The organism is Enterobacter sp. MGH 37, from assembly GCF_000534515.1.
GTDB lineage: Bacteria > Pseudomonadota > Gammaproteobacteria > Enterobacterales > Enterobacteriaceae > Enterobacter > Enterobacter kobei.
In genome coordinates, this window is sequence record NZ_KI973205.1 from 1362272 (window position 1) to 1823644 (window position 461373).

Genomic DNA, 461373 nt, shown 5'->3' on the forward strand with positions numbered 1-461373 from the left:
AACGCGGTGGAGAAAGGCCAGGACCTGAGCGTCAGCGGCACCAGCGCCAACCTGGCAGAAGGCACCGTGGTCACCGTGACCCTGAACGGCAAGCAGTACACCGCCACCACGGCGGCGGACGGCAGCTGGAGCCTGACGGTTCCGGCGGCAGATCTGGCGGGTCTCGGTCAGGCCAATTACACCCTGAGCGCGACGGCGACCAACGGCGTGGGCAACAGCGTCAGCAACACCGCGAACCTGCTGGTGGATACCGCGCAGCCGACCGTCACCATCAACACCGTGGCGGGCGATAACGTCATTAACGCGGCGGAAGTGGCTTCAGGCCAGACCATCAGCGGCAGCGTGACGAACGCGGAGGCGGGTAATATCGTCACCGTGACCCTTGGCGGTAACAGCTACACCGCGACGGTGCAGAACGATCTGACCTGGTCCGTGAGCGTGCCGGAGTCTGTTCTGACGGCGCTGGGCAACGGCGATTTGACGGTGTCAGCGACCGTGACCAACGGCCACGGCAATACCGGGGCGGGCGAGCGCGAAATCGCTATAGACGCCAGTCTGCCGGGCCTGCGCGTTGATACCGTCGCGGGTGACGACGTGATCAACAGCATCGAACACGGTCAGAACCTGATCGTCACCGGTTCCAGCGACGGGCTGGCGGTGGGAACCACGCTTACCGTGACCGTCAACGGCAAAACGTATGCCGCCTCCGTGCTGGCAGACGGTACCTGGAGCGCGGCAATCCCGGCGGCAGACGTGGGTGCGCTGGCAGCAGGCACGGTCACCGTTACCGTGGCAGGCCAAAGCACCGCGGGTAACCCGGTCTCCATCAGCCACGATGTGAACGTGGATCTGGCCGCGGTCGCCATCAGCATTGATGCGATTGCTACCGACGACGTGATTAACGCGGCGGAGAAAGGCGCGGATCTGGTGCTTTCAGGCAGCACGTCGAACGTTGAGGAAAACCAGACCGTTACCATCACCTTCGCCGGGAAGACGTACACCGCGAAAGTGGATGCCGACGGCAACTGGACGGCTACCGTGCCTTCCGCAGATCTGGCGGGCCTCAAAGACGGCGATGCCAGCGTGCAGGTGAGCGTGACTAACGTGAACGGCAACAGCGCCTCTGCGGGCCGCGAGTACAGTGTGGATGCCACCGCGCCAGCCGTCACCATTGATACGGTCGCGGGCGATAACGTGATCAACGCCAGCGAAGCGTCCGCAGGCGTGGCTATCTCCGGTACCACCACCGCGGAAGCCGGGCAGACGGTTACCGTGACGTTGGGCGGTAAGAGCTACACCGCGCAGGTGCAGCAGGGCGGTATCTGGAGCGTCAACGTGCCGGGCACCGATCTCTCCGCACTGGCGGATAACGGCTATACCGTGCAGGTCAGCGTGAGCGACGCGGCGGGTAACCCGGGCAGCGCGGGTAAAGCGATTACGCTTGATACCACGCCACCGACCGTCAGCGTTAACGTTGTGGCGGGCGATGACGTGATCAACAGCGTGGAACACGGACAGGCGCAGATCGTCAGCGGCACGGCAACCGGCGCGAACGTCGGGGATAAAGTGGTCATTACGCTGGGTTCGAACCAGTACACCACCACCGTTGACGCCAGCGGCAACTGGAGCGTGGGCGTGCCGGCCAGCGTGATTTCCGCGCTGAGCGACGGCACAGTGACGCTGAGCGCAACCATTACCGACAGCGCGGGCAACAGCAGCACCCAGACGCACGACGTGGTGGTCAACACCGCCTCCGTGGCGTTGACGGTAAATACCCTCAGCGGCGATGACGTTATCAACGCGGCAGAAGCGGGTAACGCGCTGGTGATTAATGGCTCCAGCGCCCAGTTTGCCAGCGGTACGCAGGTGACCGTGACCCTGAACGGCAAGACCTACACCGCCACGATTCAGAGCGACGGCACCTGGACGACTACCGTCCCGGCCGCCGACGTAGGCGCACTGGCCGATGGCGCGCGCTATCAGGTGTCTGTTTCGGCGCAGGACAGCGCGGGTAACAGCGCCTCGGCAACGCACGACATCAGCGTAGATACCACCGCGCCGGTGGTAAGCATTGCGACGTTGTCGGGTGACGATGTGCTGAACGCGGCAGAAGCGCAGCAGCCGCTGACGGTTCACGGTGCCTCCAGCGCCGAGGCCGGCCAGACCGTTACCGTGACGCTGGGCGGCAAAACCTATACCGCTACCGTGGCCAACGACGGCACCTGGACGCTGGACGTACCCGCGGCGGATCTGGCCGCGCTGAGCCAGGGGGCGCTGACGGTGACCGCCTCGGTCAACGACAAAGCCGGGAACAGCGGTCAGACGACGCACACCTTAACGGTGGATACCGTCGCGCCGACCGTGACCATCAGCACCGTGGCCGATGACGACATCGTTAACAATGCCGAGCAGCTGGCGGGCCAGACCATCAGCGGTACCACCACGGCGGAACAGGGCCAGACGGTGACCGTCTCCTTCAACGGGCACAGCTATCAGGCCACCGTCGGGGCAGACGGATCGTGGTCGGTCTTCGTGCCGGGCCGTGACTTCCTCGGCCTGAGTGACGGGCAGTACGCGATTACCGCCACGGTGAGTGATAAAGCAGGTAACCCTGGCAGCGCAACGCACGACGTAACGCTGAACGGTGATGTCCCAACTATCACCATCAACACCTTTGCGGAAGATGACATTGTCAGCGCCGCCGAACACGGCACGCCGCTGGTCATCAGCGGCACCACCGACGCGCCTGCGGGCCAGACGGTGACCATCACGCTGAACGGTAAAACCTACACGGCGACCGTTCAGAATGACGGTACCTGGCGCTATACGGTCGGAAGCGCAGACGTGACCGCGCTGGCGGACGGCGGTTCGTACGTCATTAACGCGCAGGTCAGCAACACCATCGGCAACAGCGGCAGCGATAACCACAGCGTCACCGTGGATCTCACCGCGCCGTCGATGGGCATCAGCATTGATTCTCTGCAAAACGACACTGGCCTGAGCGCGAGTGATTTCATCACCAACGACGCTCAGGTCGTGGTCAACGGCTCGCTGACCGCGCAGCTCGGCAATAACGAGAAGGCGCAGATCAGCCTCGACGGTGGGGCAACCTGGATTGACCTGACCGTGACCGGCACCACATGGCGTTATACGGACGGCCGCACCCTGACCGACGGGACCTATCAGTATCAGGTGCGGGTGATTGATAACGCGGGCAACGTGGGGTCAACGGACAGCCAGGACGTGGTCATTGATCTGACGAAACCGGCGGCAACGACCATTACCGTGGATTCCGTTTCCCAGGATACCGGCCTGTCCGACAGTGACTTCATCACCAGCGACAACCAGATCAGCCTGAAAGGGACGCTCGGCGCGGCGCTGGGCAGCGGTGACCACGCGCAGATCAGCCTCGACGGCGGTCTGACCTGGACCGACGTCAGCGTCAGCGGGCTGAGCTGGACGTATGTCGATGGCCGTACGCTGGCCGACGGAGATTACAACTACCAGCTGCGCGTGATTGACGACGCTGGGAATATCAGCGCCACCACCAGCCAGGTGGTGACCATTGATACCGTCGCGCCGGACGCCAGCAAAACCATCGCCATCGACCGCATCAGCGACGATACCGGCCTGAGCAGCAGCGACTTTATCACCAACGATACGTCCCTGACGCTGCACGGCTCGCTCGGCGCGACGCTGGCTGACGGCGAGTACGCCCAGATCAGCATCGACGGCGGCGTCACCTGGCAGAACGTGATTGTGACCGGCAACAGCTGGTACTACGTCGACAGCCGCACGCTCGGGAACCAGACCTATGACTACTACGTTCGCGTGGTGGATGCGGCGGGCAACGTGGGGGCCAGCGCTCATCAGCAGGTGACCGTTGATACGGTCGCCCCGGATGCGGCGATTACGGTGACCGTGGATAACATTACCGTCGACACCGGGTTTGACAACAATGACTTCCTGACCAGTTCGACCTCGTACACGCTGCACGGCACGCTTGGCGCAGAGCTGGGGGCGGGTGAGTTCGTTCAGGTGAGCATGGATGGCGGCACCACCTGGGTGTATGCCACCGTGAGCGGGACCCAGTGGAGCTACAGCGATACGCGTACCCTGACCGACGGTAGCCATAACTACCAGGTGCGGGTGATTGACCAGGCGGGTAACGTCGGGGCAACCACCTCGCAGGCGGTGACGGTGGATACTCAGGCGCCGCAGTATGGCATCACCATCGACAGCATCAGTGAAGATACCGGTCAGTCCGGGAGTGATTTCATCACGATGGACACCACGCTGACCATTAACGGCTCGCTGGGCAACGCGCTGGCAAACGACGAGCGCGTGCAGATAAGCCTTGACGGCGGGAATACCTGGTCTGACGCCACGGTCACCAACCAGCGCTGGAGCTACACCGATACCCGCGATCTGGCGGACGGCGATTACACCTACCAGGTGCGGATCATCGACCAGGCGGGCAACGTGGGCTCTACCGCGTCGCAGGTGGTGACGGTGGATACCACGCCGCCAGACACGGTGGGAACGGTCGTGAGCTATACCGACGTTGAAGGGGAACGTACGGGCACCTTTGGCAGCTCGGTCGCCACTGACGATAACTCACCGGTGATCAACGGGACGCTCAACCGCGCCCCGGACGACGGCGAGATCGTCCAGCTTTACCGCGATGGCGTCTTGCTCGGCCAGGTGACCATGAACGGCAGCGCAAGCTGGTCCTTCCAGGATAACGGCCTGAGCGATGGCAATCACACCTACATTGTGCGTGTCACCGACAAGGCCGGTAACTATACGGAATCGGACGGCTTTGTGCTGAGCGTGGATACCAGCATACCGACCACCACGGCGGCGATTACCGCGCAGACCACGTCGGATACCACGCCGATCGTCAGCGGGACCGTCTCTGCCGATCTGGTGAACGGTGAGTATCTGGTGGTGACGGTGAACGGGAAAACCTACACCTCCCAGACGGGCGGTGCGGTGGTGGTCGATCCGGATCACAACACCTGGTATCTGCAGATCCCGGACAGCGATGCGCTGAACGTCGCGAGCTACAGCGTGACGGCGCAGGTGAAGAGCAGCGCGGGTAACGGCAATACCACCGGGACGACCACCGGCAGCCTGGTGATTGACACCACCACGGTGAATACCGACTGGGCAACCACGGCGGGGAACAGCAACAACTCCACCATGACCCTTGGCATGAACAGCAGCGGTCTGTGGAATATCATTGCGAACGGCCAGTCTTACTCCAGCAGCGATAGCTCGACCTATGCCGGAAATACGCTGACCAACACCCGTAATTACTACGTGGTGAGCCAGACCGCCGCTGACTTTGACCGTAACGGCACGCAGGACATTTTCGCCACGGAGAACACCTACGCGGGATCCACGCAGGTGATGTGGACCTACGATGGTAGCACCTATAACGCCAGCCAGCTGGGAATGGGCACTACCATCTGGTACGGCGGCGTGATTGCGTACGACAAAACCGGTGATGGTTATCTGGATTTGGCCTACGGCGATGCGGGTGCAGACTCCATTACGTACCTGATCAACAACAACGGGGTACTGTCGCCGGACGGCACCAACGGCGGCGCAGGTTTCTGGGGACAATTCACCACCATGCGTGAAATCTCCGGTGTTGACCTGAACAACGACGGTACGGTGGATATTGTTCAGCACACCAACCGCAGCGGCGCGTACTCGTTAACCGTAATCAACAACAACGGCAACGGCACGCTCTCTATCGGCCAGAACCTGACCAACGTGTTTGTGGTCAACGCCGCGAACACCACCACGGCGGCGTCCATGACGTGGGCAGACTTCAACGGCGATGGCTACATGGATCTGTACCTGGGCAGCAGCTACAACAACAACGGCGGGGTGATCTACTACAACGACGGCACCGGGAAGCTCTCTACCACCAAGAGCGCGGTGGAAGCCTCTAACGCGTCGGCGGGGTATCTGTCGGTGGCGGTGGACTGGAACGGCGACGGGCAGATGGACATCATCAAGCTCAGCACCTACGGCGCGTCACAAACGGCAACCCTGTTCACCAACAACGGGTACGGTTCCACCTGGACCTCCAGCCAGCTGGCATCCGGTATCGCCTACGCTACCGGCGTGGCCGCGGTGGACTACAACTGGGACGGCGCGAAGGATCTGCTGGTTTCTCAGCAGAACGGCAAGGTGGTGCTGGTTCAGAACAGCAAAACCATTGCGGACGGCACCGCGATGCATCTGCACATTGTCGATAGCGAGGGTATCAACGCTTACTACGGCAACACGGTCAACCTGTATAACGCCGCAGGCGTGCTGGTGGCCTCGCAGATCATCAACGCCCAGTCCGGTATCGGGTCGAACGATACCTCTGCGCTGGTGAGCTTCTACGGTCTGGATCCGAATGAAACCTACTCGGCAGAGATTGTGAAGATCACCAACGGTGTGTCGGATAACGTCACCTGGAGCGGTCTGGATGCGGGCAACGGCAAAGAGGGCTACGTCCTGACGGCCGAAGCGGCGACCGGCGGCCACAGCGGGACAATCACCGGGACCGGGTATAACGACACCTTCATTGCAGAAGATGGCACCTATACCTACAACGGCTCCGGCGGCTGGAATACCCATTCCGACTACGACACCTGGAGCAACACCGGTGGGATGGACGTGGTGGATTACCGCAATGCGACCTCCGGCGTGACCGTTGACCTGCGCCTTTCAACCGCACAGGACACTGGCTTTGGTACCACACGGCTGTTGAATATTGAAGGCATTAACGGTTCGGACTTCGACGATGTTATCACCGGCAACAGCGCTGATAACCGGTTCGAAGGCCGCGGCGGGAATGACACCTTCAACATCGGCAGCGGCGGTCACGATACGTTGCTCTACAAGCTGATCAACGCGTCGGATGCCACGGGCGGTAACGGTCACGATGTGGTGAACGGCTTTACCGTCGGCACCTGGGAAGGGACGGCGGACACGGACCGTATTGACCTGCGCGATCTGCTCTCAGACAGCGGCTATACCGGCACGGGCTCAGCGAGCTATGTGAACGGCGTGGCGACGCTGGACAGTAGCGCGGGCAATATCACCGATTACATCCGCGTGGTGCAAAACGGCAGCAATACCGAGATCCAGGTTGACCTGGACGGTACCGGCGGCCAGTTCTCGCCAACCACTCTGGTGACGCTGAACGGCGTGCAGACGGATCTGGCGACGCTGCTGGCAAATCATCAACTGTTAATTGCGTAAAACCCTGCCGCGGGGAGCGATCCCCGCGGCCTTTTGGCATTTCTATACACGAATAGCGTTAACCCGGAGATTATGAAGACACATCCACAGTACGAACCCTGGCTGCAGGGCATGCTGATCATCGCGAAGCACTATCGGCTGGACTTTTCCGCGGAACATGTTCGGGTCACGATTAACCATGAAAGTCAGTCTCCGCGCCAGCTGGTGCTGGAGGAGATGGCGCGCCAGCTAGGGCTGGGGATGCGTGTAGTGGCGGCGGAAGCGGTCTCTCTCGATCCGTGGCGTTTACCGCTGCTGGCGGAATTCACCGGCGGACAAATCGCAGTGATTACCCGCATGGACAACGAAGGCAACGTCAGCCTGCAGTTTAGCGGAGACGGTGGCCTGGAGACGACGCTGACGCTGGAAGCGCTCGGGACACGGTTAAAAACCCTGCTGGTGCTGCGCCCGCTGGAGTCCACACCGGATGCCCGCGTGGACGATTACATTAAACCGTATGAGAAAAACTGGTTCTGGCAGCTGGCGCTGAAAGACTGGCGACGCTACAGCGACATTATGCTGGTGGCGCTGGTGGCTAACGTACTGGCTCTCTCTGGCATGGTCTTTTCCATGCAGGTGTACGACAGGGTCGTACCGTCGCAATCAGAAGCCACGCTGTGGGTGCTGTTTGGCGGCGTCATGATTGCCATTGTCTTCGAATTCGTCATGCGCATGCTGCGCGTGCATATATCTGACGTGGTGGGGAAACGCGCCGACCTGCGCATTTCAGAGCGTGTGTTTGCCCACGCGCTGCGGATTAAAAATGGCGCACGCTCCAAATCAACCGGTTCGTTTATTGCGCAGATCCGCGAGCTGGAGTCGGTGCGTGAACTCATCACCTCCACTACCATTGCGGCGATCTCCGATCTGCCGTTCTTCCTGCTGTTCGTCTTTATTCTGTGGATGATTGGCGGCCCGCTGGTGCTGGTGGTGCTTCTCGCCGTGCCGCTGTTGCTGATTCCGGGCCTGCTGGTGCAGCGTCCGCTGGGCAAACTCTCCAGCGAGGGGATGCGCGAATCTGCTATCCGTAACGCCACGCTGGTGGAGGCGGTGCAGGGCATTGAGGACATCAAGCTGATGCGCGCCGAGCAGCGTTTTCAGAACCAGTGGAATAACACCAACGATGTCGCCGCCAGCGTCGGCATGAAGCAGCGCTGGCTGACGGGCCTGCTGCTGACCTGGACCCAGGAAGTGCAGTCTATCGTCTATGCGGTAGTCCTGCTGGTGGGCTGTTATCTGGTGATCAGCGGGGATATGACCACCGGTGCGCTGGTAGGAACCTCGATTCTGGCGTCGCGCACCATCGCGCCGCTGTCGCAGATCTCAGGCGTGCTCTCCCGCTGGCAGTCGGCAAAAGTGGCCCGTAAGGGGCTGGACGACCTGATGCAGCGACCGATTGACGATCCGCAGCACGGGAAGAAGGTGCATAAAGCCCATCTGCGCGGCGACTACGTGCTGGAGGACGTCGGGTTTTACTACGATGAAGAAGAGAAACTCAGCGTGCTTAACATCAGCAAGCTGCAGATCCGTGCCGGGGAGCGCGTGGCGGTGCTTGGCCGAAATGGCTCCGGCAAAAGCACGCTGCTGCAACTTCTGGCGGGCATGCAGGAGCCGCAGCAGGGCAGCATCCTGCTGGACGATATCGCGCTTAACCATCTGGACCCGGCCGATCTGCGTCGCGACATGCAGTTGCTCAGCCAGCAGGCGCGGCTGTTCTTTGGCTCCGTGCGGGACAATATCCTGATGGGTAACCCACTGGCGACTGACGAAGAAATTCATCAGGCGCTGGTGAACAGCGGCGCGCTGGAGTTTGTGCGCAAGCAGAAAATGGGGCTGAACACCCTTATCAATGAAGGCGGCACGGGGCTGTCCGGCGGGCAGCGTCAGGCGCTGCTGCTGGCGCGCGCGCTGATCACTTCTCCGACGATTCTGCTGCTGGATGAGCCTACCGCCTGGCTGGATGAAGTGAGCGAGAAGCAGTTTATTCAGCATCTTCACCAGTGGCTGGGCAAGCGGCGGACGCTGGTGGTGGCCACCCACCGCCTGCCAATTCTGGACCTGGTTGACCGCATCATTGTGCTGGAAAACGGCAAGGTGGTGATGGACGGCCCGCGCGACGCGATCCTGCATCAGCACGGTATGGCGACGCCAAAAGCCGCGCAGCGCACCGTGACCATGAAAGCGGCGGCGGTTGCTGAGGAGGGTGTGGCATGAATGATTTAACCCGTTTTAATAGCCGTCTGAAAGAGCCACGCCTGCCGAGGTCGTCGCTGGTGGCATGGGCGCTGTTCGCCCTGCTGGCGGTATTTATCGCCTGGGCGAGCCTGTTCGAGCTTGATGAAGTCACAACCGGCAGCGGCAAGGTGATTCCGTCTTCGCATGAGCAGGTGATTCAGTCCCTGGAAGGGGGCATTATTCACAGCCTGATGGTGCGCGAAGGCGACATTGTCGAACGCGGTCAGCAGCTTGCGCAGTTAGACCGGACAAAAACCGAGTCCAGCGTGCTGGAGAGTGAGTCCCGTCTGAATGCCGCGCTGGCAACGGCGGCGCGCCTGAAGGCCGAGGTCAACGACACGGCGCTGATTTTTCCCGAAGAACTGGATGACGACGTTGAGCTGGTCAAACAAGAGACGGCGCTCTATCAGTCCCGTCGCGAAAGCCTGGAAAAAGGGCTGGCCGGCCTGCGTCAGGGGGCTGAACTGGTGCAACGAGAACTGTCGTTAACCCGTCCGCTGGTGACCCAGGGGGCGGCCAGCAAGGTGGAGGTGTTACGTCTTGAGCGTCAAAAAAATGAGCTTGAGAATAAAATCACCGAGATGAAAAACCAGTATTACGTTCGCGCCCGTGAAGAACTGGCAAAAGCCAACGCGGAAATTGAAGCTCAGCGTTCGGTGATGAAAGGACGTGAGGATTCCCTGACCCGGCTGACCTTCAATGCGCCGGTGCGTGGCATCGTGAAGGATATTGACGTGACGACCGTGGGCGGCGTTATTCCGCCGAATGGCAAACTGATGAGCCTGGTGCCGCTGGACGATCAGATGGTGGTTGAGGCAAAAATCTCCCCGCGCGACGTGGCATTTATCCATCCCGGCCAGAAAGCGCTGGTAAAAGTGACGGCCTATGACTACTCCATTTACGGTGGGCTGGAAGGGGAAGTGACCATGATTTCACCGGATACTTTGCAGGATGAGGTGAAAAGGGATGTTTACTACTACCGCGTTTATATCCGCACCGACAGTAACCATCTGACCAATAAGCAAGGTAAGGAATTTCCGGTCTTTCCGGGGATGATTGCGACGGTGGATATCAAAACCGGCAGTAAAACCATTCTTGATTATCTGTTGAAGCCGCTCAACAAAGCGAAAGAAGCGCTGCGGGAGAGATAAGGGCAGGGCGTTCGGGGAACCGAACGCCATTTTTATTATACCGTTAATGTGACGTTGTTGGGGTGGCGTCGTTCTTTCGGTACCACGTTAATGTAATGGGTGACATACGCGAAATAGAGTCCGGCATAGTTTTCGACCAGTTCGAGAAAAGCCGGATACACCGACAGGCGGCCGTCACCGCGATCTTTCAGATATCCTGCCTCTTGCGCTGTTTTGATAATCCGGTTGACGTGGATCCGCGAAACAAAGAATTCTTTCGCGAGCGTGCTGGCAGAATAATCAATAACTGCACCATGAGCAGATTTGTTTTTTATGGCCTGCAGATAAAGATAAAGCATAATCATGCGTCCGCCATCTTTATCGATAAATAATCCTACCTCGGGTAACACTTTCCTGAAGGTTAATCCCCGGAAGAGATATTCCGCTGCGCGGCGGAAAAAATTATTTCTCAATGTGTCATTATCCAGCAGGTTTACATCAATATTAAACGTCGGATAAAGAATGCTGACGGGCAAAAATGCACCGGACATATAGCGTTTAAGTTCACTCAATCCTTTTTCGGTCGGGGCTATTCGTGTTTTTCGACGGTCATCCGTACAGCGCCAGGTCCTGATGCGCCCCGTGGTTCTGAGAAGAGTAATGATCGCAATCACACTATTAGGGCTGGCTATTTTATAGCGGGAGCATAGCTCTTTAATCTCAGATACTGACTCGGCCTGATTGCCAAATATAAAACAACACATGGCGAGAATAATGTTGAACCGCGCTTCCTGAAGCATTGTCTTGTAGAACAAAGGTTGTTTTTTATAGATGGTGTCATTAATTGTGTAGTGCTCTAATATTGCCTCACCAAATCGTGGGTTGCTCTTTATAACATCCCGTCGATGTAGCAAGGCCCTGGATGAGATGTGATTATCCATAGCATTTTTCTCGTGTTTGATGAACCGATAGATGAAGTATCCAGTCTTCTTTTTCGGAATTTTCATTATACCTGAGAAACAGTGTTTTGCCGTCGTTATTTGAAAAGAAAGATATATTTACATTTGTCGACAGAAGAGAGAGTGATTAACGCAAAGATGTTCCGGTGCGGAACGTTGATAACAGTATCTTAACCTGATGGCGTACTGTAAAATTATTCTATACACCAGCTGTATTACATATTCCGTATTCATAATAAGAATGGCGATTTTGTGCCCAGGAGCAGGTTATGACCCACAAAATTTCTCACAGAAATGTTGCTCGCGACGATCGGCGGTTTGTCATCTCAACCTGCGGTTTTACCTTCCAGGGGTATGCTTTGCTCCTGAAAAAGTACGGCATAGACGCTTCGCATATCCACTTTGAGGGAGATGATGTCTGCCAACGGGATAGGGAAAATATCCTTAATAATCAACATGCTAATATTGTTGTGTTTCCGGGTAAAGGGATTGTCACTCTGCTGGAAAGTCTGACGCGGCTGGCATCCGTACTGAATGCATTGCCTGTTATCCGATGCGTGACCCTTTATAGTGATATACCTGACAGCTGGTTATATCGCACCCTGGGTAGCCTTTTACATAACAGCCATCAATTATCACTGATTCGGATCGCCAGCGTTTCTGATGTCATCAACTGCTTCCATACCCATAATAAGGGGTTTAAAGACCACTCGCGATTATTACGCGATCACTGTCTGGGGTATTCTCCGCAGGAAAATCTGAAATGGCTAACAAGAAGAGAAATTGACGTTTTATTGAATTTCTACCGCGGAATGTCCGTAAAAGATCTGTGCGAAAAGCTGGGGCTTTCAAATAAAACGGTTTATACCCATCGTAAGGAAGGTGTGCAGAAGTTACATTATATTAAACGATGGTTAAACGATCCGCATAACTTCAAAGCGGAAAGAAGTCACAAAAACAATCGTCTTAAAGCAGAATTGACGGATAAAGAAGCAGATATTTTTAATGCTCTGGTGAAAAGGGAGATCTTCCCGGCCTACCAGATCATTACCGATCGCGACAAAAAAGGGGTGGGCTTTGAGATACTGATCCGCTGGAATAAAAACGGCAAAATAGTCAAGCCAGCCTTTTTTCTTAATGACATTTCAAATCACGAGATATGGTTAAAAATAACGGCCCTGGTGATCCACGCTGCCGTGTCCGGGATTAATAAATATAATGGGAAATTCTATTTTTCAGTCAATATTACGCCTCGTCTCGCTTCCGGGAAAGCGTTGCCGGAGATGGCCCGGAAAGCCATCGGCATGTTGCTCAAACCCCAGTGGGCGGAAAAGCTTGTCTTTGAATTTGCAGAAGATATCGATGTGACCAAAGACAAGAAGATCCCTGAAACCATGCGGCATCTGCGTAATACCGGGTGCAGACTGTTTCTGGATGACTGCTTCTCTAACCATCACACCATGTTTCCTGTCAGGCAGGTGCATTTTGACGGGTTGAAACTGGACCGTGACATCGTCGAGCATTTTGTGGCGAACGACAACGATTATAATCTGATTAAAGCGATTCAGATATACAGCGACATGACCGGAACGGACTGCATTGCTGAAGGGGTGGACAGTGAAGAGAAATTTGAAAAATTAGTCGAACTGGGCGTGAAAAACTTTCAGGGATATTATCTCTCACGGGCTGTGAAGGAGGAGGAATTAGATCGCATGGTAAGACAGTTTAGCTAAAAATAAAGCCCCGAAGGGCCTTGATTATTTACGACCCAGTAGCAGGCCGAGAACAATACCGACGGCACCGGCGGCGATAAGGCCGGTTAGCGGGTTATTTCTGACCGCTTCTGTTACATCAGAAACCGCATCGCTGGCCTGCGCGGCATATTTTTTAGCCGCGCCTTTTACCTGGTGCTTTGGTGAATCGACGAATTCACCAAACTGCTGCTGTGCAGAACCTGCAATTTCATCGAGCTTATTTTTTGCTTTATCTTCAGCAAACTGGGTGTTTTTATCAGTACCGAAATCAGACATCTTTGCCTCCTTGTGTTGATAATTAAAGGATAGCCGCTCTTTGCAGATATGAGAGACGAAAGGTTAATTTCGGCACCTGGCAGGGCTGTTTTCGGATATATCTCTGTGCGAAAGGACTCGCACAGAGAGACGCTGTTATTCGGCAAAACTCAGCAGCGCGTCGCCATCAAGGCGATAGCGCACCCATTCAGACTGCGGCAGCGCGCCAATGCTCAGGTAAAAATCAATGGCGGGCTGGTTCCAGTCCAGAACGCTCCATTCCAGGCGACCACACTGCCGCTTTACCGCGAGTTGCGCGATATGTTTCAGTAACGCTCTTCCCGCGCCTTTACCGCGATACTCTGGGGAAACGTACAGGTCTTCCATATAGATCCCGTTGCGTCCGAGCCAGGTTGAATAGCTGGTGAAGAACACGGCATAGCCGATGATGTTGCCTTCATACTCAGCGATCAACGCTTCGGTGTTACTTCCCGCGCCAAAGAGCGTTTCACGGATCTCCTCTGGCGTGGTAACCACTTCTTCCGGCGCTTTTTCATAGACTGCCAGCTCGTAGATCATGGCGTAAATGGCCGCGGCATCTTCGGGACGGGCCTGACGAAGGATAATGCTCATTGTTATTCCTGCTTTTTGTCTGTTTCGCGATTGATGGCGTTAAGCATACGGAGTATTGTCCGAAGAATTAAGTGCAATGAAATCAACAAATGATGAATATTATGCATCCGACTTTACGACGTCTTGATTTAAACCTGTTGCCCGTTTTCGACGCGATTTACCGCCATCGTTCTGTTCGTCTGGCAGCCGATGAGCTGGCGATGAGCACATCGGCACTGAGCCATGCGCTTTCGCGTCTGCGCGCGACGCTGAACGATCCGCTCTTTTTCCGGGAAGGGCATCGTATGTCCCCCAGCGTGTATGCTTCTCAGCTCGCACCTTCCATCGCTTCCGCACTGTCATTCCTGAATCATGAGCTGACCCCGCAGCCGGAGTTTGACGCCCCCAGCAGTACCGAGAGCTTACACATTGCGATTACGGATTTTACCGCGCTTTGCGTTTTTCCGACCCTGATGCACTCCTTGCAGCATGCTGCCCCTGGTTTGCGTTTTGAATTGCGTTATTTGCCCCACAGCCCGGCGCTGACGGAGCTATTAGCCGGGGAAGTGGATCTGGCGCTCGGGTTCAGTACCTCGGAGGATATTCGTCATCCGGAACTGGAGGAGATAGGCTGGTTCGAAGATGAGTATGTGGTCATCAGTAACGCCAGCCGGACACGGCTGACGCTGGAGGATTATCTCGCGGCCCGACATCTGGTGGTCACGCCCTGGAATGAGAAACAAGGGGTTCTGGATCTGCGGCTTGAACAGTTGGGCTATACCCGGCACATAGCGATCAAAACGCCGTCGATGCTCAGCGCCCCGTTTATCGTTGCACAAAGCGATCTGCTGATGGCGATCCCGCGGTTTGCGGCTGAGAAGCTGGTCGCGGCTGCGGATCTCAGGATATTTGCTTTACCGTTTTCAATCCGCGCGTTTGAAGTGAAAATTTACTCGCATAAACGCAGCGGCCAGCGGGGGGCGACCCGCTGGCTTAAGGAGGAACTGCATAAACTGGCGCAGGCGGTAAGACGTTCAGCTGATGGCGGGGGAAGTCATCCGTCTTAATTTAACGGCAGATAGATATCCGTTTGCAGCGCATGTTCCGGCACCTCGTGGACAAAATTGAGGTAGTGGAAAAATACCGGTGCATCGCGCAGCGTTTCGCCGCTGTCTGGTAGCCAGTCGCGGAACATCGCCCATACCGTGTTGGAGATCGTATCCAGCGAGCCGGTGTGACGCCCGACAGCGTATCGTCCGCCTTTGATTTCACCATTGGCAACCCCGAACGCATTTTCTGGTACTGCCTCCGTAACGCTGCCACAGATATCGAAGCGAAAGGCATCGGCAGGTGTGGTTGCCGGGTCGTCCCAGGCGATGCCAAACGTGCTGCTTTCGCGTACTGGCGATAGCCCCGTGGCCTTACGCCAGGCGATAAATGTCGCCGCGCTGTCATTAACCCGATCCGGGCTGTCACGGTGTTGCAGCATGGCCACGTGAGTTTGGGGGAAATCAACAATTTTAACGTCCATCGATTTTTGCTCCTGAAAGGTCATTTTCGGTACGCGCTGGTGCCAGCTTAGCCAGTCCGGCTGCTGCCGGAACTGACGCGGGCTCTTTCCAAACGCGGTTTTGAAGGCGCGGCTGAACGATTCGGGGTTCTGGAAACCGGCATCGAGCGCAATATCAATCACCTTATCCTGCGGATTAAAGGCCAGTCGCCAGGAGGCTCGGCGCAGGCGTAGCCACTGGATATAGCGATACAGCGGCTGACCACTGAACGCCAGAAACTGACGATGAAAATGATAAGGTGAAGAGCTGGCTATCGCGCTGAGCTTTTCCAGCGTGAGCGGTTCATCCAGGTGGTGGGCAATATAGTCGCACACCCTGTATAAGCGCTCACGGTATGCCGATTTGGCTGCATCGTTCATGACATCCTCCTGATGATCTACTTTGCCCGAGCGTTAGGGCAGGATCCTGACCGATCTTGCGCAATGTTCCTCTCTCCGTGCAAGGTCACAGCGTGCCCGGCATCTGCGCCGCCTGTGAGCTCAGGATTTAAGCATATAAACACACGATTTTATTGTCTGCCCGCTAGAAGTCGTCACGTCTACCGGTACACGCTCATATTCAGCGCCTTCAAATTCATCGAGTACATCCCAGTGATTAGGCAAATTCACTGAAGTAAAAATAAAACCTTGAACACGATTACCTGAATCATCCAGCACGATCCCCGGATACCCCATCTCAGCACCCCAGCCTTTATTTATCAGAGAACCGCCAACGTGCCCTTTCTGCCAGGTACCACCGATACTCTCAAGAATATGAGCATTAGGCCGACCAGGGCCAAGCGTCCCTTATACGAACAAACTTTCCACTATCCCTCCGATTATCATTATGAAAATGAAATGGTTGTTTTTGCCGATTTTGATTTTGGGACGATGGCCTGACAAATCATTTGTTCTCACACTACGTGTGAATTATTATCACACGTATGATGTTAGATCGTCTCCCACCACTGCAAACTCTCCGGGCTTTTGAAGCCACTGCCAGGCTCTCCAGCATGACGCTGGCGGCAGCGGAGATGCACGTTACGCATGGCGCGATAAGCCGGCAAATCCGGAAGCTCGAAGAGCATCTGGGGATGAAGCTATTTCGAAGACTTACACGACAGATAATCCTGACGGAGGAGGGGGCTGAATTCCACCTTGCGGTTACCCGCCTTCTTAGTGATTTATTGAGGGAGTCCGAGCGTTTGCGCGGAAGAAATCCGGCAAAAAGTTTGCGTATCAGTACAACGGTATCCTTTGCCAGTAAGTGGCTGGCCCCGCGTCTTAGTCGTTTCAGGCAGCAATATCCTGAATTTGATATTGAGCTCGACGTCACTGACATTAATGTGGATCTCAACGACGGTCAGGTAGATGCTGCAATTCGTTACGGCCTGGGCAATTATCGCGACGTGACTTCTGAGCGTATCTTGAATGAAACCGTCACCCCTGTCTGTAGCCCGGGTTTTTTAAGGGAACATAACGGTCTGAAAGACATTAAGGAACTTTCAAACTGCGTTCTCCTTCATGAATACAGAATGCTGGCGAACTGGGAGGCATGGTTTGAAATGGCCGGAGAGAAAAATTTCAAATGCCCTCAGGGACCCGTATGGACCCTCGGCAGCATGGCGACTGAAGCCGCTATACGGGGTGAAGGTGTGGCTCTTGGTCGCAGTATTCTGATTGCCGATGATGTCGCTGCGGGAAGGCTTGTTGTGCCGTTTCCGCAATACATACTTCAGGCGGAGCGGGGATACGATCTCGTTTTCCGTTCAGATAATAAGGATTCATATAAAATACGAATTCTTAGACAGTGGCTGCTTGAAGAAATACGCGTGCTAAAAGAGTGAAAAGTGAACACAGCATAGTCCGCTATATACGCATTTTATAGCCCTGATTAAAGTCAGGGCCTTTTTATATTAATTCCTGGCCTGAATATTATTGCCTTACGTAATGTCCACCGATGGAATGTACGGTGATGTTGCAGCCGATTTTTGTATAAACAACGCGATGTTCCTGGGTCAGCCTGAACGAATAGGTATCCCCGTGCAGCTTCTCTGGATTTGCATCACAGACAGAATTAGCCGCCGTCTTCGGATCATGTCCAAAATCCCGGACCTTTCTCCGCCACTCGTAGTATTTGCGCATTGCAGCGTGTGGAACGGGAACGTGCTTATTTTTGCTAAAGCGACTTTGTTGTTCACAATCAGTAAAATTGTAATACGTCATACAACCTCCTTATTTCACGTTGAGAGATATTACCCACTCTCTTAGGGTGGTTATTCATAAAAGATGTGATTTCCCTTTGAAACTTACTGTTTACAGAAAGTTGGTTTCATTGATACCATACCCCCCTATAGTATCAGGAGGGCGTATGCCGCATTCACCCGAAGATAAAAAACGTATTCTTACTCGCGTCCGTCGCATTCGGGGCCAGGTCGATGCCCTTGAACGCGCACTGGAGTCGGGCGATCCCTGTCTGGCTATCCTGCAGCAAATTGCCGCCGTGCGCGGTGCTGCCAATGGCCTGATGGGCGAAATGGTAGAAATTCATCTCAAAGATGAGCTGGTGACGGGAGAGACAACGCCGGATCAGCGAGCCGTGCGCATGGCAGAAGTCGGCCATTTGCTGCGCTCTTATCTAAAATAAACCCACACACCTGACAAAAAGGGAAGACCTATGAAATCTCGCGCTGCTGTTGCATTTGGCCCCGGCCAGCCGCTGAAAATCGTTGAAATCGACGTCGCACCACCGAAAAAAGGCGAAGTGCTGATCAAAATTACCCATACCGGCGTGTGCCATACCGATGCGTTCACGCTGTCCGGCGACGATCCGGAAGGTGTTTTCCCGGCGGTATTGGGACACGAAGGCGGCGGGATCGTGGTGGAGGTGGGCGAGGGCGTGACCAGCCTGAAGCCTGGCGATCACGTTATCCCGCTGTACACGGCGGAATGCGGCGAGTGTAAGTTCTGTAAATCCGGCAAGACCAACCTCTGCCAGGCTGTTCGCGCCACGCAGGGCAAAGGGCTGATGCCTGACGGGACGACCCGTTTCTCTTATAACGGCGAGCCGATTTACCACTACATGGGCACCAGCACCTTCAGCGAGTATACCGTTTGCGCGGAGATCTCTCTGGCGAAGGTGAACCCGCAGGCGCCGCTGGATAAAGTCTGCCTGCTGGGCTGCGGCGTGACGACCGGCATTGGCGCGGTCCATAACACGGCAAAAGTCAAAGAGGGGGATACCGTGGCGGTGTTCGGTCTCGGCGGCATTGGTCTGGCGGTGATTCAGGGCGCGGTGCAGGCGAAGGCCGGGCGTATTATTGCGGTCGACACTAACCCGGAGAAATTCAAACTGGCGGGTGAAATGGGCGCGACCGATTTCGTTAACCCGAAAGATCACGAAAAACCGATTCAGGATGTCATTGTTGAGATGACCGACGGCGGCGTGGACTTCAGCTTTGAGTGTATCGGCAACGTTAACGTCATGCGTTCCGCGCTGGAATGCTGCCACAAAGGCTGGGGCGAGAGCATCATTATTGGTGTGGCCGGCGCGGGTCAGGAGATTAAAACCCGTCCATTCCAGCTGGTCACCGGACGCGTGTGGCGCGGTTCCGCGTTTGGCGGCGTGAAGGGCCGTACCCAGCTTCCGGGGATGGTTGAAGATGCTATGGTCGGTAAGATTCAGCTCGATCCGTTCATTACTCACCGTTTGCCGCTGGAGCAGATCAACGAAGCGTTTGATCTGATGCACGACGGAAAATCCATCCGTACCGTTATTCATTTCGGCGACAAGTAACTCTTCTGCCAGCGGTTTTTAGCCGCTGGCATTTCTTTAATAATCTTCTCTAAAGTGTGACCAGTGCGGCGTTTTTAGCCGTAATCTTAATCCCTGCCGTGCCGATGACTACTTAACAGGCGTGTTTTTACGCATCTTACCTATAAGAGAGTCGACGGTCATGGACAACACTACTTCGATGCAGGCGCAGCGTAAGCTGGGCTTCTTGCATCACATCAGGCTGGTTCCGCTGTTTTCCTCCATTCTCGGTGGCATTATTTTGCTGTTTGCCTTGAGCTCGGGTCTGGCGGGATATTTCCTGCTGCAGGCCGATAACGATCTGCAGGATGTCACATCAGAGATTCAGGTGCGTATGGGGCTGTCGAACAGCTCAAACCATCTGCGCACCGCGCGTATCAATCTGATCCACGCCGGCGCGGCAAGCCGTATCGCAGAGATGGATGCGATGAAGCAGAACATCAGCGAGGCGGAAACGCGTATCAAGCAGTCCCAGGATAGCTTTAACGCGTATATGAATCGCTCCGTGCGTACCGCTGAAGACGAAGCGCTGGATGCTGACCTGAAAGCGCGCTACGACGCCTATATCGCGGGCATGCAGCCGATGGTCAAATTTGCCAAAAACGGCATGTTCGAAGCGATCATCAACCACGAAAATGAAACCGCGCGCCCGCTGGATGACGCTTACAATGCCGTGCTGCTGAAGGCGATTAAGATCCGCACCGACCGTGCCAATGCGCTAACGGCGCAGGCGCACAGCCGCACGCAGCTGGGGCTGATGTTTATGGTGGGCGCGTTTGTGCTGGCGCTGGTATTGACCGCGATGACCTTCGTTGTGCTGCGCCGCACGGTCATTTATCCGCTACAGCGTGCTGCGAAACGTATCGAGAATATTGCAAAAGGTGACCTGACGATGCCGGACGATGTGGCCGGACGCAGCGAAATTGGCCGTCTGACGCGCGATCTGCAAACCATGCAGCACTCCCTCGAAACAACGGTTGGCACCGTGCGTCAGGGCGCGGAGGAGATCTATCGCGGAACCAGCGAGATTTCTGCCGGTAATACTGACCTCTCTTCGCGCACCGAGCAGCAGGCCGCGGCCATTGAGCAGACCGCCGCGAGCATGGAACAGTTAACCGCCACGGTGAAACAGAACGCTGATAACGCGCATCATGCCAGCAAGCTGGCGGAAGATGCCTCCGGAAAAGCCAGCCGTGGCGGCCAGATGGTCTCCGGCGTGGTCAAAACGATGGGCAACATCTCCAGCAGTTCGAAGAAGATCTCTGAGATTACCGCCGTGATTAACAGCATTGCTTTCCAGACCAATATTCTGGCACTGAACGCGGCGGTAGAAGCGGCGCGCGCGGGTGAACAGGGGCGTGGATTTGCGGTGGTAGCCAGTGAAGTGCGTACGCTGGCAAGCCGTAGCGCCAACGCGGCAAAAGAGATCGAAAGCCTGATCAATGAGTCGGTTTCCCTTATCGATCAGGGGTCGGGTGAGGTGGTGGCTGCGGGTAACACCATGAATGAAATCGTCGACGCGGTTAAGCGCGTGACCGACATCATGCTGGAAATTGCCGCCGCATCGGATGAGCAGAGCCGCGGTATTGTGCAGGTCAGCCAGGCGATTTCGGAGATGGATAAAGTGACCCAGCAGAACGCCTCGCTGGTGGAAGAAGCATCCGCAGCCGCGGCATCCCTGGAAGAACAGGGCGCACGTCTGACCGAGGCTGTGGGGGCATTTCGTTTAAGCGGCGCGAAGCCTGGCCGCGCGGTGACGTCTGTGCCAGTGGCGAAGAACGCGCCGTTGCGCCCGGCGGCGACGGTTTCCGGAGATAACTGGGAGACGTTCTGAGTCGCCAGCAGTGTCGGGTGGCGCTTCGCTTACCCGACCTACAAAATCGACCTACAAAAAAAGGGACCCTTCGGTCCCTTTTTCACAGCTTATTTCTTATCAGGTAACGCGTATGCGATAACGTAATCACCGCGATCCGGTGACTGGCGAGCGCCCCCGGCGTTAATGATGATGTACTGTTTACCGGTTTTCGGTGAGACGTAAGTCATCGGGCCGGACTGGCTGCCAACCGGCAGTCGGTCTTTCCAGATCTCTTTTCCGGTGGCGGTATCAAACGCACGCAGGTAGAAATCCTGAGTACCGGCGAAGAACAGCAGGCCGGACTGGGTTGAGAGCGACGCGCCCAGCGTTGGCATCCCGATTGGGATAGGCATGTGCATGCGAATGCCCAGAGGGCCGGTGTCTTCCACCGTACCGACAGGCACCTGCCACACCAGTTTGCCGGATTTCAGATCGACCGCGGACATGGTGCCGAACGGCGGTTTCTGGCACGGAATGCCAAGCGGTGACAGGAAACGTTCACGCATTGCGCCGAACGGCGTGCCGTCCATCGGGACGATGCCCATCTCAATGCCGCTGGCGTCTTTCGCCACGTTAGCGCGCGGCACCATGTAGTTTGCCAGTCCGAGGCGCATATCGTTGACGAACATCAGGCTGTTGTTCGGGTCAACCGAGACGCTGCCCCAGTTCATTCCGCCCAGCGAGCCAGGGAACTGCAGGGAACGGTCAAGACCCGGCGGGGTGAAGACGCCCTGATGACGCATCTCTTTAAACTGAATACGGCACAGCAGCAGGTCGACAGGCGTCGCGCCCCACATGTCGGATTCAGTCAGCGTCTGGTTGCCAATCATCGGCATGCCGACGGAATACGGCTGGGTGGGTGAGTAGCGTTCACCTTCAACGTTACCAGCCGGTACCGGACGCTCTTCTACCTTCGCGACAGGCTTACCGGTTTCGCGGTTGAGCATAAAGATCATGCCCTGCTTGCTGGTCTGCACCAGTACAGGCGTGGTGCCGCCTTTGCCGTCAGGCAGGTCGTACAGCAGCGGCTGGGAAGGCAGGTCGAAGTCCCACAGATCGTGGTGGGTGGTCTGGAAATGCCAGCGCACCTGGCCGGTGGTGGCATCAACGGCGACGATAGAAGAGCTGTATTTATCGTCCAGCGCGGTACGCTCACCCGCCCAGAAATCCGGGGTGGCGTTGCCGGTTGGCAGATAAATCAGGTTCAGTTTGGCGTCGTAAGACATGGCCGACCAGACATTTGGCGTACCGCGGGTGTAGGTCTGTCCTTCCGGCGGCAGGCCGGTCAGGTTCGGGTTACCCGGATCCCACGCCCAGGCCAGCTTACCGGTGTGAACGTCATACGCACGTACCACGCCCGGGGGTTCGCCGGTGGAGAAGTTATCCGCGACGCGACCGCCGACGACGACCACGTTCCCGGCGACCAGCGGCGTGGAGGTCTGCTGATAATATCCCGGCTTGATCTCACCCATACCGATGCTCAGATCCACGGTGCCGTGGTCGCCAAAATCTTCGCAGACCTTGCCGTTATCCGCATTGATGGCAATCAGGCGGGCATCGGTGGTCGGCAGGAACAGACGGCGAGGGCATGCGGCAGGCTGCGCGGTTTCCTGTGACGTTGTCACGTTCTGGTGGTCTTCAAAATAGCCCAGACCGCGGCAGCGCTGCCAGTTAGGCGCGCTGGCTTTAGAATCGTAGCGCCATTTTTCTTTCCCGGAGTCCACGTCCAGCGCCAGCACTTTACTGTACGGGGTACAAACGTACAGCGTATCGCCAATCTGTAAAGGCGTGTTCTGGTCTTCCGCGCCAGAGCCGTTGCTCTGTGGAATATCGCCGGTATGGGCAACCCAGGCGACTTTCAGTTCGCTGACGTTTTGCTTGTTAATTTGATCCAGTGCGGCGAAGCGGTCACCGTGTGTGGTGTTGCCCCAGTGCGCCCAGTTCTTTTGCTGCTCACCGGGTGCGACGGGTTTAACCGGAACGGGTTCATTCGCCGCCACGAGAGTCTGGGGCTTAAACATCCAGCCAAGGCTAACCAGCATCGCCACGGCCAGGACCGCCGCAACGCCAAAAGCAGGCGCCTTGTTGGGGGAATTGTGGTTTGCTCCACGCAGGTAAGGCCAGACGATGGCACAAAGGAAAGCCAGTATGGCGAAGGTAAACAGGCGGGAGAAGAGCGGCCAGAAATCCCAGCCCGCATCGCTTACCGCCCAGACCAGCGAGGCAATAAACGCGATGCTGTAAAGGACAATCCCGCTGGTGCGATTGAGGAAAATCAGGATCGCGGCAATCACCATTACCACGCCCATTATCAGGAAGTAACAACTTCCGCCCACGGTGGCGAGCTTAAACCCCAGCCCGCCGACGGCCAGACCGATGAGCAACATCAGTCCGGCAAGAAGCCACTGCAGGATACGCGGTATCCCACGTGGCGCGCTGCCAAATGCCATTTCTGTCTCCTTAGATCCCGCCGCTATGCCGGGTGTACCAGTTGGGTAATAAAATCGGCGGGAATAATGATTAATACGGGTGAATTCATCTTTATCAAAAGATTTATGAACCATTTGGTGAATTCGTGGCTATGATAAAACTGTTAAATTGTTTTACGCAATTGTTAATGAATCATTCCGCATTATTTGATTAGCGCACAGGACAGATCCCTCGCCCCGTTGGGGAGAGGGTTAGGGTGAAGGGAAGAATTCACACCGGCATGGATTTACGGATGGCGCTCAGCAGCGTCTGCGCACCCGTTGAGAGCGGCGTGTCTACGCGGGTTAAAATGCCGATAGGTTCACCGGCACCCGGGGCGGTCACCGGCAGAGCGGTCAGGGTTCCCTGACGCAAATCATCTTTTACCGCACCGGAGGGAACGAACCAGACGTAGTCATAATCGAGGGTGAGCTGGCGTGACAGCGATGCCGACAGCGTTTCGATACACCCTGAGGGTAGCGTACATCCCTGCATTTGCAGCAAGTTTTCGGCGGCCTGGCGCGGGACGGTGCCTTTCGGGCAGACCACCACGGGCCATTCCATGACGCGGCTTAACGTCACGGTATCCTGCAGTAAAGGATGGTCGGGACGCACCACCAGCTTCAGGGATTCCAGAAACAGCAGTTCGTAATTGAGACCGCCCATCAGTTCAGGGTCAGACATACGACCGATACCCAGATCCAGTTCCCCCGATTTGAGCCCCGCGAGCAGCATGGTGTTATTCATGGTGGCAACCTGAATCGTGGTATGCCGTTGCTGCTTGTGGAATTGACCAATCACGGGCGGCAAAATGCCCAGCGCCGCGGTAGGCAAGGCACCCACACGTACCACGTCACTGGTGTGCTCTTCTTTTCTGTGCAGGGACTGGCCTGCGGTGTTGAGCGCATCCAGCACCTTAACGGCGTGCGTCAGGAATTGTTCACCCACAAGGGTAAGCTGTGCGCCCAACCGACCGCGATCGAAAAGACGGGCGCCGGTGAGCTGTTCCAGCTCGTTAAGGGTTTTTGAGAGCGCAGGCTGGCTCAGATTAAGGGTTTCAGCCGCTCGCCCCAGCGTTCCCTGTTGAGCGACGGCCACAAATGTATGCAAATGGCGCAAGCGTATGCGCTGACTGAACAGACCATTTTTTTCCATAGGCGATGTTAAAAACAGAGCGATGCGGGTGACAAGTTAAGTTGTTTAATTTTGATAACCTGATAGCAAAATATTTTTAACATTTGATCTGTTTGAGTTACAACATGTTTTTCGGGAGGGGCTGCAGGCGAACGTCCTTGTTCATTTATTGCTCATTGCCGAGGGGTTACATCAGTAACCCATTAGATGACGCCATCCCCGCCGTCAGAACACCATACCTGACCGGACGTATAGGAACACGCATCCGAGGCCAGCGTGACGTACAGCGGAGCAATTTCTACCGGCTGACCCGGACGCCCCAGTGGCGTATCGCCGCCAAACTCCTTCACTTTTTCCATTGGCTGACCGCCGCTTGACTGCAGTACCGTCCAGTACGGTCCAGGCGCCACCGCGTTGACGCGAATGCCTTTTGGGCCCAGCTGTTTGGCTAAGGATTTAGTAAATACGGCCAGACAGGCTTTCGTCTGGGCGTAGTCCAGCAGCACGGGGCTGGGCTTCACTGCCTGAACCGAGGAGGTGTTAATGATAACGGACGACGCCTTCAGATGGCGCAGCGCCGCCTTGGTGATCCAGAAGGGGGCATAAACGTTGGTTTTAAACGTCGCGTCAAAGTCTTCGGTGGTGAGCTCTTCCAGAGACTCCCGGTACTGCTGACGGCCCGCGTTATTGATCAGAATATCCAGGCCACCCAGCTTCGAGACGGCTTCCTCGACCAGATTCTGACAGAAGGTTTCATCCCGGATATCCCCCGGCAGCGCGATGGCTTTGCGTCCTTCCGCTTTGATCAGCGCGATCACCTCTGCGGCGTCTTTTTCCTCTTCAGGCAAATAGTTGATGGCAACGTCAGCCCCTTCACGGGCATAGGCGATAGCCACCGCGCGACCTATCCCGGAGTCACCCCCGGTGATCAGCGCTTTTTTGCCGGTAAGGCGGCCATGCCCTTTGTAGCTTTTTTCCCCATGATCGGGTACAGGTTGCATCTCTGATGCCAGTCCCGGCGGCGTTTGCGGCTGTTCCGGGAACGGGGGTTGCGGGTAAGCGTTCGTACGTTGTGTAGTATCACTCATAGCTGACTCCTTAAGCCAAGGGGTGAGATTTGATGGATAGTTGCAGCGTTAACGCTTCGCTGAATTATTTCTGCAAACGATCAACACGGACGACGGCAGGAGATGATTTTTTATCAAGCGAACCGTTGATACTGATCATCTGGTCGGGTTTTACCGTTCTGCCGTCGAAGACTGCCTGGGGAATAATAACGTCGATTTTTCCGGTTTTATCCTGGAATACAAACTTATCGCCGCTACCGTCAATAAGATTACCGCGTAATGAAATTGTCGCACCGTCATGCATTTGTTTTGCCTGATCGATGGTCATAATACGCGCATCATCGGTTCCACGATATCCGCTATCCAGCGCGTGAGGCGGGGGCGGCGCGTCACCTTTTTGTAACCCGCCGTTATTATCTGCCCATGCTGATGGAACCAAAAATATCAAAAAAGCGGAAATAAGTGATAATTTCATCTGATATCCTTCATTTTTAGGTGTCTTGACTTATTAAGTATTGTTGCTATTCCTTTATGTGGCAAATGTGATAAGTCTTAAAAACAATCTCTTTTGAAATCAAAACACTCATAAAATAAGCGAAACGGTGACGACAACAATGAAGCGTGAAAATGAAAAGTTACCCGGGATAGATGAGAGTTATCGCTTGCTCAGGTTTGAATATGCATTTCGCCAGGTGGGTTTTGTGCTGCTTTTAGGTATTATCATCGCAGCGATGGCCGGTCTGTTTTCCAGCGGCATGGTGAGCGACACGTCCAGGACCAATTCTGCTAAATCTCTGACCATTCACTATGAACGCTTTGGCCGTCGGGAGACCGAGTCAAGGATGCAATTTACGTTTCCGGTGAAAACGGCGGGTCACTTCACGCTCAGCATCACCAGCGAGCGCAGCGACGTTTACGAACCCGGCAGCGTCTGGCCACAGCCGGACAGAATGTATAGCCGTGGGAAAACCCTCTATTTCGTCTATGACACGCTCCAGAATTCAGACAGGTTCTCCGTGTTGTACTTCACGACCCCGACCCGGGCCGGTAAGTGGAATACTGTCATCCGTGCAAACAACGAGCCGGAGATCACCGTCTGGCAATTTATTTACCCGTAGGAGGCTGATATGGATATGGTCTTTCGTGCGCTGGCGATTTATCTGTTTCTCGTGGTGGTATTTAAAGTGGCGGGGCGACGCGCGCTGCTACAGATGACCAGCTTTGATCTTATTCTACTGTTAATTATTAGTGAAGCCACGCAGCAGGCGCTTCTGGGGCAGGACTTTTCTGTCACCGGGGCGATGATAACGATTACCACGCTGGTGGTGGTGGATATTCTCTTTGGGTTGATGAAGAAATATTTTTCCCCGGTGGAAAATATTCTGGATGGTAATCCCGTCATTCTTGTCGAGAATGGCGTGCCGTTAGCGGATAAACTTAAAAAAGTCGACGTATCCTGTGATGATATTCTGGTGTCAGCGCGTCAGAATAATGGCATTACAAAAATGAGTGAAATCAAATATGCCATATTCGAACGTAATGGGCATATTTCAATCATTCCTTTTGAGAAAAAAGAGGCGGCAAAATGAGCAATCTGTTTCACGACGATCATTATACCGTAAGTGAATTAACGAAAAAGCTGGCGAGTAAATTAACCGATGCCGGGCTGCGCTTAACCACGGCGGAATCCTGTACGGGGGGAAAGCTCTCGGTCGCGTTGTGCGCAGAAGAGAACACCGCCGATTTTTATGATGTCGGGCTGGTGGTGTTCAGCGATGAAGCAAAAGCGCGGATCCTCGGCGTGCGTTCTGAAACGCTGGCGCGCTATACCGCCGTCAGCGAACCGACGGTGGGCGAGATGGCCGCCAGTATCCGCGATATGGCCCAGGCGGATATCAGCATTGCCATCAGCGGATACGCAGGCCCTGAAGGGGGCGACGATGGGACGGCGGCAGGGACGGTCTGCTTTGGCTGGAATATTTGCGGCGAGACGAAAACCCGGACCGTTCTTTTCTCCGGTGACTGTCAGGACGTGGTGGAAAAAGCGGTGCATTTTGCGCTGGCTGAACTGGTAACAACCTTGTCGGACGACAATATCGGGTAAATTCACGTGGAGGTTGTATGGCTGTCATAGTGATTACTGGCGGGACGGCGGGCGTGGGAAAAGCCACGGCACTGCACTTTGCAAAGGCGGGCTACGATGTGGGACTTATCGCCCGCGATGAAGCCAGCCTGCACTCCACTCAGGAGGAATTAAAGCGCTTTGGGGTCAATGCCCACGCGGTGCAGGCGGACGTCGCCGACAGTCAGGCGGTGGTGGATGCGGCTAACGAGATTGAGTATCGCCTTGGGGCGATTGACGTGTGGGTTAACAATGCCATGGGCGCCGTGCTGGCACCGTTTCGCACCCTTACGCCGGATGAGTTTCGTCGTGTGACTGACGTGACCTACCTCGGCTTTGTCAACGGCACTCGCGCCGCGCTGGAGCTGATGGTGCCCCGCGACAGAGGCGTGATTATCCAGGTGGGATCCGCGCTGGCCTACCGTTCCATTCCTTTGCAGTCCGCTTACTGTGGCGCCAAAGCGGCGATCCGCGGCTTCACCGATGCGGTGCGTACCGAACTGATGCATGAAAACAGCCGGGTTCAGCTTTCGATGGTTCAGATGCCGGGGCTTAACACGCCGCAGTTCGAATGGGCGAGGAATAAGTTCGCCTGGGCGATGCGCCCGGTGCCACCGGTTTTTGAGCCCGAAGTCGCCGCCCGCGCCATCTTTAAGGTTGCACAAAAACCGGTACGGGAACTGTGGGTGGGAAGCAGCACGATTCAGTCGATCGTCGGGCAATTTCTTTTCCCGGGTTTACTTGACCGGCTGATGGTTAAAAAAGCCTGGGAAGGTCAGATGACCGACGATCTGAACGCACCGGATCGCCGGGACTATCTTGACCAGCCGGTTAATGATCTGCACAAAATCCATGGCCGTTTTACAGACGAGGCGAAGAACCGAGCCCCGTCCGTCACCTCCGGTATGCCTGGCAAGGTGGCACTGGGCGCCCTCGCGGTGGCGGGGATTATGCTGACCCGCCTGATAATTCGAGGGAGAAGATAATCAGCGCAGCGCGCTACGGTGGGTCCAGAACCAGCGGTAACCGTAGCCGCCAAGAGTGAGCTCGACGGTTTTGCCGCACACCAGCGCGTCGTCGTAGCGTTTGTCCGCGAGACAGGCGGTCCAGGTGGCATTGCGGATCCCTTTTGCGGCGAACTTCACCGGCTGGTCGCTGAAGTTGACGAAGGTCAGGATGCTGCGTTCATCGGTCTCGTAATACAGCCCCAGTACCGCGTCGTGATCGAGGGTAATGAGACGAAAGGGCGCAACGGCAATTTCGGGGAACTCTGAGCGGGTATTGGCAATATCCATGATTCGATGCAGAAGCGAGTTGCGGTGAAGCAGCGAATCAGCGACGTTGATTTTCTGATAGCGATACGGGCCGCGATCGATGATGGGGGCAATAAATTTTTCCGGGTTGGCCGCGGAAAAACCGCCCCCCGCCGATCCGGCCCACTGCATGGGCGTACGAACGGCGTAACGCTCTTCCAGTTCCAGGTCGTCGCCCATGCCGATCTCATCCCCGTAGCGCATCACCGGGACACCCGGCAGGGAAAAGAGCACGGCGTGACAGAACGCCAGCTGCTTGTGATCGCCATTCAGCATCGGCGCCAGGCGGCGGCGGATCCCGCGCTGATAGACGTTCATCTCTTCGTCAGGGGCGAAGGTATCAAGGACAAACTGCTTATCTTTCTGACTAATGCCCTCCAGATCCAGCTCGTCATGATTGCGCAGCCAGTTGGCAAAACAGCATGAGTCGGGCGGGACGATCATCTTTTTCACCGCATTACGCAGCGGACGGGCGCTTTTCCTCGCCAGGCTGACGTAGAAATACTTATTGAGCCAGAAATTGAGCACCAGATTCAGGCGATCGTTATTGCCGAAGTAGTCTTTATACGTCTTGACGTCGACGTCGACTTCACCCAGCAGGATAGCGTCTGGATTACGTTGCTCAATAAGACGGCGCATATGCTCCAGGATCCACAGCCCCTTTTTTTCGTCACCGTTTCCTGCCTGTCTGGTGAGGTGGGTGGCGGCGTCCAGGCGAAAGCCCGACACCCCCAGCTTAAGCCAGAACAGAATGATGTTCTCAATCTCTTTAAGTACCGCAGGCGAGGTCAGGTTCAGATCCGGCTCATGGCGATAAAACATATGCCGGTAGTACTGTCCCGCCTCGTCGTCCCAGCTCCAGACGCTCTTTTCCACGCCGGGAAACATTGGGGGCGTGTCGTCATCGTCGTTGTCCGACCAGAGGTAGTAATCACGATAGGGGGATGCCGGGTTTCGGCGGGCCTGCTGGAACCACGGATGCGCGTCTGAGGTATGCTGGATCAGCAGCTCAATAATGACCTGCATGCCCAGCTCCCGGGCCTGTTCGATAAAGGCGATGATATCGGCCAGTTTACCGAAGCGCGGATCCACCTGCAGATGGTCGCTAACGTCGTAGCCTTCGTCCAGAAAGGGGGTGAGGTAAAATGGGGTGATCCAGATAACCGTCGCGCCCATGCGGCGGATATAACGCAGCTTGGCCGCAATTCCGGCGATGTCTCCACAACCATCGCCGTTCATATCATAAAACAGTGCGGTATCAATTTGATAAATAATGGCCCGTGTATGCCAGTCTGTCATAGCGTTCCTCAGTGATAGCCTTCAGTATCCGACACTTTGCCCCGGAAGACGTAGTAGCTCCAGGCGGTGTACACCAGAATCACCGGAATGATCAGCAGGGTGCCGACCAGCATAAATAGCTGGCTGGCGGGCGGTGCCGCGGCTTCCCACAGGGTGATATGGGGCGGAATAATGTTTGGCCACAGGCTGATACCCAGGCCGCTAAAACCGAGGAAGATCAGCCCCAGCGTGAGCAGGAACGGACGCGAATGGCTGGCCGGGTTGCGGGTCAGCCGCCAGATCAACACCGTAAACAGCCCTACCAGCAGGGGAACCGGCAGGAACCAGAAGAAGTTGGGCAAGGTAAACCAGCGGTCGGCCACGTACTGCCAGCCAAGCGGCGTCCAGACGCTGACCACCGCAATAACCACCACCAGTGCCAGCAGCACGTGGCGCGTCAGCTCGCGCATGCGGTTTTGCAGTGCGCCTTCACTTTTCATTATGAGCCAGGTGGTCCCCAGCAGCGTATAGGCAACGACCAGCCCGATGCCACAGAAAAGATTGAAGGGCGTCAGCCAGTCAAGCGCAGAGCCGACAAAGCGCCGGCCTTCCACGTCAAAGCCATTGATCACTGCCCCTACGACGATCCCCTGGCTGAAGGTGGCGAGCAAGGACCCGCCTGCGAAGGAGTAGTCCCAGAATTTGCGGTGTGAGGGCGTCGCTTTAAAACGGAACTCAAAGGCGACGCCGCGAAAGATGAGGCCGATGAGCATGGCGGTGAGGGGGATAGTCAACGCATCAATAATCACCGCGTAGGCCAGCGGAAACGCGCCGAACAATCCCGCGCCGCCGAGTACCAGCCAGGTTTCGTTACCGTCCCACACCGGGGCCACGCTATTAACCATCACATCGCGTTCCCTGGCATCGCCCACGAAGTTGAACAGCAGACCGATGCCCAAATCAAAGCCATCCATAATGATGTACATCAGCGTGGCAAAGACGATGATGGCAAACCAGATAACAGCGATATCAACGCCCATCAGATTCTCTCCTGTTCTGAAACGGACTCCGCGGCAGACAGCGGACGGGCGGGAGTCCCCGACGTGTTTGACGTCAGCGTATCGACGGGCTGCGGACCTTTCTTAATCAACCTGATGAGGTAAACATACCCCACACCGAACACCGACGAGTAGACAACGAAGAAGGCCAGCAAGCTGATGCTCATTTGCAGAGTACTGTGCAGGGAGACCGCATCAATCGTGCGCAGATAACCGTAGACCACCCACGGTTGACGGCCCACTTCGGTGGTCACCCAGCCGGCGAGCAGCGCCAGCAGACCCGCTGGCCCCATGCAGAGTGCAAACCAGTGGAACGGGCGCGAGTGGAAAAGCCGGTGACGGTAGCGTAGCCAGAGGCTGAGCAGACCGAGGGTAATCATCAGCAGCCCCATCCCGACCATGATGCGGAACGACCAGAAAACGATGGTCGAGTTTGGGCGATCTTTTTTCGGGAAATCTTTCAGGGCCGGAACCTGTTTATCCAGGCTATGCGTCAGGATCAGGCTGCCGAGCGCGGGGATCTCGAGGCCGTATTTGGTGCGTTCCTCCTCCATATCCGGCAGGCCAAACAGCAGCAGTGGGGTGGCCTCGCCGGGCGGATTTTCCCAGTGTCCCTCAATGGCGGCGATTTTGGCGGGCTGATGCTCAAGCGTGTTCAGGCCGTGCATATCGCCCACAACAGCCTGGATGGGGGCGACCAGTAGCGCCATCCACATGGCCATCGAGAACATGGTCCGGATGGCGGGCGTATCGTTACCGCGCAGCAGGTGCCAGGCACCCGACGCGCCGACAAACAGCGCGCTGCTCAGAAACGCGGCAATAGCCATATGAATCAGGCGATAAGGGAAGGAGGGGTTAAAGACGATTGCCAGCCAGTCTTGCGGAATGACCTGTCCGTTCTCGATGGTGAACCCCTGCGGCGTATGCATCCAGCTGTTGGAGGCGAGGATCCAGAAGGTCGACATTAAGGTGCCGAGCGCGACCATGCAGGTGGAAAAGAAGTGCAGGCCCGGGCCAACCTTATTCCAGCCGAACATCATTACACCCAGGAAACCGGCTTCCAGGAAGAAAGCGGTTAAGACTTCATAGGTGAGGAGTGGACCGGTGATACTGCCCGCGAACTGTGAGAATCCGCTCCAGTTGGTGCCAAACTGGTACGCCATGACCAATCCGGAAACGACCCCCATACCGAAGTTAACGGCAAATATCTTTAGCCAGAAGTGATACAGCGATCGCCAGACGTCGTTTTTGGTGCGCAGCCACATCCCCTCCAGCACGACCAGATAGCTGGCGAGTCCGATGGTGATCGCGGGAAAAAGGATATGGAACGAGACGGTAAAAGCGAACTGAATTCTGGCCAGATGAAATGCATCGAGTTCGAACATGGTCCGTACCTCTGAAACGATGGGGCACGAGAATTGCCGGGCAGTTTATGGCTGCCCGGCAAAACCGATTACGGTTTAGTCTTACCGGCACCCAGCTCGGCACCGGTCAGCGGGTCGGAATGTGGATCGGACTTCGTACGGGCAGACATCGCCTTGACCAGGGTTGCCTGTTCGGTTGTGAGCGTGACGCTTGCGCTGCCATCGCCGCCGTCAACCGCAGGCTGGGGGGACTCAACGTAATCGAAATGTTTATCGCTGTTCCAGCTTCCGCGAACCTCTCCACCTTCAGACATATTGTAGTACTTGTTGGTGAATTCCTCGATTGGCGGCAATTTTCCCGGCGGGAAATTATTACGGATAGACTGCAGCGCCTTCTCAAAGGAGAGCTGATGCGCCGCCTCGCGCGTCATCAGAAACGCCAGGGCATCCTTTACGCCGGGATCGTCGGTCACGTTGATCAGCCGTTCATAGATGATTTTCGCTCTGGCCTCTGCTGCCACGTTTGAGCGCAGGTCCGCCGTTGGCTCGCCGATGGTGTCCACGTAGGCCGCCGTCCAGGGCACGCCCGCAGAGTTAGTGAGCGGGGTGCCACCACCGTAGAGCAGGGAGGTAATATGGCTGTCATTGCCGTTTTCGGTCATGGACCGATACAGCTCGGCCTCGTTTTCCACCCCTTCCGCCAGCGCGCCTTTCGCGCCTTTATTCAGCATGCCCACCAGGGTACCGATGATTTCGAGGTGGCTTAACTCCTCGGTCGCGATATCCATCAGCATATCTTTACGGCCCGGATCGTCATCGCTCAATCCTTGCGTAAAGTACCGGCAGGCGGCAGCCAGTTCGCCCTGCGGCCCACCGAACTGTTCCAGTAAAAGATTGGCGAGGCCTGGGTTCGGTTCAGCAACGCGAACCGTATATTGCAGCTGTTTAACGTGTCGGAACATGGCGATTCTCCCTGATTATTTTTTTGCTTCGACGCCCGATGCGTCTGAACGCAGCAGGAACTGTTCCGTGGTCTGCGGAATATGACGAATCAACCAGTCGGCCATTTCGCGCTCTTCGGCGAGGATCGTTTCAATAGCGGGTATCGAGGCGGTATCGCCCGCTTTTTTCGCCGCCGCGAGCAGGGAGGTATAGCAGGCGATTTCAAACTGTTCGAAAACATAGCCGCTGATCGACCCCTTAACGATCTCATCAGACGGGAACATACCGCCGATGGACTGCCCCAGCGCCGCCATTTTGCTCATCGAGTCTTTTAAAACTGAACGAGAAATATCATTCCGGTCGAGGATTTCTTCCAGCAAGGTAATTTGCCGTTTTGTCTCATTAATATGCTGCTCAATTCTGGCGCGAACATCAGGATAATTATCAATACGGCTGGCCATGGATTCCAGCATAGATTCGGCTTGCTTTTCCATCGCATGGGCATCGCGTAGCCAGTCATGGTAGTGTTCTACGTGATTCATCATTGTATCCTCATTAGGGTTCGCTTATTTGGTCTCACTTTCAGCAGCCTGATCGGCACGCGCGGCACTGTAGCCAGACAAATGGCCGACAATATTAGCGTAGATGCTGATGATAATGACCCATAGTACGCTGCTCTTCCACCATATTACGGAAGGGATAGCGAGAATGAACCATATTATAGCTGCCGTTAAATGGCACCGTTTAATTGTCCTGGGACTGATGCTCATTTTATTTAACCTGTGTTATAGCGTCATTTTTGCGCTTTTTGGTTAATATTTCCTACGGCCAGATCGGTGAGTTTAAGGTCGGTCTCTTTTTCTTCTTCCAGTGTTTCTGCAAGAAGCTTAACGGCTTTTTTATAGCCAAGCTGCTCTGCCAGGGTGGCAAGGGTACCGTAGCTGGCTATTTCGTAATGCTCCACTTTTTGCGCAGCGGCAATTAATGCGGCATCACGGACTTCATTTTTTTCCGTGCTTTCGATGACTTCATTAGCTTCTTCAATTAAGCCTTCCATTGCGACGCATTTCATGCGCTTGAGCTTGATGCCGTCTTCCTGTTCCACGATCTGGTCGATACGTTCGATCTGACCTTGCGTCTCTTCAAGGTGTGCGGTAAAGGCGGCGCTCAGCTTCTCGCTGGAGGCGGCGCGGGCAAGTTTGCTTAACGCTCGGGTAAGCTGCTTTTCTGCGCTGTAGGTATCCGACAGAAGATGAATAAATACATCCTCTACACTTTTCATATTCATAATTATTACGCTCCGGTAAAATAAAGAAAGGGTACTGCGAGCTTTTCAGCCCGCAGCATGCTCTCTGGTTTTATTAAAAGAGTACTAAATAAGATCAGGAGTTATCAGATTTACGGCCTCCGCCGTGACTGTTCTGTCCCCCTTTCTTACCCGCTTCAGATGCGCGTTGCGGATCGTTTTTAAAATTACCACCGCTGTGCTGGCCACCTTTACGACCAGCTTCTGATGCTTTTTCACGGTCTTCAGCGAAATTACCGGAACCACCACGATGCTCTGCCATATTAAACCTCATAGTCATATATTGGTTATGTCAGTACGATACGAATATATTCCGTATCACTCGTCGTTCGAGTAATAACTCTAGTCGCTGTGCGGCATCCGTCAAATGCGTTTGGCTATTTGCGGTTGCGTTATTTTTAAATATTTGTAAATTTACGCTTCGCTTAAAAGGGAAATATGGATAGACAGGAAGGACTTGTAAACAACCATTCAGATTAATCCTAACTTCGAGCTAAAAATTTGAAAGCTGAGGATAAAAATAATGACGCCCTCAAATTGGTTGATTTGCAGTCAGGGAAAAATGAAAAATACTCCTTTATAGCTAGAAAGCGAAACCATAAATAATTATAAGGAAAATCCTGGATAAAAAGCGACAGGCGCGAAAGGGCGGTTTCGTTAAGGCTTGTTCAGAGGCCAGTCGCACACGGTTTGACCACTGTCGTCTTAAGATCACAAATCAGAAATCTTTCCCCCCGGAAGGAACGGGTTTCTCTACACTCCAGGTAATATTCACTGGAGGCATGACATCATGGCGAACACCATCACGGCTGATGACATTCGGGAACACTTTTCGCAGGCTATGTCGGCGATGTACCAGCAGGAAGTTCCGCAGTACGGCACGTTGCTCGAATTGGTCGCGGACGTAAACCTGGCGGTTCTGGAAAATAACCCACTATTACATGAACAACTGGCGAACGCCGATGAGCTTGCGCGTCTGAACGTGGAGCGCCACGGCGCGATCCGCGTCGGCACGGCGCAAGAGCTTTCCACCCTGCGTCGTATGTTTGCCATTATGGGCATGTATCCGGTCAGCTATTACGATCTCTCTCAGGCGGGGGTGCCGGTTCACTCAACGGCGTTTCGTCCGGTAGATGATGCGGCGCTGTGCCGGAATCCGTTTCGTATCTTTACCTCACTGCTGCGCCTTGAGCTGATTGAAAACGTCGCGCTGCGCGAACGTGCGGCGGAAATTCTGTCTCACCGAAACATCTTCACCCCGCGCTGTCTGGCGCTTCTTGATCTGTATGAATCGGAAGGGCAGTTTACCGTCGAGCAGGCGCAGGAGTTTGTGCAGGAAGCGCTGGAAACCTTCCGCTGGCACCGCCATGCGACGGTCGATCAGGAAACTTATCTGGCACTGCATAACGAACATCGCCTGATTGCGGATGTGGTCTGCTTCCCGGGGTGCCATATTAACCACCTCACGCCGCGCACGCTGGATATTGACCGGGTGCAGGAGCTGATGCCGAAGTATGGTATTGAGCCCAAAATTCTGATCGAAGGGCCGCCGCGTCGTGACGTGCCCGTTTTATTGCGTCAAACCAGCTTCAAGGCGCTTGAAGAGCCGGTGCTGTTTGCCGGTGAACATAAGGGCACCCACACCGCCCGCTTCGGTGAAATAGAACAGCGCGGCGTGGCGCTGACGCCGAAAGGCCGTGAACTGTACGATAGCCTGCTGGCTAAGGCCGGTACCGGCAAAGATAACCTGACGCACCAGCTTCATTTGCGTGAGATTTTCAGCGCCTTCCCGGACAGCGAGCTGTTAATGCGCCGCCAGGAACTGGCTTATTTCCGCTACCGTCTGACGCCCGCCGGGGAAGCCCATCGTCATGCGTTCCGTCCCGGCGACGATCCGCAGCCGCTGATTGAGCGCGGGTGGGTCGTTGCCCAGCCGATTACCTACGAAGATTTTCTTCCGGTCAGCGCCGCCGGGATTTTCCAGTCCAATCTCGGGAATGAAACTCAGGCGCGCAGTCACGGTAATGCCAGCCGCGACGCGTTTGAAGCCGCGCTCGGCTGCCCGGTGTATGACGAATTCTCCCTCTATGAGGAGGCTGAAACGCGCAGCAAACAGCGTTGCGGTTTGCTCTGAAACCGTTACTCTGCAGGGGTGTGATGGAAAAAATAAGGTCGTTATGCAAAATCCTTCCGCCCCTGTGGTTGAAACGCGCCAGGGCGCACTGACTGGTTTAACCGATGAAAATGTCCACCGCTGGTGCGGTATTCCCTATGCTGCACCGCCAGTGGGTGACTGGCGCTGGCGCTCACCGCGCCCACCAGAACGCTGGGATGGCGTTCGCGATGCCACTGCCTTTTCGGCCTCAAGCTGGCAAAGCAGTGAATATTGTCAGGAGCTGGGCGGGGGCGATCCCGGCCAGTTCTCTGAAGACTGTCTCTATCTGAATGTCTGGTCCCCCGTCGACCGCCCGGGATCGCTTCCGGTGATGGTCTGGCTGCACGGGGGCGGGTTTACGATTGGTGCCGGTGGCTTGCCTCCGTATCACGGCAAATCGCTGGCCGCGCGCGGTGTGGTTGTGGTCACGATTAACTACCGTCTCGGCCATCTCGGCTTTTTCGCCCATCCCGCGCTGGAGGGGGAAGAAGAGCGGGTAGTGCATAATTTTGCTCTGCTTGATCAGATTGCCGCGCTTGAATGGGTGCGGGAGAATATCACCGCGTTTGGGGGCGATCCGCATAACGTGACCCTGTTTGGTGAGTCCGCTGGCGCCCGCAGCGTACTGTCGTTGCTGGCCTCGCCGCTGGCGGAAGGGCTGTTCCACAAGGCGATAGTCCAGAGTGGATATACCTTGCCCGACACGCCGCGCCAGCAGGCGCTGCAAAAAGGGGAAGCACTGGCCGCCCATTTTGGGCTGGAAAACGCGACGGCAGAGCAGCTGCGCGCGATCCCGCCTGAGTCATTCTGGCCGCTGACCGCGCCACTCAACATCGCCCCGGCGCCGATCGTCGGGGATTGCGTCCTGCCGGAGGCCATGCTGGATGTCTTTTTCGCTGCCCGCCAGCACTCTGTGCCGGTGATGATAGGTTCTAACAGCGATGAAGCCAGCGTCATGGCGGTGTTTGGCATCGATCTCGCCGGGCAAATCCAGAAGCTTCGCCGGGAGCGTCGTTTTGGGCTGGGGCTCATCAAGCTGCTTTATCCGGGTGTGAAAGGCGACGAAGAGCTGGGCAGACAGGTGTGTCGCGATATGGCGTTTACCACCATGGGCTATGTCGTGATGCAGGCGCAGCAGCGTGTCGGCGGGCTTTGCTGGCGTTACTGGTTTGACTATGTCGCTGAAGCGGAGCATGCCACCTATATCAACGGCGCGTGGCATGGCAATGAAGTGCCCTACGTGTTCGATACCCTCGGCCAGGTGGAGCCTTCACGTCAGTATGTCAACGAACGGGATTTACAGTTTGCTGCCAGGGTAGCCGATTACTGGGTAAGCTTTGCGCGCGATGCCGGAACGCATGATAGCCTGTCGGGGCCGACGCACTGGCCCGCGTGCCGTAAAGGGCGGGACGTGCTGCTACGTATCGGTGTGAATAAACATGCAGGTTTCCGGCTTGAAAACCGCTTTATGCGCGCGCGCATGAGCCTCTTTAAACGGGTGATGAAGCACCACGTCAGCCTCGATTAAGTAAACAGGCGCGAAACGCCGCCAGACCATTTTCTTCGTCAGGCGTTTCGCGCAGCACCAGCCGGTAGCTCGCGCCGGTTTTTACGCTTGTCTCATAGGGCCGCATCAGCCTTCCGGCACCCACATCTTCTGCCACCAGCGTTTCGTCGGCAATGGCGACGCCCAGCCCCTGAATGGCGGCGGTAATGGCGAGATCCATCGTATCGAAGTGTTGATTTTTGTGCATAACAAACCCGGGACCTTCCTGCTTCGCCAGCCACAGTGACCAGTCGGTTTTATCCCGCGTCGGGTGAAGGAACGTTAGTGAACCCAGCGCTGTACCTGCCCGCACCGGGCTGATGACCGGCGTGAGCGCCTCTTCGAACAGCAGATCGCCTGCGCTCATATGCGTGCCAAACACAATGGCCGCGTCGTAAGATTCGGTTTTGAAATTGACGTTATGATCGGTGGTGGTCGTCAGCGCGATCTGCAGATCCGGATGCGCGTGCTCCACCTCCAGCAAGCGCGGTACCAGCCAGCGCATGGCGCAGGTGGGGGCCTTAAGCCGGATCACGGTATGCTGGCTACGTGCCTGGTCGGCCACGGTCAGCAGCTGTTCGAAAGTGGATTGCAGCTCCGGAAGCAGGGCGCTGCCCTGCGGTGAGAGGCGCAGCCCGCGGGCGTGGCGCTCAAACAGCGGAAAGCCAAACCACGCCTCAAGGGAGGCGATCTTACGGCTCACGGCCCCCTGGGTCAGACACAGCTCTGCGGCGGCATGGGTAAGATTCAGATGACGCGCGGTGACTAAAAATGCGTCGATGGCGTTAAGGGGGAGCGAACGGCGAGACATTGAAATACCTCAGCTATGCATTTTTCTCATGGCTATTATGACAACAATTCGATTGTCCCGGCAACGCACTTGTTGTTTGAATAGTTATGCAATGTCCATGAGAAGGGAAAGAGGATGACTTTACGAACGCCGGTACAAACGCGCTCCAAACTGCCAGATGTGGGGACCACCATTTTTACCGTTATCGGCCAGCTTTCGGCACAGCATAACGCCATTAACCTTTCTCAGGGCGCACCGAATTTTTCCTGTGACCCGAAACTGATTGCAGGCGTCACCCGAGCGATGGCGTCAGGGCATAACCAGTACGCGGCGATGACCGGCCTGCAGCCGCTGAAAGAACGCATTGCCGATAAAATTGCCACGCTCTACGGCACGCAGTATGACCCTGCCAGCGAGGTGCTGGTGACCGCCAGCGCCAGCGAAGGGCTCTATTCAGCGATAAGCGGTCTCGTGCACCCCGGTGATGAGGTGATCTACTTTGAACCGTCCTTTGACAGCTACGCGCCGATTGTCCGTCTGCAGGGGGCTACCCCGATTGCTATCAAACTCACGGTGCCGGATTTTGCCGTCAACTGGGATGAGGTGCGTGCCGCGATCACCCCGCGCACGCGCATGATCATCATTAACACGCCGCACAACCCGAGCGGTCAGGTCTTCTGTGCCAATGACCTGCAACAGCTGGCGGCGCTGACGCGCCAGACCGACATCATTATTTTGTCTGACGAAGTGTACGAACACGTGGTTTTTGACGGTGAACCGCATCATGGAATGGCCACGCACCCGCAGCTGGCGGAGCGCAGCGTGATTATTTCATCTTTCGGAAAAACCTATCACGTCACCGGCTGGCGCGTAGGGTATTGTGTCGCCCCGGCGGTACTGATGGATGAGATTTGTAAAGTCCATCAATTTTTAATGTTCTCTGCCGATACGCCAATGCAGCACGCCTTTGCGGAGCATATGGTCGATCCGCAAACCTGGCTCTCGCTGTCGGCGTTTTACCAGCGTAAGCGCGATCTGCTGCACGGTCTGCTGGCCGATTCGCCGTTTACCCTGCTACCGAGCGCCGGGTCGTTCTTCATGCTGGCGGATTACAGCGCGTTCAGCGATGAGCGCGACAGCGAGCTGGTGAAACGGCTGATCGTGGAGTACGGCGTTGCCACCATTCCGCTGTCGGCGTTTTATGCGGACGGTACGGATAATAAATTGATTCGTCTCTCTTTTGCGAAAGATGAGGCGACGTTACGGGCAGGTGCCCAGGCCCTGTGTCGGGTTAAATCACGCTGAGGAGTATAAGATGAAATTACGCGCGTTAGTCGTCGGCATGGGATTGCTGTGTACCTTTTCGTCCTTCGCGGCGACCGAGCTGCGTTATGGTCTGGAAGCGGAATATCCGCCGTTTGAAAGCCGTAATGCCTCAGGCGAACTGGAAGGGTTTGACGTTGAGCTGGGGAATGCCATTTGCAAAGCGGCAGCGCTGAAGTGCAGCTGGGTGGAAACCTCGTTTGACGCGCTGATCCCGGGCCTGGTGGCGAAGAAATTCGACGCCATTAATTCGGCGATGAATATCACCGAGCAGCGCCGCAAGAGCATTGATTTTACCCAGCCGATTTACCGCATTCCGTCGCAGCTGGTCGGCAAGGCCGGTACGGCGGTAGAAGCGACCCCAGAAGGGCTGAAGGGGAAAACCATTGGCGTGCTGCAGGGCTCAATTCAGGAAACCTATGCGAAAGAGCACTGGGAAAAGCAGGGTGTCACCGTGGTGTCTTATAAAGATCAGAATATGGCCTGGGGCGACCTGCTTAATGGCCGTATCGACGCCTCGCTGGTGATGTCCGCGGCCGGGCAGGCAGGTTTCCTCAGCAAGCCGCAGGGGAAAGGGTTTGGCTTCATCGGCAAACCGGTGTCTGACGACACTATCCTCGGGAGTGGGATCGGTTTTGGGTTGCGTAAAGGTGACGAGGCCACCAAAAAGCAGCTTGATGCCGCGATTGATAAAGTGCGTGCCGACGGCACGATCGCTAAACTCGCTGATAAGTACTTTCCAGGTATCGATGTCAGCGTAAAATAACCGCCTCATTTGCCCCGGCGATCGATGTCGCGTCGGGGCATTTTTCTACACATTTTCCAGGCTTTCTTTACACCACTTTCGGGCCGTTCTGGTCGACAGAAAATATTTCTCACTTTGTTCATATAATCACCGGCCAACAATTGGATTCTTAACCATTTTTGTTTAGGCTGTGCGTTCTTTCTTGCCGTCATTTCGCCGAGCGCGAAACACATTCACACGACCATAAGGACGTTTTTCCAGGCATGAATCGCAGACGTTTTCTAAAAGGCTCGCTGGCAGTGGCAGCCCTGAGCGGCACCTCTGGCCTTGCTTCCCTGTTTTCCAAAGCGGCATACGCTGCTGACTCTGACATCGCTGACGGTCAGAGCCGTCGTTTTGACTTCTCCGTACTGCAATCCATGGCGCATGACCTGGCGAAAACCCCTTGGGGTGGTGCGCCACGTCCGCTGCCGGACACGCTGGCCACCATGACGCCGCAGGCGTACAACGCCATCCGCTACGATGAGAAGCAGTCTCTGTGGAACAACATTGAAGGGCGTCAGCTGGACGTGCAGTTCTTCCATATGGGAATGGGGTTCCGCCGCCGCGTGCGGATGTTCTCGCTGGACCAGTCGACCTCTATGGCGCGTGAGATCCACTTCCGACCGGAGTTGTTCAGCTACGGTGAAACCGGTGTGGATACCAAACAGCTGGAAGGGCAAAGCGATCTTGGCTTTGCAGGCTTCCGCGCCTTTAAGGCGCCGGAACTGGCGCGTCGCGATATCGTCTCTTTCCTCGGCGCAAGCTATTTCCGTGCGGTTGACGATACCTACCAGTACGGCCTTTCCGCGCGCGGTCTGGCGGTAGACACCTTTACTGACACGCCGGAAGAGTTCCCGGACTTCACCTCCTTCTGGTTTGAAACCGTTAAGCCAGGTGACACCACGTTTACCGTCTATACGCTGCTGGACAGCCCGAGCATTACCGGTGCCTATAAGTTCGTGATCCACTGCGAGAAGAGCCAGGTGATCATGGAGGTGGAAAACCACCTCTATGCGCGTAAAGACATTAAACAGCTCGGCATCGCGCCGATGACCAGTATGTTCAGCTGCGGCAATAACGAACGACGCATGTGCGACACCATCCACCCGCAAATCCATGACTCAGACCGTCTGGCGATGTGGCGCGGCAACGGAGAGTGGATCTGCCGTCCGCTGAACAACCCGCAGAAGCTGCAGTTCAACGCCTATATGGACAAAAACCCAAAAGGGTTTGGTCTGCTGCAGCTGGATCGTGATTTCTCGCACTATCAGGACGTGATGGGCTGGTATAACAAGCGTCCAAGCCTGTGGGTAGAACCGCGCAACGACTGGGGTAAAGGCTCGGTTGGTCTGATGGAGATCCCGACCACCGGTGAAACGCTGGATAACGTGGTCTGCTTCTGGCAGCCGGAGAAAACGGTGAAAGCGGGCGACGAGCTGGACTTTAAATATCGCCTGTACTGGAGCGCAATGCCGCCGGTGCGTTCCCCGCTGGCTAATGTTTTCGCCACCCGCACCGGCATGGGCGGTTTCCCGGAAGGCTGGGCGCCAGGTGAAAATTACCCGAAAGTGTGGGCGCGCCGCTTTGCTATCGACTTTGTCGGTGGCGACCTGAAGGCCGCTGCTCCAAAAGGCATCGAGCCGGTGATTACTCTCTCCAGCGGTGAAGCGAAGCAGGTTGAGATCCTGTACGTAGAACCGTTTGACGGTTATCGCATTCTGTTTGACTGGTACCCAACCTCGGATTCGACCGAGCCGGTAGATATGCGCCTTTTCCTGCGCTGTCAGGGTGATGCCATCAGTGAAACCTGGCTGTATCAGTATTTCCCGCCAGCGCCGGATAAACGTCACTACGTTGATGACCGGATAATGCGTTAATCCTTGTGGGATTGTGCCGGGTAAGCGTTAGCGCCACCCGGCAATTGAGGGGCACCATGTCTGCAGAAATTATCCCCGTTACCCAGAATATCGAGCTTCGCGCCGTCGAAGAGCGCTATACCGCCGATTTCCATCACCTCGTCGTCAAAAACAAAACCTGGCTGCAAACCGCCTTTGACTGGGCGCAGCACGTGGGCGCGGAAGAGGATACCCGCCGCAATGTGCTAAGTAACCAGATGCTGCACCAGCGCGGCTACGCCAAAATGTTTTTGATCTTCCGGGATGATGCGCTGGTCGGCGTGCTGTCGTTTAATTCGATAGAGCCTGCCAACAAAGCGGGTTATATCGGTTACTGGCTGGACGAGGCGCATCAGGGGAAGGGAATCCTCTCTCAGTCATTGCAGGCGTTTATGCGCTATTACGCTGAGCGCGGCGAGATCCGCCGTTTTGTGATTAAGTGCCGGGTGGCGAATCAGAGCAGCAACAACGTTGCCCGGCGCAACGGTTTTACGCTGGAAGGGTGCCTGCGGGAAGCGGAATACCTGAATGGCCGCTTTGACGATGTGAACATCTACGGGAAGATTTTTACCCTATAGCGCCCCCAGCAGCGGTGTGCGGGTGATGCGCTGGTCGCCGTTAATCACCTTTTCGCCACGCAGGTGAATGCTCTCACCCGAAAAGGCTTCAATGACTGCATCGTCGGTGATTTCAACCCGATGCTCGATCAACACATCGCCGCTGATCCGGGCGCGTCCCTGAATCACCACTTTATCGTCAAGCATGATCGGCCCCCCGCGCAGCCATGCCTGACCGCCGATCAGGACGTGGTGCTTAATGACGCAGTTGCCTTCCACGACGGCATTTTCCGCCACCTGCGAACTGTAGCGCACGGTGGGGATGGCGTCGTCGTCGAAACCGGCAATCAGACGGGCGTGACCATATACCTTTGCGCAGTCGCACACCCAGACGTTATTGAGATCGTTCCCTTCGAGGATCGCACTGTCGAATACCTCAGCGCGGTGTTCAATAAACGCATTGTTCACCATCGCTTCGCCGTAGATCTGTGCCTGATGCACAACGCGCGACCGGCTTACCGTCGCTTTGTCATAGATTTGCAGGATCTGGTCGTGGTCCGGCGTCAGTCCTTTGGCGGCGATGATGACGCTGTTATGCAGGATGCGCGCGTCGCCGAAGATGTGGCACTCGCCCCGCACGCAGGAGTGCTGAATGGTGACGTTGTCACTTATCCGCGCGCCGTGACTGACTTCGGCGCTGTCCAGCCAGCAGTGACCGCTGATGCGGGCGTCATGGCTGACGGTACAGGGCAGGGTCAGGCGCGCGTGATCCGACACGGTAGCACCGGCGAACACCACGCTGTTCTCGTCATAGATCCAGCAATCCCCATTCTGTGACAGGGCGCGCGCGTCATCAATCCAGCCACCTTTCGTACCGGCCGTGACATCGTTAAAATCTGCCGTGGCGATGATCTGCCGTAAGGTTGTCGTGTGGGTTGTTTCGCCGCTTTTCCATTGCCAGAGGCGGGTTTCATCGCTGAGCCGATACTTTTTCATCGTGTGATCCCTGATAAGCGTCTTCACTAAACGTAGCAAACTTTTGGTTTTTCGTTGTGCTGGCATCCGTTGCGGAAACCCCTTAAAATGGCATTTAAAATACATTTTAAAAATTAAAATTAATGGATAAACTCAATCCCCCACAGAAAGTGCTTAACTTGCCCGCTGGGTATTTTGGCATGGTGCTTGGCATCATTGGCATGGGTTTCGCCTGGCGATACGCCAGCACGCTCTGGCCGGTGACACGGTGGCCGGGTGATGCGCTGGTGGCCCTTGCCGTTACGTGCTGGTTTTTGCTGACGGTGGCCTTTATCATCCGCGCGATCCGTTTCCCGCGCAGCGTGCTGGCAGAGATGAGGCATCCGGTGATGAGTAGCTTTGTCAGTCTTTTTCCGGCGACGACGATGCTGGTCGCCATCGGTTTTGTGCCCTGGTGCCGCCCGATTTCAGTCGTGCTTTTTGGCGTGGGGGTGGTGACACAGCTGTCTTATTCCGCCTGGCAAAGCGCGGGACTCTGGCGCGGCAACCATCCGCAAGAAGCCACGACGCCGGGTTTATATTTGCCAACCGTGGCGAATAATTTTATTAGCGCCATGGCGTGCGGCGCCCTGGGGTTTAACGACGCCGGTTTCGTGTTCCTGGGGGCGGGTGTCTTCTCCTGGCTCAGCCTGGAGCCGGTTATACTTCAGCGCCTTCGCAGTGCCGGAGAACTTCCGACCGCGCAGCGCACCTCTTTGGGGATTCAGCTTGCGCCCGCGCTGGTGGCCTGTAGCGCCTGGTTTAGCGTTAACGGTGGTGAAGCCGACACCTTTGCCAAAATGTTGTTCGGTTATGGCCTGTTGCAATTGCTGTTTATGCTGCGTCTGTTGCCCTGGTACGTATCCCAGCCGTTTAATGCCTCTTTCTGGAGTTTCTCCTTTGGTATATCCGCACTGGCAACCACCGGGCTGCATCTGGGGCACAGCAGCCCGTCGGGCTTTTTCCACGTGATTGCCGTACCGCTTTTTATCTTCACCAACGTCATCATTGGGATCCTGTTGGTCCGTACTTTTATTCTGCTGCTTCAGGGCAAACTTCTGCTGCGCACTGAAAAAGCACTGCTTATGCAATCTGAGGAAAAATAATGTCCGTCGATGAAAATTACTTCACAGAGAAATATGGTTTAACCCGTACACACTCAGAGGTGGTGTACAGCGCGGGGATCGTGAAACCGGGTAAAACCCTGGATCTGGGCTGTGGCAATGGCCGTAACAGCCTTTATCTGGCGGCCAACGGGTACGAGGTCACTGCCTGGGATAAAAATCCGATGAGCATCGATAATATCGAGCGCATCAAAGCGGCAGAAGGCATTGAGAATCTTCACTCGGCCATCAAGGATCTCAACAACCTGAGCATTGACGGCGAGTATGACTTTATTCTGTCTACCGTGGTGCTGATGTTCCTGGAGGCAAAAACCATTCCGGGTCTTATCGCCAATATGCAGCGTTGCACCAAACCTGGCGGTTATAACCTGATCGTTGCCGCGATGGACACGGCGGATTATCCGTGCACCGTCGGCTTCCCGTTTGCGTTTAAAAGCGGTGAACTGAGCAACTACTATGAAGGCTGGGAGTTGCTCAAATACAACGAAGAGGTTGGCGAACTGCACCGCACCGATGAACACGGCAACCGCATCAAGCTGCGCTTTGCTACGATGCTGGCGCGCAAGCCTGCTTAACGCGCGGCCAGCAGGCAGAGTTGCAGGGCAGTGTGGTAAGACGCCTCGAACGACGACAGCGGCAAGAATTCAAACTTCGAATGGAAGTTATGCGCGCCGGTGAAGAAGTTCGGGGTGAGCAACCCTTTTGCCGAGAGCGCTGCGCCGTCTGTACCGCCGCGCATCGGCGTCGGTTTTGGGGTGATACCCAGTGATTCCATCGCCGCAAACATCAGATCGATGGCACGCCTGTCTTCGCCAATCGCATTGCTGATATTGCTGTAAGTCTCTTCAATGCGATAGTCCACTTTTGCCGTCGGATACCGGGCGGCGATCCGTGCGGTGACATCAGCAATCTGCTGCTTGCGGGAAGCAAAGTTGTCCTTGTCAAAGTCCCGAATATTGGCCTTCAGAACGGCCTCGTTCTGCCCGGCCTGAATGCCGTTAAACCAGATGTAGCCTTCACGGCCCTCCGTGCACTCTGGCGTTTGCTGGCGGTCAAACTGGTTGATAAAGTCGGTCGCCATTAATAACGGGTTTACCAGCACCCCTTTAGCAGACATCGGGTGCGCCGTTACGCCGGTAAAGCGGATCTCAGCGGCTGCCGCATTAAAATTCTCATAGACAATCTCCCCCAGCTCGCAGCAGTCGATGGTCCAGGCAAAGTCGACGTCGAATCGTTTCAGATCTAACGCTTTTGCCCCCTTAAGGCCAGTCTCTTCGTCGGGTACAAACGCGACCACAATGTCGCCATGTTTATGCTCAGAGGTCAGGTTTTCCAGCACGGTCATGACCACGGTCACCGCTGCTTTATTATCTGCGCCTAATACGCTGGTACCGTCGCTGAAAATAATCTCTTCATTCGGGTAAGACAGAATTTCCGGATGCTCACTTACCCGTAGCCAGATCCCTTTCTCTTTATTCAGACAGAGATCTTCACCGGTAAACGTTAATATTTGCGGATGAATATCCGGCGATAATCCCACGTCCACGGTATCAATGTGAGTAATAAATCCAATGCGCGGTGCGCCGGGTACATTACCTTTTTTAACCGCCGTTACCGTGGCGAATTCGTCGATCACAATGTCGTCTAAACCCAGCTGTGCCAGCTCCTGCGCCAGCTCTCGTGCCATCTCGTGCTGCCCCGGTGTTGAGGGTAAGGTTTTGACGCTGGGATCGCTCTGACTGGTAATGGCGAGATAGCGGAAAAAACGATGTGTTAATTGTCTGGAAAGCGGCGTGCCCATAGTGTTTTCTTCCTTATTTATTTTTCGGGTGTTTGCCACATCACTTTAATGTTATTTATGAAATGGCAAAAGAATTAATTAGCCGTCGAATTAAAAAGACAGGAATAAATGATGACAAGCAAACGCACAACATTAATGCTGGCACTTGCTGCGCTTACGGTCAGTTCCTCCGTTGCCGCGAAAACGCTGGTGTATTGCTCCGAAGGGTCACCGGAAAATTTTAATCCTCAGTTATATACCTCAGGCACCAGCGTGGATGCCAGCGCCGTACCGGTCTATAACCGGCTGGTCGATTTCAAACCCGGCACCACAGAACTGGTGCCGAGCCTGGCAGAGCGCTGGGAGGTGAGCGATGACGGTAAGGTTTACACCTTCCATCTGCGCCAGGGCGTGAAATTTCAGAGCAATAAATCCTTCACGCCGACCCGGGATTTTAACGCCGATGACGTGATCTTCTCGTTTATGCGCCAGAAAGACGTCAATCATCCTTATCACAACGTCTCTAACGGCAGCTACTCCAACTTTGAAAGCCTGGAGTTTGGCAGCCTGATAACCGCCATTGATAAAGTCGATGACCACACCGTGCGCTTTACCCTGGCACACCCGGAAGCGCCGTTTGTCGCCGATCTGGCCTGGTATTTTGCCTCGATTCTCTCTGCCGAGTATGCCGATGCGATGCTGAAAGCAGGCACGCCGGAGAAGGTGGATATGGAGCCGATCGGCACCGGGCCGTTTAAGCTGGCGCAGTATCAAAAAGATTCCCGCATCCTGTTCACGGCGTTTGCCGACTACTGGCAGGGCAAATCAAAGCTGGACCGGCTGGTGTTTACCATCACGCCGGATGCCTCCGTACGTTTTGCCAAAATTGAAAAGAACGAGTGTCAGGTAATGCCGTTCCCGAACCCGGCGGACCTGCCGCGCATGAAAGCCAATAAAAATATTAACCTGATGAGCAAAGCCGGGTTGAATACCGGTTTCCTGGCGTTTAATACGCAAAAACCGCCGCTGGATAATGTGAACGTCCGCCGGGCGCTGGCGATGGCCATCAATAAGCCCGCCATTATCGACGCGGTGTTCCACGGCACCGGAACCGTCGCGAAAAATCTGTTACCGCCCGGCGTCTGGAGCGCCAACAGCGAGCTAAAGGATTACGCGTACGATCCTGAAAAAGCAAAAGCGTTGCTGAAAGAGGCGGGTCTTGCTAACGGCGTGAGTATTGACCTGTGGGCGATGCCGGTGCAGCGGCCCTATAACCCGAATGCGAAACGTATGGCCGAGATGATTCAGGCTGACTGGGCGAAAATCGGCGTACAAACCCACATTGTCACTTACGAATGGGGAGAATACCTCAAGCGGGTGAAGGGCGGGGAGCATCAGGCTGCGCTGATGGGCTGGACGACCGCAACGGGCGATCCTGACAACTTCTTTGGTCCGCTGTTTACCTGTACGTCGGCAAATGGCGGCTCCAATTCGGCGAAATGGTGCTATAAACCGTTTGATAACCTCATCGCCGAAGCAAAATCGATAACCGATCACGATAAACGTGTGGCGCTGTATCAAGAGGCCCAGCAGATGATGCATGACCAGATGCCGGCGGTCATGATTGCCCACTCAACGATTTTCGAGCCGGTGCGCAAGGAGGTGAAAGGCTACGAAATCGATCCGTTTGGCAAACATATCTTCTGGCAGGTGGATATCAATCCGTAATTTTTCGCTGCCCGGTATGAAGCTGGGCCTTCTTTTTGCAATTTGTGCTACTTACATCATTTTTTGTCACAACAAACCCGCCTGACTTTTGCTATAACTTCAAATGCATACTTGCAGATAACATGGAAAACTATCATGCGTACTCAAACTTTTTTTAAAGTTGCAGTGCTTACTGGTTTATTGGCCCTGGCAGGCTGTTCTTCAAAAGTCGCCGCCCCCGAACAATATTCAGGCTTTTTAAAAGATTACTCCGGCTTGCAACAGACGACATCTGCGACGGGCAAACCGACGCTGCGCTGGGTCGATCCTAATTATAACGAAGCGAATTACGACAGTATTATCTGGACGCCGATTACCTATTACCCTACGCCTAAACCGACCACTCAGATTGGGCAGAAAACCCTTGATGAGCTGTTGAACTACACCAATACCAAAATGAAAACGGCTATTGGTACTCGTAAGCCTATAGTGGCGACACCAGGTAAACATAGCCTGATTTTCCGGGGTGCCATTACAGGGGTGAGTTCGCAGAAAGAAGGCCTGCAGTTCTACGAAGTGGTGCCTGTCGCGCTGGTGGTGGCGGGGACGCAGATGGCAACCGGCCATCGCACCATGGATACCCATCTCTTCTTTGAAGGTGAGCTGATCGACGCAGCCACCAACAAACCGGTGATGAAGGTGGTTCGTAAGGGCGAAGGTAAAGAGCTGAGCAACGAAAGTACGCCAATGACCTTTGCGACGCTGAAGCAGGTTGTGGATGATATGGCGACAGATGCCACCATGTTTGATGTGCATAAAACAGCAAAATAAATCATGCACGGCCTGCAGATTGCAGGCCGTTTTTTTACGCCGTCCGTAAACGCCTGAACCAGGTTTCGGGTTTAGTGAACATCACCATATTCCCACCCAGAATCAGCAGTAAACCGACGATCCCGTTGAGATGCCAGACGTAGCCTTCATACACCGTTGAGATGGAGAGCGCTACCAGCGGGAAGAGTAGCGTGCTGTACGCCGCTTTCCCGGGGCCAATACGCCCGACCAGCGTGAAGTAAGCGCCGAAAGCAATCACCGAACCAAACAGAGCCAGATAGAGCAGTGCGCCGATGTAGCTCACCGTCCATTCCGGGGTAAAGCTGTCCCCTCTGAAGAGGGCAATGCAGCCCATCACCAGCGTACCGTAAAGCATCGCCCAGGCGTTGGTGGTCATGGTTTCCAGGCCTCTGCGCTGATGGCGCATGCTGATCATGTTGCCCAGCGAGAAACCATAGGTTCCGAGCGCAGAAAGGCCAATGCCCGTCAGAAGCGATACGCTCCAGCCGCTGGCAAGTAGATCGTCCCAGAAAAGGGTAATAATCCCGACCAGACCCAATGCCGCCGCCGTCCAGAAACGCGCGGGCGGGCGCTGCCCAAAGAAAATAAAGCTATTAATGGCGTTATAGAGCACCGCCATGGAGAAGATGACGGATTCCAGCCCGGTATTGATGTGCGCGGCCGCGGTATAAAAGCACCAGAAGTTAAAGCAGAAAACGCAGCATCCCTGAAGCATGCAAAAAAGGTGATCCCGTAGCGCCAGCTTACGCAGTCGACGCAGGGCAAGTAACACCACCATCATCGTGGCGCTGGCCACGGCGAAACGCCAGAAAATCGACACCGGGGCCGCCACGGGACCTTGCTGCAGGAAAATGGCAATCCAGGTGGTTCCCCAGATGACCACGACCAGTCCGTATAATAATGCGTTCATATCATTTCTCTTCTCAAACCACGAAAGCCCGCAGTATGGCGCTGAAAAGCGCCGTGGGCTTTCACCGGCTTGCGGCAGACTTGCAAAATCTTGCGCTTTTTTCTCTCCGGGGGACTGGCAACGGGGAACAACAATTCTTAGACTGACAGTTCGATCACTCACGCGCTAACGGTTATGTCTCACGCTTACGATACCTTTGAAACGCTTAGTCAGCAGAATGCCGTCCTGCGGGAGACGGTCTCGCTGAACTCGGGTATTCAACTGGCGGCGTGGTACAACAAGCACGATACGATAACGGTTAAAAGCAATCATCACACCCTGAGCCTGTACGTGGCCGACGGTTATGAGAGCTATCAAAAAACGCCGGGCGGCTGGAAGAACGGCGGGGGACCGGACCGTTTCTGCCTGATGCCGAAAGAGAGTGAATCGACGTGGGATATCCGTGATGACCTGTCGTTTGTCCATCTCTACTGCACCGATGAACACCTGCGCGACGTGGGCGAAAAAATCTGGGATAAGCGGCCGCTGTCGCTGACGCTGGACGAACGCATTTTTGGCAGTGACCCGAAGATCACCGCGCTGTATCGCCAGTTTTTACTTGGCTGCGACTGGCAGCAGCAGGCCAATCAGCTCACCCTGAGTACAGCATCCACGTTGCTGATGACCCATCTGCTGCAAAACTACTCCAACGTTCAGTGGAAGCTGCCGGTCGTCACCGGCGGCTTATCGCCTTTCGTTCTGCGCAACGTGCTGGCCTTCATAGAAGAGCATCTTGGCCAGCCGTTAACCCTGGCCGAGCTGGCGGCGCAGGCAGCCCTCAGCGAATACCATTTTGCCCGCATGTTCCGCCAGTCGACGGGGCTGGCACCGCATCAGTACGTGATGCAGCGACGCATGGAAAAAGCAAAAAACCTGGTGCAGCATAGCGCAATGCCACTAACGGACATCGCGCTGGCCTGCGGATTTAACTCCGCCAGCCACTTCAGTAACCGTTTCCGCAGCGTGATGGGTATGACGCCGTCCCAGCTGCGCGCGGCGAGCGCGTGAAAACAGGGCATAGCATATCCCGCCCAGCACCAGCCCCCAGAATGCCGAACCGATGCCCAGAAGGGTGACGCCGCTCGCGGTCATCAGAAACGTGACGATGGCTGCGTCACGTTCGGCTTCATGATTCAGGGCCTGAAATAAACTCCCGCTGAGGGTTCCAAGCAACGCCAGCCCCGCCAGGGTCTGGATCCAGCTCAGCGGCAGTGCAGCCATGATCCCGGTAATAGACCCGCCGAAAACCCCAGCCAGCAGATAAAACCCACCGGCTGCAATGGCCGCCAGCCAGCGTTTAGTCGTATCCGGGTGGGCATCAGCGCTTTGACAGATGGCGGCGGTAATGGCCGCGATGCAGATGGAGAAGACGCCAAAGGGGGAAAGCAGCAGCGCCAGGCCACCGGTAACGATGATGAGCGGTGAGACCGCCAGCGAGTAGCCGGAAGCTTTCATCGTGGCGAAGCCCGGCGCATTCTGCGAGGCCATGGTCACCAGGAAGAAGGGCAAACCGATACTCACCAGGCTGGTAAAAGTAAAGTCGGGGGCAATAAACTCAGGCATCACAACGGAGAGGCTGACTTTATCGGTGGCAACGTCACCACTTATCCATGCCACGAGACCACCTGCCAGCAGCGTAACCACGATGGCATAGCGCGGCGCCAGCGCTTTTGCCAGCAGCCACGCGGCAATCATGCTACCGCACAGCAGAAAGTGGCCGTCAAGATGCGCAAACGCGTGCAGGCCAAACTGCAGAAGCACGCCTGCCAGCATGGCGGCCGCGAGCGAATGGGGGATCAGCGTCATCAGACGGGCGAAAAGCCCCGTAATGCCGCAGAGTAAAATAAGCGCGTTAGCGAAGATAAATACACCGATAGTTTCAGACAGCGTCACCCCTTGCAGGCTGGTGGCGAGCAGGGCGGCCCCGGGGGTTGACCAGGCCGTCAGTACCGGCGCTTTAAACCACCAGGAGAGCGCCAGCGTGCTGACCCCCATCCCAATCCCCAGCGCGGTCATCCAGCCCGCGATTTGCTGCGCGCTGGCACCTGCCGCGGCGGCGGCTTGCCAGATAATGGCGGCCGAACTGGCATAACCCACCAGGACGGCGACAAATCCAGCCAGTGTGACTGGAATAAGATGAGAGGAAGGGCGCATGGCAACTCCGTTGTGCGTTATAACGTCCGTATTACGGTAGCACTGTGCGTTATAGCGTACAAGTGGTATGATCATCGGCACCAGGAGGGAACATGGACATCACACAACATCTTGCAGCAACACTGAAAACACTGCGTCAGGCCCGCGGCTGGAGCCTGTCAAAGCTGGCGGACGAGGCCGGCGTGTCGAAAGCGATGCTCGGCCAAATTGAGCGCAATGAATCCAGCCCGACGGTATCGACCCTGTGGAAAATCGCCACCGGGCTGAACGTTCCGTTTTCCGCGTTCATCACGCCAGAGGCAGACAGGCAGGCTGTGTTTGATCCGCAGCAGCAGGCGATGGTCGTCAAACCGCTCTTTCCGTGGGATGAGACCCTGAGGTTCGATCATTTCTCAATTACGCTGGCGGCGGGTGCCCTGAGCGAATCCACGCCCCATGAGGCGGGCGTGATTGAACATGTGGTGGTCATTAGCGGAGAGCTGGAGATGAAAATCGACGGCGAATGGCAGACGGTTTATGCCGACTCGGGCGTCCGTTTTGCCGGTGATAAACCGCATGCCTACCGCAACAGCAGCGACCAGCCGGTGCATTTTCACTCTCTGATCCATTATCCCCGCTGAGGCTACGCAAAACTGTTTCGCTGTCGTAGACTTCTGACTACAATAGCCGCCATTTTGACCATAACGGATAACGACGAAGTATGCGCCTGCAATCCCATCATCTTGAACTTTTAAGCCCGGCCCGTGACGCCGCCATTGCCCGTGAAGCGATCCTTCACGGCGCGGACGCCGTCTATATTGGCGGCCCTGGCTTTGGTGCCCGCCATAACGCCAGCAACAGCCTGCGCGATATTGCCGACCTGGTGCCGTTCGCCCACCGTTTCGGGGCGAAAGTGTTCGTGACCCTGAACACCATTCTTCATGATGATGAGCTGGAGCCTGCGCAACGACTGATCGCCGATCTCTATCAGACCGGCGTCGATGCCCTGATTGTTCAGGACATGGGGGTTCTGGAGCTGGATATTCCGCCGATTGAACTGCACGCCAGTACCCAGTGTGATATCCGCACGGTGGAGAAGGCGAAGTTCCTCTCCGACGTCGGCTTTTCGCAGATCGTTCTGGCCCGTGAGCTGAACCTGAATCAGATCCGTGATATCCACCAGGCGACAGACGCGACGATCGAGTTCTTTATCCACGGCGCGCTGTGCGTGGCCTATTCCGGTCAGTGCAACATTTCCCACGCCCAGACGGGCCGTAGCGCCAACCGTGGCGACTGTTCGCAGGCCTGCCGTCTGCCGTATACCCTGAAAGACGATCAGGGCCGCGTAGTGGCGTTCGAAAAACACCTCCTCTCCATGAAGGATAACGATCAGACCGCCAACCTGGGCGCGCTGATTGATGCGGGCGTCCGTTCCTTCAAGATTGAAGGGCGTTATAAAGATATGAGCTACGTGAAGAATATCACCGCGCACTACCGTCAGATGCTGGACGCCATCATCGAAGACCGCGGCGATCTGGCGCGCGCGTCGGCAGGTCGTACCGAGCATTTCTTTATTCCGTCGACGGACAAAACCTTCCACCGCGGCAGCACGGACTATTTCGTGAACGCCCGTAAAGGCGATATCGGCGCGTTCGACTCACCGAAGTTCATCGGTTTACCGGTCGGTGAAGTGCTGAAGGTGGCGAAAGATCATCTTGATGTTGAAGTGACGGAGCCGCTGGCGAATGGCGATGGCCTGAACGTGATGATTAAGCGTGAAGTGGTGGGCTTCAGGGCTAATACGGTCGAAAAAACCGGTGAAAATCGCTATCGCGTATGGCCGAATGAAATGCCTGCCGATCTCTACAAGGCGCGTCCGAACGCGCCACTTAACCGTAACCTCGATCATAACTGGCAGCAGGCGCTGCTGAAAACCTCCAGCGAGCGTCGTATCGCGGTGGATATCGAGCTTGGCGGCTGGGAAGAACAGCTGATTCTGACCATGACCTGTGAAGACGGTATCAGCGTGACGCATACGCTGGATGGCCTGTTCGAGGTGGCAAACAACGCGGAAAAAGCGCTTAACAGCCTGAAGGATGGCGTGGCGAAGCTGGGGCAGACGATTTACTACGCGCGCGCTATCGAGGTTAACCTGCCGGACGCGCTGTTTGTGCCGAACAGCCTGCTTAACCAGTTCCGCCGTGAAACGGCAGAGCTGCTGGATGAAGCGCGTCTGGCCCAGTATCCACGCGGTAGCCGTAAAGCGGAAGTTGTTCCGGCCCCGGTATACCCGGATACGCATTTATCTTTCCTGGCGAACGTCTACAACCATAAGGCGCGTGAATTCTATCATCGCCACGGTGTGCAGCTGATCGACGCGGCCTATGAAGCGCATGAAGAGAAGGGCGACGTGCCGGTGATGATCACCAAGCACTGTCTCCGCTTCGCCTTCAATCTGTGCCCGAAACAGGCAAAAGGCAATATTAAGAGCTGGAAAGCGACGCCCATGCAGCTGGTCAACGGTGATGAAGTCCTTACCCTGAAGTTTGACTGCCGTCCCTGCGAAATGCATGTTATTGGCAAGATGAAAAACCATATTTTCAAAATGCCGCAGCCGGGCAGCATTGTCGCTTCCGTCAGTCCTGACGATCTGATGAAAACCCTGCCAAAACGTAAGGGGAGCTAACTACCTTACGTGCGTCTCCGGTTTGCGCGATTTCTGCCACAGGTGGTGTTCGCGCAAACCCTCCGCTGACTCTTCCGCTGCGCTGCGTAATTCATCGCTGTCGGCCTCGTGCCGCAGCTGATGCCCCAAATTCTTTACCCATACATATTCATGCCCTTTGTGCCCGGCCATAAGCTGCCCTGAAAACAGCGCACAAATAAGCATGACGAGAGATAACCCTTTTTTAATCATGGTTTCACCGCTGAGTGACGTTGCGGGGATAATCATGGCGATTATTTCTTAGTGTTATTATTCAATAATTCAAAGTACGGCAAAGAAAATGTCAAATAGTGTTGGCTCAGAATTGTTTTTAAGAAATATCCTAAATGTGCGTAAGGCACTGTCAACTACCACTTCTGGACCATAAACAGGCGTTTGAATTAGGGATAATCCTATATAATAGGGATTCTCTGGCTAAGGAATGAGTCTTAATAAATGAAAAAAATAATCGCGTTTGCGCTCCTCGTGGCTGCCGTGGGTGCTACGGCAGGGGTTCGCTATATCGGGAATGACGAACCAGAATATATTCAGTCCGCAGAAACTCGTGTTGGTTCATATTTAACCAGCGATTACGGGCGTGTAGCCTGCAATAGCAAACAAGTAGACGATCAGCGCTGGGAATTAGATTGCCTGCATCAGGCAAGAGGAAAAGTATTCCAGTTTGCGGTGTATCCTTCTGAAAAAGCCCCCTATGGTGTTTCGCGTTCGTTTTATCTCGAAGCGATTAATGATGAAGCAAAACAGAGCGCCGAACAGGGTCTGATGCGTTATTTGCAAATCAACACGAAGGCGAGTTAATAGAGCTGTTTAGCTTTCGTTAAGTTAATCAGTGTTAGTTTGTAAGGGATCCGCAGCCCGACCATGGAGCGTCGGGGACGTAGAGACCAAAATACAAATCTATCCATGCAAGCATTTACCGCCAGATAATGGCGGTTTTTTTTTGCCATTTCGCGTATGTGCCCCTCATCCCAGCCCTCTCCCTCAGGGAGAGGGGCGTCTGTGTCGGTATTATGTTGTGGGGATCCCTCAGCGGGCAGGACCTGGACGCGAAAATTGCTTGCGGTACTGGGCCGGCGAAAGGGCAAATTGCTGACGAAAGTGGTGGCGCAACGTCGCCGCCTGTCCAAAACCGGTCTGTTCAGCGATGCTGTCGATGCTCATCCGACTGCTTTCCAGGTAATCTTTTGCTCTCAACAGACGCTCATTGATCAGCCAGCGCGACGGTGTCGTTCCCGTTGCCGCCTCGAAGCGACGAAGGAAGGTACGCTGGCTCATGCCCACCCGACGCGCCAGCGAGTCGACGCTGTGCGGTTCAACGAGATGGTTGTGCAGGAAATCAAACAGCTGCCCCAGACGCTGGCTCTCCCGTAGCTGTGCCACCGGGCGGCTCAGCTGTTGCGGCTGCGAACCATCCCGGTGGGGAGGAATAACTAGCCGACGCGCCACGCTGTTGGCGGTTTCCATGCCATAATCCCGGCGGACGACGTGCAGACAGAGATCGATGCCCGCCGCGCTACCAGCAGAAGTCAGAATATCCCCCTCGTCCTGATAGAGTACGTCTTCAACCACGTCGATGTCAGGGTAGCGGGCTTTAAGCGCCTCAATGTAGCGCCAGTGGGTTGTGGCTTTGCGCCCGTTCAACAGTCCCGTTGCGGCCAGCACAAACACACCCGAGCAGATGGACAGCAGCTGGCATCCACGAGCGCTGGCCTGGCGCAATGCGTCGCACAGGGCCCAGGGAACCGGCGCGTCCAGTCCCCGCCAGCCGGGAACCACGATCAGATCCGCAGACTCAAGCAGGCTCAAATCACCATCAGTCACCATGCGGATCCCGCCCGTCGCCCGCAATTCTCCGCTATCCACACCTGCCACAGCAAAGCGATACCAGGCGTCGCCCAGCTCAGGACGTGGCAGGCCAAAAATCTCAACCGCCACGCCAAACTCAAAGGTACAGAGGCCGTCATACGCCAGCACCACCACCTGAGGGCGGGAAACCTGTCTTAAGTTTGTCATCTTTTTGCTGTTTTCTGGCATAAGCAAGCGCATTCATGGGCTGAATTTGTGGATAGAGTAGTGTTAACACAAACGCCAAAGATGAGGAAGGATCATGAGCTATGTTACTGAATTTCCGGCTGCCGAGCCGCAGGAAGCCGTTACCCATTTTCTGCGTCGCCTGAGTGTCGAAACCGACTGTGCCGATGTGCATCATGCCATCGCCAGTCATGAGCAGGACTTCGTGCTGCTGCATGTGGTAGGGAGTGCGGAACAATTTGCCCGACGTCATGTCCCCGGCGCACTGCACATGCCGTGGAGCCAGATAACTGCTGAACGCATGGCCCGGTGGCCGGACGGCACGCTGTTTGTCGTTTACTGCGCGGGGCCGCACTGTAACGGCGCGGACAGGGCTGCGCTGAAGCTGGCGCGACTCGGGTTGCCGGTCAAAATCATGCTGGGCGGTATCACCGGCTGGGAAGATGAACGCTACGCGTTTGCCAGTCAGGGATCCGTTTCCGCCCTGTGAAGATGAATTTTTTTCAACACCCGTGAAATTTTCTCGTTTGCCGGAGCCGGTGAGGTATGACATCTTTTTTGGACATTTAGACATCCAGAAGTCTAAAGATTCAAATAATGAATTATCACTGCCGGCAATTATTACCGTCAGACAGAGGAGATTTCCATGCAACGACAGCACGCCCCATACCGCGCCGATGTAGTAGGCAGTTTTTTACGTCCAGATGCCATTAAACAGGCCCGCCTGAAGTTCGCCAGCGGTGAGATAGATGCTGCACAGCTTCGCGCGGTGGAGGACGATGCCATTCGCCACGTCGTCGAGCAGCAGTGTGCGTGCGGTCTGCATGTGGTGACCGACGGTGAATTTCGCCGTGCCTGGTGGCACTTCGATTTCTTCGATGGCCTGCAGGGGGTTGAGCGTTACGATTCGCAGCAGGGTATTCAGTTCAACGGTGTACAGACCAAAGCCCACGGCGTGCGCGTCACCGGCAAGCTGGGCTTTGGCGATCATCCGATGCTGGACGATTTCCGCTATCTGAAAAGCATCAGCGGTAATGCGCAGCCGAAGATGACCATTCCCAGCCCAAGCGTCCTTCATTTCCGCGGCGGCCGCAAAGATATCGACGCGACGGTTTACCCGGACCTGAACGTCTATTTTGACGATCTGGCGACCACCTGGCGCGACGCTATCCGGGCCTTCTATGATGCAGGCTGCCGTTACCTGCAACTTGACGACACCGTCTGGGCCTACCTCTGTTCTGACGATCAGCGTCGTCAGATCCGCGAGCGCGGCGATGATGCCGATGAACTGGCGCAGATCTACGCCCGCGTGCTGAACAAGGCGCTGGAAGGTAAACCGGACGATCTGACCATCGGGCTGCATGTCTGCCGCGGCAACTTCCGTTCAACCTGGATTTCGGAAGGGGGATACGAGCCGGTGGCGGAAGTGCTGTTCGGTACGGTGAACGTAGATGCCTTCTTCCTAGAATATGATAACGACCGCAGCGGTGATTTTGCGCCACTGCGCTTTATTCGCCCGGGCAAGCAGCAGGTGGTGCTGGGTCTGATAACCACCAAAAACGGAGAGCTGGAGAACCCGGAAGGGGTTAAAGCCCGTCTGGAAGAGGCGGCAAAATACGTGGCCAAAGAGCAGATCTGCCTCAGCCCGCAGTGCGGCTTTGCCTCGACCGAAGAGGGCAACAGCCTGAGTGAAACTCAGCAGTGGGACAAAGTCCGTCTGGTGACACAGATCGCCAGTGAAGTCTGGTAAAAACACCGCCCCAGCGCTGCATTATAAAAGTGCAGCGCTGTGCCATTCTGAGTCGTTCTCTTTACATCCCGCGTTCAATCTCCCGCCATAGCGCAATGTTCATTCTGGCATCCTTTTTGCTCCTGCTTCGCTGACACATTTTTTTCCGCGTCCATGCCGTAACGGACGTTTTTGCACAGCGTTCTTTTTCAGGAGTGAAAATATGCAGCGTCGTACCTTATTAAAAGCCTTTGCGTTATCCGCGTCCGTCGTGGCGATGGGAATGAGTTTTGGTTTGCAGGCGGCCGATACCATCAAAGTGGGGATCATGCATTCTTTGTCCGGCACGATGGCCATCTCCGAAACCCCTCTGAAAGATGTCGCGCTGATGACCATTGACGAGATCAACGCCAAAGGGGGCGTACTGGGGAAAAAACTGGAGCCGGTGGTGGTGGATCCCGCTTCAAACTGGCCGCTGTTTGCCGAGAAAGCGCGCCAGCTGCTGAGCCAGGATAAAGTTGCGGTGGTGTTTGGCTGCTGGACCTCCGTTTCGCGTAAATCGGTGCTGCCTGTTTTTGAGGAACTGAACGGCCTGCTGTTCTATCCGGTGCAGTATGAGGGTGAAGAAATGTCACCCAACGTCTTTTATACCGGTGCCGCACCGAACCAGCAGGCCATCCCGGCGGTGGAATACCTGATGAGCGAAGACGGCGGCGCGGCGAAGCGCTTCTTCCTCTTGGGCACCGACTACGTCTACCCGCGCACCACCAACAAGATCCTGCGCGCGTTCCTGCATTCGAAAGGCGTTGAGGATAAGGACATCGAAGAGGTTTACACCCCATTTGGTCATAGCGACTACCAGACGATTGTCGCCAACATCAAGAAATTCTCCGCAGGCGGCAAAACTGCCGTAGTCTCGACCATCAATGGCGATTCCAACGTGCCGTTCTATAAAGAGCTGGCAAACCAGGGGCTGAAAGCAACCGACGTGCCGGTAGTGGCGTTCTCCGTCGGTGAGGAAGAGCTGCGCGGTATCGACACCAAACCGCTGGTGGGTAACCTGGCGGCGTGGAACTATTTTGAGTCCGTGGACAACCCCACTAACCAGGCCTTCGTGGCGGATTACAAAGCCTATGCGAAAGCGCACAAACTGCCGAATGCCGACACTGTCGTCACCAACGACCCAATGGAAGCCACTTACGTAGGGATCCATATGTGGGCGCAGGCGGTGGAAAAAGCGGGCACGACCGACGTAGATAAAGTACGTGCCGCAATGGCCGGCCAATCGTTTAAAGCGCCTTCCGGCTTTACGCTCACCATGGATGCTACCAACCATCATCTGCATAAGCCGGTCATGATCGGTGAAATTGAAGGCAACGGCCAGTTCAACGTGGTGTGGCAGACGGAACAGCCGGTCCGCGCACAACCGTGGAGTCCGTTCATCGCCGGGAATGACAAAAAGCCCGACCAGCCGATGAAAACTGCCAGCAACTAAGCCATCACCTCAGGGAGACAAGCCATGAACGTCATGCGCACGATCGTCGCTCTTATATGGCTTACCGGACTGCTGCCAGGGATGGCGCAGGCATCGGATGCCGATCGTTTCGTTGCTGCCAGCCGCACCCAGCAGGCGGAATTACTGACGCAGTGGGCCGCCGCGCCGGATGCCGCCAGGCTGCCGCTGCTTCAGGCGTTGCAAAAGGAAAACCTGTATACCGACAGCCAAAAGCACGCTTTTGCGCAGCGTAATGGCGGAATGGTTCCCCTCGGTGAAGCAAAGGCGACTGAAGGGCAGACCAAAGCGGTACGGCTGACGAACCGACTGCGCGTACTTGCTGCCACGGCTATCGCTACGCATCAGCTGGTAAGTGACAGTGTCACGGAAAGGCGGGCGGCGGCCCGTCAACTGCAGCGAGATGCGCAACCTGCGATGCTCCCTTTTCTGGAAAATCGGGTAAACCGTGAAACGGATGCGGTAGCGCGTCAGACGCTGCTGCTGGCGGTGGCGAATCTCCAGCTGGCAAGCCCGCAGGCGGAGGTGCGTCGCCACGCTGCTGAACTGTTAGGCCAGTCCGACGATCCGGACGTGGTGTCCCGACTCACCCCGTATACCCAGGCGCAGACTGAGCCGGACGCCGGCGTTCGCGCCGCTGCCGAAGAGAGCCTTAATCAGATAACGCACCGCCTGATGTGGGGCGATCTGCTGGGTCAGGCGTTTATGGGGCTTTCCCTCGGTTCGGTGCTGCTGCTGGCCGCGCTGGGGCTGGCTATCACCTACGGCCTGCTGGGCGTCATCAATATGGCGCACGGTGAAATGCTGATGCTGGGCGCGTATGCCACCTGGATGGTGCAGCAGGCCATGACCAGCCTCGCGCCACAGTGGCTGGCGCTCTATCCGGTTATCGCCTTACCGGTCGCGTTCTGCCTGACGGCGGCAATCGGAATGGTGCTGGAGCGCACCGTGATCCGTCATCTGTACGGTCGTCCGCTGGAAACGCTGCTGGCAACGTGGGGCATCAGCCTGATGCTTATCCAGCTGGTGCGCATGACGTTTGGCGCCCAGAACCTGGAGGTGGCGAACCCGGCATGGCTTTCCGGCGGGGTACAGGTTTTCGCCAACCTGACGCTGCCGTGGAACCGTATTGTGGTGCTGGGTTTTGTGCTGCTGGTACTGTTCTTTACCTGGCTGATTCTGAATAAAACCCGTCTGGGGCTCAACGTGCGCGCGGTGACGCAAAACCGCAGCATGGCTGCCTGCTGTGGGGTGCCGACAGGGCGTGTCGATATGTTCGCATTCGGGCTGGGCTCCGGCATTGCCGGGTTAGGCGGCGTGGCATTATCCCAGCTGGGTAACGTCGGACCGGAGCTGGGCCAGGGATACATCATCGACTCGTTCCTGGTGGTGGTGCTCGGTGGCGTGGGCCAGCTGGCAGGGAGCGTGGCCGCGGCCTTTGGTCTGGGCATTTTCAATAAAATCCTTGAACCACAGATGGGCGCGGTGCTGGGCAAGATCGTGATTCTGGTGGCGATCGTGCTGTTTATTCAGAAGCGTCCTCAGGGGTTATTTGCGCTGAAAGGGAGGGTTATTGACTGATGAGCCAGCCGCTTACCTTAACGCTGGCGCGCAAAGCGCCACGCACAACGCAGATCGCAGGCAGCCTGCTGGTGGCGTGTCTGCTGATATTACCGTTTTTCGCCTTACTGCCTGCAACGCATCCGCTGGCGTTATCGACCTGGATGCTGACGCTGACGGGTAAGATCCTCTGCTATGCCATCGTTGCGGTGGCGCTCGATCTGGTGTGGGGCTATGCCGGTATGCTGTCTCTTGGGCACGGTATCTTTTTCGCACTCGGCGGTTATGCGATGGGCATGTATCTGATGCGCCAGGCGGCGGGTGACGGTCTGCCCGCGTTTATGTCATTTCTCTCCTGGAGTGAGCTGCCGTGGTTCTGGTGGGGCACCCAACACTTCGCCTGGGCGCTGGTGCTGATTGTCATGGTGCCGGGGCTGCTGGCGCTGGTGTTTGGTTGGTTTGCCTTCCGCTCGAAGATCAAAGGGGTCTATTTCTCGATTATGACCCAGGCGCTGACCTATGCCGGGATGTTGCTGTTCTTTCGCAACGAGACCGGTTTTGGCGGCAATAACGGTTTCACCGGCTTTACCACGCTGCTCGGATTTTCGGTGACGGAAACCTCCACGCGTATTGCACTGTTTCTGGCGACCGTACTGTTGCTGCTCCTGGCGTTGGGGACGGGATTTGCGCTGGCAAAAAGCAAATTTGGCCGAATCCTGACCGCCGTTCGTGACGCAGAAAACCGTCTGACGTTCTGTGGTTACGACCCGCGCGGGTTCAAACTGCTGGTCTGGACGCTCTCCGCGGTGCTGTGTGGCCTGGCGGGGGCGCTCTATGTTCCGCAGGTGGGCATTATCAACCCCGGTGAAATGTCACCGACGAACTCGATAGAAGCCGCCATTTGGGTGGCGCTGGGCGGGCGCGGCACGCTGGTGGGGCCGGTGATTGGCGCGGCGCTGGTGAACGGGGCGAAGAGCTTTTTCACCGTCGCCATGCCGGAGTACTGGCAGCTGTTCCTGGGGCTGATTTTTATCGCCGTCACGCTGTTCTTACCACGCGGTGTCTACGGTCTGTTTCGTAAGGGAGAGAAATAATGCAGCCAACGGAAGGATTATTTACCCGCCAGTTGCCCGGCGACCGCTACCGTGACCAGACGGATCCGGTGCTTCAGCTTGAGGCCATTAACGTCAATTTCGACGGTTTCCAGGCGCTGACCGATCTCTCGCTGAATATCGGCGTGGGCGAGTTGCGCTGCGTGATTGGCCCCAACGGAGCCGGTAAAACCACGTTGATGGATGTGATCACCGGCAAAACGCGACCAAAAAGCGGGAGGGCTATTTACGATCAATCGATCGACCTGACCGCGCTGGAGCCTGCGGCCATTGCCCGTCAGGGGATCGGGCGAAAGTTCCAGAAACCCACGGTCTTTGAGGCGCTGACGGTGTGGGAAAACCTTGAGATCGCCATGAAAACCGATAAATCCGTCTGGGCGAGCCTGCGGGCAAAACTCAACGGTGAGCAACGCGATCGCATCGATGAGATGCTGGTTTTACTGCGTCTTGGCAACGAACGCGATCGCCGCGCCGGGCTGCTGTCGCACGGGCAAAAGCAGTTTCTGGAGATAGGTATGCTGCTGGTCCAGGATCCGCATCTGTTGCTGCTGGACGAACCCGCCGCCGGGATGACCGACGCAGAGACGGAATACACCGCCGAGTTGTTCAAAACCCTGGCGGGTAAGCACTCCCTGATGGTGGTGGAGCACGACATGGGCTTTGTCGAAACCATTGCCGACCACGTGACGGTATTGCATCAGGGGCGCGTGCTGGCCGAAGGCTCGCTTCGCGAGGTGCAGGCCAACGAGCAGGTGATTGAGGTCTATCTGGGGCGCTAAGGAGAGAAGATGTTACAGGTTAACGAACTGAATCAGTATTACGGTGGAAGCCATATCCTGCGCGGCGTCAGTTTTGAGGCCGCCACCGGAGAAGTCACCTGCCTGCTGGGGCGCAACGGCGTCGGGAAAACGACGTTGCTGAAGTGTCTGATGGGGCTGATCCCGGCGAAAACCGGGGAGGTCATCTGGCAGGGTAAGACGATCACCCACAGCAAACCGCACCAGCGGGTCCAGTCTGGCGTGGCGTATGTCCCACAGGGACGCGAGATTTTTCCGCGCCTGACCGTGGAAGAAAATCTTCTGCTGGGGCTGTCGCGCTTTTCCGCCCGCGAGGCGAAGCAGGTACCGGAGGAGATCTGGCAGCTTTTCCCGGTGCTCAAAGAGATGAAGCACCGCCGCGGAGGCGATATCTCCGGCGGACAACAGCAGCAACTGGCGATTGGCCGTGCGCTGGCAAGCCGCCCGCAGCTGCTGATTCTGGATGAACCGACGGAAGGCATTCAGCCTTCGGTGATAAAAGAGATTGGCCAGGTGATCCGCACGCTGGCGAACAGAGGCGATATGGCGATCCTGCTGGTCGAGCAGTTTTACGACTTTGCCGCCGAGCTGGCCGACAGCTATCTCCTGATGTCGCGCGGCACCATTATCCAGCGTGGACGGGGGGAAAACATGGCGCAGGAGGGCGTTCGCGGGCTGGTTGCGATTTGATATGTTATAATATAACATTCTCATTCTTATAAAACGGAATGAGGGGGTTATTTTGGCTGCACATTTTGGTAAATGGATCATGACTCTGGGGGCGCTGCTGGTCAGCGGCCAGCTGTTAGCGCACTCGCACGGTCATCAGATGACCGAAGCGGAGCAGAAAGCGGCGAACGGCGTGTTTGAGGATAAAGACGTGAAGGACAGAGCGCTGTCTGACTGGGACGGTACCTGGCAGTCCGTTTATCCTTTCCTGCTGGATGGATCGCTGGATCCGGTCTTCAAACAGAAAGCGCAGAAGGATAAAAGCAAAACCTTCGACGAGGTGAAAGCCTATTATCGTAAAGGCTATGCGACGGACGTGGATGCCATTGGCATTGAAAATAACGTGATGGAGTTCCACAAGGGCAAAGCGGTTAGCCGTTGCCATTATAATTACAGCGGCTACAAAATTCTGACCTATGCGTCAGGCAAAAAAGGCGTTCGCTATCTGTTTGAGTGTCAGGATGCCAGCAGCACGGCGCCGAAGTTTGTGCAGTTCAGCGACCATACCATCGGGCCGAAAGCGTCCTCGCACTTCCATATTTTTATGGGCAACACCTCCCACGAGGCGCTGCTGAAAGAGATGGATAACTGGCCGACCTATTATCCGAATGAGATGTACAAAGAGCAGGTGGTAGAAGAAATGTTGCACCACTGATGCTTTATTGCCGGGTGGCGGCTACGCCTTACCCGGCCTACAAGTTGCTACGCTACCTTGGGTGACTCGCACCACGCCTTCACGCTCATCCCACGCAAAATCATCAGCCACGCAATGACGATGGCGACCATCATAATCACAAACAGCGACCAGTGCGGAAGGTTGGTCAGGATAATCCCGGTGATCATCGGGTTTGCGGCCGCGCCCAGCCAGCCCAGCGCCTGTGCGGAGAAATAGCTTGCCTTCATCCCCGGCGGGGCGATGTTGTCGATCAGCATGTATTCACCCGGCGCATAAATAATCTCACCCAGCGTAAAGATCGCGGCAGCGATACCCCAGTAAATCAGATTCTCCCCGGAGAGCATAAAGCCACCCAGCCCCAGGATAAAAAACAGCGTCGCGGCGGTCATCAGGGGGCGAATATTGCTGGCGGAAATCTTGCGCCCAAGCGCGTATTGCAGCGTCACCACCACGGCGGCGTTAACGGGCAGCACCACGGCGACGACCTTCTGCGCGAAATCGCTGTCGGCGTGGGCGGCCAGAACATACTGCGAAATGCAGCTGGCGAACGATCCGCCCACGTACGACGCGAGCAGGCCGGAGAGGGTGAACCAGAACAGGGCGCGGTCTTTCAGCAACACCGACGGCTGCCAGGGCATTTTTTCCTCGGCGGTATCCAGCGCGACGCTTTTTTGCACAAAGAAATGGATAAACGCGAGCGGCAGCGCGGCGCAAAAAGCGGCCAGCCAGAAGGGCAGCTGTAAGCTGTACATCACCAGCAGGGTGCCGATGGGCGGGCCGACCGTCCAGCCAATGTTCAGGAAGCTATAGTTGAGCGAGAAAACACGCGCTTTTTGGCTTGAGGTGAGCACGTCGGAGAACCAGGCTTTCAGCACCGTCGAAAATACGGAGTAGGCGCAGTTGATCAGGGAAAAGAACAGCACCACCAGCGTGACGTTATCCACCAGCGGGATCGCGACAAATCCGGCAATAAACGCCACGATCGCAATCAGCATGTAGCGTTTTTTATCAAACTTATCCGCCAGAATGCCAAATCCCAGGCTGAACACCACGCCGATGGTCAGCGCAATCGTCAGGGCATAACCAATATTCTCGACGCTCATGTTGTAGACGCGCGTGAGATAAATGGTCATGAACGGCAGCGTCGCTCCCCGACCGATGGTTAACAACAATGACGATGCCAGCAGCGCTGCGGTTGAGCGCCTGAGAGATGGTTTCATATTTCTGCCCGACAGTTGCTTATGCTTTTATTAGAGGTGTGTTAACAGGATTACCATGACATAAGGGGCTTGTATAGCACCTGGTTTATCCGTAAGTGCTTCAGCTGCCTGCCAGAATTAATGATCTTCTCGCAGCGTCCTTTTTTCTGTTACCTTGAAGTGTTAACAAATTATTAATAATTCAGGGGCAGGGTATGACGCGTAAAGACGGACTGCTGGCGTTGCTGGTGGTCGTAGTATGGGGGCTCAATTTTGTCGTCATTAAGCTGGGATTGCACAATATGCCCCCGCTTATGCTGGCCGGTTTGCGTTTCATGTTAGTGGCGTTCCCGGCGATCTTTTTTGTTGCGCGTCCAAAAATCCCGTTCAAATTACTGCTGGGCTATGGCCTGACCATCAGCTTTGGCCAGTTCGCGTTTCTCTTCTGCGCCATCAAGTTTGGTATGCCTGCCGGTCTTGCCTCGCTGGTTTTGCAGGCGCAGGCGTTCTTTACCATCATTCTCGGTGCGTTCGTATTTGGCGAACGTTTGCAGGGCAAACAGCTGGCGGGGATTACGCTGGCGGTGTTTGGCGTACTGGTGCTGATTGAAGCCAGCCTGAATGGTCAGGATGTGGCGCTGCTGGGCTTTATGCTTACGCTGGCGGCGGGGCTGAGCTGGGCGTGCGGGAATATCTTCAACAAGCTGATTATGCAGCACGCGGCGCGGCCGCAGGTGATGTCGCTGGTGGTCTGGAGCGCGTTAATTCCGGTCATCCCGTTTCTGGCGGCGTCGTTTATTCTGGATGGCCCGGATGTGATGCTGAGAAGCCTGGTCGATATCGATTTGACCACGATCCTTTCTCTGATTTATCTGGCCTTTGTCGCCACGATTGTGGGCTATGGGATCTGGGGTTCGCTGCTGGGGCGTTATGAAACCTGGCGCGTGGCGCCCCTGTCTCTGCTGGTGCCGGTGGTTGGGCTCGCCAGTGCGGCGCTATTGCTGGATGAAACGCTGAGCGCGCTGCAGTTGCTGGGGGCAGTGCTGATTATGGCGGGGCTGTATATCAACGTGTTTGGCTTGCGGGTACGGCGGGCGGCGCGCGTCAGAGGCTAGAGCATAAAAAAGCCCCGCAGTGGCGGGGCAAAAACGAATCAGAAGCCGTGCTGATTATAATAAGGCACGCCTAATTCGTCGGATTTGTCGCTACCAGTCCCCATGTGGTTGAAATCATAGGGTGACTGGTCATGTGCTGACGGCAAAATCATCGTGCCACGATTATTTTGCTGCGTTGCACCTGGGGTTTGCTCCGCAAAGGTCTGGCTGGAAAACAGCACCAGCAAGGCGAGGGCGGCGGAGGCGATAACTTTCATGATTTCCTCGATTACGTCTTTTACAGGCGATGATTAACTACAATGTTTTAACGGATACAGGTATCGGGGTTCTCCGGGTACGCTGGTGATTCGGTACTTATGAGGCGGCACGTCAAAATAGTTCTTAAACGTACGCGTCAGGGTTTGCTGTGATTCAAATCCGTAACGCTCTGCCAGATAAAGGATCGGCTCATTGCTTTCTTTCAGTTTCTGGGCAATTTCCGTCAGCTTGCGACTGCGAATATATTGACCTAGTGAATGGCCGGTCTCTTTTTTGAACATCCGTTGCAGGTGCCATTTGGAGTAACCTGAACGCTCTGACACTTTTTCAAGGGAGAGCGGCGATTCCAGGTTATCTTCGATCCAGTCCAAAATGCTATGAATGGTGATAGCGTCAGTATTGCGTCTGGACATCGTCATACCTCTTTTCTGTTTACGGCAGTATTTTCTTCAGCAAAAGCTCAAGGGTTGCCACTTCATCTGCCGTTAAGTTTTTTGTTAGTTCCTGATGCAGTGTTTGTCCTACTAATTGATGACATTGCTCGCACATGGCCGCGCCATCGCAGGTGAGCTTGACCAGCACGCCGCGTTTGTCATTCGGGTTAGGGCTTCGTTCTACCCATCCTTTGCAGACGAGACGATCCAGCATGCGGGTTAACGCACCCAGATCGACAGAGAGCACCTTTTTCAGCTCAACCGGCGTGATACACACTTCGCAGCGAATGGAACACAGCACTTTGAACTGTGTTGCGGTGATATCCAGCGGTGACAGATAGTCATTGAGCAGGCGATCTTTTTTCTGGTTAACCATATGAATAAGACGACCCAGCGGAACAACGTCGTTAAAGATATCACTGGTGCTTTTCACAATGGTTGCCCTGGCAAGTAGTTTAGTCACGGCAGATATTATTGCTCAGGCAAGTATAAGTCAACTGAATGAATCAGCCGATGCCACGAATTGCTAAAACGTTTCATGAACTTTTTTTGAACGCTTTCAAATCATATAGATAACTCAGGGTTATCCTTACTTACGGAAAATAATCGTTACGTTGCGCAGATGGCTTAACGTCACACTTTCCCCCTATACTTGCGGGGATGAATATGGATAAGGACGACGATGCATTATGTTGGATTTAATTAAAGCAGTGAGTCTTGGGCTGGTGGTGCTGCTGCCGTTGGCAAACCCGTTAACGACGGTGGCACTTTTCCTCGGGCTGGCAGGGAATATGAACAGCGTCGAGCGTAACCATCAGTCAATGATGGCTTCCGTCTATGTGTTTGCCATCATGATGGTGGCTTACTATGCGGGACAGGTGGTGATGAACACCTTCGGGATTTCCATCCCTGGCCTGCGCATCGCCGGGGGACTCATTGTCGCCTTTATCGGTTTCCGCATGCTGTTCCCGGCGCAGAAAGCGCATGAGTCGCCGGAGGCCAAAAGCAAATCCGAAGAGCTGGAAAGCGAACCGAGTGCAAATATTGCCTTTGTGCCGCTGGCTATGCCGAGCACGGCGGGGCCGGGTACCATCGCGATGATCATCAGTTCCGCCTCTACGGTCCGTGATAGCGCCACCTTCCCGGACTGGGTCCTGACGGTTGCGCCACCGCTGATTTTTGCGATTATCGGGATCATTGTGTGGGGGTCACTGCGCAGTTCCGGTGCGATTATGCGCTGGGTAGGCAAGGGCGGTATCGAAGCTATTTCACGTCTGATGGGCTTCTTACTGGTCTGTATGGGCGTGCAGTTTATTATTAACGGCGTGCTGGAGATTATTAAAACTTACCACTGAGGTGATTGCCGGGTGGCGGTTTCGCCTTACCCGGCCTGGGTTATTACAGGCTTGTAGGCCGGGTAAGCGCAGCGCCACCCGGCACAAACAAACGTCACCCGTGCTGACTCTGTTCCTCCAGCGCCACCGGCCATTTGCGGAAGATGAGCACTGACCAGATAAGCGCGACCAGGGCTGGAATAGCGCCCAGATACCCAATCGCCGACATCGAGACATGAAGGCTAATCTGATTTCCCACCAGCGCGCCCGCGCCGATGCCCAGATTAAATATCCCCGAGAACAGTGACATGGCAACGTCCGTCGCGTCCGGTGCCAGCGCCAGCACTTTTACCTGCATGCCAAGGCCGATGATCATGATCGCCACGCCCCAGAACAGGCTCAGGATCGCCAGATGGTTTTCGCTGCCCGCGGCGGGCATCAGCAACAGCAGGCCAATGGCGCCGCTCACAAGCAAGGAAGCATGCTGATTACCCAGCTTGCCAAACAGCACGCTGCCGATAATGCCCGCACCACCGAGGATGAGCAGTAACAGGGTGGCAAAATTGGCGCTAAACCCTGCCACCACCTGAACAAACGGTTCAATGTAGCTGTACGCCGTGTAATGCGCGGTCACCACGATTACGGTAAGCAGATAGATACTCAGCAGCGCAGGGCGACGCATCAACAGCGGCAGGCTTTTCAGCGAGCCAGAGTGTTCGCTCGGCAGCGCGGGCAGCAGCTTAATCAGACACACCAGCGTAACCAGTGCCCCCATGCCGATCGCGAAGAAGGTCGTACGCCAGCCGAAGTATTGCCCCACGATACGGCCAATCGGCAGACCCAGCACCATCGCCAGCGCGGTGCCGGTGGCAATCAGGCTCAGCGCCTGGGCGCGTTTACCCGCCGGGGCCAGGCGTATAGCCAGCGACGCGGTGATCGACCAGAACACCGCATGGGCGAATGCAATGCCAATCCTGCTCATGACCAGCACCGTAAAATTCCACGCCATAAACGACAGAACATGGCTGGCGATGAACAACACGAAGAGACCGATCAGCAGTTTGCGCCGCTCCATCTGGCTGGTCAGCAGCATAAACGGCAATGACATAAGCGCCACCACCCAGGCGTAGATGGTCAACATAATGCCCACCTGAGCCGTTTCCATCTGGAAACTGTCGGCAATGTCAGACAACAGCCCAACCGGAACAAACTCTGTGGTGTTGAAAATAAACGCGGCAATGGCCAGCGTGACCACGCGTAGCCACGCAACCCTGCGGGAAACTGTGTTCGTTGTCATAGGGATGTCGGAGATTCGTTGCTGGAAAGAAGAGGAGACGATCTTAAAACGTCAAACGGCGAAAACTCAACCATTATGTGACGCAGATCTCAATATTTACCTTGTGAAAGCGGTAGCCGGGGAGGGTGTTTTCATTGAATATAAAAGAACAACACAACAAAAACAGGCGGTAAGACAATGCAGGAGATTGATTTTTATCTGGTAGATGCGTTCAGCGATACTTCGTTTGGTGGCAATCCGGCGGCGGTTTGTCCGCTGAAAGAATGGTTACCCGATGAAACGCTACTGAAAATGGCGCAACAGCATAATCAATCGGAAACGGCCTTTTTCGTCTGCAGCAAAGGGGGCATTGAGCTACGCTGGTTTACAACGCTCACCGAAGTTAATCTCTGCGGGCATGCCACTTTGGCCGCCGCGTACGTCCTGTTTCATGAACTGGATTACCCCGACTCGCGGATCCACTTCGACACCGCATCTGGCCGCCTGACGGTCAGCCGGGAGGGAGAGTGGATGACGCTGGATTTCCCGGCGTGTCCGACACATAAAGAGACGCCACCGCCAGAGATGATCGCGGCGCTGGGTATCCGCCACTACGTTGACGCCCGTAAAGGGCGCGCGTGGGTGATCGTCCTGGAAAACCGCCAGCAGGTTGAAGCCCTTATGCCGAACCTGTCTGCGATGACACCGGGTGAGCACAAAGTTAGCGTGACGGCACCGGGCGAGGGGGAATATGACTTTGTCAGCCGCTTCTTCTCACCGGGCGTTTCCGTCCCGGAAGATCCGGTCACCGGGTCCGCGCACACGATGCTGATCCCCTACTGGAGTGAAACACTGGGCAAAACGACCCTGTTTGCCCGTCAGGTGTCGGCGCGGGGCGGTGAAGTGCGTTGTGAACTGAGAGGGGAACGGGTGCTGATGAGCGGTCAGGCGTCGTGCTACCTGAAAGGCACGGTGTATCTGCGCTAAAAACTGATAACAAGAGAGGGAGAGACAATGCAGGAAATTGATTTTTATCTGGTGGATGCCTTCAGCGACAGGGCGTTTGGCGGTAATGCGGCGGCGGTTTGCCCGCTGGAGGAGTGGCTGCCCGATGAGACGCTGCTTAAAATGGCGCAGCAGCATAATCAGTCTGAGACCGCCTTTTTTGTGCGAACCGACGACGGGTTTGAACTGCGCTGGTTTACCACGCTGCACGAAATTAACCTGTGCGGACACGCGACCCTCGCGGCGTCACACGTGATTTTTGAATATCTTGATTATCCGCATACCGAAATTCACTTTACCACGCGCTTCGTGGGCGAGCTGACGGTCAAGCGCAGCGGCGACTGGCTGACGCTGAATTTCCCTGCGTGGCCGACGGAGGCCGTCGATAATCCCCCGGCAGCGTTGTTCAGCGCGCTGGGCATCACAAAGGCGAAAGAGGTACGCGCCGGACGAGACTATATCGTGGTGCTGGAGAGCCAGCAGCAGGTGGAGGCGCTCACGCCGGATATCGCGGCAATGGTTCCGCTGGGGAAAATGGTCTGCGTAACGGCGCCTGGAGAAGACTATGACTTCGTCAGCCGCTTTTTCTGCCCGGGCGAAGGGGTGCCGGAAGATCCGGTTACCGGATCCACGCACAGCATGTTGATCCCCTACTGGAGCGAAAAGCTGGGTAAAACGTCACTGAACGCACGTCAGGTGTCGTATCGTGGCGGCGATCTGCGCTGTGAACTGAAGGGCGATCGCGTGTTGATCGCCGGTCAGGCCACGTTGTATCTGAAAGGCCGTATCTTTTTGCGCTAGCCGGGCAGCGCGATAAGTTAATACTATGAAGCACCATGGCAGAGCTGCGCTATTTTAAAATAAAAACAGCAAGGAGCCTGCCATGTATTCCATTACCTCTGAATCCGCTCGTCATCCGGACATCCTCACACTGATTGCAGCCCTTGACCGCTATCAGAGCGAACTCTATCCCGCAGAAAGCAATCATCTGCTCGATCTTTCAGCGCTGCCCGACGCATCGCTTATCCTGATGATCATTCGTGACCAGCAGCTTCAGGCCGTTGGCTGTGGAGCCATCGTGCTTAACGGGGATGGAACCGGTGAGATGAAACGGGTCTATATTGACCCGACCCACCGGGGACAGCATCTGGGAGAGAGGCTGCTGGCTGCCCTGGAAGATGAGGCCCTGAGCCGTCATTGCCACACGGTACGGCTGGAGACAGGGATAAAACAACACGCCGCGGTTCGTCTGTATGAACAGTGCGGGTACGAACTGCGCCCGGCATTTGCCCCCTATGTTGACGACCCGCTTAGCCTGTTTATGGAGAAGGCGCTGGTTGAAGACGTTCGTTTAGCAGCGCTATAAACGCTTCCAGCTGGCGGGTCATCGCCCCCCGTCGCCACACCAGCCAGGTGGTAAGCCAGCGCCAGTTTTCAGCCAGCGGCCAGGCCTCAATCTGATGATGTCCTGGCATACTTTCCAGCATGGAGCGCGGCATCAGCGCGATGCCCGCGCCCGCAATGACGCAGGCGAGCATGCCGTGATAGGACTCCATCTCGTGAATGCGGCCAGGCGTCGCGCCGTCTGCATGAAACCAGCTCTCAAGATGTCGGCGATATGAGCAGTTGGCGCGAAAGGCATAAACGTCGCTGCCGCTCACCTGCGTGGCGCGTGTGACCTCCGTATGCCCGGCAGGCGTGACCAGCATCATCTCTTCCCTGTAGACCGGCATCCCCTCCAGTTCCGGGTGTGACAGCGGCCCGTCAACAAAGGCGGCGCTCAGCGTTCCCTCCAGTACACCCTCTATCATCGTTCCGGAAGGGCCGGTAGAGAGGGCAAACTGGATGCGCGGATAACGCTGGTTAAACTGCGCCAGCGATTCAGGGATGCGCACGGCAGCGGTGCTTTCCAGCGCGCCAAGAGCAAATAACCCCTGTGGTTCATCCCCCGCGACGACCATGCGCGCTTCATCCACCAGCGCCAGAATCTGTCTGCTGTAGCGCAGGAAGTTATGCCCGGCGGGAGATAACCGCAAACGCTGGTTCTCACGAATAAACAGCTCAACGCCGAGATCGGCTTCCAGCTGGCGGATGCGTGTTGTCAGGTTCGAGGGAACGCGATGCACCTTCTGCGCCGCCTGGGTGATGCTCCCCGTCAGCGCGACGGCGTTAAACATTTCAAGCTGGGTTAAATCCATAGTATTCTCGTTTCGTGAATAAGGTGGTTAGTATTATTCATTTCTAAGAAATAGCAGAGTAAGCCACAATTAATCAACCGAAATGCGTGGAGAACATCATGACTTATTCATCTGCTACACATGCCCTGTCTGTTAACCCGGCTACGGGTGAAACGATCGCCGCGTACCCGTGGGCGACACAGGAAGAGGTTGAACAGGCTATCGCCCGGGCTGATGCCGGTTTTCGTCAGTGGCGGAGCGAAAGCGTCGCCCGGCGGGCGCAGAAGCTGCGCGATCTCGGTGCTGCGCTGCGTCATCGTGCGGAAGAGATGGCCCGGATGATGTCCCGGGAGATGGGCAAACCGGTTCTGCAGGCGCGGGCGGAAGTGGCAAAATCTGCGGGTCTGTGTGACTGGTATGCGGAACACGGCCCGGCCATGCTGAATGCAGAGCCAACCCAGGTGGAAAACCACAACGCGGTTATTGAATACCGCCCGCTGGGGCCGATTCTGGCGGTGATGCCGTGGAACTTCCCGCTCTGGCAGGTACTGCGCGGGGCGGTGCCGATCCTGCTGGCAGGTAACAGCTATCTGCTTAAGCACGCGCCAAACGTGCTTGGCTCGGCGGATCTTATCGCACAGATTTTTGCGGATGCCGGTTTCCCGGAAGGCGTTTTTGGCTGGGTTAATGCCACCAATGACGGCGTAAGCCAGGCGATTAACGACCGTCGCATTGCGGCGGTGACCGTTACCGGCAGCGTGCGTGCCGGGGCCGCAATTGGTGCCCAGGCAGGTGCTGCGCTGAAAAAATGCGTGCTTGAGCTGGGCGGCTCTGACCCGTTCATCGTGCTCAACGACGCTGACCTGGATCTCGCCGTGAAAGCGGCGGTGGCGGGTCGCTATCAGAATACCGGGCAGGTGTGCGCGGCCGCCAAACGCTTTATTGTTGAAGAGGGTATTGCGGATATCTTTACCCAACGCTTCGTCGCGGGCGTAGCCGCCCTGAAGATGGGCACACCCGATGAAGAAGAGAACTACATTGGCCCGATGGCGCGTTTTGACCTGCGCGATGAACTGCATCAGCAGGTTCAGGCCACCCTGGCTGAGGGGGCCACGCTGCTGCTGGGCGGAGAGAAAATCAGCGGCGAGGGGAATTATTACGCGCCTACCGTGCTGGCGAACGTCACGCCGTCGATGACGGCCTTCCGCCAGGAACTGTTTGGTCCGGTAGCGGCTATTACCGTCGCGAAAGATGCTGAGCACGCCCTGACGCTGGCAAACGACAGCGACTTTGGCCTCTCTGCTACGGTCTTCACCGCCGACGCCGCGCTTGCGGATAAATTCTCTCGCGAGCTGGAGTGCGGTGGGGTGTTTATCAATGGTTACAGCGCCAGCGATGCGCGCGTGGCCTTTGGCGGTGTGAAGAAGAGTGGTTTTGGCCGCGAGCTCTCCCATTTCGGCCTGCATGAATTCTGTAACGTGCAGACGGTGTGGAAGAACAGAGTGTAATTTGTTTGTAGTGGCCCTCAATTTGAGGGCCACTGTCATTTCTCTGCAATGGTTCTGTCATTTTCGTTTCGTAGACTCGCACGCGTATAACGTCTTGTTACTGAAGAAAATCATGAACCTAACGCAAATTTTTCGTCGTATTGCGCAGCGCTGTATCCCACGTCAATTTGGCCTGCTGACGGGTATCTTTTGTATTATTGGCCTTTTCTCCGCACTGCAACTCTCCTCATCTTTTCTGCTTAACGCCTCCCTGAAGGACGCTCAGCGCAACGAGCAGCAAAATCTGCTGGCGTATCAGCAACAGAGCAAGCTTGATCTGGCGCGTGTCTCCCTGCTGGCGGCAAGCGATCTGCTTAACCGCTCCGGCGTCTGGTTTATGCAGGATAAAGAGACCGGTTCAGAAGGAAGCTGGCACAGTCTGATGGATGAGGCGCAAGCGTCGCTGGCGGTTTCTCAGCAGGCGTGGCAAGCCTGGCGGGCACTCAGCCCGCCGGAAGATGAGGCCCTGGTGAACAGCTATCAGCTTTTCTACGGTGCCATTAAAGAGCAATCGGAAGCGCTTGTCAGAAACCACATCATTGATGCCTTTTTTGCTGTCCCTGCCCAGGCGTTTCAGAGCGACTTCAACGATAACTACGCCCGTTATCAGCAGGCCAGCGAGAAGCAGGCCATGCAGGGGCGTCAGGCTCTTATGACGCAGCTTTCAAGGCTGCAAACGTTGTTCCTGATTGCGCCGGTTTTACTGCTCGCCATCGCCGTTGCCGTCTGGTTCGGCATGTCCAGGTGGGTGATCACGCCGTTACGTCGACTGATTGCGCATATTAACCAGCTGGCAGCCGGAGATCTTTCCGGTACGCCGCCTGCCGTCAGGCGTTTTAATCGTGAGACGGGGCAGCTTAGCGACAGTATCGCCACCATGCAGCACGGTCTGCAGCAGCTGGTGACCCAGGTCAGCCATGCCACGACCGCAATGGTTGAAAATATCGGCTCCCTGGCGCAGGGGAATCAGAAGCTGTATCAGCAATCGGCGCGTCAGGCAAAAGAGCTGGAAGAGGTCACGACCCATATCGCGACGCTGGAAACGCATGTGGAAGGGAATACCGGCTACGCCAGACTCGCCAGCTCGCGCGCGGACGAAGCGCGTCAGGCCGCGGTAGGCGGTGACCAGATGATGTCGACCGTGAATGCGTCCATGCAGGCGATCGTCGAGCGATCTTCTGAAATGCGCGGGATCGTGGCGATGATCGACAGCGTGGCGTTTCAGACCAATATTCTGGCGTTAAACGCCGCCATTGAAGCCGCCCATGCCGGTAACCATGGACGCGGGTTTGCCGTTGTCGCCCGGGAAGTCGGCCTGCTTGCCAGAAAGAGTAGCCACTCAACGCAGACCATCCAGGAACTTATCAATCGCTCTTTGCAGGGCATTGAAGACGGATCCCGCGCGGTGAATTTGATGGAAGACAATTTGCAGCAGGTCACCGGTCTGGTCGGCAACTTAAGCAGTTTGCTGAATGAAATCTCAACCGCTACGCTCAGCCAGGGAGAGAGTATTCACCAGATGACGCGTCAGCTTCAGGCGCTGAATCAGGTTTCACGCCAGACGGATCTGCTGGTTTCTGATGCCTCAGAGGCCTCTGAGCGACTGCAAAAGCAATCCGATCTTTTATTGCAGGCCGTTTCGCGTTTTCGTCTTAGCGCCTGACGCAATACATAAGCCTCTGTTATACTCGCAGCCCGTTTTAGCCTGAGGGCAAGGAGCAAAGAGTGGCTGCGGTCATCCATAATGAGATGCTGGACGAGATTCTGGCGCAGGTTCGTCCGTTATTGGGAAAGGGTAAGGTTGCCGACTATATTCCGGCTCTTGCCTCGGTCAGCGGGAATAAGCTGGGGATTGCGATCTGTACCATCGACGGACAGCGATACCAGGCAGGGGATGCCACTGAACGTTTTTCGATTCAGTCAATTTCGAAAGTGCTGAGCCTGGTTGCGGCGATGCGCCAGTACGAGGAAGACGAGATCTGGCAGCGTGTCGGTAAAGATCCGTCCGGCCAGCCTTTCAACTCACTGCTTCAGCTTGAAATCGAGCAGGGTAAACCGCGTAACCCTTTTATCAATGCCGGGGCGCTGGTGGTCTGCGATATGCTGCAAAGCCGTCTCAGCGCACCGCGTCAGCGAATGCTGGAGATTGTTCGTCAGCTCTCGGGCGTTGACGATCTTGCCTATGATTCGGTAGTGGCCCGCTCGGAGTTTGAGCACTCCGCCCGTAACGCGGCCATCGCCTGGCTGATGAAATCCTTCGGCAACTTTCATAACGACGTGGCGACCGTACTGCAAAACTACTTCCACTACTGTGCGTTGAAAATGAGCTGCGTTGAGCTGGCCCAGACGTTCCTGTTTCTGGCGCACCAGGGGCACGCGCCGCATCTCGATCAGGACGTCGTTTCCCCACTGCAGGCGCGGCAGGTCAACGCCCTGATGGCGACCAGCGGCATGTATCAAAACGCGGGCGAGTTTGCCTGGCGGGTTGGGCTTCCGGCCAAATCCGGCGTTGGCGGCGGAGTCGTGGCGATTGTGCCGCATGAAATGGCGATTGCCGTCTGGAGCCCGGAGCTGGATGAAACGGGAAATTCACTTGCCGGTGTGGCGGTGCTGGAGAAACTGACCCAACGTCTGGGACGTTCCGTATACTGATGTCCGATCTGGATCCGCTTTTTTCCCGCCTGGCGCGATCGACGTTTCGCTCGCGCTTTCGTTTAGGCAATAAAGAACGGCAGTACTGCTGGGACAAAGGACCCGACACCATTGACCAGCATGCTGCGGATTTCGTTAAAAAACGCCTTGCACCGGCGCAACCTGCCAACGACGGTAAACAGACGCCCATGCGCGGTCACCCGGTATTTATCGCCCAGCATGCCACGGCGACCTGCTGCCGGGGCTGTCTGGCAAAATGGCATAATATTCCCCAGGGCGTGCAACTGACTGTGCAGCAACAACATTATATCGTCAGCGTGATCCACCACTGGCTGGTGATACAGATGAACAGCCAAATTTGACGAGTTATGATCCTGTTGTAATTGTGTTATAGATGCAGGTTAAGTTAGTCCCGATCATGCTGACGACCGCAATATTTGCCATAAGCATTCATATGGAATGATATTTAATGCGTTCTGCTCTCACCGCCTTCAGGTTGTTCCAACCCGACACGCCGCTGCGTAATGCCTCGGCGATATTTATTCTCACCACTCTCTTTTATTTTGTGGGCGCGGAATTGCGGCTGGTCGAGGCCTTATCCCTGTTCTGGCCGCTGAATGGCGTTATGGCAGGGATCTTTGCCCGTTATGTGTTTCTGCATCGCCTGCATTACTACGCGGTATGTTATGTCGCGATGCTGATGTACGACGCGGTGACGACTAACTGGGGAATGGCCTCGGTGGTCATAAACCTGTCTAATATGATCTTTATCGTCGTTGTCGCCGTGCTGGTTCAGCGTGACAGACGGTTGATGAAGAAAACCCCCGATCCGCTCAACGCATTACGGCTGTTTAACTACTGCCTGATTGCTGCGCTGCTGTGTGCCTTGCTCGGTGCGTTCGGGTCCGTGGGGATAGACAGTCATACCTTCTGGCCGCTGTTTGCCGACTGGTTTAGCGAACAATTCTCCACTGGCGTACTCGTTGTGCCGTGCATACTTACCCTCGGTTTGCCGGTGCGGGAACTCAGGGTAAATCTGGAGAAACTGTTACCGATCGTCGCGCTGGTTGTTTCGGTGGCTGCCTCGGTGGTGATTGGCGGAGCGGGAAGCCTCGCATTTCCGCTGCCTGCGCTTATCTGGTGTGCGGTACGCTACTCGCTGCCTGCGACCTGCCTGCTGACGTTTATTACAGGGGCGATTGAAATCATTCTGGTCGCCAACTCCATCATAAATATCGCCGTGGCGACGCCGCTCTCGACCCCGATGATGTTTTCTGCGCGGCTGGGTATTGCCACGATGGCGATCTGCCCGGTGATGGTCTCCGTCAGCATGGCGGCGATTAATTCCCTGATCCGTCAGGTATCCCTGCGGGCGGATTATGACTTTCTGACCCACGTCTACTCGCGTTCCGGGCTTTACGAGGCGCTAAAACGCGAAGAAACGCACCGTCATCCACGTTTTCTGACCGTCATGCTGCTCGATATTGATTACTTCAAAAGCATCAATGATAACTACGGTCATGAGTGCGGCGACCGCGTGCTGGCATCCTTTGCCCGCCAGGTTCAGCAGGTCGTTGGTGAAGACGGGATGGTGGCCCGCATGGGGGGAGAGGAGTTTGCTGTGGTCGTTAATTCGGGCGATGAACAACACGGCTATGCACTGGCGGAACGTATCAGGAGTACCGTGGCCAGCCATCCTTTCACCTGGCGTCAGCAGACGCTTTATCTGACGGTCAGTATTGGCCTTGGAAGCGGAAAGGCGGAGTCATGGCAGTTGACTGAGGTCTTCAACAAGCTGATGGCCGAGGCGGACGATCATCTTTATCGTTCAAAAAAGGCGGGTCGAAATCGTACCAGCGCCCGGCTGGCGGATGAGCAACTTGCCGCCAGTGCCGGGAGTGAAACTGAGCTGTGTTAATCGTTATAAGGCATTGACGTGAATTAGATAGCGGCTTAACAGGATATTCGCACACTGACAATGTCTCTGTTTAAGCTACGCTTTGAGTAACGCTTTACGTCAGGAGACATTATGAAAGCACCTGCAACACCTGAAAATGAAACAGACCGACTTCACTCGCTGCGCGAATCGGGTCTGCTTGAGATCGACAGTTCCCCGGCGTTTGACCGCTTAACGCGCCTGGCGAAACGCTTTTTCCAGGTGCCACTGGCGATGGTCAATCTTATTGATGAGCACTCGCTGATCGTGAAATCGGCGGATGGACAGGCACCCGGTTCCGTTCCGCGTAACATATCTTTCTGTGGCCATACGATCCTCACTGAAGCTCCGCTGGTGGTAGGGGATATGCGTCAGGATGACCGGTTCGCGGATAACCCGCTGGTGGCCGGTGAGCCCGGCGTGCGTTTTTACGCGGGCTTCCCGCTGCGCTTACGAGACGGCGCAAGCGTTGGCTCGCTTTGCCTGATTGATTACGCTCCTCGCGAGTTTTCAGCGGCCGATCTCGCCGTACTGGGTGACCTGGGCGCGCTGGCTGAGGATGAGTTTGCCGCCATCAGCGCGGCGACCACGGATGAGTTAACCGGGTTATTCAACCGACGCGGCTTTAATCAGCTTGTGCGGTTCACGCTTTCCATTGCCCGACGCCGTGCTGAGCCGTTGACGCTCGGATGGCTGGATCTGGATCGGTTCAAGGAGATTAACGATCGTTACGGGCATGAGGAGGGGGATAAGGCGCTTAAAGTCATGGCGCAACTGATGCGTACCTCTTTCCGTGAAGCGGATCTGCTGGTTCGTTTCGGTGGCGATGAGTTTGCGGTGCTGTTTGCCGACACGGATGAGCAGGGGGCGTGGATTGCCATGCAGTATCTCGCCGAGCAGGTCGAAAACTACAATGCGCGCAAGTTACACCCATGGTCGCTGAAGTTCTCCTGGGGGCTGAGTGAATTTGATCACAACAGTAACGACCTGCAAAAGTGGCTCAACGATGCCGATGCAAAAATGTATGCCATGAAGCAGCAGCGGCAGCGCGGGCGGTGATATAACAAAAGCGTATGACTGACCCGATTGCGTTAAGAAAATGTTAAATGCAAAGTGTGGGTATTCAACGTAAGGACAAACAATGAATACCTCACTGCATATCCAAAACTTCACCCGTGACGACATTCTCACTCATCTTGATGCGCTGGCCGGGATCCTCGAAAACTGCGTGAGCGGCGGCGCATCCGTCAGCTTCATGTTGCCGTTTAGCCTCGAGAAGGCCCGTTCATTCTGGCTCGGTATTGCTGAAAGCGTAGGGCGCCATGAGCGCGTTGTACTTGCCAGCGTTGATCCCCAGCTGGGGGTTATCGGAACGGTGCAACTGATTACCGACCAGCCAGAGAATCAACCTCATCGTGCCGATGTGGCAAAACTTCTGGTACATGAAAAAGCGCGTCGCAAAGGGGCCGCGATGGCGCTGATGGAAGCGCTTGAGGCTGAAGCCCGCGCCAGAAATATTTCGGTTCTGGTACTCGATACCTCCACCGGCAGCGGCGCTGAGACGTTTTATCAGCGTGCCGGCTGGCAAAAGGTCGGTGAGATCCCGCGCTACGCCCTGATGCCGGACGGTGCCATGACGGCGACGTCCGTGTTCTACAAATTCTTATAATTTTCGTCACAACCACGCCGTGAATTGATCGAAACAGGGTTCCTGGTCGGAAAGTTTTGATAAGTTATCGTACCAATCTTATCAGGCTGTATGACTAATCATAAAAGGAACCCATTGTGAACACGCTTAACCGTCGTGATTTTCCCGGTGCTCAATACCCTGAACGCATCATCCAGTTTGGTGAAGGCAACTTCCTGCGTGCGTTTGTCGACTGGCAAATTGACCTGCTAAATGAACATACCGATCTCAATGCCGGTGTGGTTATCGTTCGCCCCATTCAGAGTGCTTTCCCGCCCTCGCTGAGCACCCAGGATGGCCTCTATACCACCATCATTCGCGGCCTGAATGAGCAGGGCGAAACGGTAAGTGAGAGCCGTCTTATCCGCTCGGTTAACCGGGAGATCGACGTCTACAGCCAGTATGATGCGTTCCTGAAACTGGCCCACAACCCCGATATGCGTTTTGTCTTCTCGAACACCACCGAGGCCGGGATCGGCTATCACGCGGGTGACAAATTCGACGATGCGCCTGCCGTGAGCTATCCGGCGAAACTGACGCGCCTGCTGTTTGAGCGCTTCAGCCACTTCAATGGTGCGACCGATAAGGGCTGGATCATCATTCCGTGTGAGCTGATAGACTACAACGGAGACGCCTTGCGTGAACTGGTCTTGCGTTATGCGCAGGAGTGGGCGCTGCCTGCCGCTTTCATCCAGTGGCTAAATGAAGCAAACCATTTCTGCTCAACGCTGGTTGACCGTATCGTGACCGGTTACCCGCGCGATGAAGCGGCCGCGCTGGAAGCTGAGCTGGGATATCACGATGCGTTCCTGGATACCGCAGAACACTTCTACCTATTTGTTATTCAGGGGCCTGCATTCCTTGCCCGAGAACTGCGTCTGGATAAGTATCCGCTTAATGTGCTGATTGTGGATGACATCAAACCCTATAAAGAACGTAAAGTCGCCATCCTGAATGGTGCGCATACGGCACTGGTGCCGGTAGCGTTCCTGGCGGGGCTGGATACGGTCGGTGAGGCGATGAATGATGCCGATATCTGTGCCTTCGTCGAAAAAGCGATTTATCAGGAAATTATTCCGGTCCTCGATCTGCCACGTGATGAACTGGAATCGTTCGCCAGCGCGGTAACAGGGCGTTTTCGGAACCCTTACATCAGACACCAGTTGCTCTCGATTGCGCTCAACGGCATGACTAAATACCGCACCCGCATTCTGCCGCAATTGCTGGCCGGGCAGAAGGTCAGGGGGCAGTTACCATCCCGTCTGACGTTTGCGTTAGCGGCCCTGATTGCGTTTTATCGCGCGGAGCGTAACGGGGAGGGCTATCCGGTACAGGATGATGCGTACTGGCTGGAATGCTATCAGCAGTTATGGGCGCGGCACCGCGATAATCAGATAAGTACCCGTGAACTGGTGCAGGCTGTGTTGAGCGAGAGAGAGCACTGGGAGCTGGACCTGACGCAGGTGAACGGCCTGGTGGACCAGGTGACGCTGGATCTTGATGCCATTCTGCTGAAGGGAATGCGCGCAGCGGTGAAACCACTTTGCTAATCACGTCACCCGGCTGCGGCCGGGTTTAAATAGAATCTATTTTAGTTACAACATACTATTGACTCCGTTTTTAAAAAAGAGAATCAGCACCGTGCATGTTTCGCTTTGTAGATGGGAAAATGCAATGTCCCGTTAACATGCTTGCAACCGTGAGGGGGATCACGTTTAATAGCCACGCTCTTTTCTTGCCTGAAACTCACTATGATTGTTCGTCCTAAACAGCACTGGCTACAACTGATTTTTGTCTGGCACGGTTCGGTACTTCCCAAAATCTATACCCGACTGCTGCTCAACTTCCTGCTTTCTATCGCCGTGATCCTGATGCTGCCGTGGTACACCTCGCTGGGCATCAAATTTACCGTCGCGCCCTTCAGCATTCTCGGCGTGGCGATTGCTATCTTTCTGGGTTTCAGAAACAACGCCTGTTATTCACGTTACGTCGAGGCTCGACTGCTCTGGGGGCAGTTGATGATAGCGGCACGCTCGCTGTTTCGCGAGGTAAAAAACACCTTGCCTGACGATAAACATTTGGGTGAGTTTGTCCGCCTGCAGATTGCCTTTGCCAACTGCCTGCGTATGACCTTGCGCCGGGAACTGAACGCTAAAGAACTCGCTCGTTATCTGGCTGCGGATGATTTACGGCACGTGATGGCTGCCAACTCGTCGGCCAACCGTATTCTACTGATCATGGGGGAGTGGCTTGCCGTGCGGCGGCGTAACGGACAGCTTTCGGACATCCTTTTCCACAGTCTGAACAACCGCTTGAACGACATGTCCATCGTCCTTTCCGGCTGCGAGCGTATCGCGACGACGCCAGTGCCGTTTGCCTATACGCTGATTTTGCACCGCACGGTATATCTGTTCTGCATCATGCTGCCGTTCGCGCTGGTTGTGGACCTGCATTACATGACACCGTTTGTCTCCGCGCTGATCTCTTACACCTTTATCTCGCTGGATACCCTGGCAGAAGAGCTGGAAGATCCGTTTGGTACGGAAGATAACGACCTGCCGCTGGACGCCATCTGCAACAATATGGAACGCGATCTGCTGCAGATGAACGATGAAGAGAATATTCCTGAAAGGTTGATGCCAGATAAGCATTATCAGCTGACCTGACGGGCGTTCCACTCGTCGCGGGTGATCTCCCACAGTTCGGAGTCAAGCATACCGCTGACGTAGGCTTTCTTTTCCGTTCTGACAAGCCGCATGCCGCTGCTGTCTGAAATACGACGTGAGCGGCTGTTGGCGGCGGCCTTCGGCGCACGCAACACCGCTTTGTTCAGCGTATTGAACCAGTAATCCGTCGCCGCAATGCTCGCCTCCCGCATATAGCCTTTACCCTGAAACTCCAGTGCCAGCCAGAATCCGCGGTTGTTATCTTCAATATCGTACAGGCAGATAATACCCATGAGTTCATCCGGTACTTCGCGACGTCGGATGCTCCAGAACCAGGCAATCCCTTTTGCCATATCGGGCAGCGCCACGTTGTTAACATAATTTTCCGCACCGTTATCCGGGTAAGGCCAGGGCACCGAAGAGACCATATAACGCACGATCTCCCACCGCGGATATAGCTTCTGTATCTGGACAGCATCTTCGGCAACCAGCGGTTTTAACAGTAAGCGTTCAGTCGTGAGCGTAGGTATTGTCATCCGCGGATCTCCGTATTTAAGCGTTATGTTTTTGTTTGGGTTCTGGTATTTTTATCTCTATCACATTCCAGTGCGCTGCGCTGTGGTTATTGACCACCAAAATCGTTTCCTTTTATTTGATGGTGATATTTTTGATGAGATTGCTGCCACTTTTAAACGGACGCGTTTTCTGTGATCTCCTGCATCATGGCTGGGAGATTGAGAAGACTATCGCCCGAGGCGAGGCTCATCTATTGAACCATTTCACTCCCGAGCTTGAACGTTATTTTTCCCGGCCGCTCAATGAGCTTCCACGTCAAAACCCTTATCCGGTCGCGGTGCTGCTTCCTCTGTTTTTAGTGGCTTTTGCATTTAATCTTCTGCCTTTTCTCCATGCGTTTCCGGGCTTATCACCCTTACACCATGCACTGAGCTTTTTCTTACCGTCATTGGTCATGATTGGCGCGCTCATCATCACAAGCGTACTTCTGGCTCGGGGATTAACGTCAGGGTTAGCGGGATTTCTGGCGCTGTTCTTTATTTTGCTGATAATAACCGTCGTTCAGGCGGTATATCTCTTGCTTGCACATCACGGAAGTAGTTGGCCATTGGTCATTGCCTTCTTCGCGTTGGTACTTTGCAGATTGGTGATGAATGGAAAAGGGTTCGTGCTCTTTACGCTCTACTGCCGTACGCAGCGTCTTGCCCGTCTGGCCCGCAAAATGCGATTAAAAAGGTGATACGACCCTACGCTGTTTCACTATGGCAATTAACAGGTATTTCGAGGAACACATGGCAGTTACGGTAAGACCGCTACGCGAAGATGATTATTCTCAATGGCGACCGCTGTGGGATGGCTATACCCATTTCTATGAGTGCTATCTAGAGGAATCCGTTACCGCATCAACCTGGGAGAGGGCGCTCTCAGCGCAATCGTCGATGTTCTGCCGCGTGGTAGAGAAGGACGAAAAAGTGATCGGTTTCGCAATGTGTATTCTGCACGAAGGAACCTGGTCAACAGCGCCCATTTGCTACCTGGAAGATCTGTTTGTTGATGCTGCTGAACGCGGCGCGGGGGCGGGCAAAGCGCTTATAGATGCCCTGATTGCAGAAGGTAAGCGTGAAGGGTGGTCAAAACTGTACTGGGTCACCCGGGAGAATAACCCGGCGCGTAAACTCTACGATCAATACGGTGAGGCCGACGATTACGTTCGCTATCGCCTTTCCCTTTAAGGCTAAAACGCCTGTGTTTGTATCACACTGTATCTGTTTTCCTGATACATACACAGGCTTGCAATAAACCCGCTTTCGCACATATCCGCTATACATTGAGGTGTTGTTATATCCCCGTGAATTGAACTCAATCGGAGACACCAAATATGTTCAGCAAACTCGCTTACTCGACCCTTGCTCTGACCGTTTCTCTTGGCACCGTGATGTCCTGTCAGGCCGAAGTCACCGGCACCAGCTTCACGGCAGCCTTTGACCACCCGCAGCAAATTAACGCCGGCGACCTTAACGTCGGGTATGTCGACATCGGCCCGAAAGACGGTCAACCGGTCATTTTATTACACGGCTGGCCCTACGATATTCACAGCTATGCTGAAGTCGCTCCCGCACTCGCGGCAAAAGGTTACCGTGTCATTGTGCCTTCTCTGCGCGGCTACGGCACCACTCGCTTCCTGTCAGCTAAAACCCCGCGCAACGGCCAGCCGTCTGCGATGGCGAAAGATATTGTTAATCTGATGGACGCCCTGAATATTAAACAGGCCGTATTTGCAGGCTACGACTGGGGTGCCCGCACCGCGGACATCGTTGCGGCGCTGTGGCCAGAACGCGTTAAGTCACTCGTTTCGGTGAGTGGGTATCTCATCAGCAGCCAACAGATTGGCAAACAACCGTTGCCGCCAAAAGCAGAGCAGCAGTGGTGGTATCAGTTTTACTTCGCCACCGAGCGCGGTGCGGAAGGCTACGCTAAAAACACGCATGACTTCGCCCGTTTGATCTGGTCGCAGGCCTCACCGGACTGGAAATTTAGCGATGCAACCTTCAACGCCAGCGCCAAATCGCTCGATAATCCGGATCACGTCGCGGTGACGCTCAGCAATTACCGCTGGCGCTTAGGGCTGGAAAAAGGTGAGCGCAAATACGACAGCTACGAACAAAAACTGGCCGCGCTGCCGAATATCACCGTACCAACGATCACCATCGAAGGCGGAAATAACGGGGCACCGCATCCGGCACCACAGGCCTACGCGGGTAAATTTACCGGTAAGTATGAACACCGCACCTTTGGGGCGACAGTGGGTCACAATCCACCTCAGGAAGATCCGCAGGATTTCGTTAACGCTGTGGTCGACGCAGATAAACTCTGAAATGTGCTATTTTCAATACGTTACCCTTCAGTCTGGAGATTTCGGTGGAGCATATTGACCATATCCTTGTCGTCGATGACGACAGGGATATTCGTGAACTGATTGTCGACTATCTCGTTAAGTCCGGTTATCGCGCCTCCGGCGCGGCCAACGGCAAGGAGATGCGCGCCGTGCTGGATAAACAGCATATCGACCTGGTGGTGCTGGACGTCATGATGCCCGGCGATGACGGTCTTACGCTGTGTCGGCAACTGCGTGTCGGCAAACATAAAGATCTGCCTATCCTGATGCTGACGGCGCGTAATGAGGAGACGGACAGGATCCTGGGGCTGGAGATGGGCGCGGATGATTACGTTGTGAAGCCTTTTGTTGCGCGCGAATTGCTGGCGCGAATCAAAGCGATTTTACGCCGTTTTCGTACAATGCCGCCCAATTTACAGGTAACAGAAGCAGGGCGACTGGTGACGTTTGGTGAATGGGAGCTCGATACCGTTGCCCGCCACCTGATAGACCCGGAAGGGGTGATTGTGGCGCTCAGCGGGGCGGAGTATCGCCTGCTGCGCGTTTTCCTCGATCATCCTCAGCGCGTGTTGACTCGCGATCAACTGCTCAACCTGACGCAGGGGCGCGACGCCGAACTGTTTGAACGTTCTATCGATCTGCTGGTCAGCCGGGTACGTCAACGCCTGAATGAAGATGCGCGTACACCCGCCTATATTAAAACCGTGCGCAGCGAGGGCTATGTGTTTACCATGCCGGTCACGATCAAAGAGGCGAACGAATGAGGTTCTGGCCACGCTCACTGTTGGCCCGTTTGCTGATCATTGTGCTTCCCGGCCTGTTGCTGGCCAACGCCCTGAGCCTGACGCTGGTCATGATAGAACGAATGCACAGCGCCCGCACGGTGATGCTCGGTAACCTGGAATACGATGTCGCGACCAGCGTGGCCATTTTAGACCGCTTGCCGGCCACTGAACGGGCGGCCTGGCTGCCGCGCCTTGAGCGGGGTAACTATCGTTATATCCTCGGTCCGGGTGAGCCGGGCAACGCACCGACGGATATGCGTTCCCGGGATGCCATCCGTACCCTAAAAGCGACACTGGCAGCACAATACCCGCTCAGCTTTACGGCTGTTCCTGGCGCCATTTCACATATCCAGGCGCATCTTACGTTACACGACGGCGCGCCGTTGACCATTGATCTGATCCCGCGCATGCCACCGGTCGCCAGCTGGCTGCCCGTTGTTCTCATCCTGCAACTGTTGCTGCTCGCGGCCTGCTCCTGGTTTGCCGTGCGGCAGGTAGTGCGGCCTTTTTCACAGTTTACCCGCGCGGTTGACGCCCTGGATCCGGCGGCCAATACGCCAATGACCGAGAAAGGGCCGCTTGAGGTACAACGGGCTGCCCATGCCTTCAACGCCATGCAGGCACGTATTCAGTCTTATCTCCGGGAACGTGCGCAGATTCTGGCCTCCATTTCGCACGATCTCCAGACGCCGATTACCCGCATGAAGCTGCGGGTCGAAATGGCGGAACACCCTGAACTGCGCGACAAGCTCATGGATGACCTTGATAATATGTCGCGTCTGGTGCGCGAGGGAATTGCCTATGCCCGGTCATCAGAATCACTGGAAGAGACATCGCTGAAGCTGGAACTTAATGCCTGGATAAACAGCATCGCCTGTGATTATCAGGACATCGGTAAAAACGTGCAATTTCAGGCGGGCGAATCCCGTTTGCCGATTGTCACGCGTCCGCAGGCGCTTCGCCGGGTGATGACCAACCTGCTGGATAACGCCCTGAAATTTGGCGAGCGCGCCAACATTGTCATTGATGATTCATCCGCCAGTGAGGTGGTGATCCACATTATTGATGGCGGCCCGGGAATACCCGATGCCGAACTGGAGGCCGTATTGCAGCCGTTTTATCGGGTTGAAACATCGCGCAACCGTGATACCGGTGGAACCGGACTGGGTCTGGCAATTGCTGCGCAACTGACCGCACAGCTGGACGGCAAGCTGAAGCTGGTGAACCGCGCCGAGGGCGGGCTGGATGTCTCCGTTACGCTCCCACGACGTTAATTGTATGGCTTTGTATCTGCCTTCCGGGAAGATACAGAGCCAGACAAAACCCGCGCTTTTACACATATCCTGAACACATCCGCACGATGAAATAGCCTCACTGCAGCGTCGCAGGACTTGTATCGTGAGGTCTCTATGTTTTTGATAATTGCTTTTCTGGGCGGGATGATAAGCCTGCTCAGTCCATGTACGCTCCCGGTTATTCCCCTCCTGTTTGCCGGTTTTCAGGGGCAAAGACGACATATTATGGCACTGCTCGCGGGGATGATCGTGATGTTCACCCTGGTTGCGATGGTTGTCACCGTCGCCAGCGAGTGGATAGCTGAAGCCACCGTCGTTGGACGCTGGATCGCGCTTATCATTCTGGCTACGGCCGCGCTGGCGTTAATTTTTCCCTCCTTTGCCCAGCGAATTGCCGGGCCAGCAGTCAGCGCGGGAAACGTCCTGAACACCCGAAGCGGACAAACACGCGGCATGGCATCTGCTTTTCTGGCCGGGCTGGCGGTCGGGTTGCTCTGGTCCCCCTGCGCAGGTCCCATTCTGGGGGCGATATTCAGCCTTAATATTGCGGGACATTCAGCCATCGCGACAGGGGCGTTACTTGCCGCCTACGGCAGTGGATGCGCGTTAATGCTGGGTTTACTCGTTCTCGGAGGCCGCACGCTGATGGCACCACTGAGAGCAAAATCGGCGCTGATGGCGAAGCTTCGCCAGGGGGCTGGCGTGGTGATGTTAGCGGCTGTCGTCTTTAACGCGACCGGAATGACGTCTGTTCTGAAAGGCGCAAATGGGGTGGCGGACCGTCTTGAAACCACGCTGCTGAATCTGGCAAAACCCGCTACACAAGCGGTGAAGCTCCAGCCGGTGGTGATGACCGAGCCGAGTAGCCAGCTGCCGTCGTTGAGCGGTGGAACAGGGTGGATAAACGGTGACCCTGTCACGTCTGAATCGCTGCGCGGGAAGGTGGTCCTGATTGATTTCTGGACCTGGGACTGCATTAATTGCCAGCATACGCTTCCGCATGTGCGCGACTGGGCCACAAAGTATCAGTCGGAAGGTCTGGTCGTGATTGGGGTTCATACCCCGGAATATCCGTGGGAGAAACCGATTTCGTCGGTAAAAAATGCGGTGAATAAATGGCAGCTGCCGTATCGGGTTGTGACGGATAATAATTACCAAATCTGGAATGCTTTCGGCAACCAGTACTGGCCAGCGCATTATTACTTTGATGCTAAAGGGCAGCTGCGCTACACCTCCTTTGGGGAGGGAAATTACGATAAACAGGAACAGGTGATTCAACAGCTGCTGAAAGAAGCCCGTTCCTGATTACCGCCTCAGGGTTGACGCTGAGCAACCATAAACAACCGAGGAAAAGCCAGCAGTATCTGCCCGTTTTCCTGGAGCGGATACTGCTCTTCCAGTAGTTCATGGTAGCGTTTCAGGAAACGTTTCTGTTCGTGCTCGTTCAGTTCCTGGAGCCATGGGCGTAACCCGGTGGCGCTGACCCAGTCAATGATGGCCTGATGCGAGCGCATTTTATGGAAATAGGTCGTCCGCCAGATATCCACCTCACACCCGGCTTCGGACAAAATGTCATAGTAGGCATGGACCCCAGGCAGCGGTTCTCTACCGCGGTCAGGATAGTCTTGCTCCAGGGCCACTTCGCGCATGGCTACGTGAGTAGGCTCAAGCCAGTTGTCCGGCATCTGGATCGCCAGGACGCCATTAAGCGCGAGGAGAGAAACAAGGTGAGGCAGAAGATCGTAATGGTCTGGAACCCATTGCAATGAGGCATTGGCATAAATCAAATTCAGCGCCTGGTCCGGCTTATACTGGCGGATATCGGACTCAACAAAGCGGCAGCCCGGCAGCGCACTGCGCGCCTCTTCCAGCATGGCAGGCGAGTTATCGACCCCGGTAATCTGTGCGTTCGGCCAGCGATGGCGCAACAGCGCCGTGCTGTTTCCCGGACCACAGCCCAAATCGGCGAGGGTGGCGACGTCATCCAGTGGGATTCTGGCGAGTAGCTCAGCGGCAGGACGCGTGCGTTCAGCACCGTATTGCAGATAAAGAGAAGGGTTCCAGTCGGCCATCTTTAGATCTCCTTTTTGCGTGTACCAGCAAGGATAGCACAGGCCGGCACCTGCACCGGGACAGGTGCCGCAACAAGGTCAGATTACAGAATGCCTTTCAGTGCAACATGATAGAGCAGCATGATGGTTTTCCCGTCAACAATCATGCCCGTTTCAATGCCCCGCAAAGCGTCCTCAAAGGGGAGCTCCAGCACGTCGATATCCTCACCCTCCGCTTTGATACCGCCGCCTGCGCTGGTTTTATCCTTTGGCTGATATTCGGCAAGGTAGAAGTAGAGTTTCTCCGTAACGGAACCCGGGCTCATATAGGCTTCAAAGATTTTCTGCACGCTCGACACCTTAAACCCGGTCTCTTCTTCCGCTTCTGCCTTTATTCGGCTCTCTGGATCCATATTGTCGAGCAGGCCCGCAGCAGCCTCGATCAGATCACCCTGATGACCATTGATAAAGACCGGGAAACGGAACTGGCGAGTCAGAATCACCGTTTTTTTATCACGGTTGTAGAGCAGAATAGTCGCGCCATTCCCCCGGTCATAGACTTCACGTGTTTGTCGCTGCCATTCGCCATCGCGTCGTTGATGGTCAAAGGTATATTTTTTGAGTAAGTACCAGTTATCTGACAATATTTCATCGTTAATGATGCGCACATCTGCACGTTTCGATTGCACGTTTTGTCCTCCTTACGTAGAGTAACGATCAATAACAGCATTAACGTGCAGTTTCAAGATTTATCATGCAATATCAGGAATCCAGAATGCTCACCAGTCAGCGAAAACAATTGATACTAGAGAAGCTCGGCGCCGAAGGCCAGGTCCAGTCTAAAGCGCTCAGCATTCTCTTTGATGTCTCTGAGGACACCATCCGGCGTGATTTACGCGAGCTGGCGGCAGAAGGGCGTTTACAGCGTGTTCACGGCGGTGCGCTGCCGTCGTCTTCCGCTATTGTACCTTTTGCAGAGCGTCAGTCCGTTAAAATGGATGCCAAAAGAAAGGTAGCGCAGAAGGGCGCGCAGCTGATTTCTTCGGGCCAGGTAGTGATCATTGACGGTGGAACGACCACCTCTGAACTGATTACTTTCTTACCGCCTGATTTGCGTATTACCGTGGTGACGCACAGTCCGAGCATTGCTCTGGGGCTGGTTAATCATCCCGCTATTGAAGTGATTCTGATTGGCGGCCGTTTGTATAAACACTCGATTGTTGCAGTCGGCGCGGCGGCCATCGAAGGTATCGAAAACATTCATGCCGATCTGTTCTTTATGGGCGTGACCGGGATCCATCCGGAAGCAGGGTTGACCACGGGCGATTTCGAAGAGGCGTGCATCAAACGTGCATTTTCCGGCAGAGCGGCCGAGACGGTTGTTCTGGCTTCACCGGAAAAAATCAATACGGCGTCATCGTTTGTGATTGGGGACGTATCCTTAGCGAATACCCTTGTCGTCGAAGACGATACCGATCGTGGCTGGGTGCATACGCTATCCGAAAAAGGGGTATCGGTCGTACTGGCTTCCTCATGAGCCAGTCAGATGACTGACTGGCACGGTCATCGTTAAGCCTGAGGAATGCTCTCCAGCGTAGTATAAATCGTGAGGCCAAGTTCCCTGGCCACTTCAATGTCCATATCCGCCCCCTTAGACGCACCGGCAATCCGATAAATCGCATCGCATTTTGCGATGAGCCGGTGAGCTACGGGGTAAAGCATTGATTCTGCGATGTCATCTCCCAACGATGTCGAGCCCGCGGCCTTCGCCAGCGGCAGAGCCAGCCATTCGCCAATGACCGGAACGTGACCACGCTGGTATACGGCTAATGCGGCGTTTTCGAGACGCGCAAGATTCTCATCAATGCGCGCCTGAAGGCCATCGGTGCCGCTTCGATAGGGGCCGGCAATTAAAATGAGCTGTTGTGTCATAGATACCTCTGTCAGTGTGATTGCATGAAGTTGCACGTTTGCAGACAATATCTTACGAGATTACCGCCGCGTTATGAAATGTTTTCGTGCATTATCGTGCAAAATCATGCATGACAAAGCATGTAATCACTTAGGCAGAAGGGCTATTGCAACGAAGCCGAACGCCTCCGTCCAACGAACATCCAACGCAGGTAATCGTATAGCCAGTTAAACAGCATTGTGTATGGCAGGAAAAACAGCACCAGTCCAATCTCAACGAAAAATGCCTCAGTGAGGGGTAAATCCAGCATAACCATCGCAACGGGGATTAAGGTGATGATCAGTCCTGTTTCAAAACCCACCGCATGCATAGCACGAACAAGGAAGGTTCGTTGAAAGCGGTATTTTTTCTGCAGCGAGTCAAAGAGTTTATTAAAAACAAAATTCCATGCCGTCGCGGTCAGTGCAGATATCACGGACAGCGAGCCAGACTGAAGTATCGAAACGTTCATCAACCAGGCAAGCGACAGCGCGATGATAACGTTAGCTATGACTTCAAAAATGACAGCATGGAAGATTCGTTCTTTAACGCTTTTATTTAATTCAATTTCCATTTGCTCAGGGCTGCGTTTTCCAAAAGCCGAAGTATATCAGGCATCGTTCAACTTTTTCTAAACACGCAGGATTGAAACTCTGAGCAAAAGCGGAAGGCACTGTGAGATGGTCAACGGAGACGCTTTCAGAGACTATCAGCATTCAGGACAATGACAGCCACGAAACGCCAGATTTCGCCTTACCTAATGCAAGTGCGCATAATGTATATTATGTTAAATGCAATATTGAGACACTCCAGGTCTCCATACCTTCTGTGATATCTTCCTTAGTCCATAAAAATGCATCTCTCCTTATGCGCATCATCCCAGGCGCGCTATCCTCGCCCCCGCGTCGTCAATATGTGCGCGTAACGCCACCATGCATGGCGTAAAACTGGCAGAGAAACGGTCGCAATTGCTGGCCAAAGCATAAAAACGCTCAGCCAGTTCCAGCGCCTCGTGCCAGGTATCTCCCTCTATCACCTCAGGAAGCGATGCCGGACGAAGCGTATTCACCATTCCGCCACCTGACTTAGGTGCAAATCCCATGGGCAGCATGTCATAGGCTGGCGCAAGATGGTAAGGTCGGCCATGCGCGCTGATGAACGACAGATTACCGTGGTGCATGTCGGTATTGCCAATCAGCATGCCAAACGCCCAAAGCCGTGCCGTAGCGGCCACCGCATCAAGGTGAACGCAGCCCTGCTTTACCAGCTCATTAACCAGCACGGGCCATGTCTCTCTCGCCCGGCCGACAAATTCCGCTTCCAGCGCTCGTAAAGAAAAGAGACCATTGCGACCAAGCGCGCCTGTGCGATCGAAGCGCGGGATTTCGAGGAAGCGCTGTCCGCCAAAATCAAACACCTCTGTTTCGACGCCGAGCACCTTTAATGCAACGTGTTCCGCCAGCAACAGATCCCGCCAGCGTTCGCTAATAGGGTTATCGTCCGGCGCCGTGAATTTCACGATGACGTGACCTCGTTCTGTATAGGTGCAAAATTTGGGTTGTTCACCACCAGCGGAGGAACCCGGCACCTCTCCGGAGCTAACGGCCAGCGCCAGCGCCGGGTATGCCGTGGGCCGATCCACGGCTACAGGCGACGGCATCTCCACAAAATGGTTCCGCGCCTGTTCACCTATTAACAGATTCCCCACCGCATCGTGTCCGTGTGCCAGCAATGCCCTGATAACATCCGAATCACTCCAGCTCTCTGGATTTGCCGGCAGGCCCAGTTCGAATGAAAATCGGGAGGCATACGCGCGGCCAAGATATCCCTGGAGCCGCATGTCAAACAGCCACCACGGCAACCCGTCGCTATGGAGGCAAATACCGTCCGTTTGCTCCATTACAAATCCGTCTGGATAAACCGGAACGAGTCTGCCCAGCGGTTTAACCTGGCCCTCTTCCGTTATGCGGTAAATGGGGGCCGAACTGAACCCCCGACGCGTATCGCGTAGCACATAGTGAATAGATGGACCGGAGCCGATCCGAACAACCTCATCGCCAAGTGCTTTAATCGCCCTGGAGATGGTTGGCTGGCTAATACCCATAATATCAATTAGTTGTCTTACCGATATTGGGCCTTGCCTCAGCAGTTGTCGTAACGTTTCGGATCGGTTTATCATCGTAGTGAATCGCTTTATGAATAGCATATTGAATAGCTAACTTATCAGGTATTGGGCCCCCTGTCATCTTCGCGAACGATTGTCGCTGAGTTATGCCTGCGCAACCAAATCAACTTGTAAGCCGCAGGAATGATAAACAGCGATAACAGCGGCGCTGTGATCATCCCGCCGATCATGGGCGCCGCTATCCGGCTCATAACTTCCGAACCGGCACCAGTCCCCCAAAGTATTGGCAGCAGGCCCGCAATGATCACCGCGACGGTCATGGCCTTTGGCCGCACACGGAGCACGGCACCATGATATAGTGCTTCATCAAGCCCTTGTTCTGTGAACGTTTCCCGACGGGACAGTTCCGGTTGCGCTTCAATGGCATGACGTAAATACATCAGCATAACGACCCCAAATTCCGCTGCGACCCCGGCCAGGGCGATAAATCCGGTTCCGGTTGCGACTGACATATGGAAACCCTGCCAGTAGAGAAACCATATTCCACCGACCAGGGCGAACGGCAGACTCATCAGGATCAGCATTGCTTCATCCACGCGACGAAACGCCAGGTAAAGTAAAATGAAGATGATCATCACCGTCATCGGTACCATCAGTTTCAGCTTCTTATTGGCATGTTCGAGAAGCTCAAATTGTCCGGAGAAAGACACGCTGGTACCTGGCATCAGCTTCACGTTCTGACTGATGGCCGTCTTAATGTCGTTCACCACCGATACCATATCCCTGCCCCGTGCATCGATGTAAATCCAGCTGGCTGGCCGGGCATTCTCCGTTTTCAACATCGTGGGGCCGGAAACAACCTTAATATCAGCCACATCGCCCAGCGTGATCTGCTGTTTCATCGGCGTCAGGATAGGCATCTGTTTTAACGCATTCGGGCTGTTCCGGTAGTCCTTAGGATAACGAATATTGATCGGGTAGCGGGCGACGCCTTCCACCGTTTCACCTACCGTTGCGCCGCCAATGGCCGAAGAGACAAACAGCTGCACATCGCCCACCGTCATTCCGTAGCGGGCGGCTTTTTCCCGGTTAATATCCACATCAATGTAACGCCCGCCCTCCAGGCGTTCCGCCAGAGCAGACACCACGCCGGGCACCGTTTTGGCGACCGCCTCGATGCGCTGCGCCGTGGCGTCGATATCAGACAGAACGGTACCGGACACTTTGATACCTATCGGGCTTTTGATCCCGGTGGAGAGCATATCAATGCGGTTACGAATAGGCGGAACCCACAGGTTAGCCAGGCCTGGCAAACGAACGGTGTTATCCAGTTCGTCAATAATCTTGTCAATCGTCATGCCGGGCCGCCACTGATCCTCTGGTTTGAGCTGAATCGTGGTTTCCACCATTTCAAGCGGTGCGGCATCCGTTGCCGTTTCTGCCTTACCTGTCTTGCCGAAAACAGACGCCACTTCAGGCACCGTTTTGATGAGTTTGTCCGTGGTTTGCAGGAGCGCCGCCGCTTCTGCCGGAGACACACCGGGCAAGGTCGAGGGCATATACAGCAGGTCGCCTTCGTTGATCTTCGGTAAAAACTCACCGCCAACCTGGCTCAGCGGCCAGATAACCGTGAAGATAGATAAGGCTGCAACCAACAGGGTGGCTTTTGGCCAGTGGAGAACCCTGATCAGCAGCGGATGATAGGCGTTAATCAGCAGCCGGTTCAGCGGGTTACTGTTCTCTGCGGGGATTTTTCCGCGGATCCAGAAGCCCATCAGGATGGGGATAACGATGATGGCGAGCATGGCCGCCCCCGCCATGGAGTACGTTTTCGTGAAGGCCAGTGGACCAAACAGTCGCCCTTCCTGTCCCTCAAGGGTAAAGATGGGAATAAACGATAAGGTGATGATCAGCAGGCTGATAAACAGTGCGGGCCCCACTTCCACAGAGGCATTGGTGATCACCTTCCAGCGGGTGGCGTTGTCGATCTGCTCTTCCGGATGCAGATGATCCCACTCTTCCAGCCGTTTGTGCGCGTTTTCAATCATCACAATGGCCGCATCCACCATCGCACCGACGGCAATGGCAATGCCCCCCAGCGACATGATGTTGGCGTTCAGTCCCTGAAAATGCATCACAATAAAGGCAATACACAGGCCGAGCGGCAGAGAGACAATCGCCACCAGTGCAGAGCGGACATGCCAGAGGAACAGCGCACAGACGATGGCCACCACGATAAATTCTTCAATCAGCTTGCCGCTCAGGTTAGGTTATCGATAGCTCTGTCGATTAACTGGCTGCGATCGTAGGTCGTCACAATCTCGACGCCTTCCGGCAGGCTGGCCTTCAACGTTTCCAGCTTATCCTTCACCGCCGTAATGACTTCACGCGCATTTTTGCCCGAGCGCAGGATCACCACGCCACCCGCCACTTCCCCCTGCCCGTTCAGCTCAGCAATACCGCGGCGCATTTCCGGCCCCGTTTGTACGCGAGCAACATCGCGCAGGTAAATCGGGACACCGTTCTCACTGGTTTTCAGCACGATATTATTGAAATCGTCTATCGTCTGTAGGTAGCCGCTGGCCCGGACCATATACTCTGCTTCCGCCATTTCAACCGACGATCCCCCTGCTTCCTGGTTCGACGACGCAAGGGCCTGCTTAACCTCCGACAGGCTTATGCCGTACTGGGCCAGTTTTAACGGATTGACCTGGATCTGATACTGCTTAACCACACCGCCAACCGATGCCACTTCAGCCACGTTGGGGATGGTTTTTAACTCAAATTTCAGGAACCAGTCCTGCAATGAGCGCAATTCTGCGAGATCGTGCTTACCGGAACGATCGACCAGCGCATATTCAAATATCCAGCCCACCCCCGTGGCATCCGGGCCAATTTCTGAACTCACGCCAGCAGGCAGTTTGCCCTGAACCTGGTTCAGGTACTCCAGTACGCGCGACCGGGCCCAATACAAATCAGTACCGTCTTCAAAAATGACATACACATACGAATCACCAAACTGAGAAAAACCGCGCACGGTTTTGGCACCGGGTACCGACAGCATGGTGGTAGTGAGCGGATAGGTCACCTGATTTTCAACTATCTGCGGGGCCTGGCCAGGATAGCTGGTTTTGATAATCACCTGAACGTCAGACAGGTCGGGCAAGGCATCGACCGGTGTGTTGATGATGGTCCATGCGCCCCAGATGCTAAGAAACAGCGCCCCCATCATCACCAGGAAACGGTTGGCGACGGACCGCCGGATAATCCATTCAATCATCATCGTCCCCTTAATGACCTGAATGCGTGTTGTCTGCTGTTTCAGCGTGACGCATGCGCTCCAGCGCGCCGGTAATATTGGCCTCGGAGTCAATCAGGAACAGACCGCTAACTACCACCGTCTCCCCTTCGTTGAGGCCTGAACCAATACCGGACTGCTGCTGAGATTCATGCAGAACGTGGATCGGTTTCGGCACAAAATGCCCCTCTGCATCGACGGTAATCACGCGCTGTTCCTTTCCGGTATCAATAACGGCCTGGGACCGGATCAACAGCATCTCCGGACTTTGCGTATTCAGTTTGAGATACGCATTCATGCCCGGTTTCAGACGCTCGTCTTTGTTGGAGACCTGCAGGCGCACCTGCAGCGTACGGGTGCTGGGATCCACGCTCGGCAGAAGGTTCCATTTTTCAACCGGGAAGGATTTATCAGGGTAAGCGGGTACTGAAATCTCAAACTGCGACGTGTCTTTCAGCAGATAAGCAATAGACTCAGGAACCGCCGCGCCGATCCAGACCGGATCCATCCCCTGAATTTGAGCGACCACCTTATCTTTTGAAGTATTCATGCCGGTGCGCAGGTCAAACGCCGTGATCACCCCGTCAATGGGAGCCTTGATGGTAAATCGGGTCTGGATAGTTCGGGTCGCCCGTAGCTTCTGAATATCTTCATCCGGCATCCCGGCCAGCCGAAGACGTTCAAGTACGCCTTTGATTTGCACAGGCGTTCCACCGGTACCGGATAACAGCAAAAACTCACTCTGCGCCTCTACCCAGTCCGGAATGGTGATATCAATCAGCGGCGTGCCTTTCCTGACATGGTCGCCGATCGTCAACGGGTATACTTTCTCAACGAAACCTTCCGCGCGCGCCTGCACAATAACAAACTGATAGTCGTTATAACTGACATTGGCTGGGATCGTCTGGCTATAATTCAGCGTTCCGCGGGTGACTTTTTGCGTTTTTAACCCCAGGTTCTGGACCTGCGTGGGGTCAATGCGTATTCCGGCACCGCTTTTATCATCATTTTCATCCGCATATTTTGGCACCAGATCCATATCCATAAACGGCGATTTTCCAGGTTTATCGAATTTAACGTCTGGCTTCATCGGGTCATACCAGAAAAGTACCTTTCTTTCAGAAACCTGATTTTCTGGTTTTGCAGAGGCGTGAATATGCTGCCATGCCGTGACGGATATCATCCCTCCTGCAATAAGGCTGCTGACTATCATGGCAGCGTATTTTATTTTTAAAGATGCCATGCTACTTCTCGCTATTTAATGCTCTTCAGTAAAGAGATATTGCCCTGCTGGACAAACGAAAAATCAACGTGGCTACCGACTTTCAGGGCCGAAATACTCTCGTCAGCCTGAAGAAAGGTGAAACGCATCGTCATCGCGGGCCAGCCCACCGCCGGGATAGCATCATGGGCAATAGTGACTTTTTTACTCGTGAGATCAATATCCTTGATAATGCCGGTCCCCTTAATAATCTGCTCTGAGGTTCCTTCACTGGCAACATTCATTCCTGCGTGCTGATGAACCTCGGCCTGAAGGCTGGCAGAAAACATTACGGCGATCGCACCGAGGACAACGGTTTTAAGTGAATTACGCATTTTTACTTTCCTGTTTAATTAAATGAATTTATTCGACCCAACCGCCACCCAGTGCGGTGAAGAGCGTAATTTCATTCACCTGACGGGCATAAATAAGGTCGAGAAGAGTTTGCTGCGTGGAGAGCAGAGAACGTTCTGCATCAAGCACTTCGATATAGCTCACCGCACCGCTGGAATATAACCCTCTGGCACGTTGCAGGGTGATATTTAGCGAATCAAGATACCGCTGCTGGGCATTAATTTGCTGGTTAATGCTTTCCCGCAGCGCGAGCGCGTCAGCAACCTGTTTAAAGGCGGACTGAATTTTTTGTTCGTAATTCACAACCGACTGCTGCTGGCGAATTTCAGCCAGCTTCAGGTTGGCTTTATTTCTGCCTGCATTAAACAGGGGGATATCAATTTTAGGGATAAAATTCCACATCCCACTGCCCGTTGTGAAAAGGCTGGAGAGTTCCGTGCTGCCCGTTGAAAGTCCGCTGGTCAGTGAAATGGACGGGAAAAAGGCAGCACGTGCCGCACCGATATTCGCATCGGCCGCTTTAAGCTGATACTCCGCCTCCATAATATCCGGGCGCTGCAGCAGTATCGCTGATGAAAGATGAGGCGGCAGCCTGACCGGCGCAATATCGCTGGCGTTCATGCCGCTGTTGCCCGGCAGTGCGCGATACGTTCCGAGGACCAGCTGCAGGGCATTATTGGCCTGCGCCAGCTCACCCTCTCTTTTGGCTATCTCTGCCTGAGTGCTTTCAATCTGCCCCCGGGCCTGCTCCAGCGCCAGGACGTTTGTGCTGCCGGTTACCAGCTGTTGCTCAACGAACGCGTAAGACTGCTGGTAATTCTTCAGCGTCTCCTGCGCAATACGGCGTTGTTTATAGGCCAGCTGCTGGCTGAAATAGCTCTGCGACACGTTAGAGATGAGCAGAATATGCACCGCTCGACGAGCTTCTTCGCTGGCAAAAAAGTTTTGTCTGTCAGCCTCGCTCATGTTCCTGAGCTTGCCGAAGAAATCGAGTTCATAGCCTACTGCAAGACCTGCGTCGTACTGCTGCGAGGCAGGTTTGTCACTTTTCAGACCGCCGCTATAGGTGATAGCCGAGGAGGCATTCAGCTGAGGATAACGATCCGCATCCGTCACCGTGAACTGCGCCCGGGCTTCCTCAACCTTCAGGGTGGCCATTTTTAAATCGCGGTTATTTTCCAGGGCGTCGCTGATCAACCCAACGACCTGGGGGTCGACAAAAAAGTGACGCCAGCCGGTATCCTGATACCCCGCCACCGCAGGTGTCAGGCCATTTCGGGATAACGAAAACTGCTGGGGCACCGGTGACGCGGGTCGCTGGTACTCAGGCGCCAGCGAGACGCAGCCTGTCAGGAAAAATACCGTACTGATGCTAAGTCGTTTTAACAGGAACATAATGGTTCAAATGAAGTCCAGAGTATTTTTAGGGTCACTCTACTGAACGCATCCTGTTTGACGGGTGACAGGATAATGACAATGTTGTCATTTTTAACGTAAGTCATTGTTAACGGCCGCGAGCACAATAGAATGTCGTCAGCAGCCAGTCAGGGGAGCAAGATGAAAATACTGATCGTCGAAGACGAAATGAAAACCGGTGAATACCTCAGCAAGGGGCTGACTGAAGCGGGGTTTATCGTCGACCACGCTGACAATGGCCTCAACGGTTACCATCTCGCCATGACTGCGGAATACGATCTGCTGATTCTGGATATTATGCTTCCCGACGTGAACGGCTGGGATATTGTCCGCATGCTGCGTTCGGCCGGGAAAGGAATGCCCATACTGCTCCTCACGGCGCTCGGCACCATTGAACACCGGGTCAAAGGGCTTGAGCTGGGTGCGGATGATTATCTGATTAAGCCTTTTGCCTTTGCTGAACTTCTCGCCCGGGTAAGAACGCTGCTGAGGCGCGGAAATACGGTGATTGCGGAAAGCCAGCTTCAGGTGGCTGACCTGACGGTTGACCTCGTGTCGAGAAAAGTGAGCCGGGCGGGGAATCGCATCCTGTTAACCAGTAAGGAGTTCAGCCTGCTGGAGTTTTTCCTTCGTCATCAGGGAGAAGTGCTGCCCCGCTCCCTGATTGCCTCTCAGGTGTGGGACATGAACTTTGACAGCGATACGAACGCCATTGATGTGGCGGTAAAACGGCTTCGGGCAAAAATCGATAACGATTATGAACACAAGCTGATCCAGACGGTGCGCGGTGTGGGCTATATGCTGGAGGCGCCGGATGCGCATTAAGCCTTTCAGGCGCCCTTTTTCGCTGGCTCTTCGGCTGACCTTTTTTATCAGTCTCTCCACGATCCTGGCGTTTTTCGCCTTCACGTGGTTTATGGTGCATTCCGTTGAAAAGCATTTTGCTGAGCAGGACATCAGCGATCTGCAGCAAATCAGCACCGCGATGCACCGTATCCTCCAATCTCCTGCCGAACCCGAGCGGAAGAAAATCAGTAAACTCAACGAGTCGATCGCCAGTTACCGCAACGTTGCCGTTCTGCTTGTGGATCCGCAGGGAAATACCCTGTTCAGCTCGGCACACGGGGCAGCATTACGCCCTGCGATGAATACACCGGATTTTAACGTGCACCGTCGCACCCAGGATGTCTTTCTGTGGACGGTGGAGGACTCTTCTGCTTCCATGCACGCGGAGCCCGACATGAAAATGGACACGTACCGGATTATCGCCTCGTCAGGCACGGCGACATTGCAGGGCAAATCGCAGGACTACGTGATGCTGATTGGCCTCTCCATTAATTTTCATCTGCACTACCTGGATGCCCTGAAGAAGAATCTCTTCGCGATTGCCGCGGCAATCAGTCTGCTGATTATTGTTGTCATTCGTATTGCGGTACGCCAGGGCCATCTGCCTCTGCGTAACGTCAGCACCGCCATTAAAAATATCACCTCAGAGAATCTCGACGCGCGACTTGAACCGTCCCGCGTGCCCGTTGAGCTGGAACAGCTGGTGATCTCTTTCAACCATATGATTGAAAAAATAGAAGATGTCTTTACCCGCCAGGCCAATTTTTCCGCCGATATCGCGCATGAGATCAGAACGCCTGTTACCAATCTGGTGACGCAAACGGAAATTGCGCTGAGCCAGAACCGTTCTCAGAAGGAGTTGGAAGATGTGCTGTATTCCAGCCTTGAAGAGTACAACCGAATGACCCGGATGGTCAGCGACATGCTGTTCCTGGCGCAGGCGGATAATAATCAGCTCATCCCGGACCGGGCGATCTTTGATTTGCGCGCTGAAGTCATGAAAGTGTTCGATTTCTTCGAAGCCTGGGCGGAAGAACGTAACGTCACGCTGAAATTTAACGGAATGCCCTGCCTGACAGAAGGCGATCCGCAGATGTTCAGAAGGGCGATTAACAATCTGTTATCCAATGCCCTGCGCTATACGCCGGAAGGAAAAGCGGTGACCGTCTCACTCCGAGAGCAGGAAAACAATATTGAACTGGTGGTTGCCAACCCCGGCGCGCCGATCCCGGAAGAACATCTGCCAAGGCTGTTTGACCGCTTTTACCGGGTGGATCCATCAAGACAGCGTAAAGGCGAAGGCAGCGGCATCGGCCTTGCCATCGTGAAATCCATCGTCAGCGCCCATCACGGAAAAATCCGTGTGGAATCCGATGCGGTATCGACGCGCTTTATACTTTCCGTGCCGAAGAAAACCGTTTAAGCGGTCAGCGAACCGGCCGACACACTTCCAGCACCTTCTCCCTGAGCCACCGGTGCGCGGGATCCTTTTCCATGCGCGGATGCCACATCTGTGAGACGGTAATGCTCCGGGTTTTAAACGGCAGTTCAAAGACGTGTACGCGTTCTGACATGGGCTGATTGAGCAAATACAGCGCCGGGACCATGGCAATCAGATCGGAGGCCAACGCCACGGATAACGCCGTCGGGAAACCGGGCACAACGCTGGCGACGTTACGTTTCATCCCGCGTTCCGCCAGCGCGTCATCGACAAACCCGTGTAACGATCCGTCGGGCGAGGCCACCACATGCCCCCAGGAGATATAATCCTGCAGGCTAACTGACGGGCGCGAAGCCAGTGGATGCCCCTGGCGCACTGCGCCAACAAACCTGTCCTGAAACAGCCGTTGCAGACGTATTTCAGGCCCCATATTGCTCTGCACGCCGATTTCCAGATCGACAAGCCCCTCTCGCAGATAGCGCGATGTTTTTTCAGGTTTCGGGGAGAAACGGATACAAACGTCGGGGGCAACACTCGCGACTGCGGCAATAAGCAGTGGCCCAAACGCCACCACAAAACCGTCGTTGGCTCTGATGGTGAACAGGCGCGCCAGATTCTCGACCTTCAGCGTATCGCTGGAGGGCTGGAGCACCGCCCTCGCCTCGTGTACGGCGTTGCGGGCGCGATCCCGTGTGGCTTCCGCCCAGGGGGTCAGCACCATCTGACGACCCGCCCGAACCAGAATAGGATCGCCGGTGACCTCCCGCAGCCTGCTCAGGGTTCGGCTCATGGCGGAGGTGCTCAGGTTTAAGCGTCGCGCCGCGCCCGCCACGCTGGCTTCGGCCAGCAGGACATCGAGCGCGACAAGCAGATTAAAGTCAGGATCGGTCACGAGGAATCCTCAGATAAGGCGTTATATGCAACGATTAAGTGCAAATGCTGCGTCTTCCGCCCTGTATACCTGATGATTATAGTTTCGTCATTACTATTCTTTTTCTGGAGTAACGACGATGACGCTATTTTCAAACCTGCCCGGCGATGAAGGTTTATCCGGGCATGAGCGCGCCCGGGTCCTGGCCGCCGTGATGACCACCACGCTGATGGGGGTCTTTGACGGAACGATGATCAACATCGCGCTCCCCTCCATGGCAAGCGCAATGCAGGTTCCTGCCAATGTTGCTGTCTGGTTCGCCAACGGTTATTTGCTGTCAGCGGCCATGACCCTCGCCATCTTTGCCGCGCTGGCGGCGCGCGTGGGCTATCGCCCGGTGTTTCTGGCCGGGCTTGCTACCTTTACGCTTACCTCTCTCGGCTGCGCGCTGGCGAAGACCCCGGATGTGCTGATCGGAATGCGTATTCTGCAGGGCATCGGCGGCGCGGCCACCCTGAGCATCGCCCCGGCAATCCTGCGATCCGTTTTTCCCGGCAGACTGCTTGGCCGCGTTCTGGGGCTGCACGCCCTGCTTATCGCCTCCAGCACGGCGATAGCCCCGGTGCTGGGCGGAACGATACTGAACGCGCTGAGCTGGCAATGGCTGTTCGCCATTAACCTTATTCCAGGCTGCATCGCCCTGCTGCTGGCATGGCGCGCTTTACCGAAGGAATCAGCGGGTGATAAATCCTCCTTTGATGCGCCAGGCGCGGTGCTCTCCGCAACATTTCTGGGAGCCACGGTCATGACGGCTAACAGTCTTCAGCGCGTCACGCAGCACATTAATCACGAAGCCATCGGCTGGGGACTTCTCGCGCTGATGAGCGCCCTCGCCTTTATCTGGCGGATTCGGCGGGCAAGTCACCCTTTATTGCCGCCCGTCATATTCAAAAACGGACGCTTTACCCTCGCTGCGCTAACCTCGCTGGCCTCGTTTGTGAGCCAGGGCATCACCTTTGTCGCGCTGCCGTTCCTGTTTCAGAGCGTGTATGGCTACAGTCCCGTGGTTTCTGCGCTGCTCTTTACCCCGTGGCCGATAGGTATTGTGCTGATTGCGCCGCACGCGGGGCGTTGGGCAGATACGATTTCCGCGCCGCTGATTTCGACCCTCGGGCTTATGATATTTATCGGTGGGTTGGTTCTGCTGGCGACCCTGCCTGAAAGCCCATCCGTATGGAACATCTGCCTGCGCAGCCTGGTTTGCGGGATAGGGTTTGGCTGCTTCCAGAGCCCCAATAACCGGGAAATGCTCGCTAACGTGACGCGGGACTATGCCAGCTATGCCTCCGGCGTGTTGTCTATCGTCAGGACATTCGGCCAGTGTCTCGGCGCCGCTACGGTGGGCGTGCTGCTGGCGGCAACACCCGGCCAAACCCTTGATGACCGGATCGTGCATGTTGCGCTGTGGATCGCCGTCATAGCCTCGACGGGCGCCGTGTTGTTTAGCGCGAGCAGGCTGCGCCCGGCGGCGCTACGCTTGCACGGGCCTACAAGATAATATGCAATATATTGATTTTAATGAACAATGTAGGCCGGGTAAGCGCAGCGCCACCCGGCAAGAAAGGCGTATCGTTTATTTACTCCAGCGCCAGCAGCGCAAAGCTCGCCAGCCAGTGCCCGCCGCTGTAGTGGCTGCCGACAACATGCTCTACGCTTGCCATCAGGTGTTTCGCCACCGAATCACGCAGCGCCTGCTGCGCCGGATGGTTTGCGGGAAGCGCTTTTGCGATATGCTTCATACACCAGGCGCGGCTTAGGTTTAACCCGTCCAGATGGGCAATTTTCGGGTCGGTACGGTCACTCACTTGCGCCGGGCTCATCAGGGCTGCAACGGCGCCCACCTCCGGCAGAAACGCGTCGAACCAGGCCGGGAAGTCCTCTGCCACCTTGCTCATCAGCAACGCTTCTGTCAGCGCACCGGAAATATACTCATCACCGCCGGGCTCGTAGTGCGCCGGGTAGCGCGTGTCGGCGAGATAAAACCGTTCCGCTGATGCCAGAATAGCCTGCTCAAGCCCGCTGTCACTCACTGTACGCGCATAGTCGAGCGCCAGCGCCAGAGCAAACGCCGTGTTGTAATGCGTCCCGACGCGGATCGGATAGGTGAGCTTGCCGAGGTAATCCACCAGACGATTGCGAATATCCTGCGTTAACGGTTCAAGCGTCTGATACCAGCCTGCGGCCTGCGGCAGCGACGACTGTTTCAGTTCCTGGGCCAGCGCCAGCAGCCAGCCGTAGCCATACGGGCGCTCAAACGAGGCGCGGAACGGCGCAGTAAAATAGGCCAGTTCCTTAGCCACGTTCTCTTCGGTTAGGTGCTCGTCGAATAGCGCGACGATTTCTTCCCGGCACGGCAATTCTGGATAGAGACGCACGCAGCGCAGCAGCAGCCAGTAGCCGTGCACGGCCGAGTGCCAGTCAAAACAGCCGTAGAAAATCGGGTGCAGTTCGCGAGGCGGCAGAACATCCCCATCATCATTCAGCAGGTGCATGATGTGGTTCGGGTATTCCTGGCGCAAATAGGTTAAAGGCATTCGGGCAAACGCGTCAGCCTGTTGTTGCGTTAATTCCATAACCGCTCCTTAGCGAAAAACGAGGAAATACATTAAGAACACGTTCACCACCAGCAAGGTTAACGCGGTCGGGATCTGGATCTTGATTACCTGATATTTGTCCTTCAGCTCCAGCAGCGCGGCGGGCACGATATTGAAGTTCGCGGCCATCGGCGTCATCAGCGTGCCGCAATACCCTGCGTACATGCCAATCGCCAGCAGCGGTGCCGGGTTACCGTGATGCACGTTAATCAGGAACGGCAAGGCGATACCGGCACTCAATACCGGGAAAGCGGCAAAGGCGTTACCCATGATCATGGTAAACAGCGCCATCCCCACGCAGTAAATCACCACCAGCATAAAGCGGTTATCCGGGTTCACAAACAGGCTCACCACCTTTTGCACGGAGTCACCGGTATTGGCCGCCACGAATACCCCACCCAGCATGGCCAGCATCTGCGGCAGGATCACCGCCCAGCCGATGGTATCGACAAGACGGCGAGACTGGCGAATCGCGTGCAGCGGCGTGCCCTTCGTCAGCCACCAGCCGGTGAGGATCGCCGCGACGCAGGCCACGCACAGCGCCGCAAGGGTGAGCTGTTTCTGGTCGAGAAGATAAACGCCGCCAATCGACACGCCCTTCAGGAACAGCGTCCCGATCACCGTCACCACGGGGATCATCAGCGCAGGCAGGAACAGCCAGTTTTTGAGGCGGTTTGACGAGGCAACCCGTTCCTCATCGGAGGCCATTTTGTAGTGCCCCTTTCCGACAAGACCAAAGCCCGCCAGCAGCGCGATAACGATAACGCTGCCGCCGATGATCCGGTACGCCAGCGATTTGCCGAGCTCCTGAACCATCAGATCACCGAACAGGAAAATCCCGCCGAATAAAAACCAGAAAAGCGCCGTGGTGAAACGCTTCGGATTCGCACGATCGCGCAGGGTCATGACCACCAGCAACATCACGACGAAGCCAATCAGGTAGTACACGCGGTTAATGGTGATAAGCGTCATCATTGCGCGGCCCCCTGCGTTGCCTGCTCTGCACGCCAGGCCATCACGTCACGACGGATACTGGCATCCAGGCGCAGCAGGCGTGTCATATGAATAATCAATGCCGCAATGGCCGTCGGAATGGCCCACAGGCCGATATGGAGCGGTTCAATCCCCTGAATGCCGTTCTCTTTCAGGAACGCGTCAATCAGCAGCACTGCACCAAAGGCGATAAAAATGTCTTCCCCAAAGAAGACCGCGATATTGTCACACGCGGCGGCATGGGCTTTGATTTTGTCGCGGATATGCTGCGGCAGTTCACCATACTCGTTCAGAGCGGCCCCTTCAGCCATCGGCGCCAGCAGCGGGCGTACCGTCTGGGCATGCCCGCCCAGCGACATCAACCCCAGCGCGGCCGTGCCTTCACGGGCGACAAAGTAGAGCATCAAAATACGCGCCGAGGTGGCGCTGGCGATCTTCGCGACCCAGGCCTGGGCGCGCTCTTTTAGCCCGTAATATTCCAGCAGACCAATGACCGGCAGGATCAGAATGAAGGTCGCGAGCGATCGGCTATTGACGAACTTCTCGCCAAAGGTCTCAAGCAGCATGCCGAAATCCATACCGACCAGCAGACCCGTCGCCAGCCCCGCGACCACGACCACCAGTAGCGGGTTGAAGCGCAAAGCAAAACCAATAACCACGATCGGTATCCCGATCAGCGGCAACAGCGTAGAACCGTCCATAACGTTTACCCTATCGAAAGTGAGCGTTGCGCGCCGACGGCTATTTTTTTAATTTGCGGCGAGCGATGTTGTGTTTTCGTCAGGCTTTGCAAAACCTGCGCTAAAAAGCTATATCTGAACCTCAAAAACATGTAAACAATTTATCAATAAAATGTTCTTATTTTATCGATGAGTTTACATTTCTGACTAAGGAACGTTATGACCTCAGAAAAGCGTGCTTCACCCCATCACGACGACATCAACGATGGCCGGATCGTCTCGTCCCGCCATCTGGTGTCCGAGCGCTGCGCGGAACTGTCAGAGCTGGAATACGCGCTGATCATGACCAGCAACGCGTTCAACAAATGGATGGTGCGCTGCATGACGGCTGCCGGCGAGCCCGATATGGGCGCCTTTGATGTCTCACTTCTGCACCATGTGAACCACCGCGACCGCAAGAAAAAGCTGGCTGATATCTGTTTTGTTCTCAACGTGGAAGATACGCATGTGGTGACTTATGCCCTGAAAAAGCTGGTTAAAGCAGGCTACGTGACAAGTGAGAAAGCGGGTAAAGAGCTCTTTTTCTCCACCACGGAGGAAGGTAAAGCGTTATGTATGAAATACCGCGACGTGCGGGAGGCGTGTCTGATCGCGATACATGCGGAGAGCGGCATTGCCGGAAAATCCATTGGCGAAACCGCGCAGCTGTTACGCACGATTTCCTCCCTGTACGACACCGCCGCCAGGGCGGCGGCATCACTGTAAACTCAGGGCCGTCGGAAAAGAGTAATGCTGCGTCCGGCCAGCTCGAATTCTACCGCTTCGGTGATCGCCTTCCCGGTCACGGCGTCATCGGCTGTAGACAGCTCCAGCACCCATCCCCCTTCACCAAACTGTGGGATCTGGAATGCCACGCTGCCTTCAAACGGGTTGAACAGCATGAGCACATCGTGCCAGATCCCCTCTTCCTGTTTGAGATCGGGCCTGCTGATGGACACCCCGAGCGTCGAGCCCTCATCCCACTGCTCTGCCTGCTGCGGACCGCCGCCGGCGTTAAACCAGCGGATCTCCAGCCCGTCGCGCCAGCTTTCACGACGCAATAACGGTTGCGCGGCACGAAGCGCAATCAAACGTCGGGTAAACTCGCGCAGCGCAGCGTCGTTCTCGGAGAGTCCTTTCCAGTCGATCCACGAGATCTCACTGTCCTGGCAGTAGCCGTTGTTGTTGCCCTTCTGCGTGCGGCCAAACTCATCGCCGGCCAGCAGCATTGGCGTACCATGGGAAAACAGCAGCGTGGTCAGGAAATTACGCTTCTGCCTTTCGCGGGTAGCAATAATATCCGGGTTCTCCGTCGGCCCTTCTTCGCCATAGTTGTATGAACGGTTATCGTTATGGCCATCATTATTGTCTTCCCCGTTGTCGGCGTTATGCTTCTCGTTGTACGACACCAGGTCATTCAGCGTAAAGCCGTCATGGGCGGTGATGAAATTAACGCTGGCCCAGGGGCGACGCCCGCGCAGATCGTACAAGTCACCGGATCCCAGCAGACGGGCGGCAAAGTCGTTAGAGACGTTATCCCCCTTCCAGTACTCGCGTACGGTGTCGCGGTATTTGTCGTTCCATTCACCCCAGCCTGGCGGAAAACCGCCCACCTGATAGCCGCCGGGGCCGATATCCCAGGGTTCACCAATTAGCTTCAGTCGGGATAAAACCGGATCCTGGGTCATGGCGTCGAAAAAGCCGCCGCGCGGATCAAACCCTTCCGGCTCGCGGCCCAGTATCGTTCCCAGGTCGAAACGGAAACCGTCAATATGCATCGACTCCGCCCAGTAGCGCAGCGAATCCATCACCATCTGCAGCACACGCGGGTGAGAGGTATTGACCGTGTTCCCCGTTCCGGTGTCGTTGATGTAATACCGGTGCTGGTCAGGCAGTGTGCGATAATAGCTGTAGTTATCAATGCCTTTAAACGAGAGCGTGGGGCCAAGCTCATTGCCTTCCGCCGTGTGGTTATACACCACGTCGAGAATCACTTCGATGCCAGCATCATGATAAGCGCGCACCATATCGCGAAAGCCCTGGATCCCCGCCGGGCCGAAGTAGCGCGACGCCGGCGCAAAAAAGCCCAGCGTGTTATAGCCCCAGAAGTTTTTCAGACCGCGGTCGAGAAGATGTTGATCGTCCGGGAACCAGTGAACAGGGAGCAGCTCCACCGAGGTGATGCCGAGGCTTTTGATGTAGTCCACGGAGGCTTTATGCCCCATCCCCTCAAAGGTGCCCCGCAGTTCGGGAGGAATTGCCGGGTTCATCTGGGTAAACCCTTTTACGTGGCTTTCATACACCACGGTGTTCGGCCAGGGGATAGTGGGTCGGTTAGTGTCCTGCCAGTCACAGGCGTTCGGGTCGATAACCTTACATTTTGGCGTGAACGGCGCGCTGTCACGGGTATCAAAACTCAAGTCTAATTCGTCATGCCCCAGCGCATAGCCGAAATGGGCCTCGTTCCAGTCGATATCACCCACCAGTTCGCGGGCATAGGGGTCGATAAGCAGTTTATGCGGGTTGAAGCGATGACCGTTTTCCGGGTCATAGGGGCCGTAGACGCGATAGCCGTAAAGCGTACCGGGCTTCAGATCCGGCACATAGCCGTGCCAGACTTCGTGGGTATATTCAGGAAGCTCGAGCCGGGCGATTTCCGTTTTCCCGGAGGGGTCAAACAGACAGAGCTCCACCCGCTCAGCGTGAGCGGAGAACAGCGCGAAGTTGACCCCCTTCCCGTCATAATTTGCACCCAACTGCTGGCCATGACCGGCCCGAATTTCAAACGTTGTATCCTTTGCCATTTTCGTTCTCCACGATTATTCGCAGGTAAGCAGAACCAGTACACATCCCTTTTCCGACGTTAAATCCAGCGTCTCTTGCAGCATGCGGCTTTCACCGCTGAACAGATCCCGATAGCGTTTTCCTGCCAGCGCCTCGGGTATCGCCACCGTGGTATTGCCCCACAGCGTGCGGTTATCGGTGACGCCAAAAACCAGTCGCGGCACGGCAACAATCAGCACCTCGCCGTCTTTCACCCGCGCATAGACAATCAGATGCTCCTCCCGATCGCCGGACACTTTAAGCGGCAGCCAGTCGCCATAGCGAAACAGCCCGGGATAGTGTGGACGCAGACGCAGGAGCGTAGCGGTGACAAACTGCTTCACCCTTCCGTCCTGCCAGCACGCCGGGTTTTCAAACATACCGGCATTCGCCACGCTGAGGTTTTGCACCAGCGTCGGAAAGTCCGGCTCGCGGCGGTTATCCGGATCGACAAGGCTAACGTTAAGCGCCTCGCTGCCCTGATAGATATCCGGCACGCCGGGCGCCGTCAGCTTAATCACCGTCTGGCTGAGGCTGTTCATCAGTCCGGCGCGGATAAAGGGCCGCATGGACTCGCTGAAATCATGCAGAAACAGCGTGTTGTCAGGTGAAAGCAGGTGCCGGGCATAGCGCAGCACCACGCTCTCATAGCTCTCGTTGCTGTCGATCCAGTCTGTGCGCTGTTTCGCCTCGCGCAGCGCTTTTTCGAGGAAAGCGATAAAACGCGCCTCCAGCGAGGCAAGCCCGTCGGCGTCGTCCGGCGACAGCGTGGCCGGCCAGACGCCTGCCAGCGCCTGATAGATCATCCACGTGTCGGCGGCGTTTGGCGCGGTACCGTCATTGAGAAACCGCACCTGGGTCTGGTTCATCTGGCGCCAGCGGGCCAGATTTTCGCCCCACTGTTCCGGGGCCTCCGTCAGGGTGTAAAGCCGGGCCCGGGCATCTTCCCCGCGCTTGGTATCGTGCGTGGAGGTGCCCAGCAGCGCATCGGGCTGACGGGCCAGACGAATGCGCATCTCCTGATGAAAGCGGGATAGCGAGAACGCGCGCGGCGTCGGGTCGGCGCCCACTTCATTAAGCGCCAGCTCCAGGTTATGACGAAAGAACAGCGTGTCTTCAACGGACTTCGCCATCAGCGGCCCGGTCAACTGCTGAAAGCGGGTTCTGAAAAGCGCGGCGGACTCGCGGCACTCTTCCGGCAAGTCGCCGGTAAGAATGCGGACTACCAGGCTCAGGGCGGCTTCGGATGTCTCTACGCTGCCGACCACGCGGTTAAGCAGCGCGACATCTGGCGGGGTTAACCCCTCCCGGGTGCCGTAGGTGCGGTACACCGGAAAGGCGATAAGCAGCTCGCGTAACGCGTGGTGAATATCATCGCGTTGCAGCGCAACGTCATTGCGGCGGGCCAGATCGTCTGCAAGATTAAGCAGCGTGGTGAACTCGCCCTCAAAATTACGATCGGTCATCAGGCCTTTCGCATCGCGCAGTTCCGCGTGGCGATCGACCGTTACCCCCAGCGTCTCGTCGTGAATTTTTTCCAGACGCGACAGGTTATCGTCGTCGACCAGCACTTCCGCCAGCGAAGCGATAAATTCGTACCCGGTAGTACCGGAGACGGGCCACTCGGCGGGAAGCTGTTCTCCTTTAGCGAGAATTTTCTCGACCGTGATATAACAGTCCGGTCCGGTTGCCTGCCGCAGGCGCTGCAGATAGCCCAGCGGATCGGCCAGACCGTCGATATGGTCGATCCGCAGACCGTCCACCACACCCGCGTGAACCAGTTCAAGGATGAGGCGATGCGTATCGTCGAATACCGCGTCATCTTCAACCCGCACGCCCACCAGACCGGTAATCTCAAAGAAACGTCGCCACGAAAGCTGTTTCGGCGCTTCCCGCCAGGACATCAATCGCCAGCTTTGTGCTTCATGCAGTTCCGCAAGGCTCTTATCCTCGCTGAACGTGCCCGGGTTGAGCGGATATGCGGTGTCATAATAGATCAGAGCGGCTTTTTTTGTGACAGGGTCACGTTTTAAAGTAATGGCCCCCTTCTCCAGCTCCGCCTCAAAGGTGTCCCCGAGAAACGGCAGCGTCAGCGGGCGAGACCCGTCGATATCGAAATAGCGGAAATAGCGGCTCTGCTGTCCGTACTCAATCACGTCCCGCCACCAGGTGTTTTCCAGAGAGGTCGACATATGGTTAGGGACAATATCCAGTATCAGCCCCATGCCGGCCTGCTTAAGCGCCGCGGACAAGCGGTCGAAACCTTCGCGTCCGCCGATCGCAGGGTCTATTTCATTCGGGTTGGTGACGTCATAGCCGTGCGTGGAATCCGTTGTGGCAGTAAACACCGGGGAGGCATAAAGGTGGCTGATGCCGAGGTCTTTCAGATAGGGTACCAGCCCGACAACGCGATCGAAGGTCATGCCATTACGGAACTGTATACGGTACGTGGCGGAAGGGATCATAACGATGCTTCTCCATCAGCAAAGCGAACGACAATACTGTTCGGCGGCAAAATGTCGGTTACCTCCGGCCAGGCGAAGCGCGTCTCCCCCGGGAGAGCGGGCGGTTTGACAGATTTATTGCCGATATTAAGCGCCAGCGAAAGCGTTCCGGACGGGAAGCGCCAGCTTACGGCCACCATCCCGGGCGCCGTCCCGATCACCTTGCCCTCGACGCGACTTCCCTCATGCAGAAGCGGAACGATATAACGATGACGCAGCGTAAGCAGATGGCGCGTGAAGCGGAGCCACGTTTTGCCGTCGTCGGTGGCAATTTTATTCCAGTCAAGCTTTGAGCGGACAAAGGTGTTCACGTCATTCGGGTCCGGGACAGCGTCATCGTGCCCGGCATGGCCAGTAAACTCTTTTGCGCGCCCTTCCCGCACCGCGTCGGCCAGATCGCCGTGAAAATCGGTGAAGAACAGGAACGGATGTGATTCACCAAACTCCTCGCCCATAAACAGCAGCGGGATATGGGGGGAAAGCAGTAGTGCAGCAAGCAGCACACGGGTTTTATTGGCACCTGCGAGGGTGATAAGCCGCTCACCATGGGCGCGATTCCCGGTCTGATCGTGGTTCTGAATAAAATCAACGAAGAACTGCGGTGGCTGCGTGTGACACTCCACCCCGCGGGACTGGCCGGTTTGCAGCGAAACCTCGCCCTGGTAGACAAACCCTTCTGCCAGCGCCCGGGCGAATTTTTTCTCTGGTTCAAACGCAAAATCCTGGTAGTACGCGTGCGTCTCACCGGTGGCAAACACGTGAGCCGCGTTGTGGAAATCATCATTCCACTCAGCGGTAAACAGCGGCGTATTGCCGTGCTCATCACGCGGATGCAGGAAAATGACGTTGCGGCTGTCTTCCGTGGTCAGGTGAACATGACGGTTCGGGATCGCCTCACGGATCTTCTCTGCAATTTCCTGGAGAATATGCGTCTTCGAGCTGTCTTTAATCTGGTCGATGGCATCAAAACGCAGGCCGTCCAGGCGGTACTCGGTCAGCCAGTAGAGCGGCGCATCGGTAATGTAATGTCTTACCGGCTCGCGCTCGTAGGCGATTCCGTTGCCCCAGGGCGTCATCCGCTCTGCATCGAAAAAGGCAGGCGACAGCAACGGGAGATAGTTGCCTTCCGGGCCGAAGTGGTTGAGTACGATATCCAGCACCACGGAAAGCCCAAGACCGTGCGCGGCATCGATTAACGCGTGGAAATCCTCTGGCGTACCGTATGCGGCGTGCGGAGCATAAAGCAACACACCGTCGTATCCCCAGCCGCGGGATCCGCCAAACTGAGACACGGGCATAACTTCAAGCTGGGTAATACCCAGTTCTGCCAGGTAAGGGAGTTTTTCAATCGCGGCCCGGAAGGTCCCCTCCGGGGTAAACGTGCCAATGTGCAGTTCATAGATAACCGTCTCTTCCCACGGCCGCCCTGACCAGTCCCGGTTAACCGGCTGATAACGTCGGGGATCGATAACGATGGAGGGGCCGTTAACGTCTCTCGCCTGTGCGCGAGACGCGGGATCGGGCACCGTCATGCCGTCCTGCAGGACAAACTGATACTCTGTGCCGTGCGTAACGCCCGGAACGTCTGCCTGAAACCAACCGTTACCCACTGCCGTCATCGGCACGTCGGTGACGGCCAGACGTAGCGTCAGCGCTTTCTGTCCTTCTGCCCAGACGCGAAAACGTACAACGTCATCGGAAATAAACTCAGCACCCCACTGCTTTTGAAATGTCCTGAATTCCATTCATTGTCCTCGAATGACCCACATTTTACGCGGAACGAAGTACAAGCTTAGTTCAGGATTAAAAGTATGTTGGCTCAGCGGATTTAACCGCTTCGTCTATTCTTTATGAACTCACTCACTACCGGGAATACTATGCAGATTCGAAAAGGATTAAATACCGACCTCGTACGCCTCGAATGTTGTGACTTCTCTTTCACCGTTAACCACATTGCACGAGAGCCTTTTCTCCATTGTGATTTGCATATTGAAGCTATCGCCGAGCCCTGGATAAAAACCTACGAGCTCGATATCCAGACACTTGAAAATCATTGTGTTAACCCGGACGCCATATTTCTTGTTGCAGAAACGGACGAGGGTGAAATAGCCGGCTTTATTACTGCATCAATTGGCTGGAATAAGTTTATCTCGGTGGATTACATAGCCGTAGATCGTACAAAACGCAGAACCGGCGCAGCACAAAAACTGATGGCCGCCGCGCACGTGTGGGCGCGAAGCGTAAACGCGCCCGGACTGCGGCTGGAAACCCAAAATGTGAACGTCTCGGCCTGTCTGTTTTACCGAAACTACGGTTTCACCCTGGGCGGATACGACCGTTATCTGTACAACGCTTTACCGGAAAAAGACGAAGTTGCCCTGTTCTGGTATTACATGCTGGTGTAGAGGAAACTCGCTGCTCTACGGCCGCTATGAGTAAGATGAGCACTTTCAAAGGAGACGCGTATGCTTACCATGAAAAAACTTGCTCTTTCCACGCTGATGTCCAGTTCACTGCTTTTCTACCCTGTGCTGCAGGCTTCGGCAGAAACGCCCCAGCACGTCGTTAAACAACCGGCGGGCGGTTACCGCGTGCAGGTCGGCGATGTCATTGTCACGTCTTTTACCGACGGAACCGTCGCGCAGGATCTGCATAAGCTGCTGCGCCGGACAACGCCGCAAAAGATTGATGCGCTGCTCGCGAAAAATTTCCAGACCAACCCGGCCGAGGTCTCCATTAACGCGTTCCTGATTGCGATCCCCGGACATAAAATTCTGGTGGATACCGGCTCGGGCCAGCTCTTTGGTCCTGATGCGGGTGGACGCCTGGTTGAAAGCCTCGCCACGCAAGGGGTTAAACCCGAGGACATTACTGAAGTCCTGCTGACCCACGCCCACTCCGATCACGCGGGCGGTCTGGTCAAAGACGGCAAGGTGGTATTCAGCAACGCACGCGTTTTCGTTGGCAAACCCGACGTCGACTTTTTCTTTAACGACGATAATCAAAAGAAAACCGGCTACGGCAAGAACTACTTTGACGTCGCGCAGAAGACCTTAAAGCCCTATCTTGACGCCGGTAAAGTGGTGCCTTTTAGCGGCACGGCTGAGATTCTTCCGGGGCTGACCGGCACGGTTCATCCCGGCCATACGCCGGGTTCAGCCTTCTACACGCTGACAAGCAAAGGCGAGAAGATCACCTTTGTCGGCGACATCATTCATGCCGGGGCGGTCCAGTTCCCGCAGCCTGGTGTGACCATCACCTACGATGAAGATCAGAACAAAGCGGCAAGCGTGCGCGAACAGGCGTTTGCGGACTTTGTGAAAAACAGAGACCTGATTGCCGCGCCCCATCTGCCGTTCCCGGGTATCGGCTATGTCACCAAAGGTGAAAACGGTGGCTATGCCTGGGTTCCCGTTACCTATACCAACCGGGACGCCAGCAGCGTGAAATAAGCGGATGACGCCGTCAGGTGTGCTCGAGGGTCACCAGAAATTTTTTAAGCACTTCTGAGCGAATAATTCGGTGGCACACCAGCGTCAGTTCGCTTTCCCTGAGACGGTCGAGAATGTCCACGTAAACGACATTCTCGACACTCACTGCCTTTGCTGACGCAGGCAGCAACGCCAGACCAAATCCCGCGGAGACCAGGCTTATCACCGTGGGAACATCCGTCGCATTCTGCACTACGTCCGGCTGGAAACCCGCCCCGCTACAGACGTCATAAAAGTACTGCTCCAGCCCCATGCCCTCCGGATCGCGAAGCGAGATCCATTTTTCATCCTTCACTGACGCGAGCGTCAGAGCGGAAGAGTCGGCCAGAGGATGCTGGCGATACAGCGCCAGCACCGTTTTTTCTGAGGTGAACGGCCGGCTTTGCAGATCGTCAGGCAGCGATGGCAGCGGTGCCCGAATAATCGCCACATCCAGCTGGTTACTTTGCACGGCGGCATAGAGCGTCTGCACATTGCCCGTCATCAAAGACATGGTTATCGCCGGCCAGCGGCTGTGCATCTGGCGCAGTGCAGCGGGCAGCTTACCGTCGAACATCGCACTCGACACGCATCCCAGGTTTAACACCCCCTGCTCGCCTCTCGCCGTTTGCCTGGCGTCCAGTACCGCCTGCTCAGTCAGGGAGATGGCGAGCCTGGCCTTCACCAGAAACGCGTCGCCCGCGGGCGTCAGGGTTAAGCGACGGTTCGCCCGGCTAAAGAGCGTGACGCCTAAACGTTCTTCCAGCGCCTTTATCTGCTGGCTCAGCGCCGGTTGCGCCATGTTTAAACGCTCGGCGGCCCGGTGCATGTGGAGTTCTTCGGCAACGACAATGAAATGGCGCATCTGACGAAACTGCACGGGAGACTTCCTTTTTTGATAATAAATTTATTATCAATTTAGCAGTAATGATGCAATTGATGCTATGGGTCATTGTCGTAAAAATGGAGGTATTCAACCGAGGGAGGAAAATATGGAAAACTCAGTCAACGATCTCAGAAGTGCCATCGCCTTACTGCAGCGCCACGAAGGCCAGTATATTGAAACCGATCATCCCGTCGATCCTAATGCAGAGCTGGCAGGTGTGTATCGTCATATTGGCGCGGGCGGTACGGTAAAAAGCCCGACCCGCACGGGGCCGGCCATGATGTTCAACAGCGTGAAGGGCTATCCGGGCTCGCGCATTCTGGTGGGCATGCACGCCAGCCGTGAACGCGCGGCACTTTTGTTAGGCTGTGCGCCTTCTGAACTGGCAAAACATGTCGGTCAGGCGGTGAAAAAACCGGTCGCACCCGTTGTCGTCCCGGCCTCGCAGGCCCCTTGTCAGGAGCAGGTCTTCTACGCTGACGATCCGGACTTCGATCTGCGCAAACTGCTGCCAGCACCAACCAATACGCCGATTGATGCAGGCCCGTTCTTCTGCCTGGGACTGGTGCTGGCAAGCGATCCGGAGGACAGCTCGCTGACGGATGTCACCATCCACCGCCTTTGCGTGCAGGAGCGCGATGAGCTATCCATGTTCCTGGCCGCCGGTCGCCATATTGAAGTCTTTCGCAAAAAAGCGGAAGCGGCCGGAAAACCGCTGCCGGTGACGATCAACATGGGGCTCGATCCCGCTATCTATATCGGCGCGTGTTTTGAGGCCCCCACCACACCGTTTGGTTACAATGAGCTGGGCGTCGCCGGGGCGTTGCGCCAGCAGCCGGTCGAGCTGGTACAGGGCGTGGCGGTAAAAGAGAAAGCCATCGCGCGGGCGGAAATTATCATTGAAGGCGAACTGCTTCCCGGCGTGCGCGTAAGAGAAGATCAGCATACCAACACCGGCCACGCGATGCCGGAATTCCCGGGCTACTGCGGTGAGGCGAACCCGTCTCTGCCCGTGATCAAAGTAAAAGCGGTGACCATGCGCCATCAGGCTATCCTGCAAACGCTGGTGGGCCCCGGAGAAGAACATACCACCCTGGCCGGTTTGCCGACGGAGGCCAGCATCCGCAATGCGGTTGAGGAGGCGATTCCGGGCTTCCTGCAAAACGTCTATGCGCATACCGCGGGTGGCGGTAAATTCCTGGGTATTTTGCAGGTGAAAAAACGCCAGCCGTCAGATGAAGGACGCCAGGGCCAGGCAGCACTTATCGCGTTAGCCACCTATTCGGAGCTGAAAAACATTATCCTTGTCGATGAAGACGTGGATATTTTCGACAGCGACGACATCCTGTGGGCGATGACCACCCGTATGCAGGGCGATGTCAGCATCACGAATATTCCGGGGATCCGCGGTCACCAGCTGGATCCGTCTCAGTCGCCGGATTACAGCAACTCAATTCGCGGAAACGGCATCTCCTGCAAGACCATCTTTGATTGCACGGTGCCGTGGGCGCTGAAGGATCGCTTCGAGCGCGCGCCGTTTATGGAGGTTGATCCGACACCGTGGGCACCTGAACTGTTTAAAGACAAAAAGTAAACGAACGTTCCTCTTTCTTCACCCCTCGGGGGTGAAGAATTTCACGCTTAAATTGCCGCTTCCCCTGCTTTCTTGTACCCTTTCACCGGTAACTCCACCCCCACAAAAATTGAGACATCCGGACACCTATGACTGCACACATTTCTAACGATCCTTTGCATGGCGTCACGCTGGAGATGATGGTCAACGCCCTGGTGGCGAAATATGGCTGGAGCGAGTTGGGTGACCGCATCAAAATTAACTGTTTCAGAAAAGACCCCAGCGTTAAATCGAGCCTGAAATTTCTGCGCCGTACCCCGTGGGCACGCGCGGAGGTCGAAGCCCTGTATCTGGATTCCCTCCACGACGAGGGACATAAAGAACAGGAGGCACCCGCCTTTAATCCCTGGGCTAACAGTCGGATTATCAAGAGCTAATACGCAAATGACGCGACACGTAAAACGGATCGGTGCGCTGGCTGGCTGCGCACTTTTACTTGTAAGCTGCTCCTCAAAACCACCAAAATCATTAGTTACCCCGCTCCCCACCGTCAGCAAACCGACCCAACAGGCAAACGAGCCGATGCGCGGGATCTGGCTTGCGACCGTCTCTCGCCTCGACTGGCCACCGGTGGCCTCGGTGAATGGCACCAGCGCTGACCAGCGCATCGCAATGCAAAAGCAGGCGCTTATCGCCAAGCTCGATAACCTTAAACACCTTGGGATTAACACGGTGTTTTTCCAGGTAAAGCCGGACAGCACGGCACTCTGGTCATCAAAAATATTACCGTGGTCAGATATGCTGACGGGCAACATCGGCGAATATCCGGGATACGATCCGCTTCAGTTTATGCTGGATGAAGCGCACAAGCGCGGTATGAAAGTCCATGCCTGGTTCAACCCGTACCGCGTGTCGACCAACACGAAGCCGTCAACCATCGCTGCCCTGAACCGGACGGCGTATCAGACCCCGTCCAGCGTCTATGTCCAGCACCCGGAGTGGGTACGCGTCTCGGGCGATCGCTTCGTGCTCGATCCCGGCATTCCGGAAGTGCGCGACTGGATAACCCGTGTCGTCACGGAAGTCGTGGCGAACTACCCGATAGACGGCGTGCAGTTTGATGATTACTTTTATGCCGAATCACCGGGATCCGCGCTGAATGATTCTCAGACTTACCGGCAGTACGGACAGGGATTTGCCTCTAAGGCCGACTGGCGAAGACACAACACGCATCAGCTGATCGTTCAGGTTTCCCGCGCGATAAAACAAACCAAACCCGACGTTGAGTTTGGCGTCAGCCCGGCTGGCGTGTGGCGTAACCGCTCCTTTGACCCGGCAGGCTCCGACACCCGGGGTGCCGCCGCCTACGATGAATCCTACGCCGATACGCGTCAGTGGGTGCAGCAGGGCCTGCTGGACTACATCGCCCCGCAGATTTACTGGCCCTTCTCCCGGGATGCCGCGCGCTATGACGTACTGACCAAATGGTGGGCCGACGTCGTGAAGCCGACCCACACGCGTCTGTACATCGGCATCGCGTTCTACAAAGTGGGCGAACCGTCGAAAAATGAGCCGGACTGGACGGTTCAGGGCGGCGTGCCGGAACTGAAAAAACAGCTCGATCTCAATGATTCGCTGCCCAACGTCAACGGCACCATCCTGTTCCGGGAAGACTACCTGAACAAGCCGCAGACGCAGCAGGCGGTCAACTATCTCAAAGGACGCTGGGGTAGCTAACCGGAAGACCGGGCAGAAACGTCCTGTTTCTGCCTGCGTTCTTTACGGCTTCGGCCCGAACATCGCTTCAAGCTGCTGCGCGTCCGGCATCCCGACAACCTGCTGCAGCTCATTTTCCGCGTTCATATAGTATATGGCCGGGGTGGCGTTGGCCCCCAGACTGTCCATCAGCGCCTGGTGTTTCTGCAGGATCGCTACCGTTTCGCGAGACCCTTCCCCCTCAGGTTTCGGTAACTTTTTGCCACCGGAGAGCTCGTATTCGCGCCAGGCCGAGACCGGATCTTTCGCATTCAGGATCGCGGCAGCGTTACGTCCGCTGTTAGGGTTAAGAAACGCCACCAGCAGCGTATTCAGCTGGACCTTGCCCGCCTTGACCCACGGCTGCGCCTCTGACCAGAACTGCTTGCAGTACGGACAGAACGGATCGGCGAAGACGAAGACTTTGCGCGGCGCGTTATCCGCCCCTTCCTTCAGGGGATGCGCCGCGTTGAGCGTCTTCCACATTTCGCGTCCCATCGGGGCATAGATCTCTTTCTGGAAATACCCCTCGCTGAGGTTTTTCCCTTTGTCATCGTACAGATAGCCCGAAATCACGTGCTTGCCGTCCGGGGTTAAAAAGAGCGTCACCCCCATGTCCTGATATTGCCCCAGCCAGGCCGGCGCGCCGCCGGGAGCATCCAGCTTCTTGATGATTGTAATGTTCTGCTGCTCGCTGAAGTGCTTAACCACATCCGGTATAGCGTCAGCCGCCTGAACCAGCCCTGAGGTCGCCAGTGCCGAAAGTAACAGTAATTTTTTCATATCCCTCTCCGGTTTATCGGGGGCATCACGCCCCCTTCAGGTTAGCGGTTTTTCAGCGCGTCGCTGACGATTTCATCGAACTGTTCAAAAGGCACCCAGCCGGGCAGCAATCCCTCACCAATCAGCGTGGCGGGCGTACCCTGAATGCCCATTTTTTCCGCGACAAGCAGGCTGCGCTTGATCGTCATCAGACTCTCCTCATCAGGCGTGGTAACGCTGACCCCTGCCCGTTTCTGCGCTTCCTGAATGCTGGCGTCATCGTGGTACCCCTTTTTAGCCATCAGGGTATTGTTCAGTTTCATAAACGCCCCGGGATCCTGACGCCAGAGCGTGAGCGCATCGCGCGCCGCGGTCAGCGAACTTTCCGAGCGGTAAGGTAAAAACTTAAACACCACGGCGACATCGGGATGTTTTTCTACGATCTTCTCCAGATAGGGGTCGAATTTCTTGCAGTACGGGCAGTTGTAGTCGGTAAACACCACCAGGGTGAGCTTCGGATTTTTCGCGCCGATACGCGGGGAATTCGGATCGTTAAACAGAAAATCTGCGATCATCTTCTGCGCACGTTGCTCCTGATCTGGCGTCAGCGGCTGAGCGGCCATCGCCTGAGCCGAGGCCAGCAGGAGCATCAGCGTGATAAGGAATTTTTTCATAATACGTTTAGCCTTTTGCGTTGTTCAGGGTGGTGACCAGGGTGCGTTTATCCAGCAGCGGCGAGAGGATTTCGCCCTCCGGCAGACCAGGGCCATATACCGCATTAAACGGAATAGCGTAGCGGTTTCGCTTCGCCAGAAAATCCGCGATAAAGACGGACGGCTGGCTCCAGTCACTGCGCAGCGCCACTACGTCCGGCTGACTCAGCGCGGCAATGATGTCTGGCTGATTCAGGACCCGATGCTCGTTAACTTTGCAGGTCACACACCAGTCCGCCGAAATATCCACAAACACCCGTTTCCCCTGAGAAAGCGCCTGCTGGATGGCGTCTTCACTCAGTGGCTGCCACGGGATGGTCTCAGCGATATGTTGCGCCGGAGCGTCCGGCGGCGAGGTAAACACTCCGCGCAGCTGATACCCGCCAAACGCCGACAGCGCGATGACCACGATCCAGAACAACGGCGAGGAGGTTTGCCCCTTCAACGCGAACAGCACCAGCGCGACAACAATCAGCACCAGCACCACGATCTGACTCACCATTGCCCCCAGATGCAGGCTCAGCAGCGTCGCCAGCCAGAGGCTGGAGGCCAGCATCATCAGGCCCAGGATCGCTTTAAGCGTGTTCATCCAGCGGCCAGGCTTCGGCAGCAGCATGGCCGTTTTGGGCACCAGGGCGACAAACAGCCACGGCAGGCTCATGCCCACGCCGAGCATCAGGAAGATGAGCCACAGGGCGTGCAGCGGCGCGCCAAGGGCAAAGGCAACTGCGGTACCGAGGAACGGTGCGGAGCACGGCGTGGCTAGCAGCGTAGCAAACATCCCTTCGCAGAAACTGCCGCCAAGCCCCGCCCCGCCTGCCGTAGCCAGTCGCCCGGTAGCGGCAGAAGGCAGCAGCATCTCAAACGTTCCAAACAGGTTCAGCGCAAAGAGGAAGGTCACGGTAACCATCAGCCCGATAAACCACGGGTTCTGGAACTGAATGCCCCAGCCCAGGGACGCCCCGGCCAGCTTCAGCCCGGTCACCATGGCGGCCAGCAGCATAAAGGAGGTGAGGATCCCGGCGCTGGTTGCCAGGAAGCGCAGCCTGATGACGCGTCTGTCCGAACCCGCCTGCAGAATACTGTTAAGCTTCATTCCCATCACCGGCAGCACGCACGGCATCAGGTTGAGGATCAGCCCGCCCAGCAGGGCAAAGAGCACCATTTTGCCCGTCCCGCCTGGGGCGGAAGGCTCGGCGGGCGTAGCGCCAACGGTCATCGTGGTTTGCTGTGCGTCACTGCCATTGGTCAGCACAAATGACAGCCTCTTGCCTTCCAGCGACGTGGGCTTATCGCCCCATTCGTCGGTGACGGGCACCGTGACCCGAAGCGTATTGCCATCGTGCTTAATGGCCGGCTCGCCGGGCAGAATATCCCCCTCCAGCGGGTCAAAGTAGATCCCCGGATTATCCCATTTCCCGTCGGTCGTTCCCGTCACCACCAGGTTGCCGTCAGAGAGCCAGGCGGACAGATCGGCGGAAACGCCAGACGTGCCCGGCACGGCCTGCATCGCGCGGTCAAAGGCGTGATGGAAACCGTCATCCACCGGCTGCGTAAAATCGAGGTGCAGCGGGTAGTCCGTCAGCAGACAAACGTTACTGCACGTGGAGAGCGTGAGCGTGCCGTCGAGCGTATCGCCCTTCACGCCGTCGAGCACGATGGGGATCGTGACCTTATCGTGATAGCCCTGCGTGGTCATACCGGAGATATCGAATCGCGACGGTACCGGCCAGGACCAGCTATCCGTAACGCCCTGCGGCCAGGTGATTTTTGGCGCGACGCCACCCTCGCCCGGCGACCGCCAGTAGGTTTTCCAGCCGGGCTTTAGCTCAACGGTGAGCAGGCCTGTAATGTGCGTTTGTTCCCTTTCCGCCTGAAAGCGGATGCGGGCGTGATCGTTTTGTGGGGAGACCAGCCAGCCGGTGTCCGCCGCATGGACAATTCCGATGCAGGACAGCCACAGGAAGACGAATCCCCTGAAGAGGTTAACCATGTTTTACTCCGTGAACAGTGAAAAATTATCGTGTGATGACGATGATTTTCATTCACGGAAAACGCAGTTTTTAAGGTGTATTCGGGGAGGCGGTGCCTGAACGGGCTGTTCCACGGGCGCAAATGCCCGCCCTTGCGTAAACAGCTGCAGCAGCGCGAAGAAGATAATAATGGCCGGTAGCGCGCCGTCGAAGAACAGCGGCTGCGCGCAAAGCAGGGAGTGCGCGCCTAGCTGACAGGGTGAAGGCCCAGACTCCCCGGCGTTGCTTTGCGACGGGGCGTCTGCACTCAGGGCGATCTGCGGCTCCAGTCCCTGTAAAAAATGGTTGAGCATGACCGCACGCTGCACGAGGCAAAGCGCCATCGCGAGACAGGTAACGATCAAAAGCCATTTTCCGAGGAGCTGACGGTTGCGCATAACATTCCAGAGTAACAAGACGCCCCGATCATAAACGATAGTGATGAATCTACAAGTACCGGAAGTGTAAGGTTTTGTCTGAGGCCGCTATTCGCCCGTCAGGGCATCATAGATATCCCGCAACCGCGTGCGCAGAAACAGCACCGCCTTGTGCTTGCGGGATAACAGCGCCTGTTCGCTGGCCCCCGTCTCCTCTGCCAGCATTTTAATGCTGTAGCCGTGAAGCTCGGTCTTTTCAAACACCTCGCGCTGCGGCGGCGGCAGTTCAGACAGGGCCTGCCCCAGCTCTTCCCACAGCAGCGTTTTGAGATACTCCTCTTCCGGCGTCTGCGGGACACCGAACAGGGTTTCGGCCAGCTCGTCCTCCGGGAAGCCCTCCTCCTCTTCATCCGTAAAATAGCCGGAGAGCGACACCTCGCGTTTCTTACGCGCCCGGTCGGTCATCTCGTTACGCGCCGCGCGGAACAGCCAGGCGGCGACGTTTTCGACCGGCTGCTCCACCTTCATCAGCTGATAGGTCACTTCCTGCAAAATGTCGTCTGCGTCGTCGCGCACGGACGTTCGTCCGCGAATAAAGGCCTTCAGCCGGGCGCGGCAGGCGTTGAGCGCCGACATCAACAGGGATCCGCCCACCTCTCCGGCTTTCATCTCGCTCACTCTGCGTCCGGCGCTTTTGGCGTAGCGTCATCGCGCTTATCGTCACGATGACCGTGCCAGCCGCAGTGGCCACGCCCGTGGCGACCAAAGCCTTCGCGGCGCTGCTGAATAAACGCCTCGCGCTGTTCGGGCGTCATGTTCATCCAGCGCTCGTGCATCCGGCGGTGTGCGCCAAACATGCCTGGACGGAAACCTAACCCGCCAAACAGAATGCGGCTCAGCACCAGAATGCCCAGCGCCTGCCAGAAACCAATGGCTTTCACGCCAAGGATTGCCGGGAGCAAGGCGTTCCACAGGGACATCACCAGCAGGCCGAGCACGATGAAAACCACCGCGCCGATGACTAAGCCCTTGCCCATACGGTGACGACCGAATCCGCGCCCGTGACCTCTGCCGTGCAGTTCAAAATCTCTCATGGTGTTTACCTCGTTTATCGTAACTGATTATGGCTTGTGATGAGGTAGACGGATGAGGGAGGGAAATATTGCTGAGGGGAATGAAATAATTTTTACGGATGCGCAATCGCAACGAGTGCCCGGCGGCGCTAACGCTTGCACGGGCCTACAGATTTCGTAGGCCGGGTAAGCGTCAGCGCCACCCGGCAGATTCAAAGAATTACGCCTGCACCGGCAACCTAAAACTCGAAATACTCCGTGAAAGCTGCTGCGCCTGCTCTTCCAGCGAGGCAGCCGCCGCAGCGGACTGCTGCACCAGCGCGGCGTTCTGCTGGGTCACGCCGTCCATTTCGGTCACCGCCTGCCCGACCTGGCTGATCCCACGGCTCTGCTCTTCCGAAGCCACGGAGATCTGCTCCATCAGCGTATTCACTTTGTTCACCGATGAAATAATCGAGTCAATCACCTCGCCCGAGCGGTTGACCAGCTCCGCACCGTTTTTCACGCTGGAAACCGACTGCGCAATCAGACTTTCAATGTCTTTGGCTGCCACCGCGCTTTTCTGCGCGAGGGTGCGTACTTCACTGGCCACTACCGCAAAACCGCGGCCCTGCGTACCGGCGCGCGCCGCTTCCACCGCTGCGTTCAGCGCCAGAATGTTGGTCTGGAAGGCAATGCTGTTAATCACGCTGGTAATGTCTTCGATGCGCTTCGAATTCGCCGCGATGGTATTCATCGTGTCGATCACCTCGCGGGTCACCGCTTCGCCGGTATGGGCATTGTGCACCGCATCCTGCACCAGTTTTCCGGCCTGATACACGTTATCGGTATTGTTCGCCACCGTCGCGCTCAGCTCTTCCATGCTTGCCGCCGTCTGGGTCAACGCGGAAGCCTGCTGCTCGGTACGTGATGCGAGGTCGATATTGCCGGAGGCAATCTCCTGCGCCGCGTGCGTCACGGTGTGGCTCGCATCGCGCACCTGAGCAATAGTGGCCAGCAGTGCCTGACGCATCTGCTCCATCGAGCCCATCAGGTGGTCGATTTCATTATGCGAACTCCCCTTCACCGGCACCGGAATGTCGAGCTTGCCCGCGGCGATCTGGCTGCAGTGCTCGCGCGCCAGGTTGACCGGCGCAAAGACGAAGCGCTTCATGAAGAGGCTGACGGCAACAATTACCAGCACAAACAGGCAGGCGATAACGGCAATCATCACCAGGCCGGAGACGAAATTACTGTTCGCGTCTTCGTTCAGGCTTTTGGCGTATTTCTGGTGGACGGAAAGGACCTGGTCGAGAACGATTTCGTACTGGCGGTCGAGGCGGGAAACTTCCGGGATTAGCGCGTTAAATTTAGCAACATCGTGTGCCTCAGCGGCATCGATCAGCGGCGCCAGCCCCTGGTTACGGTAGTTTTGCCAGGCATCCTGATAGGCACTCACCAGCGGCGCTTCATCCGTGAGTCGCGGCGAAGCCATAAAGGCCGCAAAGGCGTGGTCCGCTTTGGTCAGCGCCTCTTTCACGGCGGCAAGCTTCGCCGCCCCGTCTGCCGAGTTGCCCGCTTCCACCATCTTCACATACTCCATCACGCGAACGCGCAGCGTACGGCTATGGTTGATGGGGTCAATAATCGACAGCACAACCTGGATCTCTTTGTTGACGTTATCCAGGGAATTATTACTTTTAATGATGAGGCCAACGCTGGTGACGGTGCTGACCACAAAGAACAAAAGCAGTGAGAACAGGACAATCAGGGATGACTTTTTCAACGACATAAACCAATACCTCAAGGAGAATTATTCCTTATGGTTATCGGCGCATCCAAAACTTAAATTAATTAAAGTTATTGATGTATCGAACGAGGCTATACCGCTGACTTATAGCGCCGCTGCAGGGTGGCATTGAGCTTGCGCTGCAACGGCTGCGGCGTCTCCCCTTCGATCAATTTGCCAATCAGATCAAAGCAATGCCACGCCAGCTGGCGATTGTCCTGGCGAATGGTATCCACCGGGATCGTCAGCGAATCGTAGAGATAGTGATCGTCAAAGCTGGCTAATCTGATATCACTTTGCATCAGGTTATGTTGACCCATATAGCGCAGTACCCCTTCCAGCAGCCCGCAGGCGGCGGTGAACAGGGCTTTCGGTGGGCGTCCCAGACGGGCGCAGAGTTCGGCGAACATTTCGTAGCCGGAGCTCGGGTGGTAGTTGCCGTGAATGATCCACTCGGGGCGCAATTCCACACCGGCCGCTCGCAGACCTTGCTTAAACCCTTCCAGACGGTCGCGAGTCGGAGAAAGGCGCGGCTGTCCGCCCAGAAAATAGAATTCATCCGGATGCTGGCGGGCAATATCCGCCACCAGTTCCGTCGTTGGGGTGATGGAATCGGTGATCACCAGCGGCAACGTGCTGTCGTTCATATGGCGATCAAAAAGCACCACGGGCAGTTGCTCGCTGAGTTTCAGGTAGTCCGCATCATTAAGCATGCTGGAGGCGACAATCAGTCCGTCGACCTGACGCGCCACCATGTTATTGACGACCACCGTCTCCTGCCCCGGATTTTCATCGCTACAGGAGATCAGCAGTTGGACACCCGCCTCGCGGCACAGCGTTTCCAGCTCGTGAGAAAAGACGGCAAAGCCGTAGTTGGTGATCTCCGGCACCACCAGACCAATGGTGTGGCTACGGTTATCGCGTAGTGACCGGGCGTGAATGCTGGGCTGATAGTGGTGCTCTTTCGCAATCGCCAGCACGCGTTCACGCGTCTCTTCCGCCACGCGAAGCTCTTTGCTGCGCCCGTTCAGGACCAGGCTGGCGGTGGCTTTTGACACACCCGCCAGCTCCGCGATGTCTTTAATGGTGACGCGTTTTGTTTTTCTCACAACGACTTAGATCCGGCTGCCAAAACCCTCATTCTATCATGCAGGCGCGCAGCGACCAGTAGCGTAATGTGATATCGGACGCACCTTCGAAGCGCACCCAGGCCGGATGGTCAGGAAAATAGCGGCTGCTCATCACCCCTTCGCCATGATTGATGAAAATTTCAACGCTGGAGCGGTCGCACAGGACGCGTAAATGGTGGACGTCCCCCTGCCAATAGCGGGTCAACGTCTCACCAGTTTTCAGGCTCGCGCGTTCCAGCCGCACGCCCTGCTCATCAACCGTGAGGCGCAGCGCGCCCGCAAAATCGACGTTCACCTGCGAGGCGCTTAACTCAAACTCCAGTCGCGCGGCATCCAGAACGGGCGCATCGCTGGCACGTCCCTGCCAGTGCTGCTCCTCTTCACGCAGCGCCGCCAGCTCACGCACCGGAGTCTGCCAGAGCTTGCCGTCGCGATACTGCAATTCGCGCGGGCAGGTCATCTGGTGCATCCAGCCGTGCGACCGCGTCGGCTGAAGCATCTCTTCCCCGTCCGGTACGCCCATCCAGCCAATCAGAATGCGTCGTCCATCTTCCGCCAGCGTCGTTTGCGGGGCGTAAAACTCAAAGCCCGCGTCAAGCTCGTGCAGCTCGCCGTGCGCAAACGTGCCGCGTTCATAGCTAAACGCCCCACTCATCCAGGCGGCCGGATAGGTGTTGAGATAGCGATACGGCTCGCGCGCCAGCCCCTGCGGACAGCAAATCAACACGTGCGTACCGTCGAGCGCGAACAGGTCCGGGCACTCCCACATATAACCTGCGTCCTTCAGGCCGTTGACCCCGTGACCAGCGATTTCACCGCAGGAAGCCCAGGCATGTAAATCAGCGGATTTAAACAGCAGCACTTTGCCGCGCTTTTGCAGATCCTGCGCGCCCAGCACCATGTACCACAGCCCGTCGTGTTGCCACACTTTCGGGTCACGCACGTGACCGGTGTAGCCCCCCGGCAGCGCCAGCACCGGCCCCTGCTTTTTAAAGGTGCCGTCCGGCTGTTCCTCGGCCAGGCACTGCCAGGCGGTACGGCTGCCGTCATCGAACTTCACGTTGCCGGTATAGCACAGCGTCAGCACGCCCTGGTTATCCACGGCGCTACCGGAGTAGCAGCCGTTGCGGTCATACTCTTCGTCGGGCATCAGCGCCAGCGGCTCATGCTGCCAGTGGACCAGGTCCGCAGAACTCCAGTGCCCCCAGCATTTAAAACGATGCTCACAGTCCAGCGGATTCCACTGATAGAACAGATGGTAGCGACCGGCAAACCAGATAAACCCGTTGGGATCGTTCATCAGCCCCGTCACCGGCGCGGCGTGCCATTGCGGATAATGGCTGTCAGCCTGCGCGCGCGGCTGCCCTTTCATAACGGCCTGCAGAATCGCAGGCCAGCGGGAAGGTAACGTCATTATTCAGAGTCCGTTTTATATTTCAGCAGCAGCGAGACGGTAAACGCCACGCCGAAGGCAATCACCATGCCGATAATATAGTTGAGCAGCGAGCTGGCCTGCACGATGGCCATACCCGGAATGGCGGTCAACCCGACGGCAGTCATGTAGACATGCACAGAGACCACCCAGGCGCCCCCCACCGCGCCACCAATCAACGCGGCAATAAACGGCTTAACGAAACGCAGGTTGATACCAAAAATGGCCGCCTCGGTGATGCCCAGCATCGCAGAGAACGCCGACGGTAACGTAATGGCTTTGATTTTGGCATCGTTGGTTTTGAACCACACCGCCAGACAGGCTCCGCCCTGCGCCACGTTCGCCATGGCCCAGATCGGCAGCAGGAAGTTCACGCCAATCGACGGGTTGCCCAGCAGCCCCGCTTCAATCGCATGGAAGCTGTGGTGAATACCGGTGATCACAATCACCGAATACAGTCCGCCAAACAGCAGCCCGGCCAGCCAGCCCGCGTGGGCGATAAGCGTGCTCAGGATAAAGGAGATACCATCCCCTAAGGCGCGTCCCGCCGGACCAATAATCAGCAAGGCGATAAAGCCAGAGATCACAACGGTGAGGAACGGCGTCAGGATCAGGTCCAGCGCATCCGGAATCACGCGGCGCAGGTTTTTCTCCACGATGCTCATAAACCAGACGGCCAGCAGCACCGGAAATACCGTGCCCTGGTAGCCAATCATCGCGATCTCCAGGCCGAAGAAGTTCATGGTGTGGAAACCGGACGCCACGCCCCAGGCGTTAGTCAGCGCCGGATGGGTCAGGATGCCGCCCAGCGTCGCGCCCAGGTACGGGTTACCTCCAAACTCCCTCGCGGCGGTAAAGCCGATCAGGATCGGCAGAATGATAAACGCCGCCGAACTGCACATGTCCAGCATGATATAGATAGCGTTGTCCGCATTGACCCAGCCGTAGGTTTTCACCATGCCGAGCAGGCCCATCAGCAGGCCGGACGCCACAATCGCGGGAATGATCGGCACAAAGATATTGGAGAGCAGACGCGCAATGCGCTGGAACGGGTTCAGCTTGCGCGCCGCCAGGTCCGCCGCCTCAGACTTGCTGGACTCGCTAATCCCCGCCGCCTGAATAAACGCGGCGTAGACTTTATTCACCACGCCCGTACCAAAAATCACCTGCATCTGCCCGGCGTTACGGAAACAGCCTTTAACGCCGTCGACCTTGCCGATCGCCTGCTGATCGGCCAGCGCGTCATCAACCAGCACCAGACGAAGACGCGTTGCGCAGTGCGCCGCGCTGGCGATATTTTCCTTGCCACCCAGCAGCGGAATAAGCTCGCGGGCGATTTGATTAAAATCCATAGATACCTCTGCCTGACTTCTTTTTTATGATGTGCGAAACGCCCCCGCCAGGCGGGAGCGTGATGGGTTAAAACCAGGTTTCCATCTGGACCCCAAAGTTCCATTCCCCGCCGGCGTTGAAACCGCTGCTGCCAAAGGCATCATCGGTGGCGTAATTATCCAGTTTGCTGCTCCAGTCCATCCAGGTGGCGAACAGGCGAAGCTCCGGGCGGCTGAAGAAATCGCCGATTTTGCTCGCTTTTAACGTCGGAGCAAAGGTCAGCTTGTAGAAACTGCCGTTGACGGCGTTTCGGTCTTTATAACCTTCCGGGTTTAAGTCCATGTACTGATAGCTTCCCTCAAACGCCAGCGCGAAATTCTGGGTCACCTCTTTAATCAGGCGGGTGTTGAGCGTGACCCACTCATAGCTGTCGCCTTTGACGTAGCGATCTTTACTGCTCTGCGCCAGGATGGCAGGCGCAATGCTCCAGCCACCGCCAATTGGCGTGACACCGTAACTTGCAAAGCGCCAGGTATCCGCCTCGGACAGCAGTGCGCCATCCGAGCCGATGCTTTTCACTTCCGCCCCCAGCCCGTGACCATACAGCAGCGCGGTTTTGGCCGTCCCCTCCCGCAGGCCGTAGAAGCTCTCGTTGTGCAAGCCCACCAGGGCATGAACGCCCGTGTTAGCGGCATCCGTTTTGATGAGATCGCCGTTCGCGTCTTTACGATCGTCATTATCTTTAGCCCGCAGGCCGCTCACCATCAGCTGGAGCGGCCCGGCGAAGTGGTTCATGCTGAGGATATAGTTCTGAACGTTATTGTCGGTTTGCTCCACGCTGCCGAAGTTGCGTCCATAGAGGGAGAAGTTACTGCGCAGCGAATCGTTCCATTTCACGTCGTAGACGCCACCACCGGTACCGGCCAGGAACACCACGTCGGAATCCAGCCAGTGAATATCAAAGTTATCGCGGTCGAAGCGTTTACCTGCCCAGAATGTACTGCCCTTCAGCGCGCCGGTGAAATCAGGGAGATTGCCCAGCTCCGCAAAGGCCTGACGAATATTGAGATCGCTGGTATCAGCTGACCAGTCGTTATAGGTTCTCTGGCCGTCGGCCAGCATCGCTTTAAAGCGCGTCGTCGCCCCGTTATCCAGGGTCTGTTTGTGCTCCAGGTTCAGCTCAACGTAGGTGTCGGCTTCATTACCCAGACGCCCTACTGCACCACCGGTTTCGCCGGCTGGGGTCAGATACGGACCGCTTTTGCTGCTGGAGGCCGCGTCATTCATCAGCAGGCCGGAACGAGCGTAGCCGTGGAACTCAAACCCGCTGCTTTGATCCGCTTTCTTCTCCAGCGCAGTGGTGCGCTGCGCCACCGCCTGGGTTGTCGACTGCGTCTGCTGCTGCGCGGCAACGAGCTGCTGCGTTTTTTGTTCTGCTTCCGTGGCGCGTTTCTCCGCCCTCTGCGCGCGCGTCTCTGCGTCCTGAAGGCGTTGTTCCATTGCGGCAAGCCGCGCTTCGATACTTGTCATATCCGTTTGGGCAAAAACAGAGGTACTTCCGGCCAGCATGCCTATCATCACGGCAAGTCTGCGTTTTTTATACATTTTGTCGCATCCCTCAAAGAAGTCATTAAACGTGCTAAATTGCTAAACCGGTTTAGGTTGCTGATACTAAACTGGTGAATTTTGGATCGGCAATCTTTTTTGCTAAACCGTTTTAGTAAGTGTGATCGGGGCGACAATTCAGGCCGTCGACCAACGGCCTGTAAAGGGAGCAATTACAGCTCGTGCTGCCAGGGCAAGGCGGTCATCGCCCCTTTCGCGGTGGTGGCTAGCGCGCCGCAGCGCTGGGCTAAGGTGATGGCGGGAACCAGTTCAAGACCGGCGGCCAGCCCGTAGAGCAGACCGGCGACGAAGGCATCCCCCGCGCCGGTGGTATCTACACACTTAACCGGGGTTGCCGGATAGTGGTTCACGGTGCCTTCATGCCAGGCAATAACGCCCTCTTTACCCTGCGTGACGAGCACCCGCCGCGCCGGACAGCGGCGCATGAGTGCAGCCAGACCGGCGTGCACCTGCTCCTCACCGGTTAAAAATGCCAGTTCCTCGACGGAGAGTTTCACCACATCAGCACGTTGCAGCGCCTCTTCAAGGCTGCGTCGAAGTGCGGTTTCATCCGGCCAGAGATCCGGGCGTATATTGGGGTCAAAACTGACGTAACCGCCCGCCTTCCTGATGGCATCCATCGCCTGAAAGGCCGCACTGCGGCTGGGTTCAGCGCTTAGCGCGATGGAGCAGACGTGCAGCCATTCACCCTGGCTGAAGGTAGGCAGATCGGCAGGTTCCAGAAACAGATCGGCGCTCGGGCGCACCATAAAGGTAAACGAACGTTCGCCCTGTTCGTCGAGATCGACCACCACCGTTGAGGTGCGGTGTGCCGGGTCAAGGCGCATCCACTGCACATCGACCCGCTCGTCAGCCAGTGTGTGAGCCATAAAGCGCCCGAAAGGATCGTCTCCAACTCTGCCGATAAACGCGCTACGCCCCCCCAGGCGGGCAATACCGACCGCAACGTTTGCCGGGGCGCCACCCGGACATTGCAGTAATCTCCCTTCTCCATCAGGCAGCAGATCCACCACCGCATCACCCAGTACCCAGATTTTTTCCATGTGAACCTCGAAGCTAAACTATGTTAAACCGTTTTAGCTATTTAAGCACAGGCAGGACGACGGGGAAATAACGCGAGTGGAAAATTGCCTTAACGCACCAGGTGCGGCCAGTGAATATCTCCGACGCCGTTAAGCAGCGGGCGGGCAAACAGGAAGCCCTGGAAGCGGCGGATCCCGGCAGATTCGAGCCAGCACCACTCCTCTATTTTCTCGATACCTTCCGCCACCAGGGTGATTTCGAGATCGGAGCAGCAGCTAATAATCGAGCGTACAATCGCCTGTTTCGGACCGCTCAGGTGAATATCGCTGATAATCTCCCGGTCAATCTTAATTTTATCCGGCTGGAAGCGCGTCAGCAGAGAGAGACCGGCATAGCCGGAACCAAAATCATCAATCGCCATGCCAACCCCCTCACCGCGAAGTTGTTTAATGGCGCTGTTGAACTGATTCAGTCCGGATATCATCTCGTTTTCAGTGATTTCCAGCACCACCTGCTCTGGCTGAAGCCCGTGTTTTTTAATCTCACCGACCAGAAATTCCACTGCGCCAGGGACATTCACCAGCGACATCGGCAACAGGTTGACCGCAATTTTGTGGCTGCCAATCCCCAGCTTTTCCGCCAGCGCAAAGGCATAGGCTTTCGTCTGGAGATCGACCTGATAGAGGGTGTCCGGGTCAAGGGCGCGGAAGAACTGGTCCGGACTGCCGCCGTCATTGCTGCGGATAAGAGCTTCAAGGGAGCTGATCTTGCCTTCCGAAGGCTCAACAATCGGTTGAAGCGCAAATTGACAGGTTTGCGCGGCAATCAGGCCCAGAGACTCGCCAAAGGGTAAGGTTTCGGGTTCGAGCGCCCACTTTGCCGGATCGTAACGTCCACCCGACGGGTTCGGACGCTTATCTGTAATAAACGTCTGAATAAATTTGAATACGCGGTCATCGGAGGCCAGGTAACTGTCGAGTTTGCTGTAACGCAGCACCGATTGCAGCACCTCTTTCGGCGACTGCGTCTGAAGATCGAACAGCAGCATCCCGACGTTTTCAAATCGTCTGCGCGGGCCATAATCCCGCATCAGTTCAACCACTCCGCTGTGCCGCTTGTCATCACGGATTTTATTGAACAGCCTGACCACGCCCTCTTCGGAACCTTCAAGAATTTGCAGTACGTCATCCCCTTTAGAGAGGAGCACACCGGTTATATTCAGCTTCGCGTTACGGCGTCTGGCGCGCTCCACCACCTCCCGGAGTTCGGTTGACGGGTGGGATAAATTCAACTGGCTTCGGTAAATGAGAGTCGTCAGCACAAAACGGGTTCCGATGAGAGAGGTGCCTTGAAGGTATTATTTAACATACTTAATCATTGCGACCTAACATATTCACACAACAGAAGAACGTTACTTTTTCTCATCCCCGATTCGGCTGTTGATCCTCTCCTCCATGTAGCCGTAGAACGGGTTTGAGGTGACCCGCATAAGCGCCTCTTTCCCGACGCTCAATACAGACGTTTCCCCCCAGAGCGCTATCGTCCCCAGGCTAATGCCGTAGCGGTTTTTCACGTCAGGCTCCCGGCCATAGAGATCGTCATCCTGCGGGAACGGCACCGCAACGTGCGACAGGGAATAGACATCCTGCGGCCAGGACTGCCCAAGCGGCACGACCGTCTCGTGAGTGCTTCCTGCCGGCGTGATTTTCGCTACCGTTGAGAAACTGTGTTCATTCGCATTGGTAATAACCGTGACAGTGTAACGTCGTTCAACAGTAGGCAGCAGCGCTGAGGTGGCCGTCCAGGACGAGGGCTTGAACAGCGGACGGAAGCTCGCCGCCTGGTTGATATCAAATACCACCAGCTCGCTGCCATTTGCCGGAAGCTGATCAAACAAGCCGCTCACCACCGCGCGGGTGCTGACGGTGGAATCCATCACCGACTGGAATGCCAGAACCGGCGGCAGCGTTGCCAACCTGTTTTCCCGCGCCTCCCGGCCAATCTGCTCCTGCAGCGCCTTCGTCAACAGCCACGACTGGCGGGCGGCGTTCACCGGGAACGAGTTGTATTTATACGGGTTATATTCCGGGGAAATATTCAGCCACGCCGCTTTGGCAAACGCCGGGAGCAGCGCCGGTAACCCGGCGAAACCGGCGAATCGCGCGAATGCCGTCACGCCGATCATCGGCGACAGCAGCACCAGCTGCTGCGGCTTACGCAGCGATGGCGCGTCAAGTGCATCGAGGGCATATTTCATCGCCAGCGCCCCGCCGTTGGAATAGCCCACCAGATGCAGGGGCACATTTTCTCCCGCCAGACGCGTCGCTTCCCGAACGGCAAGGCGCGTCGCCGCCAGCCACATCTCCCAGTCAACGTCCGTCAGCGCGCCAGGCGCGGTGCCGTGTCCGGGCAGGCGCGGAACCACGGCCACAAAGCCGTGGGCCTGATAATTCTGAGCAAGATGTCTGACGCTATAGGGTGAATCCGTCAGTCCATGAAGCAACACCACCGCGCCGCGCGGCTTTCCGGCTGGCATGAGTACAAAAGAGCGGTTGGCATCCGGTGAAAACTGACCCGGCCAGACCAGGCTCTGGCGGTAATAGCGGTTTAGCGGCGTTTGTTCCTCATGCTCTGTTTTTGCCGTCACCGCGGTATTAAGATCGGCGAAAATGGCATTTTCGCGGGCAACATACCCGGCAAAGTCGGCGCCATCGAGCTCGCGTACGGACATCTCATCTGCCCGCCAGGTATGCCAGAGATGCAGTTCAGGCCCCTGCTGCGAGAGATAGACCCGCACTGCCAGCAGGACGACCAGTACGATCCCCACCACCATCGCTATTTTCTTAACAAGCACCATCAGATGCTCGCTGACTCGCCAGGGCCAATTCGCCATGCCGGGATCCCTTTCATGTCTACTGTGTTTCTATCTTATCAAAAATGTGAACGGGCTGACGTATTCACCAAATTCATACGTGCAGATTCTGTCACTGCACCAAAAGTGAACTACGCTGCACAAATGTTGATCATCCGTTAACTAAATATTGCATGAAGTTTACAGCAGAGCAGGCATTCCCTCGCCTGTGTTCCTGGCACGCGTCATGCATTGTTAACGAGGTAACACAAGATCGGCTTTTGACAGCGTGTTAACAGCGAGGCGGTATGACGACAAAACCTGAGATGTTGAGCCGTATCGAAACGATGTTTAGCCAGTTCACGCCCAGCGAAAAACGGGTCGGAAGCTGGTTGCTTGCCCACGCCGCGCAGATACCGTTTGAAACGGCTGAAAGCGTCGGTCAGGCGAGCGGGACGAGCGGGATCACCGTGGGACGCTTCCTGCGCAAGCTGGGCTACCGCAACCTGGAGGATGTCAAAAAGAGCCTGCGCGATCCGTATCAGCCCTGGGGTATGAACGAACGTCTGGACTCCTGGCAACAGCAGCGCCCCCTGCCCAACCGCCTTCAGCACGCCCTGTCGCTGGAAGTGGATGCCATCACGCAGGTGTATCAGCTCGCGCAAACGGACGTCTTCCGCCAGGTCGTACACAACCTGGCCCATGCGGATGCGGTGTTTGTGCTGGGGATCCAGTCCACCCGCGGGATCGCCAACGCCTTCTTCAGCCACCTTGAGTACCTGCGCCCGCGCGTGAGCTATTCGGAGGGGGCATCCGGAAGCTGGGTGGAATCCCTCAACTCGGGGTTTTCGCACCCTTATGTCGTGCTGACCGATACGCGCGCCTACTCCGCGATGGCCCGCCAGTACTGCCGCGTCGCGAGCGAAAAAGGCATTCCGCTGGCCTTAATCACCGACATCTGGTGCCCGTGGGCGCGGGATTATCCGATGGACTTACTGCAGGTGAAAACCGATACCGGTCATTTCTGGGATTCACTTGCCCCCGTGAGCTGTTTGTTCAACCTGCTGCTGTCGGGCGTGGTGGAAGCGTTGGGTGATGCGCTCCCGGCACGTCTGGCGGTAAACCGGCAATTACAACAAGAGTTTGGTCAATTCGAACGCTAAAGGAGCGGAGCTATGCCCGAAGAGAGTGAACTGATTGATGTGGCGAAGACATTTCCCACGCTGCATATCGATCTGAAGTACGCCACTGCCGACAACATCACCGGTCGCCCGATCTACCAAGAGGCGCTGTGCCTGCTGCATACCGACGCCGCCACCGCGCTGGCAAAAGCCATCAGCATTGCCACGCTGGCCGGGCTGAAGCTGGTGGTGTACGACGCCTACCGACCGCAGCAGGCGCAGGCCCAGCTGTGGGATGCCTGCCCGAACCCGGAATATGTGGTCGACGTGGCGATTGGCTCCAATCATAGTCGCGGCACGGCCATCGACGTCACGCTGATGGACGAACACAATACCGTGCTGGATATGGGCGCCGGTTTTGACGAAATGCACGACCGCTCGCATCCGTATCACCCTTCCGTACCGCCGCACGCCCAGCGCAACCGTCTGCTGCTGAATGCCATCATGTTCGGTGGCGGTTTTGTCGGTATCAGCAGCGAATGGTGGCACTTTGAACTGCCGAACGCCGCCAGCTACCCGCTGCTTGATGACCGTTTTGCCTGTTTTCCCCTGACGCACACCCCTCTTTAAACCTGGAGCACTGCCATGAAAACATCGCTTCTCACGACCCTGATCGCCGCCACGCTGGTAATGAACGCTCCGCTGGCGCTGGCTGCCGTACCGAAAGACATGCTGGTGATTGGTAAAGCCGCCGACCCGCAAACGCTCGACCCTGCCATCACCATTGATAACAACGACTGGACCGTCACCTATCCGTCCTATCAGCGTCTGGTCAAGTACAAGCCAGGCTCTACCGAGGTGGAAGGCGATCTCTCGACAGGCTGGAAAGCATCCGACGACCAGAAAGAGTGGACCTTTACCCTGGCGGATAACGCGAAATTCTCCGACGGCACGCCGGTCACCGCCGAAGCGGTAAAACGCTCTTTTGAACGCCTGCTGAAGCTCGGCCAGGGGCCGTCTGAAGCCTTCCCGAAAGATCTGAAAATTGATGCGGTAGATGACCATACGGTGAAATTCACCCTCAGCCAGCCTTTTGCCCCCTTCCTTTACACGCTTGCAAATGACGGGGCATCCATCATTAACCCGGCAGTGCTGAAGGCAAATGCCGCGGACGATGCGCGCGGTTTCCTGGCGCAAAACACCTCCGGTTCCGGGCCGTTTATGCTCAAAAGCTGGCAGAAAGGCCAGCAGCTGGTGCTGGTGCCTAACCCACACTGGCAGGGTGAAAAACCGCACTTTAAGCGCGTATCGGTAAAAATTATCGGAGAGAGCGCCTCCCGCCGCCTGCAGCTTTCCCGCGGCGATCTGGACATTGCCGACTCCCTGCCGGTCGATCAGCTCTCGGCCCTGAAGCAGGAAGGAAAAGTCGCCGTCGCGGAATACCCGTCCCTGCGCGTGACCTATCTCTACCTCAACAACAGCAAAGCGCCGCTCAATCAGGTGGATTTACGTCGAGCCATTTCATGGGCGACGGACTACCAGGGCATGGTGAAGGGCATTCTGAGCGGCAACGGCAAGCAGATGCGCGGCCCGATCCCGGAAGGCATGTGGGGCTTTGACGCCACGGCAATGCAGTACAGCTATGATGAGGCCAAAGCGAAAGCGGCGCTGGAGAAGGTCAAAGACAAGCCCGCCAGCCTGACCTTCCTTTACTCGGATAACGATCCGAACTGGGAACCTATCGCCCTCTCAACCCAGGCCAGCCTCGGCAAGATCGGCATTAACGTCAAGCTGGAGAAACTGGCGAACGCCACCATGCGCGACCGCGTCGGTAAAGGCGATTACGACATTGCAATCGGTAACTGGAGCCCGGACTTTGCCGACCCCTATATGTTCATGAACTACTGGTTCGAATCAGACAAAAAAGGGCTGCCGGGCAACCGTTCATTCTATGAAAACAAAGAGGTCGACTCGCTGCTGCAGGCCGCGCTGAAAACCACCGATCAGGCAGAACGCACCAAAGATTACCAGCAGGCGCAAAAAGTGGTGATTGACGAGGCGGCCTACGTTTATCTGTTCCAGAAGAACTATCAGCTGGCGATGAACAAAGAGGTTAAAGGCTTCACCTTTAATCCGATGCTTGAGCAGGTGTTCAACATCGCCACCATGAGTAAATAACGAATTCGCCGGGGGAAAGTGTATGACGTTCTGGAGCATTGTGCGCCAGCGCTGCTGGGGATTACTCCTGGTGGTGGCCGGTGTCTGTATCATTACCTTTATTATTTCACACATGATCCCCGGCGATCCGGCCCGTCTGCTGGCCGGAGACCGTGCCAGCGACGACATCGTGCAAAACATCCGCCAGCAACTGGGGCTGGATCAGCCGCTGTATATCCAGTTTGGTCGCTACGTCGATGCTCTCGCCCATGGCGATCTCGGCACGTCCATTCGTACCGGACGTCCGGTTGCACAAGACCTGAAGGCCTTTTTCCCTGCCACGCTGGAGCTGGCCTTTTGCTCCCTGCTACTGGCGCTGGTCATCGGCGTGCCGTTGGGGATTTTGTCGGCGGTCTATCGCAACCGCTGGCTGGATCATCTGGTGCGATTAATGGCGATGACCGGCATTTCCACACCAGCCTTCTGGCTCGGTCTGGGCGTTATTGTGCTTTTCTACGGGCACCTGCAGATCCTGCCGGGCGGCGGCAGACTGGACGACTGGCTCGATCCGCCGACGCACGTCACCGGGTTTTACCTGCTGGATGCCCTGCTGGAGGGCAACGTCGAGGTCTTTCTCAATGCGCTTCAGCATCTGATTTTACCCTCGCTGACGCTGGCGTTTGTTCACCTGGGCATCGTGGCGCGTCAGGTGCGTTCTGCGATGCTGGAGCAGCTTAGCGAGGACTACATTCGCACGGCGCGCGCCAGCGGCCTGCCTGGCTGGTATATCGTCCTGCGTTACGCTCTGCCCAATGCGATGATCCCGTCGATTACCGTGCTCGGGCTGGCGCTGGGCGATTTGCTGTACGGTGCAGTACTGACCGAAACCGTCTTTGCCTGGCCGGGGATGGGTGCCTGGGTGGTGACGTCCATTCAGGCGCTCGATTTCCCTGCCGTGATGGGCTTCGCTGTCGTCGTCTCTCTGGCCTACGTATTGGTGAATCTGGTGGTCGATCTGCTTTATCTGTGGATTGACCCGCGAATTGGGCGCGGAGGTGCCGAATGATGTTAACGCAAGAAACGCCCGTCCCGGTTAAAACTGCAAGACAACGTATCAACTGGGCAAAACTGTTCTGGATGCTGCGTCAAAGCCCACTCACGATGGTGGGCGGCGTGATTATGATTGCGATGCTCCTGGTGATGGTGACCTCACCGTGGATTGTGCCGCACGACCCGAACGCGCTGGATCTGACCGCCCGTCTGCAGGCACCGTCCGCACAACACTGGTTTGGTACCGATGAAGTGGGACGCGATCTGTTCAGTCGCGTCCTGGCAGGCAGCCAGCAGTCGATCGCCGCCGGGCTGGCGGTGGTGGTGATTGCAGGCGGCATTGGCTCGCTGCTGGGCTGTTTGTCCGGCGTACTGGGTGGGCGCGGTGACGCCATCATCATGCGGGTGATGGACATCATGCTCTCTATACCCTCTCTGGTGCTGACCATGGCGCTGGCTGCCGCGCTCGGCCCGAGCCTGTTTAACGCCATGCTGGCGATCGCCATTGTCCGCATTCCGTTTTACGTCCGTCTGGCGCGCGGCCAGACGCTGGTGGTCCGCCAGTTTACCTACGTGCAGGCCGCCCGCACGTTTGGCGCATCGCGCTGGCATTTGATCCGCTGGCATATTCTGCGCAATGCCCTGCCGCCGCTGATTGTGCAGGCTTCGCTGGACATTGGTAGCGCTATTCTGATGGCCGCGACGCTGGGGTTTATTGGCCTGGGTGCACAGCAGCCGACCGCCGAATGGGGGGCGATGGTGGCCGTTGGCCGTAACTACGTTCTCGACCAGTGGTGGTATTGCGCCTTTCCCGGTGCGGCCATTTTGATTACCGCCGTGGGTTTTAACCTGTTCGGTGACGGTATCCGCGACCTGCTGGATCCAAAGTCAGGAGGGAAACAGTCATGACCGAATCGGTATTACGCATTGAAGACCTGCACCTGAGCTTCCCGATTTTTCGCGGTGAGGTCCACGCGCTGAATAACGTCTCGCTGGAGATCAAAAGGGGTGAGATCGTCGGCGTGGTGGGCGAATCGGGATCGGGGAAATCCGTGACCGCAATGCTCGCCATGCGGCTGCTGCCGGAAGGCAGCTACCGGATCCATCAGGGCCAGGTGATGCTACTGGGTGAAAATGTCCTCGCGGCATCTGAGAAACAGCTCCGCCAGTGGCGCGGCGCCAGAGTGGCGATGATTTTTCAGGAGCCGATGACCGCCCTCAATCCGACGCGACAGATTGGCAAACAGATGGTGGAGGTGATCCGCCAGCATCGACCACTTTCCCGGCGGGAGGCGCAACAAAAGGCGATTACCCTGCTGGAAGAGATGCAAATCCCGGACGCGCACCAGGTGATGGCGCGTTATCCGTTCGAACTCTCCGGCGGCATGCGCCAGCGGGTGATGATCGCCCTTGCCTTCTCCTGCGAGCCGGAGCTGATCATTGCCGACGAACCGACCACCGCACTGGACGTTACCGTCCAGCTGCAGGTGCTGCGCTTGCTGAAGCATAAGGCGCGGGCCAGCGGCACCTCTGTACTGTTTATCAGCCATGATATGGCCGTGGTATCCCAGCTCTGCGACAGAATGTATGTGATGTATGCCGGTAGCGTGATAGAGAGCGGCGCCACGCAAACGCTGATCCATGCCCCTGTTCATCCCTACTCCATTGGCCTGCTGAAGTGTGCGCCGGAGAACGGTCAGCCGCGCGATCTGCTTCCGGCCATCCCCGGCACCGTCCCCAACCTCAGCCAGCTTCCGCAGGGATGCGCATTCCGCGATCGCTGCTTTGCCGCCGGGGCGAAATGCAGCGAAACCCCGCGCTTACACCCCCATGGCGCAGTAGGCCAACAGGCCGCCTGCTGGTATCCGCAACAGGAGAAACCCCATGTCTGATGTGCTGCTGGAACTGGATAGCGTGCACGTAAACTTTGCGGCACGTAAAAACTGGCTGGGCCGCGTCACCGAGCAGGTGCATGCGCTCAACGGACTCGATCTGCAGATCCGCCGGGGAGAAACGCTGGGCATTGTCGGGGAATCCGGCTGCGGTAAAAGCACGCTGGCCCAGCTACTGATGGGCATGCTTAAGCCCAGCACCGGGGCATACCAGCGGGTAAACCACGCGGGCGGCATGCAGATGGTGTTTCAGGACCCGCTCTCGTCGCTCGATCCGCGCTTGCCGGTCTGGCGCATCATCACCGAGCCGGTGTGGGTGCAAAAACGCAGCCCCGAACGGGAACGCCGACAGATGGCGGAAAACCTGGCGTTGCAGGTTGGCATTCGTCCGGAATATCTCGACCGGCTACCGCACGCCTTTTCCGGCGGCCAGCGCCAGCGCATCGCCATCGCCCGGGCTCTCTCGTCCGATCCGGACATCATCGTGCTCGACGAACCGACCAGCGCGCTGGATATCTCCGTGCAGGCGCAAATCCTCAATCTGCTGGTGACCCTGCAACAGCAGCGTAATCTGACTTATGTGTTAATTTCGCATAACGTCTCGGTGGTCCGACACATGAGTGACCGCGTGGCGGTAATGTACCTCGGGCAGATTGTGGAGCTGGGCAGCGCCGCCCAGGTGCTGGGGGAACCGCACCATCCTTATACCCGTCTGTTGCTCGATTCGGTTCCCCGCACCGGTGAACCGCTGGACGAAACGCTGGCGTTACGCAAAACGGAGCTTCCCGGAAACCGTCACCTGCCCAAAGGCTGCTTTTTCCGCGACCGTTGCCCGCTGGCCACGCAGGGGTGTGAAGATCCCCAGGCTTTACAGCCCTCTCACGAGGGCCGTCACGTTCGCTGCTGGCGCAATCTGGGTTAGATTTGCGCCATCCCGCCGTCCACAAACAGCTCGGTGGCGTTAATAAAGCTGGCCGCATCGGAGGCCAGGAACGCCACCGCTTTCCCTACTTCACCCGGCGCGCCTAAACGTCCGAGCGGGACCTGCGCGGCCAGCGCATCGTACAGCCCCTGACGGTGTTCTTCCGGCACCAAATCACCGAGCCCCGGGGTTTTGATTGGGCCCGGACTCACCACGTTGACGCGGATCCCGCGGCCCTGCAAATCCAGCGCCCAGGAGCGGGCAAAGTTGCGAACGGCGGCCTTACTGGCGCTGTAGACGCTAAAGTTTGCCGTCCCCTTAATGGAGACCGTCGAGCCGGTCAGAATAATCGACGATCCGGCGGATAACAGCGGCAGCGCCTTCTGCACCGTAAAGAGCACGCCGCGGACATTAGTACCGAAAATACGGTCAAACTGCTCTTCGGTGATCGCGCCCAGCGGCAGCATATCGCCGCCCCCCGCATTGGCGAACAGGATATCCAGACGGCCTTCCTCTTTTGCAATCCGGGCATAAACCTCATCCAGATCGCCGAGTTTAGAGACATCCGCACGAATGCCCACTGCCGTTGAAGCAATTTCAGCCACCGCCGCGTCCAGCTCGGCCTGACGACGTCCGGTGATGTACACCTTCGCACCCTGAGCCGCCATCTCCTGCGCCGTGGCAAGACCAATACCGGTGCTGCCGCCGGTTACCAGTGCAATTTTTCCTGAAAGAGTCGTGTTCATGTCATTTACCTTTTGTTGGGTTTGATTTGCGCGCTTTCGCTCGCGTTGAACAAACTTTAGCCCTTGCAGCATTAATGAAAAATGGGCAAAAATGAAAATGACTATTCACATACAGAAATAATCAGAGGGCCTGATGGACCAGTTAATGGCAATGCGTGCCTTTACGCGGGTGGTGGAATCCGGCAGTTTTACGCGCGCGGCGGATTCGCTGAATATGCCGATAGCCACCCTGAGCAAACTGGTGAAATCTCTCGAAACGCATCTTGAGATCCGCCTCCTGCACCGCACCACCCGCAGGGTCGTCACCACGCCTGAGGGGGCGGAATACTATGAAAAAGCACTCAGGGTGCTGATTGATATCGAAGATATTGACACCTCTTTTCGCGTTTCTCGCGCGACGCCAAAGGGGCATCTGCGCGTCGACATCGGCGGCTCCACCGCCCGCGACGTGCTCATCCCCCTGCTACCAGATTTCATGCAGCGCTACCCGGATATCCGGATCGATCTTGGGGTGGCCGACCGGCCCGTAGACTTAATCAGCGGTAACGTAGACTGTGTTATTCGCGGCGGCCCGCTGAACGACTCAACACTTATTGCCCGACATCTCGGCAATGCTGAAATGGTTACCTGCGCGACGCCGGGTTATCTGAAGAATCATGGCGTCCCGGCCTATCCGCAGGAGCTGCGCAACGGCCACAAATTGATAAGCTATCTCTCTCCGGTCACCGGGCGGGCCTTTCCGTTTCGCTTCAGACAGGATGGCGAGGCGCTGGAAATCAGCATTCCACACTATCTCGGCGTCAATGAAAGCAATGCCCATCTCGCTGCTGCCGCGGCGGGACTTGGGATTGTTCAGACTTTTGAGTATTCGGCAAAGCACTATTTGCAGACGGGAACATTGACGGCAATCCTGAGCGACTGGCGCCCTGCTGCCTATCCGTTTCATGTGGTTTACCCCCAAAACCGGCATTTAACGCACCGCCTGAAGGTATTTATTGCCTGGCTGGCGGAGGTATTCCCCGCCGCGCTGAAGGGATAGCCGGGCGCGAACCCGGCTGGGGCTTAGTTGAGTTTGTAATCGAGCGTGATGTCGGCTTTCAGCAGCTGCGACACCGGGCAGCCTGCTTTCGCTTTCTGAATGATGCCGTCAAACTGCTGAGGCGCGATGCCGGGAACAGTCACCTTGCTTTTCAGCGCAACCTTTGTGATGGCAAAACCGCCGTCGGTTTTATCCAGCGAGACGTCTGCAGTGGTATCAATGGAATCGGCGGTATAGCCCGCCTCACCCAGCATCAGCGAAAGCGCCATCGAGAAACAGGCGGCGTGTGCCGCGCCAATCAGCTCCTCAGGGTTGGTCCCCTTTTCACCCTCAAAGCGGGTGTTAAAGCCATAAGGCTGCTGATTGAGAACGCCGCTCTCGGTAGAAACCGTTCCTTTCCCGCGTTTAATGTCGCCAGACCAGTGTGCTGAACCGTGCTTATGAATAGTCATTCTTGCTCTCCTTTTGGCTTACAAAGGGTTAAGTATAGAAGGCTACTCAGATTCTGCGGCGAAGACAGAAGAGTCTTAGCCACTGAACACATGTTGCGCCAGTGCATCAAGGAATGCGCGCAGTGCGGCAGGTTGATATTCCCGGGACTGGTAAATGCCATGGATGGCAAGCGGTTTCGGCTCCAGCACGCTCAGAACCGGCACCAGTAATCCCTGCGCCAGCGCGTCAGATGCTTCACGCTCCGGCAACATGGCGATACCGCAGTGGTTAATCGCGGCGTCCATCAACAGCGATGAGATGCTGGCGCTCAGGTTGCCGCTGACGGCCACGCTCAGGCTTTCACCTTCCGGTGTAAGAAAATGCCAGGACTGCCCGGCGAAAAAGCTGTAGTGCAGGCAATTATGCTGCGCTAAATCTTCTGGACTGACGGGCGTTCCGTGCTGAGCAAGATAGTCCGGCGAGGCGCAAAGGACTGAACGACACTCCCCGAGTCGGCGGGCGATCATGCCCGGTTCGGGGGTGTCGGTAATGCGTACGGCGACATCAATACGCTCCCCTACCAGGCTCACCGGGTGGTTGTTCACATCCAGCTCGATGCGCAGCTGCGGGTAGCGCGCGAGCAGCCCGGGGAGCACCGGCGCAATCAGGTGCATGGCGGTAAAGTGTGCACAGGCGACCCGCAGCGTGCCTGACGGCAAATCTTTCTCCGACTGGCCCTCAATCTCCTGCGAGAGCTGCGAAAGCGTCCGCGTTTTCTGCAACACTTTTTCGCCGGCTGCGGTCAGCGTCAGCTTGCGCGTGGAGCGGTTAACCAGCCGTGTTCCCGCCCACTTTTCCATTTGTTCCAGGTAGCGGCTCACCATCGGTCGCGAGATCCCCAATGCGCGGGCCGCCGCGCTCAAACTTCCCAGCTCGCATATCCGGTTGTAGACCTGAGCGGCAATAACGCGATCCATATACGCTCCATTTGCTCGATTTATGAAACTAAGCATGTCTTGTTTCAGGAATTCTGACAAATACAAATATCCGTACAATAGAGACTTTCCTGAACCACAGAGACATGATGATGAAGCTTACTCGCCTTGCACTGCTTTGCGCCCTTTTCACACCGGCTGTTTTTGCCGCGCCGTTGACGATTGACACTTATAACCCGCAGGAAAAAGGCATTTTCGCGGTCTCTTCCACGCTGGTCTCTGGCCCGAAAGAAGCCGTTCTGTTTGACGCTCAGTTCAGCGTGAAAGATGGCGAAGCGCTGGTGGAGAAAATTCGCCGCAGCGGTAAAACGCTGAACAAGATTGTGATCACTTCCGGCGATCCGGATTTCTATTTTGGTCTGCAACCGCTGGTAAAAGCCTTCCCGAATGCCAAAGTGGTGGCCACGCAGCAGGTGGTTGACCATATTAAGGCCACCAAAGACGCCAAACTCGCCTTCTGGGGCCCGCAGATGAAAGACGGCGCGCCAACGACGCTGGTCGTTCCGCAGGTGCTCGCCTCAACCACGTTTATGGTTGACGGGGAAAAGATCGACATTGAACAACCAGACAGTTACGCGGCTTACGTGTGGATCCCGTCTGCGAAAACGATCCTCGGTGGCACCGGTGTCTCCTGGGGTATTCACGTCTGGACGGCAGATACCCAGACGCCTGCTCGCCGCCAGCAGTGGCAGCAAACCCTGGACAATATGGCTGCGCACAAACCTGAACGCGTGATCCCGGGTCACTATCTTGGGACTCCGCCTGCCGGAACGGGCGCGATTGATTTTACGCGTGGCTACCTGCAGCATTTTGAACAGGCTTTATCCGCACACAAAGACTCCGCGGGCGTTATCGGCGCGATGAAAAAACAGTACCCGGATCTTGCCGAAGAGAGCTCCCTGGAATTAAGCGCCAAAGTAAATACCGGCGAAATGAAGTGGTAAGTTAAAAACGGCTCCTGCTATATTTCCCCCATAGCAGGAGCACCGCCCAAATATCCTCGTTGCCCAACGTCCATTTATCCCCACGTTTTAAAAGTGCATAAAAGCATGCACTTATGATATTTTCGTTTCTAAGATGAATCTTAGCCACAACGGGTAAAATATTTGCCATTCTGTTTATGAATTACATTTTTTGCGAGCCGTACCATTAAACAGACAACGACACGGAGGCAGCATGTTTACTTATTACCCGGCTAATACTACAGCAGCACAACCTGAGCTCGTTAACGCGATTGCGCAGGGTCTTCACGCCGAACACGGTGCTGTGACTGAAGATGACATTTTGATGGAACTGACCAGGTGGGTGGAATCCACGGATAATGACATCCTCAGTGACATCTACCAGCAGACCATTAACTACGTCGTCAGCGGGCGAAACGCACCTTTGTAAAAACCTGCTAAGCTGGATCTGCAACCTAAGGGGTTACATTTCGTTTGCGTAAGCAAACTGGTCCTTAAAACTATCAACAGGATTGAGGAGTTAACATGAAATCGAACCGTCAGGCACGCCACATTCTGGGACTGAACTACAAGCTTTCTAATCAGCGTAAAGTGGTGATTGAAGGCGACCACGAAACGCAAGTCACTCACGCCACCGGCAGAAAACGCCACGCGGGCAAGTAAGTTCCAGACTGAGACAGAGAACACCATCGGCAAAACCGATGGTGTTTTTGTTTATGTGTTGCGGTAATTAATATTCAGCTCCTTTATAATACCGCCCGACCGCACCCCATCGCACAGGCCAGAAAGATGACAAACAGCAGTGTCAGGGACGGATCTTCAAAAAAAGAGTGAGTGACATGGACAACAAACTGAAAAAACATCGTTCCTTATATATCCCTTATGCCGGACCGGTTTTACTCGAATTCCCCCTGCTCAACAAAGGTAGCGCCTTCAGCATGGAAGAGCGCAGCAGCTTCAACCTGCTGGGTTTACTGCCCGAAGTGGTTGAAACCATCGAAGAACAGGCAGAGCGCGCGTGGATCCAGTATCAGGGCTTCAAAACCGAAATCGACAAGCACATCTACCTGCGCAACATTCAGGACACCAATGAAACCCTCTTCTACCGCCTGGTGCAGAACCATCTGGAAGAGATGATGCCGGTGATCTATACCCCGACCGTGGGTGCTGCCTGCGAGCGTTTCTCTGAGATCTACCGTCGCTCCCGCGGGGTATTCATTTCTTACCAGAACCGTCACAACATGGACGATATTCTGCAGAACGTGCCTAACCACAACATCAAAGTCATTGTGGTGACTGACGGCGAGCGCATTTTGGGTCTGGGTGACCAGGGCATCGGCGGGATGGGTATTCCGATTGGTAAGCTGTCACTCTACACCGCCTGTGGCGGCATCAGCCCGGCGTATACCCTGCCGGTGGTGCTGGATGTGGGCACCAATAACCAGCAGCTGTTGAACGATCCCCTGTATATGGGCTGGCGTCATCCGCGTATTACCGACGAAGAGTACTACCAGTTTGTCGACGATTTCATCCAGGCCGTGAAACACCGCTGGCCGGACGTGCTGCTGCAGTTCGAAGACTTTGCGCAGAAGAACGCGATGCCGCTGCTGAACCGCTATCGCGATGAGATCTGCTCCTTTAACGACGATATCCAGGGCACCGCAGCCGTGACCGTGGGTACGCTTATCGCCGCCAGCCGCGCAGCCGGCAGCCAGCTGAGCTATCAGAAAATCGTCTTCCTCGGGGCAGGCTCCGCAGGATGCGGTATCGCCGAACAGATTATTGCCCAGACGCAGCGTGAAGGCCTGAGTGAAGAGCTGGCCCGCTCCCGCGTGTTTATGGTTGACCGTTTCGGCCTGCTGACCGACGGTATGCCGAACCTGCTGCCGTTCCAGACCAAACTGGTGCAGAAACGCGAGAACCTGAAAAACTGGGATACTGACAACGAAGTCCTCTCCCTGCTGGACGTGGTGCGCAACGTGAAGCCGGATATTCTGATCGGCGTTTCCGGACAAACCGGCCTCTTCACGGAAGAGATTATTCGTGAGATGCACAAGCACTGCGAGCGCCCTATCGTGATGCCGCTTTCCAACCCGACCTCCCGCGTGGAAGCGACGCCGCAGGACATCATCGCCTGGACCGAAGGTAACGCGCTGGTTGCGACCGGCAGCCCGTTCGATCCGGTGGTATGGAAGGATAAAACCTATCCGATTGCCCAGTGCAACAACTCCTATATCTTCCCGGGTATTGGTCTGGGCGTGATCGCCTCCGGCGCGTCTCGCATTACCGATGAGATGCTGATGTCCGCGAGCGAAACCCTCGCGGGCCACTCGCCGCTGGTCAATGATGGTGAAGGGCTGGTACTGCCTGAGCTGAAGGACATCCACAAGGTGTCGCGCGCTATCGCGTTTGCGGTAGGTAAAATGGCGCAGCAGCAGGGCGTGGCAGTGAAAACCTCTGCCGACGCGCTGCAGCAGGCTATTGACGATAACTTCTGGATGCCTGAATACCGCAGCTATCGCCGTACCTCGATTTAATTCGCTCCGACCGTTCCCTCTCCCCGTGGGAGAGGGTTAGGGTGAGGGCATCAGACCGCACCATCGAATCCCACTAGCCAAACCCCCTTTCCCCCGCTACACTCCTTTCATCCATTAACCTACTGAATATATAAGGAGGCCAATTATGCTGTACTGTGAAATTTTCAATGTTTCACATACATTTGGTGATCGCACCCGCTCAAGCGTTATCGGTATCGTGCTGCGATAACTTCTGCTTGAGCGAAGACACCAACCCCTGAAATCCCTTCTCTCGGGCTTACTGAGTTATCGTCAGCGATGTTTGACGAGGCATAAACATGCCTGTAACTCTTGGGTAAGCAACAATGAGCACTTTACTCACTGCACAATCTTTACGTGTTGATACGGCGTTTGGCACGCTCTTCGACTCCCTTTCTTTTACGCTGAAAAAAGGCGACCGCATTGGCCTGCTGGGCGATAACGGCTGCGGAAAAAGTACGCTTTTAAAGGTGCTGGACGGCACAGACTCCCCCGCCGCCGGTACGGTAGCGCTGGCCGGGCACTGCCTGATGGCGCGCGTTGAGCAACATCTTCCGGACGCTATTTTCCCGCTGACCATGCTGGATGCCGTACTCGCACAGCTGCCTTTAGCTGAGCGCGATAGCCTGCGCTGGAAAGCCGAAACGCTGCTGGCCGGCATGGGCTTTACCCCGCAGGATATGACGCTGCGCTCCGCCACGCTGAGCGGCGGGCAACACACCCGGCTGCTGCTGGCGCGGGCGTTGATTCACGAGCCGGATCTGCTCCTGCTGGATGAACCCAGTAACCACCTCGATTTGCCGACCATGCTCTGGCTGGAACATTTTTTACAGAACTGGTCAGGCAGCTTCGTGCTGGTCTCGCACGACCGACAGTTGCTGGATGCCGTCACAAACGGCAGCTGGATCCTGCGCGATAAAACGCTGCACTACTTTGCCCTTCCCTGCACGGCCGCACGCAAGGCGCTTGAAGCAAAAGATGAAAGCGACGCGCAGCGCCACAAGGCGGAGCAAAAGGAGATCGACCGCGTGACCGCCAGCGCGAAGCGGCTGGCGACCTGGGGCAAGGTTTACGATAACGAAGACCTGGCCCGGAAAGCCAAACAGATGGAAAAACAGGTCGAACGGCTGAAGGAGAGCCAGACGGCGCTTACGGCTGGCAGCCAGTGGACGTTAACCCTGCGCGGCGATGCGCTTCGCGCCGACCGACTGCTGGAGATAGAAAACCTCGGCGTGCCGCCTGCGCCGGGGCTTTCTGAGCTGTTTAACATCGACATCGCGCGTCTGAAAAGCGGCGATCGCGTGGCGATTGTGGGTCGTAACGGCTGCGGAAAATCGTCTCTGATGAAGCTTATCTGGCGCTGTTTTAGTGATGAGCAGAGCGATACGGGGCTGAAACTTCATCCACGCGTGTCAGCTGGCTATTACGATCAGACGCTGAACCAGCTGCCGGATGACGCCACGCTGTTTGACGCGCTGGAGCCGTTCGCGCCCGACCCGCAACACAGAAAAATGGCGCTCATCAGCGCCGGATTTCCGTGGGCGCGTCACGGACAAAACGTCAGTACGCTCAGCGGTGGCGAACGCTCTCGACTGCTGTTTGTCGGCCTGACGCTTGCCCGCTATAGCCTGCTGATGCTCGATGAGCCGACCAACCATCTCGACATGGATGGCAAAGAGGCGCTGGCGCAAACCCTGCAGCAGTTTGAGGGCGGCGTCCTGCTGGTCAGCCACGATCGTCAATTAATTAGCCAAAGCTGCAACCGTTTCTGGTTAATTGAAGAGGGAAAGCTGAGCGAATGGCATGATGCAGAATCGGTATTCGAGCGGCTGCGTGAAAGCGCGGGACTGGTAACATCCCCAGCTCCCGTCGACGCCACGACCATGCCTGTATCCCCCTCTGACGATCTGCTTGAACGGCTTGTCGCGCTGGAAACATTGCTGGAAGACGATCTCGCGCGGAAGCCAAAGCATCAAAAACCGCAGCTACAGGCACAATGGCGTAAAGAAATTAAGGAGATAGAAGCACAGCTGTAACGCTGCGCCCGGCGAGCCTCTCGTCGGGCCAGTATTTTCCCCCTTAATTATTAGAGGAACATCCTTTTCTTAATCTGAAATCACCTTAAATGATGACATTATGTTGCGGGCACCTTGCATTACAGCGCTTAAGCATTAATCCTTGAGGAGTATTACACCTGCTATGCAGATACTCATCATGAACAAGGAGATACACATGAAGGCTGCTGTTGTTACTCAGGATCATCAGGTTAACGTTACCGAAAAAACCTTGCGCCCGCTCAAGCACGGGGAAGCCCTGCTGAAGATGGAATGCTGTGGCGTATGCCATACCGATCTTCACGTAAAGAACGGTGACTTTGGCGATAAAACCGGGGTGATCCTGGGCCATGAAGGGATTGGCATCGTCAAAGAAATCGGCCCTGGCGTGACGTCGCTGAAGGTCGGCGATCGCGCAAGCGTAGCCTGGTTCTTTGAGGGCTGTGGTCACTGTGAATACTGTAATACCGGCAACGAAACCCTGTGCCGCGATGTAAAAAATGCCGGTTACTCCGTTGATGGCGGCATGGCGGAAGAGTGCATCGTCACCGCCGACTACGCGGTAAAAGTACCGGACGGCCTGGATTCTGCTGCCGCCAGCAGCATCACCTGCGCAGGTGTCACCACTTACAAAGCGGTGAAGATCTCAGGTATTAAACCGGGCCAGTGGATTGCCATTTATGGTCTGGGTGGGCTGGGCAACCTCGCGCTGCAGTATGCTAAAAACGTCTTTAACGCCAAAGTCATCGCGCTGGATGTTAATGACGAACAGCTGAAGCTTGCCGCCAGCATGGGTGCGGATTTGACCATCAACTCCCGCAGTGAAGATGCCGCTAAAATTGTGCAGGAAAAAACCGGCGGCGCACATGCTGCTGTCGTCACTGCCGTCGCAAAAGCGGCCTTCAACTCCGCGGTGGATGCCGTGCGCGCCGGTGGTCGTGTGGTCGCGGTTGGTCTGCCACCGGAAGCGATGAGCCTGGATATTCCGCGCCTGGTGCTGGACGGCATTCAGGTGGTGGGTTCACTGGTTGGTACCCGTCAGGATCTGCAGGAAGCGTTCCAGTTTGCGGCGGAAGGTAAAGTGGTACCGAAGGTGACAATGCGTCCAATCGAAGACATCAACGCTATCTTCAAAGAGATGGAACAGGGTCAGATCCGTGGCCGTATGGTGATTGATTTACGCTCATAAGCGCTCATCATTTATCACCGCTCCTGAAAGGGAGCGGTTTTCATACAGCCGTACGAGCCTTAACGTGTGACTGTCTTGTCCGCAGATATCCGTACAACAGCAATGCGCTCATGGCCGAGAACGAGAGTATTGCCGCTGGTAGCGTGACGTAACGCCAGCTAAAGCCAAGGGTAATCATCATCCCGCCAAAGTACGCGCCAATCGCACTGCCGAGATTAAATGCCATCTGCCCCCCTGCCGCCCCCAGCATCTCACCGCCCTTCGCATTTTGCAGAAGCAGGATTTGCAGCGGCGCAGAGAGCGCAAACAGCCCGGCACAGCAGATAAAGCCCATGACCAGCGAGGCCGTTTTCTGTTCGCCAGTGGCAAAAAGCAGCAGCAGTGAGGCGACAATCACCATATCGGTGGTGGCGGCAATGCGCAGCGGGCTAAAGCGACCAGAGAGTTTACCGCTTAACAGATTGCCCAACACCATCCCAAGACCCATCAGCATCATGATGGCGGTCATCACCCCTTCCGAAAAACCAGAGACGTTAACCATAAAGGGCTTAACGAAGCTGAACCACGCAAACACACCGGCGTTACCAAACATAGTGGCGGCAAAAATCAGCCACGGTTCTGGTCTTTTCAGAAACTGGAACTGCTCGGTCAATTTGATTTCTGATTTGTCATGGAGGTGTGGCACCCAAAGGATAACCGACAGGATCACCAGCGCATCGAACACGGCAATCAGGAAAAAGGTATAGCGCCAGCTAAATGCGTGCCCCAGCCAGGTACCCAGCGGGACACCGACCAGGTTAGCCACGGTCATACCGGCGATCATCCCGGCCACGGCAACCGTTACCTTCCCCGGTGGTGCTATTTTAGAGAGGATAATCGCCCCGACGCCAAAAATGGCCCCGTGCGGAAAACCAGAAATTAAACGCCCCAGCGCCAGCCAGAAATAGGACGTGGAGAAAGTAAACAGCGCATTGCCGACAGCGCACATTGCCACCAGGAACAACAGCGTGGTTTTTAACGAGAACTTGCCCGAAAAGAGCGCCACAATCGGGGCACCAATCACCACGCCGAAAGCATAAAACGAAATCATATTCCCGGCCGAGGGAATAGAAATGCCGGTGTCGTGCGCCAGTTCGGTGAGCACACCCATAATGCCAAATTCAGCCATCCCCAGGCCAAACGTGCCAAGCGCCAACGAAAAAATTGTCTTTTTCATACCACGACCACAGGTTAAAAACTCGCGACGGGCATTATTGAACAAACTTGTATGGTGAGCCAGTTCAAATCAGCTGGCTGACACGTTAATCCATTAATTCAGGTACTTTATCCAACTGCTACGCGGCGGGAATGAAAACAGATAGCCCCGGCAGGAGTCAGGGCTTGAAAGGGTTTAGGGTGTCGTCTTTACAGTGCGCTTTCTGCCGATGATTTAGCGCGAGTAATCGCGCCAGCATTGAAAATTGGGTGCTCGTGATGGTTTGTTATGTCACGAACGCGATAGATTTTCCATGCGTCGTCTTCACGACGAAGAAATACTTCAAGGTGTATGCTTCTTCCGCCAGCCGCTCCCTCCAAAACCTGAACTACTTCCCCATTTAAAAATGGCCTTGCGTTTTCTACTCGTAACGCAGGTATCCATTCGCGAGAATAATCCTGAGTATACGTAAAGTAGTCAGACTCTATTAATTCTTGTTCAGAGATGTCCTGAATGGCATCAATGCGAGCAATAGTATCAGCAGAAACATATTTACGCAGTTCGTCGGCAGGGTAAGGCCTGACGTCATCGCTACCGAATGCGGAAAGATAGGATTTATAAAATGCTTCGGTAGCGTCTTGCGCACTTTGATCTTGCTTGGCAGCCGAAGTACATCCCACCAGCAACATTGCGAATGATAAAAATATCCGGTTCATCAATGCATCCTGTAAATTTTAAAGGGAGGTTGCATTTTGCGGTACCCAGGCCCCGGATACATGCCTTTTTGAACAAAGTCAGAAATCCACTGCGTGCCGTCATACATCGTCATGTGACCTATGCCATTTCCGCCGGGGTATGGTTGTATCACTGCGACATCGCCAGAAATTAACGTTGAACCGGGCGGCAGCTCACTGAATCCAGCACGCAATAATTCCGCCCCATAATCTTTTGCATAAGCAGTGTTAGATACCTTAACACCTCCAGCCAGAATGGCCAGGCGGGTAAACTTAGCACATTCACTATGAGAGTGTCCCAGAGCATGTGAACGGAGATACGAAACTGCAGCTTCTTTATTCCAACTCATTCTTAGTCCCTTTAAGTAAATAAGAGTGAAATTATCTTACTAACCGCACTTAGAGCGAGGGATTAAAAGTGCTGTAAAATTAATTCCATAAAAAAATTACGTATAATATCAGGTGGATTACACTTCATAGTGCGGCCTCGCTTTTTCCCGCGCCGGACAACCTGAGGATGACAATCATGGGAAGCAAGAAGAAAACCAGTGTCGCTGTTGATGTCGAAAAAAATGCACCGCTGAAAACCAAAGAGTACGAAAAAGAGCTTCGCCGCCTCCACGTTGAACTGGTGAAGCTCCAGCAGTGGGTCGTCGCCAAAGGGTTAAAAGTGTGTATTGTTTTTGAAGGGCGCGATGGCGCCGGTAAAGGCGGCACCATAAAAGCGATCACCGAGCGCGTTAGCCCGCGCGTTTTCCGCGTTGTTGCCCTTCCCGCACCCACCGAGAAAGAGAAAACCCAGCTCTATTTTCAGCGTTATGTTCCCCATCTGCCCGCTGCCGGGGAGATCGTGATATTCGACCGAAGCTGGTACAACCGCGCGGGCGTCGAGCGGGTCATGGGGTTCTGCACGCCGGAACAGGTGGAGAAGTTTCTCGACGGTACGCCGGTGATGGAAAAAGCGATGGTTGATGCCGGGATTATTCTGCTGAAGTACTGGCTTGAGGTGACACCGAAAGAGCAGGAGCGCCGTTTACGTGACCGTATTAACGACGGTCGTAAAATATGGAAGCTCTCACCGATGGATATTAAATCGTTTAACCTGTGGGATGAATATACCGTAGCGCGCGATGCCATGTTTGCGGCAACCGATACCGCCTGGGCACCGTGGTATGTGGCCCGTTCGGAAGATAAAAAGCGCGTGCGGCTGAATATTATTTCGCATCTCCTGACGCAGATCCCGTATAAAGAAATTCACGTTGAAAAGGTGGAATTACCGAAACGTAAAATTGGCAAAGTGAAACCGACGAAATACCCGTTCCGTTATTTGGAAGAGCGGTTCTAAGATTACTGGAAGACGGCTCGCAGAATGTAGATTACCAGGGGAAAAGGTATTGTTTTTTGTTGGCTGCGGTTGATAATGGCCGCACCAACAAAGGAGATACGAATGAAACACACAGTTGACCACACCCTCTCGCGAAGCATTAAACCAACAGTACCGTCGAGCCATACCTCACCAGATTCCGTTGCGCCGTGTCAGTCATCAGATGCGGATCGTTCATTCATTCACTCAATGAATGAGTTTGTGGAAAAACATGGAACCATTACTGATGATGAGTTTTTCAGGGTGCTTTAATGCTGAGACAATTTAATGTTTACCGGAATACCTCTACAGCAACCAGGGATAAGCTGCCTTACTATATGCTCATTCAGGATGATTATTATGATGATCTTGCCACGCGCGTAATTGTGCCACTTGTGAGAGTGAATAAATTACCGTTATGGCAGAGTCAGCTGGCACCAGCCGTAAATATCGATTTTGAAACGTTTCTAATTTATTCACCCATGATAACCAACCTTAACAACAATAAAATTAATCCCAAAGACTTTGTTTGTAATTTACGTAACACACGTCATGATGTTATAGCCGCAATTGATCGTTTATTAACTAATACATGACGCCAGTCGGCCAGGCATTTGTCCTGCCCGCGCAAGCGCAGCGCCGCCGGGCAAAGCCGACGGCGCTGGTCTTACTTCATCCCTTCCGTACTTTCCTGTTTCGCTTCCAGTCGTTCCACATCGCGATACCAGCGCGGGTGATGTTTCTGCGCCCAGCGACGACTCACCTTCCCTTCAATCATCCCTTTAATCGACCCCTTCACCCAGAACGCCATATACATATGGATCAAAATGGCATGGATCAGAATAATGGCTGAGGTGGCGTGGATCAGCAGCGCGTAGCGCACCACCTGAATCGGGAAATACGAGGCAAAATACGGACGCCAGATAATGACGCCCGTCACCAGCAGCACAAAAATCATGCTCATGATGGTCCAGAACATCATCTTTTGTCCGGCATTATATTTGCCTACTTTCGCCACTTTATGCTCGTTGCCCTTCAGCACTTCGACAATCCCTTTTAGCCACGGAATGTCCTGCTTATCCGGGATATTGTGATGGACGAAGCGCACGAACATAAACATCAGCACCACGAAAATCAGCACGCCAAAGAACGGGTGCAGAATGCGTCCCATCTGCGGGGTGCCGAAAGTTTCCGTCAGCCACTGGAGCGTAGGGAAGAAAAACGAGATGCCGGATACCGCCACCAGGAAGAAGCAAATGACCACCGTCCAGTGACAGGCGCGGTCGACAAACTTCGTGCGCACGATCATTTTCGACTTACTCATGATGCTCCTCCTCGTCGTCATCCACCTCTTTATTTGGCCCGATACCAATGTAGTGATAAATCAGCCCGGCAAAGGTGGCGATAAAGCCCGCTGCAGAGAGCGGTTTGAGCGCCCCTTTCCACAGGTTGATTGAGGTGTCGATCGCCGGATCTTTCGGCAGATTGTGATACAGCTCCGGCTGGTCGTTATGGTGCAGCACGTACATAACGTGCGTACCGCCCACGCCCTGCGGGTTATAAATACCCGCCTTGTCGTAGCCGCGCGCTTTGAGTTTGTCCACCCGCGCCTGCGCCACATCAAGCATCTCTTTCTTGGTGCCGAAGTGAATCGCCCCGGTCGGACAGGTTTTCACACAGGCAGGCTCCTGCCCGACGCTCACGCGGTCCACGCACAGTGTGCATTTATAGACCCGGTTATCCTCTTTATTGAGGCGCGGAATATTAAACGGACAGCCCGCGATGCAGTACCCACAGCCGATGCAGTTGTCCTGCTGGAAGTCGACGATCCCATTGGCATACTGAATAATCGCCCCCGCGGACGGGCACGCCTTCAGACAGCCCGGATCCTCACAGTGCATGCATCCGTCTTTACGGATTAACCACTCCAGCTTGCCGTTCTGCTCGGTCTCGCTAAAGCGCATCACCGTCCAGGATTTGGCGCTCAGATCCGCCGGATTATCGTAGACCCCGACGCAGTGCCCCACCTCGTCGCGGATATCATTCCACTCCGAACAGGCCACCTGGCAGGCTTTACAGCCCACGCAGGAAGAGACATCGATAAGCTTAGCGACTTCTGCCTTATAGTCCCGCGCACGAGGCGCGGGGGTAATCGGGTTGGTCGCGGAGCGTTTAATAATGTCTTGTGTTTCCATCGCCATTTAATCGCTCCTTACGCTTTCTCGATGTTGACCAGAAACGCTTTGTACTCCGGCGTTTGCGAGTTGGAATCGCCAACGTTTGGCGTCAGGGTATTGGCGATGTAGCCTTTCTGCGCCACCCCTTCAAAGCCCCAGTGCAGCGGAATACCGACCGTCTCCACCTGCTGACCATGAACGTTCAGGCTCTGCAGACGACGGGTCACCACCGCCACCGCACGGATAAAGCCACGCTTGCTGCTCACCTTCACGCGGTCACCGTTGGCAATCTCCTTCGCTTTCGCCAGCGTTTCGCTTATCTCCACAAACTGTTCCGGCTGGGCGATGGCGTTAAGCCGCGCGTGCTTGGTCCAGGTGTGGAAATGCTCGGTCAGGCGATAGGTTGTACCCACATACGGGAATTTGTCCTTTTTGCCTAAGCGCAATACGTCGTCTTCATAGATCCGCACCACCGGGCTGGAGACCACGTTCGGGTGCAGCGGGTTAGTGCCGAGCGGCGTTTCCATCGGCTCGTAGTGTTCCGGGAATGGCCCTTCTGCCAGCTTGTTGAGCGCAAACAGGCGACCCAGCCCTTCCGGCTGCATGATAAACGGCCCGGTATTGCTGCCCGGCGCGGCGGTGTTGTAGTCCGGGATATCATTCCCTGCCCACTTTGAGCCGTTCCACTGGATCAGCATGCGTTTTGGATCCCACGGCTTGCCGTTCACGTCGGCGGAGGCGCGGTTATACAGCACGCGGCGGTTCAGCGGCCACGCCCAGGCCCAGCCCAGCGTATTGCCCAGCCCGGACGGGTCGGCGTTATCGCGGTTCGCCATCTGGTTACCCTGCTCCGTCCAGCTGCCGGTGTAGATCCAGCAGGAAGATGCCGTGGTACCGTCATCACGCAACAGCGCGAAGCTGTTCAGCAGCTGGCCTTTTTTCGCCACCAGGCTGCCGTTGGCATCATAAATATCCGCCAGCGCAACGCCGTTGTTCTCTTTTGCCACTTCTTCTGACTCTGGACGATCCGGCTGCTTATAGTTCCAGCGCATTTTCAGCAGCGGCTCAGCGCCTTTACCGCCCTCGGTGCGATACATTTCGCGCAGACGATGGTAAATCCCGGCCAGGATCTCACCGTCATTCCGCGCTTCACCCGGCGCCTCCTGGCCTTTCCAGTGCCACTGCAGCCAGCGACCGGAGTTCGCAATGGAGCCATCTTCTTCCGCAAAGCAGGTGGACGGCAGGCGGAACACCTCGGTCTGAATCGACGCCGGATCGACATCGTTCGCTTCACCGTGGTTCTGCCAGAAGGTCGAGGTTTCGGTCACCAGCGGGTCGATGACGACCATGTACTTCAGCTTGCTCAGGCTGCGAACGACTTTGTTCTTGTCCGGGAAGGACGCTACCGGGTTAAAGCCCTGGCAGATATACCCCGTGACGTTACCCTTATCCATCATGTTGAAATACTTAATGACGTCGTACGCCTGGTCCCACTTCGGCAGCCACTCGAAGCCCCAGTCGTTCTCTTTCTGCGCCGCGTCGCCGTAGAAGGATTTCATCAGGCTGACGTAGAACTTCGGATAGTTGCTCCAGTAGTTCACCTGATCCGGCAGCGTCGCTTTTGGCGTGTTGGCCTCAAGATACGTTTGCAGATTTGCCTGCTTTTCCGACGGCAGCGTCAGGTAACCCGGCAGGCTGGTGGAGAGCAGGCCGAGGTCGGTGAGTCCCTGAATATTGGAGTGACCGCGCAGCGCATTTACGCCGCCCCCTGCCATCCCCATGTTGCCGAGCAGCAGCTGGATCATCGCCATGGTGCGGATGTTCTGCGCACCCACGGTGTGCTGCGTCCAGCCCAGCGCATACAGGAAGGTCGTTGTTCTGTCTGCCGCGCTGGTGGAGGCCAGCACTTCGCACACTTTCAGGAAGTCCGCTTTCGGCGTACCGCAGATGTTCTCCACCACGTCCGGCGTATAGCGGGAAACATGCTGCTTCAGCAGGTTCCACACGCAGCGCGGGTGCGTCAGTGTTTCATCGCGCATCGCATAGCCGTTTTCGTCGAACTGATAGTTCCACGAGGACTTGTCGTACTGGCGTTTTTCCGCGTCATAGCCGCTGAACAGCCCGTCGTCGAAGGCAAAGTCATCCCGCACCAGCAGGTTTGCGTTGGTGTAGTGCTTAACGTATTCCGCGTTAATTTTGTTGTTTTCGATCAGGTACAGCAGTACGCCGGACAGGAACGTAATGTCTGTGCCGGAGCGGATCGGCGCATAGATATCGGCCACCGAAGCCGTGCGCGTAAAGCGCGGATCGACGACGATCAGCGTCGCATCGTTGTTGTTTTTCGCTTCCATCGCCCAGCGGAATCCCACTGGATGGGCTTCAGCGGCGTTACCGCCCATTACCACCACGACGTTAGCGTTTTTGATATCAACCCAGTGGTTGGTCATCGCACCGCGACCAAATGTTGGAGCAAGACTTGCTACCGTTGGTCCGTGTCAGACGCGCGCCTGGTTATCAACCGCCAGCATGCCGAGAGAGCGCACAAATTTTTGCGTCAGCATGCCGGTTTCATTACTGGCCGCAGAGGCACATAACATACCGGTGGAAAGCCAGCGGTTGACCGTCACCCCCTCTGCATTCTTTTCAACAAAGTTGGCGTCGCGGTCGGCTTTCATCAATTTTGCAATACGGGAGAAGGCCTCATCCCAGGAAATACGCTGCCATTTGTCCGAACCTGGCGCACGGTATTCCGGATAACGCAGGCGGTTTTCGCTGTGAACGTAGTCCAGCAGACCCGCGCCTTTCGGGCATAACGCCCCACGGCTCACCGGATGATCCGGGTCCCCTTCAATATGATAAATCGCTTCTCTGGCGTTCTTCGCGCCATCACCCAGGCTGTACATCAAAAGCCCACAACCCACGGAGCAGTATGTGCAGGTGTTACGGATCTCTTTCGCGCGCAGCAGTTTATAGTTGCGTGCCTGAGCCAGCGCCATTTTAGGAGTGAATCCCAGCATAGCGGCTGTTGTTCCGGCCATACCGCCCGCGCAGATTTTAAAAAATTGTCTGCGGCTGACGTCCATTGTTGTCCTCGTGTTCAAATAAGACTTCGCGCCGCAAACTAACAGCAAAACCCCTTTTTTTTTTGCGTCAAATCAAGGTCGCGTGACTTCGCCCTCTTAATGGTCACCGCTCGCGCCTTCAAATAATCCTTTAGGGTTAAACACATGCGAGAATAATTCGCAACAGCGTCAGGATTAATGCTATATCTTTTTCCTTTGATTTTTTTAGCGATGAAGACGTAATGGACAGAAAGAGAGCAACGCTTATCGGGCTGGCAGCGATTCTGTTGTGGAGCACAATGGTGGGCCTGATTCGTAGCGTGAGTGAGGGGCTGGGGCCCGTCGGCGGTGCGGCGATGATATACACCCTCAGCGGATTATTGTGTCTGGTAACGGTGGGATTTCCTGATATTAAACGCTTTTCACCCAGGTATCTTATTGCCGGCAGCGTACTTTTTGTCAGTTACGAAATTTGCCTTGCCCTGTCGTTAGGCTATGCCGCCACGCGAGCGCAGGCCATTGAAGTGGGGATGGTCAATTATCTCTGGCCGAGCCTGACGATCGTCTTTGCTATTTTGTTCAACGGACAAAAATCAACGCTGTGGGTTATCCCCGGCTTAATCCTTGCACTGCTCGGTGTATGTTGGGTATTAGGGGGTGAGCAAGGATTACACTCTGATGAAATAATGCGCAATATTGTATCGAATCCTCTCAGCTATACGCTGGCTTTTGCCGGGGCATTTATCTGGGCGGCCTACTGCACGGTAACCCGTAAATTTGCTAACGGGCAAAACGGCATTACGCTGTTTGTTTTGCTGACGGCACTGAGCCTGTGGGTGAAATATGCGCTGAGCGATCAGCCGGAAATGGTCTTCACTGTTCCGGTTGTCGTGAAACTCGTTATGTGTGGTGTGTCGCTAGGGTTAGGTTATGCCGCCTGGAATGTTGGCATTTTGCACGGTAACGTCACGGTGCTGGCCGCCGTATCCTATTTTACTCCCGTACTCTCTGCCGCGCTTGCCGCCGTGCTGCTGAGTTCCCCCCTCTCTTTCTCGTTCTGGCAAGGCGCGCTGATGGTCTGCGTCGGGTCATTGCTTTGCTGGTACGCCACTAAAAAATAATTCCGAATCAACTGTCGGGTAATATTCATCCCGACAGCAAAAAATTAACATAAATTTAATATTTGGACGCGCGTTACGCTATTCTCCAGTTCGGTAGAGCACGCGTTTAACTTCTGTTTATATTACCCACTTGTCGTAAATTTGCGTCTCTTGATATTGACATAAACTGACACCGCCATGTGATTAATTGCCGCCAAATACTCACAATATTAATAGCACAAAGTGCAATAGTATGTTTCTGTGTGTTTCTGTCTAATCAACGGAATTTTCGTGCAATTAAGGGCGCAAGGCCGCCTTTTTCGGTTAAATACACTCTACCACCTCAACCAAAAGAACGGCATTACCGATAATTAACATATTTTATAACAACCCAATGAAACTATATTGACGAAAATAAACCCCACCCAAAATTGATTAAATACTCATCATTTCAGGCTATTTTTAGGCCATTTATCCGATCTTGATCACACTAAATGAAATTATTATTAATATTTTGAAACTTATTATTGAAAGAGGACTACAAGATTTTTAAAAATAACGTGCCATTGACGAGCAGCCTCGTTTAAAACTCGTTCAAAGTGGCTCAGGAAATACCTAAGAAAATTATAAGGAATATTTAAGATGAAACTTAAATTAGTTGCAGTGGCAGTGACTTCCATGTTGGCAGCAGGCGTTGTAAACGCGGCTGAAGTTTATAACAAAGACGGTAACAAGCTGGATCTGTACGGTAAAGTAACAGGTCTGCACTATTTCTCTGATGACGCTGGCAACGACGGCGACAAAACTTACGTTCGTCTGGGCTTCAAAGGTGAAACTCAGATCAACGATCAGCTGACCGGTTACGGCCAGTGGGAATATGAGTTCAAAGGCAACCGTTCTGAATCCCAGGGCACTGACGGCAGCAAAACGCGTCTGGCCTTCGCAGGTCTGAAATTCAACGAATTCGGTTCTTTCGACTACGGTCGTAACTACGGTGTTGCTTACGACATCGGCGCATGGACTGACGTTCTGCCAGAGTTCGGTGGTGATACCTGGACGCAGACTGATGGCTTTATGACTGGCCGTACGACTGGCGTTGCAACCTACCGTAACACCGACTTCTTCGGTCTGGTTGACGGTCTGAACTTCGCTGCTCAGTACCAGGGTAAAAACGATGACCGTAACATCACCGAAGCGAACGGTGACGGCTGGGGTCTGTCTTCTACCTATGAAATGGACGGCTTCGCTGTCGGTGCCACCTACGCGAAATCTGACCGTACTGACCGTCAGGTTGCTGCAGGTCGCGTAGCCAATACCGTTAACGCTGGCGGTGAAAACGCAGAAGTTTGGGCTGCTGGTCTGAAATACGATGCGAACAACATCTACCTGGCAACCACCTACTCTGAAACCCGCAACATGACCAACTTCGGTGACGGTTATATCGCGAACAGAGCTCAGAACTTCGAAGTTGTTGCTCAGTATCAGTTCGACTTCGGTCTGCGTCCATCCATCGCTTACCTGAAATCCAAAGGTAAAGATCTGGGTTCATACGGCGACCAGGATCTGGTTGAATACGTTGACGTTGGCGCGAGCTACTACTTCAACAAAAACATGTCTACCTATGTTGATTACAAAATCAACCTGGTTGACGACAACAGCTTCACCAAAGCAACTGGCGTTGCTACCGACAACATCGTTGCTGTCGGCCTGACCTACCAGTTCTAAGATTTGTCACGCTAAAAAGCCAGCCCATGTGGCTGGCTTTTTTTATACGGATTTCTGGCGTCAAAAAGGAGAACGCCATGCACCTGTTTAAAGGACGCTGCTTATGCGGAATGAGTCAGTTCAGCGTGAGCCTCAACCATTTTGATGTATATGCCTGTCACTGTACGCAATGCCAGAAGTGGTCAGGCGGCATTGCCATGTATCTTGAGACGCAGGGCGAGCCGCTTGTGGAGCAAGATTCCATTGCTCCGTCTCATTTCGCCTCATCCGCACGCGGAGAACGCTGGTTTTGTCCAGGCTGCGGCTGCCCGCTGTGGTTCAAACTGACCGCAACGGCGCGCTATTTTATTCCCTGGACGCTGCTTGAGATGAGCGAAGATGAACGACGCCGGCTGGTACTTGCAGCAGAAATCTATACTGAAACCCAACCCGCGTTTTTTGGCCTGACCGGGCAATACGCACGCTATAGCGGTTCAGAAATAGAAGCACGAGATGAACACTGCCTGCTAACGCCGTAAACTGCTGCCCGGCCAGCCTGCGCACCAGGCTTGTTTACTGCTTTGGCACCTTCGCCAGGCTAAACCACATTCCTGCCGCCAGCAGCAACAGCATGCCCCCCGCACTCCCCAGCGCCACGCTGTGGGAGGTAATAAACGCACTTTTCGCCGCCTCCGTCACCGAAGCCGCCAGTGCTGGCGTGAGATCCTGCGCCACCTTCATCGCCTCGCCGATGGATGACGAGGCTTTGTCGACGAGAGACGCATTCAGCCCATGCGGCAAATCAATCGACGCAGAGAAACTGCGGGTCAGCAGCAGACCAAAAATAGCGATCCCAAGCCCGGCCCCCAGTTCATAAGACATGGTTTCGATCGCCCCGGCAGCGGCGGCCTTTTCTTTCGGCGCGGCGGCCATGATTGCAGAGGTCGAGGCCAGCAGCGCGCTGGCGGCACTGAAGCCCAACAGCACCATCAGGCTCCACGCCTGCCACTGCTGCGTGCTGAAATCGAGCATCGAGAGGCCGATGAAACTGACCGCGCTGAGCCCCATGCCACCCGCAGCGACAATGCGTAGCCCCAGACGCCCCACCAGTACTCCGGCGATCGGCCCGCTAAACCCGCTCGCCACCATGACCGGAAGCATAAACATGCCGGCTTCGAATGGCGTAAAGCCGTGAACGAATTGTAATTCCTGCGCCATCAGCAGCTCAAAGCCCACCAGCGCGATCATCGCCGTCATCGCCATCACCACACCGCTGAGAATGATGCGGTGACAAAACAGGCGCATGTCGATCATTGGCACGCGGGCGCGCAGTTGAATACGCACGAAAATCAACAGCATCACCGCCCCGGTAAGCAACGTACAGGCTACCAGCCACGGCGACAGCACGCCTTTCAACGCGGTTTTGGCGCTGTAGACCAGCAGCAGGATCGCCACAATCAACATGATGGCATGGCTGATATTCAGCGGCTGCTCAGGACGCCCCTGTTGACGGGGTACAAAACGCGCGGCCAGCGACACCACCACCAGCACGATCGGGACGTTGATTAAAAACACCGATCCCCAGTAGAAATGCTCAAGCAGGATACCGCCAATCAGCGGACCAAATGCCGCCCCACCTGAACCCACGGCCGCCCAGACGCCAAGCGCGATATTACGATCCCGCGCGTCGGTAAACAGCGTGCGGATCCCGGCCAGCGTGGCCGGAATGATCATTGCCGCACCGATTGCCAGCGAGGCGCGCGCCGCAATCAGCCACCCGGCTGACGGCGCAAAGGCTGCCGCCAGGGACGACACCCCAAACAGCATGCTGCCGATCATTAACAATCGTTTAAACCCCATGCGGTCACCGAGTGCGCCCATCGGCAGCACCATACCCGCCATCACCAGCGAGTAGATGTCGATAATCCACAGTAATTCGTTACCGCTGGCGCCCAGCGTCATGCTCAATGTCGGCGCCGCCACGTGCAGCACCGTCGCGTCGATCGCGACCGGGATATAAACCAGCACGATAATCACTAACGCTAACCACTGACGAAACATAAATTTCCTTTTCATTTTAAACATGGACACATGTCCAGAATGCGATCCTACGTAAAGTTGAACGAGTGTCCAGCTTTTTGTTACACTCGTTTCATTCCCATTGAGAGTGAGTAAACATGCGATATCTGAGCAAGGATGAACGGCGGGAAGCAATCTTACAGGCCGCCATGCGCGTGGCGCTCGCCGAGGGGCTGGCGGCGATGACGGTGCGGCGCATTGCGACTGAAGCGGGCGTCGCTACCGGGCAGGTGCATCACCACTTTGCCTCCGGCGGTGAGTTGAAATCGCTGGCATTCGTTCGCCTGATCCGCGAACTATTAGATGCCGACGTAGCGGATGAACGTGCCACCTGGCGGGAACGGTTGCACAGCATGCTCGGCAGCGACGACGGTAAGTTTGAGCCTTATATCCGCCTGTGGCGGGAAGCGCAAATTCTCGCCAGCCGGGATCCCGAGATCAAAGCGGCTTATGTCCTGACCATGGAGATGTGGCATCACGAGACGGTGGTTATTATCCGTGCCGGGGCGGAAGCAAGGGCATTCACACTCACCGATAGGGCGGAAAATATTGCCTGGCGTTTGATAGGGCTGGTTTGCGGCCTGGATGGGATCACCGTATTAAATATGCCGGAAACGGACGATGCGGCGCTAAATAAACATCTCGACAAACTTATCACGCTGGAATTGTTTTAATACTCCTTCCGGAGTATTAATTCCCGCAACACTTACAATTGGTAACATATTAAGCGCTCCGCAATTTCCATTCTCACCTCAGGGGCGCCCTTTTTTATCTATCCTTTCAGATGTATCCCAAAACATCCAATAAATCCAACAGCAAATTCTCACTCATCTTTTTGTTTTTACTTCTTTTTTCTTTCCATTAAGGTAAGCAAGAGGGCGCTATGTCGCAACAAAGTGAAAAGAATAATCCCCATCTGTTGAGTAACTGGAAACCTGAAAACGCGCAATTCTGGGAGAATAAAGGAAAACATATCGCACGAAGAAATCTATGGATTTCTGTGGCTTGCCTGCTATTAGCGTTTTGCGTCTGGATGTTATTTAGCGCCATCGCCGTCAACCTGAATAAAGTCGGATTTAATTTCACCACCGATCAGCTTTTTATGCTAACAGCATTACCTTCTCTCTCCGGTGCGATATTGCGCGTCCCCTACTCATTTATGGTACCGATATTCGGTGGGCGTTACTGGACGGTATTGAGTACCGTCATCCTGATTATCCCCTGCGTGTGGCTGGGAATTGCCATTCAAAACCCCGCGACGCCGTACTGGATCTTTATCATCATCGCCCTGCTCTGCGGTTTTGCTGGCGCTAACTTCGCATCGAGCATGGGCAACATCAGCTTTTTCTTCCCGAAATCCAGACAGGGCAGCGCGCTGGGCATCAACGGCGGGCTGGGCAACCTGGGCGTCAGCGTGATGCAGCTGGTTGCGCCGCTGGTCATTTTCCTCCCGATGTTCACCTTCCTCGGGGTGCACGGCGTGCCACAGGAGGATGGCTCGACGATGTGGCTGGCAAACGCGGCCTGGATCTGGGCCCCCCTCCTGCTGCTGGCAACCATTGCGGCGTTTTTTGGCATGAACGATATTGCCAGCTCAAAGGCCTCCATCGCCAGCCAGCTTCCGGTCCTGAAACGCTTTCACCTCTGGCTGCTAAGCCTGCTCTATCTGGCGACCTTCGGCTCGTTTATCGGTTTCTCGGCGGGCTTTGCCATGCTGTCGAAAACCCAGTTTCCGGACGTGAACATCCTGCACCTTGCCTTCTTTGGTCCCCTGATTGGCGCGCTGGCCCGCTCGGCGGGCGGGATGATCTCCGACAAACTGGGCGGCGTGCGGGTGACGCTGATCAACTTCGTCTTTATGGCGATTTTTAGCGCCCTGATTTTCCTGACGCTTCCGGGTTCCGGTTCAGGCAGTTTCTTCGCCTTCTATCTGGTGTTTATGGGGCTGTTCCTCACTGCCGGGCTGGGCAGCGGCTCCACCTTCCAGATGATTGCGATTATTTTCCGCCAAATTACCCTCGACCGCGTCAAAAAGCAGGGCGGCACGGACGAGCAGGCGCAGCATGAAGCGGTGACCGAAACAGCGGCCGCGCTGGGCTTTATCTCTGCCATCGGCGCCGTGGGCGGCTTCTTCATTCCCAAAGCGTTTGGCACCTCGCTGGCGATGACCGGATCGCCGGTCGGGGCCATGAAAGTGTTCCTCGTGTTTTACATCGTCTGTGTCCTTGTCACCTGGCTGGTGTACGGCCGCAAATCGTCACAAAAATAATAACGACCTCTTTGCCGGAGCGGGATGCAACCCCCTCCGGCCATGCTATCGAAGCAGGAGAAATGTCATGAGCAAACTGTTGGACCGCTTTCGTTACTTCAAAACTAAAGGCGACAGTTTCGCCGATGGGCACGGACAGGTGTATCACACCAACCGCGACTGGGAGGACAGCTATCGTCAGCGCTGGCAGTTCGACAAGATTGTGCGCTCCACCCACGGCGTGAACTGTACCGGCTCCTGTAGCTGGAAGATTTATGTCAAAAATGGCCTGGTGACCTGGGAAACCCAGCAAACCGACTATCCACGCACCCGCCCTGACCTGCCCAACCACGAACCGCGCGGCTGCCCGCGTGGCGCAAGCTATTCCTGGTATCTCTACAGCGCCAACCGACTCAAATATCCGCTGGTGCGCCGCAGGTTAATTGAACTCTGGCGAGAAGGGCTGGCGCAGCATACCGATCCGGTGCTGGCCTGGGATGCCATTCAGAACGATCCGCAGAAAGCGCAGAGCTACAGGAAAGCGCGCGGAAAAGGCGGTTTTATCCGCTCAAACTGGAAAGAGCTGAACCAGCTGATTGCCGCCGCCAACGTCTGGACCATCAAAAATTATGGCCCCGATCGCGTCGCCGGTTTTTCCCCTATCCCGGCGATGTCGATGGTCTCTTACGCCGCCGGGACCCGCTATCTCTCGCTGCTGGGCGGCACCTGCCTTAGCTTTTACGACTGGTACTGCGATCTGCCTCCGGCCTCCCCAATGACCTGGGGGGAGCAGACCGATGTGCCGGAGTCCGCAGACTGGTATAACTCCAGCTACATCATTGCCTGGGGCTCGAACGTGCCGCAGACGCGTACCCCGGACGCCCACTTTTTCACCGAGGTGCGCTACAAAGGCACCAAAACCGTCGCCATTACGCCGGACTTCTCGGAAGTCGCGAAGCTGAGCGACCAGTGGCTGGCGCCTAAACAGGGCACCGACAGCGCCCTCGCCATGGCAATGGGCCATGTGATCCTTAAAGAGTTCCACCTCGATAACCCGAGCGACTACTTCCTCAACTACTGCCGCCGCTACACCGACATGCCGATGCTGGTCCTGCTGGACGAACAGGCCGATGGTCGCGTCGTACCGGGGCGGATGCTGCGGGCCTCAGACCTTGTCGACGGGCTGGGTGAAGCCAATAATCCTGAATGGAAAACGGTCGCCTTTGATATTGCCGGGAATCTGGTGGTGCCAAACGGTTCCATCGGCTTCCGCTGGGGAGAAAAAGGCAAATGGAACCTGGAGCCCCGGGCGGCAGGCCATGAAAGCGAGCTGACCCTCTCCCTGCTGATTACGCACGATAGCGTCGCAGATGTCGCCTTCCCCTACTTTGGCGGTAATGAGAACCCGCATTTTCGCAGCGTGAAGCAGGAGCCGGTGCTGACGCGCCGCGTGCCGAGCAAAACCCTGACGCTCGCCGACGGTCGCGAGAAACGGGTAGTCAGCGTTTACGATCTGGTGCTGGCGAACTACGGCCTCGATCGTGGTCTGCAGGACAGTAACGCCGCAGACAGCTATGACCAGATCAAAGCCTACACTCCCGCATGGGGAGAGCAGATCACCGGCGTACCCGCGTATCTGATTGAAAAAATCGCCCGCGAGTTTGCCGACACGGCGCACAAAACGCACGGGCGGTCGATGATTATCCTCGGTGCCGGGGTGAATCACTGGTACCACATGGACATGAACTACCGCGGGATGATCAACATGCTGGTCTTCTGCGGCTGCGTCGGGCAGAGCGGTGGCGGCTGGTCGCACTATGTGGGCCAGGAGAAACTGCGTCCGCAAACCGGCTGGCTGCCGCTGGCCTTTGCGCTGGACTGGAACCGCCCGCCACGTCAGATGAACAGCACGTCATTCTTTTACAACCACGCCAGCCAGTGGCGCTATGAGAAGCTGACTGCGCAGGAGCTCCTCTCCCCGCTGGCGGATGCCACCCAATTCACCGGGCACCTGATCGACTTCAACGTTCGCGCCGAGCGCATGGGCTGGTTGCCCTCGGCGCCGCAGCTCAACCTGAACCCGTTGCACATTAAGGCACGTGCCGATGCGGCGGGCATGACGCCGCAGGACTACACCGTTCAGGGGCTAAAATCGGGTGACGTTCGCTTCGCCTGCGAGCAACCCGATAACGGCAAGAACCACCCGCGTAACCTGTTTGTCTGGCGCTCTAACCTGCTTGGCTCGTCCGGGAAAGGTCACGAGTACATGCTGAAATACCTGCTCGGCACCGAGAGCGGCATTCAGGGTGAAGATTTGGGTTCCACAGACGACGTGAAGCCTGAAGAGGTCGAATGGCAAACTGCTGCCATCGAGGGCAAGCTCGATCTGCTGGTGACGCTCGACTTCCGCATGTCCAGCACCTGTCTGTTCTCCGATATCGTCCTGCCGACTGCCACCTGGTACGAAAAAGACGATATGAATACCTCGGACATGCACCCGTTTATTCACCCGCTCTCCGCCGCCGTCGATCCGGCGTGGGAATCGCGCAGCGACTGGGAGATCTACAAAGGCATCGCCAGGGTCTTCTCCGAGGTGTGCGTCGGTCACCTGGGCAACGAAACCGACGTGGTTCTGCAACCGTTGCAGCACGACTCTCCGGCGGAACTCTCTCAGCCGTTTGATATCCAGGACTGGCGCAAAGGTGAATGCGATTTGATCCCCGGCAAAACCGCGCCAAACATTGCGGTCGTTGAGCGAAACTACCCGGAAACTTACGAGCGCTTTACGTCTCTTGGCCCTCTGATGGACAAGCTCGGTAACGGCGGAAAAGGCATATCGTGGAATACTCAGAACGAGGTCGATTTCCTCGGCAAGCTCAATTACGTCAAGCCCGACGGCCCGGCAAAAGGTCGTCCGCGGATTGAAACCGCCATTGACGCTTCAGAGGTGATCCTCGCCCTCGCGCCGGAAACCAACGGTCAGGTGGCGGTTAAGGCCTGGCAAGCGCTTGGGGAGTTGACCGGACGTGACCACACGCATCTGGCGCTGAACAAAGAAGACGAGAAAATTCGCTTCCGCGACATCCAGGCGCAGCCGCGCAAAATCATCTCCAGCCCTACCTGGTCCGGTCTTGAGAGCGAGCACGTCTCCTATAACGCGGGTTATACCAACGTTCATGAGCTCATCCCCTGGCGCACCCTTTCCGGTCGTCAGCAGCTGTATCAGGATCACCCGTGGATGCGTGCTTTCGGGGAGAGTCTGGTGGCCTACCGTCCGCCGATTGATACCCGTAGCGTGAGCCATATGCGCGAGATCCCGCCGAACGGCTTCCCGGAAAAAGCGCTTAACTTCCTGACGCCGCATCAGAAATGGGGCATTCACTCCACCTACAGCGAAAACCTCCTGATGCAGACCCTGTCGCGCGGCGGGCCGATTGTCTGGATAAGCGAGACCGACGCGCGTGAGCTGGGCATTGAGGACAACGACTGGATCGAAGCCTTTAACGCTAACGGCGCCCTCACCGCCCGCGCGGTAGTCAGCCAGCGCGTGCCGCCGGGCATGACCATGATGTACCACGCTCAGGAGCGCATTCTGAACATTCCGGGCTCTGAAGTGACCGGCCGTCGCGGGGGGATCCACAACTCCGTTACCCGCGTCTGCCCGAAACCGACGCACATGATCGGCGGCTATGCGCAGCTGGCGTACAGCTTTAACTATTACGGCACCGTCGGCTCGAACCGCGACGAATTCATCATGATCCGCAAAATGAAAAACATTAACTGGCTGGATGGCGAAGGTCGGGATCAGGTACAGGAGACGAAAAAATGAAAATACGCTCACAGGTTGGCATGGTTCTGAATCTCGATAAATGCATCGGCTGCCACACCTGCTCGGTCACCTGTAAGAACGTCTGGACCGGGCGTGAAGGCATGGAATATGCGTGGTTCAACAACGTCGAAACCAAGCCGGGCATTGGCTATCCAAAAAACTGGGAAGACCAGGATGAGTGGCAAGGCGGCTGGATCCGAGGGATCCACGGCAAACTGACCCCGCGTCTCGGCGGCAAAATGGGCGTTCTGTCGAAAATTTTCGCTAACCCTGTTCTGCCGCAAATTGACGATTACTATGAACCCTTCACCTTTGATTATCTGGACCTGCATCGCGCCCCGGAGGGGGATCATCTCCCTACCGCCCGCCCTCGCTCGCTGATTGACGGCAAGCGGATGGATAAAATCGTTTGGGGGCCTAACTGGGAGGAGCTGCTGGGCGGTGAGTTCGAAAAGCGCGCCCGCGACCGCAACTTTCAGAAGATCCAGAAGGAGATGTACGGCCAGTTTGAAAATACCTTCATGATGTACCTGCCGCGCCTGTGCGAGCACTGTCTGAACCCGAGCTGCGTCGCCACCTGCCCGAGCGGTGCCATCTACAAGCGCGAAGAGGACGGCATTGTGCTGATTGACCAGGACAAGTGCCGCGGCTGGCGTCTGTGTATCAGCGGTTGCCCGTACAAGAAAATCTACTTCAACTGGAAGAGCGGTAAATCCGAGAAATGCATCTTCTGCTACCCGCGCATTGAGTCCGGCCAGCCGACCGTTTGCTCAGAAACCTGCGTCGGGCGCATTCGCTATCTCGGCGTGCTGCTGTACGACGCGGACCGCATTGAAAAAGCGGCCAGCACCGAGCACGAAACCGATCTGTACGAACGTCAGTGCGACGTGTTCCTGAATCCGCACGATCCGGCGGTCATCGAAGAAGCGCTGAAACAGGGTATTCCGGCGAACGTCATTGAGGCAGCGCAAAAATCGCCTGTTTATAAAATGGCGATGGACTGGAAGCTGGCTCTGCCGCTGCACCCGGAATACCGCACCCTGCCGATGGTCTGGTACGTGCCACCGCTGTCACCGATTCAGTCCTACGCGGATGCCGGCGGCCTGCCGCAGAGTGATGGCGTACTGCCTGCTGTCGAAAGCCTGCGCATCCCGGTGCAGTATCTGGCAAATATGCTTAGCGCAGGTGACCCAGGCCCGGTGCTGCGAGCTCTGAAACGCATGATGGCGATGCGCCACTACAAACGCTCCCAGACCGTGGAAGGCGTGACCGATACTCGCGCCATCGAAGAAGTCGGCCTGACCGAAGCGCAGGTTGAGGAGATGTACCGCTATCTGGCTATTGCGAATTACGAAGATCGCTTCGTGATCCCCACCAGCCACCGTGAAATGGCGCGCGACGCGTTCCCGGAGAAAAACGGCTGCGGCTTCACCTTTGGTGACGGTTGCCACGGCTCCGACACCAAATTCAACCTCTTCAACAGCAGCCGCATCGATGCCATCAACATTACCGAGGTGCGCGAACATGGGGAGGGAGAATAATGCAGATCCTCAAGATCGTCGCGCTGTTGATTGAGTATCCCGATGACACGCTGTGGGAGAACCGTGATGAAGCGCTCTCGTTGATTGCGCAGGACGCGCCCATGCTGCTGCCGTTTGCCCGACAGCACCTGAGCGCCCCGCTGCTGGATAAACAGGCCGAGTGGTGTGAAGTGTTCGAACGCGGGCGCGCGACTTCGCTGCTGCTGTTCGAGCACGTTCACGCCGAATCCCGCGATCGCGGCCAGGCGATGGTTGACCTGATGAGTCAGTATGAAAAAGCGGGCCTGGTGCTGGACTGCCGTGAACTACCGGATTACCTGCCGCTCTATCTGGAATATCTCAGCATCGTAACCGACGACGAAGCGCGTGAGGGATTGCAGAACGTCGCGCCAATCCTCGCCCTGGTTGGCGGTCGTCTGAAACAGCGCGGCGTGGCGCATTATCAGCTGTTTGACGCCCTGCTCGCCCTCGCCGGAAGCCGCCTTTCAAGTGACAGTGTCACTCAACAGGTGTCAGGCGAGAAACGCGACGACACCCGCCAGGCGCTGGATGCCGTGTGGGAAGAGGAACAGGTGAAGTTTATCGAAGACAACGCCACATCGTGCGACAGCTCGCCGATGCAGCACTATCAACGACGCTTTAGCCAGGACGTCGCGCCGCAGTACGTGGACGTCAGTGCCGGAGGCCCAAAATGACACATTACCTGAACGTGTTTTTCTATGACATTTACCCCTACATCTGCGCCACCGTTTTTTTCCTCGGCAGCTGGCTGCGTTACGACTACGGGCAGTACACCTGGCGCGCCTCGTCGAGCCAGATGCTCAGCAAACGCGGTATGAACTGGGCCTCTAACCTGTTTCACATCGGGATCCTGGGGATTTTCTTCGGCCACCTGTTCGGCATGTTAACCCCGCACTGGATGTATGCCTGGTTTTTGCCCGTCGCGGTTAAACAGCAGTTGGCTATGATTGCGGGCGGGATTTGCGGCGTGCTGACACTCATCGGTGGGTCAATGCTGCTGATCCGCCGCCTGTTCAACCAGCGCGTGCGTGCAACGTCCACCACGCCGGATATCATCATCATGAGTCTCCTGCTGATCCAGTGCATTCTTGGGCTGTCGACCATTCCGTTCTCCGCTCAGTATCCGGACGGAAGCGAGATGATGAAGCTGGTCGGCTGGGCACAGGGGATCGTGACGTTTAAGGGCGGCTCGTCGGAAATGTTAAGCGGCGTGGCTCCGATCTTCCGCGTACATCTGGTGCTGGGGATGACGATCTTCCTTATCTTCCCGTTCACCCGCCTGGTCCACGTCTGGAGTGCGCCGTTTGAGTATTTTACCCGGCGGTATCAGGTGGTGAGATCGCGCCGCTGAGTGTGTCGGGTGGCGAGGTAAACGTAAAACGGCAATCTTCATTGCCGTTTTTGAGGGCACCGCGAAGTGGCGATTGAGCCACCCTTGCACGTTCACCGGGCATGTCGTTACAGAGTAGCAAGGAACATAAAGTGAACGGAATGACCACCAGAGCCGTATGTTCCCCCTCACCCCAACCCTCTCCCTCAAGGGAGAGGGGGTGGTCTGTGCGGGTATTATTTTGTGGGGATCCCTCAGCCTTTGGTAGAGGGCCCCGCGTGCACGGTACGCTATCCCCTATTTTCCTGCCTGCGGATGCGTATCAAACCCCGCCATCACCGCCGTCAATTCTGCTAGTGTAAAGCCGTGCTTCGGATCGTCAACCCCAAGACCAAACCGCGACTGCATCAGCTGATACAGCGCCTCTGCATCCGGCAAATGGATCTGCTCCTCCACATGGCCATTCTGCCAGTGGGTGAAGTTGAAGTTGGTCAGCGTCAGCTTACCGCCGTCCGGCAGATGGCGGCACATCAACAGATGATGGCGGAAATGCGATTGCGGCCAGTGCGCCGACCAGAAGTTCCCCATCACATAATCACTGAAATATTGCGTCGTCAGGTCAAAGTGATACATCGACTGCCAGTGTTCATGATGGCGGAACTGCAGCACCCAGTCGTTCCCCTCGCTCAGCAGACGATACTGCCCGTGCGGCGTTTCCTGTTCTTCGTTAGCCAGCAGACGAATCGGCGCCGTCAGCGTCTGGCCGCCAAACCCAACGTCAGCAATCCAGCGTTCACCGTTAAGCTCGACCAGCAGCAGACGGTGCGTACGCGGCGGCATCTGCGACGGATTCGCCAGGACCACGCGCCCGAGCACGCTGCGCACCGTAAATCCGACGTCACGCAAGACTCGCTCAAACAGGCCGTTTTGCTCAAAGCAATATCCCCCACGGCGCGCGGTCACCAGTTTGTCCTCCAGGCATTGATCTTCAAGATGAATTTCGCGCGGCAGGACGACATCAATATTTTCGAATGGAATGGCGCAGTTGTGGTGTAAATGCAGCTCGCGCAGGGTATCGATATCTACCCGTGTGGGTTGCGTCCAGCCGATACGCGCGAAATAGCCAGTCAGAAATGGGGACATGCATCAGTTTCCTTTGAGGGTGATGTTCTGTTTATAAACTAATTTTGCGCATTCATTTTGATTTACGTGCTTTTTCGCCATACTCATCGTGTAGATGAGGAGATCCTATGAGCCACTTTCGCCCTGTTGAATTACGTCATGCCAGCCGCCTGCTGAACCACGGTCCTACCGTACTGATTACCAGTCGGGACGAATCTCTCGACAGACGCAACGTGATGGCCGCCGCATGGTCAATGCCCGTGGAGTTTGAACCGCCGCGCATCGCTATCGTGGTGGACAAAAGTACCTGGTCGCGCGAGCTGATTGAGCGCAGCGGAAAGTTTGGGATTGTCATTCCCGGCGTAGCGGCGGCCAACTGGACTTACGCGGTCGGCAGCGTCAGCGGGCGCGACGAGGACAAATTCAACTGCTACGGCATTCCGGTCGTAAACGGCCCTGAACTCGGCCTGCCGGTTATCGAAGAAAAATGTCTGGCGTGGATGGAGTGCCGGTTATTACCCGTTACCTCCGCAGCGGAAAAATATGACACATTGTTTGGCGAAGTGGTTTCGGCGGCAGCAGATGAGCGCGCGTTCGTCGCCGGACGCTGGCAGTTTGACGGGGATAAACTGAATACGCTGCATCATCTTGGGGCCGGGACGTTTGTGACGAGCGGGAAGATGGTGAAGGCTCTGGATTGAATTCATCAATGTCATTGCATTAAATTATAATAATTTTCTATGACATTTTATGTTTATCATAATCCTGTAAATCGGAGGATATTTCTGGAGTTGCTGCGGATGCAAACTCTTATTGAGGAAATATCAATGTCATGGAATAAAGAAGGCGCAATCTCCTATGCGAAATCACACGCACAACCGAAGAGCACGGGTTATTGCGCTCACTACGTCACCGAAGCAATCAGAATGGGTGGGAGATTAAAGATTCCCAATACGCGTCTGGCAAAAGATATGGGACGGACATTGGTCAATGCGGGTTTCCGCTTAGTGTATGATCAACCCCACGCCGGAGACGTAGCCGTTATTCAGAATATTGTTGGTCACGATAGCGGGCACGTTTGCATATACGATGGTCAGCAGTGGATTAGCGATTTCATACAACGCACCCTGTATCCAGGGCAAGCATACCGTACTATGCAACCCCATTATGAACTGTTCAGGCACGACTAATGAAAATACTCTTCTTTGTTCTTTTCGCCCTGTCTCCTTTCGCGGTCGCAGAGAGCATCTCTGCACCGGAACAGGCTGCGCTTAAATTCAATCAGTGGTATATCGCGCAGTTAAATCAGAATAAACCGCCAGTACTGAATCCCGACATCATGAATGATTACGTTACCTCAGGAACAATTGCAGCAATTAAAAAAATGTACTCAGGCGACAGCAACGAAAAAGATATGCCCGATGCGGATATGTTCATCAAGTCTCAGGATTGGGACGAAGACTGGAATCAGATCACCGTCTTGCATTCTGAGTTTGATGCGGTTTGCACAAACGTTTATATCGCGTTTGGTAAAAAACAAGATCACGTTGTGGCAGATTGTCTCGTTCAGGAGAAAGGTAAATGGAAAATCCGATCGGCAACGCTGATTAAGTAAAAGATGATACAAGGAAAAGACACATGGTAGCCCAGGGACTACCATGTGCACTTCATTAACTCTTCGCGCGCTTCGAAATAATCTCATCCGCAACATTCCGCGGTGCTTCCGCAAAATGATGGAACTCCATCGTATACGTCGCGCGTCCCTGGGACATCGAGCGTAATGTCGTGGCGTAGCCAAACATCTCGGCCAGCGGCACGTCAGCGCGGATAATCTGGCTGCCGTACTGCTCTTCCATGCCCTGCACCATGCCGCGTCGGGAGGAGAGATCGCCCATGATGTTACCGGCGTACTCTTCCGGTGTTTCCACCTCCACGTGCATGATCGGCTCAAGAATCACCGGATCCGCCCTGCGAGCGCCCTCTTTGAAACCAAGGATTGCCGCCATGCGGAACGCCATCTCAGACGAGTCGACATCGTGGTACGAGCCAAACGTCAGCGTCGCTTTAACATCGACAACCGGATAGCCCGCCAGCACACCGCTGTTCATGGCCTCCCGCAGCCCTTTCTCAACGGACGGGATATACTCGCGTGGCACCACGCCGCCCTTGGTCGCATCCTCAAACGTAAAGCCACTGCCAGGTTCTGTCGGCTCCAGGCTCAGAACAACATGGCCATACTGCCCTTTACCACCGGACTGACGGACAAACTTACCTTCGATATCCTTCACCGCCTTACGCAGGGTTTCACGGTAGGTCACCTGTGGACGACCAATGTTCGCCTCGACGCCAAACTCACGCTTCATACGGTCGACGATAATCTCCAGGTGTAACTCACCCATTCCGGAAATAATGGTCTGACCGGACTCTTCGTCAGTATGCAGACGGAACGATGGATCTTCCGCTGCCAGACGCTGCAGCGCAATCCCCATTTTCTCCTGATCGCCTTTGGTTTTCGGCTCGATTGCCAGCGAGATAACCGGATCCGGGAACTCCATGCGTTCAAGCGTGATAACGGCGTTCGGGTCGGTGAGCGTATCACCCGTGGTCACGTCTTTCAGCCCAACGCAGGCCGCGATGTCCCCGGCGCGCAGTTCATCCACCTCGTGACGGTCGTTGGCGTGCATCAGCACGATACGCCCGATGCGCTCTTTTTTTCCTTTCACCGGGTTATAGACCGCATCACCTTTACGCAGCACGCCAGAGTAAACGCGGATAAAGGTCAGTTGCCCGACATACGGGTCGCTCATCAGCTTGAATGCCAGGGCGGAGAACGGCTCATCATCGCTAGGATGACGCTCCGCGTGCTGCCCTTTTTCATCCACGCCATCAATGGCCGGCACGTCCAGCGGGGACGGCATCAGCTCAATCACCGCATCAAGCATGCGCTGCACGCCTTTGTTTTTGAACGCGCTGCCGCACAGCATCGGTTGGATTTCGCCAGAAATGGTGCGGATACGCAGGCCTTTAATCATGTCCGCTTCCGTCAGATCTCCCGTTTCAAGGTACTTATCCATCAGCTCATCGCTGGCTTCCGCCGCGGCTGAGACCATTTTTTCCCGCCATTCCTGGGCGGTACTGACGAGATCGTCCGGCACGGGTGCATAGGTAAACACCATGCCCTGAGTGGCATCGTCCCACAAAATGGTGCGCATCTTGATGAGATCCACCACGCCAGTGAAGTGCTCTTCCGCGCCAACCGGAATCACAATCGGCACCGGGTTGGCCTTCAGGCGTTCCTGCATCATCCGCACCACGCGGAAGAAATCGGCCCCCGGACGGTCCATTTTGTTAACAAACGCAATGCGAGGAACTTTGTATTTGTTCGCCTGACGCCAGACGGTTTCCGACTGTGGCTGCACGCCACCCACGGAGTCATACACCATGACCGCGCCGTCGAGCACGCGCATGGAACGTTCGACCTCAATGGTGAAATCCACGTGCCCCGGGGTGTCGATGATGTTGATCCGGTGCGGTTCAAACCCTCTGTCCATGCCTGGCCAGAAGCAGCTGACCGCCGCGGAGGTAATCGTGATCCCGCGCTCTTGCTCCTGCGCCATCCAGTCAGTGGTTGCCGCTCCATCGTGTACTTCACCCAGCTTATGGCTCATCCCGGTATAAAACAGGATGCGCTCAGTGGTGGTTGTTTTACCGGCATCGATATGCGCGGAGATACCGATGTTGCGATAACGTTCGAGAGGGATGGGTCGGGGCATACTATTTCCTTAAGTCTTTCTGACTTGTCTGTGACGACCGGGATGGTCGTGTATTCGTTCGTTTGCTATAATAGTCCTATTGTACGAGTATTATCGAACTATTTTTTACGGGTTGACCTATTGTTGATATAGCTCAATCTGACGCCATACGCAGGAAAACGATGATCCCAAACCACCCTGAAACAGAACAAATACTGCTGGAAAATGTGCTGTTTGCCCTCGGCAACCCGCTCCGGCTGTCAATTATCCGCCGACTTGCCGACGGCGGCGAGCTCAGCTGTAACGCGCTGCGCCCGGAAGATGTGGTGAAATCCACCATGACCCACCACTGGCGCGTATTGCGGGACAGCGGCGTCATCTGGCAGCGTCCGCAGGGACGAGAAAACATGATTTCTTTGCGAAGAGACGACCTGGATACCCGTTTTCCAGGGTTGATGGAGATACTTTTGCAGGCTAAATGATAAGAGTACGTCTGGTTTAATGCCCCTTAAAGTTTTTAAGGGGCACACGGACAGCGAAGGGATTTATCTTACGTGCATACGATATTCAATCATCCCGCTTTTTTTCGCAATCCAGTCGTACAATCGTTGCGCGCGATAATTGGCTTCATGCGTATGCCAGTAAAGATGGCTGGCGTGATGTTTTCTTGCTTCTCTCTGCACATATTCTATTAACTGTTTGCCCGTGTGTTTGCCCCTTGCTGCATCGCTGACATATAAATCTTCGAGGTAGCAATAATCGCTCTCAGCCCAGGTCGAACGGTGAAAAAGATAATGCGCAAACCCCACCACCTCTCCATTGCATCGTGCCACTACGCAGAATACTGGCTCAACGGGGCTGAAAAATCGTTGCCAGGTTCGTTCTGTCACTGCCCCGGATAGATCGACGTTGTAAAATTCCTGATATTTTCTCCATAGTGGCATCCAGCTTTCAAAATCACGTTCTTTAACTGCCTCAATGGTCACGCTCGTATTATTCATATTGCCTCTGTGCTTATCCCGTATTTGTTTCAGGAAGAGTGTATTCGCTGAATGGCCCGTTTTACCCCGCCAATTCTCATCATAAAGGCAGACCAATTTTTCATCCTGCTACATGCACTATTGCTTTAGAATCAAGGGATACAGAGGGAAAAGTGGACAACATAATGTTTAAGCACGCGCAGCTTGAAACGGTTAAGGCATGGATTTCCGACCCTGCAAACGGTTCACTACCGCTTCATGAAAGGATCCAGAGAGCGATACGCACATTGATACTTGAAGGGACCTTGTCGCACGGTAAGGCGCTTCCTGCTTCACGTGCGCTGGCTACCTCATTGAATGTTTCGCGGGATACGGTTGAAGCAGCCTATTCCAGCCTGCATGCAGAAGGTTTTATTGAGCGGCAAACAGGCAGAGGGAGCTTCGTCTCTTCCAGCGCCCGGTTTTTAAAACCACGTATCCGACAGCATCCGCCAACCGCGGAAACACGAAAAGCAAAACTTAGCGCCCGTGGAAAGGTCATCTATGAAAGTGGCGGGATCCGCGAGTTTTCTTCGCCACGTCCGCTGGCGCCCGGTATCCCCGAAACCCGCCTGTTCCCCATTCCAACCTGGGAGCGTCTTCAGCGGCAGGTCCTGAAGGAATATCAGCACAAAATACTGGAGCAAAGTCCACCGCAGGGCATGGAGCGCTTACGGCGGGCCATCGCGGAATATGTCAATCTTGAGCGCGGGACACGTGCGAGTGCAGAACAGGTGATCGTTCTGACAAGTTCTCAACAGGCGCTAGCGCTCTGTTCACACGTGCTGCTGGACAACGGGGAGAGTATTGTCATTGAAGATCCCACCTATCAAGGGGCACACAAAGCGTTTAAGGCTGCCGGACTGCACCCTGTCCCGGTTCCTCTTGATGAAAAAGGCATATCCGTTGACGCACTTAATTCGCTAACCGAACCTGCCAGAGCTATCTACCTTACGCCTTCTCATCAGTATCCAACCGGGGTGACGCTCTCTCTTGACCGACGACTGGCCGTCATTGACTGGGCAAACCGTCACGCCGCCTGGATCATTGAGGATGACTATGACAGTGAGTTTCACTATGAAGGAAAGCCTATGGCCTGCCTTCAGGGGCTGGATGCTTACAACCGGACAATTTATATCGGCACGTTCACCAAGTCGCTGTTCCCCGGGCTACGTATTGCGTACATGATCGTCCCCTCAGAACTGACCGAGCCCTTTACCATGGCCAGGACATTAATGGACGGCCATACCGCATCAATAACTCAACTGACGCTGGCTAAATTTTTGGAGGGTGGCCATTTTGGTGCCTATATTCGCAAGATGAGGAACGTTTATGTTGCTCGTCGCGACAAACTGGCCAGCCTGATGGACGAGTATCTTTCTGATTATGTTGTGTACGCAACGCCAGCGGGTGGCATGCAGATGCCTTGCCACCTGAGGCACGGGCTATCCGAGAAGGACATTGCCGCCGCGGCCCGTCGCGCTGATATTGATATATTAGGACTTACCGGCTTATATGCAGGCAGCCCGGTATCCACCGGTTTTTTAATGGGATTTGCCGCTTACACCGAAAGGGAAATAGAAGACGCGGTAAAAAAGCTGGCCGCTATTTTCCTGTCATGTTGTTATCTCTCGCCACTGTAGATACTCGACAGCAGCCCTGGTGGCAGGCGGACTATGCGCCGTACCGCAGGCCCTCACCGCATGGTGAGGGCAGGATGCTCCCTTAGTGCTGGACGCCCGAGCGGTCAGTAAGCTCGTCGGCGGAGAGAATATCCGCTCGCGATGCCACGCTCTTGCGGCGGGCGTACCTGTCCGGCTGGCCTTCCGGGCGCGTTTTGAAGCGTCGGTGGAGCCACATATACTGCTCCGGTGCCATCAGCACGGCTCGCTCGATAGCCCTGTTCATCTGCGTTGCAACCGTCTCTTTGTCAGCACCCTGCAACGACGCGCTGATATCCTCAAGAATAATCAGTTCGTAACCGGTTCCGTCCGCCCTGCGACGCGGCACGAAAGGAATCACGGCGGGCTGAGCGCTTTTTACCAGCATATAGCTTCCTGCCGTAGTTGCGGCATCCGGGACAGCAAAGAAGGGGGCAAACACGCTGTTAGTCTTGCCATAGTCGTGATCCGGGGCGTACCACAGAATCTCATTCTGCTTCAGGGCGCGGATCATGCCTTTTAAATCATGACGGTCCAGCATGGTTTTATTAGAACGCAGACGCCCGCGCGTCTGAAGCCAGTCCAGCAACGCATTATTATTCGGACGATAAACCCCAATCCCCGGGTTGAGCATGCCAAAAATCCGCGCGCCCAGTTCAAGGGTGAGAAAATGCATGCCAACCAGCACCACGCCCTTTCCTTGCGCCCTGGCCTGCTCCATATGCTCATACCCGCGCACGGTAAAGCATTTACGCACCCGCCATTCGGGCCAGAACCACGCCATGCCGGTTTCAATTACCCCCATCCCCACGGATTCAAAGTTACGCTGCAGCAAGGCTTCACGCTCCTCTGCTTTCATCTGCGGGAAGCATAGCTCAAGGTTGCGGCGGGCAATCGCCACGCGGCGAGGGAGAAGGCGCATAGCCAGCCGCCCGAGGCGATGTCCAATTCTGAATAACAGCGGATAAGGCAGTAGCATAATGAGCCATAGCGCGGCGATGCCTGTCCAGCTTAGCCAGTATCGAGGATGGAAAAAGGCAGGTGAAAACCGGGGTAATTTTGTCATGAGAAAATTATCCTTTAACGTTGCTGTCCTTAATTGATTCTGTTGTCGATCTTTCCTAAGGATTTATAAAATGTCAGTCAGGAACGTAAAGTGTACCGGATAAGATTAAACTTATTTTTATCGTTTTTTGCGGAAAGAAGGCTGGAGAGGCAGACAAAGCCGGGTAAGACGAAGCGGCCACCCGGCATAAAACTTACATTGAATATCCCGGTTTCTTAATCAGGTCATCCATCTTCGGGGCGATCTCGGTATCCCAGACCTGGGCTTTCCAGTCTGCTTCCTGAACTTCATTCAGCGCTACCGAAATGGAACGGTCTTTACTGTTAAGATGGCGCGTAATTACTTCGGCAATATCGGCCGCCAGCGCGGTTTTTTGTTCGTCGTTGAGATCGCGGGGAAAGTATTTGATATCTACGTGTGGCATATGCAGGTTTCCTGTTGTGGTTGAGCGCTTCACGTTATCAGATAATAGTATTTGCCTTTAACACCTTGTGCAGTTCTGGCAGCTGACAGACGGTATCGGCGATCGCCGTAAATTTCGGGGTATTGGCAGCAAACCAGTCGTGACGAGGCCCCCAGGTGCGCGCCACGGCAATATACACATCCAGCAGCGTCAGTCGTTCCCCCAATGCAAACGGCGCGGCTTTAAGCTGACTTTCGAACCATAAATAGAGGGATTTCCGGTACGCAATGCAGTTTTTCTGCAACTGTTCCGGTGCGTCGGGCGCCCAGCGTTCGGGATAATCTGCAAACGTAAAAGTGGGATAGACGTTAGCCACAAACCAGATAAGCAAACGCTGAAACTGCTGGCGTTCGGCCTGCCCCACGGGCGGCGCAAGATCGGGACAGCGGTCGAGTACCATCAGGGCAATCGCCGCCGTTTCGGTCATGATGGCGCCATTTTCCAGCGCCAGCGTGGGCACCTGACACAGCGGATTGAGCTTTTGCAGCAACTCACGCTGCGGACCAGGCTGGTCAAACCCGTCCACGTTCACAAACTGATAAGGGATATCGGCCAGGGTCAGCATCACTTCACTGATTGTCGAGCCCCAGCCGGGTACGCCATAAAGTTTCATCATGTTGCCCCCTCAGGGATGAAAACCCTAAGTGTAGAGCACCATTAGTAGGTTATCCCAGGCGGGTTGACCTCCGACTGCGTGACCGCTTCGCCCTGTTCACCCCAGCGCGCCAGCACCTTCTGGTACTCACCCCGCGCAATCGCCCCGTCCAGCGCGGCCTGCAGGGCGTACACCAGCCCATTCCCCTTTTTCGTGGTCGTGGCGACAAAGGCTTTCTTTGGGCCTAACCCCACGACGCGCGTTTTTCCGGTGAGTGCCGCTTTCCAGGACGAAACCGACTGCGGACCAAAGAACACATCCGCCCGGCCAGACTGAATATAGAGATTGCCCGAGGCATCGTCGTGGAGATAGACCGGCAGCGCAGGTTCGCGTCCCGCCTTTTTGTTCTCCTCGTTCCAGCCCAGCAGGATGCGCTCCTGATTGGTCCCCGAGCCGACAATCACCTTTTTCCCGGCCAGATCTTCCGGGCTTTTGATCGACTGAATCTCGCTGGTGGATTTCACCGAGAACGCCAGCGAATCGACGCGGTAGGTCGCAAAATCAAACTTCTCTTTACGCTGTTCGGTCACCGCAATGTTCACCAGCGCCACGTCGTAGCGTCCGGAGGCGATCCCCAGCGGCCAGTCTTCCCACGCCGTCGGTATCAGCTTCAGTTTGAGCCCCAGGCTACCCGCCAGCAGGCGGGCGATATCCGGATCGCTGCCGATGCGCGTGCGATTGTCGCTGGCCAGCAGCGCCAGCGGTGGAGAGTTCAGCATGGAAACGGCAACCGTAAGCGTTCCCGGCTCAACAAACCTGTAGTTTGCGGGGATCTTCGCCACCGCCTGCCGATCCACCGTCACCGGCAGCGGCTGCTCGTTGGCCTGCACATCAATCCCGGCGTGGCTCACCGTCGTGAAGAACAACCCAACCAGACATCCATATTTCATCTGCGCTCCTTACAGCACTTTAGAGAGGAACTGGCGCGTTCGCGGGTGCGACGGACGGTTTAAAACGTCGTCGCTGTTGCCCTGCTCCACAATTTTCCCGTCGACCATAAATACCACCTGATCCGCCACTTCCCGGGCAAATCCGATCTCATGCGTGACCACCACCAGCGTGGTGCCAGAGCGGGCCAGCTTTTTGATGACGTCCAGGACTTCCCCCACCAGCTCCGGATCCAGCGCCGAGGTAGGCTCGTCAAACAGCATTACGCGCGGACGCAGCGCCAGCGCACGGGCAATGGCAATGCGCTGCTGCTGGCCGCCGGAGAGATGGCGGGACCAGGCGTCCGCTTTATCCCTCAGCCCCACCACATCCAGCAGGCTATATGCCCTTTCCACCGCCTCTTTCCTGCTGAGCTTTTTATGCGCGATGGGCGCCTCAATCAGATTTTCCAGCACCGTGAGATGCGGAAAGAGATTGAAGTTCTGAAACACATAGCCCACGTTGACGCGCTGCCTGAGGATCTCGTTCTCTTTCAGTTCGTAAAGCCTGTCACCCTGACGACGGTAGCCAATGTAGTCCCCGTCGATCTGGATGAAGCCTTCGTCGACGCGCTCCAGGTGGTTAATGGTGCGTAGCAGCGTCGATTTACCCGAGCCGGACGGCCCGAGGATCACCGTTACGGAGCCCGGCGGGATCTCAAGCGTGACGTTGTCGAGCGCTTTATGGCGGCCAAAATATTTGCTGACGCCGGTAATTGAAATATGTCCTTCAGGAGAGGCTTGCATGGACGGGCTCCTGTGCAGGCGTGGTGGTGACAGCGCGGCTACGACGGGTGGCGCTATTCTGGTTCACGGCGGAGCGGCGTTCGCTGCGGGCGAGCCCGCGCTCAACACCATACTGGATAGCGGACAGAACGGTGGTGATCGCCAGGTACCACGCGGCACCGACCATCAGCAGCGGGATCACCTCCTGCGTGCGGTTGTAGATCATCTGGATGGTATAGAACAGCTCCGGCATCGCCAGGACATACACCATCGCGGTACCCTTGGCGAGACTGATAATTTCATTGAACCCCGCGGGCAATATGGTACGCAGCGCCTGGGGCAGAATGATCCGCACCGTGCGACGCCATGCGGGCAGGCCGAGCGCGGCGGCAGCCTCATACTGGCCGTGATCGACCCCGAGGAATCCGCCACGAATGATCTCGGCAGTATAGGCACTCTGAACGAGGGTTAACCCCACCACCGCGGTAGAAAATTGCCCGAGCACGTTGATGGTTTCAAAACTGCCCCAGGTGATGCGGGTGAACGGTACGCCGAGCGAGAGCGTGTCGTAGAGATAGGAGAAGTTGTAGAGGATGATCAGCACGACTATGAGCGGCAGCGAGCGGAACAACCAGATGTATCCCCACGCCAGGCTGCTTAACAGCCAGGAGGAAGAGAGTCTCGCCAGGGCCAGCAGGCCGCCAATCACCACGCTCAGCGCAGTGCCGATCAGGGTCAGCAGCAGGGTCTGCCCGACACCTGCGAGGATCACCGGGTCAAAGAACCAGCGGGCAAACACCGCCCACTCCCAGCGCGGGTTAAAGGCCACGGACTGGATCACAACGGCCAGGATAAACAGGGCCACCACGGCGCCGACAGTCCGCAGCGGATAACGCGCCGGGACCACCTTAATGGTTTCAACGTTGCTCATCGTCGTTCCTCATGCGGTTTTACTGAACGCTTCACGTACCAGCGTTTTGGTGAAACGCAGCCGACCGTCAAACGGCGGCTGGCTGTACTCTTCCGGGTCACGGGTGAGATCGAACTGCGGCTGGTATCCCTGGCTGAGATAGAGCCGCACCGCTTCCGGTTGACGAAAACCGGTCGTCAGGTAGATCTGGCTGTAACCCGCCAGCACCGCCCTGCGCTCCAGTTCCTGCACCACGCGGGCAGCAAGCCCCTGCTGACGCAGGGATTTGTCCGTCCAGATGCGTTTAATTTCGGCGGTCCGTTCATCAAAGGGTTTGTACGCACCGGTGGCGATAATCTTCTCGTCACGTTCCAGCACGATAAACAGCCCCTGTGGCGCTAAATACCACGCCGTGAGCTCAACTTCCGCGTCCTTAGAGAAGTAGTCGCCGTAGCGGGCGGCATATTCACCGAACAGTCCCTCGATAATCGGCTGCAGTTCGGCATCTTCCGGCGAAACATCACGAAATTGTTCACGCATAGCGCCTCCTTAATCTCCCAGACCTGCCGGGTTCACCTCGGAATGAGCAATGCGCTCAACCCCTTCTCCCCAGCGGTTTAGAACTTTGTCGTAATCGCCGTTTTTGATTACGCCATTAAGCGCGGTTTGCACCGGCTCGACCAGGCCGCTGCCTTTTCTCAGCGTGACCGCGATGTGCGCCGCTTTCGGCCAGCCGCCGTCCACGCTGCCGACGAGTTTGGTTTTGCCGTTGAGCGCCGCTTTCCACGCGCCTATCACGTTCGGGCCAAAGTAGGCATCCGCGCGCCCGGACTGCAGCGCCAGCGTTTGCGCCGCATCGTCTTTGGTGTAGATTGGAGTAAAGGGTTTCAGCCCTTTCCTGAGGTTCTCGGCATTCCATGCCAGCAGAATGGCTTCCTGGTTGGTACCGGAGCCCACAATAATCCTGAGCCCGGCGATGTCCTCTGCTTTTTTAAGCGAGGTAATCGGGCTGGTCGATTTCACGTAGAAACCGAGGGAGTCCTTACGGTAGGAGGCGAAATCAAACTTCTCTTTGCGCGCTTTGGTGACGGTAATATTACTGATGGCGGCATCGTATTTTCCGGACGCCACGCCCAGCGGCCAGTCTTCCCACGAGGTCGGCACCACGTTCAGCTCCAGCCCGAGGCTGTCAGCCACCAGGCGAGCGACGTCGACCTCGCTTCCCAACAGCGTTTTGTTGTCATCGGAGAAAACCGTGAGCGGCGGTTGATTCAGCCCCGCCACCGCCACGGTAAATTTCCCGGGTACGGCAAAGCGATAATCCTTCGGTAGCTGCGCGACCGCCTCGCCGTTTTTGACGGTGTTGATCGGCGTTTTATTGGCCTCAATACTCACGCCAGTGCCGTTAATCGTGACATTCTCTGCCCGGACGACAGGGGTAAAGGCCAGCGCGAGCGCCAGAATAAGCGATGTTTTCTGCATAGCGGTGTTCTCTTTTATTGTTGTGTGAACGTGTTTTTCGGTTGATCCAGACCTAAGCTGTCGCGCAACGTGGTGCCGGGATAGTCGGTACGGAACAGGCCGCGGGCCTGCAAAACGGGCACTACCTGGTCAACAAAGCGCGGGAAGGTATCCGGCGTGCCGCCCTGAATGATGAAGCCGTCTGCGGCATAGCCTTCAAACCAGGCCTGAAGGCCGTCTGCAACCTCTTCCGGCGTGCCGGAAAAACGCGGGCGCGGCGACGCGGCTTCCAGCGCCACCTGGCGCAGGGTTAAGTTGCGTTCGCGGGCGTGACGCTTAATTTCATCGGTGGTGCTGCGGAAGCTGTTTTTGCCTAGATCGCCGATATCCGGGAACGGCTCGTCGAGCGGATACTGACTAAAGTCGTGATGCTCAAAATAACGTCCGAGGTAATTAAGGGCATCGTGAATCGACACCAGCGCCGCCGTAGTCTGGTACTGGTTTTCCACGTCTTCTGCATCGTTGCCAACGATGACGCTGACGCCCTGGAAAATCTGTAAGTCAGACGCGCGCCGACCGTTCGTTTCCAGTTGCTGTTTCACGTCACGATAAAACGCTTTTGCTTCTTCGAAGGTGTCATGGTGGGTAAAAATGGCGTCGGCATGTTTTGCCGCCAGTTTTTTCCCGTCATCCGACGCACCGGCCTGAAAGACAACCGGACGTCCTTGCGGCGTGCGACCAATATTGAGCGGCCCGGCGACCTGGAAGAAATCCCCGTGATGATTCAGGGAGTGCAGTTTAGCCGGGTCAAAAAACTGACCGCTCTCTTTATTACGGATAAAGGCATCCTCTTCCCAGGAGTCCCATAGTCCTTTCACCACGTCCAGATACTCATCGGCAATGCGATAGCGCAGCGCATGTTCCGGGTGTTTTTCGCGGGAAAAGTTCTTCGCTGAACCTTCCAGCGGCGAAGTCACCACGTTCCAGCCAGCGCGTCCGTTGCTCAGGTGGTCGAGGCTGGCGAACTGCCGCGCCGTGGTAAAGGGCTCGCTGTAGGAGGTGGATAAGGTTCCCACCAGCCCCAGTCGCGAGGTAATACTTGCCAGCGCAGATAACACCGTTAAGGGCTCAAAACGGTTTAAAAAATGCGGGATCGATTTTTCGTTAATATAAAGACCGTCGGCAACGAATAAGAAATCGAGTTTGCCCTCTTCCGCTTTTAATGCCGTCTCTTTAACGAAATCAAAATTGATACTGGCATCCGCGACGGCCGCCGGATGACGCCAGGCGGACATATTTCCGGATGCGCCATGCAAAATGGTCCCGAGCCGCAGTTGACGATGTGCAGACATATTTACCTCATGATTAATCAGACGTGTTGCAGGGCGTGTTCCGCAAGCTGGGCAAAATAGCGGGCAGCGGGTTCAATTAAGGCTTCATCCGGATTAAATGCCGGGTGGTGTAAACCAAACGGACTGTTGCTGCCGATGCTGACAAACGCGCCGGGAACAGACTGGAGATAGACTGCGAAATCTTCTCCGCCCATATGTAGCTCGGCGTGATGGGTTTCATACCCCGCTTCACGGGCGACCGAGGTGGCGAAATCGGCCCAGCGTTGGTCATTGACCAGCGCAGTGGGCCCGGCAAACCAGGTGATATCAATCTGCGCGCTAAAGGCACTGGCAAAACCGGCCGCAATTTCCCCCACGCGGGCTTTCACGTTTTGCTGCACTTCCGTGCGGTGAGTGCGTAGCGTACCTTCCAGCTCAACGTTTTCCGGCAGCACGTTCCAGGTGTTGCCCCCGGCGATGCGCGTCACGCTCAACACTACCGAATCCAGCGTATTCACATTGCGGCTGGCGACGCTTTGCAGCACGGTCACCAGCTGGCTGGCCAGGAGAATAGCGTCGTTGCCTTCATGCGGGCGCGCGGCGTGCGCGCCTTTTCCGGTAATGCGGATCGCGAAGCGGTCGACGTTGGCATAGAACGGCCCGCCACGGGTCGCGAACTTCCCCACCGGCAGGCCGGGCTCGTTGTGCATCCCAAAAATCGCGCTGACATCCCGCAGGGCACCGGCCCGCACCATGCTCTTCGCCCCCCCAAAGTTCTCTTCGGCTGGCTGAAACAGGATCCGCACCCGCCCCTTAAGCGAGGCTTCCCGCGCTTTCAGTTTTAACGCTGCACCGAGGATCACGCTGGTATGGATATCGTGTCCGCAGGCATGCATCACGCCGGGCTGTTGCGAGCTAAACGGCACGCCGCTGCGCTCCTCAATGGGCAGGGCATCAATGTCTGCCCGCAGCGCGATCAGTTTGTTACCGGTCCCGATCTCCGCCACCACACCGGTCGGCAGGTCGTAAGGCAGCGGCGTGATGCCCGCGGCTGACAGCCACCGGCGCAGGCGCGCCGTCGTTTCCACTTCCTGGCCGGACAGCTCCGGGTTCTGATGCAGCTCGCGACGCCAGGCAATCAGTTGTTCACCAAAGCTCATACGGTAACCTCCCTGTTCAGACGCGCCTCGGCCAGCAAACGCAGGGACTGCACGCGCGTTGCCCCCTCCGCAACCGGCGTGTCGATGATAAATTCGTCGATCCCCCACTGCGCGTGTAGCGCGTTCAGCTGTTCCAGCACCGACTCCGCCGTCCCCGCCAGCAGCGACTGGGCGCGACGGGCGATGCGCACCGGCTCACTCCCGGCCTGACGCGCAAAGGCATAGGCCTGATCCTCGCTGGCGACGGTCACGCGCTGGCCGTTTGCCAGCTCAACACCCCACACTTCGACCTTCTGCGCCAGGGCTTCGGCCTCAACCTGGGTCGGTGCGATAATCGCCTGCACCGCCACTATCACCTCCCGCGCGCTGTTCTTACGCCAGGTCGAAACCACCTCGCGTAACAGTTCCGGGTCTCCGTTCAGATGCGCGGCAAAGACAAAGTGCCAGTCGAGTGATGCGGCGAGCAGCGCGCTTTCCGTGCTGGCGCCCAGCAGAAAACCCTGTGCAGGTACCGGTGGCTGCGGCGTGGCGCGAACGGCTTCCTCCGCTGAGTGGTTTTCAGGGCGGATCCAGCGATCGAGCTGGGCCAGCTGTTCGGCAAAGCTGCCCTTTTCCTGCTGATCCAGCCCCTGCTGCAGCGCGCGGGTCGAGAGCGGTAATCCGCCAGGCGCTTTTCCGACGCCAAGATCCACGCGGCCGGGCGCCAGCGCGGCCAGCACGTTGAAATTCTCGGCGACTTTATACGGACTGTAGTGCTGGAGCATGACGCCCCCGGAACCGACCCGGATGCGCGTTGTTTGCCCGAGGATCCAGGCAATCAGCAGCTCCGGCGAGGGACTTGCAAGCTGAGGGGTATTGTGGTGTTCGGCAATCCAGAAGCGGTGATAGCCCAGATTTTCTGCCTGCTGCGCCAGCGCTAACGTACGCGCCAGTGCATCGGCAGCCGTTTCGTTTTCAGCGATGGGGCTTTTGTCCAGAATGCTGATTCGCCATGACATGTTGCGTTCTCGTTTGACTTAACATGTCGACATTATTAAAGGCGTATTTCACCACTGAGAAACAATTAATTTACATTTAGTTTTCTGGAAATCAGATATACAGCGCCCTGCTAGGGATGAGTTTTCAGCGAAGCAATCAGCGCATCCGCCTCCTGGCGATGGGTGATGCGAACAAACTGAATGTGGGCGTATTGCGGGTTTTTCATATCAGCGTCGTAACGCTCGCGGTTAATGCGCCAGGTTTTAAGGGTCCAGATGATGATGGATTCCCGGCTGAAAAATGAGCGGCGGAAGCTTTCGCAGTTTCCTGTGCCAGGCCACAGTTCCTGTTGGTGCCATGCGCGTTTAAACGCGCGCGTCACCGCCTGCCAGAGCGTACGGACAAAACCGCAGTCCACCCACACGACCAGATCAACCTCACGCCATTTCACCGGGCGCGTGCGGTTGTAGTTGCCATCAAGCACCCAGCCGGGTGTGGCAGCGAGCGTATTTTCCAGCGTCTCCAGTAGCTCCTCACCGGGCGTTCCCTTCCACTCAGAACGCCAGTAGAGCCTGTCCATCTCAATATAAGGGAGCGACAGTTCCGTCGCGATGCGCCGGGCAAGCGTACTCTTTCCGCTCCCGCTGGTACCGATAATATTGATTTTCACCGTTCCGCCTGGCCATGCTGAAGAAAACATTTCGGATCATATCGTTTTATTTTTGTTAATGAAATGCCCGTGACGCGCTGCCTCATTGCGCGCTACCTCAACGTAATTATTAAGGATTTCTGATGATTAAAGCAGCACTTCACTATTAGTTCTGTCTAAAAACTCGCCACGATTCAGCGTGTTGTAATCCTCATCTGCTCTGACCACACGATTTCCTTCGACCTGCATCACTTTCGACACGGTTATATTTTGCGTCGCTTATGAATTGCAGGTAGGATGCCTCGCCATGTTTCGCCTTATCCATACGCAGAATGACTGGGAAGGCGACATGTGTTTGCGCAGAAGCAATCGTTTGTATCGCTCTCTGCCAGGCAGGACTATCACGATAATGGTTCAGACAGGCAAACAGGTAACTCAATGAAAACAAGCAATAAAAGCGCAGCCGATCATCACGCTGCTAAACGTCGCTGGTTGAACTCCCACGAAGAGGGCTACCACAAAGCGATGGGCAACCGTCAGGTGCAAATGATCGCCATCGGCGGCGCTATCGGAACAGGTCTGTTTTTAGGTGCTGGTGCGCGTCTGCAAATGGCTGGCCCGGCTCTCGCCCTGGTGTATCTGGTGTGCGGGATCTTCTCTTTCTTCATTCTTCGCGCACTGGGTGAACTGGTGCTGCATCGTCCGTCCAGTGGGAGTTTTGTTTCCTACGCCCGTGAATTCCTCGGTGAAAAAGCGGCCTACGTGGCAGGCTGGATGTACTTCGTCAACTGGGCGATGACCGGTATCGTCGATATCACCGCCGTTGCGCTCTACATGCACTACTGGGGCGCGTTTGGCGATGTGCCGCAGTGGGTCTTTGCCCTTGGTGCGCTGGCGATTGTCGGCACCATGAACATGATCGGCGTGAAGTGGTTCGCCGAAATGGAGTTCTGGTTTGCGCTGGTAAAAGTGCTGGCGATTGTGATTTTCCTGGTCGTCGGGACCGTGTTCCTCGGCAGCGGTAAGCCGCTGGATGGCAATGCCACCGGCTTCCACCTGATAACCGATAACGGCGGTTTCTTCCCGCACGGTCTGCTGCCTGCGCTGGTTCTGGTTCAGGGCGTCGTGTTTGCCTTTGCCTCTATCGAACTGGTCGGTACCGCAGCGGGTGAATGTAAAGATCCGCAGACCATGGTGCCGAAAGCCATTAACAGCGTGATCTGGCGTATCGGTCTGTTCTACGTTGGCTCCGTGGTGCTGCTGGTTCTGCTGCTGCCGTGGAATGCCTATCAGGCTGGTCAGAGCCCGTTTGTCACCTTCTTCTCTAAGCTCGGCGTGCCTTACGTTGGCAGCATCATGAACATCGTGGTACTGACGGCGGCACTCTCCAGCCTCAACTCCGGCCTTTACTCTACCGGTCGTATCCTGCGCTCTATGTCGATGGGCGGTTCTGCGCCGAAGTTCATGTCGAAGATGAGCAAGCAGCACGTACCGTATGCCGGTATTCTGGCGACCCTGGTGGTGTATGTCTTCGGTGTATTCCTGAACTATCTGGTGCCGTCTCAGGTTTTCGAGATCGTTCTGAACGTGGCCGCACTTGGGATTATCGCCTCCTGGGCCTTTATCGTGGTTTGCCAGATGCGCCTGCGTAAAGCCATTAAAGAAGGCAAAGCCGCAGACGTCAGCTTTAAGCTGCCGGGCGCACCGGTGACCTCATGGCTCACCCTGCTCTTCCTGTTTAGCGTGCTGGTACTGATGGCGTTCGACTACCCGAACGGTACCTATACCATCGCCACCATTCCGCTGCTGGCCGTATTGCTGATCGCAGGCTGGTTCGGCGTACGTAAACGCGTTCACGAAATTCACAGCACCGCGCCGGTTCATCCTGATGATGAAAAACACGACGCACCGCTGGTGGAAGAGACCTCGCGTTAATAAAAAAGCCGGGTGGCGGCTTCGCCTTACCCGGCCTACATCTTATCGTTTTTGCAGGCCCGGTAAGCGCAGCGCCACCGGGCAATTCCCACATTAGAGTGCAATACGAATCACATCGTCAGGCTGAGTGGCTTCCTGCTGGCGAGTGGATTTTTGTTTCACCGTCACGTACAGGATTTTGCCATCGGCAGACAGCGCCAGGCTATTCGGGTAGACAGGCGTGTCGAAGGTTTTTGTCACCTTATAAGACTTCGCGTCAATCACGCTCACTTTACCGGCTTCACGGTGCGTCACGTAGGCTTCATTGCGAGCCGGGTTAAACAGAACCGCCAGTGATTCAGGCGCCGCAATTTTCTCCATCACGCTGCCGTCTTTCAGGCTCACCACCAGCACTTCCGGTTGTTTTGAGTCGGTCAGGAAGGCACGCTGACCGGCGGTGTCCAGGCTCAAATTCAGGTAGAAGTGTTCTTTGCCGTCGTCCTGCACTTTTTTGCGGCTGAGGATGGTGTTGGTGGCGGTATCAATGGTGACCAGCTCGCCGTCCGCATTCGTTGTATAAAGGCGTTTCGCCCCGGCATCAAGTGCCAGCCCGGTGCTGTAGGTACCCGTATTTGCGATGGTTCCTTTCAGCTTCAGCGTGGCGCCATCCACCACCCAAATCACGCTCTCTTTGCCCACACCGGTGATGTAAATCGTGTTGCTCGCGTCATCCGCCACCAGCTGTCGCGGCTGCAGCGGTTTCACCGTTTCGCTGCGCTGGCGACTATCCAGCACCAGACGCCCTTTCACGTCGCCCGTTTTCGCATCAATGGCCGTCACCGCGCCGTTGATCGTGTTACCCAACCACAGGGTTTGCGTCGCGCCGTCGAGGGTTGCACCAAAAGGTTTGAGATCGCTATGAATGGCCTGCGTGACCTCCAGCGTGGCAGGATCAAGGCGATAGATAATCCCACCCTTGTCAGTTTTACGGCTTTGCGACGTCGCAACCCACAGCGCATTCTCCTGCTGGCTGACCGCCATTTCATAGGCACCTTTACCCACTGCTTTACGCAGCATCTCTTCGGCGGCATGCACCTGGAAGGTTCCGGCAAACAGTAAAGCGGCAGACAGCAGAGAGGTGCTCAGTCGCGGTGAGCACAGATGGCGTAAAGACATAACAATTCCTTTTTTGAAAAATGGGAGTACGGCTGACATCGCTTCCGGCTGGCAACGTCATGGCGTCGCCGTTATGATAATGAGAATAGTAATCATTAATGAGTTAAAAGTGGAGTTTTTCTTTCCCTTCTCGTCTTTCATTAACGCAATGTGCGGTTATAGTTTTCAAAACATTTACAAAACCTTTAACATGTATGGACATGTTCCATTTGGTTCGTTTACACACCACAACCGGTTTTACTCATGAAAATCATTTCTGCCCGTAAGGCATCTCTCCCGCTGCTGCTGGTCCCCGTTGTTTTTGTGCCGCTTAGTGCGATCGGCGCAGAGGAACAAACCATGATCGTCAGCGCCACGCCGCAAACCGTATCAGAGCTTGATACCCCGGCGGCGGTCAGCGTCGTGAATGGCGATGATATGCGTCATGCCACGCCACGCATTAACCTCTCTGAATCGCTTGGCAGCGTTCCAGGGCTGCAAATCCAGAACCGGCAGAACTATGCCCAGGATCTCCAGCTTTCAGTGCGTGGGTTTGGTGCCCGATCAACGTTTGGCGTGCGCGGCATTCGCATGTATGTCGACGGTATCCCTGCCACCATGCCGGACGGACAGGGCCAGACGTCTAACATCGATCTCTCCAGCATTGACAGCGTTGAAGTGCTGCGTGGCCCCTTCTCTGCCCTGTACGGTAACGCCTCTGGCGGCGTGATTAACATGACTACCCAGACCGGGCAGCAGCCACCGACCCTTGAGGCGAGCAGCTATTACGGCAGTTACGGTACATGGCGCTATGGAATGAAAGCCACCGGCGCCATGGGTGACGGAACGCATGCGGGAGACGTGGATTACACGGTTTCGACTACCCGCTTCACCACCAAAGGCTTCCGCGACCACAGCGGCGCGCGGAAGAATCTGGCTAACGCCAAACTGGGTGTACGCATTGACGACGCCAGCAAGCTGACGCTGATTTTCAACAGCGTGGACATGAAAGCCAACGATCCGGGCGGGCTGAGCTATCAGGAGTGGCAAAACAACCCGCGTCAGTCTCCGCGCGGCGATCAGTACAACACGCGCAAGACCATCAAGCAGACCCAGGCCGGTCTGCGCTATGACCGCCAGCTTAGCGCTCAGGACGATCTGAGCGTGATGATGTATGCCGGTGAGCGTGAAATGACGCAGTATCAGTCGATTCCTTATCAGCCGCAGCTGCGACCTTCTCACTCCGGCGGCGTGATTGATATGCAGCGCCACTATCAGGGCGTTGATACCCGCTGGACGCACCGTGGTGAGCTGCTGGTGCCGGTCACCTTCACCACCGGTCTGAACTATGAAAACATGAGTGAAGATCGTCGCGGGTACGAAAACTTCGTGATGAACAACGGCGTGCCGGATTACGGCGTTAAAGGCGATAAGCGTCGTGATGAACGCAATCTGATGTGGAACGTCGATCCTTATCTGCAAACCAGCTGGCAGTTAACGCAGAAACTTTCCGTCGACGCGGGCGTGCGCTACAGCTCGGTCTGGTTCGATTCCAACGACCACTATGTTACGCCGGGGAACGGCGATGACAGCGGTGACGCGAGCTATCACAAATGGCTCCCGGCAGGCTCGGTGAAATATGCGGTGACGGACGCGTGGAACCTCTATGCGGCCGCAGGACGTGGCTTCGAAACGCCGACCATCAACGAACTTTCTTATCGCGCCGATAATCAGGGCGGCCTGAACATCGGCCTGAAACCTTCCACGAACAACACCTATGAAGTGGGCAGCAAAACCCGCATCGGTAATGGTCTGCTGACGGCAGCGCTGTTCCGCACAGACACAGATGATGAGATCGTGGTCGATGCCAGCGCTGGCGGTCGTACAAGCTATAAAAATGCCGGGAAAACCCGCCGTCAGGGGGTAGAAGTCTCTCTCGATCAGCAGTTTGCTGAGAACTGGAAGCTGAAAATGGCGTGGACATACCTGGACGCCACCTACCGCACCAACGTCTGCGGCGATGCTGACTGTAATGGCAACCGTATGCCGGGCATAGCCCGCAATATGGGCTTCGCGTCGTTTGGCTGGCAGCCAGAAGAAGGCTGGTACGCGGGTTCTGACGTGCGCTATATGAGCGACATCATGGCTGATGACGAAAACACGGCGAAAGCGCCGTCGTACACGGTGGTTGGGCTCAATACCGGGTATAAATTTAACTATGGCAACTGGGGGATGGACGTCTTTGGCCGCGTAGATAACCTGTTCGACAAAGAGTATGTCGGCTCCGTTATTGTTAACGAATCGAACGGGCGTTATTACGAGCCCGCACCTGGCCGTAACTACGGTGTTGGTCTGTCGGTCTCTTATCGCTTCGAGTGAGAAAAAAAGTAAAGTTTATTTTATAAATGAAATAATGCTCCTGATGGCAATAAGCCATCAGGAGTTATTCACCAGATAAATAATTAGGTGCGGGATATAGTCGCTCTGCTAAATAATCTCTTAGTTAAAATATTGTCGCTGTAAAAGCGTATTCGCTTCATCAATCAACTTATCAATGGCCTTCTGGCTGGCATCAACATCTCTTCTCTCAAGGGCTGAAAGCAGCTCGTCATAGTGATAAGTCGACACTTTGATGTCATCAAGCTCACGGTGAAGATAGTTAATACACGGGCCGATGCGCACCCATAGCTGTTCAATCAACGCATTCAGCGTCGGCATTTCGGCATACTGATAAAGCGTAAACCGGAAGACACGATTCGCATGGAGCGCCTGCTGGACGTTCCCGTTGCGCATGGCCTCATGAAATACGTCCGACAATTTGCGCAACGTCTCCAGCTTTTGCTCAGACATATTCTGACAGGCCGCGGCGACTGCCATGGGCTCAAGCTGTTTGCGAATGGCGTTAATTTCGTTATAACGATCCAGCGTGACCTCTGGCACCAGAAAGGCCTGCGCGGGCGTAGCGTGTAACGCCCCTGCCGACACCAGACGCAGCAGCGCTTCGCGGACCGGCGTAATACTGGTTCCCAATTTATCGGCAATCTCTTTCGTAATCAGCCGTGCGCCAGGTTTGAGGGAGCCTGTAATTAATGCTCCTTTCAAACTGAGTTCAACTTGCATGGTAAGACTGATCCTTTGGGCTTTTTCTAAGTGATCCAAATCAAGCATGTTCAATTCCTGTAGCTAAAACTTAATGCTATTTTTAAGCGTCGGTTTAATAAAACGACGCTGCTTCGATATATCCTGTATCGTCATGCCTGGTGGTGGGAAGTACGTAAAAACAGCAAAAAAAGCAAACTGTGATTTTTTATCGGCTTCGGGCGCATCCGGGATGATGGCGCGAAAAACCATGTCCGTTAATTAAAGACAATATATCGTATCTTCACAAATAAATATGGCGGGAAACCCCGCCATCATGCTTTTTATTTATTGTCACCCGCGACGCGAATCACGACTTTGCCGAAATTTCGACCTTCCAGCAGGCCAATCAGCGCCTCGGGCGCGTTCTCCAGCCCATCCGTGACCTGTTCACGATAGTGAATTTTACCTTCCTGCACCCAGCGCCCCATCTCGTCCTGGAACGCCTTAATGTGGTGGCCATAGTCCTGAGCGATAATGAACCCCTGCATCCGAATACGTTTCTTCAGAATTGTGCCCATCAGCAGCGGCAAGCGATCCGGTCCTTCAGGCAAGCCCGTCGCATTGTAGCCACTCACCAGGCCGCAAACCGGCACGCGCGCAGAGGTATTCAGTAGCGGCAGTACGGCGTCAAAGACTTTCCCCCCGACGTTTTCATAATAGACATCAATCCCTTTCGGGCAGGCGTGCTTCAGCTGGTCGGCAAAATCCGCCGCGTGGTGATCGAGACACTGATCAAACCCAAGAACATCAACGGCATGACGGCACTTTTCTGCCCCACCGGCAACGCCCACTACCCGGCAACCTTTGATTTTGCCAATCTGCCCAACGGTGGCGCCAACCGGACCTGTCGCCGCAGCGACCACCAGCGTTTCACCCGCTTTCGGTTGTCCGATATCCAGTAACCCCATATAGGCGGTAAAACCAGGCATACCCAGAATACCCAGCGACCAGGAAGGATGAGACGGATTGTCGCCCAGCTTGACCAGGCCGCTGCCGTCCGAAAGTTCATATTCCTGCCAGCCGCTGTAGCCCAGCACCCATTCACCGGGTTTGAAATCGGGATGGTTTGACTGCTCAACGCGGCTGACCGTTCCCCCGACCATCACGGCACCCACCTCTACCGGAGGGGAATAGGATGGCGCATCGCTCATGCGACCCCGCATATACGGATCCAGCGACAGCCAGACGGTACGAAGCAACAGCTGCCCCTCAACGGGCGTGGGAACAGGTTGTGTTTCCAGACGAAAATTTTCCGCGACCGGCGCGCCCTGTGGACGAGAAGCCAGCACCCAGCGGCGATTTTGCGAAACAGCGTGATTCATCAGGATCTCCTTCTGCTACAAATGTCATTACAGCCTGGCTCATGAACGGCGTTATCGCTTCCTTTACGAGCCCGACTGGTTAAGCCGTACAACCAGATAGACACAGCTTTCATTCGTTTCGTTGATGAAACGGCAGTCATTTGGCGGCCCAAGTTCAAGACAGTCACCGGCCTGCATCTCGTGGCGTGTGTCGCCTTCCTGAAACACCAGCTCGCCGGACTGCAGCCAGATGAGCTGACGAGCCAGCGCGTAAGACGATGCGGGCATCGGCACATCGCTCCCGGCAGGCAGTTCTACCTGAACAAGGTCGATGGGCAGATCGGTACGGGGAGAAACATGACGGCGGAGATAGTGCGTTTGCGGGTCGCGCCAGACAGGCTGATTGGCAAGGCGCAGGAGTTTACCTTCCTGCATCTCCGCGCGTGCAATCAGCGTGGACATGCTGATGCCAAACGCGCCGGACAGGCGGGCAAGAAGAGTCGCTGTCGGGCTGCTGTCTCCGCGCTCAATTTTGTGGATCATCGCGCGCGAGACCCCTGCCCGGTCAGCCAGCTCGCTCAGGGACCATCCGCGGGACTCGCGTTCAAGACGAATTCTTGCACTAATTCGTTGATTCATTGTGTCTGTTATTGTGTTCATGACGTCATACTATAGTGTATGAATGGCATTTCAATGGGGTTCTGATAACAAAAAATAAGGCTTATGGCGTAGCGCCCGGACGATGCAGTTGTGTAATATCGTATCTACAACGTAATACTATAGTGAACAACACACAGAGGGAACATCATGATCGTTCGTCATGCCTGCAAAGAAGACTGCGCTGCGATAGGAGAGATCTATAACCACGCGGTGCTGCACACTGCCGCGATCTGGAACGATAAAACCGTCGATACCAATAACCGTATCGCGTGGTTTGAGGCTCGTACACTTGCAGGCTATCCGGTTCTGGTGAGCGAGGAAAACGGTGTTGTTACCGGATACGCCTCTTTCGGTGACTGGCGAGCCTTTGATGGTTTCCGCCATACGGTAGAACATTCGGTCTATGTCCATCCGGATCATCAGGGCAAGGGGATTGGCCGCACGTTGATGAAAGCGCTGATTAACGAGGCCCGCACCCTCGGTAAACATGTGATGGTGGCCGGTATTGAAGCGCAAAATCAGGCCTCCATTCACCTTCATGAAACCCTCGGTTTCGTGACTACCGGACAAATGCCGCAGGTGGGAACCAAGTTTGGCCGGTGGCTGGACTTAATATTTATGCAGCTGCAGCTTGACGAGCGCAGCGACCCGGACGCTATTCCATGAATCAATCACTGACGCTGGCATTTCTGGTGGCGGCGGGAATCGGTCTGGTGGTACAGAATACCTTGATGGTGCGCATCACCCAATCCTCCTCCACCATTCTGATCGCGATGCTGCTCAACTCGCTGGTCGGCATCGTGCTGTTTGTCAGCATTCTGCTGCTGAAACAGGGCGTCGCCGGGTTTAGCGAGCTGGCCGCAACGGTGCGCTGGTGGACGCTTATTCCGGGGCTGCTGGGTTCGTTTTTCGTCTTTGCCAGTATCAGCGGATATCAGAACGTTGGCGCAGCGACCACCATCGCCGTACTGGTGGCCAGCCAGCTGATCGGTGGGCTGGTGATGGACGTTCTGAGAAGCCATGGCGTTCCACTCCGCGCCCTGGCAGGCCCGGTGTGCGGTGCGGTGATGCTGGTTGTCGGGGCCTGGCTGGTCGCACGACGCCAGTTTTGAGGCTACAGAATCGTGCCGCCTTTGGTCAGCTGTTCCTGCCGCGCGTCCATTTCTTCTTTATGCTGCTTACCGTGATGCGAAATCGCGGTACGCAGACGCTGCTGCTGGGTATAGCGTTCTTCCCGGCTGAGCTCGGCATCATCGCTCAGTTCAATCAGCAGTTCGTTCATATGGGCAATCACGCTCTCGTCGATGGCGGCATCCACGCGGGCGATCACGTCGTTTAAATGTGACATTGTCACTCCTCCTCACGTGCCCGGTGGCGCTACGCTTACCGGGCCTACGGGTGCAAAATGTAGGCCCGATAAGGCGTAGCCGCCACCCGGCAATAAAATGCTTAGTTCAGCTTCGCTTTTGAAAAATCACTGCCCATCAGGCTCACGCTGTACCCGGTCACGTTGCTGCGGGTCGCATAGAACGTTTTGCCGTTTGCCAGTGCGATCCACGGAGCCTGCTGGTAGAAAATCTCCTGCGCCTGGCCATAGAGCTTCGCACGCTCAGCCGGATTGCTGGTCAGCTTCGCTTTTTGTACCAGGGAATCATAATCTTTATCGCACCAACGTGCGGCATTTGACCCGGTTTTAATGCTGTTGCAGCCCAGCAGCACATCGGCAAAATTGTCCGGGTCACCGTTATCGGACATCCAGCCAAACAGTGCGGAATCATGTTCGCCTTTACGCATTCCGGAGAGATATTCGCCCCACTCGTAAGAGACGATTTTTGCCTTTACGCCCACCTTCGCCCAGTCGCTCTGGATCATCTCCGCAATGCGACGCGAGTTTGGGTTATACGGACGCTGAACCGGCATTGACCATAGCGTAACGTCTGCGCCCTTCTCCAGCCCGGCCTGCTTCAGCAGCGCTTTCGCTTTTTCCGGATCGTAGCTGTAATCCTTCAGATCGTTATTAAAGCCCATCATATTGGGTGGGATCGGCGATTTTGCCACCGTCCCCGACCCCATAAAGACCGCGTTAACGATAGCCTTTTTGTCGGTCGCGTAGTTTAGCGCCTGGCGCACCAGCACGTTATCAAACGGTTTTTTCTCGGTGTTAAACGCCAGATAGCCGACGTTCAGCGCATCAACCGAGTGCAGCGTCAGGTCTTTGTTCTTCTTAATCACCTCAAACTGCACCGGAGACGGCGCGGGTATAATCTGGCATTCGTTGGTCTGCAGTTTCGCCAGACGCGTCTCCACATTTGGCGTGATGGAGAAGATCAGATGTTTGGTCGGCACCTCGCCATCCCAGTAGTTCGGATTAGCGACGTAGCGGATCAGTGAATCCACTTTGTACTGCTGCAGCACATAAGGACCGGTACCGATCGGCCAGGTGTCCACGTTTTCAGGCGTACCTTTTTTCAGCATCGCATCGGCGTATTCTGCGGAGAGAATCGAGGCAAAATCCATCCCCCAGTCGGCCAGGAACGCGGCGTTGGGTTCACTCAATGTGAACTGAACGTGGTAATCGTCGACTTTTTTGACGTCCTGAATCAGCTTATCAAGACCCACGTCGTTAAAGTATTCATAGTTACCCTGGGACACGTTGTGGTACGGATGCTTAGGGTCTTTCTGACGCATAACCGAGAAAATAACGTCATCGGCGTTAAAGTCGCGGGTCGGCTTGAAGTATTTGTTGCTGTTGAACTTCACCCCTTTGCGCAGGGTAAAGGTATAGGTCTTACCGTCCGGTGAAATCGTCCAGGATTCCGCCAGCGACGGAACCGGCGTGTTTTTCACCGGGTCGAAATTGATCAGGCGGTTGTACAGTACCTGAGAACTGGCGACAAAAGAGGGGCCGGAACTGGCGATTTGCGGGTTGAACGACTCGGGTGATGCTTCAGAACAGTAAATTAAGGTGTCGTTGTTTGCCGCCCACGCGGCACCGGCTGGTAAAAGCGCGCTCAGCGCAAGGGCGAGCAGTGTTTTCCCTGTAGACATGGTTATAACCCTGACAGTTTTATTATATAGGACAGTAATAACAGCACAGCCGTTATGACCTGGCAAATAACGAAACACTATCAGGTTATTCTAAAGCCGCGTTTTTTGCTGGTTTTACGGTCAGCATCCGAAAAGATGATTTGCCTTAAGTGCCATTATCCGTCAAGCACAACCGTCACTTTCTATGCCGCAAGAAATCGGCCCTTTTAGCGTCTCTTCCTCCGTTTGTTTTCTTCCTCGTTTCGTTAAAGTAACGGCGTGAAGAAGTATATGGGATCAAATCGTGGCTAAAACTCTTTTACGCAGCGGTAACCTGGATGATTTTCAGGCCGTGGGCGGCGGCGGACAAGCCGTTTTCGAATCAGCGTTACAAATCCGGGAAGCGCTCCGGTTGCGCAAACAACAGGCTATCGTTGACTGTCTGGCGATTCCGCAGGTCAACGACAGCGGCGACCGCGTGGACTGGTATTCCCCGGTGGAGGGAAACGTCACAAGCTGGAAAGCGGCTGATGAGGACGACCGCTATCGCGCCCTGCGCTATCTGGAAAACACCCTTGCAAGCGTAGAGTCGTTAAGCAAGAAATGTCTTCAGTCGCCGAAAACAGCGCAACAGCTCTTCGGCTCGCTGCTGTCGAAAGCATTTCAGTTCCCTGGGGAAAATTTCGTTTTTCTCGTCGACGGAAAACCGATCCTGTGCTTCTGGGGTTTTGTGAACCTGAATGAAAATGCGCGTGACGATGTCCTCGACTGCCTGCGTGAATCGCTGATCCCTGAGCCCGCCCCTATTGTGATTGAAGATCCTGAACCTGAGCCCGAGCTAGTGCCCGAACCGGCCATCACCTTTGAAAAAGCTGACGAGCCGCTGATTGCCCCGGTCGCCGCGATACGGATTACGCCGGAAGACCTGTATGCGCCCGAGCCCGCACCGGTTGTTGCGCAACCTGCGCCTGAACCCGCACCTGTCGTCATCACGAAGAAGCGTCGCGTTCCCCTTTGGACGCTGCCGGTCGCGGCGGTGATCGTTGCCGCTATTGCCGCCCCGCTGATGTGGCCAAAACCGGCCCCTTCTGCAGAGCCCGCGCCTGCGCCGGTCCCTGAGCCCGTGGCTATCGCCCCAAAACCGATCAAAGCCGTTGAGCCACTGGCGATGAATTTACCCCTGCATCAGGCTGAGGTGGTGGCGAGCAAAGAAAAAGAGCCTGAACCCGCTCCCGTGGTGATTGTCGCGATCCCGAAAGATGCCATGGTAATGGAGGCCGGTCAGGTGAAAGCCGGATCGACACGCTTCCTGAACGGTACCTGGCGCGCGATTCTCGACGTGAAAGACCCGGTCACCGGCAAGCCACCGTCAATGCGCTATCAAATCCAGAACAATAAAGGTTTCGTCCGCATAGTCCATGGCGACAATATTGTCTGCCGCGCGGAGATCTTCTCCGGGCTACACAGCAATGGTGAGCTGATGATCAAGAGTCGCGGCACGGCCCGCTGCACCGACGGTTCCCGCTACCCGATGCCGGAAGTCGCCTGTAAAGCCGGCACCAGCGATATCGCAGAATGTCGCGCCCGTTATGATGCCAACACCGTCGTCCCCCTGACGTTCAAGAAAGCAGGTGCCTGATCCTATGCTGGTAAATCTTTGCGACTATAAACAAAGCGTTACGCTTATTGCCAACAGCGGCGTGCAATTCCTCGATTTCGGGCTGACGCCGCAGGACACCGCCAGCCACGGGCGCTTCGTACGTAAGACCGCCAACGGCCCTCTTTTACGCCTCGATTTCGATCTGGTTAACGGGCGCTATACCGTGCCGGGAACGCACGGCGGCCAGCCTGAAGTGGTTAAACCGGAAACGACTATCCCGCTGCAGCAGTCCCTTGCGGTGCTGGACGGCGTCTGGCTTCCCGTCCCGTTTCTGCGTTTCAACCCGCCGCGCACCTTTGTGGAGGGGCCGGATAACTGGGCCCGCGTGCAGGTCCGCAAGCTCGACACCCCCGACACCGCAGGCAATACGCACCGCGTGACCCTCGCCCTCGACAGCCAGATTGCGGAACATGCCACCTCCGCGCTATCGCCGGTTGAAAACGATATCCTGAACGGCACCCGTTTCGCACTGGCCTGGCGCGATAGCGAGGTTGAAAGCTTCCTCGACCAGACCTGGATTGACGGCTGGCTGCGTGAAGCATTTACCCAGTATGCTGACGGCGTTGAAAATCGTTCTGAACGTGACCTGCATCAGGCGATGCGCAGCTTTGAATATCAGGCCCACTGGCTTAACCTGCTGACCATGCTCGGTGAACAGCTCACCGTGCCGGAAGTGAAATTTGTTACCCATACCCTCAGTACGCCAGCGATTCCGGTCGACCTGATCCTCGACGTCGGTAACACTCACACCTGCGGCGTCATTATTGAAGACCACGGCGATGCGAACGATGGACTGCGGCAGACCGCCGAGTTGCAGGTTCGTTCATTGAGCGAGCCGCAATTCCTCAATGAGCCTCTGTTTACCAGCCGTCTCGAGTTTTCCGAAGCACGCTTTGGCAAACAGCACTTCTCGGTTGAAAGTGGCCGCGAAGATGCGTTTGTCTGGCCGTCGATCGTTCGCGTGGGTGATGAAGCCCGCAAGCTGGCGATGCAGCGTCTGGGAACCGAAGGGAACAGCGGCATCTCCAGCCCGCGTCGCTATTTGTGGGATGAAACACCGGTGGTGCAGGACTGGCGCTTTAGTCAGATGAACGGCAAAACCCAGCGTGAGCCGCTTGCCACGGCGTTCCCGCTGATGAACCTGATGAACGATGACGGTGAACCGCTGTTTACATTACCGCAGGACGAGCGACTGCCGGTCTTCTCGCCGCAGTACAGCCGCAGCACCCTGATGACGCATATGCTGTGCGAGCTGCTGGCGCAGGCGCTGGGTCAGATCAACAGCGTCGCCACCCGCCTGCGTCTGGGCTTCCCTGCCTCGCCACGCCAGCTGCGCACCCTGATCCTGACCCTGCCCTCGGCAATGCCAAAGCAGGAGCGCGAGATTTTCCGTCGCCGCATGTTCGAAGCCATCGCCATCGTCTGGAAAGCGATGGGCTGGCACCCGCAGGATGAGGATTTTGCCACCCGCAAACAGCAGGAAAAAAGCGTGGTGCCGGTCCCTGAAATCCAGATGGAGTGGGATGAGGCCAGCTGTGGTCAACTGGTCTGGCTGTATAACGAAGCGATCTCCCATTTTGGCGGCCAGACGGAAGCCTTCTTTGCCTCCCTCGCTCGCACGGATCGTGAGCCTGAGCCGGGTGTGCAGCCCGGCCGCGCATTGCGCGTCGCGTCTATCGACATCGGTGGCGGCACTACGGATATGGCGATCACCCATTATCAACTGGATGACGGCTCCGGTAATAACGTCAAAATCACGCCGCAGCTGCTGTTCCGCGAAGGGTTTAAAGTGGCGGGCGATGATACCCTTCTGGACGTGATTCAGCGCTACGTGCTGCCCGCCCTGCAAACGCAGCTGCAGAAATCCGGGATTGCGGACGCCTCGCTGCTCATGGCGTCGCTGTTCGGCGACTCCGGGCGTATTGATACCCAGGCCGTGCTGCGCCAGCAAACGGCGCTACAGCTCTTTATGCCGATTGGCCACGCCATTCTTGCCGCGTGGGAATCCAGTGACGTTGACGATCCGCTGGCTGGCCTGCATGCCACCTTTGGCGATCTTCTGCCGCAGAAACCAACCCGCAACGTCATGAATTATCTGCAGCAGGCGATTGATCATGCCCTGCCTGCGGGCTCAGAAGCGTTCGACCTGTTCGCCGTACCGCTGCACGTCAATTTCCGCGAGATGCAGGATGCGATGCTGGCCGGTCAGTTTACGCTGACCTCTCCGCTTCACGCAGTTTGTGAAGCGATTTCCCACTACAGCTGCGATATTCTGCTGATTACCGGTCGCCCTGGCTGCCTGCCAGGCGTTCAGGCGCTGATCCGTCACCTGCAGCCGGTGCCGGTCAATCGCATCGTCTGGCTGGATAAATACCAGGTACATGAGTGGTATCCGTTCAGTCAGCAGGGGCGCATTGGTAACCCTAAATCAACCGCCGCCGTGGGTGCCATGCTGTGCAGCCTGGCGCTCGACCTGCGTCTGCCGCGCTTCAACTTTAAAGCCGCGGACATTGGCGCGTATTCTACCGTGCGTTATCTCGGCGTGCTGGATAACACCGTTAATACCCTGCGTGAGGAAAACGTCTGGTATCAGGATATCGACCTCGATAAGCCGGGCGCAAAACTCGACGCACGCCTGCACTTCCCGCTACGCGGCAACGTCACCCTCGGCTTCCGCCAGCTGGCGAACGCACGCTGGCCTGCCACGCCGCTTTATACGCTCAGCATCAATTCGGCTGAACTGGCGAAAGCGATTGCCGGTGACGGCGTGCTGAACGTGCGGCTTAAGCTCTGCGGCGGCAGCAAGCAGGAAGGTCCTGAGTCCTTTGAACTGAGCGATGCCTGGCTACAGGACGGCACACCGGTAGCGCCTGACGCCTTAACCTTCAAACTGAATACTCTGGCCGATCGCCGACACAGCGGTAGCCACTACTGGATCGACAGCGGGAGCGTATACCTGAAATGACAGCGACGACCACCACCACTCAGGCGTTAATCGGGTGGATTAATGAGACGCGCATGAATGCCCCTGTGCTGGACAACGATGCTGACGCCCTGCTTGCCCGCATCAACGCGGCGCAGGCGCGAGAGCAGGCTATTGAACGTGCCCTGACCCGCCAGAGCAGCATTGGACTTTACGGTCATTCGCAGAGCGCAAAAGCACACCTGCTGCTGTCGCTGTGCGGCAGCGGTAATGGACGGCTAAACGTTACGCCAGGCCAGCGCACCTTTGACTATTTTTCGCATATCAATCCGGGTCATGCCCTGACCAACATGGCCGTCCGCTTTACCCGGGAAAACCGGGAGGTGGTTGATGAGGCGTTTCCGCTACGTCTGAGTCTGATCACCGAGGCCGAGCTGGTACAGCTGTTTATTGCCCGCACGACGCTGCATCCGCAGATGCGCGCAGTGGATAAGGCGGTCATTGAGACACGTCTTGAGAAATGGCGTGGCCTGCGTCAGCCGCAGGGCGTACCGGGTATCACGGCGCAGGAAGTGGGTGCCATCGCCCGCTTCTGGCAGTGCACAATACCCACTGCGAAACAGCAAATTGATGATGCCCTGTGGTATGAGCTTGCCCAACTGGTGCCTTCACTTGATCTCAGCACCCGGGCAAGCGTCTGGTCGCTGCTGTGGGGTGAGCAACAGGAATTCACCCAACAGTGGCTGAAGCTCGCCCATGTTCTGCATCAGACCAGCCATGCCAGCGAGCTTGCTGCTCCGCTGAGTCTGCTGGTAGATAGCTTTGGCTTGCCGGGTGAAGGGTTCCTGACGCATGGCACCTTAACCCAGCAGGACGCACAGGAGACGCTACTGCATCCGCTGAATAACGGCGACATGCTCAACGCCATCAGCCTCCCGGTTGACGTGCTGGCCTTCCTGACCCGCGAGCTGGTCCTGCCGGTTGAGAGCGGTGCGCTGGATAACGTTGATATCATTGATATTCCGGTCTTTGAAGACAGCAGTGCCGATCCGTTAGCGCAGGCAAAATGTCAGTGGCTGCTCGACCATTACCGCCAGCAGCTACAGCCTGACGTGCTGGTTATCTGCAATGCGACAGCGCAGCACGAGCAGACGGCCAAAAAAGCAAAAGTGTTAATGAACTGGGTCAAAGAGACGCAGCCTGCTGAAGAGTCTGCCCTGCCGGGGCTGGTGTGGGCGATTACCCCGCATGACGCCCGCTTTACCACCCGCCAGAATCTTGATGAAGCCGTACAGCATCTGCTCGGTAAACCGGGTTTACGCTGGGGCACGCTGCAGGCGCTGGATAGCCACAGCATGCAGCGCGTCATTGAGTGGTTGTCTCAGGCCACGCTCCCTGCGCAGCGGCAGAAGCGCCTTGGAACGCTGAAAAGCTTGCTTCGCCAGGAGCTTTCGGCGCTAATGCGCAGCTATCTCGCCCCGCTGGTTGAGGAACCGGCTACCCGACGCGCACAGGCCGAAAACATGGTGCGCACCCTGCAAAGCAGTGCCGCCCGTCACGGCGAGCTTCTTGAAGGATTGATGCCGCCGATGAAAGCGTTTGAAACGCTGCTCGCCGTCCAGCAACCGCGCGAGGAGCAGGTCAATGGGCTGTTTACGGATACCATTGATCTGTTTACCGATAACGCCCAGGAAAGTGCTGGTCAGTTCCAGACGAAGGACAAGGCGCGTCTGGCGCACAGAGTATGGATAAATCATCTGCGTCAGTGGAGCCGTAATGAGGCCACGGCCGCCCGTCTCGGTCTGGAACCCGCAGTATTACAGCAAATCGCGGATGTTCTGGTGGTCACCAGCTACCGGCTTAAACTGGCGCAACAGCTTCAGCGTATTGTCGAAGCGGATAAGAGCAGCGCCGCGCAACTGCACGCCGTGATGGGCAATTTCGTTGGCTGGCTGGGGTATGACCAAACGCCTTCAGCAGAGCGTCCGGCAAGCCGCATCCGCAAGGGACAGGCTATCTTCGTTACGCCCGTCGTCAGCAGCGCCGCGCCACGTCTGACGCGTCTGGCGGAACAGCCAGTCCATGCGGCCACCGCGTACGTTTACGACTGGCTGGTTGCCCTCTATAGCCGGGCGATAGAGAACATTGATTACCAGCATCCGCATGATATTCAACCTGACGCACGTCAGGCATTACGGGCTTTAATCATGTAGTTGCCATTCTTGCCGGGTGGCGCTGCGCTTACCCGGCCTACATTCCGCCATAATATCAATACCTTGCAAAATTCATCGTAGGCCCGTGCAAGCGTCGCGCCGCCGGGCGAAACTTTTGCGCACATCACTCCGTCATACACCCGGCTAACGTCTGAGCCAGTGCTGACGGATTTTCCCACGACATAGAATGCCCCGCCGCAGGGATAATTTTTACCTCAACGCCTTTCTGCTTCAGATTATCAACATCGTCGTCAGGCAGAGAATGTTCGCCGAAGATCAGCGTCACCGGGCACGAGAGCGACAGGAATTGCGTTTCCCATACCGGCATTACACCCTCAACCAGGCTCTTTGCTCCGCGCCAGACTGCATACGGCGCATTGCTTTGCAGACACCCCGCCCACGCTGAGGTTTCTGCGCTGAGCATGGCGTCATAACCCTGTTCCAGAAACTGCTGTTCGGTTTGCGCCGCAATCGAGCGGCTGAACATCCCACCACCCGCGTGAAAATTAGGTTCCGACACCATCAGTCCTTTAACACGCGTTCCCAGCATTGCCGCCGTTTCAATCGCGATACTGCCGCCCATGCTGTGGCCGTATAACCAGAAGGTATCCAATTCAAGGTGGTCAATCAGCTCTGCCACCACGCGGGCCTGGTCAGTGGTGTGATAGCTGTAATGCTCGGGTTTATCGCTGTAACCGCTGCCGGGCAAATCAATGAGAATGGCCCGGCGTGCGCCAAACTGAAGGTCACGGACAACGCGGGGATATTCATAGGAAGAGGCACACCCCAGCCCGTGGATGAAGACCACGGGCTCGCCTGAGCCGGGCAAATCATGCCAGCGCACGGTGCAACCCGCCTGCTGCGAGTAAAAACTGTTCATAAGCACTCCTTTTACGATGTACTGTGTATTTATACAGTTATCGAATCAGGAATGCCATGTTCATCTGGAAAAAGTGGAAGCGTGCTTCAGAAAAGCGAGATCAGGAGCGCAACGGGGAAGCTCATCGGCCAGGTCGACCCCACCAGAAACGCGCTGAGCAGGCGGATGCGTTTGCGATCTTTTGAAAGGAACCAGGTAATTAATGCACAGATGGAAGCCATCACTGCGTAAAAAACCAACATCTTTTGATACAACGTCATTCTGTATACCAGAGCCGAAAAAATAACCGCACGCAATATGCGTCATATGTTGATACAGATCAAGTTTTTTCGTTACAGAATAACCACTTAAATATTATGGCTAATAACAATGAAGTAGCTTGCTTAACACCCAGGGCGAAGAAGGAGAATGCCCGGCCGCGCAAGCGGCCAGGCAGGATGGCTTAGTGTTTGATCATCACATGCCGGACGACCGTATAATCCTCAAGCCCGTACACCGACATATCTTTGCCGTAGCCGGATAACTTCATGCCGCCGTGCGGCATTTCGCTCACCAGCATAAAGTGGGTATTCACCCAGGTACAGCCGTACTGCAACCGCGCACTCAGACGATGAGCACGGCCCACGTCTTTGGTCCAGACCGATGACGCCAGGCCATACTGTGAATCATTCGCCCAGGCCAGCACCTGCGCTTCATCGTCAAATTCAGTGACGCTCACCACCGGCCCAAACACTTCGCGCTGAACAATGGCATCGTCCTGTTTTGCCCCCGCCAGCAGGGTCGGCTGGAAGTAGTAGCCAGCCCCCTCCTTTTTGCTTCCGCCCGTCACAACGCTGATATGACCGAGCGCTTTCGCCTGATCGACAGCCTGACAGACGCGTGAAAGGTGAGCGGCCGAGCTGAGCGGCCCCAGTTCAGTAGCGGCATCTTCCGGCGCCCCCATTTTGAGGCTGGCGACCGCAGCACCCAGCTTTTCAACCAGCGCAGGATATATGCCTTTTTGGGCATAAATGCGGCAGGCCGCCGTACAGTCCTGCCCGGCATTGTAGAAACCAAACGTTCGCACCCCTTCGACAACCGCGTCCAGGTCAGCATCATCAAAAACGATCACCGGAGCCTTACCGCCCAGCTCCATGTGGGTGCGCTTAATGGAGGACGCCGTATGGCCGATGATATGCTCGCCGGTGGCAATTGAACCGGTCAGCGACACCATGCGGACTTTGTCATGCCCGGTGAGCGGATCGCCAACCGTCTTACCGCGACCAAATAACACGTTCACAACGCCTGCCGGGAAGATATCTTTCGCCAGTTCTCCCAGTTTTAACGCCGTCAGCGGCGTGATTTCAGAGGGTTTTATCACCACGCAGTTACCGGCAGCCAGCGCGGGTGCCAGCTTCCATGCTGCCATCATCAGCGGGTAGTTCCACGGCGCAATCGATGCAACTACCCCCACCGGATCACGGCGGATCATCGAGGTGTGCCCCTCAAGGTATTCACCTGCGGCCAGACCGTTCAGGCAGCGGGCCGCCCCGGCGAAGAAACGAAACACGTCGACCACCGCCGGAATTTCATCCCCCAGAGCACAGTGGAGCGGCTTCCCGCAGTTGAGCGATTCAAGCCTGGCAAATTCTTCACCCTGCGCCTCAATGGCGTCAGCCAGTTTCAGCAGACATTCCGCACGCGCTTTGGGCGTGGTCTGCCCCCAGTCGATAAAAGCCCGATCGGCGGCCTGAACAGCCGCGTCAACTTGCGCGACAGAGGCTTCAGCAATCTCCAGCAGTACTTCTCCGGTGGCCGGGTTGTATACCGGCTGTTTTTCGCCTTGTCCGGCGACCAGTTCACCCTTTATCAGCAGATGTGTTTGCATAGCATTGTCCTGTTCAAATCAATGTTATTTCCCGCTGCCGGCGATGTTCTCGCCATCGCGGGTTAGCCACCAGGCACCCAGAATGGGGAAAGTTGTCACCAGCATGACCAACAGTGCAACAACGTTGGTGACCGGCACGTCGCGAGGACGGCCGAGCTGATTGAGCAACCACAGCGGTAACGTGCGCTCGTGTCCCGCCGTAAAGGTTGTGACGATGATTTCGTCAAACGACAGGGCAAAGGCCAGCATTCCGCCCGCCAGAAGTGCTGAACCCAGATTGGGCAACACCACATAGCGGAAGGTTTGCCACCCGTCAGCCCCGAGATCCATTGACGCCTCCACCAGACTCCAGGAGGTGCGTCTGAACCGGGCAATGACGTTGTTGAACACCACCACCACGCAGAATGTGGCGTGCCCGACAACGATGGTGAAAAAACCCGGTTCAAGGTTGAGCGTTTTAAATGCGGTCAGCAGCGCCAGACCGGTAATGATTCCCGGTAAGGCAATGGGCAACAGCAGCAATAGTGAAATGGCGTTTTTGCCAAAAAAGTCGCTTCGCCACAGTGCCGCTGCAGCAAGCGTGCCAAGCACCAGGGCAATGGCGGTGGAGAGTGCGGCAATTTGAAGTGACAACGTCACGGATTCAATGATATCGCCACGCCCCGCCGCCACGCTAAACCACTTGAGCGTCAGCCCCTGCGGCGGGAAGCTGAAGGCAGCATCTTCAGTGTTAAAGGCGTAGATCGCGATAATCAGCAACGGGAAGTGCAGGAAGATGACGCCTCCCCATGCGGCCACTTTCAGGAACAACGGTGCGCGTTCAGAGTGCATCGAATGCTCCCAGACGTTTCACGAACGCCAGATAAAGCGAAATCAGCACAATGGGAACCAGCGTAAACGCAGCCGCCATGGGCATATTGCCGATAGCGCCCTGCTGAGCGTAGACCATGTTACCGATGAAATAGCCCGGCGGCCCCACCAGCTGCGGGACGATGAAATCCCCCAGCGTCAGGGAAAAGGTAAATATTGAACCCGCGGCAATTCCCGGGATCGCCAGCGGCAATACAACATAGCGAAAGGTCTGGCGGGGGCGCGCGCCGAGGTCGGCTGAAGCCTGCAGTAACGACGCTGGCAGACGTTCCAGCGCGGCCTGCACAGGCAGGATCATAAACGGCAGCCAGATATAGACAAAGACCAGAAAGCGCCCCAGCCCGGAGGTGGATAACGTGTTACCGCCTATCGCCGGGAGCGTAAGAAGTGAGGTGAGGATCGGTTCCAGCCCCATATGACTGAGAAACCATTGCGCCACACCATCCTTCGCCAGCAGCAACGTCCAGGCGTAGGCTTTGACAATGTAGCTCGCCCACATCGGCAGCATCACGGCGATATAGAAGAACGCTTTCCACTTGCCGCGGGTGTAACGCGCCATATACCAGGCCATCGGGAATGCCAGAATGGCGCTGGCCAAAGTGACCGCGATCGCCATCGTTAAGGTGCGCAGGATGATGTCGTAATTTGCCGGATTGAAGAGCGCCTGAATATTCGCCAGCGTCAGGTCCGGCGTGACCGCCATGGTGAAGTCGTCAAAGGTGTAAAACCCCTGCCACAGCAGGGTCAGCAGCGATCCGAGATAGACGATGCCAAACCACATCAGCGGGGCAAGCAGCAGCAGGAACAGGCCGAGCGACGGCTTACGCCAGAACAGTGCCGTCATGCGGCTCAAGCGGCCGTGCGGTGCGGGAGGATGAGCGACACTCATATCCATTTCACCTTTCCTCATGCAGGCGAATCATCGCCTCGCGTGACCACGAGGCCATCACCGCCTGCCCCGGCGCAATGCCGCTCAGCAGCGAGACATCGCTGAGGTTGGCCTGGCTGACCAGCAGTTTGGCCCCCTCGGCAAGCTTCAGCTCCAGGCGCGTGGCGGCTCCCTGATACTGAACGGCCTGCACGATACCCTGAACCTGAACCTCACCGCCCTCGTTCAGGCGAATATGTTCCGGGCGCAGGGAATAGATGCCTTCCATGCCGCAAATTTTCTGCGCAAGCGCTGCATCAAAGACGTTGGACGTGCCCACAAAACCGGCGACAAACGGCGTGCGCGGACGCATATAGAGATCGCGCGGGGTATCCACCTGCTCGATGCGGCCGTTATTGAATACCGCCACCCGGTCCGACATGGAGAGCGCTTCGCCCTGATCGTGGGTGACGAAAATAAAGGTAATGCCGAGTTCCTGCTGAAGTTTCTTCAGCTCGAATTGCATCTGTTCGCGCAGTTTGAGATCGAGCGCGCCCAGCGGTTCGTCCAGCAGCAGGACGCGCGGTTCATTGACCAGCGCCCGGGCGATGGCTACACGCTGGCGCTGGCCGCCGGAAAGTTGCGAAGGTTTGCGGGCGATGGCAAAGCTCAGCCCCACTTTTTCCAGGGCATCACGCGCCTGGGCATGGCGTTTCTTCTTGTCGACGCCTTTCACCATCAGTCCGTAGGCGACGTTATCGAGGATCGACATATGCGGGAACAGCGCATAATCCTGAAAGACGGTATTTACATCCCGCTCCCATGGCGGTAGCGCACTCGCCTCTTTGCCGAAAATAGAAATCGTGCCGCCTGACAGCTGTTCAAAACCCGCTATCAGGCGCAGGCAGGTGGTTTTGCCGGAGCCCGAAGGCCCCAGCATGGAGAAAAACTCCCCGTCGCGAATGGCAATGGTCACCCCGTCCACCGCCCGCACATCGCCATACAGCCGGGAAACATTGTTAAATTCTACTGCGTACGTCATGTTCTGCTCCCGGGCGATTATCGTCCACCCATGATGGCGATGTAATCCTGCGTCCAGCGGCTGTACGGCACGAACTTGCCACCTTGAGCAGTCGGGGTTTTCCAGAACAGGATTTTGTCGAACTCGTTATAACCGTTTGTTTCACAACCTTTATCACCCAGCAGCGTACTGGCTTTACACCCTTCAGGCACGACGGGCAGTGAGCCAAACCATGCCGCCAGATCGCCCTGCACTTTTGGCGTCAGCGACCAGTTCATCCATTTGTAGGCGCACATCGGATGTTTTGCCTGGGCGTGGAGCATGGTGGTATCCGCCCAGCCGGTTACCCCTTCTTTCGGGAAGACGGTGGCGATGGGCTGGTTCTCAGCCTTCAGCGCATTTGCCTGATATGGCCAGGCGCTGGAAGCCACAACGCCTTCATTTTTGAAGTCGCTCATCTGGACGGTAGTGTCATGCCAGTAGCGGTGGATCAGGGCATGCTGGTCGCGAAGCACTTTCAGCACCGCGGCATATTGTTCTTCGGTGAGCTGGTAGGGATCGCTGATGCCCAGCTGTGGCTGGGTGGCTTTGACGAACAGCGCCGCATCGGCGATATAAATTGGCCCGTCATATGCCTGCACGCGACCCTGATTGGTTTTACCGTCCGGCAGATCCTGTTTGGTAAAGACCACACTCCAGCTGTCCGGTGGCGTCGGGAAGGTTTTGGTGTTGTACATCAGCAGGTTTGGCCCCCACTGATAGGGTGTACCGTAGACCTTGCCGCCCACGTTAAACCATTCCCCTTTCACAATGCGCGTGTCGAGGGTTTTCCAGTTCGGGATGAGTTCGGGATTTATCGGCTGAACGCGTTTGCCCATGATCAGACGAAGCGATGCATCGCCTGACGCGGTGACCAGATCGTATCCCCCTTTCGCCATCAGGCTGACCATTTCATCTGACGTGGCCGCCGTTTTCACGTTAACGGCACAACCGGTCTCTTTTTCAAACTGGGTGACCCAGTCATAGTTTTTATCGGTCTGCCCACGCTCGATATAGCCCGGCCAGGCAATAATATCCAGACGACCTTCCCCGTCACCCATCGCCTTAGGTGGTTCTGCGGCGTGCGCTGTCATGATAGTCATGCCGAGCGCGCACAGGCTGCTGCGGGCAAATTTTTTGCTCATAAGAATTACTCCTGTCGCAATGAAATTTAGCGGCAGCCGTGCCGTAAAAATATCTCCCTTATTAAACGTAGACCGCGCAATTGCGCCGCACCGTTTGGCTTCAGGAAATTTCATCAAGGTGTGACCGAGGGCGCATTCCCCGTTAACTGGATTATAGACAAGGGGTTAGCGGCGCGAGGCAGTATGCAGATTTCCTATGACCGGGCACTGCGAAATATTCGTAGCGCCGTCATCAGGATAAGAAATGTTTATTTAAATAAGGGGAAAAAGATTATTTCAACATCGTGCTAATTAATTTTCCTAACTGAATCACCGCCTGCTCTTCTCGCTCTCCCCACGCCCAGGAGGTATTAAAACGGAAGAACGGTGTCCATGCGTCAGAGGTGGAAAACATTTTTCCTGGCGCAATGCTGATATGGTGCGTTAAGGCCTTTTCACTCAGCAGCCCGGCATCCAGCTGTGCCGGAAGCTCCAGCCATAAAAAGTAGCCGCTGTCGTTATGGTGAATTTTGACCCCGACGGGCATATGGCGCAGCAGTGACTGCCAGGCTTGCTGTTTTCGCTCAGCGAGCGTTCGTCGCAGGCGGCGAAGATGGGCGTCGTAGCGTTTAGTCGCCAGGTAGTCCACCAGTGCCAGCTGCATAGGGGAGCTGGTCGATAACGTGCTCATCAGTTGCAACTGCTGAATGCGTCGCGCATGTTTTCCGGCCGCCACCCAGCCGATACGGAATCCTGCCACCAGACATTTTGAAAAAGAGGAGCAGTGAAGCGTCATGTCGTCCCGATCCCAGGCTTTTGCCGGAAGCGGTTTTTCGCGGCCGAAATAGAGCTCGCTGTATACATCGTCCTCAATCAGGGTGACGTTATGCTTTGTCAGGAGGGCGACCAGACGGGCTTTTTTCTCTGCACTTAGCGTAAAACCAAGTGGATTCTGGCCGTTGGTCATCAGCCAGCAGGCTTTTACGGGATAGTCATTCAGCGCCTGTTCAAGGGCGTTCAGGTCTATCCCCTCCCGGACGTCCGTGGCGACCGACAACGCTTTGAGCTTCAGGCGTTCCAGCGCCTGCAGCGCGCCATAAAAGCAGGGGTTTTCGACAATCACCCAGTCGCCAGGCTCCGTCACCGCCTGCAAACTCAGGTTCAGCGCTTCGAGCGCGCCTGCGGTAATGACAATTTCGTCCGGCGAGATGTTCATCCCCTGCTGCGCATAGCGGCGCGCAATGGCGTGGCGGAGTTCAGCGTTACCCGGCGGCAGGTTTTCAATCACGCTCATCGCAGTCGCCGTTTTGCTGACGTTAGCCAGCGAGCGGTTGAGCTGCTGAAGCGGGAAAAGCCGGGGATCGGGAAAGGCGGATGCGAAAGGAACGACAGACGGATCGCGGCTGGCCTGAAGGACATCGAAGATATAGGTGTTGATATCCACCGCTTCGTCACGCATCACCTGGGCAGGTGGCACAGGCTGGTGCGTGGTCGGGCGCGAGGCAACGTAATAGCCCGATTGTGGCCTGGCGACAATGCGTCCCTGACTTTCCAGCATCTGATACGCGTGGCCAACAGTCATGAAACTCATGCCGCTGCTCGCCACCTGCTCTCGCAGGGAAGGCAGCTTATCGCCCGGCAGCCATACGCCAAGCTCAATTTGCGAAATAATTTGTTGCGCCAGACGCTGGTATTTTTTCATCAGATTCTCCTTATTGCCGACAGTGTATATCAGCAGGAGAAAAAGAGAAGATTTTGCTAACTGTTATGAAAAACCGGGCAGATTACTTACGGTACTCTGTGGTGTGATTCATCGCGGAACGCGCAGCAGCGAGGTGGTCGAGCGTGATCATCGACGATTTGCAAAAAATGCATTTTGCGCCGAATGGGTTTTTCTCAGACACATCAAAGACTGAAGTGCGGTACTGCGAGCCATGACAGCATGGGCAGCGGAAATGGATATAAGAAGTCATAGGATTCTCCTGTTAACGTAAAAACGTAAATTACTAATGGGCCGATTGGGCAATATTGGTTTTAAACAAAACGAATCGGAATGTAGATAAAGACCCAAGAGAGGCTGCGGAGAGGCACAACGTGATGAGAACTGCTTTATAAAACTACGTCAGATATTTTTTTGGACTCAAAACCAGAAATCCATTAACGCATGTTGCTGACGGCAAAGCAAGCGGATTGATGCGTAAAATTCATAAAAATAATTTTTTTATTCCGTAACGGTAATCTATATCAGTTTGTAAAAGCGGGAGTCTGAATCAAACTGTTATGGTTAAAATTCGCTGTTCTGCGTCTGATAGTCCGATCTCTGCGCCTATACCATAACAACACACCGTTTGACATTGAGGCTGTGCATGTTTGGTTTGGATGCTTTTCACCTTGCGCGGATACAGTTTGCCTTTACCGTATCCTTTCACATTATTTTCCCGGCAATCACCATCGGCCTGGCAAGCTATCTTGCCGTGCTCGAAGGATTATGGCTGAAAACAAAAAATCCGGTCTGGCGCTCGCTTTACCATTTCTGGTCGAAGATTTTTGCCGTTAACTTTGGCATGGGCGTAGTCTCCGGCCTGGTCATGGCCTACCAGTTTGGCACCAACTGGAGCGGCTTTTCACAGTTTGCGGGCAGTATTACCGGCCCACTCCTGACCTACGAAGTGCTTACCGCCTTCTTCCTTGAGGCCGGTTTCCTCGGCGTGATGCTGTTCGGCTGGAAGAAAGTCGGACCGGGACTGCACTTCTTCTCCACCTGCATGGTGGCGCTGGGGACTATTATCTCCACCTTCTGGATCCTCTCTTCGAATAGCTGGATGCAGACCCCGCAGGGCTATGAGATTGTCAACGGCCAGGTGGTGCCGGTGGACTGGTTCGCTGTGGTGTTCAACCCCTCCTTCCCTTACCGCCTGCTGCATATGTCGATCGCCGCGTTCCTCAGTAGCGCCCTGTTTGTTGGTGCATCCGCAGCATGGCATTTGCTGCGCGGGAATAATAATCCTGCCATACGGGCAATGTTTTCAATGGCACTGTGGATGACGCTGATTGTCGCTCCCCTCCAGGCTATGGTTGGTGATATGCATGGGTTGAATACTTTAAAGCATCAACCCGCCAAAATTGCCGCCATTGAGGGCCACTGGGAAAACCCACCGGGTGAGCCGACCCCGTTGCTGCTGTTTGGCTGGCCTGACATGGAGCAAGAGCGCACCCGCTTTGGTCTGGAGATCCCGGCGCTGGGAAGTCTTATCCTGACGCACAGCCTGGATAAACAGGTCCCAGCCCTTAAGGAGTTCCCGAAAGAAGATCGCCCTAACTCGACCATCGTCTTCTGGTCATTCCGCATCATGGCGGGCTTAGGCATGCTGATGTTGCTGCTTGGGGTGATGGCGCTCTGGTTGCGCTACAAAAAACGCGTTTATTCATCCCGCCCGTTCCTGTGGTTTGCCCTGTTAATGGGCCCATCCGGGCTGATTGCGATTCTGGCAGGCTGGGTCACCACCGAAGTGGGCCGCCAGCCGTGGGTGGTCTATGGACTCCAGCGAACGAAGGATGCGGTATCAGCCCACGGCGATCTGCATATGAGCGTGAGTTTGCTGGCCTTCTTCGTCGTCTACACCTCGGTGTTTGGCGTCGGCTACAGCTATATGGTTCGCCTCATCAAAAAAGGCCCGCAGCCACACGAATCTTTCGCCACCGCGTCCGATGGACGTCCTGCACGCCCGCTTTCAGCAGTCACTACTGAACATAAGGAGCAGCCGTAATGGGTATCGATCTTTCCATTATCTGGTTTGTGATCATCGTCTTTGCCACGCTGATGTATATCGTCATGGACGGCTTTGATCTGGGGATCGGGATGTTGTTCCCCGCAACGCCAAACGCTGACGATCGTGATGTGATGGTCAACAGCGTCGCGCCGGTATGGGACGGCAATGAGACCTGGCTGGTGCTTGGCGGCGCCGCCCTGTTCGGCGCATTCCCGCTGGCGTATGCGGTGATCGTTGATGCCCTCACCATTCCGCTGACATTAATGCTGATCGGACTTATTTTCCGCGGGGTGGCATTCGAGTTTCGTTTTAAAGCCACGCCCGCCCACCGCCCCTTCTGGGATAAAGCGTTTATTGGCGGTTCCATTCTGGCAACGTTTACCCAGGGCGTGACGGTGGGCGCCGTCATTAACGGTTTTACCGTGACAGGCCGAACGTATACGGGTGGTCCGTTTGACTGGTTTACCGCATTTAACCTGTTCTGCGGTGCGGGTCTGATGGTGGCCTACGCGTTGCTGGGATCGACATGGCTGGTAATGAAAAGCGAAAATGCGCTGCAGCAAAGGATGCGGGCGTTATCCAAAACGTTACTGATTATCCTGCTGGCATTTATTGCGGCGATCAGCCTCTGGACGCCGCTTGCCCACCCGGCCATTGCCGCACGCTGGTTTACGCTGCCGAATCTGTTTTATCTGCTGCCGGTTCCTGCGCTGGTCGTGATTTTTAGCCTGTATCAGTGGCGCTGCCTGAATAATCCTGACAGCCATAACCGTCCGTTTATCCTGACGTTAGGGCTAATATTCCTTGGTTTTAGCGGGCTTGGGATCAGCATCTGGCCGCATATTATTCCGCCATCCATCACCTTGTGGCAGGCCGCTGCACCAACGCAAAGCCAGGGCTTTATGCTGGTGGGTGCACTGTTGATCATCCCCGTCATTCTGGTCTACACCTTCTGGAGTTACTACGTATTTCGCGGCAAAGTTCAGCATGGGGAGGGTTATCACTGATGCAACAACCGGTCTGGAAAAGAGTGTTGTGGCTGGCCATTATCTGGGGCGGCAGCGTACTGGCGCTGGCTGCGGTCAGTATGCTCTTTCGCATATTGATGACCGCAGCCGGGTTTAAATCTCATTAATCGTCATTCCGGGCAACCGCTGCGTTGCCCGGCTCTCCCCGCACTTTCAGATAAACCCCATTAACGCACGTCAGCGTATCGTTACACTGGTAAAAGATTCACAGTATTTATTATTTGAGAACAAAAATGAAAAAGCTCATTGCGTTAAGTGTTATCAGTCTTGTCCTGACCGGCTGCGTTAATCCGGGCAAAGCGTCCGTTCAGCCAGAGCAGCTGAAGAACCATCGTTTTGTACTGGAAAATGTGGATGGCAAAGCCGTGAAGGGCATGACAACACCACCTGAGATCAGTTTTAACGCGCTGCCCGCTTTGAACCTGGTAGATAACATCAGCGTGTCTGGCACGATGTGTAACCGCTTCAACGGACAGGGGAAATTGTCCGAAGGTGAGCTGACAGTGAAAACGCTGGCAATGACGCGCAAACTCTGTACTGAACCGCAGCTTAACGAACTGGATCACACCCTCGGCGACATGCTGCGCAAAGGGGCGCAGGTCGACCTGACGGAAGACCAGTTAACGCTGGCGACCGCCGACAAAACGCTGATGTTTAAACGTGTTGACTGATCAGTAATTACCGCAGCTGCCAACGGCAAGCGACTGTTCACTGCAGCGTTTGCCGTTTGGCAACGCGCACATCCCAATAGCTGAACCATCAAGCTGGCGGGCAACCGACAGCGAGCCGCCAATCATGGCACAGTTGGCTTGTCCTGAGCTGGACATTGACGCTCTCATTCCCGGCGCTACGTGAGCCGCCGTCGCCTGCTGAACAGGCTCACTGCTACATGCCGACAATAATAATGCGGCACACCCAATCAAAAATGCTGAACGCATGCTCTCTCCCCCGTAAATAATGCGAAACCTATGCATAATAGGCATCACCTCCCGTGTCGTCGAGAGCGGATGTGCGTATTTATGCGCTACTGAAACAATTTCTCGCAATTTTTTTACCCTTTAGTTGATCTACTCATTGATGACGAGAATATCGAGGACACAAAAGCGAAAATCGTAAAACCCCCTGTTTGCTAGACTAAAGAGATAATATTCAAGGCTTGTCGTCTTATGACAGGCCCTCTTTTTTGCGCAATGTAAGGGTGTCGTCCTATGCAAACTATTGACGGTAATGGTGCAGTTGCCTCAGTCGCGTTTCGCACCAGCGAAGTTATCGCCATCTACCCGATTACGCCAAGCTCGACCATGGCGGAACAGGCGGATGCCTGGGCGGGAAACGGGGTAAAAAACGTCTGGGGTGATGTCCCGAGAGTGGTTGAAATGCAGTCTGAAGCGGGAGCGATCGCTACGGTTCATGGTGCGCTGCAGACAGGCGCGCTCTCCACGTCGTTTACCTCCTCACAGGGATTGTTGTTGATGATCCCGACGCTGTACAAACTCGCCGGCCAGCTGACCCCCTTCGTCCTGCACGTCGCCGCACGTACCGTTGCGACCCATGCGCTCTCCATCTTTGGCGATCACTCCGACGTGATGGCCGTGCGTCAGACAGGCTGCGCCATGCTCTGCGCCAGCAGCGTTCAGGAAGCACAAGATTTTGCGTTGATTTCGCATATCGCCACGCTTAAAAGCCGCGTGCCGTTTATCCACTTCTTTGATGGTTTCCGCACGTCTCACGAAATCAACAAAATCGTCCCGCTGGCGGACGATACTATCCTGAATCTTTTGCCGCAGGCGGAAATCGACGCGCATCGCGCCCGTGCCCTTAACCCGGAACACCCGGTAATTCGCGGGACATCAGCCAATCCGGACACCTATTTCCAGTCCCGTGAAGCCACGAATCCGTGGTACAACGCGGTTTATGACCACGTCGAGCAGGCAATGAATGATTTTGCCGCCGCGACCGGGCGCACGTACAAGCCGTTCGAATACTACGGCCATCCGCAGGCTGAACGCGTGATTGTGCTAATGGGTTCCGCCATCGGCACCTGTGAAGAGGTGGTTGACGAGCTGCTGACCCGTGGAGAAAAGGTCGGCGTACTTAAAGTGCGTCTGTATCGCCCGTTCTCGGCCAAACATCTGCTCTCTGCTCTGCCGGAAAGCGCGCGTACGGTGGCGGTGCTCGACCGAACCAAAGAGCCTGGGGCACACGCTGAACCGCTTTACCTGGACGTCATGACCGCTCTGGCAGAAGCCTTTAACCAGGGCGAGCGTGAAACCCTTCCGCGGGTGATCGGCGGTCGCTATGGCTTATCCTCCAAAGAGTTCGGGCCGGAGTGCGTGCTGGCGGTATTTAATGAACTGCGGGAAGCAAAACCCAAACCGCGCTTCACGGTGGGTATCTATGATGATGTCACGAACCTGTCCCTGCCGTTGCCGGAAAATACGCTGCCTTCAACCGCCAAACTTGAGGCACTGTTTTACGGCCTGGGCAGCGATGGCAGCGTCTCGGCGACCAAAAATAACATCAAGATCATCGGTAACTCGACCCCGTGGTACGCACAAGGCTACTTCGTTTACGACTCCAAAAAAGCGGGTGGCCTGACCGTTTCCCACCTGCGCGTCAGCGAGCACCCTATCCGCTCGGCCTACCTGATTTCTCAGGCCGACTTTGTTGGCTGCCACCAGCTGCAGTTTATCGACAAATACCAGATGGCGGAGCGCCTGAAGCCAGGCGGTATTTTCCTCCTCAATACGCCGTATAGCGCGGATGAGGTCTGGGCGCGTCTGCCGCAGGAAGTGCAGACGGTCCTGAACCAGAAAAAAGCCCGATTCTATGTGGTCAACGCGGCAAAAATTGCCCGCGAATGTGGCCTGGCTGCACGTATCAATACCGTGATGCAGATGGCCTTCTTCCATCTGACCCAAATCCTGCCGGGCGACAGCGCACTGGTAGAGTTGCAGGGCGCGATCGCCAAAAGCTACAGCAGCAAGGGACAGGAGCTGGTAGAGCGTAACTGGCAGGCGCTGGCGCTGGCGCGCGAGTCGCTGTCCGAGGTGCCGCTGCAGCCGGTGAATGACGCCAGTCCGAACCGTCCTCCGGTGGTCTCTGATGCGGCGCCTGATTTCGTTAAGACCGTAACGGCAGCCATGCTGGCCGGGCTGGGTGACGCCCTGCCCGTCTCCGCGCTGCCGCCTGATGGAACCTGGCCGATGGGTACCACGCGCTGGGAAAAGCGCAATATCGCCGAAGAAATCCCGATCTGGAAAGAAGAGCTATGCACGCAATGCAACCACTGCGTCGCGGCCTGCCCGCACTCAGCCATTCGTGCCAAGGTCGTGTCACCGGAAGCGATGGAAGACGCACCGGCCAGCCTGCACTCGCTGGATGTAAAATCCCGCGATATGCGCGGACAGAAATACGTTCTGCAGGTCGCGCCGGAGGATTGCACCGGCTGTAACCTCTGCGTTGAGGTCTGCCCGGCGAAAGACAGGCAGAACCCGGACATTAAAGCAATCAACATGATGTCGCGCCTGGAGCACGTTGAAGAAGAGAAAGAGAACTATGACTTCTTCCTGAATCTGCCGGAAATCGATCGCAGCAAACTGGAACGGATTGATATTCGGACTTCGCAGCTCATCACGCCGCTGTTCGAATACTCTGGTGCCTGTTCCGGCTGCGGTGAAACGCCGTATATCAAGCTGCTTACTCAGTTGTATGGCGACCGGATGTTGATTGCTAACGCCACCGGCTGCTCGTCCATCTACGGCGGTAATTTGCCCTCTACGCCTTATACCACCGATGAAAAGGGTCGCGGTCCGGCCTGGGCAAACTCACTATTTGAGGATAACGCCGAGTTTGGCCTGGGCTTCCGCCTCACCGTTGATCAACACCGCGCGCGAGTGATGCGCTTGCTGGAGCAGTTCGCCGGGCAAATTCCTGCCGAACTGAATGCCGCGCTTCACGCCGAAGCGACACCCAACGTGCGTCGCGAGCAGGTGGCAGCGTTGCGTCACGCCCTTCAGGGGGTCGCGGGTGCAGAGCAGTTGCTGACCGACGCTGACGCGCTGGTCGAAAAATCCATCTGGTTGATTGGCGGCGACGGCTGGGCTTACGACATCGGCTTTGGCGGGCTGGATCACGTCCTGAGCCTCACCGAAAACGTCAACATCCTGGTTCTGGATACGCAGTGTTATTCCAATACGGGTGGGCAGGCGTCGAAAGCCACACCGCTGGGCGCCGTCACGAAATTTGGTGAACACGGTAAGCGCAAAGCACGCAAGGATCTCGGCGTGAGTATGATGATGTACGGCCACGTTTACGTCGCGCAAATCTCGCTCGGCGCGCAGCTTAACCAGACGGTGAAAGCGATTCAGGAAGCAGAAGCCTATCCCGGCCCATCGCTGATCATTGCCTACAGCCCGTGCGAAGAGCATGGCTACGATCTGGCGCTCAGCCACGATCAGATGCGTCAACTGACGGCGACCGGCTTCTGGCCGCTGTACCGGTTCGATCCACGCCGTGCGGACGAGGGTAAATTACCGCTGGCGCTGGATTCGCGTCCGCCGTCAGATGCGCTGGCAGAGACGCTGATGCAGGAGCAGCGCTTCCGTCGCCTCAATGCGCAACAGCCTGAGGTGGCGGAACAACTCTGGAAAGACGCCGCCGCCGATCTGCAAAAACGGTATGACTTCCTGGCACAGCTGGCCGGGAAGGCCGAAAAATCAGCCAGCGACTAACGCCACTGCCCGGCTCGTCCGGGCTTTTTTTTGTCATAAAAAAAGCCCGATGCTTTCACATCGGGCTAATCCAGATAATCAATGAATATCTTTTAGCTACCTAAATAACATTCATGTGAATTATGGATAAATAATCTTAAAGGCATATAACGACGCAAAGACTACCTGAACTGGCGACTCATTAAAAATTTTTATTTGTTATGGTATAACCTTAATTATTCACCAAACAAATGATCATTACCGTGGTTTAATTCAGTTTAGATTTAACTCAATTCGTAACAATTATATTTTATTACTCTTCTGCGGAGTGTTTTAGCATGAGACCACTTTCTTATTTGGAAAGTTCAACAGGTAATTAAATAAAAACAACCGCAAAGGAATACCAAAATGCAAAGAAAAGTACTGGCTCTGATGATTCCGGCTCTGTTAATGGCTGGCGCAGCACATGCGGCAGAAATTTATAATAAAGATGGCAACAAATTAGACCTGTACGGAAAAGTAGACGGCCTGCACTACTTCTCTGATGACGCCTCTAAAGATGGCGACCAAACCTACATGCGTCTGGGTTTCAAGGGTGAGACGCAGATCAACGACATGATGACCGGCTACGCCCAGTGGGAGTACAACATTCAGGCTAATAACACTGAAGGGTCTGATAACCAGTCCTGGACGCGTCTGGCCTTCGCCGGTGTAAAAGTGGGTGACTACGGCTCGTTCGATTATGGCCGTAACTATGGCGTGCTGTACGACGTGGAAGGCTGGACAGATATGCTCCCTGAATTCGGCGGCGACTCTTACACCAATGCGGATAATTTTATGACTGGCCGTGCGAACGGCGTCGCAACCTATCGTAACACCGACTTCTACGGTCTGGTGCCGGGTCTGAACTTTGCGCTGCAGTATCAGGGCAAAAATGAAGATGCCAGCAACAACCAGGAAGGCACCAATAATGGCCGCGACACGCGTCATGAGAACGGTGACGGCTTCGGTATTTCGACCACCTACGACCTTGGCATGGGCATCAGCGCCGGTGCTGCGTACACCTCTTCTGACCGTACCAACGACCAGGTGACGAATACCACTGCGGGCGGTGATAAAGCAGATGCCTGGACGGCAGGCCTGAAATATGACGCCAATAATATCTATCTGGCGGCGATGTATTCTGAAACCCGCAACATGACCCCGTATGGTGATAATACCGACGCCGTGGCGAACAAAACCCAGAACTTTGAAGTGACCGCGCAGTACCAGTTCGATTTCGGTCTGCGTCCGGCCATTTCTTATTTGCAGTCTAAAGGTAAAGACCTGGCCAACGGTCAGGGCGATCAGGACCTGGTTAAATATGCGGATGTAGGCGCTACCTACTATTTCAACAAGAACATGTCCACCTACGTTGATTACAAAATCAACCTGCTGGATGAAGATGATAACTTCTACAAAGACAACGGCATCAGCACCGATGATGTCGTCGCGTTAGGTCTGGTTTACCAGTTCTGATGATCAGAGCCCGCGAAATGCGGGCTTTTTTTTGAATGCCATCACAAATGGTAGCTTCAGAAAGGTTTTGGTTGAAGCTAAGTTGAGAGAAAGCAGGTTAGACTGCGCAGATAGCCCTTTCTTCATTAAGGACAACTGCGTTGTTTGCTCGTCTATCCTTAACCGTACTGACTCTTTTAGCCTGTTTGTGGATGGCGTTGATTTTTGATTTCCGCGATATTGTCGGACATCTCGGTGCGTTGTTGACCCGACTGGAAGGCGGTTAATCCTGCCCATGCAGTAATTAGCTTTTATGGGTCTCTCTTTTGCGAAACGAGAGATAGCCAAACACCCCACTTTCGCCGTCCTTCGGATGGTTGACGCCGTCCATTACCGTCACTTCGGGGAAATCAAACGGCGAGACATTTTCAATACAGGACACATTCACGCCGTATTCATTAGGGTTAGAGCGACGCTGATGGAACGTATATATTCCGCAGACTGAGCAAAAGAAATGCCGCGCCGTCCCGGTGTGAAAACGGTACTCCGTCAGCTTGTCCTCGCCTTTAGTTACGGTAATTCCCGATAACGGAGCAGAAACCGCGACTGCGCCCCGCATACGACAAAAAGAGCAGCTGCAGCGCCGCGCGGTGTTAAAGCCATCAGAGAGTTCGACCGTAAAGGCTACCGCGCCACAATGGCACTGCGCATGACGTACTTCAGCCATCGTTATACCCCTTTTCTCACCAGCTGAGCGGCTTTAACGAAAACCTCATCTTCGACACCATCGCCTTTCTGCCTGCCCAGCCTGACCAGCTCATCCACTATGCTGTCGCGATCGATCGGTCTCTGTGCGGAAACCAGTCCAATAACAGCGGCGCCGATCGCCAGCCCCACTAATCCTGTTTGTTCGTCTTTGTTCTTCATCTTCATGCTCCTGATACAACAAACAAGCGTAGCAGGATTTTAAAAACGCGGCGTCAGACCGTATTTGGGCGTTTTGATATTTGCCGCCCAAATCTTGATATCATTTTGCAGGAGTAGCGTGAAATCGGATTTTAGATAGGTCACCAGGCTATTGACGCTGTTCGCATCCACCACGGAGAAATGGTCTATTCTGTTCTGTCCAACCTGAACACAGCGATATTTTGCGGCCAGCACTTTGCCATTCACATTAAGCTGCTGGTTATTATCATCGCAACGGCCTTCAGTGATGTACGACACCACCAGATTTGCGGATTTACGCTCAGGCTGGAATATGCTCACCAAGACAGGAAAACCGTCCGAGGTCTGCGTCATGTCATAGAGAACGGCATTTTTTATATACCAGGTATTATATTCCCGCTCCTGAAACGCTGACCAGCCAGGCGCAGAGAAAAACACCAGTGCTGCCAGTGCAATAGATTTTCTATTCATGGGATGCTGTCGTCCGTGTTGTTGCACGTATTATTCAGATTGTGCAAAAAACAGCAACCCACCAGGAATTGGCCTACTACTTTTGGCAGTAGGCCCGTTTCACGTTATTCAGATGCATTCTCACCCGTCGCCGTCAGCCCGACACGCTGACCATATGAGAGCTCTAAGGTATTTCCGTCAGGATCGGCAAAGAATACGTAATACCCGACGGGGTCACCCAGATCTTCCGGTGCTTTCCGTAATATCCCTTCCTCAGTGGCCATCGCCGTTTTTCTGTCAATTTCTTCACGCGTGGCGCAGGCAATCCCAAGGTGGCCAAAATTCCCCAGCGGCGTATCGGTCACGTTGTCTGCCTGCACCAGAACCAGCGCAAAAGGACGGGTGTGGTCAGTCAACCATGCCACTTTTCGGGCATCAGGAAGACCGGGTTCACGCGAATGAATAACGTCCATCCCGGCGTATCGGCGATAGAACGTGATGCTTTTTTCCAGGTCCCTGACCATAAACGCAACATGCGTGAAGCCTACATCGATGTCTTTCATTTTAAGTTGTTACTCCTGTATCAACATGTCGAAGACATCTTAAAAGCTCAAGTTAACTTGAGGTCAACGGGAATGTGTGCGGTCCTGACAACGTTCAATAAGGGGTAAAAGGAGAGAAATAATACAGCGCCATCATGGCTGAGAGACTCACCACAACACTGATCCAAAACCAGGTTTTGAACGGCTGCTTTTGCGTTTTATGGCGAAAGAGTTGTTGACCCAAAATCGCGCCAGGCCACCCTCCCACAACACCGTACAGGAGTAACGTGGTTTCCGGCACCCTGCGCATCCCTTTCCGTGCTGCCGTTTTATCGGTGCCATAAATGACCACCGTCAGCACATTGATCAGCAGGAACCACACGGCAAAGGAAGACGAGGAGAAAAAGCTGCCGATCGCAGCGACAAGCAGGAGCAAAAAACAAAAACGATTGAGCGTCATAGGAACGGCCACTGAACTGTCAGGCGGATTGAGAAAGGCATTATACGCCAGCGACAGACAACCGTGAAAAAACATCCCTGCGAGAAAAAGGACTCGCAGGGAAAGCGGTTACGGCGTGACGATATTAAACCAGAAATCAAATTTATCCATATACCCGAGCATCGCGTCGAGTTTCGCACCATCACCTGAAATCTTCACATCGCCGTTCTCCTCAGCCTGCTTGAGGGTGACCTCTTGCAGAATGATTTTGTTCAGCGTATCTCGATTAAGGGTCACAGTGGCATCGGCGTCTTTCGCCTCGGCGTTAGCCGTGTGGTTGAGTACCCCATTTTCAAGCTCAAGCTTATATTTACCGCCGTCGCTACCCAGATCGATATTAAACACCGATTTGGCATCACCGGCTTTCTGGCCGTTGATATGTACAGCCAGGTAATCGAAGAACATCTCTGGCGTCATAGCACGCACGGTATCCGGGCTGGCGGTATTTGGCGTTGGTCCCTTCACTACGCCGTTACGCAGCTCCTGCGCGCCTGTCAGGTAGAAGTTACGCCATGGCCCCGATTCAGCCTGGTAACCGAGCTGCTCCAGCGCATCCGCTTCAAGGTTACGCGCGGCCTGGTTATTCGGGTCAGCAAAAACGACTTTACTCACGACCTGTGCAACCCAACGGTAGTTCCCCTGGTCAAAGTCGGTTTTCGCTTTACTTAAAATGGCATCCGCACCGCCCATATACTCGACGAATTTCTTCGCGCCTTCTTCAGGCGGCAGTTCATCCAGGGTCGCCGGATTGCCATCGAACCAGCCAAGATAAAGTACATAGGTGGCTTTCACATCATGACTGACCGAGCCGTAGTAACCGCGGTTAGCCCACGTGTGTGCCAGTGAATCCGGCAGCTTGAAGTTTGCGGCTATTTCATCCCGCGTCAGCCCCTCGTTGGCCATCCGAAGTGTCTGGTCGTTGATGTAACGATAGAGGTCACGCTGGCTTTTCAGCAGTTTGACCACGTTTTCGTTGCCCCAGGTCGGCCAGTGGTGTTGCGCCATAATAATTTCAGCTTTATCACCCCAGCGCACAATTGCCTGGTTGATGTATTTCGACCACGGCAACGGTTCACGTATTTTCGCGCCGCGGAGCGAATAGGTATTGTGCAGGGTATGAGTGACATCCTCAGCTGACTCGATAAGTTTCTTCTCTTCGATATACCAGAGCATTTCCGAGGGTGCTTCAGAACCGGGCGCGAGCATAAAGTCATAGGTCAGCCCATCGATGACCTCTTTCTGACCATCTTTCTCAACGATATTCGTCGGCGCAATCAGCGTAACCGTGCCTGCAGAAGTCGTGGTTCCAAGCCCTGCCCCTACCTGTCCTTTGGCGTCTGGCTTCAGCAGGTTGCCGTACATGTAGCTGGCACGGCGGCTCATGACATTACCCGCCATGATGTTTTCCGCAACGGCGGCTTCCATAAACCCTGAAGGCGCATAAACTTTGACCTTGCCGGCTTTCACATCCGCTTCATCAACCACCCCTCGCACGCCGCCGTAGTGGTCAACATGGCTGTGGGTATAAATGACGGCAACGACCGGTTTCTTGCCGCGATTTTTGAAGTAAAGATCCATACCGACTTTTGCTGTTTCTGCCGAAACCAGCGGATCGACCACGGTAATACCTTCTTTACCTTCAATAATGGTCATATTTGACAGGTCAAGATTTCGAATCTGATAAACGCCTTCAGTGACTTCAAATAGACCACTAATATTGATCAGCTGAGATTGACGCCATAAACTCGGGTTAACCGTATCAGGAGCTTTATCACCTTCTTTAATAAAAGAATATTGTTGCGGATTCCAGATGGTATTTCCTTGCTCCCCCTTGATAATCTCCTGAGGAAGTGGAGCGATGAATCCTTTATGAGCATTGGTGAAATCGGTGTTGTCAGAGAAAGGAAGTTGATTATACAAGGCATTGTTAGCTTGTTGCGTCGGTGCCGTAGCATCTTTCGGTGCCTCAACAGCTCTGAGGGGAAGGCTGATTGAGCCGAGAATGCCCGCTAAAGCAAGGCTTCTTACTATCATGTTGAATTTCATCAAAACCTCTCGATGTTCTGCTAAATCACAGGTAGGGGTAGGGATGTATTAATAAGAGCTTAATGAAAGGAAACATGAATAAATATAATGGGTGTTTGATAATCAGCAAGCGGAGTGCTGGAAATTAACGCACTGTATTTACTCTGAAATGAACCAGATAAAACTGTCAATACCGTAAATAACTCGCAAAGGACTGTTAATAATTTATAACAACTCGAAAAAAATGAGCGGAAGCCTGAATATCCACATTTCATATATGGCTTTAATCATCAGGCTCCACCCTCACCTCAAATTCACTCTTTTGGCTTCCACATAATCACTGAATCTTGCTTCAAGTCGTTTTGTGGGTCCCTGTCGAGAACGCCTACGCCAGCATCCCTTTTCTTCTTGTCGGGTTAATTCTGACAACGCATTTCCTAAGCATATTGAATTCGTCGCAGTAATCCGTACCATACGCGGCATGCCTGTGCCTGCTGGCTATGATCTGCCAGCGCTAACCCGTCTTTCATTGTCAGTCAGAGGGGCTTGAAAACGCGCAAAGGGTTTACGAAATTTACGGAGCAGGATAGTGGAAATGAGCCAGAATCAGATCGTCATGCCGAATACACGACTGCCGATTTGGAAAGAGGTTTGCCCCTATGGTGCCCCTGACGCCTCCCGAGACAAATAAAAATGCAAGAAATTCAATCGAATACTAAGAAAGAGCAATACAACCTGAACAAACTGCAAAAGCGTCTGCGCCGTAACGTGGGCGAAGCCATTGCAGACTTCAACATGATTGAAGAAGGCGACCGCATCATGGTTTGCCTGTCAGGCGGTAAAGACAGCTACACCATGCTGGAGATCCTGCGCAATCTTCAGCAAAGCGCGCCGGTTAATTTTTCGCTGGTAGCGGTCAACCTTGACCAGAAACAGCCGGGTTTTCCGGAACACATCCTGCCGGAATACCTGGAAAATCTGGGCGTTGAGTACAAGATCGTCGAAGAAAATACCTACGGCATTGTGAAAGAGAAGATCCCGGAAGGGAAAACGACCTGCTCGCTTTGCTCCCGTCTGCGCCGTGGCATTCTCTATCGTACCGCGACGGAACTGGGTGCGACCAAAATTGCGCTGGGCCATCACCGCGATGATATCCTGCAGACGCTGTTCCTGAATATGTTCTACGGTGGCAAGATGAAAGGCATGCCGCCTAAGCTGATGAGCGATGACGGCAAGCACATTGTGATCCGCCCTCTTGCCTACTGCCGCGAAAAAGACATTGAGCGTTTTTCACAGGCGAAAGGGTTCCCGATCATTCCATGTAACCTGTGCGGCTCTCAGCCAAACCTGCAGCGTCAGGTGATTGGCGACATGCTGCGCGACTGGGACAAACGTTACCCGGGTCGCATCGAAACCATGTTCAGCGCGATGCAAAACGTGGTCCCTTCACACCTCGCTGACGTTGAGCTCTTCGACTTCAAAGGCATCAACCATGATTCAGAAGTGGTGAATGGCGGTGACCTGGCATTTGACCGGGAAGAGATCCCCATGCAGCCTGCGGGCTGGCAGCCGGAAGACGATGATAACCAACTGGACGAACTGCGTCTGAACGTGCTGGAAGTGAAGTAATCGGTTAGCGTCTCAGAAAGAACTTCTGAGACGCTTTATGCCTTATTTCAGTAGACGAACGCGGCAGGTTTTACCTTTAATTTTGCCATTTTGCAGCTGCTTCCATGCCTTATGGGCAACTGCCTGACGCACGGCCACATAAACATGCGCCGGATGAACCGCAATCTTACCGATATCCGCCCCTTCCAGACCGATATCGCCAGTTAATGCCCCTAACACATCACCCGGACGCATCTTGGCTTTTTTGCCGCCATCAATACACAGCGTCGCCATTTCGGCCTCCAGCGGCACGAGTTTAACGCTGCCCGGTGCATTCACCCAGTTCAGCGTGATCTGCAGCATTTCAGCGAGAATATTGGCGCGCTGCGCCTCTTCCGGCGCACAGAAGCTGATGGCAAGACCGCTGTTTCCTGCACGTGCGGTACGGCCAATACGGTGGACGTGGACTTCGGGATCCCATGCCAGCTCAAAGTTCACTACCAGCTCAAGGGATTTGATATCCAGACCGCGCGCCGCCACGTCGGTCGCCACCAGTACACGGGCGCTACCGTTGGCGAAACGCACCAGGGTCTGATCGCGATCGCGCTGTTCCAGATCGCCATGCAAAGATAAGGCGCTCTGCCCCGCCGCATTCAGCGCATCACACACCGCCTGACAGTCTTTTTTAGTATTACAAAACACCACGCACGACGCAGGCTGATGCTGGCTCAGCAATTTCTGCAGGAGCGGGATTTTTCCCTGCTGTGAGGTTTCAAAGAACTGCTGTTCGATGGCCGGGAGCGCGTCGACGCTGTCTATCTCGATAGTGAGCGGATTTTTCTGCACGCGACCGCTGATTGCGGCGATGGCTTCAGGCCAGGTCGCAGAGAATAGCAACGTCTGGCGATCGTCCGGCGCGAAGCGGATCACTTCATCAATGGCATCACTGAAGCCCATATCCAGCATTCTGTCCGCCTCATCCATCACCAGCGTGCTTAATGCATCCAGCGAAACGGTGCCTTTTTGCAGGTGATCAAGCAGGCGGCCAGGCGTCGCGACAATAATGTGTGGCGCATGCTGGAGCGAATCACGCTGTGCGCCGAACGGCTGTCCACCACAGAGCGTCAGGATCTTGGTATTGGGCATAAAGCGCGCCAGGCGACGCAGTTCACCCGCGACCTGGTCTGCCAGCTCGCGGGTCGGGCACAATATCAGCGACTGAGTCTGGAACAGCGACGCGTCAATATGCTGCAGCAGACCAAGACCGAATGCGGCCGTTTTCCCACTGCCGGTTTTCGCCTGCACGCGTACGTCGCGGCCCTCAAGGATAGCGGGCAGCGCGGCCGCCTGAACAGGCGTCATCGTGAGATATCCCAACTCGTTGAGGTTGTCGAGTTGGGCGGCAGGCAGAACATTCAGGGTAGAAAAAGCGGTCACAGTAGTCTCTCGTGGTGATCTTTACGGTCAGATGGCGCGTATCCTCGCAGATCTCAGGGTTCGATGCGACAATTTAATCGGTTCTTCATCCGGCGGCGGATCGGGCATCGGCTGCGGACGCGGTATGGGATCGGGCATCGGCACGGGATCGGTGGGAACAGGGTCGGACTGACGCGATTGTTGCACGAGCAGAGCGAGTAAAATGCTCATCTTTCCCTCCAGGCTTGGTTGTCGTCCCTTTTAGGGTAGACGCTGAGAAACAGGAGGCAAAAAAAAGCCGACTATTAAAGTCGGCGTCGTACGAATCAATTGTGCTATGCAGTAATTCAAAAAAAGGAAGTAAGACAATATGGAGCGCAACGCCCATCGCTTGACGTTGCATTCACCTGCGGGAGTAATATTGCACCTTGCCGGGCTGATGTTTATTGACTTCGCTCAATTAAAAGAGCGTTTTAATCTCTGCAAAAGGGCAAAAAAACGTAAATTTACAGCCATTTACTACGATGCAACCACCATGCAACACCACCAATCAAAACAACTAACATGACGCAAAACGCGGTGAAGCCGTAATGGTAAGCACCACCGGGGATCCCCCCAAGATTGACGCCAAACAGCCCTGTCAGGAAGGTACTGGGTAAGAAGACCATCGCCATCAGAGACATCGTATAGGTTCTTCTCGCCAGTGACTCCTGCATCACCTGAGCAATTTCATCCGCCATCACCGCCGTTCGCGCGATACAGGAGTCGATCTCATCGAGTCCCCTGCCGAGTCTGTCAGCTATGTCCTGCATTCTGCGGCGCTGATCGTCATTCATCCAGTTGAGTCTTTCGCTGGCCAGACGGGCATACACATCCCGCTGCGGTGTCATATAGCGACGCATCACGATCAATTGCTTACGCAATAACGCCAGAAAGCCGCGCGGTGGGATCTGTTGATCGAGCAGGTTATCTTCCAGGTCGATGATTTTATCGTGCAGCTCTTCAATAAACTCGCTCGCATGATCGGTCAGGGCGTCACAGACGTCCACCAGCCAGCTTCCGCAGTCGACCGGTCCGGTTCCCTCTTTGAGATCGTTCACAATGTCGTCCAGCGCCAGGACCTTCCGCTGGCGGGTGGACACAATCAGCCCGTCGTCCATATAGACGCGCATCGCCACCAGTTGATCGGGACGTTCATCCGTACTGCCGTTTATGCAGCGCAGGGTGATAAGCGTTCCGTCACCCATTCTGCTCACACGTGGGCGCAGGCTTTCTCCTGCCAGGGCGTCGCGCACGTTGTTGGGCAACAACGGGGTCGTGGCCAGCCAGTCAGCACTTTCCGGATGGGTATAGTTGAGATGTAGCCAGCAGGGATGCTCTTTATCAATGACATCATTATCTTCCAGCGGCCGGGCACCGCCGCGACCGTCCAGCACCCACGCAAAAACTGCGTCAGGAACGTTAAGTTCTGATCCTTTAATGCTCTCCACTGCGCCTCCCCCCTGTTTAGCTCTTTCGATGTCAGTCTAGCTTCCGTCGGGGGTTAAGCAACAACTATGTCTCGCATGGCGCTGAAATCGCTCAGGAATTGTACATACTGTGTTTCAGGAGAAGAAAAGCCTGGCATGCCAGGCTTTGAAGTGCTGTCAGAGCGAGTGCTCGGGCCGCTGGAGGAAAGGTGCAGGGCCGGTCAACGATGACGGCGAGTATCCCTGCTCAAGCCTGAAATTGCGTGTCCGCGTTTGCAGTTCAATCACCTGATTACGCAGGACATCAGAGGAACCATTGAGTTCCTCCGCCATCGCGACGTTACTTTGCGTGACCCGCTCCAGTTCAGACAGCGCCAGGGTGATCTGGTAAATGCCTTTCTCCTGCTCAGCGGTCGAGGTAGAAATCTCATCCATCAACCGGCTGACATTGCCGGAACCGGTCACGATTTCATGCATATTCTTTTCCGCTTCCGACACGACGCTGGCACCCTGGGTAACATTACTGCTGGTGACGTCAATCAGCGTCTTGATGTTTTTCGCGGCCTCCGCACTGCGGTGTGCCAGGTTTCTCACCTCTTCCGCGACGACGGAGAACCCTTTGCCGTGATCGCCCGCCCGCGCCGCCTCAACCGCCGCGTTAAGCGCCAGGATATTTGTCTGGAATGCAATCCCGTCGATTAGGGAGATAATTTCCGTCATCTGCTGCGCGCACTCGGTTATGGATTGCATATTGCTGGCAACCTGCTCCATCAGCTCTCCTCCCTTACGCGCCTGCAATGTCGCGACGTTTGCCTGCTCGCTCGCCAGACGGGTGTTATCGGCATTGTTTCGGGTGCTTGCCGCCATCTGCTCCATACTGGCAGCGGTTTGCACCAGAGAGGTAGACTGCTGCTCGGTTTTCACCGAGAGCTGAGCGCTACGGGCAGAGAGTTGATCCGACAAGGTCATGGCGTTTTGAGATGACGCCCTGATCTCACGCACCAGCGTCGCAATGTTGCTGGAAAGACTATTAATTCCGGGGATTAATCGTCCCGCGCAGTTATTGCCAAACTCAGGGATTGAGACACCAAGATTACCTGCGGTCACTTCTTCAATACTTTTTTTCACAGTATTGATCGGCGTCACAAGAAACTTCGTCATATAACTCCAGAGCAAAAACAGCGCAACGAAATTAACCAGATTAATCGAAATGAAGAGAGAGAAATTGCTGGAAAATAGAGCAACGATACCTGCATTTACCAAAAAAAGGCATAACAGGAACCAGGCAATGAAGGTCCTGACACTAATATTTCTTAGCATGATTTTACCCACAACTTATATTTTGGTCGGCATTAAGACTTATAGCATTCACTTTTGCGTTTGTCCTCACCTAACGCGCTGGTTTCTCGTTTCGCCGTTACGCACCCGATATTTAGCTTAAGTCAGGTAAAAAAAGCGTATTAGTAAAAATGTGCTGCGCCGAATGCTGTGATACTGGTTCACAACCACGTTAAGCGATACCATCACCTGCGACGAGACGATTCGTTCGTCCTCGTATTTAAGGCGCTTTGCTAGTGATAGTGGTCTATGTTTAGCAATGCTTAATAAGTTAAAAACGAGAATATATTTTATATTCCCGGTGAGTATAGAGTTGTTATATGACTGGTCATTTTTCACGATAAATAACTAATATGGTTTGAATGCGCATTTTCGTTGCCCGATAAAAATGTGCCGGCAGGCGAAATCGGTAACCCTCTCAGGCGTGGGATTGCATAATGCTCAATATATCGTGGGACCCTGTGTTGATTGCTGTCTCTTATCTGGTGGCGTTTATCGCCTCCTTTGTAGCTCTGGACAGCGCCGGGAAAATTCCCCTTTCCAGCCGAAAAGCGGCTTTGTTCTGGCGGATTGCCGGAGGCGTAACGCTGGGCATTGGGATCTGGTCAATGCATTTCATCGGCATGCTGTCGATGCAAATGCCCATGATGATGAGCTACGACCTCTGGATAACCCTGGCCTCACTTGGTGCGGCGGTTATAGCCTCCACAACGGCCATTAATATTGCCGTTACGGGCAAACACCTCTCCCTGTTTAGACTGACAGTCGCCACGATCATTCTCAGCGCTGGCGTGGTCTCGATGCACTATATCGGTATGGCCGCATTGATGCTGGAGGGAAGCATCCTCTGGGATCAGCGGATTGTCGGTTTGTCCGTGGTAATTGCGGTTGTCGCCTCCGGTGTGGCGTTGTGGCTGGCTTTTCGTCTCCGGGATAAGCACAAAGGGGTCTTTGTAAATCGCATTCTCGCGGCCTTAGTGATGGGTGCCGCCATCTGCGCAATGCATTATACGGGCATGAGTGCCGCGCATTTCCATGAGATGGCACGCACGCTTCCCGGCGGGATCGGCGAGCTGGGATTATCCATATGGGTTTCCGTCACCACACTCTCACTTCTTGGCGTGATGTTAATTATTTCGCTAATCGATTCGCACTGGCGCACCACCCGGCTGACGGACAATTTGCGACAACTCAATCGCCAGCTGGAGCTTCAGGCTCGCTTCGATGCCCTCACCGGGCTCGCAAACCATCATCAGATGGATATCCGAATGCAGGACTGTCTTCGCAGCGCCTTGCTGAGCAAGAGACAGTTTGCCGTGATCTTCCTGAATGTCGATCACTTCAAACGCGTGAATGATACCTGGGGCCACAGCGTGGGTGATGAGTTACTAATCACTATTGCCCAGCGCATTACGTCCCGGCTTACCCGTGAGATGACACTGGCCAGACTGGGCGGGGATGCTTTTATCCTGCTGGTTCCCGAATGTGATGATGAAAAGCTTAATACCCTGCTCACCACCCTCCTCGCGGATATGCGCCGCCCGCTTTCACTCTGCGGTCACACGCTAAACACCACCATCAGCGCGGGGGTCAGCCTCTATCCGAAAGATGGCGAAACGCTACATGAACTGAAGTTTAAGGCTGATGCAGCCTTACAACATATTAAAGAGGATGGACGTAACGGCTGGGCAATTTACCGTCCGGAGATGTCAACAACAATGCCGGCGCAACCGGGTTTTCTTCAGGCGCTTTCTCAGGCCCTGGAACGCGATCAGTTTGAGCTCTGGTATCAGCCAACCTGGCACGCGGAAGATAAGACGATCCACGGTTTTGAAGCACTTCTCCGCTGGCGTCATCCGGAGCAAGGCGTTTTGCTGCCGGGACTGTTTTTACCCACGCTGGAACAAACGGGTTTGATTATTCCGGTTGGCAACTGGGCGATTGAGGCCGCGTGTCGGCAGCTTCATTTCTGGACGGAACAGGGTTTCAGTCAGTGGACATTGTCGCTCAATTTATCCCCCGTTCAGTTCGAACAGCCGGATATCTTTCACATCGTCTCGTCGATGCTGGAAAAATATAATCTTTCTCCCTCCCGGCTGATTCTGGAGGTAACAGAGAGTACTGCGCTTAAAAACCTCGACCGCAGTATCGAGCTCCTGAACGCCTTTAACCATGCGGGTGTCACCGTCTCTATTGATGATTTTGGTACTGGCTATTCTAACCTGCTGATGTTAAGCGTTCTCCCGGCAAAAGAGCTAAAAATTGATAAGAGTTTTGTCACCTCTATGCTGGAAAACGAGAAAAGCCGTAAGCTGGTGGAAACCATTATTAATATCGCCCGGACCATGGAGATGAATGTCGTTGCTGAGGGCATTGAAACGGACGAACAGCAGGCGATACTGACCAGCCTTGGCTGTGACTATCTGCAGGGGTTCCTTTTCTCCCGCCCATTGCCTGCGGAACAGGTTCCGTGGCTGCTGCTACAGAAAAATTCAGATAAACAAATTATACCCATGAGTAAAATTCATACGGATCCCGCATTTATTTCACAAAAAAATCATGCCTGACAGGATTGAATAGCGTATGTTTGAGAGGAGTGGACGCGAGTTAATCTGACGTGATTGTCAGGCATAACATGCCGATGAACAGGAAATGCCTATGTCGCAAAATGGTTTTGATGCGCTGAATGCAATTAAAACGCCCGTGTGGCTCATATCTCCTGTTTCAGAACAGATCATTTTTGCCAATGTGGCCGCAACACAGCTGATGGGTAATAAAACACTCGATGGCTTGCGTAAAGGCACCTGTTCCGCAAGCGCGCAAAGCGTGTTGTCGATGTATGTTCCTGAACTGAAAAACGATCACGATATTGTCGAGATCTGGACGATTAGCCGTGCCGGGCAAGATACACCGTTAAGCTGCCGCCTCTCTCTCTCCCACTTCACGCCTTATGGCGATGTTATCGTTTTTGAAGGGATTTCTTCTCAGGCCCCATCAGGCCTGAAAGCCAGCCGTTCCACAACCTATCAGCGTAAAAAACAGGGTTTCTACGCCCGTTTTTTCCTGACCAACAGTGCGCCAATGCTGTTAATCGACCCTGCCCGCGACGGGCAAATTGTCGATGCAAACCTGGCCGCGCTCAGCTTTTATGGCTATTCGCATGATGAAATGTGCAATAAACACACCTGGGAGATAAATACCCTGGGGAGAGGTGTCATGCCCATTATGACGGAGATTGCCGCACTGCCCGGCGGACATAAGCCGTTTAATTTTGTTCACCGTCTTGCCGATGGCACCACCCGCCATGTCCAGACCTACGCGGGGCCCATTGAGATTTACGGTGACAAACTGATGCTGTGCATCATCCATGATATCACCGAACAAAAAAGGCTCGAGCTGGAGCTGGAAAATGCGGCGTTACGTGACTCAATGACAGGCTTACTTAACCGACGCCAGTTCTACAATATTATCGATCAAACCAACCTGAGCCACCTTTCCGCGCAACAGCAATTTAGCCTGCTGCTGGTGGATACCGATCATTTTAAAAACATCAACGACCTCTTCGGCCATCTGAAAGGTGATGAGGTGCTTATCGCCCTTTCCCGCACGCTGGAAGCCTGCAGCAGGCAAGATGACCTCGTGTTTCGCTGGGGAGGGGAAGAGTTTGTCATCCTGCTGCCGCGCACCTCTCTCGACACTGCCATGAAGATTGCCGAATCCGTCCGCGCGGCGGTAACCCGTATCACCATACCCGGATTACCCCGTTTTACCGTCAGCATTGGTGTGGCAAGGCATGAACCGGAAGAGAGTATTGATGAGCTGTTTAAACGCGTAGACGACGCGCTCTATCGCGCCAAAAACGATGGACGTAATAAAGTCCTTGCGGCATGAGACTGGAGTATACGGGAAAGCGTCGTTACAATGCCCCACTTATGTAAATCACTGACAGGTGGGTAGTCGCTACAATGGGAAAGACTGAAATAATACTCACCTTAATCATTTTCATCCTTATTATATTTGGCTTGTGGTTTATTTTTAGCGGTGAGATCTGGTATTTCGTTGAATATCTGGAAAATACCCTGTACCCGACCTTCGATGCGCTGTAGTGCAATAATTCATTTGCTTATTTCGCCTGTGCTCTGACGGGCTTTTTTATTTCCGGCAATTGAGCCATACCAGGCTATATCTTAATCATCTCTAAAAATAAAGGTGAGGAAAGATGAGCAAGAAAATCCTGATGTTGGTTGGCGATTACGCCGAAGATTATGAAACCATGGTCCCGTTTCAGGCATTACAGATGATTGGTCATCAGGTGGATGCCGTTTGCCCCGACAAACCGAAGGGGGACTACATCATGACGGCAATCCATGACTTCGACGGTGCCCAGACCTACAGCGAAAAGCCCGGCCACCGTTTTGTCCTCAATGCTGACTTTTCCGCCGCACGGGAGCAGGATTATGACGCACTGCTTATCCCGGGCGGCAGAGCGCCAGAATATTTGCGGTTAAATGACGATGTGCTCAAGCTGGTGCAGGCATTTGACGCGGCACGTAAGCCAATCGCCGCCGTGTGCCATGGTCCGCAACTGCTTGCTGCTGCCGGCATACTAAAAGGCCGAACCTGCAGCGCCTACCCGGCGTGTGCGCCTGAAGTGCGTCTTAGCGGTGGTCACTACGCCAGTATCGGCATCGACCAGGCACATGTAGACGGTAATCTGGTCACCGCCCCCGCCTGGCCCGCTCATCCACAGTGGCTGGCGAAGTTTAGCGCTTTGCTGGAGTAACAGTGGTGCTGCCCATCAGCGGCACGCGCGGGCATAAGTAAAAACTGGCGCCAGAATGCGCCAGTTTTCAGTGCGACAAGGTCATTCTCTCCCGTCAGTGCTTCTCAATGTACATCGTCCGGCTATACGCCACGTCTTCCGGGTTATTAATAGGATAGCCTTTCACCCAGGGCTTAATCAGGCGGCCATTGGTGTACTGATAAATCGGCGCGACAGGCGCTTTCTCCGTGAGGATTTTTTCCGCCATGTTGTAGTCCGTATTGCGCGCTTTCGCCGTGGTTTCCAGCGTCGCCTGGTGGATAATTTTATCGTAGGCCGGGTCGTTGAAACGCGAGATGTTACCGCTGTGGGTTGAGGTTAGCAGTGAAAGGAAGGTCGATGGCTCGTTGTAATCGCCCACCCAGGAGGCGCGGATCACGTCAAAGTTACCGGTATTACGGCTGTCAATATACGTTTTCCACTCCTGGTTTTGCAGTTTGACATCCACACCGAGATTTTTCTTCCACATGGACGCCACCGCGATGGCAATCTTCTGATGATTTTCTGAAGTATTGTACAGCAGGGTCAGCTTCAGCGGACGCTGAGGGCCATACCCTGCAGCCTGCAGCAAGGTTTTCGCCTGGGCGTTCAGCTCCTGCTGCGACATCTGTTCAAATGGCGAGGCCTCCGGGGTGAACCCGGCCGTCACGTCAGGCGTGAAGTGCCATGCGGGCTTCTCTCCCGTGCCTAACACTTTTTCCGCCATAATGCGGCGATCGATGGTCATACTCAGCGCCAGGCGAACGCGGGAGTCGGCCGTTGGGCCCTTTTGCGTATTGAACGCATAGTAATACGTGCCCAGCTGAGGCGGTGTGTAAACCTGTCCCGGAATATCCTTCAGGAGCTTCTGATACATGTTTTTTGGGAACGATTCGGTAATATCAATATCACCTGCCAGATAACGTTTGGTGGCCGATGATTCCTGGTTAATCGGTACGAAGGTGACCTTTTGCAGGACGGTTTTTGCATTGTCCCAGTAGTGGGTATTGGGGACGACAACCAGTTTTTCATTCACCACGCGGTCATTCAGGACATAGGCACCATTGCCGACCAGAGATCCCGGACGGGTCCACTCTTTACCACTTTCTACGTTGGCTTTTTGCACCGGGTAGAAGGCAAAGTTAGCCGTCAGATTACTGAACCACGGCAGCGGTTTGTCCAACTGGACGCGTAATGTTCTGGCATCGACCGCCGTTACGCCAAGCGTATCGGGTGCAGCTTTACCATCAATAATGGCCTGCGCGTTGTTGATACCCGCCAGGGCAGCAAACCAGGCAAACGGAGAGGTCGTTTTCGGATCAACCAGACGCTGCCAGCTGTAGACAAAATCCTGGGCGGTGACAGGCGAACCGTCGGACCACTTCGCGTTATCGCGTAGGGTAAATGTCCAGATGCGGTTATCGTTGCTCTGCCAGCGCGTTGCCACTCCCGGCGTCAACTCCCCTTTCTCATTCTGATTCACCAGACCTTCGAAGAGATCGCGAATCACCTGAATCTCTGGCAGCCCCACCGCTTTTGCCGGATCGAGTGAAGCCGGTTCGTCTTTAATGTGTCTGACCAGCTCCTGTTTTTGCGCCAGTGCCGTACCCTGTGGCACATCCGCAGCGAAAGAGAGTGAAGAGAGTCCGCACAGGCACAGTGCGGCAAAAAGACGCGAAACAGGATGCTTCATAAGATCCCCTTTAATGAATTCAGGTAACAAGCAGATGCGTAATTATTTGTTTCGACAAAAAGAAATGCAAATAACTTACTCCCGAATAGTGATTTAAGGCAATTCTCAACCATTTCGGAAACTATTTGATTAACCGCGTGTTTTGCACAACACTGCGAGTAGTGATCTTTTTATCAGGATTTCGTATGACAACCACCCGACCGAGAGCGGAACGCGGCGCCTTTCCGCCGGGCGCTGAGCAATATGGCCGCTCATTTTTAGGCGCATCGTTGATCTGGTTCCCCGCCCCCGATGCCGACCGCGACAGCGGCTTGATTCTTGCCGGCACGCACGGTGACGAAAACTCCTCCATCGTGACGCTTTCATGCGCGCTGCGGACACTAACGCCCTCATTACGGCGTCATCACGTGATTCTGGCGGTTAACCCGGACGGCTGTCAGCTCGGTCTACGCGCCAATGCGAGAGGCGTGGACTTAAATCGTAATTTCCCGGCAGCAAACTGGCGCGCCGGAGAAACCGTTTATCGCTGGAACAGCTCCGCCGAGGAGCGTGATGTGGTTCTGCTGACGGGAGATAAACCGGGCTCGGAGCCTGAAACCCAGGCGCTGTGCCAGCTCATCCATAAGATCCACCCTGCATGGATTGTCTCTTTCCACGATCCGCTGGCGTGTATTGAAGATCCGCGTCACTCCGAGCTGGGCGCCTGGCTGGCGGAAGCATTTGCCCTGCCACTCGTTACCAGCGTCGGCTATGAAACGCCAGGATCATTCGGTAGCTGGTGCGCTGATTTGAGCCTGCCCTGCATTACCGCTGAATTCCCGGCGATCTCGTCCGACGAAGCCAGCGAAAAGTACTTAAAAGCCATGATGGAGCTTTTACGCTGGCAGCCTCAGAGATGAAGCACGCCGCTGGTAAAATCAAGCGCGGGTGACACATCAACCGCCAGCCACGTCGGGCCATCCAGATCCGCGAAACGGACCTGATTAACCAGCGGTAGCGCCGCACCGATCGCCCGGGACGTGCAGAGCATGCAGCCCAGCATCAGCGCAAATCCCTGCGCCCGGGCCTCTTCCGCCAGGGCCAGCGCCTCTGTCAGGCCGCCGGTCTTGTCGAGCTTAATATTGACCATCTCATAGCGCCCCTGAAGGTCGCTCAAACGTTCCCGGGTATGGCAGCTTTCATCCGCGCAGACGGGCAATGGATGGATAAAATTATTCAGCGCCACATCATCTTCTGCTGGCAGAGGCTGCTCCAGCATGGCGACACCCAGGTCGGCCAGCAGCTGACATCGTGCGGCCAGCCCTTCCGGGTGCCAGGATTCGTTGGCGTCAACAATGAGCGTGGCGGCGGGAACCGCTGAGCGAATAGCGACCATTCGCTCGCTGATCAGGCGATCGTCGAGCTTCACTTTCAATAGCGTTGCCCCGGCGTCATAGAGCGCTTTTGCGCTGGCGGCCATCTGTTCCGGCTCACCGATTACCACCGTTTGCGCGGTAACCACCGATTCCGGCAGCACCACGCCCAGCAATGACGTCAGCGATGTTTGCTGTTTCGCCGCTTCCAGGTTCCAGAGCGCACAATCAATGGCGTTGCGCGCGGCCCCGGCGGGTAAACGGTGCTGGAGCGCCTCGCGAGAGAGTCCGGTTTGCAGGTCCGGAACCAGCGTCATGATATGCGCCATGACCGACGCGAGGCTTTCCCCATAGCGTGGATAAGGCGTGCATTCACCCACGCCTTTAAAACCGTCCTCTTCGATTTCAACGACCACCACGCAGGCTTCGCTTCGGCTGCCGCGAGAGATCACAAACGGGGTATGCAATGGCCAGGCTTCTTCATAGACCTTAACGCTTCTCATCACTGACTCCTTGCGGCCCGGAAAGGCGAAAAAATTGGTTTGCCGTGTTATCTGCTGATGGCATACACTAGCCCCGACGTTAACTATATGTAAACAGGAAGATATCTATGTCACAACTCGTTCATTTCCAGGGCAACCCGGTTGCTGTTGCAGGTTCCATTCCGCAGGCTGGCAGCAAAGCGCAGGCTTTTACTCTGGTGGCTAAAGATCTGTCTGACGTCACACTGGCTCAGTTTGCGGGTAAACGCAAAGTGCTGAACATTTTCCCAAGCATTGATACCGGCGTTTGCGCTGCCTCCGTGCGTAAATTCAACCAGCTGGCCACCGAAATGGACAACACCGTGGTGCTGTGCATTTCCGCTGACCTGCCGTTCGCCCAGTCCCGCTTCTGCGGCGCTGAAGGCCTGAGCAACGTTATCACCCTCTCCACCCTGCGTAGCCCGGATTTCCTCGAAAAATACGGTGTTAGCATCGCGGAAGGTCCACTGAAAGGTCTGGCTGCACGCGCTGTACTGGTTATTGATGAAAACGACACTGTCCTTTTCAGCGAACTGGTTAACGAAATTACGACCGAGCCGGATTACACCGCCGCACTGGATAAGCTTAAAGCATAACAGTGACTTAGCAATTTATACTGCGTTTTCAAAACCTCGCGATGGCGGGGTTTTTTATTACCCACACGCTGAATCGTTAAAGCATAAATATGATAACTTCACAGTATTTATGCAATTCAATATCAGAAACTCAACAATAACGCGATCTTACCCACATAATATTGGTTAATATTTATCATCTTCGCCCTCAGTGAAGCCCATCACATTTCCCTTTACGGCAAAACATTAGATTTGCTTACGAAATCAAATAATCGTTTCAGCAAAAAGGGATCAAAATGAAAATAAAACTGGCTTTAACGTTCCTTGCGGTACTGGTTTCGGGTCACGCCGCAGCAAAAACGTGGGTGCTGACCAGCGCTGAAAGCAGCGTAGAAAAAGGAAACTGGAAGATTTCCAGCGATGAGCTGAAAATTAACGACCAAACGTTCAGCATTGAGCAGAAAGTGTTGCACGGCGGAAAGCAGGAAGGCAGTAAAGTTATCATTATCAGCAGTAAAAACGGTCTGACAATTACCCTGAGCCCGACGCGCGGAATGAATCTTCTGCATGTGGAAGGTTTTGGTACCCGACTGGGGTGGAATTCTCCCGTTAAAGAGGTCGTTAACCCGGCGTATATAAATCTGGAAAGCCGAAACGGCCTCGGCTGGCTGGAAGGATTCAATGAGATGATGGTCCGCTGTGGTTATGAATGGACGGGACATCCGGTCACGGCTGACGGCCAGATTTATACGCTTCACGGCAAGGCCGGTAATACCCCGGCTTCTCAGGTCGAAGTTGACGTTGCGGATACCGCCCCGTATGAAATTCGTATTCGCGGGTTAATCAAAGAGAGCACGTTTAAAAAAGCGGATCTGCAAACCATGACCGAACTGCGTTACGTTCCAGGCACTAACCAGTTCAGCCTGCATGATGTCCTGACAAACCATGCCGATTACCCTCATGACTATCAAATCATCTATCACAGTAACTTCGGGACGCCGATCCTCGAAGAAGGCGCACGCTTCCTTGCTCCGGCGGTAAGCGTGAGCCCCTTCAACGATTACGCTAAAGCGGGCGTAGACAACTGGCAAACCTATGCCGGGCCGACAAAAGGCTTTGATGAGATGGTCTTTAACATCAAACCGCTTGCGGACAACAACCACGAAACCCTCGCGGCGGTGGTCAACAAAGCCGGCGATAAAGGCGCGTCAATTCAGTTTGATACACGCCAGCTACCCGTGCTGACCTTATGGAAAAATACCGATACGCCAAAACAGGGGTACGTTACGGGGATTGAGCCGGGTACGAGCTACGCCTACCCCGTGACCATAGAACGTGAGCAGAAACGGGTTAAGCAATTACAGCCTGGAGCCAGCGCGCAGTTTGATCTCACCTATACCCTGCTTCATAGCCCACAACAGGTGAAAGAGGTTGAAAACAGGATTGCGGCCATTCAGGGAGAGACAAAAACAGAAATCGTGACCACACCGCTGGCGAAGGAATAAACATTAAAAAAGCCTCTTTACAGAGGCTTTTTGCTATTCGTCACCTTTCTTATGATTCAAACCATACTCACGCAGCTTATTCGCAATCGCGGTATGCGATACGCCAAGCCGTTTTGCCAGTTTGCGAGTACTTGGATAGCTGCGATAAAGCTGCGTCAGGACGGAGCGTTCAAAGCGACTGGTAATATCATCCAGCGACCCTTCCATCGCCTCTTCACCTACCGATACCGTTCCGGCGTCGTAATCAGGCAGCAGAATATCCTGCGGACGCAGTTCATACCCTTCAAGCTGGGTAAGTGCACGATAAACGGCATTTTTAAGCTGACGGATGTTGCCCGGCCAACCGTAGCGCATTAACACCGTGCCGAGATCGGCAGAAAGCTTCGGACGCGGGACGCCCTGCTCGTCGGCAAAGCGGGCGACAAACAGTTCCGTTAACGGCATGATGTCCTGCGGACAATCGCGCAGCGGTGGAATGTTCAGCGTAAGGACGTTAAGGCGGTAATAGAGATCCTCGCGGAATATCCCCTTTTGCACCAGTTCCACCAGGTTTTTCTGGGTGGCACAGATGACGCGCACGTCCACATGCACCTCATGATCTTCACCAACGCGGCGGAAGGTTCCGTCGTTCAGGAAACGCAGCAGCTTGGCCTGCATGCGCGGCGACATTTCGCCGATCTCATCCAGCAGCACGGAGCCGCCGTTAGCCTGCTCGAAGAACCCTTTCTTGCCTTCCGGCGCGTGTCCAAACAGTTCGCTTTCGACAGCATCTTCCGGGATAGAGGCGCAATTAAGTGCCAGATACGGTTTTGCCGCACGCGGGCTTGCCAGATGCACAGCGTGAGCCAGCAGATCTTTCCCGGTACCGGTATCACCAGTAATCAGCAGCGGCGCGGTCAGGCTGGCGAGCTTGCGCGCCTGGTCAACCACATGACGCATTTTCGGGCTGACGGCAATAATCTGGCTGAATGCACCGACATCCTGGCTGGAGAGGTTTTGCAGCTGGCGGCCCATACGTAACGTCGAGCGCAGCATGATCACGGCACCGGTCAGTACGCGAGTGTCGCTTTCCCCTTTCAGATAAACCGGTGTGATCTCCATCAGGAAATTCTGTCCGTTTATCACTACATGCTCGCTGTGGGTATTCTGCGGGTTGCTGTCCAGCCAGCGCTGGAAGTTAAAACCCGGGACCAGCTGTGCGGCATGTTGATTGCTGAGCTTCTCCTGGCTCTGTGCGAATAGCTGACAGCTTGCGTGGTTAACGCGTTCGACTTTACTTTTCAGATCCAAGGAGAGGAACGGTTCAGGCATGGCTTCCAGCAGCGCGCTCAGTGCCAGGTGCTCTCGCTCGGAGGGCATCCAGGGGATAGTGCGCACATCCGTAACGCCAGCGATACGGCGGATTTCCGCCATCAGACTGCTAAAGGTATTGAATTCAATTTCGGCAAAATTGAGGTAAATTCGCCCGACAGGATCGATCTCAATGCCACGTAAATCAATGCTACGTAAAACAAGAAGATCGAGTAACTCGCGGGTCAGACCGAGACGGTCTTCACAGAAGACTTCAAGACGCATGGGAAATTCACCGTTTTAAGCCAGTAACGTTAAAATGATATGTCAGAACACGGTGAACCGGAAGATGGCTGTCAACAAATATTGACAGCCAGCACGATAAGTGAACAAAACCTCACGGAGCAGGTTTTTTATTGAGCGTCTCTTTAAGCTGGCCGATCAGTTCGCGCCGGAAATCCCCCAGCCGTGGCTTATCGCCATCGATCCATGGCAGTGGTCGGCACACTTCCATCGCCTTGATACCCAGACGCGCCGTCAGTAAGCCCGTGCCAATACCCTGCGCAGCGCGGGCCGAAAGACGCGCAGCCAGATCCTGCGACATCCAGTCCATGCCCACTTCACGCACCAGTTCGCTTGCACCAGCAAAGGCGATATTGAGTAACACCAGCTTGAACAGTCTGAGTCGACTGTAGTAACCCAGCTCGATACCGTAGAGATGAGCGATACGGTTAATCAAACGCAGGTTACGCCAGGCGATAAACGCCATATCCACCAGCGCCAGCGGGCTGACGGCAATCATCAGCGTGGACTCTGCCGCAGAACGGCTAATCTCGCGTCGCGCCTGGGCATCCAGTACCGGCTGAACCATATGGGAATAGAGCGTTACCACTTCCCGGTCATTCTGCGTTTCATGAATGGCGGCATACCAGCGCTGAAGCGCCGGATGCGACTGATCGATACCGGCCTGGCTGGCCAGTTTCTCACAAAACGCGCGGCCTTTGCCGGTTCCGTGGCTGTGGAGGAGATCCCGGGCTTCATCACGCTCATGCGCGCGCTGTCGCAGACGCCAGAGACGTCGCCACTCCGTCGCAACAGACCCCACGCCCGCGCCAACAATCAGCGCACCTGCGGCACATCCGCCCAGTGCGACCCAGTCCTGCGTTTGCCAGGCGTTCATCGCCCACTGGACGCCCTGCCCGACCACGCTGACGCCGAACAGTGCCAGACCGGCGGTGACCATTCTGCGCCACACACTGCGTTTTGGACGCAAAGCGGCCTCCACGACCGCCTCCGCTGGCCCCTCCTCAACCGCGGGATCGTCCGGCAGTGCCGGGGCAAAGTTCTCTGCCTGCGTACCGCTGAACGTCTGCGCCGTTTTAAACGCTTCGCGATCCGCATGCTCAAGCGTTCCGGTAAAATCTATGCGTGGTTTTAACGGTTCCGTCATCGCAATTTATCTCCAATCAAAAACTCCAGCGCCGCATCCAGACGGATGTGTGGTAACGGCCGATCGACGCTCATGGCCTGAGGGCGGAAGGCTTCAAACTGGAAACCCTGGCTCTGCCAGAAGGCCTGGCCCGGCAGCCTGGCAGGCACTTCGCCCGGGTAGACCGTAAGCGGCTCACCGTCGCTGAGGCGGTTCCCGCACAATGCCGGTATTTTCTCGCCGTTGAGATCAATCAGCCCGCTCTGCGTCGCCTGCACGGAGGCCAGCCCAAGACAATCCATGCTAATCCCTTCAAACGCGGCATTTTGCCACGCATCCTGCACCAGCTGCTGCAGCAGAGAAACCATGTTGGCATGCTGATCGACCGTCACGTGATCGGCTTTCGTGGCCGCGAACAGCAGCTTGTCGATCACCGGCGAGAAAAGACGACGGAACAGCGTCCGCTGCCCGTAGTGAAAACTCTGCATCAGCTGGGTCAGCGCGAGGCGCATATCGTTAAATGCCTGCGGCCCGCTGTTAAGCGGCTGCAGGCAATCTACCAGCACAATCTGGCGGTCGAAACGCAAGAAGTGGTTTTTATAAAATCCTTTGACCACTTTTTCGCAGTAGTAATTGTACCGCTCGCGCAGCATCCCGGCGTTCGTGTGTTTACCGGCCTGGGCCAGCTTCGATTCTCCGGCGCCGTCCACATCTGGCCAGGGGAAGAACTGCAGCGCGGGCGCTCCGGCTAAGTCCCCCGGCAAGACAAAACGCCCCGGCTGGATGAAGTGCAGCCCTTCCTGTTTGCACTGATGAAGATAGTCCGTCCAGGCCCCGGCAATCGCCGCCAGACGGTTTTCATCCGCTGGTGCCAGCGGATCCAGACCTTCACACAGCGCTCGCCATTTCGTTGACCACGCAGCGCGTTGTCCCTGCAGCAACCCTGTCATCTGACGGGACCAGCTAAGGTAGTCCTGCGCCAGCATCGGCAAATCGAGCAGCCATTCGCCCGGGTAATCGACGATTTCCAGATACAGGGTGGAGGTATCCTTGAAGTGGCGCATCAGGGATTCATTTGAGCGGAAACGCAGCGCAAGGCGAATTTCACTCACCCCTCGCGTCGGCGTCGGCCACGCGGGCGGCTCCCCGTAAAGTTGTGCCAGCCCTTCGTCATAGGTAAAACGAGGAATACCAAAATCGCGCTGAGGGACGCGCTTAACGCCCAGCAGACGCTCTTCTCTCACGGCGCTGAGCAACGGCAGGCGCGCTCCGGCGTGCAGGTTCAGGAGCTGGTTTACCATCGCCGTTATGAATGCCGTCTTGCCGCTGCGGCTTAGCCCGGTGACGGCCAGGCGCAGATGTCGGTCAACGCCACGGTTCACCAGTGAATTGAGTTCGTTCTTAAGTCGCTTCATCGCCATCCTTCATTGCCCGGAAGCCTGGAATGCATGGCTTCAGAATACAATAAATGGGGGCAGATCGTTGATTATCAATTCTTATTTATTGCTATTGCCGTTTTCTCTCCAGTAAGATGAGCGGCATTGCTGTCAGTCCGGAGTGAGTAAGGTGTATGTCACCCACCATCTATGATATCGCACGGGTTGCGGGCGTATCGAAATCAACCGTATCCCGCGTTCTGAATAAACAAACGAATATATCCCCCGAAGCACGTGACAAAGTGCTGAAGGCGATAGACGAATTAAATTATCAGCCCAACAAACTGGCCCGCGCACTGACCTCTTCTGGCTTCGATGCCATTATGGTTATATCGACCCGCTCGACCAAAACCACAGCCGGTAACCCTTTTTTCTCTGATGTTCTTCATGCGATTACAACAAAAGCGGAAGAAGAAGGTTTTGACGTTATTTTGCAAACATCCAAAAGCAGCGAAGACGATCTGCTGAAATGTGTGAGCAAAATAAAGCAGAAAATGATCAAAGGCGTCATCATGCTGAGTTCACCGGCAAATGAATCTTTTTTCAGCACGCTGGATGCGTATGGCGTACCCGTCGTCGTCATTGGCAAAGTGGAAGGTGATTATCAGAATATCTATTCCGTCGATACGGATAATTTTAATGACAGCGCCACGCTGACGGATAACTTCATTAAAAATGGGCGACGGAAAATTGCCTGTCTGCATGCACCGCTTGATTACCACGTTTCAATTGATCGTCTCGCGGGCTATAAAGCCAGTCTGGCAAAACATAATATTGCTATTCATTCCGACTGGATCATGGATGGTGGTTATACCCACGAGAGTGCACTCGCTGCGGCGATTACATTATTATCCTCGCCAGTTCCTCCTGATGCGGTATTCGCCACCGACAGCATGAAGTTGCTAAGCCTCTATCGTGCTGCGGATGAGTTAAATCTGATGATCCCTGAGCAGGTCGTGATAGCCGGATACAGCGATCCGATGCTCTCTCTCATTCTTACGCCAGCGCCAGGTGGGTTTGACATCCCCACTCGCAAGCTGGGTGAAGAGAGTTGCGATCTGCTCTTCAGGCGCATTGGTGGTCAACCTGCCCCGCAAAAAGTGCTTGTCGACACCCACTTTGTGTTAGCGGCTTCTCTGCGCTAACACCAGGGGCGAATAGCCCCTGGTGAGTGATGTATCAGAACGCGTAATTCACACCCACGCCCGCATAGTGGAAGCGGTCGTTCTCGCCCTCGTCGTGGTTTTCCCATTCATACGCATATTCCAGCGTCATGGATAAACCGTTGTTGAAGTCGTAGGCATACAGCATGCCCAGGCGGTTGAAATCATGCCCTTCACGCTCAGGATCGTCCTGCCAGTCCCAGTTTGACCAGCGATCGAGCCCCAGGCGGGTGTAAGGCGTTAAGGTTGTCTGGCCCAACGAAACAGGCAGATAGGCGCGAATTTCCTGCGTGGAAAACTCGCCGTTATTACGTGAGCTGTCCATATTGAAACCGCGCTCTAAATAGTAATTTACTTTTGCGGAGACGGTTTCATTGATAGTCCAGGTAAAGCCCGTTTCGGTCTCAACACGGCTGTCAGCATAACCGGTTTTTTCCAGATCGTTAGCAAACTGATACATGGCAAGCCAGCCACTAAAGCGCCAGTCATCGGTTAATTTAATATCCCAGTCTGGCTGGACTTTGTAGCGCTGCATATTTGCGCTGCCGTCTTTGGCACCGTGCTCATCTTTAAAGTGATAACCATAATTACGGAAGCCGCCGGTCAGACCAAAAGTAAAATCATCGGTTCCAATAAAGCGATAGCGTAATTCAAATTCCGGACGGTCAAAATAGGTTCCGCGCGTCATGCTGCTGTAATCAACGGGCCCTTCCTGATACATCGCCAGAGAAATTGTCCAGGCATCCCAGGTCGCATTAAACCACACGGAAGGTTCATATAATCCATCTTTATCGTCGCCCTGACCTTCGACGTTTTCAATTTCATACATGGCCCCGATATTAAATTCCCACTGTTTCGCAGTTTCTGCCGCTTGCGCACAGCTAACCCCTGCGCACAGAACGAGCGCAGCACTTTTTAGTAGAGTACTCATGAGATATTCCCTTTCTAATTAACCAACAAAAAAACCGGAAATTTGCATTTCCGGCAAACATCTTTCTTATCTAATAGCCGCTTCTGTATCAGCGTCGAAGAAATGGCACTTATTCATATCGAACTGGATGCCAATATTATCTCCGGCGACGTAGTCATTCGCTGCACCTGCACGGACAACCAGTTCATGCCCCCCTACGGTGGCATAAAGCATAAATTCAGCGCCGGTCAGTTCAGCCACGCTGACTTTCGCCGTGATGTCTTCTCCGCTGCTCTGCAGGGTAAGAATGTCTTCCGGACGGATACCGAAGACGACCGCTTTACGCTGGTAACCTTGCGCATTCAGTTCGGCCAGCTTGTCTTCAGGGATCTCCAGACGCAACGTTTCCGTTACGAAATAACGATCGTCGATAGCACCCCGAATGAAGTTCATCGCCGGTGAGCCAATGAACCCTGCGACAAACATATTGGCCGGCTCGTTGTACACCTGCTTCGGCGCCCCGACCTGCTGAATAATGCCGTCTTTTAAGATCACGATGCGGGTGGCCATCGTCATGGCTTCCGTCTGGTCGTGGGTAACATAAATCATGGTGGTATTAAGCTTCTGGTGCAGCTTGCTGATTTCAGCACGCATCTGCACGCGAAGCTTGGCATCAAGGTTGGACAGCGGTTCATCCATCAGGAAGACACCGGCTTCACGCACGATCGCACGGCCTAACGCCACGCGCTGGCGCTGGCCACCGGACAGTGCGCCTGGCTTACGCTTGAGATAATCACGTAACCCCAAAATCTGCGCCGCCCAGTTAACACGCTCCTCAATCACCGCAGGCGCTATTTTTTGCATTTTCAGGCCAAACGCCATGTTGTCGTAGACCGTCATATGCGGGTAAAGCGCGTAGTTCTGGAAGACCATCGCAATATCGCGAGATTTAGCGGGGACATCATTCATGCAGACCCCGTCAATGATCAGCTCACCGGCGCTGATCTCCTCCAGCCCGGCAATCATGCGCAGGGTCGTGGATTTACCACATCCCGATGGACCAACGAACACAATGAATTCTTTGTCTTCTATTTCGAGGTTGAAATCTTTAACCACATGGACCTGGTTATCGTAGATTTTCTGAATATGTTTTAGAGACAGTTGAGCCATAATTTATTCCTTATCAATACGCCGGGTTGCCCAGAATTCTGTCAGGCATGTCCAGGTCAGTTCCTGCGTTGAATGAAGTTGTAATCCTGCATGGTTAAGGCCAGGCCCAATCCCTACCGACAACATCCCTGCGGCGTTGATTGCCTGAACGCCCGCAGCGGCATCTTCAATGCCGATACCCTCTTCAGGACGTACATCCAGACCGGCACAGGCGGCGAGAAAAATCTCCGGGTCTGGCTTTGAGCGGTGAATGCGGGAAGCATCCGCGCAAAAATCGAATGCCTGATGAATGCCCAGCGCGTGCAAAATCCCCGGGGCATTGAGCGATACGGACGCCAGCCCAATTTTGACTTTCGCTGCACGGATCTCCGCCAGCACGTCTCGAATCCCCGGAAGCAGCGAATCCTGCGTCAGCGATGCCAGCGACTGGACATAACGCGCGTTTTTTTTCGTCGCAAGCGCAAGGCACTGCTCTTCGCTAAACATCCCCTCTTTTCCGCCGTGCTTCAGAATGCGCAGAAGAGAATCCATACGGCTTATTCCCTTCAGCTGTTCGTTAAAGACTTCGTCGAAGGTGATGCCTATTTCCTCCGCCACGGCTCGCCAGGCCAGAAAGTGGAGGTGTGCGGTATCGGTGATCACACCGTCCAGATCGAATACAACAGCCTTAAGCACCATGGTGCCCCTCCGTGGTAGCGGTCCCATCTTTAGATGCAAGAAAGTCCTTACAGGTGATAACTTGTCGCGCCGACACATGTAGCGTTTTGCCCCACAGCGTTAGCGTGGCAGGTGCCGTCGTTTCGATGGTTAACACCTCGTTTTCATAGGTGAAATACAGGGTTGCGTTGCGCCACCGCAGCGGGAATGCCAGTTTCTGCCAGTGAGCAGGCAGTTTCGGCGCAAGATGCAGTTCCCCTTCGATAATTTGCAGGCCAGCAAACCCCTGAACCGCGCCAGACCAGATCGCTCCGGTGGCGGCAGCGTGTATCCCTTCATCACTGCTGTGCGGATCGTCACCCAAATCAATGCCGATGCCATCACGCCAGAAGGCATAGGCCCCCTGCGTGTCACCGCAGCGCGCGAGAACAATCCCGTGAATGGCTTTGCTCAATGACGAATCATGGATCGTGCGTGGCTCATAAAACGCCAGATTGGCGGCACACTGCTGCGGCGTAAACCGTTCCGGCAGCAGGTAGTTAAGCATCACCACATCGGCCTGCTTCAGGATCTGCATCTCGTTCACTTCCGCACGGGAATAATCGAGCAGAATCGTCTGCTTACCCGCTTTGGCTTTATAGCGGGTCAGATCAATGGCAGGTTTTGACATGAAGGAGTCATCCTGCGGGATCACACCCTCTGCATCGGCCTCTGGCAGCCATAAGCGCGCCAGGAACTGCGTGGCATTCTCCGTAAAACGCGCATCTTCACGCCCAAACATCGCCATAAACTGACGGGCACAGGCAACGTTGTGCCAGGCCAGATAGTTGGTGTAGGCATTGTTATTCACATGCTCGGTGTATTCATCCGGCCCTATTACGTCATGGATTTCGAGACGACCATTGATTTCCGTTGCGCGTCCCATCCAGAACGAGGCGGTTTCCATCAGCAGCGTCAGACCCTCATTACGCATAAAGGCATCATCATGTGTCGCCTGCCAGTAAGCGACGACGGCCCAGGCGATATCTGCCACGATGTGATGCTCAGCAAGCGCGGAGGCCACCTTCTGGCGTATCCCGGTACGGATGTTGATCGCCGCGAACTCTGGCGTTTCTTCCTCCCCACTCGCCGCGCTTTCCCATGGGAACAACGCGCCGGGCCAGCCGTTACGACGGGCTTTCTCCCGGGCGCCAGCGAGATTAAGCCAGCGATAACGCAGCAGGCTGCGGGCAATCTGCGGGCGGGTAAACAGATGGAAAGGCAGCAGGAATATTTCGGTATCCCAGAATACGTGGCCTTTGTACCCCTCTCCCGTCAGCCCTTTCGCGGCGATACTGCTTCGCTCGTCATGGGCAGGCGTCATCGTGGTCAGGTGCCAGACTGCATAATCCAGCGCCATCTGATCCTGAGGTTCCGCAGACGTCACTTCCACACGAGCGTCACGCCAGACGGCTTTCCAGGCATACGCTGAACTTTCCAGCAAGGCGTCGTAGCCTCTTGCTGCGCAGACTTTGAGATCGGCCAGCGCGTTGCGAGCGAAAGACTCCTGCGAAAGCGCTTTATCACTGCGGTGGGTTACCCAGACAATTTTTTCAAGCGTGACAGTGTCACCCTGCGCAATCGTCAGGGAATGGTGCACGTTGAGACGCCGATTTTTGGCGGTAAAACAGCTGTCGCTCTTCGTTGAGAGCTGACAAAACGCCGAAACGACGACGTCTGACGCCCGGTCCTGCGTTTCATACACGCCCTGCATGTAGTGCTGGTCAAAGACTCTGACCGAGATTTCATCCAGATGCTGTCTGCCGCTGTTCGTTTGCGTTGCATCAATACCGGTTTTCAGCACGGCCTGCGAAGCAGCATCAAGAGGCGTGATCGAAAGCTGCATGGCCACCAGAGGCAACTGGTCCAGCGACACAAAACGACGGCTTTCCAGCCGATAACGATTTCCGTCGGGCGAACGCCAGACAACGCGACGATGCAGCTCGCCGTTGGCAAAGGCCAGCTCGCGCTGCCACGCCAGAATCTCCCCTGCAAGGAGGGTGAAATTGACGCCATCCAGCTCAACATCAATGCCGGTGATATCGGGCAGATTGACGAGCTCGGTGGTTTCGTTGCGTCCCGCACGATGATACAGACCCGCAAGGTACATGCCTCTGGTTTGCAGGGTGTAATTTTCTTCATGCGCAGCGCGAATGCCCATGTAGCCATTGCCGCAGGCCATAACAGAGGCGTATTTATTCAGGCTGTGAGGACAAAAGCCCGGATCGGTTAAGACAGACACGTTCAGCATAATGTCACGCATTCCCCTGTTTCTGCTGATTCATAAAGCGCGGCGACAAGCTGCTGAATAACCAGGCCCTGTTCTGCATCCGCGATCATGACGGGTTCTCCCTGCACATGGCGTACGAAGGCATCCATACTGCGTAAATGTCGCTGGTCATCAGCCTCTTCACGCTGCGCGAGGGTGACTAACGCCCCGGCTTCGTCGTTATAGATGTGCGCCGGGAACAGCGTTGCTCCCGCTTTTTCGCCGCAGAAAGCGACATTCATGATGGACTGCTCGCGGATGTTAAGCGCAAAGGAGGTGTCCAGACGCAGAATGCCGCCGTTACAGAATTCAATCGTGCCAAACAGGGCATCCTCAACGGTGTATTGCGTAGGATCCCACTCGCCAAACTGGCCGGTGCTTTTGCGGTTTCCCAGCCTCTGAAAGCTGTGCGCGGTCACACGCTTTACCGCAGGGAAACCCAGGACATACATGGCGGCATCAAGCATATGAATGCCGATATCAATCAGCGGTCCGCCACCCTGTAATGATTTGTTGGTAAACACGCCCCACCCCGGCACACCGCACCGCCTCACAGCTTGCGCCGATGTGAAGTAAACTTCACCGAGCGTGCCATTCATTACCGCCTCTCGCAGTTGCTGGGTATCCAGGGCAAAGCGGTGGTGAAAATCATAGGCCAGCACTTTGCCTGCTTTACGCGCCGCGATGCGCATCTGGTCGGCCTGTTGCGGCGTCATCGCCGGGGGTTTTTCACACATCACATGACACCCCGCTTCGAGGGCAGCCATGACATGTTCAAAATGGAACCGGTTAGGCGAGCAGACGCTCACCACGTCCGGCTTCACCGTTTGCAACATCTCGTGAGCGTCCTGCCATGCCGATGGAATAGCATAACGTTCCGCGAACGCCTGTGCCTGCTCAAGGCGGCTGTCCATGACAGCCACCATGTGAACATCACTGCGCGTGGCGTAATACGAGGCATGCACTTTGTCCGCGACCTGCCCGGCGCCAATAATGGCGACGCGCAGAGGCGAAGGTGTAGAAGCACTCATCACGCTCGTCATCCTTAGCATTCACGCAAATAAGTGAGTGAGTCCTGATAAGCCTGAGCCGGATTGTCGGCGCGAACACGGCACTCATACACCACATAACCCTGGTAGTTATCGGCACGCAGCTGATCGAACAGGCTGGCGAAATCGAGGCTGCCGCTGCCCGGTTGATAGCGGTGGTTATCAGCAATATGCACATGCCCCAGCAGATCGCGGTTCTGATGCAGCGCATCCGTCAGCGAGTCTTCTTCAATGTTCATATGATAGAAATCACCGATGATCTGCACGTGCTTGAGATCGTTCTCTTCGATATAACGACGCGCGTCTGCCAGCGTATTGATCATATGATCCTGGTAGCGGTTCAGCGGTTCCAGGTAGACGGTTGTACCGGTGCGTGCAGCAACCTCATCCAGCCAGCGCAGCGACGCGCTTACCGCTTTGCGGTCGCCGTCCAGGCTGCGTGGGGAGGTCATTGGCGGCAAACGGAAGGTAAACATTCCCCAGGCCGCAGGCACGATAATGCCCTTCCCCCCCACTTCCGCCAGGGCTTGCAGAATGCGTTCAATCTGCTGTAGCCCGTTGAGACGACGTTCTTCGATAAAATCACCGATCCAGCCATCGTATCCGCCACATGCCGTCGTCACCGGCAGACCCGTGGCTTTGATAGCCGCTTTCACTTCGTCGAGGTTTTCGACCAGCAGTTTGCCGTCAATTTCGTAGCCATCAAAGCCCATCGCTTTGATGTACTCGAATTTTTCCATGATCTTGGCTGGGAAAAAGGCCTGGTTTTGCGTTGCGATTTTCATGATTTGCTGTCCTTAGCTTAAAAAGTGACGCCCATTTTGATACTGAGTTCCGGATGCCGATCGACATACTTCATGTAGCTTTCCGGGCTGGAGGTGAAGGTCACGACCGGGTCAATCAGATCGTCACAGTTGAGATAACCGTTCATCAGCAATTCCCAGCAGGTCTCCTCGATACGCTTGCGGCTCCAGCGCGGGTAGTCCGGGTTGGGTTCGCTGCAGGCGCGGGAGAAAACAATCTTCGCGTTATTGAAGTGTGCTTCGCGACCGAGGTTGAAACCCGCGGCAAATGGTTTAGCGAACGCAACGTAGGAGATGGTGCCGCCGTAGGCAAGTCCACGCAGCGCAGACTGCAGTGCATCCGCAAAACCGCTGGTCTCGATGATCACGTCCGCGCCCTGCTTGCCGGTCAGCTTTTTAATTTCCAGACCCACATCGGTACCGATTGGGTTCAGACAGTGATCTGCGCCATGACGACGAGCGATCTCACAGCGGTGCTCGATAGGATCGACACCGATGACCACTGACGCACCGGCTTTTTTTGCCAGCTGAATGGCAATCTGTCCGATGGCGCCCAGACCGACCACCACCACAAAGTCACCTACACGGACATTGGCATCACGCACGCCGCTCATGGCGAACTGCGCCGGATCGTAGCAAACAGCGTTTTTCCAGGATGCGCCCTGCGGCATTTTGCGCAGCTTGTAGTTGTTAACCGCATTGACAATGACCGTCTCCTGCAGTGGACCATAGCAACAGACGCTGTCGCCTGGCTGGTATTCCGTTACTTCAGCACCACATTCAATAATGTCGCCGACGATCATGTTCCCCAGCTGGAATTTACCGAATTCGATACCGCGCGCAGCGCCCTCTTCACGCGGCGTAAACATCTGCCACTCCGCGTTGAACTCTTCATCAATAAACGGGCTTGCTGCACGGAAATCCACAACTTCGGTACCGTGTTTTGGTGCACCAAAACGGGCACGAATTTTCACTTCATGTGCTTCCACAGCACGATCTTCATATTCCACGAGCGCCGCCACGCGAGGCGCTGTCGCAACTAACTTTTTCATAACTTGCTCCTGATAAAAAATTGGCCGCCTCAGCCCTTAACGCCACCGGCGGTCAAACCACTTTTAATAAAACGTTCAGAAAGTGCGTACATGATGACCACCGGAAGCGCCGTCACCAGCGATGCCGCCATCATGCGACCCCAGATATAATCTGGTGTGCTAAAGAGCGTGTTCAGCCCGACCGGCAGCGTAAAGTTGCTGGCGCTGGACAGGAAAATGGAGGCAAACAGGTAGTCGTTCCATGCCACCATGAAGCAGTAAACAAACACCGACACGAGACCGGAAATCGCCAGCGGCACGGTAATGCGGAAGATGATTTGCAGGCGGTTCAGGCCATCCATCATTGCGGCCTCTTCTATTTCGTCCGGGATGGTGTCGAAATAGCTGCGCAGCATGAATACCGCCGTAGGTAATGTCTGGGTCACCATGGTGATGATCAGCGCCAGTTCCGTGTCATAAATACCGAGCGCGGTGATGATCTTGAACAGCGGCACCACCAGCAAAATCCCGGAGAACATATAGACGGTGTAGAAGCTCGCATTGATCGTCGTGCGTCCTTTAAAGCGCAGTTTGGACAAGGCGTAAGCCCCCAGCGTGCCAAGGAACACCGCAATCACCGACGAGGTCAGCGATACCACCATGCTGTTGCGGAAGTAATCCACAAACGGGAAGATCAGCGGGTTAAAGATGTCGACATAATGCTGAAGCGTCCACGCCTGCGGCAAAATGGTCGGGTGCAGCGATATAGCCTCTTTCGCGCTCTTAAACGACGTCATCAGCATCACGAAGAACGGGAACAGCGTGATGATCAGAAATACCGCCAGCCCCAGATAAAAACCAATACGGCTAAGTACGCGTTTATTTGTTGCCATTGAGGTTTACCCTTTTTCTGGTCAGCAGAATCACAGCGAAGATGATCACAAACAGCACCACAGAAATCGCTGCTGCTTTACCCAAGTCGTTGAATGCGAATGCAGTTTTATAGAGATAGACGCCTAAAATATCGACCTTCGTGGTCAGCAGGTAGACATCCGCAAACATGTAAAACATCCAGATGGTTCGCAGCGTCACCACCGTAGCCAGCACTGGCATGATGGCGGGCAACGTCACGATACGAAAACGCTGCCAGGCGTTAGCCCCGTCCATCTCTGCGGCTTCGTACAACGATTTGTCGATGGTCTGCAAAATCGCCAGGAATGAAATGAAGGCGTACGGGAAGTAGCGCCAGATGGCGAACAGCACGACCAACACAAAGCTACTGCCGGGGTTGTCGAACCACAGCGGTGCCTGGTCATAAAGATGCAGCAGATCAACGCCCAGATAGTTCACAATGCCGTAGCCGTTGTTGAACATATATTTCCAGGCAAACACCAGGGAAATAGACGGCGTCACGTAGGATAAAATCACCAGTGAACGTGCCGTTTTGCGCATCCGAAATTCGCGATTAAAGAAGATCGCCACGGCCAGCCCCAGCCCGGTGCTGCCCATCACCACCAGCGCCGTGTACCAGAACGTCATCCACAGCGAGTGCCAGAATGCCGCATCACTGAGGATGCGAATATAATTGTCCAGCCCAACAAACACAGCGCTAATGCGCGGGTTAAGCGGCAGTCGTAAGAAACTGATTTCAATATTGGAAATCATTGGCCAGGCCACCAGGCCCCCCAGCAAAATCAGGCTGGGGGCCAACAGCAGCATGGCGAAAGGCATATCTGATCGACCAGAAAACAACGTCTTCATAATTTCCTTCCGCAAAGCGCTCCTATCGTTGTGAAATCAGGTCAGCCAGTCGCTTCTGGCTATTGCTGAGCGTGGCGCTGAGATCTTGTTTACCCACCGTGACGTTATGCACCATGGAACTGATAATGCCGGACCCGGTGACATCGCCCATGCGAGTGAAGTTTTTGTCGCCCACAGCGCCAAACACCTGCACATTCGGGAACTGAGCAATCAGCTCGTAAGGCAGTTTCCCAAACGCTTTAATCACATCGTTGTTTTTCCAGGTATCCGTACCCACCACCAGCTTGTTCACCGGCAACGCCGCACCAGGCGACATCATGACCCAGTCGGTTGCGTTTTGAGCCTGCTCCATCCACGTCACAAACTTTTCAGCCGCCTGCGTTTCACCTTCAGATTGCCCCGTGGTGATCGTCAGCGATGTGATCATGCCGTAGACTGCAGAGGTCTTTTCGGTAGGGACCACGAAGCCAAGATTGGCAGGGTTTCCATCATGGAATACCGCAGGCAGGATGTAGGTGGAATAAACCGCCATCGGTGCGGAACCGTTCATGAAGGCATCTTTGATCTCCATGACGTCGTTCGAGCCCGGCATGGTGGTCGCGGCCAGCGCTTTATAAAAAGAGAGCGCTTTCGCCATCTCAGGGGTATCGATTTCGACGTTCCCGTTGGCATCAAAAACGTTCGCGCCGCCGGAAAGTGCAAACTGGGAGAATGCCTGCTCGGTCATGACGCTTTCCGCGGTAGGCAGCGCAATGCCGTAATGTTTTTTGGCCGGGTCGTTAAGTTTCTCACTGGCCTTCAGCAGTTGTTCCCAGTTGTGGGGCTCTTCAATACCCGCTGCAGCCAGCACATCTTTGTGGTACCAGACGCCGGACAGCCAGGCACTCATTGGCACGCCCGTCCAGGCGCTACCGTCTTCGGTACGGACTACGCGCAGGATCCCGTCATAGAAGGTGTTTTCGCCTACCGCTTTAATGGCTTCGCCAATCGCCTTGCGATCCAGCAGCTGTTCCTTATCCATGACTTTCGCGTAATCATGGCTGACTTCAATCACCTCCGGCAGCGCCCCGGTTCTCGCGAGCGTAATCACCTTGGTGTTGTAGGCGTCTTCTTCCACCGGCACCTGTTTCACCGTGATGCCAGGGTTCTCTTTTTCAAATTTCTCGATCAGTTTCGTAATAACCGCCTGACGCTCCTGCTCTACTGAAGAGTGCATAAACTCAATGGTCACAGCAGATGCTTTATCATCCTTACAGCCTGATAACAGGGCGCACGAAACCAGTGCTGATAACAGCACAATTTTGGGCATTTTCATTTAAGGGTCCTTTTTTAGTTTTCTTTAATCCACATAACCTGCCATGGATTGAGGGTCAGTTCCGTACCGTCAATAGCCTGTCCTGATAGCAATTCCACACCGGAAAGCACTTTCTCGTAAACGGTATGAACATTATGACTAAAATTAAATAGCGCGGTAATTTTTTCACCATTATCAGCCACGCGAACAATTTTAAGAATCTGTTCATCAAGTGATTCAAACATTGCCTGAGCATCAGGATGAAATGCGCGTTCCCCACGACGAATAGCAATAAACTCGCTTAAACGGGAATAGATTTTATGGCGAATGCTTTGTTTATTATTGAGCTCAAGGTCAACCTGACCGGCGGTGTATTTCTTGCGGTTTATCGCGCGGTTATAGCCGAGGCGTTCAACGCCTTCATAATCGTTACGCGAGCCAAGAATGCTTTGAATATATACGGCAGGTACGCCCGGGAAACTCAGCAGTACAGCATGCGCCAGAATAAACCGCGCAATACGTTCATCATCCGGGCTGTCTTGCGAGCTTAATGCGTCCAGATAGGTCACATTGATTTCGTAAGGACTGCGCGTTCCGTCAGGATTATTTTTCCAGTTAACCAGCGCCCCTTCCTGCTGAAGTTTTTCAACCAGTGACAGTATTTCTGACTCCGGGAGAATGCCGCGTAACGGGTTCAGGCCGATACCGTCATGAGACGCCAGGAAGTTGAACCAGGTCGTTTTTGTTGAAGGCAGCGCCAGCGACCCCGCCCACTGGCAAAGCGCTTTTACATCCTGACGATGAACAGCATGCAGCACCAGCGGTGGCAAGGAGAACTGATAGACCATCTGGGCTTCATTTTCACCATCACCGAAGTACGAGATATTGTCTTTATGCGGGACGTTTGTCTCGGTAATGATCACCGTGCCGGGTGCCACAGCGTCGGTAATCGCACGGAAAAGCTGGATAAGGCAGTGTGTCTGCTCAAGATGGATGCAGCTGGTTCCTGGAATCTTCCACATAAACCCAACGGCGTCGAGGCGAATGTAACGCGCCCCTTCCGCCAGGTAATGGAGCAGTACGTCAACCATCGCAATCAGTACCTGAGGCGAGGCGAAGTTGAGATCGATCTGGTCATCACTGAACGTGGTCCAAAGATGACGCACGCTTCCATCATGCAGCTTAAATGGCGTCAGCAGCGGTAATGCACGAGGCCGCGTCACGGCAGATAAATCAGTTTCAGGATCGACAGAAATAAAGAAATCGTCAAAGCCCGGCTTCTGCGCAAGATAATTAGCAAACCATTCACTTTTTGCTGACATATGGTTGCACACGAAGTCAAACATTAAGCTGGCAGACTGTTTTAATTCAGCAACATCCTGCCAGCTTCCGGTTTCAGGCGCGACGCTGTGGTAATCAATAACGGAAAATCCGTCATCAGAGGACCACGGATAAAAAGGTAAAAGATGGACATGGGAAAACGTGCGGGCAAGCCATTCATTATAAAAGCGGGTAAACACCGGCAACGCTTTCTCCCCTTTCGCGGAGAACTGATCGGCGTAAGTAATCAGGACAACATCTTTTTCATCCCAGCCTGATTTGCGCTTTTCTGTAATATCAATAGCGGCTTGCTCAAGCTTTGATAATAACACATCTAAATGTGCGTCAGAAAATGATTCACCGTAGATATGATTGATAAGTTTTTTAATTTTTGCGTTCACTTTATTTTCCATGGTAGCGGTCCCACGAAGGGCAATCTACTCCCATGAAAAATATCTGTCAACGAAGCGGGAGGCTGAAAAACGCAATTCCAAAGCGGCTCTGCTCAGTATTGTGAGCTGCCGCAAAGAAAGCACATTAAAGGGAGGGAAATGTTTGAGACGGCGCCAGCCCTTCTCTGGGAAAGTAGGGGCTGACGCGCGTGTGAATTAGCGGGATAAGTAACGGCGCGATAGCCGTTTTGCCACTTTTTGCAGCATTGGTTCGAGCGCTACGGCCAGCAACATTCTGACCGGCTTACGGGCAACAGATTTGATCGCCCAACCCGCCACACCTGCCGGGCCGTAACGTAATGCCGTCATCAGAACCAGCTTACCTGCGATTTTCAGGCCGGGTTTTACCTTATGACCGGCCTGTTGCCAGTTTTGCTTCATATAAATTCTCTCTTAAAGCTGACGAAAACGACTTCTCAGCGTAAAGGTATCCGACGTGACATAACGTTCCATTTCACGTAACCGCTTCTCCCCTGCGGCCAGTTGCTCGTCAACCGCGTTCAGAAGATCGTTACTGGTTGGCGCACTTTCTGCGGCCAGTTCTCCGTCGGGCATGGGATCAAGGACAAATGACAGAACGATGTATGCCACGAACGTGATAAACGCCAGACCGAAGAAAATAGACAGTACCGTCACCACACGAACCAGTTTTACCGGAACGTCAAGATAATGTGCCAGCCCGGCACAAACGCCGCGCACCATGCCCTGCTGTGGGATTCGCCACAACTTTTTGTTCAGATTCAGTCCGGTCATTAACGATCCCTCCAGTTTGGATGTTCTGCATCCAGGATCGCTTCCAGCGCCTGAATGCGGTCACGCATCTTATTTGCCTGTTCGGTAAGCTGCGCAAGACGTTGCTGTTCACTCTGGGAAAGATCGCCTTGTGAAGAACGGTTGCTGTAGTGCAGCCATAGCCAAATCGGCAAAACAAACAGCACGAAAATCGTCAGGGGAATGGCCAGAAAAAGCGCGCTCATGTGTACTCCTTGTCTTAGGATGCATAGCGGCACGCTCAGGTGCCGCAACAGTATTATTGGTTATCTTGCTTCATTTTGGCTTTCAATGCCGCCAGCTGCTCGCTGATTTCATCGTCCGCTTTCAGGTCGGCAAACTGTTGATCCAGTGACTTTTGCTTCCCGATGCTGTGGCTTTCTGCTTCCGCTTCCATCTGATCGATGCGACGCTCAAAAGACTCAAATCGCGCCATGGCCTCATCCAGCTTGCCGCTGTCCAGCTGACGGCGTACATCGAGGGAAGAGCTGGCCGCCTGATGACGCAGCGACAGCGCCTGCTGACGTGCGCGGGTTTCGCTCAGTTTATTTTCGAGCTCACCAATCTCTTTTTTCATGCGGGTGAGCGTGTCATCCACCAGCGTCACTTCATGCTCAAGCGTCGCGACCATGTCCGTCAGCTTCTGTTTTTCAATCAGCGCCGCACGAGCCAGATCTTCTTTATCTTTACGCAGGGCGAGTTCCGCTTTTTCCTGCCATTCATTGAGCTGGGCGGTGGCCTGCTCAATCCGGCGCGTTAACTGTTTTTTCTCAGCAAGCGCGCGAGCAGAGGTAGAACGCACTTCAACCAGCGTGTCTTCCATCTCCTGAATCATCAGACGCACCAGCTTTTGCGGGTCTTCCGCCTTTTCCAGCAGTGAGTTGATGTTGGCGTTCACGATGTCGGCAAAACGAGAAAAAATACCCATAATAAAAATCCTCTTATTTCTGTGGTCGGGCAATGCCCTGCTGTTGAGATAATACAATTCCCGTGCCATTTTTTTATCCTATTGATTTTGCTTGATGTGTTTGATTTATACGCAATGAAGAACTATGCTGACCTGGTGAATATCGCTAAGGAGTGGTTAATTTCATCATGGCTGGATACAAAGACAATTTACTCGGGGAAGCAAACAGTTTTCTGGAGGTGCTGGAACAGGTGTCTCGTCTTGCACCGCTCAACAAGCCGGTGCTGATTATCGGCGAGCGCGGCACGGGTAAGGAACTGATTGCCAACCGCCTGCACTATTTATCCGGACGCTGGGACGGCCCCTTTATCTCGTTAAACTGCGCGGCGCTGAATGAAAACCTGCTCGATACCGAACTGTTCGGCCACGAAGCAGGCGCCTTTACCGGCGCCCAGAAGCGCCATCCGGGACGGTTTGAACGCGCCGACGGCGGTACGCTGTTTCTTGATGAACTCGCCACCGCTCCCATGCTGGTGCAGGAAAAACTGCTGCGCGTCATTGAGTATGGCGAACTGGAGCGCGTTGGCGGTAGCCAGCCGCTGCAGGTTAACGTGCGTCTGGTGTGCGCCACCAATGCCAATCTGCCGGAGAGGGTCGCGGAGGAGAAATTCAGGGCCGATCTGCTTGACCGCCTGGCCTTTGACGTTGTTCAGCTTCCTCCCCTGCGCGAGCGAAGAAGTGACATTATGCTGCTCGCAGACCAGTTTGCGATTCAGATGTGCCGCGAGCTCGGCCTGCCTCTGTTCCCCGGCTTCAGCGATTATGCAAAGGAGACGCTACTGGCCTATCACTGGCCGGGAAATATTCGCGAACTGAAAAACGTCGTGGAGCGCTCTGTCTACCGCCACGGCAGCAGCGAGGCGGAACTGGATAACATCATTATCGATCCTTTTCAGCGTCATGCGCCGCCGGTCACCGCCCCCTCATCGTCTGACCACGCCCCCGCCCTCCCTCTTGATTTACGTCAGTTCCAGCACGACCAGGAACAACAATTGCTGGAGCAAAGCCTGAAGACGGCGAAATATAACCAGAAACGGGCGGCTGAACTCCTGGGTCTGACCTACCATCAGTTACGGGCATTGCTCAAAAAGCATCAAATGCGCTGACAATATCGGCACTTACCCGCAGACATTTTTACGAAGCAGGCGTAAGTGCGATACACTTTGCAGATCGAACCTAAAAACCTTAAAAATTATGCGTCTGGTTTTATCGTCCTTTTTTGCACTCGGTCTGTTCAGCAGCATGGCTTTTGCCGCGCCGGGGCAGACTTCGCAGCCTGACATCCGTGACAGTGGTTTCGTCTATTGCGTGAGCGGCCAGGTGGATACCTTCAACCCGCAAAAAGCGGGCAGCGGCCTGATTGTCGATACGCTTGCCGCGCAATTGTATGACCGTCTGCTTGATGTCGACCCGTACACCTACCGTCTGGTCCCTGAGCTTGCGGAAAGCTGGGAAGTGCTGGACAACGGTGCAACCTACCGCTTCCACCTGCGCAATGATGTCGCGTTTCAGCGCACGCCGTGGTTTACCCCCACGCGCAAGCTGAATGCGGACGATGTGGTCTTTACCTTCCAGCGGATCTTTAATCGCAATCATCCGTGGCATAACGTCAATGGAGATCATTTCCCTTACTTCGACAGTCTGCAGTTTGCCGACACGGTTAAGAGCGTGCGTAAGCTGGATAACCGAACGGTTGAATTTACGCTAACGCGCCCGGATGCCTCCTTCCTCTGGCATCTGGCGACCCACTATGCGTCCGTCATGTCTGCTGAATATGCGTCGCAGCTTGCGAAAAAAGATCGCCAGGAGTTGCTCGATCGCCAGCCGGTGGGCACCGGTCCGTTCCAGCTGGCGGAATACCGCGCGGGGCAATATATACGCCTGCAGCGTCATGAACATTTCTGGCGCGGCACGCCGCTGATGCCGCAGGTGGTGGTTGACCTCGGCTCTGGCGGAACGGGACGTCTCTCAAAACTGCTCACCGGGGAATGTGACGTGCTCGCCTGGCCTGCCGCCAGCCAGCTCACGATTTTGCGCGACGATCCGCGTCTGCGTCTGACGCTACGCCCGGGAATGAACATCGCTTATCTGGCCTTTAACACGGATAAGCCGCCGTTGAACAACCCTGCCGTCCGTCATGCCCTGGCGCTGGCGATTAACAACCAGCGTCTGATGCAGTCGATCTACTACGGCACGGCGGAAACCGCGGCCTCTATTTTACCGCGCGCCTCGTGGGCCTACGACGGTGAAGCTAAAATTACGGAATACAATCCGGCAAAAGCACGCGAACAACTGAAAGCGCTGGGCGCGGAAAACCTCACCCTCCAGCTTTGGGTGCCGACCAGTTCCCAGGCGTGGAACCCGAGCCCGCTGAAAACGGCCGAACTGTTGCAGGCAGATATGGCACAGGTGGGCGTCAAGGTGATCATCGTGCCGGTTGAAGGCCGTTTCCAGGAGGCGCGCCTGATGGATATGAATCACGATCTCACGCTGACCGGCTGGGCTACCGACAGTAACGACCCGGACAGTTTTTTCCGGCCGCTGCTGAGCTGTGCGGCGATCAACTCGCAGACCAACTACGCTCACTGGTGTAACCGGGAGTTTGACGCCGTGCTGCAAAAAGCGCTCTCTTCCCAACAGTTGGCCTCACGCATCGATGCTTATGATGAAGCGCAGAAAATCCTCGCCGAGGAGTTGCCCGTGCTGCCGCTGGCCTCTTCCCTGCGTCTCCAGGCCTATCGCTATGATATTAAAGGTCTGGTGCTGAGTCCGTTCGGCAATGCCTCGTTCGCGGGCGTCTCGCGCGAAAAAGAACAAGAGGTGAAAAAACCATGATTATTTTTACCTTGCGCCGACTCCTGCTGCTGCTGGTGACGCTCTTTCTGCTGACCTTTGTCGGTTTCAGCCTGAGCTATTTTACGCCGCACGCCCCGCTTCAGGGCTCATCGTTGTGGGATGCCTGGCTGTTCTGGTTTAACGGTCTGCTGCACTGGGATTTCGGGGTGTCCAGCATCAACGGGCAGCTTATCTCCGACCAGTTGAAAGAGGTTTTTCCGGCCACGATGGAGCTGTGCATTCTGGCCTTCGGTTTTGCCCTGATGGTGGGGATCCCCGTGGGTATGCTGGCCGGGATCTATCGCAACAAATGGCAGGATAAGTTCATCAGCGCCCTCGCCCTGTTAGGCTTCTCCATCCCGGTATTCTGGCTGGCGCTGCTGTTAACGCTCTTCTTCTCGCTGACGATGGGCTGGCTACCGGTCTCGGGCCGCTTCGACCTGCTCTATACGGTGAAATCGGTGACGGGTTTTGCCATTATTGACGCCTGGCTGTCCGATTCAGTGTGGCGTCATGAGATGATCGTCAGCGCCGTGCGCCATATGGTGTTGCCGGTGCTGACGCTGGCGGTTGCTCCGACCACCGAAGTGATCCGCCTGATGCGCCTGAGCACCATCGAGGTGTTTGACCAGAACTATGTCAAAGCCGCCGCAACGCGGGGTTTGTCACGCCTGACCATCCTGCGCCGCAACGTTCTCCATAACGCCCTGCCGCCGGTGATTCCGCGTCTGGGGCTGCAGTTCTCCACCATGCTCACTCTGGCGATGATCACCGAGATGGTCTTTAGCTGGCCAGGGCTGGGACGATGGATGATCAACGCGATTCGCCAGCAGGACTACGCCGCGATTTCCGCGGGTGTGATGGTGATTGGTTCGCTGGTGATTATTGTTAACGTGTTGTCCGATATTTTGGGTGCGATGGCTAACCCGTTGAAGCATAAGGAATGGTATGCCTTACGATAACGTATACAGTGAAAAGCGCACACCCGGTGCGCTGCGTACCGTGTGGCGTAAGTTCTATGGTGACACCACGGCGATGATCGGCCTTTATGGCTGCGCCGGGCTGGTATTACTCTGCCTCTTTGGCTCGTGGTTTGCCCCGTATGGCATTGACCAGCAGTTCCTCGGCTATCAGCTTCTGCCGCCTTCCTGGTCACGCTACGGCGAAGTCTCTTTCTTCCTCGGCACTGACGACCTCGGACGTGACGTATTGAGCCGCCTGTTAAGCGGCGCTGCCCCGACGGTGGGTGGCGCATTTGTGGTCACGCTTGCGGCGACAGTCTGTGGACTGGCGCTCGGTATTTTTGCGGGATCCACGCATGGCCTGCGTTCGGCGGTACTGAACCACATTCTGGACACCCTGCTGTCGATTCCGTCTCTGCTGCTGGCGATCATTGTGGTTGCTTTTGCCGGACCGCATCTGTCGCATGCGATGTTTGCCGTCTGGCTGGCAATCCTGCCCCGCATCGTGCGTTCGGTTTACAGCATGGTGCATGACGAGCTGGAAAAAGAGTATGTCGTCGCCGCCCGTCTGGACGGCGCGACCACCTTCAACATCCTGTGGTTTGCCGTTCTGCCGAATATCGCCGCCGGGCTGGTCACTGAAATCACCCGTGCGCTGTCGATGGCGATTCTCGATATTGCTGCGCTCGGCTTCCTCGACCTTGGCGCCCAGTTGCCGTCACCTGAATGGGGCGCAATGCTCGGTGACGCGCTGGAGTTAATCTACGTGGCGCCGTGGACAGTTATGCTGCCGGGGGCGGCGATTATGGTGAGCGTGTTGCTGATCAACCTGCTGGGCGACGGTATTCGCCGTGCAATTAACGCGGGGGTGCAATAATGCCACTTCTTGATATCCGCAACCTCACCATCGAATTCAAAACCGGTGAAGGCTGGGTTAAGGCCGTCGACCGCATCAGTATCACGCTTGCTGAGGGTGAAATTCGCGGGCTGGTGGGTGAATCTGGCTCAGGAAAAAGCCTGATCGCCAAAGCTATCTGCGGCGTGGCGAAAGACAACTGGCGCGTGACCGCCGATCGTATGCGCTTCGACGACATTGACCTGCTGCGCCTCTCCCCGCGCGAGCGGCGTAAGCTGGTTGGTCACAACGTCTCGATGATCTTCCAGGAGCCGCAATCCTGTCTCGATCCGTCCGAGCGCGTGGGTAAACAGCTCATGCAGAACATCCCCGGCTGGACCTATAAAGGCCGCTGGTGGCAGCGTTTCGGCTGGCGTAAACGTCGCGCCATCGAACTGTTGCACCGCGTCGGGATCAAAGATCATAAAGACGCGATGCGCAGCTTCCCGTATGAGCTTACCGACGGTGAATGTCAGAAAGTGATGATTGCTATCGCGCTGGCTAATCAGCCGCGCTTGCTGATTGCGGATGAACCCACCAACGCGATGGAGCCAACCACCCAGGCGCAAATTTTCCGCCTGCTGTCACGTCTGAACCAGAACAACAACACCACCATTTTGCTGATCAGCCATGACCTGCAGATGTTAAGCAAATGGGCGGACAAAATTGATGTGATGTACTGCGGGCAAACGGTCGAAACCGCCCCCAGCGAAGACCTGATCAACGCTCCGCATCATCCGTATACGCAGGCGCTTATCCGGGCTATTCCTGATTTTGGCAGTGCCATGCCGCACAAGAGTCGCCTGAATACCTTGCCAGGGGCGATTCCGCTGCTGGAATCCTTGCCGATAGGCTGCCGTCTTGGGCCTCGTTGCCCGTATGCTCAGCGTAAATGTATTGAGACACCACGCCTGACCGGCGCCAAAAATCATCTTTACGCCTGTCATTTCCCGCTGAACATGGAGAGAGAGTGAAATGGTCGAAACCTTACTGGAAGTCCGCAACCTGAGTAAGACCTTTCGCTATCGTACGGGGCTGTTTCATCGTCAGACTGTCGAGGCGGTAAAGCCGCTAAGTTTTACCCTGCGTGAAAAACAGACGCTGGCGATTATTGGCGAAAACGGTTCCGGGAAATCGACGCTGGCGAAGATGCTTGCTGGCATGGTAGAGCCTACCGCTGGAGAAGTGTTGATTGACGATCATCCTCTGGCGTTTGGGGATTACTCTTTCCGCAGCCAGCGTATCCGCATGATCTTCCAGGATCCGTCAACCTCGCTCAATCCTCGCCAGCGTATTTCGCAGATTCTGGATTTTCCTCTGCGTTTGAACACCGAGCTGGAGCCCGAGGCGCGACGAAAGCGCGTCTTTGAAACCCTGCGCATGGTGGGACTGTTACCGGATCACGAAAGCTACTATCCGCATATGCTGGCCCCCGGCCAAAAACAGCGCCTGGGTCTGGCGCGCGCATTGATTTTGCGCCCGAAGGTAATCATTGCCGACGAAGCGCTTGCCTCGCTGGATATGTCGATGCGTTCGCAACTGATTAACCTGATGCTGGAGTTGCAGGAAAAACAAGGTATCTCCTATATCTACGTTACCCAACATCTCGGAATGATGAAGCACATCAGCGACCAGGTGATGGTGATGCACCAGGGGGAAGTTGTCGAACGTGGCAGCACGGCGGATGTCATGGCCTCTCCGCTTCATGAGCTGACGAAACGACTGATTGCCGGTCATTTCGGTGAAGCGCTGACCGCCGATGCGTGGAGAAAGGACCGCTAAGCACAACGGTAACCCCCCCGCTAAATCAAGGATTAAATAACCTGCGTACGTTATTTAATCCTTTTAATTTTCGTCTCCATCCTTGCTCCATATTTTTCGCAATATCCATCAACAGTTCTTCTCCAGAATATCAGGACATTACGGAGGAGAAAAAATGATCACCGCCACTTATGTTCTAAAATACACAGAGTATCTCATCAGAAAATGTCGTTCATTTTTAATGACGGACCTGCACTTCCATACTGTGAGGCTCAGGAGAACAACCGGGAAAACCCCTGACATTAAATCACCCTCGACGTTGAGTGAAAAAATATGCCATCGTCTGGTCTATGACCATAATAACGTCTATACAATGCTTGCCGATAAACTCGCCGTTCGGGAATACGTTTCTTCCAGAACTACGCGCGTGAAAACGGTGCCATTACTTGGTGTTTATACCAGGGCGTCGCAAATTGATTTTTCAGTACTTCCTGACAAATTCGTCCTTAAGTGCAACCATGACAGTGGTAGCACAATAATATGTACCGACAAAGCGCACTTTAATGACAGGGAAGCCTGTAAAAAACTGAGCCTCGCGTTAAAGAAAAATCTGTACTACACCACACGCGAATGGCAGTACAAAAACATTACGCCGAGTATACTTTGCGAGCCATTTGTCGATCTCTTCGACGATGCTGACAGGAATACAACGCCCGAAATGTTGAGGATCCATTGCTTTCATGGCGTTGCCCACTATGTTGAAGCGGATTTTACGGATGATAACGGGAAAGGGTTTATCAACGTTTATGACAGGCACTGGAACTTACAACCTTTCCAGATGGAATATCCGAATACTTCAGCAGATCCTGGCGAACCGCTTTTATTCCGAGAAGCATTGTTGGCCTCCCAGGAGCTGGCGCAGGGAATTGATTACTGCCGCGTTGATCTTATGCTAAAAAAAGATGAAATCTATTTCAGTGAAATAACCCTAAGCCCGAGACGCGGTAAACTGACGATTACCCCACAGGAATGGGATGCTAAGCTAGGACAAATATGGCATTTATCGCCAGCAAGCACATTTAATCTGCCGCTGAAACTCACGGGTCGGGCCAGGTGAGTTTAAATATTGAGTGGTTTTGCTTTGATAAGGTATAAGTGACATCGCCACCATGGGCCAGCATGATGGCTTTTACCACCGATAAGCCTAAACCACACCCTTCGGGATTCAATGCCCTGGCGCCATTATCCCGCTGAAAAGGCTGAAATAAAAAATCGTGGAAGGCCTCAGGGATGCCCGGTCCGCCATCCTGAATAAGAATATAATTGCCTTTATCAGACACGCCATTTTTGACAATGAGCGTCCGCGAGGTTGAATAGTGTAATGCGTTGTCAAACAGAACGGCCAGACACTGGTTGATACGCAACGGATCGAACACACAACGCTGCTCCCTCAACGCTGTCTTTATCGTAAACTGATTACGTTTAAATTCGGGCATGAACGTATCAAGCGCGTCCTGTATTGTCCCGTTGAGATCCGTTCTGGATTTAGACAACGTATAACCCGCCCCACCGTCAGAGCTGACAACCCGTAGATCTTCAATCAGGCGGGTTAACCCTTCGGTCTGCCTGAGAAGATTATTAAAAAGCACCGGATCCGGTTCAAAAACGCCGTCTACCAGACCCTGAAGTCGTCCGCGTAAAATCGTGACCGGGGTTCTGAGTTCATGGGCAATGGCGGCATTCCAGGATTTACGCTGCATATCCAGCGTCTGCAGTTTTTCCGCCATTTCATTGAAATCCATGACCAGGTGATTGATCTCTCCCAGCCTGGAACTGGCACAATAAGCCCGGGCATCCAGTTGGCCCTGCGAAATTTTTTTCAGGCTGGACGCGACCGCGTTTAGCGGGGTGAGTATCCGCGAGGAAAGTTTGATCGTTAAAAAAACCGCGAATATCAGACTGATTGTTGTTGCTGTCCCGATCCACACCCAGTCCCACAGGGTCATCTGCTCGTCTTCCCCCGCCGCAGCGCCGCCGGGGAGGTGATCCAGAATAAAGGAGTAAAAAAACCAGGAACCCAGTATTGAAATGGCAATGATCGTAAACGTCAGCAACATCATGTACGTTAAGATCTGACGACTCAGGACAGACTCTCTGTTCATTTTTTTTCTCCAAGCCGGTAACCCATGCCCCTGATGCTCTCAGGGACGCCGTAAAGCCCCGCGAGCTCAAGTTTTTTACGCAGCTTGCTCATATGGCTATCTACTGTTCTGTCGAGGGTATCACCTTCCGGAAGACATGCGTTGAGTAACTCTTCGCGGGAGCAGACCTTTCGCGGATATCTGACCAGATACTTAAGAAGCTTAAATTCCGTCGTCGTTAACACCGGGGAGATCACCTCAGGTCCCACGGTAACCTCAACGTAGAAATCATCCGGATAGACCGTAATAAAAGGCGTCCTGAGAGGCGCGGCCCCCGCCTGCTGAATAGCGGGTTTGGTTCTGCGCAGCACCGCTTCAACCCGCGCGACAACTTCAGAAGGGTTAAAAGGCTTGATAACGTAATCATCCGCGCCAAGCCTCAGCCCCATGAGTTTATCTACATCCTGATCGAGGGCAGAAACCATAATGACGGGCACGGAACTTTCCTGACGAAGCGTCGTGAGGACGCTCCAGCCGTCGCATACGGGCAGATGAATGTCCAGCAAGATGAGATCCGGTTTATGAAGGCGATTAAGCGCTATCGCCTGCTCGCCCTGTCTGGCCCTCAGCGTTTTCATCCCTGAACGCTCTAAGTAACTCATCAGTATTTCAGCAATGTCGTCTTCATCTTCAACAACAAGGATTAGAGTATTTTTGTTCATTTTATCTCCGCGGGTGAAATCCCTTTGAGCACGCTATCAGATATCTTTAGCACAATAAGACACAGCCTCCGGGAAAAAGTGCCGTAGCCATGAAAATTTCCAGCACTAATTTAAATGTCCGGCCATGCCTCCACACAGCCTACACATTCAGTCAATAAAGACTCGACAATGCCTGGCCAGAATAGCTATTCGGGCAGAACCCTTCTTTCATAGAACGGTGAGAATTAACCCTGTCTCTTTAAGGCTTTATGAATCTGGCTGAGATAATGAACATGGAATTTTCGAAATATTTCTCTACTAAGAAAATCGGTATATATACGCTGTTCCTGCTGCTGTCGTGGGGATTACTTTATACCTGGCTGGTGTTGATGCATAAAATGGATGAAAAAGTTGCCGCGACGCTGCCCTCCTCTCCCATTATTTATGGTTGCATCGCTTTGTCGGTTGTCTCTCTGATAATACAAAACAAAGCAGGTGCATTCACTGAATTACTTGTCATCGCCTTCTGGCTAATGGTGATTTTTATATATCTCATAATTACGTTCACTGTGCTGCTGAACGCTACGCCAGATTTCGACGATTTGGTGTTTTACTACGAGTGTTATTTAATTCTTTTTTTCTGCGGTTCGCCGTTGTACCTCATTATGAGAATGATTTGAACAACCGCACGGTTGCGCTCCACACTCTCTCCATAAAACTGCCATTTCCGCTAAACAGGCGAGTTGTAGACTTCCTGCCAACCCTTATTGCTCAAAATACACTCACTTAAAGAGTCTGAAACCTGTTACCCAGAATGAATAACCTTAATAACAATCGTCGTTCTCCAGATACAGCTGGCGTTATGTACTCACTTAAAAAACTCGCGGTACGTCACCGGAAAAAACTGGTTGTGACTTTTTTCCTTGTCGTGGCTGAAAACGTGATGTTTTTACTGTATCCCGTTCTGGCAGGCATCGCGATTAATGCCATTCTTGCGGGTAAGACACTTAACGCCGCACTGTACGGACTGATGGTGCTCTGTATGTGGATCATAGGTGCGACAAGACGGAGTGTTGATACACGAACGTTTGCTCGTATTTATGCCGGGCTTGCGGTCTCCGTTGTGCTTTCACAGCGGAAATACCAGCTTAACCATTCGGCTATCGCCGCCAGGGTCACACTCTCGCGCGAGTATGTGGATTTCTTTGAAATGCACTTGCCCCTGCTTATTACCTCGCTGAGTTCTCTCTTTGGTGCGGCAATCATGCTGTTATTTATCGAATTCTGGGCCGGCATCATGTGCTGTGCAATCGTCATCATTCTGATGGGATTTGTCTCGGAATATGCCCGTAAAAATGAATGGTTATTCATGCGCCTGAATAATCGTCTTGAGAAAGAAGTTGATTATGTTCATAAGGCAGGCACCGCCACCCTTCACCGCCATTACGTCACGCTTGCACGTTTACGCATTGCGTTATCGGACCGGGAGGCGTGGGGCTATTTATGGGTGGGTATACTCGTTGCCCTGCTTTTTACACTGACCATTATCTGGATGACGCAATCGGCTGGCATCACCGCCGGACATATTTATTCCGTGATGACATACATGTGGATGTTCGCGACAAGTCTCGATGACGCCCCGCAGCTTCTTGAGAAATTTTCTCAGCTCAGGGATATCGGTAAACGCGTATCAGCCGATGACGAAATTCACGTATCTGGACGTTAATTTAATGCCTCATTTTTTTATTGAACGCCCCGTATTCGCCTGGGTAGTGGCGCTTTTTATTGTCCTGACGGGTGTCCTGTCTATACCCCGGTTGCCGGTTGCGCAGTATCCGGCGGTGGCACCGCCGGGGATCATTATTTCTGTCACTTATCCGGGGGCCAGCCCCGATATCATGAATACGTCCGTGGTGTCGCTCATCGAGCGTGAAATATCGGGCGTGGATAATTTGCTCTATTTCGAATCATCCAGCGACACAACCGGTTCTGCATCTATTACCGTGACCTTTAAGCCCGGCACAGACATTAAGCTGGCACAGATGGATCTTCAGAACCAGATCAAGATTGTAGAGCCACGTTTGCCGCAGGCGGTCAGGCAAAATGGCATCAACGTCGAGGCGGCCAATTCCGGATTTTTAATGATGGTGGGGTTGAAGTCCACAACCGGCAAATTTGAAGAGGCGGATTTAAGCGATTATTTTGCCCGCAACGTCAGCGACGAACTACGCCGTGTGCCGGGAGTCGGAAAAGTCCAGCTGTTTGGTGGCGAAAAAGCGCTGCGCATCTGGCTGGATCCCATGCAGCTGCACAGTTACGGGCTTTCGGTGAGCGATGTTCTTACCGCTGTAGGTCAGCAAAATGCCCTTGTTTCGCCGGGGAAGACGGGAGACGAACCGGCAACTGCAGGACAAGGCGTAACCTATCCCATCACAGTGAAAGGGCAACTCACTTCTGTAGAGGCTTTCAGAAACATTACCCTTAAAGCAGATGCGTCTGGCGCAAGGCTGAAACTGTCCGACGTTGCGCGGATTGAGTCTGGCCTGCAAAGTTACGCTTTCGGTATCCGCGAAAATGGGGTGCCGGCAACGGCTGCGGCAATCCAGTTGTCGCCAGGCGCCAATGCGATGAGCACGGCGTCAGGCGTACGTGCACGTATCGACGAACTTTCTCAGGTGTTGCCGGAAGGAATGGGGTTTACGGTTCCCTTCGATACCGCACCGTTTGTAAAGCTGTCCATCATAAAGGTAGTGCAAACATTTGTGGAAGCGATGGTCCTTGTCTTCCTCGTTATGTTGCTGTTTTTGCAAAAAATACGTTGTACGCTTATCCCCGCGATTGTGGCCCCCGTCGCGCTACTGGGCACCTTCACAGTGATGCTATTGAGTGGATACTCGATCAATATTCTGACCATGTTCGGCATGGTGCTGGCGATAGGGATTATCGTGGATGACGCCATTGTGGTCGTGGAGAACGTTGAACGGCTGATGGAAGAAAAAAACCTTTCTCCGCGCGACGCTACCCGGGAGGCCATGGCCGAAATCACCCCGGCAATTATCGGGATCACGCTGGTACTTACCGCTGTCTTTATACCCATGGGTTTTGCTGAAGGGTCCGTAGGCATTATTTATCGACAATTTTGTATTTCCATGGCGGTATCCATACTGTTGTCGGCATTTCTTGCCCTCACGCTGACTCCCGCGCTTTGTGCGACGTTGCTTAAGCCCCACAGCGCGCAAAAACACGGTGGCGGCAGGTTCGCGGTAGGCTTTAACGCCCGTTTTCATACCCTGACGACATGGTACGAATCCGGCCTGGGCGCGGTTCTGAAACGAACCGGCCGAATGCTGCTTCTGTATGTTGCGCTTTGTGCTGCGCTATTTTTTGGATTGTCTTCGCTGCCCTCATCCTTTCTGCCGGACGAAGATCAGGGCTATTTTATGTCCTCTATTCAGCTTCCCTCTGATGCCACAATGCAGCGCACCCTGAAAGTAGTAAAAACATTTGAACAGGAAATTGCGACCCGACCGGATATTGAAAGCAACATTATGATCCTGGGTTTTGGGTTTTCAGGATCAGGACCGAATTCGGCCATGGCGTTCACCACGCTGAAGGACTGGAAAGAAAGGCACGGCTCTACAGCCGAGGATGAAGCCGACCATATGCAGGCCAGTATGGCAAACGTCTCTGATGCCGTAACGATGAGCCTGCTCCCGCCTGCCATTTCGGATATGGGCACCTCGTCGGGCTTCACCTGGTACGTGCAGGACAGAGCGGGACTGGGCTACGAGGCGTTAAAGCAGGCGGCCGATGCGCTGGTGCTGAAAGCGAATCAACGCCCTGAACTGAGTGGCGTGTATATCGACGGCCTGCCGGAAGGCACTAGCCTGGCGCTTCAGATTGACCGGGAAAAAGCGGAAGCTCTGGGCGTCTCATTTGATGAAATCAACCAGACGCTCTCCGTCACCATAGGTTCAAACTACGTTAATGACTACACGAACAATGGGCGTGTTCAGCAGGTGATTATCCAGGCCGATGCGCCTTACCGAATGCAACCTGAGCAGATCCTGAAATTATCCGTTAAAAACCACCAGGGGCAGAGGGTGCCAGTGTCAACGTTTGCGACGCTCTCCTGGAACGTTGCACCGCAGCAACTAACGCGTTATCAGGGGTATTCTGCTATCCGCATTACCGGCAGTGCGGCCACAGGTGAATCCAGCGGTACCGCAATGAAAGTTATGGAGAATTTGTCCAGGGATTTACCTCAGGGCTTGGCGGGAGAATGGGCCGGGAGCTCATTGCAGGAAATAAAATCCCAGTCGCAGCTCCCGGGTCTGATCGTCCTGTCGATTCTGGTGGTGTTTATGGTGCTCGCTGCCCTGTATGAGAGCTGGTCAATACCTTTTGCCGTCATGCTGGTGGTGCCATTGGGACTGATCGGTGCAGTCATGGCCGTGTCTGTTGCCGGCATGACGAATGATGTTTTCTTCAAGGTCGGCCTTATCACCCTGATAGGCCTGTCTGCCAAGAACGCCATATTGATTGTGGAGTTTGCCAGACAATTGCATCGTGAAGGGAACCCTCTGGTGGCGGCAACGATACAGGCCGCAAGCCAGCGCCTGCGCCCTATTCTGATGACATCGTTAGCCTTTACGTTGGGAGTGGTTCCCTTAATGCTGGCCAGTGGCGCAAGTGACAGCACACAACACGCCATCGGCACCGGTGTCTTTGGCGGCATGATTAGCGGTACGCTTCTCGCGATCTTCTTCGTCCCGGTTTTCTTTATTGTCATCGCGCGTTTCATAGAAAGCGCCAGGAAAGGGTCACTATCGTGAGGGATCGCGCATCCACGCTGGTTGGATGAGGCGAAGCTGCTGCCGGGTGATATACTGGACGAATGCTGAAATTTTGAACCCACGCCTCACCTTCTGGGGCATTCGTCTTTGGCGATCGGCGAGAAATATCGTGACACAAGGGGCTGTGAGTGGGCTATAATTTCGAGCTAATTTCGAATGATTTTGAAATACTGCCTGTAACGCTATGAATTACAAGGCAAAATAAGCAATGAATATAAGGATTAAAGCTATGGGTTTTCTTTCCGGTAAGCGCATTCTGGTGACTGGCGTTGCCAGCAAACTGTCCATCGCATACGGCATCGCACAGGCAATGCATCGCGAAGGCGCTGAGCTGGCGTTCACCTACCAGAACGACAAGCTGAAAGGCCGTGTTGAAGAGTTTGCCGCGCAGCTGGGTTCCAGCATCGTTCTGGAATGTGACGTTGCACAAGATGAAAGCATCGATGGCATGTTTGCTGAGCTGGCAAAAGCATGGCCGAAATTCGACGGTTTCGTTCACTCCATCGGCTTCGCGCCTGGCGACCAGCTGGACGGTGACTATGTGAACGCGGTTACCCGTGATGGCTTTAAAATCGCTCACGACATCAGCTCCTACAGCTTCGTTGCGATGGCTAAATCTTGCCGCGCGATGCTGAACCCGGGCGCAGCGCTGCTGACCCTGTCCTACCTGGGCGCGGAACGTGCTATCCCTAACTACAACGTGATGGGTCTGGCTAAAGCGTCTCTGGAAGCCAACGTACGCTATATGGCGAACGCAATGGGTCCTGAAGGTGTGCGTGTTAACGCCATCTCCGCGGGTCCTATCCGCACCCTGGCGGCGTCCGGCATCAAAGATTTCCGTAAAATGCTGGCGCACTGCGAAGCGGTTACCCCGATTCGTCGTACTGTTACCATTGAAGATGTGGGTAACTCTGCTGCATTCCTGTGCTCTGACCTGTCCGCGGGTATCTCCGGCGAAGTGGTTCACGTTGACGGCGGCTTCAACATCGCTGCAATGAACGAGCTGGAAATTAAATAAGCTCAGACTCTCTTCCCGCACGGGAAGAGAGTTTTCCCCCGCACCATCCCCTCGTTATTCCGTTCTGATATTTGTTATCACCTAACAATATTTTTCCCTTTATCTGCGTTACGCCAGGATATTGATCGCCATTTTGAGATCAAGGAACGCCCATGGAACAACGCCGTTTTTCCGGCAAAGGCCACTGGTATCACGAAACCCAGTCAAACCACGCGCAGTCGGATGCGCTGCCCCTGGTGCCCGAAGCCGCTAACGTCGACGATCGTTTTTTGCTCGATTTAGCCCTGCCCGATGAGATTGTCGCCGCCTGTACCGGCTGGCTTGCCCCTGCCAGAGCCTTATGCCATCAGCTGTTTCCCCTCTCACTTCCCGTCAATCGTCTGCGAACGCTCAGCGCCTATGACCGGTTAAGTACCGCGTTGACGGTTGCGCAGGCCTGTGGCGTTCAGCGGCTATGCAACCATTATGCCGCCCTTCTTGCTCCGCTGCCGGGTCCTGACTCCTCCCGCGAAAGTAACCGGCGGCTGGCGCAAATCACGCAGTATGCCCGTCAGCTCGCCAGCTCACCGGATGTCATTGATGACAAGGCGCGAAACCAGCTTGATGAGGTGGGTCTCTCTACCTATGACATTGTGGTGATTAACCAGATCATCGGCTTTATCGGTTTTCAGGCGCGCGTGGTTGCGGTCTTTCAGGCTCTGCTTGGCCATCCCGTTCGCTGGTTGCCGGGCCATCATATTCAGCCGCACACCCTGCCAGCGTGCGCCGGTAGGTGGATAGCGCTTCTTCCCGTGGTCGAGCTTCGCTATGCGAGTGCGCATCAGCTTGAGTCCCTCTCCCGCTGGCAGGCAGAACCTGCGCTTGAGGCGCTGACACCCGTCCTGTGCCATGAACCGACCTTGCTCGACCTGACGGGAGAGATCCTGATAAACAGCCGGGAAGAGAGTGCGCTTTCCCCGCCGTCGCTTTTGGCAGCAGTCGACTTGCTGACACGCTCGCCGGACCGCTTTAGTGCCGCGCAGTTTACCCCACTCATGGAAGAAGGACTGACTGTCGCCCAGGCGATCAACCGCCTGTCTCAAAGCGCGTTTGAGGGTTGGCTTAATCGACTAAAACTCGCGGCTGGCAAAGCGGAATAACCACACGCATTCCCCAAAGACCGCTTGCTGTAGAAGTGAGAATCGCGTAAAACTGTCAGCCGCTCAATGGCTACGAAAATAGAACATTATGTTTCAGGACAACCCGCTGCTAGCGCAGCTTAAACAGCAACTGCATTCCCAGACGCCGCGTGCAGAAGGGGTCGTGAAAGCCACGGAAAAGGGCTTTGGCTTCCTTGAAGTTGACGCGCAGAAAAGCTACTTCATTCCGCCACCGCAGATGAAGAAAGTGATGCATGGCGATCGCGTCATGGCCGTCATTCATACAGAGAAGGAACGTGAATCCGCTGAGCCGGAAGAACTGATTGAACCGTTCCTGACCCGCTTTGTCGGTAAGGTACAGCGAAAAGACGATCGTCTTTCTATCGTGCCGGATCATCCCCTGTTGAAAGATGCCATTCCCTGCCGGGCCGCCCGCGGCGTTGAGCATGATTTTAAAGAAGGTGACTGGGCCGTAGCAGAAATGCGCCGTCATCCTCTGAAAGGCGACCGTGGTTTCTATGCAGAACTGACGCAGTTCATCACCTTTGGCGATGACCATTTCGTCCCGTGGTGGGTCACGCTGGCACGCCATAATCTTGAAAAAGAAGCGCCGAACGGCGTAGCGACTGAAATGCAGGACGAAGGTTTGACGCGCCGCGATCTCACTGCGCTGGAATTTGTCACCATCGACAGCGCCAGCACAGAAGATATGGACGATGCGCTCTACGCTGAAGAGAGCGCCGATGGCAAACTGCATCTGACCGTCGCCATTGCCGATCCTACCGCCTGGATTGCACAAGGCAGTAAACTGGACGAAACGGCCAAAATCCGTGCGTTTACCAACTACCTGCCAGGCTTTAACATCCCGATGCTGCCGCGCGAACTGTCAGACGATCTCTGCTCGCTGCGCCCAAATGAAGTGCGCCCGGCTCTCGCCTGCCGCATGACCATCGCCGCGGATGGGACGATTGAAGACGACATCGAATTCTTTGCCGCCACCATCGAATCCAAAGCCAAGCTGGCCTATGACAATGTCTCTGACTGGCTGGAAAACACCGGCAGCTGGAAACCTGAATCCGATGCCATTGCGGCGCAGATTCGTCTGCTGCACCGTATTTGCCTGAAGCGTGGCGAATGGCGTACAACCCACGCCCTGGTGTTTAAAGATCGTCCGGACTACCGTTTTGTTCTCGGTGAGAAAGGCGAAGTGCTGGATATCGTGGCCGAGCCGCGACGCATTGCTAACCGCATCGTCGAAGAAGCGATGATTTCCGCCAACATTTGCGCCGCACGCGTGCTGCGCGACAAGCTGGGCTTTGGTATTTACAACGTTCACACCGGATTCGATCCGGCCAATACCGAAGCGCTGGCGGCCCTGCTGAAGAATCACGATGTGCATGTTGATCCGGAAGAAGTCCTGACGCTGCCAGGATTCTGCAAGCTTCGCCGCGAGCTGGACGCACAGCCATCCGGTTTCCTAGATAGCCGCATTCGCCGCTTCCAGTCCTTCGCTGAAATCAGCACCGAACCAGGCCCGCACTTCGGCCTCGGTCTGGAAGCTTACGCCACCTGGACATCCCCAATTCGTAAATATGGCGACATGGTTAACCACCGTCTGCTGAAAGCGATTATCAAAGGCGAAACGATTGCACGCCCTCAGGACGACACGACCATGCAGATGGCAGAGCGTCGCCGTCTGAACCGCATGGCGGAACGTGACGTTGGAGACTGGCTGTACGCGCGTTTCCTGCAGGATAAAGCCGGAACCGACACCCGCTTCGCTGCGGAGATTATTGATATCAGCCGCGGCGGGATGCGTGTCCGTCTGGTGGATAACGGTGCTGTCGCCTTTATCCCTGCCCCATTCCTGCATGCCGTTCGTGACGAACTGGTCTGTAGCCAGGAAAGTGGCACCGTGCAGATTAAAGGTGAAACAGTTTACAAAGTCACTGAGGTGATTGACGTAACTATCGCTGAAGTCCGCATGGAAACCCGCAGTATTATCGCGCGACCAGCTGTCTGATAACCCGCTAAATTGTCGGCCATTTCCGTTCGGGAAGGCCGACAATTTTTCTTTTTAACCCGCCCCACAAATTCATCATTTTTTCTGACTATTTTCCGATTCCCCCCGCCCAAAATGGCCATAATTATCTACAGTAAAAGAGTGCCGTCATATTCGGTCACCTGAATAGCTGGATGCTCAGTATTCTTTTTTGGCAGACTCGTTTTATTATAAGAAAGCAGGGAAAAACAATACGTTCACTTCGGTTTTACCGCTGTTTCACAACGGAAAAGTCGACTGCAAATGAATAATTTGTGCGCTAATGAGTAGCAGCGGGAGAAATCATGATCGACGATCTTGAGCAGAATTTGCTGTTTCGTTACATGGGTACTCACAGTCCGTGGTGGCGATTGTCGGCAGACAGCAACGCTCTGCACCTTGCCGCCAGCGAAAATGCCGATGCGACTCAGGTGGTGACGCTGGACGATGAACAAGCCACGTTGATCCGCCAGTTAACGGTAATTACCTCCAGCATTTCAATGAACCTCTCCCTGTATGGCGAAGAGGTTCCCGTGCATCTTGTCGGCCGCAAAATCACCCGAAACGAGTGGGCCGGCACGGCATCGGCATGGAACGATACCCCCTCCGTAGCACGCGATCTCGCTCAAGGACTCTCCTTCGCGGAACAGGTGGTTTCGGAAGCGAATTCCGTCATTGTAATTCTCGATCAGCACGGCAATATTCAGCGTTTTAATCGCCTGAGCGAAGAGTATACCGGTCTGAAAGAGCAGGAAGTGATCGGTCAGAACGTGTTCAAATTGTTTATGAGTCGCAGCGAGGCGGCAGCCTCGAAGCGAAATATCACCGGTTTCTTCCGTAACGGCAGCTCCTACGAAGTCGAACGCTGGATCAAGACGCGGAAAGGACAACGCTTGTTTCTGTTCAGAAACAAATTCGTTCACAGCGGCAGCGGTAAAAACGAAATATTTCTTATTTGCTCCGGCACCGACATTACCGAGGAACGTCGGGCGCAGGAGCGCCTGCGCGTGCTGGCCAATACCGATACCATCACCGGTTTACCCAACCGCAATGCCATCCACGAACAGATCTCAGACGCCATCAACCATCGGGGCGAAACGCAGGTTGGCGTGGTGTATCTTGACCTGGATAACTTCAAAAAGGTCAACGATGCCTACGGGCATATGTTTGGCGATCAGCTCTTACAGGCGGTTGCACTCGCCATTCTGAGTTGCCTTGACGAGGGGCAGGTTCTGGCCCGGCTCGGCGGCGATGAGTTTATCGTGATGGCCACGAATACGTCTCAGGGCTCGCTGGAAGCGATGGCGTCGCGCATTCTGACCCGCCTGCGCCAGCCGTTCAGAATCGGGCTGATTGAGATATATACCGGCTGTTCTTTGGGGATCGCCCTCGCGCCGCAGCACGGGAACGATCGGGAAAGTGTGATTCGCAATGCCGATACGGCCATGTACACCGCCAAGGAAAATGGCAGGGGTAAGTTCTGCGTCTTCTCCCCTGAAATGAACCAGCGCGTATTTGAGTATCTTTGGCTGGACACCAATCTGCGTAAAGCGCTGGATAACGATCAGCTTCTGATTCACTACCAGCCTAAAATGACCTGGCGCGGTGAGGTCAGAAGTCTTGAGGCGCTGGTCCGCTGGCAGTCGCCGGAGCGCGGCTTGATCCCACCGCTGGAATTTATCTCTTATGCCGAAGAGTCCGGTTTGATTGTGCCGCTGGGGCGCTGGGTGATGCTCGACGTGGTTCGTCAGGTGGCGAAATGGCGTGACAAGGGGATTAACCTGCGCGTGGCCGTGAACGTCTCTGCACGTCAGCTTGCCGACCAGACGATTTTCAGCGATTTAAAGCAGGCGCTTAAGGATCTGCATTTTGAGTACTGCCCTATCGACGTCGAGTTAACAGAGAGCTGTCTCATCGAAAACGAAGAGCTGGCGCTTTCGGTGATCCAGCAATTCAGCCGACTCGGGGCACAAATACATCTGGATGACTTTGGTACGGGCTACTCTTCCCTTTCCCAGCTGGCGCGTTTTCCTATTGACGCCATTAAACTCGATCAATCTTTTGTCAGAGATATTCATAAACAGTCCATCTCCCAGTCTCTGGTACGCGCCATTGTCGCAGTGGCACAGGCCCTGAATCTGCAGGTGATCGCCGAGGGGGTGGAGAATGCAAAAGAAGACGCCTTTCTGACTAAGAATGGCGTCAACGAACGGCAGGGTTTCCTTTTTGCTAAGCCGATGCCCGCTGCCGCATTCGAGCGATGGCTAAAACGCTATCAGGCGCGACAACAGCGCTAGCTGGCCTTGCGTAAGCCCGCCGCATGATGGCGGTTTTGCAGCATCACCAGACGCTCCATGTAGGCGATATCTTTCGGCTCAAGGCAAAATGCGGCATCGACCCAGTCTTCGGTAATGTCCATCAGCTCACTGCGTGGCAACTGCAGAACGCGCGTACGAGCACGCAGCATGGCTCTTACGCCGTTCAGTTTTGGCCGCAATGTGTCGATGAAGGTCCTGACCGAGACGTAGCTTTGCCCGGGTTCATACAGCACATCCACCAGCCCGTGCTGCTCGTACCATTCTGCCGTGTGGGACTCCCCTTTGTAGATGAGCTCCTCCGCCAGCTTCATGCCTGAACGTCGTGCGACCAGCGAATACCCCCCCATCCCCGGGAACAGATTAAAGGCAATTTCCGGGAAACCTAACCGGGCATCACGCTGAGCCAGGACAAAATGGTGCGCCAGCGCTGCCTCAAATCCGCCGCCTAATGCGCTGCCTTCGACCATTGCCAGCGTGATGGCCCCCGTATCAAACCCTCTTGATGCCGCATGGACGCAATCAACACAGGCGCGGGCATAGGCCCGTAACGCTTCACGCCGCCCGTTCTGAATGCACTCGACGAAGAACTGCAAGTCCCCTCCCACGTTGTACATTTCAGGAACAAGCGAGCCGGTAACCCAAAAATCGACCGCAAAACCCGACTGACGGACCAGCCAGGAAAGGTTCATGATCTCCTCAATTAAGGCATGGTTGAAGCAAGGACGCGGCTGAGCCCGCAGCATCATCCAGACGGTGCGTCGCTCCGCCTCGTAATACCCTGAGAGCTGCGTGAAACGTTCAGGTTCGGTAAACAGTGTACAGGTAGGCTGATTGATAACTGTCATAGTCCAATTCCTCATATAAAAAAGCGCCTTGCGCGCAGTTTTAGACTAATCCACCGATTAAGCCTGCTATATGAGGGGGAATAAATTTATCACTTTCATTTATGTAATTTCGTTATCGCATTTTTTCCCTTCTCTTTTGACCCCATTTTCTGCATCATTGAAATTATTCACTTTTCGCTCCCGGGGAGAGATTATGTCTACTATTGATCCACAAGCTGTAGCACAACGTATTGATACCGTGCTGGATATTCTGGTAGCGGGTGATTATCACTCTGCGATCCGTAATCTCGAGATCCTGAAGTCTGAACTTCTTGCTCAGAATGGCGCTGACAACGCCCCCGAAAACAAACAGCCAAAAGCGCCGTGGGAAGTGTAATCCCACCGTTTCCGACCTCGTTTCGCTTTATTAAATGGATGCTATGAATTCCCGACAACAACTCATTTTGCAGATGGTCATCGATCAGGGGCGTGTAAGCGTGGTCGATCTCGCTAAAACCACCGGCGTCTCCGAAGTCACCATTCGTCAGGATCTTAATCTGCTGGAAAAACAGAGTTACCTGCGCCGTGCGCATGGTTATGCCGTGCCGCTGGACAGCGACGACGTTGAGACGCGCATGATGAATAACTACGCGCTTAAACGTGAACTGGCAGAGTTTGCCGCATCACTGGTAAACCCTGGCGAGACGGTCTTTATTGAAAACGGCAGCAGCAACGCCCTTCTGGCACGGACGCTCGCGGAACAAAAAGACGTGACTATCATCACTGTCAGCAGCTATATCGCCCATTTACTCAAAGAGACGCGCTGTGAAGTCATTTTGCTGGGTGGCATTTACCAAAAGAAAAGTGAAAGCATGGTGGGCCCGCTGACCCGGCAATATGTTCAGCAGGTGCATTTCAGTAAGGCCTTTATCGGAATTGATGGCTGGCAGCCGGAAACAGGTTTCACCGGCCGGGATATGATGCGCACTGACGTGGTGAATGCCGTACTGGAAAAAGAGTGTGAAGCCATTGTGCTCACTGACAGTTCCAAATTTGGCGCCGTCCATCCTTACACAATGGGTCCCGTCTCACGCTTCAGTCGCGTCATTACCGACGAACGGTTAAGTGACGAGCATCGTAATAAGCTGGAAGAAGACGGTCTGATTGTCGATATTATTAAAACGTCCGCCTGAGTTCATTCCGCGCCCGTCATTCGGGCGCCTGCATATCCCTTCGTCTGAGACGATTCCTAACCCCCCTTTAAGAGTTTTTACCTGTTTAACCCGCATTAAAGTCGTAAAATTAATGTTAGCGATATAACAGGAAGTGACTATCACTTGCGTGATTACGTAACGCCTGCGCGACCAGCTTTCACGGAAAAAAGAATTAGGTATGCGTTTTGTCTATACTTAACGTGTACCTCTTTCCGTGAATCGATAATTCAGGAGAAAGTATTATGACCTTAACCAGCAAAAAATTAGCCGCCGCTGTTCTGGCAATCACTGTAGCAATGTCCCTGAGCGCATGCTCTAACTGGTCTAAACGTGACCGTAACACCGCCATTGGTGCCGGTGCAGGTGCACTCGGTGGTGCAGTCTTAACAGATGGTAGCACGCTGGGTACATTGGGTGGCGCTGCTGTCGGTGGTATTATCGGTCACCAGGTTGGCAAATAATTATTCTATAAGCCTTCCCGACATCGCGATTTAGCGTCGCATTTCAGGTCTGACTTACGCACGTATATATCACGAGCCACGGCATTTGCCGTGGCTCATTTATTTTAACCGCCTGCCAGTTTGACTTTCATGCCCTTTGCTTCAAGCAGCGATTTAATTAAATCGCGTTTATCACCCTGAATTTCAATAATGCCGTCTTTCACGGCACCACCGCAGCCACATTTCTTTTTCAACTCAGCCGCCAGTTTTGTTAGCTCAGCATCATCCTGGTCAATTCCTGAGATAAGGCAAACCCCTTTCCCTTTTCGTCCACTGGTTTGACGCTGGATACGCACAATACCGTCGCCCTTCGGACGTTCCACTTTGGTTTTCGGCTCATCTATGCGCCCACTCTCCGTTGAGTAGACCAGACGACTGTTGGAATCGGTCATTACGCCCCCTTTTTCAGTGATGCGTTGATTGCCTTGAGCGTCTCTGCCGGGTTAGCAGACTGCGTTACTGGCCGCCCGATAACCATATAATCCACACCAGCAGCCAGCGCCTGCTCAGGCGTCATAATACGGCGCTGATCGCCCACGTCGCTGCCAGCCGGACGAATACCCGGCGTGACCAGTTTAAAATCTTTGCCCAGTTCTGATTTGAAGCGGACCGCTTCCTGTGCGGAGCAGACGACGCCATCCAGCCCGCAGTTCTGCGTCAGACGCGCAAGACGCTCGGCATGTTCGGCAGGTGACAATGTCACGCCAAGATCGCGTAAATCACTTTCGTCCATACTGGTCAATACGGTCACCGCAATCAGCAATGGCGCATCTTTCCCGAACGGCAGGAGGGCTTCACGGGCGGCAGTCATCATTCTCGCCCCGCCCGACGCATGGACGTTGACCATCCATACACCCAGCTCTGCGGCGGCGGCAACGGCGTGCGCCGTGGTATTCGGGATGTCATGGAACTTGAGATCGAGGAAGACATCGAAACCACGCTGCTGCAGATCGCGGACGATTTGCGGTCCAAACAGCGTGAACATCTCTTTACCAACTTTCAGGCGGCAATCGCGAGGATCGATACCGTCGACAAAGGCCAGTGCAGCGTCACGCTTATTGTAATCAAGCGCAACAACAACAGGAGAATCCGTAATAACGCGGGAAGTGGAGGAAGTAACAGACGTCATGACCAGCCCTTTTCGTCTATGGGCGCGCAGCGGCGCGGAACAGATAAACGGCCAGCATTCTACCTGCCGCCGCCGCAAATTGACAGAATCCATTTGCGCCCCTGCCAGGCTGGCACACCGCACGGTGTTAAGGAAGAGGTAAAAACCATCAGTATGTTGTAACTAAAATGGGGTGTTTTAAAAAATTACTGGCCGTCAAGACCACGGATTGGCTTGATGGTGGACCAGGCCCGGCAGGAAGGACAATGCCAGTAAAGCGTATACGCGGTAAAACCACACTTCTGGCAACGGTAGCGTGGTTTACTCCGCACCTGCTCGCCGACCATGTCGCGCAACACCATCAGGCTCTCTTTGGCTCGCCCTTCTTCTGCGTCGTTCAGGTGGTAATCCATCAGCTTATGGAATACCCGCATCGTCGGATGACGCTGTAGCTGACGGGTAATATACACCTGTGCGGTGTCGGTCCCTTCGTACTGCTCAACCACGTCTGAGAGCATCAGCTCTGCGGTTGCGCCGGTATTCTCTTCCACGCAACGGCGCAGGAATGCTACCCACTCTTCCTGCTTACCCAGCTGTTGATAGCAGGTTTGCAGCATCTCCAGCGTTTCACTGACCAGCTCTTTGTCCTGGTCAATCACCCGAAGCAGGCTTTCAACGGCTTTGGCGTAATCGCCACTCGCCATAAAAACGCGTCCCATCATGATAGAGATACGCGCGCTATTGCGATCTGCTGCTGCACCTTTCTTCAGCAACGCCATGGCTTTGTCCATGTCGTCGTTGCCCATCTGCTGAAGGGCAAGTTCACAGTAGAAATGGGCTATCTCAACACGCTGCTTATCTTTACCCAGCTTCACCAGCCGCTCGGCAGTATCAATGGCTTTTTGCCATTCGCTGGTGGCCTGATAAATTTGCAGTAATTGCTGCAACGCACCGATACGGAAATCCGTTTCATCAATCAGCTGCGAGAACATATCTTCAGCGCGGTCGTACAGCCCGGCAGCCATGTAATCGCGCCCCAGCTGCTGGACCGCGAGGAGACGTTGTTCGTAGGTCAGCGAGGCGCTTTCCATAAGGGTCTGGTGGATACGGATGGCACGGTCAACCTCGCCACGCGAGCGGAACAGGTTACCGAGCGTGAGATGGGCTTCGACGGTCCCCGTATCCTCTTTCAGCATATCGAGGAACAGGTCTACCGCTTTGTCCTGCTGATTGCTCAGGAGGAAGTTTACCCCCGCAACGTAGTCGCGAGAGAGACGGTTAGCCTCATCCTGCTTTGTTTGTTGCGCACTTCTGCGGCCCATATACCAGCCATAGGCAGCGGCTACAGGCAAAAGCAGAAACAACAACTCCAGCATCGTCGATTATTCCTTTACGACCGGCACACCAGAGCTTTCCGGAATGTCGGACGCAGGCGCAATGTTATGCTCAAGTCGTTTAATTTTACGTTCAGCGCGTGCAAGAGAAACACGGACTTTCAGCCAGAACAGACCACAAACCAGCCAGCCAATGGCAAAGCCTGCGGCAAACAAGACCGCAAGCAGACTTGATACGCGATACTCGCCCTGCGCCAGCAGATAGTTAAACGTCACCTGTTGATCGTTTTGTGCACCCAATGTGACTGAAATGACAAAAATCGCCAATACCAGTAAGAAAATGAGTAAATATTTCACATTACTTCCCGTTATGTGGTTCAAGCGAATAAAGTGTGTTCAACTTACCGCAATCAGCCTTATAAACTACCATTTTAGCGACGGGCGCGAAACGGAAAAAGTGACGCACACGTCATGGATTTATGGGCGAAATGCGCAATATCAACCGTCAGGCGTCGCTTTGCTCCCTTTCGGCGATTTCTTCTTTCTCTTCAGGCGGTGGCGTAAGCGGGCCACAGAGTCGTTCTGCAAGCCAGGTTGCCAGCGTCACCAGCAGCCATGAGATCAGCGTAGCGACCACCAGGTCCCGTGGCCAATGCATCCCCAGCAGCAAGCGGCTGCCCATCACTCCCGTTGCCCAGATCAGTAATATCCCGATGGTAACCGTTCGACGTCGTGGCCAAAGCAGCCCAACAGCCAACAGCGCCCAGCTGGCCGCAAACATCGTGTGGCCGGAAGGAAACGCGAAGCCCGTCTCTTTTTGCCAATGTTTACGCAAGAACTTCGGAATATCCTGCTGTTCCGTAAGCTGTTCTTTCACCAGCGCACCGCGATCTTTACGCTTTAAATTGTAGAACTCATCTACCGGAATATGGTGTGTTTTTTCCAGCCAGACGACAAACGGTCGTGGCTCCTGAACATGGTCTTTCACCCAGGACTTAACGCCCTGACCAATAACAATCGCGCCACCCAGGATAGCAAAGAGCATCAGCGCCGCGCGCAGACGAAAACGCAGGCACCACAGGAACCAGCCACAGAGAATGATATGGGTGATAATTCCCCACGGTTGCGTGACCGTCTCCGTTACCCAGTACAACGTTTTCAGCCACGTGGCATTCTGCCCGGGCTGCCACATCCAGCCGGAGACCCATACGGTCAAAGGCATAATCAGTAAAATGGCCGCGCCTGCTGCCGTACGTCTGGCGATTGAAAGCATGTCTTCTCCTTTTACGCTAAGCCTCACAATCATAACTGAAATTCATCCGATGGGTGGAGATGTCGGATCGTGCGTTTAACGTTCATATAGCATGGTGCCCATTAGGCGAACCTGCTGAGCTTGTGGCAAAATGAACAGATACAGAAAGTAAAACAGGCGCAAGACACGAAACGTGTCAGCCTACTCTGGAGAATCACATGCAGCTTAAACGTGTGGCAGAAGCCAAACTGCCAACCCCATGGGGCGATTTCCTGATGGTGGGGTTTGAAGAACTGGCAACCGGACAGGATCATGTTGCGCTGGTCTACGGCGATATTTCAGGGCAGACGCCGGTGCTGTCCCGCGTCCATTCGGAGTGTCTGACCGGCGATGCGTTGTTCAGCCTGCGCTGTGATTGCGGTTTCCAGCTGGAAGCTGCCCTTTCTCATATTGCCGAAGAAGGCCGCGGTGTGTTGCTCTATCACCGTCAGGAAGGTCGTAATATTGGCCTGCTGAATAAAATCCGCGCATACGCGCTGCAGGACCAGGGCTACGATACGGTAGAAGCCAACCATCAGCTCGGTTTTGCCGCCGATGAACGTGACTTCACCCTGTGTGCGGACATGTTCAAGCTGCTGGGCGTCGACGAGGTTCGTCTGCTGACGAACAACCCGAAAAAAGTGGAAATCCTCACCGAAGCGGGAATCAACATTGTCGAACGTGTGCCGCTGATTGTTGGCCGCAACCCGAAAAACGCCCATTATCTTGATACTAAAGCCGCCAAGATGGGCCATCTGCTGAAAGAGTGAAAGTAAAAAGCCCGGCATAAGCGCCGGGCTTTTTTATCAATCGAGCATCTTACGAATCACATAGTGTAAAATGCCGTCGTTCTGGTAGTAGGTCAATTCGGTTGCCGTATCAATACGGCACCGGCAGTCCAGTACCTCCGTCTTCCCGTCAGCTCGCGTCAGCTTCACCGGCACCGTTTTACCCGGCTGCAGGTTTTGCAGACCACTAATATCAATCTGCTCTTCTCCGGTCAGCCCCAGCGTTTTACGGGTTACGCCCTGCGGGAACTCAAGCGGCAGAATCCCCATGCCGATGAGGTTCGAGCGGTGAATACGTTCAAACGACTCGGCGATCACCACACGAACGCCTAGCAGGCGCGGTCCTTTCGCCGCCCAGTCACGGCTGGAACCGGAACCGTACTCTTTCCCGGCAATCACCGCCAGCGGCGTACCTTCCTGTTGATATTTCACGGCTGCATCGTAAATCGACACGACGTCCGTCCCCGGCAGATGGCGCGTCATCCCCCCTTCCACCCCCGGAACCATTTCATTACGAATGCGAATGTTGGCAAACGTGCCCCGCATCATGACTTCATGGTTACCGCGGCGCGAACCGTAGGAGTTAAAATCGCGGCGCTCCACTCCCCGGCTTTGCAAATAACGGCCCGCCGGGCTATCGGCTTTGATACTCCCCGCCGGAGAGATATGGTCAGTGGTGACAGAATCCCCCAGCATGGCCAGGATGCGCGCCCCATGAATATCTTTAAGCGGCGCAGGCTCGGCGAGCATCTCATCAAAGAACGGAGACAGACGAATATAGGTCGAGTCATCCTGCCAGTCATAGGTGTCCGACCCCACGACATTGATGGTTTTCCATTCCGGCGTGCCTTCGAAGACCTCCGCATACTCTTTGCGGAACATCTCTGTAGAGACCTTTTCAACGGCCATCGCAATTTCACGCGAGGACGGCCAGATATCTTTCAGGTAGACGGGATCGTTCTTGCGGTCGTGACCAATCGGATCGGTCACCAGGTTAATGTTCATGTTCCCGGCCAGCGCATAGGCCACCACCAGGGGCGGCGAAGCAAGCCAGTTGGTTTTCACCAGTGGATGAATACGCCCTTCAAAGTTACGGTTGCCGGAAAGAACGGCGCCTACCGTCAAATCGCCCTGCTTGATCGCCGTTTCAATGGGCTCAGGCAGCGGACCGGAGTTACCAATGCAGGTCGTACAGCCATACCCCACGAGGTTAAAGCCCAGCTCATCAAGATAAGGCGTCAGCTTAGCCTGCGCCAGGTAATCCGAAACCACTTTGGAGCCCGGCGCCAGCGAGGCTTTGACCCACGGTTGAGGTTTCAGACCCAGTTCAACCGCTTTTTTCGCCAGCAGACCGGCCGCCATTAAAACACTGGGGTTTGAGGTGTTGGTACAGGATGTGATGGCGGCAATCACAACCGCCCCGTCCGGAAGTTGATATTGATGGCCGTTCAACACATAGTCGATGGGACGATGGTCTTTCTTCGCCACGTTGACTTCCAGCTCATTGCTGGCCGCAAAGGCTTTCGGCACGTCTGTCAACGCGACGCGATCCTGCGGACGTTTTGGCCCGGCGAGGCTTGCCTCAACGCTGCCCATATCAAGCTCAAGCGTACTGGTAAATACCGGTTCATCGCCCGGATTGCGCCACATACCCTGCGCTTTGGTATAGGCCTCTACCAGCGCCACCTGCTCTTCGCTGCGTCCGCTCAGACGCATGTACTCCAGCGTGACGTCATCAATTGGGAAAAAGCCACAGGTTGCGCCATATTCTGGTGCCATGTTGGCAATGGTCGCGCGGTCAGCCAGGGGCAGCGAATCCAGCCCGTCCCCGTAGAACTCAACAAATTTGCCCACCACCCCATGCTTGCGCAGCATTTGCGTAACGGTAAGTACCAAATCGGTCGCGGTAATGCCTTCTGACAGTTTTCCTGTCAGCTTAAAGCCCACGACATCCGGAATCAGCATGGAGATCGGCTGACCGAGCATGGCGGCTTCCGCTTCGATTCCGCCGACACCCCAGCCCAGCACGCCGAGGCCGTTAATCATGGTGGTGTGGGAATCTGTACCCACCAGCGTATCCGGATAAGCCACCCACTCTTTGTCCTGTAATTCGCTCCAGACGGCTTTACCGAGATACTCAAGGTTAACCTGGTGGCAAATACCGGTGCCTGGTGGAACCACGCTAAAGCGGCTGAATGCCTGCTGGCCCCACTTCAGGAAAACATAACGTTCGTGGTTACGCTCCATTTCCAGACGGACGTTCTCGCCAAAGGCATCGTCATCACCGAAATGGTCAACGGTCACGGAGTGGTCAATCACGAGGTCAACGGGGGAAAGCGGGTTCACTTTGGCCGTATCGCCGCCGAGGCGTTTAACCGCCTCGCGCATCGCGGCGAGATCCACCACGGCAGGTACACCGGTAAAGTCCTGCATCAGGACCCTTGCCGGGCGGTAGGCGATTTCTCTGTCGGCATGGGCATGCTTCAGCCACCCCGCCAGCGCCTGGATATCATCGAGCGTGACGGAATCACCGTCCTGCCAGCGCAAGAGGTTTTCCATCAGAACTTTCAAGGACTTGGGTAAACGCGAAATGTCCCCAAGCGTTCTGGCAGCCAGCGGCAGGCTATAGTAATGCCAGGTTTTATTTTCTGCCTGTAATGTGTCCTTACTGGCTTCGCGTAGGGTTAACGACATAAGCTCCTCCTTAATTACAGAGATGTCCTGACAATCATCAGGGCCGTAATTAAAGATAACACAAAGATGTCGTAACGTTTTGATAACAACCCGAATTGATAAATTTAGGAATGGTCCAGAGGACGTCAAAACAAAAAACCCCGCCGCAGCGAGGTTTTATCATTTAGCGGATGGCCAGCCAGATGAGCTGACTCCAGAACAGGATCGACAGGGTAAACACGCCAATCCATGACCAGTATTTGTGAGACGTCATGTTATTCATCATAGGGACACCAGGCATTATTTATTAAACATTCCGAGGCAGGTCCTCAGTGCGATATTGCTGATGTGTATTTATTAAAGAGTACAAAGGTGCATAGTCGTTATTCAGACCCAATGCATCATTACGCAAAAAACTAAATTATTGTTTTTTGGGTTCGTCTTCCGCGAACACATCAATAAAGGCTTGCTGCTGCGGCGTCAGTTTCCAGGAAGCAGGCACAACTGTCGCAGGAGCCTTACGTCCTTTGTGGACAGTGTCATGACGCTGACACATCTGTTTTACCGTTTCTGTACGTACCGTCACTGCCATATTCAACCCCAATATTTCCAGGCTAGGAGAGCAACCATCAGCCAGAACAGGGCGGAGACGAGAAAGACCGCCAGCCAGGCTTTACGCTTGAGCGCAGGATCCCTTTGCGGTTCTTCACTTCCTGAAGGCATTGCTAACCTCATACAATCGATATCGCTTATCATTTAGGACCAAACAATTGGTACAATTAATCATCTGTTGAGATAAATCCTAAAGAAACTTTAGCCGAAAAGCCAGTGAATTTACGCATCCGGAGGTATGAAATATTCATTCTTTTGACCACAAATAAATATTTGAAAAGAAAAATTTGCGTAGCCGTTAATTAGTTTCTATTTTTGTCGCCAATTCACGACATTAAAACCATACAAAATAAAAGGATAATGACAATATATGGCAGGGAGAGCGCAGATGATGATAATTCTAATTTAGCTTTAAGGCGGTATTTCGGTATCTTTCCGTTAGGGAAAGATACCGGGTGTGATTATTTTGCGGGGAGTTTGATGTCTTTAAACATCTCTTCAATATCTTCATTTGAGCGTAATGCAACGGCGGTATCCACCACGTCACGCGTTAAATGCGGGGCAAAGCGCTGAATAAAATCATACATATAGCTACGCAGGAAGGTACTGCGACGGAAGCCAATTTTTGTGGTGCTGTGGCTAAAAATATCGTGTGCATCAAGACGTACCAGATCAGGGTCTGACACCGGGTCGACCGCCATGCTGGCAATAACGCCCACGCCCAGACCAAGCCGTACGTAAGTCTTGATGACGTCGGCATCGGTAGCGGTAAAGACAATGCGTGGGGTTAACCCGGCACGGTTAAAGGCGGTATCAAGCTCGGAACGTCCGGTAAAGCCAAACGTATAGGTGACTAACGGATATTGCGCCAGCTCTTCAATCGTTACCGACCCTTTCCCCGCCAGCGGGTGATCGGGAGTCACTACGATCGATCGGTTCCAGTGATAGCACGGAAGCATTACCAGATCGTCATACAGGTGGAGCGCTTCCGTCGCGATGGCAAAATCGGCATTCCCCTTCGACACCGCTTCAGCGATTTGCGTCGGTGACCCCTGATGCATATGCAAAGAGACGCGCGGATAACGCTCGATAAAGCCCTTAATGACGCCAGGTAATGCATAGCGCGCCTGGGTGTGCGTGGTGGCAATATACAGCGAGCCTTTATCTGGCCAGGTATGTTCTCCTGCAACAGATTTAATCGCATCGACTTTGGAGAGGACTTCACGCGCAATGCGAATAATTTCCTGCCCCGCTGGCGTCACCTGCGTAAGGTGCTTACCGCTACGGGCGAAAATCTGAATACCTAATTCATCCTCCAGCATGCGAACCTGCTTGCTGATGCCCGGTTGCGAGGTATATAGCCCCTCGGCAGTAGAAGAGACATTAAGGTTGTGATTCACCACCTCAACGATATAACGAAGCTGCTGTAATTTCATGCCAGACCATCCGATTTAGCGCACGCGGTCAATCGCTTAAGACGATTTGATAATAAGAAATGGGTTAACTATAACCACTATATCATTTATAGCCTGACTGTATAGTACGGAACAAAAAATAATAATAAGGTAATAAAAAAGGGCCGGAAGTCCGGCCCTTTCACAGGTAAGTGACGGTCAGGCAAGCTTATTTCTTGCCTTCAACCCATTTGCCATCGACAAAGAAGGCGGACCAGCCGGTCGCTTTGCCCTCTTTCTCTGCCGCCACGTACTGCTGCTTCGTTTTACGGCTAAAGCGAACCACCGTCTTATTGCCTTCAGGATCCTGCTGTGGCGCATCGGCCAGGTAACGCAGTTTTTCTGGCAGACGGTCACGGAAGCGGTGCAGTTCTTCAACCAGCGGCGCACGTGTTTCACGCGATTTCGGGAAGGTGTTGGCCGCCAGGAAGACACCCGCAGCACCATCACGCAGCACGAAGTACGCGTCGGATTTTTCACACGGCAGCTCTGGCAACGGAACCGGATCTTCCTTCGGCGGAGCCACTTCACCGTTGCGCAGAATTTTGCGCGTGTTTTTACACTCGTCGTTGGTGCACGCCATGTACTTCCCGAAACGCCCCATTTTCAGGTGCATTTCAGAGCCACACTTCTCGCACTCCACAATCGGGCCGTCATAGCCTTTAATGCGGAATTCACCTTCCTCAATCTCATACCCGTCACACGTTGGGTTATTACCGCAGACGTGCAGCTTACGTTTAGGATCGATCAGGTAGCTGTCCATCGCCGTGCCGCATTTTTTGCAGCGGCGTTTAGCACGCAGAGCGTTGGTTTCCGCATCCTCACCTTCCAGCACGTTGAGAACTTCGTTCTCTGGCACCAGGTTGATGGTGGTTTTGCAGCGCTCTTTTGGCGACAGCGCATAGCCGGAACAGCCAAGGAAGACGCCCGTGGTTGCCGTACGAATACCCATCTTGCGGCCGCAGGTTGGGCAGTCGATGCTGGTCAGAACCATCTGGTTAGGCAGCATGCCGCCCTCTTCAGGATCTTTCTCCGCTTTTTCAAGCTGGTTGGTAAAGTCGCTGAAGAAGCTGTCGAGAACCTTCTTCCACTCCGCCTTATGGCTGGCAACCTCGTCGAGGCTGTCTTCCATTTGCGCGGTGAAATCGTAGTTCATCAACTCGCGGAAATTAGCTTCCAGACGGTCGGTGACGATCTCACCCATTTTTTCCGCATAGAAACGACGGTTTTCAACTCGAACGTAGCCGCGATCCTGGATCGTCGAGATGATTGACGCGTAGGTCGATGGACGACCAATACCGCGTTTTTCCAGCTCTTTCACCAGCGACGCTTCACTAAAGCGCGCAGGCGGCTTGGTGAAGTGCTGAGCAGGAACGAGATCAACCAGAGAGAGCTCATCTCCCTTGTTCACCGCTGGCAGCGTACGGTCTTCATCACCTTTACGCAGCGCAGGCATGACTTTTGTCCAGCCGTCGAAACGCAGGATACGACCGCGCGCTTTGAGACGGAAGTCGCCCGCACCGACGGTCAGCGTCGTGGAGTCATACTTCGCAGGCGTCATCTGACAGGCGACAAACTGACGCCAGATCAGCTGATACAGTTTCTGGGCGTCGGCTTCCATATCTTTCAGCGACTCGGCTAACACAGAGACATCAGAAGGACGAATCGCTTCGTGCGCTTCCTGAGAGTTCTCTTTGCTGGCGAATTGATTGGCGCTTTCCGGCAGGTATTTTTTACCGAAGTTATCACTGATATAACCGCGTACCATGTTTACCGCATCCTGGCTCAGATTCGTTGAGTCAGTACGCATGTAGGTGATGTAACCCGCTTCATACAAGCGCTGGGCCATCATCATGGTTTTCTTCACGCCATAGCCAAGGCGCGTACTCGCCGCCTGTTGCAGGGTAGACGTGATAAACGGCGCGCCAGGTTTACTGCTGGTCGGTTTATCTTCACGTTCCAGCACCTGATAGCGTGCTTTTTCCAGCAACGCGACGGCAGCCATGGTCTGGTCACGGTTTTCAGGACGGAAAGGCTTATCGTTCTGATGGCTCACCTGCAGTGGCAGAGCGTCACCGCCCGGCGTGGTCACATTGGCGTCAATTTCCCAGAATTCTTCCGGCACGAAGGCTTTAATTTCGCGTTCACGCTCAACGACAAGACGCACGGCGACGGATTGCACACGTCCTGCGGACAGGCCACGGGCAATCTTTTTCCACAGCAGTGGAGAGACCATATAGCCTACAACGCGGTCCATAAAGCGACGCGCCTGCTGGGCGTTGACACGGTCGATGTTCAGCTCGCCAGGCTTCTCAAACGCCTGACGAATCGCATTTTTTGTAATTTCGTTAAACACTACGCGACTGTAGCGTTTGTCATCACCCCCGATCACTTCCCGCAGGTGCCATGCAATGGCTTCCCCTTCGCGGTCAAGGTCGGTTGCGAGATAAATGTGGTCTGCTTTTTCAGCCAGCTGCTTCAGCTCGTTAACGACTTTCTCTTTTCCGGGCAGCACTTCGTATTGTGCATCCCAGTTGTGCCATGGGTTAACACCCATGCGGTTGACAAGCGCGCTACGTTCATCCTTTTTAGGCTTTTTAGCCCCTTTGGTGGAGGTAGAGTCTGCGCTCTTTTTGCTGGCTGAGCCACTGGTCGGCAAATCGCGGATATGACCCACGCTGGACTTAACCACGTAGTCATTACCCAGATACTTATTGATCGTTTTGGCTTTTGCCGGGGACTCAACGATGACGAGAGCTTTACCCATATTCACCTTTACCTAATTTAATTCTTCCAGGAATACGCCGCACGTTGATTTCCCTTCCGCTGACGACGAGCCAATGATATTGCGGCTGCGTCAGGAGATATCAACCCCTTTGTCCTACCGGGTGTCTGAGGAAAGACGCCCAGGTGATTGAGTTATCGGGTATTTTTCTCACACCTCGTATAATTCGTGACGAGTTCCCGGTCGAATGTCAAGCAATTCTGTTGCCAGAATGACGAAAGCGCACACTCTACCTGATAAAATTCGTTACGCAACTTTATTAGCATGCAAAAGCAAATCCCGCCAACCTGCCCCCTGTATCTTATCCCCTCACAAAACAGGGAAAATTTGCCCCCAAAGCGGCCCCGGCGTAGACTATTGTCACTGTTTAAGGAGTGGATTATGCAGAATACGACCCAACCTATTGACCGAGCCTCTCTGCTTATCGAAGCAAATAAGCTTATCCGTGACCATGAAGATACCCTGGCGGGCATCGAAGCCACCGGTGTAGAGCAGCGTAATGGCGTGCTGGTTTTCAGCGGCGAATACTTCCTTGACGAACAGGGATTACCCACCCCAAAAAGCACCGCTGTGTTTAATATGTTTAAATACCTGGCGCATACGCTTTCTGAAAAATATCACCTGGTCGATTAATGCAAAACGCGAGGCATATGCCTCGCGTTTTTGCTTACAGCAGCGGTTTTTGTCCGCGCTGTAGCCAGCGAAGCAGCAGGCGATCTGCGCTTTCCGCTGCACTGTTGGTAAAGCGGTCCATCAGGCGCTTACGCTGGGTGAACCGCACGCCTATCAGCTCCCTTCCGTCCATCAGGTTGAGTAGCAGATCGTCGCTAGTCCCCACTTCATCTACCAGCCCTTTTTCCTGCGCCTGAATACCGTACCAGTGTTCGCCTGTCGCGACCTGCTCAATATCGAGCGTTGGGCGCATACGGTGTACGAAATCTTTAAACAGGTGGTGCGTTTCGTTGAGATCCTCACGGAATTTTTGGCGCCCTTCTTCCGTATTTTCCCCCAGCAGCGTCAGGGTACGTTTGTACTGACCCGCCGTGTGCAGTTCGATATCAATCTCTTTATTCTTCAGAAAACGGTTAAAGTTTGGGATCTGTGCGACCACGCCGATAGAGCCAATGATGGAGAACGGTGCCGCAACAATTTTGTCCGCCACGCAGGCCATCATATAGCCACCACTTGCCGCGACTTTATCTACCGCCACGGTAAGCGGGATCTGCTTTTCTCGCAGACGCTGTAGCTGAGAAGCGGCCAGTCCGTAGCCGTGCACAACCCCGCCTGGGCTTTCAAGACGCACCACCACTTGATCCTGCGGAGTGGCCACGGCCAGAACGGCAGTCACCTCTTCCCGTAGCGAAGCGACTTCATGCGCATCCATACTGCCTTTAAAATCGAGTACATAGACACGAGGCTTCGCGTCAGACTGTGGCGTTGCAAGCTTAGCTTTCGCCTTTGCGGCTTTGACTTCCTGCTTGTGCTTTTTCTTCTGGGCCTTCAGCCATGCCTTCTGTTGATGGCTATCAAGCAGTGAGAGGGACATGTCTTCCTGCATCTCTTTGTACTGCTCGCTCAGACGGGTAATGCGTAACTCCCCACGCTGACGTTTGCGCTGCGTGAGATTGACAATCAGAACGGCAACGACCGCAATGGCAATCACCACCGTCGCGATTTTAGCCAAAAACAACCCATATTGAGAAAGTAATTCCACGCGTTCCACCTTGATTTAACCACGAATCTTTCACGGCAGTGTACAACAGCCCTGCCTTTGCGTCTCGCCCGTGACATTACCTGTGCGAGCCATCTTCAGGAATCCCCGCCCGGCGGTTTAAATATTTGCAAATTGTTAATTTTACAGTAATACGTCCTGTAGACTGATTGAATTCTCACGCTAATTCGGGCATAAAGCCGAAAAGTCATTATGAAGGCGCCATTGAGTCACCGTGCGCCTGAGGAGTCACCGTGCACTATCAACCGCAAAAAAACCTGCTGCAGAACCGGATCATTCTTGTCACCGGTGCCAGCGCGGGTATTGGTCGCGAAGCGGCCCTGACCTATGCTGAATATGGCGCGAGCGTTATTCTGATCGGTCGCAACGAAGAAAAACTCAAAGGTGTCGCTCAGGAAATTGAAGCGGCAGGTGGCATACCGGCCCCCTGGTATACTCTTGATTTACTGACCTGTACGCCAGCGGTATGTCAGGAATTAGCCCAACGTATCAGCACCCATTATCCACGTCTGGACGGTGTGCTGCATAACGCCGGGTTGTTAGGCGAAGTTCGTCCAATGGATGAGCAGGATTCTGATATCTGGCAGCAGGTCATGCAGGTTAACGTCAACGGCACCTTTTTCCTCACCCAGGCCTTGCTTCCTTTATTACTCAAATCTGAGTCAGGCTCTCTGGTCTTTACCTCTTCCAGCGTAGGCCGTGAGGGGCGCGCAAACTGGGGGGCATATGCTGTCTCTAAATTTGCGACCGAAGGTATGATGCAGGTGCTGGCGGAGGAATATCAGAGCCGCCATCTGCGCGTAAACTGCATTAATCCGGGCGGAACACGCACCAAAATGCGCGCCAGCGCGTTCCCGACAGAAGATCCGCAGAAGCTGAAAACCCCGGCCGATATTATGCCACTCTATCTCTGGCTAATGGGCGACGACAGCCGTCGCAAAACCGGAATGACTTTTGATGCCCAACCGGGCCGTAAACCGGGGATTTCGCAATGAGTGAAGAACGTCACCAGCAGCGCCAGCAGCGTCTGAAAGAACAGGTTGATGCGCGCATTGCGTCAGCCCAGGACGAGCGAGGGATCGTCATCGTATTTACCGGCAACGGCAAAGGCAAAACCACCGCCGCGTTCGGCACCGCCACCCGCGCCGTCGGACACGGGCAAAAAGTGGGCGTAATCCAGTTTATCAAAGGCGAATGGCCCAATGGGGAGCGCAATTTGCTGGAACCTCACGGCGTTGAGTTTCAAGTGATGGCAACCGGTTTTACGTGGGACACGCAGAACCGGGAAACCGACACCGCAGCCTGCCTTGCTGTCTGGGAGCACGCCAAAAGAATGCTGTCCGATCCGACGCTCAATATGGTGCTACTGGACGAGATCACCTATATGGTCGCCTACGACTACCTGCCGCTGAATGCCGTGCTGGATGCACTGAAAAACCGCCCTGCACATCAGACGGTAATCGTCACGGGTCGTGGGTGTCATCGGGATATTCTGGAACTGGCAGATACCGTCAGCGAGCTGCGTCCGGTCAAGCATGCATTTGATGCAGGTATCAAAGCGCAGCCTGGGATTGATTACTAAAGAAAAAAGCCCGGTGCATTCACCGGGCTTTAAGATTAACCGTTGTTATTCCGGCTGCCAGAGCGACGGTTGCTGCTGTTCACCTGGCTATGGCGTTTCACCGCACGACGGATCTGGTTCGCCTTCATACGACGACGATCTTTCTCCACCGCCACTTTTGAGGTGGTTTCCGGCGTTAGCCCCACCAGCTCGCGCAGGTAGTTGGTCTGGGTCAGATCCAGTTCGGTATAGCCGCCACGCGGCAGACCTTTTGGCAGCAGAATGTCACCGTAACGAACGCGAATCAGGCGGCTAACCTGAACCCCTACCGCTTCCCACAGACGACGCACCTCGCGGTTACGCCCCTCTGTCAGGGTGACGTTGTACCACTGGTTAATCCCTTCACCACCGGTAAATTTGATGGTTTTGAATGCTGCAGGACCGTCTTCCAGCTGAACGCCACGCGACAGGTCGCGCAGTTTATTTTCATCAACCTGGCCGAAGACACGCACGGCATATTCACGTTCCACTTCACGGCTTGGGTGCATCAGACGGTTTGCCAGCTCACCGTCGGTGGTAAATAGCAGCAGGCCGCAGGTGTTAACGTCCAGACGACCCACGGCAATCCAGCGCGCACCTCGCAGTTTAGGCAGACGGTCAAACACCGTCGGGCGACCTTCCGGGTCGTTGCGGGTACACAGCTCGCCTTCCGGCTTATAGTAAGCCAGCACGCGGCAAATCTGTTCAGCAGACTCTTTCACGGAGATAAGATGACCGTCGATGCGGATCTTAAGCCCCGGTACGATTTCTACGCGGTCACCCAGCGTGGCGATTTTACCGTCCACACTCACGCGGCCCGCTTCAATAATGGCTTCGATTTCACGGCGCGAACCGTGGCCGGCGCGCGCCAGCACTTTCTGTAACTTCTCGCTCATTGAGCTTCCTCAGGTGTCGCCTTCACAGGCGTCGAATCAGGTCAAAAGAGGGCCTGGCCCTGCTTTGATGGCCGCGTAGTATATCTGCTTACACCTCTACAAGAAAGGCTTAACATCGCCCACGCCTTCACGAATCACTTCTGGCGCATCTTCGGTTAAGTCGACCACGGTGGTCGGTTGCTGACCGAGATAGCCGCCGTGAATAATCAGCTCAACCACCTTCTCCAGACGATCTTTGATCTCTTCCGGGTCGGACTCGGTAAACTCACTTCCCGGCAGCATCAGCGAAGTCGAGAGCATTGGTTCGCCGAGGGTTTCCAGCAGCGCCTGCGCGATCGGGTTCGACGGTACGCGCATCCCGATGGTTTTACGTTTTTCCTGCAACAGGCGGCGCGGAACCTCTTTCGTCCCTTTCAGGATGAAGGTGTAGTTACCCGGCGTGTTGTTTTTAATCAGGCGAAACGCCACGTTATCAACATACGCATAGGTCGACAGCTCAGAGAGATCGCGACACATCAGCGTAAAGTTATGGCCGTCCGGAAGCTGGCGAATACGGCAGATACGCTCCATCGCCCCTTTGTCTTCAATTTTGCAGCCCAGCGCGTAGCCAGAATCGGTCGGGTAAACAATCACGCCGCCTTTGCGGACGATCTCCACGGCCTGATTGATCAGACGTGGCTGCGGGTTATCCGGATGAATATAGAAAAACTGACTCATACTTCCCTCTCTTCAATTTGCTGCGGCTGTTCCCAGAGCTGCCAGACCGGCTCAACGCCTGCCGGTAACCAAAGCTTGCGCCCCAGTTCAATCCATGCGCAGGGCTGATGGAAATCAGAGCCCTGCGACCCTGACAGGCCGAACTGGCGAGCATAAGTCGCAAGCTGCGCACGCTCATTGGGTGCCTGCTGACACTGGGCGACTTCCATCGCCTCGCCACCGCATTCAGCAAAGTGTGCCAGCAGTCTTTTCAGCCATTTAGCAGAAAGATTATACCGCCCCGGATGGGCCAGCACGGCCTTACCGCCAGAATGATGAATCACATCAATAGCTTGTTTTATTGTACACCACTGTGGCGGAACGTATCCGGTTTTCCCGCGCGCCAGATACTTTTTAAAAACATCCGCCATGGTCGTTGCCTTGCCCGCTTCAACCAGAAAACGGGCGAAATGACCGCGCGTGACTGCCCCACCGTTCGCGAGCGCTTGTGCCCCTTCCAGCGCGCCCGGAATATGCGCCTTTTCCAGACGCTCGCCGATCATCTCCGCTCGCTGGTTGCGGCGCGTTTTTTGTTCTTGCAAAAACGTTACAAGTGCCGGATGTTCTATATCGATGTTTAGACCAACGATATGAATTTCATGGTTTTCCCAGACGGTTGAGATCTCGACCCCGGTGACCAGATTCAGCGCCAGCCCGCTGCGGGCAATCTCAGCGCGCGCTGCCGGAATGGCATCAGTGGTATCGTGATCGGTTATCGCCAGCGTGCCGACGCGCATCTCAACCGCGCGATGAACCAGGGCTTCGGGTGTCAGCAGACCATCAGAAGCCTGCGTATGGCTGTGTAAATCATAAATAATGGCGTAGGTGGTATCGCTCAAAGCACTTCCCATAACAGGTTGGAGACATCCGAAACCGCCATGATACCGACTTAACGCGAAATTCTGAAATCAAGGGTTGACAACTCGCCACCGAACCAGTTAACTAGTACGCAAGTTCACACGAGAAAGGTATCTGAAAATGACAGCACATTTCACTCTGCACGGTTGGTGGCGCACTTCCTGATTTTCGGGCAGTGTCACGCGTCTGCGAAATGCAAACAGATACCCAGCCCGCTACCCAGCGGGCTTTTTTTTGAACAGAATAAATGAGAACAACAACATGCAAACAGCCAAACCCCATCTCGACCTGCTGACCTGCGAGGCGGCCTATCGCCACAACCCGACCGCGCTGTTTCATCAGGTGTGCGGCGCACGTCCGGCAACGCTGCTGCTGGAGTCTGCAGATATCGACAGCAAGGACGATCTTAAAAGCCTGTTGCTGGTCGACAGCGCGCTGCGCATTACCGCGTTAGGTGACACTGTCACCATCAAGGCACTCTCTGACAATGGCGCATCGCTGCTGCCGCTGCTTGATGCTGCCCTGCCTGCGGGCATCGAGAATAAACGTCACCCGGACCAGCGAATTCTGCATTTTCCTCCGGTAAGCCAGCTGCTGGACGAAGATGCCCGCCTCTGCTCGCTGTCCGTTTTCGACGCTTTCCGCCTGCTGCAAAATCTGGTCACCGTGCCGGAAGATGAGCGTGAAGCGATGTTCTTCGGCGGGCTGTTTGCATATGACCTGGTCGCCGGGTTTGAAGATTTGCCGGAAACCGAGCAGGGTAACCGCTGCCCGGATTACTGCTTCTATCTGGCCGAGACCCTGCTGGTGATCGACCATCAGAAAAAATACACCCGCATCCAGGCCAGCCTGTTCACGCCGTCCGCGGCTGAGAAAGAGCGCCTCGAAAATCGCATCGCTCAACTCCAGCAGCAAATGACGGAGGCACCCCCTGCGCTGCCGGTACAGCGCGTCGAGCAGATGACGTGTGAGGTTAACCAGACCGACGATCAGTACGGGGCCGTGGTTCGCCAGATGCAAAAAGCGATTCGCGCCGGGGAAATTTTCCAGGTAGTGCCTTCCCGTCGTTTCTCTCTCCCCTGCCCGTCGCCGCTGGCAGCGTACGATGTGCTGAAAAAGAGTAACCCGAGCCCTTACATGTTCTTTATGCAGGACAATGATTTCACTCTGTTTGGTGCGTCACCGGAAAGCTCCCTGAAATACGACGCTACCAGCCGCCAGATTGAGATCTACCCAATTGCGGGCACCCGCCCCCGCGGCCGTCGTGCCGACGGTTCACTGGATCGCGATCTCGACAGCCGCATAGAACTGGAAATGCGTACTGACCACAAAGAGCTCTCCGAGCATCTGATGCTGGTTGACCTGGCGCGTAACGACCTTGCGCGTATTTGCACGCCGGGTAGCCGTTACGTGGCTGATCTGACCAAAGTCGACCGTTATTCCTTCGTCATGCATCTGGTCTCCCGCGTGGTGGGTGAACTGCGCAGCGACCTCGATGTGCTGCACGCCTACCGGGCCTGCATGAACATGGGCACCCTGAGCGGCGCGCCGAAAGTGCGTGCGATGCAGTTGATTGCCGCTGCCGAAGGTCGTCGTCGCGGCAGCTACGGCGGCGCGGTGGGTTACTTCACCGCCCACGGCGATCTCGATACCTGCATCGTGATCCGCTCTGCCTACGTTGAAGACGGAATTGCCACCGTCCAGGCCGGCGCCGGGATTGTTCTCGACTCTGTTCCGCAGTCTGAAGCTGACGAAACCCGCAGTAAGGCTCGCGCGGTATTGCGCGCCATTGCTACCGCACATCATGCACAGGAGATTTTCTGATGGCTGACATTCTGCTGCTCGATAATATCGACTCTTTTACCTATAACCTGGCAGATCAGCTGCGTGCGAATGGCCATAACGTCGTTATTTACCGCAACCACGTACCGGCGCAGACCCTGATTGACCGTCTGGCGACCATGCAAAACCCGGTGCTGATGCTCTCCCCGGGTCCGGGCGCGCCAAGTGAAGCTGGCTGTATGCCGGAGCTGCTGACCCGCATGCGCGGCAAGCTACCGATTATCGGCATCTGCCTCGGTCACCAGGCGATCGTTGAAGCCTACGGCGGCTATGTCGGCCAGGCGGGCGAGATCCTGCACGGTAAAGCCTCCAGCATTGAACATGACGGCCAGGCGATGTTTGCCGGGTTACCGAATCCACTTCCGGTTGCGCGCTATCACTCGCTGGTCGGGAGTAATATTCCCGCCGGGCTGACGATTAATGCCTCGTTTGAAGGGATGGTGATGGCGGTACGTCACGACGCAGATCGCGTCTGCGGCATGCAGTTCCACCCGGAATCGATCCTGACGTCACACGGTGCCCGTCTGCTGGAGCAGACCCTCGACTGGGCGCTACAGAAGCTGGAGCAGACCAATACCCTGCAACCGATTCTGGAGAAACTGTACCAGGCGCAGACCCTTAGCCAGCAGGAGAGCCACCAGCTCTTCTCCGCCGTAGTGCGCGGCGAGCTGAAGCCTGAACAGCTGGCCGCGGCGCTGGTGAGTATGAAAGTGCGCGGCGAAAGCCCGCAGGAGATCGCCGGTGCCGCCACGGCCCTGCTGGAAAATGCCGCCCCGTTCCCGCGCCCGGACTATCCGTTTGCCGATATCGTGGGTACCGGTGGCGACGGCAGCAACAGTATCAATATTTCGACTGCCAGCGCCTTTGTGGCGGCGGCATGCGGGATGAAGGTGGCGAAACACGGTAATCGCAGCGTTTCCAGTCGGTCTGGCTCCTCCGATCTGCTGGCCGCGTTCGGTATTAACCTCGACATGAATGCCGAACGTTCCCGAGAAGCGCTGGATGACCTGGGCGTCTGCTTCCTGTTCGCGCCGAAGTACCACACCGGTTTCCGCCATGCGATGCCGGTGCGCCAGCAGCTTAAAACCCGCACGCTCTTTAACGTGCTCGGTCCGCTGATTAACCCGGCCCATCCGCCGCTGGCATTGATTGGCGTATACAGCCCTGAACTGGTCCTGCCGATTGCCGAGACGCTGCGCGTCCTGGGTTACCAGCGTGCCGCCGTGGTACACAGCGGCGGTATGGATGAAGTTTCTCTCCACGCACCGACGCTTGTGGCCGAGCTGAACAACGGCGAAGTGCTTAGCTATCAGCTGGAGGCGTCTGATTTCGGCTTAACACCCTATCATCAGGACGCGCTGGCGGGCGGCACGCCGGAAGAAAACCGTGACATTCTGACGCGCTTACTACAAGGTAAAGGTGAGGCCGCGCATGAGGCCGCCGTGGCAGCCAACGTCGCCATGCTGATGCGTTTGCACGGTGAGGAAGACCTGAAGGCTAACGCCCAAAAAGTTCTGGATGTACTGCACTCCGGTGCAGCTTACGATCGCGTTACCGCACTTGCGGCAAGAGGGTAAAGAATGCAGACCGTTTTAGCGAAAATCGTTGCCGATAAGGCCATCTGGGTGGAAGCCCGCAAAGCAGAGCAGCCGCTTGCCAGTTTCCAGAATGATGTTGTTCCCAGCAGCCGTCGTTTCTATGACGCCCTGCAGGGCGCACGCACCGCCTTTATTCTGGAGTGCAAAAAGGCCTCTCCGTCAAAAGGCGTTATTCGTGACGATTTCGACCCGGCGCGTATCGCCGGTATTTATAAGCATCATGCGTCCGCCATCTCCGTGCTGACGGATGAGAAATATTTCCAGGGCAGCTTCGATTTTCTGCCCATCGTCAGCGGCATCGCGCCGCAGCCGATCCTGTGCAAAGACTTTATTATCGACCCGTATCAGATCTGGCTTGCGCGTTTTTACCAGGCTGACGCCTGCCTGCTAATGCTCTCGGTACTCGACGACGAGCAGTATCGCCAGCTGTCTGCCGTAGCGCACAGTCTAAACATGGGCGTGCTGACCGAAGTAAGTAATGAAGAAGAACTGGAGCGCGCCATCGCGCTGGAAGCCAAAGTGGTCGGCATTAACAACCGCGATCTTCGTGACCTGTCGATTGACCTGAACCGTACGCGCCAGCTTGCGCCGCGTCTGGGTTCTGGCGTCACGGTAATCAGCGAATCCGGCATTAACAGCTACGCTCAGGTGCGCGAGCTGAGCCACTTCGCCAACGGTTTCCTGATTGGTTCCGCCATGATGGAACATGACGACCTTAACGCCGCGGTGCGTCGCGTCCTGCTCGGTGAAAACAAAGTGTGTGGCTTAACTCGCGAACAGGATGCCCTGGCCGCGTATGACGCGGGGGCCATTTACGGCGGCCTGATCTTTGTTGACGCCTCGCCTCGTGCCGTCAGTGAGGAACAGGCGCGCAATGTGATCGCGGCAGCGCCGCTTAGCTATGTGGGCGTGTTCCGTAATGCGGATATCGCAGACGTCGTGGCAAAAGCCGAAACGTTATCCCTGAGTGCGGTGCAACTGCATGGCGATGAGGATCAAGCCTACATCGATAAGCTGCGTGCAGACCTCGCCCCTCAGGTGCAGATCTGGAAAGCACAAAGCGTGGGTACCACCCTGCCCGCACGTAACCTGAATCATGTTGATAAATATGTGCTCGACAACGGCCAGGGCGGTACGGGTCAGCGTTTTGACTGGTCACTGCTAAATGGCGAAAAGCTGGACAACGTCCTGCTGGCGGGTGGATTAAGCCCGGATAACTGCGTGGAAGCCGCCAAAGCGGGCTGCGCAGGCCTCGATTTCAATTCAGGCGTAGAGTCACAACCGGGTATTAAAGATGCCAGCAAACTGGCCTCGGTTTTTAACACTCTGCGTGCATATTAAGGAAGAGAAGATGACGACATTACTTAACCCGTATTTTGGTGAGTTCGGCGGGATGTACGTCCCGCAAATCCTGATGCCCGCCCTGCGCCAGCTGGAAGAGGCGTTCGTCAGTGCGCAGAAAGATCCGGCATTTCAGGCGGAATTTACCGACCTGCTGAAAAACTATGCGGGCCGTCCGACAGCACTGACGAAATGTCGCAACCTGACCGAAGGCACAAACACGACGTTGTATCTCAAGCGTGAGGATCTGCTGCACGGTGGCGCACATAAAACTAACCAGGTTCTCGGCCAGGCGCTGCTCGCGAAGCGTATGGGGAAAACCGAAATTATTGCTGAAACCGGTGCAGGCCAGCACGGCGTAGCCTCTGCGCTCGCCAGCGCCCTGCTCGGCCTGAAATGTCGCATTTACATGGGTGCGAAAGACGTTGAGCGTCAGTCTCCGAACGTGTTCCGTATGCGCCTGATGGGGGCGGAAGTGATTCCGGTGCACAGCGGTTCCGCGACGCTGAAAGATGCCTGTAACGAAGCGCTGCGCGACTGGTCTGGCAGCTACGAAACCGCGCACTACATGCTCGGTACCGCGGCGGGTCCGCACCCGTTCCCGACCATCGTGCGCGAATTCCAGCGCATGATCGGTGAAGAGACCAAAGCGCAAATCCTTGAAAAAGAAGGTCGTCTGCCGGATGCGGTGATCGCCTGCGTCGGCGGCGGGTCTAACGCCATCGGCATGTTTGCTGATTTCATCGACGACACCCGCGTGGGTTTGATTGGCGTCGAGCCTGCCGGTCACGGTATTGAATCGGGTGAGCATGGCGCACCGTTGAAGCATGGCCGCGTGGGGATCTACTTCGGTATGAAATCGCCAATGATGCAAACCGAGGAAGGCCAGATTGAAGAGTCCTACTCTATCTCTGCGGGCCTGGATTTTCCGTCAGTTGGACCCCAGCATGCGTATCTGAACAGCACGGGTCGCGCGGATTATGTTTCTATTACCGATGACGAAGCGCTGGAAGCCTTCAAAACGCTGTGCCGCAGCGAAGGGATTATCCCGGCGCTGGAGTCTTCCCACGCCCTGGCGCACGCGCTGAAAATGATGAAAGAGAACCCGGAAAAAGAGCAACTGCTGGTCGTTAACCTGTCCGGTCGCGGTGACAAAGACATCTTCACCGTTCACGATATTCTGAAAGCACGAGGGGAAATCTGATGGAACGCTATGATAATGCATTTGCCGAACTGAAATCCCGCCAGGAAGGCGCGTTCGTTCCCTTCGTTACGCTGGGCGACCCTGGCCCGGAGCAGTCGCTGAAGATTATCGATGCCCTGATTGAAGCGGGTGCCGACGCGCTGGAGTTGGGTATTCCGTTCTCTGACCCGCTGGCGGATGGCCCGACCATCCAGAACGCCACCCTGCGCGCGTTTGCCGCAGGCGTGACGCCCACTCAGTGCTTCGAGATGCTGGCGGCGATCCGCCAGAAGCATCCGACGATCCCGATTGGCCTGCTGATGTACGCCAACCTGGTGTTTAACCGTGGTATTGATGAGTTTTACGCCGAGTGCGCGCGCGTGGGTGTCGACTCCGTTCTGGTGGCAGACGTACCGGTAGAAGAGTCTGCGCCGTTCCGTCAGGCGGCGATGCGACATAACGTGGCACCTATTTTCATCTGCCCGCCAAACGCCGATGATGAACTGCTGCGCCAGATTGCCTCCTATGGTCGCGGGTATACCTACCTGCTCTCCCGTGCGGGTGTAACCGGCGCGGAGAACAAAGCGGCGCTGCCTCTGCATCATCTGGTCGAAAAGCTGGCTGAATACCACGCGGCCCCTCCGCTGCAGGGCTTTGGGATTTCATCTCCCGACCAGGTCACCGCGGCGATTGACGCTAACGCAGCCGGTGCAATCTCAGGCTCCGCTATCGTTAAAATCATTGAGAAGAACGTGGACAAGCCAGAGCAAATGCTGGCTGAGCTGAAAACCTTTGTCAGCGCAATGAAAGCGGCAACGCGCAAAGCGTAACCTCTCCACCGTCTGGCTTCGCCGCCAGACGGTGTTTCTTTAGCGCCGCCATTCTGGGCACTGCCACGCACATTCGCCTGCTTTTATCGCCTGGAACGAATTTGAAAATAAAGTTACTGACCGCAACAAAATAGCTCGGTGCGGCTTAGGATTCAGGTCGTGGACTTGCCTGTACCGGATATGCCATTATATGATTTGGTTAAATCTTTGTATTTATCTCCTGAATGAGGTTAATACAAAATGGCATACGATTCAGGCGATAAGCGGTGGTGTACTTGGATTATTTATTAACATTCATAGAAAGCAATCCGGCTCTGGCCATTGGATTTAATCTTATTCTGCTGGTCATCTCTGGTTTCTTTGCGCACCTGATGTGCAAATTCCTGCTCATAAAAATCGTTCGTAAGGTCTTCTTTTCCAGCCACAAACAGGATGTCCCGCTGGAAAAAGATCGTCGTATTGCCGAGAAGCTGTCAAATTTCATTCCGGTTATTATCGTTTATTACGTCCTGCAGTTTATGCCCAATATGCCGGCATCGCTGGTGACGGCAATAAATACCATCTGTGGGATTTTATTCTTTATTTTTCTGTCGGTTTTCTTCAATGAGATGCTGGATATTGTCAACAGCTCTTATTTACGCAAGACGAAGCGTAAAAATCACTCTATCAAAGGCTATATTCAGATAGGGAAAATATTTATCCACATCATCGCTGCGATCATGATCCTTGCCGTCATGTCGAATAAATCCCCCGCGATCATTATTTCCAGCCTCGGGGCCGTAGCAGCCGTACTGATGTTAGTCTTTCAGCACACCCTGCTTTCGCTCGTGGCCAATATCCAGCTTTCGTCAAATGATGTCCTGCAGTTGGGGGACTGGATTGAAATGCCCGATAAGAACCTGAGTGGCGAAGTGACCGACATAGCGCTGCACACTATTACCATCCGTAACTGGGATAACACAATCTCGCGTATCCCGACCAAAAACTTCCTGACCGAAACGTATACCAACTGGCAGGCCATGTTTTCGTCAGGGGCGCGCCGGATTATGCGCAGCACCACTATCGATCAGCACTCCGTTAAATTCCTCACTCAGGAAACGCTGGCCCCGATGCTGGCCCTGCGCGGCACGAATGAACCGCTGGCAAAGCTCATCGACGGGCGTGATCCCATGGGCGTACCGGACAGTTGGTTTATGGATAATGGCCTGACAAATTTAACGCTTTTTCGGCACTACCTGATGGCATGGCTCGCCGATCGGCCTGATATTATCAAAGATATGTATATTGTCGTGCGAACGCTAAAGCCTACGCCGTCGGGTATTCCCCTGGAAATTTATTGTTTTACCTCATCCGTACTGTGGATGGAGTATGAAAATACCCAGTCAGCGATATTTGAATACATCACCGCTGTCGCCGGTCAATTCTCGCTCCGCTTATATCAGCATCCGGCTGGTCATGATTTCTGGCGTTTATCACAGGAATACAGCCTTCGGGACCGCATCCCGCCTCCGGGTGAAGGATAATTGTCTCTGAAAACAGGTCGGCAAAACAGAATAACAATTTTCCTGGAGCCATAAAAAAACCCGCACTCGGCGGGTTTTTTTGTTATCAGTGAAGCTTAACTGCTCAGACTCGCGTCTTCATCGCTATCGTAAGGGTCATTGATAACAGGCGCGACTTACAGCGGAGAAACATTACCCGCTGCCGGGCCTTTAGCGCCATTTTCAATGGTGAAGGACACTTTCTGGCCTTCATCAAGCGATTTGAAGCTGTCGCTCTGAATAGCAGAGAAATGTACGAATACATCTTTGCTGCCGTCGTCAGGCGTGATAAAGCCAAAACCTTTATCAGCGTTAAACCATTTTACTAAACCAGTCATTTTATTAGACATAGATAATTCCTTATTTTTTGAGCCACTAAGCGCGGCGATGATGGCCTGTATTTAGAGAGTAACTTATTTGGCACTTAGGAGGAGGCTCACGAAGAAGAGTATCTATTGATAACACCTGAACTGAGGACTGCTTTACTAAACTGCTTTTATAAGGTCTGTATTCCAAACCGATGACGCTATTTAGGCACAGAAAATTTTTTTAAGCAAAGTTTTTATTTTTTATTATAACCGCTTAAACACCCGGACGGCTGAATGGCTATGAAAACTAAAGCCGCTGGGGCCATGTATTCGCATCCTGTGATAGCCAAAGCATATTGCCTCTTTAGTGACGGAGAGCTCCCTGAAAGGGGGGATCTTATCGGCACAGAGTGAACGCACCCTCGCTAAGTAGCTCAATATGCTTAAAATTCATGCCTATAGCGCACAAAGTGAAATAGATTTTCGTTCGAAGCCACTTATCATAGGTGTTTTGAATGAAAGTGGTGGTGTTAATGTCTGTGCTCAAAAGCTTTTTCTTCTTTCTTTTCGCGTCAGCAGCCTGCTCCTTGCCCGTACTTTGTCTGTGGGCGGATATCTCTTTATTTAATCTGGATATACCGGAGATATCGCTGACCGAAATTGTGCAGGAATCGGTTTTAGTGAGCATCGTATTTATTCACTTCCTCCTGGCGAAGAAATGGGAATTCATGCGCTATTGCAACATCCTGATCGGCGGCTTTTTCCTCTCCATGCTGATTCGCGAACTGGATGCATTTTTTGATCTTCTGGCTCATGGAAGTTGGGTGTGGTTTGCACTACTTTCCGCTATTTGCGCTTTGCTTTATCCCGTTATCCATTTCCGACTTACTCTTACGCAACTGACCCACTATACCCGTACCCCGTGGTACGGCATGATGCTCAGTGGTCTGCTGGCAGTCCTGGTTTTCTCCCGGCTGTTTGGAATGCACGAATTATGGTACGCGATACTCGATCAAAGCTACGTCAGGGTGGTCAAGAATGTCGTGGAGGAAGGCAGCGAATCATTCGGGTATATGCTCTGCCTTATCGCATCTGCAGGGTACTACTGCTCTTTCCGTTCCCTCTCCCGCCAGAAATGATTCGGGCATTCGAACAGGTGATAAACGAAGCTCCGGTGTGTAAAACCGGAAGCCTCGTTTTGGCTACGCAAGCTTTGCCAGCGCCTCGCCGATGCTTTTTGCTCCACCGTAGAGATCGTGGCCGCTGATAATGTGCTCAGTGCTGTCAACCGTAACCAACAGCAGCGGAACCCCCCTGAAACCTTTTTGATTCATAAGACGCTTTACGTCAGCGATCCTGTCGTCCGTCAGGCTGCGAAGCGCGTTATCGGCATCAAGCCGGCCGGCAAAGTCATTAGGGTTGAGGTCAACGTTATTTTCCCGAGCCCAGGCGATGCCGATCTCTTCCACCACATCACTTTGCGCGGTATTACGCCCCAGTACATAGCGGGCATGTTGCAGTGCACGAAGCAGCCCTGCCTCTGCCGCCGGGCTGATTTCATGAAAAGCCGTAAGTGCCCGGTTCATAAACGTCGAATCAAAGCGCGCACCTGAGTTCAGGAGCTGGTGATAGCTCTCACTGAATGGCTGACCGGTCAGCGAAGCGATACGCCGATCGTTTGTCCACGCATATTCTGCCCATTGGGCGGTGATGTGCCGGGCACCCTCATCACAAAAAAGACCGCTGGGCATTAACGTGAGCTTTTCGATGTAATGTTGTGCCAGATAATTCAGGGCGGGCGAGCTGGCATAACACCAGCCGCAAAGTGGGTCAAAAAAATACTGTAGATTGTCAATGCGCATGTGGTATCCCCTGGGAATCATTAGCCCTCATCATAATGAGATTCCTCAATTCGAAAAACAGCCCTCCAGTAAATTCAGTGTTTCATAGAGCGTACGAATGGACAGTATGTCTCTGCCCGAATGACCCCATCAGGCCAGGTCATTGGCGTCCGGTTTCTGCGCACGGTGGATCTTGTCACGGATCTTATCGACTGATGCTTTGATGTCAGCAATGATGTCGGCGTCCATCCCCAGGGTATCCACAATACAGCGCGTGATAGTGCTGGTCTCGCTTTTCAGCGCCTCCCCCTTCTCCGTCAGGTGGATAAGCACTTCGCGCTCATCCTTCGGATTACGTGTCCGGGTGATCAACCCAGCAGTCTCCAGCCGCTTCAGTAAAGGGGTCAACGTGCTTGACTCAAGAAAAAGAATTCCACTCAGTTCCTTCACTGTTCGCCCATCCTGATTCCACAAGGTAACCATCACCAGATACTGGGGATAGGTCAGGCCAAGCTTATCAAGCATGGGACGATAGAGCTGAGTAAAAGCATGTCCCGCAGAGTAAAGAGAGAAACAGAGCATACCGTGCACATCTGGCAGGGAATCCTCGGAATTAGTGTGTTTAGTCATATGTCCTCCAGTTCCCTTAAAATAATTTGCATACGATTTAATTGCAAGCGATTGACAAAGGCAAAAAGGGCTGCCATATTCATTTGCACACAAACAAATCGCACAAAAACAAATAACGCAACACATAACAGGAGTACAAAATGACAACTTTCATCACCAAAGACGGAACAGGCATTTTTTACAAAGACTGGGGTTCAGGTCAGCCTATCCTCTTCGCTCACGGATGGCCGTTATCGTCTGATGCCTGGGATCAGCAAATGCTGTTTTTCAGCCAGAATGGTTTCCGGGTCATCGCGCATGACCGTCGCAGCCATGGGCGTTCAGACCAGACTTTCCACGGCAACAATATGGATCAGTATGCGGACGATCTCGCTGAGCTGATTGAGTCGCTGGATCTGAAGGATCTGATTTTAGTGGGTCACTCCACAGGGGGCGGCGAAGTTGCACATTATATCGGCCGTCATGGTACCTCACGCGTGGCTAAAGTCGTTCTGGTCGGCGCAGTCCCTCCTCTTATGCTCCGGACGGATGCCAATCCAGACGGTACTTCGATTGAGGTGTTTGATGCTATCCGCGAAGGCACGGCCAAAAACCGCTCACAGTTTTACTTTGACCTGACAATTCCGTTCTATGGCTTTAACCGTGACCATGTCCCCACCAATGACGGGTTACGGGAAAACTTCCGCAGAATTGGCCTACAGGGCGGCATTAAAGGGCAATATGACTGCATCCATGAGTTCTCTGAAGTCGATTACACACGCGACCTGCAGCAGATTGATCGCCCTACGCTGATTATTCATGGCGACGATGACCAGATTGTACCCATTAAGGCATCCGCACACCGCGCCGCTGAGATCGTTGCGAATGCGACGCTGACGATATATGCCGGCGGTTCACATGGACTGGCGGAGACAGAGGCCGATCGCTTTAACGCTGACGTACTGGCCTTTATTCGCGGCTAGCCAGGTGGCCTGTTTCAGACAGGCCACAATCCCCCCTACGCATACCCTTTAAACTGTATTGAAAAGAGGAATGATCATGTCCAAATTTGCTGCCTCCCTTGCCGTTGCCGCCGTTCTGCTGTCTGCCAGCGCAATCGCCGAAACCGCTAAGCCGACCGTTGTCCTGGTTCATGGTGCCTTTGCCGACTCTTCTAGCTGGAATGGCGTTACCCGGATCCTGCAAAAGGATGGATACAATGTCGTTGCTGCGGCGAATCCGCTGCGCAGTGTTTCGGGTGATGCGGCTTACGTCTCTTCTGTGGTGAACAACATTAAGGGGCCGGTCGTCCTTGTCGGGCATTCCTATGGTGGCCAGGTTATTACGAACGCGGCCCGTGATACAAACAATGTCAAATCGCTGGTTTATGTCGCCGCATTTGCTCCGGACGCGGGTGAAGCCGCGGCCGACCTGGCAGGGAAATTCCCTGGCGGCACGCTTGGCCAGGCGCTTGCCACACCGGTGAAGCTGGCTGATGGTAGCGTCGATCTCTCCATCGATCGGGCGAAGTTCCACCAGCAATTCGCGCATGACGTTTCAGCTGAAGAGGCGGCGCTGATGGCCGCAGGGCAAAGACCGATTACCGAAGCGGCTTTAACTGAAAAATCGGGTGCACCAGCCTGGAAAAAACTGCCCTCTTACTTCATTTACGGTGACGGCGACAAGGATATCCCCGCCCAGGGTTTGCGATTCATGGCCGAACGCGCGGGATCAAAACACACCGTTGTGATTAAAGGTGCATCCCATGTCGTGATGGTTTCACATCCCCAGGATGTCGCCATACTTATCGAGGAAGCAGCGAAGTAAACATCACTCTCCCGCCCCGAAAGCCACCCTTCGCCTGAGGGGTGGCCATATCCGTAATGCCCAGGTTTTAATCCCGCGCAGCGTACAACGTATATTGGGTTCATCCTTCCCCCGACTCATCAAAACGTAGCGAAATATCCACGCCTTCAGTGACAAGGTCCGGCAGCATAAGGGGCGGCAATGTGCAGGGTTCAACTCAGCGCATCACCATTATCTGCGGTCCGCCGCTGCAACGGCGCTCAAGCCTTCGTAGCTATCACCCATGAACTTTAACGACGACTTTCCCCTTTGCATGCCCGCGAGCCAGATAGGTGAAGGCGTCGCTCGTTTCGGCAAAGGGGTAAACCTTGTCGATTACGGGCTTGATGAGTTCAGCGTCCATGAGTTCACCGATTTGGCTGAGCTGGCTGCCATCAGGGCGAACAAAGAGAAACGAATAGGTCAAACCTCGCTTTTTTGACAGCCGCATGATTTTGCGGCTCATCAGCCCTAATACGAAACGCAGGAAAACATTAAGGTGTCGTTCCCGCGCGAAAGCAGCATCTAACGGCCCGATCAGGGAAATAATTTTCCCCCCCGGCTTAAGGATTTGCGTGGATTTCTCAATCGCGTCACCTCTGACAGTACTGAGGACAATATCGTAGCCGCTCAGCACTTTTTCGAATTCCTGCTTTCTATAGTCAACGACGTCATCTGCACCAAGGCGGCTCACCCAGTCAATGTTGGCTGCGCTGGTGGTCGTCCCAACCGTTGCACCAAAGTGTTTCGCCAGCTGGATAGCAAAACTGCCGATTCCACCGGATCCGGCAGGGATAAATACTTTCTGCCCCGCTCGCAGCATCGCGCGTTCTGTCAGCGCTTGCCAGGAGGTGAGACTGACCATAGGAAGTGACGCGGCCTGTACGAAATCCAGACTGGCGGGTTTTAACGCCGCGAGACTTTCTGGCACCCGGACAAATTCGGCCAGCGACCCCGTTCCCCTGTCAAAAATACTGGCGAAAATCTCGTCGCCTGCCTTGAATCGCGTCACGCGACGTCCTGTGGCAACGACAACGCCGGACACATCACTGCCCAAGGTCGCGGGGAGACTGAAATGCAGAACGCGTTTGAACATGCCGGTCGGGATCATGTTATCGATTGGGTTCAGACCTACTGCATACACTTTGACCAGAATTTCATCATCACCGGGGGACGGAAAATCGACGTCATCGATCCCCATTCCCGGGGATTTACCATAGCGTTTAAACGTAAACGCTTTCATCGTCTTCTTATTCATTTGTCTTTTACTCTGCCGGGTTTGCCTGTGGCATGTTTCTTAACAACGCTGTTGCTGAGTGAAAAAACGATACTCAGTCCTATGCCGAATCCCCCCTGACTACACTTTGTAGCGCTCTGCCACGTTAGCCTGGTTGATGTCCGCCAGCAGAGCCTGACGCGTCCTCTCCAGGTCATCCCAGTGGGCAGCGTGTTGTAAAGGAGGGATGGTGACGAGTTCGCGACGGTCAAAGCCCGCCAGGGCTGCGTCAACTAACTGATCCACTTCCATCATCTCGGGCGCCTTACTGATATCAATACCGGCACGTTCCCAGATTTCGGTGTAAGTGCCGGCCGGAAGTACCGCCTGGACGTAAACGCCTGCGGAGGACAGCTCAAGATGCAATCCCTGCGACAAGAAAAGCACGAAGGCTTTGGTTGCACCGTAAATCGACATGCCAAATTCCGGGGCAAGCCCAACGACTGAACTGATATTGACGATCGCACCTTCTCCGGCGTTGACAAACCTTGGTGCCGCGGCACTGGCAAGTCTCGTCAGCGCGGTGACATTCAGGGCGATAAGACGCTCAATTGCCTCGGACGTCTGGCCGATAAAATGGCCCGACTGTGCGATGCCGGCGTTATTGATCAGCACCCCTATTTTTTCGTCTTCACGAAGACGCGTTTCCACCGTCGCTAACTCCGCTGCCTGAGTGAGATCGGCAGGCAGGACATCTACAGAAACGCCCTTCTCCTGTCGCAGACGTTCGGCAAGTGCGTCTAATTTTGTTTTATCCCGGGCAACCAGAATCAGGTCATGTCCACGGCTTGCAAACCTTTCCGCATAAACAGCACCAATACCCGTCGATGCGCCCGTAATGAGAACTGAAGTTTTCGTCATGTGTGATCTTCTTTATCAAATGTTAAACAGAATCTGCACCTTTCGATGCAGGTAAATCCGGGAGATATCCGGCTCTCTTTGCTGATCTCAGCCAGACTGACAGAGCGTGCCTTTCTCTGCGAAGCGCTGACGGAGACACGAATTTAATGATGATGATCATAATCTATAAAGTCAACTGGTTTGATTATGATCATCATCAATGTATAATTGAGCCTTGTTTTATAGGGGGTGGGCAGCATGAAAGTGTCAAAAGAGCAGGTCCGGGAGAACCGGATGCGCATAGTTGAAACGGCATCCGAACTTTTTCGTGAACGCGGCTATGACGGCGTGGGCGTGGCGGAGCTGATGTCTGCTGCGGGTTTAACCCACGGCGGGTTTTATAAGCACTTTGGTTCGAAGGCCGACCTGATGTCAGAGGCCATGAATTGCGGGTTTGTGCATGCCGCGGAAAACCTGGCGGGTGTAGATCGAGATAAATTCATTGAATATTACCTCTCCCGGCAGCATCGCGATGATATGGCCGGAGGTTGCGTGATGTCTGCCCTGGGCACGGACACCGCACGCCAGTCCGAGTCCATCAAAGAGACATTTGCAGCCGGGGTTGAACGTCAGCTGGCAATGTTAAGCGACGAAAATGTCTCACGTGCTGACCTGATAAACACCTTTGCACATCTTGTCGGGGCTCTGGTGTTGTCCCGTGCCTGCCCGGATAATTCCGCGCTGGCTGACGAAATTCTGGATGTCTGCCGCTCTCGCATTCTGAGTAAGGCTCCGCGAAAGGAATGAATATTTTGCAGCCAGGGGGGTGATTGCCGGGAAATAACCGGAAGATTTAATGACGGAGGTCATAAAAAATGACGCTATCCCGGAGAGTAGGTTTGGAGAGGTTTTAGAGTAAGCCAAAAAGTTATATATTCCGGCCCGTTAAATCCAAATACACCTTCTGAGTTCAGAGGCTTACTCATGTCATGGCAATACTTCAAACAGACTTATTTAGTTAAGTTCTGGTCACCTGTTCCGGCCGTTATCGCGGCAGGCATTCTCTCTACTTATTATTTCGGCATTACCGGTACCTTCTGGGCCGTGACCGGCGAGTTTACCCGCTGGGGTGGTCAACTTCTGCAACTCGCTGGCGTGCATGCCGAAGAGTGGGGCTACTTTAAACTCATTCACCTGGACGGTACTCCGCTTACCCGCATCGACGGAATGATGATCATCGGGATGTTCGGCGGCTGTTTCGCGGCGGCGCTGTGGGCAAATAACGTCAAGTTGCGCATGCCCAAAAGCCGCATCCGCATTATGCAGGCGGTCGTCGGCGGGATTATTGCCGGGTTTGGTGCTCGCCTGGCGATGGGCTGTAACCTTGCCGCGTTCTTCACGGGTATTCCGCAATTTTCACTGCATGCCTGGTTCTTTGCCGTCGCCACCGCGATTGGCTCTTACTTCGGTGCAAAATTCACCCTGCTGCCACTGTTCCGTATTCCGGTAAAAATGACCAAAGTTAGCGCGGCGTCGCCGCTGACCCAGAAGCCGGACCAGGCGAAACGCCGTTTTCGCCTCGGTATGCTGGTCTTTTTTGCCATGATCGCGTGGGCAATCTGCACAGCGCTGAATCAACCGAAACTCGGCCTCGCGATGCTGTTTGGCGTAGGGTTTGGTCTGCTGATTGAACGCGCGCAGATCTGCTTTACCTCTGCGTTTCGCGATATGTGGATCACCGGACGAACCATGATGGCAAAAGCGATCATTGCCGGTATGGCGGTGAGTGCCATCGGCATTTTCAGCTATGTACAACTCGGTGTTGAACCGAAAATCATGTGGGCCGGTCCTAACGCGGTGATTGGTGGCCTGCTGTTTGGCTTCGGAATTGTGCTGGCAGGCGGGTGTGAAACCGGCTGGATGTATCGCGCCGTCGAAGGCCAGGTGCATTACTGGTGGGTCGGCCTTGGTAATGTCATTGGTTCAACCATTCTGGCGTACTACTGGGATGATGTCTCACCTGTACTCACAACAAACTGGGATAAGGTCAATCTGTTGAGCACCTTCGGTCCGCTCGGCGGCCTGCTGGTAACCTATGCCTTGCTGCTGGTCGCTTTTTTACTGGTTGTCGCGCAGGAGAAACGTTTCTTCCGTCGCACCACCGCTAAACCTGAAACGCAGGAGAACGCTGCATGAAAGAGATCGTGCCTGACTATCGACTGGATATGATCGGCGAACCTTGCCCTTATCCGGCAGTGGCTACCCTTGAAGCGCTACCGCAGCTCATAAAAGGGGAAATTCTGGAGGTGGTGAGCGACTGCCCGCAATCCATTAACAACATTCCGCTGGATGCTAAAAACCATGGCTACACGGTGCTGGATATTCAGCAGGACGGGCCAACAATCCGCTATTTGATTCAAAAATGAACGTTCAGGCCTCGTCAGAGGCCTTTATCGCATTGAATTATAAGACCTCTTGATCGAGGGCAAAGCCGCCGCATCTGACTTAAGTAAAATCTCATATCCATTTTGAAGGAGGTTTTCGCAGTTTGATGTATTTACGAGCTTTAGTGGTTTTCGCCTTATTGATTCCCTTTCACGTGCTGTCCCTGAATTTCTCTTCAACCTTCCTGCGCCTTAACTGTCCGGAAAGAGGACTTGTCGAGGTTATTCTGCACGTTTACGACCATACGCAGGAACGGTGGCGCGGCCAGTTTGAAACCGGCGCAGGGCACAAGCGCGCAGGTGACACCGAAATGATCCCCTTTGCTAACGGCGATATTCTTTTCCATTCGGTGTCCAGCGACGCATTTAGCTATTTATATGATGGGGAAACGAAACTCAGGCACTGCGTAAAACTTGACGAGCGGCCGGTTTATCCGTCGTTTTGAAGGCTGCAAAAGCAAACTGGCCACGTGGTGGCCAGTTTGAGGGGGATTAGAAGCGATAACCTGCAGAGAACATAAACACCCACGGATCGAGGCGAGTATTGATACTTTGCTGCTCACCGCCCGCTTTAAAGCGTACGTCTGTATCAATGTCCATGTACCAGACTGAGGCGTTGATCAGCCAGTCACGGTTAATCAGGTAATCCAGACCCACCTGTCCCGCCATACCCCATGAATCTTTCAGGCTGAGGTCAGTCAGACCGGCCTCTTTACCGGTATCGTTAAATTTCTCATCGAAGAAGGTGGTGTAGTTTACACCGGCGCCAATATACGGACGCACCTTGCTGCTGGCATCGCCAAAGTACCATTGCGCCATCAGCGTTGGCGGTAAATGGTGTACGGTGGCAATATCACCGGTTGCCCCCAGACCGACGCGATGACGGAACGGCGTTGCCGCCAGAAGCTCGACACCAATGTTATCCGTCGCCATATAAGTGAACGTTAAGCCTAACTGGGTGTTATTACTGACGTTAAAACCGCCCATACCCAGCACGTTATCAGAGCCCTCAGTTGGGCGAACCGTGGCCGAACCGGCACGAATAAAGAATTCACCTGCTTCGTGCGCGTACGCGCCGCCAGAGAGACTGCTTAATACAAGGGCTGCCACCGCTAATTTTTTCATATCCGCTCCATCGTTGTGGTTTTAATCGCGGGTGAGAATATACTCACAAATGAGTAATAAGTGATCTGCCACAGATCACATTAAAACCAGTAAGTTAACATTCATTGATCTGGGTTAATTTTTTGTGGCGCTTTGAAAGGCAGTAAATTGTTTCCATGTCAATTTTTGGCATTTCACAATTACAAAATTTTCTCTTTTCCCCCTCTTGCTCTTCCTCAGGCGGCTGGCTAATTTATCGCTCTCACAAATTGATTTGATGCGTTCTTTTTTGCAGGTGTGCCATGAGTGAAGTTAACCCGTGCATGACGTGCGGAGCCTGTTGTGCGTATTTTCGAGTCTCTTTCTACTGGGCCGAGGCCAGCGATGGCGGCGGTACCGTTCCGGTTCATCTCACTGAGCCGTTGACCCCTTTTCTGCGCTGTATGCGCGGCACGAACCAAAAACAAGCCCGCTGCGTCGCGCTACAGGGTGAACCCGGGGTCTCAACCCGGTGTTCCATCTATGAGGATCGCCCCAGCCCCTGCCGGGAATTTGCTATGTCGGGGGAAGACGGGCAGGTCAACGACGCCTGTAATCGCGCCCGCGCACGGCTCGGATTACCGCCGCTTTACAAAGATATGCTTTTCCATACAAGCCTTGATGCTGCCACAGCAGGTGCATCCGATGTACAATTGCCGGCTAATTAACACCTGCAATACTCAAGGAGAGTGCATGTCTATCACGGCGAAGTCTGTCTACCGTGACACGGGAAACTTTTTCCGCAATCAGTTCATAACTTTTTTACTGATCGCGTTGCTTTGCGCCTTTATCACTGTGGTGCTGGGCCATGCCTTCTCACCGAGTGATGAACAGATTGCCAGCCTGAGCCAGGGTGACAATCTGGCAGGAAGCGTCGGGTTGTTTGAACTGGTGCAAAACATGACGCCAGAGCAGCAGCAAATCCTGCTGCGGGCTTCAGCCGCATCGACGTTCTCTGGTCTCATTGGTAATGCGATTCTGGCGGGCGGCGTTCTCCTGATGATTCAGCTGGTGTCAGCGGGCCATCGGGTCAGTGCCTTACGCGCGATTGGCGCCAGTGCCCCCGTTTTGCCGAAGCTGTTTATCCTGATCTTCTTAACCACCCTGCTGGTGCAGATGGGGATTATGCTGGTCGTGGTGCCGGGCGTGTTGCTGGCTATCGTGCTCTCTTTTGCCCCGATCATGATCGTGCAGGACAAAATGGGGATTTTTACCGCAATGCGCAGCAGCATCAGGCTCGCATGGGCGAATATGCGCCTGGTGGCCCCTGCCGTGATCGGCTGGCTGCTGGCGAAAACGCTTCTGCTCCTGTTTGCGCCAAATTTTGCGGTTTTAACGCCTAATGTTGGCGCGGTAGTCGCGAATACGCTGAGCAACCTGATTTCAGCGGTACTGCTGGTCTATCTGTTCCGCCTGTATATGTTAATTCGTCAGTAATCCTGATGCCGGGAGCATGACCCGCTTCCCGGCTCAACAGAGAAGATGGAATCACAGAATGAAGCAGTTTCTTGATTTTTTACCGCTCGTGGTCTTTTTCGCGTTTTATAAGCTGTATGACATCTATGCTGCGACCACTGCGCTGATTATCGCGACCGCGGTTGTGCTGATCTACAGCTGGGTACGTTACCGTAAAGTCGAAAAAATGGCGCTGGTCACGTTCGTGCTGGTCGCTGTTTTCGGCGGGCTGACCCTGTTCTTCCACAATGATGAATTCATCAAGTGGAAAGTCACGGTGATATACGCGCTGTTTGCAGGCGCATTGTTAATCAGCCAGTGGGTTATGAAAAAACCGCTTATCCAGCGCATGCTGGGTAAAGAGCTGACGCTGCCGCAGCAGGTCTGGTCCCGACTGAATATTGCCTGGGCGGTGTTCTTTATTCTTTGCGGTCTTGCCAATATCTACATTGCCTTCTGGTTGCCGCAGAACATTTGGGTCAACTTTAAGGTCTTCGGCCTGACAGCCCTGACGCTGATTTTCACCCTGCTCAGCGGCGTTTACATCTATCGCCATATGCCGCAGGACGATAAGCACTAACTGCTGGTTGACCAGAACGTGTTCGACAGGCGTTCTGGTCTATTCTCTCCGCTGTGAAATCATAGTAGCATCCCGCCTGAAGTCTTCCGTTACGAGTTAAAACAATGACAACAACTAACGCCCCTCAGGGCGAACTGGTTTTACGCACACTGGCAATGCCCGCTGACACCAATGCCAATGGCGATATTTTTGGCGGCTGGCTGATGTCGCAAATGGATATGGGCGGCGCAATTCTGGCAAAAGAGATAGCTCATGGACGCGTGGTAACCGTGAGGGTCGATGGAATGACCTTCCTGCGCCCGGTAGCGGTAGGTGACGTGGTGTGCTGTTACGCGCGCTGCGTCAAGCGCGGCAATACCTCCATCTCTATCAACATTGAAGTCTGGGTGAAGAAGGTCTCTTCAGAACCGATTGGACAGCGCTATAAAGCTACTGAAGCACTGTTTATTTATGTGGCAGTGGATAGCGAGGGTAAACCTCGTCAGCTTCCACAGGCCTGATTATCTGACAAAAAAGCCTCCATCCGGAGGCTTTTTTTATTCCATCTGCGCCCCGCCGTTCAGGCGAAAGACAATGTTCACGATCAATCCGCTACCCGGTTTACCGGCTTCGTAGCGCCATCTGCGCATCGCCGATTTCACTTCGCGTTCAAACATATTAGAAGGCTGAGCGGACAAGATTTGCACGTTATCAACGCGGCCATCTGCGGTAACGTCAAATTTCACCCGTACGCGACCTTCAATACGTAAAGCCTGCGCTCGCGCCGGATACTGAGGCTGGTTTCGGCTCAGTGCTCGTGGGCCCGCTGGCGCGGCAACCGTTGGTTTTGGTGCCGGTGCGGAGTTGTTCATCACCGGACGTGAAGGTGCGGCATTCTCAACCGTCTGGGTCGCACGTCGCTCAACCGGACGTTCTTCGCGTTTCGGACGCTCCTCGACCTTCTTCACCGGCTTTGGCTTCGGCTTAGGTTTGGGCTTCGGTTCAGGTTTATGGATCACCACCGGGGCTTCCTTCGGTGGCGCCGGAACAGGCTCGGGTTCTGGCTCCGGTTCAGCAACCGGCTGTGGCGGTGGCGGCGCGACCTGGGGCGGCTCGAGATCCGCAGGCGATACCATGGTCACCGAAATCGGCTGCGCGGGTGCGGGCATTTCAATAACCTGATGAACCGAAGTATAGAGCAAACCCGCCACGACAGCACCGTGAATCACGACGGAGAGCAGCGTCGGCCAGGGAAAGCGGCGAGGTAAATCAAGGGTCATCGAAGTCATAGTCATCAACGTTAAAAAATCGAACCCTGATTTTAAATGCAAATAGCAATCATATTCAATAAGACACTTTGTTCTGGCGCAATTTAAGCGTCAATGTGGCCAAAAAAGGGGCATTCAGATCAGGGTATTAACATTGTTTTTATCTTTACATTGCAGTCAATTGCCCTTTCACATAACGTAACTGACACTTTAAAACGCTTAAGGAGCTTCACCGTGCTTTACGTGATTTACTCTGAAGATGTCGCTGATTCACTTGAGAAACGCCAGTCTGTCCGCCCTGCTCACCTGGCACGCTTACAGCTGCTACAGGATGAAGGTCGTTTGCTGACCGCTGGCCCAATGCCTGCTGTCGACAGCAACGACCCGGGTGCAGCCGGTTTTTCGGGCTCCACGGTTATTGCAGAGTTTGAATCTCTGGAAGCGGCGCAGGCCTGGGCTGACGCAGACCCGTACGTTGCGGCGGGCGTGTATGCGAAGGTAACGGTGCGACCGTATAAGAAAGTGTTCTGATATAACTAAGGCTCCCTCAGGAGCCTTTCTTCACATCAATGCAGTGACGCTAACCGCGCCGCAAATCCGACAAACAGCAGCCCTATCAGCCCGTTCCCCAGCTTTGCCAGTTTCTTTTTGGTTTTCAGATAACGCGTGACAAACGCACCGGAGAAGATCAGAAAGCTCATGTACATAAAGCTAATCAACTCAAGCGTGGTGGCGAGGATCAGGAAAGAGGTCCCGGTATTTTGTGCATTCACGTCAATAAACTGCACAAAGAACGAAACGTAGAACAGAATCGCTTTTGGATTCGTCAGGCTCAGTACCAGGGCGCGTTTCATGATCATACTGGCAGGTTCAGTTCCGCTCTCGTGAGCATGATTCTGACGGTTAATCACCGACCAGAGCATTTTGCCGCCCAGCCAGAGTAAATAGAAAGCACCCAGATAGCGTACGATATTAAACAGTACAGGCGTGGTCTGGATTAAAGCCGCGACACCGGCCCAGGCGAGAAACATCAGAACCGCATCGCCGATAAACACACCTGTGGCGGCAAGATATCCTTTTTTAACGCCGTGACCGATCCCGGTCTTCAACACAAACAGGGTATTCGGGCCCGGCACCAGCACAATAAAAAATGCGCCAACAACATACGTCCAGAAATTCAGTACGCCAAACTCCGCAAACACCTCTCCCTCCTTTTGCTAAACATCACCGGAATAACGCAGCAATAACGATATTCTCTAAATAAGACACTATAAAATCAGCGGGCACCTTGCGGTGCCCTCAGGGTTTTCAGATATCCTGGACGGCGAACAGCAACGCGTTGCGGTGCCTGTTCAATCCACATTTTCTGATGGCGTGGATACGCATATTGCGGCGGGATTGTGCTTCCAGCCAACGAGCCTTACGACGACTCACCTGTCGCAACATGCGCCAGCGCCCTACTTCTGTTCTACTGCGCTTCATGTCTACAACTCTTTCTCAAACAGAGCCGCCATTATAAACCCAACCCGGCAGCAAACCAGCGCTTTTACCTGGCGTTTTTATTTGCCAGATGAATCCTGATGCGTACACTCATAACAATACGCTTTCAAAAGGATTTTTTAACCATGACAACCTTCTACACCGTGGTGAGTTGGCTGGTCATTTTGGGATACTGGCTGTTAATCGCGGGTGTGACATTACGCATCCTGATGAAGCGCAGAGCCGTACCCTCTGCCATGGCCTGGCTTCTGATCATTTACATCCTCCCGCTGGTGGGAATTATTGCCTATCTCTCTTTCGGTGAGCTTCATCTGGGTAAACGCCGGGCCGAGCGGGCGCGTGCCATGTGGCCTTCCACCGCGAAGTGGCTTAACGATCTTAAAGCCTGCGAACATATCTTTGCCGAGGAGAACAGCAGCGTCGCCTCCTCGCTGTTTAAGCTCTGCGAACGGCGTCAGGGGATTGGCGGCGTTAAGGGGAACCAGCTCCAGCTTCTGACCTCCTCCGATGACGTGATGCAGGCGTTGATCCGCGATATCCAGCTTGCTCGCCATAACATTGAGATGGTGTTCTATATCTGGCAGCCCGGCGGCATGGCCGACCAGGTCGCTGAATCCCTGATGGCGGCCGCGCGTCGGGGGATCCACTGCCGTCTGATGCTGGACTCCGCAGGCAGCGTGGCCTTTTTCCGCAGCCCCTGGGCAGGCATGATGCGTAATGCCGGTATCGAAGTGGTTGAGGCGCTAAAGGTAAATCTCCTGCGCGTCTTTCTGCGCCGGATGGACCTTCGCCAGCACCGTAAAATGATCATGATTGATAATTATATTGCCTACACCGGCAGTATGAACATGGTTGACCCGCGCTTCTTTAAACAGGACTCCGGCGTCGGGCAATGGGTGGATCTGATGGCACGAATGGAGGGGCCGATTGCCACCTCGATGGGAATCGTGTACTCCTGCGACTGGGAGATAGAGACCGGCAAGCGTATTCTGCCGCCGCCGCCAGATGGCAACATCATGCCGTTTGAAGAGGCCAGCGGTCATACTATTCATACCATTGCCTCCGGGCCGGGATTCCCGGAGGACTTAATTCATCAGGCGCTGCTGACGGCTACCTACTCAGCGCGTGAATATTTGATCATGACGACGCCCTACTTCGTCCCCAGCGATGACCTGCTGCACGCGATCTGTACCGCAGCACAGCGTGGTGTCGATGTGAGTATCATTTTGCCCCGCAAAAATGACTCGCTTCTGGTGGGCTGGGCCAGCCGCGCCTTCTTTAGCGAACTGCTGGCCGCCGGGGTGAAAATATACCAGTTTGAAGGCGGGCTGCTGCACACCAAGAGCGTGCTTGTCGACGGCGAATTAAGCCTGGTGGGCACGGTAAACCTCGATATGCGCAGCCTGTGGCTGAACTTTGAAATCACCCTGGTGATTGATGACGCCGGATTTGGCGGTGACCTGGCGGCGGTGCAGGATGATTATATCTCCCGCTCGCGGCTGCTGGATGCCAGGCTGTGGGTAAAACGCCCGCTGTGGCAGAGAATAGCTGAACGACTGTTTTACTTCTTTAGTCCGTTGCTGTAAAACGTGCCCAACGATGTTAAACAGGTAGTCATCATGGAAATGGATCTGAACAATCGCCTGACCGAAGACGAAACGCTCGAGCAGGCCTATGACATTTTTCTCGAACTGGCGGTTGATAACCTCGATCCCGCAGACGTGATCCTCTTTAATCTGCAGTTCGAAGAGCGCGGCGGTGCCGAATTGTTCGACCCTGCAGAGGACTGGGCTGAACATGTGGATTTCGACCTGAATCCTGACTTCTTTGCCGAAGTGGTGATTGGGCTGGCTGACGAAGATGGTGGGGAAATTAACGACATTTTCGCTCGCGTCCTGCTCTGCCGGGAGAAAGACCACAAGCTGTGCCACATTCTCTGGCGCGAATAATAAAAAAGGCTGCGATGGCAGCCTTTTTTATTTACTTCGGTAACTCGCTCCCACAACGGTTGCAAAACCGCGCGCTCTGCTCATGCTCACCCTGATGACAGCGCGGACATTTACGCTGCGCTTTATGGCTTTGAAATGCACTGCTCATGTGCGTGGTAATTAACCCCGTCGGGATAGCAATCACCGAATACCCAATCAGAATGAGCACGGATGCCACTATGCGCCCCAGCGGCGTATGGGGTGTGATATCACCGTACCCCACGGTCGTCACGGTCACGATAGCCCAGTAGACGGATGCGTTGAGCGTTGTGAAGCCGTATTTGGGCCCTTCTATCAAATACATCAGCGCGCCGAAAACAATCATCACAATGGCAATAAACGAGTAAAACAGAATAAGCTGATGTCGTGCGCTAACGATGGCACTCCAGAATACGCGCAGCGACGGCATAAAACGCAGCAATTTAAGAATTCGCAATACGCGAATCACGCGCATGGCGCGCCAGGCGAAAACATAGTTGAGACTGATTTCTGGCCATAGCCACATGACATAGAGCGGCAGGATAGTCGCTAAATCGATAAAACCCCAGAAGCTGAATACGTACTTTGCCGGATTGGGCCAGCAAACGACCCGCAGAATATACTCAGCGGTAAAGACCAGGGTGATCGCCAGTTCAAGCCAGACAAAGGCATGCCATTCATCAAATGTCAGGTGATATTGTGTCCCGACACCGGATTCAATAAAGATGACAATGACGCTGAGTAACGCAAACAGCGCGCAGAGTCCCTCAAAACGGCGTCCCGATACCGTTTCTGGATCGAATAAAAGATGATAGAGCCGTCGACGGGCTGAAGTGAATAAACGCGACACGGTAACCTCGCAATAAATAAGGGCTGACATCATGTCAGCCCTTGCGATTATAACGGGTCTACTTTCAGGCAGGAAACCGCATGTCGGAAACTGCCTTCCAGAACCGGTCGTGTTTTCGCACATTCCGGCCCGGCCATCGGGCAGCGCGTACGGAAGACGCAACCTGACGGCGGGTTAATTGGTGAAGGCAATTCTCCTTCGAGAAGCTGGATCGTTTTATTTTTCTCCAGATCGGGATCGGGGATGGGTACTGCAGACATCAGTGCTTTGGTGTAAGGGTGCAGCGGATTGTGGTACACCTCATCATACGTGCCCAGCTCCACGGCATGACCCAGATACATCACCAGTACACGGTCAGAAATGTGTTTTACCACGGCCAGATCGTGCGCAATGAAGATCAGCGACAGCCCCATCTCGCGCTGCAGCTTCTGCAGCAGGTTAACCACCTGCGCCTGAATGGAAACGTCCAGCGCGGAAACCGGTTCATCACAGATAATCAGCTTCGGCTCAAGGATCAGCGCACGCGCAATACCAATTCGCTGACACTGACCGCCGGAGAATTCGTGCGGATAACGGTTAATGAGGTTAGGCAACAGCCCCACTTTCAGCATCATCGCCTTTACGCGGTCACGGACTTCCTGACGCGGCATCTTAGGATGATAGGTGCGCAGCGGCTCGGCAATAATCTCTCCGATGGTCATACGCGGGTTAAGTGATGCCAGCGGATCCTGGAAAATCATCTGGATGTCGCTTCGCACGTCGCGCCACTCGTCGGGCTTCATCCCCAGAAGGTCTTTACCCAGCCACGCCACTTTTCCGTCGGTAGCTTTGACCAGGCCGATTATGGCACGTGCGAAAGTGGATTTCCCACAGCCGGACTCGCCCACGACCCCCAGGGTCTCCCCCTCGTACAGACGCAGGGTGACGCCATCCACGGCTTTCAGGGTTTTCGGCGGCTGCCAGAACCACTGTTTACCATCCTTAATATCGAAATGCACCTTAAGGTCAGCGATTTCGAGCAGCACATTGCGTTTTTCATCTAATGCGTTCATACCAGCTCCTCCTGCGGCTTAAAGCAGGCGCGCAGACGGCCTGGTGCAAATGCTTCCAGCGGCGGCGCGCTGTTGCAGATTTCCATCGCATGCGGACAGCGTGGCTGGAACGGACAGCCTTTTGGCAGACGCAGCAGGTTTGGCGGGTTGCCCGGAATGGTGAGCAGGGATTCCCCTTCCGCATCAAGCCGCGGCACCGCGTTCAGCAGGCCAATGGAGTATGGATGGGCAGGCTGATAGAACACGTCACGCGCTTTGCCGTATTCCATCGTACGACCGGCATACATCACCAGTACTTTGTCACAGATACCGGCAACAACACCCAGATCGTGGGTAATCATGATAATCGCCGTGTTGAACTCACGCTTAAGCTCGTTCAGCAGGGTCATGATTTGCGCCTGAACGGTAACGTCCAGTGCGGTAGTCGGTTCATCGGCAATCAGCAGTTTTGGCCGGCACAGCAGTGCCATAGCAATCATCACGCGCTGACGCATACCGCCGGAGAATTCGTGAGGAAACATGCGCATGCGCTTACGCGCTTCCGGCATTTTTACCGCATCCAGCATTTTGACGGATTCCTCAAACGCTTCCGCTTTCCCCAGACCTTTATGCAGCATCAGGACTTCCATCAGCTGCTCACCGACGCGCATATACGGGTTCAGCGAGGTCATCGGGTCCTGGAAAATCATCGAAATCTGCTCGGCACGCAGCTTGTTCAGCTCGTGCTCCGGCAGGTTGAGGATTTCGCGACCATTGAATTTTGCGGAACCGCCAATCACACCGTTAGATGCCAGCAGGCCCATCAACGCAAAGGCGGTCTGGGATTTTCCGGAGCCGGATTCACCGACAATCCCAAGCGTTTCACCCGCGCTCAGGTTGAAGTTGAGATCGTTGACGGCGGTAACATCCCCGTCAGGGGTTTTAAAGGTCACACGGAGGTCTTTTACGTCCAGCAGAAGATTGCTCTGCTGTTGCGCCTGTGGCGCAGTGGCCGTTTCAATAATTGTCATGACGGCGCTCCTTAACGGTCTTTCGGGTCGAGGGCATCACGCAGGCCATCGCCGATAAAGTTGAAACAAAACAGTGTGACCACCAGGAAACCCGCCGGGTAGAGCAACAGCCACGGTGACACTTCCATCGAGTTTGCACCATCGCTCAACAGCGCGCCCCAGCTGCTCAGTGGTTCCTGCGTACCCAGCCCCAGGAAGCTGAGGAAGGATTCAAACAGGATCATGCTTGGCACCAGCAGTGAGGCATAGACCACAACCACCCCCAGCACGTTAGGAACAATATGGCGAACCACGATATTTCGGGTAGATACGCCACCAACCTGCGCGGCTTCGATAAATTCTTTACGTTTCAGGCTCAGCGTCTGGCCGCGTACGATACGCGCCATATCCAGCCAGGAAACCATCCCGATGGCCACGAAAATCAACAGAATGTTCTGGCCGAAGAAGGTCACCAGCAGAATGACGAAGAACATAAACGGGAAGGAGTTCAGGATTTCCAGCAAACGCATCATCACTGAGTCCACTTTGCCGCCAAGGTAGCCGGAAAGTGAGCCGTAGAGCGTACCCAGAATTACCGCCACCAGCGCGGCGGCGATACCGACCATCAACGAGATACGCCCCCCAATCGCGACGCGCACCAGCAGATCACGGCCGGATGAGTCGGTCCCGAAATAGTGACCGGATTCCATATCCGGCGCGCTGGACATCATGCCCCAGTCCGTATCGAAATAGGTAAATTGCGACAGCATCGGTGCCAGGGTCACAAACAGCGCGATGATCACCAGAACCACCAGACTGGCGACGGCGGCACGGTTGTGCATAAAGCGACGGCGTGCATCCTGCCAGAGACTACGACCTTCCACTTCCAGTTTTTCACTGAAGTTTTCCAGCGCCTCGCTGTTTTTCTTACTCAACATCATGGCGTGCTCCAGTTAGTAACGGATTTTCGGGTCGATGACGGCATACAGCACATCAACGATCGCGTTAAAGAGAATGGTGAGCGCACCAACGAGGATCGTCAGGCTCAGTACCAGCGAATAGTCGCGGTTGAGCGCGCCGTTAACGAACAGCTGACCAATGCCCGGCAGGCCGTAGATGGTTTCGATAACCATCGAGCCCGTGATGATCCCAACGAATGCAGGCCCCATATAGGAGAGCACCGGCAGCAGCGCCGGCTTGAGCGCATGGCGGAAGATAATCCGGCGCATCGGCAGCCCTTTCGCGCGCGCGGTGCGGATGAAGTTCGAATGCAGCACTTCGATCATAGAACCACGGGTGATACGCGCGATACTGGCGATATAGGCCAGAGATAATGCCACCATTGGCAAAATCATGAACTTCAGAGCCCCGCCGTTCCAGCCGCCGCCAGGCAGCCACTTCAGCGTAATGGCAAATATCATCACCAGTAATGGCGCGACAACGAAGCTGGGTATCACTACCCCGGTCATTGCCACCCCCATTACGGCATAATCCCATTTGGTATTTTGTCTGAGCGCGGCGATAACGCCTGCGGTGACCCCGAGAACGACGGCCAGAATGAATGCCGCAGCACCCAGTTTTGCCGAAACCGGGAAGCTGGAGGCCACCAGGTCGTTTACGGAATAGTCTTTATATTTAAATGACGGTCCAAAATCACCGTGCGCCAGCTGCTTCAAATAATTGAAGTATTGGGTAGTGATGGGATCGTTTAAGTGATACTTCGCCTCGATATTCGCCATAACTTCCGGCGGCAGCGTACGTTCACCGGTAAATGGACTTCCCGGTGCGAGACGCATCATAAAGAAGGAAATCGTAATTAGAATAAATAACGTTGGTATCGCTTCTAGACAGCGACGCAGGATAAATTTCAACATTGCCCGTACCTTCTGGCGTGTGCCTGATGAATGTTACAAAGTAGACACAGTGGGGCAAGCCAGGCTCACCCCACGTATTGCCATTAATGCTTGATAATATAAAGATTCTTAACGGAAATATTATCCAACGGGTCTTTACCGGTATAACCCCCTACCCACGGTTTCACCAGACGGGCGTTAACGTAGTAGTAAACCGGTACGATTGCAGAGTCTTTATCGAGCTGCTCTTCAGATTTCGCGTACAATTCTGCGCGTTGCGCATCGTCAGACACTTTCAGCGTATCAGCGATGATCTTGTCGAACGCCGGGCTCTTATAGTGCGCAGTGTTGTTTGAACTGTCGCTGAGCATCGTGTTCAGGAAGGAGGTCGGTTCGTTATAGTCCGCACACCAGCCTGCACGCGCCACGTCGAAGGTTCCCTGATGACGCGTATCGAGGAAGGTTTTCCACTCCTGGTTTTCCAGCTTAACGTTGACGCCCAGGTTTTTCTTCCAGATAGACGCGACGGCGATAGCCAGTTTTTTATGCAGATCTGACGTGTTGTACAGCAGGTTAAACGTTAATGGCTTATCGGCAGTGTAGCCCGCTTCAGCCAGCAGCTTTTTCGCTTCTTCGTTACGTTTTTCCTGTGACCACTTGAACCATTCAGGCTCAACCAGTTTCATTCCATCGGTATAAGGAGGGGTGTAGCTATACGCCGGGAGATCGCCCTGGTTTTTCACTTTGTTCACGATAATATCGCGATCCAGTGCCAGCTTCAGCGCAGTACGAACGCGTACGTCGGTGAACGGTGCTTTCTGGTTGTTGATTTCGTAGTAATAGGTGCACAGGTATGGGTCGACGTGAACTTCTTTCGGGATCTCTTTTTTCAGCTTCTGGAACAGTTCAATCGGCATGTTGTTATAGGTCATGTCGATTTCACCGCTACGGTAGCGGTTAACATCCGTTACTTCAGAAGAGATTGGCAGGTAGGTGACCTGATTAATCACGGTCTTCGCGTTATCCCAGTATTGCGGGTTACGCTCCAGGACCATACGTTCGTTGACCACCCAGTCTTTCAGCTTATAGGCACCGTTGGTCACGATATTGGCAGGTTGCGTCCATTTTTCACCAAATTTTTCCACAGCGGATTTTGGTACCGGGGAAACGGATGGGTGAACCAGCAACTTATAGAAGTACGGAACAGGTTCGCTCAACGTCACTTCAAAGGTATTGGCATCGATCGCTTTCACGCCCAGGTCGGTGACCGGCTTTTTACCGGCGATGATGTCATCGATATTGGCGATGTGGCCATATTGCAGATAGCTCGCATACGGAGAGGCGGTATTTGGATTCGCCAGGCGCTGCCAGCTATACACGAAATCTTCGGCGGTAACCGGCGTACCGTCGGACCATTTGGCATCTTTACGCAGATGGAAGGTCCAGACTTTAAAATCTTTATTTTCCCACTTTTCTGCCACACCCGGTGCCGGGTGGCCGTCAACGTCAGTCACCAGTAGACCTTCGAACAGGTCACGGTTAACGTTTGACTCAGGAACACCTTCAATTTTGTGCGGGTCAAGAGACTGAACTTCCGCACCGTTGTTACGCACCAGCGTCTGTTTTTCCGCCAGTTGTACTCCTGCAGGAACGTCCGCAGCCATTGCAGCATTGCCCGCGATTAGCGCAGTTAAAATCCCCGCCGCTACCAGATTTTTTTTTGTGATGATGGACATTGTGTTGGTACTCCACTCATTATAATTACTGGCTTTCGCCAGCTGTCTATTCCCCTGTTGGGGCCTGTACAGCGCAGGAGTTTTTTTTGCTGCTGTCAGGTTCTTCTTTTACTACTTGCTATCACCGACTTTTTTATTACTGACTGCTCGTATGGCCGTCTTGCGTCGATTCTTCACAGGCCTCCCCTGTTTGAGACCTGAGCTGGATATCTGAGAAGAGAGCTATATGAAAATAATTCTCATCTGATTGTTTTATGCTGCAAAATAATAGGCCGGAAAGTATCAAATGGCGTAAACGCGCGCCAATACATTTTGCAAATTTGTTAAGCAATTCTCTTTTACGAAGTACGTCGTATCGTTGGGGGCAGTCCTGCCAGACATCGAAATCCGGTAAAAACACCGGTTATTCAATAAGGTAGAGAAAACTTCCTCTACTCGCGCGTCGCTGCGCTACTTTTGAGTGATTTTGTACAAAAATTTAACAACTGATCATTATTTAGCACATTCCTCTAAGGGAAAGTTGAAATTACTAATAACATTTCGGTTATCTCTCAGCAAGCCCCAGAGTATCGTGTGAGTAAAATAACAGAGCGTTCGAAGATTTTCTGTGCAGGCGGGATTGTGCGAAATTCATAACTCTTTGAAATAAAAGAAATGAACATTATTAGTAGAATTTATTATGATATGTGAGCATTTCAACTTTAGTTATATGATTTGCTGATATTCACGTAAAAAAAACGGAGCCGTAGCTCCGTTCTTTCATTCGAAATATTAGTGTAACAAGCCGGGGAAAATGCTTTTAATACCGGTGACAATGAATTCGATCCCTAACGCCATCAACAACAACCCCATGATACGGGTGATGACGTTAATCCCCGTCTGTCCCAACAGGCGTACCAGCCATGGCGCCATGCGGAATACACCCCAACAGCAGAGCGCGAAAAGCGCAATGGCGACAGAAAAGCCAATCAGGTGCATGAGGCTATGGTAACGCGTGCCCCAGACAATGGTTGAACTGATGGCACCGGGACCGGCCATGAGCGGTAAAGCCAGTGGCACCACGCCGATACTTTCGCGTATCGCGGTTTCTGACTTCTCCTGCTTGTTCTGTTTATCCTCGCCCAGCTTACCGCTGATCATCGACATGGCGATGGTCACCACCAGGATCCCACCCGCAATGCGGAAGGAGTCGATGGAGATACCGAAGACCTGGAGAATGGCATCCCCCAGGAAAAGCGAGGTGAGCAAGATGATCGCCACAGACAGGTTAGCGGTGAGATTGGTTTTGTTCCGGGCCGCCGCCGTCTGGTAACTGGTCATACTAATAAAGACAGGAATGATACCCACCGGGTTAACCAGGGCAAACAAACCGATAAAAAATTTGAAATACGTTGGAAAATCAAAGAGCGTTTGGATCACGTTTTGCTCCGCCTTTGCACATGCCCGGGACTGACAACGTTGTCATGAAAAATCGCGCTGAAGATACGCTTTTTATTAGCATACTTCACCAGAAATCTGTGCCAAAACGTTAGCATTTCAGAATGTTAAACATATGTTGAATCATTGATGCCACCACTTCCAATAGTTACTTAATTAATTAACAGTGGAAAAATATCCATGAAATAACCCTGCTGAAAGGTATCAGCTTGGGGAGAAATTGACGCAGATCATGATTTCCGTACTCAGAAGTGAGTAATCTTGATTACGCCCCCCAGGAAGGTCACCTGTCAAAAAGGGATGATGCTAAGGTAAGGCTCTTTTAGTAAATTAGTGTGCTGGAGCATAAAGTAACCCATTGTTTTACTTTATGTAACGCAAGTCGTATTGGCACTGTCTATACTGTCTGACGTATCGAGCGCTGGTTTACTAAAAGAGTTTAAAACATTATCAGGAGAGCATTATGGCTGTTACTAATATCGCTGAACTGAACGCCCTCGTCGAGCGCGTTAAAAAAGCCCAGCGTGAATATGCCAATTTCACCCAAGAACAGGTTGATAAAATCTTCCGCGCTGCCGCTCTGGCTGCTGCAGATGCTCGAATCCCTCTCGCTAAAATGGCCGTTGCCGAATCTGGCATGGGTATCGTTGAAGATAAAGTGATCAAAAACCACTTTGCTTCAGAGTATATCTACAACGCCTATAAAGATGAGAAAACCTGTGGCGTGCTGTCTGAAGACGACACCTTCGGCACGATCACCATCGCTGAACCTATCGGTATTATCTGCGGTATTGTTCCAACGACTAACCCAACTTCAACGGCTATCTTCAAATCTCTGATCAGCCTGAAGACGCGTAACGCAATTATCTTCTCTCCACATCCACGTGCAAAAGATGCGACCAACAAGGCAGCAGATATCGTTCTGCAGGCTGCGATTGCCGCAGGCGCACCAAAAGATCTGATTGGCTGGATCGACCAACCTTCCGTTGAGCTGTCCAACGCACTGATGCACCATCCTGACATTAACCTGATCCTGGCGACCGGTGGTCCTGGCATGGTTAAAGCTGCATACAGCTCCGGTAAACCTGCCATCGGTGTTGGCGCGGGTAACACCCCTGTTGTTATCGACGAAACTGCTGATATCAAACGTGCCGTTGCTTCTGTACTGATGTCTAAAACCTTCGATAACGGCGTTATCTGTGCATCTGAACAGTCTGTTGTTGTGGTTGATTCCGTATACGACGCTGTACGCGAGCGTTTCGCCAGCCACGGCGGCTACCTGCTGCAGGGTAAAGAGCTGAAAGCGGTTCAGGACATCATTCTGAAAAATGGCGCACTGAACGCCGCTATCGTAGGTCAACCCGCCTATAAAATTGCTGAACTCGCAGGCTTTACCGTTCCGGCAACCACCAAGATCCTGATCGGTGAAGTAAAAGTTGTCGACGAAAGCGAGCCGTTTGCTCACGAAAAACTGTCTCCTACGCTTGCCATGTACCGTGCGAAAGATTTCGAAGACGCGGTAGAGAAAGCCGAGAAACTGGTTGCCATGGGCGGTATCGGTCACACCTCTTGCCTGTACACCGACCAGGACAACCAGCCTGAGCGTGTTGCTCACTTCGGTCAGATGATGAAAACTGCCCGTATCCTGATTAACACCCCTGCTTCTCAGGGTGGTATCGGTGACCTGTACAACTTCAAACTCGCACCTTCCCTGACTCTGGGTTGTGGTTCCTGGGGTGGTAACTCCATCTCTGAAAACGTTGGTCCGAAACATCTGATCAACAAGAAAACCGTTGCTAAGCGAGCTGAAAACATGTTGTGGCACAAACTTCCGAAATCTATCTACTTCCGCCGTGGCTCTCTGCCAATCGCGCTGGATGAAGTGATTACTGATGGCCACAAGCGTGCGCTCATCGTGACTGACCGTTTCCTGTTCAACAACGGCTACGCTGACCAGATCACCTCTGTTCTGAAAGCGTCTGGCGTTGAAACTGAAGTGTTCTTTGAAGTTGAAGCTGACCCAACACTGAGCGTGGTGCGTAAAGGTGCTGAACTGGCGAACTCCTTCAAACCAGATGTGATTATCGCTCTGGGTGGTGGTTCCCCAATGGATGCCGCGAAAATTATGTGGGTTATGTACGAACATCCAGAAACCCACTTCGAAGAACTGGCGCTGCGCTTTATGGACATCCGTAAACGTATCTACAAGTTCCCGAAAATGGGCGTGAAAGCGAAAATGATCGCCGTCACCACCACTTCCGGTACGGGTTCAGAAGTTACGCCATTTGCAGTAGTAACTGACGATGCAACCGGTCAGAAATACCCACTGGCTGACTACGCCCTGACCCCAGATATGGCTATCGTTGATGCCAACCTGGTTATGGAAATGCCGAAATCACTGTGTGCCTTCGGTGGTCTGGATGCCGTGACTCACGCTCTGGAAGCTTACGTTTCTGTTCTGGCATCTGAGTTCTCTGACGGTCAGGCTCTGCAGGCACTGAAACTGCTGAAAGAAAACCTGCCAGCGTCTTACAACGAAGGTTCTAAGAACCCTGTAGCGCGCGAACGTGTCCACAGTGCAGCCACTATCGCCGGTATCGCGTTTGCGAACGCCTTCCTGGGTGTTTGCCACTCTATGGCGCACAAACTGGGTTCACAGTTCCACATTCCTCACGGTCTGGCGAACGCCCTGTTGATCAGCAACGTTATCCGTTATAACGCCAACGACAACCCAACCAAGCAGACGGCTTTCAGCCAGTACGACCGTCCGCAAGCGCGCCGTCGTTATGCTGAAATCGCTGACCACCTTGGTCTGAGCGCACCGGGCGACCGCACTGCTGCGAAGATTGAGAAACTGCTGGCATGGCTGGAAAGCCTGAAAGCTGAACTGGGTATTCCTAAATCTATCCGTGAAGCAGGCGTTCAGGAAGCTGACTTCCTCGCTCACGTAGACAAGCTGTCTGAAGATGCATTCGATGACCAGTGTACTGGTGCTAACCCGCGCTACCCACTGATTTCCGAGCTGAAACAGATTCTGCTGGATACCTACTACGGTCGTGAGTTCAAAGAAGGTGACGTTGCTGCTGTGAAAACAGAAGCACCTGTCATTAAAGCTGACAAAAAAGCGAAGAAAAGCGCTTAACTGACAGCCTGATGCAAAAAACCCGCCTTCCAGGCGGGTTTTTTATGTCTGAATAACAAAGAGGTTATTTTCTGTTGTCGTGCTGAATCGCCGTCAGAGAGCCGACTGACAGCGCTTCTTTATAATGCTTACGACAGACCGAGACATAGCGTTCATTGCCGCCTATTACCACCTGCTCCCCATCTGCATAAGGTTTTCCGGCCTGATCGAGTCGAAGCACCATGCTGGCTTTACGTCCGCAGAAGCAGATAGTTTTCAGTTCAACGAGCTTATCTGACCAGGCGAGCAGATACTGGCTCCCGGCAAACAGCTCCCCGCGAAAGTCCGTACGCAGCCCGTAGCACAGGACGGGAATATCCAGCTCATCCACCACTTCGGAGAGCGCATGAACCTGTTCACGCGTCAGGAACTGGCTCTCATCAACCAGAACGCAATGAATAGGCTCTGACGCATGCGCAGCGCGGATGTCATTCAGCAGGTCAGTTTGCGGGTTAAACAATCTGGCTGGCGAAGACAGGCCTATTCTTGAACTCACCTTCCCCGCACCGAAGCGGTCGTCGATTTCAGCGGTATAAACAACGGTACGCATCCCTCGTTCCTGGTAATTGTATGAGGATTGCAGCAGTGCGGTAGATTTGCCGGCATTCATTGCCGAATAGTAGAAATAAAGCTGTGCCATTGGCCGTAAAACCCTAATCAATGTGTAATATTACCGATGATTCATTGTACCATATTTTGTCTGGTCTTCCGCGACAGGCCGCACAGAAGATGCCTTGCTGAAAGGTGTAAAACAGCTACTTCTGACGAAAATAATCCGTTAAAACAGAGAGTAAAGATAAGCTCATTTGTGAATATGTTATAGGGTGAGCCAAACATAACACTTCTTTTTATAGTGGCATCAGCGTTCATTAAAATTCACTATTTATTAACTATTCCTGCCTTAACACCCCAGCCTGGAACTAATACAAAAGGCTGATATTTATCCGCCGAAACTATAATTCCTGCGGTAAATGTCACAAAAAAAAGATGCAATCGGCGGGGTTAAGCAGGTTAACGTGATAACAAGCGACACACAGTCGAAGAGGAAATTTAAGTTAGCGTAATTAATAATAGCGGCTTTATTTAGTATTTTTTGAATTCCTTACATTCCTGGCTATTGCACAACTGAATTTATGGCTCTATTATTAGGACAACAAACCACCCCCCATTATAAGTTTGAGATTACTACAATGAGCGAAGCACTTAAAATTCTGAACAACATCCGTACTCTTCGTGCGCAGGCAAGAGAATGTACCCTTGAAACGCTCGAAGAAATGCTGGAAAAATTAGAAGTTGTAGTTAATGAACGTCGCGAAGAAGAAAGCGCTGCTGCTGCTGAAATCGAAGAGCGTACTCGTAAACTGCAGCAATATCGTGAAATGCTGATTGCTGATGGTATCGATCCAAATGAATTGCTGAACAGCATGGCTGCAGCTAAAACCGGTACCAAAGCAAAACGCGCTGCCCGTCCTGCTAAATATAGCTACGTTGATGAGAACGGCGAAACTAAAACCTGGACTGGCCAGGGCCGCACTCCTGCTGTAATCAAGAAAGCTATGGATGAGCAAGGTAAACAGCTGGATGACTTCCTGATCAAGGATTAATCACGCCGAATTCAGAAAAATCCCGCTTCTGGCGGGATTTTTTTTGGCCGCAATTTATTGCAAACATCCTCTTACACAACGTCATAAAGCGTTATTCATCGATATAGCTATGCTTACAATCAGGCACCCCGGGGCGTTTTATGGGCATAAAAAAACCGGTGGGCAACGCCACACCGGTTTCAGACATTTACACCGGGGGGGTTATTTCTTAATACCCATACTCTCATTGAGCCAGGCTTTAAATTCTTCACCCAGTGAATTGTGGCGAATGCCATATTCAACGAAAGCCTGCATATAACCGAGCTTATTACCGCAGTCATGGCTCTTACCTTTCATATGGTAAGCCTCAACGGTCTCTTTCTCGATCAGCATATCGATAGCATCGGTCAGCTGGATTTCATCCCCTGCGCCTGGAGGCGTTTTCGCCAGCAGAGGCCAGATTTCAGCACTCAGGACATAGCGACCCACAACCGCCAGATTAGAAGGCGCTACGTCGGCTTTAGGCTTCTCTACAACGCCAACCATGGGTACGCTTTCGCCTGGTTCAAGGTTAACGCCTTTGCAGTCAACCACGCCGTAAGCCGTCACGTCATCAACAGGCTCAACCATGATCTGGCTGCTACCCGTTTCATCGAAACGCTTGATCATCTCTGCCAGGTTGTCCTGGGAAAGATCGGATTCGTATTCATCCAGAATAACGTCAGGCAGAATAACCGCTACCGGCTCATCACCGACAACCGGGTGTGCACACATCACCGCGTGACCCAGGCCTTTAGCCAGCCCCTGACGCACCTGCATAATGGTGACGTGCGGAGGGCAAATAGACTGAACTTCTTCTAACAGCTGACGCTTAACACGTTTTTCCAGCATGGCTTCGAGTTCAAAACTTGTATCGAAGTGGTTTTCGATAGAGTTTTTTGATGAATGCGTAACCAGCACAATTTCAGTGATGCCGGCTGCAATACACTCATTGACGACATACTGAATTAATGGCTTATCAACCAGAGGCAACATCTCTTTAGGAATCGCCTTAGTTGCTGGTAACATCCTGGTCCCCAATCCCGCTACCGGGATGACGGCCTTTCTGACTTTCGAATTTAGGGCAGCCATTCAAATTCTCCTGATTTGTTCAAGTTTTGAACTTTTATGCAATAAATAACGCGTTGAGTATATCAGCCTCGCCCTACAGTCCGGGTCTGAAAAGAACGCGTTGCCGATCAATTAGGACAAATACGCATGATTCTGGGCTGCGATAGTAGCACTCCCGAGAAAACAGAGGTAAAGCAATCTTAAAATTACGCTCCAGTTGCTTATTCCGTGGACAACATTAAGCGTAGCCTTCCCCCAGCCCCCCAAATTTGGCACTGCCATGAGGAACAACGGTGGCTAATTTGATTAAGGTACGCCGTACCCAGTGTTCCAAGCGGTACACCGTTACTCACCTGAATATGGTGTTCGCCCGTATTCAGTGACGCATTCAGACCTGCTGAAACGAGGATAAGATTTTTTAAACCGCTATGGTAATAACCCACCAGCAGCGGGAACTGTCCCGGTAAATTGGCCTGACGAAAAAGCTGGTTTACTTGTTTGAGTAAACTGCCTAACTCAGGAAGCCGTTGTCCCTGATGCGATAACTGTTCCTGCAATAAACCGTTAAATAGCGCACGAAGTAACAACGCGGCTAATACGCCATTATCCCCTGCACGGGTTACGTCCAGAGAATAAAACGCGAGATCAGAGTCAGACAGTGGCGCAATATCCAGCACCAGCCCAGGCTGGTCAGCCGCCACCAGCTGGCGATAATTTACTCGGCAGTGTGAAATAGTCTGCTGAACGGGTGGCTGAAGTTCTTGCAACAGTTTGGCTGCCGCAGGCGGATCACTTACCAGCGCGTCCCAGTCCTGGAAAAGACGTTCCTCTTCCTCAACGCGGGAATTAAACATATTCGGATAGAGGCACGCTAATACCGTTTCACGTAACCGGTTCAGATCTTTAACGGGTTTAAGCAGGATATCCTGGACGCCAAGGCGCAATGCTTTGGCGATATCCGCCATATTTTCTGTCGCAGAGATCACCAGAATGGGCATCTGGTCACCCTCGTTACGCAGATGTTCAACCAGTTTCAGTCCGTTCATGCGCGGCATCGCGATATCGCAAATCATCAGATCGGGCGCAATGCTGGTCATTTTTTCCAGCGCGTCGATGCCATCTTCAGCCAGTAACGTGTTTGCGCCCAGTGAGGATAACCATGAATCCAGTAGCGATCGGAAAACGGGCTCGTCTTCAACAATCAAAATGTGTTTTCCGGCCAATGGCTGCGTCATGGTTCCTCCCCTGGCTGATAGTTACTAAATAGTGGCATGCTATCGGTACTATCGCCTGTCAGATTTTGCTGAAGTAGTCAAAAAAAGGTGCTTAACGTGCTGTTCGCACAAATGGCAGCAACTCGTCTATTTTCTTTTCGACGGCTAATGAGCCCGCTGCGATGGCGGCCTCAGCCCGATGGAAATCAAGGGTAGAGATTTGTGGACAGTATGGCTGAATAAGAATATCCGGAGGATCGCCAGCCATACGGTTACGTTTAAGGCGATTCTCAAGAACCTGAATAGAGGTGGTCATGATTTCCATCGCCGTCGGTGCGGCGACCGAGCGTCGTGCGGCCAGACGCCCAATCCTTCCACGCAAACGCGCGTGCCAGGCAAGCTTCTCGCCTTCGGCATCTTCGCTCTGGAGATTGACCGGCATAAGGTCTTGCTGCATCAGGTGAGCATCGTGCTGCAAATCCACGGCAATAACGATATCGGCCCCCATGGCACGCGTCAGAGAGATGGGAACAGGATTAACGACGCCACCATCGACAAGCCAATAACCGTTATGGGGGACAGGTGCCATAAGCCCGGGAATGCTGCATGAGGCACGCACCGCAAGGTGAATATCTCCTTCGGTCAGCCAGAGTTCGCGTCCGGTGCTGAGATTCGTCGCGACGGCACCGAAAGGCATCTGACAATCCGTGAAGTCCTGAAGAGGCATAACCTGGCGGAACTGGTTAAAGACGCGTTCGCCGCGCAACAGTCCACCGCGCTGCCAGGAGAGATCCATCAGGCGAAGCACGTCCCAGTAGCTGAAGGAACGTACCCAGGTTTCGAGTTCCGGGAGTTTGCCGCACGCATACGCGGAGCCGACAAGCGATCCTATGGAACATCCCGCAACGATATCGACGTCAACGCCCATCTTGTTTAAGGCATTAATCACGCCGATGTGGGACCATCCCCGGGCTGCACCTGAGCCCAGCGCCAGTCCAATTTTAACCTTTCTCATTAGCCCTGTTTTACTTCCCCTGGATTCCTGACATAGCGTCAACGCAACAGCTCAGTTAACATAGTGCTACCCGAGGCGTTTAACGCCCTTATTTTTTATTCCAGGAAGAGAATCGTGTCTCAACTCTGCCCCTGTGGTAGCGCTCTGGAGTATAGCCTATGTTGCCAGCGATATCTTTCTGGCAATCAGGTTGCACCGGATCCGTCACACCTCATGCGTTCACGGTATACTGCTTTTGTGATCAAAGACGCAGACTACCTGATAAAAACCTGGCACCCATCCTGCCACGCCGCCGACTTCAGACAAGAGATCGAAGCCGGGTTTACGCATACCCAATGGCTAGGACTTACCGTCTTTGAATCGTCACCCGGCAGTCACGACGACGAAGGCTTTGTCAGCTTTGTCGCCCGCTTTACCGAGAACAATAAACCTGGCGCCATTATCGAGCGTTCCCGGTTCTTAAAGGAAAGCGGGCAATGGTATTATATTGACGGTACGCGCCCACAGTTTGGTCGTAACGATCCCTGCCCTTGTGGTTCAGGTAAAAAATTTAAAAAGTGTTGCGGGCAGTAACGCCTGACAACCCAGACTTCGCAAATACAAACAGGATTTCCCGGCGATGCAATCATTACAACGTAAAGTTCTGCGCACTATCTGTCCCGATCAAAAAGGGCTGATCGCTCGAATTACCAACATTTGCTACAAACATGAACTGAATATCGTGCAGAACAACGAGTTCGTTGACCACCGTACCGGTCGTTTCTTCATGCGAACCGAACTGGAAGGTATTTTCAACGACACCACCCTGCTTGCCGATCTGGACAGCGCGCTGCCGGAAGGTTCGGTGCGTGAGCTGAATCCAGCGGGCCGTCGCCGCGTTGTGATTCTGGTGACGAAAGAAGCTCACTGCCTGGGCGATCTGCTAATGAAAGCCAATTACGGCGGTCTGGATGTTGAAATCGCCGCGGTTATCGGCAACCACGAGACCCTGCGTACGCTGGTTGAACGGTTTGATATTCCGTTTGAACTGGTGAGCCATGAAGGCCATACCCGTGAAGAGCATGACAACCTGATGGCTGAAGCCATTGAAGCGCATAATCCGGACTACGTGGTGCTGGCGAAATATATGCGCGTGCTGACGCCCTCTTTCGTGGCGCGTTTCCCGAACAAGATCATCAACATTCACCACTCATTCCTGCCAGCCTTCATTGGTGCCCGCCCTTACCATCAGGCGTACGAGCGCGGCGTGAAGATCATCGGCGCGACCGCGCACTACGTGAATGACAATCTGGACGAAGGTCCAATCATCATGCAGGACGTCATTCACGTGGATCACACCTACACGGCTGAAGACATGATGCGCGCTGGCCGTGACGTTGAGAAAAATGTGTTAAGCCGTGCGCTGTATCAGGTACTGGCACAGCGTGTCTTTGTCTACGGTAACAGAACGATTATTCTTTAATCGACAATGAAATGAACTGGTTAGCTTTACAGCTTTGCGCGTAAAAATCAGGCAACCAGTTTATTTTTATTGTGGTAACGCTTTACAGGGGCGTGTCATTTGATATGATGCGCCCCGCTTCCAGCAGGAAGCGGGCCAGTAAATAGCATTACCCCGTGGTGGGGTTCCCGAGCGGCCAAAGGGAGCAGACTGTAAATCTGCCGTCATCGACTTCGAAGGTTCGAATCCTTCCCCCACCACCATCTCTCAGCATTACCTCAAAATGTGAATTACCCCTGGTGGGGTTCCCGAGCGGCCAAAGGGAGCAGACTGTAAATCTGCCGTCATCGACTTCGAAGGTTCGAATCCTTCCCCCACCACCATCATTTAAAAAAATCATCACAGAACCGAACTTAGCCCACTTTTGTAGGCCGTGTAAGGCGCAGCCGCCACCCGGCGACAGGCAGCTACATCGGCGGCAATCGTCGCTTCACCGGCGAACTCTTCACAATCGACGTATTACACTGCGCATGTTCCGCCAGCCCGTCCAGCAACACATCCAGTTGCTCAATCGAGCGCACCACCAGCCTGATCACGAAGCAATCTTCCCCGGTCACTTTGTCGCTCTCAATACACTCCGGCATCGCCTGAATGTACTTATCCACTTTATGCAGCAACCCAGGCAGCGGCCGCACGCGCACCAGCGCCTGCAGCGTATATCCCAACGCCGCCAGATTCACCCGCGCACGATATCCCTGAATCACACCGCGTTCTTCCAGCCTTTTCAGCCGTTCTGCCGTGCTGGGTGAGGTCAAACCGATACGGCCACTGAGCACCTTCAACGACATGCGCGCATCTTCAACCAGGCAGGTTAATATGTGTCTGTCGATCTCATCGAGAAGGCTTTCCATCAATTTTGCCTCATTTTAAAAAGTCATTACTCTCTTTCACCTTATATCACCCCTGTAAAACCCGACAGCGATTTTCGACAATAAGGTCATTAAATCAGGAGGTGGATAATGCGTGATTTCCATAAAGGCGTCTGGCAAATGAGCCTGGCGATGTTAATTTCCGGCTCTATCGGTGCGTTTGTTTTACTCTCCGGTCTGCCCGTCACGGAAGTGGTCTTCTGGCGCTGTCTTATTGGGGCCATAACACTTTTTATTTTTATCCGGGTCAGTCAAAAGCCCTTTAGTCCCCTCACCCGCACCACGCTGATGCTGGCGATTCTCGGGGGTGTGGCATTAGTTGTGAACTGGCTACTGCTTTTCGCCGCTTACGAACGTATCTCTATTGGCCTGTCTACCGTGGTATATAACACCCAGCCGTTTATGCTGGTATTGATGGGGATGTTTTTAGGTGAGCGCGTCAGCCTGGTAAAATGGGGCTGGCTGTTCCTCGCCTTTGGCGGAGTGGTGATATTGCTCTCCAGTGAGCTGACCGGAGCCCATAACAGTAAATGGCTCGCAGGGGTTGGTCTGGCCATGGCCGCGGCCTTCTTCTATGCGCTGACAGCAATCATTGCGCGCAAACTCAAAACAATCGCCCCACAGCATATCGCTTTTATCCAGGTGCTGACCGGCGTGGTGATGCTGCTGCCTTTTGCCAGTCAGCCGTCGCTCTCCGGTGATTTTCCCTGGCCGATCTTGCTGACGCTGGGCATCGTCCATACCGGTATTATGTATCAACTGCTGTATAGCGCGATCCAGAAACTGCCAACGCCGGTGACCGGCTCCCTGTCGTTTATCTATCCGGTGGTGGCAATTATTGTAGATAATCTGGTGTTCGGACACGCATTGAACCTGACGCAGCTGGCGGGTGGCGCGTTAATCCTGTTTGCCGCAGCGGGCAACAACCTGGGCTGGGGCGAAAAAAAACCCCGCGAGTGCGGGGTTGGTATTAAAACGGTGAATTAGCGACGGGCACGCACAATCTGATACTTGCGCGTCAGGTACTCCACCGGCGCGCTCCAGATGTGTACCAGACGGGAGAACGGGAACAGCACAAACAGCGTCATCCCCAGCACCAGGTGAACGCGGAAGATAAACGCCACGCCGTCCAGGTGTTCGGACGCGCCACCGTGGAAAGTCACCACGGACTGCGCCCAGCCGACCAGCTTCATCATTTCACTGCCGTCCATATGCTGCGCCGAGAACGGAATGGTCAGCAGACCCAGCGCGCATTGCACCACCAGCAGGGAAAGGATCAGGATGTCCGCCGCGGTGGTCGTTGCCCGCACCCGCGGGCTGAACAGACGACGTTTCAGCAACAGCAGGCCCCCGACGAGGGTCATCACGCCGCAGGCACCGCCCGCGATCATCGCCATCTTCTGTTTCACCTCAATCGGCAGCCACGCTTCGTACATCCAGTGCGGGGTCAGCATCCCGAGGAAGTGCCCGGCAAAAATCCCGAGGATCCCGATATGAAACAGGTTAGACGCGACGTGCATCCCCTTACGATCCAGCATCTGGCTGGAGGCAGCACGCCAGGTGTACTGGCCGTAGTCATAACGCAGCCAGCTTCCCACCAGGAACACGGTGCCCGCGATATACGGGTAAATGTCAAAGAAGAACATATTCAGGAAGTGCATTAGTGCCGTCCTCCGTTAGAGATATCCAAATATTGCGGAGCGACCGCCCCGGCAAAACGACGCTGGTGAGCGGAGATTTCAGACTCGCCGCAGCTCTGCTCAGCAAAGAATTTCACCTGCTCTTCCTCCCAGACCGCATCCAGCGCTTGCGGGGTATCATCGCGGGCTTCATCCGCGATTTTCTCCGCCACTTTTTCACTGTCGACAGCGGCGTTTGCCAGCTTCATCAGCAGGTCGAACAGCACCGCATAGCGGCTCTCACGCTGCTGAAGACGCGCGCTGAGCAACGCCAGGATCGGCGCGATGTCCTGCAGACCGCCCAGCGCCTCGTCTTTCGGCAGTTGAGCCAGATACTCCAGGTACAGCGGCAGATGGTCCGGCAGCTCGCGGCTGTCGAGCATCAGGCCGTGCTGCTCGTACTGAGCCATCAGGTCCACCATCGCCTGACCCCGGTCGCGGGATTCACCATGAACGTGTTCGAACAGCAGTAACGACGTTGCACGGCCACGGTCAAACAGCTGGCTGTAGTCCGCCTGCGCGTCGAGCAGATCGCGCGCTAACAGGTCGCGGAGGAAAACGCCCAGCGTCTGGGCATCCTCTTTATCCAGGTTTTCAGATGACGCGAGTGCATCAAAAAGCTCCTGCTGATGCTGCGCAAGCGCAGCATCCGGATACTCGAGCAGACGCGAAACAATGACGAGTTCAATCATTGGTGCGGCTCCGTTTTGCTGGTCACATCCATGGCGTCGATGCGGCGGCTGTTAAACAGGTTGAATTTGCTGTCTGACCCATGGCAACCGTCGCCAAAACTAAAGCCACAGCCATTTTTCTCCGGGAAGGCCTCGCGAGCCAGTTCACGGTGGCTGCTCGGCACCACGAAACGGTCTTCATAGTTGGCAATTGCCAGGTAGCGGTACATCTCCTGGGCCTGCGCTTCAGTCAGACCGACCTCGTCCAGCGCGCGGGTATCGTTAACGCCATCAACGGTTTCCGCACGCTTAAAGTGACGCATCGCCAGCATACGTTTCAGCGCCAGCAGTACCGGCTGGGTATCCCCTGCGGTCAGCAGGTTTGCCAGATACTGAACCGGGATACGCAGGCTCTCGACGTCCGGCAGAATGCCGTTGCTGCCCAGCTCGCCTGCATCGGCAGCAGACTGGATTGGCGACAGCGGCGGCACGTACCAGACCATCGGCAGCGTGCGGTATTCAGGATGAAGCGGCAGAGCCAGCTTCCAGTCCATCGCCATTTTATACACCGGCGACTGCTGCGCCGCGTCGATAACGCTCTGTGGAATACCGTCCTTCAGCGCCTGCTCAATGACTTTCGGATCGTTCGGGTCAAGGAACACGTCAAGCTGACGCTGATACAGATCTTTCTCGTTCTCGGTACTCGCGGCATTTTCAATCGCGTCTGCGTCATACAGCAACACGCCGAGGTAGCGGATACGGCCTACGCAGCTTTCGGAGCAGACGGTTGGCTGACCTGCTTCGATACGCGGGTAGCAGAAGATGCACTTCTCTGATTTCCCGCTCTTCCAGTTGAAGTAGATTTTTTTGTACGGGCAGCCGGTGATGCACATACGCCAGCCGCGGCATTTGTCCTGGTCGATCAGGACGATGCCGTCCTCTTCACGCTTGTAGATGGCGCCGCTTGGGCAGGTCGCCACGCACGCCGGGTTCAGGCAGTGCTCGCAAAGGCGCGGCAGATACATCATGAAGGTGTTTTCGAACTGGCCGTACATCGCCTTCTGCATGTTCTCGAAGTTCTGGTCTTTGGCGCGTTTTTCGAACTCGCCGCCCAGAATCTCCTCCCAGTTTGGACCGCTGGTAATTTTGTCCATGCGCTTGCCGGTGATCAGCGAGCGAGGACGCGCGATCGGCTGGTGTTTGCTTTCCGGCGCGTTGTGCAGGTTCTGGTAGTCATAGTCAAACGGCTCGTAGTAATCCTCAATGCCCGGCAGATGCGGGTTAGCGAAGATTTTCCCCAGAAGCATCGCGCGGTTACCCATGCGCGGCTGCAGCTTGCCGTTGATTTTACGGATCCAACCGCCCTTCCACTTCTCCTGGTTTTCCCAGTCGGTCGGGAAGCCGGTACCCGGCTTGCTTTCCACGTTGTTGAACCAGGCGTACTCCATACCTTCACGGCTGGTCCAGACGTTTTTACAGGTGACCGAGCAGGTGTGACAGCCGATGCATTTATCCAGATTCAGCACCATGCCGACTTGTGAACGAATTTTCATTTTACGCTCTCCTGTACCTGGTCATTACCTTCGCCGTCTAACCAGTTAATGTTCTTCATCTTACGTACCACCACGAACTCATCGCGGTTCGATCCTACGGTGCCGTAGTAGTTAAAGCCGTAGGCCAGCTGCGCATAGCCCCCGATCATATGGGTCGGCTTCGGCGTAATACGGGTCACGGAGTTGTGGATCCCGCCGCGCTGTTCGGTGATTTCTGACCCCGGCAGGTTAACGATACGTTCCTGCGCGTGGTACATCATGGTCATCCCGGCCGGTACGCGCTGGCTCACCACCGCACGTGCCGTCAGGGCACCGTTGCTGTTAAACACCTCGATCCAGTCGTTATCTTCAATACCCAGTTCTTTGGCATCCGTCTCGCTCATCCAGACAATCGGACCGCCGCGCGAAAGCGTCAGCATCAGCAGGTTGTCGCTATAGGTCGAGTGGATCCCCCACTTCTGGTGCGGCGTCAGGAAGTTCAGCGCCTTTTCAGGGTTACCGTTGGATTTCGCGCCCATAACTGCGGTTACGGAGCGGGTGTCGATTGGCGGACGGTACACCAGCAGGCTTTCACCGAAGTCACGCATCCACTGGTGATCCTGATACAGGGACTGACGACCGGACAGCGTGCGCCATGGGATCAACTCGTGAACGTTGGTGTAACCGGCGTTATAGGAGACATGCTCATCTTCAAGTCCTGACCAGGTCGGGCTGGAGATAATCTTGCGCGGCTGGGCCTGAATATCGCGGAAGCGGATTTTCTCTTCCTCTTTATTCGTTGCCAGATGCGTGTGGTCACGACCGGTAAACTCGCTCAGCGCTGCCCACGCCTTCACCGCCACGTGGCCGTTGGTTTCCGGCGCCAGGGTCAGGATCATCTCTGCGGCATCAATCGCCGTGTTCAGCATTGGCTGGCCTTTCGCCGGGCCGTCCGCTTTGGTGTAATTGAGCTTACGCAGCAGATCCATTTCGCTCTGGGTATTCCAGGCAATCCCTTTCCCGCCGTTACCGATTTTCTCCATCAGCGGACCGATAGAGGTAAATCGCTCGTACGTCGCCGGGTAATCACGCTCCACCGGAATGATGTGCGGCGCGGTCACGCCCGGGATCAGGTCACATTCGCCTTTTTTCCAGTCTTTGACGTCCAGCGGCTGCGCCAGCTCGGCCGCAGAGTCGTGCTGGATTGGCAGCGTCACCACGTCGGTCTCTTTGCCCAGATGCCCGACGCACACTTCAGAGAATTTCTTCGCGATATCTTTGTAGATATCCCAGTCGCTTTTCGACTCCCACGCCGGGTCAACCGCGGCAGACAGTGGATGAATAAACGGATGCATATCCGAGGTATTCATGTCGTCTTTTTCGTACCAGGTCGCGGTTGGCAGCACGATATCGGAATACAGGCAGGTACTGGACAGACGGAAGTCGAGGGTCACCACCAGATCCAGCTTGCCGTCCAGACCGTTGTCTTTCCATTCCACCTCTTCCGGCTTCACGCCACCCTGCCTGCCGAGATCTTTCCCCTGGATACCGTTCTCGGTACCGAGCAGGTATTTCAGCATGTACTCGTGACCTTTACCGGACGAGCCCAGCAGGTTGGAGCGCCAGATGAACAGGTTACGCGGATGGTTTTTGCCGTTCTCTGGCTGTTCAGCCGCGAAACGGATTGAGCCGTCTTTCAGGGACTTAACGGTGTAATCCACCGGTGACATTCCTGCTTTTTTCGCCTCTTCCGCGATGCGCAGCGGGTTAGTCCCCAGCTGCGGCGCAGACGGCAGCCAGCCCATGCGCTCAGCGCGGACGTTGAAGTCAATCAGGTGGCCGCTGTAGCGGGATTTATCCGCCATTGGCGACAGCAATTCCTGCGCGGTAACCGTCTCGTAGCGCCACTGGCTGGAGTGGTTATAGAAGTACGAGGTACTGTTCATGTGACGTGCAGGACGATGCCAGTCAAGGGCAAACGCCAGCGGCTGCCAGCCGGTCTGCGGACGCAATTTTTCCTGGCCTACGTAGTGGGCCCAACCGCCGCCGCTCTGACCGACACAGCCGCAGAAGATCAGCATGTTGATCAGGCCACGATAGTTCATATCGAGGTGATACCAGTGGTTCAGACCCGCGCCGACGATGATCATTGAGCGACCGTGCGTCTTATCCGCGTTTTCTGCAAATTCACGGGCGATACGGGTAATCTGTGCGCGAGGAACGCCGGTGATCTGCTCCGCCCATGCCGGGGTGTAGGCTTTTACGTCGTCATAGCTGGTTGCGCAGTTTTCATCATTCAGACCCCGTTCCAGACCGTAGTTCGCCATGGTCAAATCGTAAACGGTAGTGACGAGCGCCGTTGAGCCATCAGCCAGCTGCAGGCGTTTAACCGGCAGTTTATGCATCAGAACATTTTTCAGTTCAACCTTGTTGAAATGCTCTGATCCTTCGCCTCCAAAGTACGGGAAGCCGACCTCGGCGATCTCGTCCTGGCTGCCCAGCATGCTGAGACGCAGTTCCGTCTCTTCACCGGTGGTACCGTTACGCTGTTCGAGGTTCCACTTGCCCTTCTCACCCCAGCGGAAGCCGATAGAGCCGTTAGGTGCCACCAGCTCGCCGTTGCTGTTATACGCAACGGTTTTCCATTCAGGGTTATTTTCCTGGCCCAGCGCGTCCACCAGATCGGCGGCGCGCAGCGTACGGCCAGCGGCGTAGTAACCGTCACGCTCTTCCAGCATCACCAGCATCGGCATGTCGGTGTAGCGACGTACATAGTCGGTGAAATACTGGCTTGGTTTATCGAGGTGGAATTCGCGCAGCATAACGTGGCCCATCGCCATCGCCATCGCGGCGTCGGTACCCTGTTTCGGTGCCAGCCACAGGTCACACAGTTTAGCAATTTCCGCGTAGTCCGGGGTGATCGCAACGGTTTTGGTCCCTTTGTAGCGGACTTCGGTAAAGAAGTGCGCGTCCGGGGTACGGGTCTGCGGAACGTTAGAGCCCCAGGCGATGAGGTAGCTTGAGTTGTACCAGTCAGCAGATTCCGGCACGTCGGTTTGCTCGCCCCATGTCTGCGGAGACGCAGGCGGCAGGTCGCAGTACCAGTCGTAGAAGCTCAGACAGGTGCCGCCGATCAGTGACAGATAGCGCGCACCGGAGGCGTAAGAGACCATCGACATCGCCGGGATCGGCGAGAAGCCTGCCACGCGGTCAGGGCCGTAGGTTTTGACAGTGTAGACGTTAGAGGCGGCAATCAGCTCGTTTACCTCTTTCCAGGAGGAACGAACAAAGCCACCGCGGCCGCGAGCCTGCTTAAAGCTTTTCGCTTTATCCGCATCTTCGATGATGGACGCCCAGGCATCAACCGGATCGCTGTGCTGCACTTTCGCTTCACGCCACATTTTCATCAGACGCTTACGCATCAGCGGGTATTTCAGACGGTTAGCGCTATAGAGATACCAGGAGTAGCTGGCGCCACGCGGGCAGCCGCGCGGTTCGTGGTTCGGCATATCCGGGCGGGTGCGCGGATAGTCGGTCTGCTGCATTTCCCAAGTCACCAGACCGTTTTTAACGAAAATCTTCCAGCTACATGAGCCAGTGCAGTTTACGCCGTGGGTAGAACGGACAACTTTGTCATGCTGCCAGCGTTGACGGTAACCGTCCTCCCAGTCCCGGTTGGTATCCAGAACCTGGCCGTGCCCATCGGCAAAAGTTTCACCCTTCTGTTTGAAGTAGCGAAACCGGTCCAAAAATTTGCTCATCGGGTATCTCCTGTGTGGAGCCTGTGGCTCTCTAAATCGACATTGCTGATTTGCAGCGAAGGTAACGCTCTGAAAGAGGAGGAGAATTGATAACGATCAAGGCGACGAGGGACTTTCAGGGGTGGGGTTAGGCCAAATACCACCAAAGCGGTAGATTTTAAAAATTCATAATAATATGATTTTTAATGACATTTTCATTTCATCGTACAATAACCACGGCAAAATTTAACATCTCAGGTATTAAGGGGTAGACCTCCCTGCAAGGCGACGGCGATCACAGTGTTACCGGCGCGCTTCTGTGCAAACCCATCAGTATGTTGTAACTACTTCCAGAACAAAAAAAACGCGGCCCCAAGGCCGCGCAAACGGATAATCACACTTACTTATTTTTCTTGGTATTACGGCCATATACCAGCCACGTAATCACAACGCAGGCGATATAGAACACAAGGAACACTTTCATCGCACCCGCCGGGGAACCGGTCAGGTCAAGCGAAATACCGAACGCTTTCGGGATAAAGAAGCCGCCAATGGCACCGATGGCAGAGATAAAGCCCAGCGCAGCAGCGGTATCCGTCGCCGCTTCACGCATCGCCTGCTCTTCGCTTCCACCCTGCGCTTTCACGCGATCCATCGTCAGCTTACGGAAGATCACGGAGATCATCTGGAAGGTGGACGCACTCCCCAAACCGGCCGTCAGGAACAGCACCATAAACACGCCGAAGAAGGCGATGAAGTTACCGCCCTGTCCGTCCGCTGGCAGCGTCAGGAACAGCAACGCACAGAAGACCGCCATCACGACAAAGTTCACCAGCGTCACGCGGGTACCGCCCAGACGGTCAGAAACCATACCGCCCAGTGAGCGAGCCAGCGCGCCAATAAATGGACCAAAGAAGGCGAATTGCAGGATCTGCACGTCCGGGAACTGGGTTTTCGACAGCATGGCGAAACCGGCAGAGAAACCGATAAACGACCCGAAGGTGGCCAGATACAGCAGCGCCATCACCCAAAGGTGTCCACGTTTCAGCACCGGCAGCTGTTCACTCAGTGACGCCTTCGACGCAGACAGATCGTTCATAAAGAACCACGCTGCCAGGGTGAAGACCACCAGGAACGGCACCCAAATCCAGGCGGCGTTCTGCAGGTAGAGGGAAGAACCATCCGCCTGTTCAACGCCACCGCCACCAAAGGCAGCAAAAATGGACACCGAGATCGCCAGCGGCGCGATCAGCTGCATCACGCTCACGCCCATGTTGCCCAGACCACCGTTAATGCCCAGCGCGCCACCCTGTTTCGCTTTCGGGAAGAAGAAGCTGATGTTCGCCATACTGGAGGCGAAGTTCGCACCCGCAAAACCGCACAGCAGGGAGATGATCACGAACACGCTAAACGGCGTGGACGTATCCTGCACCGCGAAGCCGAGCCACACGCAAGGCACGATCATGATCCCGGTACTGAATGCCGTCCAGCGACGGCCACCAAAGACCGGCACCATAAAGGCGTAAGGAACGCGCAGCAGCGCGCCAGACAGTGACGGTAACGCGGTCAGCATAAACAGCTGATCGGTTGTGAACGTAAACCCAACTTTTGGCAGATTTACCGCCACTGCACTAAACAACATCCATACGCAAAACGCTAATAACAGACACGGAACGGAAATCCACAGATTCCGGCTTGCTACACGATGGCCGCGCTGTTGCCAGAACGCCGGATCCTCTGGACGCCAGTCTGTAATAACGGCACCATTTTCCCTTTCGGGAGCGGATGAGTGACTCATAGACACCTCTGATTCTCGAATGATGCTGCAAACATTAGGGTTTTAGGGCGGCGGTAAGTTGATATAAATCAAAGGAAAAGTGCGAGGATTTGCGGCACGAAAAAAGGTCTTATCCTTAGTGAGTAGGCAAATCAGGTCAAAAAGACGTTGTTTTTCACGGCGCTGACGCGTCCCTGCTCCCCCTACCCTCAGATGCATACTCCACTGGCAATTTAGGAGTAATCATTTATAGGTATGGGTATACTCCAGGGTATGCACCAGAATAGCGCCATTCCTGCAAGCAGGCCACGTCAGGAGCCCGGCAACTCTATGTTAAAAAGATGTTTATCACCGCTGACACTCGTCAATCAGTTAGCCCTGATCGTTTTGCTGTCCACCGCACTCGGCGTAACCGGCATGGCGATTTCCGGCTGGCTGGTACAAGGGGTACAGGGTAATGCGCATGCCATCAATGGGGCAGGCTCGCTACGCATGCAGAGTTACCGTCTGCTGGCGTCGGTGCCTCTGACGCAGGACGACCAGCCTCTCATTGATGAAATGGAGCGCACGGCTTTCAGCCCTGAACTGGAAAATGCAGCCATCCGCGCCGGTCAGCAATCCCAGCTTAAAGCCCTTCAGGGCTACTGGCACACTCAACTGGAACCCGGACTGAAACAGGCGCAAAGCCCGGAGACGGTCGCGCAGGACGTGGCGGGTTTTGTCTCACGCATTGATGCCCTGGTCTCCTCTTTTGACCAAACCACTGAATTACGCATCGATCGGGTGGTGATGGTACACCGTGCCATGGCGCTGTTTATGGGCCTGCTGCTGATCTTCACCATTATCTGGCTTCGCGCGCGGCTGCTGAATCCGTGGAAACAACTGCTGGCCATGGCCCGGGCGGTTACCGCCCGGGATTTTACCCAGCGCACGCACATCAGCGGACGCAACGAAATGGCGATGCTCGGCCAGGCGCTCAACACCATGTCGGCAGAGCTGTCTGAAAGCTACGCGGTGCTTGAGCAGCGCGTACAGGAAAAAACGGCCGGGCTGGAGCAGAAAAACGAAATCCTCTCTTTCCTGTGGCAGGCCAACCGCCGGCTGCACATGCAGGTGCCGCTCTGTGAACGCCTCTCCCCGGTGCTGAATGGCCTGCAAAATCTGACCCTGCTGCATGACCTGGAACTGCGCGTTTACGACGTGGAAGATGAAGATAATCATCAGGAGTTTGCCTGTCAGTCCGACATGTCCTGTGATGATAAAGGCTGTCATTTATGCCCTCGCGGCCTGCCGCCGTCGACCACTGGCGGCACGACTCTGAAATGGCGACTAACGGACAGCCATACCCAGTACGGTATTCTGCTGGCGACCCTGCCCGCCGGGCGTCACCTGAGCCACGATCAGCAACAGCTGGTTGATACGCTGGTTGAACAGCTAACGGCCACGCTGGCGCTCGACAGGCATCAGGAAAAACAGCAGCAGCTCATCGTTATGGAAGAACGCGCCACCATCGCCCGCGAGCTGCATGACTCAATCGCCCAATCGCTCTCCTGTATGAAAATGCAGGTAAGCTGTCTGCAGATGCAGGATGCGCAGATGCCGGACAGTAATAAACAGCTGCTCAGCCAGATACGCAACGAGCTGAATACGTCCTGGGTACAGCTGCGTGAGCTGCTGACCACCTTCCGCCTGCAGCTGACCGAGCCGGGCCTGCGTCCGGCGCTGGAAGCCAGCTGTCAGGAGTTTAGCGCCCGGCTGGGGTTCCCGGTGAAGCTGGATTACCAGCTGCCGCCACGGTTTGTCCCGTCACATCAGGCTATTCATCTACTGCAGATCGCCCGTGAAGCACTCAGCAACGTGCTTAAACACGCGGAAGCGACAGCGGTCACGGTCACCGTCAGCCAGCACGCTAACCAGGTCAGACTCACGGTTCACGACAACGGCCGCGGCGTGCCGGAAAATGCCGAGCGCACGAACCACTATGGTTTAATCATTATGCGAGACCGCGCCCAAAGCCTGCGCGGTGATTGTCAGGTTCGCCGGAGAGAGACGGGTGGCACGGAAGTCGTGGTCACCTTTATTCCCGAAAAACCGCTTACAACTTCTCAAGGAGAAACCCATGACTAATCAGGAACCGGCATCCATCCTGTTGATCGACGACCATCCGATGCTGCGTACTGGCGTAAAACAGCTGGTCAGCATGGCACCCGATATTACCGTGGTTGGCGAAGCCAGCAACGGGGAACAGGGCATTGAGCTCGCCGAGTCCCTCGATCCCGATCTGATCCTGCTCGATCTGAACATGCCCGGCATGAACGGCCTGGAGACCCTCGACAAGCTGCGGGAAAAATCGCTTTCCGGACGCATCGTCGTCTTTAGCGTCTCGAACCATGAAGAAGATGTGGTCACGGCGCTGAAGCGCGGCGCGGATGGTTATCTGCTGAAAGATATGGAGCCGGAAGATCTGCTTAAAGCACTGCAGCAGGCTGCGGCCGGCGAGATGGTGCTGAGTGAAGCCCTGACGCCGGTGCTGGCCGCCAGCCTGAGGGCCAACCGCGCCACGTCTGACCGTGACGTCAGCCAGTTAACACCGCGCGAACGCGATATTCTCAAACTAATCGCCCAGGGGCTGCCGAATAAAATGATCGCCCGCCGTCTGGATATCACCGAAAGCACGGTCAAAGTGCATGTGAAGCATATGCTGAAGAAAATGAAGTTAAAATCCCGCGTTGAGGCCGCCGTGTGGGTACATCAGGAACGCATTTTCTAAGGATTACTCATCCGGCAGCAGCTTCCAGCGCGGGTCGTCGTCAGGTATAGCGATCAGCGGCTGCACCACCGCAAGCGTGATCTCATTGGACGAGACGCGCTGGCCCTTCTCATCTTCCACTACCGCCGAAAGATGCCAGCGGTTTGTCGCGCCTTCTGCCTCATTCCAGGCAGGCATAATCACGCTCCAGCCGTCGCTGCTGTTACCCTTCCCGGGCGACGTCAGGCTCAGTGCCTGGGTATCGCCCTGCCAGTGGATCTGACGGATGCCGTGCGTGCTACGAATCTGTAGCTTCAGCATGACGGTTTCCCCCCCTTTCAGATCCCACGGTGGCGTAGCCAGCCAGACGGACAGCGTTTTACGCTGGCGGAACTCCATAATCGGAAGGCTGTTGCGCTCGGGGGAATCATAGCGGCTGCCACGCAGAGAACGCGTGGCCGCAACTTCACTGGCGGAGAGTTGCTTTACCAGCGGCACGCCAAAGCGGTAGTTAAGCTTCAGGCCGAGGTTATTCTGGCTTTCGCCGCTTTCACCCTGCTTATGCGCGGCGGTCAGCGTGACCAGCGGAACCGGGGTATAGTTAAGCCCAAGATTGACCGCCACCGGGTTGTGATAGCCGGTTCCGCTGTTGAAGAGATCAACGTTGTCGCCAAAATACTGCTCGACGCTGACGCTGGTGTTCAGGTGATGAAACCACGGCAGCCAGGCTTTGGCGGTGACATCATATCCCCGCGCCATTCGCTGTTCCTGAACATCAGACCTGTCGCGCCATCCGGCAAACGGCTGGTAATAGTTCGCTGACAGGCGCAGATTCTCCCCCCACACCTCGGCGCCCAGTCCGGCACGCTGCAGGTTTTCGTCCAGCAGATTATCGTAGAAGGTGTTGTAGCCCAGCAGCCATTTTCCGGCGACCCAGCGCTGGCCGATTCCGGCGTTACTGACCAGGCCATCCGTCTGCTGCGTCAGGCCAAGCTGGCTCCAGCTCAGGTAACGGTTGTTATCGTTCCAGGGGATAAACCAGCTCCCGCTGCTGCCGTTAAATTTGCCCGCGTTATCGACCAGTAAATTGACGCTGGCGTTCCCCCAGGGCGACAGCCAGGACTCAATCTGCTGGTTCACTTCGCCGCTCACCGCGTCGCGCACCTGACCAAAGGCAAACTGACGCGCCTGCTCGCCCGTTGTCAGGCCGTTGTCGGTCATACTGGCTTCACCAAAGGCTTTCGCCATTTCGGCCAGGTGCTTTTCCCCTTCCCCTGAGGGAGCAGCCATACCCAGGTCGGGCAGATTATCCCCGTTATTATCAAAAGGATTTTGTGCCTGCTGGATAAAGGAACGCGGCGCACCGTGAACGGCTCCGGCCGTAAGAAGGGGGAGTAAGAGCAGAAAACGAATGCGGGACGATACAACCATCAACGTCGTAAAAAAGAACCTGTGTTTATGGATAAACTCTTATTATGTTAACGCGATAAGCCTGGAAATGCAGTTCTGGCGGAAATTTCAGGATTATCCTGAAACTGATTGTCGGGTGGCGGCTACGCCACCCGACGCGCTTACACCATCATCCAAACAGTCCTTTCAACTCCGAAACGCAGGAGCCACAGTTCGTGCCGCACCGTAACGTTGCCCCCAGCGCGGCGACGCTTTCGCACCCTCCGGCTATCGCCTCCCGAATCGCATTTTCTCCGACGCTGAAGCAGCTACAGATAATGCGTCCCGGATCCGCCGTCTCCTCCACACCCTGCCCGTTCAGCAGCGCATGACGCTCTGCAGGCGTCGTGGGGGGCGAGCGAAAAGCAGCGTCAATGATCGGGTGTACCAGCTCCGGTAACGTGGTGCCTTCCCAGAAGCCGAGCATCAGCTGACCTTCATGCCAGGCCAGCACGCTACTGCGTTCGCCGGTTTGAGCAACCTGTAACTGCCAGCCCCGACTGCTGGCGTAGTTCATGACCCACGAAAGAAACGGTTTATCTCCTGATACCGTCAGATGCGAGGCTTTACGCCACCAGTGAACCCAGGATGGTAACGCCGGCTGTTCGTGGGTATAGAGCACCCCTTGCCAGACGGGCAGCCAGGGCATGATCCGAACGGCGGTTTGTTTGCTCTCCGGCTGGCCCGACGCCGGATCGCAGCGCCCTTCCACCAGCGCATTCACCTTTCCCTGACGGGCAAACACCGCGTTCCAGTGCATCGGGGCAAACGCCTCGCCTTGCCGGATGCCGCGGTTGACTCGCACTCTGGCGACCATCACGCCGCGCGGCGAACTGATCCGCGCCAGCTGGCCATCACACAACGAGAACCGCACGGCATCGCTGGCGCAGACCTCAACAAACGGCTCCGCGATATGCTGCATCAGCCGGGACACATACCCCGTCCGGGTCATGGTGTGCCATTGATCGCGGATGCGTCCGGTATTGAGGATCACCGGGTACAGCGTGCTGACTGCCGCACCGTGCTGGACCGGATCGACCGGCACCAGGTTTCGGCGCGGAAAATCCCCCGTTGACCACTGATACGGCTCCAGCCGCTCCCACGCTTCCCGGGTAAGTTCAGCCAGGTCATGCAGGTTCAATGCCCGCGTGCCGTCATTTTCAAAAGCCGTCAGCGCCGCGTGTTCGCAAAAAATCTCGTGCGGATGTTGCCAGGCAAAGGCGTCGCCGTGCCCCAGCCGTTTTGCAATCTGCGCGACGATCCACCAGTCCGGTTTTGCCTCTCCCGGGGCAGGCAGAAAGGCGCGCTGGCGCGAAATACGCCGCTCGGAATTGGTCACAGTGCCGTCCTTCTCCCCCCAGGCCAGCGCCGGAAAACGGATATGGGCGAACCGGCTGGTGTCGGTATCGTTCATGACCTCAGAAACAATCACCAGCGGGCAGCCTGCCAGCGCCTGACATACGGCGTGACTGTCCGGCAGCGAGACCGCTGGGTTGGTGCCCATGATCCACACCGCCTTCACTTCGCCACGGGCAATGGCATCAAACAGTTCAACCGCCATCAGGCCTGGCGTCTGCGCCAGCCTTTCCGTTCCCCAGAAACGCGCCACCCGCGAAAGGTCGTCCGGCTCAAAGTTCATGTGCGCCGCCAGCTGATTTGCCAGCCCGCCCACTTCCCGTCCGCCCATGGCGTTTGGCTGTCCGGTCAGCGAAAACGGACCGCAGCCCGGGCGGTTGAATTTTCCGCTGGCAAGATGGACGTTGATGATGGCGTTACACTTGTCGCTACCGCTCGATGACTGGTTGATCCCCATGGTGTAGAGCGTGATCGCGCGTGGCGCGGTGACAAACCAGTCATAAAACACACCAATTTCCTGCTCCGGGAGGTCGCAAAACGCCGCCACGCGGGCCATCGGCCACGCGTCGGTTCCCTGGATCACATTGAGCAACCCCACAAACAGCCCCGCATCGCTGCCGGGTTTTAGCGCCAGATGCAGGTCAGCGATATCACAGGTAGCCGTTTCACGCGGGTCAATCACCACCACCTTCATCTGCGGATGGGTTTGCTTTGCCTGCACCAGCCGCTGGTACAGAACAGGGTGCGTCCAGGCGGCATTCGAGCCCACCAGTACCACCAGATCGCTGTTCTCCACGTCCTCGTAACTGCACGGCACCACGTCCTCACCGAAGGCACGTTTATAACCCACCACCGCTGACGACATGCAGAGCCGGGAGTTGGTATCAATGTTCGCCGCCCCGATGAACCCCTTCATCAGTTTGTTGGCGGCGTAGTAATCCTCGGTTAACAGCTGGCCGGATGCGTAGAACGCCACCGCCTGCGGCCCCCATGTGTCGATAATGTGCTGGAGCCGTTCACCTGCCGCCTCCAGTGCCTGCGTCCAGTCCACCTCATGACCGTCGAGGACCGGGCGCAAAAGCCGCCCCTGTAAATCGGTTGTCTCCCCCAGGGCGGACCCTTTCACGCACAGGCGACCAAAATTCGCCGGATGGGTTTCATCTCCCCGAACGCTGACCACGCCGCCTTCCACGCGGGCGACCACGCCGCAGCCCACCCCGCAGTAGGGGCATGTTGTCCGGGTTTCTGTCATGAAGCCTCCGCACGCATGACCAGGGCATCGTTACCGACCCACACTTTGCCGTTTTCGATTTTCACCGGCCAGGCGCGTACCGCAGGCTCACCATTTTCAACCTGACAGCCATCGCGCAGACGAATGCGCTGTTTATAAAGCGGAGAGATCACCACCGGCTCCCCCGCCGCATCGCCAAGAATGCCGCGAGAAAGCACGTTCGCACGGCTTCCTGGCTCCAGGTCGTCGAGGGCATAAACGGTTTTGCCAAAGCGGAACAGCGCAATCGCATTGTGACCGAGACGCGCGCCAATGCCCGCCTGTTCGGGGATATCCTCGATACCGCAGATTTCCTGCCAGCGTTTGCCTTGCTCTGCGGCAGTGTCGTTCACAGCGGTGCGGAACAGCGCCAGACGGTTGGGATCGTTGAGCGTGGTCTGCCATTCGCACTGGTAGGTTTCCACCACCCGGGCCATCTCCTGCTCCAGTTCGTGGGCAATACCCAGACTGTTCTCGAGGATCACCTCGCGCAGATAGTCGAGGCCGCCTTCCAGGTTGTCCATCCAGGTGCTGGTGCGCTGCAGGCGATCCGCCGTGCGGATGTAGAACATCAGGAACCGGTCAACGGTACGGATCAGCGTTTCATCGTCCAGATCGCTGGCGAAGAGATCCGCATGGCGCGGCTTCATGCCGCCGTTGCCGCACAGGTAGAGGTTCCAGCCTTTATCGGTGGCAATGACGCCCACGTCTTTGCTCTGCGCCTCGGCACACTCGCGGGTACAGCCGGAAACCGCCATTTTGATTTTGTGCGGCGCGCGCAGGCCTTTGTAACGGTGCTCCAGTTTGACCGCGAGGCCGGTGGAGTCCTGCACGCCATAGCGGCACCAGGTCGACCCAACGCAGGATTTCACCGTGCGCAGAGATTTCCCGTAAGCGTGGCCGGTCTCAAATCCGGCTTCCACCAGCGCCTGCCAGATCTCCGGTAGCTGTTCCAGAGTGGCGCCAAAAAGGTCAATACGCTGCCCGCCAGTGATTTTGCTGTAAAGGCTATAGCGCTTTGCAATCTGGCCGATGGCGATCAGCCCGTCGGCGGTCACTTCCCCGGCGGGCATACGCGGCACGATGGAATAGGTTCCGTCCTTCTGAATATTGGCAAAGTAACGGTCGTTGGTGTCCTGCAGCGGCAGATGCGCCGGTTTAAGCAGATACTCGTTCCAGCAGGAAGCCAGCACGGACCCGACCAGCGGCTTACAGATTTCGCACCCGTGTCCCTGACCGTAGCGGCTGATGAGCTGGTCAAAGGTGCGGATATGGTTGACGCGCACCAGGTGGTAAATTTCCTGGCGTGACCAGGGGAAGTGTTCGCAGATATCCTTTTTCACCTCCACGCCCTGTTCAGCAAGCTGAAACTCCATCACCTGCTTCACCAGCGCACTACAGCCCCCGCAACCGGTCGCCGCTTTAGTGCACTGTTTGATGGCACCGATATCCGTTGCGCCCGCGCTCACGGCCTGGCAAATATCGCCCTTGCTGACGTTATGACACGAACAGATCTGCGCACTTTCCGGCAGCGCCGCCACGCCCAGCGCTTTTGGCGCGCTGCCTGAGGATGCGGGTAATATCAGGGTTTCCGGCGCTTTCGGCAGGCTGATTCCATTGAGCATCATCTGCACCAGCGTGGCGTATTCGCTGGCGTCACCTACCAGCACGCCGCCGAGCAGCGTTTTGCTGTCGTGGCTGACCACGATTTTCTTGTAGATTTGCTGCGGGCCGTGCGTCCACTGGTAGCTCAGCGCCCCCGGCGTGCGCCCGTGAGCGTCGCCAAACGACGCCACATCCACGCCCAGCAGCTTGAGTTTGGTGCTCATATCCGCGCCGGTGAAGGTTTTATCCTCCCCTGCCAGCGCGGCGGCGGCCACGCGTGCCATCTGGTAGCCCGGGGCAACCAGTCCAAAGATTTTCCCTTCCCACAACGCGCATTCGCCAATGGCAAACACGTCACGGTCGGAAGTCTGGCAGCCATCGTCAATGCAGATCCCGCCGCGCTCGCCGATAGCCAGCCCGCTGCTGCGCGCCAGCGCGTCCTGCGGACGGATACCGGCAGAAAAGACCACCAGGTCCGTTTCCAGCGCTTCGCCATCGGCAAAGCGCAGCACCAGCCCGTCATCCGTCGACGCAATTTCCGTGGTGGCTTTAGCGGTGTGAACGCCCACGCCCAGCGCCTCGATTTTCTTGCGCAGCATCGACGCGCCGTCGTTATCGAGCTGAACCGCCATCAGATTGGGCGCAAACTCCACCACGTGAGTGTCGAGCCCGAGTTGTTTCAGGGCGTTTGCTGCCTCCAGCCCCAGCAGCCCGCCTCCGATGACGACCCCGCGACGCGCACCCGCCGCATGGGCCGCAATGTTGTCGAGATCGTCGAGCGTGCGGTAGACAAAACAGCCCGGCAGATCGTTACCCGGTACCGGCGGGACAAACGGGTATGAGCCGGTCGCCAGCACCAGTTTATCCCAGTGCGTTTCATGCCCACTGGCGGTACGCACCACGCGCGCGTCGCGGTCAATGGCGACAATCTGCTGCGACAGGCGCAGCTCAATGCCGTTATCAGCAAAAAAATCCCCTGCCACCAGCGAGAGCGAATCCGCACTGCGGCCGCCAAAATACTCGGACAGATGCACCCGGTCATAGGCGGCATAGCGCTCTTCACCAAAGACCACGATCTGATACTGCTGATGTAAGTTGCGGTTAACGCAATCTTCGAGAAAATGATGGCCGACCATACCGTGCCCAACCACCACCAGAGTAGGTTTTGTCATAGCGTTCTGTCCTGCAACCTGCGGTTGCGTAGTGAATCGATCGAACAGCCAGTCCGCGTGTGCGGGCGCAGCCGTTGCCCGTAAATCGGTAAATGTCGCCGCGTTGCGGCAATCTCCCATCAGCAGCACGCCAGCCAGCGTCCCCTGATGGATCAGTAAGCGACGATAGTGACGCGTCAGCGGATCCCATGAACGCCAGACCACGTCGCCCTCCTGCTCCGCCGCGCGACCCAGGCTGAACAGCTCCACGCCGGTCACCTTGAGGCGCACACCGTTGTCGGTGAGGGTAAATGGCGCAGTGGTGTCGCCCGCCAGCCGTGCGGCGAGGATATCGGCCTGCGCCAGACAGGGGGCGACCAGGCCAAACGTCTGGCCATCAATTTCGCAGCACTCGCCAATGGCATAGATGTCCGGCGCGGAGGTCTGCATCTGGTGATTCACCACAATCCCGCGCGCGCAATGAAGGCCGCTGGCCTTTGCCAGGTCAATGTTGGGCTGCACGCCGGTCGCCAGCACCACGCGCGCCGCAGCAATACTGCGTCCATTGAGCAACGTCACGGTATTGTCGTTAATTGCCGAGATGCCGGAGGCAAGCTCACAGCGCACGCCCCGTTCCGCCAGCGCCTCCTCCAGCAGCGCGCCAGCCTGTTGATCCAGCTGTTGTTCCATCAGCCACGGACCGCGATGAACGAGCGTGACGTTGTCACCTGAGCGTGCCAGTGCTGCCGCAGTCTCAACCCCAAGCACGCCGCCCCCCAGCACCACCGCCGGACCGGAAACTGCCTGAATGGCGCAGGTATCCTCCAGGGTGCGGAACGTGAACACATGGGGCGCATCACCGCCGGGGATCGGCGGAACAAAAGGCGTTGAACCGGTGGCAAATACCAGGGCATCCCAGCCCAGCGTGCGGGTGGCGGTTCGCACTTCCCGTGAGACCACGTCCACGGCAAGCGCCCTTTCGCCCCGCAGCACCGTAACGCCACGTACCCGGTACCAGTCCTCATCCTGAAGACAGATATCCGCTGCCGCTTTCTCGCCCCCCAGCACCGGCGAAAGCTGAATGCGGTTATAGGCATGCTCAGGCTCATCACCGACGACGGTGATAGCAAAACGACCCGAGGCCCGCCCGGTTAGCCCGTCAATCAGCCGGGTGGCCGCCATTCCATTCCCGATAATGACCAGTCGCATCAAAGCCCCCTCGTTACGCCGCTTTCGGCTGTTTTTCGTAGAGGAAATGGAGGATCTGCTGACGCATGTGGTGGTAGCGGCTGTCGTCCGCCAGCTGAACCCGGTTGCGCGGACGCGGCAGATCAACGCGCAGGATCTCTCCGACGGTCGCCGCCGGGCCGTTGGTCATCATCAGCACGCGATCGGAAAGCAGCACTGCCTCATCTACGTCGTGGGTAATCAGCACGATAGTGGTGTTCAATGCCTGCTGGATCTGCATCACCGAGTCCTGCAGATGGGCTCGCGTCAGCGCATCCAGCGCGCCGAACGGTTCATCCATCAGCAGCACTTTTGGCTTCATCGCCAGCGCGCGGGCGATGCCCACGCGCTGCTTCATGCCGCCGGAGATCTCCCCCGGGCGCTTATGCAAGGCATGCCCCATCTGCACGCGGTCGAGGTTGTGCTCGATCCACGCTTTACGCTCAGACTTGCTCATGGTGTGACGGAACACCTGATCCACCGCCAGGGCGACGTTGTCAAAGCAGGTGAGCCATGGCAGCAGGGAATGGTTCTGAAACACCACCGCGCGCTCGGGGCCCGGCCCGGCAATTTCGCGGTTGTCGCAGATAAGCCCACCTTCCGTCGGCAGCGTAATGCCGGCAATAAGGTTCAGCAGCGTCGATTTGCCGCAGCCGGAGTGGCCGATCAAACTGACGGTTTCGCCCTCGTGAATATCAAACGAAACGTTTTGCAGCGCCAGAAACTCGCCGCTGGCAGTAGAAAAGCGCTGGCTCACGCCCTGGACCTGAATTAATGGTTTCATCTTCGCTCCTTATTTTTCCTGCCAGCTAAAGCGACGGGCAATCAGCATCAGCCCCTGCTCCAGCAGCAACCCGACCACGCCAATAATGACGATGGCGATGAGAATGTTTTCGACGTTGAGGTTGTTCCACTCGTTCCAGATCCAGAAGCCGATGCCTAAGCCTCCGGTGAGCATCTCGGCGGCGACAATCACCAGCCAGGCAATACCGATGGAGAGGCGTACCCCGGTCAGCACCGCAGGCAGCACGGCAGGAAAGAGAATGCGGCGCATAATGGTCCACTCAGAGAGTTGCAGTACCCGGGCGACGTTGAGGTAGTCCTGTGGAATACGGCGCACCCCTTCCGCGGTGTTGATGACCATCGGCCAGATGGAGCAGATAAATATGGTCCAGCTTGATGCTGGCTCCGCTTTCTGGAACAGCAGCAGGCCGATGGGCAGCCAGGCCAGCGGGCTAACCGGCCGCAGGAGGGCAATTAGCGGGTTGAACATGCGCGAGAAAAAGGTGAAGCGGCCAATCAGAAAGCCCAGCGGAATCCCCGCCAGCGCTGCCAGACCAAAGCCGATGGCGACGCGCTGCAGTGACGCAAGCACGTTCCAGCCTATACCCATATCGTTTGGCCCGTCGCGATAAAACGGATCGGCGAACAGGGTTATGGCCGAGTCGAGCGTGCTGAGCGGCGTCGGGAAGCCTTTGCTGTTTATCGCTGCCAGTTGCCAGAGCACCACCAGCAGCCCCAGCCCCAGAAACGCCGGAATGACGCGCTGTAAAACATCATTCATTCGACGCGCCAACGCAGGCGTACGACGACGAACCTGTAACGGTGGCAGGACAATCACCTCCCCGCTCTCAGGCTTCTCTTGTGGTTTTGTGTTTTGCAGATGCGGCATAATCAGGCCCCTTTACGGTGAATGGCAAAACGGTTGGCGTACCCTTCCGGATCGGTTCCGTTCCAGACGGTACCGTCCATCAGCGTGCTGCTGCGATACGGTGATGAGGGTGTGGAGAGTCCGCCGACGGCGGTGGCAGCATCCTGCCAGACCGCGGTCTGGTTAATGCGCTGCGCAATACCCACGTAATCCGGCGCGGCTTTAAGCAAGCCCCAGCGGCGGAACTGGGTTAAGAACCACATGCCGTCAGAGAGGTACGGATAACTGACGGCACCCTCGTTGAAGAAACGGATCGGGTGCGCGTCCTGCCAGCGCTGCCCCAGACCGTTGTCGTATTCCCCGAGCATTCGCCCGGTGAGATACTGTTCTTTGCAGTTGAGCCACGCCCGGCGCGAGAGGATCTGCGCGGTTTCACGTTTGTTTTCCGGGGACGCCTCTATCCAGCGCGCGGCTTCCATCACGGCGCTCACCAGCGCCCGGGCGGTGTGCGGATTTTTCTCCACCCAGTCGCGACGCGTGCCGAGAATTTTTTCAGGATGATCTGCCCAGATGGACTGCGACGTGGCAGCGGTGAAGCCAATGCGGTCGTTAATCGCCCTCGCGTTCCAAGGCTCACCGACGCAAAAGCCCACCATGTTGCCAATGCGCATGTTCATCACCATCTGCGGCGGCGGCACCACCACCGTGCGCACGTCATCGAAGGGGTTAATGCCTGCGCTCGCCAGCCAGTAGTAAAGCCACATGGCGTGCGTTCCGGTCGGGAAGGTGTGCGCGAAAGTGTAAGTGCCAGGCGCCTGCTGCCCGACCAGCGTTTTCAGCCCGTCAAGATCGCGAACCCCCTTCTCCGCCAGATCGCTGGAGAGCGTAATGGCCTGACCGTTCTGGTTAAGCGTCATCAGGTTTGCCATCTGCTGCGGCTTGCCTGCAATACCCAGTTCAAGCCCGTACAGCAGACCGTAAAGAATGTGCGCGGCGTCCAGCTCCCCCGCCACCAGCTTGTCGCGTACCGCTGCCCAGCTCGCCTCTTTGGTGGGGACGATGGTGATACCGTATTTTTTATCAAAGCCTTTCAGGGCTGCGATAACCACCGGCGCACAGTCGGTCAGCGGGATAAATCCGATACGTACCGTCTCCTGCTCCGGTTTATCCGAGCCTGCCGCCCAGGCAGCCTGCATGACACCCGGTAATAACACTGCGCCACTCGCCAGCATGCTGGCCTGCAAAAACCGTCGTCTCGACAAATCCGCCATGACCACTCCTGAAAAAAGCCAAAAAAAAGCGCCCACAGTGCCGAAGCACCGCTGGACGCCTTTATCCCGAAGACTGATGCACCGCCGTTGGCGCACCGTCAAAAATGGTTAATTCAATAATGCAAAGTCAATGCCAGGTTTGAACACCCTGTTTCAGGGCCGACAGCCGGGTTTTGCTCGCCATTACGCACCCCAATCAGGCACAACATGCCCACTGATTGTGCAGCTACTCCTTTGGGGTTATCTGCCACACGCTTTTCACCGTAAGCAGCGCCCGGGCGATATCCACCATGCGCTGATTCTTGTCCATCGCCATTTTGCGCAGCGTTGTCCAGGCCTGCTCCTCACTCATATTCTGGTGGGTCATCAGCACGCTTTTTGCTTTATCAATGGTTTTTCGCTCCTCAAGCGTATCGCGCAGCGACGCAAGCTGACGGGAGAGCTGCTCAATCTCGCGCGCCTGCTGGCGAACCAGAGGCAGCAGGGGTTTATCCGGGTAATGCGCCAGCGGGTCCTCCAGTTCATCTGCGAGATGCGGATAGACCTCGTCACGCTGAATCCGCTCATCCACCGCGACCATCAGATCGGCAATGATTGTCTCCTCCAGCGCGCGCAGATGCTCCAGCCGCGCCGTTTGCAGCGCAAACCACGCCAGCGCGGTATGGCCATTATCCGCGGCAGGCTGGCGGGTACAGGCCACGCGCCGGAGTTGCTCCGTCTCACGGTCGGGCTGGCAGTTGAGGGAGAAAGTGGCCTGAACGTCAGCCTGACTGTGGGAGAGGAAGATCTCAAAGCAGGCTTGCTGCCCGTCAATGCGATCTACCAGTCTCTGGCGGGTAACGTCATCAAAAAAACCCTGCGTGAAGCCTATCGCCCCCAGGGCCCGCTCTTGTCCCGCCAGCTCTTTCCCCTGCATCAGGCTGTAAAGGGCGACAAACCGGCCCGCGATTTGCGGATCGTCAATGCTGTCATTGAGTTGCGGCACGATACTGAGCAGATGGCGAAGCATGCGGGAGTAATGTTCCATGGCCTGCGGGGCCGTCAGGGTTTGTTGACTCACCCCGTCACGCAGCGCGGGAAGTGTGTCCAGCGTATGCAGTGCATTACCGATACGTTCGCAGACGGCGCTCCCCGGGAGGAGGGACTGCTTGCCAAGTATCGTATTCAGCGCAGCAAGATTTTCGTCTACCAGTGCCCGGCTGGCTTTGCATTCAGGCGCGTAGAGCTTACCCTGTGAACAGAGCCAGACGTTGGATGCCCCGCGCTCGCACTGTAGCATATGTACCAGTTGGCTAATGCCGTGCACCAGCACGTTCAGCTCTGCCAGCTTGCTGAGCTGCTCCCGGCGCATCAGCCTCGCGCGCTGAAGCCATTCGGTTGCACCTGGCGAAATGCCAGCCATTAATGTCATGCTTACTCTCCCGGACAGCGAAACTCCGGAGAACTAAGCAATATTCGTGCCTTTATAAGAACAGGAGTCAACATGCAGAAGATTGTGATCGTCGCCAACGGGGCGGCCTACGGCAGCGAATCTCTTTTTAACAGCCTGCGTCTGGCCATTGCGCTACGTGAAAAAGAGAGCGACCTGGCATTACAGATTTTTTTAATGTCGGATGCCGTCACCGCCGGGCTGAAGGGCCAAAAGCCGGCAGAAGGCTATAACATTCAGCAGATGCTGGAGATCCTGACCGCGCAAAATGTGCCGGTGAAACTGTGCAAGACCTGTACCGACGGACGCGGGATTACCACTCTGCCGCTGATAGAGGGCGTAGAAATCGGGACGCTGGTTGAGCTGGCCGAATGGACGCTGACCGCAGATAAAGTATTAACTTTTTAATAATAATCCCGTAAAAATATTATTTTCTTATGGACGCGGTTTCAGCATCAAGTTTACCTGCGGGGTTGCCGATAGGCATGGAAACAACACAGCAGGTATTTCACTTATGTTCAGATCGATTCGCGCACGTATTATCGCCACGACGACAGGTTGCCTTGTCGTCGCCCTTCTTCTCAATACCGTTATTAACTTCCAGGTCACGCGCCAGGATAACCAGCAGTCACAGCGCGATATATTGACCAGTACCAGCGCCAGCCACAACATGGCGATTGCCGACTGGGCCAAAAGCAAAATGACGGTGATTACCTCCGCACAAAGCGTCGCGCTGGCTGACGACCCGGTTCCGGTGTTTAAACAACTGGCGCAGGCGGGGGGATTCACTAACGTCTATGTGGGTTATGCGAGCAAGACGGCGAAGTTTTCTGAACCTGCGGGTGTCCCGGCGGATTATGATCCGACCATTCGTCCCTGGTATCAGCAGGTGGTGAGCACGGACGGCCCGGTAGTGACGGCACCCTATGTTGATGCCGGTACCGGAAAGCTGGTGGTGACGTTTGCTGTACCGGTGAAAGAAAATGGCGTCCTGAAAGCGGTTGTGGCGGGCGATGTCGCCATGGATAGCGTCGTGGCAAACGTGCGCGGCATCCACCCAACACCCGCCAGCAGCGGGCTGCTCCTGAACAGTGACGGTACCGTGATTGCCGCCAACGATCCGGCTTTGACCCTGAAGCCGTTTGCCGAGACGATCAAAGGGATCGACTTTGCGGCGCTGAAACGCGGTAATCCGGTCGACGGAACCCTGAATGATGTAGACAAGACCTTCATTGCCTCAGCCGTGCCGGGCACAAACTGGCTGCTGGTCGTCGCGCTCGACAACAGCGATGCCACCTCCGGCATGCGTTCCCTGCTGAAAGCGTCGGCGATTTCGCTGGTGATCCTGGCACTCCTGAGCGGCGCCATTGTTCACGTCCTGATTGCCCGTCTGCTGAAGCGCTTGTCTGACATTCGTGATGCGATGCATAACATTGCCAACGGAACCAACGATCTGTCCCAGCGTTTGCCGGACAGCGGCAATGATGAAGTGGCGCAAATTGCGCAGGCCTTTAATGCCTTCAGCGATAAGCTTTCCGTCGTGATGGTACAACTCCGTGACGCCAGCGCGTCGGTGAAAAATGCCGCGCAGGAAATTGCGGCTGGCAACCAGGATCTTTCCGGGCGTACCGAGCAGGCGGCGTCCAGCCTTCGCGAGACCGCCAGCGCGGTGGAGCAGATCACCGCCTCCGTCACGCAATCGAATGAATCGGCAGCGGAAGCGAACGATCAGGCAAGCAAAGCGTCTGCGGCTGCCGCGCGCGGTGGTGAAGTGGTTTCTCAGGCCATCAGCACAATGCAGTCCATCGAAGTGGCGTCCGCAAAAATTGGTGATATCACCAGCGTCATCGACGGTATCGCCTTCCAGACCAACATTCTGGCGCTGAACGCCTCCGTCGAGGCGGCGCGTGCCGGTGAGCAGGGCCGCGGATTTGCCGTGGTAGCCGGGGAAGTGCGTAACCTCGCCAGTCGTAGCGCCCAGGCGGCGAAAGAGATCAAATCCCTGATTGATTCCACCACCGATAGCGTGGCGACCGGTTCGCGCTATGTGCATCTGGCCGGTGAAAGCATGGATGAGATCCGCTCCAGCATCGGCAGCGTCTCCGGCATCATGCGCGAAATATCCATCGCCACCAGCGAACAGATGAAAGGCATCCATGAGATTAACCATGCGGTGACCCATCTCGACAGAATGGTGCAGCAGAACGCCGAGCTGGTGGTGCAGTCCGCCGCCGCCGCAGGTGCTCTGCAGAGCCAGGCGGGCGACCTTGCTGAAACGGCCGGCCATTTCCGCATTTAATGTTCCCCCGGCGCGCGTTTCGCGGGTAAAACGCGCGCCAGCCTAACTTTTGAGGAATTTTGTCATTTTTGTTTAATCGTTATGCCATTTTTTGATCAAAATCAGCATCCCGACTCTCCCCCTTTGGTGTTATGCAACGAGTGAATTGTGAACAACATCACGCTCGGATATGGCTGCAGGGAGAGCGTTGTTTAAGACTACGGGGTAAAAAATGGCACTGGTAAAAACAAGTTTGAAACTGTTCGGCGGGGATACGGTAGTGGTGCGTTGCTCAGAACGCTGCCGCATACATCTCATGAGTTCAAAAGCGCAAAAGCAATCCCAGGCGGATATTCTGACCGTGCAGGATGATAAAGCGTGGCTTACCGTGCCGTATACCGGCACATGGGATGTGCTGATCGACAGCCACAGTCAGTCGCTGGAGCATTCCGTCAGCTACGTGGCAGCATAAGAGTAAACGCCCGGCCAGCCGGGCGTATTATCAGGCAAAACCCGGTCGCAGCGTGCTGTTGACAGGGTTCCCTTCCAGCAGCGCCCTCACCTTTACCACCAGCTCATTCAGACAATCGTCCTTCATGCCGAGGCGGGTCAGCTCCTGATCGAGGGAGAAGAGATACTGCGCGTTGGTGCCCAGCGGCCCGCTGGCGGCGGCAATCAACGGGGCGATGACCTGCGTGCGGGTATCCGCTTCATACAGCGGATGGCGTGGATCCATAATAAACACCAGCGCATTGACGGTACGTCCATCGTCAAGCTCCAGCTTGCACCAGCTCGGCATATAGCAGCCGGTGATCATCTCGCGCTTCCAGAGCAGCGTCAGCTCCTCTTCGAGCGTGGCATCCGGGAGGCGATACGCCACGCCCGTGGTGCGTCCGCCCTCTTTCAGTGCAAGCATGCGACCAGGCTGACACGCACTGCCGCGTCCGGCCGTCAGGCGCAGACAAAATGCGCGGTGCCAGCCAGGCAGCGTTCCCGTTGCCGATTCGACAAATTCCAGAGCCGGGTTCCACATCAGCGAACCGTAGCCAAAAATCCATACCGGGCCATCATCCGGGCGGCAGGCAAGCGTGGCAGCAAGCGACGCCGCACGTTGTTCAGCTGACCAGAGAAGCGATTCCTCAATAGCACCAAATGCCGTCTTACAATCTGCCTTCATTAAGAAATCACGCGTTAACACTTTACACCTCCGCCACTGCATGCTTCCTTGCGACATCTGTAATGCGCCTTCCCGGCATTTTTTTCTGGTCATTTTGCCAGCAGTGAAATAACGATAAGCAATTAGCGGACCAGTTGCAATACAACGGAAGTTCAACCGCCTGAAAAGTCAAAATGAAGGCAGCGAATTATTTCACGGCTATTTCTTTTTATGCCATTTATCATCGTCTCCTTTCTCGTAGTCATGTTTAACTGCGGCCCAGGCGACCTTATGCGCCGTCTCTTCCCGGCTGGCATCATCCCGGCGATCGTCTTTATCTTTGTACTGATCCCAGGCGCTGTTAAACGCTTCCTTGTAGATATCCTGCGCGTGTTCAGGCAGGACATTTTTCACGTTATCAGGTAATTCGCGTTTCGTTTTGTAGGGCATCACTAACCTCTCTTTTCGGTAAAGAGATAAGTGTGGACGACGATATGCCATGGTGCCACCCAACAATAATTAATGAGCAAATTAAAATTATAATTCATTGTTATTTAATATTTATTTATGAGAGATATGACATTATAGACTTCAAAGAATAAAAACATCACAAAGGGTAAAATTAAGTAAAAAATATAAGGTATTTAACAGATTTCTGTTAATTTAATCTCCTTAAAATCTATCTATAATTACAAGCACCTGCATTGATGGAGAAGCACATGACAGCAACACACGAGGCGGTAAAGACCCGCCACAAGGAGACGTCACTCATTTTCCCGGTTCTGGCACTGGCTGTGCTGCTCTTCTGGGGAAGCAGTCAGTCACTGCCAGTGGTGGTTGGTATCAATATTCTTGCCCTGGTCGGTATTTTAACCAGCGCATTTAGCGTCGTTCGCCATGCGGACGTATTAGCCCACCGTCTGGGCGAGCCGTACGGTTCGTTAATTCTGAGTCTTTCCGTTGTTATTCTCGAAGTCAGCCTGATTTCCGCGCTTATGGCGACCGGCGATGCTGCCCCGACGCTGATGCGCGATACCCTCTACTCCATCATTATGATTGTGACAGGCGGCCTGGTGGGCTTCTCGCTGTTACTGGGCGGGCGTAAATTTGCGACCCAGTACATGAACCTGTTTGGTATTAAACAGTACCTGATTGCCCTCTTCCCGCTGGCAATTATCGTGCTGGTCTTCCCGATGGCGCTGCCAGGTGCAAACTTCTCCACCGGTCAGGCGCTGCTGGTCGCGCTGATTTCCGCAGCCATGTACGGCGTTTTCCTGCTGATTCAGACCAAAACGCACCAGAGCCTGTTTGTATACGAACATGAAGATGACGGCGACGACGATGACCCGCACCACGGTAAGCCGTCAGCACACAGCAGTGTGTGGCACACGGTTTGGCTGATCGTGCATCTGATTGCGGTCATTGCGGTCACCAAAATGAATGCCAACCCGCTGGAGACGCTGTTAACCGAGCTGAACGCCCCGGTGGCCTTTACCGGTTTCCTGGTGGCGCTGCTGATCCTGTCCCCTGAAGGACTGGGGGCGCTGAAAGCGGTGTTGAACAATCAGGTGCAGCGTGCAATGAACCTGTTCTTCGGCTCCGTGCTGGCGACCATATCACTCACCGTACCGGTGGTGACGCTGATTGCCTTTATGACGGGGAACGAACTGCAGTTTGCGCTGGGCGCGCCGGAGATGATTGTGATGGTGGCCTCGCTGCTGCTGTGCCAGATCTCCTTCTCCACCGGACGCACCAACGTGCTGAACGGTGCGGCACATATGGCGCTGTTTGTGGCGTACCTGATGACGATATTTGCCTAGCCTCTTTGCCCAGCGGCGCTTCGCTTGCAGTGCCTACAGGTTTTGTAGGCCGGGTAAGCGCAGCGCCACCCGGCAATATGTCCTATAAAAAAACCCGCCGAAGCGGGTTTTTTTATTAGTTGCTGGTATCCAGCTCGTCGAAGTTCTTCACCAGATCGTCAATCGCTTTGATCTGCTTCAGGAACGGCTCCAGCTTATCCAGCGGCAGTGCGGACGGACCATCGCATTTCGCGTTAGCCGGATCCGGGTGCGCTTCAATGAACAGACCCGCCAGACCCGTTGCCATACCGGCGCGCGCCAGCTCGGTTACCTGTGCGCGACGACCGCCAGACGCGGCACCAAACGGGTCACGGCACTGCAGGGCGTGAGTCACGTCGAAGATCACCGGAGACTGGTTAGAGACGTTCTTCATCACGCTGAAGCCCAGCATATCCACGACCAGGTTGTCATAACCGAAGTTTGCACCACGGTCGCACAGGATAACCTTGTCATTGCCGCCTTCGATAAACTTGTCGACAATGTTCCCCATCTGGCCAGGGCTCACGAACTGTGGTTTTTTCACGTTGATGACCGCGCCGGTTTTCGCCATCGCTTCCACCAGGTCCGTCTGACGGGCCAGGAATGCCGGAAGCTGGATCACGTCTACCACGTCCGCTACAGGCTGTGCCTGCCAGGACTCATGCACGTCGGTGATCACTTTCACGCCAAACGTCTGTTTCAGCTCCTGGAAAATCTTCATGCCCTCTTCCAGGCCCGGGCCACGGTAAGAGTGAATGGAGGAGCGGTTGGCTTTGTCAAAAGAGGCCTTAAACACGTACGGGATGCCCAGCTTCTGGGTCACGGTCACGTAGTGCTCGCAGATACGCATGGCGAGATCGCGGGATTCCAGCACGTTCATACCGCCAAACAGCACGAACGGCAGGTCGTTTGCTACCTTGATATCACCAATGCTAACCACTTTTTGTTTCATAGGATCGCCTTATTCAGGTGTGAATCGGAATTAAGATTAATGCAGTGTAATTTGTTTGTGCGAGATCGCGTTGATCTGCGCGCGAATCATTTCGCTAATCGGATCTTCCGGGCACTGCTCAACGAAATAGCTCAGATCGTTCAGCGCAACGTGTTCGCAGTCGAGCTGGGCATAGATAAGCCCGCGGTCGCGAATTTCGTAGGGATCTTCCGGATTAAACTGCAGCAGCACTTCGCTGGCACGCAAGGCCAGCTCCATCTGACGCTCTTCCATCAGCGCTGATTTCAGCGTATCCAGCAGCTTGCGGATCACTTCGGCGTTATCGGCCTCGTCGAGATCTTCGTTAAAGAGCTCGGCGACCGGGCTGATGTTGCCTTTCAGCCAGACGTCCAGCGTATGCTCATCCAGCGTATCGCCGTTAAACGGATTAATGAGCCACATCTCGCCGTCCAGCCACTCCGCCCGCAGGATCATCTGCGTCGGGAAAATGACCGGCACCAGTGGAATATCCAGACGGTGCGCGACCCACAGCAAAATAGAGCCCAGCGCAACGGCGCTGCCCTGACGGTTTTTTAAGACCTGGTCCAGCCATAATGCGTCAGACAGGCGATACACGCCACGCGTGTCGCAGAAACCCCATTCGCCGTAGAAAAGCTCAAGCAGCTTCTCTAATTGCCAGTCCTGCGGGCGCGCCTGATTGATCTCTTCACGCGCCAGGCTGACCAGATTCTCCAGTTCATCGTAAACGTACTGCGACGTAAAATCGTCGCGTATCATCTCCGAAATCAGGATCATGCCATCGCAAAGCGGCACTTTATTAAATTCGAAATCGGCTAAGGACTTCATGACTTACCCCAGTAACGCCCGAACGTACAGCTACCCCCGGGCGCGATAAAACTCAAAACAATGTAGATGATAACGCCAAACCGCCTTTCAGTCAGCCTTACGCCTTTATCAGTAAATGGCAGATAGCCTTGCTTCACGCCCACTGGCCTAGCGTCAACCGTTCATTACCGCCGTAGTCGCGGCAGGTTTCCACTGCGGTATAACCCGCTTGCGTAAACAGCGCACGTACGGCTTCCCCCTGCGTCCAGCCATGTTCCACCAGCAGCCAGCCGCCGGGAAGTAAATGTTGCCGTGACGTTGTCACTATGTGATCAAGATCGGCTAACCCTGCGTTAGCCGCAACCAGCGCCGTCAATGGCTCGAAACGAACATCGCCCTGCGCAAGGTGCGGGTCGTGCTCGTCAATATACGGCGGGTTACTGACGATCATCTCGAACGAGCGAGTCTCCAGCGCGCTAAACCAGCTGCTTTGCAGCACGGTCACGTTAGTCAGCCCGAGACGCGCCACGTTACGCTGCGCCAGGGTCACCGCGTCAGGCATCACATCCACTGCCGTCACATCGCAATCCGGACGCTCGCTGGCAAGCGCCAGCGCGATAGCACCCGTTCCTGTTCCGAGATCGAGAATGCGGCTGGCCGCAGCCGGCAAACGCGCCAGCGCCTGCTCCACCAGACATTCGGTATCCGGGCGTGGAATCAGCGTTGCCGCTGAGACATAAAGCGGGAGCGACCAGAACTCACGTTCACCGACAAGATGCGCCACCGGCTCACCGTTTTTACGGCGGGCAAGCAGCGTAGCGAGCTGCGCTTGCTGCTCAGCGGTCAGTGGCGTCTCACCGAATGCCAGCAGATACGTACGGGCTTTACCCGTTACATGCTCCAGCAAAATTTCGGCGTCGCGTTTTGGGCTTTCGCTTGCGGAAAGCTCACCGGCGGCCTCACGTAACCAGCGCTGAAAATCCATTATTCCTGCTCGGACAGCGCCGCCAGCTGGTCGGCCTGGTATTCCTGCACGATAGGCTCAATCAGCATATCCAGCTTCCCTTCCATCACCTCGTCCAGACGGTAAAGCGTCAGGTTAATGCGGTGGTCGGTCACGCGGCCCTGCGGGAAGTTGTAGGTACGGTTACGGTCGCTGCGATCGCCGCTGCCCAGCAGGTTACGACGCGTCGATGCTTCCGCCTGCTGGCGTTTCGCCATTTCGGCCGCGTGGATACGCGCGCCCAGCACGGACAAGGCTTTGGCTTTGTTTTTATGCTGCGAACGCTCGTCCTGACACTCCACCACAATACCGGTTGGCAGGTGAGTAATACGGATAGCGGAATCGGTGGTGTTAACGTGCTGGCCGCCCGCACCAGAGGAGCGGAAGGTGTCGATGCGCAGGTCCGCCGGGTTGATGTCCGGCAGTTCCGCTTCCGGCAGCTCTGGCATCACCGCCACCGTACAGGCAGAGGTATGAATACGCCCCTGAGATTCCGTAGCAGGCACGCGCTGCACGCGATGACCGCCAGATTCAAACTTCAGACGACCATACACGCCGTCGCCGCTGATCTTGGCGATAACCTCTTTATAGCCACCATGCTCGCCGTCGTTAGCGCTCATGATTTCCACGCGCCAGCGACGCGATTCAGCGTAGCGGCTGTACATGCGGAACAGATCCCCGGCAAACAGCGCCGCTTCATCACCGCCGGTACCGGCGCGGACTTCCACAAACGCGTTACGCTCGTCGTCCGGATCTTTTGGCAGCAGCAGCACCTGAAGCTGTTGCTCCATCTCTTCAGAACGCGCTTTCGCATCCTGTAACTCTTCCTGCGCCATCTCGCGCATTTCAGGATCGTCGAGCATCATCTGCGCGGTTTCGATGTCTTCCTGAACCTGTCGCCAGTCGGTAAAGCATTTAGAAACATCACTTAACTGCGCGTACTCACGCGAGAGTGCGCGAAAACGTTCCTGGTCCGCAATGGTCCCGGCATCCCCGAGCAGCGCCTGGACTTCTTCATGGCGCTCGTGCAGAGCTTCCAGTTTAGCGACGATAGAAGGCTTCATAGGCGTAAGTGCACCTTGTCTTAGAAAATGGGTATAGGGCGCTATTCCAGCCCGAGGCTGTTGCGCAGAATAGTCAGGCGTTCATCATCCCCGTCACGGGCAGCCTGTTGAAGAGATTTGGTTGGTGCATGGATCAGGCGGTTGGTCAGTTTCCACGCCAGATCCTGCATAATAGCCTGTGCGTCGCCGCCCTGTTCAAGGGCCGCTAACGCTTTGGCAGTCAGGTCATCACGCACCTGCTCCGCCTGCCCGCGATACTCGCGGATGGTCTCGCTGACGCTTTGCGCGCGCAGCCAGGCCATAAACTCGCTGGTTTCCTGCTCAACAATGGTTTCCGCCTGTACCGCCGCCGCTTTACGCTGAGCGAGGTTGTGCGAAATGATGCTTTGCAGGTCGTCAACGCTGTAAAGATAGGCGTTCGCCAGTTTACCGACTTCCGGTTCAACATCACGCGGGACGGCGATATCCACCAGCAGCATCGGCTGATTTCGACGCGACTTCAGCGCGCGTTCCACCATCCCTTTACCGATGATTGGCAGCGGGCTGGCGGTAGAACTGATAATAATGTCCGCCTCTTTCAGACGTTCATCGATGTCGCTCAGCGCAACCACTTCTGCGCCCACCTCATCCGCCAGTACCTGCGCACGTTCGCGGGTGCGGTTCGCGATAATCATCTTTTTCACTTTATGCTCGCGCAGATGGCGCGCCACAAGTTCGATGGTTTCGCCCGCGCCCACCAGCATCACGGTGACGGTGGAAAGGGACTCAAAGATTTGACGTGCAAGGGTGCAGGCTGCGAAAGCAACAGAAACCGCACTGGCACCAATGTCGGTTTCGGTTCGCACACGCTTCGCCACGGAGAACGACTTCTGGAACATACGCTCCAGTTCACTGGCCTTCAAATGCCCTTTTTGCGAATCCGCAAAGGCTTTTTTCACCTGACCGAGAATCTGCGGCTCGCCCAGCACCAGTGAATCCAGACCGCTGGCGACGCGCATCAGATGGCTGACCGCATCATTATCCTGATGCCAGTACAGGCTATTACGCAGCTCGTCTTCGTTGAGATTGTGGTAGTCACATAACCAGCGGATCAGCGCTTCATGCAGGTTATCCTGCTCTTCCACGCTTAAATACAGCTCGGTACGGTTGCACGTCGAGAGCACCACGCCCCCTTGCACCATGGGTTGGGCAAGCAGGCTGTCCAGCGCCAGGTCAAGCGTATCCGGCGAAAACGTAACGCGTTCTCGCAGCGAAACCGGGGCCGTTTTGTGGTTAATACCGAGTGCTAATAGGGTCATGTTGAGCGGGAGTAGTACCAGCGTTAATAAGGTTAGCAGGACGCATCATACAGGATGCGCGAGATCAATAAAAGAGACCGCCTCCTTTCGGAGTAATAGCTTACGCATTGCTTTGAGATAATTTGAACGTAGACGGTGAGACTGCGGGACGCTAGCATTAACAGTTATAACTGCAACGTATCTCAAGGATTTGTCCTCATTATGACCCGACTGATTCGCCTGCTGCCTCTGGCGGCACTGGTTCTGACCGCATGTACTGTCACCCAACCAAAAGGCCCGGGCAAAAGCCCTGATTCACCGCAGTGGCGTCAGCACCAGCAGGACGTCCGCAATTTGAGCCAGTATCAGACCCGCGGCGCCTTCGCCTATCTCTCTGATGAACAAAAAGTGTATGCGCGTTTCTTCTGGCAGCAAACCGGGCAGGACAACTATCGCCTGCTGCTGCTGAACCCGCTCGGCAGCACCGAACTGGAGCTTATCGCTAAACCGGGCGAAGCGCAGATCACCGACAATAAAGGCCAGCACTACACCGCGACCGATGCCGAAGAGATGATTGGCAAGCTGACCGGGATGCCGATCCCGCTGAACAGCCTGCGCCAGTGGATCCTCGGCCTGCCGGGTGACGCCACCGACTACACCCTGGACGATCAATACCGTCTGAGCCAGGCCAACTACACCCAGAATGGCAAAACCTGGAAAGTGGTATACAACGACTATGACAGCAAGAGTAAACCATCGCTGCCATCAAATATGGAGCTGACACAGGGCAGCCAGCGCATCAAGCTCAAAATGGATAACTGGATCGTTAAATGATGACCCACTGGCCTTCTCCGGCAAAACTGAACCTGTTTTTATATATCACCGGTCAGCGTGCTGACGGCTACCATACTCTGCAAACGCTGTTTCAGTTTATTGACTATGGCGACACGATCGCCATTGAGCCGCGTCAGGACGGGCAGATTTGCCTCCTGACACCGGTCGAAGGCGTGGCGCATGAAGACAACCTGATCGTGCGTGCCGCGCGCCTGCTGATGAAAGCGGCAGCGGAGTCGGGGCGGCTGCCCGCGGGAAGCGGTGCGGACATCAGTATAGAGAAGCGCCTGCCGATGGGCGGCGGTCTGGGCGGCGGCTCATCTAACGCCGCCACGGTGCTGGTTGCCCTGAATCACCTCTGGGGCAGCGGGCTGTCGCAGGACGAACTGGCCGCCCTGGGCTTGACACTGGGCGCGGATGTTCCGGTGTTTGTTCGCGGTCATGCGGCCTTTGCCGAGGGCGTGGGGGAAATCCTTTCCCCGGTCAACCCGCCGGAAAAATGGTATCTGGTTGCTCACCCCGGCGTGAGCATTCCGACCCCGGTCATCTTTAAAGATCCTGACCTGAAAAGAAATACCCCGATTCGGTCAATAGAAACGTTATTAAATTGTGAATTCAGCAACGATTGCGAGGATATCGCAAGAAAACGTTTTCGCGAGGTTGATGCGGTGCTTTCCTGGCTGTTAGAATACGCGCCGTCGCGCCTGACTGGTACAGGGGCCTGTGTCTTTGCTGAATTTGACACCGAATCCGCCGCTCGTCAGGTGCTTGAGCAAGCGCCGGATTGGCTGCATGGTTTTGTAGCGCGTGGGATGAACATCTCCCCCCTACAGCAGGCCATTCTGACGCAGACTGAGTTTCGGTGACAACGTCACCCTGTTCCAGACGTTGCATCGCGCTCTTTAATACACCGCCTGGATAGCCTTCGCCTGGCCCGCACAGTTTGCGGCGAACGCTATCCACCACTGGACGCATGCCTGAGGTTCTTCTCGTGCCTGATATGAAGCTTTTTGCTGGTAACGCCACCCCGGAACTAGCACAACGTATTGCCAACCGCCTGTACACTTCCCTCGGCGACGCCGCTGTAGGTCGCTTTAGCGACGGCGAAGTCAGCGTACAAATTAACGAAAATGTACGCGGTGGTGATATTTTCATCATCCAGTCCACCTGTGCTCCAACGAATGACAACCTGATGGAACTGGTTGTTATGGTCGACGCCCTGCGTCGCGCTTCCGCAGGCCGTATCACTGCTGTAATCCCCTACTTCGGCTATGCCCGTCAGGACCGTCGCGTCCGTTCCGCGCGTGTGCCAATTACCGCTAAAGTCGTTGCTGATTTCCTCTCCAGCGTCGGCGTTGACCGCGTACTGACCGTTGACCTGCACGCAGAGCAGATCCAGGGCTTCTTCGACGTCCCGGTTGATAACGTATTCGGCAGCCCAATCCTGCTGGAAGACATGCTGCAGCTGAACCTGGACAACCCGATCGTGGTTTCTCCGGACATCGGCGGCGTGGTACGTGCCCGTGCTATCGCTAAGCTGCTGAACGATACCGACATGGCGATCATCGACAAACGTCGTCCACGCGCTAACGTTTCTCAGGTGATGCACATCATCGGTGACGTTGCTGGCCGCGACTGCGTGCTGGTTGACGATATGATCGATACCGGTGGCACGCTGTGTAAAGCCGCTGAAGCGCTGAAAGAACGTGGTGCGAAACGCGTATTTGCTTACGCAACTCACCCGATCTTCTCCGGTAATGCGGTGAACAACCTGCGTAACTCCGTCATTGACGAAGTTGTGGTATGCGATACCATCCCACTGAGCGACGAGATCAAGGCACTGCCAAACGTGCGTACCTTGACCCTGTCCGGGATGCTGGCCGAAGCGATTCGTCGTATCAGCAACGAAGAATCCATCTCTGCAATGTTCGAACACTAATCGAACACGGCCGAAAAACCCGCTGCGGCGGGTTTTTTTGTCTTTAGGTTTTATTTGTATGATTAATGCCTCCTTCACCTGCCATTCATATGACAGATGATGCGCACTCGGATGATAGATAATTGTGAAAAACGTAGCCTCCTCACATGTTCTGCCCTTTCGCGCCCTCATCGACGCTTGCTGGAAAGAGAAGTACACCTCGTCACGTTTTGTCCGTGACCTGATTGCCGGGATCACCGTCGGCATTATCGCCATACCGCTGGCGATGGCGCTGGCGATTGGTAGCGGCGTTGCACCACAGTACGGCCTCTACACCTCGGCCGTTGCCGGGATTGTCATCGCCCTGACCGGTGGTTCACGCTTCAGCGTCTCCGGCCCGACCGCCGCTTTTGTGGTGATCCTCTACCCGGTTTCGCAACAGTTTGGTCTTGCAGGCCTGCTGGTTGCCACCCTGATGTCAGGCCTGTTTTTGATTCTCTTTGGCCTGGCCCGCTTTGGCCGCCTGATTGAGTACATTCCCCTTTCCGTCACGCTCGGGTTCACCTCAGGGATCGGGATCACCATCGGAACCATGCAGATCAAAGATTTTCTCGGTCTGCAGATGCCTCATGTACCGGAACATTATCTGCAAAAAGTAGGCGCGCTGTTTATGGCACTGCCTACGGCCAACCTGGGCGACGCCGCCATCGGGATTGTGACGCTGGGTACGCTGATCGTCTGGCCTCGTTTAGGGATTCGTCTGCCGGGTCACCTTCCCGCGCTGCTGCTGGGTTGCGCAGTAATGGCTATCGTCAATATGTTCGGTGGTCATGTCGCGACAATCGGCTCGCAGTTCCACTATGTGCTGGCGGACGGTTCTCAGGGTAGCGGCATTCCGCAACTGTTACCGCAACTGGTACTGCCGTGGGACATGCCTGGCTCCAGCTTTACCTTAAGCTGGGATTCCCTGCGCGCCTTGCTTCCCGCCGCATTCTCTATGGCAATGCTGGGGGCCATTGAATCGCTGCTCTGCGCCGTCGTGCTCGACGGCATGACCGGCACCAAACATAAAGCCAACAGCGAACTGGTCGGTCAGGGGTTAGGCAATCTCATCGCCCCGTTCTTTGGCGGTATTACCGCAACGGCAGCCATCGCCCGTTCAGCGGCGAACGTGCGCGCGGGAGCAACCTCCCCCGTTTCGGCGGTTATCCACTCCGTGCTGGTGATCCTCGCTCTGCTGATCCTTGCCCCGCTGCTCTCCTGGCTGCCGCTTTCCGCTATGGCCGCGCTGCTGCTGATGGTGGCCTGGAACATGAGTGAGGCGCATAAGGTGGTCAACCTGCTGCGTCGTGCACCAAAAGACGACATCATCGTAATGTTGATCTGTATGTCGCTGACGGTGCTGTTCGATATGGTTATCGCCATCAGCGTCGGGATCGTGCTGGCTTCCCTGCTGTTTATGCGCCGCATTGCACAGATGACGCGCCTTTCGCCGGTCAACGTAGAGGTGCCTGATGATGTGCTGGTGCTGCGCGTAATTGGCCCGCTGTTCTTCGCCGCGGCGGAAGGCCTGTTCAGCGAACTGGAAACTCGTATCGCGGGCAAACGGATTGTGGTATTGAAATGGGATGCCGTACCGGTGCTGGATGCCGGGGGCCTGGACGCCTTCCAGCGCTTCGTACAACGTCTGCCGGAAGGCTGCGAGCTGCGGGTGAGTAACCTGGAATTCCAGCCGCTGCGCACCATGGCGCGCGCGGGCGTACAGCCGATCCCTGGCCGACTCTCTTTCTACCCTAACCGGGAAGCGGCGTTAGCGGATCTGTGATTCACCTGATGCGGAGAAACGTTTCTGCATCATTATCCCGATGGCCTGCTGGAGCCATGCCAGCACAGCAGGCGACATCCATGTTCCTTTCATCAGCTGCGGCTCCTGCTGCATGGCCGCGCGAAACTTTTGCTGGGTTTCCGGGTTTGTTCCCGCATACGACTGGAATAACGCCAGCCAGTTTTCAGCCAGCTTTTGCGCCTCCTCACAGGCAGGATCGATATTTTTCCGCTGCGCCTGATGCAGTTTCGCCACCAGCGGCGGCCACTCCATCATGCGGTCAAAGTAGTGTGCCCTGGTAAAGGCCATCTCTTCGGCGGTGAGATACTTCTCCCATATGTTGAGCTTAGATTCAGCAAACGCCCGGGTAATGTACTCCGTCATCTCCGGCGTGATGCCAGTCTGCGCCTGCATTTGCGGCTCAACGCTGTGCATTTCGTTCAGCCGGGTAAGAAACTCTGGCTTGCCCGCCGTGTCCTGCTCCAGGCGTTCCATCCAGCGCGTCGCCAGCTCCATGGCTCGCGCATCCGTAACGGGGATATGTTGCTCCAGAAGTATGTTGGCCTCTGTAACCAGCCCTGACCAGATAGCCGCCAGTGCCTCCTTCTGCACCGCAAACGGCAGCTGCTGTAACTCTTCTTTGCTAAACCAGCGATCGTACATATTCATTAACTCCAGCGTCTGTAGCCAGGATTCCAGATCCGGCGTCGCATCGTCGCGAAGCCCGGTGCGCAATTCCACCAGCCGGTCGCGCAGCGTATGTATGCTGCAAAGCTGTTTATCCAACAGCGTGATTTGCGCATCGAGTAACTCGGTTAACGACAGCGACGCCTGTTCCAGAAAATCCCTGATTTCAGCAAGTTCCAGCCCCGCTTTTGCCAGCGTCTGGATCATGTGCAGACGCTGGACATCTGCCAGGTTGTAAAGCCGGTAACCTGCCGCACTTCTGGCAGAAGGCAGCAACAACCCTGTTTGCTCATAGTGATGCAATGTCCGCACGGTGATACCGGCCCGTTTCGCAAGCTCACCCACCTGAATCAACATAATTGCTCCTTTTTACTTTGCCAGTGCACCCACTCTGGAGCCTTACGTTACGTGAGGGTCAATACTCCATGCAAAAAAAACGACTCCCTTGGGAGTCGTTCGGTGTTCTTTATCAGGTACTAGCTGTGCTTGTGCTGATCCCTGCGACAACGTTTATCATAATGGCGCACCCACCAGTATTTATCGCAGACTTCTTCATGTCCGCTCACGCGCGCCCCGGCAAGCCACAATACTGCACCGAGGAAAATGCTCAGTACCGCGCCATGCGCGAAGTATTGCGGGAGATCAAGCTGCGGCAATTGGTTTAAAATTGAATAACCCACGCCGACAACCATCACGAACAGCCCCAACCCCATCAGCACGTTACCGAGTAACGAAGCGTTTTTGCGTTTCATGTGTCACCTCCGGAACTTTGGGTTGTCAGGGGAAAAGCCCCTAATCCTTGTGTGTAAAGTATAGACAACGCCCCTTTTATGAGTTGCGTGAATGATCACATTTACGGATAACTCCTAAACAAAAGTTTACAAATAAGGCGTTGAACAGCTTGAAATTCTAATTGTTCAGATGAGTAATTATTCGACTTTCGCCGTGACGATTGCAGAATTTTGTCAAGCGGCGCGCCAGACAGTAAACTACGCGCCAGATCTGGAACCCATTAGGAATTGAATCGTGACGATTAAACTGATTGTCGGCCTCGCCAACCCGGGCGCAGAATATGCGGCCACTCGCCACAATGCCGGGGCATGGTATGTTGATCTGCTGGCCGAGCGGTTGCGTGCTCCCCTGCGCGAAGAACCTAAATTCTTCGGCTATACCTCACGTATCAACCTTGCTGGCGCAGATGTGCGCCTGCTGGTACCCACCACCTTTATGAACCTGAGCGGTAAAGCCGTGGCGGCAATGGCAACGTTTTATCGCATCAATCCGGATGAAATTCTGGTGGCTCACGATGAACTGGACCTCCCACCCGGCGTGGCAAAATTCAAACTGGGCGGCGGGCACGGGGGCCATAACGGTCTGAAAGATATTATCAGCAAGCTGGGCAATAACCCGAATTTCCACCGTCTGCGCGTAGGAATCGGCCATCCGGGCGATAAAAACAAAGTTGTTGGTTTTGTGTTAGGTAAGCCCCCGGTTTCTGAGCAGAAACTGATTGACGAGGCGGTAGACGAAGCGGTGCGCTGCACTGAAATCTGGCTGAAAGATGGCTTAACCAAAGCGACAAACCGCCTGCACGCTTTCAAAGCGCAATAATCCGCCCGATACGGCTTTTTTACCGCGCGTGATGCGGGTTACGTGTATAATAGGCAGAGTTATTTACTTTTCATCAATCGGTTATCGTTAACCGATTGATTATCAAGATATTAAGGTGATTTAGAAATGGGATTCAAATGCGGTATCGTCGGTCTGCCAAACGTGGGCAAATCCACCCTGTTTAACGCGCTTACCAAAGCGGGTATCGAAGCGGCGAACTTCCCGTTCTGTACCATCGAACCGAACACCGGGGTTGTGCCAATGCCCGACCCGCGTCTGGATCAGCTCGCGGAGATCGTGAAGCCACAGCGCATTCTGCCGACCACCATGGAGTTCGTTGACATCGCGGGCCTGGTAAAAGGCGCCTCCAAAGGTGAAGGTCTGGGTAACCAGTTCCTGACCAACATTCGTGAAACCGAAGCGATCGGCCACGTTGTGCGCTGCTTCGAGAACGACAACATCATCCACGTCAACAACAAAGTGGATCCGGCTGACGACATCGACGTCATCAACACCGAGCTGGCGCTCTCTGACCTCGACACCTGCGAACGCGCGATTCACCGCGTGCAGAAGAAAGCCAAAGGCGGCGATAAAGACGCGAAAGCGGAACTGGCTGCGCTGGAAAAATGTCTGCCACAGCTGGAAAACGCGGGCATGCTGCGCGCGCTGAAAAACCTGACGGAAGAAGACAAGGCGGCGATCAAATACCTGAGCTTCCTGACCCTGAAGCCAACCATGTACATCGCCAACGTTAACGAAGACGGTTTTGAGAACAACCCGTATCTGGACAAAGTGCGTGAAATCGCCGCGGCGGAAGGTTCTGTCGTTGTGGCTGTATGCGCTGCCGTTGAATCTGATATCGCCGAGCTGGACGACGCTGACCGTGAAGAGTTCATGGCCGAGCTGGGTCTGGAAGAGCCGGGCCTGAACCGCGTAATTCGCGCGGGTTATGAGCTGCTGAACCTGCAGACCTACTTCACCGCTGGCGTGAAAGAAGTCCGTGCCTGGACGATTCCTGTGGGTGCAACTGCGCCTCAGGCAGCCGGTAAGATCCACACCGACTTCGAGAAAGGTTTTATTCGCGCGCAGACTATCGCGTTTGAAGACTTCATCACCTACAAGGGTGAGCAAGGCGCGAAAGAAGCAGGCAAGATGCGTGCGGAAGGGAAAGATTACATTGTTAAAGATGGCGATGTGATGAACTTCCTGTTTAACGTTTGATTGGTTTTGAATGAAGAAAATCCACGCTTTGGCGTGGATTTTTTTATTCGAGGGTTAAAACACATTTTCCAGGAGTTCTGTTTTCATGCTGGGTTCAAATGGAATGATCTCAACAGTCGCAAGCTTTAACCTCTGAAAAGGATCCTCGCGTAGTCGCTCCTCAAGAGAGGCAAGACACTCAGATTTAGCAAGAATGACGCCACCGTTTCTTGGGATCCATTTACATTATAAGGCCCAAGTTCCATCATAGACCTTATAATGTTAGCTCTTGATTGAAAAGATCAAAATTTACTTAAAAAAAATCATGTCCGTAATTTCACATAATTATCAAAAAACTCAGAAAACGAAGCGTTTAAAGTGTTTGTTTCTTTTCTGGAAAACAGATCATAATTAATAACTCGACCAAAAGTTTTGCCGCCACAGTCTATACACCAACAAACTTCGTCATCTTTGAAATAGATAACTGCATAGTTTTCAGGAAGGGAGAACTCAGTCCGGCAATAATTTGTATCATAAAAAACAGCACCTCCGGATTCTTCGAGTGCATTGTTATCAACTACTCCTGAGATCTCCTCTCCAATTACACCGCCGCCGCCAACCAAATGTAAGAACTCTTTAAAATCAAGTGGGAGTTTAATACCCAGATTATTTTCAAGTATGTCAATCTGCTCTAGATCAACCGGGCCTAACCAAAACACCTCGTCTGTAGCATTCTTATCTAAATGCTCAATTGCAGTTTTGATAGTCATCTTTTACACCCTATTAAAAATCCAATGATCTCAACTTCCAATACGCGCTTCTAAATCTGTTGTACTGCCTATCAAGTTCAGGAGTATTTCTAAAACTCCCACCATTCTCAATTAATCCATGCAATTGCTTATGATACAGCTTATGCGTTGATGAAAGAATTTCCACCATCGGTCCAGGCTCTTGTCCAAGAACATGATGGAGGTTAACTTGTTTTCCATCCGTGCCAATCGGAGCATAGCCATTCTTCATCAAATCAACATTTGTCCAACCATCCTTAACTTTCGCTTTGATTGAAGGATGAACTGACGGATGAACCGACTTAGGGACACCTGGATGTATATCAACAGTATTTTTATAGACTGTACGTCCCAGAATGGTTCCAGGCTTATATTTACCTGAGGATGAACACCTACTCAACCCCCACGGATCCACCCACCCCAGCGCATTCGGCGCATACTGGTAAAGGTTTATCCCCCCCGCCAGCCCTATCGGGTCCTGCTGCGTAAACCGTCCGCAGTCCGGGTCGTAATACCGGAACAGATTGTAGTGCAGCCCTGTCTCACGATCCAGGTATTGACCCTGCATGCGCAGGTTCTGAGAATATCCTGATACCTGCGTTTCGCTTTCCCGCAGCAGCTTGCCCCAGGCGCTGTTCACCGCGTCCCAGCGCACCTGCCCTTCGATATCCGTCATCCGCTCCGGCGTGCCGTTGGGCTGACAGTGGAACCAGAAGATTTCCGGGGCATCCACGCCGTCGATACGCGCCAGCGGATCGTAGCTGTCCTGATCGCTGTAGACGTAGGTCAGCGGCACATCCCCGTGCACTTCCTGCAGCAGGCGGAACCCCTCCCAGACAAAACGGGTAGTGACCGGCTTGCCGGTTGGCTGCCCGCCCAGCATCTGGCGACGCGTTTTGCTGATCCGTCGTCCGAGCGGATCGTAGCGGAAGTTGACCTGCGTCTGCGGTTTGTTGCGATCCCGCGGCTGGCTGATGACCTCCGTCAGGCGGTGCTCGCCGTCGTAGCGGTAGTGCCACCGGGTCTGGCCGTTATCCTTCTCCACGGTGCGGCCGTGAATGTCATAACGCCAGCGAATGCCGTTCAGCTGCGTCAGGCGGTTATGCGTGACCTTCTCAGCAGAGCCTTCCAGCGGGTTGCCAGCGGCATCCCAGCGCCACTGCTCCTGTCCGGGCAGCGAGCCGTCCTGAACCAGCAGGCGCCCGGCGCTGTCGTACTGCCAGCGGTACCAGCTGAACGGATTATCGTCCCGCTCTTCCCGCACCAGGTTATTGCGGTAATCGTAATCCCAGCAGCGGGACCAGCGGCGCGGCGACGGGCGGTGAGCATTGCCGGTAAAGACGTCCCGGCGATGCAGTCGTCCAAGGTGGTCGTACTCGCTGCGGGTGGTCAGCAGCCCCTGGGTGCGGCTGGTTTCACGGTGGAGTTCGTCGCGGGCAAAGTCGGAGACCGACAGCTTATTGAGAACAAGGTGAGCAAGGCAAGAAAGAATCAGGCAAGATGCGTGAGAAAGAGAAAGATTACATCGTTAAAGATGGCGATCTGATGAACTTCCTGTTTAACGTCTGATTTGTTTTGAATGAAAAAAATCCACGCTTTGGCGTGGATTTTTTTATTCGAGGGTTAAAACACATTTTCCAGGAGTTCTGTTTTCATGCTGGGTTCAAAGGGAATGATTTCAACAGTCGCTAGCTTTAACGCCTGAAAAGGATCCTCGCGCAAGCGCTCTTCAAGAGAGGCAAGACTTTCACACTTAGCGAGAATGACCCCACCGTTTCTTGGGATCCGTCTACCGGATGCCAGGAAAATCCCCTCTGAATACCCCTTTTTTAGCCACTCAACATGAGCATGTATCGCTGCGTCAATCTCTTCGAGTGGTTTGATATAGGTTAAAATGACAATGTAAACCGTGCTCATCCTTTGCCTCTTAGCTCTGTTTTAAACCGCTTGTTGGAACTGCTTATGCAGCCCTCTTTTGCCACCGGTTATTGTTATCATTTTTTGGTGCTTTTGATGTTAATACGCAGGGCCCGATAGAGACAGCGCGTTACGCTTCATATCCCAGGAATAAAACCAATCATGCCAGCCGTTTTGCTTTTCCGCATAGCTACAGACCACAACCACTTGCTTTGACAGGTTGAAAGTTAAGTAATAGAAAGCTGCGCCTTCAGGAGGTGCTGACCAAAATGGTTTTTCACCCTGCGCATTGAAGATGGTCAAAACGGTTGGTAATGGCTTTGGTTCGCTTAACGCAAAGACTAACTGGCGTGTTGAGTCGACCATTGCATGGTCTAAAAATGGCATACTAACCACTCTGTTACTTTCACCACTAGCCCAATGAAGCAGGTTATTTTCTTTAAAATAAATGAGATTTTCAATCATTGGTAAACCTCAACCTTTAAAGGTTGATCTTTTTCAAATCACCTTCAAAAAGCCCCACAAGATATACCCGGTATCGTGCTGGTTGCACTTCTTTATACGTTAATACACTAGAAAAATCTTTCAAACACTTTGAACATGTATTTTTCGAAACATCTAATTGGCTATCGTCGTAGCTATATTTCTTATGTTCACTAACAAGCTTCACACCTCTCATTTTCTTAACCAAAAAGCTTTTTACCTCTTCAGTAAGCGTGTCAAACTCATATGAGTTTACGATAGAGTAGACTATTACCCCGTCACACTCAGGGCATGATATTTCCTTTCCATACTCTATGAAATCATTGTCAATGCCATCGAGGACTAATAACTTCTTTTTAAGTCGATTAGTTATTTTCATTTTCTCTATAACTTTTAACTCCAATAATAACAAGTAAGATTAAAAGTAAATGGATGATGTTATTAGTCAATAACTTAATTTAGGCAAGCCTTAGTTATTGATTATATTGAATTCCAAACTATATGTATGCCATGGTTGAATGACTTTGTCTCATACGAGACAGAAATTCGGCCCCATTCATAATCCCATCTAATCATTTCTGTTTTCGTAATATCAGGAGCCCCTAAATTCAGAGAAAGGCTTAGCCAATCAGACAAGCTTTTCACTGAGTTATTTAGCATGTTAATATTAGTTCTTGCATCCCAGTCCTTTAGGGATTTATAATATTCACTATCTTTATCGACAAGATGAACCATAAAAGGAAAACCAAAACATATTGGCCGTATGTTAATTTCAAATTCTTTATCGCAAAAAAACACCGGATCAATAAGATAGTGATAAGGCATGTATTTCTTTACAGCATTAAACGTATTTAGTTTGTGATAAAGTTTACTGTTGCAAAATCCTTCTTCAGTATCAATCTCTAAAGTTAGACCATCGAAAATTAGCTTTCCCGTTTTCGCATTAAAATTTAAGTTTATCATATATCTAAAATCTTTCCTGGGGTTAAGGACTGAAGTCCTCCCCCATCTCCATACAACTTATTGGCTGCAGCTCTACCGTAAGCAACATCTATGTCTTCGCTTACATAGAAAGCCCTTAATTTCGTACGTACAGACCATCGAGGATCTAATTTTACCTGTAGCACTTGATGATAACCCAAAGGATCGCCTCTATATTGATTGACTGTTGGGAATGTCACAGTATATGAGGGTTGTTGATTCCCATTCGGGTAAAGAGCATAAAGAATTATACCTTTTTTCAGCTTCCTATTCTTATAAACATCAATACCGGGATAATCATCATTTCCAGGGCCTTGCCACTTTGTTGCTTCTTTAGATGGATCCTTACATTTACGACTCAACCCCCACGGATCCACCCCAGCGCATTCGGCGCATACTGGTAAAGGTTTATCCCCCCCGCCAGCCCTATCGGGTCCTGCTGCGTAAACCGCCCGCAGTCCGGGTCGTAATACCGGAACAGACTGTAGTGCAGCCCTGTCTCACGGTCCAGGTATTGCCCCTGCATGCGCAGGTTCTGAGAATATCCTGATACCTGCGTCTCACTTTCCCGCAGCAGCTTGCCCCAGGCGCTGTTCACCCCTTCCCAGCGCACCTGCCCTTCGATATCCGTCATCCGCTCCGGCGTACCGTTGGGCTGGCAGTGGAACCAGAAGATCTCCGGGGCATCAACGCCATCGACACGCGCCAGCGGATCGTAACTGTCCTGATCGCTGTAGACGTAGGTCAGCGGCACGTCCCCGTTCACCTCCTGCAGCAGGCGGAACCCCTCCCAGACGAACCGGGTAGTGACCGGCTTGCCGGTTGGCTGTCCGCCCAACATCTGGCGTCGCGGTGACGGGCGCTGGGCATTGCCAGTGTATACATCCCGGCGATGCAGTCGACCAAGACAGTCGTACTCCCTACGGGTGGTCAGCGCCCTCTGCATGCAGAAGGAAAAAATTACACTGTTAAAGATGGCGACATACTGAACTTCCTGAATAACGTTTGAATAGTTTCAGTTGTGTCTTGAGACTCTCTTTACTTCATAGCATTTACTAATAACCCACGCCATATCTTGATTTTTTCTTGAAAGTTCAATTAAAGTATTTATAGCGAAATCTGAAGGCGAGTAATTCATTCCGCCATAAATGCAATCTTTTCAGAATTATTATCTAACTATTCTTTATGCATTTTCATTATACATCCCTCCTTTTTAGACCCACTTATAAAAGATGTACAAAGAAGATTATTATTTCATTTAGAAAAAAGGGATTAATCCGATTTTTTATCTCGCATACTAAATTAGGCAGTCATCTATAATAAATTTAAATATCACTACTGGACAATATGGCTTCCGTTCCATGGATGGATAACTCATATATGTAATGTACGATTTATTACCATCAGAGATTAAGATTCCATTCAATATATATCCCACAATCAAAGGATCTTTCATTTGATTGCACTGTTATCTCTCCCCATTCATAAGTCCATTTTGTTCCATATGGAGGCTTATTTATCTTTCCCATATTGTTTCTGGAAAATTTATTTTGAACCCATTCTGTCAATCGTCTTTCTTCCTCTTCTAGATTTTTTAACGATGCCCTCTTATCCCAATCTTTGAGTGATTGATAAAAATCTCCGTCTTTACTTGTAAGAAAAAGAGATGGATTAAATGAGAAAATTGCTGGTCTGAACTCTACGATAAAATTCTGCCCTTCCCATTCAATATCATTTTTCGAAAAATAAAATTTACCTATCTTAGTAAATTGCGGATGGGTTTTGTAAAACTCAGATGAAGTAAATATTTCAAAAGAACTAAGTTCAATAGGATAATCATCAATTTTAACATTCCCATTTTTTACATTAAATGTCATCTTTTTCATATATCTATAACCTTACCAGGAATTAATTTACCTCTTGCTTCTTCAGGTATGTAAAACTGCATCCCCCCCCCCTTTCCGAACTGAGGATTCGCCATTGCACGACCACTAGCAACAAATATATCCTCAGATACATAATATGCCCTAACTTTGGTTCGTACAGGGAAATCTGGGTTAAGTTTCACTTGTAACGCCTCATGATATCCTAATGAATCACCTTTATATTGCCTAACTGTAGGATGAGTTACGGTATATGCAGGTAACTGATCACCATTTGGATGCAATGCATAGAGGATCGTTCCTTTTTTAAGCGTTCTGTTCGAGTAACTATCAATACCTTTATAATCTTTATTAAGAGGTCCTTGCCACTGAGTCGCTTCTTTAGAAGGATCCTTACATTTACGACTCAACCCCCACGGATCCATCCACCCCAGCGCATTCGGCGCATACTGGTAAAGGTTTATCCCCCCCGCCAGACCTATCGGGTCCTGCTGCGTAAACCGCCCGCAGTCCGGGTCGTAATACCGGAACAGATTGTAGTGCAGCCCTGTCTCACGGTCCAGGTATTGCCCCTGCATCCGCAGGTTCTGAGAATATCCTGATACTTGCGTCTCGCTTTCCCGCAGCAGCTTGCCCCAGGCGCTGTTCACCCCTTCCCAGCGTACCTGCCCTTCGCTATCCGTCATCCGCTCCGGCGTACCGTTGGGCTGGCAGTGGAACCAGAAGATCTCCGGGGCATCAACGCCGTCGATACGCGCCAGCGGATCGTAGCTGTCCTGATCGCTGTAGACGTAGGTTAGCGGCACGTCCCCGTGCACTTCCTGCAGCAGGCGGAAACCTTCCCAGACAAACCGGGTGCTGACCGGCTTGCCGGTTGGCTGTCCGCCCAGCATCTGGCGTCGCGTTTTGCTAATGCGTCGTCCGAGCGGATCGTAGCGGAAGCTGACCTGCGTCTGCGGTTTGTTGCGGTCCCGCGGCTGGCTGATGACTTCCGTCAGGCGATGTTCACCGTCGTAGCGGTAGTGCCAGCGGGTCTGGCCGTTATCTTTCTCCACGGTGCGGCCGTGGGTGTCATAGCGCCAGCGAATGCCGTTCAGTTGCGTCAGGCGGTTATGCGTGACCTTCTCAGCAGCCCCTTCGAGCGGGTTACCTGCGGCATCCCAGCGCCACTGCTCCTGTCCGGGCAGCGAGCCGTCCTGAACCAGCAGGCGCCCGGCGCTGTCATACTGCCAGCGGTACCAGCTGAACGGATTATCGTCCCGCTCTTCCCGCACCAGGTTATTGCGGTAATCGTAATCCCAGCGGCGAGACCAGCGGCGCGGCGACGGGCGTTGGGCATTGCCAGTGAAGACATCCCGGCGATGCAGTCGACCGAGACGGTCGTACTCGCTGCGGGTGGTCAGCAGCCCCTGAGTGCGGCTGGTCTCCCGGTGGAGTTCGTCGCGGGTGAAATCAGAGACCGACAGCTTATCGAGGGCAATACCGAGCAGATGCCCGCTGCCGTAGTAGAACTGTTTCAGCTCGCGGCCATCGGGCAGCGTGACGGAGGTGCGGTTGCCCAGCGCGTCATACTCCCACGCCAGCTCGCCGTGTTCGCCCGCCTCGCGCGTCACGCGACCGAGCGCGTCATAGTCAAAGGCAAGCTCCTGCTCGGCCTCGGTGGTCCATGCGTCGGCTGAAAGCGCAGGATGCAGCCCGATCCGGCTTAATAGCCCGGATGGTGTGTAATGATAGCGGGTCTGTCCTTCCGGCGTGGTGCGGGCGACCAGCTGGCCGCTTGCGCTCCAGGCGAAGGCGTGGGTGATGGCCTCCGGGTGACCGGCGGCAAAGGTGCGCGCTATCGTGCGCCCGCAGGCGTCGTAGCAATACTGAGAGGCCACGCCATCAAGCCCTGTCTCTTCCAGAAGCAGCGAGTCCGCGCCCCAGCGGAACCGGTACGCTTCGCCGTTTTCGTTTTCCAGGGCAACCAGACGCCCGCGGCTGTCCCAGCGGCGGCGCACCTCTTCCCCCTGAGTATTGCGGGTGGCGGTTAAGCGCCCTGCGTCATCGTATCTGAACTCGCTTTCTTTCCCGTCAGCGCCCGCATGCTTCACCGGCAGGCCGCGCTCGTTCCATGCAAGTGACTCCGTCCAGCCTTCCGGACGATCGAGCTGCACCGGACGTCCTGCCGCGTCGTAGCGATAGCGCGTCTCTTCGCCGTCGGCGCCAGTCTCGGCCACCAGCCAGCCGAGCGGATGATAACGGTAGCGGGTAATGCGCCCGGAACAGTCCGTCGCACGTACCATCTGCCCGGCGTCGTTATACTCCTGGTAGCGGCTGTTTCCGGCGGCATCGACCTCCTCAATCACCTGACCAAACTCATCCCGGTGCAGGAGCGTGGTCTGCCCCATCGGGTCGACCACGCGCTTCAGGCCGTGATGTTCGTCGTACCAGAAACGGGTCGCGCTGCCGTCGGCTTCGATAATGGCCGCCGGAAGCGCGCGGTGCTCCAGCCAGGTGGTGGTACGGGTATTGCCGTCGGCGTCGATCTCCTGCACCCGATTGCCCATTTCGTCGTAGACAAAGGTAACGGCATTGCCGAGGGGATCGACGCGACGGGTCAGAAGTTCGTTGTCATCCCACTCGTAGCGCCAGGTTTCACCACGCTCGTCAACGTAGCGGACAATCAGATTTTGCGCGTTCCAGTAGTGCTTACGCGTCTGACCATCGTAGTGCTCGACGGTCGTCAGCCCGGCAGCTAAATCATAGCTAAAGCGGCACCCGTCGCCGGTGCTGGTGCGGTTTTCCACCACGCGCCAGTGGTCGAATTTTTGCCAGCGGTATTCACTTTCCAGCCCACCAGGCAGGCGGTGCCAGACCATCAGGCCGCGGTCGTTATAGCGGTATTCACGCGTTACCACGCCGGAGGCATCTGTCGCGCTCGCCAGTTGGCCGCCCGCATCGTAGCGCCACTGCATCAGCGGCCAGGAACGGTTGCCGTCGAAATGGCTCGCTGACGTCACGCGCTGCGGGAAACGTTCATCTTCATAGCGCAAAGTGACATCTATTGCCCGTGGCTCGTCGTGAAGACCAACCAGCCTGCCGTGCTCATCCCACGTCGTCAGCAGCGCGTTGCCGTATTCGTCGCTGAGAGATGCCAGACGCAGAACAGCAGGGTTTGCCCGGGTTGGTTTGTACAGACGCCACACCGCACCGTCGTCATCAGCTATCGCCACGTCGCCATTTTCATTACGGCGGATAATGATGCCTTCGCTGATGCTGTAAAACGCGCGGTCGACAGGCGGCAGCTCGAAGCTCAGCTCACGCGCGGTTTCGTCGAACCAGGTGGCGTTGTTTTCTTCCAGCGTCAGATAGCTGTCAAAGGGGGTTGCCCAGCCCAGCCCGAACAGCCCTTCGCGGGTGGTCAGGCTGTTATAGCTGCGCTGCCAGCGAAGCGGGAAGCGCCCCGGCAGCGAGAAATCGAGTTCATCGTCGTCATTCAGTACCTTTACGCCGGTGGCGGCGTGAACCGGATGCGAGGAGCCAAACACGGCATTCACGGCCATATCGGCCAGCATCCCGCCGCCGGCCGCCGCCAGCGCGCAGGGCATGTTTTTCAGAATCTTGCCCGGACGTCCGCGCAGCAGGGAGAGCGCAATCATCCCCAGCGCCAGTCCCGGCGTTTTACCGCTTTTGATATCGCGAACCGTAAGCGTGTCGCCGCCAATGATCACGTTCGGGGAGACATCGTCGGAAATGGTGCCTTCGCAGGTGGTTCGATCTTTCGCGCGCACTGCAGGCTGTCCGTTGATAAAGACGCTTTTGGAGCCTTCCGCCAGATACTGCGGCCCGGAGTGTTTTTCGCACGCCACCTTGTCTTCTTCCAGTGGCGAGGTCCCCGCCGCGGCAGAGGCCACGCTCGGCTGCCACATTTCGCTGCCAAATTGTCCGGCGGCGGAAAGCAGCATCCCTGCGTAATCGGCAAAACTGCCCGGAGACTGCGGTTCAGGGGAAGGGGTATCTGCAGGCGTCAGCGTTCCGGCCGCGCGCGCGGCGGGGATCGCATTCGTCAGAACGTTATTCGAACCGGTGGTAATTTTGCCCGCAGGCGACGGAGGGAAAAGCGCATTGCCCAACCCTTCCGCGGCATTGCTGATATCGTCAGTGATCCCTGCCACGTTCGCCAGCACGCCGCCGACAATGCCGCTCAACAGACAGCTGGATCCTATCGCCGCCACGCCAGCGGCAGCAGCCCCCGCACCGAGGAGTGGCGCGGCAGCCGTTGCCGCCAGCCCAACCGCCGCACCGATCACCGCATAGGCGGCACCTTCCGCCACAATGCTGGTGATGTCAGCAAAAATGCTGGAGTGAATAATCTCGTCGCCCTTACGGGCCGCGTTGTTATCGCTCATGCCTTACACATTCCGGTTGTCGTTTAGCGTCAGACTTTGCTTAAGCGCGCTCCAGCGCACCTCGTCCTCTTCGGTGAATGCTCTGAGTGCCGAGAGGGTAAAAATCATCAATACCGGTTTTCCCGGCGTCTGTACGGCCAGCTGTTTTTGCCACAGGCGTTGCCCGTTACGGTCGAAGGTGGTCTCAACTTCCAGCCCGTTAATTTTTCCGTCAGGGCCGGCTTTTACATTCCGGAATTCGCTCTGAGCAATTTCGCCCATCTGAGGACGCAGCACATCCCACTGGCGGTGAAACTCTTGTTCGTAGTCACTGCCGTCCGGAATGACGCCGCGGCTGACCACCACGGATAATCCGCTTTCGTCATCGCGAATAATATTCATACTGTTATCCTGCCAGGCAGCAGGAAAAAGGGAAAACGAACCTTCCTGGAGGGTGTATTTCATAAGTGAACTCGGGATGGTTGATATTGTGAGAAACAAGAAGGCCAATCCATGCTGGCCCTTTGGGCTGGCTGTTTTATTATTTACGCCATTGACCTGACTGTTCGACTAAAACCTGGCTGCCTTTGCTGACAACCAGTTTCGCGGGTGCATACGTCACGGTATAAACGATTTCGCCATTCTTGTACGTTGAGCCGATTATTTTACCTGCGGAGTCGCGAAACGTTTTTCCCTTTGCGGCTAACCGTTTCGAGCTTATTGTATTGCGATAATTCAAGCGCCGATGACGTTTCAACGACGCCTGTCAATAAAGCGGTGAACAATGCGACTGCCAAATTTTTTTTGGTCATAAATCACTCTGAAGTACCATTTTCGTAATTCATGGTTATTTTCACAACCTGACTGTCTATAACCTTAAAAGAGAGCAATTTCTTACCCAATTCATAGGAAATCCACTTCTCCCCGGAATCATTTTCGAACTGACCATCGCCGTACGCATTGTTCAGCTCTCTGATTGTTGAACCCACATGAACGCCACGCGGCGTTAAAATATCTGAGGCAGTCAGCGTAATCTGGGACACGATATAATCGTCAACGCTTTTTTCTGCTTTATCCCACCAGAGATTGGAACTGAATATTTCTAACCCAGCCTTTTGATGCTGGTAGAATTTATAGTTTGTTCCGTCAAAAGGAACTTCACCGACAAAATGGCCTTCCAACGGCACGTCAATTTTACGGGCAATATCAGGAGTCCATCTTTCGCCCAATGCGACAGGCTGGTCTTTAATCTGCACAGAAAAATCCCGTTTTGTCAGAACGGAAGGCATCACCTGAGCCAAAACCACATTGCTGCTCAGACAGGTAAACATCAGGGCAGAAAAAAGAAATACCGGAGTGTTTTTTTTCACGTTAATTGTCATTCAATGAATATTTATTGCGCTTCTCACCACTGGAAACACCGTCAGGACATGGGAGCTGTGTTTCTTATTCGGCGCTTATGACGACAGAATCCAGACAGTCAGGTTTTTTCACGGTGAAACTGAAGCTCACCTTTTGTCCATTACTGTCTTTTGGCGCGGTATAACTGGTCACTTCATTCTCAGAGCGGCCTTGCGGATAGTCAGTGAGCACCAGTTGCGGAAAGTGCATTTTAACGGTATCAAGCGTTATGCATTGACCTGACGGTGAAAAATTCAGTAAAGGCGCCATGTCGCCGTTATCTTTGCTTAAACGTAAACCAATTTCTGTAATGCTCGTTCCATCATCCAGTTTGAAATCGTCAGCTTTGTAGAAATTGATATATTCATTTTGTCTGGTGATCTTAAATGACAACGGCGCATTGCTTAGGCTTGTAACGGATAATGATCTGAGTGATGCGCTCATCCCGGAAATGAACATCCAAAGATCCTTTTTCTGAGCGCCTCCTTCAGCCATTCCCGTCGTTAATAATGCGATAAGTACCGCACCGGCCTTACTCATCTTTTGGCGTAAATTTCGCCTGCACCGCCGCATCAATATCCCCTTTATGCCCCGATCCCGGTGCCGTGGTGCCCGGCTTGGTTCCCGAGGTATTCAGGTGCAACTTACCGCCCGTGGTGATATAACCATCCCCTTCCACGAAGAAGTTAAACTCTTTGCCGATCAGGTTAATCTTGCCGTTAGCATTCAGCTCAATGGCGCTTTCCCCTGAGACCAGCCGCAGCTTCGTCCCGGAAGCAATGACGTACTGCTCCACCGCCGCATCCAGCTTGCCTTTGCCGGTCAGGATCTCAGTCCTGCCTTTCACCGCCTGGGTCTGATTCGCTTCCACGCGATGCAGTTCATTTTTCTTAACGTAATGGCTGCGCTCGCCGCCGACGCTGTGCGTTTCATCATTTTTAACGCTGGTGTCCATGTTGCGCTCGGCCTGGATCCACACCTGCTCTGCACCTGCTTTATCCTCAAAGCGCAGGGCGTTGGCGTTGTCCACGGAGCCGTCTTTCGTCCGGCTCATAAAGCCCATCTGCGTCGCCGCCGCCGGCAGCGCCCACGGCGGCATGCTCGCGTCGTTGTACACACGCCCGGTAATAATCGGACGGTCCGGGTCGCCGTTGATAAAGTCCACCACCACCTCGTCGCCGACGCGCGGGATTTGCACCCCGCCGTAGCCCTGGCCCGCCCACGCGCTCGACACGCGCACCCAGCAGGAGCTGGTGTCATCCCCCTTCGCCAGACGGTCCCAGTGGAACTTCACCTTCACGCGACCGTATTTGTCGGTCCAGATACTCTCGCCGTTCGGGCCCACCACCTTCGCGGTCTGCGGGCCGTAGGTGCGCGGCCACGCCGTGCTCTGCGCCGGGCGATAAGAGACCGACGCCGGGATGACCGTGAAATCGGTCCTGTGAACAGTTTCACCTTCGCCGCTGGCGTAGCGGTTCTCTTCGAAGTGGTAGCCCGCCGCCGTCACCAGATACTCGCCGTTATCGCTGAAGAACGGCGCGTTGGTCAGGGTGAAGGTGTGGCCCGGCGCAATCCCCGCCGCCGTGGCGGTGGCCTGAATCTGCTGGTGCTCAACCTGCCAGCGCTCCTGGCGAATGCGGGCGTAAAACTCCGCATGCCCGGTCTCCACAAAGCGTCCCGGCCAGTCGTAGACGTCAATGCTGCCCGGCTTCGGCGACGCCGGGTTCTGCTGGGCCTGGAACAGCCACGCGTTCGGCTTGCGGAAGTCATAGTCGTCGAGGCTGTAAATCCCCGGCGTCACGCTGTCCTCAAGCGCCCACTGGCTGATGCCCTCTTCATCCGTACTGCCGCCGGACGGCGTCTGGTGGTAAGGAATGACCTCATAGCCGCTGAACGGCTGATGCTGGGTGGCGGCGTCGGTGAGCACCAGGGTGTGCTTGTCGGCCTCGTGGCTGAAGTGATAGGCAATCCCTTCCAGCTCCATCAGGCGGCTGATGAAGTCCAGGCTCGACTCCTGATACTGCACGCAGTAGTCCCACACCCGGTAGCTGCCGGTAAGTTTATCCTCCACGTTGACCTGATGTTCAGCCAGCAGGGTTTTCACAATCTGCGGCACCGTCTGGCCCTGGAAAATACGCAGGTTACGGTCGCGCTTCATCGGCCACAGGTCCGGCTCCACCGTCAGCTGGTACACCGCATAGCGAGTGCCCGTCAGCTCAACGGCGCTCACCGCCACGCGGGTAATTTTTCCGTTAACATAGCGGGACGTCAGCAGGTTCTGCGTCGGAATGGTCACCGTGACCGGCTGGCCCAGCAGTTTGCTGCGGTCAATGCGCGCGTCCGTGCCGAGCACGGTCAGCGTCAGCGCGAACGACTCGGACATCGCCTCGCGGCCCGTCAGTTTCCAGAACAGAAGCCCCTCCACCGGGAGCTGAACGGTAATTCGGTTGAGCATAATTTTTATTCCATCTAGCTTATGCGATTTAGAAAAGAGGTTCGCATCTACGCATCAGCGTCATTTATATATCAAAGTGAATGATTTCTTTTTCTTTTGCCCATTAAGTAAACAAGAGAATATATTTTTAGCAGTTCCGAGATAACGAACAATCCTAAATTTACCCAGACACTTGTAATACCAAACACACTTACCAAAAGTGGGAAAAAAGAAACCGAACATCTGAACGAAATTAGACGGAAAACTTCCTGAGCAAGGGCAAATTTAATCGCAACGTCTTTTCTCTTAAAAAACAACCAGGCCGAAATAAAAAGTGAAAGTAACAAGAGCAAATCAAATATAAAAAAGAGTGTTACGATAAAGTTGTAACCGCCTCCTGAAACTACATCTGAGGTTCCTGTGAACGCGATTAAATCTGAAATCAAGGGGATCCTGTCCTGACGAAGTGAGTTTACAGAATAAAGCAAAAGAGCCAGTACATCCATGCTTCCCCAGAAATACCATAATTTACTTTTTAAATTCATAATCCTCTTCTCTGACTCCAGGTATCCATTGCCATGATTTACCACTTACTGCCCAGGCATCATCACTCTCAAGGTATTTCTGATAAATGGATCGTTGTTCTCCGTATCGTCTGATGACCGATTTCTTAGATATAAACACGCGCGATTCTCCATCCAGATCTCCGGGTAGCGCTGTCCAGCGCTGAATTTTATCGCGCGACGTATTCATGTAATCTTTACCGTCCGATCCAAATACTCGTCCCTCATCCCCCATACTCGTCAGTCGATTAATCGCCATAATCACAACATTTTTTGTGCCATGATAATCATCTTCAACAGTTTTCCAGTAACCCGGCCCGTAATTATTGGTAGAGGGAACGAATGAATCACGCGTTGGGGCTGGTTTTCCAAATAGAGCGACATTATTTCGGTAACGTTCGAGGACGTAATTCACAAAAGCTGAGTTGTAGATCGTCTCATCAACACAAAACAACTCCCCTGACTCAGAGATGAAAAAGGGATATAGGGCTTTTGTCCGTTGACGGTGATCTATTAAGACCACCTCCCCTGAATCAATTAACCGCTGTATTTTATTAAGATTTTGCGCATACAGGGGATCAAAAACGGCATTAGGATTAAATTCGAAGCGATGTCGTAACGTTAAACCATCAATGCTGTGAAATGGATTTGAAACGCCTCGCACCACAACAAACTCACGCCCTACGTCGCTCCGTGCATAGACAGGAGAGACAATCTTTTCGAATTCCTTTGGACGAAGCCTTTGGCTTCGAAGATCGTACACTTCCATAGTATCTCCTGTTTAAATTCCTACGGATTCACCAGCCAGGTGCCCGGCTTGGCAATATCCAGCGTCTGGCTGCGCGTTTTCCCGTTGCCCTGCAGTTCAATCTTCACCTCACCGGCGGGCAGCTTGAGCGATGCATAGCCGTTGGTCGCCGGACGCAGCGCTTTTGGCTCGCCGTTCACTTTCAGCGTTTCGCCGTCCTGAATACGGATATAGACCAGCGCAACAGGGCTTTCGACAGGCGGTGGCGTTTGTTGCGCCGTCGCCTGCTCGCTCACCTTAGCCGTTTCTGGCTTCACGTCTGGCGCGTTCGCGGCGGTTTCCGTCGGACGCGTCTCTGCGGGTGCCTGCGCAGCCTGCTCTGGCGCATCCTTGCCACCGCTGAACAACATCGCTCCGGCGACCACACCCACCAGCACGCCTGCGGCAACCATGCCCGGGATTTTGTAACGACGCCAGTCGAGTGCTGAAGCCGGCTTTTCCTCTTCCACCGGTACCAGCATGGTGCCCGGTTTTTTCGCCGTCAGCACATCGTTTATGCCCGCAACCGGCATCTCGATCAGCGCGGCGAATTCGTCGATAGACTGCGGACGGTCTTCCATGTGCAGCGCCAGCGCGCGGTCGATGGCCTGCAGCAGCGGGATGGAATAGCCCTGCGGCATAATTTCCACCAGCGGCTTGCAGGTATCCTGAATAGAACGCACCACGCTCACCGGCGGCGGAGAACCCACGATCAGGGTACGCAGCACGGCGCCGAGGGCGTAAATATCCGTCCACGGTCCCTGCTCGCTTTCGTTGTCGTCGGTGTACTGCTCGATCGGTGCAAAACCCGGTCGCAGCATGGTTTCCGTTTCGTCAGAAAGGTTACCGATGGTGCGGCGCGCGGAGCCGAAATCAAGCAGTACCGGCAGGCCGTTATCCTGGATCTGGATGTTATCCAGCGAGATATCACGGTGCAGATAGCCTTCGTCGTGGATGGTCTTGATGGCGCCAAACAGCATCGGCAGCGTGCGGCGGATCCAGGCCTCGTTGATCAGCTCCGGTTTTTCTTCACGCAGGCGCGAAAGCGTGGTGCCGCTGTAAAACAGCGTACCCATGTATGCCGTGTCATTTTGCACCCAGAAACGCAGGACATGCAGCAGGTTCGGGTGGTTAAAGCGCGCCAGCAGACGGGCTTCCTGAATGAAGCTGTTCAGGCCTGCGGAAAACGCTTTGCCAAAGCGCTCGCTGCGCAGCACAAGGGTCATGTCGTCGCCGCGCACGGCGAGCGAGGAAGGCATAAATTCTTTGATAGCGATAGTGCGTTCGAGCTGGTGATCCCACGCGCGATAAACGATGCCAAAACCGCCGCCGCCGATCACCTCTTTGATTTCAAACTCGTTGAAGCGGTACCCGACCGGGAGCGCGTTTGGGACAGTCCGATTGTTATCATTATCCGTCATCTTTTACAGTTCTCTTGATGATTATTACGCGGCAAACTGACAGTGAAACTCGCCCTGCTCGCAGGTGACATGCAGACGTCGGTACTGCTCGTCGCTGCGGCTGGCGGTAAGTAAGATCTGGCTCATCTGAGGCAGCAGGGTGTTGGTCAAAATAGCATCTACCATGCGGCCACCAGACTCCACCTCGGTACAGCGCTGAACAATCTGTTCCACCACGCTGTCGTCAAACTCAGAAATGATATTGTGATTCTCTTCCAGACGACGCTGAATGCGCTTGAGCTGCAGGCGAACAATCTGCCCCAGCATCGCGTCGCTGAGCGGGTAATACGGCACCACCAGCAGGCGGCCCAACAGCGCAGGCGGAAACACCTCCAGCAGCGGCTGGCGCAGCGCGCCGCTTAAGGCGTCCGGTTCCGGCATCAGTTCCGGATCGGCACACATAGCGCTGATCAGGTCAGTGCCAACGTTGGACGTCAGAATAATAATGGTGTTGCGGAAATCGATGTGGCGTCCCTCACCGTCCTCCATCCAGCCTTTGTCAAAGACCTGGAAGAAGATTTCGTGGACGTCCGGGTGCGCTTTTTCAATTTCATCCAGCAGCACTACGCTATACGGACGGCGGCGCACGGCCTCGGTTAACACACCGCCTTCACCATACCCGACGTAGCCCGGCGGCGCACCTTTTAAGGTGGAAACGGTGTGCGCTTCCTGGAACTCACTCATGTTGATGGTGATAACGTTCTGCTCGCCGCCGTACAGCGATTCCGCCAGCGCCAGCGCGGTTTCCGTTTTACCGACGCCGGATGGACCGCAAAGCATAAAGACGCCCACCGGTTTGTTGGGATCGTCGAGTTTTGCCCGCGAGGTTTTCACGCGACGGGCAATGAGATCCAGACCGTGACGCTGGCCGATGACGCGCTGGTTCAGCGTGTCGGCAAGATTCAGCACCGCGTCGATCTCGTTTTTCACCATCCGCCCCAGCGGGATCCCGGTCCAGTCGGAAACCACTGCGGCAACCACGTTTTCATCTACCGCCGCAAACAGCAGCGGCTCATCGCCCTGCAACGTTTTCAGCGCCTGCTGCTGTTCCGCCAGCTGGCTGTGCAGCCCGGCGGACTCCTCCTCGCCCGAGGCAAACAGCGCGGCGCGCAGGCGGATAATTTCCTGCACCAGACTGCGCTCCTCTTCCCAGCGCTGGGTCAGGGCTTCACGTTTGCTTTCATACGCATCACGTTCTGTGATTAACGCCGTTACGCGCTCATAAACGCCTGCACCAACGCGCGCTTCGCGTTCGGCTATCTCAATCTCCACGTCCAGCGCGGCAAGATGGCGCAGGCAATCTTCCAGTTGCGCCGGTGGCGCGCTCTGGCTGACCGCCACGCGGGCACAGGCGGTGTCGAGCAGCGCAACGGCTTTATCCGGCAGCTGACGCGCCGGGATATAGCGATGCGACAGCTTCACCGCCGCGCTGACCGCTTCGTCGAGCAGCAGCACCTGGTGGTGGATCTCCAGCGGCGATACGGTACTGCGCAGCATCAGAATGGCTTTCGTTTCGTCCGGTTCGTGAACCTGCACCGTCTGGAAACGACGGGTCAGCGCCGGATCTTTCTCGATGTACTTTTTGTATTCCGCCCAGGTGGTGGCGCCGATGGTACGCAGCTGTCCGCGCGCCAGAGCGGGCTTCAGCAGGTTCGCCGCATCGCCTGTCCCCTGCTGGCCGCCTGCGCCAATCAGGGTGTGGATCTCATCGATAAACAGAATAATCGGCGTGGCGCTGGACTGAACCTCGTTGATCAACGCCTGCAGACGGGCTTCAAACTCGCCCTTCATGCCTGCGCCAGCCTGCAGCATGCCGATATCCAGCAGCCACAGCTGAATATTTTGCAGCGGCTCCGGCACGTCGCCATCGGCGATACGCAGCGCCAGCCCTTCCACCACCGCCGTTTTCCCGACGCCGGCCTCACCGGTCAGCAGCGGGTTGTTCTGGCGGCGACGCATCAGGATATCGACCATCTGGCGGATCTCTTCATCACGCCCGACTACCGGGTCAATCTTCCCTTCGCGGGCGCGGGCGGTGAGATCCTGGCCGTACTGAGCCAGCGTACCCTGCGCTGCTGGTACCGCACCCGCTGGCGCCTCGACGGTGGCCGCAGCCTGCTGCGTCTCTTTGCTGTTGGCGCAAACCGTATCGAACTGCTCGATCAGCACCTCGACGTTAAGACGGGTGAACTGCGCCGAAATGCTTTTCAGCACGTTTGCCAGGTTCCAGGTTTTGAGCAGGCCGATCAGCAAATGGCCGCCACGTATGCGGCTGACGCCAAACTTCAGCGAGCCATAGACCCAGGCGCGCTCTACGGCGCTGTCGATATGTTCGGAGAGATCGGAAACGGAACTCGCGCCGCGCGGCAGCGCATCCAGCGCGGCCACGATATCGCGCGTCAGTTGCTGTTCGTCGAGGGCAAAGTGGCGGATGACCTGCTGCAAATCGCCATCCTGCTGTTGCATCAGTTGATGCAGCCAGTGCACCAGCTCAACATAGGGGTTACCGCGCAGCTTGCAGAAGGCAGTCGCGCTTTCCAGCGAGGTAAATAACAGCGTATCCAGTTTGCCGAAGAGCACGGCACGGCTAATTTCTGACATGTTAGTTTCCATTAACAATGATTCGGTATACGGAAGGATTACCGCTCTGCGCGATAGACCAGATCGCCACGCGGGACAGGCTGCGGCTGAAGGCCCAGCCAGGTGTTGTAGCCTAATTGCCCATTGCTGCCGAGCGAAGTACCCTGCACCGCGTCTTCATGCAGGATCACCCGCGTTTCCCATTCAAACTCCACCCCAATGTACTGGCGCACCCAGTCGCGCAGTTCGGTGACCCACGCTTCGCCAGGTAAAAACCGGTTGTACTCTTCAGCGCTCAGCGGGCCGATTTCAATACGAAACTTATGCTGTACGTCGCGGACGGCGACGCCAAGAAAGGCGGATTCCCCCATGCGCGGCATACGGCGACCTTCCCCCAGCTGTGCCTGCTCACGCGTGGAGAGCGGCATCCACTGCGGCACGTTGCTTACCAGCCTGACCGGGGCGTTAAAATAGTTGCGCAGGATCTTCTCCAGCCCCTCCGGATCCCGACTGTGACGGGTCAGATGCCCGGCGTGGGTAAAGCGGGCATGGGCGCTCAGGCTGCCTTTATTCATCTGGCCCGGCTGTCCCATGCCAATCAGCGAGGCCAGGTAGCCCTCAAAGCGTTTGTTGTCAGCGCGATCAAGGGAGACGGCAGGCTGCGCATCCGCCCAGGCGCGGTAAAACAGCAGCGTCAGACGATGATGAAACAGATCGACAAACGCGCTCAGGCTGGTGTCCTGATGATGATGAATACGCTCGCGGGCATATTCGGTCATGTGAACCGGCAGCGGGCCGTTCGGACCAAACAGCCCGAAGCTGAGGATAGACACCTCATGCAGCCCGCTCTCTTCCCGCAGGCTGACCTCGGCCAGCGTCGACGGCGCAAAGCTCATCGACGGCTGCTGGCCGATGCGCAGCGGCTCAAATTTCGGTAGCGGCGCGCGTCCCAGCGGGTAGCGCTCGCCGCCCTGAGCATCAATACGCCTTAACAGCTGAAACAGATCGTAGCGCCAGGGCGTTTGACGGACCCCGTGCCAGAACGTCTCCGGCAGCTTCGTCAGGCGATGCACGCGCAGCGGTGCAGTGGCAGCGTCACTCATACCAGCGCCCTTTTACCCATTCTCGGTGCCCAGTAGCCGATCTCACCGCGCTGCTGACTCTTCAGGGTGAACTCAGTAAAGCTGTTGATGGATACCAGCCGGGCAAACAGGCGTTCCAGCACGCTGCCGAAAAGCCACGGGCTGGCACCGGAAAACGCCCGCTCGTCTACGGTCAGGGTAATGCCGATTCCGCGGGCGAAAACGACCGGACCGGGTTCAGGCACGCGGCGGTGAACCGGCTCCAGCACGCAGTGGCGAACCCCCTCCACCTGACGCGCCACGGCCGTTTCGGCCAGGTTGGCATACAGCCCTAACAGCTGGCGAAGCGCGGCAGCCCCCTCTTCATTCTCGCTGTCCATCAGGCTGAGGTAGTTCATCTGCAGCTGGCTGATAAGCCGCCAGGTGCTGAACCCTTCTGCCAGCGCCGGACGCGGTGGCGTCGGGCCTTTACGCAGGGTCAACGATTTCACCGGCATGGAGTCGGCCATGATGAACTGCCCAAGCTCCTGCTGTAGCATCAGCGGCAGGTCGCGGCTGGTGCAGAGCACCTCGGCAGAGATGTAGCGCAGGTTTTCCTGCCACGGGGCGTGCTGTTCATCCACCAGCGAAACAAACACCTCTGAACCGATATAGCCGGTACGGGTGCCGTAGCGCTGGGCATGCTCAGAGAGCACGCGCTGTTCCCGGCGCAGGGAAAAATAGGCCCCGTAGTTGCCCGCGTCACCGCTCCAGGTGCTCCAGAAAGGACGAAACGTCTGGTCGTCACGCTGACCGTCCGCGCTGCCGAAGATTTTATTCACCGCGTAAATTTCATAATCCAGCGGGCGGATGTTATCGACCACCAGATGGTATTCGTGCTGGCCTTCATTCAGCTTTTGACGCGCCGCCACCTTCGGGAACAGGTTGATGACTGGCGTGCAGTGCAGCGCCAGATGGCTGGCATCCACCACGCGCTCCAGCTGTTCATCTGATTTATCCAGCAGGATGAAGATATCGAAGGCTTTTTCGCCTTCACAGCGCTGGAGCAGCGTGCTCAGGCCGCTCAGGCTGATGAAGCGGAAACGGGCTGGGAACGCGAAATACTCCTGCAGCAGACGATAACCGTCAAAGTTGCGCAGATCGTCCGGGAGCAGTGCCTGATCCGCGGCAAAGCCCTCCTGACACAGGGCATCCGACGCCAGCAGCTGTCGCTGAGGTTGCGGGCTGACCGTCTGGCAGACGATCCCTGCGTGATGTTCCATCACCAGCTCCAGCAGCTTCAGCGCTTCAATGTCCGGGCCGCTGAGGAAAAACGTCAGCTGGTCGAAATTCAGATGGCCGAGGTTTTGCGGGCCGTCGCAGGCAATGCGGATCCGCAACGCGCTGTTGATTCCCCGCTGGCTTAACCCCAGCTGTGCCAGCGGCAGGTCAGCAGGCACGCCGCCCAGCTCCACGTTGTCAATTTTCAGCGGCAGCAGATTAACCTCGTGCGCCGTAGTATAGCTGCAGGTTACGCCGGTCTTTTTCAGCGCCAGGCTGTCCATCATGGTGCCGCGCGGCACAATAAAGCCATTGCTCAGGTCGCCCCGGCTGCTGTCGGGCTCGATTTGCGCAATCGCCATTGATGGGGTTGGCGCGAGGTAATTCGGGGCGATCATCTCCAGCAGACGCTGGGAGAAACGCGGAAACTCGGCATCCATTTTCATCTGCACGCGGGAGGTCAGAAAAGCGAAACCTTCCATCAGGCGTTCCGTGTACGGGTCCGCCACTTCAATGCCGCGCATGCCCAGTCGTCCGGCGACTTTTGGGTAGCGCTCGGCAAACTCGGCCCCCATTTCACGCAGGTAGGCCAGCTCACGGTTGTAGTATTCGAGCAGTTTACTTTCCATGATTACCCCGCATCTTTCAGTTCAAAATGGCCGTTTTCCAGATCGACATCGGTGCGAAACAGAAACTCCAGCGGGTACGGCACACACCATAAACGCCCTTTTATCTCAATGGAGAGCACGTTGTGCAGATCCAGCGAGGAGGTATCCGACACGCAGCGCACCTGCAATCCCTGCGGCAAAATGCGCGGTTCAAAATTGATGATGGCCTCGGTGAGCTTGCGCTGAATATCGTGCCATTCGATATCTGACATTCGCTTACCTGCGAGCGGCGCGACGCCGAAGTTGATCACCGAGCGGCTCACCTGCGGCAAGGCGCTCAGATCGCCGGAGGCATCATGGTTGATGGTATTAAACAGCCACTGCAGATCCCGCAGGACATTGCGACGCAGCGCAGCGTGGGTGATCAGATTACTGTTGGCTGGCTCGCGCTTTTTTTCCGGGTCGTTATCCGTAAGGCGATCCAGCAGCGAGGGCTGCATTTTGTCGCGCGCCCCCACCTTATCCTGCTTGCTGCGGGCCTGCCAGCCGCTGCGCAGCAGATCGCCTTCGCCAGCGGGATTACTCATCGGCTCCGTCCGTCGCAAACGTCACGAGGCTTAACGACAGCAGCGGGCTTTCGCTTTGCTCGCTCAGCCAGGCTTTTTGACCCAGCCCTTCATACAGCGTGCCGCTCTCATCAAGCGGATGCCACTCGGTAGTGCGCCCCAGTTTGACCGCATCCGGGGCATCAGCCGCAAAAGGATAGCGCGCCGGGATCTGGCACACCTGCTCGGTACCGTCGGTAAGACGGACCAGCGCATGACGCCATACCAGATCGGTCACGCTGGCGGGCGCCTGGAAACGGATCTCCGCAATAGCGTTAAACGGCAGCCAGAAATAGCGTCCGTTAACAAGGGTTTCGCACACCGGACCAAGACGGGCATCACCGTCCATCAGCCAGTCAAACGCCTGCGTCTCCTCGTTTTCAAGGATGATGTGTCCCGCCGTTGCCTGCGCCTGTTCAAGGGCTTCCAGGCGCAACGCCTGGGCGCGCTCGCCCTCTTCGTTAAGCGCGGCGGCAAGCGTGGTCAGCCACGGCCACTGAGTTTCAGGCATGGCCGGACGCGCCTGGCCCGCCATCACCTGCGCACGCTGCAGCTCACCCTGAATGGCCTGCTCCAGCAGTGTGACGGTCGGCTTCGCCTGAGGCTTCAGCGCCAGCCAGCTTTTCAGCTGGGTCAGCGCCCGGGTCCAGTTGCCGCTGAGGGTTAAAAACTGCACGAACGCGGCGCGAAGGTCGGCATCTGCCGGACGGGCTTTGATCCCGGCTTCCAGACGCGCCAGCGCGTCGTTGAGCGTTTCACCCGCCAGCTGTTGATAGAGCGTATTCATAACCATTCCTTAATTCGCCGCGCGCCATGCGCCCACGGCCGGATCGCGCAGCTGAGGGCGCAGGGTGTCAATCAAAACGATATTCAGTGAGGTGCCGGGTGCGACCCAGGCGCTCCAGGTTTTCTTCACCGCCGCAATACGCGCCTGCAGCTTTGCATCATCGCTGGCGGTTTCACGGGAAATCTCTACTGCCACCGTGCCGTTACTTTTCCAGCCGTTGAGCGCGTTATCGTAAGGCAGGATCATCCAGCTCTGGTCGCTGTTTGGGGTGCTGAACACCATGCGCTCTTTGTTGACGGAGGTGATCAGCGCGTTTTCCGGGTCAGCGTTTTGATTCAGCCCCATGACCGGGAAGCCATGAATGTACGTCACAGCCATCTCTTTTTGCCCGCCGTTGCGGGACTGGGAGATCACGGTGTGACCGCTGAGCCAGCTGCCATTGCCGCAGCGGGTGGTATCAGAATCCGGAATAAAGAGCGCCGGTGCGGATGCGCCGCCTTCCCAGAAGGTGCGCAGGTGACAGCCGTCCTGGAGGGTAAACTCCTGCCACGGCGTGCGGTCAGCGGCAACCGTATGGGTTGCAACGTTTTGATCCGGCGGCATTAACGCCCCGCTGGCAGTGGTCGTCGTCACGGCTGGCGTCGCCTGCTGCTGTTTCACCACCAGCGCCCACTCCTGCGCTTTGGCGGCGGTTCCTTGCGCCAGCGTCGTTCCCGCCGGATCGTTGAGCGTCCAGCTGAGCGTGTTCACTTTGCTGCACTGGTGTTCCAGCAGTGAGCCAAGACGTGGCACGAAGTTTTCCAGCACAGAGACATCCTTCTTGCCGTTCGCCACGATGCGCAGTGCCACCTCCGGCTTACACCAGCTTTGCGGGGTGTTGTCTTTGATGTTGTCGATCCAGATATCCAGCTTCTGCGCAGGAGACTGCACGATGCGGAAATTCTCAGCCTGCGCGGTGGAGGTCACCGCCAGAAGTGCCAAACCCGATAGCCAAAGTTTCATATCGTTCCTTGTGTGTCTAATCAGTTCCGCAGGGAAGAAATTGTGCTGCATCAGAGAGGGTATGCAGCAAAGTGGTGTCCTGAGGGTTGCCCATCCATACCGCCAGGGCGGTGTAGTTATCCTGCGCATTCCCCTCCTGCTCGCCATTCTTTTGAATGATTTGGTTCATTAAGGTCAGCCATTCCTGGGGCGTATTGACCATATGCAGCGATTGCTTCATTTGCTCTTCGCTGACGCCGTGCCAGAACCCGTCGGTGCAGAGCAGGAATGCATCGCCGTCTTCGACCTGCACGACATCGCTGTAGCTCGCTTCCGGCCCACCGTTTTCAATCCCCAGCGCCAGATAGAGCAGATTACTGTTCAGGTTGTCGGTCTGGTGCCCGGCATCTTTCATCTGCTGCACCAGGCTGTGGTCGGTGGTGACATGCCACAGCCATCCCCGGCGAAACAGATACAGACGGCTGTCTCCGGCATGCGCCCAGTAGGCCAGGCCATAATCACGGTCAATAAACAGGCTGACCAGCGTCGTGCCCATCCGGCGATAATCCTGAACGGCCTGCTGTTCGCTGAGAATGGTGCGATTCGCGGTCTGCACATAATCACGGATATGCTGCGCGTTAAGGTGTTTGTCGCCATCGAAGCGGGAAATAATGCTGTTGCGGGCCAGTTCAGCGGCCACCTCACCGCCCGGCAGGCCAGCGATGCCGTCACAGACGACAAAGCAGGCTGAACGTTCCCCAATGGTTTCTCCCGTCTGATCCTGGTTGCTGGCGCGCGTCCCCTGGCGGGAGAGAGAAGCCGTTGCGATATTCATTTGTCTTCCGATCCGCTCTGTGAGTCTTTGTACTGATTCACCTCCATGTCATACGCATGAAGGAAGGCTTCGCCGAACAGGGTGTGGAAGTCATCCTCAATCTCGCCCGCCGTCTCGCCATAGCTGCGAACAAAATAGTCCCACAGGGCGGCTTTACGGCTGCCCGGCAGCGCCAGACGCGAGGTCATGCCGTTTTGCTTCGCCTGCTCTTCCAGCTGTTCCGGATTAAAGGATTGCAGCATCGCGGCAATAATGGCGCGGATGCCGGAGATCATGCCCAGCTGGTGCGCCTGCAGATCGATCAGCGCATCGCGCACGGATTTCGTTGGTGGCATAAAGCCCGGCATCGGGGTGCCAAACATCTGGATCAGAACCGTTTTCCCGGTCGGCAACAGCTTGAACGGGTTGTTGGCATCGTCCAGCACCATGGTCATATCGGCTTTTACGCCGCGTTTTAGAATAGAGCGCGAGGAGAGCAGCGCCACGGTGCCCTGAGAGAACATACCGAGGATCTGCCCCAGCTGACGCATATTTTCCCGGTCAAACTGCGGGACAGGCTGCATTTCGCTCAGCCCCATCCCTTCCAGCAGTGCCTGCAGCAGTTCCCCCTGCAACACATCGCCCTTCTCTCCAGTGTTCGCGGTAGCAGATGGAGAAGCAGCGTTATTAACCGGATCGATACGCAGTCGGCCTTTAGGGGTCTGAGCGCTGCTGCGCGCAACGGCCTGCGGCGTAGGCATCGTGAACCCTGCGTAATCTGGTCTCACTGGCTCCTCTTCTGCACGCGGCGTTTCCTGCGGCTCAGGGGCAAAAAGCGGGGAACCGGCAAGGACGTCTTCCTCCTGCTCTGGTTCAGGCGCTGGCTTTTCGTCAGTGATGTCATCCGGATGGGTTAACGGCGCCCCGCCCATCAGCCCGAGCGGGTCATCATTACGTGCAGCCGGCGCGCTGGCCTTGCCACCAAATAGCGCCAGCGGATCGAGTTCATCTACCGCATCTTCTTTAGGGGCGGGTTGAGTCTCAACTGGCGGCACCAGCGTGGAAGGCGTCACGTCGTCGAAAATGCTCTCTTTTTTGAACAGCGTTTCTTCGCCGAACAGCGTGTCCGGGTCGACATTCTTATGCTCAAGCGTGGGATCGCTGTCGTTGAACATCGCCAGCGGATCTTCAGCATTACGCTCCGGCGCCGCAGGCTGAGAGAACGGATCCTGCGAAGCCGCTGACTGCGGTTTTGCACGGTTGCTGGAGATGCTGTCGGAGATGGAAAACTCCTGCATCAGGCTATCCCAGATTTCCGACGGCACGGCAGTTGGTTCCGCTTTACCGCGTGGCGCAGGGTTAGCAGGCTTCGGTTGCGATGCTGGCGCTGGCGCGGCTGTCGGATGCGCCTGCTGCTGCATGCTGGCGGCCATGCGGCTCACCGGCTGCGTGTCGTGGATAAGTTCGGCCACTTCGATACGGTAGTCATCAATACCGAGAATGTCGCCATCCTGCAGTTCAACCTGACGCCCCCGCTCCAGCGGAATATCATTTAATACCACGCGGGTGACGCTGCCACGGTTAGTGACGCGACATTCACCATTGGCGTCAACGTGAACAATGGCCTGCAGGCGCGAGATGGTGCGGTCATTGTCCGGCAACACCAGATTGTTATCCGTACCGCGCCCAATGGTGCCGCCCGGGGCATAAAAATCACAGCTGCTCTGCGGCGGCTGATGACCGGGTTTCGTAGAAATAATCGTGAATCGCATGGCGTATTCCTGCTGGTATGATTAGCGCTCAAACGCTGCCGCTCTCGGGGGTGAGAACGGCGGCGTTTGGGGGTAAGTCAAAATTATTATTTGAATTTTCAGAATAGAATTAAATATCTTTAACACTTGCAAGAATTAAAAGCAGTAAAAACAAAATCGTGGCAATTTTAACCTTTCTGTTATATGCATTAATCCATGACACGTCGAACTTTGACAGAATATCTTTGCATGATTGTGGTTCAAGCCAGCGCGACCCTGTAATTTTTATACGTTTACCCCGCAAAAGCTTTGATAAAATCATGGCACGAAAACCAAATCCCCAAAACCCAAGATTTTGCCAGGCCTGATAATCCTCGATCTTAAGCAATTTACTCTTAATTAACAGATTATATATTTGTTCAACCTGGTCGGAATGTTTTCGATAGTCAATATAGAAAGTTACCACAATGATAAGAAAAACAACAAAAATACAGATAATAAAAGCAGGGTAAATATTATTGGTAACCACATTACTCTCCGCTAAATATTAGATTATTCACTTGTTCTCCCACAAACCCACCTACTTTAGTTCCACCTGCTGCCCCAGCGGCACCAACGATTAAACCACAAACAAGAGTTCCTGTGCCCGCAGTTGGTACACCTAATGCAATACAAATGGGTGCCGCAAGGGAGGAGCCTAACGCAGCGCCAGCGACACCGCCTCCAAATTTGCTATATTCACTCACTGCAACCTTGCCACATTCATGTTCTCTTCCAACAGTGCAAGCATGGTAAACTTCGTTAGAGGTATTCGCAAAAGAAAAGCCTAGCGCAACCCATCCACCCGCTTTCATGTAAGACGTGATTCTCGACGCCCTGTCGATATATGTTGAGTAGCCGGGAATCGCTCCAATGCCAACGGTACTCCATTCATGAACAATTGATTTTGTGGATAACCCTAATGCTCTTTTCAGATCCGCATAATCTCTAAATTTAAGCTGATTTTTCGTTATTTTATTTAACAGTGGTTTAAGTTGCGCAAGAAGAGCATTACGTTCCGAATAAAACTGCTGTCCAATAAGAGCGCCTTGTGTTCGATACTGATTTTGGTATGTCTTTTCAATCTTAATCAAAATGTTTTCAATTTGTTTAAAATAAGACTCTCCCGCACCACTTAGATTCCCTATTAATGTATCGCCCCAGGCAGTTATGGCAGCAATATTATCAAAGTTATTTTTCAAAAACTCTGCAGCGGAACCATCAATAGTAGCAAGCGCATTATTAACTTTCTTTTTGGCGATAGTTAACCCATTAACCTGTTGCGATTGGTTATGATTATTCGGATCCGCCACAATTAATATCTGGCCAGGTTTAACCCAAGCTGTATCTTTATTCAATTGCATAAAATACTCGGATTTTTCATTTCTTGTACTACCAAACAGTTGTCTGGCCTGGAAATCCAGAGTACCAGGTTGCTGCACCACACAGTAACCTGGAGCAATGTTTGATTGGTTTGCCATGAAAAACTCCCTGTATCTTATCTAGAACGCATAATTGAATGGGGAAACACTATTTTTGGCTTTTGAGCGAACGAATTGCGTCGCTATTGGCGATTAAGCTGCACTTCAATACCTGATAATGACCCTGCTCAGTACCACCTACTTTCTCTTTCAGTAGGGTATCAATCACCTTGTCAGCTTTTTCAAAATTTTCAGCAGCAAGATCGCTTGCTTCAAGCCATGCGGCGGCACTGGCTTCAGCATCATCTTTCAGGCTTTTGCTGTCCGCAATCTTACTGATGCAACGATTTTGCACCCAGTTTTCAAAGATTTGTTGCTGAGAAAAAGCACTGACATCAGGCAGTTTTTGGGCATATACAACGGAGGCATTTAAAGCCAATATAAGCAGCAATAAACGTTTCATTTCAGGCTCCAGAATGTTGCATTGGTAGGGATAAACGAACCATTACCAGGAGAGCCAAGGAAATGGCAATCATCAGAGCAAATATTTCCATTCCAGAGGGTTACATGCCCGGTGGCGTCACTCCAGCCGTGTCCGGTAAAGATGATAATGCCTTGCTTTCCTGCAAATTGGGCAGGCGTTGGGGATGATACTGACATATCTGCATTGCCCAGTACTGTAGGTAAAAATGCAATCATGTCTTTTACCCGAAACATATAGCGCTTTTTGTCATTTCCGGTCACTGTTGCATATTTGCTATTAGATGGAATCGGAATGCCGCAATAATTTAAAACGTAGCTCATACGAATCGGGCAGGCGTTTTTAAAAATTCCGGCGTCAATATTATGCTGAACCTTTCCACCTAATAACTTACCAACCTGTTCTACGTTTACGTTCACTTCTCTGAATCGGTTCCAGGCGGCACCGAAAGCAGGACGCATATGAGACATGTCGTTTCTCCTTGATAAAACGCTCAGGATAAAATGAACCATTCCACAACGATATCAATACATTGCACAATCCATTGTAGGCCCGTGCAAGCGAAGCGCCGCCGGGCGGCACGAACAAAATGCACGTTATCATCAGTCTTAAGTGAGCCCTTTCGGGCCCACTATTATTACGCTTCTTTGTTCTCTTTGATGTTCCAGCCAGCGCTGCTTTCAGCACCTTTACCACCGGCAGTGGTCTGCTCCCAGTACTGCTGTTTCACTTTCGCAGCCTGGAACGCGTAGGTCACACCAACGGTATCGCCGTTGTCTGCACCGGTGTACTGAACAGAAGTCACCAGCACATCTTCCAGCGTGATGCGGGTATATTCCACCTGCTGACCACCGGCTTTACAGACGGACAGTTCAACTTTGGTCAGGTGTTTACCGCTGGCGCAGTGTTTCAGGATAGCTGTGGTGGATTTGTCGATCAGAGCATTAACGTGCAGATCGTTAAAGTTTACTTTACCGGCACCGCCGCCACCGCCAACGCTCATATTACCTGGCTGGGAAGCGCCCCAGGAGAAGGAGGTAATATCAGTCCAGCCGGTGTGGTTAGAATCTTTAGATTCGCCCGTAACACCCTCGACCTTCAGAAACATATCAATAGCCATAATATCTACTCTTCGTGGATGAACAATATTGCTTTCGAAAAAGCACTTATATGGCAAACAGGAAAGCATGGGGCTGAATAAAACCGTCCATATTTTACCTCTGCCTCATATCAAATGACCCGTGTCATTTGACAGTCTTACATTCCCCCGAAAATAACGGAATGAATGTGAAGTCTTTCTTGCCGGGTGGCGCTGCGCTTACCCGGCCTACATCGGGCAACAACATCTGTAGATTGCACGTTTTATGGTAGGCATGTGCAAGCGTAGCGCCGCCGGGTGAAATACACTTACGCGTCTTTCGTCTTCAGCGACGGCAGTTTAGAAACCAGACGCAGGGAAACGGTCAGGCCTTCCAGCTGGTAGTGTGGACGCAGGAAGAACTTCGCGGCGTAATAACCCGGGTTGTCTTCAATCTCCTGCACCTGCACTTCTGCAGCCGCCAGCGGTTTACGGGACTTGGTTTCCTGAGAGGAGTTCGCCGGGTCACCGTCCACATAGTTCATTACCCAGTCGTTCAGCCAGCGTTCCATCTCTTCGCGCTCGCGGAAGGAGCCGATTTTGTCGCGCACGATGCACTTCAGATAGTGGGCAAAGCGGCAGCAGGCGAACAGGTACGGCAGACGAGAGGCCAAACGCGCATTCGCGGTGGCATCCGGATCGTGGTACTCGGCCGGTTTTTGCAGAGATTGCGCGCCAATGAAGGCAGCAAAGTCGGAGTTTTTCCGGTGAACCAGCGGCATGAAGCCGTTTTTCGCCAGCTCGGCTTCGCGGCGGTCGCTGATGGCGATCTCGGTCGGGCATTTCATGTCCACGCCGCCGTCATCGCTTGGGAAAGTGTGGCACGGCAGGTTTTCGACTGCCCCACCGGACTCCACGCCGCGAATCGAGGTGCACCAGCCGTACTCTTTGAAGGAGCGGTTGATGTTGGCCGCCATCGCATAGGCGGCGTTCGCCCACGAATAGCTGTTGTGGTTTGCGCCGTCGGTCTGCTCTTCAAAATCAAAGCTGTCGACCGGGTTAGTGCGGATGCCATACGGCAGGCGCGACAGGAAGCGCGGCATCACCAGCCCCAGATAGCGGGCATCTTCAGATTCACGCAGTGAACGCCAGGCCGCGTATTCGGTATTCTGGAAGATTTTGGTCAGGTCGCGCGGGTTAGCCAGCTCCTGCCAGGACTCCATCTGCATCACGCCCGGTGCGGTACCGGTGATGAACGGACAGTGTGCCGCAGAGCCGATGCGCGCCATTTCGCCCAGCAGCTCAACGTCCTGCGGGCTGTGGTCGAAGTAGTAGTCGCCCACGATGCAGCCAAACGGCTCGCCGCCAAACTGACCGTACTCCTGCTCGTAGATTTTCTTGAAGATCGGGCTCTGGTCCCAGCCCACGCCCTTGAAGCGCTTCAGGGTACGGCCCAGCTCCTGCTTGGAGATGCTCATAAAGCGGATCTTCAGCATCTCGTCAGTTTCGGTGTTGTTCACCAGGTAGCTCAGACCGCGCCAGGCGCTCTCCAGCTTCTGAAACTCTTCGTGATGAATGATCTGGTTCACCTGTTGAGAGAGCTGTTCGTCGATACCGGCAATCAGGTTCTGAATGGTGCGATAGGTATCGTTAGAGAAGGTAACGGTATTCTCCAGCGCCTGCTGTGCCAGGGTCTTGACCGCGCTTTCCACGGCAGAACGCGCCTGATCGGTTTTCGGGCGGAACTCTTTGTTCAGCAACGCGCTGAATTCATCCTGGCTGAAGGCCTGACCCGCCTGCTGCTCATGTTGTTGAGTCTGGTTGCTCATCGATTATTCCTCGCTACCTTTCGCACTGTCGTCATTTTTCGGCAACTGGCTCAGAGATTTGAGCAGCGTCGGATCCTGCAGAATTTTTGCGATCAGCTCTTCCGCGCCGTTTTTGCCGTCCATGTAGGTCAGCAGGTTGGAGAGCTGAGTACGAGCTTCCAGCAGCTTGTTCAGCGGCTCCACCTTGCGGGCCACCGCGTCCGGCAGGAAGTCATCCATGCTGTCGAAGGTCAGATCGACGTTGAGCTTACCTTCGCCGGTCAGGGTATTATCCACCTGGAACGCCACGCGCGGCTTCAGCGCCTTCATGCGTTCGTCAAAGTTGTCGATGTCGATTTCAAGGAATTTGCGATCGTCGACCGCCGGCAGGTTTTCCACCGGTTTACCGACCAGATCGGCCATGACGCCCATCACAAACGGCAGCTGAATCTTACGTTCTGCACCGTAGATCTCTACGTCGTACTCGATCTGCACGCGGGGGGCACGGTTACGTGCGATGAATTTCTGCCCACTGTTACTCATTGCCATGATGTTCTCCATCAAAGATGCGCGGTGAAGGTGAAACGGCAGGCTCCATGCCTGTCGTCATAATGCCTGGACGCGTTATTCGCGGCGTCCAAAGATGTTTTCCAGTTGGTTAACGCCGTCTGGCGCCAGGTCGCGAATAATGTCCATAAAGTTAAGTTCTGACAGCCGCTGCACCCGTTCAATCATCAGCGGTGCGGGGTGGCTCGGTTCGTACTGCGCAAAATACTGTTTTGCTTTTTCCAGCATCAGCTGCGCATCGGCACGGCTGGTGACCTGCACGCTGCGCCAGTCGGTAACCGGCTGAACGGGTTGTGTTGCCGCAGGTTGATGATCGGCTTGCGGTTCAGCCTGCGCCTCGCGGCCCGGCAACAGCTTGCTGATGTCGGTCACCTGACAGGCACTGGCGACCAGTCCTGTGGTCTTCAGCAGTTGTTCCATCTCGGGTACACCGCTTTCACCGAGATATCCGGTAAGCAGCGCGCGGATGGCCAGCAACCGCTCGTTAATCACGATTACCGCGGCAGTCCCTGGCTGGTCACCGCGGGCCAGTTCGTCAATCAATCTTGGACGGCCCCCCGGATAGTCCGGGCATTCAGTTTTACTGCCGTCCAGCAGTGCCTGGGCGTCCCGCAGCGAAATTTCATCGCCGTTTGAACGCAGCAGCGAGGCGTTGCGTACCGCAATGGTGAGTTCCGATTTATCGCTCAGCCCCGCCAGGGCATTAATCCGATAGAACGGGTCGGTTTCGCCATACTCCTCCAGAAGCGGATAGAGCGGCTCCCAGTAGCGCGCGAGCGCCTCCTGCACCAGCAGCAGCCCGTCTGCGTAGCCTGCCAGCCCGCGGCGGCGTGTCCACGCATGGGTTAACGCCAGCATCACGCGCAAATCTTTCGTGCGCGCCAGCAGGCTGGTGGCGTATTTTTCTACCGTATTCCAGTCAGCAGGCTCTGCCGGGATAATGGTGTCGCCAAACTGCTGTTCCGCTTTCCCCTGGCTTGCCTGGTTCATCACCTGGAAGTCAGCGTCGTATTCCAGATTGTCGCCACAGGGTTTATCCGGGCTTATGGGCGCGAGAAATTCTTCGATATTCATGAGATCCCTGCTTATTCAAACATGGGCGGATAAAGACCGTGACGTCCCGGGCGGGCGCCCCCTGCCGGGTCGAACAGCAGGGTGAAAAGCTGCCCGGTAAAGTTGCCGCTGTGGACATGGGTGTACAGCGGGTAACCGTCGCAGCGGTTGGTCCACCAGTAGCTGGTCTGACGCAGCGGGTCAAAACACTCTGCCGCCTGCGGCCAGCCCAGCGTGCTCTGACCGTCCTCGTCATAGCCAATCACGTCAAGGATGTCGGAACGCTTTTGCGGCTCGACGGGCTGCGGAGCCGGAATGGACATCAGCATTTCATCCAGCTGCGAGGCGGAAAAGCTGTTGCGCACCGCGTGCAGTCCCAGACGACCAATCTGCTGATACCAGCTTTCCGCCTGGCTGAGCAGGCTGGTCGACCATTCTGACGGGGCGAAGCTCAGCTGGATGCACACCGGGTATTGTCGGCCAACGCTGTCCCGACCGGGCAGCAGGCAGCCCATCTGGATCATCTGGCTGCCCAGCATTGGGGGGACAACAAAATTCCACACCGGCGCTTTGGTGAACGGGCGTTCTCCGCTACGCTGCTCTTCCTGCTGCCAGGCAAGCAGGCCAACCTGGAACCAGTGCGACCACTGGCGCTGTAAGGTGTCAGGAAAGCGGCGCTGCAGGAAATCTCCGGCGCTGGGTAATTTGCCATACCAGCTGTAGCGGTTCATCGCAGGGGTATTCGTCATACGGCTGTCCTTGCGGTTATGGGCATGAGAAACGGGGTAGCTGGAACGGATTGCGAATGCTGTTTGGCGCAAACTCCAGCGTGACCTGATGTCCGTCGACGTTGAAGGTGGCCTGACGGCTCAGGCTACCGGCGCCCGGGCTGGTGCTCGCTTTATCGAAAAAGCGGTTGAGTGCCCAGGCACCGTTGGTCACCAGCGTCGCCGTGCTGCCGTTAGCCAGCCCCAACTGCATGCGGACCTGGTTGGTGCCGCCCGGCCCCGGCCAGTTCATGATTTGAACGGCTTGCGGACCGTGGCTGTAGCGCAGCAGCTGGCCGTCAACGTCCAGCGTCAGGTTCAGGATGGTGTTATCCATTCGCACGGTGCGTACCGTGACCTTGAAAGACGGCGTGGTGGCACCATTCGCAAAGAAGGCGTCGCGAATCGACTGGGCCTGCTGGAACGGTCTCAGCAGCCCTTCACTTCCCGGCAGCGTTTTACCGTCGATGCCCGGCATAAAGCGCCAGTTTGCCTGGGTGGTATCGACTTTATTGGTCAGGTTGTCGCGAAAGAAGGTGTCCATCAGCCCGGTACCTGGCGCAAACATGCGGGCGAGGTCGTCTGGGGTAACTTCCGTGCTGGCGCTACGCACCAGCGGATAACGCCCGGCAATGGCCTGGCGGCAGAACCCGCCCACTTCGACGTTAATCCGCTTACGCACGTTCTCCAGATCGCGGCGCTGGGTATCGCTGCTGGCACCTACCGCCATATTGCTGAACATGGTCTGCAGCCCACCCGGCAGACGACCGGCGCTGGCCTGCAGACGGCTGATCGCCTCGCCGCCCGGCGCTGGCATGCCGCTGTTGGCGGCATCCTGTACGGCGGTCAGGTAACGATAAAGCTCATCCACCTGCTTAAGAAAATCATCAAAGACGATGGTCTTGCCCCCCTTCTCCAGCGGCTGAGCCAGCTCAATCATCGGTGCATAGTGGTCCGTCACCAGCTGTTCCGGGGCCTGGGTAACGGCAGCGGCCTGCGTCGGGGCAGTGTCATTATTACTGAACAGCGCTTCCAGCGTGCGGGTGGCACGGTTGCTCTGCGCCTGCGCTTTACCGGCGTCTTCCGGGGCTGGCGTATCGCGCGACAGCGTCAGCACCTGGCTCAGGTTCTGCACCAGACGGCGCAGGGGTGAGTTTGCGCCTGAGAGCAGACGCGCTGTGTTGATGCGCTGGGAAAGATCGGCGCTGTTGTTAAGCTGAATGTCGGCGAGAAAGCGATCCCAGGTAGCGATAAAGTCGCGCATGTAGAGCTGACGCACGGCGTTGTCGATCTGCTGTTTATCCTCCTGCGCCGTCGCGGCGCCCAACACCCAGGCGTCGTCTTCATGCAGTGCGGTGGTCACGCTGTCGATCTGGCTGTTAAAGCTTTTCCAGTAACCGTCTGGCGTATAAAGACCCGGCACGCCGTCGCTTACCGACTTGCCGCTTTTGCGTGAAAACACCAGCTCGCTCTGCGGTCCGCCCAGGTCGGAAAGGGAGACCGGCTTAAGGTTTTCATCATGCTCCAGCAGACGCTTAAGACGACCATACACGCGAGTGGATAACGGCTGCTGATTGATCAGCGCGCGTTCACGCGCCACCAGGGACGCGTCCTGCGCGTACGGCGAAGCCTGAATTTTCGGCTCCAGCAGCTGCGTCAGGTGCCATTCAAGCTGCTGCAGCTGCGCTTTCGTCACGTTCTGCGGCAGGTTACGCTGCAGATTGAGCATCACCCATGAATGCAGGAATTTGCCGTCGTAGTGCTTCGGCTGGTAAAGCATCTGATAGGCTTTCAGCGCTTCATAGCTGTACTCCACGTCGCTGCCATTATCGTTGCGAAGCCAGGTGGTGATGTGCATGGCGACCGCTGGCAACAGCAGCTGATCCAGCGCTTTCTGGTACAGAGACTGAGAGGCATCGCTGACGTCATCTCCGCGGTAGAGCCCCATGCGACGGGAAACCGGCGGATCGTTTACATCAAACGCATCGCTTTTTGGCAGATCAACCAGACCATTCATCAGCGGCAGCAGATCGAACAGATCGCGCTGCGGCTGGTTCTGCAAGGCTTTGCTCTGCTGATCCAGCAGCGGCACCTTCGCATCCACCTCTTCCAGATAGGCCTTATTTTTGGCATAGCTGGTCAGCCACAGTCCGCCGAGTATCACCAGCAGGGCCAGCAGCGCCGCATAGCCGGACCAGATCACCGCCCGGTTACGCAGTTCCCACCAGCGGTTTTCTCCGGCAATGCCGGCTTCCTGGAAAATGACGTTTTGCAGCAGGTTCTTGATGAAGAAGCTTTGGCCTTTCGCCCCAGGGATCGGCGCGTCTTTACTTACCGAATCCCAGTTATCACTCTCTCCCCCTTCCGGCAGAGAGAGCGCACGGTTCAGTTCGCCCATGACGCGGTCAAACGGCATCCCTTCCTGGGTGCCGCTGGCGAAGTAGATCCCACGCGGAGAGAACTCGGTTTCAAAGTTGGAGCGGGCGAAGACAGTGCTCAGGTAATCCGCCAGCAGGGGACGCAATGCGGCGAACTCCTGCGGGAAGAGATACGCTTCAGCACGGGTTTTCGCGTCATGCTCTTTCAGCATGGTTTCCGGCAGCCCGGCATCGAGGCGCTGCTGCAAGAGCGAGAACTCTTGCTGGAAGTTGCCCATCAGGTCGTAATCGGCGTGTTTGGTCTGCTCCCACGGCAGCGTAAAGCCCCAAATCTGGTCCCGCTGCGCTTTGTCGTAGTCGGCAAACCACGCACGGAAGCCTTTGAGCAGGTCAGCTTTGGTGACCATCACGTAAACCGGGAAGCGGATACCCAGCTGCTCATGCAGTTCAGAAAGACGCTGGCGCAGATTCACCGCCTGCTGGCGTGACGCCTCCGCAGACTGGGTGAGCAGATCAGAGATGCTGATGGTGACAATGACGCCGTTGATCGGCTGACGACGACGGTACTTACGCAGTAACCCCATGAACTGCAGCCATTCACCGGCGTCCTGCACCTGCTCGCTTTCTTGCGTGGTATAGCGGCCCGCCGTGTCGAGCAGCACAGCCTCGTTGGTGAACCACCAGTCGCAGTTGCGCGTACCGCCGATACCGCGCAGCGCGGTCTTACCGAAACGGTCAGCCAGCGGGAATTGCAGTCCGGAGTTAACCAGCGCCGTGGTTTTACCGGAGCCCGGTGCGCCAATAATGACGTACCACGGCAGTTGATACAGGTATTGCGTGCTGAAGCGTTGCGTCCACTGGGCGCCCTGTCCTGCTTTGCTGAAGTGCGCTTTTTTGAGCATCTGCGCGGCTTCATCGAAACGGCTGGCAAGGATTTGTTCCTCGCTGTTCAGGCGTTTCTGCGGATCCGCCGCTTCCGGGCTGGTGGTGTTCTCGTTGAGCTTGTCCATCAGCTTGCGGTTCAGCCAGGCGTTATAAAGACGTGGCAGAATGTGTCCCTGCGCCCAGAGCAGATAGACCACAGCAATACTGATAATGCGGTTCTGTTCAGATTCCAGGGGTCGGGTATCCACAATGGACAACAGCGGACCAATCATCCAGATCACCGCCGCAAGCGCGGTTACGCCCAGGAAGCTCCACAGAATGCGGTTGGTCAGAATGGAAAGAAGTGTAGTCAGCATCCTTAGTTTCCTTGCGGCAATCCGTTCAGCTCAGCCTGAGTATTTTCAGGCGACACCAGCAGAGTAATTTCCACACGGCGGTTACGGGCGCGGTTTTCCGGCGTCGTGTTTGGTGCTACCGGGTTAATCTCACCCCGCCCTTCCGCTTTCACGCGGTCTGGCTGAGAGAGGCTTCCTTGCAGCATTTTCTGTACCGAGCGGGCGCGTTCCAGAGAAAGCTCATAGTTGGAAGCGAAGCGCGCGCTGCGGATTGGAACGTTGTCGCTGTAACCCACCACCAGAATTTTGCCGCTGACATTGTTCATCGCCTGCGCAATGCGGTTAACAACCGGTTCATAACGGTCACGCACCACCGTCGAGGCGGAGGCAAACAGCCCGTCTCCTTTCAGGATAACGACGCTGCGATCCGCTTCATCTTTTACCGCGACCAGACCTGCCTCGATTTCAGGCTTCAGGAAGCCGCGCAGGTTTAGCACAGCGGGCAACTGACGGGCCGGTTGCTGAATGGTGGTTTCCGGCAGCTGGGACTGATAAATCTTCGCCAGGACCGGACTGGTGTTATCGCCAAGACGCCAGTTAAGGACGATATAAAACAGGCAGGCGATAAACCCGGCCAGCGCCACGCAGGCCCACAGGGGAACCATCGGCCGCCACAGCTTACGCAGCACCGGGCGATCTTCCGGGTGGGGAGACAGCGGTGGCGGATAGCTGCCCCGCACGCCGCGAATCATCTGCCACAGCCGCTGCTTGATGGTCTCAAGCTGGGTGCGACCATTGTCCAGCACACGGTAACGCCCTTCGAAACCGAGCAGCAGGCAGTAGTTGATCATCTCCAGCAGCAGGATATGTTCGCGCGGGTTCTGCGACAGACGCGCCAGCAGCTGGAAAAACTTCTCGCCGCCCCAGGTTTCGTTATGGAACGTCACCAGAAGGCCATTGCTTGACCAGACGCCGCTGCTGCCCCAGGGGGTAAGCGCAGCGGCCTCATCCAGCGCCGTGCAAAGGCAGTAACGCGCCCCAACGATCACTTCGTAGGGTAGCCCCGCCTGCTGACAGCGGACTTCAAAACGGCGAATCTCATCGATCAGGCGCTGGCGTAACGCCACCTGATCGTCATGTGAAACCGAATGACGGATCTGCGGAATCGCATTGAGCAGCGGATTAGCGGCCGCCACCAGCTGATTGTTGCTACTGGCTCCGGTAAACGCGGCATCACTGCCGGTATCCTGTCGTTCCTGCATATTAAGCGCTCGCTTTATTATTCTGTCGGGCTACGGATGGCCCAAAACTCCATATCCAGCCCCGGGAACTCCCCTGCCAGGTGCAGGGCGAAGGCGCCGGACTTATCCATCTCGTGCCACAGCTCGCTGCCCTTCTCCAGCTCGAAATAGCTGTAGCCTGCATGCCACGGGATCTGCGGCGGCGCGACCGGCATGGCGCGCAGCATAATGCCCGGCAGCTGAAGCTGGACCAGATCGCGGATTTTCGACACCGGCGCGATTTTCATCTGCGCAGGGAAATGGGTTTGCAGGTGTTCGCCGGGCACATTCGCTTTGACGGCCAGCACGAAGCCAAACTCGCGTACCATGCTGGTTTCAGGAACGGTGGCGATGTTAAGACCATGCGAGCGCTCGTTAAGCGGCAGCTGAATAGCGTGGTCTTCCATCACCAGCGACAGCCCCTGACGCAGCATCAGCATCAGCTTACTGAAGCAGTTCGCCAGATCGTCGTGATCGTAGACCGGCAGCACGCTCTCCGTGGTCCGTTGTGGAGTCCAGGTGGCAAGCTCGGACGCAAACGGCAGCCAGCTGCGCCAGAGGGTTTCCGGGTGCAGCAGCGGCAGCGTTTTTAAATGCGAAACCTCGCCAAGATGACGGTTCACCAGCGACAGTAACGTAAATTCAATCAGTTCCGAGGTGTTAAAACGGCCAGGCTGGCGCAGACGGCCGCCGATCTGCTGGCTGCGCTGCACCAGTAAGCCGTGCAGATCGTTAATCATGCTGTAGATCTGCGGACTGTTATTGGCGTTCAGCATCGGCGGGATGTAGCTGTTATCGAGCCGGACGTGGTTGTCGTGGCGTTTTTCAGTGACAAACGCCACGCCGATGGCGGTCCATTCTGCCGTGAGATCTTTTTCCAGCATCAGCGTCAGGCGCAGGCGGCCAAACTGTACGGTGGCATCCCCCACCGACATGGCGTTGTCGTCTTCGACCTCTTGCTCGAACGCGATGAAGCGCGCCAGCGAGGCCGGCTCTTCGCTGAAGATCACCTCTTCCCGCTCGCCACGACGTACCGGCAGCGCGAGCACCACCTTTTCGTTGGTGAGATTGTCAGGGATTTTAAGCGGCACAGGACCATTGCGTCCGTTGCGCACCTGGAAGAAGGTCCCGTCTGGCAGAAGCCCACTGCAGTAGCTCAGGGCAATGCATCCCTGACGAAGCATCGCTTCGTCGAGTTCAACATCAAGAAAGCCCCAAAGATAGGAACGCTGCAACGCACCCCATTCACGAACGTGGTTGAGCAGATAACTTTCAGTCCGCTGAAAATGGTGTGGACGCAGGAACATGCCTTCGGTCCAGACGACCTTTTCTGCTTTCGTCATGATGATGTGTTTCCTGTTGTGAAGCGCGTTACTGGCTGATGACCCGAATGCCATTTACGTCGAGAAAAACGTTGGCCTGGAGTTCATCCGCGGACCATTTCCAGAACTGGTAGATATGATTTTCGCCTGGCACAGGCAGAGGGAGAGACACGCGCCATTTTTTACCATCCAGCTTCTGATATTCCGCCATCACGCCGATGTAGCGAGCCTCGGGATCGCTCTGACCGCTGAGGGTTTTCGACAGCTGTCCCGGCATCAGGAAGAACACATCGCTGTTCAGCAGATTCGCGCCAAGGGTTGCTGACGCGTTGTTCTGCAGGGAATAGAAGTCGCTGGACATGAAATCCGCATCGGATTTCAACAACAGCACACGGACTTTAAGCGGCGCAGAATCATTGATTTGTGGATGAGCCTGAAACTGCAGATTGTAGCGGGAGGGGTCGCTGTGTGAAGACGACGTACAACCACTCACAAGGGCGAAAACCGCCGCGTAAAAGACCAACCACAGCTTATGAAAATTTTTATTATTCATAAAAATACGCCCACGAAAGCCGTTTAGTTCAGGATCCAGGTACCGTTAGCGCTGTCTTTGCAGGCTTTGCTGTTGCCATCGACATCAACGCAGGTCGCTTTTTTACGCGCCTTAGGACGAATGGCCTGTTTACGGACGGTCGCTTCATACTGGTCGGCTTTGATAACTGCACGCATCGGGACGTAACCAATCAGTTGGTCATTACCCTCATCGGCAAGCGCCATCCAGTAGTGTTCAACCTGACCCAGCACCACGTAGGTTTTTCCGGTTTCCAGCGTACGGATAACCTTTCCGCCAAAGTCAGGACGGCTCATCAGGGAAGCCGGATACATGGCACGATAAGGCTCGTTGAGCGGAGTGAATTCCGTCGGCGGTAACACGGCGTGACGGTGCGTTAAGGTGACACCGTTGACCTGACTGGTCACGATCGTGTCGTCGTTGATTGCAGGTTTCTGTGGCGCTTTACAGCCCGCCACCGCCATGACAAACAGAAGTGAAAACAGTACGCGCATTTTCATATGCTTTTCCGTAGCGATATTTCGATAATGGAGATAAGGGGATGAAATTTGACTTAGGTGCTATTGTTAAAATAGTCAGGATAATTTCGGGGTGTTACTATTTTGAGGGCATAGCTACCGCACGAACCTTTCAGAATAAGGCCCAGCGTCTTCCTGACATATTTTGACAAACGGTAAACAAGTTTACATAAGCTTCGCATCAATTCAATATTTACCGCTACGTAAGTGGCGGTTAATGAAGCAGTCGAAACATTATAGGATTTATCTGATAAAAAAACCCGACATGGCCTACCTTCACTTATTTTCACTTCATACACAGACGTAAGCTATTGTTATATAAATAAAAAACACAAAAGAGAACGACTTTCATTAACGCAATAAAGCTATTATCGCCACTACCATAATTAGTAGAACTCTCCTATTGGTGATGTCAAAACAATATATCGCCGATGAATTATTTGTTGCACTAACAGGGTATCTTTAATATTAACCGTACTGCCCGCTCGCAGGACGCCTATTTCACTTATGACGCGGGCGTTAATTTTACTACTCAAAATAACTCTATATTTCACGCTGTGATAATTACCGCATAAGACTTCAAAACAGTCATTAATCATTAAGCCAGAATAAACATTCAGGTCCCTATTTTAATCCTGAAGGTGCTATACCCCCTGCCAGCCGTGGCATTTCTGTTTCTGATCGACCTGAGCCTTCATTCGAAATTTTATCGGTGCTACATCCTTCCTCGCCCACCGCTATCTACCCCACCTACTGGATGATAGATATAATTTATTATTAAAATGATAAAAAAACGTTATAATTTCATTAAATATTTAAGCCGCCTGTCAATTAAGCCGCTGTAATAAATAGCATTTAAGATAAGCAATTATGTTGCGTCGCGTGCACTTCCCCACCCAACCCTCATTGCTTTAACTTATTGCCCTTTGCAGTGGATTGACGGGCGCAGGCGCGGTATGACCGAACAAGTCAGGAGTAGGTATGAACAAGAAAAGACGCTCAGTTCCCGGTATCAGACACTATGATGGCCCTGCCGGCGGCTGGGGTGCGCTAAAAGCGACAGCCATTGCGGTACGAACCCAGATGGATACCTTTGATGCCCCCGCCACGCTGCTGCGCACCAACCAGCCTGATGGTTTTGACTGCCCGGGCTGCGCGTGGCCCGATAAAGAACACAAATCGACCTTCCAGTTTTGTGAGAACGGCGCCAAAGCGGTAACCTGGGAAGCCACCAGCAAACGCGTTACCCCCGCGTTCCTGGCGGAAAACACCGTCTCTTCTCTGCTGGCTAAATCTGACTTTGAGCTGGAAGGGTATGGTCGTCTGACGCATCCTCTGCGCTATGACCGGGTAAGCGACACGTTCAAGCCGGTTGAGTGGGACGAGGCGTTTCAACGTATCGGCGAGGTGTTGCGCGAGCTTGAACCGGACCAGGTCGAGTTCTATACCTCCGGGCGAGCCTCTAATGAAGCGGCGTATCTTTTCCAGCTGTTTGCACGCGAATACGGCACCAATAACTTCCCCGACTGCTCGAATATGTGTCACGAGGCCACCAGCGTCGGTCTACCCCGCTCCATCGGGATCGGGAAAGGCACCGTCTCACTGGACGACTTCGATAACACCGAACTGGTGATCTCCATCGGCCATAACCCCGGCACGAACCATCCGCGGATGATGGGTACGCTTCATGAGCTGGCGCGACGCAACGTGCCGATTATCGTCTTTAACCCGTTACGCGAGCGCGCCCTGGAACGTTTTGCTGACCCGCAAAGCGTCATTGAAATGGCAACCTATAGCTCAACGGACATCGCCTCGACCTACTTCCAGGTGAAGGCCGGAGGCGATGCCGCCGCGCTGAAAGGTATGGCCAAACACCTGCTGGAAATGGAGGCCGAACGCGGTAACGTGCTCGACCACTCGTTTATCGCAGAACACACCCAGGGCTTTGATGACTTTGCCGCCGACATCGCGCAGACGCGCTGGGATGACATTGAGCGCGAGTCCGGGCTCAGCCAGGCTGCGCTCAAAAAGGTGGCCGAGGCCTATGCGAAATCCAACGCCACCATCATTACCTACGGGATGGGGATTACCCAGCACAATAAAGGCACGGCAAACGTCCGGCTGATCGCTGATGTGCTGCTTCTGCGCGGAAATATCGGCAAGCCCGGTGCGGGAATATGCCCTCTTCGCGGCCACTCTAACGTTCAGGGGAACCGTACCGTCGGGATTAGCGAGAAGCCCACCCCGGCCTTCCTGAACCGTCTGAAAGAGGTGTTTGGCTTTGAGCCGCCTTCTCACCATGGGCATGATGCGGTGCAGGCGACCCAGGCCATGATCGACGGTCGGGCGAAAGCGCTTATCTGCCTCGGCGGTAACTTTGCCGTCGCGATGCCCGATCACGAGAACGGCTTCCCGGCAATGGGTAACCTTGATTTGAGTGTTCACGTTGGTACTAAGCTGAACCGTACCCATCTGCTGGTGGGTAAAGAGACGTTTATTTTCCCATGCCTTGGCCGTACCGAGCTGGATGTTCAGGCCACCGGTCGTCAGTCCATCACCGTCGAAGACTCCATGTCGATGGTGCACGCCTCCTCCGGCAAGCTGAAACCCGCCTCACCGTTACTCCGTTCAGAACCCGCCATCGTCGCCGGCATGGCGAAAGCCACCCTGCAGGAGACCCGCGTGGACTGGATAACGCTGGTTGAAGATTACGACCGTATCCGCGATCTGATCGAGCAGACCATCCCGGGCTTTGAGGACTACAATGCGCGGATCCGTATTCCGGGCGGCTTCCGAATGCCGCTTCCCCCAACGAAACGCGTCTGGCCAACGGCGACGGGAAAAGCGATGTTCTCCGTATTCGACGGCGTACACGAGAACGCCAGCGGCGAAGGCGAGCATGTTCTGCGTCTGATTACGCTGCGCAGCCACGATCAGTACAACACCACCATTTATGCTCTGGACGACCGCTACCGTGGCGTGTTTGGCCGCCGCGACGTGCTGTTTATGAACGAAGAGGATATGGCCCTGTCAGGGCTGGAACACGGCGACCGCGTGGATATCGAAACCGCCCTGCCCGGCAGCGTTCAGCGTCTGGAAGACATTACCGTAGTGGCATACCACATCGCGCGGGGTTCAGTCGGGGCTTATTACCCGGAGGCCAACGTGCTGGTGCCGCTCGATTATCTGGATAAGGACAGCGGTACACCGTCTTACAAATCCGTTCCGGTTCGCATCATCCTGCGCTCGAAAGAGATCCGAATGCTGTAAGGCTGTTCGCGAAGAGTCATCCATGGATATTAAACAGTTAAAATACTTAATTGCGCTCGACGAGACCCGTCATTTTGGTAAAGCGGCCTCGCAGTGCAACATCACCCAGCCGACCCTCTCCATGCGCATCCGCAACCTGGAAGAGGAGCTCGGTCTGGTGCTGATTGCGCGCGGACAGCGCTTTGAGGGTTTTACGCCAGAGGGCGAACGGATCCTGGCGTGGGCGCGTGCTCTGCTTGCCGCTCACGACGGACTACAGGCGGAAGCCGCGCTGTGCAAAGGCCAGGTGGTGGGTGAATTACGCCTGGGGATGGTTCCGCTGGCGAGCGTCGATCCGATGATCTTTATCCGCCAGCTGACGCAAAAATACCCGGAGCTGACCTACAGCCTCTATTCCATGTCCTCTGCACACATTGCCGATGGCGTCAGCCGCAACCAGCTGGAGCTGGGTATTTGCTATCTCAACAGCATCGATACCAGTCTGTTTGACATTATTCAGTTGCCTGAGACGAAGATGGGCCTGCTGCATGATATTCGTCATTTCCAGCTGGACCCGAGGCCGCTGACCTGGCAGGACCTGACGGATTTTCCGCTGGGGTTCCTGACAAAAGGGATGCATTACCGGGCGCATATGGAGGCCAGCTTTGCCGCCGCTGGAATCGAACCCAGATCCGTTTTCGAGAGCGACTCTACGTTCCAGATCATTCAGGCGGTTCAGAGCGGCGTTTGCTGCGCCGTGATGCCGCTGAACAACGGGCTTGAGGCACTAAACAACCATTTCAGGATTGTCCCCATCGCCGACGCGAACATTGAGGCGCCCATCGGCCTGATAATGCGCAGGCAAAAACCCCTCTCCTCCCTGGCGCTGCGCTGTTTTACCGACGCGCAGGAGATTTATCATGCGGACAATAACGCATAAGCCTGGCGCGTGACCACGCTAAACCCGCCGATCAGCACCGCATCACAGACCGCCCGGTGCTCCGGGACGGTTACCAGCGCGTGAAGCGCATCGCGGATGGCGTTAAGCGTGTCAGGAGGTGTATGAGGCGACGTGATTAAGGGCAGGCCCGGCGTTAGCGGAGTTTGGTCAATCACCGTCAGCCCCGCCAACGCTTCCGGCTCATGACGCTGCAGGAGTGCCCAGGTGACACAGTCGATAGCGGCGATATCACCCTTCCCACGTTTGACGTCAATCAGCGACTGACGGTGGCTGCCGCTGAATGACGTTTGCGAAAAGAAAGGGGCGCGGGTCACCCACGGTGCCACTTTTTTTCGCAGCGCGTGATAGCCGGACTGCGAGTCAGGAGAATTACAGACCGCCCGGCGTCCGCGAAAATCCGCCAGCGTAAGAGGCCGATCCTCCGAGCGCGTCACCAGAAAGCTGCGGTAGTGGCTCCCTTCGCATCCCGCTGCCGTGTAGTGAAAACAGCCCACCACCTGCACCTCCGGGAGCTGCGTGACCAGCGGGTAGCCGCAGGTCTGGCTGAGAATCAGCGCCGGCTGCTGCCAGTGGTGCAGCAGGTCTGATTCGGGCCAGCGGGGGACACGCTCAACGTACACGCCCCGGTCGGCCAGACGTTGTTGTACCGCCAGCCAGAGCGCGCGAGTGTCGGCGCGATCCACGGCATACATGGGAAACGCCAGCAGGTTACTCATATCTTTCCTCTTGTTTTCCGGGGTGAACGGTGACCGCCACTGGCCGGGTCGAGAACTGGCGTAGCCATTCGCCATAGCCCCTGACTACAAAACCGTGGTTACGCTGCCGGTACGCCTCGCGGTTTTGGTGGTAGATCGTCTGTAACCCATACCAGGGAACGCCCGGTAAATCGTGGTGAATGGAATGGTAGTTGAGATTTAAAAACAGTACCCGCCAGAATAGCCCAGCCTCGTTAATGACGGAACGCGCCAGCGGATCGTCCGCCGCGCGATGTTCGTAAAAGGAACGGACCTTGGTCAGCGCCAGCGCCGGATAGCTTACCGCCAGCACAAACCAGACGGGTGAAAAGCCGTTATGCGTCATCCAGGTGAAAAGCGCCGCCAGAAGCACAGCGTGAATCAGCCACATCGCCATCGCCCGCCGTTGACGCTGACGAAAGGCCGCCACGGCGATCCCCAGCGTCTGCAAAATATCCAGCAGCGGTGCCAGCACTATCCGCCCGCAGAAGGTATTGCGGGCCTGGATCATGCGCTTCTGCCAGGGAGAAAAGCGCGCCCAGCTCGCCTCTGTAAAATAGTACGACTCCGGGTCATCCACCGGGATGGTCAGACTGTCGTGACGATGATGCGCCAGATGGGAATCCCGGTACAGGCCATAGGGATACCAGACCGCCAGCGGGAGCGTGCCAAACAGCTGGTTAAGCCAGGCAAAACGCGTGGGATGCCCGTGGATCAACTCATGCTGCAGGGACATGTACCAGGCGGTAAACCAGATAAGCAGCAGCGTGGCGGGCAGCAGGCCGAGCGTTTGCCAGAACGTCAGCGTGGTAAACCAGCCAGCGTAAATCGTCAGGATCAGCAGCCATGTGGGCAATTCGCTTCGCCACAGAAATCCTGATGCAAGATGGTGGATGCGATCGCGCTGCTGCGGATGCAAATAGAGAGATCTTCGTTTACCCATTCCTTCAGACGCCGTTTCGCCAGAGACACTACAATGACGATCGGGGATAACGTCTGAAATGACAAAGAACTTAAATCGCTTTGCTTTGTCAGAAACAGAGGCCCACACGCAGCCTTGACTTATTCTGTGATAAAGGTACTTTTCAGGACATGAAGAAGAACTTAAGAAAACCTATTCTCTTCTGAAACACAGCCATATCAGTCCCAATCACTTTGCTTTTATATCTCCTTACCCTAAATTTAAATTATCTTGTTGCATTTAAAAGTAAACATAAATATTTTATTTTGTTGATATCCGATGCATCTCTTATAAAATTAAATTAAAAAGCGCCTTATCAAATTAATCTCATGAGGTGTATATGCGATTTAAAATCACTGCCATATGCTTGATGGCAACATCGTGTACAAGTCCTTATCCGACATCGACACCTGCATTTCCTCTTACCAAAGGCCTTGTGATTAAAAATCATAATGAAAAACTCTCTATTGATAACATTAAAATTGATGACTCCATGGAATCCAGTGATTATGAAAGGCTTGCAGCCAAAATTAAATTAATGGATTTAACTTTAAAAGAAAAAACGACGCAACTTGCGAATCAAAAGTATTCCATTAGCGATATAGGTTTTCTTGGTGGATTAACTTCAGTGATTGCCGCAGCCAGTGGTGCCATAACAACTGCTCTGTATAGTGGGGGAGTCGCTGTTGGGGGAAACACCATATCGCAGAGATATAATTATGATGTGCAGATCTTGAACTATAATATTACCAGAGAGAAATTAAACTGCATGTATAAATCCATGACAGAATTAAATTCACAACAACAGAAAATTATTATCAATGATACAAACAATACTTTAGCTGGGGTTTTAAAACCGTATGTTGATGGCGTGCTTAACGATCTTGAGTTTGAGCTTGAAAAACAGCAAACGACTATGAGTATTGTTGCACCGGACATTAGTGTAGTGTCAAAGCTACTGACAAAAGAAAAAGCATCAGGACAGGCTTTGAAAAATAATAAGGGTATACGTGCTTATGGGCTAACTTTAGGATTTAATGAACATATTGATGATGCTGCCATTTTCGTTCTTGCAGATAATATTGAGGCCAACATAGGCTTGTGCAAAATATCACCGAATCACAAAGACACCCCGATAGACAATATTGAATAATATAACTTATATATTAAACTGCGGAAAGGAATACAGCAAGGTTTTCAGAAGAATTACTCAACATACAAAAGGCCATGTTATGGAATGCAAACCAATATTTATTCAATACTTTATTTATATTCCCATGACCTTGGCTTATCTGATTGCTTTTAGCCGGATATTTGCAGTATTAAAAATGCGCCAATGGTCATTGGCAGATGCTTTATCCGAGCCACCAAATGTTGTTCCTCCAGAGACCGTAGATCCGGATGCACCTCAACACCTGGCAGCACCAGCGCCCATCGTTCAAGCGTCAAAGCCTTTTGCGAGCTCTAGTCGCTTGATTGCATTTGTAGGTATGGTCATAATTTCAATTATTTTTATCTCAAGTGGTTATCACGCCATTTATGCTTTATTTAATGATGCAAGCAATTTAGACAATAACTTTACCGACATCGGTAAGTATTTAATGTTCAGTGGTACACTTTTTGCGCCCTATGTTTTTAATAAGGTAGCTGCTATCGGAAAGTAAATGCTCGTGTAATTTTCATTCTTTCTAACTATGGCGAGGCGAGTGATGGCTAATTTCTACATAAACACTATTCGAAATGATAAGCGCTTTAACAGCGAAGAACGTATTGACGATATTAATCTACTGGAACCTGTTACCCGAAAAATTGTACAGAATATTATTGAGCAGGCCCGCCTCAACGGTCTTGAGTTGATGGTTTTCGAAACTTATCGAAGTCAGCAAAGACAAGCATTGCTTTATGCCCAGGGGGCAACAAAGCTTCAAAATGTCGGCGTTCATCATTATGGCTTAGCGTGTGATATCGTAAAAAATGTGGGGGGAGACCCTTCATGGAAGGGGGATTTTTCATTATTAGGCCAGCTTGCCTATCACAACAAAATTCTTTGGGGTGGTGATTGGGGCACGCCTAATATTAAACATAGTTTCATCGATGATGACCATGTTCAACGTTGTACAATAGGTCGTCAGGCTATGCTGTTTAGCGGGATGTGGTATCCAGATTCCACTTACGATCCTTATCAGGATCTTTAGCGAGAACCTCACCGCAGAAAATAATATTCACTAAACATAATTTTAGTTGGTTAACTGAAATCACCGTCCTCAAGAAGTCGGTGATTTTTTTTATGCCAACAATGGTATTCTAAATAAAATCTTGCATAACTCATCTGAACAGCCCGGCGTTGTTGAGGGCGGAACGAGCCAAACACTGCTTCGTATTAGCGTCGCGCGGCTTGACTTATTCTGTGATAAAGGTACTTTTCAGGACATGAAGAAGATCTTAATTATCGTCCCTGACGGCGGCATGCTGTTTGAAGCCGCCGGTATCGCCGACATTCTGATGCAGGCTAACCGGCTGCACCCGGAAGGGCTTGCGCACCCCCGCTACCGCATTATTATCGCCACCACGCAGCCGCACCAGGTGATCCACGGTCAGTCCGGCCTGAATCTGCTGGCGGACTATCGTCTGCCTGAACTGGATCCGCGTGAACCGCTGGACACCATTATCATCACCGGACGCGGGATGAACGAGCAGGAGAGCACGGCGGTGGTGGACTGGCTGCACCTTGCTGCGCCGCATGCCCGGCGGATAGCCTCCATTTGCGGCGGCGCGATGCTGCTGGCCCAGAGCGGCCTGCTGGATGGTCGTCGCGCAACCACCCACTGGCGGTTGCTGGAGACCATGCAAACCCAGTATCCGGCTATCCGCGTCGAAGGCGGTCCACTGTATATTCAGGATGGTCCCGTCTGGACCTCCGGCGGCGTGAGCTCGGGGTTTGATCTCACTCTTGCGCTGGTGGAGGATGACTATGGTTTCACCCTCGCCCGCGACGTGGCGCAGGATATGGTGATGTACCTGCGCCGGCCCGGCGGTCAGCTGCAGTTTAGCCGCTATAGCCTTCAGCCGTCCGGCGCGTCCGGGCCAATAAGCGACCTGCAGGCCTGGATACTACAGAACCTCACTGCCGACCTGTGCGTAGAAAATCTGGCCGAGAAAGCGGCGATGAGCCCGCGCAATTTCACCCGGGTCTTTACCCGGGACGCAGGCGTTCCACCTGCCCGCTACGTAACCGAAGCGCGCCTGGCCGCCGCCAGACAGCTGCTTGAGCAAACCCGTGATTCCCTTGAGCGCATTGCTGAGCAAAGCGGGTTTGGCACCAGCATTAACCTGCGCCGCGTGTTTGAGAAACAGCTCCACCTTACCCCGGGCGAGTACCGCCAGCGCTTCCACTGCCGCAGGATGGCGTAATCTGATCCTTTTTTGTCGTTTACGCCAATCGGCCTGACGCCTACAGTGACTCCAGACAACAGAGATAAGGAGTGCACCATGGTTAAGGTCGGTATTAACGGTTTCGGCCGTATCGGACGTAATTTCCTGCGCGCAGCGCTGGGTAACCCGGATCTTCAGATTGTGGCCATTAACGATCTGACGGACAGCAAAACCCTCGCCCACCTGCTGAAACACGATTCCCTTCTGGGTAAATTGCCCGCACCGGTTGAAGCGGCTGACGGCGCATTGCAGGTTGATGGCCAGCGGATCGTGGTGTTTAGCGAACGCGATCCGGCAAATATTCCGTGGCGTGAAGCTGGCGTGGATGTGGTAATTGAAGCCACCGGCTTCTTTACCGAGCGGGAAAAAGCTGCGGTGCACGTCACGCACGGTGGTGCAAAGCGCGTCATCATCTCCGCGCCCGGCAAGAACGACGATCTGACCGTCGTCATGGGCGTGAACCACGATCGCTATGATCCGGCTCAGCACGTTGTCGTGAGTAACGGGAGTTGTACCACGAACGGTCTGGCTCCGGCCGCGCAGGTACTGCATCAGCAGTTCGGGATTGAGCATGGCCTGATGAATACCACGCATGCCTATACCAACAGCCAGGCACTGCACGATCAGCCGGAAAAAGATCTGCGCGGTGCACGCGCGGCGGCGCTGTCGATTGTGCCCTACTCCAGCGGCGCTGCAAAAGCGCTCGGCAAAGTCATCCCCTCTCTGGACGGTAAGCTGACCGGGTATTCTCTGCGCGTGCCGGTTCCGGTGGTATCGATCGTCGATTTGACGGTCACCCTGAGCCGTAACGTGACTGCCGAAGAGGTGAATGACGCATTCCGCAGTGCGGCAGCCAGTGGGCCACTGAAAGACATTCTGGGGTATAGCGATGAACCGCTGGTTTCCAGCGATTATCAGGGCGATCCGCGCTCCTCCATTATCGACGGGCTTTCCACGCTGGTGATTGGCGGGAACATGGTGAAGATCCTGGCGTGGTATGACAACGAGTGGGGATTCTCCAACCGCCTGGTGGACCTGGCGGTGCTGATGGATAAAAAAGGGCTGTAAGCCTCAAGCCGGGTGGGATAAGCCCCCACCCGGCATAAAATCACGCCGCTTTGACCTTCACGCCCATAAATACAATGACCATCGCCGTCACCAGCAGGAAACCACTTCCGGCAAACACGCCGCTGGCCCCGTTGAGGTCAAACACCACCCCGCCCCCGGCCGCGCCAGCGCTAATCGCCAGCTGAATGGACGCCACCAGCAGCCCTCCGGCACTTTCCGCTTCATCCGGAACGGTGGTGGCAAGCCAGGTTGACCAGCCCACCGGCACCAGACCGAACGCAAAGCCCCACAGCGCCACCAGTAATCCGTCCAGCATCGCCAGATGACCAAACGCCACCATCATCAGCGCAAGTATGCCCATGCCGAACGGCACGAGGGCCAGCGTCAGGCGCAGATTACGGGCCAGCAGATGCCCGGCAATGGAGGTGCCGACAAAGTTGGCAAGCCCGAAGCCCAGCAGGATCAGCGAAATGGTTTCAACATTTGCCTGTCCGACGGTTTCAAGGAACGGGCGCAGGTAGGTAAAGAAGGCGAAATGGCCGCTAAAGATCAGAATGGTCGCCAGCATGCCGCCAATCATGCCAGGACGGCGCAGCACGCGGAACAATGTGCCGAGGCTACCGCTACTCTCTGGCTTCATGGACGGCAGCACCCAGATCTGCCACAGCAGCGCCAGCATGCTCGGCAGAATGCAGAGAATAAAGACGTTGCGCCAGCCGATCAGGCTTCCCAGATAGCTCCCCAGCGGGGCCGCGACCACGGTGGCGATCGACACGCTGGAGAAGATCACCGCCAGCGCTTTCGGCACTTTGTCCGCCGGAACCAGACGCATTGTTGTGGCCGTCGACATCGCCCAGAACCCACCGATGGCAACCCCTAACAGCAGACGCCCCATCAGCAGAACGTGCAGAGTGGGCGCAAAGGCTACCAGCAGGCTGGAGATAATTTGCAGCACGGAAAAAAACATCAATACCCAGCGACGATCGATTTTCCGGGTCGCCGGGGTGATCAGCAGTCCGGTGACTAACGCCACCAGCGCCGTGGCGGTCACGGCCTGCCCGGCCATCCCCTCACTGACGCCCAGGCTCGCGGCCATCGGCGTCAGCAAACTGGCGGGCAGGAACTCCGCCGTTATCAAACCAAAAACCCCCAGCCCCAGTGAATAGACGGCTCGCCAGGCGGGTTTGGCAGGCGCGACGGCCTCTCTCGCCTCGACACATGCATTCATCTGTTGATCTCCCGTTATAAAAGTGTGACAACTGTCGCAAAAGCATAGAGGGTTCACCCTGGACGATCTATGACATATAATCTCCACTTATTGATTATTCGTCCGGAGTTACGCCATGACCGCACAGTCACCCGATTTGATCAGCGAACTTTTACGCGGCATGCGTCTGTCGGGGGTGAAATACCGCCGGATTGAAGCCAGTGCACCGTTTGGCGTCGCGTTCCATCAGGCACCGGGCAAGGCGCAGTTCCATTTTGTGAGCCACGGCAACGCCCTGCTGCGAATGGACAGCGGTGCAACCTTCGAACTGAGCAGCGGCGATGCGCTGTTTATTCCTGGCGGTAATGCCCATGCCCTGCTCTCTGACGACAAGGCAACCATCACTCCAGTCAACGCTTTCCCCAGCGAGCCCATCTGTAGTTCGGTCTGTGCCATTACCTGTGAGCCCTGCCCGGAGAGCGAAAACACCATCATCTTTAGCGGGTGTATGGATTTTGAGCTGGGCGGCATGCAGCCGCTGATCAAAGCGATGCCGGAAGTGATGATGGTCAGCCGGTTGATGTCCACCTGGCCGGAAATTCATCCGCTGCTGGCCGCGATGGAGCGCGAGTCCATGACGCGTCAGGTCGGGTTTGCCGGGATCCTCGCCCGTCTGGCTGACGTGGTGGCGGCATTGATTGTTCGGGGCTGGGTTGAAGCAGGCTGTGGTAAAGCGACGGGCTGGGTGCAGGTCTTACGCGATCCGCGTCTGAGCCGGGCCATCTACGCCATGCACCAGCAGCCGGGCCTGAACTGGAGCGTGGCGGATCTGGCGAAAGAAGCGGGCACCTCCCGCTCCGTGTTCGCTGAACGGTTTCTGGCGGCGACGGGGACGACGCCGGCAAAATATCTCAGCGAGCTCAGAATGCGACTGGCTATTCAGTATATTCGCCATGAAAATCAACCGATTGAAACCGTCGCGCTGCGGCTCGGTTACGGGTCTCTGGCGGCGTTTAGCCGGGCATTTAAGCGCATCATCGGCCATGCGCCGGGCACGCTTCGGGAAGTCAGCCAGACCCCGGAAGAGGTCTGACCGACTGACAGGACATCAGAAATAGTATTTAAAGCGCACGCGACCACCGTAGCGATCGTCATTTTTATTGTCACCCTCTTTCGGGGATGCATTGACCCATGACGCATACGCGCCCAGATAGATGTTGAAGTTTTTCATCTTCATGACGTTCGGGATCAGGTACGAGGTATGGATGGTATGGATGTCATACTCGCCCGGGTCGGTTATCCAGCAGTCGTTTTCACACTCTGCGTCAAACGTTGAGGTATTAAACTCGTCGATTTCGTTATGGGCATAGATGTAACCCAACTCAAAATTACGCCAGAGGGCATTAATAGCTGAGGTAAAGTCGGTTTCGCCCGTCGCGTCCAGATAAGCCGTGTTGAGATTCATGACCACTCCGTTTTCCGGATCGGTTTTGAGCCCGTCCCAGGTCATCGTGAACCCGTAGCCCGTTCTCTCTGACTGGTCTACCCAGCGCCCGGCATCGTCGCGATAGCCATAAGCGTTGTTGACCAGGTTGGTCTCCATGGCAACCGCGCTGGAAAACGGCCCATTCTGCCACGAGATGACCGGGCGCACGTAGGCCACATTTTTGTCGTTCTCAAGTTCTGCACCGTGATAACGCTGGTCGACATACAAATCGCTGCCGTCTTTAAACAGGGTATTCAGCTCAAAATACCAGTTATCCAGCGTCTTGTTCATCAGGAAGTTGCCCCCGCTGTCGGTTCGCCCACGCCCCTCCTTCAGCATATAGATATAGCCGTAGCCGTCGCTGTAGAGATCGTCTGCGGTATTCCCGGAGTATTCCACAAACGTATCCTGGTTGAGCGGGAACATGTCATAGGCCTCAAAGCGTCCGACTTTTATTTCCCAGTCATTCTCAGTGCCAAAGAAGAATACCGCATCATCCAGGTACATTTGCCCGGCGAGGTCGCCGAGCGGCTGGACGGAGAACCCGGCAAAATTGCCGTTATCCATTTTACGATAACCATCAAAGCCTAATAAAATACGTCCGTTAATATCCCAGCGTTCTTTATCGCCCGGCGCCCAGTCACTATTAGCACTTTGCTTAACAGACGTGAGGCTACCCGTTTTACTGGCGGCATCCATATTAAATTCCACATCACCGTAAAATTTAATATCACCAAACCCTGAGAGCGTCAGTTTTGGCGGAGCGGTTTTGCTCACCGGCTCTTCCGACTGCACCACAACGGCTGGCGCAGCCTGCGTCGCGGCGGCCTGCTGCTGTTTAAGCTCCTGAATTTGCGCTTCCAGTTGCGCCAGCTTTTCTTCCACGTTCATTGAGGGTTGTGCCGCCAAAAGTGCGCCGGAATAGAATGCGCTTATCAGAATTACCGTTTTCTTTAATTGCATAGAATCCATCCTGATTATAAAAGTGAATACCCAAATATCGAGCACAGCCATTTCCACCAAATACCCTCAACGGTGCTATTATGTTTTTTCACAACGTAATTATGATTTTTAACTTGTGTGATCGGCACAGAGAAAACTTGCGGTAATGAAGAGAAGAAAGACCACCCGCTTCACACTCTTATTTCATTAGGTTTATGTATATTTTAACGTGCAATATATATGATTATTTAAAGACATAATTCTTTTAATTTCATTTGCACAACTAATTCCTCCCGGCCGGACCGGACGGGCGAAGCGGTAAATTGTCTGGTTCTGCGCAAAATGGGATATTGAACACGCGAAGCGGTCGATATTCGTCTAAGGTTTTCAGGTGATTGATAACAGCGGTCACGCTGCTGAGCGAATACAGGAGACGAACAGATGATAAGACCTCGCACTTTACGCCCTGCTCTTTTGCACCTCGCGCTGGGAGGCGCACTGCTCGGTGCGACGACATTGAGTTATGCTGATGAACAGCCTGCGTTCCAGAAAAATTCCCCCGATATTTTACTTGGCCCTCTCTTTAATGATGTGCAAAGTGCCAAACTGTTTCCCGATCAGAAAACCTTCGCTGATGCCGTCCCCAAAAGCGATCCGCTGATGATCCTGGCGGATTACCGGATGCAGCACACCCAGTCCAGCTTTGATCTGCGCCACTTTGTAGAGATGAACTTCACGCTGCCTGCGGAAGGCGAAAAGTATGTTCCGCCCGCAGGACAAAGTTTACGCGAGCATATTGACGATCTCTGGCCCGTACTGACGCGTACCACCGATAAAGCCAGTAATAAATGGGATTCCCTGCTGCCGTTACCGAAGCCTTACGTTGTGCCCGGCGGACGCTTCCGCGAGGTCTACTACTGGGACAGCTATTTCACCATGCTGGGTCTCGCGGAAAGCGGCCACTGGGACAAAATCAGCGATATGGTGGATAACTTCGCCTGGGAGATTGATACCTTTGGACATATCCCCAACGGCAACCGCAGCTACTACCTGAGCCGCTCCCAGCCGCCGTTCTTCTCCATGATGGTGGAACTGCTGGCGACGCACGACAGCGATGCGCTAAAGAAATATCGCCCGCAAATGGAAAAAGAGTACGCCTACTGGATGGAGGGCGTCGATTCTCTTCAGCCAGGGCAAGCTAACCAGCGCGTGGTGAAGCTGGATGACGGTTCGGTGCTCAACCGCTACTGGGATGACCGCGATACTCCGCGCCCCGAGTCCTGGCTTGACGACGTCAATACCGCCAAAAACAACCCTAACCGACCCGCGACTGAGATCTACCGTGATTTGCGCTCCGCAGCGGCCTCGGGCTGGGACTTTAGCTCCCGCTGGATGGACGATCCGCAAAAACTCGGCACGATCCGCACCACCAGCATCGTGCCCGTCGATCTGAACGCGCTGATGTTTAAAATGGAAAAACTGCTCGCGCGGGCAAGCCAGGATTCAGGCGACAGCGCCGCGGCGAGTAAATACGAGGCGCTGGCAACCGCGCGTCAGAAAGCCATCGAGAACCACCTGTGGAATGATAAAGAGGGCTGGTATGCCGATTACGACCTCAAGAGTAAGAAGGTGCGTAATCAGCTTACCGCGGCCGCTCTCTTCCCGCTCTACGTGAAGGCGGCGTCGCAGGAGCGTGCCGATAAAGTTGCCGCGGCGACCTCCTCGCGCCTGTTGAAACCGGGCGGCATTACCACCACCACGATCAACAGCGGACAGCAGTGGGATGCCCCAAACGGCTGGGCTCCGCTGCAGTGGGTGGCGACGGAAGGGTTGCAGAATTACGGGCAGAATAAGGTGGCGATGGATGTCACCTGGCGCTTCCTGAAGAACGTGCAGCACACTTACGACCGCGAGAAGAAACTGGTGGAGAAATATGACGTATCAACAACCGGTACGGGCGGCGGCGGTGGCGAGTACCCGCTGCAGGATGGGTTCGGCTGGAGTAATGGCGTGACGCTGAAAATGCTGGATCTGGTCTGTCCGAAAGAGAAACCGTGTGACAGCGTACCGGAAAATCAGCCTGCGGCGAATGACGAAGCGGCGCCGGTGAAAGCGACGGCGCAGTAAGTGGGTATTGCCGGGTGGCGGCTACGTCTTACCGGGCCTGCGTTGGGTTTGCAGGCCCGGTAAGCGCAGCGCCACCGGGCAGTCAGAAGCTGTAGCTCGCCCCTAGCTGATACGTCCTGTCACGCCCAATCCAGCAGTTGGTTGCGTCGTAGCAGGTCAGCGTCTCTTTATTGGTGATGTTCTGCATACTCGCCTTAAGCGTAAGTCCCGCCAGCGAAGGCAGGATTTCGCCCATCCGGTACGAGGCCGCCAGATCGTACTGCGTGGTGCCGCCCAGTTTACCCGCATCGTTAGCCGGTGAAATTTCCATCGGACCGGTGTAGCGTGCCCCAGCCCCCAGCATCAGCCCTTTCAGCGGCGTACTCTCGAAAGTGTAGTCCCCCCACAGATTGAAAGCGTTCTCCGGCACCTGAGTTGGACGTTTACCCTGGTATTTATCATCTTCGGTATTGATCGCATGGGTGTAGGCATAGTTGGCAATCAGCGTCAGGTTGTCCGTCGGACGGCTAATGGCGGAGAGCTCTGCCCCTTTGGATTCCACTTCCCCGGTCTGACGATAATTCAGGAAGCCCGGATCGGAGGTGACAACGTTTTTCTGCCGGATGTTAAACACCGAGGCGGTAAAGGTGGTGGCGTATTCAGCCAGCAGATATTTTACCCCGCCTTCCACCTGCTTGCTGGTGGTCGGTTTGACGTCTTTTGCCGTAAGCGTTCCCTGCGGTGACACCGGCGCAAAACCTTCGGAATAACTGATAAACGGTGAAACACCGTTATCGAAGGCGTAAAGCGCGCCCAGACGTTTGGTGACGCGGTCCTGCGACACCCAGGCTTTATCCCCGTTTTTCAGGTAATCGGTGGTGACGGAGCGGTAATCGTCGTAGCGCAGGCTACCCAACAGATTTAAGCCACCGAATTCCACCTGATCCTGCAGGTAGTAACCGTTCTGCTGATAGCTGAGGCGATTCTTCTGGGCGGTGTAGAGCCCCAATGCGCCTTCGCTGATTTGCGCATAGTCAGGATCGCGCATGTCCATGCCTGGCGTGGCCGACGCGTAACGGTAGTGGAAATGCGAGTTCATCTTCTGATAGTCAAACCCGGCCAGCAGATGGTGCTGCCATTCACCCAGCGCAACGGTTTTCGTCACCTGGTTGTCGATGTTGAAGCTCTTAAGATCTTCATCGGTGGTGTAAGCAAAGCGGTTGAGCTGATAAACCTCACTCCCCGTTCCTGTCGCATAGACGCTGCGCTGGTGGGTATCGACGTCAAAATAGCGCGCTTTCTGGTTAAAGCCCCAGCC

The 461373-nt window shown here is 55.0% G+C and carries 420 protein-coding genes, 2 tRNA genes, 9 pseudogenes and 1 other annotated feature (1 of these 432 running past the window's edge); of the genes and pseudogenes, 192 read left to right on the forward strand and 239 right to left on the reverse strand.

Translation table 11 applies throughout. From position 1 onward, the window contains the following. The 3 genes from L383_RS17170 to L383_RS17160 form a co-directional block, all read left to right on the forward strand. The coding region (locus L383_RS17170) for an Ig-like domain-containing protein (protein WP_032628955.1) at nucleotides 1-7272 on the forward strand (7272 nt) is incomplete at its 5' end. A gap of 72 nt (nucleotides 7273-7344) precedes the next feature. Continuing rightward, nucleotides 7345-9525 carry a type I secretion system permease/ATPase gene (locus tag L383_RS17165; RefSeq protein ID WP_014883769.1) on the forward strand — a complete coding sequence of 727 codons (2181 nt, stop codon included), beginning with the start codon at nucleotides 7345-7347 and terminating at the stop codon, nucleotides 9523-9525. Further along, nucleotides 9522-10697, forward strand: coding sequence for an HlyD family type I secretion periplasmic adaptor subunit (locus tag L383_RS17160; protein ID WP_023330375.1), 1176 nt, complete (start codon nucleotides 9522-9524; stop codon nucleotides 10695-10697). Before L383_RS17165 ends, L383_RS17160 begins: the two co-directional genes overlap by 4 nt. Before the next feature lie 35 nt (nucleotides 10698-10732). Here L383_RS17160 and L383_RS17155 read toward each other — a convergent pair whose 3' ends face one another. Beyond that, complete coding sequence (locus L383_RS17155; RefSeq protein WP_032629235.1) at nucleotides 10733-11617, reverse strand: hypothetical protein; 885 nt, start codon at nucleotides 11615-11617, stop codon at nucleotides 10733-10735. A gap of 287 nt (nucleotides 11618-11904) precedes the next feature. Here L383_RS17155 and L383_RS17150 point away from each other — a divergent pair, with 287 nt between their 5' ends. Then, the gene (locus tag L383_RS17150) at nucleotides 11905-13368 is read left to right on the forward strand and encodes an EAL domain-containing protein (protein ID WP_023330376.1); all 1464 of its coding nucleotides are present in this window, start codon (nucleotides 11905-11907) and stop codon (nucleotides 13366-13368) included. 24 nt (nucleotides 13369-13392) lie between these two features. Here the strand turns inward: L383_RS17150 and L383_RS17145 are convergent, their stop codons facing one another. Both L383_RS17145 and L383_RS17140 read right to left on the reverse strand, forming a co-directional pair. Next, nucleotides 13393-13665 (reverse strand): ElaB/YgaM/YqjD family protein, encoded by a 273-nt coding sequence (locus L383_RS17145; RefSeq protein WP_014883773.1) that lies wholly within the window; start codon nucleotides 13663-13665, stop codon nucleotides 13393-13395. Nucleotides 13666-13800: 135 nt separating this feature from the next. Further along, nucleotides 13801-14277 (reverse strand): GNAT family N-acetyltransferase, encoded by a 477-nt coding sequence (locus L383_RS17140; RefSeq protein ID WP_014883774.1) that lies wholly within the window; start codon nucleotides 14275-14277, stop codon nucleotides 13801-13803. An 89-nt stretch (nucleotides 14278-14366) separates the two neighbouring features. Here L383_RS17140 and L383_RS17135 point away from each other — a divergent pair, with 89 nt between their 5' ends. Then, nucleotides 14367-15323: a LysR family transcriptional regulator gene (locus L383_RS17135; protein WP_014883775.1), complete on the forward strand. Its 957-nt coding sequence runs from the start codon at nucleotides 14367-14369 to the stop codon at nucleotides 15321-15323. Here L383_RS17135 and L383_RS17130 read toward each other — a convergent pair. Next, complete coding sequence (locus L383_RS17130; RefSeq protein WP_023330377.1) at nucleotides 15320-16186, reverse strand: AraC family transcriptional regulator; 867 nt, start codon at nucleotides 16184-16186, stop codon at nucleotides 15320-15322. The genes L383_RS17135 and L383_RS17130 overlap by 4 nt on opposite strands. A 120-nt stretch (nucleotides 16187-16306) precedes the next feature. Next, nucleotides 16307-16633, reverse strand: a pseudogene (locus tag L383_RS24860) (gamma-glutamylcyclotransferase family protein). Nucleotides 16634-16752: 119 nt separating this feature from the next. Here L383_RS24860 and gcvA point away from each other — a divergent pair. Further along, complete coding sequence (gene gcvA / locus L383_RS17125; RefSeq protein WP_032629240.1) at nucleotides 16753-17652, forward strand: transcriptional regulator GcvA; 900 nt, start codon at nucleotides 16753-16755, stop codon at nucleotides 17650-17652. Nucleotides 17653-17740: 88 nt separating this feature from the next. Here the strand turns inward: gcvA and L383_RS17120 are convergent, their stop codons facing one another. After that, a complete protein-coding gene (locus L383_RS17120) occupies nucleotides 17741-18031 on the reverse strand; it encodes a hypothetical protein (protein ID WP_023330379.1) in 291 nt (96 codons plus the stop codon). A gap of 145 nt (nucleotides 18032-18176) precedes the next feature. Here L383_RS17120 and L383_RS17115 point away from each other — a divergent pair, with 145 nt between their 5' ends. From L383_RS17115 to L383_RS17105, 3 genes are all read left to right on the forward strand, one after another. After that, nucleotides 18177-18452 carry a metal/formaldehyde-sensitive transcriptional repressor gene (locus L383_RS17115; protein ID WP_003857256.1) on the forward strand — a complete coding sequence of 92 codons (276 nt, stop codon included), beginning with the start codon at nucleotides 18177-18179 and terminating at the stop codon, nucleotides 18450-18452. A gap of 30 nt (nucleotides 18453-18482) precedes the next feature. After that, nucleotides 18483-19601, forward strand: a complete 1119-nt coding sequence (locus L383_RS17110; RefSeq protein ID WP_014883778.1) for an S-(hydroxymethyl)glutathione dehydrogenase/class III alcohol dehydrogenase — start codon at nucleotides 18483-18485, stop codon at nucleotides 19599-19601. Nucleotides 19602-19761: 160 nt separating this feature from the next. After that, complete coding sequence (locus L383_RS17105; RefSeq protein ID WP_023330380.1) at nucleotides 19762-21453, forward strand: methyl-accepting chemotaxis protein; 1692 nt, start codon at nucleotides 19762-19764, stop codon at nucleotides 21451-21453. A gap of 89 nt (nucleotides 21454-21542) precedes the next feature. Here the strand turns inward: L383_RS17105 and L383_RS17100 are convergent, their stop codons facing one another. The 4 genes from L383_RS17100 to L383_RS17085 form a co-directional block, all read right to left on the reverse strand. Further along, nucleotides 21543-23924 carry a glucose/quinate/shikimate family membrane-bound PQQ-dependent dehydrogenase gene (locus L383_RS17100; protein WP_023330381.1) on the reverse strand — a complete coding sequence of 794 codons (2382 nt, stop codon included), beginning with the start codon at nucleotides 23922-23924 and terminating at the stop codon, nucleotides 21543-21545. 250 nt (nucleotides 23925-24174) lie between these two features. Beyond that, entirely contained in the window at nucleotides 24175-25098 is a 924-nt protein-coding gene (locus L383_RS17095) for a LysR substrate-binding domain-containing protein (RefSeq protein ID WP_014883781.1), read from the reverse strand. Between the two features lie 182 nt (nucleotides 25099-25280). Continuing rightward, entirely contained in the window at nucleotides 25281-26165 is an 885-nt protein-coding gene (locus tag L383_RS17090; RefSeq protein ID WP_014883782.1) for an SDR family oxidoreductase, read from the reverse strand. A 64-nt stretch (nucleotides 26166-26229) separates the two neighbouring features. Continuing rightward, complete coding sequence (locus L383_RS17085) at nucleotides 26230-26619, reverse strand: YdeI family stress tolerance OB fold protein (protein WP_014883783.1); 390 nt, start codon at nucleotides 26617-26619, stop codon at nucleotides 26230-26232. Nucleotides 26620-26758: 139 nt separating this feature from the next. On the opposite strand from L383_RS17085, the gene L383_RS17080 reads away from it, so the two are divergent. Genes L383_RS17080 through L383_RS17065 form a run of 4 tightly spaced genes read left to right on the forward strand, consistent with a single transcriptional unit; the run spans nucleotide 26759 to nucleotide 29252 of the window. After that, complete coding sequence (locus L383_RS17080; RefSeq protein ID WP_023330382.1) at nucleotides 26759-27262, forward strand: hypothetical protein; 504 nt, start codon at nucleotides 26759-26761, stop codon at nucleotides 27260-27262. Nucleotides 27263-27271: 9 nt separating this feature from the next. Continuing rightward, nucleotides 27272-27733 carry a DUF421 domain-containing protein gene (locus L383_RS17075; RefSeq protein ID WP_023330383.1) on the forward strand — a complete coding sequence of 154 codons (462 nt, stop codon included), beginning with the start codon at nucleotides 27272-27274 and terminating at the stop codon, nucleotides 27731-27733. Next, entirely contained in the window at nucleotides 27730-28248 is a 519-nt protein-coding gene (locus L383_RS17070) for a 2-oxo-tetronate isomerase (RefSeq protein WP_014883786.1), read from the forward strand. Before L383_RS17075 ends, L383_RS17070 begins: the two co-directional genes overlap by 4 nt. A 17-nt stretch (nucleotides 28249-28265) precedes the next feature. Continuing rightward, nucleotides 28266-29252 carry an SDR family oxidoreductase gene (locus tag L383_RS17065; protein ID WP_014883787.1) on the forward strand — a complete coding sequence of 329 codons (987 nt, stop codon included), beginning with the start codon at nucleotides 28266-28268 and terminating at the stop codon, nucleotides 29250-29252. On the opposite strand, the gene L383_RS17060 is transcribed toward L383_RS17065, so the two are convergent. The 8 genes from L383_RS17060 to L383_RS17030 form a co-directional block, all read right to left on the reverse strand. After that, nucleotides 29253-30878 carry an alpha-amylase family protein gene (locus L383_RS17060; RefSeq protein ID WP_023330384.1) on the reverse strand — a complete coding sequence of 542 codons (1626 nt, stop codon included), beginning with the start codon at nucleotides 30876-30878 and terminating at the stop codon, nucleotides 29253-29255. It abuts the gene before it with no gap. A gap of 8 nt (nucleotides 30879-30886) precedes the next feature. Further along, the gene (gene cydB / locus L383_RS17055; protein ID WP_014883788.1) at nucleotides 30887-31897 is read right to left on the reverse strand and encodes a cytochrome d ubiquinol oxidase subunit II; all 1011 of its coding nucleotides are present in this window, start codon (nucleotides 31895-31897) and stop codon (nucleotides 30887-30889) included. Continuing rightward, nucleotides 31897-33300 carry a cytochrome ubiquinol oxidase subunit I gene (locus tag L383_RS17050; protein ID WP_023330385.1) on the reverse strand — a complete coding sequence of 468 codons (1404 nt, stop codon included), beginning with the start codon at nucleotides 33298-33300 and terminating at the stop codon, nucleotides 31897-31899. Before L383_RS17050 ends, cydB (L383_RS17055) begins: the two co-directional genes overlap by 1 nt. A gap of 68 nt (nucleotides 33301-33368) precedes the next feature. Continuing rightward, a complete protein-coding gene (locus tag L383_RS17045; RefSeq protein ID WP_008502274.1) occupies nucleotides 33369-34241 on the reverse strand; it encodes a manganese catalase family protein in 873 nt (290 codons plus the stop codon). Nucleotides 34242-34256: 15 nt separating this feature from the next. Next, nucleotides 34257-34763, reverse strand: coding sequence for a ferritin-like domain-containing protein (locus L383_RS17040; protein ID WP_014883791.1), 507 nt, complete (start codon nucleotides 34761-34763; stop codon nucleotides 34257-34259). 24 nt (nucleotides 34764-34787) lie between these two features. Further along, complete coding sequence (locus tag L383_RS0123845; protein WP_023335667.1) at nucleotides 34788-34991, reverse strand: hypothetical protein; 204 nt, start codon at nucleotides 34989-34991, stop codon at nucleotides 34788-34790. A 23-nt stretch (nucleotides 34992-35014) separates the two neighbouring features. Beyond that, the gene (locus L383_RS17035) at nucleotides 35015-35509 is read right to left on the reverse strand and encodes a YciE/YciF ferroxidase family protein (protein WP_008502272.1); all 495 of its coding nucleotides are present in this window, start codon (nucleotides 35507-35509) and stop codon (nucleotides 35015-35017) included. A gap of 94 nt (nucleotides 35510-35603) precedes the next feature. Next, nucleotides 35604-35789, reverse strand: coding sequence for a con-10 family general stress protein (locus L383_RS17030; protein WP_004150795.1), 186 nt, complete (start codon nucleotides 35787-35789; stop codon nucleotides 35604-35606). A 528-nt stretch (nucleotides 35790-36317) separates the two neighbouring features. Between L383_RS17030 and L383_RS17025 the strand changes: the two genes are divergently transcribed. After that, complete coding sequence (locus tag L383_RS17025; protein WP_023330386.1) at nucleotides 36318-37661, forward strand: 2-oxoadipate dioxygenase/decarboxylase HglS; 1344 nt, start codon at nucleotides 36318-36320, stop codon at nucleotides 37659-37661. Nucleotides 37662-37704: 43 nt separating this feature from the next. After that, entirely contained in the window at nucleotides 37705-39210 is a 1506-nt protein-coding gene (locus L383_RS17020; RefSeq protein ID WP_023330387.1) for a carboxylesterase/lipase family protein, read from the forward strand. Here the strand turns inward: L383_RS17020 and L383_RS17015 are convergent. Further along, nucleotides 39197-40039 (reverse strand): LysR family transcriptional regulator, encoded by an 843-nt coding sequence (locus tag L383_RS17015; protein WP_023330388.1) that lies wholly within the window; start codon nucleotides 40037-40039, stop codon nucleotides 39197-39199. The two genes, L383_RS17020 and L383_RS17015, sit on opposite strands and share 14 nt — an antisense overlap. A 114-nt stretch (nucleotides 40040-40153) precedes the next feature. Between L383_RS17015 and L383_RS17010 the strand changes: the two genes are divergently transcribed. The 4 genes from L383_RS17010 to rimL all read left to right on the forward strand — a co-directional run bounded on the left by L383_RS17010 (nucleotide 40154) and on the right by rimL (nucleotide 44601). Then, nucleotides 40154-41323 carry a pyridoxal phosphate-dependent aminotransferase gene (locus L383_RS17010; protein ID WP_014883796.1) on the forward strand — a complete coding sequence of 390 codons (1170 nt, stop codon included), beginning with the start codon at nucleotides 40154-40156 and terminating at the stop codon, nucleotides 41321-41323. A gap of 10 nt (nucleotides 41324-41333) precedes the next feature. Beyond that, nucleotides 41334-42107 (forward strand): transporter substrate-binding domain-containing protein, encoded by a 774-nt coding sequence (locus L383_RS17005; protein WP_023330389.1) that lies wholly within the window; start codon nucleotides 41334-41336, stop codon nucleotides 42105-42107. A gap of 242 nt (nucleotides 42108-42349) precedes the next feature. Then, the gene (locus L383_RS17000) at nucleotides 42350-44005 is read left to right on the forward strand and encodes a glucan biosynthesis protein D (protein WP_023330390.1); all 1656 of its coding nucleotides are present in this window, start codon (nucleotides 42350-42352) and stop codon (nucleotides 44003-44005) included. Between the two features lie 56 nt (nucleotides 44006-44061). Further along, on the forward strand, nucleotides 44062-44601 hold the full coding sequence (gene rimL, locus L383_RS16995) for a 50S ribosomal protein L7/L12-serine acetyltransferase (RefSeq protein WP_023330391.1): 540 nt from the start codon (nucleotides 44062-44064) through the stop codon (nucleotides 44599-44601). On the opposite strand, the gene ydcK is transcribed toward rimL, so the two are convergent. After that, a complete protein-coding gene (gene ydcK, locus L383_RS16990; RefSeq protein WP_023330392.1) occupies nucleotides 44596-45576 on the reverse strand; it encodes a YdcK family protein in 981 nt (326 codons plus the stop codon). The two genes, rimL and ydcK, sit on opposite strands and share 6 nt — an antisense overlap. Before the next feature lie 122 nt (nucleotides 45577-45698). Between ydcK and tehA the strand changes: the two genes are divergently transcribed. Both tehA and tehB read left to right on the forward strand, forming a co-directional pair. Further along, entirely contained in the window at nucleotides 45699-46700 is a 1002-nt protein-coding gene (gene tehA, locus L383_RS16985; protein ID WP_023330393.1) for a dicarboxylate transporter/tellurite-resistance protein TehA, read from the forward strand. Beyond that, nucleotides 46700-47293 (forward strand): tellurite resistance methyltransferase TehB, encoded by a 594-nt coding sequence (tehB, locus tag L383_RS16980; RefSeq protein ID WP_014883802.1) that lies wholly within the window; start codon nucleotides 46700-46702, stop codon nucleotides 47291-47293. Before tehA ends, tehB begins: the two co-directional genes overlap by 1 nt. On the opposite strand, the gene pepT is transcribed toward tehB, so the two are convergent. Beyond that, nucleotides 47290-48519, reverse strand: coding sequence for a peptidase T (gene pepT, locus L383_RS16975; RefSeq protein WP_014883803.1), 1230 nt, complete (start codon nucleotides 48517-48519; stop codon nucleotides 47290-47292). The genes tehB and pepT overlap by 4 nt on opposite strands. 111 nt (nucleotides 48520-48630) lie before the next feature. Here pepT and L383_RS16970 point away from each other — a divergent pair, with 111 nt between their 5' ends. Then, complete coding sequence (locus tag L383_RS16970) at nucleotides 48631-50226, forward strand: ABC transporter substrate-binding protein (RefSeq protein ID WP_023330394.1); 1596 nt, start codon at nucleotides 48631-48633, stop codon at nucleotides 50224-50226. A gap of 135 nt (nucleotides 50227-50361) precedes the next feature. Then, entirely contained in the window at nucleotides 50362-51036 is a 675-nt protein-coding gene (locus L383_RS16965) for a DUF3313 domain-containing protein (RefSeq protein ID WP_023330395.1), read from the forward strand. 34 nt (nucleotides 51037-51070) lie between these two features. Here the strand turns inward: L383_RS16965 and L383_RS16960 are convergent, their stop codons facing one another. Further along, nucleotides 51071-51967 carry a DMT family transporter gene (locus L383_RS16960; RefSeq protein ID WP_023330396.1) on the reverse strand — a complete coding sequence of 299 codons (897 nt, stop codon included), beginning with the start codon at nucleotides 51965-51967 and terminating at the stop codon, nucleotides 51071-51073. A 174-nt stretch (nucleotides 51968-52141) separates the two neighbouring features. Here L383_RS16960 and L383_RS16955 point away from each other — a divergent pair, with 174 nt between their 5' ends. Then, a complete protein-coding gene (locus tag L383_RS16955) occupies nucleotides 52142-53014 on the forward strand; it encodes a helix-turn-helix transcriptional regulator (RefSeq protein WP_014883807.1) in 873 nt (290 codons plus the stop codon). Here L383_RS16955 and L383_RS16950 read toward each other — a convergent pair. After that, the gene (locus L383_RS16950) at nucleotides 52904-54160 is read right to left on the reverse strand and encodes a benzoate/H(+) symporter BenE family transporter (RefSeq protein ID WP_023330397.1); all 1257 of its coding nucleotides are present in this window, start codon (nucleotides 54158-54160) and stop codon (nucleotides 52904-52906) included. The two genes, L383_RS16955 and L383_RS16950, sit on opposite strands and share 111 nt — an antisense overlap. A 92-nt stretch (nucleotides 54161-54252) precedes the next feature. On the opposite strand from L383_RS16950, the gene L383_RS16945 reads away from it, so the two are divergent. Further along, the gene (locus L383_RS16945) at nucleotides 54253-54780 is read left to right on the forward strand and encodes a helix-turn-helix domain-containing protein (RefSeq protein WP_023330398.1); all 528 of its coding nucleotides are present in this window, start codon (nucleotides 54253-54255) and stop codon (nucleotides 54778-54780) included. A gap of 80 nt (nucleotides 54781-54860) precedes the next feature. Then, entirely contained in the window at nucleotides 54861-56825 is a 1965-nt protein-coding gene (locus tag L383_RS16940) for a peptidase U32 family protein (protein WP_023330399.1), read from the forward strand. Here the strand turns inward: L383_RS16940 and L383_RS16935 are convergent, their stop codons facing one another. Next, nucleotides 56826-57056: a DUF2554 family protein gene (locus tag L383_RS16935; RefSeq protein WP_032629242.1), complete on the reverse strand. Its 231-nt coding sequence runs from the start codon at nucleotides 57054-57056 to the stop codon at nucleotides 56826-56828. A gap of 243 nt (nucleotides 57057-57299) precedes the next feature. Here L383_RS16935 and L383_RS16930 point away from each other — a divergent pair, with 243 nt between their 5' ends. After that, nucleotides 57300-57662 carry a hypothetical protein gene (locus tag L383_RS16930; RefSeq protein WP_023330401.1) on the forward strand — a complete coding sequence of 121 codons (363 nt, stop codon included), beginning with the start codon at nucleotides 57300-57302 and terminating at the stop codon, nucleotides 57660-57662. 228 nt (nucleotides 57663-57890) lie between these two features. On the opposite strand, the gene ftrA is transcribed toward L383_RS16930, so the two are convergent. After that, nucleotides 57891-58898, reverse strand: coding sequence for a transcriptional regulator FtrA (ftrA, locus tag L383_RS16925; protein ID WP_032628962.1), 1008 nt, complete (start codon nucleotides 58896-58898; stop codon nucleotides 57891-57893). 73 nt (nucleotides 58899-58971) lie between these two features. Here ftrA and L383_RS16920 point away from each other — a divergent pair, with 73 nt between their 5' ends. The 8 genes from L383_RS16920 to zinT all read left to right on the forward strand — a co-directional run bounded on the left by L383_RS16920 (nucleotide 58972) and on the right by zinT (nucleotide 66990). Next, nucleotides 58972-59385 (forward strand): rhodanese-like domain-containing protein, encoded by a 414-nt coding sequence (locus tag L383_RS16920; protein ID WP_014883814.1) that lies wholly within the window; start codon nucleotides 58972-58974, stop codon nucleotides 59383-59385. A gap of 156 nt (nucleotides 59386-59541) precedes the next feature. Further along, nucleotides 59542-60645: a cobalamin-independent methionine synthase II family protein gene (locus L383_RS16915; protein ID WP_023330403.1), complete on the forward strand. Its 1104-nt coding sequence runs from the start codon at nucleotides 59542-59544 to the stop codon at nucleotides 60643-60645. Between the two features lie 202 nt (nucleotides 60646-60847). Then, nucleotides 60848-62119 carry an urea ABC transporter substrate-binding protein gene (gene urtA, locus L383_RS16910; RefSeq protein ID WP_023330404.1) on the forward strand — a complete coding sequence of 424 codons (1272 nt, stop codon included), beginning with the start codon at nucleotides 60848-60850 and terminating at the stop codon, nucleotides 62117-62119. 24 nt (nucleotides 62120-62143) lie between these two features. Next, a complete protein-coding gene (urtB, locus tag L383_RS16905; protein WP_023330405.1) occupies nucleotides 62144-63718 on the forward strand; it encodes an urea ABC transporter permease subunit UrtB in 1575 nt (524 codons plus the stop codon). After that, a complete protein-coding gene (gene urtC / locus L383_RS16900) occupies nucleotides 63718-64791 on the forward strand; it encodes an urea ABC transporter permease subunit UrtC (RefSeq protein ID WP_023330406.1) in 1074 nt (357 codons plus the stop codon). Before urtB ends, urtC begins: the two co-directional genes overlap by 1 nt. Further along, nucleotides 64791-65588, forward strand: a complete 798-nt coding sequence (gene urtD / locus L383_RS16895) for an urea ABC transporter ATP-binding protein UrtD (protein ID WP_023330407.1) — start codon at nucleotides 64791-64793, stop codon at nucleotides 65586-65588. The genes urtC and urtD overlap by 1 nt, the downstream gene beginning before the upstream one ends. A gap of 9 nt (nucleotides 65589-65597) precedes the next feature. After that, entirely contained in the window at nucleotides 65598-66296 is a 699-nt protein-coding gene (urtE, locus tag L383_RS16890; protein WP_023330408.1) for an urea ABC transporter ATP-binding subunit UrtE, read from the forward strand. Between the two features lie 52 nt (nucleotides 66297-66348). Further along, nucleotides 66349-66990 (forward strand): metal-binding protein ZinT, encoded by a 642-nt coding sequence (zinT, locus tag L383_RS16885; RefSeq protein WP_023330409.1) that lies wholly within the window; start codon nucleotides 66349-66351, stop codon nucleotides 66988-66990. 47 nt (nucleotides 66991-67037) lie between these two features. Here zinT and ydeE read toward each other — a convergent pair whose 3' ends face one another. Continuing rightward, nucleotides 67038-68231, reverse strand: a complete 1194-nt coding sequence (gene ydeE, locus L383_RS16880) for an efflux MFS transporter YdeE (RefSeq protein WP_014883822.1) — start codon at nucleotides 68229-68231, stop codon at nucleotides 67038-67040. Nucleotides 68232-68425: 194 nt separating this feature from the next. Between ydeE and eamA the strand changes: the two genes are divergently transcribed. After that, a complete protein-coding gene (eamA, locus tag L383_RS16875; protein ID WP_014883823.1) occupies nucleotides 68426-69325 on the forward strand; it encodes an O-acetylserine/cysteine exporter in 900 nt (299 codons plus the stop codon). 38 nt (nucleotides 69326-69363) lie between these two features. Here eamA and marB read toward each other — a convergent pair whose 3' ends face one another. Genes marB through marR form a run of 3 tightly spaced genes read right to left on the reverse strand, consistent with a single transcriptional unit; the run spans nucleotide 69364 to nucleotide 70450 of the window. Then, on the reverse strand, nucleotides 69364-69582 hold the full coding sequence (gene marB, locus L383_RS16870) for a multiple antibiotic resistance protein MarB (RefSeq protein ID WP_014883824.1): 219 nt from the start codon (nucleotides 69580-69582) through the stop codon (nucleotides 69364-69366). Nucleotides 69583-69615: 33 nt separating this feature from the next. Then, nucleotides 69616-69996, reverse strand: a complete 381-nt coding sequence (marA, locus tag L383_RS16865) for an MDR efflux pump AcrAB transcriptional activator MarA (RefSeq protein WP_023330410.1) — start codon at nucleotides 69994-69996, stop codon at nucleotides 69616-69618. Between the two features lie 19 nt (nucleotides 69997-70015). Continuing rightward, nucleotides 70016-70450, reverse strand: coding sequence for a multiple antibiotic resistance transcriptional regulator MarR (marR, locus tag L383_RS16860; protein WP_014883825.1), 435 nt, complete (start codon nucleotides 70448-70450; stop codon nucleotides 70016-70018). Nucleotides 70451-70706: 256 nt separating this feature from the next. Between marR and L383_RS16855 the strand changes: the two genes are divergently transcribed. Then, nucleotides 70707-71372 carry a MarC family NAAT transporter gene (locus L383_RS16855; protein ID WP_023330411.1) on the forward strand — a complete coding sequence of 222 codons (666 nt, stop codon included), beginning with the start codon at nucleotides 70707-70709 and terminating at the stop codon, nucleotides 71370-71372. 94 nt (nucleotides 71373-71466) lie between these two features. Here the strand turns inward: L383_RS16855 and L383_RS16850 are convergent, their stop codons facing one another. After that, the gene (locus tag L383_RS16850; RefSeq protein ID WP_023330412.1) at nucleotides 71467-72648 is read right to left on the reverse strand and encodes a sugar transporter; all 1182 of its coding nucleotides are present in this window, start codon (nucleotides 72646-72648) and stop codon (nucleotides 71467-71469) included. Between the two features lie 177 nt (nucleotides 72649-72825). Between L383_RS16850 and L383_RS16845 the strand changes: the two genes are divergently transcribed. From L383_RS16845 to L383_RS16835, 3 genes are all read left to right on the forward strand, one after another. After that, the gene (locus L383_RS16845; RefSeq protein ID WP_023330413.1) at nucleotides 72826-73614 is read left to right on the forward strand and encodes a PhzF family phenazine biosynthesis protein; all 789 of its coding nucleotides are present in this window, start codon (nucleotides 72826-72828) and stop codon (nucleotides 73612-73614) included. A 27-nt stretch (nucleotides 73615-73641) separates the two neighbouring features. Beyond that, a complete protein-coding gene (locus tag L383_RS16840) occupies nucleotides 73642-74433 on the forward strand; it encodes a PhzF family phenazine biosynthesis protein (RefSeq protein ID WP_023330414.1) in 792 nt (263 codons plus the stop codon). 82 nt (nucleotides 74434-74515) lie between these two features. Beyond that, nucleotides 74516-74998, forward strand: a complete 483-nt coding sequence (locus L383_RS16835; protein ID WP_023330415.1) for a GNAT family N-acetyltransferase — start codon at nucleotides 74516-74518, stop codon at nucleotides 74996-74998. Here the strand turns inward: L383_RS16835 and L383_RS16830 are convergent. Continuing rightward, nucleotides 74952-75830, reverse strand: a complete 879-nt coding sequence (locus L383_RS16830) for a putrescine utilization regulator PtrR (RefSeq protein ID WP_014883831.1) — start codon at nucleotides 75828-75830, stop codon at nucleotides 74952-74954. The two genes, L383_RS16835 and L383_RS16830, sit on opposite strands and share 47 nt — an antisense overlap. 98 nt (nucleotides 75831-75928) lie before the next feature. On the opposite strand from L383_RS16830, the gene sad reads away from it, so the two are divergent. The 9 genes from sad to L383_RS16785 all read left to right on the forward strand — a co-directional run bounded on the left by sad (nucleotide 75929) and on the right by L383_RS16785 (nucleotide 86297). Next, nucleotides 75929-77317: a succinate-semialdehyde dehydrogenase gene (sad, locus tag L383_RS16825; protein WP_023330416.1), complete on the forward strand. Its 1389-nt coding sequence runs from the start codon at nucleotides 75929-75931 to the stop codon at nucleotides 77315-77317. 112 nt (nucleotides 77318-77429) lie between these two features. Next, the gene (locus L383_RS16820) at nucleotides 77430-79019 is read left to right on the forward strand and encodes a methyl-accepting chemotaxis protein (protein WP_032628969.1); all 1590 of its coding nucleotides are present in this window, start codon (nucleotides 77430-77432) and stop codon (nucleotides 79017-79019) included. Nucleotides 79020-79081: 62 nt separating this feature from the next. Continuing rightward, nucleotides 79082-80008, forward strand: coding sequence for a glutaminase B (glsB, locus tag L383_RS16815; RefSeq protein ID WP_014883834.1), 927 nt, complete (start codon nucleotides 79082-79084; stop codon nucleotides 80006-80008). Further along, complete coding sequence (locus tag L383_RS16810) at nucleotides 80008-80370, forward strand: DUF4186 domain-containing protein (RefSeq protein WP_023330418.1); 363 nt, start codon at nucleotides 80008-80010, stop codon at nucleotides 80368-80370. The genes glsB and L383_RS16810 overlap by 1 nt, the downstream gene beginning before the upstream one ends. 107 nt (nucleotides 80371-80477) lie before the next feature. Next, entirely contained in the window at nucleotides 80478-81926 is a 1449-nt protein-coding gene (locus L383_RS16805) for a sensor domain-containing diguanylate cyclase (protein WP_023330419.1), read from the forward strand. A 111-nt stretch (nucleotides 81927-82037) separates the two neighbouring features. Then, nucleotides 82038-83003 carry a sensor domain-containing diguanylate cyclase gene (locus tag L383_RS16800; protein ID WP_023330420.1) on the forward strand — a complete coding sequence of 322 codons (966 nt, stop codon included), beginning with the start codon at nucleotides 82038-82040 and terminating at the stop codon, nucleotides 83001-83003. Nucleotides 83004-83085: 82 nt separating this feature from the next. Continuing rightward, entirely contained in the window at nucleotides 83086-83613 is a 528-nt protein-coding gene (locus L383_RS16795) for a GNAT family N-acetyltransferase (protein WP_023330421.1), read from the forward strand. Between the two features lie 116 nt (nucleotides 83614-83729). Next, a complete protein-coding gene (locus tag L383_RS16790) occupies nucleotides 83730-85181 on the forward strand; it encodes a tagaturonate reductase (protein ID WP_023330422.1) in 1452 nt (483 codons plus the stop codon). 201 nt (nucleotides 85182-85382) lie between these two features. Next, nucleotides 85383-86297, forward strand: coding sequence for a bestrophin family protein (locus L383_RS16785; protein WP_023330423.1), 915 nt, complete (start codon nucleotides 85383-85385; stop codon nucleotides 86295-86297). Here L383_RS16785 and L383_RS16780 read toward each other — a convergent pair. After that, nucleotides 86285-86833, reverse strand: coding sequence for a GNAT family N-acetyltransferase (locus L383_RS16780; RefSeq protein WP_023330424.1), 549 nt, complete (start codon nucleotides 86831-86833; stop codon nucleotides 86285-86287). The genes L383_RS16785 and L383_RS16780 overlap by 13 nt on opposite strands. 134 nt (nucleotides 86834-86967) lie before the next feature. On the opposite strand from L383_RS16780, the gene L383_RS16775 reads away from it, so the two are divergent. The 6 genes from L383_RS16775 to L383_RS16750 all read left to right on the forward strand — a co-directional run bounded on the left by L383_RS16775 (nucleotide 86968) and on the right by L383_RS16750 (nucleotide 92593). Then, nucleotides 86968-87552, forward strand: a complete 585-nt coding sequence (locus L383_RS16775; protein WP_023330425.1) for a hypothetical protein — start codon at nucleotides 86968-86970, stop codon at nucleotides 87550-87552. Nucleotides 87553-87604: 52 nt separating this feature from the next. Next, on the forward strand, nucleotides 87605-88045 hold the full coding sequence (locus tag L383_RS16770) for a GNAT family N-acetyltransferase (protein ID WP_014883843.1): 441 nt from the start codon (nucleotides 87605-87607) through the stop codon (nucleotides 88043-88045). Nucleotides 88046-88191: 146 nt separating this feature from the next. Next, the gene (locus tag L383_RS16765) at nucleotides 88192-89187 is read left to right on the forward strand and encodes an alpha/beta fold hydrolase (RefSeq protein ID WP_023330426.1); all 996 of its coding nucleotides are present in this window, start codon (nucleotides 88192-88194) and stop codon (nucleotides 89185-89187) included. Nucleotides 89188-89231: 44 nt separating this feature from the next. Then, complete coding sequence (locus L383_RS16760; protein ID WP_014883845.1) at nucleotides 89232-89972, forward strand: response regulator; 741 nt, start codon at nucleotides 89232-89234, stop codon at nucleotides 89970-89972. Continuing rightward, nucleotides 89969-91267 (forward strand): ATP-binding protein, encoded by a 1299-nt coding sequence (locus tag L383_RS16755; RefSeq protein WP_023330427.1) that lies wholly within the window; start codon nucleotides 89969-89971, stop codon nucleotides 91265-91267. Before L383_RS16760 ends, L383_RS16755 begins: the two co-directional genes overlap by 4 nt. 135 nt (nucleotides 91268-91402) lie before the next feature. Next, the gene (locus L383_RS16750) at nucleotides 91403-92593 is read left to right on the forward strand and encodes a cytochrome c biogenesis protein/redoxin (protein ID WP_023330428.1); all 1191 of its coding nucleotides are present in this window, start codon (nucleotides 91403-91405) and stop codon (nucleotides 92591-92593) included. 8 nt (nucleotides 92594-92601) lie between these two features. On the opposite strand, the gene tam is transcribed toward L383_RS16750, so the two are convergent. Both tam and L383_RS16740 read right to left on the reverse strand, forming a co-directional pair. Beyond that, entirely contained in the window at nucleotides 92602-93360 is a 759-nt protein-coding gene (gene tam / locus L383_RS16745) for a trans-aconitate 2-methyltransferase (RefSeq protein ID WP_014883848.1), read from the reverse strand. An 83-nt stretch (nucleotides 93361-93443) separates the two neighbouring features. Next, nucleotides 93444-94028, reverse strand: coding sequence for an NUDIX hydrolase (locus L383_RS16740; protein WP_014883849.1), 585 nt, complete (start codon nucleotides 94026-94028; stop codon nucleotides 93444-93446). A gap of 86 nt (nucleotides 94029-94114) precedes the next feature. On the opposite strand from L383_RS16740, the gene L383_RS16735 reads away from it, so the two are divergent. Then, nucleotides 94115-94876: a DeoR/GlpR family DNA-binding transcription regulator gene (locus L383_RS16735; RefSeq protein ID WP_014883850.1), complete on the forward strand. Its 762-nt coding sequence runs from the start codon at nucleotides 94115-94117 to the stop codon at nucleotides 94874-94876. A 32-nt stretch (nucleotides 94877-94908) separates the two neighbouring features. Here L383_RS16735 and L383_RS16730 read toward each other — a convergent pair whose 3' ends face one another. From L383_RS16730 to L383_RS16705, 7 genes and pseudogenes are all read right to left on the reverse strand, one after another. Beyond that, nucleotides 94909-95271, reverse strand: a complete 363-nt coding sequence (locus tag L383_RS16730; protein WP_023330429.1) for a TIR domain-containing protein — start codon at nucleotides 95269-95271, stop codon at nucleotides 94909-94911. Between the two features lie 143 nt (nucleotides 95272-95414). Next, complete coding sequence (locus L383_RS16725; protein ID WP_023330430.1) at nucleotides 95415-95864, reverse strand: PACE efflux transporter; 450 nt, start codon at nucleotides 95862-95864, stop codon at nucleotides 95415-95417. Nucleotides 95865-96164: 300 nt separating this feature from the next. Next, on the reverse strand, nucleotides 96165-97496 hold the full coding sequence (gene yjjJ, locus L383_RS16720) for a type II toxin-antitoxin system HipA family toxin YjjJ (protein WP_306790839.1): 1332 nt from the start codon (nucleotides 97494-97496) through the stop codon (nucleotides 96165-96167). Between the two features lie 17 nt (nucleotides 97497-97513). Next, nucleotides 97514-100695 (reverse strand): annotated as a pseudogene (gene silA, locus L383_RS0123850) (Cu(+)/Ag(+) efflux RND transporter permease subunit SilA). A gap of 10 nt (nucleotides 100696-100705) precedes the next feature. Beyond that, on the reverse strand, nucleotides 100706-101956 hold the full coding sequence (locus L383_RS16715; protein ID WP_023330434.1) for an efflux RND transporter periplasmic adaptor subunit: 1251 nt from the start codon (nucleotides 101954-101956) through the stop codon (nucleotides 100706-100708). An 11-nt stretch (nucleotides 101957-101967) separates the two neighbouring features. Beyond that, nucleotides 101968-102309 (reverse strand): cation efflux system protein CusF, encoded by a 342-nt coding sequence (cusF, locus tag L383_RS16710; protein ID WP_023330435.1) that lies wholly within the window; start codon nucleotides 102307-102309, stop codon nucleotides 101968-101970. 28 nt (nucleotides 102310-102337) lie between these two features. After that, the gene (locus L383_RS16705; protein WP_023330436.1) at nucleotides 102338-103723 is read right to left on the reverse strand and encodes an efflux transporter outer membrane subunit; all 1386 of its coding nucleotides are present in this window, start codon (nucleotides 103721-103723) and stop codon (nucleotides 102338-102340) included. A gap of 162 nt (nucleotides 103724-103885) precedes the next feature. On the opposite strand from L383_RS16705, the gene L383_RS16700 reads away from it, so the two are divergent. Both L383_RS16700 and L383_RS16695 read left to right on the forward strand, forming a co-directional pair. Beyond that, nucleotides 103886-104569 (forward strand): copper/silver response regulator transcription factor, encoded by a 684-nt coding sequence (locus L383_RS16700; protein WP_014883860.1) that lies wholly within the window; start codon nucleotides 103886-103888, stop codon nucleotides 104567-104569. After that, a complete protein-coding gene (locus L383_RS16695; RefSeq protein WP_023330438.1) occupies nucleotides 104559-106013 on the forward strand; it encodes a Cu(+)/Ag(+) sensor histidine kinase in 1455 nt (484 codons plus the stop codon). Before L383_RS16700 ends, L383_RS16695 begins: the two co-directional genes overlap by 11 nt. A 4-nt stretch (nucleotides 106014-106017) precedes the next feature. Here the strand turns inward: L383_RS16695 and L383_RS16690 are convergent, their stop codons facing one another. Further along, nucleotides 106018-106923, reverse strand: a complete 906-nt coding sequence (locus L383_RS16690; RefSeq protein WP_014883862.1) for a LysR family transcriptional regulator — start codon at nucleotides 106921-106923, stop codon at nucleotides 106018-106020. Between the two features lie 118 nt (nucleotides 106924-107041). Here L383_RS16690 and L383_RS16685 point away from each other — a divergent pair, with 118 nt between their 5' ends. After that, nucleotides 107042-108460 (forward strand): MFS transporter, encoded by a 1419-nt coding sequence (locus L383_RS16685; protein ID WP_023330439.1) that lies wholly within the window; start codon nucleotides 107042-107044, stop codon nucleotides 108458-108460. A gap of 79 nt (nucleotides 108461-108539) precedes the next feature. Here L383_RS16685 and L383_RS16680 read toward each other — a convergent pair whose 3' ends face one another. From L383_RS16680 to L383_RS16670, 3 genes are read right to left on the reverse strand one after another with little or no spacing between them, the layout of a single operon-like run. Continuing rightward, on the reverse strand, nucleotides 108540-109535 hold the full coding sequence (locus L383_RS16680; protein ID WP_023330440.1) for a DUF2891 domain-containing protein: 996 nt from the start codon (nucleotides 109533-109535) through the stop codon (nucleotides 108540-108542). A 9-nt stretch (nucleotides 109536-109544) separates the two neighbouring features. Next, nucleotides 109545-110531: a DUF979 domain-containing protein gene (locus L383_RS16675; RefSeq protein WP_023330441.1), complete on the reverse strand. Its 987-nt coding sequence runs from the start codon at nucleotides 110529-110531 to the stop codon at nucleotides 109545-109547. Further along, nucleotides 110528-111250, reverse strand: a complete 723-nt coding sequence (locus tag L383_RS16670) for a DUF969 domain-containing protein (RefSeq protein ID WP_014883866.1) — start codon at nucleotides 111248-111250, stop codon at nucleotides 110528-110530. The genes L383_RS16675 and L383_RS16670 overlap by 4 nt, the downstream gene beginning before the upstream one ends. A 198-nt stretch (nucleotides 111251-111448) precedes the next feature. On the opposite strand from L383_RS16670, the gene L383_RS16665 reads away from it, so the two are divergent. Beyond that, complete coding sequence (locus L383_RS16665; RefSeq protein ID WP_014883867.1) at nucleotides 111449-111994, forward strand: winged helix DNA-binding protein; 546 nt, start codon at nucleotides 111449-111451, stop codon at nucleotides 111992-111994. 2 nt (nucleotides 111995-111996) lie between these two features. Here the strand turns inward: L383_RS16665 and glgX are convergent, their stop codons facing one another. The 3 genes from glgX to treZ are packed head-to-tail and all read right to left on the reverse strand — an operon-like array spanning nucleotide 111997 to nucleotide 118340. Next, the gene (gene glgX, locus L383_RS16660; protein ID WP_023330442.1) at nucleotides 111997-114072 is read right to left on the reverse strand and encodes a glycogen debranching protein GlgX; all 2076 of its coding nucleotides are present in this window, start codon (nucleotides 114070-114072) and stop codon (nucleotides 111997-111999) included. Between the two features lie 15 nt (nucleotides 114073-114087). After that, nucleotides 114088-116556, reverse strand: a complete 2469-nt coding sequence (gene treY, locus L383_RS16655; protein WP_023330443.1) for a malto-oligosyltrehalose synthase — start codon at nucleotides 116554-116556, stop codon at nucleotides 114088-114090. After that, the gene (treZ, locus tag L383_RS16650) at nucleotides 116553-118340 is read right to left on the reverse strand and encodes a malto-oligosyltrehalose trehalohydrolase (protein WP_023330444.1); all 1788 of its coding nucleotides are present in this window, start codon (nucleotides 118338-118340) and stop codon (nucleotides 116553-116555) included. The genes treY and treZ overlap by 4 nt, the downstream gene beginning before the upstream one ends. 132 nt (nucleotides 118341-118472) lie before the next feature. Here treZ and L383_RS16645 point away from each other — a divergent pair, with 132 nt between their 5' ends. After that, on the forward strand, nucleotides 118473-119000 hold the full coding sequence (locus tag L383_RS16645; RefSeq protein ID WP_023330445.1) for a GNAT family N-acetyltransferase: 528 nt from the start codon (nucleotides 118473-118475) through the stop codon (nucleotides 118998-119000). Between the two features lie 60 nt (nucleotides 119001-119060). Beyond that, nucleotides 119061-120047: an MBL fold metallo-hydrolase gene (locus tag L383_RS16640; protein ID WP_023330446.1), complete on the forward strand. Its 987-nt coding sequence runs from the start codon at nucleotides 119061-119063 to the stop codon at nucleotides 120045-120047. Between the two features lie 13 nt (nucleotides 120048-120060). Here L383_RS16640 and L383_RS16635 read toward each other — a convergent pair whose 3' ends face one another. Continuing rightward, the gene (locus L383_RS16635; protein ID WP_023330447.1) at nucleotides 120061-120945 is read right to left on the reverse strand and encodes a LysR substrate-binding domain-containing protein; all 885 of its coding nucleotides are present in this window, start codon (nucleotides 120943-120945) and stop codon (nucleotides 120061-120063) included. Between the two features lie 112 nt (nucleotides 120946-121057). Between L383_RS16635 and L383_RS16630 the strand changes: the two genes are divergently transcribed. The 3 genes from L383_RS16630 (at nucleotide 121058) to L383_RS16620 (ending at nucleotide 124261) form a co-directional block, all read left to right on the forward strand. Next, entirely contained in the window at nucleotides 121058-122545 is a 1488-nt protein-coding gene (locus L383_RS16630) for a UbiD family decarboxylase (protein WP_023330448.1), read from the forward strand. A 128-nt stretch (nucleotides 122546-122673) separates the two neighbouring features. Continuing rightward, complete coding sequence (locus tag L383_RS16625; RefSeq protein WP_014883875.1) at nucleotides 122674-122961, forward strand: VF530 family protein; 288 nt, start codon at nucleotides 122674-122676, stop codon at nucleotides 122959-122961. Nucleotides 122962-122968: 7 nt separating this feature from the next. Next, the gene (locus L383_RS16620) at nucleotides 122969-124261 is read left to right on the forward strand and encodes a glycoside hydrolase family 10-like protein (RefSeq protein WP_023330449.1); all 1293 of its coding nucleotides are present in this window, start codon (nucleotides 122969-122971) and stop codon (nucleotides 124259-124261) included. 42 nt (nucleotides 124262-124303) lie between these two features. Here the strand turns inward: L383_RS16620 and dsbG are convergent, their stop codons facing one another. The 14 genes from dsbG to L383_RS16550 all read right to left on the reverse strand — a co-directional run bounded on the left by dsbG (nucleotide 124304) and on the right by L383_RS16550 (nucleotide 140420). Beyond that, nucleotides 124304-125062: a thiol:disulfide interchange protein DsbG gene (gene dsbG / locus L383_RS16615; protein WP_014883877.1), complete on the reverse strand. Its 759-nt coding sequence runs from the start codon at nucleotides 125060-125062 to the stop codon at nucleotides 124304-124306. 41 nt (nucleotides 125063-125103) lie between these two features. After that, nucleotides 125104-125715, reverse strand: a complete 612-nt coding sequence (locus tag L383_RS16610) for a DsbA family protein (RefSeq protein WP_023330450.1) — start codon at nucleotides 125713-125715, stop codon at nucleotides 125104-125106. A gap of 7 nt (nucleotides 125716-125722) precedes the next feature. Next, nucleotides 125723-127747, reverse strand: a complete 2025-nt coding sequence (locus tag L383_RS16605) for a protein-disulfide reductase DsbD family protein (RefSeq protein ID WP_023330451.1) — start codon at nucleotides 127745-127747, stop codon at nucleotides 125723-125725. 48 nt (nucleotides 127748-127795) lie between these two features. After that, a complete protein-coding gene (locus tag L383_RS16600; protein ID WP_014883880.1) occupies nucleotides 127796-128164 on the reverse strand; it encodes a hypothetical protein in 369 nt (122 codons plus the stop codon). Between the two features lie 87 nt (nucleotides 128165-128251). After that, the gene (locus L383_RS16595; protein WP_014883881.1) at nucleotides 128252-128812 is read right to left on the reverse strand and encodes an RNA polymerase sigma factor; all 561 of its coding nucleotides are present in this window, start codon (nucleotides 128810-128812) and stop codon (nucleotides 128252-128254) included. A gap of 5 nt (nucleotides 128813-128817) precedes the next feature. After that, on the reverse strand, nucleotides 128818-129237 hold the full coding sequence (locus tag L383_RS16590; RefSeq protein ID WP_023330452.1) for a hypothetical protein: 420 nt from the start codon (nucleotides 129235-129237) through the stop codon (nucleotides 128818-128820). Nucleotides 129238-129436: 199 nt separating this feature from the next. Further along, nucleotides 129437-130987, reverse strand: a complete 1551-nt coding sequence (locus L383_RS16585; protein WP_023330453.1) for a methyl-accepting chemotaxis protein — start codon at nucleotides 130985-130987, stop codon at nucleotides 129437-129439. An 89-nt stretch (nucleotides 130988-131076) separates the two neighbouring features. Further along, the gene (locus L383_RS16580) at nucleotides 131077-132093 is read right to left on the reverse strand and encodes a LacI family DNA-binding transcriptional regulator (protein WP_014883884.1); all 1017 of its coding nucleotides are present in this window, start codon (nucleotides 132091-132093) and stop codon (nucleotides 131077-131079) included. A 28-nt stretch (nucleotides 132094-132121) separates the two neighbouring features. Further along, a complete protein-coding gene (locus L383_RS16575; RefSeq protein ID WP_023330454.1) occupies nucleotides 132122-133528 on the reverse strand; it encodes a sucrose-6-phosphate hydrolase in 1407 nt (468 codons plus the stop codon). Next, nucleotides 133528-134898, reverse strand: coding sequence for a sucrose-specific PTS transporter subunit IIBC (locus tag L383_RS16570; protein WP_014883886.1), 1371 nt, complete (start codon nucleotides 134896-134898; stop codon nucleotides 133528-133530). The genes L383_RS16575 and L383_RS16570 overlap by 1 nt, the downstream gene beginning before the upstream one ends. 67 nt (nucleotides 134899-134965) lie before the next feature. After that, on the reverse strand, nucleotides 134966-136483 hold the full coding sequence (locus L383_RS16565) for a carbohydrate porin (protein ID WP_014883887.1): 1518 nt from the start codon (nucleotides 136481-136483) through the stop codon (nucleotides 134966-134968). A gap of 173 nt (nucleotides 136484-136656) precedes the next feature. Then, nucleotides 136657-137547, reverse strand: coding sequence for an aminoimidazole riboside kinase (locus L383_RS16560; RefSeq protein WP_014883888.1), 891 nt, complete (start codon nucleotides 137545-137547; stop codon nucleotides 136657-136659). 89 nt (nucleotides 137548-137636) lie between these two features. Continuing rightward, nucleotides 137637-138848 (reverse strand): diguanylate phosphodiesterase, encoded by a 1212-nt coding sequence (locus tag L383_RS16555; RefSeq protein WP_023330455.1) that lies wholly within the window; start codon nucleotides 138846-138848, stop codon nucleotides 137637-137639. A 90-nt stretch (nucleotides 138849-138938) separates the two neighbouring features. After that, entirely contained in the window at nucleotides 138939-140420 is a 1482-nt protein-coding gene (locus L383_RS16550; RefSeq protein WP_023330456.1) for an alpha/beta hydrolase, read from the reverse strand. 266 nt (nucleotides 140421-140686) lie between these two features. Here L383_RS16550 and L383_RS16545 point away from each other — a divergent pair, with 266 nt between their 5' ends. From L383_RS16545 to L383_RS16515, 7 genes are read left to right on the forward strand one after another with little or no spacing between them, the layout of a single operon-like run. Continuing rightward, complete coding sequence (locus tag L383_RS16545) at nucleotides 140687-141541, forward strand: MurR/RpiR family transcriptional regulator (protein WP_014883891.1); 855 nt, start codon at nucleotides 140687-140689, stop codon at nucleotides 141539-141541. Between the two features lie 12 nt (nucleotides 141542-141553). Next, complete coding sequence (gene ddpX, locus L383_RS16540; protein WP_014883892.1) at nucleotides 141554-142129, forward strand: D-alanyl-D-alanine dipeptidase; 576 nt, start codon at nucleotides 141554-141556, stop codon at nucleotides 142127-142129. Nucleotides 142130-142144: 15 nt separating this feature from the next. Continuing rightward, entirely contained in the window at nucleotides 142145-143677 is a 1533-nt protein-coding gene (locus L383_RS16535) for an ABC transporter substrate-binding protein (RefSeq protein WP_023330457.1), read from the forward strand. A 22-nt stretch (nucleotides 143678-143699) separates the two neighbouring features. After that, the gene (locus L383_RS16530; RefSeq protein ID WP_014883894.1) at nucleotides 143700-144722 is read left to right on the forward strand and encodes an ABC transporter permease; all 1023 of its coding nucleotides are present in this window, start codon (nucleotides 143700-143702) and stop codon (nucleotides 144720-144722) included. Then, nucleotides 144719-145615, forward strand: a complete 897-nt coding sequence (gene ddpC / locus L383_RS16525; protein WP_023330458.1) for a D,D-dipeptide ABC transporter permease — start codon at nucleotides 144719-144721, stop codon at nucleotides 145613-145615. The genes L383_RS16530 and ddpC overlap by 4 nt, the downstream gene beginning before the upstream one ends. Beyond that, the gene (locus tag L383_RS16520; RefSeq protein ID WP_023330459.1) at nucleotides 145612-146598 is read left to right on the forward strand and encodes an ABC transporter ATP-binding protein; all 987 of its coding nucleotides are present in this window, start codon (nucleotides 145612-145614) and stop codon (nucleotides 146596-146598) included. The genes ddpC and L383_RS16520 overlap by 4 nt, the downstream gene beginning before the upstream one ends. Further along, nucleotides 146591-147520, forward strand: a complete 930-nt coding sequence (locus L383_RS16515) for an oligopeptide/dipeptide ABC transporter ATP-binding protein (RefSeq protein WP_023330460.1) — start codon at nucleotides 146591-146593, stop codon at nucleotides 147518-147520. Before L383_RS16520 ends, L383_RS16515 begins: the two co-directional genes overlap by 8 nt. On the opposite strand, the gene L383_RS16510 is transcribed toward L383_RS16515, so the two are convergent. Then, complete coding sequence (locus L383_RS16510) at nucleotides 147517-148266, reverse strand: SDR family NAD(P)-dependent oxidoreductase (protein WP_023330461.1); 750 nt, start codon at nucleotides 148264-148266, stop codon at nucleotides 147517-147519. The two genes, L383_RS16515 and L383_RS16510, sit on opposite strands and share 4 nt — an antisense overlap. 133 nt (nucleotides 148267-148399) lie before the next feature. Here L383_RS16510 and L383_RS16505 point away from each other — a divergent pair, with 133 nt between their 5' ends. Then, nucleotides 148400-149305 (forward strand): LysR family transcriptional regulator, encoded by a 906-nt coding sequence (locus L383_RS16505; RefSeq protein ID WP_014883899.1) that lies wholly within the window; start codon nucleotides 148400-148402, stop codon nucleotides 149303-149305. A gap of 23 nt (nucleotides 149306-149328) precedes the next feature. Here the strand turns inward: L383_RS16505 and L383_RS16500 are convergent, their stop codons facing one another. Beyond that, nucleotides 149329-149757, reverse strand: coding sequence for an OsmC family protein (locus L383_RS16500; RefSeq protein ID WP_014883900.1), 429 nt, complete (start codon nucleotides 149755-149757; stop codon nucleotides 149329-149331). Nucleotides 149758-149832: 75 nt separating this feature from the next. Next, complete coding sequence (locus L383_RS16495) at nucleotides 149833-150714, reverse strand: LysR family transcriptional regulator (protein ID WP_014883901.1); 882 nt, start codon at nucleotides 150712-150714, stop codon at nucleotides 149833-149835. Between the two features lie 110 nt (nucleotides 150715-150824). Between L383_RS16495 and L383_RS16490 the strand changes: the two genes are divergently transcribed. The 6 genes from L383_RS16490 to adhP all read left to right on the forward strand — a co-directional run bounded on the left by L383_RS16490 (nucleotide 150825) and on the right by adhP (nucleotide 157492). Next, a complete protein-coding gene (locus L383_RS16490; protein ID WP_032628979.1) occupies nucleotides 150825-151676 on the forward strand; it encodes a Vmh family MBL fold metallo-hydrolase in 852 nt (283 codons plus the stop codon). Nucleotides 151677-151908: 232 nt separating this feature from the next. Continuing rightward, entirely contained in the window at nucleotides 151909-152124 is a 216-nt protein-coding gene (bdm, locus tag L383_RS16485; RefSeq protein ID WP_014883903.1) for a biofilm-dependent modulation protein, read from the forward strand. Nucleotides 152125-152219: 95 nt separating this feature from the next. After that, the gene (gene sra / locus L383_RS16480) at nucleotides 152220-152357 is read left to right on the forward strand and encodes a stationary-phase-induced ribosome-associated protein (RefSeq protein ID WP_008501714.1); all 138 of its coding nucleotides are present in this window, start codon (nucleotides 152220-152222) and stop codon (nucleotides 152355-152357) included. Between the two features lie 176 nt (nucleotides 152358-152533). Next, nucleotides 152534-154231: an NAD-dependent malic enzyme gene (locus L383_RS16475; RefSeq protein ID WP_023330463.1), complete on the forward strand. Its 1698-nt coding sequence runs from the start codon at nucleotides 152534-152536 to the stop codon at nucleotides 154229-154231. A 344-nt stretch (nucleotides 154232-154575) separates the two neighbouring features. Then, the gene (locus L383_RS16470; RefSeq protein WP_023330464.1) at nucleotides 154576-156285 is read left to right on the forward strand and encodes an ABC-F family ATP-binding cassette domain-containing protein; all 1710 of its coding nucleotides are present in this window, start codon (nucleotides 154576-154578) and stop codon (nucleotides 156283-156285) included. Between the two features lie 196 nt (nucleotides 156286-156481). Continuing rightward, nucleotides 156482-157492: an alcohol dehydrogenase AdhP gene (adhP, locus tag L383_RS16465; RefSeq protein ID WP_023330465.1), complete on the forward strand. Its 1011-nt coding sequence runs from the start codon at nucleotides 156482-156484 to the stop codon at nucleotides 157490-157492. 40 nt (nucleotides 157493-157532) lie between these two features. Here the strand turns inward: adhP and araJ are convergent, their stop codons facing one another. The 3 genes from araJ to L383_RS16450 all read right to left on the reverse strand — a co-directional run bounded on the left by araJ (nucleotide 157533) and on the right by L383_RS16450 (nucleotide 159771). After that, the gene (gene araJ / locus L383_RS16460) at nucleotides 157533-158708 is read right to left on the reverse strand and encodes an MFS transporter AraJ (protein ID WP_023330466.1); all 1176 of its coding nucleotides are present in this window, start codon (nucleotides 158706-158708) and stop codon (nucleotides 157533-157535) included. Between the two features lie 188 nt (nucleotides 158709-158896). Then, a complete protein-coding gene (locus L383_RS16455; RefSeq protein ID WP_023330467.1) occupies nucleotides 158897-159403 on the reverse strand; it encodes a YqhG/Tai3 family protein in 507 nt (168 codons plus the stop codon). Next, complete coding sequence (locus tag L383_RS16450; RefSeq protein ID WP_023330468.1) at nucleotides 159403-159771, reverse strand: hypothetical protein; 369 nt, start codon at nucleotides 159769-159771, stop codon at nucleotides 159403-159405. The genes L383_RS16455 and L383_RS16450 overlap by 1 nt, the downstream gene beginning before the upstream one ends. Nucleotides 159772-159947: 176 nt before the next feature. Between L383_RS16450 and ppk2 the strand changes: the two genes are divergently transcribed. From ppk2 to L383_RS16435, 3 genes are all read left to right on the forward strand, one after another. Further along, nucleotides 159948-160766: a polyphosphate kinase 2 gene (gene ppk2, locus L383_RS16445; protein WP_023330469.1), complete on the forward strand. Its 819-nt coding sequence runs from the start codon at nucleotides 159948-159950 to the stop codon at nucleotides 160764-160766. Between the two features lie 102 nt (nucleotides 160767-160868). Beyond that, complete coding sequence (locus L383_RS16440; RefSeq protein ID WP_023330470.1) at nucleotides 160869-161057, forward strand: hypothetical protein; 189 nt, start codon at nucleotides 160869-160871, stop codon at nucleotides 161055-161057. Further along, on the forward strand, nucleotides 161057-161380 hold the full coding sequence (locus tag L383_RS16435; protein ID WP_023330471.1) for a CcdB family protein: 324 nt from the start codon (nucleotides 161057-161059) through the stop codon (nucleotides 161378-161380). Before L383_RS16440 ends, L383_RS16435 begins: the two co-directional genes overlap by 1 nt. Before the next feature lie 71 nt (nucleotides 161381-161451). Here L383_RS16435 and fdnI read toward each other — a convergent pair whose 3' ends face one another. From fdnI to fdnG, 3 genes are read right to left on the reverse strand one after another with little or no spacing between them, the layout of a single operon-like run. Further along, nucleotides 161452-162108 (reverse strand): formate dehydrogenase-N subunit gamma, encoded by a 657-nt coding sequence (gene fdnI, locus L383_RS16430; protein WP_014883910.1) that lies wholly within the window; start codon nucleotides 162106-162108, stop codon nucleotides 161452-161454. Further along, nucleotides 162101-162985 carry a formate dehydrogenase subunit beta gene (gene fdxH / locus L383_RS16425; protein WP_023330472.1) on the reverse strand — a complete coding sequence of 295 codons (885 nt, stop codon included), beginning with the start codon at nucleotides 162983-162985 and terminating at the stop codon, nucleotides 162101-162103. The genes fdnI and fdxH overlap by 8 nt, the downstream gene beginning before the upstream one ends. Nucleotides 162986-162996: 11 nt before the next feature. Further along, complete coding sequence (gene fdnG, locus L383_RS16420) at nucleotides 162997-166044, reverse strand: formate dehydrogenase-N subunit alpha (protein ID WP_094166623.1); 3048 nt, start codon at nucleotides 166042-166044, stop codon at nucleotides 162997-162999. A gap of 221 nt (nucleotides 166045-166265) precedes the next feature. Between fdnG and yddG the strand changes: the two genes are divergently transcribed. The 3 genes from yddG to L383_RS16400 all read left to right on the forward strand — a co-directional run bounded on the left by yddG (nucleotide 166266) and on the right by L383_RS16400 (nucleotide 169366). Beyond that, nucleotides 166266-167144: an aromatic amino acid DMT transporter YddG gene (gene yddG / locus L383_RS16410; RefSeq protein ID WP_014883914.1), complete on the forward strand. Its 879-nt coding sequence runs from the start codon at nucleotides 166266-166268 to the stop codon at nucleotides 167142-167144. A 621-nt stretch (nucleotides 167145-167765) separates the two neighbouring features. Beyond that, nucleotides 167766-168848: a porin OmpC gene (gene ompC / locus L383_RS16405; RefSeq protein ID WP_014883915.1), complete on the forward strand. Its 1083-nt coding sequence runs from the start codon at nucleotides 167766-167768 to the stop codon at nucleotides 168846-168848. A gap of 77 nt (nucleotides 168849-168925) precedes the next feature. After that, nucleotides 168926-169366: a GFA family protein gene (locus L383_RS16400; protein WP_014883916.1), complete on the forward strand. Its 441-nt coding sequence runs from the start codon at nucleotides 168926-168928 to the stop codon at nucleotides 169364-169366. A 34-nt stretch (nucleotides 169367-169400) separates the two neighbouring features. Here the strand turns inward: L383_RS16400 and L383_RS16395 are convergent, their stop codons facing one another. Next, the gene (locus L383_RS16395) at nucleotides 169401-170888 is read right to left on the reverse strand and encodes an MFS transporter (protein ID WP_014883917.1); all 1488 of its coding nucleotides are present in this window, start codon (nucleotides 170886-170888) and stop codon (nucleotides 169401-169403) included. 116 nt (nucleotides 170889-171004) lie between these two features. Between L383_RS16395 and L383_RS16390 the strand changes: the two genes are divergently transcribed. The 6 genes from L383_RS16390 to narI (L383_RS16365) all read left to right on the forward strand — a co-directional run bounded on the left by L383_RS16390 (nucleotide 171005) and on the right by narI (L383_RS16365) (nucleotide 179896). After that, entirely contained in the window at nucleotides 171005-171580 is a 576-nt protein-coding gene (locus L383_RS16390) for a TetR family transcriptional regulator (RefSeq protein ID WP_023330474.1), read from the forward strand. Nucleotides 171581-171789: 209 nt separating this feature from the next. Next, nucleotides 171790-173175, forward strand: coding sequence for a NarK family nitrate/nitrite MFS transporter (locus tag L383_RS16385; RefSeq protein ID WP_014883919.1), 1386 nt, complete (start codon nucleotides 171790-171792; stop codon nucleotides 173173-173175). Between the two features lie 67 nt (nucleotides 173176-173242). Next, complete coding sequence (locus L383_RS16380; RefSeq protein WP_023330476.1) at nucleotides 173243-176983, forward strand: nitrate reductase subunit alpha; 3741 nt, start codon at nucleotides 173243-173245, stop codon at nucleotides 176981-176983. Further along, complete coding sequence (narH, locus tag L383_RS16375) at nucleotides 176980-178524, forward strand: nitrate reductase subunit beta (protein ID WP_023330477.1); 1545 nt, start codon at nucleotides 176980-176982, stop codon at nucleotides 178522-178524. Before L383_RS16380 ends, narH (L383_RS16375) begins: the two co-directional genes overlap by 4 nt. Continuing rightward, entirely contained in the window at nucleotides 178524-179219 is a 696-nt protein-coding gene (gene narW, locus L383_RS16370; RefSeq protein ID WP_014883922.1) for a nitrate reductase molybdenum cofactor assembly chaperone, read from the forward strand. Before narH (L383_RS16375) ends, narW begins: the two co-directional genes overlap by 1 nt. Continuing rightward, nucleotides 179216-179896, forward strand: a complete 681-nt coding sequence (gene narI, locus L383_RS16365; protein WP_023330478.1) for a respiratory nitrate reductase subunit gamma — start codon at nucleotides 179216-179218, stop codon at nucleotides 179894-179896. The genes narW and narI (L383_RS16365) overlap by 4 nt, the downstream gene beginning before the upstream one ends. Before the next feature lie 276 nt (nucleotides 179897-180172). Here the strand turns inward: narI (L383_RS16365) and nhoA are convergent, their stop codons facing one another. After that, entirely contained in the window at nucleotides 180173-181018 is an 846-nt protein-coding gene (gene nhoA / locus L383_RS16360; protein WP_023330479.1) for an N-hydroxyarylamine O-acetyltransferase, read from the reverse strand. Between the two features lie 107 nt (nucleotides 181019-181125). Between nhoA and L383_RS16355 the strand changes: the two genes are divergently transcribed. The 3 genes from L383_RS16355 (at nucleotide 181126) to L383_RS16345 (ending at nucleotide 182612) form a co-directional block, all read left to right on the forward strand. Further along, nucleotides 181126-181698, forward strand: a complete 573-nt coding sequence (locus L383_RS16355) for a flavin reductase family protein (RefSeq protein WP_023330480.1) — start codon at nucleotides 181126-181128, stop codon at nucleotides 181696-181698. Nucleotides 181699-181824: 126 nt separating this feature from the next. Further along, nucleotides 181825-182187 carry a hypothetical protein gene (locus tag L383_RS16350; protein WP_023330481.1) on the forward strand — a complete coding sequence of 121 codons (363 nt, stop codon included), beginning with the start codon at nucleotides 181825-181827 and terminating at the stop codon, nucleotides 182185-182187. Further along, a complete protein-coding gene (locus tag L383_RS16345; protein ID WP_014883927.1) occupies nucleotides 182187-182612 on the forward strand; it encodes a DUF3828 domain-containing protein in 426 nt (141 codons plus the stop codon). Before L383_RS16350 ends, L383_RS16345 begins: the two co-directional genes overlap by 1 nt. A 55-nt stretch (nucleotides 182613-182667) precedes the next feature. Here L383_RS16345 and fusA read toward each other — a convergent pair whose 3' ends face one another. Further along, nucleotides 182668-184770, reverse strand: a complete 2103-nt coding sequence (gene fusA / locus L383_RS16340; RefSeq protein ID WP_023330482.1) for an elongation factor G — start codon at nucleotides 184768-184770, stop codon at nucleotides 182668-182670. Nucleotides 184771-184931: 161 nt separating this feature from the next. Between fusA and L383_RS16335 the strand changes: the two genes are divergently transcribed. After that, nucleotides 184932-185231: an ArsR/SmtB family transcription factor gene (locus L383_RS16335; RefSeq protein ID WP_023330483.1), complete on the forward strand. Its 300-nt coding sequence runs from the start codon at nucleotides 184932-184934 to the stop codon at nucleotides 185229-185231. 63 nt (nucleotides 185232-185294) lie between these two features. Here L383_RS16335 and L383_RS16330 read toward each other — a convergent pair whose 3' ends face one another. Then, nucleotides 185295-185750 (reverse strand): GNAT family N-acetyltransferase, encoded by a 456-nt coding sequence (locus L383_RS16330; RefSeq protein ID WP_023330484.1) that lies wholly within the window; start codon nucleotides 185748-185750, stop codon nucleotides 185295-185297. Nucleotides 185751-185914: 164 nt separating this feature from the next. Between L383_RS16330 and L383_RS16325 the strand changes: the two genes are divergently transcribed. Further along, complete coding sequence (locus L383_RS16325; RefSeq protein ID WP_023330485.1) at nucleotides 185915-187411, forward strand: MocR-like pyridoxine biosynthesis transcription factor PdxR; 1497 nt, start codon at nucleotides 185915-185917, stop codon at nucleotides 187409-187411. Between the two features lie 82 nt (nucleotides 187412-187493). Here the strand turns inward: L383_RS16325 and L383_RS16320 are convergent, their stop codons facing one another. The 11 genes and pseudogenes from L383_RS16320 to L383_RS16265 all read right to left on the reverse strand — a co-directional run bounded on the left by L383_RS16320 (nucleotide 187494) and on the right by L383_RS16265 (nucleotide 197775). Then, nucleotides 187494-188495, reverse strand: a complete 1002-nt coding sequence (locus L383_RS16320) for a Kdo(2)-lipid IV(A) acyltransferase (protein ID WP_023330486.1) — start codon at nucleotides 188493-188495, stop codon at nucleotides 187494-187496. Between the two features lie 193 nt (nucleotides 188496-188688). Continuing rightward, nucleotides 188689-188919 carry a tautomerase PptA gene (gene pptA, locus L383_RS16315; RefSeq protein WP_014883932.1) on the reverse strand — a complete coding sequence of 77 codons (231 nt, stop codon included), beginning with the start codon at nucleotides 188917-188919 and terminating at the stop codon, nucleotides 188689-188691. A gap of 37 nt (nucleotides 188920-188956) precedes the next feature. Further along, nucleotides 188957-189574 carry a glutathione S-transferase family protein gene (locus L383_RS16310; RefSeq protein ID WP_014883933.1) on the reverse strand — a complete coding sequence of 206 codons (618 nt, stop codon included), beginning with the start codon at nucleotides 189572-189574 and terminating at the stop codon, nucleotides 188957-188959. A gap of 41 nt (nucleotides 189575-189615) precedes the next feature. Continuing rightward, nucleotides 189616-190503 carry an ABC transporter substrate-binding protein gene (locus L383_RS16305; protein WP_023330487.1) on the reverse strand — a complete coding sequence of 296 codons (888 nt, stop codon included), beginning with the start codon at nucleotides 190501-190503 and terminating at the stop codon, nucleotides 189616-189618. Between the two features lie 9 nt (nucleotides 190504-190512). Continuing rightward, entirely contained in the window at nucleotides 190513-191286 is a 774-nt protein-coding gene (locus tag L383_RS16300; RefSeq protein ID WP_014883935.1) for an amino acid ABC transporter ATP-binding protein, read from the reverse strand. Beyond that, nucleotides 191270-192196 carry an amino acid ABC transporter permease gene (locus tag L383_RS16295; protein WP_023330488.1) on the reverse strand — a complete coding sequence of 309 codons (927 nt, stop codon included), beginning with the start codon at nucleotides 192194-192196 and terminating at the stop codon, nucleotides 191270-191272. Before L383_RS16295 ends, L383_RS16300 begins: the two co-directional genes overlap by 17 nt. A gap of 9 nt (nucleotides 192197-192205) precedes the next feature. Next, complete coding sequence (locus L383_RS16290) at nucleotides 192206-192715, reverse strand: GNAT family N-acetyltransferase (protein WP_023330489.1); 510 nt, start codon at nucleotides 192713-192715, stop codon at nucleotides 192206-192208. 9 nt (nucleotides 192716-192724) lie between these two features. Next, nucleotides 192725-194988: pseudogene (locus tag L383_RS26320) on the reverse strand (NtaA/DmoA family FMN-dependent monooxygenase). A gap of 17 nt (nucleotides 194989-195005) precedes the next feature. Continuing rightward, nucleotides 195006-196127, reverse strand: coding sequence for an amidohydrolase (locus L383_RS16275; protein ID WP_023330492.1), 1122 nt, complete (start codon nucleotides 196125-196127; stop codon nucleotides 195006-195008). Further along, nucleotides 196124-197125 (reverse strand): LLM class flavin-dependent oxidoreductase, encoded by a 1002-nt coding sequence (locus L383_RS16270; protein WP_023330493.1) that lies wholly within the window; start codon nucleotides 197123-197125, stop codon nucleotides 196124-196126. Before L383_RS16270 ends, L383_RS16275 begins: the two co-directional genes overlap by 4 nt. Nucleotides 197126-197235: 110 nt before the next feature. Beyond that, nucleotides 197236-197775: an AAA family ATPase gene (locus L383_RS16265; protein ID WP_023330494.1), complete on the reverse strand. Its 540-nt coding sequence runs from the start codon at nucleotides 197773-197775 to the stop codon at nucleotides 197236-197238. Between the two features lie 417 nt (nucleotides 197776-198192). Here L383_RS16265 and ansP point away from each other — a divergent pair, with 417 nt between their 5' ends. Further along, a complete protein-coding gene (gene ansP / locus L383_RS16260) occupies nucleotides 198193-199689 on the forward strand; it encodes an L-asparagine permease (RefSeq protein WP_014883943.1) in 1497 nt (498 codons plus the stop codon). A 93-nt stretch (nucleotides 199690-199782) separates the two neighbouring features. Here ansP and L383_RS16255 read toward each other — a convergent pair whose 3' ends face one another. Further along, complete coding sequence (locus L383_RS16255) at nucleotides 199783-200844, reverse strand: 7-bladed beta-propeller protein YncE (RefSeq protein ID WP_023330496.1); 1062 nt, start codon at nucleotides 200842-200844, stop codon at nucleotides 199783-199785. Between the two features lie 243 nt (nucleotides 200845-201087). Here L383_RS16255 and pqqU point away from each other — a divergent pair, with 243 nt between their 5' ends. Then, nucleotides 201088-203202 carry a TonB-dependent receptor PqqU gene (pqqU, locus tag L383_RS16250; protein ID WP_014883945.1) on the forward strand — a complete coding sequence of 705 codons (2115 nt, stop codon included), beginning with the start codon at nucleotides 201088-201090 and terminating at the stop codon, nucleotides 203200-203202. Between the two features lie 120 nt (nucleotides 203203-203322). On the opposite strand, the gene L383_RS16245 is transcribed toward pqqU, so the two are convergent. The 3 genes from L383_RS16245 to L383_RS16235 form a co-directional block, all read right to left on the reverse strand. Further along, nucleotides 203323-203991, reverse strand: coding sequence for a GntR family transcriptional regulator (locus L383_RS16245; RefSeq protein WP_014883946.1), 669 nt, complete (start codon nucleotides 203989-203991; stop codon nucleotides 203323-203325). A 254-nt stretch (nucleotides 203992-204245) separates the two neighbouring features. After that, nucleotides 204246-205286, reverse strand: a complete 1041-nt coding sequence (locus tag L383_RS16240; protein WP_023330497.1) for an NADP-dependent oxidoreductase — start codon at nucleotides 205284-205286, stop codon at nucleotides 204246-204248. A gap of 63 nt (nucleotides 205287-205349) precedes the next feature. Next, a complete protein-coding gene (locus L383_RS16235) occupies nucleotides 205350-205925 on the reverse strand; it encodes a helix-turn-helix domain-containing protein (protein ID WP_014883947.1) in 576 nt (191 codons plus the stop codon). Nucleotides 205926-206072: 147 nt separating this feature from the next. Between L383_RS16235 and L383_RS16230 the strand changes: the two genes are divergently transcribed. Together L383_RS16230 and L383_RS16225 are read left to right on the forward strand one after the other, a co-directional pair. Continuing rightward, nucleotides 206073-206591: a GNAT family N-acetyltransferase gene (locus tag L383_RS16230; RefSeq protein ID WP_014883948.1), complete on the forward strand. Its 519-nt coding sequence runs from the start codon at nucleotides 206073-206075 to the stop codon at nucleotides 206589-206591. Next, nucleotides 206588-207037 carry a DMT family transporter gene (locus L383_RS16225; RefSeq protein WP_014883949.1) on the forward strand — a complete coding sequence of 150 codons (450 nt, stop codon included), beginning with the start codon at nucleotides 206588-206590 and terminating at the stop codon, nucleotides 207035-207037. Before L383_RS16230 ends, L383_RS16225 begins: the two co-directional genes overlap by 4 nt. Nucleotides 207038-207039: 2 nt before the next feature. Here the strand turns inward: L383_RS16225 and L383_RS16220 are convergent, their stop codons facing one another. Together L383_RS16220 and L383_RS16215 are read right to left on the reverse strand one after the other, a co-directional pair. Beyond that, entirely contained in the window at nucleotides 207040-207273 is a 234-nt protein-coding gene (locus L383_RS16220; protein WP_014883950.1) for a YdcY family protein, read from the reverse strand. Between the two features lie 101 nt (nucleotides 207274-207374). Continuing rightward, entirely contained in the window at nucleotides 207375-208973 is a 1599-nt protein-coding gene (locus L383_RS16215; protein ID WP_014883951.1) for an ABC transporter substrate-binding protein, read from the reverse strand. Between the two features lie 283 nt (nucleotides 208974-209256). Here L383_RS16215 and L383_RS16210 point away from each other — a divergent pair, with 283 nt between their 5' ends. From L383_RS16210 to L383_RS16200, 3 genes are read left to right on the forward strand one after another with little or no spacing between them, the layout of a single operon-like run. Next, entirely contained in the window at nucleotides 209257-210591 is a 1335-nt protein-coding gene (locus tag L383_RS16210) for an SrfA family protein (protein ID WP_023330499.1), read from the forward strand. Nucleotides 210592-210595: 4 nt separating this feature from the next. Then, complete coding sequence (locus L383_RS16205; protein ID WP_023330500.1) at nucleotides 210596-213577, forward strand: virulence factor SrfB; 2982 nt, start codon at nucleotides 210596-210598, stop codon at nucleotides 213575-213577. Beyond that, complete coding sequence (locus L383_RS16200; protein ID WP_023330501.1) at nucleotides 213574-215748, forward strand: virulence factor SrfC family protein; 2175 nt, start codon at nucleotides 213574-213576, stop codon at nucleotides 215746-215748. Before L383_RS16205 ends, L383_RS16200 begins: the two co-directional genes overlap by 4 nt. Before the next feature lie 124 nt (nucleotides 215749-215872). On the opposite strand, the gene L383_RS16195 is transcribed toward L383_RS16200, so the two are convergent. From L383_RS16195 to L383_RS16160, 9 genes are all read right to left on the reverse strand, one after another. After that, on the reverse strand, nucleotides 215873-216628 hold the full coding sequence (locus L383_RS16195) for an alpha/beta fold hydrolase (protein ID WP_023330502.1): 756 nt from the start codon (nucleotides 216626-216628) through the stop codon (nucleotides 215873-215875). A gap of 86 nt (nucleotides 216629-216714) precedes the next feature. Then, nucleotides 216715-216888, reverse strand: a complete 174-nt coding sequence (locus tag L383_RS0123855; protein ID WP_014883956.1) for a GhoT/OrtT family toxin — start codon at nucleotides 216886-216888, stop codon at nucleotides 216715-216717. 182 nt (nucleotides 216889-217070) lie between these two features. Beyond that, nucleotides 217071-218495, reverse strand: coding sequence for an aminobutyraldehyde dehydrogenase (gene patD / locus L383_RS16190; protein ID WP_014883957.1), 1425 nt, complete (start codon nucleotides 218493-218495; stop codon nucleotides 217071-217073). Between the two features lie 24 nt (nucleotides 218496-218519). Next, on the reverse strand, nucleotides 218520-219326 hold the full coding sequence (locus L383_RS16185) for an ABC transporter permease (RefSeq protein WP_023330503.1): 807 nt from the start codon (nucleotides 219324-219326) through the stop codon (nucleotides 218520-218522). Then, nucleotides 219316-220254, reverse strand: coding sequence for an ABC transporter permease (locus tag L383_RS16180; protein ID WP_369796272.1), 939 nt, complete (start codon nucleotides 220252-220254; stop codon nucleotides 219316-219318). Before L383_RS16180 ends, L383_RS16185 begins: the two co-directional genes overlap by 11 nt. Before the next feature lie 7 nt (nucleotides 220255-220261). Further along, a complete protein-coding gene (locus L383_RS16175; RefSeq protein ID WP_014883960.1) occupies nucleotides 220262-221275 on the reverse strand; it encodes an ABC transporter ATP-binding protein in 1014 nt (337 codons plus the stop codon). A 17-nt stretch (nucleotides 221276-221292) separates the two neighbouring features. Then, complete coding sequence (ydcS, locus tag L383_RS16170) at nucleotides 221293-222438, reverse strand: putative ABC transporter substrate-binding protein YdcS (RefSeq protein WP_023330505.1); 1146 nt, start codon at nucleotides 222436-222438, stop codon at nucleotides 221293-221295. Between the two features lie 271 nt (nucleotides 222439-222709). After that, nucleotides 222710-224119 (reverse strand): aminotransferase-like domain-containing protein, encoded by a 1410-nt coding sequence (locus tag L383_RS16165; protein ID WP_023330506.1) that lies wholly within the window; start codon nucleotides 224117-224119, stop codon nucleotides 222710-222712. 82 nt (nucleotides 224120-224201) lie between these two features. Then, the gene (locus L383_RS16160; protein WP_023330507.1) at nucleotides 224202-224390 is read right to left on the reverse strand and encodes a cold shock small protein YmcF; all 189 of its coding nucleotides are present in this window, start codon (nucleotides 224388-224390) and stop codon (nucleotides 224202-224204) included. 393 nt (nucleotides 224391-224783) lie between these two features. Between L383_RS16160 and L383_RS16155 the strand changes: the two genes are divergently transcribed. The 4 genes from L383_RS16155 to hslJ all read left to right on the forward strand — a co-directional run bounded on the left by L383_RS16155 (nucleotide 224784) and on the right by hslJ (nucleotide 227886). Next, nucleotides 224784-226184, forward strand: a complete 1401-nt coding sequence (locus L383_RS16155) for a cytochrome ubiquinol oxidase subunit I (RefSeq protein ID WP_014883967.1) — start codon at nucleotides 224784-224786, stop codon at nucleotides 226182-226184. Beyond that, nucleotides 226184-227194, forward strand: coding sequence for a cytochrome d ubiquinol oxidase subunit II (gene cydB / locus L383_RS16150; protein WP_023330508.1), 1011 nt, complete (start codon nucleotides 226184-226186; stop codon nucleotides 227192-227194). Before L383_RS16155 ends, cydB (L383_RS16150) begins: the two co-directional genes overlap by 1 nt. After that, nucleotides 227194-227322 (forward strand): DUF2474 domain-containing protein, encoded by a 129-nt coding sequence (locus tag L383_RS16145; RefSeq protein ID WP_023330509.1) that lies wholly within the window; start codon nucleotides 227194-227196, stop codon nucleotides 227320-227322. The genes cydB (L383_RS16150) and L383_RS16145 overlap by 1 nt, the downstream gene beginning before the upstream one ends. 126 nt (nucleotides 227323-227448) lie before the next feature. Beyond that, a complete protein-coding gene (gene hslJ / locus L383_RS16140; RefSeq protein ID WP_014883970.1) occupies nucleotides 227449-227886 on the forward strand; it encodes a heat shock protein HslJ in 438 nt (145 codons plus the stop codon). Here hslJ and L383_RS16135 read toward each other — a convergent pair whose 3' ends face one another. Then, complete coding sequence (locus L383_RS16135) at nucleotides 227887-228153, reverse strand: putative hemolysin (RefSeq protein ID WP_023330510.1); 267 nt, start codon at nucleotides 228151-228153, stop codon at nucleotides 227887-227889. A 270-nt stretch (nucleotides 228154-228423) separates the two neighbouring features. On the opposite strand from L383_RS16135, the gene nifJ reads away from it, so the two are divergent. The 3 genes from nifJ (at nucleotide 228424) to L383_RS26325 (ending at nucleotide 233711) form a co-directional block, all read left to right on the forward strand. Further along, nucleotides 228424-231948, forward strand: coding sequence for a pyruvate:ferredoxin (flavodoxin) oxidoreductase (gene nifJ, locus L383_RS16130; RefSeq protein WP_023330511.1), 3525 nt, complete (start codon nucleotides 228424-228426; stop codon nucleotides 231946-231948). A 387-nt stretch (nucleotides 231949-232335) separates the two neighbouring features. Further along, complete coding sequence (ompC, locus tag L383_RS16125; protein WP_014883973.1) at nucleotides 232336-233445, forward strand: porin OmpC; 1110 nt, start codon at nucleotides 232336-232338, stop codon at nucleotides 233443-233445. A gap of 140 nt (nucleotides 233446-233585) precedes the next feature. Next, nucleotides 233586-233711 carry a hypothetical protein gene (locus L383_RS26325; protein ID WP_255199877.1) on the forward strand — a complete coding sequence of 42 codons (126 nt, stop codon included), beginning with the start codon at nucleotides 233586-233588 and terminating at the stop codon, nucleotides 233709-233711. 17 nt (nucleotides 233712-233728) lie between these two features. Here the strand turns inward: L383_RS26325 and L383_RS16120 are convergent, their stop codons facing one another. The 6 genes from L383_RS16120 to L383_RS16095 all read right to left on the reverse strand — a co-directional run bounded on the left by L383_RS16120 (nucleotide 233729) and on the right by L383_RS16095 (nucleotide 237906). Then, nucleotides 233729-234151 (reverse strand): GFA family protein, encoded by a 423-nt coding sequence (locus L383_RS16120; protein WP_014883974.1) that lies wholly within the window; start codon nucleotides 234149-234151, stop codon nucleotides 233729-233731. 2 nt (nucleotides 234152-234153) lie between these two features. Beyond that, nucleotides 234154-234351 (reverse strand): hypothetical protein, encoded by a 198-nt coding sequence (locus tag L383_RS16115; protein ID WP_014883975.1) that lies wholly within the window; start codon nucleotides 234349-234351, stop codon nucleotides 234154-234156. 39 nt (nucleotides 234352-234390) lie between these two features. Further along, on the reverse strand, nucleotides 234391-234840 hold the full coding sequence (locus tag L383_RS16110) for a hypothetical protein (protein ID WP_023330512.1): 450 nt from the start codon (nucleotides 234838-234840) through the stop codon (nucleotides 234391-234393). 104 nt (nucleotides 234841-234944) lie between these two features. Next, a complete protein-coding gene (locus L383_RS16105; protein ID WP_023330513.1) occupies nucleotides 234945-235382 on the reverse strand; it encodes a VOC family protein in 438 nt (145 codons plus the stop codon). A 94-nt stretch (nucleotides 235383-235476) separates the two neighbouring features. After that, the gene (locus L383_RS16100) at nucleotides 235477-235821 is read right to left on the reverse strand and encodes a DUF1294 domain-containing protein (RefSeq protein WP_032628991.1); all 345 of its coding nucleotides are present in this window, start codon (nucleotides 235819-235821) and stop codon (nucleotides 235477-235479) included. Between the two features lie 108 nt (nucleotides 235822-235929). Beyond that, on the reverse strand, nucleotides 235930-237906 hold the full coding sequence (locus L383_RS16095) for an alkyl/aryl-sulfatase (protein ID WP_023330515.1): 1977 nt from the start codon (nucleotides 237904-237906) through the stop codon (nucleotides 235930-235932). Nucleotides 237907-238335: 429 nt separating this feature from the next. On the opposite strand from L383_RS16095, the pseudogene L383_RS26520 reads away from it, so the two are divergent. Continuing rightward, nucleotides 238336-238576, forward strand: a pseudogene (locus L383_RS26520) (site-specific integrase); the annotation flags it as partial. 2 nt (nucleotides 238577-238578) lie between these two features. After that, entirely contained in the window at nucleotides 238579-239514 is a 936-nt protein-coding gene (gene ttcA / locus L383_RS16090; protein ID WP_023330517.1) for a tRNA 2-thiocytidine(32) synthetase TtcA, read from the forward strand. 42 nt (nucleotides 239515-239556) lie between these two features. Here ttcA and dbpA read toward each other — a convergent pair whose 3' ends face one another. The 4 genes from dbpA to L383_RS16075 all read right to left on the reverse strand — a co-directional run bounded on the left by dbpA (nucleotide 239557) and on the right by L383_RS16075 (nucleotide 243698). After that, nucleotides 239557-240930: an ATP-dependent RNA helicase DbpA gene (gene dbpA / locus L383_RS16085; RefSeq protein WP_014884033.1), complete on the reverse strand. Its 1374-nt coding sequence runs from the start codon at nucleotides 240928-240930 to the stop codon at nucleotides 239557-239559. 27 nt (nucleotides 240931-240957) lie between these two features. After that, a complete protein-coding gene (locus tag L383_RS24865) occupies nucleotides 240958-241140 on the reverse strand; it encodes a proline-rich small protein YnaL (protein WP_000025608.1) in 183 nt (60 codons plus the stop codon). A gap of 275 nt (nucleotides 241141-241415) precedes the next feature. Next, on the reverse strand, nucleotides 241416-242399 hold the full coding sequence (gene zntB / locus L383_RS16080) for a zinc transporter ZntB (RefSeq protein ID WP_014884034.1): 984 nt from the start codon (nucleotides 242397-242399) through the stop codon (nucleotides 241416-241418). A gap of 156 nt (nucleotides 242400-242555) precedes the next feature. After that, nucleotides 242556-243698, reverse strand: a complete 1143-nt coding sequence (locus L383_RS16075) for a methyl-accepting chemotaxis protein (RefSeq protein WP_023330519.1) — start codon at nucleotides 243696-243698, stop codon at nucleotides 242556-242558. A gap of 455 nt (nucleotides 243699-244153) precedes the next feature. Between L383_RS16075 and L383_RS16070 the strand changes: the two genes are divergently transcribed. The 4 genes from L383_RS16070 to L383_RS16055 all read left to right on the forward strand — a co-directional run bounded on the left by L383_RS16070 (nucleotide 244154) and on the right by L383_RS16055 (nucleotide 248499). Next, on the forward strand, nucleotides 244154-246283 hold the full coding sequence (locus L383_RS16070) for a putative bifunctional diguanylate cyclase/phosphodiesterase (RefSeq protein WP_023330520.1): 2130 nt from the start codon (nucleotides 244154-244156) through the stop codon (nucleotides 246281-246283). A 91-nt stretch (nucleotides 246284-246374) separates the two neighbouring features. Then, nucleotides 246375-247607, forward strand: a complete 1233-nt coding sequence (locus L383_RS16065) for a sensor domain-containing diguanylate cyclase (protein WP_023330521.1) — start codon at nucleotides 246375-246377, stop codon at nucleotides 247605-247607. A gap of 74 nt (nucleotides 247608-247681) precedes the next feature. Beyond that, on the forward strand, nucleotides 247682-247822 hold the full coding sequence (locus L383_RS25870) for an Ecr family regulatory small membrane protein (protein WP_014884038.1): 141 nt from the start codon (nucleotides 247682-247684) through the stop codon (nucleotides 247820-247822). A 113-nt stretch (nucleotides 247823-247935) separates the two neighbouring features. Further along, complete coding sequence (locus tag L383_RS16055; RefSeq protein WP_023330522.1) at nucleotides 247936-248499, forward strand: DJ-1/PfpI family protein; 564 nt, start codon at nucleotides 247936-247938, stop codon at nucleotides 248497-248499. Nucleotides 248500-248593: 94 nt separating this feature from the next. Here the strand turns inward: L383_RS16055 and L383_RS16050 are convergent, their stop codons facing one another. After that, a complete protein-coding gene (locus tag L383_RS16050; RefSeq protein ID WP_023330523.1) occupies nucleotides 248594-250210 on the reverse strand; it encodes a peptide ABC transporter substrate-binding protein in 1617 nt (538 codons plus the stop codon). Nucleotides 250211-250395: 185 nt separating this feature from the next. On the opposite strand from L383_RS16050, the gene mpaA reads away from it, so the two are divergent. Next, nucleotides 250396-251109, forward strand: coding sequence for a murein tripeptide amidase MpaA (gene mpaA / locus L383_RS16045; RefSeq protein WP_023330524.1), 714 nt, complete (start codon nucleotides 250396-250398; stop codon nucleotides 251107-251109). On the opposite strand, the gene ycjG is transcribed toward mpaA, so the two are convergent. Then, complete coding sequence (gene ycjG, locus L383_RS16040; RefSeq protein ID WP_023330525.1) at nucleotides 251100-252065, reverse strand: L-Ala-D/L-Glu epimerase; 966 nt, start codon at nucleotides 252063-252065, stop codon at nucleotides 251100-251102. The genes mpaA and ycjG overlap by 10 nt on opposite strands. Before the next feature lie 107 nt (nucleotides 252066-252172). On the opposite strand from ycjG, the gene tpx reads away from it, so the two are divergent. Both tpx and L383_RS16030 read left to right on the forward strand, forming a co-directional pair. Next, nucleotides 252173-252679 carry a thiol peroxidase gene (gene tpx, locus L383_RS16035; RefSeq protein WP_014884043.1) on the forward strand — a complete coding sequence of 169 codons (507 nt, stop codon included), beginning with the start codon at nucleotides 252173-252175 and terminating at the stop codon, nucleotides 252677-252679. 275 nt (nucleotides 252680-252954) lie between these two features. Beyond that, entirely contained in the window at nucleotides 252955-254163 is a 1209-nt protein-coding gene (locus L383_RS16030) for an aldose 1-epimerase family protein (protein WP_023330526.1), read from the forward strand. A gap of 33 nt (nucleotides 254164-254196) precedes the next feature. On the opposite strand, the gene tyrR is transcribed toward L383_RS16030, so the two are convergent. The 3 genes from tyrR to L383_RS16015 form a co-directional block, all read right to left on the reverse strand. After that, on the reverse strand, nucleotides 254197-255738 hold the full coding sequence (gene tyrR, locus L383_RS16025; RefSeq protein WP_014884045.1) for a transcriptional regulator TyrR: 1542 nt from the start codon (nucleotides 255736-255738) through the stop codon (nucleotides 254197-254199). A gap of 112 nt (nucleotides 255739-255850) precedes the next feature. Beyond that, nucleotides 255851-256903: a YcjF family protein gene (locus L383_RS16020; RefSeq protein WP_023330527.1), complete on the reverse strand. Its 1053-nt coding sequence runs from the start codon at nucleotides 256901-256903 to the stop codon at nucleotides 255851-255853. Continuing rightward, nucleotides 256900-258297 carry a YcjX family GTP-binding protein gene (locus L383_RS16015; protein WP_023330528.1) on the reverse strand — a complete coding sequence of 466 codons (1398 nt, stop codon included), beginning with the start codon at nucleotides 258295-258297 and terminating at the stop codon, nucleotides 256900-256902. Before L383_RS16015 ends, L383_RS16020 begins: the two co-directional genes overlap by 4 nt. Nucleotides 258298-258452: 155 nt before the next feature. Here L383_RS16015 and L383_RS16010 point away from each other — a divergent pair, with 155 nt between their 5' ends. Further along, nucleotides 258453-259463, forward strand: a complete 1011-nt coding sequence (locus L383_RS16010; protein WP_014884048.1) for a LacI family DNA-binding transcriptional regulator — start codon at nucleotides 258453-258455, stop codon at nucleotides 259461-259463. Between the two features lie 34 nt (nucleotides 259464-259497). On the opposite strand, the gene L383_RS16005 is transcribed toward L383_RS16010, so the two are convergent. The 15 genes from L383_RS16005 to pspA all read right to left on the reverse strand — a co-directional run bounded on the left by L383_RS16005 (nucleotide 259498) and on the right by pspA (nucleotide 273935). Beyond that, a complete protein-coding gene (locus L383_RS16005) occupies nucleotides 259498-260412 on the reverse strand; it encodes an OmpG family monomeric porin (RefSeq protein ID WP_023330529.1) in 915 nt (304 codons plus the stop codon). Nucleotides 260413-260478: 66 nt separating this feature from the next. Further along, a complete protein-coding gene (locus L383_RS16000) occupies nucleotides 260479-261561 on the reverse strand; it encodes an ABC transporter ATP-binding protein (protein ID WP_014884050.1) in 1083 nt (360 codons plus the stop codon). Nucleotides 261562-261564: 3 nt separating this feature from the next. Further along, a complete protein-coding gene (gene pgmB, locus L383_RS15995; RefSeq protein WP_023330530.1) occupies nucleotides 261565-262239 on the reverse strand; it encodes a beta-phosphoglucomutase in 675 nt (224 codons plus the stop codon). Continuing rightward, a complete protein-coding gene (locus tag L383_RS15990) occupies nucleotides 262229-264508 on the reverse strand; it encodes a glycoside hydrolase family 65 protein (protein WP_023330531.1) in 2280 nt (759 codons plus the stop codon). Before L383_RS15990 ends, pgmB begins: the two co-directional genes overlap by 11 nt. Then, nucleotides 264502-265560, reverse strand: a complete 1059-nt coding sequence (locus L383_RS15985; RefSeq protein WP_088126779.1) for a Gfo/Idh/MocA family protein — start codon at nucleotides 265558-265560, stop codon at nucleotides 264502-264504. Before L383_RS15985 ends, L383_RS15990 begins: the two co-directional genes overlap by 7 nt. A gap of 11 nt (nucleotides 265561-265571) precedes the next feature. Continuing rightward, nucleotides 265572-266360 (reverse strand): sugar phosphate isomerase/epimerase family protein, encoded by a 789-nt coding sequence (locus L383_RS15980; protein ID WP_023330533.1) that lies wholly within the window; start codon nucleotides 266358-266360, stop codon nucleotides 265572-265574. A gap of 17 nt (nucleotides 266361-266377) precedes the next feature. Then, on the reverse strand, nucleotides 266378-267430 hold the full coding sequence (locus L383_RS15975; protein ID WP_023330534.1) for a zinc-dependent alcohol dehydrogenase: 1053 nt from the start codon (nucleotides 267428-267430) through the stop codon (nucleotides 266378-266380). Between the two features lie 29 nt (nucleotides 267431-267459). Further along, nucleotides 267460-268302, reverse strand: a complete 843-nt coding sequence (locus L383_RS15970; RefSeq protein ID WP_014884056.1) for a carbohydrate ABC transporter permease — start codon at nucleotides 268300-268302, stop codon at nucleotides 267460-267462. Next, nucleotides 268289-269170, reverse strand: a complete 882-nt coding sequence (locus L383_RS15965; protein ID WP_014884057.1) for a carbohydrate ABC transporter permease — start codon at nucleotides 269168-269170, stop codon at nucleotides 268289-268291. The genes L383_RS15970 and L383_RS15965 overlap by 14 nt, the downstream gene beginning before the upstream one ends. 22 nt (nucleotides 269171-269192) lie before the next feature. Further along, complete coding sequence (locus L383_RS15960) at nucleotides 269193-270485, reverse strand: ABC transporter substrate-binding protein (RefSeq protein WP_023330535.1); 1293 nt, start codon at nucleotides 270483-270485, stop codon at nucleotides 269193-269195. Between the two features lie 14 nt (nucleotides 270486-270499). Further along, the gene (locus L383_RS15955; RefSeq protein ID WP_023330536.1) at nucleotides 270500-272197 is read right to left on the reverse strand and encodes a sugar phosphorylase; all 1698 of its coding nucleotides are present in this window, start codon (nucleotides 272195-272197) and stop codon (nucleotides 270500-270502) included. A gap of 195 nt (nucleotides 272198-272392) precedes the next feature. After that, nucleotides 272393-272617, reverse strand: coding sequence for a phage shock protein PspD (pspD, locus tag L383_RS15950; protein ID WP_014884060.1), 225 nt, complete (start codon nucleotides 272615-272617; stop codon nucleotides 272393-272395). Between the two features lie 12 nt (nucleotides 272618-272629). Continuing rightward, nucleotides 272630-272989, reverse strand: coding sequence for an envelope stress response membrane protein PspC (pspC, locus tag L383_RS15945; RefSeq protein WP_014884061.1), 360 nt, complete (start codon nucleotides 272987-272989; stop codon nucleotides 272630-272632). Then, nucleotides 272989-273213 carry an envelope stress response membrane protein PspB gene (gene pspB / locus L383_RS15940; RefSeq protein WP_014884062.1) on the reverse strand — a complete coding sequence of 75 codons (225 nt, stop codon included), beginning with the start codon at nucleotides 273211-273213 and terminating at the stop codon, nucleotides 272989-272991. Before pspB ends, pspC begins: the two co-directional genes overlap by 1 nt. A 53-nt stretch (nucleotides 273214-273266) precedes the next feature. After that, nucleotides 273267-273935 carry a phage shock protein PspA gene (gene pspA / locus L383_RS15935; protein WP_032628997.1) on the reverse strand — a complete coding sequence of 223 codons (669 nt, stop codon included), beginning with the start codon at nucleotides 273933-273935 and terminating at the stop codon, nucleotides 273267-273269. A 167-nt stretch (nucleotides 273936-274102) separates the two neighbouring features. Between pspA and pspF the strand changes: the two genes are divergently transcribed. The 7 genes from pspF (at nucleotide 274103) to L383_RS15900 (ending at nucleotide 281544) form a co-directional block, all read left to right on the forward strand. Next, entirely contained in the window at nucleotides 274103-275080 is a 978-nt protein-coding gene (pspF, locus tag L383_RS15930; RefSeq protein WP_023330538.1) for a phage shock protein operon transcriptional activator, read from the forward strand. A gap of 88 nt (nucleotides 275081-275168) precedes the next feature. Next, nucleotides 275169-276809 (forward strand): ABC transporter substrate-binding protein SapA, encoded by a 1641-nt coding sequence (gene sapA / locus L383_RS15925; protein WP_014884065.1) that lies wholly within the window; start codon nucleotides 275169-275171, stop codon nucleotides 276807-276809. Then, nucleotides 276806-277771 (forward strand): putrescine export ABC transporter permease SapB, encoded by a 966-nt coding sequence (gene sapB, locus L383_RS15920; RefSeq protein ID WP_014884066.1) that lies wholly within the window; start codon nucleotides 276806-276808, stop codon nucleotides 277769-277771. The genes sapA and sapB overlap by 4 nt, the downstream gene beginning before the upstream one ends. Continuing rightward, on the forward strand, nucleotides 277758-278648 hold the full coding sequence (gene sapC / locus L383_RS15915) for a putrescine export ABC transporter permease SapC (protein ID WP_014884067.1): 891 nt from the start codon (nucleotides 277758-277760) through the stop codon (nucleotides 278646-278648). The genes sapB and sapC overlap by 14 nt, the downstream gene beginning before the upstream one ends. Continuing rightward, complete coding sequence (gene sapD / locus L383_RS15910) at nucleotides 278648-279640, forward strand: putrescine export ABC transporter ATP-binding protein SapD (protein WP_014884068.1); 993 nt, start codon at nucleotides 278648-278650, stop codon at nucleotides 279638-279640. The genes sapC and sapD overlap by 1 nt, the downstream gene beginning before the upstream one ends. Nucleotide 279641: 1 nt before the next feature. Then, nucleotides 279642-280448, forward strand: coding sequence for a putrescine export ABC transporter ATP-binding protein SapF (gene sapF / locus L383_RS15905; protein WP_014884069.1), 807 nt, complete (start codon nucleotides 279642-279644; stop codon nucleotides 280446-280448). 154 nt (nucleotides 280449-280602) lie between these two features. Beyond that, nucleotides 280603-281544 (forward strand): ATP-grasp fold amidoligase family protein, encoded by a 942-nt coding sequence (locus tag L383_RS15900; protein ID WP_023330539.1) that lies wholly within the window; start codon nucleotides 280603-280605, stop codon nucleotides 281542-281544. On the opposite strand, the gene L383_RS15895 is transcribed toward L383_RS15900, so the two are convergent. After that, a complete protein-coding gene (locus L383_RS15895; RefSeq protein ID WP_023330540.1) occupies nucleotides 281525-282589 on the reverse strand; it encodes an ATP-binding protein in 1065 nt (354 codons plus the stop codon). The two genes, L383_RS15900 and L383_RS15895, sit on opposite strands and share 20 nt — an antisense overlap. Continuing rightward, complete coding sequence (locus L383_RS15890; RefSeq protein WP_023330541.1) at nucleotides 282586-283290, reverse strand: response regulator; 705 nt, start codon at nucleotides 283288-283290, stop codon at nucleotides 282586-282588. Before L383_RS15890 ends, L383_RS15895 begins: the two co-directional genes overlap by 4 nt. A 266-nt stretch (nucleotides 283291-283556) precedes the next feature. Between L383_RS15890 and L383_RS15885 the strand changes: the two genes are divergently transcribed. The 7 genes from L383_RS15885 to pdeR all read left to right on the forward strand — a co-directional run bounded on the left by L383_RS15885 (nucleotide 283557) and on the right by pdeR (nucleotide 294620). Then, a complete protein-coding gene (locus tag L383_RS15885; RefSeq protein ID WP_100124566.1) occupies nucleotides 283557-283949 on the forward strand; it encodes a colistin resistant protein CrrC in 393 nt (130 codons plus the stop codon). A 134-nt stretch (nucleotides 283950-284083) separates the two neighbouring features. Then, complete coding sequence (locus L383_RS15880) at nucleotides 284084-284995, forward strand: ABC transporter six-transmembrane domain-containing protein (protein WP_032629001.1); 912 nt, start codon at nucleotides 284084-284086, stop codon at nucleotides 284993-284995. 4 nt (nucleotides 284996-284999) lie between these two features. Beyond that, nucleotides 285000-288104 carry a multidrug efflux RND transporter permease subunit gene (locus L383_RS15875; protein ID WP_023330543.1) on the forward strand — a complete coding sequence of 1035 codons (3105 nt, stop codon included), beginning with the start codon at nucleotides 285000-285002 and terminating at the stop codon, nucleotides 288102-288104. A 250-nt stretch (nucleotides 288105-288354) separates the two neighbouring features. Next, nucleotides 288355-289143 (forward strand): enoyl-ACP reductase FabI, encoded by a 789-nt coding sequence (fabI, locus tag L383_RS15870; protein WP_003856831.1) that lies wholly within the window; start codon nucleotides 288355-288357, stop codon nucleotides 289141-289143. Between the two features lie 152 nt (nucleotides 289144-289295). Next, complete coding sequence (locus tag L383_RS15865) at nucleotides 289296-290282, forward strand: CMD domain-containing protein (protein ID WP_023330544.1); 987 nt, start codon at nucleotides 289296-289298, stop codon at nucleotides 290280-290282. An 88-nt stretch (nucleotides 290283-290370) separates the two neighbouring features. Beyond that, nucleotides 290371-292305, forward strand: coding sequence for an exoribonuclease II (locus tag L383_RS15860; RefSeq protein WP_023330545.1), 1935 nt, complete (start codon nucleotides 290371-290373; stop codon nucleotides 292303-292305). A gap of 323 nt (nucleotides 292306-292628) precedes the next feature. Next, a complete protein-coding gene (pdeR, locus tag L383_RS15855; protein ID WP_014884078.1) occupies nucleotides 292629-294620 on the forward strand; it encodes a cyclic di-GMP phosphodiesterase in 1992 nt (663 codons plus the stop codon). On the opposite strand, the gene L383_RS15850 is transcribed toward pdeR, so the two are convergent. Further along, nucleotides 294617-295486 carry a crotonase/enoyl-CoA hydratase family protein gene (locus L383_RS15850; RefSeq protein ID WP_023330546.1) on the reverse strand — a complete coding sequence of 290 codons (870 nt, stop codon included), beginning with the start codon at nucleotides 295484-295486 and terminating at the stop codon, nucleotides 294617-294619. The genes pdeR and L383_RS15850 overlap by 4 nt on opposite strands. A 193-nt stretch (nucleotides 295487-295679) precedes the next feature. Here L383_RS15850 and L383_RS15845 point away from each other — a divergent pair, with 193 nt between their 5' ends. From L383_RS15845 to osmB, 3 genes are all read left to right on the forward strand, one after another. After that, entirely contained in the window at nucleotides 295680-295862 is a 183-nt protein-coding gene (locus L383_RS15845; protein WP_014884080.1) for a YciZ family protein, read from the forward strand. Between the two features lie 43 nt (nucleotides 295863-295905). Further along, nucleotides 295906-296658 carry a DNA-binding transcriptional regulator YciT gene (locus tag L383_RS15840; protein WP_014884081.1) on the forward strand — a complete coding sequence of 251 codons (753 nt, stop codon included), beginning with the start codon at nucleotides 295906-295908 and terminating at the stop codon, nucleotides 296656-296658. A gap of 263 nt (nucleotides 296659-296921) precedes the next feature. Then, nucleotides 296922-297140, forward strand: coding sequence for an osmotically-inducible lipoprotein OsmB (gene osmB, locus L383_RS15835; protein WP_008501216.1), 219 nt, complete (start codon nucleotides 296922-296924; stop codon nucleotides 297138-297140). A gap of 104 nt (nucleotides 297141-297244) precedes the next feature. On the opposite strand, the gene yciH is transcribed toward osmB, so the two are convergent. The 5 genes from yciH to pgpB form a co-directional block, all read right to left on the reverse strand. Further along, complete coding sequence (gene yciH / locus L383_RS15830) at nucleotides 297245-297571, reverse strand: stress response translation initiation inhibitor YciH (RefSeq protein WP_014884082.1); 327 nt, start codon at nucleotides 297569-297571, stop codon at nucleotides 297245-297247. After that, nucleotides 297571-298308, reverse strand: a complete 738-nt coding sequence (gene pyrF / locus L383_RS15825) for an orotidine-5'-phosphate decarboxylase (protein WP_014884083.1) — start codon at nucleotides 298306-298308, stop codon at nucleotides 297571-297573. Before pyrF ends, yciH begins: the two co-directional genes overlap by 1 nt. Before the next feature lie 185 nt (nucleotides 298309-298493). Beyond that, nucleotides 298494-299663, reverse strand: a complete 1170-nt coding sequence (gene lapB, locus L383_RS15820; RefSeq protein WP_023330547.1) for a lipopolysaccharide assembly protein LapB — start codon at nucleotides 299661-299663, stop codon at nucleotides 298494-298496. 6 nt (nucleotides 299664-299669) lie between these two features. After that, nucleotides 299670-299978: a LapA family protein gene (locus L383_RS15815; protein ID WP_014884085.1), complete on the reverse strand. Its 309-nt coding sequence runs from the start codon at nucleotides 299976-299978 to the stop codon at nucleotides 299670-299672. 148 nt (nucleotides 299979-300126) lie between these two features. Next, nucleotides 300127-300894 (reverse strand): phosphatidylglycerophosphatase B, encoded by a 768-nt coding sequence (gene pgpB, locus L383_RS15810; protein WP_023330548.1) that lies wholly within the window; start codon nucleotides 300892-300894, stop codon nucleotides 300127-300129. A 197-nt stretch (nucleotides 300895-301091) separates the two neighbouring features. Here pgpB and ribA point away from each other — a divergent pair, with 197 nt between their 5' ends. Then, nucleotides 301092-301682: a GTP cyclohydrolase II gene (gene ribA, locus L383_RS15805; protein WP_008501210.1), complete on the forward strand. Its 591-nt coding sequence runs from the start codon at nucleotides 301092-301094 to the stop codon at nucleotides 301680-301682. 36 nt (nucleotides 301683-301718) lie between these two features. Here ribA and acnA read toward each other — a convergent pair whose 3' ends face one another. The 6 genes from acnA to topA all read right to left on the reverse strand — a co-directional run bounded on the left by acnA (nucleotide 301719) and on the right by topA (nucleotide 309206). Next, nucleotides 301719-304394 carry an aconitate hydratase AcnA gene (acnA, locus tag L383_RS15800; protein ID WP_023330549.1) on the reverse strand — a complete coding sequence of 892 codons (2676 nt, stop codon included), beginning with the start codon at nucleotides 304392-304394 and terminating at the stop codon, nucleotides 301719-301721. A gap of 163 nt (nucleotides 304395-304557) precedes the next feature. Further along, complete coding sequence (ymiC, locus tag L383_RS26330) at nucleotides 304558-304656, reverse strand: small membrane protein YmiC (RefSeq protein WP_014884088.1); 99 nt, start codon at nucleotides 304654-304656, stop codon at nucleotides 304558-304560. A gap of 138 nt (nucleotides 304657-304794) precedes the next feature. Next, nucleotides 304795-304965 carry a hypothetical protein gene (locus tag L383_RS26090; protein WP_032629003.1) on the reverse strand — a complete coding sequence of 57 codons (171 nt, stop codon included), beginning with the start codon at nucleotides 304963-304965 and terminating at the stop codon, nucleotides 304795-304797. A gap of 2 nt (nucleotides 304966-304967) precedes the next feature. Further along, nucleotides 304968-305108, reverse strand: coding sequence for a YmiA family putative membrane protein (locus tag L383_RS15795; protein WP_213391151.1), 141 nt, complete (start codon nucleotides 305106-305108; stop codon nucleotides 304968-304970). Between the two features lie 338 nt (nucleotides 305109-305446). Continuing rightward, nucleotides 305447-306421, reverse strand: coding sequence for an HTH-type transcriptional regulator CysB (gene cysB, locus L383_RS15790; protein ID WP_006175683.1), 975 nt, complete (start codon nucleotides 306419-306421; stop codon nucleotides 305447-305449). Between the two features lie 187 nt (nucleotides 306422-306608). After that, nucleotides 306609-309206 (reverse strand): type I DNA topoisomerase, encoded by a 2598-nt coding sequence (gene topA / locus L383_RS15785; RefSeq protein WP_023330550.1) that lies wholly within the window; start codon nucleotides 309204-309206, stop codon nucleotides 306609-306611. Between the two features lie 399 nt (nucleotides 309207-309605). On the opposite strand from topA, the gene L383_RS15780 reads away from it, so the two are divergent. Next, nucleotides 309606-309857 carry a YciN family protein gene (locus L383_RS15780; RefSeq protein ID WP_003856804.1) on the forward strand — a complete coding sequence of 84 codons (252 nt, stop codon included), beginning with the start codon at nucleotides 309606-309608 and terminating at the stop codon, nucleotides 309855-309857. Nucleotides 309858-309891: 34 nt separating this feature from the next. Here the strand turns inward: L383_RS15780 and sohB are convergent, their stop codons facing one another. After that, nucleotides 309892-310938 (reverse strand): protease SohB, encoded by a 1047-nt coding sequence (gene sohB, locus L383_RS15775; protein WP_023330551.1) that lies wholly within the window; start codon nucleotides 310936-310938, stop codon nucleotides 309892-309894. A 251-nt stretch (nucleotides 310939-311189) separates the two neighbouring features. Here sohB and L383_RS15770 point away from each other — a divergent pair, with 251 nt between their 5' ends. Together L383_RS15770 and cobO are read left to right on the forward strand one after the other, a co-directional pair. Then, the gene (locus L383_RS15770; RefSeq protein ID WP_023330552.1) at nucleotides 311190-311951 is read left to right on the forward strand and encodes a YciK family oxidoreductase; all 762 of its coding nucleotides are present in this window, start codon (nucleotides 311190-311192) and stop codon (nucleotides 311949-311951) included. Further along, entirely contained in the window at nucleotides 311948-312538 is a 591-nt protein-coding gene (gene cobO, locus L383_RS15765; protein ID WP_023330553.1) for a cob(I)yrinic acid a,c-diamide adenosyltransferase, read from the forward strand. Before L383_RS15770 ends, cobO begins: the two co-directional genes overlap by 4 nt. Nucleotides 312539-312573: 35 nt before the next feature. Here the strand turns inward: cobO and rluB are convergent, their stop codons facing one another. The 3 genes from rluB to rnm form a co-directional block, all read right to left on the reverse strand. Beyond that, on the reverse strand, nucleotides 312574-313452 hold the full coding sequence (gene rluB / locus L383_RS15760) for a 23S rRNA pseudouridine(2605) synthase RluB (protein ID WP_014884095.1): 879 nt from the start codon (nucleotides 313450-313452) through the stop codon (nucleotides 312574-312576). Between the two features lie 96 nt (nucleotides 313453-313548). Further along, nucleotides 313549-314169 carry an L-threonylcarbamoyladenylate synthase gene (locus tag L383_RS15755; RefSeq protein ID WP_003856793.1) on the reverse strand — a complete coding sequence of 207 codons (621 nt, stop codon included), beginning with the start codon at nucleotides 314167-314169 and terminating at the stop codon, nucleotides 313549-313551. Continuing rightward, nucleotides 314166-315047 carry an RNase RNM gene (rnm, locus tag L383_RS15750; protein ID WP_032629004.1) on the reverse strand — a complete coding sequence of 294 codons (882 nt, stop codon included), beginning with the start codon at nucleotides 315045-315047 and terminating at the stop codon, nucleotides 314166-314168. Before rnm ends, L383_RS15755 begins: the two co-directional genes overlap by 4 nt. A gap of 139 nt (nucleotides 315048-315186) precedes the next feature. On the opposite strand from rnm, the gene trpL reads away from it, so the two are divergent. The 8 genes and pseudogenes from trpL to L383_RS26340 all read left to right on the forward strand — a co-directional run bounded on the left by trpL (nucleotide 315187) and on the right by L383_RS26340 (nucleotide 323383). Continuing rightward, complete coding sequence (gene trpL / locus L383_RS26525; RefSeq protein WP_106993556.1) at nucleotides 315187-315231, forward strand: trp operon leader peptide; 45 nt, start codon at nucleotides 315187-315189, stop codon at nucleotides 315229-315231. Further along, nucleotides 315208-315302, forward strand: a sequence feature (Trp leader region). Its footprint overlaps the gene before it by 24 nt. 25 nt (nucleotides 315303-315327) lie before the next feature. Continuing rightward, the gene (locus L383_RS15745) at nucleotides 315328-316890 is read left to right on the forward strand and encodes an anthranilate synthase component 1 (protein WP_023330555.1); all 1563 of its coding nucleotides are present in this window, start codon (nucleotides 315328-315330) and stop codon (nucleotides 316888-316890) included. Then, the gene (gene trpD / locus L383_RS15740; RefSeq protein WP_023330556.1) at nucleotides 316890-318485 is read left to right on the forward strand and encodes a bifunctional anthranilate synthase glutamate amidotransferase component TrpG/anthranilate phosphoribosyltransferase TrpD; all 1596 of its coding nucleotides are present in this window, start codon (nucleotides 316890-316892) and stop codon (nucleotides 318483-318485) included. Before L383_RS15745 ends, trpD begins: the two co-directional genes overlap by 1 nt. 3 nt (nucleotides 318486-318488) lie before the next feature. After that, entirely contained in the window at nucleotides 318489-319847 is a 1359-nt protein-coding gene (trpCF, locus tag L383_RS15735) for a bifunctional indole-3-glycerol-phosphate synthase TrpC/phosphoribosylanthranilate isomerase TrpF (RefSeq protein ID WP_014884099.1), read from the forward strand. A 10-nt stretch (nucleotides 319848-319857) separates the two neighbouring features. Then, on the forward strand, nucleotides 319858-321051 hold the full coding sequence (gene trpB / locus L383_RS15730) for a tryptophan synthase subunit beta (protein WP_014884100.1): 1194 nt from the start codon (nucleotides 319858-319860) through the stop codon (nucleotides 321049-321051). Further along, on the forward strand, nucleotides 321051-321860 hold the full coding sequence (gene trpA, locus L383_RS15725) for a tryptophan synthase subunit alpha (RefSeq protein WP_014884101.1): 810 nt from the start codon (nucleotides 321051-321053) through the stop codon (nucleotides 321858-321860). Before trpB ends, trpA begins: the two co-directional genes overlap by 1 nt. Nucleotides 321861-322126: 266 nt before the next feature. Beyond that, nucleotides 322127-322547: pseudogene (locus tag L383_RS26335) on the forward strand (hypothetical protein). Between the two features lie 107 nt (nucleotides 322548-322654). Next, entirely contained in the window at nucleotides 322655-323383 is a 729-nt protein-coding gene (locus tag L383_RS26340) for a mechanosensitive ion channel family protein (RefSeq protein WP_323189860.1), read from the forward strand. A gap of 155 nt (nucleotides 323384-323538) precedes the next feature. On the opposite strand, the gene cspA is transcribed toward L383_RS26340, so the two are convergent. Continuing rightward, a complete protein-coding gene (cspA, locus tag L383_RS15715) occupies nucleotides 323539-323751 on the reverse strand; it encodes a transcription antiterminator/RNA stability regulator CspE (protein ID WP_014884103.1) in 213 nt (70 codons plus the stop codon). A gap of 491 nt (nucleotides 323752-324242) precedes the next feature. Between cspA and L383_RS15710 the strand changes: the two genes are divergently transcribed. After that, nucleotides 324243-324848: a hypothetical protein gene (locus L383_RS15710; protein WP_032629007.1), complete on the forward strand. Its 606-nt coding sequence runs from the start codon at nucleotides 324243-324245 to the stop codon at nucleotides 324846-324848. A gap of 63 nt (nucleotides 324849-324911) precedes the next feature. On the opposite strand, the gene L383_RS15705 is transcribed toward L383_RS15710, so the two are convergent. Both L383_RS15705 and L383_RS15700 read right to left on the reverse strand, forming a co-directional pair. Then, a complete protein-coding gene (locus L383_RS15705; protein ID WP_032629009.1) occupies nucleotides 324912-325571 on the reverse strand; it encodes a DsbA family protein in 660 nt (219 codons plus the stop codon). A gap of 129 nt (nucleotides 325572-325700) precedes the next feature. After that, nucleotides 325701-326180, reverse strand: coding sequence for a MarR family winged helix-turn-helix transcriptional regulator (locus tag L383_RS15700; protein WP_014884107.1), 480 nt, complete (start codon nucleotides 326178-326180; stop codon nucleotides 325701-325703). Nucleotides 326181-326320: 140 nt separating this feature from the next. On the opposite strand from L383_RS15700, the gene L383_RS15695 reads away from it, so the two are divergent. Next, nucleotides 326321-327142 carry an alpha/beta fold hydrolase gene (locus L383_RS15695; protein WP_014884108.1) on the forward strand — a complete coding sequence of 274 codons (822 nt, stop codon included), beginning with the start codon at nucleotides 326321-326323 and terminating at the stop codon, nucleotides 327140-327142. A gap of 76 nt (nucleotides 327143-327218) precedes the next feature. Further along, nucleotides 327219-327986, forward strand: coding sequence for an alpha/beta fold hydrolase (locus L383_RS15690; protein WP_023330560.1), 768 nt, complete (start codon nucleotides 327219-327221; stop codon nucleotides 327984-327986). Nucleotides 327987-328242: 256 nt separating this feature from the next. On the opposite strand, the gene L383_RS15685 is transcribed toward L383_RS15690, so the two are convergent. Further along, the gene (locus L383_RS15685) at nucleotides 328243-329262 is read right to left on the reverse strand and encodes an NADP-dependent oxidoreductase (protein WP_023330561.1); all 1020 of its coding nucleotides are present in this window, start codon (nucleotides 329260-329262) and stop codon (nucleotides 328243-328245) included. A 99-nt stretch (nucleotides 329263-329361) separates the two neighbouring features. Further along, nucleotides 329362-330141, reverse strand: a complete 780-nt coding sequence (locus L383_RS15680; protein WP_023330562.1) for an SDR family NAD(P)-dependent oxidoreductase — start codon at nucleotides 330139-330141, stop codon at nucleotides 329362-329364. Nucleotides 330142-330378: 237 nt separating this feature from the next. Between L383_RS15680 and L383_RS15675 the strand changes: the two genes are divergently transcribed. The 4 genes from L383_RS15675 to L383_RS26185 all read left to right on the forward strand — a co-directional run bounded on the left by L383_RS15675 (nucleotide 330379) and on the right by L383_RS26185 (nucleotide 333010). After that, a complete protein-coding gene (locus L383_RS15675; protein WP_023330563.1) occupies nucleotides 330379-330927 on the forward strand; it encodes a TetR/AcrR family transcriptional regulator in 549 nt (182 codons plus the stop codon). A gap of 177 nt (nucleotides 330928-331104) precedes the next feature. After that, on the forward strand, nucleotides 331105-332316 hold the full coding sequence (yedE, locus tag L383_RS15670; RefSeq protein WP_023330564.1) for a selenium metabolism membrane protein YedE/FdhT: 1212 nt from the start codon (nucleotides 331105-331107) through the stop codon (nucleotides 332314-332316). After that, nucleotides 332313-332546: a sulfurtransferase-like selenium metabolism protein YedF gene (yedF, locus tag L383_RS15665; protein ID WP_023330565.1), complete on the forward strand. Its 234-nt coding sequence runs from the start codon at nucleotides 332313-332315 to the stop codon at nucleotides 332544-332546. The genes yedE and yedF overlap by 4 nt, the downstream gene beginning before the upstream one ends. A 125-nt stretch (nucleotides 332547-332671) precedes the next feature. Continuing rightward, entirely contained in the window at nucleotides 332672-333010 is a 339-nt protein-coding gene (locus L383_RS26185; RefSeq protein WP_047345103.1) for a hypothetical protein, read from the forward strand. Nucleotides 333011-333056: 46 nt separating this feature from the next. Here the strand turns inward: L383_RS26185 and ompW are convergent, their stop codons facing one another. Then, nucleotides 333057-333689 (reverse strand): outer membrane protein OmpW, encoded by a 633-nt coding sequence (gene ompW / locus L383_RS15660; protein WP_014884115.1) that lies wholly within the window; start codon nucleotides 333687-333689, stop codon nucleotides 333057-333059. Nucleotides 333690-333970: 281 nt separating this feature from the next. Here ompW and L383_RS15655 point away from each other — a divergent pair, with 281 nt between their 5' ends. The 4 genes from L383_RS15655 to yciA all read left to right on the forward strand — a co-directional run bounded on the left by L383_RS15655 (nucleotide 333971) and on the right by yciA (nucleotide 336242). Beyond that, nucleotides 333971-334375 (forward strand): YkgJ family cysteine cluster protein, encoded by a 405-nt coding sequence (locus tag L383_RS15655; protein WP_023330567.1) that lies wholly within the window; start codon nucleotides 333971-333973, stop codon nucleotides 334373-334375. A gap of 25 nt (nucleotides 334376-334400) precedes the next feature. Continuing rightward, nucleotides 334401-335144, forward strand: a complete 744-nt coding sequence (locus L383_RS15650) for a YciC family protein (protein ID WP_014884117.1) — start codon at nucleotides 334401-334403, stop codon at nucleotides 335142-335144. Between the two features lie 58 nt (nucleotides 335145-335202). Continuing rightward, nucleotides 335203-335742, forward strand: a complete 540-nt coding sequence (locus L383_RS15645; protein ID WP_014884118.1) for a septation protein A — start codon at nucleotides 335203-335205, stop codon at nucleotides 335740-335742. 104 nt (nucleotides 335743-335846) lie between these two features. Further along, a complete protein-coding gene (yciA, locus tag L383_RS15640) occupies nucleotides 335847-336242 on the forward strand; it encodes an acyl-CoA thioester hydrolase YciA (RefSeq protein ID WP_008502796.1) in 396 nt (131 codons plus the stop codon). Nucleotides 336243-336278: 36 nt separating this feature from the next. On the opposite strand, the gene tonB is transcribed toward yciA, so the two are convergent. Continuing rightward, nucleotides 336279-337001: a TonB system transport protein TonB gene (gene tonB / locus L383_RS15635; protein ID WP_032629012.1), complete on the reverse strand. Its 723-nt coding sequence runs from the start codon at nucleotides 336999-337001 to the stop codon at nucleotides 336279-336281. Between the two features lie 222 nt (nucleotides 337002-337223). Between tonB and L383_RS15630 the strand changes: the two genes are divergently transcribed. After that, entirely contained in the window at nucleotides 337224-337520 is a 297-nt protein-coding gene (locus tag L383_RS15630; protein ID WP_023330569.1) for a YciI family protein, read from the forward strand. A 35-nt stretch (nucleotides 337521-337555) separates the two neighbouring features. Here L383_RS15630 and leuE read toward each other — a convergent pair whose 3' ends face one another. Then, a complete protein-coding gene (gene leuE / locus L383_RS15625) occupies nucleotides 337556-338191 on the reverse strand; it encodes a leucine efflux protein LeuE (protein WP_014884157.1) in 636 nt (211 codons plus the stop codon). A gap of 106 nt (nucleotides 338192-338297) precedes the next feature. Beyond that, nucleotides 338298-338471 carry a YciY family protein gene (locus L383_RS25885; RefSeq protein ID WP_017384232.1) on the reverse strand — a complete coding sequence of 58 codons (174 nt, stop codon included), beginning with the start codon at nucleotides 338469-338471 and terminating at the stop codon, nucleotides 338298-338300. Between the two features lie 143 nt (nucleotides 338472-338614). Between L383_RS25885 and cls the strand changes: the two genes are divergently transcribed. Further along, a complete protein-coding gene (gene cls, locus L383_RS15620) occupies nucleotides 338615-340075 on the forward strand; it encodes a cardiolipin synthase (protein WP_023330570.1) in 1461 nt (486 codons plus the stop codon). A 33-nt stretch (nucleotides 340076-340108) separates the two neighbouring features. Continuing rightward, nucleotides 340109-340438 (forward strand): HI1450 family dsDNA-mimic protein, encoded by a 330-nt coding sequence (locus L383_RS15615; RefSeq protein ID WP_003856748.1) that lies wholly within the window; start codon nucleotides 340109-340111, stop codon nucleotides 340436-340438. 31 nt (nucleotides 340439-340469) lie between these two features. On the opposite strand, the gene L383_RS15610 is transcribed toward L383_RS15615, so the two are convergent. From L383_RS15610 to L383_RS15580, 7 genes are all read right to left on the reverse strand, one after another. After that, complete coding sequence (locus L383_RS15610) at nucleotides 340470-341339, reverse strand: ion transporter (RefSeq protein ID WP_023330571.1); 870 nt, start codon at nucleotides 341337-341339, stop codon at nucleotides 340470-340472. 14 nt (nucleotides 341340-341353) lie between these two features. After that, entirely contained in the window at nucleotides 341354-342358 is a 1005-nt protein-coding gene (oppF, locus tag L383_RS15605; RefSeq protein WP_014884159.1) for a murein tripeptide/oligopeptide ABC transporter ATP-binding protein OppF, read from the reverse strand. Continuing rightward, nucleotides 342355-343368, reverse strand: a complete 1014-nt coding sequence (locus tag L383_RS15600) for an ABC transporter ATP-binding protein (RefSeq protein ID WP_014884160.1) — start codon at nucleotides 343366-343368, stop codon at nucleotides 342355-342357. Before L383_RS15600 ends, oppF begins: the two co-directional genes overlap by 4 nt. A gap of 11 nt (nucleotides 343369-343379) precedes the next feature. Beyond that, the gene (gene oppC, locus L383_RS15595) at nucleotides 343380-344288 is read right to left on the reverse strand and encodes an oligopeptide ABC transporter permease OppC (protein ID WP_014884161.1); all 909 of its coding nucleotides are present in this window, start codon (nucleotides 344286-344288) and stop codon (nucleotides 343380-343382) included. A gap of 12 nt (nucleotides 344289-344300) precedes the next feature. After that, nucleotides 344301-345221, reverse strand: a complete 921-nt coding sequence (oppB, locus tag L383_RS15590; protein ID WP_014884162.1) for an oligopeptide ABC transporter permease OppB — start codon at nucleotides 345219-345221, stop codon at nucleotides 344301-344303. 83 nt (nucleotides 345222-345304) lie between these two features. Beyond that, nucleotides 345305-346936 carry an oligopeptide ABC transporter substrate-binding protein OppA gene (gene oppA / locus L383_RS15585; RefSeq protein ID WP_023330572.1) on the reverse strand — a complete coding sequence of 544 codons (1632 nt, stop codon included), beginning with the start codon at nucleotides 346934-346936 and terminating at the stop codon, nucleotides 345305-345307. A gap of 771 nt (nucleotides 346937-347707) precedes the next feature. Further along, entirely contained in the window at nucleotides 347708-348355 is a 648-nt protein-coding gene (locus L383_RS15580) for a YchE family NAAT transporter (RefSeq protein WP_006810888.1), read from the reverse strand. 481 nt (nucleotides 348356-348836) lie between these two features. On the opposite strand from L383_RS15580, the gene adhE reads away from it, so the two are divergent. Next, complete coding sequence (gene adhE, locus L383_RS15575; protein WP_023330573.1) at nucleotides 348837-351515, forward strand: bifunctional acetaldehyde-CoA/alcohol dehydrogenase; 2679 nt, start codon at nucleotides 348837-348839, stop codon at nucleotides 351513-351515. Nucleotides 351516-351579: 64 nt separating this feature from the next. Here the strand turns inward: adhE and tdk are convergent, their stop codons facing one another. Next, a complete protein-coding gene (gene tdk, locus L383_RS15570; RefSeq protein WP_023330574.1) occupies nucleotides 351580-352194 on the reverse strand; it encodes a thymidine kinase in 615 nt (204 codons plus the stop codon). Nucleotides 352195-352744: 550 nt separating this feature from the next. Between tdk and hns the strand changes: the two genes are divergently transcribed. Further along, nucleotides 352745-353158 carry a histone-like nucleoid-structuring protein H-NS gene (hns, locus tag L383_RS15565; protein ID WP_008502781.1) on the forward strand — a complete coding sequence of 138 codons (414 nt, stop codon included), beginning with the start codon at nucleotides 352745-352747 and terminating at the stop codon, nucleotides 353156-353158. A gap of 201 nt (nucleotides 353159-353359) precedes the next feature. Here hns and galU read toward each other — a convergent pair whose 3' ends face one another. From galU to rssA, 3 genes are all read right to left on the reverse strand, one after another. Beyond that, the gene (gene galU / locus L383_RS15560; protein ID WP_014884167.1) at nucleotides 353360-354268 is read right to left on the reverse strand and encodes a UTP--glucose-1-phosphate uridylyltransferase GalU; all 909 of its coding nucleotides are present in this window, start codon (nucleotides 354266-354268) and stop codon (nucleotides 353360-353362) included. Nucleotides 354269-354468: 200 nt separating this feature from the next. After that, nucleotides 354469-355482 carry a two-component system response regulator RssB gene (gene rssB, locus L383_RS15555; protein ID WP_014884168.1) on the reverse strand — a complete coding sequence of 338 codons (1014 nt, stop codon included), beginning with the start codon at nucleotides 355480-355482 and terminating at the stop codon, nucleotides 354469-354471. Between the two features lie 91 nt (nucleotides 355483-355573). Then, nucleotides 355574-356476: a patatin-like phospholipase RssA gene (gene rssA / locus L383_RS15550; RefSeq protein ID WP_023330575.1), complete on the reverse strand. Its 903-nt coding sequence runs from the start codon at nucleotides 356474-356476 to the stop codon at nucleotides 355574-355576. Nucleotides 356477-356590: 114 nt separating this feature from the next. Here rssA and L383_RS15545 point away from each other — a divergent pair, with 114 nt between their 5' ends. The 4 genes from L383_RS15545 to L383_RS15530 all read left to right on the forward strand — a co-directional run bounded on the left by L383_RS15545 (nucleotide 356591) and on the right by L383_RS15530 (nucleotide 358300). Continuing rightward, nucleotides 356591-357049, forward strand: coding sequence for a YchJ family protein (locus tag L383_RS15545; protein ID WP_023330576.1), 459 nt, complete (start codon nucleotides 356591-356593; stop codon nucleotides 357047-357049). 46 nt (nucleotides 357050-357095) lie between these two features. Then, nucleotides 357096-357938, forward strand: a complete 843-nt coding sequence (gene purU, locus L383_RS15540) for a formyltetrahydrofolate deformylase (RefSeq protein WP_014884171.1) — start codon at nucleotides 357096-357098, stop codon at nucleotides 357936-357938. Nucleotides 357939-358095: 157 nt separating this feature from the next. After that, nucleotides 358096-358180 (forward strand) — tRNA-Tyr (locus L383_RS15535). A 35-nt stretch (nucleotides 358181-358215) separates the two neighbouring features. Continuing rightward, nucleotides 358216-358300: transfer RNA gene (locus tag L383_RS15530), tRNA-Tyr, on the forward strand. Nucleotides 358301-358384: 84 nt separating this feature from the next. Here the strand turns inward: L383_RS15530 and L383_RS15525 are convergent. Then, nucleotides 358385-358828: an Lrp/AsnC family transcriptional regulator gene (locus L383_RS15525; protein WP_023330577.1), complete on the reverse strand. Its 444-nt coding sequence runs from the start codon at nucleotides 358826-358828 to the stop codon at nucleotides 358385-358387. A gap of 108 nt (nucleotides 358829-358936) precedes the next feature. Between L383_RS15525 and L383_RS15520 the strand changes: the two genes are divergently transcribed. After that, nucleotides 358937-359833 carry a DMT family transporter gene (locus tag L383_RS15520; protein ID WP_023330578.1) on the forward strand — a complete coding sequence of 299 codons (897 nt, stop codon included), beginning with the start codon at nucleotides 358937-358939 and terminating at the stop codon, nucleotides 359831-359833. On the opposite strand, the gene narI (L383_RS15515) is transcribed toward L383_RS15520, so the two are convergent. From narI (L383_RS15515) to L383_RS15495, 5 genes are all read right to left on the reverse strand, one after another. Beyond that, nucleotides 359830-360507 (reverse strand): respiratory nitrate reductase subunit gamma, encoded by a 678-nt coding sequence (gene narI / locus L383_RS15515; protein ID WP_023330579.1) that lies wholly within the window; start codon nucleotides 360505-360507, stop codon nucleotides 359830-359832. The two genes, L383_RS15520 and narI (L383_RS15515), sit on opposite strands and share 4 nt — an antisense overlap. Beyond that, entirely contained in the window at nucleotides 360507-361217 is a 711-nt protein-coding gene (gene narJ / locus L383_RS15510) for a nitrate reductase molybdenum cofactor assembly chaperone (protein WP_014884175.1), read from the reverse strand. Before narJ ends, narI (L383_RS15515) begins: the two co-directional genes overlap by 1 nt. Further along, the gene (narH, locus tag L383_RS15505; protein ID WP_023330580.1) at nucleotides 361214-362749 is read right to left on the reverse strand and encodes a nitrate reductase subunit beta; all 1536 of its coding nucleotides are present in this window, start codon (nucleotides 362747-362749) and stop codon (nucleotides 361214-361216) included. Before narH (L383_RS15505) ends, narJ begins: the two co-directional genes overlap by 4 nt. Further along, nucleotides 362746-366489 carry a nitrate reductase subunit alpha gene (locus L383_RS15500; RefSeq protein ID WP_023330581.1) on the reverse strand — a complete coding sequence of 1248 codons (3744 nt, stop codon included), beginning with the start codon at nucleotides 366487-366489 and terminating at the stop codon, nucleotides 362746-362748. The genes narH (L383_RS15505) and L383_RS15500 overlap by 4 nt, the downstream gene beginning before the upstream one ends. 379 nt (nucleotides 366490-366868) lie before the next feature. Then, on the reverse strand, nucleotides 366869-368266 hold the full coding sequence (locus tag L383_RS15495; protein ID WP_014884177.1) for a NarK family nitrate/nitrite MFS transporter: 1398 nt from the start codon (nucleotides 368264-368266) through the stop codon (nucleotides 366869-366871). Nucleotides 368267-368575: 309 nt separating this feature from the next. Between L383_RS15495 and narX the strand changes: the two genes are divergently transcribed. Then, nucleotides 368576-370372 (forward strand): nitrate/nitrite two-component system sensor histidine kinase NarX, encoded by a 1797-nt coding sequence (gene narX, locus L383_RS15490; RefSeq protein ID WP_023330582.1) that lies wholly within the window; start codon nucleotides 368576-368578, stop codon nucleotides 370370-370372. Then, nucleotides 370365-371015 carry a two-component system response regulator NarL gene (gene narL / locus L383_RS15485; protein ID WP_008499531.1) on the forward strand — a complete coding sequence of 217 codons (651 nt, stop codon included), beginning with the start codon at nucleotides 370365-370367 and terminating at the stop codon, nucleotides 371013-371015. The genes narX and narL overlap by 8 nt, the downstream gene beginning before the upstream one ends. A 3-nt stretch (nucleotides 371016-371018) precedes the next feature. Here the strand turns inward: narL and L383_RS15480 are convergent, their stop codons facing one another. From L383_RS15480 to nasR, 7 genes are all read right to left on the reverse strand, one after another. Beyond that, the gene (locus L383_RS15480) at nucleotides 371019-372425 is read right to left on the reverse strand and encodes a YchO/YchP family invasin (RefSeq protein ID WP_023330583.1); all 1407 of its coding nucleotides are present in this window, start codon (nucleotides 372423-372425) and stop codon (nucleotides 371019-371021) included. 148 nt (nucleotides 372426-372573) lie between these two features. Continuing rightward, nucleotides 372574-375051 (reverse strand): nitrate reductase, encoded by a 2478-nt coding sequence (locus tag L383_RS15475; protein WP_023330584.1) that lies wholly within the window; start codon nucleotides 375049-375051, stop codon nucleotides 372574-372576. Next, nucleotides 375048-379034, reverse strand: a complete 3987-nt coding sequence (gene nirB / locus L383_RS0123875; RefSeq protein ID WP_023330585.1) for a nitrite reductase large subunit NirB — start codon at nucleotides 379032-379034, stop codon at nucleotides 375048-375050. The genes L383_RS15475 and nirB overlap by 4 nt, the downstream gene beginning before the upstream one ends. 13 nt (nucleotides 379035-379047) lie before the next feature. Next, complete coding sequence (locus tag L383_RS15470) at nucleotides 379048-379836, reverse strand: ABC transporter ATP-binding protein (protein ID WP_014884182.1); 789 nt, start codon at nucleotides 379834-379836, stop codon at nucleotides 379048-379050. 9 nt (nucleotides 379837-379845) lie between these two features. Beyond that, nucleotides 379846-380724: a nitrate ABC transporter permease gene (ntrB, locus tag L383_RS15465; RefSeq protein ID WP_014884183.1), complete on the reverse strand. Its 879-nt coding sequence runs from the start codon at nucleotides 380722-380724 to the stop codon at nucleotides 379846-379848. Between the two features lie 2 nt (nucleotides 380725-380726). Then, nucleotides 380727-381974, reverse strand: a complete 1248-nt coding sequence (locus L383_RS15460) for a CmpA/NrtA family ABC transporter substrate-binding protein (protein ID WP_023330586.1) — start codon at nucleotides 381972-381974, stop codon at nucleotides 380727-380729. A 226-nt stretch (nucleotides 381975-382200) separates the two neighbouring features. Next, entirely contained in the window at nucleotides 382201-383385 is a 1185-nt protein-coding gene (nasR, locus tag L383_RS15455; RefSeq protein ID WP_023330587.1) for a nitrate regulatory protein NasR, read from the reverse strand. 72 nt (nucleotides 383386-383457) lie between these two features. Here nasR and L383_RS15450 point away from each other — a divergent pair, with 72 nt between their 5' ends. The 3 genes from L383_RS15450 (at nucleotide 383458) to L383_RS15440 (ending at nucleotide 386153) form a co-directional block, all read left to right on the forward strand. Continuing rightward, nucleotides 383458-383811: a DsrE/DsrF/TusD sulfur relay family protein gene (locus L383_RS15450; RefSeq protein WP_014884187.1), complete on the forward strand. Its 354-nt coding sequence runs from the start codon at nucleotides 383458-383460 to the stop codon at nucleotides 383809-383811. 106 nt (nucleotides 383812-383917) lie between these two features. Beyond that, a complete protein-coding gene (locus L383_RS15445) occupies nucleotides 383918-385702 on the forward strand; it encodes a methyl-accepting chemotaxis protein (RefSeq protein WP_014884188.1) in 1785 nt (594 codons plus the stop codon). 211 nt (nucleotides 385703-385913) lie between these two features. Further along, complete coding sequence (locus tag L383_RS15440) at nucleotides 385914-386153, forward strand: DUF1883 domain-containing protein (RefSeq protein ID WP_010432930.1); 240 nt, start codon at nucleotides 385914-385916, stop codon at nucleotides 386151-386153. A gap of 30 nt (nucleotides 386154-386183) precedes the next feature. On the opposite strand, the gene L383_RS15435 is transcribed toward L383_RS15440, so the two are convergent. Both L383_RS15435 and chaB read right to left on the reverse strand, forming a co-directional pair. Continuing rightward, the gene (locus L383_RS15435; protein ID WP_023330588.1) at nucleotides 386184-386879 is read right to left on the reverse strand and encodes a gamma-glutamylcyclotransferase; all 696 of its coding nucleotides are present in this window, start codon (nucleotides 386877-386879) and stop codon (nucleotides 386184-386186) included. A 177-nt stretch (nucleotides 386880-387056) separates the two neighbouring features. Then, nucleotides 387057-387287 (reverse strand): putative cation transport regulator ChaB, encoded by a 231-nt coding sequence (gene chaB, locus L383_RS15430; RefSeq protein WP_014884191.1) that lies wholly within the window; start codon nucleotides 387285-387287, stop codon nucleotides 387057-387059. A 269-nt stretch (nucleotides 387288-387556) separates the two neighbouring features. Here chaB and chaA point away from each other — a divergent pair, with 269 nt between their 5' ends. Next, on the forward strand, nucleotides 387557-388657 hold the full coding sequence (chaA, locus tag L383_RS15425) for a sodium-potassium/proton antiporter ChaA (protein WP_014884192.1): 1101 nt from the start codon (nucleotides 387557-387559) through the stop codon (nucleotides 388655-388657). A 115-nt stretch (nucleotides 388658-388772) separates the two neighbouring features. On the opposite strand, the gene kdsA is transcribed toward chaA, so the two are convergent. The 6 genes and pseudogenes from kdsA to hemA all read right to left on the reverse strand — a co-directional run bounded on the left by kdsA (nucleotide 388773) and on the right by hemA (nucleotide 393817). Then, on the reverse strand, nucleotides 388773-389627 hold the full coding sequence (kdsA, locus tag L383_RS15420) for a 3-deoxy-8-phosphooctulonate synthase (RefSeq protein ID WP_014884193.1): 855 nt from the start codon (nucleotides 389625-389627) through the stop codon (nucleotides 388773-388775). Nucleotides 389628-389663: 36 nt separating this feature from the next. After that, entirely contained in the window at nucleotides 389664-390473 is an 810-nt protein-coding gene (gene sirB1 / locus L383_RS15415) for an invasion regulator SirB1 (protein WP_008499515.1), read from the reverse strand. 35 nt (nucleotides 390474-390508) lie between these two features. Beyond that, nucleotides 390509-390598: pseudogene (locus tag L383_RS26345) on the reverse strand (siroheme synthase); the annotation flags it as partial. A gap of 8 nt (nucleotides 390599-390606) precedes the next feature. Further along, nucleotides 390607-391437: a peptide chain release factor N(5)-glutamine methyltransferase gene (gene prmC, locus L383_RS15410; RefSeq protein WP_014884194.1), complete on the reverse strand. Its 831-nt coding sequence runs from the start codon at nucleotides 391435-391437 to the stop codon at nucleotides 390607-390609. Then, a complete protein-coding gene (gene prfA, locus L383_RS15405) occupies nucleotides 391437-392519 on the reverse strand; it encodes a peptide chain release factor 1 (RefSeq protein WP_014884195.1) in 1083 nt (360 codons plus the stop codon). The genes prmC and prfA overlap by 1 nt, the downstream gene beginning before the upstream one ends. 41 nt (nucleotides 392520-392560) lie before the next feature. Continuing rightward, complete coding sequence (gene hemA / locus L383_RS15400) at nucleotides 392561-393817, reverse strand: glutamyl-tRNA reductase (RefSeq protein ID WP_008499512.1); 1257 nt, start codon at nucleotides 393815-393817, stop codon at nucleotides 392561-392563. Between the two features lie 201 nt (nucleotides 393818-394018). On the opposite strand from hemA, the gene lolB reads away from it, so the two are divergent. From lolB to dauA, 4 genes are all read left to right on the forward strand, one after another. Beyond that, on the forward strand, nucleotides 394019-394630 hold the full coding sequence (lolB, locus tag L383_RS15395; protein WP_023330589.1) for a lipoprotein insertase outer membrane protein LolB: 612 nt from the start codon (nucleotides 394019-394021) through the stop codon (nucleotides 394628-394630). Beyond that, a complete protein-coding gene (gene ispE / locus L383_RS15390; protein WP_023330590.1) occupies nucleotides 394627-395496 on the forward strand; it encodes a 4-(cytidine 5'-diphospho)-2-C-methyl-D-erythritol kinase in 870 nt (289 codons plus the stop codon). The genes lolB and ispE overlap by 4 nt, the downstream gene beginning before the upstream one ends. Nucleotides 395497-395621: 125 nt before the next feature. Further along, entirely contained in the window at nucleotides 395622-396569 is a 948-nt protein-coding gene (gene prs / locus L383_RS15385; RefSeq protein WP_003856663.1) for a ribose-phosphate diphosphokinase, read from the forward strand. Between the two features lie 124 nt (nucleotides 396570-396693). Further along, nucleotides 396694-398373 (forward strand): C4-dicarboxylic acid transporter DauA, encoded by a 1680-nt coding sequence (gene dauA, locus L383_RS15380; protein ID WP_014884198.1) that lies wholly within the window; start codon nucleotides 396694-396696, stop codon nucleotides 398371-398373. On the opposite strand, the gene L383_RS15375 is transcribed toward dauA, so the two are convergent. Both L383_RS15375 and ychH read right to left on the reverse strand, forming a co-directional pair. Continuing rightward, entirely contained in the window at nucleotides 398359-399417 is a 1059-nt protein-coding gene (locus L383_RS15375) for a MerR family transcriptional regulator (protein WP_023330591.1), read from the reverse strand. The genes dauA and L383_RS15375 overlap by 15 nt on opposite strands. Before the next feature lie 119 nt (nucleotides 399418-399536). Beyond that, nucleotides 399537-399812 (reverse strand): stress-induced protein YchH, encoded by a 276-nt coding sequence (ychH, locus tag L383_RS15370; protein WP_008499505.1) that lies wholly within the window; start codon nucleotides 399810-399812, stop codon nucleotides 399537-399539. A gap of 274 nt (nucleotides 399813-400086) precedes the next feature. Here ychH and pth point away from each other — a divergent pair, with 274 nt between their 5' ends. Together pth and ychF are read left to right on the forward strand one after the other, a co-directional pair. Continuing rightward, nucleotides 400087-400671, forward strand: a complete 585-nt coding sequence (gene pth / locus L383_RS15365; RefSeq protein ID WP_014884200.1) for an aminoacyl-tRNA hydrolase — start codon at nucleotides 400087-400089, stop codon at nucleotides 400669-400671. Between the two features lie 126 nt (nucleotides 400672-400797). After that, nucleotides 400798-401892, forward strand: a complete 1095-nt coding sequence (ychF, locus tag L383_RS15360; protein WP_010432886.1) for a redox-regulated ATPase YchF — start codon at nucleotides 400798-400800, stop codon at nucleotides 401890-401892. Nucleotides 401893-402194: 302 nt separating this feature from the next. On the opposite strand, the gene L383_RS15355 is transcribed toward ychF, so the two are convergent. The 3 genes and pseudogenes from L383_RS15355 to L383_RS15350 form a co-directional block, all read right to left on the reverse strand. Further along, complete coding sequence (locus L383_RS15355; protein WP_023330592.1) at nucleotides 402195-402641, reverse strand: SMI1/KNR4 family protein; 447 nt, start codon at nucleotides 402639-402641, stop codon at nucleotides 402195-402197. A gap of 13 nt (nucleotides 402642-402654) precedes the next feature. Next, nucleotides 402655-403074 (reverse strand): HNH/ENDO VII family nuclease, encoded by a 420-nt coding sequence (locus L383_RS26350; protein ID WP_255344243.1) that lies wholly within the window; start codon nucleotides 403072-403074, stop codon nucleotides 402655-402657. Then, nucleotides 403051-404124: pseudogene (locus L383_RS15350) on the reverse strand (RHS repeat domain-containing protein); the annotation flags it as partial. The gene L383_RS26350 and the pseudogene L383_RS15350, both read right to left, overlap by 24 nt. Nucleotides 404125-404126: 2 nt before the next feature. Here L383_RS15350 and L383_RS25655 point away from each other — a divergent pair. Continuing rightward, nucleotides 404127-404228 (forward strand): annotated as a pseudogene (locus tag L383_RS25655) (DUF933 domain-containing protein); the annotation flags it as partial. 54 nt (nucleotides 404229-404282) lie between these two features. Here the strand turns inward: L383_RS25655 and L383_RS15345 are convergent. The 37 genes and pseudogenes from L383_RS15345 to L383_RS15180 form a co-directional block, all read right to left on the reverse strand. Beyond that, a complete protein-coding gene (locus L383_RS15345) occupies nucleotides 404283-404576 on the reverse strand; it encodes a YciI family protein (protein WP_014884201.1) in 294 nt (97 codons plus the stop codon). Between the two features lie 99 nt (nucleotides 404577-404675). Beyond that, the gene (locus L383_RS15340; protein ID WP_023330594.1) at nucleotides 404676-405041 is read right to left on the reverse strand and encodes a hypothetical protein; all 366 of its coding nucleotides are present in this window, start codon (nucleotides 405039-405041) and stop codon (nucleotides 404676-404678) included. Nucleotides 405042-405057: 16 nt separating this feature from the next. Then, nucleotides 405058-405438: a hypothetical protein gene (locus L383_RS0123890; RefSeq protein WP_032629020.1), complete on the reverse strand. Its 381-nt coding sequence runs from the start codon at nucleotides 405436-405438 to the stop codon at nucleotides 405058-405060. Nucleotides 405439-405539: 101 nt separating this feature from the next. Beyond that, nucleotides 405540-406022 (reverse strand): hypothetical protein, encoded by a 483-nt coding sequence (locus tag L383_RS15335; RefSeq protein WP_023330595.1) that lies wholly within the window; start codon nucleotides 406020-406022, stop codon nucleotides 405540-405542. Further along, nucleotides 406019-406402: a hypothetical protein gene (locus tag L383_RS26530; protein WP_244911516.1), complete on the reverse strand. Its 384-nt coding sequence runs from the start codon at nucleotides 406400-406402 to the stop codon at nucleotides 406019-406021. The genes L383_RS15335 and L383_RS26530 overlap by 4 nt, the downstream gene beginning before the upstream one ends. Nucleotides 406403-406410: 8 nt before the next feature. After that, nucleotides 406411-406890, reverse strand: a pseudogene (locus tag L383_RS26535) (RHS repeat-associated core domain-containing protein); the annotation flags it as partial. Nucleotides 406891-407443: 553 nt separating this feature from the next. Beyond that, a complete protein-coding gene (locus L383_RS15325) occupies nucleotides 407444-407926 on the reverse strand; it encodes a hypothetical protein (protein WP_023330597.1) in 483 nt (160 codons plus the stop codon). Beyond that, entirely contained in the window at nucleotides 407923-412314 is a 4392-nt protein-coding gene (locus tag L383_RS15320; RefSeq protein WP_023330598.1) for an RHS repeat-associated core domain-containing protein, read from the reverse strand. Before L383_RS15320 ends, L383_RS15325 begins: the two co-directional genes overlap by 4 nt. Before the next feature lie 3 nt (nucleotides 412315-412317). Continuing rightward, complete coding sequence (locus L383_RS15315) at nucleotides 412318-412758, reverse strand: DcrB-related protein (protein ID WP_023330599.1); 441 nt, start codon at nucleotides 412756-412758, stop codon at nucleotides 412318-412320. Between the two features lie 350 nt (nucleotides 412759-413108). Continuing rightward, nucleotides 413109-413663: a hypothetical protein gene (locus L383_RS15310; protein WP_230678188.1), complete on the reverse strand. Its 555-nt coding sequence runs from the start codon at nucleotides 413661-413663 to the stop codon at nucleotides 413109-413111. A gap of 76 nt (nucleotides 413664-413739) precedes the next feature. After that, complete coding sequence (locus L383_RS15305; protein ID WP_074146899.1) at nucleotides 413740-414234, reverse strand: hypothetical protein; 495 nt, start codon at nucleotides 414232-414234, stop codon at nucleotides 413740-413742. Continuing rightward, nucleotides 414227-416149 (reverse strand): type VI secretion system Vgr family protein, encoded by a 1923-nt coding sequence (locus L383_RS15300; protein ID WP_023330603.1) that lies wholly within the window; start codon nucleotides 416147-416149, stop codon nucleotides 414227-414229. The genes L383_RS15305 and L383_RS15300 overlap by 8 nt, the downstream gene beginning before the upstream one ends. Before the next feature lie 71 nt (nucleotides 416150-416220). Then, complete coding sequence (locus L383_RS0123895; protein WP_014884217.1) at nucleotides 416221-416673, reverse strand: hypothetical protein; 453 nt, start codon at nucleotides 416671-416673, stop codon at nucleotides 416221-416223. After that, nucleotides 416657-417460, reverse strand: a complete 804-nt coding sequence (locus L383_RS15295; protein ID WP_014884218.1) for a DUF8093 domain-containing protein — start codon at nucleotides 417458-417460, stop codon at nucleotides 416657-416659. The genes L383_RS0123895 and L383_RS15295 overlap by 17 nt, the downstream gene beginning before the upstream one ends. 20 nt (nucleotides 417461-417480) lie before the next feature. Continuing rightward, the gene (locus tag L383_RS15290; protein WP_014884219.1) at nucleotides 417481-418899 is read right to left on the reverse strand and encodes a serine/threonine protein kinase; all 1419 of its coding nucleotides are present in this window, start codon (nucleotides 418897-418899) and stop codon (nucleotides 417481-417483) included. Nucleotides 418900-418923: 24 nt separating this feature from the next. Beyond that, complete coding sequence (gene tssH / locus L383_RS15285; RefSeq protein ID WP_023330604.1) at nucleotides 418924-421539, reverse strand: type VI secretion system ATPase TssH; 2616 nt, start codon at nucleotides 421537-421539, stop codon at nucleotides 418924-418926. Between the two features lie 38 nt (nucleotides 421540-421577). Further along, nucleotides 421578-422621 carry a type VI secretion system baseplate subunit TssG gene (gene tssG / locus L383_RS15280; protein WP_023330605.1) on the reverse strand — a complete coding sequence of 348 codons (1044 nt, stop codon included), beginning with the start codon at nucleotides 422619-422621 and terminating at the stop codon, nucleotides 421578-421580. Further along, entirely contained in the window at nucleotides 422618-424489 is a 1872-nt protein-coding gene (gene tssF / locus L383_RS15275) for a type VI secretion system baseplate subunit TssF (protein ID WP_014884222.1), read from the reverse strand. The genes tssG and tssF overlap by 4 nt, the downstream gene beginning before the upstream one ends. A 2-nt stretch (nucleotides 424490-424491) precedes the next feature. Next, nucleotides 424492-425055 carry a type VI secretion system baseplate subunit TssE gene (tssE, locus tag L383_RS15270; RefSeq protein WP_014884223.1) on the reverse strand — a complete coding sequence of 188 codons (564 nt, stop codon included), beginning with the start codon at nucleotides 425053-425055 and terminating at the stop codon, nucleotides 424492-424494. Beyond that, nucleotides 425048-425860, reverse strand: coding sequence for a type VI secretion system accessory protein TagJ (locus tag L383_RS15265; RefSeq protein ID WP_023330606.1), 813 nt, complete (start codon nucleotides 425858-425860; stop codon nucleotides 425048-425050). The genes tssE and L383_RS15265 overlap by 8 nt, the downstream gene beginning before the upstream one ends. 9 nt (nucleotides 425861-425869) lie before the next feature. Then, nucleotides 425870-426862: a hypothetical protein gene (locus tag L383_RS15260; protein ID WP_014884225.1), complete on the reverse strand. Its 993-nt coding sequence runs from the start codon at nucleotides 426860-426862 to the stop codon at nucleotides 425870-425872. A 16-nt stretch (nucleotides 426863-426878) separates the two neighbouring features. Continuing rightward, nucleotides 426879-427676: a PP2C family protein-serine/threonine phosphatase gene (locus tag L383_RS15255; RefSeq protein ID WP_014884226.1), complete on the reverse strand. Its 798-nt coding sequence runs from the start codon at nucleotides 427674-427676 to the stop codon at nucleotides 426879-426881. Further along, on the reverse strand, nucleotides 427673-429427 hold the full coding sequence (gene tagH / locus L383_RS15250) for a type VI secretion system-associated FHA domain protein TagH (protein ID WP_023330607.1): 1755 nt from the start codon (nucleotides 429425-429427) through the stop codon (nucleotides 427673-427675). Before tagH ends, L383_RS15255 begins: the two co-directional genes overlap by 4 nt. Before the next feature lie 109 nt (nucleotides 429428-429536). Then, complete coding sequence (locus L383_RS15245; protein ID WP_023330608.1) at nucleotides 429537-429935, reverse strand: hypothetical protein; 399 nt, start codon at nucleotides 429933-429935, stop codon at nucleotides 429537-429539. A gap of 1 nt (nucleotide 429936) precedes the next feature. Then, nucleotides 429937-430926 carry a hypothetical protein gene (locus tag L383_RS15240; RefSeq protein ID WP_023330609.1) on the reverse strand — a complete coding sequence of 330 codons (990 nt, stop codon included), beginning with the start codon at nucleotides 430924-430926 and terminating at the stop codon, nucleotides 429937-429939. Between the two features lie 49 nt (nucleotides 430927-430975). Continuing rightward, nucleotides 430976-431329: a T6SS amidase immunity protein Tai4 family protein gene (locus tag L383_RS15235; protein ID WP_023330610.1), complete on the reverse strand. Its 354-nt coding sequence runs from the start codon at nucleotides 431327-431329 to the stop codon at nucleotides 430976-430978. Then, nucleotides 431326-431817 carry a type VI secretion system amidase effector protein Tae4 gene (locus tag L383_RS15230; protein WP_023330611.1) on the reverse strand — a complete coding sequence of 164 codons (492 nt, stop codon included), beginning with the start codon at nucleotides 431815-431817 and terminating at the stop codon, nucleotides 431326-431328. The genes L383_RS15235 and L383_RS15230 overlap by 4 nt, the downstream gene beginning before the upstream one ends. A 167-nt stretch (nucleotides 431818-431984) precedes the next feature. Continuing rightward, entirely contained in the window at nucleotides 431985-432467 is a 483-nt protein-coding gene (locus tag L383_RS15225; RefSeq protein ID WP_014884229.1) for an Hcp family type VI secretion system effector, read from the reverse strand. A gap of 287 nt (nucleotides 432468-432754) precedes the next feature. Further along, nucleotides 432755-434254, reverse strand: a complete 1500-nt coding sequence (tssC, locus tag L383_RS15220; RefSeq protein WP_014884232.1) for a type VI secretion system contractile sheath large subunit — start codon at nucleotides 434252-434254, stop codon at nucleotides 432755-432757. A 3-nt stretch (nucleotides 434255-434257) separates the two neighbouring features. Continuing rightward, entirely contained in the window at nucleotides 434258-434782 is a 525-nt protein-coding gene (gene tssB, locus L383_RS15215; protein WP_014884233.1) for a type VI secretion system contractile sheath small subunit, read from the reverse strand. 75 nt (nucleotides 434783-434857) lie between these two features. Beyond that, nucleotides 434858-435874 (reverse strand): type VI secretion system protein TssA, encoded by a 1017-nt coding sequence (gene tssA, locus L383_RS15210; RefSeq protein ID WP_023330612.1) that lies wholly within the window; start codon nucleotides 435872-435874, stop codon nucleotides 434858-434860. A gap of 11 nt (nucleotides 435875-435885) precedes the next feature. Continuing rightward, nucleotides 435886-436602, reverse strand: a complete 717-nt coding sequence (gene tagF, locus L383_RS15205) for a type VI secretion system-associated protein TagF (RefSeq protein ID WP_014884235.1) — start codon at nucleotides 436600-436602, stop codon at nucleotides 435886-435888. A 16-nt stretch (nucleotides 436603-436618) separates the two neighbouring features. Continuing rightward, the gene (gene tssM, locus L383_RS15200; RefSeq protein ID WP_023330613.1) at nucleotides 436619-440239 is read right to left on the reverse strand and encodes a type VI secretion system membrane subunit TssM; all 3621 of its coding nucleotides are present in this window, start codon (nucleotides 440237-440239) and stop codon (nucleotides 436619-436621) included. A 2-nt stretch (nucleotides 440240-440241) separates the two neighbouring features. Next, nucleotides 440242-441480 carry a DotU family type VI secretion system protein gene (locus L383_RS15195; RefSeq protein ID WP_014884237.1) on the reverse strand — a complete coding sequence of 413 codons (1239 nt, stop codon included), beginning with the start codon at nucleotides 441478-441480 and terminating at the stop codon, nucleotides 440242-440244. Nucleotides 441481-441497: 17 nt separating this feature from the next. Then, nucleotides 441498-442841, reverse strand: a complete 1344-nt coding sequence (gene tssK / locus L383_RS15190; RefSeq protein WP_014884238.1) for a type VI secretion system baseplate subunit TssK — start codon at nucleotides 442839-442841, stop codon at nucleotides 441498-441500. Nucleotides 442842-442869: 28 nt separating this feature from the next. After that, on the reverse strand, nucleotides 442870-443373 hold the full coding sequence (gene tssJ, locus L383_RS15185; RefSeq protein ID WP_014884239.1) for a type VI secretion system lipoprotein TssJ: 504 nt from the start codon (nucleotides 443371-443373) through the stop codon (nucleotides 442870-442872). A gap of 23 nt (nucleotides 443374-443396) precedes the next feature. Next, nucleotides 443397-443891 carry a hypothetical protein gene (locus L383_RS15180; RefSeq protein WP_014884240.1) on the reverse strand — a complete coding sequence of 165 codons (495 nt, stop codon included), beginning with the start codon at nucleotides 443889-443891 and terminating at the stop codon, nucleotides 443397-443399. 999 nt (nucleotides 443892-444890) lie between these two features. Between L383_RS15180 and L383_RS15175 the strand changes: the two genes are divergently transcribed. Both L383_RS15175 and L383_RS15170 read left to right on the forward strand, forming a co-directional pair. Then, nucleotides 444891-447179 carry an FdhF/YdeP family oxidoreductase gene (locus L383_RS15175; RefSeq protein WP_023330614.1) on the forward strand — a complete coding sequence of 763 codons (2289 nt, stop codon included), beginning with the start codon at nucleotides 444891-444893 and terminating at the stop codon, nucleotides 447177-447179. A 22-nt stretch (nucleotides 447180-447201) separates the two neighbouring features. Continuing rightward, nucleotides 447202-448098: a LysR family transcriptional regulator gene (locus L383_RS15170; protein WP_023330615.1), complete on the forward strand. Its 897-nt coding sequence runs from the start codon at nucleotides 447202-447204 to the stop codon at nucleotides 448096-448098. On the opposite strand, the gene L383_RS15165 is transcribed toward L383_RS15170, so the two are convergent. After that, the gene (locus tag L383_RS15165; protein ID WP_023330616.1) at nucleotides 448077-448835 is read right to left on the reverse strand and encodes a phosphate/phosphite/phosphonate ABC transporter substrate-binding protein; all 759 of its coding nucleotides are present in this window, start codon (nucleotides 448833-448835) and stop codon (nucleotides 448077-448079) included. The genes L383_RS15170 and L383_RS15165 overlap by 22 nt on opposite strands. Next, nucleotides 448828-449796: a fatty acid desaturase gene (locus L383_RS15160; RefSeq protein WP_032629025.1), complete on the reverse strand. Its 969-nt coding sequence runs from the start codon at nucleotides 449794-449796 to the stop codon at nucleotides 448828-448830. Before L383_RS15160 ends, L383_RS15165 begins: the two co-directional genes overlap by 8 nt. A gap of 358 nt (nucleotides 449797-450154) precedes the next feature. Here L383_RS15160 and L383_RS15155 point away from each other — a divergent pair, with 358 nt between their 5' ends. From L383_RS15155 to gap, 5 genes are all read left to right on the forward strand, one after another. Further along, a complete protein-coding gene (locus L383_RS15155; RefSeq protein WP_023330618.1) occupies nucleotides 450155-450967 on the forward strand; it encodes a hypothetical protein in 813 nt (270 codons plus the stop codon). 79 nt (nucleotides 450968-451046) lie between these two features. Further along, a complete protein-coding gene (locus L383_RS0123900) occupies nucleotides 451047-451478 on the forward strand; it encodes a hypothetical protein (RefSeq protein ID WP_032629026.1) in 432 nt (143 codons plus the stop codon). 45 nt (nucleotides 451479-451523) lie between these two features. Continuing rightward, complete coding sequence (locus L383_RS15150) at nucleotides 451524-452009, forward strand: M15 family metallopeptidase (RefSeq protein WP_023330619.1); 486 nt, start codon at nucleotides 451524-451526, stop codon at nucleotides 452007-452009. Nucleotides 452010-452244: 235 nt separating this feature from the next. Beyond that, nucleotides 452245-453225, forward strand: coding sequence for a GlxA family transcriptional regulator (locus L383_RS15145; protein WP_023330620.1), 981 nt, complete (start codon nucleotides 452245-452247; stop codon nucleotides 453223-453225). A gap of 78 nt (nucleotides 453226-453303) precedes the next feature. After that, nucleotides 453304-454314 (forward strand): type I glyceraldehyde-3-phosphate dehydrogenase, encoded by a 1011-nt coding sequence (gene gap / locus L383_RS15140; protein ID WP_023330621.1) that lies wholly within the window; start codon nucleotides 453304-453306, stop codon nucleotides 454312-454314. A 40-nt stretch (nucleotides 454315-454354) separates the two neighbouring features. Here gap and L383_RS15135 read toward each other — a convergent pair whose 3' ends face one another. Beyond that, nucleotides 454355-455542 carry an MFS transporter gene (locus L383_RS15135; RefSeq protein ID WP_014884246.1) on the reverse strand — a complete coding sequence of 396 codons (1188 nt, stop codon included), beginning with the start codon at nucleotides 455540-455542 and terminating at the stop codon, nucleotides 454355-454357. A 115-nt stretch (nucleotides 455543-455657) separates the two neighbouring features. Between L383_RS15135 and L383_RS15130 the strand changes: the two genes are divergently transcribed. After that, a complete protein-coding gene (locus tag L383_RS15130) occupies nucleotides 455658-456614 on the forward strand; it encodes an AraC family transcriptional regulator (protein ID WP_023330622.1) in 957 nt (318 codons plus the stop codon). A 15-nt stretch (nucleotides 456615-456629) separates the two neighbouring features. On the opposite strand, the gene L383_RS15125 is transcribed toward L383_RS15130, so the two are convergent. Continuing rightward, entirely contained in the window at nucleotides 456630-457970 is a 1341-nt protein-coding gene (locus L383_RS15125; RefSeq protein WP_023330623.1) for a carbohydrate porin, read from the reverse strand. A gap of 420 nt (nucleotides 457971-458390) precedes the next feature. Here L383_RS15125 and L383_RS15120 point away from each other — a divergent pair, with 420 nt between their 5' ends. Next, nucleotides 458391-460076, forward strand: a complete 1686-nt coding sequence (locus L383_RS15120; protein ID WP_023330624.1) for an alpha,alpha-trehalase — start codon at nucleotides 458391-458393, stop codon at nucleotides 460074-460076. A gap of 82 nt (nucleotides 460077-460158) precedes the next feature. Here L383_RS15120 and L383_RS15115 read toward each other — a convergent pair whose 3' ends face one another. After that, on the reverse strand, nucleotides 460159-461373 hold the 3' portion of the coding sequence (locus L383_RS15115) for a TonB-dependent siderophore receptor (protein WP_023330625.1). 888 nt of this gene lie beyond the right edge of the window; the window shows 1215 of its 2103 coding nt (coding positions 889-2103); its start codon lies off the right edge, out of view; the stop codon is at nucleotides 460159-460161.

Bases quoted from the DNA above. Each gene is read 5' to 3' on its own strand.
- L383_RS15880 (WP_032629001.1), top strand. From the start codon at position 284,084: ATGAATAACCTTAATAACAATCGTCGTTCTCCAGATACAGCTGGCGTT.
- L383_RS16145 (WP_023330509.1), top strand. From the start codon at position 227,194: ATGCAACAACCGGTCTGGAAAAGAGTGTTGTGGCTGGCCATTATCTGG.
- L383_RS16015 (WP_023330528.1), bottom strand. From the start codon at position 258,297: ATGAAGCGACTTAAGAACGAACTCAATTCACTGGTGAACCGTGGCGTT.
- trpB (WP_014884100.1), top strand. From the start codon at position 319,858: ATGACGACATTACTTAACCCGTATTTTGGTGAGTTCGGCGGGATGTAC.
- L383_RS16350 (WP_023330481.1), top strand. From the start codon at position 181,825: ATGTCATGGAATAAAGAAGGCGCAATCTCCTATGCGAAATCACACGCA.
- tssM (WP_023330613.1), bottom strand. From the start codon at position 440,239: ATGCTGACTACACTTCTTTCCATTCTGACCAACCGCATTCTGTGGAGC.
- galU (WP_014884167.1), bottom strand. From the start codon at position 354,268: ATGGCTGCCCTAAATTCGAAAGTCAGAAAGGCCGTCATCCCGGTAGCG.
- ycjG (WP_023330525.1), bottom strand. From the start codon at position 252,065: ATGAGAAGCGTTAAGGTCTATGAAGAAGCCTGGCCATTGCATACCCCG.
- L383_RS15655 (WP_023330567.1), top strand. From the start codon at position 333,971: ATGAGTGAAGTTAACCCGTGCATGACGTGCGGAGCCTGTTGTGCGTAT.
- L383_RS15990 (WP_023330531.1), bottom strand. From the start codon at position 264,508: ATGCTGAACGTGTCTGTCTTAACCGATCCGGGCTTTTGTCCTCACAGC.
- adhP (WP_023330465.1), top strand. From the start codon at position 156,482: ATGAAGGCTGCTGTTGTTACTCAGGATCATCAGGTTAACGTTACCGAA.
- L383_RS16230 (WP_014883948.1), top strand. From the start codon at position 206,073: ATGATCGTTCGTCATGCCTGCAAAGAAGACTGCGCTGCGATAGGAGAG.
- L383_RS15680 (WP_023330562.1), bottom strand. From the start codon at position 330,141: ATGACGAAAACTTCAGTTCTCATTACGGGCGCATCGACGGGTATTGGT.
- yciA (WP_008502796.1), top strand. From the start codon at position 335,847: ATGACAACAACTAACGCCCCTCAGGGCGAACTGGTTTTACGCACACTG.
- tssB (WP_014884233.1), bottom strand. From the start codon at position 434,782: ATGGCAATGAGTAACAGTGGGCAGAAATTCATCGCACGTAACCGTGCC.
- L383_RS16175 (WP_014883960.1), bottom strand. From the start codon at position 221,275: ATGACGTACGCAGTAGAATTTAACAATGTTTCCCGGCTGTATGGCGAT.
- L383_RS16765 (WP_023330426.1), top strand. From the start codon at position 88,192: ATGTTCAGCAAACTCGCTTACTCGACCCTTGCTCTGACCGTTTCTCTT.
- pgpB (WP_023330548.1), bottom strand. From the start codon at position 300,894: ATGCTTTCAATCGCCAGACGTACGGCAGCAGGCGCGGCCATTTTACTG.
- ychF (WP_010432886.1), top strand. From the start codon at position 400,798: ATGGGATTCAAATGCGGTATCGTCGGTCTGCCAAACGTGGGCAAATCC.
- L383_RS16535 (WP_023330457.1), top strand. From the start codon at position 142,145: ATGAAAACATCGCTTCTCACGACCCTGATCGCCGCCACGCTGGTAATG.
- L383_RS0123845 (WP_023335667.1), bottom strand. From the start codon at position 34,991: ATGAGCATCAGTCCCAGGACAATTAAACGGTGCCATTTAACGGCAGCT.
- kdsA (WP_014884193.1), bottom strand. From the start codon at position 389,627: ATGAAACAAAAAGTGGTTAGCATTGGTGATATCAAGGTAGCAAACGAC.
- L383_RS16705 (WP_023330436.1), bottom strand. From the start codon at position 103,723: ATGTTCCTGTTAAAACGACTTAGCATCAGTACGGTATTTTTCCTGACA.
- L383_RS15710 (WP_032629007.1), top strand. From the start codon at position 324,243: ATGTCTGTGCTCAAAAGCTTTTTCTTCTTTCTTTTCGCGTCAGCAGCC.
- tdk (WP_023330574.1), bottom strand. From the start codon at position 352,194: ATGGCACAGCTTTATTTCTACTATTCGGCAATGAATGCCGGCAAATCT.
- L383_RS16510 (WP_023330461.1), bottom strand. From the start codon at position 148,266: ATGAACACGACTCTTTCAGGAAAAATTGCACTGGTAACCGGCGGCAGC.
- L383_RS16000 (WP_014884050.1), bottom strand. From the start codon at position 261,561: ATGGCTCAACTGTCTCTAAAACATATTCAGAAAATCTACGATAACCAG.
- topA (WP_023330550.1), bottom strand. From the start codon at position 309,206: ATGGGTAAAGCTCTCGTCATCGTTGAGTCCCCGGCAAAAGCCAAAACG.
- L383_RS16625 (WP_014883875.1), top strand. From the start codon at position 122,674: ATGACTGCACACATTTCTAACGATCCTTTGCATGGCGTCACGCTGGAG.
- nasR (WP_023330587.1), bottom strand. From the start codon at position 383,385: ATGACATTAATGGCTGGCATTTCGCCAGGTGCAACCGAATGGCTTCAG.
- L383_RS15235 (WP_023330610.1), bottom strand. From the start codon at position 431,329: ATGAAACGTTTATTGCTGCTTATATTGGCTTTAAATGCCTCCGTTGTA.
- L383_RS16075 (WP_023330519.1), bottom strand. From the start codon at position 243,698: ATGCTAAGAAATATTAGTGTCAGGACCTTCATTGCCTGGTTCCTGTTA.
- L383_RS17025 (WP_023330386.1), top strand. From the start codon at position 36,318: ATGGCGAACACCATCACGGCTGATGACATTCGGGAACACTTTTCGCAG.
- L383_RS16255 (WP_023330496.1), bottom strand. From the start codon at position 200,844: ATGTCTTTACGCCATCTGTGCTCACCGCGACTGAGCACCTCTCTGCTG.
- urtE (WP_023330408.1), top strand. From the start codon at position 65,598: ATGTTACAGGTTAACGAACTGAATCAGTATTACGGTGGAAGCCATATC.
- L383_RS16165 (WP_023330506.1), bottom strand. From the start codon at position 224,119: ATGAAAAAATACCAGCGTCTGGCGCAACAAATTATTTCGCAAATTGAG.
- L383_RS15305 (WP_074146899.1), bottom strand. From the start codon at position 414,234: ATGAGTAAGGCCGGTGCGGTACTTATCGCATTATTAACGACGGGAATG.
- L383_RS16395 (WP_014883917.1), bottom strand. From the start codon at position 170,888: ATGTTTCGTCAGTGGTTAGCGTTAGTGATTATCGTGCTGGTTTATATC.
- L383_RS16215 (WP_014883951.1), bottom strand. From the start codon at position 208,973: ATGTCTACAGGGAAAACACTGCTCGCCCTTGCGCTGAGCGCGCTTTTA.
- L383_RS17100 (WP_023330381.1), bottom strand. From the start codon at position 23,924: ATGGCATTTGGCAGCGCGCCACGTGGGATACCGCGTATCCTGCAGTGG.
- tssE (WP_014884223.1), bottom strand. From the start codon at position 425,055: ATGAGTAATCCCGCTGGCGAAGGCGATCTGCTGCGCAGCGGCTGGCAG.
- rimL (WP_023330391.1), top strand. From the start codon at position 44,062: ATGTCTGCAGAAATTATCCCCGTTACCCAGAATATCGAGCTTCGCGCC.
- L383_RS16965 (WP_023330395.1), top strand. From the start codon at position 50,362: ATGCGTACTCAAACTTTTTTTAAAGTTGCAGTGCTTACTGGTTTATTG.
- L383_RS16775 (WP_023330425.1), top strand. From the start codon at position 86,968: ATGAGATTGCTGCCACTTTTAAACGGACGCGTTTTCTGTGATCTCCTG.
- L383_RS16330 (WP_023330484.1), bottom strand. From the start codon at position 185,750: ATGAATAATACGAGCGTGACCATTGAGGCAGTTAAAGAACGTGATTTT.
- L383_RS16030 (WP_023330526.1), top strand. From the start codon at position 252,955: ATGAAAATAAAACTGGCTTTAACGTTCCTTGCGGTACTGGTTTCGGGT.
- L383_RS17060 (WP_023330384.1), bottom strand. From the start codon at position 30,878: ATGACAGACTGGCATACACGGGCCATTATTTATCAAATTGATACCGCA.
- L383_RS15145 (WP_023330620.1), top strand. From the start codon at position 452,245: ATGAAGAAGATCTTAATTATCGTCCCTGACGGCGGCATGCTGTTTGAA.
- osmB (WP_008501216.1), top strand. From the start codon at position 296,922: ATGACCTTAACCAGCAAAAAATTAGCCGCCGCTGTTCTGGCAATCACT.
- L383_RS16810 (WP_023330418.1), top strand. From the start codon at position 80,008: ATGTCCGATCTGGATCCGCTTTTTTCCCGCCTGGCGCGATCGACGTTT.
- L383_RS16180 (WP_369796272.1), bottom strand. From the start codon at position 220,254: ATGAGTGTCGCTCATCCTCCCGCACCGCACGGCCGCTTGAGCCGCATG.
- L383_RS17070 (WP_014883786.1), top strand. From the start codon at position 27,730: ATGAGCAATCTGTTTCACGACGATCATTATACCGTAAGTGAATTAACG.
- L383_RS16050 (WP_023330523.1), bottom strand. From the start codon at position 250,210: ATGAAGCATCCTGTTTCGCGTCTTTTTGCCGCACTGTGCCTGTGCGGA.
- L383_RS17035 (WP_008502272.1), bottom strand. From the start codon at position 35,509: ATGAATATGAAAAGTGTAGAGGATGTATTTATTCATCTTCTGTCGGAT.
- cysB (WP_006175683.1), bottom strand. From the start codon at position 306,421: ATGAAATTACAGCAGCTTCGTTATATCGTTGAGGTGGTGAATCACAAC.
- L383_RS15900 (WP_023330539.1), top strand. From the start codon at position 280,603: ATGATCACCGCCACTTATGTTCTAAAATACACAGAGTATCTCATCAGA.
- L383_RS17020 (WP_023330387.1), top strand. From the start codon at position 37,705: ATGCAAAATCCTTCCGCCCCTGTGGTTGAAACGCGCCAGGGCGCACTG.
- L383_RS15845 (WP_014884080.1), top strand. From the start codon at position 295,680: ATGTCTACTATTGATCCACAAGCTGTAGCACAACGTATTGATACCGTG.
- L383_RS17045 (WP_008502274.1), bottom strand. From the start codon at position 34,241: ATGTTCCGACACGTTAAACAGCTGCAATATACGGTTCGCGTTGCTGAA.
- ompC (WP_014883973.1), top strand. From the start codon at position 232,336: ATGCAAAGAAAAGTACTGGCTCTGATGATTCCGGCTCTGTTAATGGCT.
- L383_RS17040 (WP_014883791.1), bottom strand. From the start codon at position 34,763: ATGAATCACGTAGAACACTACCATGACTGGCTACGCGATGCCCATGCG.
- L383_RS15705 (WP_032629009.1), bottom strand. From the start codon at position 325,571: ATGCGCATTGACAATCTACAGTATTTTTTTGACCCACTTTGCGGCTGG.
- yddG (WP_014883914.1), top strand. From the start codon at position 166,266: ATGGACAGAAAGAGAGCAACGCTTATCGGGCTGGCAGCGATTCTGTTG.
- L383_RS15240 (WP_023330609.1), bottom strand. From the start codon at position 430,926: ATGGCAAACCAATCAAACATTGCTCCAGGTTACTGTGTGGTGCAGCAA.
- L383_RS15700 (WP_014884107.1), bottom strand. From the start codon at position 326,180: ATGACTAAACACACTAATTCCGAGGATTCCCTGCCAGATGTGCACGGT.
- ntrB (WP_014884183.1), bottom strand. From the start codon at position 380,724: ATGCCGCATCTGCAAAACACAAAACCACAAGAGAAGCCTGAGAGCGGG.
- L383_RS16735 (WP_014883850.1), top strand. From the start codon at position 94,115: ATGCTCACCAGTCAGCGAAAACAATTGATACTAGAGAAGCTCGGCGCC.
- L383_RS15135 (WP_014884246.1), bottom strand. From the start codon at position 455,542: ATGAATGCATGTGTCGAGGCGAGAGAGGCCGTCGCGCCTGCCAAACCC.
- L383_RS15175 (WP_023330614.1), top strand. From the start codon at position 444,891: ATGAACAAGAAAAGACGCTCAGTTCCCGGTATCAGACACTATGATGGC.
- lolB (WP_023330589.1), top strand. From the start codon at position 394,019: ATGACCCGACTGATTCGCCTGCTGCCTCTGGCGGCACTGGTTCTGACC.
- L383_RS17095 (WP_014883781.1), bottom strand. From the start codon at position 25,098: ATGGAAAAAAATGGTCTGTTCAGTCAGCGCATACGCTTGCGCCATTTG.
- L383_RS15875 (WP_023330543.1), top strand. From the start codon at position 285,000: ATGCCTCATTTTTTTATTGAACGCCCCGTATTCGCCTGGGTAGTGGCG.
- L383_RS17090 (WP_014883782.1), bottom strand. From the start codon at position 26,165: ATGAGTGATACTACACAACGTACGAACGCTTACCCGCAACCCCCGTTC.
- L383_RS16715 (WP_023330434.1), bottom strand. From the start codon at position 101,956: ATGGCATCTTTAAAAATAAAATACGCTGCCATGATAGTCAGCAGCCTT.
- ppk2 (WP_023330469.1), top strand. From the start codon at position 159,948: ATGGGAAGCAAGAAGAAAACCAGTGTCGCTGTTGATGTCGAAAAAAAT.
- L383_RS15650 (WP_014884117.1), top strand. From the start codon at position 334,401: ATGTCTATCACGGCGAAGTCTGTCTACCGTGACACGGGAAACTTTTTC.
- L383_RS16795 (WP_023330421.1), top strand. From the start codon at position 83,086: ATGAATACCTCACTGCATATCCAAAACTTCACCCGTGACGACATTCTC.
- sapB (WP_014884066.1), top strand. From the start codon at position 276,806: ATGATTATTTTTACCTTGCGCCGACTCCTGCTGCTGCTGGTGACGCTC.
- ttcA (WP_023330517.1), top strand. From the start codon at position 238,579: ATGCAAGAAATTCAATCGAATACTAAGAAAGAGCAATACAACCTGAAC.
- acnA (WP_023330549.1), bottom strand. From the start codon at position 304,394: ATGTCGTTAACCCTACGCGAAGCCAGTAAGGACACATTACAGGCAGAA.
- pdeR (WP_014884078.1), top strand. From the start codon at position 292,629: ATGATCGACGATCTTGAGCAGAATTTGCTGTTTCGTTACATGGGTACT.
- ydeE (WP_014883822.1), bottom strand. From the start codon at position 68,231: ATGAAACCATCTCTCAGGCGCTCAACCGCAGCGCTGCTGGCATCGTCA.
- dsbG (WP_014883877.1), bottom strand. From the start codon at position 125,062: ATGAAAAAATTACTGTTACTTTCGGCACTGGCGACCTCAGGGCTGGTT.
- narW (WP_014883922.1), top strand. From the start codon at position 178,524: ATGCAGATCCTCAAGATCGTCGCGCTGTTGATTGAGTATCCCGATGAC.
- L383_RS16200 (WP_023330501.1), top strand. From the start codon at position 213,574: ATGACAGCGACGACCACCACCACTCAGGCGTTAATCGGGTGGATTAAT.
- L383_RS16005 (WP_023330529.1), bottom strand. From the start codon at position 260,412: ATGAGTACTCTACTAAAAAGTGCTGCGCTCGTTCTGTGCGCAGGGGTT.
- treZ (WP_023330444.1), bottom strand. From the start codon at position 118,340: ATGGAATTCAGGACATTTCAAAAGCAGTGGGGTGCTGAGTTTATTTCC.
- L383_RS16225 (WP_014883949.1), top strand. From the start codon at position 206,588: ATGAATCAATCACTGACGCTGGCATTTCTGGTGGCGGCGGGAATCGGT.
- L383_RS15525 (WP_023330577.1), bottom strand. From the start codon at position 358,828: ATGGAAAGCCTTCTCGATGAGATCGACAGACACATATTAACCTGCCTG.
- eamA (WP_014883823.1), top strand. From the start codon at position 68,426: ATGACGCGTAAAGACGGACTGCTGGCGTTGCTGGTGGTCGTAGTATGG.
- glgX (WP_023330442.1), bottom strand. From the start codon at position 114,072: ATGGCAAAGGATACAACGTTTGAAATTCGGGCCGGTCATGGCCAGCAG.
- L383_RS15440 (WP_010432930.1), top strand. From the start codon at position 385,914: ATGGCACTGGTAAAAACAAGTTTGAAACTGTTCGGCGGGGATACGGTA.
- L383_RS16570 (WP_014883886.1), bottom strand. From the start codon at position 134,898: ATGGATTTTAATCAAATCGCCCGCGAGCTTATTCCGCTGCTGGGTGGC.
- L383_RS15460 (WP_023330586.1), bottom strand. From the start codon at position 381,974: ATGGCGGATTTGTCGAGACGACGGTTTTTGCAGGCCAGCATGCTGGCG.
- pspC (WP_014884061.1), bottom strand. From the start codon at position 272,989: ATGACCGGACTGAATCTGAACAAAAAGTTGTGGCGAATCCCACAGCAG.
- L383_RS16830 (WP_014883831.1), bottom strand. From the start codon at position 75,830: ATGGATTTAACCCAGCTTGAAATGTTTAACGCCGTCGCGCTGACGGGG.
- ymiC (WP_014884088.1), bottom strand. From the start codon at position 304,656: ATGAATAACATGACGTCTCACAAATACTGGTCATGGATTGGCGTGTTT.
- pspB (WP_014884062.1), bottom strand. From the start codon at position 273,213: ATGAGCGCGCTTTTTCTGGCCATTCCCCTGACGATTTTCGTGCTGTTT.
- tssG (WP_023330605.1), bottom strand. From the start codon at position 422,621: ATGAGTGACGCTGCCACTGCACCGCTGCGCGTGCATCGCCTGACGAAG.
- tehA (WP_023330393.1), top strand. From the start codon at position 45,699: ATGGATAAACTCAATCCCCCACAGAAAGTGCTTAACTTGCCCGCTGGG.
- L383_RS16115 (WP_014883975.1), bottom strand. From the start codon at position 234,351: ATGAAGAACAAAGACGAACAAACAGGATTAGTGGGGCTGGCGATCGGC.
- narI (WP_023330478.1), top strand. From the start codon at position 179,216: ATGACACATTACCTGAACGTGTTTTTCTATGACATTTACCCCTACATC.
- L383_RS16960 (WP_023330396.1), bottom strand. From the start codon at position 51,967: ATGAACGCATTATTATACGGACTGGTCGTGGTCATCTGGGGAACCACC.
- L383_RS16240 (WP_023330497.1), bottom strand. From the start codon at position 205,286: ATGAATCACGCTGTTTCGCAAAATCGCCGCTGGGTGCTGGCTTCTCGT.
- narL (WP_008499531.1), top strand. From the start codon at position 370,365: ATGACTAATCAGGAACCGGCATCCATCCTGTTGATCGACGACCATCCG.
- L383_RS16610 (WP_023330450.1), bottom strand. From the start codon at position 125,715: ATGAAAAAATTCCTTATCACGCTGATGCTCCTGCTGGCCTCGGCTCAG.
- L383_RS15615 (WP_003856748.1), top strand. From the start codon at position 340,109: ATGGAAATGGATCTGAACAATCGCCTGACCGAAGACGAAACGCTCGAG.
- L383_RS15230 (WP_023330611.1), bottom strand. From the start codon at position 431,817: ATGTCTCATATGCGTCCTGCTTTCGGTGCCGCCTGGAACCGATTCAGA.
- L383_RS15980 (WP_023330533.1), bottom strand. From the start codon at position 266,360: ATGAAAATCGCAACGCAAAACCAGGCCTTTTTCCCAGCCAAGATCATG.
- L383_RS15480 (WP_023330583.1), bottom strand. From the start codon at position 372,425: ATGGTTGTATCGTCCCGCATTCGTTTTCTGCTCTTACTCCCCCTTCTT.
- L383_RS17030 (WP_004150795.1), bottom strand. From the start codon at position 35,789: ATGGCAGAGCATCGTGGTGGTTCCGGTAATTTCGCTGAAGACCGTGAA.
- yjjJ (WP_306790839.1), bottom strand. From the start codon at position 97,496: ATGCTATTCATAAAGCGATTCACTACGATGATAAACCGATCCGAAACG.
- sapA (WP_014884065.1), top strand. From the start codon at position 275,169: ATGCGTCTGGTTTTATCGTCCTTTTTTGCACTCGGTCTGTTCAGCAGC.
- L383_RS16185 (WP_023330503.1), bottom strand. From the start codon at position 219,326: ATGCACTCTGAACGCGCACCGTTGTTCCTGAAAGTGGCCGCATGGGGA.
- sapF (WP_014884069.1), top strand. From the start codon at position 279,642: ATGGTCGAAACCTTACTGGAAGTCCGCAACCTGAGTAAGACCTTTCGC.
- L383_RS16440 (WP_023330470.1), top strand. From the start codon at position 160,869: ATGAAACACACAGTTGACCACACCCTCTCGCGAAGCATTAAACCAACA.
- cspA (WP_014884103.1), bottom strand. From the start codon at position 323,751: ATGTCTAATAAAATGACTGGTTTAGTAAAATGGTTTAACGCTGATAAA.
- L383_RS16500 (WP_014883900.1), bottom strand. From the start codon at position 149,757: ATGACTATTCATAAGCACGGTTCAGCACACTGGTCTGGCGACATTAAA.
- L383_RS16095 (WP_023330515.1), bottom strand. From the start codon at position 237,906: ATGAAATTCAACATGATAGTAAGAAGCCTTGCTTTAGCGGGCATTCTC.
- L383_RS17105 (WP_023330380.1), top strand. From the start codon at position 19,762: ATGGACAACACTACTTCGATGCAGGCGCAGCGTAAGCTGGGCTTCTTG.
- L383_RS16325 (WP_023330485.1), top strand. From the start codon at position 185,915: ATGTTTAAGCACGCGCAGCTTGAAACGGTTAAGGCATGGATTTCCGAC.
- oppC (WP_014884161.1), bottom strand. From the start codon at position 344,288: ATGATGTTGAGTAAGAAAAACAGCGAGGCGCTGGAAAACTTCAGTGAA.
- L383_RS15970 (WP_014884056.1), bottom strand. From the start codon at position 268,302: ATGGCAACAAATAAACGCGTACTTAGCCGTATTGGTTTTTATCTGGGG.
- trpD (WP_023330556.1), top strand. From the start codon at position 316,890: ATGGCTGACATTCTGCTGCTCGATAATATCGACTCTTTTACCTATAAC.
- L383_RS16235 (WP_014883947.1), bottom strand. From the start codon at position 205,925: ATGAACACAATAACAGACACAATGAATCAACGAATTAGTGCAAGAATT.
- L383_RS16920 (WP_014883814.1), top strand. From the start codon at position 58,972: ATGAGCTATGTTACTGAATTTCCGGCTGCCGAGCCGCAGGAAGCCGTT.
- L383_RS16785 (WP_023330423.1), top strand. From the start codon at position 85,383: ATGATTGTTCGTCCTAAACAGCACTGGCTACAACTGATTTTTGTCTGG.
- ansP (WP_014883943.1), top strand. From the start codon at position 198,193: ATGAAAACAAGCAATAAAAGCGCAGCCGATCATCACGCTGCTAAACGT.
- L383_RS17155 (WP_032629235.1), bottom strand. From the start codon at position 11,617: ATGGATAATCACATCTCATCCAGGGCCTTGCTACATCGACGGGATGTT.
- L383_RS15120 (WP_023330624.1), top strand. From the start codon at position 458,391: ATGATAAGACCTCGCACTTTACGCCCTGCTCTTTTGCACCTCGCGCTG.
- L383_RS15345 (WP_014884201.1), bottom strand. From the start codon at position 404,576: ATGAGCACGGTTTACATTGTCATTTTAACCTATATCAAACCACTCGAA.
- ydcK (WP_023330392.1), bottom strand. From the start codon at position 45,576: ATGAAAAAGTATCGGCTCAGCGATGAAACCCGCCTCTGGCAATGGAAA.
- L383_RS16930 (WP_023330401.1), top strand. From the start codon at position 57,300: ATGAAAAAAATAATCGCGTTTGCGCTCCTCGTGGCTGCCGTGGGTGCT.
- L383_RS15610 (WP_023330571.1), bottom strand. From the start codon at position 341,339: ATGATGTCAGCCCTTATTTATTGCGAGGTTACCGTGTCGCGTTTATTC.
- marA (WP_023330410.1), bottom strand. From the start codon at position 69,996: ATGTCCAGACGCAATACTGACGCTATCACCATTCATAGCATTTTGGAC.
- urtC (WP_023330406.1), top strand. From the start codon at position 63,718: ATGAGCCAGCCGCTTACCTTAACGCTGGCGCGCAAAGCGCCACGCACA.
- L383_RS16685 (WP_023330439.1), top strand. From the start codon at position 107,042: ATGACGCTATTTTCAAACCTGCCCGGCGATGAAGGTTTATCCGGGCAT.
- L383_RS16550 (WP_023330456.1), bottom strand. From the start codon at position 140,420: ATGGCGAATTGGCCCTGGCGAGTCAGCGAGCATCTGATGGTGCTTGTT.
- L383_RS26185 (WP_047345103.1), top strand. From the start codon at position 332,672: ATGTATTTACGAGCTTTAGTGGTTTTCGCCTTATTGATTCCCTTTCAC.
- fdxH (WP_023330472.1), bottom strand. From the start codon at position 162,985: ATGGCGATGGAAACACAAGACATTATTAAACGCTCCGCGACCAACCCG.
- tagH (WP_023330607.1), bottom strand. From the start codon at position 429,427: ATGCGATTCACGATTATTTCTACGAAACCCGGTCATCAGCCGCCGCAG.
- L383_RS15890 (WP_023330541.1), bottom strand. From the start codon at position 283,290: ATGAACAAAAATACTCTAATCCTTGTTGTTGAAGATGAAGACGACATT.
- L383_RS15265 (WP_023330606.1), bottom strand. From the start codon at position 425,860: ATGAATACGCTCTATCAACAGCTGGCGGGTGAAACGCTCAACGACGCG.
- L383_RS16290 (WP_023330489.1), bottom strand. From the start codon at position 192,715: ATGCGTGAACAATTTCGTGATGTTTCGCCGGAAGATGCCGAACTGCAG.
- L383_RS16680 (WP_023330440.1), bottom strand. From the start codon at position 109,535: ATGGAATTAACGCAACAACAGGCTGACGCGTTTGCCCGAATGCCTTTA.
- L383_RS16700 (WP_014883860.1), top strand. From the start codon at position 103,886: ATGAAAATACTGATCGTCGAAGACGAAATGAAAACCGGTGAATACCTC.
- ddpC (WP_023330458.1), top strand. From the start codon at position 144,719: ATGATGTTAACGCAAGAAACGCCCGTCCCGGTTAAAACTGCAAGACAA.
- L383_RS16160 (WP_023330507.1), bottom strand. From the start codon at position 224,390: ATGACTTCTTATATCCATTTCCGCTGCCCATGCTGTCATGGCTCGCAG.
- L383_RS15180 (WP_014884240.1), bottom strand. From the start codon at position 443,891: ATGAAAATGCGCGTACTGTTTTCACTTCTGTTTGTCATGGCGGTGGCG.
- L383_RS16470 (WP_023330464.1), top strand. From the start codon at position 154,576: ATGAGCACTTTACTCACTGCACAATCTTTACGTGTTGATACGGCGTTT.
- sapC (WP_014884067.1), top strand. From the start codon at position 277,758: ATGCCTTACGATAACGTATACAGTGAAAAGCGCACACCCGGTGCGCTG.
- L383_RS16055 (WP_023330522.1), top strand. From the start codon at position 247,936: ATGAGCAAGAAAATCCTGATGTTGGTTGGCGATTACGCCGAAGATTAT.
- L383_RS16855 (WP_023330411.1), top strand. From the start codon at position 70,707: ATGTTGGATTTAATTAAAGCAGTGAGTCTTGGGCTGGTGGTGCTGCTG.
- L383_RS16380 (WP_023330476.1), top strand. From the start codon at position 173,243: ATGAGCAAACTGTTGGACCGCTTTCGTTACTTCAAAACTAAAGGCGAC.
- urtB (WP_023330405.1), top strand. From the start codon at position 62,144: ATGAACGTCATGCGCACGATCGTCGCTCTTATATGGCTTACCGGACTG.
- pyrF (WP_014884083.1), bottom strand. From the start codon at position 298,308: ATGACGTCTGTTACTTCCTCCACTTCCCGCGTTATTACGGATTCTCCT.
- L383_RS17110 (WP_014883778.1), top strand. From the start codon at position 18,483: ATGAAATCTCGCGCTGCTGTTGCATTTGGCCCCGGCCAGCCGCTGAAA.
- fabI (WP_003856831.1), top strand. From the start codon at position 288,355: ATGGGTTTTCTTTCCGGTAAGCGCATTCTGGTGACTGGCGTTGCCAGC.
- L383_RS16495 (WP_014883901.1), bottom strand. From the start codon at position 150,714: ATGGATCGCGTTATTGCCGCTCAGGTCTACAACCGGATATGCGAGCTG.
- tonB (WP_032629012.1), bottom strand. From the start codon at position 337,001: ATGACCCTTGATTTACCTCGCCGCTTTCCCTGGCCGACGCTGCTCTCC.
- L383_RS16105 (WP_023330513.1), bottom strand. From the start codon at position 235,382: ATGAAAGACATCGATGTAGGCTTCACGCATGTTGCGTTTATGGTCAGG.
- L383_RS16820 (WP_032628969.1), top strand. From the start codon at position 77,430: ATGAACCTAACGCAAATTTTTCGTCGTATTGCGCAGCGCTGTATCCCA.
- tam (WP_014883848.1), bottom strand. From the start codon at position 93,360: ATGGCCGACTGGAACCCTTCTCTTTATCTGCAATACGGTGCTGAACGC.
- L383_RS16070 (WP_023330520.1), top strand. From the start codon at position 244,154: ATGCTCAATATATCGTGGGACCCTGTGTTGATTGCTGTCTCTTATCTG.
- sra (WP_008501714.1), top strand. From the start codon at position 152,220: ATGAAATCGAACCGTCAGGCACGCCACATTCTGGGACTGAACTACAAG.
- L383_RS15155 (WP_023330618.1), top strand. From the start codon at position 450,155: ATGCGATTTAAAATCACTGCCATATGCTTGATGGCAACATCGTGTACA.
- L383_RS16935 (WP_032629242.1), bottom strand. From the start codon at position 57,056: ATGATTAAAAAAGGGTTATCTCTCGTCATGCTTATTTGTGCGCTGTTT.
- L383_RS17015 (WP_023330388.1), bottom strand. From the start codon at position 40,039: ATGTCTCGCCGTTCGCTCCCCCTTAACGCCATCGACGCATTTTTAGTC.
- L383_RS16695 (WP_023330438.1), top strand. From the start codon at position 104,559: ATGCGCATTAAGCCTTTCAGGCGCCCTTTTTCGCTGGCTCTTCGGCTG.
- L383_RS17050 (WP_023330385.1), bottom strand. From the start codon at position 33,300: ATGTTCGAACTCGATGCATTTCATCTGGCCAGAATTCAGTTCGCTTTT.
- L383_RS16730 (WP_023330429.1), bottom strand. From the start codon at position 95,271: ATGACACAACAGCTCATTTTAATTGCCGGCCCCTATCGAAGCGGCACC.
- yedE (WP_023330564.1), top strand. From the start codon at position 331,105: ATGTCATGGCAATACTTCAAACAGACTTATTTAGTTAAGTTCTGGTCA.
- L383_RS15160 (WP_032629025.1), bottom strand. From the start codon at position 449,796: ATGGGTAAACGAAGATCTCTCTATTTGCATCCGCAGCAGCGCGATCGC.
- nirB (WP_023330585.1), bottom strand. From the start codon at position 379,034: ATGCGACTGGTCATTATCGGGAATGGAATGGCGGCCACCCGGCTGATT.
- narX (WP_023330582.1), top strand. From the start codon at position 368,576: ATGTTAAAAAGATGTTTATCACCGCTGACACTCGTCAATCAGTTAGCC.
- pspF (WP_023330538.1), top strand. From the start codon at position 274,103: ATGGCTGGATACAAAGACAATTTACTCGGGGAAGCAAACAGTTTTCTG.
- L383_RS15955 (WP_023330536.1), bottom strand. From the start codon at position 272,197: ATGGAAAATAAAGTGAACGCAAAAATTAAAAAACTTATCAATCATATC.
- L383_RS16725 (WP_023330430.1), bottom strand. From the start codon at position 95,864: ATGGAAATTGAATTAAATAAAAGCGTTAAAGAACGAATCTTCCATGCT.
- tagF (WP_014884235.1), bottom strand. From the start codon at position 436,602: ATGACGAATACCCCTGCGATGAACCGCTACAGCTGGTATGGCAAATTA.
- L383_RS16850 (WP_023330412.1), bottom strand. From the start codon at position 72,648: ATGACAACGAACACAGTTTCCCGCAGGGTTGCGTGGCTACGCGTGGTC.
- L383_RS16955 (WP_014883807.1), top strand. From the start codon at position 52,142: ATGTCTCACGCTTACGATACCTTTGAAACGCTTAGTCAGCAGAATGCC.
- L383_RS16305 (WP_023330487.1), bottom strand. From the start codon at position 190,503: ATGAAATATGGATGTCTGGTTGGGTTGTTCTTCACGACGGTGAGCCAC.
- cydB (WP_023330508.1), top strand. From the start codon at position 226,184: ATGGGTATCGATCTTTCCATTATCTGGTTTGTGATCATCGTCTTTGCC.
- tssA (WP_023330612.1), bottom strand. From the start codon at position 435,874: ATGAATATCGAAGAATTTCTCGCGCCCATAAGCCCGGATAAACCCTGT.
- L383_RS15520 (WP_023330578.1), top strand. From the start codon at position 358,937: ATGCGTGATTTCCATAAAGGCGTCTGGCAAATGAGCCTGGCGATGTTA.
- rluB (WP_014884095.1), bottom strand. From the start codon at position 313,452: ATGAGCGAGAAGTTACAGAAAGTGCTGGCGCGCGCCGGCCACGGTTCG.
- L383_RS15500 (WP_023330581.1), bottom strand. From the start codon at position 366,489: ATGAGCAAATTTTTGGACCGGTTTCGCTACTTCAAACAGAAGGGTGAA.
- tssK (WP_014884238.1), bottom strand. From the start codon at position 442,841: ATGACGAAAGCAGAAAAGGTCGTCTGGACCGAAGGCATGTTCCTGCGT.
- cusF (WP_023330435.1), bottom strand. From the start codon at position 102,309: ATGCGTAATTCACTTAAAACCGTTGTCCTCGGTGCGATCGCCGTAATG.
- L383_RS15495 (WP_014884177.1), bottom strand. From the start codon at position 368,266: ATGAGTCACTCATCCGCTCCCGAAAGGGAAAATGGTGCCGTTATTACA.
- bdm (WP_014883903.1), top strand. From the start codon at position 151,909: ATGTTTACTTATTACCCGGCTAATACTACAGCAGCACAACCTGAGCTC.
- fusA (WP_023330482.1), bottom strand. From the start codon at position 184,770: ATGCCCCGACCCATCCCTCTCGAACGTTATCGCAACATCGGTATCTCC.
- L383_RS16435 (WP_023330471.1), top strand. From the start codon at position 161,057: ATGCTGAGACAATTTAATGTTTACCGGAATACCTCTACAGCAACCAGG.
- ispE (WP_023330590.1), top strand. From the start codon at position 394,627: ATGATGACCCACTGGCCTTCTCCGGCAAAACTGAACCTGTTTTTATAT.
- L383_RS15445 (WP_014884188.1), top strand. From the start codon at position 383,918: ATGTTCAGATCGATTCGCGCACGTATTATCGCCACGACGACAGGTTGC.
- narH (WP_023330580.1), bottom strand. From the start codon at position 362,749: ATGAAAATTCGTTCACAAGTCGGCATGGTGCTGAATCTGGATAAATGC.
- L383_RS16355 (WP_023330480.1), top strand. From the start codon at position 181,126: ATGAGCCACTTTCGCCCTGTTGAATTACGTCATGCCAGCCGCCTGCTG.
- L383_RS16065 (WP_023330521.1), top strand. From the start codon at position 246,375: ATGTCGCAAAATGGTTTTGATGCGCTGAATGCAATTAAAACGCCCGTG.
- L383_RS16530 (WP_014883894.1), top strand. From the start codon at position 143,700: ATGACGTTCTGGAGCATTGTGCGCCAGCGCTGCTGGGGATTACTCCTG.
- L383_RS16665 (WP_014883867.1), top strand. From the start codon at position 111,449: ATGACCTCAGAAAAGCGTGCTTCACCCCATCACGACGACATCAACGAT.
- L383_RS16300 (WP_014883935.1), bottom strand. From the start codon at position 191,286: ATGCAAGCCTCTCCTGAAGGACATATTTCAATTACCGGCGTCAGCAAA.
- L383_RS15780 (WP_003856804.1), top strand. From the start codon at position 309,606: ATGCAGAATACGACCCAACCTATTGACCGAGCCTCTCTGCTTATCGAA.
- L383_RS17115 (WP_003857256.1), top strand. From the start codon at position 18,177: ATGCCGCATTCACCCGAAGATAAAAAACGTATTCTTACTCGCGTCCGT.
- ftrA (WP_032628962.1), bottom strand. From the start codon at position 58,898: ATGCCAGAAAACAGCAAAAAGATGACAAACTTAAGACAGGTTTCCCGC.
- pqqU (WP_014883945.1), top strand. From the start codon at position 201,088: ATGAAAATCATTTCTGCCCGTAAGGCATCTCTCCCGCTGCTGCTGGTC.
- rssB (WP_014884168.1), bottom strand. From the start codon at position 355,482: ATGACGCAGCCATTGGCCGGAAAACACATTTTGATTGTTGAAGACGAG.
- L383_RS16475 (WP_023330463.1), top strand. From the start codon at position 152,534: ATGGACAACAAACTGAAAAAACATCGTTCCTTATATATCCCTTATGCC.
- L383_RS16800 (WP_023330420.1), top strand. From the start codon at position 82,038: ATGAAAGCACCTGCAACACCTGAAAATGAAACAGACCGACTTCACTCG.
- L383_RS16520 (WP_023330459.1), top strand. From the start codon at position 145,612: ATGACCGAATCGGTATTACGCATTGAAGACCTGCACCTGAGCTTCCCG.
- L383_RS15965 (WP_014884057.1), bottom strand. From the start codon at position 269,170: ATGAAGACGTTGTTTTCTGGTCGATCAGATATGCCTTTCGCCATGCTG.
- L383_RS16400 (WP_014883916.1), top strand. From the start codon at position 168,926: ATGCACCTGTTTAAAGGACGCTGCTTATGCGGAATGAGTCAGTTCAGC.
- L383_RS16320 (WP_023330486.1), bottom strand. From the start codon at position 188,495: ATGACAAAATTACCCCGGTTTTCACCTGCCTTTTTCCATCCTCGATAC.
- yedF (WP_023330565.1), top strand. From the start codon at position 332,313: ATGAAAGAGATCGTGCCTGACTATCGACTGGATATGATCGGCGAACCT.
- L383_RS15755 (WP_003856793.1), bottom strand. From the start codon at position 314,169: ATGAGTCAGTTTTTCTATATTCATCCGGATAACCCGCAGCCACGTCTG.
- L383_RS16135 (WP_023330510.1), bottom strand. From the start codon at position 228,153: ATGCGTTCAGCATTTTTGATTGGGTGTGCCGCATTATTATTGTCGGCA.
- gap (WP_023330621.1), top strand. From the start codon at position 453,304: ATGGTTAAGGTCGGTATTAACGGTTTCGGCCGTATCGGACGTAATTTC.
- L383_RS16560 (WP_014883888.1), bottom strand. From the start codon at position 137,547: ATGGAAAAAATCTGGGTACTGGGTGATGCGGTGGTGGATCTGCTGCCT.
- cobO (WP_023330553.1), top strand. From the start codon at position 311,948: ATGAGTGAAGAACGTCACCAGCAGCGCCAGCAGCGTCTGAAAGAACAG.
- L383_RS16840 (WP_023330414.1), top strand. From the start codon at position 73,642: ATGCAGGAAATTGATTTTTATCTGGTGGATGCCTTCAGCGACAGGGCG.
- L383_RS15860 (WP_023330545.1), top strand. From the start codon at position 290,371: ATGTTTCAGGACAACCCGCTGCTAGCGCAGCTTAAACAGCAACTGCAT.
- L383_RS15320 (WP_023330598.1), bottom strand. From the start codon at position 412,314: ATGAGCGATAACAACGCGGCCCGTAAGGGCGACGAGATTATTCACTCC.
- ddpX (WP_014883892.1), top strand. From the start codon at position 141,554: ATGCCCGAAGAGAGTGAACTGATTGATGTGGCGAAGACATTTCCCACG.
- L383_RS16455 (WP_023330467.1), bottom strand. From the start codon at position 159,403: ATGAACCGGATATTTTTATCATTCGCAATGTTGCTGGTGGGATGTACT.
- L383_RS16630 (WP_023330448.1), top strand. From the start codon at position 121,058: ATGGAAAACTCAGTCAACGATCTCAGAAGTGCCATCGCCTTACTGCAG.
- L383_RS16345 (WP_014883927.1), top strand. From the start codon at position 182,187: ATGAAAATACTCTTCTTTGTTCTTTTCGCCCTGTCTCCTTTCGCGGTC.
- cls (WP_023330570.1), top strand. From the start codon at position 338,615: ATGACAACCTTCTACACCGTGGTGAGTTGGCTGGTCATTTTGGGATAC.
- L383_RS16245 (WP_014883946.1), bottom strand. From the start codon at position 203,991: ATGCTTGATTTGGATCACTTAGAAAAAGCCCAAAGGATCAGTCTTACC.
- pepT (WP_014883803.1), bottom strand. From the start codon at position 48,519: ATGGGCACGCCGCTTTCCAGACAATTAACACATCGTTTTTTCCGCTAT.
- L383_RS16390 (WP_023330474.1), top strand. From the start codon at position 171,005: ATGCGATATCTGAGCAAGGATGAACGGCGGGAAGCAATCTTACAGGCC.
- L383_RS16195 (WP_023330502.1), bottom strand. From the start codon at position 216,628: ATGAACAGTTTTTACTCGCAGCAGGCGGGTTGCACCGTGCGCTGGCAT.
- tssH (WP_023330604.1), bottom strand. From the start codon at position 421,539: ATGTCAGAAATTAGCCGTGCCGTGCTCTTCGGCAAACTGGATACGCTG.
- pptA (WP_014883932.1), bottom strand. From the start codon at position 188,919: ATGCCACACGTAGATATCAAATACTTTCCCCGCGATCTCAACGACGAA.
- ydcS (WP_023330505.1), bottom strand. From the start codon at position 222,438: ATGAGCAAAAAATTTGCCCGCAGCAGCCTGTGCGCGCTCGGCATGACT.
- L383_RS15975 (WP_023330534.1), bottom strand. From the start codon at position 267,430: ATGAAAAAGTTAGTTGCGACAGCGCCTCGCGTGGCGGCGCTCGTGGAA.
- L383_RS16600 (WP_014883880.1), bottom strand. From the start codon at position 128,164: ATGCGCAACCGTCAGCTCCTCGGAAAATGGCTTTTGATCGTTACCTGT.
- L383_RS17000 (WP_023330390.1), top strand. From the start codon at position 42,350: ATGAATCGCAGACGTTTTCTAAAAGGCTCGCTGGCAGTGGCAGCCCTG.
- L383_RS16670 (WP_014883866.1), bottom strand. From the start codon at position 111,250: ATGGACGGTTCTACGCTGTTGCCGCTGATCGGGATACCGATCGTGGTT.
- L383_RS16490 (WP_032628979.1), top strand. From the start codon at position 150,825: ATGAAGCTTACTCGCCTTGCACTGCTTTGCGCCCTTTTCACACCGGCT.
- L383_RS15125 (WP_023330623.1), bottom strand. From the start codon at position 457,970: ATGCAATTAAAGAAAACGGTAATTCTGATAAGCGCATTCTATTCCGGC.
- L383_RS24865 (WP_000025608.1), bottom strand. From the start codon at position 241,140: ATGAGCATTTTACTCGCTCTGCTCGTGCAACAATCGCGTCAGTCCGAC.
- L383_RS17150 (WP_023330376.1), top strand. From the start codon at position 11,905: ATGACCCACAAAATTTCTCACAGAAATGTTGCTCGCGACGATCGGCGG.
- L383_RS16970 (WP_023330394.1), top strand. From the start codon at position 48,631: ATGACAAGCAAACGCACAACATTAATGCTGGCACTTGCTGCGCTTACG.
- marB (WP_014883824.1), bottom strand. From the start codon at position 69,582: ATGAAAGTTATCGCCTCCGCCGCCCTCGCCTTGCTGGTGCTGTTTTCC.
- patD (WP_014883957.1), bottom strand. From the start codon at position 218,495: ATGCAAACACATCTGCTGATAAAGGGTGAACTGGTCGCCGGACAAGGC.
- hslJ (WP_014883970.1), top strand. From the start codon at position 227,449: ATGAAAAAGCTCATTGCGTTAAGTGTTATCAGTCTTGTCCTGACCGGC.
- L383_RS16590 (WP_023330452.1), bottom strand. From the start codon at position 129,237: ATGAGAGATTTTGAACTGCACGGCAGAGGTCACGGGCGCGGATTCGGT.
- L383_RS26090 (WP_032629003.1), bottom strand. From the start codon at position 304,965: ATGGCAGTGACGGTACGTACAGAAACGGTAAAACAGATGTGTCAGCGT.
- L383_RS15170 (WP_023330615.1), top strand. From the start codon at position 447,202: ATGGATATTAAACAGTTAAAATACTTAATTGCGCTCGACGAGACCCGT.
- chaA (WP_014884192.1), top strand. From the start codon at position 387,557: ATGACAGCAACACACGAGGCGGTAAAGACCCGCCACAAGGAGACGTCA.
- pspA (WP_032628997.1), bottom strand. From the start codon at position 273,935: ATGGGTATTTTTTCTCGTTTTGCCGACATCGTGAACGCCAACATCAAC.
- L383_RS17135 (WP_014883775.1), top strand. From the start codon at position 14,367: ATGATGAATATTATGCATCCGACTTTACGACGTCTTGATTTAAACCTG.
- gcvA (WP_032629240.1), top strand. From the start codon at position 16,753: ATGTTAGATCGTCTCCCACCACTGCAAACTCTCCGGGCTTTTGAAGCC.
- L383_RS16020 (WP_023330527.1), bottom strand. From the start codon at position 256,903: ATGACGGAACCGTTAAAACCACGCATAGATTTTACCGGAACGCTTGAG.
- L383_RS16755 (WP_023330427.1), top strand. From the start codon at position 89,969: ATGAGGTTCTGGCCACGCTCACTGTTGGCCCGTTTGCTGATCATTGTG.
- nhoA (WP_023330479.1), bottom strand. From the start codon at position 181,018: ATGTCCCCATTTCTGACTGGCTATTTCGCGCGTATCGGCTGGACGCAA.
- L383_RS15865 (WP_023330544.1), top strand. From the start codon at position 289,296: ATGGAACAACGCCGTTTTTCCGGCAAAGGCCACTGGTATCACGAAACC.
- tehB (WP_014883802.1), top strand. From the start codon at position 46,700: ATGTCCGTCGATGAAAATTACTTCACAGAGAAATATGGTTTAACCCGT.
- ribA (WP_008501210.1), top strand. From the start codon at position 301,092: ATGCAGCTTAAACGTGTGGCAGAAGCCAAACTGCCAACCCCATGGGGC.
- ychH (WP_008499505.1), bottom strand. From the start codon at position 399,812: ATGAAACGCAAAAACGCTTCGTTACTCGGTAACGTGCTGATGGGGTTG.
- tssF (WP_014884222.1), bottom strand. From the start codon at position 424,489: ATGGAAAGTAAACTGCTCGAATACTACAACCGTGAGCTGGCCTACCTG.
- L383_RS15690 (WP_023330560.1), top strand. From the start codon at position 327,219: ATGTCCAAATTTGCTGCCTCCCTTGCCGTTGCCGCCGTTCTGCTGTCT.
- L383_RS16780 (WP_023330424.1), bottom strand. From the start codon at position 86,833: ATGACAATACCTACGCTCACGACTGAACGCTTACTGTTAAAACCGCTG.
- L383_RS17075 (WP_023330383.1), top strand. From the start codon at position 27,272: ATGGATATGGTCTTTCGTGCGCTGGCGATTTATCTGTTTCTCGTGGTG.
- L383_RS15600 (WP_014884160.1), bottom strand. From the start codon at position 343,368: ATGACAATTATTGAAACGGCCACTGCGCCACAGGCGCAACAGCAGAGC.
- L383_RS15695 (WP_014884108.1), top strand. From the start codon at position 326,321: ATGACAACTTTCATCACCAAAGACGGAACAGGCATTTTTTACAAAGAC.
- tssJ (WP_014884239.1), bottom strand. From the start codon at position 443,373: ATGAATAATAAAAATTTTCATAAGCTGTGGTTGGTCTTTTACGCGGCG.
- L383_RS15470 (WP_014884182.1), bottom strand. From the start codon at position 379,836: ATGAAACCATTAATTCAGGTCCAGGGCGTGAGCCAGCGCTTTTCTACT.
- rssA (WP_023330575.1), bottom strand. From the start codon at position 356,476: ATGAGAAAGGTTAAAATTGGACTGGCGCTGGGCTCAGGTGCAGCCCGG.
- L383_RS15150 (WP_023330619.1), top strand. From the start codon at position 451,524: ATGGCTAATTTCTACATAAACACTATTCGAAATGATAAGCGCTTTAAC.
- L383_RS17010 (WP_014883796.1), top strand. From the start codon at position 40,154: ATGACTTTACGAACGCCGGTACAAACGCGCTCCAAACTGCCAGATGTG.
- L383_RS15745 (WP_023330555.1), top strand. From the start codon at position 315,328: ATGCAAACAGCCAAACCCCATCTCGACCTGCTGACCTGCGAGGCGGCC.
- L383_RS16595 (WP_014883881.1), bottom strand. From the start codon at position 128,812: ATGAAAGCCGGAGAGGTGGGCGGATCCCTGTTGATGTCGGCGCTCAAC.
- trpCF (WP_014884099.1), top strand. From the start codon at position 318,489: ATGCAGACCGTTTTAGCGAAAATCGTTGCCGATAAGGCCATCTGGGTG.
- L383_RS17140 (WP_014883774.1), bottom strand. From the start codon at position 14,277: ATGAGCATTATCCTTCGTCAGGCCCGTCCCGAAGATGCCGCGGCCATT.
- fdnI (WP_014883910.1), bottom strand. From the start codon at position 162,108: ATGAGTAAGTCGAAAATGATCGTGCGCACGAAGTTTGTCGACCGCGCC.
- L383_RS16565 (WP_014883887.1), bottom strand. From the start codon at position 136,483: ATGTATAAAAAACGCAGACTTGCCGTGATGATAGGCATGCTGGCCGGA.
- L383_RS15840 (WP_014884081.1), top strand. From the start codon at position 295,906: ATGAATTCCCGACAACAACTCATTTTGCAGATGGTCATCGATCAGGGG.
- L383_RS15645 (WP_014884118.1), top strand. From the start codon at position 335,203: ATGAAGCAGTTTCTTGATTTTTTACCGCTCGTGGTCTTTTTCGCGTTT.
- L383_RS15290 (WP_014884219.1), bottom strand. From the start codon at position 418,899: ATGACGGATAATGATAACAATCGGACTGTCCCAAACGCGCTCCCGGTC.
- L383_RS15475 (WP_023330584.1), bottom strand. From the start codon at position 375,051: ATGACAGAAACCCGGACAACATGCCCCTACTGCGGGGTGGGCTGCGGC.
- L383_RS16835 (WP_023330415.1), top strand. From the start codon at position 74,516: ATGTATTCCATTACCTCTGAATCCGCTCGTCATCCGGACATCCTCACA.
- L383_RS16950 (WP_023330397.1), bottom strand. From the start codon at position 54,160: ATGCGCCCTTCCTCTCATCTTATTCCAGTCACACTGGCTGGATTTGTC.
- L383_RS15685 (WP_023330561.1), bottom strand. From the start codon at position 329,262: ATGAATAAGAAGACGATGAAAGCGTTTACGTTTAAACGCTATGGTAAA.
- L383_RS16575 (WP_023330454.1), bottom strand. From the start codon at position 133,528: ATGACGTTACCTTCCCGCTGGCCTGCGATTCTGCAGGCCGTTATGAAA.
- trpA (WP_014884101.1), top strand. From the start codon at position 321,051: ATGGAACGCTATGATAATGCATTTGCCGAACTGAAATCCCGCCAGGAA.
- L383_RS15225 (WP_014884229.1), bottom strand. From the start codon at position 432,467: ATGGCTATTGATATGTTTCTGAAGGTCGAGGGTGTTACGGGCGAATCT.
- L383_RS16585 (WP_023330453.1), bottom strand. From the start codon at position 130,987: ATGTCGTTGAAAAAGTCATCCCTGATTGTCCTGTTCTCACTGCTTTTG.
- L383_RS16275 (WP_023330492.1), bottom strand. From the start codon at position 196,127: ATGAGCTTTGGTGAACAACTGATTGCCTGGCGTCGCGAGCTGCATCAG.
- L383_RS16100 (WP_032628991.1), bottom strand. From the start codon at position 235,821: ATGACGCTCAATCGTTTTTGTTTTTTGCTCCTGCTTGTCGCTGCGATC.
- tyrR (WP_014884045.1), bottom strand. From the start codon at position 255,738: ATGCGTCTTGAAGTCTTCTGTGAAGACCGTCTCGGTCTGACCCGCGAG.
- lapB (WP_023330547.1), bottom strand. From the start codon at position 299,663: ATGCTGGAGTTGTTGTTTCTGCTTTTGCCTGTAGCCGCTGCCTATGGC.
- L383_RS15130 (WP_023330622.1), top strand. From the start codon at position 455,658: ATGACCGCACAGTCACCCGATTTGATCAGCGAACTTTTACGCGGCATG.
- L383_RS15195 (WP_014884237.1), bottom strand. From the start codon at position 441,480: ATGCAGGAACGACAGGATACCGGCAGTGATGCCGCGTTTACCGGAGCC.
- L383_RS15300 (WP_023330603.1), bottom strand. From the start codon at position 416,149: ATGCTCAACCGAATTACCGTTCAGCTCCCGGTGGAGGGGCTTCTGTTC.
- oppA (WP_023330572.1), bottom strand. From the start codon at position 346,936: ATGTCCATCATCACAAAAAAAAATCTGGTAGCGGCGGGGATTTTAACT.
- ompW (WP_014884115.1), bottom strand. From the start codon at position 333,689: ATGAAAAAATTAGCGGTGGCAGCCCTTGTATTAAGCAGTCTCTCTGGC.
- L383_RS16645 (WP_023330445.1), top strand. From the start codon at position 118,473: ATGCAGATTCGAAAAGGATTAAATACCGACCTCGTACGCCTCGAATGT.
- L383_RS17080 (WP_023330382.1), top strand. From the start codon at position 26,759: ATGAAGCGTGAAAATGAAAAGTTACCCGGGATAGATGAGAGTTATCGC.
- L383_RS15340 (WP_023330594.1), bottom strand. From the start codon at position 405,041: ATGATTGAAAATCTCATTTATTTTAAAGAAAATAACCTGCTTCATTGG.
- L383_RS0123855 (WP_014883956.1), bottom strand. From the start codon at position 216,888: ATGACGTTGTATCAAAAGATGTTGGTTTTTTACGCAGTGATGGCTTCC.
- L383_RS17145 (WP_014883773.1), bottom strand. From the start codon at position 13,665: ATGTCTGATTTCGGTACTGATAAAAACACCCAGTTTGCTGAAGATAAA.
- L383_RS0123900 (WP_032629026.1), top strand. From the start codon at position 451,047: ATGGAATGCAAACCAATATTTATTCAATACTTTATTTATATTCCCATG.
- L383_RS16605 (WP_023330451.1), bottom strand. From the start codon at position 127,747: ATGGTTAACCTCTTCAGGGGATTCGTCTTCCTGTGGCTGTCCTGCATC.
- L383_RS15895 (WP_023330540.1), bottom strand. From the start codon at position 282,589: ATGAACAGAGAGTCTGTCCTGAGTCGTCAGATCTTAACGTACATGATG.
- L383_RS15325 (WP_023330597.1), bottom strand. From the start codon at position 407,926: ATGAAAAAGATGACATTTAATGTAAAAAATGGGAATGTTAAAATTGAT.
- L383_RS16620 (WP_023330449.1), top strand. From the start codon at position 122,969: ATGACGCGACACGTAAAACGGATCGGTGCGCTGGCTGGCTGCGCACTT.
- L383_RS16945 (WP_023330398.1), top strand. From the start codon at position 54,253: ATGGACATCACACAACATCTTGCAGCAACACTGAAAACACTGCGTCAG.
- L383_RS16845 (WP_023330413.1), top strand. From the start codon at position 72,826: ATGCAGGAGATTGATTTTTATCTGGTAGATGCGTTCAGCGATACTTCG.
- L383_RS17165 (WP_014883769.1), top strand. From the start codon at position 7,345: ATGAAGACACATCCACAGTACGAACCCTGGCTGCAGGGCATGCTGATC.
- hns (WP_008502781.1), top strand. From the start codon at position 352,745: ATGAGCGAAGCACTTAAAATTCTGAACAACATCCGTACTCTTCGTGCG.
- L383_RS26340 (WP_323189860.1), top strand. From the start codon at position 322,655: ATGTTAGTCTTTCAGCACACCCTGCTTTCGCTCGTGGCCAATATCCAG.
- L383_RS17160 (WP_023330375.1), top strand. From the start codon at position 9,522: ATGAATGATTTAACCCGTTTTAATAGCCGTCTGAAAGAGCCACGCCTG.
- L383_RS15675 (WP_023330563.1), top strand. From the start codon at position 330,379: ATGAAAGTGTCAAAAGAGCAGGTCCGGGAGAACCGGATGCGCATAGTT.
- L383_RS16545 (WP_014883891.1), top strand. From the start codon at position 140,687: ATGACGACAAAACCTGAGATGTTGAGCCGTATCGAAACGATGTTTAGC.
- L383_RS16270 (WP_023330493.1), bottom strand. From the start codon at position 197,125: ATGTCATGGCGAATCAGCATTCTGGACAAAAGCCCCATCGCTGAAAAC.
- L383_RS16310 (WP_014883933.1), bottom strand. From the start codon at position 189,574: ATGATGAAACTTTATGGCGTACCCGGCTGGGGCTCGACAATCAGTGAA.
- chaB (WP_014884191.1), bottom strand. From the start codon at position 387,287: ATGCCCTACAAAACGAAACGCGAATTACCTGATAACGTGAAAAATGTC.
- L383_RS16515 (WP_023330460.1), top strand. From the start codon at position 146,591: ATGTCTGATGTGCTGCTGGAACTGGATAGCGTGCACGTAAACTTTGCG.
- L383_RS25870 (WP_014884038.1), top strand. From the start codon at position 247,682: ATGGGAAAGACTGAAATAATACTCACCTTAATCATTTTCATCCTTATT.
- tssC (WP_014884232.1), bottom strand. From the start codon at position 434,254: ATGAGCAACCAGACTCAACAACATGAGCAGCAGGCGGGTCAGGCCTTC.
- L383_RS16675 (WP_023330441.1), bottom strand. From the start codon at position 110,531: ATGATGACGCTTATCACCATTAACCGCGTGTACTACCTGATTGGCTTC.
- L383_RS15795 (WP_213391151.1), bottom strand. From the start codon at position 305,108: ATGAGGTTAGCAATGCCTTCAGGAAGTGAAGAACCGCAAAGGGATCCT.
- L383_RS15850 (WP_023330546.1), bottom strand. From the start codon at position 295,486: ATGACAGTTATCAATCAGCCTACCTGTACACTGTTTACCGAACCTGAA.
- pgmB (WP_023330530.1), bottom strand. From the start codon at position 262,239: ATGGTGCTTAAGGCTGTTGTATTCGATCTGGACGGTGTGATCACCGAT.
- urtD (WP_023330407.1), top strand. From the start codon at position 64,791: ATGCAGCCAACGGAAGGATTATTTACCCGCCAGTTGCCCGGCGACCGC.
- L383_RS15315 (WP_023330599.1), bottom strand. From the start codon at position 412,758: ATGAAATACACCCTCCAGGAAGGTTCGTTTTCCCTTTTTCCTGCTGCC.
- L383_RS16640 (WP_023330446.1), top strand. From the start codon at position 119,061: ATGCTTACCATGAAAAAACTTGCTCTTTCCACGCTGATGTCCAGTTCA.
- oppB (WP_014884162.1), bottom strand. From the start codon at position 345,221: ATGTTGAAATTTATCCTGCGTCGCTGTCTAGAAGCGATACCAACGTTA.
- treY (WP_023330443.1), bottom strand. From the start codon at position 116,556: ATGATCCCTTCCGCCACGTACCGTATACAGTTCCGTAATGGCATGACC.
- L383_RS16205 (WP_023330500.1), top strand. From the start codon at position 210,596: ATGCTGGTAAATCTTTGCGACTATAAACAAAGCGTTACGCTTATTGCC.
- L383_RS16155 (WP_014883967.1), top strand. From the start codon at position 224,784: ATGTTTGGTTTGGATGCTTTTCACCTTGCGCGGATACAGTTTGCCTTT.
- mpaA (WP_023330524.1), top strand. From the start codon at position 250,396: ATGACAACCACCCGACCGAGAGCGGAACGCGGCGCCTTTCCGCCGGGC.
- sirB1 (WP_008499515.1), bottom strand. From the start codon at position 390,473: ATGAAGTCCTTAGCCGATTTCGAATTTAATAAAGTGCCGCTTTGCGAT.
- hemA (WP_008499512.1), bottom strand. From the start codon at position 393,817: ATGACCCTATTAGCACTCGGTATTAACCACAAAACGGCCCCGGTTTCG.
- prmC (WP_014884194.1), bottom strand. From the start codon at position 391,437: ATGGATTTTCAGCGCTGGTTACGTGAGGCCGCCGGTGAGCTTTCCGCA.
- ompC (WP_014883915.1), top strand. From the start codon at position 167,766: ATGAAACTTAAATTAGTTGCAGTGGCAGTGACTTCCATGTTGGCAGCA.
- L383_RS17120 (WP_023330379.1), bottom strand. From the start codon at position 18,031: ATGACGTATTACAATTTTACTGATTGTGAACAACAAAGTCGCTTTAGC.
- L383_RS15295 (WP_014884218.1), bottom strand. From the start codon at position 417,460: ATGGAAGTGTACGATCTTCGAAGCCAAAGGCTTCGTCCAAAGGAATTC.
- sad (WP_023330416.1), top strand. From the start codon at position 75,929: ATGACTTATTCATCTGCTACACATGCCCTGTCTGTTAACCCGGCTACG.
- prfA (WP_014884195.1), bottom strand. From the start codon at position 392,519: ATGAAGCCTTCTATCGTCGCTAAACTGGAAGCTCTGCACGAGCGCCAT.
- L383_RS16940 (WP_023330399.1), top strand. From the start codon at position 54,861: ATGCGCCTGCAATCCCATCATCTTGAACTTTTAAGCCCGGCCCGTGAC.
- L383_RS16505 (WP_014883899.1), top strand. From the start codon at position 148,400: ATGGACCAGTTAATGGCAATGCGTGCCTTTACGCGGGTGGTGGAATCC.
- L383_RS16120 (WP_014883974.1), bottom strand. From the start codon at position 234,151: ATGGCTGAAGTACGTCATGCGCAGTGCCATTGTGGCGCGGTAGCCTTT.
- L383_RS16805 (WP_023330419.1), top strand. From the start codon at position 80,478: ATGCGTTCTGCTCTCACCGCCTTCAGGTTGTTCCAACCCGACACGCCG.
- L383_RS15165 (WP_023330616.1), bottom strand. From the start codon at position 448,835: ATGAGTAACCTGCTGGCGTTTCCCATGTATGCCGTGGATCGCGCCGAC.
- L383_RS16335 (WP_023330483.1), top strand. From the start codon at position 184,932: ATGATCCCAAACCACCCTGAAACAGAACAAATACTGCTGGAAAATGTG.
- adhE (WP_023330573.1), top strand. From the start codon at position 348,837: ATGGCTGTTACTAATATCGCTGAACTGAACGCCCTCGTCGAGCGCGTT.
- L383_RS15375 (WP_023330591.1), bottom strand. From the start codon at position 399,417: ATGTTGATTCAGGTGGGTGAGCTTGCGAAACGGGCCGGTATCACCGTG.
- L383_RS15960 (WP_023330535.1), bottom strand. From the start codon at position 270,485: ATGAAAATGCCCAAAATTGTGCTGTTATCAGCACTGGTTTCGTGCGCC.
- L383_RS16450 (WP_023330468.1), bottom strand. From the start codon at position 159,771: ATGAGTTGGAATAAAGAAGCTGCAGTTTCGTATCTCCGTTCACATGCT.
- cydB (WP_014883788.1), bottom strand. From the start codon at position 31,897: ATGGGCGTTGATATCGCTGTTATCTGGTTTGCCATCATCGTCTTTGCC.
- L383_RS25885 (WP_017384232.1), bottom strand. From the start codon at position 338,471: ATGAAGCGCAGTAGAACAGAAGTAGGGCGCTGGCGCATGTTGCGACAG.
- sapD (WP_014884068.1), top strand. From the start codon at position 278,648: ATGCCACTTCTTGATATCCGCAACCTCACCATCGAATTCAAAACCGGT.
- L383_RS15255 (WP_014884226.1), bottom strand. From the start codon at position 427,676: ATGAATATCGCAACGGCTTCTCTCTCCCGCCAGGGGACGCGCGCCAGC.
- narI (WP_023330579.1), bottom strand. From the start codon at position 360,507: ATGCACTTCCTGAATATGTTCTTCTTTGACATTTACCCGTATATCGCG.
- pspD (WP_014884060.1), bottom strand. From the start codon at position 272,617: ATGAAGCAAAACTGGCAACAGGCCGGTCATAAGGTAAAACCCGGCCTG.
- L383_RS0123890 (WP_032629020.1), bottom strand. From the start codon at position 405,438: ATGAAAATAACTAATCGACTTAAAAAGAAGTTATTAGTCCTCGATGGC.
- L383_RS17065 (WP_014883787.1), top strand. From the start codon at position 28,266: ATGGCTGTCATAGTGATTACTGGCGGGACGGCGGGCGTGGGAAAAGCC.
- L383_RS15885 (WP_100124566.1), top strand. From the start codon at position 283,557: ATGAACATGGAATTTTCGAAATATTTCTCTACTAAGAAAATCGGTATA.
- oppF (WP_014884159.1), bottom strand. From the start codon at position 342,358: ATGAACGCATTAGATGAAAAACGCAATGTGCTGCTCGAAATCGCTGAC.
- nifJ (WP_023330511.1), top strand. From the start codon at position 228,424: ATGCAAACTATTGACGGTAATGGTGCAGTTGCCTCAGTCGCGTTTCGC.
- L383_RS16010 (WP_014884048.1), top strand. From the start codon at position 258,453: ATGTCACCCACCATCTATGATATCGCACGGGTTGCGGGCGTATCGAAA.
- tpx (WP_014884043.1), top strand. From the start codon at position 252,173: ATGTCACAACTCGTTCATTTCCAGGGCAACCCGGTTGCTGTTGCAGGT.
- L383_RS17130 (WP_023330377.1), bottom strand. From the start codon at position 16,186: ATGAACGATGCAGCCAAATCGGCATACCGTGAGCGCTTATACAGGGTG.
- L383_RS15450 (WP_014884187.1), top strand. From the start codon at position 383,458: ATGCAGAAGATTGTGATCGTCGCCAACGGGGCGGCCTACGGCAGCGAA.
- narH (WP_023330477.1), top strand. From the start codon at position 176,980: ATGAAAATACGCTCACAGGTTGGCATGGTTCTGAATCTCGATAAATGC.
- L383_RS16915 (WP_023330403.1), top strand. From the start codon at position 59,542: ATGCAACGACAGCACGCCCCATACCGCGCCGATGTAGTAGGCAGTTTT.
- L383_RS15355 (WP_023330592.1), bottom strand. From the start codon at position 402,641: ATGACTATCAAAACTGCAATTGAGCATTTAGATAAGAATGCTACAGAC.
- purU (WP_014884171.1), top strand. From the start codon at position 357,096: ATGCAATCATTACAACGTAAAGTTCTGCGCACTATCTGTCCCGATCAA.
- L383_RS16295 (WP_023330488.1), bottom strand. From the start codon at position 192,196: ATGAGCAACGTTGAAACCATTAAGGTGGTCCCGGCGCGTTATCCGCTG.
- L383_RS16220 (WP_014883950.1), bottom strand. From the start codon at position 207,273: ATGTCACATTTAAACGACGTGATCGCCCGCGTGGATGCCGCCATCGAC.
- L383_RS16770 (WP_014883843.1), top strand. From the start codon at position 87,605: ATGGCAGTTACGGTAAGACCGCTACGCGAAGATGATTATTCTCAATGG.
- narJ (WP_014884175.1), bottom strand. From the start codon at position 361,217: ATGATTGAACTCGTCATTGTTTCGCGTCTGCTCGAGTATCCGGATGCT.
- L383_RS16385 (WP_014883919.1), top strand. From the start codon at position 171,790: ATGTCGCAACAAAGTGAAAAGAATAATCCCCATCTGTTGAGTAACTGG.
- L383_RS17085 (WP_014883783.1), bottom strand. From the start codon at position 26,619: ATGAAATTATCACTTATTTCCGCTTTTTTGATATTTTTGGTTCCATCA.
- L383_RS16750 (WP_023330428.1), top strand. From the start codon at position 91,403: ATGTTTTTGATAATTGCTTTTCTGGGCGGGATGATAAGCCTGCTCAGT.
- L383_RS17005 (WP_023330389.1), top strand. From the start codon at position 41,334: ATGAAATTACGCGCGTTAGTCGTCGGCATGGGATTGCTGTGTACCTTT.
- urtA (WP_023330404.1), top strand. From the start codon at position 60,848: ATGCAGCGTCGTACCTTATTAAAAGCCTTTGCGTTATCCGCGTCCGTC.
- araJ (WP_023330466.1), bottom strand. From the start codon at position 158,708: ATGAAAAAGACAATTTTTTCGTTGGCGCTTGGCACGTTTGGCCTGGGG.
- L383_RS15260 (WP_014884225.1), bottom strand. From the start codon at position 426,862: ATGAAACTTTGGCTATCGGGTTTGGCACTTCTGGCGGTGACCTCCACC.
- yciH (WP_014884082.1), bottom strand. From the start codon at position 297,571: ATGACCGATTCCAACAGTCGTCTGGTCTACTCAACGGAGAGTGGGCGC.
- L383_RS16110 (WP_023330512.1), bottom strand. From the start codon at position 234,840: ATGAATAGAAAATCTATTGCACTGGCAGCACTGGTGTTTTTCTCTGCG.
- L383_RS0123895 (WP_014884217.1), bottom strand. From the start codon at position 416,673: ATGAATTTAAAAAGTAAATTATGGTATTTCTGGGGAAGCATGGATGTA.
- L383_RS15335 (WP_023330595.1), bottom strand. From the start codon at position 406,022: ATGATAAACTTAAATTTTAATGCGAAAACGGGAAAGCTAATTTTCGAT.